The sequence below is a fragment of the Cohnella rhizosphaerae genome (genome assembly GCF_029525575.1).
Lineage (GTDB): Bacteria > Bacillota > Bacilli > Paenibacillales > Paenibacillaceae > Cohnella > Cohnella rhizosphaerae.
This window is the reverse complement of sequence record NZ_JAPDIA010000003.1, coordinates 1,726,364-2,187,736: the sequence shown is the minus strand read 5'-3', so window position 1 is coordinate 2,187,736 and position 461,373 is coordinate 1,726,364. Positions and strand designations below refer to the sequence as shown.

Sequence of the window (461,373 nt, the reverse complement as noted above, 5' to 3'; positions counted from 1 at the left end):
CTGCTTCCTGTCCCCAAGGTTCCTATTGTACTCTACGTCAACATTCCAGTCTTCAAAAAACAGGGTGCCCAGATGAACAGCTAGCCGATGGGTGATCGATCGTTCATTTGAATTGTTAGAGATAATGAGTGAGTCAAAATGGTAAAGCCTATTTAGTGCATTTCTAAGTCGATTCTCAATAAATTTTTTATCCACTTTTACACCTACCATTTTCCCCAGGACATTTATAACTATTGTAGCACGATAACGTGGGAGAAGCGGCTTTAAGAATGATCCTCTTCTGGCTTACTCCCATCAGCCATCAGCGCCGCAGCCAACCGAGCGCCATCCTTCACGCCCTCCATATAAAGACGCTCATTCTCCAGCGCTCGCCTGTACAGATGCCTGTCTTCCCAAGCCATGTACTTGGTAAATTGAATCGCATCCATACCGCCGTACAACGACGCGAATGCCTCCTGCTCCTCAGTGCGCGCTTGCCGCAGCTCCAGTCCTACATCGCTATGGGAAATAATCTCGTCAAGCCGCTGCTGCATGGCATTCCGAAACCAGTCCGGCACTTCCATCCGCCTCCCCCCTTCCTTGCATCCATTATGGACGCAGCCGCTTATTGCGCTCCGCCTTCTTCTTATGTAATTGAACGATCAGCTCGTCCACCTTCCGACTCTGCGCCTGCACCGCCTCATTCATATACAACGGTATCCCCTGCTCCAACGATCGGCGCCCCAGCTCGTTTAACTTTCGCTTTTCCTCCTCATACTGATGGAGTAAGTGGAGCATGGTTGGCCCTCCCTGCATCGTGTTTAATCGCTTTGTGCTCTTCTAAGATGCGGGCAACTTCTATACTTTACTGCGAAAATCGGTTTATTTCATTTTAATGCGATTATCGCATTAAAACAACCATAACCTCACTTACAATTTGGCTAAATGTGAGGTGCGATCAGATGAAGCATCGGAAAGAACCGCCAGGCGATAAAAACATAATCGGCACCAAAGTGGTTGCCGTCCGCACAGCTAAAGGGTTAAAGCAAAAGGAGTTTCTGGCTAAGCTCCAGACCTTTGGTCTTGATATAAGTCCAACTAGCCTGTCACGACTGGAGGGGCAGTATCGGCTTGTTCAGGATTATGAGGTTGTAGCCATTGCAAAGGCTTTGGATATTTCCGTTAGTGAGTTATTGGGCGAAGATACAGAATAAATAAAGGTTTCTTGCCCTGCCACGTTTGAAAAAATGCAAATTGTATTCATATTTTACTTTCAATAATCACATCGATCCTGCTTCGCACGGTCATATGCCTGCTTTTCCGCATGGGGAACAAAACATTGAACTGCTGCTGTATTGAGCTTTTATCAGTGTCGATATACTCCTTCTTAACTGAACTTCCACTTTAGATATTAAGCGTTCCTCGAGCTCAATTATTAACCACACTCCAGCCCCGGAACTACAACACTTTCACGTGCAAAGAAATTCTTTGTCCCAACGATCGACTCCCCACCTCGTTTAACTGTCACCTTTTATTCTCATACTCATGAAGTAAGTAAGTATTAATGCGCAGCGGCCCTCCCTGCTGTATGCATATTAAATGCGATTTTCGATAAATGTAATTTAATTACTTTTTGTTGAATACCTTATCTGTTGCGGTTAGTATAGCAAATTGATAATGGACAGAAAAGGAGTAATTTCCTTGAACGATCAGCCCGTTATCATTAAGCAAATCATCGGCAAAACCGTAAAGGCACTTAGAATAAAGCAGGGCATGAGCCAAGAGGATTTGGCGCAGGAATGTGATGTGGATCGATCCTACATCTCCATGATTGAGGTTGGCAGAAACGAGCCTTCAGTTACGAAAATATTTGACCTGTGTAAGGGATTAAAGATTAAGCCCTCCGCCTTTTTCAAAATTATTGAAGGGGGAGTACGAACGTGAATCAAAACAGAGCTGAGACGTTTTATCGGTTTCAGATCTTAAAATCTAGCCTTATCATCTATATATCTTCTGAAGGAATCTTAAGAAGCAATAGGGAAATAAAACTTTTAAATTTCCAGCATCCATGACTCAGCCTGCGAATGCTTGATATCGTTAGTTCATCATGCCCGGTGGTTTGTGGCAGATGCCGACAGCATAAAGCCTACGATCTCCTCAATCTAATACATGCTCATCCTCCGACCATCAAAATTCTCTCGAGAGGTGCTACATGAAAGATTCATTCGATAATTTCAAGTCTATTTGGGATAACGAACCGATTATTGTATTTGATACTAACGTTTATTTAAGAATTTATCGTCTTACTCCAGAATCAATAGAACAAGCGTTAAGAACACTTCGTTCAGTTTTTGATTCAATATGGATTCCTCATCAAGTCCATGAGGAGTTTTGTAAACATCAAGAAAAAGAATACAATAGTAGCTTTAATAAGTATCAAGAGGTAACTAAATCTATTCGTAGTATAATTGAAAAAACCAAGAACTCCATTGATGGGGAGTTTGTAAAGTATATTGAACTAAAATACCCTTTAATTGACCAGTTTAAAGATCAGTTACTAACGCACATCAAAGAAATGCAGAAAGTATCAGACAAGTATGTGAAAGATATTGAAGATGATATTAAAAGAAACAAAGACATAATTAGAAAGAATGAAGTCAAAGCATTAGTCGAAGATTTGGTGGCAAACGGAAGTAAGGGCCATCAATTTACGCTTGAAGAATTGCTGTCCGTTTATGAAGAAGGTGAAAGAAGATATAAATATTTGATTCCTCCGGGATATAAGGATTCAATTAAAGATGATGATGATCCTACCGGAACGAGAAAATATGGAGATTTAGTTCTATGGAAACAAGTTCTTCATCAGGCAACTGTTAAGAATAAGAACATTATTTTTGTAACGAGAGACGTCAAAGAAGATTGGTGGCAACTAGACAAAGACGGTAAACCAGTAGAAGCAAGAAAAGAACTAGTACAGGAATTCAGAGAAAAAACAAGAAACAATTTAATCCTAGTGACGTTATCGAATTTTCTAGATTATGTCGCTAGAATCAATCACATTGATAATCGTTTAGCATATTTAGAAGTGAATGCATTAGATATTTGCAAAGAGTTGGCGGATCAGCAGGACTGGGATGCAATTTTTAATAACGAGATGGAACTCACGTCATATTTCATTCACAGTGGTGATTTACAACCATTTGTCGATGATCCAATTGCTGATGTTGAAGTTATTAGCGCTAGCTCTATACCGGACTTTGAAATCGATTCCGTTGACTTTCATGATAACCAAGTTTTTATGGAAGGGAGATTTGAAGTTGAAGTAGAAATTAGCGTGGAGACCTCTAGCTTCAATGGAACCTTCTTACCTTATGGTTCTGGATTATGTAAAATAACCGGATCATTTTCTGTCGAGTTTGAACTTAACACGGAGCAACAAGAGGAAAAGGACAATATATATATCGAAGATTCGGAAAAGTTTGAAGTAGGCGGCTTTGAAATTGAGGACTACGATAATCAAACAGATTATGACGAAGAAGAACAATATTATGAGAAACTCTCTTCTGAAGAATACTGTGTTCATTGCGATAATGCTGCTGTTTATTTTACCAAATCAGGAAGTGGTGTTTGCGAGAATCACAAAGAGAAATACGATTTCTGTTCGGGCTGTGCAACTCTGTTTGATAAGGGGAGTTTAACAGGCTCTAAATGTCATAAGTGCGATAACTAATTTTCATTTAATGTAAATTTATTTGTGTGACCTTATATGAATCTGAGTTTGCCATTGTCTTATCATAATGGCTTTATAATCAAGGTTATTGAAGCGAAGCGAGGGTACGTGACGGGAATAAAGCTTTATTGATATTTGACATTTCCATGCTTAATGCCGACTTCCATTTGAATATGATTCAAATTTTCTTGAGGCTACCCGTCAAATTCACAAAAAAAACCGAAAGCTGTATTCATATTAGCATCGGTTTTTTAGTAATTTCTTAGTACCCAGATTTATAACTGATAAGACCATATGCATTTTGGAACGCTTATAATTCTTTATCACAATTCCCGATACAACTTACCATTTTTAATGAATCCCTCTGATGCATAAAATTTTGTTAGTTCCGAAACGGTAAGACCGCCAGTTGGTTTTATAGTTCCATAAATGCAACCTATCGGCATTCTATAGTTTATTGAACTCTCATACTCTTTGTATGAGGTAAACCTTTTTTGAAAAAGTATTAAAATAATTCTGATTGTACTCCTCAACTTTTTCATTTAATAACGGAATAATTTCAAGTAGCGATTTTAAAATGAATCGTCCATGCCATCTTCTCTTTTCCCTAACACAAAACTCATCGATCTTCAGCTTCCCACTATAATTAGTTATTGCAATATTAGATCCCTCACCATGAAAGGGCTTTTTTAAACGCTAACCATATCTGCATAAGATTATATTCACCAGCAGAAAAATCATCAAGGTTAAAATAGGTGCATACGGTTTTTCCGTATTTATCTTCAAAAAAACCTATAATATATATTTGATGACTTATTGTTTTTTTCGTAAAATTCGTTGAGTTGCTCTATTACTTCTCTCAAGTCGGATAACTTATTTTCAATCTCCCTAATTTCTTTCTTCATTTTTCTTGATTGATTATCAATCTCGCGAATATCATGATCACAACCACTGGGATTAAGGGAGCATTCTTTATATGAAATATTGCTACTCTTAACACTTAAACTTCGTTCTTGAATATCCAATTTTACATCAATAATTTCCTCAATCGTACTGCATTGATGTACTCTCCTAATACAGTCATTATAATGCGAATTAGCTTTGTCCCGCTGAGAAAAAAGCAATTCTATCTCTTGCGCTGTTTCTACATAGAATTCCTTATGGCACTGACTTCCCATATCTTTTAATCGACATTTAATTGATCTAAACACTTTCATCCTCCCAGCCACCAGAACTTATCAAGAGAAAAATACATTTGATTGTTCTTTTAGTCATGCAAGCTCCTTTTCTCTGGGCAATGCTTCAAATATTAAATACATGATGCACTTAAGCTCTTATAAGCATTTGCATCGACGCTTTAATCTATATTTCGACTCTCCTTTATTAATTACTCACTGCACTGTTCAATATAACATAGATAGGACAACAAGATCACAAAGGAAGGGAGACATTGCCTCTCCATTGAAGACTAAGTTATTCTACTTTAAGTACCGCCTTTGAATATAAAAAATCATTTATTATCATTTTAACCAGAGTTTCATCACCAAACCTATAACATGTATATAGATATTTATTATCCTGAACATCTACCCAGTCTAGTAGAATCAATGGAACAATTATTTGCTGCTCAGAATTGTGTTTGGCAGTCAAATTGATTTCTAGAAATTGAATTCTTTCAAACGCCCTGCTCCCCACTTCTGGAAGGAGCTGGTCATTTAGATTAAATGGGAGGGTAAACTCTTCTATTTCTTCATTGGTCATATTGTTTAAAAACGAGAATTCAATTATTTTATCAACGATACAATATCCTTCTGAAAGTTCATAGACAGAATGGCCAACAGCCAATTTAGCTATGATTCTTGATATTTTCTCATTGAACATATCTAGATGGCTTTTCTCAATCGCCTCATCAATAATACTTACCAAATGTTTGTTTTCATTAATTCTTGCGTCCACTTCTTTCGAAAAAACATACTCATCACCAAAAAAAACAACTTTTTAGTTTTTCAATTAATATAGATAGAAAAAGCTCATCAGCTGAAAAAGAGTTGTTGCACTCAGAACAAGCTGGAACAATTGCTAAGTTTTCTGGATAAGGTCTTGAAAGAAACACTTTTGAGGGGACATGTTCGCGTGATTTGGCCTCTTTTCCACAATAAATACACTCGGAATATGATTTCCTCTTATAGACGACTTTATGCCGTAGTCTGTCATCGCCGTAGTATTCTATATATCTCATCATATCATGTCCCCATCAATTAATTCACTGATTGACCTTCTTTACAATTTGCTCAATTAGATCTGAACACCTTCCTGTTGCATCACTTCTTAGCTCACATTCCCAAACAACAATTATATTCCAATTCATTTTTTTAAGAAGCTTTTGATGTTCATTGTCGCGGGTGATATTCTTCTCTATCTTTTGCATCCAGTAATCTGTATTGGATTTAGGTGCACGATAATATTTACAGCCTCCATGTGCGTGCCAGAAACAACCGTGAACAAAGATCACAGTCTTAAATTTTGGCAAAACGATATCAGGCTTTCCAGGCATTTTTTTTGTCGTGTAACCTAAACCTAAAACCTTTGCTATGCAGATACTTCCTGACGATCATTTCTGGCACTGTGTTCTTGGCCTTTATTTTCGACATCATTTTGCTTCTCTGTTCTGGAGTCAGTGAATCCGTCATCGGAAAGACCTCCCTGAACTTCGGGTGGTGTATTGCACGAATCCAACAAATCTGCAAGTTTTTCTGCTATTGCTTTAGCCATCATTGGCGGCACAGCATTGCCTACTTGCTGGTATTGCGAGTCCTTTGTTCCAATAAATTCAAAGTTATCTGGAAATGTTTGAAGTCTCGCCGCTTCGCGAATGCTTATCGCCCGAGGTATTTTAGGATGAATCCACATAGATTTGCGAACGTTCGTAACTGTTCCACTGGGTTTTTGGTATTCAAGCCTTAAATAAATTGAATTCTGAGTGCGCTCTGGGCGAGTGTACGTGTCTTCGATTAAACTGCGATCAAGATCATGAAAGTTTTGGCCTGGTTCCAGCGCTTCAAAGCGTTTCTTGGCTGTTTCCCTTGTTTCAGTTGTAATATGGTTAACTAATTCAGAGGCATTTCTCAATTGTTCTGTCAGCGTTGTAACCTTAAATTCACCGGGCAAAGGAAGCGGAGGAGCCCCTATTTCAAATACAGGAGCAACGGCTTCCAAGTCTTGAATTGCATCATGCACAGTTCGATATTCCGATTCTTGATATACCCGAGTTGGCAATTTAGGTTGAACGTTTAAGTCTTTTCTCAGCCCAAATGCAATATATCTTTCTCGTAATTGAGGCGCCCCGTACCATGCGGAATTAAGCACGCCATCATCTATGAAATATGCCTTGCCCAACCTTTTCAATATATAATCAATTACCGAATATGATGTTGCTTCGACATACAAACCTCTGTGGTCTTTTTTTTAATTCACTCACTGCAATATCACTATCCAGCAACTCTTTAGCACGCATCATCAGACGCTGAACATTGAGATAATCTGTCATAGTAGGAACTGCTTCCTCAAAAGTGATTCTTTCACCAACATAATTAATAAAGACATTTAGTGAATCCTGTTCGAATTTAATATATTCTCTAGATACCATTGAACTTCTTTGGGGCATACCTGCAATGTATTTAATACATTGTTTTGCCTTTTCTTTGAGCATTTTTTGACGCGACTCTGGCTTGAAGGAATTTTTATGCATCATTCTTAAAGCGTAGAATTCTTTATCAGGAAGTATCAACTCTTCAAGGGTAGCTTTATCAAATAAGTAATCGTCCAAGTCTGCAACGGGGCTTTCTTCTTCTAATAGAATGATTGTCTCACTTCGAGTATCTATTCCCAATTGCTCAAATTCAACACCATCACTACATGCACAATAAAACCGATGAATATCCGATTTCAACATACGAACGTTTTCCATAACAAAAGCCTTTGGATTTAAATTGAGAATAATTTCAACATATTTCTTAACTAAGCTATTATTTTGACTAATGATATGATTGCGTTGCCGATTGGCATTTGAAAACCCCTGGCAAGGCGGCCCACCTATAATAACGTCAAAATATCCATTTTCGCGTGTAAAAGAGGCATAATCCGTTATATCCAAAATATCGCTAAGTACTTTTGTATGTTGATGGTTGCGTCTATAAGTTGCTTTTGCATTTTCATTCTTTTCAACTGCGACAGCAACATTATATTTGCCTGTTTGCATGAAACCAAGACTCATGCCACCCGCGCCTGCAAACAGATCCAGCAGTCTATACACTTTGATGCACCTCTCTTCAGTCCTCTTTCCAGCCTTCCGATACCGCCTTTTTAAGCAAAGAAAGCAACTTCTGGCTATGTACCGAGTTTGGCAGCTTCGCGGGCATATTGCAAGCAATTTTTAAAGATTCTGCTTCCGTATGGTAAGGTATTTTCTTTTCGGCAACAAATGATTGCACCCTTCTCCAATATTCCGATCCATAATTGACCACTTTGGCTTGAGCTTCAATTCCGCTTATCAACTTTTGATCCTTGCGTGCTCTTCGAGCTTCCGTTTTTGCATCGCTTGTATCAATTAGAACCGATTCAATTTCAGCATCGAGAGTAATGTCCAATGACTTGACTCTGAGCCAACATGCCTCTCGTTTACACCACTGTGTTACGTTGGCTACTGCCCTAGTCGGATCGGTAATCGAATCCAACACTGCTTTCGCCAGCTTGCTTAATTGATTAGCAAGCACCTCGGGAACATCTTGTTTATTCCAAATTATTTGCAGGTCCAAAGTGTGATGGGGGTATTGACTCTTAAGCAAGTGGGCCAACAAAGCGATTGAATACGTTACAATATTAGCCCGATAACCTTGCTCATACCATATTTGGTACGTAACCAGCTTTTCAACATGTTTAAAAAGAATAAAGAGAGAAATAGATTCTTGAAAAAATCGTTCATTGAATGCCTCATCCGAAATCGACCAAGCATCATCTATCCATTCTGCGAACTCACTGAAATTGGATTGAGCGCCTTTGCTTACAGTGTGAGGCAACCCCCGCCAAGTATTGCGGGCCTTCGCCAAATCAGTCTTCGAAATGAGCTGATGTTTTGGATTTTGTGTCAGAAAGCGGTTGCGTTCAGATTTGGTCATACGCATTTGAGCTTGAAGGTACTGACCCCTAGCACGTTCATAAAACCAGCGCGTATCATGCTGTGCACCTCCTGTTGCAGGTGCAAACAACCTCCTCGAAATCTGTTCAATTCGAATGTGAAATGGATGAGTTGAAAAGAAGTCGGCATCACTTACTTTATTCTGGCTATTTGACGATCTCGAAATTTTTTGCATGAGTATGTGAGTCGCATCCAAATCGGCGTCAATCTCAGTCAATTTCATTTGAACGCTGATTTCGCTAAGGCTGGCATTATCCTTATAGCGGGCATTGGATAATGAGGCCGTTGTCTGTCCTCCGTTGATAATCTGAAAATCCTTTACAGATGTTATGAATTTCCCTTCTGGCCTCTCCTTGATTACTACATCAACTGCCGTAGCTGCAATTCCGTTGTTGAATGCAAAGAACATCTTAGGAGAACCCAGTATGGTTTCTCGTATTTTCTTGTTTACGGCAACCTTGGTGCTTAGAAATGAACGCACATTTCCTTCAAGCAATTGAGCACCGAAACGATCGTATACATCCGCAACAGCAGAACCTGGAACCACGCACAAATAACAACGGTAGGAATTATCTCCGAAGCCACTTGCATCAAGGCACGGGATTCCATATGGAGTGTATTGAGTGAAGTCTATTTCAATATTCTCGCGACCTGACTCAGCCAAGAACATTTTGAAGAGCCGCTCTACATCCCAGATTTGAAACTCTATATTAACCCCTGCAAATTCTTTAACTGGAAAACTCTCAATTCGACCACTCATAAACCCATCAGTGAATAGCAAAACACGATACTTCCTAATCCGTTCTTTATTAGTCATCAATATATCAGTTAAATCCGCAGCAGCACTGCTGATCTCTATTTTTTTTATGGAGATTATTATTGAAAGTTTCATCAACAAATCGTATCGGCCATTCAAATATTTGCTCTGCCTCTGATTTGGTAAGCGTTCTCTCGGCATTCTCTCCTTGAAAATCTGCAATAATAAGATTCATCGTATAATCAAATTCGTCCAGAGCATAGCCATCGATCCGTATCTTTCTGTTACGCAAGCCTGCCCCCAGATAAAAGGTAGCCTCGAAATCTGGAAGCACTTCCGCGTTTACAAGGTAGTTTGAGAAAATTCCAACAAATGCAGCGCTGGAACCTTCACCATAGGCTGCAGCAGTCGAACGAACATCTTCTATAAGCTCTTTTCTAAATTCCTGCAGCTCCATATGACGCCTCCATACTAGACTCTCCAGCTTTCTATAGCGTTTAAACTTATTTCATAGCCTGCTGATGCAATTTGGGAAGGGACGTTGCTGTTTATTAATTTGGGAAAGGTGTTGTCCACTTTATATCTTTGCGTCCCGCTCAATCGATACCAGTAGTCTTCGTACTCTTTCACATCAATAAATCCTCGGCGAAGCAATTTTTCATTGAATAAGTTCAATGCCGTTTGATTGTTCTTCAAAGCATCTCGAATCTCTGCCATTTTGCTCAGAAGAGTAAATGAAGCATTTTCATTAGGCGCTGTTTTATCAACAAAATACAATACCAACAACCCAGGAAAAGCTACATTTAACTGCTCCAGCGATGAGATAGAAACAGTTTTTGAACCTATACCTGTCGCTTTTACTTCATGCCAGATGGTCGAAAAGATAAAATCCTGATCTGCACCTTCAGGTCCCATCCAACATGTTACAGCTTCTTGTTGAGATGTTCCTTGTGCCATGCATTGCTGCAAGTGAATAATTTCTCCTAACAAGCCTTTCCTATCTGACTCGCTCAACAATCCATTCTTCTGTTGTTCCATCAACTTAGACCACTGTTTATAACGCTTTATTGCATATTGAATACCGTGCCTAGAGTTTGCTTGAGTCCTTGATGACTCTATCAAATCGCAACATAGTCGTATGAATACTTCTTCATTTTCATTTCGTACTAGTCGGAATGCTATTGCCCATTTTCCGTCTCCACGTTGTCCGAATGAGGACAAGATTGACTTGGAAGATGGCACCGATTCTGGCTCATCATCACATAATAATAGAAGAGATTTTTGACTAATGTCTTCATATCCGATATGCCAATCAAGAGGATGAGTTCCATCTATTCTGACATATCCGCTATTATGGTGTGAAAGCTTATCCCATTTTTCTAGAAGCATTTCATTAGACAACATTATCATCGTCCTCATCGTCATCGATATCCATCCAGTTGCTTACCTCAACCATATTTACAACATAATAGGCCGCTTCGGTCTGTCCATTGCCTGGGAGCCCTAAACCAATAGCGTAAAGAGTTTCTGGAATCTTAGGATTGGCTGGCTCATTTTCTTTTTGGGTACTCTTCAGCACATGAAGCATTAATAGCGGCTTGCGATCACCTATCAGGTAAGCACTATCTGGAACATTTCTTCGATCACGATTCAACTGTCGAAAACTAATTTCAGCTGCTTTTATTTGATCGCTCGATAATCCTGCCTTTGTACACCCGCCTGACCCGACTCTGACCTTTGTTCCCATGACTTTAATCATGCCGTTGGCTTCTTCAACGTAGCGTTTTTCTCTCTTCAGCGAAATAGTGCCATTGGCACCTTCTAGCTCGAACTCCGTTGTATCGGAACCGAATGGAATGAATACATCCCATTCAATAAAACCTGAATTCTTCTCAATGTATTCGGCCAACGCCTTTCCTTGGAATGACATGTGCCAAGGATGTGTTTCAAAACTATATAGCAGCTCAACAATGAGATCCTTATGGATTCCGCTCCACATAAGTCCGTTTTGATCTATATCGCGCCTTGAACCAGCGCTGTCCAGGCTAGCTACAAATAGTTTAAAGGCACGTTCGTTCGCTGCAAGCACATCAGGTTTGGATTTCAACCGCGGCGTTTCAAGCAATTTGCCCGTTACCGAAATTGGACGACTAACATGTGTTGCCGTTCTCATTTTATTCCGAGCAGTTACTATTAAAGAATTAGGATCTTGTCGAACTTTTAGACCGAAATCTCTTGGCGTAAGATCATGCTTGTTCATTCTGCTTATTTCATCTTTCAGCTCATTTGCTGCCGCTGTAATATATCCATACCAATCAATTACATCAGCAGACATCCATACTTTGAACAGATCGCTATAATTCGGACGGTAGCCAAACCATCTTGCCATTTGAAGCAACGTATCATACATTTGGGAATTGCGATAAAAATAGCTTGTGCACAAGCCTTCTAGTGTCAATCCCCGAGACAAGCTGTTGCCTCCGACCGCAATAACTCTCAGCCCATTTTCTTCATGAGTATCATAATTAAGGCTTGCAGCCCCTGTTTTCTGGTTGACTGCACGAACTTCTAATGGGGAGATGGCCTTATGCAAATATTCCATCTGTAAAATACGCCATGAAACCCCTGCTTTATCCTTCAAACCATACTTGTCCCAAATTTGCTTCAGCAAATTCAGTGAACGTATCTGAAGAGCTTGCTCTTCTTCCCAGGCAGCATAATTCCGAACATCCGACTTAACCTGTTCTAACCATACAATAATATTTTCGCGTATTTTTACCTGAACATCAGTAAATCTACTTACATTGATGAGCATGGACCGATGGTCCTTAATATCACCGCGAACATCCCGTACTGCATTCGCTAACAGAAAATAGCCCATCGCCTCATACAAGCTTGGAGGCAGATCATCAACTGCAAGATCTTTCTTATGCCTGAATGGAAAGAAACACTCGATCTCCTCAGTGTTGATCTGTACTATGCTTTTCTCATATTTCGCTTCTTCTCCAAACATTGCATTAGATCCAATATAGTTCGTAGGAGGAGACAAAACGTAAATAAAATCTCTTGGGAAAAGATCATCTCCCACCATATCGTCCTCTGTTTCTGGATTGATAAAAATATTGGCGAATGGAGTGGCTGTAATCCCCAGGTAAGTTGCCTGATAGAATCTATTTAGGATTGATCGGATTGCCGCATTGATCGCTGTTGGATCTTCCTCTTCTTTTCTTGTGTTTACTGATGCATTATCCGCTTCATCATCAATAAGGAGCAACGGCAAATCGATTTTTCCAGAATTATCTGCATTATTGGAATAAAGCCAGCTCTCAAGATTTTTCAATACTGATTTATTCTTTTTCACAACGAACAACGCAGGTTCTTTGATGTTTTTTAAAGTCAAATCATTGCTGTTCAAAATACTCGAGTTAAAGTCATAAAGTACTGATGTAAACGCAGAAATTCGTTTGGTCGAGTCTAGTTTCCCTACTCCATCAAATACATTTTTAACCTCTTGTTTTCCCTTCAATCGCAATAGATCTTTGCTTAATCTGCCTGCGAACTCCTTATCCAGACGCTTCTGTGTTTGCATGCGCAAGTTTTCCATAGTCCCTGCCAGAACAATGATGACCTTGTATCCTGTATCCGCTGCCTTATTGCAGATAGCGGTATAGTTAACGGTCTTGCCCGATTGAACGTCGCCTAGAACCAATCCTCTTCTCTGCCACGGCTTGCTACTTTGAGGATCGCCAAATAAGTCCACAATATCATTGGATACGGTCTCTAGATTTGCTGTCACACGAGTATTCCATCCTTTTACATCTTCCAGATAACGTTTGAACCGATTCCAATAGTAAAAATCAATTCCTGCTCTACGGCTAGGGAGCCATGATTGATGGTCGCTACTTCTATTGGAGATATATACGCCAACATCCATTGTAATAACTAACGCGGCCTTAAGATTTCTTACAACTTGCTCAAATTCCTCATCGGGTATGGGGAATGCCGCTCGTAATGCATTAGCCTCGGCAATAAATTCATCCTCACTCGGAGGAGCATCAGGATACTTTGTATTGACTGCAACGGAAATAAACCTTTCGAGCATTTGCGCTGCTTGACTTAACATTCTACTCAGCCTCCTGAACTAATTCCCTCAATAATTCTGGTTGTTGATTAAAAGGTTCTGTGCTTGCCAACCTCTTAATCATTGTTTCTTTTTCTTGCAAGTTCCTACACCCAGCCAGCAGTTGCTCCAATAGACTTAACAGATCCGATTTTGAGATTTCGTTCTCATTTACAACACGCTCATCATTAGTCAGATCAATATAAAGCTGATTTAGAGGCAAGCTTCTTTCTATTTGCAAAAGCAATCTTTCAACTAATTGTTTATTCAAAGAAGCGCTTGAGCCGACTGCCTCTACCAACGGGTGATCGCGATTTATTTCGTAGAATACTCCTCCTTGTCGAGATTTCACGCGGTTCCACACATGTATTTTAGAGTCATCCGTTTCCTTCTTCCCTCTAAAAACCCATGTTCTTTTACTGCTTTCGGATATTTTATTGATAATTCCCGCCAGATTCTTACGCACAACTTCAGGAGGAACTGCGCTTGATTTTTTTTATATCAAGTGTCCAAAGGTAGTCTAACGAATTAGGAATGTCAACACGAACTCTAGCAAGTTTTGACAAGTCCCCCTGCCGCATTAAACGAAACCAGGTTCCCCAGACAAGCAATCTTTTGTTGCGGTAAACATAGAAGCCCTGCAGCTTTCTTAGACCGTCTTTTCCTCCGAGCATGTTGATTTCGGATTCGGACAGTTGGGAAACGTGGGGCAGTGTATAGGGTCTTACTATAACCTTATGTCCTTCAATCGAAATGCTCTCATCTGCCATTACTTGGGTACTTCTACCCGATAAAAAAAGGGTCAATCGGTTCAAGCCTAACATTATTCATTAGTATCTCAACCTTCTTTATTCCCTGTTCTCCAGAAAGGTAGCGATGAAATACCAAAGATAAATGTTCCCTAACGCGATCCATATATTTGCCCATTATTTGGTCAAAGTTAAGCTCTCCTAGACTTAAGCGATCCAAAGCCTGCCATACGACCAATGTTCCTGTGTTATTCTCTTTCAGCTGTCCGATATGTGGGATATCCGCAACATCATCTGAATTAAGGAGCTTTAACGACCAGTCATTAGTTGATTCAATAAAGTCCAAGTCCCACTGTGCGCCAATAATTTCATCACATTTTTTGCTTATTACAGTAAGCCTTCTACATTGGGACATCGAGGCGGTCTTTAGTCCTAATCCAAACCTCCCCAAATCACCAAGTGCTCTCGCATCAAGCGGATTTTTGCTTCCATACCGCATTGCATTCTTTATCTCATCCTTATTCATGCCATCCCCATTATCCATAATTGCAACATATGGATTTCCGACTGGAAAGAACATGATATGTACCTGTGTAGCGTTCGCTGTAACGCTATTATCTACAATATCGGCCACAGCGGTTTCAATTGAATAACCAATTGCTCTAGTAGCCTCCATAAGAACTGGCGCATTGGGCGGCAATGAAACAACCTCCACAAAACAGCCCCCATTTCCTAAAGTAATCCTATTTTACTATCTTATTCTACAACAATATTCCTACATCCTTCCATAATTCATTGAATTCTCTCCATAGTCAGACAGCAATTGACCCATTACCATTCTTTTCGCCGATTTGCCATGTAGAAGGAGCATCCGTTCCTTTGAGCTTGAGATGCAATTTACACGGCTGTCTTGGTCAGATGGATCGTGCTGCTCATTGGAACTCTGTGTCACGTAACGAGCATCGCAACATCCACCTGAAACTTATTTCCATATCGACCGTCAAATATCATAAATTCGAACTCATAGGCTGCTCAAGACCATGAAAATCATAAGGTAGACGGCGGCCTCGGGAATGTTAGTGGTGTATAGCTATGGGGACCCGAATACGACTATCATTTTATTTTTCCGGGAGGGTGAGGGCTCATGTCAAAAAAATCGAAGAAGATCGTACTTACTCTCGTCGTGATCCTGCTCGTCTACTTTTTATTTCTTCCTTCCATAACGCCTGAGCTAGCTGTACGAAAGCAACTGTTATTTTCCTTTCATCCCATTAAAGCAGTGACGTCTGAAGTGCGGCAAGGCAGAATAAGCAATGACCCGAAATACGGAACGCTCTATGAAGTAGCGGATCAAGCTATAACGGAACCATTTATATATCTTAAAAAATCATGGTTAGGCTGGCGCGTAACTTCTGTTGGATCAGGCCCGTGAATCGATCTCGGCATCCATGAAGAAGCTCCGCCGTCTCATAGGGACTGCGGAGCTTCGCCTCATTGTAGTTCGGTCAAATTGCCACTAGCTTTAGTGCACATGTATGATTCTATTCCCTGCTTCTACTCCCCCTTTCAGCTCAATCTGCTCCAATATCTCCATACATTCCTCTACAGTCCCTTCATTGGTCATGACCGTGAATATATGCTTGTCCGTGATTAAATGAGCGACTTTTCTTACTTTACCGTCTACGTAGATGACTGCATGTCCTTGAATCTCGGTTTGTTCCTTCTGTTCAGTTCCATAGGCATCGCTTGTTAAAAACCATTGAAGCGTCTTCTCTTCAGGGACCGGCTCAGCTGCCTGTATAAATAAAAACTCTACGCCATCGGATGTACGATAAGTGGTTCTGAGCGTGAATCCTCTCTCCGTTTTCTCGGCCCATGCAGACGATCCTTCCAAATATTGAATGGAATCTTCCTCGGATGCGTGTGACAGCTGAACAGTCTTGGGTACGAAATTCTCGTGAGCAGGCACCTCAGATAGATCGATGTGACCAAGTGGCAGATCACTAGTGAGGTCCGTTGGCTCCGGCACGGCAGGCTCTTGATCCGGCAAGTCCTCCAAGCCTCCAGCTTGTGTTTGTCCGCCTTGTTTCACAATTGGGTCTGGTTGGTGCTCGTTCGATGCGTAACGAACAGCACCGTCAATATGACGAGCAATGAAGCCAAACTTACATGAACCAACCAGTAACGTATCGGCTTAGACACTGTCGCTTCGGCACTTTGAGAACGCAGCACGATTTTTTGCAGCAACCGATCGTTAAACTTTTTTTTGTCTAAAAATATCCGCCTGCAAGTCCTTATACCAATCAGGATCTGAATGGTTCATACGCGTAGTCCTCCCCCAATCTTACGTTCATTTTTTTCCGTGCCGCAAATAGTCTCGATCTGACCGTTCCTCCGAAATGTCGAGCAGAGCAGCAGCGCGGGGTTCATCAGCCTTTTACAGGGATACGGACATTCGTACAGGCCGAAGTCCACATCTGGCAAGGCGCTCAGAATCCGCTCCGCAGCCCGCTTCCATACGTCGTCGGATTCGCCGGGTGTGGCCAGACGATTGGTTAGCATGACGAAGGAGCGGATGCCCGTCTCCATCATGCGCCGGATTCGCTCAGCTTGAGGCTGGCGTTGCGATTCTGCGTGAACAGCGAGCGGATCCTGCTGCCGATGCGGCCGAGCTCGTCGCGGGGGTCTTCGCGGGCATCGCCGTCGCATTCGGCTTCGGTGGCGATACCGTTGGTGCGGATGCTGTGCAAGAGAATGTCGCGAATGTTCTTGATCGGATTGTACAGATTGAACAATATCCAATTCATCTGAATTGAAAGCTGACCACATCCGACTACTGCTTGTAAAACGATTGTGTGCTGCGGTTAAGACATCTCGAATAACCTTTTCAAATCTATATTTACATTTCTTCAGCTTTTCATTTATACTAACAAAAGGAAATTTTACTAATTAAGGTAACGGATGAAGGTAGTGAGAAAAAATGAAGTTGCAGGTTCTTGGTCGCAGCGTCAGTATTTCTGAAGCCTAATTATCGTTATTCCTAATCGTAGAGCAAAATGCACATCCAGTGATTGTGCCAAGGTGATCGGGCGGCGATTGCCGTCGGGTGTCTTGTACAATAAATGAGCCGACTTCCGATGAACTTTGCATGGGCACGAGAAGTCGACCCGATTTATCGCACCACTTACTTTGACGCACAAGCAAGCGACCTAGAATCATTATACATATAAATGCGCGGTGATCATTGAGAGTGGTAGTTTATTCTCCGGGGAGAGGATGCCTTGCTCTAGGTGATGATTGGCGCTACGTCGGGACAGACTGTGTTTTGTGATAGGTGATGACTCGCCTAAAAAACGCTTGGGAGGTAGTTTTGATGAAGAAGATTTCAGTCATGTTGTTCCTGTTGGTTCTATTGGTAATTCCAATAAATGGGGCATTCGCAGCGGCAACCAGCTCGCAAAATGATATCACGCAAGATGAAGTTGATAGAAGAATGGAGATTGTATTCGCATATTTGAACGAACATGGGAACGACGCAATTCCAGATGGTCAAGACTCTCTTGTATACCAAATCCCTGTTGGTGACGGTGCTATTGTTACTGCTGAAGTTTCGAACCGAGAGGTATTACCTGGAAATCCATTGGCGCGAACTACTCACTACGGATCGTACACAAGTACCCTCACTGCCAATTCGAATTATGTTTTCACCTTGACAATTACAAATGTTACACTAGGCGGAGATACAACAGTGTTTACTGTTAACTATGCCACTGGAAACGAAATTACTTCTGGCAAGAAAAATTATCGCCTCACCCTTAGTAATCCTGCTATTTCAGGTTCAACTACCGTTTCAGGGTACAGTGCAACAACACCGCAGGCCGCTAGTATTGTATCTAACAACAACATTATTGTTACCGCGTACGGTGCTATGTCGTACAACACTCCGACTACAAGTGTGTTGTTACAAATCAATCTTGATATTTCGAGTCAAGTCGGAGGGGTTATGGCAGCTTTATATAACTACTCTTACTAATTGGAGTTCGACTGCGTGGCTGATTCCTCAAAGCAAATGTGGAATGACTTATAGCATTAAGCCAAGATGAGAAATAACAGGAGAGTGAAAAGCTTGAAAAAAAAGTATAGAAAAATGATGTTTTTTTCTATTCTACTCGTAGCTATCATCATCGTAACCTACGCATATCTCACGAATAGTAGCGACAATTCTGCTCTTGCTCGAGAATCAATGTCTACAGCCGAATCGGCAGTGCATGAGGTACTACCCATTGGAGAAACTAAAAAGCAGGAAGGCTTTTCTTCAAAAGAGGAACTGGCTGAGTGGTCTGTTAACAAACAGTCAGAACTGCAATTATCAATCGCAAAACAATTGAAGTTAGAGAGCCAAAATGTAAAGATCGTACTTGGTTCTGTGTCCAACGTAAAAGATGCCGAAGGTTATTATGATCTGACTGGTTCGATGGTTCTACGAACAGAATTAACTTATGATGAGACTACCATGGAAAACTTGGTCGAAGATATCATTAATTCGGTTACAAATGATGCTAAGTTGGATGCAAGGATTAGCAAAGAGGTTATTATGATAACAAATGCTAATGGCGATGTGCTTTACCCCTCGAAATAAGGCTCTTGCTTACACTTCCTTTGAGCATGACGAAGCCTGCAAGTCCTCCGCCATGCTCCATCAAACCGAGTTTTGTTTGCACAAAAAAAACCAGCGGCATGCTTGGACTGGAAGTGAAGTCCCAGGATGCGCTGGTAAACTCATCTATCGAACATTAGGGTAGGTCAAGTTTTTTGAGCAGCGACTGACGCTTTGCATCTTTGTAGAACTGATTGCTATCTCCATCATAATAGATTATGTTCTCCTGCTCTGCAGACTTCTGTGTCAACCGAATGCGATAGAGTCCCTCAGGCATCAGAAAAGCATCGCATGTAATGTCGTAATTCGTGCCTGCCGCAGACGCCTTGAACCCAAACCGCTTGGCAAATAGCCCCCCTGACCTGCTGGAGATCCCACGCTAAATTCTCGCCCGTTTCCCCATAGAACACGGCCGCTCCATTCTCCACTTTAGCGTACCACCTTGCAATGACCGTATCGCTGCTTCTTGGCATCTCAATGACGTATTCGTTCCATCCATTCTTGTTCTTCTCCGAGAACGATAAGACGTAATTCAGATACAGATCGTCGGGGCTGCTGGGCGCTATTGATGAACCTGGCGAACGCCAGTAGAAATATCCCGTCTTCTTGTCTTTTTTTAATCCATCGGGCGTTCGTTGCCGCATCGATCAAGTTGTATTCCTTGCGAAGCTGCTCCAAATTCTGATCCTGACCATCATAGGACAGTCGCGTCAGCTTCCGCTCATGCGCTTTAACAGCGATCCGATGATGCGGCGTGCGGATCTCAAAGTCCCAATACCCGTTAGCCTTTAACATGGCTTCTGTCGTCCCATTCAGATAATCATTGATGACTTCAGTTAGATTCCAATCATACCGCATATAAAAAACGGGATATGCTTTCGTTGGAAATACAATTTTTGAAAGGCCTCTGTCGATGAAGTACGGCTTGATCGGGTGATTCCAATGGTCTACATCGGAAATGATAACGGGTGAGGCTGCGCTATGCTTCGGCTCTTGTTGGCCAGTCGATGGCGTTTGGCGCGAATGTTGGACCGGGTTAGCGGCATGACTTGCCGTATTCGGACCGTTAACCTGCGCCGAGCCGGATGGCTCCGATTCCCCGCAGGCCGTGGTCGCTTGCAGAATGAGAAACAGCACGATTCCATATGCGGACAACGCGTACTTCATGAGACCCCTCGCCTATGATCAAATTAATCGGATGATCCGTTCCAATCCTTGATTTCTATCCAAGGACTGTTCGTATTTTCTCTCTCGAAGGCCGTTCCGAACGCGCCTTTGAGCGGCGTTATCAGGCTAGGATCCTTATCGAGTAATGCATACAGGTTTAAGACGCTAATGTTTGAAGCTTGGCTGCTATACGCATCGCTCTCGGTTCCTTCGAATAACCGCCACCCGCTGTCGTCCTCCCGGTCCGGCGTTTCACGGTAGAGCCACCGCACGCAGCCGCCTTCTTCCAGGCATTTATTGGAGACTAGCGCCATTTGTTCACCGATATCCAACCACCTAGGATCGTCTTTGGGGATTAAAACTCTCGCAATATGCCTGGGCTCGAATTCAACGATATCGCCAATCTGCAAGGATTTAATGGATACGGGCTGATTGGTTAGAATCCCGGTGTACGTCTGACTCCATCGCTTCTTCCCGGTCACTTCCACCCACATCCTTTCCGCGCGAGGACCACCCTCGGCTGTCTGCTCGAGCACAAAGTGTAATCTGACCAAGTCGCCTTTCTTTTGCTTTTGCCGCTCTTTAAGACTTGGGATAAAGAAGGTATTCGGGTTTTGCAGACTCGCTCGTTCTACGTCCTCTAAGCGCCATTCCAAGCGAACAATCCCCTTTCAGCCCGGGCATGAACAATCCCCGCTTCGCTTCTGCGTTGGCCTAATGATGTGTCTCTATACATTCAACTAAACGGAAGCATTTCCTTTAAAACGACGAGCGGGCAGTTTGTCCGATCGCCGCCTGCAACGATCTGTTCAGCGCCCTTTAAGCGCCATGTGCTAGAATAGCGCAGCGATAGCACACATCGAAGGGAGTATCAGGATGAGGACAAGACGATTGTATGCGAAAATATGGATGCTGCTCGGCGCCCTGCTCCTGGTCGTCCAAGGCGGCTTGCCTGCTGCCGTGCAGGCGGCGACGATCACGTACGGCGCTACGACGGTGGCGGGAACGACCGGCTCGTCCGGATTTTTTTGGCGACACCGGAGATGCGACGGCTGCCAAGCTGAATACGCCGAACGCTGTAGCAGTGGATAGCAGCGGGAACATATACATAGCCGATACCGAAAATCACCGGGTCCGAAAGGTCGGCACGGACGGCAAGATCAGCACGGTCGCGGGAACGGGAACGCCCGACTACAACGGGGACAACCGCGCAGCCCCTTCGGCCAGTCTGGACACGCCTACCGCGGTAGCGGTCGACGGCAGCGGCAACCTGTATATCGCGGATTCGAACAATAATCGCGTGCGCAAGGTGGACACCGACGGGAAAATCAGTACGTTCGCCGGCACTGGAACGGCCGGAAGCGGCACCGACGGCACTGCGGCGACCGCCTTCAGCCTGTTCACTCCGTCCGGCCTGGCGCTGGATGACGGCGGCAATCTGTACATTGCGGATACCTCTAACCATCGAGTCGTCAAGGTGAATACAGCCGGCATCGTCAGCACGGTCGCCGGCACGGGCAGCTACGGCAACAGTGGCAACGGCGGTGCGGCAACGGCAGCCAAGATGGATAGTCCGGTCGCCCTTGCGGTCGGACCCGGCAACGTTCTGTACATCGTCGATAACGGGAATCAGAATGTCCGCAAGGTCGATACGGACGGTAAGATCAGCATCTTTGTTGGCGGCAACGGCTACGACTACGAAGGCGCGCCGGCGAGCTCTTCATGGCTAAGCGTGCCTATGGGTGTAGCGGCAGACAGCGACGGCAATGTCTATGTCTCGGACACCCTGAACAATCGGGTTCGCAAGGTGGACAGCGTCAGCCAGAAGATTTATACGATCGACTCGGCGCTCTACAATCCTTACGGACTGGCTGTGGACAGCAGCGGGCATGTATTCATCGCCGACACGTATTTTCACCGAATCATCCAACTGACGGTTCTGTCGGACGACGCAGGCTTGAAGAGTCTCGCAGGCCAGACAGACGCCTCCCCCGCAGGGGGCGACGGCGCGTCTGCAGGCGCTGCGATCACCTGGTCGGTCAACGTGCCGAACAGCAAGAGTGCTGTCGGACGAACGGATATCGTTGCGGCCGCCGGCGCGACCTCGAAGCTCTACTCGGATAGCGGTTTTGCCGCGGAAGTGACGGGCAGCTCCACGATTCCGTTGACGGCGGGCGCGGCGACGACCGTGTACGTGAAGGTCTCCGCCTCCGACGGCGTAACCGTGAAGTATTATGCGGTGACGGTCAATCGCGGTCCGGCGCTTAGCGGCGATGCGGGATTAACGACGATCGCAGGCCAGACGGACAGCTCCCCTGGGGGTGGCGACGGCAGCGCGGCCGGCGCAGCAGTTGCCTGGACGGTAAGCGTACCGAATAGCAAGGCGGCAGTAGGACTGACGGATATCGCCCCGGCTGCCAGCGCGACCTCCATGCTGTATGCGGACAGCGGCTTTGCCATGGAAGTAACGGGCAGCTCCACGATTCCGCTCACCGCCGGCGAGGCGACGACCGTTTACATTAAAGTAACGGCGCAGGATGGCGTTACCTCCAAGTATTATGCGGTCACGTTCCATCGCGAAGCGGCGCTTAACACCGATGCCGGATTAACGAGCGTCGCAGGCCAGACGGACAGCTCCCCTACCGGCGGTGACGGCGTATCGGCTGGCACCGCAGTCACCTGGTCGGTGAACGTGCCGAACGGCAAAACCGATGTGGGATTATCGGACATCGTCACGGTAACCGGTGCCACGTACAAGCTGTATTCGGACAGCAGCTTCGCCACGGAAGTAACAGGCAGCGCCAATATTGCGCTGACGGCGGGTTCCGCCACGACTGTCTACGTCAAAGTGACGGCGCAGGACGGCGTGACTGCGAAGTATTATGCGGTGGCAATCCATCGCGATGCGGCGCTCAGCGACGATGCGGGACTGACGAGCATTGCAGGCCAGACGGACGGCTCCCCTGCCGGCGGCGACGGCGCAACGGCTGGCAACGCAGTCACCTGGTCGGTGAACGTACCAAACGGCAAGAACGCTATCGGACCGGCCGATATCGCCACAGTAACGGGCGCGACGTACGGCCTTTATTCGGACAGCGACTTCGCAACTGCGATTACGGATAGCTCCACGATTGCGTTGACCGCCGGCGCATCGACGACTGTCTACGTCAAAGTCACAGCGCAGGATGGCGTGACCGTGAAGTATTATGAGGTGACGATCCGTCGCGCAGCCGACGAGCCGACTGTACAGCAGCCCCCCTGTACCATCGCAGAACAATGACGTCGTCGTGTATGTCAACGGCAAGGCTGAAACGACAGGAACGTCGACCACTGCCGTCGTGAACGGACGGACCGTGACGACCGTATCGCTGGACCCGCAGAAGATCGCAGCGAAGCTTGCTGCGGAGGGCAAAGGCGCCATTATCACGGTGGTGACCGGCGGCAGCTCGGACATCTCCGTCGCCCGGCTGAACGGCCAGAGCCTTGAAGCCATCAACGAATATGGAGCGACGCTGGAATTAAAGACAGCGCATGCTTCGTACAAAGTTCCAGCCAGCCAACTCGCTCCGGCTGCATTAACGGCAGGTCTCGATTCGGCAGCGGCACCGCAGGATATCGAGCTGCAGGTTAAGATTGCGACGAGTGCCGCGGACAAGCGGCAGCTAGCCGAAACTGCGGCCAAAGCCGACGGCTTCGCTGTAGTCGGATCGCCCGTCGATTTTACGGTGAATCGGATTTATAAAGGCCAGTCCGCCGAGGTCGAGCAATTCTCCGTCTACGTAGAACGAACGATCGAGATCCCGGACGTTACCGATCCACAAAAAAGTAACGACCGCCATCGTCGTGGAGCCGGACGGCTCGACGCGCCATGTACCGACGCAGGTCGTTGTCAGTGGCGGCAAGTACTACGCTAAGATCAACAGCTTGACGAACAGCACCTACGCGCTTGTGTACCATCCGCTGACGTTCGCGGACGTGGATCGTCATTGGGCGAAGGATGCCGTCAATGATCTGGGCGCCAGAATGGTCGTCAGCGGCTATCCGGACGGCCGATTCAATCCGGATGCTTCCGTGACGCGCGCGGAATTTGCCGAGATCGTCGTTCGCGGATTGGGTTTGAAGCCGGCCGAACAGGCCACGGCCTTCAAGGATGTCGCGCCGACGGACTGGTCCGGCCAAGCCATTCAGACCGCTTACGCATACGGCCTGATCGACGGGTACGAAGACGGTACCTTCCATCCGACGGACAGCATCACGCGCGAGCAAGCCGTAGCGATCCTGGCAAGGGCCATGCAGGTGACCGGTTTGCAGAAGGCGCAATCGTCCGAAGCGACAGCGCCTCAACTGACCTCTTTCACGGATGCCACGCTCATCTCGCCTTGGGCCAGGAGCAGTATCGCCGCAGCGCTGCAAACGGGCTTGATGACCGGCAGAAGCGATACCCAGCTGGCACCGAATGCCTCTATTACCAGAGCTGAAGCGACTGTGCTGGTGGATCGATTGCTACACACTTCCGGTTTAATTTAAAGATCTGTATCACGACTTCACACAGTCCCTCGAACAGTTCATACTGTTTGAGGGATTTTTGTTCATGAATGCGGCAGAAGGCGCAAAACCGCCGAGGTACTATATAAAGTTAGTACTTAGCAGGCACCGGGCAGAGAACCTATGATAATGGTAATTCTGATCGATAGGGAGCCTGTTCAATGAAAAACAAAAGATCCAAATTCAAAGTCGCTACGCTCGTCGTGTTTCTGTCCATCGGTACGCCTGCATTAATCCAACTTGTTTTCAGGGTCATTTTTGCGGATTACTATGAAAATGGCGTATTTCTACCCGGGCTAGCCCATTATTTCATCACTGCGCTGATGATTATCGTTAACTTGATTTTTGCGCCGATGATCGTATTTTTGAACTATCCAACGCTGGAACAAGGGGACGTAAGGAGCATCCTATTAACGAGAATAACGATTATTTTTGCTGTCAGCATCGTCGCTCAGATTGTGCTAAGCATTATTATTGAGAATCCGTTTTCTCCATCGACTCCGAACTTTTTTATAAGACTATAAATAGGCGGTGTTACGCTATGGTGGCCCCTGGTAATATTGTTCCAACGTGGTTCCTCTTGGCGATTATCGGCGTGATTGTCGGTGCAATCGCATTGGTTGTTTTCATTGTCGAGTTCATCAGAAGACAAAAATAAAATCCATCATTTCTTACATACCTTTGAAACCCCACCCACCATCTCGCTCATCTAATATACGTCAATGCGAAAGGGGGGCGATCGGTGGACGTAGCTCAGCAATTCAAGAAGGCGCAAAAAGGCAACGTGGCTGCCTTCGAGCAGTTGATTCACGCGCACAAGACCGTCATGTATCGGGTAGCCAAAACGATCCTTGCCAGCGATGCGGATTGCGAAGATGCGATTCAGGAGGCCATTATCAAGGCCGCCGGACGCGCAGCTGCCGGATTCATTTGTGCTGGGAATCCTCTCTCTCGATCGAACGAAGACCATCGCAGAGATCCCTGTGGAACGTAAAGGTGGGAGCCTGGCCTCCTACGCGATCTCGCAGACGAGGAAGTGGAACAATATCGAAGTGAACTATGAAGCCGTTACGTCGTTCCCGACGGCTACGGAATTAAAACTTCAGCTGCGAAATACGGATTCCGTGTTCTGGGCGTTCCAGGTCTATGATGAACAGAACCGCGTACTTGAACCGCTCAACAGTCACGGCCAGGGCGCAGGCGAAGAAAGGGAATATAAGTATTACTTCGAGCCGCTCGCGTCCACACCTCAACTATTAACGATCAAGCCGTATTTAAGCAGCGCCGACTCCACGACCTAATGGCGCGATGCGTGGAACGGAACGCCGGTCACTTTATCGCAAGGGAAAGCAGGAGCACTGACCATTTTGGATGAGAAACGGGAAAATAACCAAATAACGCTCGCCTATGAAGTGTCGGGCGCCCGCATTTTCGATCAGGTGCAGCACATCTGGCTCGAAGACGGCAAGGGTAACCGATACGACAAGGAAAACGGGACGATTCGCAGGGAAGACGGCAATAGGTATCAAGTTACTTTTTCGAATATAGGCGATGTCGATGCGTTATATGTTTGCACGTATCAGTTAAATGTACATTATTTGAAGGAGCTTGAGGTTACGGTGAATATGGCGAAATGAATATGAGGCAGTCGGTTTGAAGACCGGCTGTCTTTTTTTACATAAAGCTGGTTTAAGTTAGTACAACGTTGACATCAGGAAATGGGGCATATAAAATAAAAAATATTGATCGATCAGTTTTTTTATATGAACAACCAACTTTAGGAGATGGATCGAATGGAAAATAAACAATATTTGATCGCTGAAGCGCGCAGAGAACAAGTCATTAAGGCCGCTATTAAGGTATTGACGGACATCGGATATCACAGCACAAGTCTTTCCAAGATCGCAAATACAGCCCATATTAGCACAGGACTCATTTCTTACCATTTCTCCGGCAAGGAAGATTTGATGAGAAATACGTTGATGTATCTGGTAGAGCATGAGCGAAGCTACATCAAGGAAAAAGTAACGCCACAACAGACATCCATGGAGAAATTAGTGACTTTTATCGAAGCAAGCTTAGCCTATCAAGGTACGAACGATGAATATAGCAACGCTTTGCTCGAAATCGTTTTTAATGGCCGCACGCCGGACAACGTCCCGTATTACCAGGTCGAAGTTCATGAGGAAGACGGATTACTCGTGTTGTTGAAGGAGATTCTCCGCAACGGACAAGAAACGAAAGAATTCGGCGACTTCGATCCCCAAGTGACTGCCATGATTATTCGGGGGGCGATTGCAGGGGCGAGGGGACTTCCTCAAAAGGGGGGATGCGTTAAGCCTGGAAGCGTACAGTGAAAAGGTGATCAAGAGCATTTTAAAAATGATTCGTTGACACACATTCGAACAGGAAAGGAAATAATCGATGATCCATCATAAACGGTACGGTCCACTATTCGCGCTGATCCTTCTGAGCCTCATCGGGACGGCCTGTCAGTCGCGCGATTTGGTCGACAAGCTGCCTGCTCATGAGCAAAAGTGGACGTTTACGCAAGGCAAGCCGGGTTCGCTCGTCGTCGACAGCGAATATGACGTGAGCATGGCGTTCATCGCAAGCGCCGACGGCTCCAATTATGTGGAGATTAGCGGCAATATGCAGCAGCACACGATCGATCAGCTGGAAGCGACGGAGATCGCGGGGAATACGCTGAAGGTGGCGCTGAATAAGGATGTTAAATTAGTCGCCCCTAATTACAAGTCCACCAAGCTGAAGATGACCGTAGCGTTGGCGAATGACGCCCGGCTGCAGCAGGTCAGCTACAAGTCAAAAGCCGGCGATGCCAGCTTTACCGATTTGAAGGCCGAACATGTCGACGTTTCCTTTCATTCCGGCGATATCAAGGTGGATCGGTTGCAGGGCGCTTTGACCGTGGAAGGGACTTCCGGCAATATTAACGCCGCAGACGTCGACGGTTCGGCCGATGTCTCCTTGCGTACAGGAAAGATCAAGTTCGATCGGTTTACCGGAGACGGCGTATTTAAATTAACGTCCGGCAGCATTGATTTGACGGAGCAACGTTCGGATCACCTGGATATTTCCGTGCGTACCGGCGACGTGACGCTGTCGCTCGATCCGGCGTTCAAAGGATTCTTTGACCTGAAGACCACGACCGGACGCGTCAACGCGCCGGAGCCCCCGCAAGAGACGACGGACAAGATCAAAGTAAGGGCAACCTCGGGTAATATTCGCATCCGGTGACCCCCCTTGAAAGGAGTCCGGCATGATTAAGAAGCGCAAGTGGCGCAGAGCCGCAAAACGCGTCCAGGCGGGTAGTGGGCGTCCATTAAAGCCGATCCGATGGTGGCAGCTGTTCGCCCGCAGCTTGTTCTATCTTCCGTTGACCCGCGACGATGGCCGACAGACCGTCTATGCCGTTGACGTCCCGCATTGGCAACAGCTTCAATCGGACGACGGGAAAGGCAAAGCACACCTGTACCTCGACGGCAAACATTACGCGATGTCCAAGCTTCCTGCAGCCTTCCCCGTCCCGGGAGGAACGATCATCGTAGAGACCTCAGCGTTCGGCATGAAGCGTTGCCACTTTGTGACCGACGAGGGAAGCATGCAGCAGCTGATCCCGGATGCACGCTCCGCGGAAGGCTATCGCGCTCGTCTTGACAGGACGCACCCGGCACTGAGCCGATGGATCGGATTTGTGTCGCTGCTCATGCTCATCGTTCCGATCGTTCTCGCCATTCCACAGGTCCTCGAAGCGGTCTCCAAGGTGCCCCCGATCGCTCAGCAATTCGGGATTTTCATCTCGCCCATTCATTTGCCGGCGTGGCTTAACGTCGTGCTCGGAGCCTGCGCTGTCGCAGCCAGTATCGAGCGCGCCATGCGATTGCGTTGGAATGCGCTGCTTGACGGGTCCACTTGAACGTTGGCCGGTCTATCGCCGCGCAACGGAATTAAAAAGATTAGAACAGACTGATCAACTTCGAGCCCAGTATCGCAACCGTCAATCTGGCGGACGCGAATCGGTCGCCGTTCCAGGTGAGCAGATTCTCGACATAGCCCAACGTATCGGCGTTTGTCGTACCGATAATGCGTTGAAGCGCAAATAGATCGTAGCCCACGCCTCTTTCGTTCGTCACGATGGGGAACAGTCCGCCTAGCGCAAGAACCTCGCCCTGGACAGGCTGCTTGAGCTTGCCGTCGTCATCGTAATATTGCGATAAATAGTCGTAGCCTTTGCTGCTAATGTCTATGGTAAATAGCACGTCAAGCTGCGGATGACTGACGCTCACCTTGTAGAAGTCCTCGTAATTCACGTTGAACTTATACGCCTCGTTATATTTTTCAAAATCAAACATCTCGTAAACGACATTGTTCTTGAAGGAATACATATAAAAGATCCCGTATCCCCCCGCTCCCGCCGGTATCGATGCTCACGAGTATGTCCTGTACGCGATCCTTGGTAAAATCCCCGAGGAAGAGCCTGGCGTTGTATCCCGCGTTGTTCGGCAGATTGACCGCCGTGCTTCGGTTGGAACGCCCATCCTGAACGATTAGCGTAATATGGTCGGCAAAGGGGCCGTCGGATTGGTTTCCGTATAAATAAACGTTATCGAGGATGCCGTCCCCGTTGACGTCCCCCTGCTTCGCATCGAGCAGAACGATGCTTCGCGAGCGCGCTTCGTACATTCGAACATCCCCTATTCGCAGTCGATTCTCTATGCCTACAAATATGTGGGTCGGTACCTAGGGGATTGTGCGGACGCCTATACCCATGAATCTAGCAATCCAGAAGAACTTGGAAAAATTCATTGTGATACGATTAAAGTAAGTGGTTACGAGCAAGTAAATGGGAGGAGTTATTGAAATGGCTAAACTGATCTATCCTGTTAACCTGTCTTTGGACGGCTACATGGAGGACGAGCGCGGCGAGCTCGATTGGTCGATCTCCGATGACGAGACGTATGATTTCTGGACGGGCTTCCAGCGGACGATCGGTACTTACCTGTACGGGCGAAAAATGTACGAGTCGATGGTGTACTGGGAAACGGCGGACGCAGGCGCCGCACAACCGGAGACAACACGGGAATTCGCGCAAATCTGGCGAGCAGCCGAGAAGATCGTGTATTCCCGGACGCTTCCGGCGGCAGCAAGCGCCAAGACGAAGGTCGAACGTGAATTCGATCCTGATGCGATTCGGAGGCTGAAGGCGTCTTCAGAAGCCGACATGTCGATCGGCGGCCCCGAGCTTGCCGGGCAAGCGCTGAGCGCGGGGCTGGTGGACGAGTGTCATCTGCTGCTTAATCCGATCGTCTTGGGCGGAGGTAAGCGCGCATTGCCGGACAACCTCCGCACGCGGCTCGAGCTACTTGGCGAGCGCCGCTTCCGAAGCGGCATTATTCATCTCCACTATCGCGTGATCGTCTGACCGCTAGCTCAGCGACCAACAAGCTGCCGAGAAGATCGGCAGCTTGTTGAGCTTTGATAGCCCTTGGCGTTGAATCCCGCATTGTTCGGAAGATCGACCGCTGCGATGGAAATCGGCAGATTGTTCAGCTCGAAGGCAGGATAGCTTCCTCCCGCCGCGAATGTTAAATGGTAGCTAACAGCTACCATAAAGTTTCGAAGTTTCAATGAGGCGTGATTACATGGATATACAACAAAGAAAATTAAAAATCGAGCAGCTAAAACGAAAAGTGAAAAAAAGAAGCATCCCCTAACATCTTGTTTGAAGAATGTATGGATGCGTTAGGCGATAATACGCGAATTTATAGCCTAGACGAATCTGTTAGAGTGATTGCCAGATTAGTTTTTTCGTTTCCTTTTACAAACTGGGGAAGCATTGACTGGAATTCAGTCGAACGAAAGATCGCCATTCATGATGTGGATGAAATAAGAAAACTAGACGAGTTTGAAAACGAAAATGAGTTATTAATCATATGGGATGAAATGAATTTACCTGTAGTAGAAAGTACTTTGGAAAAGATTCTAAATCATTTTGATGATGTGGAAGCCGTTGGATTCAATACTTGGATTGTAAACATGGAAATGAACAAACTTATTGAGATAAGCCATGATGGGAGAATTACATTCGGAAAGTACGATGGAAATTAACGATCGAATAGGCAAATCGACACCCCCTCAAGGAGGAACCCAAATGAAAACAATCAAGCGCATGCTGGACCACATGTACTGGGCGGACGGGCGCATCCTGGGTGCGCTCGAGGAGAGCAAGACGCAGGACAAGGACCTCCTGAAGCTGGCACGGCACGTGGCGGTCGCGGAGCGCGTCTGGCTGTCCCGCTTGCAGGGCAAGGGCAGCGCACAGTATTCGCTCTGGGAGGAGACGGAGGACCTGACGGCGATTCGGAAAATGTTCGAGGAAAACGCCGAGCAATATCGCATCTATATCGAGGGACTCGAGGAATCCGCTTTAGACGAGATGGTCGACTATGCGAACCAGAGCGGGGTTCCGTTCCGGACGTCCGTCCGCGACATCCTGTCGCAGGTTCTCCTGCATGGACAGTATCACCGCGGACAGATCAACCGGGGACTTCGAATGGAATCGGCGGAGCCTATCCAAGTCGATTACATCACCTTCGCGAGACCTAAGCGTGGATAATAAATCAACGACTGATGCTGCACTAAAGGTGAACCGATGGCCTATAGGCATCCTAGCGGCGGGTCATCGCCATTCCGTCATTCTTCGACCAGACGGTACTGTGGCGGCCGCGGGCGACGATAAACTGGGCCAATGCAACGTAAGCGACTGGCGCGATATGGTCGCGGTCGCGGCCGGCAACGTTCATATGGCGACGAACACGGGGAACTCGCATACCGTCGGCCTTCGGTCGGACGGGACAGTGGTGGCTGCCGGCTGGAACAAGCATGGCCAGTGCGATGTAGGCGACTGGCGCGATATCGTCGCGATAGCGGCAGGGTGGCGCCGTACCGTCGGTCTCCAATCGGATGGCACGGTGGTGGCGGCAGGCCGCAATCATGAAGGCCAATGCGACGTAGACGACTGGCGCGATATCGCGGCGATATCGGCAGGCGACTGGCATACCGTCGGCCTTCGATCGGACGGCACGGCGGTGGCCGTGGGCAACAATCGATACGGGCAATGCGACATCAGCGGCTGGCGCGATATGGTTGCGATCGCAGCGGGTTACTTGCATACCGTCGGTGTAAAATCGGACGGAACGGCTGCGGCTGTCGGTTTAAATCGGCACGGCGAATGCGATGTCGGCGACTGGCGCGATCTCGTCGCGATCGCGGCGGGCAGCTACCACACCGTCGGGCTCAATGCGGACGGAACGGTGACGGCTGCGGGTAAAAACGAGCAGGGCCAATGCAATGTCGGCGGCTGGCACGATATCGTGGCGGTCGCGGCGGGCTGCGCACATACGCTCGGCTTGAAGTCGGACGGCACCGTGGTTGCCGCGGGCAGCAACGAATTTGGCCAGTGCGATGTAAGTGATTGGCATAGATAATTAACACACACCACTAGAAAGAGGGAAAACAATGAGCGGATATCCCCCCGGAAATCGAACAATTCCATCAAACCCTATGCAGTCTGGCCGGTGTCGATTCTGTCGTGAGCGGCGTGGATGACTTGTCATCCGTGGATGCCGAGCTGCTTGCCGTACCCGAATACGCCCATCTGCCGCATGCCGCGCTGCTGCGTACCGGGGGCGGACTAGACCATGAAGTTCTGATTCAATTTGAGTTGGCGCTGCAGCCGTCACGGGAAGGTTGGCATGCGCTTGAGTTTCTCGGCTGGTTCGTCCGCGATTGTGCAAGAGGCGGCCGCAAAATGCAATTGCGGCCGTTTGCGCTGCCGCCCGAGACGCCGAATGGCAGGCAGCTGGGTCATACGTTAAAGTTCCACCTCGATCTCTTCGTGGATGGAATCGAAGACTCGCTGGCTCCCGCCTTGCAGGTGATATCGGAGATCAATCGGTCCTTGGAGCTCGCCATAAGTTTGTACAAGATAAATGTAGAGCAAGCATAAGCAATGAAGCTCCGCCGTCCCTTGGGACGGGGAGCTTCATTCGTTTTGATCCTCGCTTATTCGGCCGCCATCGCATCCGCCTTCGTCGGATGCACCGTGCCGAACGGGTGCTGCGGCGGCGCGTAGATGACGTACACCTTAAGCGGTACGTTGCCGGTATTGGTCACGTTGTGCCAGGTGCCGGCCGGGACCATGATCGCATCGCCCTCTCCCGCCGCAGTTTGGAAGTCCAGCCGCTCCTTCGTTTTTCCCATCTGCACGAGCCCTTGTCCCTGTTCGATCCGGATGAATTGATCCGTATGCGGATGCACCTCGAGACCGATGTCGCTGCCTACTGGGATGCTCATCACGGTCACCTGGAAGTGCTCGCCCGTCCATATGGCCGTACGGAACGTGTCGTTCTGCTCCGTCACCTTCTCAATATTGATGACTGTCGGCTGCTTCCCGTAATCCTGGATCGCCGTCCCGGCTGCGGGCTGGGAGGCGAACCGCTGGTAGCCATACGGTGATGGATACGCAGGCTGTGGAAAATAAGGATAGCTGTAGCTGCGATACAGCTCCCACACATATTGCGCATACGCCAGGTTCGGATTGACTTGAGACAAAGCTTGCATCGGGTTCATCCCTCCATGCTGGAATACCTCATCCTATGCCCAGCGTAGGCAAATGTACCTTGGTCACCGCAAGCCTGCTATGATAAGGATACAAGAAGCGCTTTTTCATGGGTTGGAGGTGAAGCTCATGTCCAAACGAATTCGAAAACTCGCGCTTTCCGTCATTGCCTTACTCATCGTCTACGTTCTCTTTTTCCCAGCCCCAACGCCTCAGCTCGCCGTGAGAAAGCACCTGCTGATCTCCTTCCATCCGATCAAAGCCGTCTCTGCCGAGGTCCGCCCGGGGAGCATCCAAAACGATCCGAAGTACGGCGATCTCTACGAAGTCTCGGACCCCGATATTAGCGAATCGTACATCTATGTAAAAAAAATCGAAGCTAGGCTGGCGAGTGGCCTCCGTCGGCTCCGGGCCGTAATGCAAATCCCCCCGAACGGAACGACCGTTCGGGGGGATTCGCGCGTCCGCCGCAACGCGAAGCCGCGAACGCTTCGCCACTGGCGCGATTAAGTGCCGAGGATTCGCTTCCGATTGAGCACGGCCGCATTCGGCGGGCCGTAATCGTGGATCACCTGGATCTGCGAGATCTCGTCGTTGTACAGCTTAAACGAACGGATGGCCGAATAAGAGTCGATCTCGGTGACATACACCTTGCCATCGAAGTAGGTCATGTAGTAAGGAATGCCTTTGAAACCCAGCTTCGTGTAAAGGTCCTCGGCCGTGCTAAAATCGGACAAGTCCTTCAGACGAATGAACTGGTTGTAATAGACCGTGATGTAGTAGTAATTGCCGATCTTCTTAATATCGTTCATGGAGCGGTAACCAGGGGGGACGTCGTACTTCTCTTGAAGGGAGAAGGTGCCGTCTTGGTAGTTGGCGACGAGAATCTGATTCGGTCCGCTCACGAAGTACATTTTGCCGTCGATGATCGAGAAGGACCGGACATACGCGGCTTCTAAGTAAGTGAGATTCTTTTTTGCTGTCGACCAGCACTTTGCCGTCTTTGATCGATAGCGTATAGATATTCTGCGTGTCCGAGGTGAGCACGTAGAACTTCTGTGTCGCGGAATCGTAGATCGTGCGGTGCGGTCTGCCCTTGATGCCGGCGATCGTCTGCGTTCTGACGAAGCCCTTCGTCGTGAGCGTATAGACGATCAGGCGATCGCGGCCGGTATCTTCGGACACAAAAATGGTGCCGTTGCCCGCGATGGAATGGGGAGCGGCTATGTCATTGTCAAGCACCTTCCAGTCCTTGATCGGCTGCCTGACGTCTTTGCTGTAGAGCAATCTGTGGTTCCAGGAATCTGCGATAAAATACAGACCCGCGATCTTCGTAATGAACATCGGCGAATACAGGCGATCGGCATAGCTGTCGTTAGCGGCATGGGTCGGCGTCGATTGGAACACGAGCGCGATCAAAGCTACAAGCATGGTCAGGCGCAATCCGGCTTTTCTCAAAAAATATCCCTTCCCCCTCTAGTTGATGACCTCAAAGTTATATAACCCACAACTTCCCTGATTCGTAACAGGCGAGGACAATCTCGGACAAAATTCGAGGGGCGGCCGCGGAAAAATAAAAGAGCGCTTCCCGAAGAAGCGCCGCTGCGAGTGTTTGCAGTTACTTTTGGTCTGAATCAAGCAGGATTGGAGGGTGGCTGATCTGGAAGCCGAGCGGCTCCGTCTCGATTTCCACGCGGATCAAGCGGGGCTTCTCCTGCTGCTGCTGTCGCGCAGAAGCCTCTTGGGCCGCAACCTCGCCGGCATGCCGGATCTTCGCATAGTTCAAGGTCTGGATGACCAGTGTGGCGCCCAATAGACATACGCATAATCCGCCGATGCCCGCCGCCAATTTCGTTACATTTACGCGCAATGGATTTCCCTCCTTATTCTGACAGTCTCTCAGACGCTTCTGGAGATCGGAAGGTTGCGACGGTTCGCGGTCAAAAAAACAGCAACCGAGATCAAGCAGGAATGGTCCCGCTTCATCCCGTTTGTGCTTTTTCCGGACAAATTCAAGGATGGCGACTAGATCAGAGCGATCGCCAGCAGCGTAAACAATGACAGCGCGAGGATGCCGGCACCCCAGCCGCCATAGACGCCGTAGCCTCGCCCCCAAGCGGACAGCGTTAATTCGCCCTTGGCAGGCTTTAAGTACAGATTATCCCAGTCCACGCCCACGATCGTCCCCTCGAAGGCGCCATTGTGCGTGGTCACGCGCACCCTGCGGTTCTGATGCTTGACGCAAAACTCGTACATCCCCATTCGGCTCCGACCTCTCTCCTCTGTTGTTGGCAATGCTGATACCAACGTATGAGAGATGCCCGTGCCGGGATTGGGATAGACAGCGGAATGTGCGGTTGTCCCGCGGCATCGAACCGGCGCAAGAAAAGCCGCTGCAAGTACGCCGCTCTAACCCTCGAAGTAGTGACCTTGTTCGAGGTCCTCGATCAGCCCGGGATGCGCCGGCTGCCAGTCCAGAAGCTCGCGGGTCAGCGCGCTTGACGTCGGGTTGTCCGCCGAGGCGAAGCCGCCGAGCCAGGCGAAGTGAGCGGCCGCTTCTTCGGGCGGGATGCCGACCGTCGGCAGGTTCAGATGACGGCCGATGACGCCGGCAATCTCGCGGAAGGGGATGCCCCGCTCGCCGACGCCGTGCAGACGCGAGCCTGCCGGGGCGGATTCGAGCGCCAGCCGGTACAGGCGCGCGGCATCCAGACGATGCACGGCCGGCCAGCGGTTGGAGCCGTCGCCGATATAGGCGGAGACGCCTTTGGCGCGTGCGATCCCGATCAAGGCGGGCACGAAGCCGTGATCGTCCCGGCCGTGGACGGACGGCGAGAGCCGGACGACCGCGGAGCGCACGCCGCGCCCGGCCAGCGCGAGCACGGCATTTTCCGCGCCGCCCCGCGGCACCTCGGAATGGACCGCGTCCGCCTCCGTGCCGACCTGTCCCCGCGGCAGTCCGTGCGAGAGCATCAACGTGCCCGACGTGATGACAAACGGCTTGCCGGTGCCCTCGAGCGCCGCGCCCATCGCATCGACCGCGCGCTTATCGATCCCGATCGAAACGCCGTAATTCGAGAAGTCATGCACGAACGCCAGGTGAATGACGCCGTCTGCCGCCGCGGCGCCGTCACGCAGGCTGTCGAGATCGTCCAGCGAGCCGCGGTGAACGTCCGCGCCCGCCGCCGCCAATGCTGCCGCCGACTCGTCCGAACGAGCCAGTCCGAGAACCTGATGTCCAGCGCCCAGCAGCTCGCGGACGACGGCGGAGCCGATGAAGCCGGACCCGCCGGTTACAAATACACGCATTTATAATTCCTCCTCGTGATCCGGTTCGCCTCAGGCATGTACGGCGTTATCGGTCGCTCAATACAAAGCCGATTATACGCTCGACCATTAAATAAGTAAACTATATTTAATTATTTAGTTAATTTAGTAATTTAAATAAAAGACGTTTCTGTTGAAAGCGAGTTTGTTATACTGTTAAGGACCAGCAGCCAAGGAGGCCTTCGAAGCATGAGAAAACCCGTGGGCATCGATGTATATCTGCAAAAAATCAAGCCTTTGCTCCGCAAAACCAGGTTCAGCCAGCTTAAAATAGACGAGATCGCCAAGGCGATGGATATCAGCAAGGTGACGCTGTACAAGCACTTTTCCTCCAAGGATGAGATCATTGAGCAGGTGACCGATTATTACATCGATTATTTGCAAAGCTCGGACACCGTCGTTGGCGACGATTCCCTCTCCTATGCCGAGCGCTTTCGGCATACGTTCGCGCAGTCGCTGATCGGCGTCCTGTACGTATCCGATCTGTTCCTGGAGGACCTTAAGGCTTACTACCCGCACCACTACGAGCGTTTGGCCGCCGCGCAGCAAAGCCGGAGCAAAAATTTGCAATCGTTTTTCGAAGCCGGGATGGAGCGGCAGGCGTTCAACCCGTTAAACGCGCAGCTGTTCATCGTTCAGGACGACGCCGTGCTGCGGCGCTTCCTCGAGCCCTCCTTTTCGATCCAGTACGATGTCACCTTGAAGCAGGCGATTCTCGACTTTTACCGGATGAAGCAGTATCAGCTGCTCGCGCCCGCGTATTTGCATGAAGCGCTCGAGGACCCGGAAGGCCAGTCGGCGCTGGAAAGTAAAATCGCGCAAATTTTGCAGAACTTCTCCTAGCTCCCCCCCCCCCCCCCGTTCAGCCTCCGCGCAGCGGACCTCTCGGCCCCTCCGCTCCTGGGCTTGAACGTCAACAGCCCCCGCCTGACGGCGGGAGCTGCTGTACGCATTAATGTTCGGGCCAAAATCTTGCGCAAGATCTTGTCCCTGCCATACTCAGCCTCCTGCAACCTCACGATTGCGCAGCCCTTCGCACAGAACCGACAGGACGCGCTCCGACAATCCGGCGTCGTCATTGTTTTCAAGCGTCCGCATGATACCGAACAGCATAGCCGTTATATCGGTTACTTGAATATCATTCCGAGCCGAGCCCGCTTGCTGCGCGCGTTTCAGCAGTTGTCCCAGTACATTTTGAAAATCAAGGGAGATGTCCGCGTGCTGCAGATGCACGTCCGTTCCGGAACGGGCCAGCGCGGCAATCAAAGCTTTGTTTCCCGCTCCTTCTCTCACGATCAACGACAGAAAGTTAAAAAAAAGCCTGTTCGGGATCGTCTTGCCCGAGCATCTCCCTTGCCTTGTCGATGAGCTGCTGCTTAATGCGCAGCGCCACAGCTTCAATTAACTGTTCCTTCGTCGGAAAGTGACGGTATACCGTGCCGATCCCCGTCCCCGCGCGGTTCGCAATCTCATCTATCGGAATCTCCAAGCCCTCATTGGAGAACGCTTCCGTTGCCACCACGAGTATTCGTTCTCTGTTTCGCCTGGCATCCGCCCGCAATGATTTTCCCGTCATCCGATTGCCCCCCTCTGACAAACACATTATACACCAAATTGACAAACGGAGTCTCCACTCCGTATAATAAACGGAGTTAATATTCCGCTTAATGTTGCATCATTTTTAACGGGAGGTCTTTACAAATGTCATTGCAAAATCATCGAGCCGTAATTGTAGGCGGCACTTCGGGCATCGGTTTGGCGACAGCTAAGTTACTTGTGTCCCACGGCGCACAGGTCATCGTCGCCAGCCGTTCGCAAGAGAAAGTAGACGCGGCAGTGAAGGAGATCGGAACAGCGCAAGGTTATGTCCTGGATTTCCAGGATGAACGTCAAATGAGACTGTTTTTTGAAAAAATAGGCGAATTCGATCACCTCGTCGTAACTGCTGCCGGCGGCGCGACCTCTCAAGGTCCCTTCGGAGCTTTGGCAATCGATTCAGCGAGGTCCGAGTTTGACAGCAAGTTCTGGGGGCAATACGCAACAGTAAAAGCCGCACTGCCTTTCATCAGAAAGTCCGGGTCGATCACGCTGACCTCCGGTGCTTATGCCGCGCGTCCGGCAAAAGGGGCCTCGACGATGGTGGCGATAAATTCAGCCATTGAAGGCCTTGTCCGTGCGATGGCGATAGACCTGGCGCCGATACGAGTCAATGCCGTGTCGCCAGGGGTGGTGGATACGCCTGTTTTTAGCGGAATGGACAATGAAAGCCGTACAGCCGTATTCCGGCAGATTGCGCAGTCCCTTTTACTGCAGCACGTAGCAAAACCGGAAGAACTCGCTGAAGCTTATGTATACTTGGCGCAAAACACCTACACGACCGGGTCCGTGCTTCAAGTCGAAGGCGGGGCCATTCTGAGCGGGATCTAAACGATGGAAGCAATCCGATTGCAGAAAACGCCACGGGCTTCGCTTCTAAAATAAGAAGCCAAGCCCGTGGCGCTAATCGATTGTATCATAACGCTGCCGCAAAGCCGCTCGCGCACTTCTCCATCAGCAGGCAAAAGGAACGATTGTGCCCGATCAGGAAGGAGGAGCAGTCGTACCGGCGCCGCCCGGGCTCAAAGGTAACCAGCAGCCGGTGTCCCATGTACGCCATCGCCGCTTGTACAAACCGGTCTGCCGCAGGAGAAGCAATGAGCGTAATATAGGCGTACAGCGAATGATCCTCCGGCTCGTCGAATACGCTGACGCCTGCGCAGGAAAACTCCGTCGCGATACCGGCTCGCTTTAGATGCGTCAACGCGCCGAGCAGCTCTGCGTCGATCTCTGCCTGCCCGAGCCAGGCCGCCTGCTTCGGCCTCCGTCTGACCTTCGGGCGCTCCGTCCATTCGGCAAGCTCCATCCTTCGCCTGCGCCACTGCCGGTCGGTATGCCGGCTGAGCACGCGTTCTCCGGTGTCGTCGCCGTCTGCATCGGCCATCGCACACACCTCCCCCTGCGTTTGTTTCTTTCTTTAGCGATATTTATTTCGCGCGGTCGCCCGTTAGGCTTAATAAGCTTTTTTAAGATCTTTCATCCGATTCATTGGCCTCGCCGTCCATGCAAATGAGTTCATTTGCCTTAAATTATAACATGCCTGCACATCAATCATTCCTTATACTCGCTCCCCCGCCCTCACCTTCCGCCCCAGCCCCCCGCATCGACACCGCGAAGCAAATCAGCAGCACGACGGCCGCTAGCGTATACGGGGCATTAATCTCGACGTCGAACAGCACGCCCGCGACGATCGGGCCGACAATGTTGCCGAGGCTCGTGAACGCCGAGTTCAAGCCCGCCACGTAGCCCTGCTGGTCCTTGGCCAGCTTGGACATCTGGGTGCCGATCGTGGGGCGCAGGATGTCGATGGCCAGGAACACAGCGAAAGTGACGGCGAAGATCGTCCAGAATTGATGCACGAAGAGCATGAGCAGGACGAAGACGCCGCTGGCGAACAGGCAGGCCGCGATGATCGGCTTCTCCCCGAACCGGTTCAGCAGCCGGCCGAAAATCGTAAGCTGCACGACGGCGCCGGCGATCGAGCCGAACGTGATGACGAAGGCGATGTCCTTCGGTCCGAAGCCGAACTTGTGGTCTACGAAGAGCGAGTAGATCGTCTCGAAGTTGGCGAGGCCGAACGACATGACGAATACGATGACGAGGCTTAGAAAATAAGGCGCGCGATACGAATGCCTCATTTGGATCAGCAGACCGCTATGCGGCTCGGCGGTCTCGGCCTGCGGCGCCCCGGCCCCTTTTGCCGGCAGCGACTCCTTGAGGAAAAGCAGCGTCACGACGGCCGCGACGACGCCCCCGACGCCTGCGGCGTAGAAGGGCATGCGGATGCCGAACTCGGCGAGATAGCCGCCGATGCCCGGACCGATGATGAAGCCGGTCGTGATCGACGCGTTCACGTAGCCCATGCCCGCCGCGCGCTCCTCGTCCGTCGTGATGTCCGCCGCATACGCCATGACGGCCGGCATGATCATCGCCGCGCTCAGGCCGCCGAGCGCCCGCGACGCGAACATGAGCGTCGGCGAATGCGCGATGCCGAACAAGCCTTCGGAGACGGCGAACACGAGCATGCCGGCGACGATCATGCGCTTGCGGCCCATCGTGTCGGACAGGCGTCCGGCCAGCGGCGAGAAGAGGAACTGCACCAGCGAGAACACCGCGATCATCAGCCCCATCAGGCTGCCGCTCACCCCCAGCTCGTTCATGAAGCTCGGCATGATCGGGATCACCAGGCCGATGCCGGTGAATACGAGGAACAGGTTCAGCATCACGATGAGCAGCGCGCCCTGTTGTTTAACCAAGATTGCCATTGCCAACGTCCTCCAAGTCGCTTCAAAAATACTGAATATTCATTCTAGATGTGGGCAAAAAAAGGGGGAGGCGGCGGTCAGGCGATCCCATGCAGGAACACGTCCACCGCCAGCCGGTATGCCGCAAGCGCCTCGCTCCGCTCCATATGCCGGGCGTGCTGGCTCAGTCCGAACAGCAGACCGTCGAGGATCATGCCGAGCGCGGCCGCGTCCGCCGCCTTGAACTCCCCGGCGTCGATGCCTTGCTGCACCAGCTGCTTGTTGAAGTCGACGTACCCTTTGATCATCTGCCGGATTCGCTCTTCGATCTCCGAGCCCTTCTCGGCATTGTGATAGAACTCGTCGATCGCCTTGGTCAGCGGGTGGTTGAGCTGCTCGAGCGCCAGATGCTCGGCCATGCCGTACAGCTTGTCGGCCGTCGTCGCATATAGCCCCTCCTTCGCCCGCCAGTTTTCCTCCCACTCCCGGTCCCATTCCTCGATCAAATACAGGAACAGCCCTTCCTTGCTCTTGAAATGGTAATAAATATTGCCCGCGCTGCATCCGGTCGCCTTCACGATCTCCTCGATCGCGGTCGCTTTATAGCCTTTCTTGATAAAGAGCGCTTTAGACGCGTCTGCGATTTTCTTCTTGGTTTGCTCCGTTTGAAGCTGCTTTTTGTTGATGGGGATCACCTCTTGACATAATAGCCGGATAGCCTGCTGTAGCGCCCAAAACAAAACCGAATAATACTGAACAATTATTCAGTATTTTAACGTGCCTCTAAGTAATTTGCAATATCGAATGGATCGCGCACGCTGCTGCCTCTCACTTTTCAAGTCGAATTAATTTCTATATTTATCCATGATCCTCCGCACATATTCCCGAAACCCAAGCCGAACCTCCGGCGGCTCCAGCACTTCGCACTTATCCCCGAAGGCGAGCAGCTTGTCGTAGCCGAACGAATCGTTGACGATCGGATACGCGGCCAAGCAAGTCTCTTCCCCCATCTCAAGGACATGCGACTCGCCGAAACGCTCGATCACCCGATCGACGACGGAACGGTGGACGCGAATCTTGACCGCGACCTCCTCCCGGCTCATCCACTCGCCCCCGTCCATTGGCAGCGGCTTGAAGTCTCTCGTCGCAAATTGGCCCTCAAGCACCCGCAGCCCGCTCATCCGCGCCAGCTTGAAGATGCGATAATCCGCGCGTTCGACGCAATAGCCCTGCAAGTACCAACTGCTTTCTTTAAAAACAACCTGGTAGGGCTCGACCTGCCGGGCGCTGAGGCGTCCGGCTCGATCCGCATACTGAAACGCCAAATAGCGCGACGCGTTCATCGCCGTCTCGATCAACCCCAACAAGCCGCGCAGTGACTCGTTTCCTTGATTAAGCGACAGATCGACCGCGAACTTCCCGTCCGCCGCAATGCCGCTGCCGTCCTCGCGATGGATGGCGTTCAGCTTCTCCAGGACGTATGCCAGCTCCTTGTGGCCGAACACCTGCCGATAGCTTTTTTAAGCCGGCCGCCAGCGTTTGCGCTTCGCGCCGCGACAGGAAGGACTTGTCGACCTTGTAGGCCTTCATCAGCCCGACGCCGCCCGTTGCGCCTTCGTGCGTATAGATGGGCAACCCGGCCACGGTTAACGTATCGATATCGCGGTAAATCGTCCTGCGGCTCACTTCAAGGCGCTCGGCCAATTCGCGGGCGCTGATCCGGTCGCGCTCCAGCAAGATCAGGATCAACGCGATCAAGCGATCGATTTTCATCGGGACACCTCCGATTCAAGTATGCCACACAGGTGTCATAGTTTACAGCTTATGCTGGAGAAGCAAGCCACACTCGCTTAGGAGGCATTCCCCCTATGAACCATGTACGCGTTGAAACAAAGCCGGCTTTTCGTCTCATCGGATTTAAAACAGCGCTCGAAGGCGGGACAAGCATCCACGCGCCGCAGTATTCGGTCCAAAAGACGACGTTTTTCAAAAGCAAGCTCGAAAACGGGCAGCTCCCTGGCATTCGGCCCCTCGCAGAAGGACCCTACGGCTATGCCGCGGTCGCCGTAGAGGACGGCGTCGCCCGCTACTATGCGGGCGTCGTCTCCGCGAAGCCGCTGCCGGAGCATACGGATGAACTTCGATTCCCGGGCGGGGAATATGCGGTGCTGTCGGGCCAGGGCGGATTGTCTCGCCTCGCCTTCGATCGGCTGGAGGATCAGGCGTTCGGCTCGCTCTTCACCGAGGCGTACGAATATGAATATAGCGGAGGACCGATCGCGGAGGTGCTGCTGAACGGAAATCCGGCGGACGCGGAAGTCGAGGTGTGGGTGCCGGTGCGAAAACGGCAATAAGCGGACGGCTCGCGGATTCCCTTGGTCACTGCTTGTTATTTCGGCGCCAATAAACAAGAAGACCGGGTCCCGGTCTTCTTGTTTGCCGTACGAGTCACTTGACAAAAGGAACGAGCGCCGGTTCGGACGCGGCTGCTTCGACGGTCGGTGCCGGCACATCCTTCGGAACGGCTTCTTTGATGGAAGGCGCCGGCGCCGCCTCCGAAACGGCATGCGCGCCGTCAGCTTGCATCGCCGCTTCGGCATCCGTCGGAGCGGGCGCCACCGTCGGAGCGGCGTCCGCTTCGCCGGCAGAGGCCGCCTCCGCTCGTGCCGTCGTCGCCGGAACGAAGGCCGGCGCTGCCGTTGCCCGCGGCGCGTCGTCGGAGTCGGCTGCCGCTTCTTCTCCTTCGGCTACGGCCGTCGAAGCGGCGGCCTGCGGTGCGGCTGTCGGATCGGAGGCCTCCGGTGCGGCCGCGGTCGCACTCGCTTCCGGTTCCGAAGGCGCCGCTTCTTTTTGCGCGGCCACGGTCGGCGTATTGTCCGAAGCCCATACGGCCGCTGTCGTGCTGACGCCGGCGATCAGGAACAAGGCCGCCGCCGTCAGAAGCATCGTTTTCGTTTTCATTTTTTTCGCGTTAAGCATAAGCGTTAGTCTCCTTTTAAGCTGCTTGCCGTCGCCGGACAAGGAGGCGCTGAACCGCGCCGGCGAATTCCCCCGAACCGGCCATGACGTTAAGCAGCGTGCTGCCGTATCTTTTTCGCTCGGAATGGGACATCCCGATCACGACTTCTTCGTCGCAGGACAGCTCGCTCCAGATCTGAATCTCCTTGCGGAGCAGATGGACCAGCGGATTGTACCAATGCACGGCGCCCGCGGCCAGCGCGAATGCCTTGACCCACAAGTCCTTTCGTTTCAGGTGGACGCACTCGTGACGGAGCACCATGTCCAGATCCACGTCCGCGGCGAGCGCCGGCGGAAAATAAATCACGGGCCTCCGGATGCCCACGAGAACCGGACTTCGAACGATCGGGCTGACGGCGAGCGCGACGTCGCTTTTTAAACCAAGTTCCTTCTTGACCTGCACGAGCCGCAGGGCCGCTTCGCCGCGTTCCGGAAGCGCCGTGCGCGTACGCGTCAACGCCTTGGCAAATGCGCGATAATCGTAAAGCTGACGCGCCGCAAACCCGATCGCGCCGATCGCCCATAAACCTAAAATGACAATGGCCGCAACGGCCGGAAGGGTCCGACCCGACAAGAGAGACCCGGCTATCGTCGCGCCTGCGCTGGATAAGGACGACGAATCCTGTGCGGTCGTCGCATGCGCGCCCATCAGCGGCACCAATCGAGAAATGGCGACGGCAAAGGGCAGCAGATAGAACGAGATCGCGAGCTTTTGAAGCCGGTAACGCCACCTGGCAGGGAACAGTCCGACGGGAACCTGACGCAACACGACGAGGAAAGCAGCGACGACGCTTCCGGCGACGGCGAGCGTAAACAGCGTTTCAAGCATCGCGTTCATCGGTGCACCTACTTTTCCGAAAACCATTTTTTAAGATCGGCGATGTCCTGATCGGACAGCTTGTCGCCGTCGTACATGGCCGCGATCAGGTTTTTAACGGAGCCTTGATAGAGCCCGTCCAGAACGTGCTGCGTCTCGAGCAGCTTGTATTCCTCCGGCGATATGCGCGGCACGTACCTGTTGGTCCTGCCGTCCCTGGTAGCCGCCAGCGCGCCCTTATCCACCAGACGCGATAAAAAGGTGGAAATGGTCTGCGCCTTCCATTCCTTCCCCCTTTTGCGCGAACATGCGCAGCAGCTCCGTGGACGTGACCGGAGGCGTGCACGCCCAGATCGCCTCCATTAACTCCAATTCCGTATCCGACAGCTTTTGAACCAAGGTCAAGGCGAACACCTCTTCATCCGTCATGCGTCCATGACGGCATCGATTACTACACTACGTAGTAATCTAAATCTACTACAATATGTAGTAGTTCGTCAAGCGAACGCTGGACGGTAGTAGAAAAAAAGCGGAGCAGGATCATCTCCGGCTCCGCTCGCGCTGTCGAGAACGTCAGAACGACGTCTCTGCGTTCCATATGAAATGTGTTGGCGCTGCGGTGAACTCTGTTTGCTAGCTGGAACTCTTCGGTTTATATGCTGCAATTCGGATAAATATCTGACGGATTCGGGCAAACCATCGGTGGCGGTGAGTACGTTGGTGGCGGCGAGTACGTCGGCGGCGACGTTGGCGGAGGCGAGTACGTCGGTTCGGTCGACGGCGTCGGTTCGGTCGACGGCGTCGGTTCGCTCGACGGGGTCGGTTCGCTCGACGGGGTCGGTTCGCTCGACGGGGTTGGCTCGCTCGACGGGGTCGGTTCGCTCGACGGCGTCGGTTCGCTCGACGGGGTCGGTTCGCTCGACGGGGTTGGCTCGCTCGACGGGGTCGGTTCCGGCGACGGGGTCGGTTCCGGCGACGGCGACGGCGTCGATTCATAGACCGGCGGTACATAGGTCGGCGTCGGTGTCGGCGTTGGCGTCGGCGTTGGCGTCGCCGCGGCCTCTTTTAATTCAGCGTAGGCCTGTTGTCCGCCGTATGCGCCTATGACCAGATCTGCGCGGGTCGCAAGATTCGACCCGTTAACGCCATCCGGCAAAATCTTCTGGTCTACCGCCTGCTTAACGGCATCGGCGTACCACGGTGTCCCGGAGGTATCCGGCTTCACGCCCAAGCCTTTGACCAATCCTGTCGCGAACTCGCCTAAAGTAAGGTTATTGCCGGGGTCAAAGCTATTATTTCCCCTGCCCTCTAAAAGACCTGCTTTTTTTGGCAGCTTCAATATACTTGATTGCCCAACCGTTGGCCGCGTCGTCTGCTTTTACATCGTTAAAGCTAGAAACTTGTACATCGTCATTGACTTGAACGCCGTAGATTAAAGTCAGCACTTTGGCGAATTGCGCACGCGTCATGTTCTCCTCGATACCGAACTTATCGTCGCTGACCCCCCTCGAACACGCCTTTACTGAGCAGCGCATCGATCTTTGACTTTAGCGCGGCGTCAATTCCCGCCAGATCTTTGAAGTCGGCGGAAGTCTTGCTTACTTCCGAAGCGGCGGTACTCGTCGTCCCTTCGGCGAAGCTGCTCGCGACCGGGCTGTACAAGCTCAAAAGCGAAGCGAGCCCGAGACCGATGATTCTCCTTTTCATCCTCTTGTTTCTCCCCTGTCGAATAAAGTAGATTGCTGGTTCTATCGTAGCAATCTCCTCTCAACAAACAGTCAACAAACGCTCCGCACCTATACGATCCAATCGAGGAGACGAGAAAGGAGAATCGCGGTCGGCTCAAGGCAGTCTCGCTTTCAAATTCGGGAGTTCTTCCCCGTGCTTGAGCCCCCCAATCCAGCATGAGGTAGACGATCGGCTTGAGCGATTCGCCCAATGGCGTGAGCGAATAGTGGACGGGGGGCGGCGATCCGGCCAGCACTTTTCTTCGTACAAGGCCGTCTTCCTCCATTTCCCGGAGCTGAACCGTGAGCACCCGCTGCGAGATATTCGGCAGAAGCTTGCGAAGCTCGTTGAATCGCCGGCCTCCATCGGACAAGTGATACAGGACGCTGCCTTTCCACTTGCCTCCCAACACCTCGTTCGTAATCGCGATCGGACAGCCATAGTTCACGACGTTCGCCTGGTAGATTTGTTTGCTCATTCGCTGCCGCCCCCCTGCCGTGTACTTGGCTTCCAGGTATCCATTTTGTGACTTAGTGACTCATTAGTGCGTTCTTGTCGCTTCCATAGGTAGCCGTTATGATTCTATCAAGTCATATTATATAACACAAAATTCGAGAAACGAGGTTGGGGAGAAAAAATCTTTATTAAAGAAGTGGTTTCTTTGTTTTTTACGAATAATTCGAGGGAGGTTTTTGTTAGATGCATGTTAGATTAAGCGCAAAAAAAGAGAATGTTGACCGCATTGACGGCAGGATTGTTGTTCACCGCCCTTCCCATTTCTTCCTTCGCATCCGTAGGCGGAGCCGTTGAGCAGGGAATATCCGCACCCACGACGACGGAAAGCACGGCAAGCCCTATACTGACACTGTCGACCGCAGATGCGTCATTGCTGCTGTCCGGTCCTTCCGTCGCTTCGGTAGGGACGCCTTTTGAATTGGGCATTGCATTGGCATCGGATACAAGCGGGGTGACGGCAGGCAAGTTCGTCGTCAAATATAATGCTTCGCTGTTCGATTTTGTGTCGGCGACGGCGGCACAAGCAGGCACGCAGATCGTAGACACGAATGAAGCGCTGGGCCAGGTTACGATCGTGACCGCGGCGCTCGGCACGGCGCTTGCGCCGCAAGCGCCGATCATCAAGCTGACCTTCACTTCCAAAGCTTCGGCGGGCGTAAACGACTTTGAAGTGTCGGCCGAGCTGGGTCTGGGTTCGAATGGCGCCCTTCAATCCGCTTCGCCGCAGAAGCTCGGGATCGCGTCCCAAGAGACGGCGCTTGGCGTCACGGGCGACCTGAACGGCAACAACGCGGTCGATGTCGGCGATCTTTCTATCCTCGTCGCGCATTACGGGGCGAAGTCGACGGACGCGGGATGGTCTCTCGTCTCGGCGGCGGACTTCAATAGCGACGGTACGATCGACATCGCCGATCTCGCAGCGCTTGGGAAAATTATCGTCTACGACGCCGGTTCCTCTTTCGATATCATGGAAACCGACATTATGGATATTCAAAATGCGATGGCGGCAGGAAAGCTGACGGCCGTTGAGCTCGTAAGCGCGTATCTGAAGCGGATCGCCGAATACGACAAGCAAGGGCCGTCCATCAACGCCGTGATCTCGGTCAATCCGGACGCACTCGCCATCGCGGCGCAGCTTGACGCGGAGCGCGGCCAATCCGGGCCTCGCAGCCTGCTTCACGGCGTACCGGTCATCGTCAAGGACAATTACAACACGATCGGAATGGCGACAACCGCAGGCTGCACGTGCTTGAAGAACAACTTCACGACGACGGACGCGAAGATGGTCGCGCAGTTGAAGGCTGCAGGCGCGATTATTATCGGCAAGGCCAACCTGCACGAATTCGCGTTCGGCCTGACGACGATCAGTTCGCTCGGCGGCCAGACGCTGAACCCGTACGATCTGACCAAAAACCCGGGCGGTTCGTCCGGCGGCACGGGTGCCGCGCTCGCGGCCAACTTCGCCGTGCTCGGTCTTGGTACCGATACGGGCGGCTCGATCCGGGTCCCGTCCTCTTACAATAGTCTCGTCGGCCTGCGCCCGACGATCGGACTGACGAGCCGCGAAGGCATCGTACCGCTGGCGCTGTCCCAGGATGTCGGCGGCCCGATGGCCCGCAGCGTCGAAGATATCGCCGTCGCGCTCGACTTCCTGAAGGGCTATGACGCAGCCGATCCCGCGACGTTGTACAGCGTCGGCCGCACGCCGACGACGTATACGAAGTATCTCGACAAGAACGGCCTGAAAGGCGCCCGAATCGGCGTGATCCGCGATCCGCTCGTGATGGGCACGAATCAGAGCGTGATCGCTTTGGCGAACAAAGCCGTCGAAGATATGCAGGCGGCCGGCGCCACGGTCATCGATGTCGTCGTTCCGAATCTGTCGAGCATCCTGTCTTACTCCAGTCTGAGCGGCTACGAATTCAAGTCGGATCTGAACACCTATTTCAACACCTACATTAATTCGAATCCGTCCTCGCAGGTCCCCTACCACTCCTTGTCCGATATTATCGACTCGGGCACGGACATGCTGGTGAGCGCCCGCAACTCTTATATCACGCGCAACAACGTGGCCGACCTGGCGACGAACCAGGACTATCGGGACATTATCATCAACCGTCCGAAGCTCGCGCAGCAAGCGCTGCTGAAGACGATGAACGAAAACAACCTGGACGCGCTGCTCTATCCGTCCACCGCGAACCCGCCGACGAGCTTGACCGGCACGAACGCGGGCAGTGCCAACCGGCTTAGCCCGTACTCCGGCTTCCCGGCGATCGGCATTCCCGCCGGCTTCGTGGACAATGGCGCGCAGCCCAAGCTGCCCCAAAATATCGAGCTGCTCGGCAGGCCGTTCGATGAAGGCACCTTGATCAAGCTCGCTTACTCCTTCGAGCAGCTAACGCATCACCGCGAGGCGCCCCCCTACGACGCCGGAAATTCCCGAAGCGTCCACGCTGCGGCCGGCCGCTTGACGCCCACAATGAATCTCGATCATGCTGCAGGAAGCCTCTGATGAGGCGTCCTGCACCATCCTGCAATCAGAAAGGGAGAATGGGAGAATGGGTTCACTGTCTGCTAAACGGCTAATCTCCTTCAGCGCGCTATTGGCGCTTCTTTTCTCGGCGCTCCCCTTCAGGGCTTGGGCCGACGCCGTCCCCTCCATCGCGCTCGTTGTCTCCGACAGCGCGCCGAAGGAGGGGCAATCCGTCGACGTCACCGTTCGCGGCGATCAATTATCAGACATATTCGCTTACGAATTCAGCGTTTATTACAATCCGGACGAGCTGACGTATGTGGAAGGCAGCGCCAAAGCCGGCACGCCGGGCTTCATGGTTCCCGTATCCGCGTCAGAATCGGGCGGGCACCATCTCGTCTTCGCCTTCACGAAGACGGGCTCGACCGCTACGCTGTCCGGCGCCGCGGACCTCGCTACCTTTTCCTTCGCGGCCAAGCGCACTTCGAATGCGGCAGTGACCGTGAAGGACGTCAAGCTGGTTCGCTCCGATCTGAGTCAGACGGGGCTCGGGCTGGAAGCCAATCAGGTTGTATATGTAAACGGGGGCGTATCGACGCCCTTCCCTTCCGGCAACCCGGCAAACACCGGCACTGCGAATGAGGACAAGACCCTGGAGGTTAAGGCCGAGCAGTTGGGCGCCGCAGGCAGCGCGCCGGTCGCGATTGCCGTACCCGCAGGCGTCACGAAGCTCGTCATGCCGGCGGACGCAGGCAAGCTGCTGGCAGGAAAGCCCGTGGAAGTCGCCGCATCGGGCCTGAAGCTGTCGATTCCCGGCGAGGTGCTCGGTCAGCTGGCGAATAGCCTTGCAGGCGCTCAGTTGAACGGCTCGCGCATCGTGCTGGAGATCAACGCCGCGGATCAAGCGGACAAGCAGCTTCAAGCGATCGCTTCGACGTCTGGCGCGGTCATTCGCCAAGGCGCGCAGCTGTACGACCTTGAGCTCTACCTGCAGACCGAGTCCGGGCAGAAGCAGCGGTTGACCGCCTTCGAGAAGCCGATTACGCTGCGGTTCGACGCCGAGACCGCCATGGACCCGGCGATTACGGGCATCTATTACATCGCGGACAACGCAATCACCTATATCGGCGGAAAAAGCGAAGCCGGCACGGTCAGCGCAGACGTTTCCCACTTCAGCCGTTACGGTCTGCTGCAGGTCGATATGGCGTTCTCCGACGTGCCGTCCGGCCGTTGGTCCTACCAGACCATCCGCAGCCTCGCGGCCAAGCAAATCGTCACGGGCGCGGGGAACGGCACCTTCCTGCCTCAGCGGGCGGTCACGCGCGCGGAATTCACGGCGCTGCTGTCCCGGGCGCTGAAGCTTGAGGCTCCCGCATCGAGCGCCGTCGCCTTCACGGACGTGCCCGCCGGCGCCTGGTACGCGGCGGATGTCGCGAAGGCTGTCGCCGCAGGCCTCGTCCAGGGCCAAGCGGCGTCGATATTCGCGCCGAACGCCGTCCTGACGAGAGAAGAAGCGGCCGTCATGCTGATTCGGGCCTATGAGCTTAATCACGGGACGACGCCCGACGCCGAAGGGGGAAGCGTTCAAGGACCAGGACAAGATCAGCGCCTGGGCCGCAGCGTCCGTCGGCAAAGCCCGTCAAGCCAAGCTCATGCAAGGCCGCTCCTCGGATACGTTCGCGCCGCAAGGCACAGCCACGCGCGAAGAGACGGCCCAGATGATCGCGAACCTGATTAATTAAACGGACGCGGCGACGTTCCTGCCCGCTCCAATGGCCCCCACCGCCAGGTGGGGGCTATTTGACGCTTACCGATCTACGTGCATACTTTTGACGTCTCCTTCTAGCGAACACGCCGACTGTCTATCTACGTGCACACTTTGGGCGCCACCTTCTAGCGAACACGCCAACTGTCTATCTACGTGCATACTTTAGGCGCCACTTTCTAGCGAACGCGCCAACCGTCTATCTACGTTCGCACTATTGTCATTGTCGTCTCCTTCAATCGCTAGGACTTGTCGACTCTCTTCTCTATCGAGTCACTTTCCGCCTGTCAGCAGCATGCGCACCCGCTCGTCCCGAAGCCAGAGCGCGCCCCAGACGAAAATGGCCACATAGACCGGGAACAGCGCGTTCGTGAAAAGAGGCATGTCGATTCGTACTTGCGCCGCAACTGCGCCGCCCAGGTACCCGGTCAACAGCAGCGCGCCAAGGAAGGCTGTGCGAGGTACGATGTACAGCAAGGTGGCCAGTAAGCTTAGGATGCCCATGATCGCCAAGTGGTGCTCGGCGAATCCGAGCTCGCGCGTCGCCTCGACGACCGGCTGCGGCCCTGCGAGCTTGCCGATCCCGTCAAAAAGCATGAAAAGCACCGCTATGCCGCCCAATACCCGCGCCGTCCAGCGTCTGGCGCCCGAGATATTCGGCCGTTGCGCGGCTGTTTGCATCTTCATTTCCCGTTCGATGATCATTGAATTTTCGCCCCTTCTACGATGGTGGATGCGAGCCTGTCGGCTCCCTGGCCGTTTATTGCTTTACGATCTGCCAATGGATCCCGTACTTGTCCACAACCTCTCCATGGTGGCCGCCCCACGGCTGCAGCTCGAACGGGAACTTCACCGTCCCGCCGTCCGCCAGGTTCCCGAACGCTTCGCGCGCCTCGTCTTCGCCGGAGAAGGAGAGCGCCAACGTGACTGCTCGGCCGCCGCTCGGTACCGCTACGTTCGCGTCGGCCAGGAACAGCACGTTCCCGCCAGCCACCTCGAGCGCCAGATGCATCACCTTGTCCTGCATGTCGGCCGGCGTCCCCGGCAGTTGGCCGAGCGTCATTACGGATACAATCTTCCCATCCAGCGCGTCTGCGTAAAACCCGGCCTGCGCTCTGGCGTCCTCCGAGTGAATATAAGCGTTCAATTGTGCCTTCATGCTCAACATCCCTTTCGAATTTGGTTGGTTTGGCTGCTTCTATATAGACAACGAACGGCTGAAGAAGGAATCGACACATGCGCGAAAAAAAAACGATAAAAAAAAATAACCGCCCCGAGTTTCAGGCGGTTCATGGCCTATAAAGGAACGTCAAAAGGCGCCGGTTTATTGAAAAAAAACGCCGCCAACTAATCGCCAAATCGAATCAGGCCGGTACGAAGAGGGAGCTTGGCGCCTTCGTACCGGCCCGATTGTTTTTCGTTTAGCCGAACTCCGTCCTCAACTCTCTATATGCGGCCAGCAACTGACCGTGCAAGGCGTGCTGAAACGGAATGCCAAGGTGCTGCGTGACAAAGGCTGACAGCCCTTCTTCTTGGATAGCGGTTTGCATGCGTACCGCTTCGGGATCTCCTTTATCCGCGTAAGCCAGAGCCGCCGCAGCGGCGAAAACTAAATTCGGCGTTTGCAGGCCATTCTCGTGCGCGAGCATCAGCGGCCGGATCAACCGTTCGCTTCGAGCCAGCTTGCGCAGCGGGGAGCGGGCGACGCGCGTCACGTCGTCGACGATCGCCGGATTGGCGAAGCGCTCCACCGTCTTGTCGATATAGCGGGCATGCTCCGCGGAGTCGAAGCCGTGCCGGCGGATCAGCAAGCCGCCCGTCTCCTCCAAAGCCAGCCGAATTCTCTCGCGAAGCGCGGGCTCCCGAAGCGTATCTTGTATCGTGCTGAAGCCGGCGAGGCGGCCAAGATATGCTGCATAGCAGTGGCCGGTATTCACGGTGTACAGTTTGCGTTCCGCATAAGGGGCAAGCCGATCTACGCAGAGCGCGCCTTCGATGGGCCGGAACCCCGGCATCAACTTGCTCCGGTCGATAATCCATTCGCAAAACGGCTCGACGCGAATGGCGAGCGGATCTTCGTTCCATTGAACGGGAACGATGCGGTCGATCATCGAATCGGGAAAGGACAAACAACGATCGGCTCTGCTTCGAGCCGCGGCTGATAGATGCTCGTAAATATAAGACTTGAGCATCGTGCTGCCCCGCGTGGCGTTTTCGCAGGCGATAATATGAAGGGGCCGGTCGTGCGCGGCAAGCCGCCTCTCGATTCCTGCGGCCATCGTCCTCGCGACGGCGGGCAGGTTGGATACGCCGACAGCCGTCGTTACAAGATCGGCGGTAAGAAGGCGTGCATTCACATCGGTCCCGCTCTTGATGGGAATGGCGGTGACATTGCGTATGACTTCGGAATCCGCCCGTTCATTGGCATAGATGACGGTATACTGTTTGTTTTTCTGAAATTGAGCGATCTGGGTCTCGTTCCGGGCAACGAAGCAAACCTCGTAGCCGGATTTGGATAGCAGCATCCCGATAAATCCGCGGCCGATATTGCCGGCTCCGAAATGAACGGCGCGCCGTTCGTCCGACGGCTCGCAGGCGATACTGCCGGCGATCAGGGCGTTCGGGGATACGGTCGTGTTTATAGAGGCGCTCAACGACTTCACTCCTTTTTTAATCAGAATATTCCGAAAATTATAGCACCAAAGGCAAACGATCCTCAGCCGCAGTTACGATAACCTGATTATCCACGCGATTATCCAGCGGCTCCGGCAATCACCCTGTGAAATTCGAGTTCATGAAGCGAACTCACGCGGTGCAGACAGCGTCCAAAATCAAGCGACTCCGTGAGCGGATTGGGCGTGACAATGCAGGGAATGCCGGCAGCCTCCGCCGCCCGGGCGCCATTTGGCGAGTCTTCAATGGCCACCGCTTCGTGCGCTTCTACACCCAGGGCGCTCAGCGTCTGGAGGTACAGCTCCGGATTCGGCTTGACCTCCTTCACATCGTCGGCGGTCCGAATAACCTTAAAGAACTCGTAAATGCCCAGATTCTTGAGATGCATCTCCACCCATTCGCGCCGCGAGCTGGAAGCAAGACCGATACGAAGCCCGAACTTCTCGGCGCAGTTCAAGTAATGGAGTACGCCGGGGCGCATCTCTTCCCATTCCATCAATAGACTGTGATGCTTGTGAACGGTGTCCCGGAATTGATCGGGGTTAATGGGGAGGTTCATTTCCGTGATCAAATATTCGTAGGGGTTGAACTTGTTTAGGCTCGTGCCGATACAACCGGCATACATCTCGAGCGGCAGGTCGACCTCATGCTTCTTGTAGGCGGCGTGGAAAGCTTTGTACCAAGCGGTCTCCGTATCGATAATCGTACCGTCGAAGTCGAAGATAATCGCCTTGATTCCATTATTCTTTTTCATTGTCTCTACTCCCTCCGGATGTCTGTTCTGCCTAAGCCGAACCATGCCGAAGAGGGGGGGCGCCAGCGATGGGTCGCGGCGTGAAAGCAGAAAGACCCTTCAGGATCGAAGGGTCTCATGTCGCAATCGGTTCGTGCGGAAAAAAGGACCCATCTTCATGCTGACGAGGTTAGCTGACGGACTCGGGTAAGATGGCACCCTACCGACAGGAACGGGTCCTGTCGCGATTCGCCCCAAATGGTGGTTCCCCCCGCTCTCCGAACAAATCGGAAATTAAGCATACCACTATGTTAAATATCCTCTCTTGATATGTCAAGTATATTGCAACAATGATAACGTTACCATGAAAATAAAAACGCTGTCATGTCAAAAACGACTTCATACGCTCCCTTTCGCAATGAATGTATTTCGAAATTCGACGATGATGCATTGCGCCAGTTCGGATAGAATGGAACTTAGAAGATTAACCATTCTCCCGCCGGAGGCGCCGCCGGCGCGAAAGGGAAATGCGCATGCTCATTCAACGATTCGCGCCCCTGCCGCTCCTTCGTCCTTACGTAGACGGCATACTCGTGCAAGAGGATCTGAACCCGGCCAACTTCGCCAACCGGAATCCGGTCAAGGTGCTGCCCTCAGCGATGACGGTCATCGGCATTCAATACGGGCAGCCGATGAAGACGATAACGCAAAAAGGCTCGGTATCGCTGGGTTCAAGCGGCATTACCGGCATGCACGGAACGGTCAAGGAATATGTCAGCACCGGTGCCATCGGAACGATCATTGTCCCTTTCAAGCCCGGGGGCTTGTCCCGGTTCACCCGGTATCCGATCCACGAGTTTCAAGATGCCGACGTGTCTTTGGAGCTTGTATTTCCGGAGCCTGGCGTTCGGGAAATGGAGGAACGGCTGGCCGGCGCGTCCGGGGCCGAGGAGCGGGTAGGGATCGTGCAGCGATTTTTAATCTCGGCGCTGCGCGACCATGAGGAGGAACGATGGCTGCTGCATGCGGCGCATCGGATCATGAAGCGGCAGGGCAATCTGTCGATCGCGGAGCTGGCCGGGCAGCTGTACGTGAGCAAGCGCACGCTGGAGCGCAAGTTTAACGCCTTGATCGGCGCGTCCCCCAAGCAGTTTGCGGGGATCGTCCGTTTTCAGCATGCGATTCGCCTTCGTCATGCCGGCTGCGATTACCTGGACATCGTGCAGGCATGCGGGTATACGGACCACGCCCACTTTGCCAAGGACTTCAAATCGTTCGCAGGCGTCCGGCCCGACGCATTCTTCCGCAGCGAAGTGCAGCCGGAGCTTAAAAAGTCGTATCAAGAAGGTGAAACCGAGGACGACGAGAAGAACCGCCAGCATCTATACTACTGAACGCGTCCGCCACGCCGCGGGAACGCTTTTAGCAGGCAGAAGTCGAGGTTGTCGCTTTTTTTACAATGAGCGCTTCGTGGGCAATGATAGGATAGGGCTATCAACCGCCACACGAAAAGGAGCTGTCTCGCCTTGTCCACTTCTGACGCGCTGTCCGTCGGCGCCGCCTACCCGTTCGAGTCGCGCTATATAAGCGTGAACGGCCATCGCCTGCATTACATCGACTTGGGAGCCGGCGATCCCGTCTTATTCCTCCACGGCAATCCCACCTGGTCCTACATGTATCGCAACATTATCCCCTACGCTCAGGACGCTCGCCGCTGCATCGCGGTCGACCTGATCGGGATGGGGCGTTCGGACAAGCCTGACATCGGTTACACGTTTTTGGAGCATGTCGATTATGTGACCCGGTTCATCGAGCAGCTGGCATTGGACAACCTCACGCTGGTCGGGCATGACTGGGGGGCTGCCATCGGCCTGCAGTATGCGATGCGGCATGCGGATAAGATCAAGGCGATCGCGATGCTCGAGCCGCAGGCGCTGTATCCGAATGCCGCCTGGTCGGACTTCTCTCCCCCGGAGGCGCAGCCCTTGTTCCGGAAGCTTCGCGATCCTGCGGAAGGCTGGCCGTTCATGCGGGACAACAGCGTGTTCGTCGAAGGCATGACGACGACGATCGTCAACCGGACGATCTCGCAGGAGGAGCACGAGCAGTATCGGGCGCCGTTCCGCCAGCCGGAGGACCGCAAGCCGATGTGGGCGTTCCCGAACCAGATCCCGATCGAAGGCAGGCCGGCAGAAGTCGTGGAAGCGGTCAACGCGCGCAACGAATGGCTGACCGCTTCGCCCGTGCCGAAGCTGCTGTTCTACGCGACGCCCGGCTGCACCGTTCGCGAGCCGCAGCTCGACTGGTGCCGCGCGAACCTGCCGAATCTGACCCTCTGCGATATCGGCAAAGGCTTCCACCACCTGGCGGAGGAAAATCCGCATGCCGTCGGAAGCGAGCTGCGGCGGTGGCTGCGGCAGGTGAATGACTGAGGGGTGCGCAGGCCCGTCGGCCGCAGGGCGGGAGATAGCCGGTTTTTCAGGCTATCTCAGGTTCCGCGCACCCACATCCGGCACAGTTAGCCGGTTTTCCGGCGATCTCATGCTCCGCGCACCCGCATCCGGCACAGTTAACCGGTTTTTCAGGCTATCTCATGCTCCGCTTACCCATATCCGGCACAGTTAACCGGTTTTTCCGGCTATCTCATGCTCCGCGCGCAATCCATATTTATCTGTAGTTTTGCAAAGAACTTGCCTGCAAGCGCCTTTAATGCCTTTTGGCACTTATCGGCACCATCGTCAGCGTCTCGCCTGCCTAGATAATGCCTTTTGGCACTTATCGGCACCTTCATCAGCGCCTCGCCTGCCTAGATAGTGCCTTTTGGCACTTATCGGCACCTTCATCGGGGCCTCGCCTGCCCAGATAGTGCCTTTTGGCACTTATCGGCACCTTCATCGGCGCCTCGACTGCCCAGATAGTGCCTTTTGGCACTTATCGGCACCTTCAACCGCGTCTCGCCTGCCCAGATAATGCCTTTTGGCACTTATCGGCACCTTCATCGACGCCTCGCCTGGCCAGATAATGCCTTTTGGCACTTATCGGCACCATCATCGACGCCTCGCCTGCCTAGATAATGCCTTTTGGCACTTATCGGCACCTTCAACCGCGTCTTGCCTGCCTGGATAGTGCCTTTTGGCACTTATCGGCACCTTCATCAGCGCCTCGCCTGCCCAGATAGTGCCTTTTGGCATTTATCGGCACCTTCATCGGCGCCTCGCCTGCCTAGATAATGCCTTTTGGCACTTATCGGCACCTTCATCAGCGCCTCGCCTGCCCAGATAGTGCCTTTTGGCACTTATCGGCACCTTCATCGGCGCCTCGCCTGCCCAGATAATGCCTTTTGGCACTTATCGGCACCTTCATCGGCGTCTCGCCTGCCCAGATAGTGCCTTTTGGCACTTATCGGCACCTTCATCAGCGCCTCGCCTGCCCAGATAATGCCTTTTGGCACTTATCGGCACCTTCATCGACGCCTCACCTGCCCAGATAGTGCCTTTTGGCACTTATCGGCTATCGGCTATCGGCACCTTCATCGCCGCTTGGCCTGCCCTGATCGTGCCCCTTGCGCTTATCGGCACGATCCGGCGCGAGCATCCGGGACATTGCCTTTCGAGCGGCCGCCAGTTAGCCGGCCCCCTTGCAATCTCGGACTCCGTGCACCGCATCCGGCACAGTTATCCGGCCCTCCCCGTTACCTCCGGCCCCCTGCGCCCCCGCAAAGGTTCAAACAACCGCATCAATTTGACCTTGGTGATGACGGTCGTGATCGTTAAACTCATGGATGATGTAGAGCAGCGAATAGCGCGTGCCGGTGTGCGGACAAGTTTCTACGCCGTTTACCGTTACGTATTTTGCCGCAACTTCGGGCTCGTCCAACAAACGTTCGACCAACGCATGGCGCGTCTGCTTGAATTCGTCGAGCAGTCGATCCTTAGCTACACCCCACCGGGCGTACGCATACGCAATCCGGTTAAACGCATCGAAAGCCGGAAACGTCACTCCTTCGCCGCGCTTAATCGCGGGAATGACCGTATCGATCAGGTACTGATCCCAATGCTGCAAATGCGCGATAATCTCCGCTACGGTCGCTTTCCCCTCGGCTACAGGCCTCGACCATATCCGTTCGTCGATCCTCCGCAAAGTATCCGTCCAGTCCGTGAATTGCTTAAAAAAGAACGATCGTTTCGGCGCCCAGGCTGATCACTGAGACACTCCCCCCTCTCGCTCACACGCTCCTGATTCAGTAACGTAAATAATAATTCTCAAGCGCCCTCCTCCAATCGAACGATTCGTAGGTATAATCATATTACGTATCCGAAAATCTAGATAGCGTCCGGGAGGCAGCACGTGAGCTACAAAGCGATTCTCTTCGATCTCGACAACACCCTGCTAAACTACTCGATGAGCGAGCTCAAATCCATGCAAAACACTGTAGAAAAGCACGGACTCATCCATAAAGAAGCATTTTCGTGGGACGTTTTTTGGGCGCTTTTCAGCGACGTCAACTTCCGTTATTGGAATGAGCGCCTCATATCCAACTATACGATTCATCAAGTATTAGAATATTCATTCCGGGATACGCTCCAAGCACTTGCATTAGATCATTCGGAAGCGAACATTCTCTCTGCGTTATACTGGAAGACCTTCTGCCTTGCTTGCGACTTTGAAGACCACGCCATGGAAGTCTTGGCTCGCTTGCACGGCAGGCACAAGCTGGCCATCATTTCCAACGGCATCGGCGAAGCGCAAAGAAGCAGACTTGCTGCGGGAGGGATGAATCACTTTTTTTGACGCGCTGATTATCTCGGATGAAGTGGGTTACTGGAAGCCGGATAAAAAAATATTCGACGAAGCGCTCAAGCAATTAGGCATAGATCGTACCGAGGCTTTGTTCATTGGCGATTCGTTGCGGGACGATTACCATGGAGCCGTCAATGCCGGCATCGACTTCTGTTACTACAATCGCGCGGGCCGGCCGATCGACGCGGATATTCGCCCGAAGTACGTCGTTCATAGCTTGATGAATGTGGCGAGTTTGCTGGGAAATTAAAGTACGGCCACGCCAATCGAGGACAAGCGCCGGCCAAGCGGTCAGGCGCTTAATTTCACGCGCAGTGCCTATCGAAAGCCGATCCGCCGGTCGTTCCGATGAGCCCGCTGACGTCGCCCGCGGTACGCTTTCGCAGTAATGCCTGCAAATATACATCTCTTTCCGTCGATGTCGGCCCTTCTAAACAAGATAGCTGCAAAAACGCATTTATTTCCCTTCGTATGCTTCATTTTCGGCTAGGGATTTACATTTACCTGCACATTTGCAGGCTTTTCATCCAGTGCCGCCAGTCGACAGAAAATACATGTATATATGCAGGCTTTTCGTTCCGCAGGCATCGAAAAAGCGCCTCTACGCTGAAAGCGCAAGGGTAATGTTGCATGTTCTGACATTCAAAGAAACCGTCAGGGAAATTACCCTGACGGCAGACTGTATCTGTTATCCATGTTCCAATCTCGGACCAACCAGCGGCTGCTTGCCTGTCTGATCGCTCATTGGCTCATTCCATTGCAAGCTTAGATCAAGCCCGACTTCTGCAGGAGCCGCTGCACGAGCGCAGCGACCTCGGCTCTGGATACGGACTCGCGCGGCGCAAGTCTCGCGTCGCCGCGTCCCTTGGCGAGGCCGGCCGTCACGCTCGCCGCAACGCCTTTTTGCGCCCATTCGGATATGTCGGCCGCATCCTTGAACGGGCGAAGCGTCGCTTCAGCCGATTCTACAGACAGCTTGCCCTGCAGTCCTGTGATCTCCATCGCTTTGGAGACAATGACGATGGCTTGCTCCCGGGTGATCTTATCGTCCGGCCGGAACGTGCCGTCCGCATAACCCTCGATCAGTCCGTACGCGCTTGCCGTCGCGATCGCGGCGCCGTACCACTCCCCGGCCGCCACATCGGAGAATGCGGAAGCGCCGCTCTCCGGCTTCAGTCCGAGTCCGCGCACGACGATCGCCGCAAATTCCGCCCGCGTCACATCGCGATCCGGACTAAACCGTCCGCCCCCGGTGCCCTCGATGACCAGCCGGGCGCCCATATCCTCAACTGCCGCCTTAGCCCAATGATTCGCCATATCGGCAAATGCCGGCTCATGCGATACGACCGCATACGTGCTGTTGGTCAAGCTGTTGATCTTGGCATAATAGCGGCCGTCGATGACGACGACTTGCGTCGGTACGTGGCGCGCCGTTCCGTCCGCGTCAATAATTACGCCCGTCGTAATCTTGCTTGCGTCCACGCCGTCCGGAATCGCGATCGTCCGCTCGATATACGCGTTGAACCGATCGATCTCCACCGACTCCGTTCCATAGATGGCGCGAACCGTGAAGCTGACCGGCGGCACGACAAGCGCGAACGCGCCTTTCTCGGCTGCTTGCTCCGCCATGGCTGACGTGTCCGCGGTCGGATCGGCGATCTCGATCTGCACTTGAATGTCTTCCAGCTTCGCCGACTGGCCAAGCTTCCCGGACAAGGCATCGATGTTGAATTGTTTTGCCGGAATCGTATAGCTTGCATGGTCTGTCCGGAGAATGAGCGTAGCCGAAGCGTTCTCCATATTTTTGACCAGCTGTCCGGTCAATTGCCCGATCTTCAGCGCCGATTGTCCGGCAACCGGTATCGTCACGACTGCATTGTTGCCTTCCGCCTCCAGCTTCGCTTGCAGCTTGGCCGCGTCCACGGTGACGGTCGTCGTCTTCAGGCCGCCTGCTTCGGAGGTTTTCGACTTGCCCAGTTTTTCTACCTTGCCGTTTACGAGCACCTCCACCTCATCTGTAGGGACGGGGTTCGAAGGCACGTAGATCGGCGGAACGTACACATCATCCTCCGCCGCGACGACGGCCGTCGTTTGTCCGAAGCGCACGACGGCGCCCGCCGCGTCGATCTCCGCAACCCCGACCCGATCGCCGTTCGCCGCCGCGATCAGGCCGTCGGCCGGCAGGTCCGCGTATTCGGACAGGTTCAGCGTATCGCCCACATTCGGTACGACCGCGTTCCCGCTGCCGAAGTTGTAATACACCAGCTTGTTCACCGACATCGGCTCCGGCGTTACCGCGAGCCGCGTCTTGCCGTCGTTCTCCGCGCCGCTCGGGTCGCTCGACACGACCGTCAGTCCGGATGCCGGAACCGGACCCGGTCCTTGGGACTCGTCCGATGCCACAGCCGTCGTCTGACCGAAGCGAACGACAGCGCCAGCCGCGTCAATCTCCGCGACGCCGACTTTATCGCCGTTCGCTGCCGCGATCAGGCCGTCGGCCGGCAGGTCCGCGTATTCGGACAAGTTAAGCGCATCGCCCATATTCGGTACGTTCACACTGCCGCTGCCAAAGTTAAAATACACCAGCTTGTTCACCGACATAGGCTCCGGCGTTGGCGTTACCGTAAGCCGCGTCTTGCCGTCGTTCTCCGCACCGCTCGGGTCGGTCGACACGATCGTCAGCCCGGACGCCGGAATCGGACCCGGTCCTTCGGTCTCGTCCGTCGAAACGGCGATGCCCTGGCCGAAGTGAACCACGTTTTCCGTTGTCGCATCGATCTCCACGACGCCGATGTGATCGCCGTTCGCCGCCGCGACCAGACCGCTCTCCGGCAGTTCCGCGTATTCGGTCTGATCCAGCGTTCCGCCTACTACGGGCAACGTAACGTCGTCGCTTCCGAAATTGCGATACACGAGCTTATGGCCAGACGCCGGAGTTGGCGTCACCGTCAGCTTCGTCTTGCCGTTGTTCGCCGCGCCGCTCGGATCGCTCGCGTCGACCTTCAGACCGCTGATGACGATATCCAGCGATCCCTCGCTCCCGCCCACGGCATAATCGATTCCGCTAAACTTGCCGACGTAGCCGGAATAAATCGCCTTCAGCGTATGCGGACCTTCCGAAAGGCCGCTGAGATTAAAGGTAAATACACTGTACGAGCCCGTTAACGAGCCCAACTGCACGTCTTCTTGATGCAGAGCGCCGTCGATGTAAAAGGACAGCGTTCCTCCGTAACTGTACGAGCCGATTCCCGAAGAGGCTGGTGCGCCCGTTACGTAGGCCAGGTAGAAGCCTGAGCTCTGGCTAAACGTAATATTTTTCAAACCGCTGATCGTTGTCGTCGAAGGCGTGCCGCCGAAAACTAGCTTCGCGCTCTTGTTCCCCGCCCCATCTACCGCCTCTACCTCATACAAGGCATTAGCCGGCGGATTGCTTACGTTCGTCGTCGTTCCGTAAACCTGGGCAGCCGTCCCGTTGACGTACACATTATAATAGGCCACGCCGCTCCCCCGTGCCGTCGACGGCACCGTTCCAGGATAGGTCGATATTGCCGCCATTGTCGCTCGGCGTGATCGAAGCGCCATTCCCCCCAAGCCGGCGGCGTATTGTCTACCAGAACCTCGGGATAGAATACGCTCGTCCGGCGGCCGTCTTGATCCACCAGGTAATAGCCGTCGTCCAATCGCTTATTTCCTTCGATCGCTCCCGTCGTGTCAACCGTGACCGGTATCGGCGCGCTCTCGCTAGGGCCAAACGTGCCGACAATTTCATCGTCCGCCGCCCGATAGACCGTAACCGTCTGGCCGTAAACGACATAACCGGAGTTCGCATTAATCGTCAGCTCGTGCGAATGCGAGATCTGATCCGATACCGCGCTCGGACTCGCCTCGAACTTGAGATCCATGCCGCCGTACAGCTGCGGATAACCGTCCGCCTGCATAAACCAGTAGTGTTCGAAATCCCACTTCTGGTTCGCTGCCGCAGCCGACGTGAACGTCGTCTCGTCCTGCAGCTCGGACGTACTGCGACCGATGCCGTACTGCGCGGCGTCGGATGCGTCCGCGTCAGGAACGCCCGACACGCTCGTGTCCCAGAAGGACGCGACGACGGTCGATGCCGAACCGAAATTTTCGCCGATCAAACCGTGGGTCAGGCCCGTCGTTGCGATATTTCCGGCCGCGTAATTGTGCAGGATCTTGTCTTCGCCCGAGAAACCAAGCAACCCGCCGACCACGGAGCCGGTCACGTCGCCGGTCGCATAATTCATCTGGATATCGTTCCCGTTCGATGCGCCGATGAGACCGCCGATGTTGCTGCCGCCAAGCGATGCGACATTCCCCGTGGCATAGCTTCTTGTCACCTTCGTGCCGGAGGCGTTGCCAAGCAGGCCGCCTATTCCTTCGCCGGTTCCGACGGACGCAGCGGACGAGGAATTATACACCTGGGTCTTGTCGGACAATCCGACGAGTCCTCCGACGTTTTTACTGCCGGTGACGACGCCGGCCCCCATTCGATCGTACGCGAATATAGCGTAAAAGGAATTGGCGGCTTCCGCAGTTCCGATCAAACCGCCAACGTTTTTATTTCCCGATACGTTTCCTTTGGCTTTAACTAAAGTCACCCACGCTTGCTTGTTGCTGTTCGTCTGCGCGATCGCTCCCGCCAGCATACCTACATTATTGTTGCCGACGACGCCTGAAGAAGGGTCCGTCTCGATCGTCAAGTCGTATACGGCACCGTTGGTAATTAGGGAGAACAGTCCGATATTGTCCTCCGTCGGCCGATTAATCGACAGACCCCCCGATCTTATGGCCGTTGCCGTCGAAGGTGCCGGTGAAGCCGGTACCGGAACCAAGGCCGATCGGCGTCCAATCGCCCGTCAGATCGATATCGTTCTTCAAGAGATAATAGCCGCCTAGCGGATAATTGCTTGAACCGATGAGACTCAAGGTAAACTGATTCGTGACCTTCCATGGATTTTGCGCCGTGCCTTCTCCGCTCATGCCGCTATCGGCATAAGCTCTCCCGCCTGCGAAGGAGAACAGGGACAAGACCAGCGCGAGACTGGAGAGAATCGCAATCCATCTCTTGTCGCCAGCAGCTTGATTCCATCGCGCGCCGTACCGTGTATTCACGTCGTACCCACCTTTATCCAATAGATTCCAATCCACGCTCAGCTTAGCCGACGACACCTTAAAAAAAACCTTAAAAATCGACATTTTTCTAAATCGTCCGTCAAAAACAGACCGCCAGGAAAGATCGCCCTGACGGCCTCTCTTAGGTTAGCGTTATCCGTAACTTGGTTCATGCGAAACGCCTGTCCATGTCTCATCGGCCACCAGCCGGTTCAGTAGGCCCGCATATCGTCGCCCGCGTTGTTCCTTTGCAGCAATGCCTGCAAATATACATCTTTTTCCGCCGATGGCGGCCCTTTTCAACAGGATAGATGCAAAAGCGCAGTTATTTTACGTCATCGGCCGAATTTCCGGCTTGCGTTTTGCATTTGCCTGCACATTTGCAGGTATTGCATCACGTGTCGCGCGTCGGCAGAAAATACATGTATAAATACAGGTTTTGGGGGTCTGAAAGCCGCCGAAAAGCGCCGGCGTGCCGAAAATGCGCTTACCTGCCTACGAATTGCCGCCACATTTTACTGCTGCTATTTTAAAAAAACAGGCTTCGCCGTTCCTAGAATGGGAGCCTGTCATTTTAAGCCGATTGAGCCGGAATGCGCATCGTGATGGTCGTACCGCGTCCTTGCTCGCTCGCGAGCTCAAGCGCAACCCCGTACTCGTACTTCAGACGTTTGTTGATATTCAGCAGGCCGACGCCTTGGGGATCCTTCGTATCGGCGCGGTCGAGCAGCGTCTTGAAGCGTTCGGGGGCGATGCCGACGCCGTTGTCGGTCACGACCAGCTGCCAATGTCCGTCCGACAAGGCCGCCGTCAGCTTGACCGTCCCTCCCTCGATCCGGCTGCCGATCCCATGCCGGATCGCATTCTCGACCAGCGGCTGCAGCAGAAGCGGTGGGAGTCGGAGCGTGTAGGCTTCTTCTGCGATGTCGTATTCGAAGCGGATCCGATCCTTGAACCTGGCCTGTTCGATATCCACATACGTCCGAATCAGCTGAAACTCCTCCGCAAAGGCAATCCGCCCCTCCGCGTTGCTGAAGCGGAAGCTGCCGCGCAAGTAGTCGGAGAGATCGACGATCATCTTCCGCGCGCGATCCGCATCCGTATAACTGGATGCCGCGATGCTGTTCAGTACGTTATGCAAAAAATGCGGCTTAATCTGCGATTGCAAAAACGCGACCTCGAGATAGACCGCGCGGCCCAGCGATTCCTTCATCGCCAGCAGGCTGCCGATTCTGGCCTTCAGCTCCTCCAGATCGAACGGCTTCGGCAAGTAATCGTTGGCCCCGGCCTGGAAGGCGGCCACCTTCTCCTGCGGCTGAATGGCCGCCGTCACCATCAGGACGGGCAGCTCCAGCAGCGAATAGCGCTTGCGAATCTCCCGGCATACCTCGTAGCCCGACAGGCCCGGCATCATCAGATCGAGAATGACGAGGTCGAGCCGGCCCGGCCGTTCGATCTCCGCCAGCGCCTCATACCCGTTCTGCACCGCGATCACCCGGTAATCGAGCGGCTGCAGCGCGTCCAGGAGCACCTTCAGGTTCACGTGCTGATCGTCGACGACGAGCACCGTACGCTCGCCGTCCGGGTTCGCGTAATGCGGCGTATCAAAGGAATATTCAGCAGCAAAAGGCGCGGTTCGAGCGTTGGGCGGAGGCGGGGCGGACGATGGAGCCGATACCGCGGCTGACGCTCGATCCGCGATCGGGAGCGTGAAGGTAAACGTCGAGCCGGCGCCGGGCGAGGAAGCGACCGTAAGCGTACCGCCTTGCAGCTCGACCAGTTGCTTCGCGATCGACAGACCCAGCCCGAAGCTGCGGCTCTGCGTGGACTCTAGCGATCTGAACGGCTCGAAAATGAAAGGAAGATCCTGCGGCTCAATTCCTTTTCCCGAATCCTGCACCGCAATGGCCAGCCTCCCGCCGCGTTCCTCTCCGGTCACGACGATGCTGCCGCTCTCTGTATGCTTGATCGCATTGTCCAGCAAATTGCCGATGACCTGGCTCAAACGACTCTCGTCGGCCAGCGCGAGCGGCAAGTCCGCAGGAACGCGATTGTCCAGCGCGAAGCTCCGTCCCATGCACAAATATGAATAGAACTGTACCTGCACCCCCGCGACCGAGCGGACGTCGATCGGCGCCGGCGAGATCCCGAGCTCACCGCGCTTCAGCCTGGACAGGTCCAAAATGTCGTAGACGAGCTGCGAGAGCCGCTTCGTAATATCCGTAATCAATTGAAGCTTATCCCGCTGATCGGCAGTCGGAGGAGACGCGGCGTTATCCAGCATCGACTGTGAAATATTCATCACGCCGTGCAGCGGCGTCTTGAACTCATGCGAGGTACGGGCCAGAAAGTCGTCCTTCATCTTGTCCGCTTCCAGCAACTCACCGGACAGCTCTTCGATTTTGCGAAAAGCGTTCGAGAATCGGAGCGACATAAGCAGGGCGAGCATCAGCAGCACCAGGAAAGGCTCGACCGGCGGGAACGCATAGATCGGCACCCCAAAATAAAAGTTCATATTCAGGTTTAGCGCCATCACGTTCAAGGCCAAGGCGGCCACGGCCAGATACCGGCTGCCGGCCACGCGGTGCAATGCAGCCAATATGAACACGTAGGTAGCGTAGAGCAAAGCGAAGGTTGCGAATAGAGATGTCAGCGGTCGCGTCAGCCCTCCCGATAGCTCAGGCCCGAAGCCGACATTCAGTACGCCCAGTACCGCTCCGATGGCCACGCTGCACCGAACGAGCCATTTAAAGCAATAGGGCCGGAAAGCCGTATTTAAATAAAGGAAAAATCCTAGCCCCACGCCGATCGCCGAAGTGAGCTGGATGCGATAATAAAGCCGGAACGGGAGCCAGCCGGCTGCATGGAGCAGCACCCGCTCGCCGCTGACGCTAATGAAGAGCGAGATGCAGAGACAGACGATGCCGAACATGGCAAGCGAAAAATCGTTTCTGCGCTGCGTATACAGGCCGAAAAAGTACAGCCCCATGATCAGAAAAACGCTGACCGAGATCCAATCGTGCGCGGTCGCCCGGTCGCGAAGCTCGGCAATCTGTCCGGCTTTGCCCAGCCGGATCGACTCGACGATGCCGCTGTTGGCGCGAAAGTCGTAGTTGGCCGCCTGAAGCAAAATTTCGTTCCAGCCCGGCTGCAGCGTAAAGTAGCTGACATATGGCCGGTTAAATGCCTCGTATTGCCGCGCCTCCGCCGGATTCCCGCTCGAGCCGACGACCCGGCCGTTGACGATGAGACGATTGGACGCCGGGATCGATGCCGTTTTTAATCCGTAAACCTCGCCCGTATCCCGGACCTGAACCCGCAATCGATAGGTCGCCATGCCGAGCGTGTCCATCTGCTTCGACCAGGAGCCGGGCACCTGCGTCATCTCGGGCTTCGGCCGCTCTTCGCCTGCGGCGAAGTCCCGTTCGCTTAGAAGCTTGTCCGGATACAGCTCCCACTGGCCGTCCAGGGGAATGACGCCGTCCTCCTCGAACCGCCATGCGCTAAGGTCCATATATCCGTTGACCGCTGCGGGTGCGGGCTTCTGAAGCCGGGAGGAGAAAGCCGCCAATAGACTGAGGGTCGCGATTAACAGTAGGAGCGTGATCAGCGCCGCCGCGACTTTTTTCCTCATCGGACGCCCCTGAAGGCTTCGTCCGTCGTCTGGCGCATCAACTGAAGCGTCTCCTCCTCCAGCTCGGCGGCCAACTGGACCCGCACCGCCTGCTCGAGCTGCCGGCCGATTCGGTGGGCTTCATGACGATCGCCCGCCTCCAGGTGAAGCCGCATCAGCTCGCGCCCATCCGGTTCGGACTCGGGGACGAGCGCCAATATACGCTGCAGGCTGTCGGCCGCGAGCGCATGACGGCCCTGGCTCCGGAACGAAGCGTGCCAGGCGCGAAGCGTGCGAATGTAGGACGCCCTGATCTCGAGCTGCCTGAACGCCGCCCAGCCAAAGTCGCAGGCCTCCATGTATTCGCCCTGATACAACCGGTTCATCCGTTCGTATGCGCTTACGTCTTGATCCGACGCAGCGCCCTCCAACTGGCGTTCGAAGTCCGCGACATCCACGCTTACGCCGCCCAGTTCGGCCATGAAGCCCTGATCGTACTTGTGGATGCGGATCGGAACGCGATGCTCCGTCAACGTTTTCCTTAAATAGGACAGGCACGTATACAAATACGTCTTCGCCTTGTTCAGATCGTAGCCCGGCCATAGCGCTTCGATGATGGCCGCCGCGGTCGCGGACTTCCCTTCGTGATGGACGAGGTACGCGCAAAGCTCCTTTTCCTTTTTCGTCTTCCAGGACACTCCGCTCTTGCGTGCGTCCGGCGCTTGGATCTGGAACCCGCCCAGGCACTGAACGACAGGCATGCTGGCTGACTCTGCGCTCCCATCCCCGTTCCCATTCGCGTTCCTTTGCGACGCCGGTTGCGGCAAAGATTGCCGGATGCGCGCCACCGCGTTCTGCAGCCGCTCCATCGTAAACGGCTTCAGCAAATAATCGGTCGATTGAATCTCGAACGCTTCGACCGCGTACTCCGAATAAGCCGTCGTGAAGATGATCGGCAGCTTCGGCAGCGTATGCCGGATTCGTCTCGCGGCTTCCGTCCCCATGATGCCAGGCATCTGATTGTCGAGGAACACCGCATCCACGGCTGAACCTTCCAGCGCTTCGAGCGCCTGAACCGGATTCACGTACCTGCCGGCAATCTCGACATCCCCCCATCTGCCTGAGCAGGATCTCCAGCAAATCCAGGGCATCTTCCTCATCGTCAATCAACATCACGCGAATCATGCGGTATGTCTCCCTATTTCCATTTCGCCAAAATTTGACTCTTTTCTTGCCTTTCGACATCGAGGGGGCGGTTCCCTTCTTGAGTCGCGAAACTCACTGCACCCGCATTCGCCACCAGTTAGCCGGTTTTTCCGCTCATCTCCGGTGCCGATAATGCCCTTTTGCACTTATCGGCATCTTTCCCAGCGCTTCGCGGGCCGAGATAATGCCCTTTTGCACTTATCGGCACCTTTTCCAGCCCTTATCCGGGGCCGATAATGCCCTTTTGCACTTATCGGCCCCCTTGCCAGCCCTTCGCGGGCCGAGATAATGCCCTTTTGCACTTATCGGCCCCCTTCCCAGCGCTTCGCCGGCGCCGATAATGCCCTTTTGCACTTATCGGCCCCCCTTGCCAGCGCTTCGCGGGCCGAGATAATGCCCTTTTGCACTTATCGGCACCTTTTCCAGCGCTTCGCCGGCGCCGATAATGCCCATTTGCACTTATCGGCACCTTTTCCAGCGCTTCGCCGGCCCCGATAATGCCCATTTGCACTTATCGGCACCTTTTCCAGCGCTTCGCCGGCCCCGATAGCGCCCTTTTGCGCTTATCGGCACAAACCGGAGCAAGCATCCGGGGCGGCCGCCTTTCGAGCGGACGAGATGGCCGATTATTCCGGCTATCTCGGACTTCACGCCCCGCATCCGGCACAATTAGCCGGTTCTCCCCTGTTGTCTCCGTCCCCGCGCCCCCCTGCAAAGACTCAAACAACCGCTGCAATCTGACCCTGATGATGACGGTCGTGATCGTTAAACTCATGGATGATGTAAAGCAGCGAATAAGGCGTTCCGGTGTGCGGGCAAGTCTCGATGCCGTTTACCGTTACGTACTTTGCCGCAACTTCGGGCTCCTCCAACAAACGGTCGACCAACGCATGGCGCGTTTGCTTGAATTCGTCGAGCAGGCGATCCTGAGCTACGCCCGACCGGGCGTACCCATACGCGATCCGGTTAAACGCATCGAACGCCGGAAACGTCACTCCTTCACCCCGCTTAATGGCGGGAATGACCGTGTCGATCAGATACTGGTCCCAATGCTGCAAATGCGCGATAATCTCCGCTACGGTCGCTTTTCCCTCGGCAACAGGCCCCGACCATATCCGTTCGTCGATCCTCCGCAAAGTATCCGTCCAGTCCGTAAATTGCTTAAATAGAGCGATCGTATCTGCGTCCAAGCTGATCATCGCGACACGCCCTCCCCCAGTATTTTTGTGGTTTAATAACCATGCGATCAACGCGGCGTTGCCGAACGTTTCTGCGATTACTTTGTTCGCGTCGTGTCGCAATCCGGTATAGTAGGTAGCCCGAACCGGCGCGCCGATGGCCGTCAATGCGTGGACCATTGCTTTGGTCTCAGACACAGGAACCTTATTGTCATCCTCGCAGTGAAAAGTCCAGATGGGAACCTCCTTGAGCAGCGCCGCTCGACTCGGATCGAACCAGCCGGACATCGGTACAAAGGCGGCAAACCGCCGCGGCGACCTTGAAGCGTAATCCCAGGCCCCATGTCCGCCCATGCTGAATCCGGCTGCGTATATCCGATTCGCGTCGACGCGATAGTTCCTTTGAATGTCTTCAACCAACGCGACAGTCAACTCATATTCCTTCGTCCAATCCGAGTCGTCCGGACATTGCGGAGAGACGACGATAAACGGGAAGTGTTGTTGTTTTTCTGCGAACCAAGCAAGCCCGTACCCGTCCAAACGCTCAATATCGCTGCCTCGCCTGTTCATGCCGTGAAGAAATAAAATCATCGGATAATCCGATTCGGTCGAGGAATAGTCATGAGGGAGAAATAACTGATAGTTAGCGACCGCGTATTGAGGCGAATGGGCTTGGCGACTATGACTGCTTACGGGCATCTCGTTCACTCCTTTTAACACAAGTTTTTCGTAAATATAATTTCTAAAGGCTCCCGCTCAAGCAGCAAGCAACCCGAATCCCGATAGCCGGACTTTCTGTAGAAATGCTGCGCCTCTTCGTTAGACAAAGTGGACGTCATCGCCAGCCGAAAGCCCTTTTGCTTCATCTCGTCTTCCCAGAAGCGTATAGCTGTCCTTCCGAATCCCTTGCCGCGATAGGGTTCATCGATCCAGATCATATTCATGAACGGCGTGTTGTCCCAAAAGTATCCATAGCGCATCCAGCCGATCGTGTCATCATTGTCCGATTTAAATAGATATATTTCTTTTTGCCTTATTTTCTGCGCAATTAAGTGCTCCAACACATGTCGATCATGTTCCCTTATGTATTCATAGTCGGTTTCAGTCGCATAAATAATTCTCAAAAGTCCCCCCTCCAAACAAACCGTTCACCGGTATAATCATAATACGCATACGAAAATTCTAGCATCGCATTTCGGAAGGTAGTACGTGAGCTACAAGGCGATTCTCTTTGATCTCTACAATACGCTGTTAAACGACTCGATGAGCGAGCTCAAATCCATGCATTACAATCGAGCAGGCCGACCGATCGATGCGGATGTTCGCACGAAATATGTCGTTCATAGCTTGATGAATGTGGCGAGCTTGCTGGGAAATTAACATGGCGTTTCCGCGAAAGAGGTGAAACATGGTCATACTCGACGGTCTCTAGCTTCCCCCTGAGGAGGTTAGAGCACAGATGAGCAGAAGCTTCAAGAAAACGCCGGTTTGCAACGATCACGCCACTCCTTATACGCATCTGGCCAAACGAATGGCGAGCAAGGCGGTTCGTCGCTACAACGGCGAAATCGCAAACGGCAAGTGGTATCGGAAAGTGTATTGCTCCTGGAACATTTGCGATTATCGATTTTACAGGACCAAGCAGCAAGCGATCCTGGAGTGGGAGACCGAACGCTGGGTATGGAGACGCGCCAAAAGCCTAGAAGCGTGGATCAACCACTGGGAAAAGTTCTACCGTAGAAAATAAGAACAAGCGCCGGTCAGGGAAGCCCGGCGCTTCTTCTATGTTAGGCGAAAAAATTCTCTAGCGGTCTCCGTCGTCGCCCTCGCCACTTCTTCGGCCGGCTTGCCGATGCAACGAGCCACGGCTTGCAAGATGTGCGACAGAAAAGCGGGCTCGTTCCTTCCCTCCGCCGGTTTATCCTTCAGGTCCCGCGGCGTCAAGAACGGCGCATCCGTCTCCACCATCAGGCGGTCCAGCGGAATATTCCGCACGAGCTCCCGCAGCGGTTTGCCCCTTCGCTCGTCGCAGATCCAGCCCGTAATCCCGATGTAGAAGCCCAGGTCCAGATAGGCCTTCAGTTCCGCATAGGTTCCCGTGAAGCAATGAACGACCGCTTTTGGCGCGCCATGCTCCTTCAGAATGGATATGAAGTCCTCATGCGCCTCCCGATCATGCAGAAAAAGCGGCATATCGAGTTCGATCGCAAGCTTGATCTGCTCGCCGAACCACCGGCGCTGCACGTCCCGCGGCGAGAAATCCCGGTTGTAGTCGAGCCCGCACTCCCCGATCGCGACGACTTGCGGCAGGGCGGCCAACTCCCTGAGCTTCCGAATCGTGTCCGGGCTGCAGCTCTTGGCATCGTGAGGATGCACCCCCGCCGTCGCATAGAGCTTGCCCGGATATTGCCCGGCGTAGCGTGCCGCTTCTTGGCTGCTTCTTAGACTGGTTCCTGTAATGACCAGCGGCGTGACGCCGCTCGCAATCGCCTTCTCGACGACCGCCTCCCGGTCTTGATTAAACGAACGGTGCATCAGGTTGACGCCAATATCTACGATTGAACTGACATTGCTCATCTTTTTCTATTCTCCTCTTCCGCGTATGACTGATAGACTGATATGCCTATTTTAGAAAATATTGGTCCGTAAGTACAGCGTGCAAGAGACTCCACAATATTCGTTGCCAAATCCATTGTTTTCTTCCCAAATCCATCGGATTCGAAGTCCATGTTGGCTCTTTGAGAGCACAAAGAAACCGTTCCTCTCGTAGATGGTTGCTTGTCGCTTCCATTTACCAAAGAACGGTTTTTTGCCGTTTGCTAAAAGTTCGAGGCGCTCATCATTATTCGTTCAAGAGCCTCATGATAGCCACCGCCGCTTGCGCCCTCGTGACGATCCCCGTCGCGTCGAAGCGATTGCCGCTCACGCCTTGCAACAATCCTTTATCCACAGCGATCGCCGCATAACGTACTGCCCATTTCGGAATCTGGTCTACGTCGTTAAAGGAAAGAGAAGACGCCTCTACATCTGACGGCACCTGCAATCCGGATGCCCGGACAAGCAGTGCCGACAGCTCAGCCCTGTTAATCGTCGCCAGCGGGCGGAAGGTACCGTCGGCAAAGCCGGTGATCAGACCGTTCTGCGCAGCTTGTGCGACATACGGTTGCGCCCAGCTGGCGATACTGCCGGCATCGGCAAACGTAACAGCCGAAGCGCCGTCTGTCGGAAGCTTTAACGCGCGAGCTAGCATGGCAATGAATTCTGCGCGGCTCACTTCCCTATCAGGCTTAAACGTCCCGTCTTTATAGCCGGTTATGATCCCAAGCCCGGCAGCCTTGCGGATGCTGTCCGCCGCCCAGTGGCCGACCGGCACATCGGACAAGGTAACTTTAACGCCCGAATCGTCAGGCTTTGTATCCGGATCTTTATCCGGGTCCGGCACTTTACCCGGATCCGTCCCTTGATTCGTTCCCGTGCCGGATCCTGGCTGCTGCGGATTTACGATCGAAGCGACAGAGAACCGAATCTCGTAGACAGACTTCGTGATCCCGTCTTCCGCCGTCACTTGAATAACGGCCTTACCCGTCGTAGACTCCGCCTGCGTAACCGTGACCTCTGCATTCTGATGCATGGACGCTGCAGTGACAGCCGGTACAGCCGTTGTTCCGGCAGGAAGCTGGAGATCATAGCTCGTTTTACCCGAATCAAACCCTGCAAGCGAACTGCCGTCAACGGCAATCCCCTTCAGTCTTGCATCATGAGATTCACTATCCATGTACACTTCGATCGCGCTGACCCGGGCGATTCCCAGCGAATCCCCCCTTATAGCAGATAACTCGAATCTTCTCCGTTAAAACCTCCGGAATCAGGGCCTTAACCGCTTCCGATCCATTGCCCTTGACTGAATAAAGCGGCAAGCCACTGGCCTCCGTCCCAATATTGGACATCAAAGTCCTTCATTTGGAACCCGCTGGTCGAATAGATCTCGACATGATTGAAAGCCGTCGGCTGCTTGAATTGAACCTCAAGCCATTGCGGGTTGTCATACGAGGTCTTTTCGTCCAGGCCTGACGTCCACCCTGTCCAATTTCCATGTTGGCTCGTAATGGCCTTGATCGGACGATAGTCGTTAACATAATCCGTAGTGGATGCCGTGACGGTCGCCCCCTCGAAAAGCGGATTGACGATGACGTCGTTAAATGCGATCGTGTAATCGTAGGCTCCGCTGACGCCCGAGCCGTCAAGCGCTGTAGCCACTACCTTCACTGCGCCTTCCTGGAAAAGTTGAAGAACGCCCATATCGCTGATTTTTGCCTTGTCGGTAGGTGTAACGCCATCCGGCTCGTATACGGCCCATTCGACCAACTGATTGAGCGAATCGTCAGGATCGAAGTAAGCCAGCAGTTGACGGTTGCCCCCGTCCTTGATCGTAATATGCCGAGCCAAGGCAGGAGGCTCGCTCTTGTCTTGCCGGGCAAGAATAACTGTCTTGGAGGCGGCCATTCCGCTGCCGTCCTTGGCAACTGCTGTGACGCGAACGATACCGTTGTCCATCGCCGTCAGCATACCGGACGCATCAATCGAAGCCAGATCGGTAACCGAGCCGTCCGGATTGACCACGCTCCAGTTCACGTCGTTCGTCCTGTCGCTGCCGGCAAGATTCGCCGTCATCTGAAGTTTGCCATGCTGCGTAAAAATCGTTGTCGCATTGTTCTCGCTGGATACCGTGAGCTTGGGTGCAACGGCGGATTGGGCCGAGGCGACCAGCAATATCCAATCTTGCTTGTCCGGCTTCTCGGGAACGATCCACTCCCCCGTTAATCGGTACCACTTGATCGGAAATGAGCGTATATTCGCCCGTCCTCGTGTTGTACCATTGCGCTTTATAGGTTGTATTCCCCATCCTTTTCAGCTTCCCTGTCTTCTTGGAGCTGTCGGCGAAATAGGCGACATACGTATGGTTGCCGATCGTACTTAGGAACGATTGGGCATCGGCCGCGAAGTCCGCATAGCTGGTGTCGCTGAACACGGGTGTCAGCTTCCACCATTCCATATCCGAATAGAAGCGTTTAAAGTAAGTCATCTGGCTGCCCGCCGTTGCTTGCAGCCCATCGAACCAGCGGTAATAAGGGCCATAGTGGAACCAGTCGTCCGGCGAATGCTGAATCGCCCATACCCCTTGGGCGCCGTAGCCGAAGCCGAACGAGCCGTTCTGGAATGCGATGTACGGCGCTGTGCGCGCCTTATCGGACGTCACCCCGTTATGCTCGTAAGCCGATTCATAAGTGATGATCGGTTTAATGATCGGAAACGCCATATAGGACGCAAACAGTTCCTTGGTAAAGGTCAAAATTTGTGCCGCAAACCAAGAATGATACGGCTTATCTCCCCATGTCGTCTCGAACGTCGGCACCACCGCCATGTGGGCGGTTAGCGGCTGCTTGTAGCTGTCGCTGTCGTGTATGCCCTGGGCTACGAAGTGCCAGTACTTATCGTCGCTATTGAATACGGGAGGATCTACTTCCTGCGCCGTCGTCCATAATACCGGGTAAGCGCCGTACCTGGCCTGCCAGTACCTGCCCAAACGCTGGAGCAAATCGGGATCGGTCACATTCAGCACGCTATGGAAGGTCAACGCCGCGTTCGCATGTACAAGCCCCGCATCCGCGACATATTGAAATTTCCGGTCGATATCCGCAAGCTTGGCCAAGCTGTCCGATTGTATGCCCCGCGCCACATTCAGACCGATCCCGTTGGCGTACAGCGGCTCCGATTGATAGACGGTATAGCCTTGGCTGACGCGATGGTCGACCGCATATTTGAATTGAGAATCGATGCCGTCGACATTGGACGATTCAAATTCCTCGTCCGGCATGAGCCAGTGCGTGTCTCCCAAATAGAAAAAGGGCGTCTGGTCATGGTACATAAAATAACGCTTGTTTTCGCCGGTTGTTAGAAAGCCCCGCTTATAGATTTCCAGCGTTCCCTCGTAAGGCACCGCCGTAAACGCGACCGGCGCCGTCCGATTCAAGCCTTCGTCCCCGATATCGTTCGATACCGTCGTTACTTTCCATTTTCCCGGTGCAGTAGGGGCAAATCTGACTTTCCACGTATTCCCTCCGTCCCAGAAAGCCGGCCGGGTTAATACCTCGCCGTTCGGTCCCGTAAAGGTAGCGGTTACGTCCACATCCAGGAAAGGATCTCCATAAGACTTCCCGCTTTCGAACGCCATCTCGATTTCTCGCCACACTTCCGCCTCAGGCAAAATGACCACGTCGGTTGAACCGGTTATTCCCGAACCGTCCGCAGCCGTCGCTTCTACGGTTACGATACCCGGCGACTTGGCAGTCAGCAGACCGGTCGCAGGATCGATAACCGCTGCGCCTGGCGAACCGTTTTTAGCATATACGCTCCACGTAACCGATGACTCCGTAGCCGTAGAGGGTTGAACTTCGGCATTCATTTTCATGGACAGCCCGTTGACGACCTCAAGCTTCGCCGGTCCTCTTACCAAGATGCTCTCCGCCGCAATCGGCTGAGAAGAATAGACTTGCCATTCATATACGTTCGCCCAATCGCGAGCCGTCAAACGAACATATCTGCCTTCCGTCCCTTCGGGAAGCAGCGCCCCCAGCTCGTTCGGCTGACGCTCTCCGTCCGTAGCGGTTTTATCCTTCATATAGTCGTACTCGGCCCCGTTGCCGCTCAAGACGGCCGTCCAATGCACGGCATCGTCCGACACATAGAGCTTATTCGTCCCGTGCCACATCCGGTTGAAGAGCACCTTTACATAATCGAGCTTAAGCTTGCGGCCCAGATCCACGTACATATCGACCAGACCGTAGCCCCCCCGCCATCGTTGCAGGATTGCCGTCCGTCAGGTTAACCGGATCGCCATCGTTAAATTTCATGCCGTTATAGCCGGTAACCTGAGCCCCTGTGGAGACGATTCTTAATCCGGAAGGCGCTTCGCTGTAATCGGTATTCGGAGCAGCAACCTCCTGTGAGGAATACACCCGCAGCTCATAAAAATTCGCCCAATCCTTGGTCGATATGCGGACATATCTCCCCTCGGTTCCTTCGGGCAACAGCGCCCCGAACTCGTTCGGCTGGGTTTCTCCGTTGGTAGCGGCCGTATCCTTGATATACTCGTACTGACTGCCTGAACCGGCAATAACCTGCTGCCAGCTCTGAGCATCATCCGAGACATAAACCGTATTGACGCCGTCCCACATCCGACTGAACGAAATATTCACATAAGTTAAAGGCAATTTACGTCCCAGGTCCACATAGAAGTCGACAAGTCCATAGCCCCCGGTCAGCGTATCCGCCTTGCCGTCCGTCAAGTTAGCCGGATCGCCTTCGTGGAATACCATGCCGTTAAGCACGTTAACAGAAGCTCCATTTGAAACTAGATGGGATTCTGTCGGCGCTTCGCTGTATGCCTTGCTTTCTTCGGCTTGCGTAACGCCGACAGGGAAAACCTGTACAATCAGACACAGCAGAATAAATGTTGCAATCCGTCTTACTATCGGTTTCTTCACCACGATTCGATTCACTCCTCAGTATGCCTTCTGGGTTTGCAACAAAAGCCGCGGGCTCTGCATGAGCCCTGAAGGGACCAGCATGTAATGCTCCTTGAAGAAATCTCCCTCCGTTAACCAATGGTCCGGGCCATATGAAGAACTGTAGATCGGCTCCATATGCAGCGGACCGAACGTATTCCTCCGGGTCAGAACGACATCCAGCCATAGCGGCGCTTTGGAGAAAACGATTTCAGAAACATCGGTTACATTAGGCTTCCAGGGGATTGTGGACATCGCCGCGTTTGGGCTTCCCACTCTTAGGCATGCACCTTCGTAAGCGGGTATCTCCAATGAAATCGAGGATCCTCCGATCGATTCATAATGCGCCATGACCTGTTCGATGAACGAATCGTATGGCAGCTCATAGCTGACTGTCCCGCCGTAGAACGGCAGTCCCTGGTCCGCCAGATTGCCGATTGCGAGCCGATCCGGCAGATCGCGGATTGTTTTTCTCGTCCCCTGCACCTCTACGCCGAAGCGGCCGAGCAGATAGACCGCCTCCAAGTCCGTTGCCGCGTCGAAGTCAACCGTTATCTCGATCCGGTTCTCTCCATCCCGAAGATATGCCGCCGGAATCGGGATCGTTCGGAATACCGGGTCGACCCACCATTCCGTGTTGTCCTGCAACGTGAGCGTTTCACCATTGACGGCAATGTTTTTCTGTTCCGGTCTCTCTACGGCAAGCCAGCAATCAACAGCAGCTGCCCCTTGTCGATAAAAGTCATAAGCCAGCGTTAATTGGTGTCCGAGATGATGCGTCGGCGATTTATGTTTAATGACATGCCAAGGCTGCACCATATCACCCGAGCGGAAGGGGAAACCGAGTTCTTGGCGGACTTTGCGGTCCAGCTTCAAAATCTCGCACGCCTCTTCCCATTCGTTTTCGCCCAGCCTGTAAGAAGCGCGATCCAGTACGCATACATTCGGCTCATCAAGCGTGAACGAATAAGGGCCTTTGAGTTCATATATCGCCGCAGTCTGCACGCTGCTCCGATGTGGCAGTTCTTCATCCTGTTGTTTGGCAAGTACGAATATCCGCTCGCCTGCCGGGGGGAAATCGGCGATAAGTTGTGTCGAGTCCCCAATCTGCTTGGAAGGCACCGCAAACCGTTCTCCGGTCATACAGTTCCATTCTTCCACGCATCCGATATACGGAATATGCACTTTCACGTTCGAATAATCGATTTCTCGATTGATGTTGAGTAAAATGACATACGTATTTTCGTTGTCTTTACGAACCTGCGCGAAGATGTCGGCCATCGGCCTTCCTTGCTCGTCGCATACAGACACCTGCCTACCCTGCAGATGAATCCCGATCTGTGATACCGCTTCTTCAAGCAGCGGCAGTTGCACCGACTGCTCGGCAAGCTCCCGGCATTCGCTCGAGGGCTCGGCATTCACGTATGCAGGCGCTTCTCCTGCGAAGATAACCGTACCTCCGGCATTCCGGAATTCCTCCAGCAGCCGCAATGTCGTAGAACGGATCGTCGTCATGCCCGCAATCAGAACCGTTCTGTAGACTGCTTTACCGACTCTGAACACCGCATGGCCATCTTCATCCCGTGCGACCGCGGACAGCCGCTGCATGATCTCCTCGTCTCCGTAATCGAAGTCGACCCGCGAGCCCGCGAGCCAATGGAATACATCGGCGAATTGCGTTTCCAGCAGCCGGATTTCCGGCGTATTGGCTTCCAGGGAGTCGGCCCACCCGGCACGGACCTGACACCATACGCTCTCGATCGGATGAATGACCAGAAGCTCGCATTGCGGTTCCCCATGGCTCATTACCGTTCCTAGCCTGGCGAAATAGGTTTCCACCGTCCGATAGTCTTTCCACCATGCCGACTGGAACGAGATGCTGGCGGGAAAATCCCGCTTCGACTCGCCCTCCATCGTGTACCAGGACAAGTGGTGACAACGCAAGTTAATCCCGAACAGCGTCTGCCAATTCCCGACCGCTTTGTGACCTTCGAGCGGCATCTGCCAGCCGGTGCAGCCGTACAATTCGGACAGCAGCCACTTCCGCCCGATTTGTCTGGCTACCGACGACAACTGCTTGGCTACCCAATAGCATCGGTTCCCTTCGTTCAGGATATCGATGCCCGGATATGCCATATGCTCGTAGTAACGCATGACAGATCCGATCATGGCCGTCTGCGCGCTAAGAGAATCCTCGTGCAGAACATGCCCGGTTAGCACCAAGCCGTTCGAACGGCACCACTCGTCCAGCGGCTTTGCGTAGCCGTCGATAAACAGCTCCTGCAGCAGGTCCACCACATGCCATTTCACTTGCGAGATCCTTCGACCTTCCGGCAACAAGAACACCTCGGGCAGCCGATCCAACAAATCGTAACCGAATTTGACAGAGAAGCGTTCAAACAGCTCATACGTCCAAGGAAGCAAAAACTCAGGGGACGCGTTGGTAATGCTGAAGGAGGTCATAAGCGGTCCGCGATGGGGTTCGTCCGTGAATATGCCTGCGATTGCCTTCCCGAACAGGTCTCCCACGCGGCTCTTGTACTGTTCGTGCGTGATCTTTATAAATGCTTCCGTGGCTTCGCGGTTCATCGTATCCACATAGGTCTGTCCATTATAAAAACTGTCGGCTTCCATCTCGACGATCTCGAAGGCAATCACGCTTGATTCTGTCACAGGTACTAACAAGTCCTCTTCCCTTAATCTTCGACCGTCATAATAAGCGTTGTCTTCCAGCCTGCATGCGAAGGCGGCGATCCATGAATCCTGCCAGCGAGCTTGATCTGAAGGAACAATCTGCATCTTCACAAACTTCCGGCGGAATCGCGGCTCCTCTGTGACCATCCCTCCGGCGGTGCCGCTCGGCCATCGGTCTTCATCGTACAGCCAGGCCTCCATCCCCCCGTTTCTGCGCTTCTTCCGCGCAAGCCTTCGTCAGCTCGAACCATTCGTCTCCCAAGTATTCCGTGATCAAGCCGGTCCGCGAGTGCATAAAAAAAGCCGCCGAACCCCATTTGCTCGAAGACGTCGATTTGCCTGAGCATCTCTTCGCGATCAAGCTCCCCGTTCCAGGACCAGAAGGGCTTGCCCCGATATTCATTGCCGGGATTTTTAAACTTTGAAAATAGTTCCTTCATTTAGCTGCTATTGCTCCTCTCAAACCCGTCTCAAGTTTGTCTCGCTGGTGCAGCCCTGTTTGCTTATCCTTTGACCGAGCCCATAACGAGCCCTTTAAGCATATGTTTCTGCGTCAATATGAAAAAAAGGAGCAGAGGCAGCATCGCCAGGACGCTGATTGCGAATACGGGGCCGAAATTGGTGGACTGCTTGTTGAAAATAAACTGCACGATCATCGGCATCAGCGTCATTTTCTCCGGCGAATTCAGGAAAATAAGCGGCGTCAGGAAGTCATTCCAGATTCCATAGGCGTTCGTTAGAATAAAAGTACCGGTAGCCGGCAGCAGCAAGGGAAAAATAATGACCCAGAACGTCCGAATGGATCCGCAGCCATCTATATTTGCCGACTCTTCCAACTCGCGCGGAATCGACTTTGTAAACGCAGAGTAGAGAAAGGAAGCAAACGGAATGAACCCTGCCGTGTATAAGAAGACGAGCAAGAGTCGCGTATTGATCAGATGAAGAGAAGTCGCCAGTTTAAACAAGGGAATGAGCGAGCCTACGGTCGGAATGATCATGCCAGACATAAACAAGTAGAAAAAAATCTGGAAGCCCCGTTCCTTTCGGCGCGACAGCGCATATCCGGCCATGGAGGCGACGAAAATGGTCAGCGACAAGCCGCCGATCGTGATGAGCAGCGTGTTCCACAAGCTGCGGAAAAATTCCACGCCCAGCGCCTGCTTGTAATACTCCAAATACAGCTGATCAGGCAATTTAAGCGGCTTGTAGAAGATGCCGGGCTCCTTAAACGTCATGGCGAACAAGTACAGCACCGGCAGCAAAAATAGCAATGCCGCTACGATCAGCACAATCTCCATGCCGAGAGAAGCCCGCTTGGCATCGTTCATCAGAGCTCGACCTCCTTTCGGCGCGTGAAGGTCAATTGTACGATGGATACCATGACGATAAAGATGGCCAGCACGATGCCGCCCGCGGTAGCATAACCGTAATTGTTTTCCTTGAACGCCGCATTGTACACCGCCAAAAAAGAGCGTATACGATGAGGTGCCCGGACCGCCGTTGGTCAGAATATAAGGCAAATCGAACAGCTTAAGCGCGCCGACCACCGTAAGGAAGAGCACGATAGATACAGCCGGCATAAGCATAGGCAGGGTAATGTAACGGAATAGCGACAAGCCCCTTGCACCTTCGATTTCCGCGGCTTCGTACATGTCCTTGGGAATCGCCTGCAGGCCGGCCAGGTAGATAATGGCGCAATAGCCGATCGCCTGCCATTGCGTCAGCAAGATGATGGCCGGGAAGGAAGTCTTCACATTGCCAAGCCAATCTTCCGTAATGGCTCCGAATCCGAATTGGCTCAACACCGCATTGATAAATCCATCGAATTGCAGCATCTGCCCCCATACGACGGACGCCACGACCAGACTGATGATGACCGGCAAATAAAAAGCCGTTCGAATGAAGGAGCGCGTACGAAATTGCCGATTGAGCGAGATCGCGACGAGCAGCGCCAGCGAGTTCTGCACGAGAAGGCCGAATATCGCCATCTTCAACGAATTTTTAAGCCCTTCCGTCATATGCGGATCTTTCCAGACATGCGCGTAATTATCCCAACCGATGAATTTCGGTGCCCCGATTCCGCTCCAGTCGGTGAACGAATAATAAATGCTTTGGATAAAAGGAACATAGAAAAACAAAAGAAAAATGGCGGCTGCGGGAACTAAAAAAAAAGGCTCGCCGCCACGACCTGCTTTCGCTTCAAATTCATCGCCGCAATTCCCTCTCTCAAGTATTAATGCGTTCAACCGCAGCAACTGCGGTTGAACGGTAGCGGCTTAAGACGATAAAGCCTATATTGCCTTTGTTCAGGCAGAATCAGCTTTGCGGCAGCACGACTGTCGCTTTATCCTTTTCCATGGCGTTCTGCGCCGCCTGCAGATCAGAAGGATTGAACTTGACGCCCGAGACGACCTTGGTCAGAACGTCGATCATGGCATTGCTTGCGCTGGCCGGCATAAATGCGCTCAGTTTGTAAGGGAGCGTAAGACCGCTGTCCAAATACTGCTTAACCGTATCGTTAACCGGATCCGTGCTTTTCACTTCCACGCCCTCAAGCGTAGGCAGGCTGCCTTCTCCTTCCTGCCACGGGCCCATAATTTCAGGGCTCAGAATCAGGTTGACAAGGTCTTTGGATTCTTGGACCAGCTTGGTCTTGGCGTTGATGCCCAGCCCGCTGCCGGAGTTCACGACAAGGCTTTGATGGCCCTGATCGTCCATGAACGGGAAGAAGCCGATCTGGAACGAATCATAACCGCCCTTGGCGATATTTTCTTTATTCGAGGCAGGCATCCACGGGCCTTGAACGATCATCGCCGCTTCGCCGGAAGCGAATAGCTGCGCCGATTGCGGCCAGTCTATGCTAAGCGCGTTTTCGTTAAAGTAGCCCTTGCTTTTCATCGTCTCGATGTTCTGATAGACCTTTTGAATGGTGGCGTCGTCGAACTTGATGGTCCCGTCGTACAGCTTTTTGCCAAAGTCCGGATCGTTCGGGAACGTATACGACTGCAGCCAGCACATGAGAAACATATCCGCGGTCCACAAGTCCTTGAAGCCGAGCGCGATCGGCGTTTTGCCGGCCGCCTTGATTTTTTCGCAAGCGTCAAGAAATTCCTGCACCGTCTTGGGCGGCTGAATGCCCAATTCGTCGAACAGCTTCTGGTTGTACCATATGCCTCCGGCCAGGTAGCCCCAGCCCGACGCTCCGTATATCTTGCCTTCATAGTTCAAGGTAGGATCCTTCTTCGACGATTCGGACATTTTGGAAACCCAAGGCTCGTTCGAGAGGTCCAGCAAATTGCCGGCTTTTGCGTAGTCGAGCGTCTGGTAGAACGTCACGTCCGGCGCCGTATCGGAGGCGAATTGCGCTTTCAGCTTGTCGAAGTAAGTCGCCCCAAGCGTAACGTCCCATTGAATCTTGGCGTTCGGATACAGCTTCTTGTAACCATCCTCGATCGCCTTTTTAAATGCTACTTGGTATGCCCGGTCATCCAGGAACCAGGCGCCGGCACGAATCGTAAACTTCTTGTCGTTGGAAACGCCTTCGCTTTGCTGCGCTCCGGAAGCCGTTGCGCTGCTGCTCGCGCTAGCAGGCGTCTCGGAGCCTCCCGGGCTGCCGCCCGCATTTTTGGAATTGCTGCAGCCCGCGAACACGGTGCCCGCCAGCAGCGTGAGCGCGCACAGGATCATCGCCCTCTTTTTCATACACATACCTTCTCTCTAATAATGATGGCTTACACTCCAAAGTATAGTGGCCTTGCCGCAACGCTTGGATGCTTGCATTCGTGTTTATCATCGCTCCATTTTACTTCTGTTCTTTGTCGTCTCGGTTGTCCCCCTGCCAGAGGCGTCAAAGATGATAGAGCTCGAATTCGTAAAGGATCGGTGCGCTCTCGTTGCCGGACGTAAAGTATATCCGCGCTTTGCTCCCCGTCACGGCGGGAAAGGTCAGCGCTCTCGGAATGAATGTCGCCCCGATCGTCGTTCCCGTATACGCGGTCTGCCAGGTCGAACCGTTCCAGTATTCGATTCGGTATCCCTGCGTCCGGTTGTTGTATTCGGTCAACACGACTTGGTTAAACGTCGTATTCGCGCCGAAATCGACGGCCAGCCATTGCCCGCTCCAGCAGCCGTTGCACGCTTGCCAATCGGTGATATAGTTCTGGTCGAACGCCTTTGGCGCCATCTGACTCGCATCCCACGAAGACGAACTGGAATACGTCTTGCCCAGCGCCAGATTGGTCGGCGCCGCGGCGGTCGTCTTCTGCACGAGCAGCACCCAATCGGAGGCATCCGGCTTGCCCGGTATCGACCAGAGCCCGCCCGAGGCATGCACCGCGCCGGAGATCGTCGTATACGCGCCGGTGCGGGGATTGAACCATCGCGCCGTATACAGGCGGCTGTTGTCCATCTGCTTGAGCGTCCCCGACGCCGTCGTGCCGTTAAAGAAAAACACCACGTAGACGCTGTTCCCGTCCGACGAGAGAAGAGAACGCGATCCGTCGCTGAAAGAACCCCAAGCGTTGTCATCGAACCGCGGCGTGAGCTTCCACCATTCGAGGCTCGTATAGAACGCTTTGAAATAAGAGAGCCGATCCCCGGTCGCCAGGTTGGCGCCGTCGTACCACCAGTAATATTTGGCCGGCATCTCATAGCCAGTGCCATAATCGTCCGGCTCTCCCGTCTTGGCATAAATGTCGTTCCACACGCCGGCCGCCCCGTAGCCATAGCCGTAAATGCCGTATTGAAACGCCTTGTAGGCCGCGCCTAACGCCCCATTGGAGTCGGTCCAGAATTGATCGTAAGCGCTCTCATAAAGAACCGAAGGCTTGGCGACGGGATTGTACCAGAAGTTCTTGGCGTTGCTCATCCCGGTCATGTCGCCCTGCCATTGCACGGCCCAGCCGTCGTGATAGGCTTTGCTCGCCCACCACGAGGTCGAGGCGACCGTGTAGCTCGTATCTTCCATGTGCGGCAGCAGCGGATGGTTGTACGCGTCGTTGTCGGAGATGCTTTGGCCGACCGCGTACCATTTCTGGATCGTCGTCGCATTATAAGTGCCGTATTGATTTTTGTCTATTTCCTGCGCGATCGTCCAGATGACGGGATAGGCCCCGTAGCGGGCAACCCAGTAACGCGCGATTTTGGCCATATACGCATTCGTGTAGACGCCGTAGCTTGCAGGATCGTTCGCCCAGCTCACCTGCGCATTCGCATGGACGAGCCCCTGATCCGCGATGTACTTGAACTTCCGGTCGAGGTTCGCGAAGCCTGCAAGATCGGCGTTCGTAAAGCCGTCGCTCAGGTTGGCGACCGCTTCCTCGTCGGCTCCTGCGTGCGTCCCGCCGCCATGCGGCTGCCAGATCGGCTCAGACTGGTAGACGGTGAAGCCTTGGGCGACCCTTTTGTCCACCGTGTACTTGAACTGCGAAGCGACGCCTGTCGCGTTCGACGTGGAGAACCGCTCATGAGGCAGGATCCAGTGCGTATCGCCGAGGTAAAAGAACGGCGTACCGTCGGCGTAGGCGAGGTAACGGCCATTCGTGCTCGCTTTTAAGAAGCCGTGCTTGTAGATATCCTTGCTGCCCGTATAGCTCACGGCATCTACGGTCTTCGTCACGTTGTGCAGGCCCGTATTCGCCGTATCCGTGGCGGCCGTCGTCATCGTCCAGCTGCCGGTCTTCGTTGGCGCGAAGCGGATCTTCCATACGCTGCCCCCGTCCCAGAACGCCGGACGCGTGATGACTGTGCCGCCCGGCCCCGTAAAGGTTGCCGTCACGTCCACGCCGTTGAACGGATCCGCGTAAGCAACGGAGCTGTTCAGCGTAATTTCGACCGCCTGCCACTGCTGAACCGAATAATCGGCGGCATACGCCGTCCGGGTGCCGGAGAATCCCCCCCCAGCACCGCCAATCCCAACATAGAGCCGAACAATACGCAAAAGAAAACGATTTTTCGCATCTGAATCTCTCCCTCTCGGTCAAGAATGAAATACGTTTCGGATCGCTTCCAGATAACCCATGCCGTGCTTGGTGTCCGGCTCCAGATATCCCCCTTCCGTCCATTCGTTCCATGCATAGACGGTCAGCATCGGGGGCGAGAGCCGCATGCGGTCCAAATACGCTTTGGCTTCTCGCAGCGCCGCTTCAAAAGCGGCCGGCGTATTGTCCGTCGCGACCGGCGTATACGGATAATCCCCTCTGACGTACGGCAGGTCCGGATCGCAGCGCGGACTCGGGTCCCATCCCATCGTCACGTTCGGATAATAGGGCACGGAGGCGAATCGCGCCTGCAAGTCGTCCCACATCCCCGTCGCCTGCCGCGACCACGACGCATAGTCGACGCCGGGGAACGATTCCAGCTCCGCATGGTGCAGCCACACGTAAGACGTAACGCTGTTCCCGCCAAGCCTGGCGAGCAGCGCGTTCGCGTCGGAGCCGATGATGTCGGCATGCCGCGGATTTAATCCCCACTCGACAAAATTGAGATGCAGATCCGCATAGCCGGCTTCCCTGACCTTGCGGCGAAAATCGGCCATCGCTTCGACCGTCGCCTCAATGCCGCCCAGCCCGCGGATCAGCGTCATGCACTCGTAGACCGAGAAGTACAGCTTCCCGTCGATCGTCAAGTAGTTGTCATAACCGAGATAATGGGCCGCGATGTAATCGGTCATCGCGTCGAACCGCGCCCGGGACACTTCGTTGTGATTCGCCCACATGAGGGCGAACTTCAGCCGATCGCGGTTGGCCGCCTGCAGGAATCCCTCCTCCAGCGCGCGCTGCAGGAAAGGACCCTCTCCCCCGCCCATATCCCAGTACCAATCGTACAGAAAGCAGGTAATGCCGTGGTCGGCCGCCTCCCGAATCTGCATTTCGGACACGCGCGGATCCGCTTCGTCGATCTCGCCCCAGAGCGGCCGCTTCGGCTGCTCGTGCCCTAGAAAGCGGGGCTGGGCACTTCGTAGCGACGGCCATTCCGTCCATCCCTTCCCTTTGCCCGCTTCGTTCTTCGGATCCGCATGCCACTGCGGAAAGTAATAAACCGCCACCTCGTAGCCGCTGCCCATTCGAGCTCCCTCCTGTCTGGCTCTAGTTGCAACAGGATAACTTGCTAGCCCGATTGTAACCGCTTTCTAACGACGCGCGGATACTTGCATTCTGGTTTATCATTGCTGTGTTTTACTTCCCTCCGTCGCGTTGCTCAGATGCATGGAGCTTGTAGGCGCTCGGAGACATCCCGACGACCTTCTTGAACAGCAGGCTGAAGTGCGCGTAGTTTTTGAACCCGACCGCATAAGCAACCTCGTACGCCTTCAAGTCTTCGCTCAGCAGCCTCGCCTTCGCCGCCTCGATGCGGGTGAGCCACAGCAGATCGGAAAAGTTTTTGCCGGTCTCCTTCTTGATCACGCGGCTCAGATAGGAATAATTGACGCTCAGCCGTTCGGCGACCATCCGCAGCGTCAGCTCGTCCTCGTACGCTTGTCCTACGATCGCCTTCGTCTCGGCGACGAGCCGCTTGGGCGCCTGCTCGACCAGCGTGCCGATCCGGGTGGCGCTGCCCTGCAGCAGCTGCTCGATATCCCGCATCATATCTGTAAGGATGACGCTGGATAGCACCTTCTCCCGAATGCGCAGCTTGTCCTTCGGATCGATCGAGAGGCCGAATTCCTCCATCACGTACTCCGCCTTCTCGACCAGGTCGATGCAAAAATGCTGAATGTCCGGCTTGCCGGCGCCCACGGTCAGCATCGTCCGGTACGCCTCGCGCAGCGCGTCCGCGATGCCGTCGCGATCGCCGACGCGCAGCAGCTCCTCCAGCCGGTTGGTAGATAGCAACAGCTGCCGGTCCTTCTCGCTCCGTATCGAGCGGATCGCATCGTATGCGATGACGGACCGCTTCCCGATCAGCATCCGGTATTCCATGCATTCCGCGATCTGCCGGAGCGCGTCCGGCAAGCGAAGCAGCGATGGCTCGGCCCGTCCGATCCCGACCGACAGGGAGAGCTCGCTTGCGGCGCCTCCGAGCTCCACCATCTGCTTGGCGAGCTCGAATGCCTCCTCTTGCAGTCTCGCGGGATCGATCCCGCTCCCGCGCAGCAACACATAGAGACCGCTGTTCGTTCCCTGCGTCCAATAAGGAACGGCGCTTCGCTCCAGCGCCGGCATCACCGCCGCCAGTACGGCGCGCTCGCGGAACGGACTTCGCTCGCCGGCCGCCCCCGCGACCGTATCCAGCTCGCCGTAGAGCAGGATGAACGGCTCGTCCGGCTGATTGCGGTCGCGCAGCCACGCCAGCTTCTCCTCGTCGCGCTCCGCCGGCCCGCCGAACAAGGCAAAAAAAAGCCTCCTGGTGCTTCCACTCCGTCATGAGCTGCTGCTGCACCTGCTTCACGGCCCATACCAGATCGGCCGCGACGAACGGCTTCGTAATAAAGTCCACGGCGCCGAGGCGGATCGCTTGCCTGGCGTACTCGAATTCGTTGTAGGCGGACAGAAAAACGATCGGCAGCTCCGGCTGCTCCTTGCGGATCGCTTCCGCGAGCGCGATGCCGTCCATCACCGGCATGCGGATGTCCGTCAGCACGATATCCGGCCGTATGGTTCGCGCGAGCGTCAGCGCTTCCGCGCCGTTCGCGGCGACCGCCGCCACGGTGCAGCGGATGTCCGCCCATTCCGGCATACCTGCGATATAGTCTCGAATTTCCCGTTCGTCGTCCACGACCAGCATTTTCATCCCGTCGATTCCTCCTGCCATATTTGGAACGGTATCGTCACTCTCACGGTTACGAATCCCTCGTCGCGAGCCAGTTGGACGCCATAATCGCCGCCGAAATGATGCTGGATACGATCGTTCACGTTGTCCATGCCGGAGCCGAGCCCGCGCCTTGCGCGCTTCTCGCTCGCTCGCGAGGAATCGCCGTCCGGCGCTTCTTCTTCCTCGGGCGAAGGATTGCGGATCACGATCTCCAGATGATAGTCCGCCTCCTGTACCTCGATCTCGATCCTCCCGCCCTCAGGCAGACGGTCGATGCCGTGCAGAATGCTGTTCTCCACAAGCGGTTGGAGCATGAATCGGGGGACGGCCGCCTGGCGGAACATCGCAGGCAATACGATGGAATACTGCAGCCGCTCCCCGAAGCGGTATTGATGGATCTGCAGGAAGCTCTCCACGTATTGCAGCTCCGTCGCAAGCGGCACGAAGGTGCCGCCGGGCGTGATCGAATAACGGAAAATGCCCGACAGCTTCCGCACGACATCCGGCACGTACTTCGCTTTATCCGGCTCCTGGGAGATGACGCTGATATATTCCATGATGTTGTACAGGAAATGCGGGTTGATATACATGCGGATCGCCTTCAGCTCCGCTTCGCGTACCCTCAGCTCGTTCTTGTAGTTCGTCTCGATCAGCTGCTCCGTCCGGGTGACCAATCGATTGTAGCCGCGGCAGAGCATGGCAATCTCGTCCCGTCCGCGGATGTTCGGGAAGATGTGGTATTCTTCCAGCTCCGCCTTGCGCATGAGCCGGTATAGCCGACCGATCGGATGGGTGATCCGCTTCAGAATTTGATAGGTCGTAATAAACACGGCCGCCCAGGCCGCCAGCGTCACCGCCAGCGCGAACAGCGTTTGCTTTTTGACCAGCTCGTTCGCGCCTGCGGTCGCGATACGGACATATTGAAAATCGGACGTTTGCGATTTCTGCCGCACGACGAGCCGGTCCCCTTGGCCTTCGGAATCGAGCAAGTTGCCGATGTCGGACAGTTCGGAGGAGGATACGATCAGGTTGTCCGCATTCGCGATATAAAACGTGCCCCGCTCGTAGCTCTCGTACAGCTGGGAGGCCTTAGCCGGATCGAGGGTCAGGACGAGCATGCCGATCTCCGTTTCCGAAGTCATCGCAGCGCCGCCGACATACAGCTTCAAGTCGCAGGCCATCCGCTTGTCGTCCGTAAAAAACGCCCATTGCGGCACGTTCGGAAACTCGAAGGGAAGCAGCCCGAAAGCCGATACGTATTGCAAACGCTTACTGGAATCCGTAGCATAGATGGCGCCTTCTTTGTTGATCAGGTACATATTGTCGACGAATTCGCCGACATTGTTGCGGGCCTGCTCCAACTCCGACTGCATCAGCTCGGCCGCGGCCGCTTCCTGCCGCCGGTGGTCCTCGTCCTCCGGCTTGATTCCCTCGCGGGCGTCCATGAGCAGCAGGGAACGGATCGCTTCCTGCCGTCCGAGCTCCGACAGCAGCTTGCGCACCTCATGCAGCCGGGCGTCGATCTTGCTCGCGGTGGCGTTCAGGTCCTGCTGCACCGTCTCCGTCTCCTTCTTCTCCAGCAACTGATCGGAGCGGACATAGAACGCGGCGCTGACGACGACGAGCGGGACGAGCGTCAGAATCGAGTAGCTGATGAGCATTTTGTACAGCAGACGGGAGCGGATCGTGCGAACGAGGCCGGCTAGCATGCCGGCCCCTCCTTGCCTTCATAGGCATCGCGAACGAGCATGGTCTCTTTTTCGAATGGCGACTTTTTCAAACAACGTCCTCCTTGCCTAATTCTTGGACTGCTTTCCTTCGAATACACGCTTCATTGATTTGCCTCCATTATAGGCGCGGGGATCCGGATTGTAGATAGAGGGGATATCGGAAAAGGTGGACGATTTTACGATAGGAAGCATCAAGTCCGCGTACTGTCTCGGCGATCTTTTTTCGTACCGCCTGAACAGCCGGCTAAAATAATGCGCGTCGTCGTACCCGACCATCTCGCTAATGCGCTTGATCGGATGCCGTCCTTCCAGAATCAGCGCCTTGGCTTTCTCCATGCGGCACTGGATGACGAATTCCAACGGCGATTTTCCCGTCGCTTTCTTGAACATCGTGCGCAAATAGTTCGGCGATAGCGCCAGATCGGCCGCCAGCCGCGCGAAGTCGACGCTCTCGCGGTAATGGTCGCGCAAGTAGCGGATAACCTCGTCGATCTCCTTCCGCCCCTGCCGCTTGTTGGCGTTCTCTTCCGCATAAGCGGTATCCAGGTACATGAGCCGCAATATTTTCAGCAAAATCGCGCGCATCTCCAACTGGAAGCCGGGCGTCCGCTCGGTGAACGCGCGCAGCAGGTCGGTGAACAGTCGCTCGTAATGCAGCGGGTCGCCGGTTCGGATCAAGGACGGAAACTCCACTTCGCTTGGCTCGACGAGCGGTCGTTCGTCCAGGCCTTCCTCGACGGGGAGCGCATCCTGGGTATAATCGCAGTCCGTGTACACCTCCGGCGGAAAATCGAGCGTGTCGCCCATGTACAGAAAATCGAAGTGAACCGCAAAATAACGCGCGTGTCCGGGGGGGAATAACGCAGGAATTGCGCTGATGGGGCCGAATGACGTGCAGGTCGCCAGCGCCGACCTCGTAGGTTACGCCATCGATGGCGTAGACGCCGCCGCCATGCGTGAAGAAGACAAGCTCGTGATCGTAGATAAAGCGGGGCGGCACCTTGATGTCGCCCGGTCCGTCGTATTCGTGAATATAACGGACATAGGGCGCCAATTGCAAAAAGTCGACTTTCCTGCGCGCGGAAACGGTCATGGCCAAGTCACCCCTTTGCGTTCCTGCCTCTATCTTCGCCGCATGCGCGCGTCCAGTCAAGCAGGCAGCACCCTGTCGCAATTGCCTTACAACGTGATCTCGCCTTTTATAATCTTATCCGTCTGGTCGATCAACGTCTGGATAAACTTCAGCGATGCCGCAAGCTCGGGTTCGGAAAAGGCATCTAATGCACGTATGAAAGAAGCCTCTATCTTGTCGTGCATCATATCGTGCACCTCGAAAATCTGCCTGCCTTTGGTCGACAGGCTGAAGTACACTTCCTTTTTGTTGTCGTTCAACTGGCTTCGCTTGATGAATCCCTCTTGCAGCAGCTTGGCGCTTATTTTCGTGATGCTCGCCTTGGACAGGTTCATTTTCTCCGCGATCGACGTGTTGTTAACGGGCTCGTGGCGCCCGATGCAATCGATGACGTGAACGCTGGTCATATGGCTCGGAATCGACGAGATGCCCTGCAAGCGCGCAAGATCGGCGAACGCATCGATCTCGGAAGTGACGGTCTGCTCGAGTACATGCAGATAGTGGTTGAATCGGCTGTGCAGCAATCGCTTAAGCCCGTCGGATGTGTTCGTCATGTCATAGCGCCCCTTACGATACGGTGATTATCGTTTATGTATAAACAAATATAGCACATCGTCTAGGCGATAAAAAATGAATTTGACAGATGCGTATTCCGGAATTATAGTTTACCTGTAAACAATATTGCGACTAGATTCGCGTGCGGGGAGGGATTTACTTTGAATACGTCCACCACGATAAGAGAACGCAGATCCATCCGCAGATATAGCGCCAGGCCGGTTGCAAGGGAAATGATCGATTCCTTGCTGAACCAGGCTGCAAGTCTGTACCAGGCCGAAGGAGAAGGCGCCTCTCATTGGCGCAGTATTTGCTATTCCACGCCGGCAGCGCGCCACAGACTGGCCGACAGCATGGTCGCCAAGGTGAAGGGAAGCACGCTCGGCAAGCTGCTGCCGGGCAAAATGCTCGATCTCATGAAAAAGCAAGTGACGGATACGCCCGCGCACCTGGTCTTCATCGCGGAATCCGGCAGCACGCAGCGGCAGAGCGACGAAAATTATGCGGCGGTATGCAGCATTATGCAGAACGTTCAGCTGCTGGGCTGGGAACAGGGACTCGGCATGCTGTGGTATACGGATCCGATGCTGAACAGCGCTGCGTTCGACCGGGAGATCGGTTTGGGGGAAGGCGAAAGATTCGCGGGGATCTTAAGCATCGGATTTTATGAAAAGGTGCCGCGAGCGCGCAAAAGAACGCCCGCGGAGCAAAAGTGGACGATCGTCGAAGGTGACATGAGCGGGTATGCGGACCAGCCTCAGGCATCTGCGCAGAAAGGTTCAGAACTCCAGGCCTCTTTGCCAACGGTATCTTCGCAAAGCGTTCTGGCCCTGCTGAACGATGCCGTCTGGGCGCCCAACGACGGACTGCGAGAGCCGTGGCGTTTTGTCTACGTGGCCGGCGGCGAATCGGCGAATAGGCTCCGCGCCTTGGAGGGAGATTCTTCTGCAGCGTTCCTCCTGGTCGTAGCCAAGGAAGAATCGGATCCGCACAAGCGCGAAGAAGATTATGCGGCGGTATGCTGCCTGATCCAGAACTTTCAATTGTTGGCCGCATCCGAGCCGTGGCCCGTACGGCGCACGATGCCGGAATGGATCTACGAGCCGGCGCAGTGCGAGCCGTTCGGCGTTCGTCCTCAGGAGCGAATCGTAGCGGTGCTGGCGCTTGGCGGCGACGGGCGGCATTCTCGTTTCACGCCAGCGGCTGCAGCGCCCCTGCCGGTTAACGTTACGCATTGCTAAGCGTACGAGAAGCTTGCGGGATATCCAGACCACGACAGATTTGCGATTTTCTCCTGAGTCACATGCTTCTCTCTCAGCGCAGCTTCAACCGGACTTTCTGAAAAGTAAAATTGTAATCCTCTTCGCTGCCGGAAGACACCATCCACATTTCCTTGCCGTCTTCGCTGATCCATTTCGTCGGAAATATGGGCTGATAGTCACCTGAGCTTCCCCAGTTGTTGTCCTGATGGAACAGGGACCAAGGCCCCCATGGATTCGGAGCCTCGAACAAGGTCAACTGGCTCGGAAACCGGCTGTCGTCAATGGGATCTCCCGGCTGCTGGTGATAAGGACGAGGGTTGCCTTGTTTATCCGTGAATGAAAAGTTGCCCATGATATACCGATTTAAGCCTTTATTGAACGAAACATGATTTTCTCCCGTCATCAGCGGATATTCAAATACCGGAGCTGCGCGGTCCGCATCCGAATGCCAGACCGGTTGGCCATGCTCATCGCCCGAATAGAACGTCCACGCATCGCGCTGGAGGATGCGATCTCGGCGGACTTTTCCCAGGAGCAGGTAATCGCCGTTGCACCAATAGCTATTCCCGTCCGTCGCGGCAGGGAAATACGCATAGACGAACTCGTCCCTGGCCCCCCTCGTAATCCTGCCCGAATTGGATGAAATGCGGAGATGCCAATCGGCCGTCAAAGAAATCCTGCCGAGTCGCCTCCCGGTTCCATGTGTTGCCGTTATCATCGCTCGTAATGATCCAACTGGAAATATTATGTTGGCGATTAAAAGACGGATTATCTCCGAAATTCATCAACTGCACCGCGAAATACAATACACCGTTCAAGCTCAGCAAGCTCGCCGGCTTGACTCCCCAATGCGGATGCACATGGGGACGCTGGCAATATTCCTTGGGGTCGATCGGCAGGTTGTCGATGAGAAACAGATGAGGATACGGCCCCCCAGAATGGTTCGCCCGGATGGCCTTCAATCCGCCATACGTTCATTGGACTTCCAAGATTGTCCCCTGCCGCGCCGTAACAATGGCCGTCCGCCGCCCAAGTAATCGGCCACATGTCTCCGTCGGCTTTGTGATATCTTCGGCTGTCCATGATCGCGCATTCAATCATTTCGCTGATTGGAAAATCGCCGCTCATTCTTGCACCCCGTCTATGTGTTATATTTTTCATGTATCCAGCTATATTATATCCTTGATTTAAAAGGACTTTTCTAGCTAAAATGCTTAAAAATATAACTATTGCGCTAATTAGTAGAGGGGATAACTATGGATTCAACAGATTATGGAATGCTTGTCTACACACCAAGTCAGTTGGCTAGGTCTACGTTTTTGTATGTACAACATATCGGAAGATGGAAGTATGACGACGATTACGTCATTACGCGGGAAGGGTTTGATAGTTATTTATTTCAATACACCTTTAGCGGTCGCGGCTATCTTAAGCACGAAGACAGGGAATATGAGTTACTGGCTGATTCCGTCATTCTTATCGATTGCCGGAAATATCATGAGTACGGGACGCTTTCGAATGAGCAATGGGACGTAGGCTGGGTACATTTCGATGGAAACGGAAGTGCCTCTTATATGCAAGCTATACACGATAAATACGGACCCGTCATTCGGCTTCCGGTTCCACACAGGTTCATTCAGCACCAGCGAAGTCTTATCGAGATCATTAGAGGCAACGGAGTTAACCTTGAAGCAGAAGCCGCACTTCATATCTTTCAGTTACTAATGGAGGTTTTCACAGCAGGTACAACCTCCCCCTTCCGGCAATGGTATTCTGGCGCGTCAAAGCGATGGCCTCGAGAAAGCACTTCAATACCTGCAAATTCGTTATGCCGAACCTATTTCCGTAGACGACTTGGCCCGAGAAGCAAACATGAGCAAATCCCACTTTACGAGAGCCTTCAAACTTTGGACCGGGTGCTCTCCCATTGAATATTTAATCAGACAGCGTATTACAATGAGCAAATCGCTCTTGCTCCGAGAACGAACAAAATCAATAGAGAGAATTGCCGAGCTCGTTGGCTTTGATAGCGTTAGCCATTATATTGTGACTTTTAAGAAATACGAAAATCGCACGCCGCTGCAGTATCGAAAAATGTGGTTATGATTGTTGAAGTTGTATTCAACGAGTTAATGCATCCTTTCATTTCTCGCCTTCCTTTGCGTCCCATACCGAGCAGCACGCCGGCGGCATGTATAATGGTTCCTTATATCGCAAGACGCAAAGATTGCCATCGTTAAAAAGCCACGGAGAACCTCCTCGCGGAAGTTTCCCATGGCTCTCTTCATATCAGATCGACAGCTTCGACGTCCCGACATAAGCGGCGAAGATATCGGCGAACGCGTCGGCCGTATTCAGCGCCTCCTGCAAGGTGTTGTTGGCGCCGCCGAATTCGAGCAGCATGCTGTTCGGCGACAGCGATTGGTTGTATTCGCCGTCTCCGTGCGCCTTGTCCTTCATCAGCACGCCTCGCGACAAGCCCGGATATTTCTTCTCCAGGCGTTCGCTGAGCGCCTCAGCGAATTGCTTGTTGGCTTTGTAATCCGCGTTGCCCATGCCGATGACGAACAGCACTCGTGCATACGTCTTGCCGCCGATCGTCACCGTCGTCTGCTTGCGCGGTACGTCGCCGTCCCTGTGAATATCGAAAAAGTAACCGAGCGACGCGTTCTCTTTCATCGCCGTTTGCACGATTTTACGAGACTCGGTATACGACTGCGAGAAGCTCAAGTTCTTTGTGGCGAGCCGCTCCGTAACGTCGTCGTCCGCCGTGAACGCCGAGACGCCTTTTTTCTGCAGCGCGGTCCCCAGCCGTTCGCCCACGAGCGTAATGTTAACCTTCGGGTCGTCGATCGATGAGCCCTTGGTTTGCGTCGCGACGTTTTTCCAGGACTCCCGATTGTGCGTATGATAAATGTAAACTTGCCTGCCGCTCGCCGCGTTCGCCGTCTTCGTACCGGAATCGTCCGCGCCGCCGCTCGTCGATACGACCCAGGCCGCCACGTAGGCCGTCCCCTTCGCGCCGCGGGAGATGCGGTACCAATCCCCCCACCTTCTCGAGGATGGGATAAGAATCTCCAGGCTGCGCCTTGCCTACGATATCGTCCTCGGTGCTCGGCCCCTTGCGCAGGTTGGTGACGTCCGTGATCTTCACGACCGATGGCCCGGTATTCGACTTGACGACCGCCGTAACGGCGCCGCTTGTTGAGCCTTTAGTCGTTAGCTTGATATAATCGGCGAACACCCAGCCCGCCTGCTTGTCCGACAATTGAATTTTCAGCCACTCGCCCTGCGTGTCCAGCACCTCGTAGCTGCCGCTTTTGCCGATCATCTGGATGACCGACGCGGTCAGCTTCGGCGACGTCCGTACGTTCAGACGGTCGACCGTGCTCTGCGCGTACGTCTTGCTCGCCTTCACGTCAGCCGTTTTCACCGCGGCGCCGCTCTTCGACTGGGAGGATGCCGCCGATGCTATAGACGGTCCGGTCGTACCGAGCAGCAGACATGCGCTGATTACCGCGCTTCCGATCGCATAACGCAATAAGTCCGCCCCTTTCGTTTAGAAGAAATAGAAAGATGACTCATCCGGCTTCTCGACCCACACGATTTCGACACCAATCTCCGTTTTCCTGCCTGGATCGCTAAATTCCCTCGTAGACGCGGGTGGATTCTGATTTCTGATCCTGGCACGATTCGCGGTCTGGTTGCGGTCCCGCTTGCGGACCTGCTAGCGGACCTGCTAGCGGACTCCGGGGCCGTTATTTTGTTCCTGGCGCGATTAACGGCACGGTTGCGGACTCAGAAGCCGTTATTTCGGGGTTGCCGGCCTTTTTTAAGCCTCGAACCGGGTCAATAACGTCACCCGGTCCGAAACGTTCGCCAAAGTACCGGTTTTGGCGAAAATAACGCCTCCTGGGTCCGGTGCCCGCCGCCCGGCTTGCACTCAACGGCTACCCGCATAGCAATCATAGAAAAAAAGCCAGCCGAAACTTCCGGCTGACCTGCTATCGTGAAAATGTATTCTAGTATCCATGCCGCGCCAGAAACGCCTCGATCCGCCCCATCGCGCGCAGCACCTCGGTCTCCGCCGCCTTATAGTCGAATAGGATAAATGCATGTCGCCAGCCCGGGTAAAGCGCCAACTCCGCGTCGTTGCCGGCCGATCGATAGGTTTCATAAAAGCGAACGGCATCCTCGGACGCAACCACGTCGTCGGCCAAACCGTGCAAGATCAGCATCGGCGGTTGTCCGGCCGACACGCGATAGAGCGGCGACCATGTCTTGGCTCGCTCATGCCTCTCCATCCAGGCGTGCACAGCGTCGTCCTCGCATCCGGCGACCGGCGACCGCGCCGGAATCATCTGCTTCCATTTCCCCGTCAAATCGACGATGCCGTTGCAATCGACGATGAGATCGGCCCTGGCGGAAACCTCGCGATCGGCGTCCACGCTAGCCTGCTCAGAGTCGCAGCCATCGACGAGGCCGAACGCAGGGCCGAATGCGAGGCTGGCCGCCAGGTGGCCGCCGGCCGAATCGCCGACGACGGCGATTCGATCCGGGCGAATGCCGAACCGGCTGGCGTTCGTACGGATGAAGCGGATCGCAGAACGGCAGTCCGCCATACAATCTTCGAGCGAGGACGCGCGTCCGGCCGTATCGGGCGTACCGGGGCTCGGCAGCAGCCTGTACGCCACGCTGAAGGATACCGCGCCCCGATCCGCCATCATCCGGCTGTGCCGCAAGAATTGTTCCGGTGCGCCGCTATGCCACCCGCCGCCGTGAATCCATACGACCGCGGAGCGGCCGTCCGCTTCGTGCCAGCCTTCCGGCTTGCAGACCAGCAGCTTAAGGCGCGCGCCGTTCGCTTCTTTATAGATGACGGTCTCGATCGGCCATCCGTTATCGCTCATCGCTCGCTCTCCCCCTCCTAGCCGCCGGGCTGTGCCTTAAACCTCTGCCTTTGGCTCTTCCGCTTCCTTTGGCTCTGCCGCTGCCTCTGCCTCTGCCTCTGCCTCGATCTCTAACTCTACCTCATGATCGACGAACAAAATGTTGAAGCGGCTGTACTCGATCGTGAATCGAATATGCCTGCCCCCCTCCTCGCAGATGCCGTCCGCATAGCAGAAGCCCCCGGGAAAATCGCTCACGATCCGCTTGTAGCCCCAGGTCCGCATGTCGTCGTCCGAGATCCAGACCGCCAGCGGATTACGCTCCAGCATGCCGTGCTTGCCGTTCGGCGTGTGGATGAGCGCGATTCGGCCGCCCGGCATGGCGATCAGCTTCGGCTTGTTGGACGGATTCGGAATGTCGGTGCGCTCGGCCGCGCTCCAACCGGCCCCGCCGTCCCGCGACTCGCTTCGCCACAGGCAGCCGGATTCGTTGACGCGCAGCAGCATGACGAGCGTGCCGTCGGACAGCTCCGCGAGCGTCGGCTCAGGCCAGTTCCATTTGGGCAGCCCCTCCCCCCTTGATCGGCGTCCGCGGCCCTTCGTGCCGGGTGTAGGTCCGGCCGTTGTCCTTGCTGATCAGCACCCCGTTTTCCACATGCGAGATGCGCGCTTCCCATATCTTCAAGCCGGACTGCGCCAGACGGTCGTTTTCTTCGGGGGAGATCGGGTAGTACTGATACGGAATGACGATGTCGCCGTTGCTCAGCCGAATCATCCCGCGCGCGAACGAAAAATTCGGCAGGGCGGGATGGATGCCGATGTCCTCCCACGTATAGCCGTTGTCGCGGCTTTGCATCGTCGTGCACCGCCAGTTGACGAAATGACCGTTGTGCAGCGTCAAAAAAGCGTAGAGCACGCCGTCCAGCAGCATCAGCTCCGTGGCGTAAACCGCCCGGCCGTCTTCCGGATAGATCGGGAACGGCTCCGACCAGGTTTCTCCGTTATCTTTACTATGAAAAACGACGACCCGATTGCCGGGCGCCGGCTCCGTGATGTCGCCGACCTGGCCGACGCAGATCAGCTCGCCGTTCGGACAGCGCCGAAGGATCGGCTCGCAGCTCAGATGGTCGCGGTGGACGAGACGAATTCGGTTCATCGTTGCAGCTCCTCTACTTGTTGGATGATACCCCGGCATGCCAGCTTCAGCATATGAAGCTCGCTGCCGATGCAGAAAATGCCCATGCCGTGCGCCTTGGCATGCCGCAGAAAAACCGGCTCCGAGGTGATGATGCCGCCGGCCTTGCCGTGGCGACGCGCCGCTGCCGCAACGGCGGCGATCGCGTCCAGAATCGGCGCCGCCTCCCCCGAGGCAATCGAGATCGCAGGCCAGATCGTTCGGTCCCACAATGACGCCGTCAACGCCGTCCAGGCCGACGATCTCATCGATCGCGTCCAGTCCTGCCTTCGATTCGATCTGCGCGAATACAAGCGTGCGTTCGTTGGCTTGTTGCATATAATCGCGTAAGGCCGGCGGCGCGTACAACGTATGCCCACGAGTGGTCGAGATGCCGCGCCGCCCGACCGGCGCGTACTTGGCATGCCGGACGACGGCCGCGATGTCTTCCTTGCCGCCGGTCATCGGCAGCAGCACGCCGTCGGCGCCCATGTCCATGAGCCGGGTAATATCTCTGCGCGAATGATCCGCCAGCCGCACCAGCACGGTGATGCCGGCAAGCCGGGCGGTCATGATCAGTCCCGACAGCGCGGCGTGGTCGAAGCCGCCGTGCTCCGTATCGACGATAAAAAAAGTCCAGTCCGCCGCTTTTGAACAGCACGGCCATATTGGGCAGCGGAATCTCGCTGAGCATCGTGCCCGCATATATCTCGTTGGGTTTCAAATCGTTTTCACCTTCTTCATTTGCTCGAACCAATCCGTTCATCAACCCGTTCATCGAAATGTGCATCGATCCGCCCGATCAATCCGTCCGATCGATCAGTTCGATCAGCCCGTCCAGCGCATCGCGATCCGAACGCAGCCGATAGGGCACGTTCAGCCGATCGCAGACCGCGGACACGAGCGCCTCGTGATGCCTGGCCGCTCCGCCGGTCACGAGCAGCCGCGCCCTGGCGGGCAGCTTGATCATCGCGGACTGGTAGCCGCTTGTCATTTCGTCCGCAAGCCCGGCCGTGCCGGAGCGGGCCGCCATCTCCAGGCCGCCGGGCAGGCCGGACACGGTGCACAGCGTCCGGCCCCCGAAGTACGGCCGGCTCTCGAACGCGCCTTCGGCATGCGACTCCGCGACGACGCAAAGCTGGGCCGCCGTCCCCAGATTCAGCAAGTATTCGCGCTCGTCCTGCAGCCCGCTTCCAAGCACCGAGGCCTGGTGGTCGCCGACCGGGCTGTACACCGCTACATGCCCCCAAAAGCCGATCGGAAGCACCTTCATCGTCGCCTCGGGCAGCTCCAGCTCGGGATAGGGGTTAAATTGCGGCGTGCCGTTTTCCTTGTTGTACATCCCGCAAGCTGCCGCATCCGTGATATGCGTCGCATTCGCGCCCGTCAGCCGCCAGGCGATATAAGATCCCAGCGTGTAAAAGCGCCGCGCCCGCGAAAACAGTTGGGGCTCCAGCAGCTTTATCGCGAACAAGCCGCACAGCGGCGAGTTCGGCTTAACGCTGCTGCCCGACGCCGGCGGCAATCGAACGGGGGAGCTGCGCCAGGCAGCTCCGTCCATTCGCGGACAGCGTGCTGCGCCGGTCCTGCCAGGAAATATACGGCGTCAGCAAGCCGCCGCTGCCGTCGCCGAGCAAATATCCGTGCATTTGCGTGGAGATGTAAAGGCGGTCCACCGTGGCGGCATAACGCTGCAACATGTCCATGATTGGCCGGACGATATCTTCGACGCTCACCTCGTGTATAGGCGGACGATTCTCCACGGGCATCGGAAACGGCACCGAAGCAGCCTCGGACTTCAGCCGTTTCTCCCGGTCGTAGACCGCCCACTTGATCGAGGTGCTTCCGATGTCAAGGAGCAGGCTTATCATACGATTCGCACCATCCTGCGCCACAGCTCCTCCCCGGCCTTCGCATCCGCCCACGGATCGAAATGCGGCGCCATGACCTCGTGCCAGTCGGCCGGCGACAGCCTGGTCGTCAGCAGCCCCTGCCGATTGACGGCGCCCGCGACGGCCGGCAGCTCGCGGTAGTTGAACAGAAGCGCGCCGGCGCTGCCGATGACGCAGCTTGCGTTGAAGCTGCCGGGCGTCTCCTCCTGGCGCTGATAGTGATAGTAGATATAGCTCGACGCCAGCGCCGGCTTCAACCGCGCGAGGGTGCCGATCCGTTCCTCCGGCCGGAAGCGGACGCCCGACGCTTCGAGCTCCTCAGGAAGCCCGTCGTGGAAAATGTCGATCATCGGGACCGCCAGCCTGAACGGCGCCTCGTCCGCGCCGCCCGTCCGCGTCCCCGACGGCGCCGGCGGCCATTTTTCCAAATACGTCTCGTAGGAACGCGGCCAATCCCAAACGGCGCCTTCCCTCGCGTCCAGACGCTCGGCATACATGCAAACGTACGGGCCGCAGGCGAATACGGATATCTCGCGCAAGCCTTCGCTCTCCCAGCCTTCCCGCAGCGCGGCGGACTCACGCCCGACCTGCTGACGGAACGCGCGCTCCGCGCCTTGGCGAAGCTGGGCGTAATACAGCTGCCTCACTCTCATCACGACCGATCTCCCGCTTCCGTATAAAATCGCCGGGCGTTCGCCCCTCTCGCGGCGTCCCGCTCCGATTCGCTCCACGCCTGCGGCAGCAGCCGCTCGAACAGCTGCAAGACGTCCCGGTACGTTCCCGCCGTCAAGGCGACTGGCCAATCGCTGCCGAACAGGATGCGGCTTGGACCGAACAGCTCCGCGGTCCGCCCAATATACGGCGCGAGCGCCTCTGCATCCGCGCCCCCCGCCGCGGTGATCAGCCCCGACCATTTGCAATAAACGCGGGGAAACGACGCCAGCTCGCCCACTAGCGTTGCCCACGGCTCCAGCTCGCCCCGGCGGACGTCCGGCGAACCGATGTGGTTGATGGCCGCCTTCAGCCGGGGGAGGCGCGCCAGCCATCCGGCCACGACCGGCATATCCGCCGGCCCGATCAGCAGATCGACGGCAAGGCCGTCCCGCTCCAGCAGGGCCAGATTCGCCGGCAGGCGTTCCGGGTCGGGCGCTCCGCGGTACGCTTCGACGATGGCGCGGTCGATCCGAATGCCCGCGAATCGCGGATGGCGGCGCAGCCTGCCGTATTCCTCTGCGAAAGTGTCCGCGAGCGGGTTCAGGTATCCGACGACGCCGGCGATGCGTTCATGCCGGTCGGCCAGCGCCAGCAAATACGCCGTCTCCGCCGTCGTCGCCGCGGCTTGTACGGCGATGAAGCCTTCAACATCGGCCCCCCGGCGCCGCGGCGAACAGATCGTCCGGCACATAGTCCCGATAGAGCGCGGCATTGTCCGGCTTCAGCCAGCGGTAATCTCCCCGCGCGAGCTGCCAGAAGTGCACGTGGCTGTCAAAATAGCGCATGACCGCTCCCCCTCCTCCCGGCGAGCTTCAGGATCAGAACCGCCGCCGCCGCGCCACGCCTGATACCATTGGAGCCAGGAATCGTACGCCTGCTGCTCGAACGGCTCTGCCAGCAGGTCCAGATTTTCCTCAAGCTGGCCGAGCGATGCCGGTCCGAATAAATTCAGCGCGATATCCGGGCAGCCGAGCGGAAATTGCAGGGCGAAGCCGACCGGATCGACGCCGCCGCGCGCGCACCAGCTCCGGTAGGCGACCGCGGCGGGCAAGCGCCGCCGCCGATGATCGTCCTCCGTCAGCGCCAGGCTGCGCGGGTCTTCGCGCGAGATCAGCCGGCCGGCGAGCGGGCTGCCGTTGACAACGCAGACGCCCGAGGCTGCGGCCTCTTGAATGAGCGTTTGCGCGCTCTGCTCCAACGGCGTGTAGTCGCCATAGGTCAGAATGCTGTCGAACGCCCCGCTTGCCGCCGCTTCCCCCAGCACCTCGTGGCTGGCGGTGCCGATCCCGATATAGCGGATCAAGCCTTCCCGCCGGGCCGCCTGAAGCATTTGCAGGATGCCGTCCTCGCCGAATGCCTGATGGAGCGACGTCGTCTCGTGCAATTGATACAGATCGATATAGTCGGTGCGCAGCCGCCCGAGACTTGCCTCCAGGCTGGCGCGGACAAGCGCCGCCGCTTCCGGACCGCTTAACCGCCCCGGCACGACGATCGCCTTGGTCGCGATGAATATGGAACCCCTGTCCGTCTCGGCGACGAATTGCCCGAGCACCTCCTCGCTCGCGCCTTTGCCGTAGTTATAGGACGTATCGAAATACCGGACTCCGCTCCCGTAGGCGGCGCGGTGAACCGCCGCATCCCTCACGTACGCGCAGCCGATGCCGTAAGGGATCGGGTCCCGACGGCCGTGCAGCAAATAAAAGCTTCGTATATCCTCGATCATGGCTGTCACTTCCGCTCCAGTCCTCCTCCCTCAAGTACGCTTCAGCAAAGCCTCTTCCGCGGGCACTTTTCTGCAAGTTCTCTTCCAGAAATCCGCTTCCTCAAGTGCTCTCCCGCAAGCACTCTACTCATGCCGTCTCCCAGGGCTGCCGATAGCTCGGCTTGTACGCATGGCGCTCCACCTCGAGCACCAGCGGCAGCCGCGAAGCCGGCGCCAGCTCGACCTCGAACGCCGGCGCGCCGATCTCCGTCGTCCGCGTCGTCCGCTCGGCGGCAGGCCATGGCGCCCCGGCTTCTACGTACGTCGCGAGCTTCAGCTCGCCGGACAGCTGCCCGGCATGGACGCGAACGATGCGGTGCTCGCCGTAGCCGCTCGCCTGCACGATCAGCCGCCGCGCGCGGGACGGATGCAGATTGACCAGCTCCAGCTCCACCTCGTCTTCAGTCAGCCTGCTGACGAGCGCCGCCACGTCGTCCGGCACGCCGGGACGCCGCAGCTCCGCATCGTAATACCGCACGCGCGGGAACCACAGCCCGCCGTTGTAGATCATGCGCGGCGCGCCGCACATGAGCTGCGACAGCGCCTCCGTCACGACCGGATTGCGATACTGGAAGTACGTCTCGCGATACGACGCCGGATCCTCCCGATCGTGATGGATGAAGGCCAGCCGGTAATACAGCAGCGTCAGGCTGTGCCGGAGCATATGCAGCGGATAATCCGGGTATTCCCCCGTGCAAGTAAGCGGCCCACGGCTCGTCGTTGCCGCCGAAGTCCTTCTTGACGCGGAAGCCGGACCGGACGCGCCGCGCGTCGTCTTCGTGCGCGTGCCGCAGCTTGACCGCGCGGTCCCAGTCGTCCTCCGCCATCGACGCATGCCACAGATGCGCCGGGAAGTGCGGCTCCATCGGCTGAAATTCGAACCAGCCGTCCCGCCACAGAACCGGACTGCCGGTCGGCTCGTGCGGACGCGACGCGCTCCCGTCCGCCAGCAGCACGCTGTCGATCCACAGGTCGTAATCGTACCAGCCGGGATCGCCGTACTTGTACGGCACATGCAGCGTGCCGCGGTGCATGATGCCCCGCTCCGTCAAGGCGTCGAGCTGCCGCCGCGCGAACTGCAAGTATCGTTCGTCGCCGCCGCTGACGAGCCAGCCGTTCTCCGCCGCCGCCATCACCGCGCAGCCGACCGCATGCCAGCCGTGCGGCCACGTCCAGCCGTAGTAGCCGCCGTACCATTTCCCGCCCGTATACTCGCCGACCTGCCCGCCCAAACCGACGTTGTCCGGCACGACGCCGCCGTTCGCCTCCGCCCGCTCGATCCAGCCGCTTACATAACGCTCGATCCACAGGCGGTACTTGTCGTCGCCCGTATGCAGATAGGCCTGCGCCACCATCGACGTGACGGCCAGATTCACCGCCGCGTCGCCGCGGCTCTGCCGCGCTTCAAGCGCCCGGCCCATCGCCGCGGCCGCCGCTTCTTCCTTCACGTCGTCCAGCCGCCCGACGCCCGGCACGTCCTGGAACGGCAAGCCGTAGAACCGTTTCCAGTTCGCGTAGCCCCACGACTTGCCGGCGAAGTTGCGCCAGCCCGGCCCCATGCTCCCGCTGTGCGGACTGCGGATCACGTTGCGCGCCGCGTCGTAGTTGCCGGCCGTTTCTTCCACGTACAGATCCGCATAGCGGATCGCCCGCTCCCGGTTCGTCCCGCCCGCGGGGTCCATCATGTTCAGCAAGTAAAAAAACAGATAGCCCTCGCCCTGGTGGAACCAGTCGTATCCCTGCTCGTACTCGTCCACGACCATCGGATGGCCGTGGCCGGTCTGAACGCCGGCGAACTGCTTGACGATCGCGTCGTACTGCCGCAGCGACCATCCCCGAAGCCGTTCGTCCCCGCCGAGCATATACAGGAGCGGCCAGTTGTGGAAGCTCTCGAACATATCGTCGAGCGCGTCGATGTCCTCGTGGTCCGCGTCCGGCGGCCACAGCATCGTGCCGTCCTCGCGCACGTATCGGGAGATCGCCAGCTCCGCCGCCTCGTTCATGCGGGCGATCAGCTCGCGCTCCAGCTGCGCCCACGCCGGCGGTTCGACGAGCGGCAGCGTACTGCGTATCGCTATCATTTTTCGTTTCCCTCATCCCGTTGTTGATTAAACGCCGGTCCCTGCTCCGACAGCCTCAGCCTTTAACCGAGCCGACCATCGTGCCCTTCTCGAAGTACTTCAGCAGGAACGGATAGATGACGAGCAGCGGCGTGATCGCCACCATGATGGACGCCATCTTGAGGCTCTCCGGCGCCGGAGGCTCCTGGGTTTGCGTCAACGACCCGAACGAGTCCTGACGGTCCTGGATCAAGATTTCCTGAAGCACGTACTGCAGCACGAATTTGCCGCGATCGGTCACGTACAGCAGGTTGTCGGAAAACTGGTTCATATGCATGACGAGATTCCACAGCGTCAGCGTCACCAGCACCGGCACGGTGAGCGGCAGCATGATCCGCATCAGCGTCCGCATCTCGCCGGCGCCGTCGATGCGCGCCGACTCCTCGAGCTCCTTGGGGATCGTGCGGAAGAAGCTCATCATGACGAGTACGTGAAACGCGCTGGCCATATGCAGCACGACGTAAACGCCCCGCGTATTGATCAGATCGAGATCGCGCAGCAGCAGGTACGTCGGGATGATGCCCCCCGTCGAACAGCATCGTGAACAGAATGACCAGCGTAAACGCGCGCTTGTACGGAAAATAAGGGCGGGACAGCGGATAGGCGGCCAGAATGGTCACGAGCAGGCTCGCCGCCGTGCCGACGATCATCCGGAACAGCGTGTTCTCGTAGCCGACCCAGATGTTGCGGGCTTGGAACACCTGCTCGTAGGCTTCCAGGCTGAACGATCTCGGGAAAAAGTGAAACCCGTAGCGAAGCGCCTCTCCGCGGTCGCTGAACGATACCGACAGGACGTGGACGAACGGGTACAGCACCATGAGCAGCACCGCCCCGATCACCGCGTACAGCACCGCGTCGACCGCCTTTTCGCCCGGAGATTTTAAGTTCATTGCGTCTCTCTCCTCACCATAGTCCTTGCTCGCCTCCGCTGGCCTTGCGGGCGATCGCGTTCGTCAGCAGCACGAGCGTCAGCCCGACGACCGACTTGAACAGCCCGATCGCGGCCGTGTAGCTGTACTGGAACTGCTGCAGGCCGATGCGGTACACGTACGTCTCGAACACGTCGCCGCGGTCATAGTTCAGCGGATTGAGAAAGTTGTAAATTTGCTCGAAGTTCGTGTTCAAAAATCCGCCCACGTTGAGGATGAGCATCACGACGACGGTCGGCATGAGGCACGGCAGCGTAATGTGCCAGATGCGCTTCCACCGCTTGGCGCCGTCCATGACGGCCGCCTCGTGCAGCTGCGGATCGATGCCGGCGATCGCCGCGAAGAAAATGATCGAGTTCCAGCCCAGCTCCTTGAACAGCATCGACAGCACCAGCAGCGGCCGCAAATATTGCTTTTCGCCCATGAAGAAGACGGGATCGAAGCCGAGCAGCTGGATCACATAATTGACGACGCCCATGCTGGGGGACAAAAAGTAGATGAACAGGCCGGAAATGATGACCCACGAGATAAAATGCGGCAAATACGTCGTCGTCTGCACGAGCCGCTGGAACCAGCGATGCCGCAGCTCGTTGAGCATGATGGCGAACGCGATCGGCGCCGGGAACACGATCAGCACGAAGTAGACGTTGATCAGCATCGTATTGCGGAACAGCGTGTAAAAGTTCGGGTCGGCGAACAGCCGGCGGAAGTGAAGCAGTCCGACCCACGGACTGCCCCACACGCCTTCCACCACCCTGAAATTTTTGAACGCGATCAGCAGGCCGTACATCGGACCGAACTTGAACAAAATGAAGGCCGACAACGAAACCAGCAGCATGACGCTCAGCTCTTTATATTTCCAGAACAGTCGGATCTGGCTCAAATCTCTCTACTCCTCTACGGCCATGATTGCGATATTGTCAAAGTAGACGACGGCCGGCCAGCGGTCGGAGGAAAACTGCAGGACGAGCGTATCGATCGCCCCGGGCGCGTACGTAAACACTTCGGTCCCGTTGTTCAGCTTGAGCCGTACGCCGTCGATGTCGACCGTGTACTGATTCGTATCGAGATCGAGCAGCATGTCGATATGCCTCCACTGGTTCAGCAGGCTCGGATACGTAGAGGCTGGGCTCCAGTCCACGTAGTAGTAGCCGTAGGCCGAGAACAGGCCGCTCAAACCGCTGGCCGTCACCGGCGCCTTGGCCGGGAACAGCTGGAAGTGGGCCGTCTGGTTGCCGGTATGCATGACGTCCCAGCTCAGATGCACCTTGCCGCTGTCCAGCGACATCGGCAGCGGAATCGTGAGCCGCGGCGCGTCCTGCTGGCCTTCGGAAGAGATGACCAGCGAGCGATTGAACCTGCCCGGCACCTCCGCGATGCCGATGCTGCTGGTCGTGCCCGTGCGGACGGTCCACGTTGACGGCAGCCCGCTCAGGGCGTTGAAGTTCTGCGCATACAGCAGCTCGCGTCCGTACGGCGCCGTGCGAATCTGCTGCACCGCGTCGGCCCGCTCCCAGACGTCGGAGCCGTCCACCGCCTGCACCTTCCAATAATAGGTCGTCCGTTCGTCGAGCCCGTCTGCGGCGGGCATCGTGAACGAATTCGTCGCGATGTCCTCGTATACGAACGTCGGCGACGTCAGCGCCGGATCGGTGCCGATCAGCAGACGATACGATTCGGCGCTCGGCACGCCGGTCCACGAGAAGGCCGCCCCGTCGGTGACGACGTCGTGCGAACCCTGCTGCGGCGCGAGCGGAATCGGCGCGTCCCGCGTGAACAGCACGCCGTAGTGCGCTTGCACATCGGCTGCCCGGATCGGCAGACGTCCAGACGAACGTCAGCTCGTCGCCGGCCTGCAGCGAGATCCGTTCGTGCGCCTGGTAGACCGACGTCAGCACCGATGCGCCGACTGCGGGATCGCCGTTGACTCGCAGCTCGAAGTCGTAATCGGAGCCGTCCAGCTTGCGGAGCGAAGCGAGCGCCTCGACCTCCCCGTCATACGGAGCGGTCCACTGCCACTCCGCCGCCGTCAGCGACGCCGCCGTGATCGCGCCGCTGAACCCGGCTTGCGGCTGCCCGGCATGACCCTGTCCGACGCCATCCGCATAGGTAGCCACGCGATAGTCGTACAGCTCGCCGACCGCCGCATCCGCATCCAGCCAGCTCGTCGCCGCCAGCGGGCCGGCGCCCGTGCCGGTGTCCAGCCGCTCGTACGAATCTGCCGAGCCGTGAAGCTTGCGGAAGACATAGTAGCCGTCCGCGCCCGTCACCGCGGACCAGTTCAACTGGACGCCGTATACGGCCGGGATGACGGATACCTCCGACGGCGCAGGAAGCAGTCCGCGCTCGATGACGATCGTAGACTCGCCGCCGTCCGCGACGAGCGGCCACGCGCCGGACACCGCGTTTTCCCGCAGCACGTTGTTCCTGGCATTGGGCGTGACGACGATGGCGCTGCCGACCTTGTTGTGCTCCAGCAGATTCGCCCGCACGCTCCCGCTGGCCGATTGCACCGAGTTGGTGCGGAACGACAGCCTGTCGGTGTCGTTGCGGCGCAGCGTATTGCCGTACGAGATGACCGACGCGCGCGCCGTGCTGCCGTAGCCGTATTCGGAATAGGTGATCGCCGCCTCCGGCGAATCCGCGTTCTGAATCAGGTTGTAGTAAGCCGCGCCGTACTGGCTCGGATGGGACGAATGATCGAGCGCGGACACGGTGGAGCCGCCCTGCTCCGCTTCGTTGCCGTCCACGATGTTGTCGAGCACGTTGCCCCACAGCACGAAATTGTTGCCCTTGTTGAGGTATGCATGATTGCCTACGACAAGGTTAAGCGTGTGGAACCGCGCCACGACCGCCTTCGAGCGATAGTCCGGCGTGACGTCCCACGGCTTGTCGACGTAAATCGTGCCGCCGCTGCTGCCCGTCACCTTGCGGTATTGCCCGAGTCCGCGGCCGTCGACGACGAGCACGTACAGCTCCTTCATCTGGTTCGCGGTCCAGCTCACGTTGGCGAACGTCAAGGATTCGGGCGTGCCGTCCGCCACCGCGCCGTAATAATGCGTGTTCGGAAACGGGGCGTCGCCGTTGTTGTCGAACAGCACGTATTCGCCGTCGTTGGTGGGCGCTGCCTGGTTGCCGACGTAGGTGATGTTGTTGTCCGACACATAGTTCATCTCGTTCGGCTTCAGCCCCGGACGGTCGAAGCCCGTGTTGAACGTGATGCCGCGGCTCGCCTCTCTCACCCCGGAGGCGTTGCGGCCGTCGATCGTGTTGCCTTCGATGATGTTTTTGGACGAGCTCGTAAACGCGATCGGCGTATACCGCCGCGTCAGCACCGTATTGTCGATAAAACGGCCGTATTCGGACAGGTCGAAGTTGATGCCGTTGTAGCCCTCGAACGTATTGCCCACGATCTGCAGCCGCTCGAAATAATCCGTCGTGCCGCTGCTGCCCGAGACGCCGCTGTAATAGCCCTTGATCCCGCTCGTCGGGAAGTAGTTGCGCACCTCGTTGTTGCGGATAAATACGTCGTCCGCGCCGTCCTCGACGTCGATGCCCATGTCGACGCTGACGCTGCCGACGAGCTTCAGGTCTTCGACGCCCGAGCCGGGTCCGACGCGAACGATCGCCTTGCCGATGCCGCCTGTCGACGGACCGACGGGATCGCCGGTTATAAACTTGATGACCGATTGATGCTCGCCGCCGGCGTCCTTGCCAAGCCCCTTCAGCGCCGTATGCTCCCCGACGTGAAGCGTATTTGAAATATCGTACGTGCCCGCCGGCACCAAAACCGTTCCGCCGCCGCTGCCGTCGGCCGCGTCCAGCGCCGCCTGAATGGCCGCCCGGTCGTCGAGACCGTCGTCCGGTATCGCGCCGTAGGTCGCGATCGACGCCGAGTAGGTCGAGAACGGCTCGTCGACGACTTCGATCGTCTGCGTCTCTCCCCAGCCGTACGCCCCGCCGTAGCCGTTGTGCGTCCAAATCTCGTACGTGCCGGGCCCCAGCGCCAGCGGCCATTCGAACACGAGCTCGTACGGTCCCGCTTCCTCGAGCGTGACCGCCGTCGCGTCTCCTTCCTCGTCGACGAGATATACATAAGCCGCGTTCGAATCGCCGGCAAGCTGCTTGCCGATGATCCGCACCTCGCGCGAGGAAGCCGCGTTCAAGCGATTCGGCGACGCGAAGTAAACGGTCGTCTTGTTGAGCAGCTTGGGCGCGCTCCACTGCGTATCGTTCACGGCCCATACGGCGTACATGCCCGGCGTCTCCGCAGCCGGCACGACCGCCCGCAGCACCGTATCGTTGCCGTACGGCTCGCCGATCGCCGCCGCTTCGTCGCGGTCCAGCGCTTCCGGATCGGCTGCTGCGCCGATCAAAGCTTCGAGGCCGGCCGCCGGCGTATCGTCCAGACGCAGCAGCCGCACGTCGTCCGTATCGAAGCTTGCTCCGAACAGCTGGAACATCTCTCCCGGCTTCGCCTCCGTCGGCGCCGCGGAGAACAGCACGGGCACGCGGTTGCCGCTGGCGTCGAGCTGCGTCGTCAGCCTCGCCGCGCTGCCGCCGGACCAGCTGTCGGCTCCTTTGTGTGCGACGACCTTCCAGTAGTAGACGGTGTCGTAATCGAGCGCCGCGGACGCAGGCAGCGTGTACGCGTTGTCCGTAATGCCGTCGATTACCTGCGTCACCTCGGTGAGTCCGCTGTCTCTGCCGATGACGAGCGTGTACGAATCGGCGTGGGCGTCCCGCCATTCGAACGCCGGCGTGACGGACGTGTCCTCGCTGCGGTCGACGGGACCGACTGCGGACGGCGAAGTCGGCTGCCAGGCGACCGTCACGTCGTCCACGTCGTAGGCGCCGGTATGATACCCGTTGTCCGCGCCCCCCTCTGCCGTACTTGTTGAAGACCATGAACTGGGTCAGCGGATTCGCGCCCTGGAACGCGATCGGCTGCTGGTTCGTCTTCTGTCCGTCGATATACAGGTCGTACGCGCCCGCATCGACGTCGACGACCATGCGGTAGTCGTACCACTTATCCGCATCCATCTTGCCCTGCGACCGGTAGGTCGGGTCGGTCGCGTAGACGTTGCCGTAGTCGACGAAGGCCCATACCGGCTGTTGATTGTAGGTCAGATTGTTGCCCATCGCATACGTGAGGAAGCGTTGGGTCGCATCGCGTCTGACGCGGAACGACGCGTCCAGCGTGCCGCTCGCGACCGTCCGTCCGAACGGATAGATGAGCGCCGGGCCCGCATCCGTCGATCCGGTCGAGCGATTCAGCTCGACATAGCGCTCCCCGCCCGCCTCGACGACCTGCACGGTGCTGACGGCGCCGGGCGCAAATGCCGTGAACGGCGCCGGAACGCTGCCCGTCGCGGCCGACTCGAAGTCCTCCGACACCCAAACGCTGTCGTCGGCCTCCGTCAGCCACAAGCCGCTGCCCGCTTCGGTGACGCCGTCGTCCGCCAGCACGCGCCAGCTATAGCTGCGCGAAGCGTCGAGCGCGAAGGGCACCGTAAATTGCGTGCCGGCAATGCCGTTGTACGCGTAGGATTGAGGCGTGCCGTCGACCGACGCGATGCTCACCGTGTACGCGTCGCTGCCCGGCACCGCCGTCCAGGTCAGCGACGGATAGCGGCTCACGTCCTGCGGCCCCGCCGGATCCTTCATCGTCTTGAAGCTGGCCGTGTCGGCCGTCCAGCTCCAGCCGTCGTCATGGGCGACGACCCGCCAGTAGTACGTCGTGTCGTAATCCAGCCCGGCGGCGGCGGGAATGCTCAAGCTGTCCGCCGTACCGGCCGCCGCGCCGCTCCATGCGATGTCGGTCATCGCCGCGTCGCGCGCGATCACGATCGCATAGTCCTCGGCGCCGCTGTCCTGCCACTGCAGCGTCTCCGTCAACCCGAGCTGGCTCGCGCCGGATGCAGGCGCTACCGCCCGCGGCGGCGTCCGCGAATGGCGGATCGTCACGTCGTCGACCCAGTACGGGCCGGTCTGGTAAGCCAGATCGCCGCCGCCCCGCCCGGCGGAGTTGTACACGGTGAACTCGCGGATCGGCTGGGTCGCCTGGAACGCCACCGGCGCCGCGTTCGCCTTGACGCCGTTGATGTAGAAATCGTACGTCCCCGCATCGATATCGGCGACCAGCTTGTAGTGATACCACGTATCGGCGTTCATGGCGCCGACGTCGCGGTACGTCGGATCGTACAAGTAGTGGCGGCTGTAGTCGACGAACGCCCAAGCCGCATTTTGCGAGCGCGTCAGGCTGTAGCCGAGCGAATACAAGATGAAGCGCTGCGTGCTCGAACGCTTCACGCTGAATTCCGCGCTGACGATGCCGTCCGTCAGCGGCGCCCCGAACGGATACGTGAGCGCCGGCCCGTATACGGCGGAGCCTACCGACCGGTTCAGCTCGATCCGGTGCTGCGTCCCGTCGGCGACGACCTGTACGGTGTTGTTGGCATCCGGGGTGTACTTCGTGAAGCCCGCCGGCAGCGTGCCGACCGCATCGTCCTCGAACGAATCGGACACGAGCTGCTCCTGATCGGCCGGCGTCGCGAGCGAATCCTCGGCCCACGCCGTCCAGCTCCCGGCGCTGCCCGACTCGACCGTCAGGTCGTAGGTCGCGCCCGGCTGAAGACGGTTCGGCAATGCGAGGGAACGCACGCCGGCAGGCAACGTGTACACGGCCTCCGGCGCCGCTTCTCCTTCCCGTTGTACCGTCAATCGGTATTGCGACGCGCCGGCGTCCTCGGTCCATTCGAGCTTCGGATACAGCGAGGCTTGAATCGTCAAGCTGCCGCTCTCTTCGGCGCTTGCCGTCCGAATGACACCGCCCGCGGGCGGCAGCAGCCCCCACAGCAAAGTCAGAAAAACCGTCCAAACCGTAATTCGCCTGAAAATTCTGACTTTCATCATTATTCCTCCTGCGGATTCGGATTCAACGGCGCGCCTTTCCGCTCTCCCGGCGAAGAGGCGCACCGCTTCAGGCGATGATTACTTCAATGTGGCATACAGCGCGTTCGCTTCATCGGTCAGCTTCTGGCCGCCTTTGGCGTACCATTGCTTCACGTAGGCGTCATAGTCGTCCAGGCTCTTCTGCCCGGTGATGATCTCGGCGAACGTGCGCTGCATCAGCAGGGTCAGATCCGCTTTGTACATGCCTTCCGAAGGCAGCACCATGAAGTAGGTGGCGTCCGTCCAGTTGTCGCCCGCTCCGTATTTTTGAATGGCGGCCGTGAGGTCCGGATCCGTCAAGTCGGCGCGCATGGCGTTCGTGTTGATGGCGCCCAGCGCGAACATGCGCGCGCCTGTCTGGTCTCTGTCCTCGACCTTGGCCCATCCGTCGAGGAATTCGGTCGGACCGCTCGTGCCGGATACGTATTTCCACTGCTCGCCTTCATAGCCCTGGTTGAGCAGCAGGTACAGCTCCCGGTCGGCGCTGTAGTCCCGCATGATCTGCAGAATGCGATCGAGCTTGCCCTGGTCCTTGGCCATTTGCGAGCCGAACACGACGTAGTTGCTCTTGGAGCCCCAGCTCCACGAGCCGCTGCCTCCGGGACCGGTGGGATTCACGCCTGGCGCCAGCGTCGCCGAGGCGTTGATCTCCTTCATGCTGGCGATGGTGGAGGCGTCCTCGCGATACAGGCGGCCGATCGTCTCTTCGATGAAGCCGATGCGGCCGTTGAACAGCTTCGTCCGGTACGACTCCTGCGTATCCGTGATAAATTCGGGATCGATCACCTTGTCCGCGTACCACTTGCGGAGCGTGGCGAGCGCTTCCTTCGTCTCCGGCATGACGGAGCCGTTGACGACCTTGCCGTCGCGGACATGCCACATCGTCGGCTCCACGCCGTACGCGCCGAATATGTTGTAGAAGCCGGACGACCACGTCGTCGTCATCGTGCCCGTCAAGCCGTACGTATCGTTCTTTCCGTTGCCGTCCGGATCGTTTTTGGCGAACGCGTATACGGCTTTCTCGAACTCCTCGAGCGTCTCCGGCGTCTTCTCGATGCCGACCTTCTTAAGCCAATCCGTGCGCCACAGGCCGGCAAAGTCGTAGCCGCGAAGCATCACGAACATCGGAATCGCCCACAGCTTGTCGTCGAAGGTGGCCGGCGCGAATAAATTGCCCGGCACCGATTGAATGTCGGCTTCGTATTCCGGCAGCCGCTCCCCGATCAGCGATCGCTCGATCGGCATCAGCACGCCTTGCGTCTGATAGGCCGCGACCGCGCTCGGATCGCTTAGCGTGAACACATCCGGCACTTCGCCGCCGGCGATGCTCGCATCGGTAATTTTGACCGGCTTGATCGTCACGTTGTACCGCTTCTCCAGCTCCTTCTGAACGCGGGTATCGGCGATGACGCCCGGCGCCTGGAAGTGAATGCCCCAATTAATCGTATAGTGCTCGTTGTTCGACGCTTCGGCGGATGCCGTGGCGCTCGCGCTGCCGCCCGCTGTCTCCGTGGCCGCTGCCGATGATGAAGCGGGCGACGACTCGGACGTGTTGCCCGACGAGCAGGCGCTCAGCACCGATGTCAGGATGGTCGCCGTCGCGGCCGCCTTTGCCCACCAACGCATGTTTTGTTGCATGTGGAATTTCCCCCTTGGCTTAAATGGAATCGCGATCGATTCAAGGCACAGCGTAACGGAATAGATAGCGCTTTCACAATTTCGTTATTCCGATTTTTTTGCGTTTTCCGTGAATATCGGCCGATTTTGCCTTTGTCTTTTTCGCGTTTTCTTATGTAAAAAGAGAATCATCGCTGATTCTCTAGGTATTTTCCGGCTTCGCGCCATGCTGCCGGCGATATTGTCCGGGCGTCATCCCGGTTTTCGTTTTGAATAGCCGCGTAAAATAGCTGAGCGTATTGTAGCCGATTTGCTGGCTGATTTCTTCGATGACGAGGTCGGTTTCCGTCAGCAAGCGTTTGGCCCGGCCGATTTTCAGCTCGATGATGTATTCGTTGATCGTCGTGCCGTGCCGCTCCTTGAACAGCTTGTTCACGTACGATGCGCTCAGGCGCACATGGTCGGCCACCTGCTCGACCGACAGCTTGCTGCTCATAATGGTCCTGGATGTAGCGAACGGCGCGCTCCAAAGTGGCGTCGTGCGCCCGGGACGACATTCGGGCGTACTGCTCGATCAGGGCGTCCGCGATGTGCTGAAGCAAGCCGAATGTATTCGTCGAGCGTCATGTCGTGGCGCTCGGGCATCGAGAGCTGCAGGATGAGCGTCTGCTCCTCCGCGCCGAAGCCCGCGATCAGCTTCAGCATCTCGCCGCGAATCTGCGTCATCGCTTGCTGCATGACGACCGGGTGAGGCCTGTGCTCGAGCATCCAGTCTTTGAGGCTGTCGAGCCCTTGCCTGACGCCTTCCGCATCTTTATCTTTAATCGCCTGCACGAGCTGCTTTTCGATCGCGCCCGGATACGATTGGAGCCGATCCGCGCCGTCGCCGCCGTCCTGCAGCCGTTCGTAGCGGATAATCGCGCCGCGGCCCGCGTACAGCTTGCGGCGCAGCGCCTCGTTCGCCTGGCGATAGGCCTGCTCGAGTCGGTCGATCCCGCGGTGAAGCTCGCTGATCCCCACCGTCATCGGCGGCAAGCCGAACTGCAGCGCCTGCCGCCGCCAGTGCTCCGCCATGTCAGGCGCCGGTTCGCCGCCGACGATGACGACGATCTGTCCGTCGTCGCGCAGGACGACCTCGCCCGACACCTGCTTGCGGAGCGAATCGCTCCATTCCAGCAGCGACAGCTGCTGCTGAATGTTGTCCTCCGCCCGTCGGCCGTCGGACTGGCTCTCCGGCTCGAACAGGAAAAGCGTATATTGGGCTTCCCAGGCCGACCATACTTCTTTCTCCAAAGGCGCGATCGGCAGATGCTTGTACTGGGTCAAGCCCAGCCCCTGCATCATGTCGAGCAGCAGCCTTTGCCGCACGATTTCCTCATGATTTTGCCGCTCCTGCTGCCGCGTTCGCTGCAAGCGGTCGTACACCGAGACGATGAGCTCCGCCTCGCTGCGGCTGTCGCTCGTCTCCTCCTCCAGCCTGCGGATATAGGCGATCGATTGGGCCAGCGGACGATAGATACGCCGGGAAAAATACCAGGCGCTCACGCCTGCAATCGCGACATAAAGGAGAGAGACCGAGAACACGACGGTTTTCAGCTTGTCGATGTGCGCGAGCAGCTGCGCCACCGGCACCAGATGCACGAACCGCCAATGCGTCGCCTCCGATTCCAGCGTGGTGACCAATTGCTTCCGATGCGCGACGGTCGCGACGATCGAATCTCCGCCGCGCTGGGCCAGCGCGATCTTGACGATCCGCTCCCCCGTTCGTCCGCAGCTCGTCGCCGCCGTAGAGGAACTCGCCGGACGGACCGAGGACGAGCATCTCGCCGGCGCTGGACGAATAGGCTTGCAGGTAATCGCCCAACAGCCTGTCCTGATCGATGTTGATCACGATCGCGCCGATCGGCTTGCCGATCAGCGGCATCGTCTGCACCAGCGTGATCCAGCGTCGTTCGGAGGCGGGCGCTTCCGCTGTCTTGGCGACCGCGACTTCCGGATGCGTCTCGCGATTCACCAGCCATTGCGTACGCTGGACGTTGCCTCCGTACGCGGAAGTCCAGCCCCGGTCCGCGAACTCGGCAAGCGGCCGCGCCTGCAGACCGCTCGTGATGATCTGATCCAGCTTGTCGTAGTACAAATAGATGGAATCGATATACGGGTTAAGCGAACGCTGCTGCTTCAGGTAGTTGTTCAGATCGATGATCGAACCGACGGACAGCGTATTTTCCCACTCGGCGAACATATAGGACTGCGTCATCAAAATGTTGGCCGCGAGGCTGCTCACCGACTCCAGCTCCTGATCGATCAGCGACAATTGCTGCGTGAGCGCGGCCGCGTTCGACTGCTGCGCATTCTCGAAGCTGTTCTTCTTCGCAAGCGAATACGTCAGCAGCGAGATGAGCAGCACGCTGCTTAGCAGCAGCACCGTGATCAGCACGAGCATCCGGATGTAAAGACTCTTATCTACGTTCGCCAGACGAAACTTGCGCATCTTATCCCCCGTTCTGCCAAGCTAAATGGAACCGTTTACAAAATGTGGCTGAGGCGGACGCCTCGCGTCGGACCGGCCCTTCTTTACCTTAATTCCCGAGGTCCGGATCCGTCAATCCGATAACGTCCGCACACAGCAGATCGTTTATTATAATAAACGAAGTTTAGTATAAAGGAAATGATAGCACCATAATGGTGCGGCTGTCACTTAGGCCATAGCCACCAAACGAAAAAGGGACGAAGCAGGATATTCCTCTGCTTCTCCCTTTAGTTCGCCCCTAAAAGCGTGCGCCAATTATGAATCCGAATCCTCCAGCAGCCGTCCGTCGTCGTGCCACTGGCCGTACATTTTATTTTCTCTGGTATGTTGGACGAACTTCTCCAATCGCTTGCCGAACAATTCGGCATCCTTCTTGCAGCTCTGAATCGTATCGATCCGGACGGCTCGGTACAAAGTCGGGAACCGGGCGAAGTTCTCGTAGGTCGCCGCGTCCTCCCTAAGCCGTCGCTCGACGAGCGGATCGATCTTAAAAGCATCCGGTCGCATATCGGGAAGGACGCGCCTGCCTTCCTCCGTCATCAGCCCCAGCTTCTCGAGCCGGCGGACCCGCGCTTTGTTCAGTTCGGTCCAGGCGCTTTTTTTGCTCCTTGGAGATAGTCTTTGCGCAACCTCCGTTTCTGAGACTTTCTTTTTCGTACTATCGATCCACCCAAAACATAAGGCTTGTTCGACGGCATCCAGATACAGCAGCGTATCCGCGGCCGGCTTCATGCCGACGATGACCCAGCATTCTTTTTCGGTCCCGCCATTTTCGCGCAGCCAGGCCCTTAATTCCGCTTTCGTTTTGACGGCGAGCAGGTTTTTCATTTCCATCGGCAAGCCGTGCAGCTCCTTTTTTTTTACGATTGCTTCATCGCGAGCACGCGATCCAGAAACTTGTCCGCGTCGCTATTGAACTTCCAGACGATGCCGAACCGGTCGGCCAGCATGCCGAAGCAGGAGGACCAGGGCGTATCGGACAATGGCATGATCACATGGCCGCCGACCGATAGGCGTTCGAAGCAGCGTTCCAGCGTCGATTGGCTTTCGTTCGCGATGCTGATAAGCACATTGTTGCCTCGGACCAGTTCGCCGGAGCCTTGCTTCATCGCCGACAACAGATCCGATATCATGAGCTTCCCCCCGGCAAACGCGATCGACGACTCCATGATCATGTTCAATTCGCGCTCAGGCAGCGGGTAGTTCGGATCTTGCGGGAGATCCCCGAACTTCACCTGCTTCACCTCGTCCGCCTCGAACGCCTTGGCATAAAAATCGATCGCTTCCGCCGCATTCCCATCAAAGTTCAAGTACGCGATAACCGCCATGCTTAAAACCTCCTCTTTGTTATAAGAGGAGCATACGCTATGATAGGTGACAGCATCTTGTCATCATTCCAACCGGGCGGGAGAAAAAAGATGGATAAAATCGAGCGGCTGATCGCGATCGTCATGATTCTGCTGCAAAAAGGAAACCGTCTCGACGACGGAGCTGTCGCGCTTGTTCAACGTTTCCAAACGAACCGTCCTCCGCGATATGGAGACGCTCGGCTTGTCGAACATACCGATCTATTCGATCCATGGGGCGAACGGCGGCTACGGTATCATGGACGAATACAAGATCGACAAGCGCCTTTTGAACAGCGGCGACCTGGAGAATATACTGGTTGCCTTAGGCGGGTTGGAGCAAATCTACGTCAGCCGGGAAGTCGAGGTCACGATCAAAAAAATCGAATCGATGGTAAAGGCCGGGCATGTAAAAAAGCGCCGTTCATCTCTCCTTCTACGACTGGGGCGGCCGCGACGAGATCGCGGACATCCTGCGCTTGTGCCAGGAGGCGATCCGGCATAGCAGAAGGCTGACCTTCGACTACATCGATAAAAACGGCACGTCCACGAAGCGAACCGTCGAGCCGTATCAGCTTCATTTCAGCGAGTCGAGCTGGTATCTGATCGGGTTCTGCCTGACGCGCGCGGGGTATCGAACGTTCAAGCTGTCCCGAACCGACCATCTGGCGCCGGACAAGCAGACATTCGTTCCGCGGGACGACGCAATGGACCGAAAGCCCGCAGAAGACTTCACGCCGCAGCTCGTCGAAGTCCAGGCGCTCATCTCGCCCGCGATCAGGGATCAATTCATCGAAAGGTACGGGAGAAGCAGTCTGACGCCCCATAGCGCCGAATGGCTGTCGGCGACCATCCGCATTCCGCAAAGCCAAATCGTGTTTCGACATCTGGCGGGCTTTGGCAAGGAAATCAAACTCGTGGCGCCGGCAGCTTACGTAGCGGATTTTCAACGTTATATAGCGGAGATCATGAACCATTACCGATAACAAAAAAAGAGAGGCGGGCAGCCTCTCTCCGCGTCCGTTTCCGAACAAGCCGTTATACCAGGTTAAGCTGCCACGAAACGCCGTAACGGTCGTTCACCCAACCGAACTTTTTGCTGAACCCGTAATCGCCCAACGGCATCAGCGCTTGTCGATCCTCTTTCAGTTTCTCGTAGAGCGCGTCGATTTCTTCCTCGGTATGGCAGACCGCATAGATGGAGAACGATGGCGTGAACGTAAATTGATGTTTGACGTTGCTGTCGATGCACATGAATTCCTGGCCTTTTAACGTAAATGTCGCCTGCATGACGGTGCCCTCATCCCCGGCTTGGTTCGCGCCGTACCGAATGATATTCGTAATGGCGGAGTCCTCGATCAGCGAGGTGTAAAAATTCATCGCTTCTTCCGCTTTGCCGTCCTGAAACATCAAAAAAAGGAATCACCTTGTCCATCTTTTATCTTCCTCCCGCTCTCAAGTAAGGTTCGGTCCGCCAAACGCCCATGAAGCTTCACGCTTTCGGTTGCCCTTCAGGTTGCCCTTCAGGTTGTCCTTTCGTTTGCCGCATTTTCTTGCCTCTCGCGATCTCGGTGTCCAGCGCGCCGAGCTTCGGTTCCCAGAAGGCGCGAAAACGATCGAGCCATTCGTCGACCTCCTGCAGCGGCCGGGAATCGAGCGAATAGATGCGGCGCTGCTCGTCGACCTTGACGCGGGCGAACCCGCTGTCCCGCAAAATCTTCAGGTGCTGCGAGACGGCGGCTTGGGAGATGCCGAACTCGCCTTGGACGATCTCGACGATATCGCCGGAACGCCGTTCGCTCTCGGCCAGCGCCATCAGAATGCGGCGCCGAACCGGATCGCCGAGCACGTCGAATGCGTTCATTCGGCCTCCGGCGGCTCGCCGCCCGTGTAGAAGGCCGTAACCCGGTTCGCGGCCGCCTCGGCCCGGGACTCGTTCTCCCCGCCGGCGACTGCCGCGCGACGCCATTCCTCGCTGCAGTCGGCCATGAACGCCTTTCCTTCGACGGAGGCGCCGAATTCATGCTCATCGATCCGCTCCGCACCGCCGTCGGCAAGATGGAATGCCAGACCGGCCAGGCTTAAATCCCAGCCTACGCCGACCGCGCCCGGCCCGAACTTTTTCCAATGGTCGTCGACCGGGCAAATGTGCGACAGCTTTAAGCGGGACCGGTCCTCCCCTTCGGCGAACAATCGCACCTCGACCCAGCTTAGCCCCCCGGCGAACTCCCAGGTCAAGGCGAAAAAACGCGGCGGTTCGCATTCGGTCACGGTGCCGCCGGCGTTGTTCTGGATCTGATACCTGCCTCCCAGGCGCAACTCGCCGCCGACCGGCGCAAACCAGCGAGGCAGGCGCTCCGGATTGGTCATGGCATCCCACAGATCGTCCAGCGTCGTGTCGTACGCGCGCTCCAGCGTCACGTTGCGCGCGGGCTTCCCCCTCTCGCTCGAGCTCCGTTACCGTGCGGGTAACGGCGCCTAGGCAGGATTCCAGATTAAATATGGCGCTCGCCTCCCTGATAAACGCAATTATACAAGCATTTTATTATACAAGGAATTGCTTATATAAAGACTAACTTAAACAAGAATCGATGTCAAGACATCTGCCGGATGCAATGAGAGGCTGCAATATTCGTCGTTACAGAACCATAAACAACGCCAAGCCCGCGGGCTTGGCGTCCTTGCGCTCGCCGCCTATCCAAACAGCGGTTGAAACGCAGTTGTTTTCTCTTAAAACGCCGCAAAGCGTTTTTTTTGTGCCGATCTTGTAAGAAGCCAGGTAGATGAGAAAATAAATGGGGAACGAAATCAGGATATTCCAATTTACCATGACATAAAAGCCCAGCCAAAGGAAGACAGGCTCCCCGATAAAGGCGCTGACGCCAGCGAAGATCATCGCTTTGACCAGCGGAGAGAAATGCGGCTTGTATTCGATCAGCAAAGCGATAAAAACGGGAAGTACGCAAAAATCCCATGGGACAAACACGGGAATCGTAGGAATCACTTTGCCCGTGTAATACCATAGCCCGTAAGAGGTGCCGACAAAGTCCAACCAACACGTAACGATAACGGTAAAAAAAAATGACGAATAACGAACGGTCCGCGCTGCCTTTTTTTCTGACCTTCAGCCACACGGCCCATGGCAATATCGTCAGCGCCAGGGATATCCAGAAGTCCCAATGGAACAGCGTATGATTCAGCCAAAAGTCGAAATAATCTTTATTGGCATCGACGACCTTTTCGTATATTTCGCCAACCTTCTTGATCTTCTCCGGATTCTGGATCGGCGCCAGCCTCATCTTTGTATCCGCTCCCCGTCGTTTGGTGATTAGCGTCCCCGGGGAACCGAAAATGATGCATAAATCTGGCGCGTTCATCTGATAAAGAGAGGCTGCCGCCTCTCTTCATTCGGGACGTTTCCGCTTACCTTCGCATGCCGCCTCTGCCGCCACCGCCACCGCCGCCTCCCATGCGCGATACCGGCATCTCCGTGATTTTCTCGCCGTTGACCGTGACATCGCCGCCGTTGAGCTGGGCCGTACCGTCCGCGTCGAACGAAGAGGTCGGGGCCGTCACCTTGATGGTGCCGCCGTTCACATAAAGATCGCCGTTGGAATCGAACGCGTCCGTATCCCCGCTGCCCACCGTAACATCTATCGTGCCGCCGTTGACATCGATCGCGACGTCGCCGCTCGCCTTTTGCGCGGCGTTGATGCCGTCATCGTTCGCATACAGCTTGATTTGTCCGTCGTTGATCAAAATATAGTTGGCTTCGATGCCTTCTTCGCTTTTGGCAATGTCGATCGTGCCGCCGTCGATTTGAACCAGGCTGGTGCCCTGGATGCCATCGTCGCCCGCGGCGATGTTCAGCGTGCCGCCTTTGATATAGATATAGCCGAGCGTCGCATCCTCCTCGTTTTCGCTGTGCAGGGCATCCTTGCCGGCGTCGATCGTGACCGTACCGTCGTCGATCAAAATCGCATCGTTCGCCTCCAGCGCATCCGCAGCCGTCTGGATATTATAAACGCCGCCCGTGATCTTGAGATCGTCCTTGGACGAGATCCCGTTCCCTTCCTTCGATACGATGTCCAGCGTCCCGGTTCCGTTCAGCGTCAGATCCGCGCGGGAGAAAATGACCGCATCCAGGTTCGTCTCTCCATCGGCCGCGTAAGCGCCCGTGACTTCCATACGATTCGCGCTGTCCGTCGCAGTCACGAACACTTTGTCCGCTGTCTTTACGTAAATGGCCGGCGCATCCGCATTGACGATGCTGACGCCATCGAGGACAAGCTGCACCTTGGCATCGTCGGGCGCCTCGACGATCACCGTCGCATCGGTCGCGTCGCCGCTCAGCACGTAGACGCCTTCGGCATCGATGGTCACGTCTTTGCCGCTCTCCAGCTTCACTTGCGCAGCCGCCGTCAGATCCGCCGTCTGCGCTAGATCGCGATCGCTGAACAAAGTCGACGAATCTAGCTTCGTCGTTCCGGTTGCCGAAGCTGCGCCGGAGGCAGCCGTCGTGCTCGTCGTTGACGTTGCGGCGGACGGCTCGCTCGCGGATGGCGCGCTTGCCGACTGCGTAACCGCTGCTTGCGCAGCTTCGGCACTTTCGCCGCCGCTTTGCGCCCGGGAACATCCTGCGATTGATGCGCTAAGCAATACGGCCATCGTCGCGGCGCTTAGGATTTTTACTGTTTTTAATCTCATCGTTCAACGCTCCTTGAACGCTCGGCAGAGCGCGATTATGGTTAAGACGGCGGCTATTGCCTTATGTCTTGTTTCCATCATGCGGGCCGCGGCTTAAATCAAACTTAAAGATTGGCCGGCTTTTGTGAATTGGCGTTAAAAGATGCCCAGCTCTGCGCGAACATAAAAAAAGCCGTCAGGGAAGGTCGCAGCTCTCCCTGACGGTCCTTGCATCAAGCGCGTTCACGATCGGTGGACAGCCCGTGACCGCCTGAACGCACAACCAACCGCGCCAACGCCTCCGCAGGCGGCGCCCGCCAGCGAGGCGTGGCGTGGGCTTGACGGGCTTGATGGGCTTGGCGGGCTTGACGGGCTTGACGGGCTTGACGGGCTTGACGTGCTCGCGCTCGCGGCGTATAGCCAATAGTTGTTAAAACGCATTTATTTCCTTTGATCACGACATTATTGGGCCAAATAAGTGTTGAAGCGCAATTAAATTCCCACTTTCGAGCGTTTTGACCCGGTCTTGAACCAATTAAATGCGTTTGAACACTTATTTCCTTCTCAGCCCCGATCAGCGCGCCGATTAACTGCTTTTCAACACTTATCGCTCCCGGCTCCCGGCTCCCAGCTCTCAGCTCTCAGCTCCGGGTTATCCGTGTCTAGATCGAGCACAATTGCGCTTGATCTCCTCCTGGAACATCCGATTACAAGAAAACTAGTTTGTTCCTAACCGAGACTTTGACGACCGCGCGATAGCGCAAGCGGGCCAGTTTGTTGCTACACAGAACTTTCGACGGCCCTGCGATGGCGCAGGATGGCTAGTTTGTTTCTAACCGAGACTTCGGCGGCGGGGCGATGGCGCAAGAGGGCCAGTTTGTTCCTAGATAGAACTTCGACGCCCCCGCGATGTCGCAGCTGGCTAGCGCAGCACGGCGTAATCATCAATCGATTAAAAGTGCAGGATTTTCACCTCAAACACGCTCTTCAGCGTCGCGAACCGGTCCAAAAGTTGCTGTAGGGGCAAAAAAGTTACGCTACAGCTTCGCGAACCGCGCCATTATTTGATCAGACCGGCTGCCTTGAACTGCTTCGTCGCCTCGTCGAGCAGCGTCTGTCCGCCGGACGCCAGCCATTGCTTCACGAACCCGTCATAATCTTTGGTGCCGCCCAAAATGTACTTGATGTCGAACTCGTTCTGCAGCGTATCCAGGTCGGACACAATCTGCGGATCAAGGGTCAGCATCGCCATATCGTTCGGATTGGCCGGCATTTGCATCGTTTCGTTGTCCAGCCTCATCTGCTTTTTATCCGATTCCGCCGGCTGTTCGTTCGTGCTCTCCACCACGCCGTCCTGTCCCGTGGCGACCCACGTTCCCCAGTCGTAAGCGCCTTTGTTGTCCTGGCGGTAGGCTTCTCCCTTGAGGCTGACGAATTTGCCGCCGCCTTCGACGTCCATGACCTTCTGTCCGTTGACGCCGACGCCCCAGCGAAGCGCCCAGTAGCCGTCGTTCGGATACGTGGAGTTCTCGAGGATCTTCAGGATACGTTCCAGCTTCACCGGATCCTGCGCGGCCGCCTTGGAGATCGTGATGATCCCGCTGTTGATCGCGCCGGGCGGGAGCTTGCCGCCATCCGGGCCCCCTTTGGGCATCGGCAGGTTCTCGAACCAGCCGATCGTCGAGCCGGTCGAGCCGGTGCCGCCTTCCACCTCGTTGACGAGTACGCCCGGGTAGAACGTCAAGCCCACCTTGCCCGCGAACAGCTTTGGCTTGCGCTGCTCCCAGCCTTGCGTGTACCAGTCCGGATCGATGAGCTTCTCGTCCACGATCGTCTTCACGTAGTCGAGCAGCTTTTTGTGCGTGCCGTTGACGATCGCGCTCTCCGCCTCGCCGCTGCCCGCGAAGATCCGGCTTTTGCCGAACATCAGCTCGAGGTTTTTCAGTTCGCCCAGATTGGCGCCGGCGCCGGCCGAGCTGATGCCCCAGGTGTCGTTCTTCTGATTGCCGTCCGGGTCGTCGTGGGTGAATTTGCGCAAAACGTCCAGCAGCTCTTCCGGCGTCGTCGGCTGCTTCAGTTGTAATTTGTCGAGCCAATCCTGCCTGATTTTGAACGAAAACGTATTAGGATTCGGGCAGCGTCGGCAATCCGATCATTTTGCCGCCTTCGTTCACGTACGCTTTAGACTGATTGGAGAAGGTGCCCGACAAGGTCGGCAGCTTATCCAGATAAGGCGTCCAATCCTCGAGCAGCACGCCCTGCTTGTACAGCTTTTTGATCGTATTCAGATCCCAGGCGTAGATCATATCTGGCGGATCGTTCGAAGCGAATTGCACCATGAGCTTGCTCTCGAGATCGGATTCGGGATAGGCGGACAGCTTGAAGTCGACGTTGTACGTCTCGTTCATCCACTTTTTCCACGGATCGTTGTCGTCGGTCGGCGTATTGACCCAGCCGTTCTCGATAAAGGAGATCGTCACCTTCTTGTCGGAAGAATCCGATGCTGCCGCGGTGCCTTGGCCCGCTGTCTGGCTGACTGCCTGGCTCCCGGACGACGGACTCGAACCGCCCGTCTCCGACTTGTCTCCGCTGCACCCCGTCAACACCGCCGTGCCCGACAACGCCATCGTCAATAGTGCGCTTGCTAGCTTTTTCCTCATTTGCTGCTCCCCCATCGTCAGTTTTCTGCATTTATCCTTTCACCGCGCCCAGATACATGCCTTTGGCGAAATGCTTCTGGAGAAACGGATAAACGAGCAAGATCGGCACCGTACCGATCACCGCGACCGCCATCTTGAGCGATTCCGTCGAGACGCGCTGCGCGGGATTGAGCACGGAAGTCGGATTGAAGTCGGAGCCGATGTTCGCATTCGCGAACATGTTCCGCATGATCAACTGCAGCGGCATCCAATCCGGACTGTTGATATAAATGAAAGCGTCGAACCAGCTGTTCCAGTGGGCCACGGCGATGAACAGCCCGATGGCCGCCAGCGCCGGCTTGCTCATCGGCAGGATGATGCGGGTCATCAAGGACCAGTCGTTCACCCCGTCGACTTCGGCCGACTCTTCGATCTCCTGCGGAATTCCTTCGAAAAATTGCTTTAATACGAGCAAACTCCAGCTGTCGATCAACCCTGGAACGATCAGCGACCAGAACGTGTCGAGCAGATGCAGATCCTTGACGACCAGGTAAGTCGGGATAAGCCCGCTGTTGAACAAGACGGTGACCAGGATGAGAAACAAGAAAATCTTCCGTCCCGGCAGCCGCTTGCGGGATACGACATAGGCGCCGATCATCGTCATGGTCAGCGTCAGCGCGGTGCCGATTACGGCCCTTAGCACGCTGACCGTCAGCGCATTCGTAAACACGCTTCCGGCGAACAACCGCTCATACGCCAGAAAGGTCGGATGGAACGGAATAAAAATAAAGCCGTTGCGCTGAATCCACTCCTGTTCGCTGACGAGCGACATGGACACTACGTATACGATCGGATACGCCGAAGCCAGCGACAACAGCCCGATGACGGCAAAAGAGAAAATTTGATAAAGGCGTTCGCCCCGGAACGGTTTCATATCCACGCTTCCTTTCTACCAAATGCCCGTGCCGGCGTATTTTCTGGCCGCTTTGTTCGCCGCCAGGACGAGCAGCAGGCCAAAGAAAGATTGGAACAGCGACATGGCCGTCGCCATGCTGTACTGGAGCTGCGCAACGCCTTGGCGGTAAATCCACGTATCGATAATATCGCCCACCGAATACGTAACGGGATTGTAGAAAAGCAGGACCTGCTCGCCGCCCGCGTACAAGATGGAGCCAATCTGGATCGTAAACAGAAACACGATGATGGAGGAGATGCCCGGCAGCGTGATATGGATAATGCGCTTGACCGGTCCCGCTCCGTCGATCTTCGCCGCTTCGTAGAGCGATGGATCCAGGGCGGTTAACCCCGCCAGGTAAATGATCGTTCCCCAGCCGATTTCCTTCCAGATGCCGGTGCCGATCAAGATCGGCCGGAACCAGGACTCGGACGTCAGGAAGGCGATCGTATGTCCCGTCAGCCCCTGCCAAACCTGATTCACGAACCCCGTGTTCGACAACATCGCATAGGCGATCGCGTACACGATAACCCAGGAGAAAAAGTGCGGAATGTAAAGCACGGTTTGGCTTACTTTGCGGAACCGGGAGGAGGCCAGGTCGAACAGCAGTATCGCGAGCAGGATCGGCGGAAAAAATCCGAATCCGATGCGCAAAAGGCTGATTTCCACCGTGTTCATAAAGACTCTCTTGAAGTCCTTGTGATGAAGCAGCGCGCTGAAATTGTCCCAGCCGACCCAGCCGCTCCCCCCAGATGCCGCCGGTCAGATTGTACTGCTTGAACGCCAGCAGCACCTGAACGAACATCGGATAATATCGGAACGTAATAAAGTAGATGATGACCGGGATAAAAAGCAGATAGAGAATTTTATGTTTCCCTATTTTCGACCGAAGCACGCGTCCCTCCCCTTTCGCCGCCGTTTGTATACGCCTAATGTTAGGGAATAGAGCGGCGCATGGAAATAGGTCAATCCTTGCGCATGGGGGGGACGATCCGACCTTGTCGCTTCGAGGAAATTGCGCATTCCCGACGATCGTGATTAACTGAAGTCATCGTAGAAGAAAACCGCGCCGTTCACTTGGTTCCGGTTCAGGGAAGGGAGCCGTTGATGCCTTTGAAACCGCTAAAGCCGCCGAAAGCGTCGAAGCGACCCAATCAACGTTGGACGATCGACAATTGGCCGATCGCCACCAAGCTGATCGTCGTCTACTCTCTTTTGATCTCGGGGACGCTCTCCACGGTAGGCATCGTTTCTTACTACTACTACAGCCTCTCCATGGAAAATCAAATCAAAGCGTATATCCCGCAGCTGCTCAGCCAGACGAGCCGCCATCTGGACACGTATCAAGGGGGAGCTGCTGTACGTTACCCGCACGGCGCTCGCGAAGCAGAACATCTCATCGATCCGCCGTGCGCTCCGGCAAGCCGAATCGGACGGCGCGCTTGGCACGCAGTCGCTGATGGCCTCGATCCAGCTCAACGACGCGATGCGGCAGCTGAACATCGAGCAGCGGCAATACGTGACGGGCGTGACGCTCTATTCGCACAACTCCGGCGCGTTCTACTATCAGATCGGGGAAGGCGGCGTATGGCTGGCGCAACGGAATTACAGGGAAGAATCGTGGTATCCGGAAGTGGACGAGCGCAACCCCGTCCCTGTCATATTCGGCACCGAAGCGCTCTCGGATACGCCGGGCGCGCCGCCCGTGTTCAAGATCGTTCAGCCGATCCGCAGCCAGGACGGCCAGAACGTGGCCGGTTTTCTCGAAGTCGACGGTTCCCTGCAGCTGATCAACACCATGCTGCTCGACGTGAACTTCGGGCCGGACACCCGTCTCTTCGTTCTCGATCACCACGATCGGCTGATGTATGCCAAAGGCGATCCAGGCGTCGGCGCGGGCGAGGAATGGAAGGGCGACTTCGGCCTCGCCGGAGGCGATTGGTCGCGAGCCGGGAGCTCCCGCTTCGTCTCGCTCGGCGGCATCCGGCATCTCGTCAGCTACACCAAATCCGACCAGACGGGCTGGAAGGTCATCGCCGTCATCCCGGCGGAATACCTGACGCAAGGCATCGGCAAGGTGAAATGGTCGACGATCGGGGGCATTGCCGCGGGCACGACCGTGGCGGTCATTGCCGCCATCTTGCTGGCGTACAGCATGACGCGGCGGCTTCGGCTTCTCGTCGTCAGCCTGCGGGACCTGGAAAAAAACGACTTTCAAATGCCGTTCCCCCCCGATGCGGACCGACGAAGTCGGGCGCGTATGGGGCGCGATCAGCAAAATGGCGGGCCGGATTCACGTGCTGATCAACGAAGTGTATCAGTCGAAAATCTTGAAGCAGGAAGCGGAAATTCGGTCGCTGCAAAGCCAAATCAATCCCCATTTCCTGAACAACTCGCTCGAAACGCTGCGTTATCTCGTCAAGAGCGGCCGGTCGGAATCCGCGGAGCAAGGGCTGATCGCATTGGCCGACTTGTTCCGCTATCACGCCGTCCGGGAGCACGAGATGGTCTCCCTCGCGGTGGAAATGGCATTTATGAAAAACTACCTGCACATGCAAAAGCTTCGCTTCGGCGATCGGCTGCAGATCGAGTACGACATCGACGACGCCGCGCTCCCCGCCTATTTGCCGGGACTGCTTTTCCAGCCGCTCGTCGAGAACGCGATCGTCCACGGCAGCAGCCTGACCGGGACGATCGCCGTGACGATCCGTATCAAAGCCAGGCAGGGGCAGCTTAGCATCTCCGTCATCGACGAAGGCAGAGGCATTTCCCCGGATAAGTTGAACAAGATTTGGAGCGATCTGAGCGCCGATACGGGCCAGACGGGCAGCGTCGGCTTGTTGAACGTCTATCGTAGAATTCGCCTGATCTACAAGGAGGAAGGGGGAAATGTATATTCAAAGCGAGCCGCACAACGGGACGATCGTCGCCTTGAAAATCCCGCTTAAATTCGACTACGGAGAGGGGCTTGCGCGATGAACGTGCTGATCGTAGATGACGAGGATACGATTCTGAAGGGCTTGGCCGCGCTCCTCTCCGAATTGCCGGAAGCGTCGGCAGGCGGAGAGATTTACAGCGCGCTCAGCGGCGCCGAAGCTTTGGATATCCTTTCTTCCCGTCCCGTGGATCTGGTCATCACGGACATCCATATGCCCGGGATCGACGGCTTATCCTTGACGGGAACGATCCGTTACCGCCATCCCGAGATTCCGGTCGTGCTGCTGACCGGCTATAACGATTCCTCCTACATGCAGCAAGCGATCCGGCTGAAGGCGGAGGACTACTTGTTCAAGCCCGTCAAAAAGGAAGATCTCGCGAGCCTGTTCCAAAGAATTCACCTGCGGAAGACGACCGACCGCAAACGCGACCGGTTTTTCCGCGAAGAACAGTTCGACGCGCTTGCGTATCCGACGAAAATGATCCTCGCTTGCGATCTGGATGAAGGCGGCGAGGATAGGCGTTCCCAGCTCGGAAACGACGAAATGATTCTCTGGATGTACAGGAAGGTCATTTACGAGGCTGCCGACGGGCTCGACCATCTTTATTTTATATCGGCCAGCTCGCCGCTGGACAGCTTCAATATGCTCATCGGCGCCGGCGCGGAGACGCCCGAAGCGGCTGCCGGCAAGCTCGATAAGCTGGCTGCGGCCGTTCGCGCGTTCTGGTCGGACAGCATCAAGCTGAAGATCAGCTTCGGCCTGTCGGCGGCGAGCGGAACGTCGCCGTTTCGCGCCTTGGAGAAGGAAGCTTGCAGCGCGCTGTCTTATCGCATTCATTTGCGCAGCGGCATTTACCGTTTCGCGCCTGCGGCGCCCCTGCCGCTGTCCGTTCAGGCCAGGTCTTCGCTTCCATCCGCGATCGAAGTCGGCGATGCGCAGGCCGTTCTCTCGGAGCTAGAAAAGGAATTGCTGCGCATCTTCGAGCGCCAGGCGGCGGCTCCGCTCTCGGCTGCAGAGGGGTTGATCCAGTTTTTGTACGCCCAATTGGCCAAAAGCTACCCGGCGGCGAGTCTTACGCTTTTCAACCGGATTCCCAAACTCACCGAACAGCTGTTATGGTCAAGAACGAAGGATCGGTTCCTTCAGCTGCTTATGACCGAATTCAACGGCTGGCTGGGCGCCGTACTTCCCGATCACTCCGAATTCGGCATCGTGGCGCTTGCCAAGACGTTCATTCAAGCCCGATTTTCGGAAGCGCTCAACATCGGCGACGTCGCGGCGGCCGTCTATGTCAGCCCGAGCCATCTCAGCCGTTTGTTCCGTGCCCGCACGAACGCGACTTTTCTCGAATATCTAACGAACGTTCGCGTAGCGGAAGCCAAGAAGCGGCTGGCCGATCCCAAAGCCAAAATCTACGATATTGCGGCGCAGGTCGGCTACAGCGACTGGAAGCATTTCAGCCGAATATTCAAAGAGGCGACCGGCTATCACCCGAGCGACTACCGCGACCGGATCGTGGGCATCCAGGCGGCGGACACGGATATTTAGGGGGTTACCGCCCCCCGCTTCGGTTAAAATGCCGGTGCCGTGTCACCAGCTGCCGTACGATTTTTTGATGCTGCTCCCCGACGTCGCTAGAATGACCGCTTCCAACGAGGCGGGAGCGGCGACCGGCGGGGACGCAATGTAATAAGGATATACGAGCGTCTTATTCCGGCGGGATCGGCGGTGCGCGGTGGAATAGCGATGTGCGAGCGTCTTATTCCGGCGGGATCGGCGGTGCGCGGTGGAATAGCGATGTGCGAGCGTCTTATTCCGGCGGGATCGGCGGTGCGCGGTGGAATAGCGATGTGCGAGCGTCTTATTCCGGCGGGATCGGCGGTGTGCGGTGGAATAGCGATGTGCGAGCGTCTTATTCCGGCGGGATCGGCGGTGCGCGGTGGAATAGCGATGTGCGAGCGTCTTATTCCTGCCTAAGCGGCAGGACGCAGAGGAATAAGGATGTGCGAGCGTCTTATGGTGGCGAGATCGGCGGGACGCAGCGAATAGCGAGGCGTCACCATCGCTCGTCACGATGCTCACCTTCTACGCACCGATGATCACGCCTCGGCCGCCGCGGTCTCCGGAGCCGTCTTGCCGTCTTTCCAGATGACTTGCTCGCCGTAATGTTTGCCCCAATTGTACATCATCTTCAAAACGGGGATGAGACTCTCGCCATATTCCGTCAACGTATACTCCACCTTCGGCGGAACCACGGGATATACTTTGCGGAAAACCAGCTGGTCCTCCTCTAATTCGCGCAGCTGATTGGTCAGCATTTTTTGCGTAATGTGGGGGATCAGCTTTTTCAGCTCGCTGAACCGCTTCGTGCCTTCCAGACCAAGATGCCACAAGATGATGAGCTTCCATTTGCCGCCGATCACCGCCAGCGTCAATTCCTTCTCGCAGTTGATCGTCGCCAAGTCGATCCGATCCTTGATCTCCGTCGCCATCGTCATCCCCTCCTCTAGGCAGTATACAACGAGCGATTACAGGATGTAAAAGCCTATACCTACCAACTGGAAACTAAAGAACAGCCCCCGCCGCGAAGGCAAGGACTGTCCGGTCCGTTATTTGAGCGGTTGGCGTCCGCTATTCCAGGTTGGCATGCCTGCCGTACATCCGGCCGCTGTCCTGTCCCTGCTTCTCCATCATTCTGAGAATGACGGCGTCGTAAAAGATCAACAGCGTCTGCTCGAACAGCGAAGCCATCGGCTGAATGGTCGAATAGCTGCCGCTTGCTTGATCCTTGGGCGATCCGGGCAGCCTGACCACCGCGTCTGCCAGGCTTCCGATCGTAGACTCGGGCGCGATCGTGACGGCCACGACGGATGCGCCGAAGCTTTTCGCTTTTTGGGCCATCGGGATCAAGCTTTTCGTTTCCCCCCGAGCCGGTTCCGATGATCAGTACATCGCCTTTGCCGATGCCGGGCGTGATCGTCTCGCCGACCACATAGGCGTTGGCCCCGGTGTGCATCAGACGCATGGCGAAGGCCCGTCCCATCAGGCCCGATCTGCCTGCGCCGGCGACGAATACATGGTTCGATTGCAAAATGAGATCCGCCAGCGTCTCGGCTTCCGCATCGGCGATCTGCTCGGCCGAACGCTGGAGCTCCTTGACGATCTCGGCGACGTATTGGATCGCTTCCATGCGTTTAGGCCAGGCCGACCAATTTCTTCATTTCGGCCGCCGTCGCCTTCTTGTCCGCCTGGCCGGTGATGCCGCCGCCGACAATGACGAGGTCCGGCTGGGCATTGATGACTTCCGGCAGGGTGTCCAGCTTGATGCCGCCGGCGATCGCCGTCTTGGCTTGCTTGACGACGCGTTTGATCGCCGCAAGCTCCTCGAAGGAGTTTTTGCCTTCGGCCTGATGATCGTAACCGGAGTGCACGCAGATGTAATCAACGCCGAGCGCGTCGATCTCTTGCGCTCTGCCTTCGATGTCCTTCACGTTGATCATGTCGACCATGATTTTTTTTGTTTTGCTTGCGGGCTTCCTCGACGGCGCCGCGAATCGTCGAATCGTCCGATACGCCCAGCACGGTGATAATATCAGCGCCCGCTTCGGATGCCTTCATGACCTCGTAGCCGCCGGCATCCATGATTTTCAGATCGGCCAGCACGCGCAGCGACGGAAAAGCCTCCTTGATTTCCTTAACCGCTCGCAGCCCCTCGTTGATGACGACAGGCGTGCCGATCTCCACGATATCGATATGATCCGCCACTTCCGCAACGACTTGCTTCGCTCCGGGGATATCTACAAGATCCAGCGCCAATTGAAGTTCCATGGAATGATCTCTCCTTCGGGTGATTGTGCTTGCTCAGTTCTAGCCCATTGTAGAGTCATCGTTCCATTTGCGTAAGTAGGCACTTTCGCGTGAGGGAGTTACCTGGAGGAAACTGTGGGGCTTCGCTAAAGGGCCGGGGCCCGGCATGACCAGGAAATCGCCGCGGGTCAGGCTGGCATTCGGGCCGAAGCTGCCGTTGCCCATAGTCGCTGAAATGCCGCGACAACTTTAACCGGAATCTGACGCTGCAGATCATCGCCGACCATATCCACGTCAACAGCAGCTATCTGAGCCGCTTGTACAGGCGGGAGACCGGCGAATCCATCGTCGACGCCATGAACAAGCATCGGATCCAGATCGCCAAGAAATTGCTGAAGGCCCCCTCCGGGAAGGTATTGGAAGTCGCGAGTGCCGTCGGCATCGATACGCCCGCTTACTTCACGCATGTGTTTACGAAATACACAGGGGTCAGTCCGAAGAAGTACAAGGCGAATCTCTATCAAGGCGAATCTCTATCAAGGCGCCAACCGGTAGCGCTCGGTCCGCCATCCTTCAACACCTGAGTAAATGCATACTCATTATGTAGAAATGCAAAGCCGGCTTCCGCGCTCCTATCCTATAATAACGAGAGATTCATCAACCAATCCTCTCAAGGACGGTGCTCATATGAATAATCAATCGGTTTTGGCGGAAAAAAAGCAGCAGTACGATCAACTGGGCTACGCGGTCTTTCAGAACGTGCTGGATGCCGAGCTGATGGGGGAAGCCAAAGAACACATCGCCTGGCTCATGAAAAAATATCCCGAGAAGCGGCCGGAGCAGCTGGGCAACGATCTGCTCGCGAACGATCCGTTCTGGATCCGGCTGATCGGCGACGACCGGCTGCTCGATATCGCCGAACAGTTCATCGGACCGAACATCGCCTTGTTCGCTTCCCACTACATCAGCAAGCCGCCCTTCGACGGCAGGCCGGTGCTGTGGCATCAGGACGGCAGCTATTGGCCGCTTGCGCCCATGAACGTCGTCACGCTGTGGCTGGCCGTAGACGATTCGGTACGGGAGAACGGCTGCCTGCGCGTCATTCCCGGCACGCAGACGATGGAGCTGCAGGAAATGAAGCAGAATACGCAGGTCATGAGCGTCTTGGAGTCGGAGGTCGACCCGTCGCTCGTGGAGGAAGACAAGGCGGTCGATCTGATTCTCCGCTCGGGCGACGTGTCCGTGCATCATCCGAACGTGATTCACGGGTCGGAAGCGAATTTGTCTCCGATGCGCCGCTGCGGGTTGACCATCAGATACATCCCGACTTCCACGCGCATCACCGTGGACCCTTGGCCCAGCGCATTCCTGCTCAGAGGCGAAGCGGTGCCCGGCGTTAACAGCTATTTAGAGCGTCCCAAGTTCGATCCGGCGCAGCATATGCGCTTCCGCGGCAGCGAAGCATGGATATAGTCGGCTGACGAAGGCGAAGAGGAAGACGAAGACAGAGACGAGGATGGAGGCGGAATGCGGATGACCCAGCAGCCCGAAAGGCTTACGATGGAACAGTTTATGCCGAAGGACGCCTCCGTCCAGGTGTTTTCCGGATGTCTGCGCGGCACGACCGGGCTGCACTGGCATGAATTTTATGAAATTACGCATATCGTGTCCGGAGAAGGGCGCAACGATTGGAACGGTCGAGCCTATCCGGTGGGGCCCGGCAGCACTTTTTTTGCTCACGCCCGCGGATTTTCATCATCTGAGCCCGCTTGCGGGCGACGGCCTGGAGCTGATCAACGTCATCTTCTCCGAGGACATGCTGGACGACGAGCTGCGGTTTCTGCTGTTCTCGGAGGCGCCCCATCTCGGGCATCGTTATGCGCCGGAAGATGGTGCGGCGGCTGATTTTGCCGCGATGTGGAACGAAGCGAACGACACCCGGCCGGGAAAACGGAAGATGCTCGAGAACTTGCTCGAACGCATATTGCTGAGGCATGCCCGCGCTTGTCGCGGATCGGCTTCGCTCGAACGCACCAAAGACTCGCAAGTGCTGCCGCTATCCATTCGCAGGGCCGTGCTCTATATGGAGCATCACTTCAGGGAGGATCTGGAGCTTGAAGCCGTGGCCAAGCAGGCCGCGCTGGCCCCGAACTATTTCAGCGGGCTGTTTAAAAAAGACGGTCGGCCTCTCGTTCCGGGGCTACTTGCAGCAATTGCGCATTCGCTTCGCGAAATCGCTGCTCCTCGCTTCGGAATCGTCGATTACCGAGATTTGCTACGCATCGGGATTTAATACGCTGGCTCATTTTGAACGGGTGTTCCGGGAAAAGACGGGCATGTCGCCGATCGCGTTTCGCAAACAGGCGGATTCGCGCTGACTGCTTGAACCGGCATATGCCAACCATGAACAACGACGGCGAACGGGGCATCCCCGTTCGCCGTCGTTCGTCGTGACTACTACCCGCCAACTATCGACCGTCGTTCATACTTGGCCGCCTTGTTGCTCGCATTAACCGAATTCGAACGCGTCGATGACGACGTTGTAATCGCTCGCCGATGCGTTTTTCGTCCTGTCGACCTCCACCTTGACGATGTGCGAGCCTGGCGTCAGATCGGCCGCGCTGTAGATGATCTGCTGATATTTCTTGACGGCGCTGTACAAATCGACCGTGCGAACCAGCTTGCCGTCCACATAGATGTTGGCCCGGCCTTGGTTCGAACCGAAATTGCTGATCACGCGCACGGCCGTGCCGGTGAACGTCAGCTGCGCGCCGTTGCCGACGGCGCTGCCGAACGTCTCCGTGCCTGCGTAGTCCGACGCGTCCGCCCACTGCCCCCAGCTGCCGGTGTACGCGACGGATGCGTGGCGGTCGTCCACCTTGGTCGCGAGCGACGTGCCGTACTCGAACCGGTCGATGACGACGTTCGCGTTGGTCGAGGCGGCGTTTTTCGTCCCTTTGACGACGACTTTGACCGTATGCGCGGCGTCCGTCAGCCCCGTTTTCGCAAACAGCACCTGGCGGTACCGCGCGTCCGGCGCGTACAGATCGACGTCGGACGCTTGCAGCGCGCCGTCGACGTAGAAGTCGGCTTTGCCCTGATTGCCGCCGTACTTGCCGATGACCCGAATCTGGCTGCCGGTGAACGCAAACTCCGCATAACCGCCCGCCGTGTAGTTGAACTTCTCGGTCGCGGCGTGGTCGAGCTTGTCGCCGTCCCAATTGTTCCAGGCGCCGCTATAGGCGACGGCAGCGTCCCGATCGTCGACGGATTTGGTCTGCAGCTTCGCCGGCGCGCCCGCGGCGCTCCAGTTCACCGTCACCGTCACGCCGCCGGGATCGTTCCAGTATTTGACCAGCGCCGACTTGCTCTCGTCGTCCCATTCCTGCGAATACAGCGTGCTGCGGCCGCTGCCGTTCACCGCCGTCGCGAGCTGCGGTACGAGGCCGTCCTTGCTTAAGATTCGGAGCGCGCCAAGCGTATTCGAAGCGCCTTTGGCCGTCACGACGGTGCTCGAAGCGTTCTCGCTGATCGCCGGGTTGTTGCCCTGCGCGAACAGCACGCGGGGGGATCGTCGTCACCGTGGCGCCCGAGACGTCCTTCAGCAGCGCCGACTTGCCCGGCGCGACCTTGCGCGTCGTGACGACCTGAAGGTCCGGATCGAGCACGTCGATGTATTTACCCGTCTCCACGGCCGTGCCGCTGATCGAATAAATGCCTTTGTACGGGCCTCTCGTATAGGAAATCGCGTTTTGCGCGCTCACCGACGCGCTTTTGTACACGGAGCCGATATTTTGCATGATGTTAAACATTTTGGAGCTGCCGCCGGCGCTGTTCCCGAAATAATACGGATCGATGCCGAAGTACGCGAACTTCCCGGATCCGTAGCTTTTCTCGAACGCGATCGTCGTCGTCCCCTGCTTATACATCGGCGTGAAGCTGCCGCCCGTGTAGCCGATATAGCCGACGCCGGACGTCGAAGGCAGCGAGCCGATGCCGGCAGCCAGCGCCGATCCGGCTTCCGCCGACAGCGTCGCGTTCGACAGCGTGCCGGCCGTGCGGCCGGTCGCGCCGATTCCGAAAAGACCGAGCAAGTGGTCCTGGGGACTGGCGTAGCTGCTGCCGCCCGAGTTCCACCATTGGTTCGGCGTGTTCTCGTACGGCGTGCGCCCGCCGAAGTAGACCACGATGCCGCCGCCGTTCACATAGTCCCGCAGCTTGATATTGTAGGCGCTGCTTTGCGGCTTCATCAGATCGTAGCTCACGTAGACGACATCGTATTGGCTGAGCGGGTTCGCCGCGGCCGTTATCCCTTCGAGCGGCACGCCGTCGATCAGGAAGCCGCGGTGCAGCAGCGGCATCGCGAGCGAATAAACGCTGTCCTGATTGGCCGTATTGCCCGGACCGCCCGCCTGCCAGTTCGTCGTATCCGAGATCAGGATGCCTGCCTTCAGCGGACGATTGGGCGTCGCGATCGCGCCCGTATAGTTATGCATATCGTTCAAAACCGTAATCTCGTTCGCCATCGCGGTCTTGAAGCTCTCCGGCGCTTCGTTTTCGTCGATGCCCATGATCCGTTCCGGCCAGATCGGGATCTCGTACCGGTACGCGTTCGGCTGCGACAGGGCGGCCGTCAACTGATGGGCGTTCATGTCCGCCAGCCAGTCCCAGGACTTGGCCGAATAGCCGTCGCCCTTCGGGTCGATGATGAGCGCGACGTCTTTGCCCGGATTCGCCCTGCCGAGCTGCGCGAAGTAGCTGTAATCCAGATAACCGTTCTCGAAGGGCAGCGAGACGGACGAGCCTTCGTACAGGACGCCGGCTTCCATCGTATTGGACCACGCTTGCCCGACGATGCCGTCGACGCTCGCGTTCGCCAATCCTTCCTGTCCTGCGTACGGATTTTTCCAGGGGAAGTAGGAGAGCTGGCTGTGCGCGGCGATATACGTTTTGACGGTCGGATAGTGGGTCTTGATATAGCCGAAGACGGCGTCGATCTCCCGCTGCAGCAAGTAGCTCCGCAGCTTCGACGCTTTGAGGAAATTGGCCTCGCTGCCGGCCGGGTTGGCCCACGCCGTGCCGTAATAGGCGAGCCATTCGGCTTTGAACGCGTCCTCGTAGCCCGCGTCGCCGAACAGCTCCGGCTCTTCCAGAATGATCGTCGTCGCGCCCTTGCCGATCGCTTTGACCGCCTGGTCGCGGACGTAATCGTTCCAGCCGGCGGTCGGCGTCACGTAGCTGTGCGTGCCCAGATGCTGCTTCAGATTGCCAGCGGCGTCCTTCTGCACGATATCGTAGTGCGTCGATCCGTCGTAGAAGCCGCCGACATACCGGTTGTCAAAATCGTGGGTGAATGAAAGCATCGCCATCTTTTCGTAGCCGGCGTTGCCGTAGTTTGCGATCGCATTTTCGTAAGGGTCCTTGTTGCTGAACAAATAAGGAGCCGCGGCGTCGACCGGCAGATGCAGATGGGTTCGATAGTCTTGCCCGGTCTGAAAAAAGTGTAGGCGTTCGCCTGCGCGGCGGCGGCGCTCTGCGACAGCGCCGCGACTGCGATCGCGGTTGTCGCCAGCTTGCGAATGGACTTTTTCATTCACGACCACCTCACTCGGTAGGGGTATTCATCGCTTTAACGCGCCAGCGCCGGTCCTGCGGCAAAATGTCCGCGAAGCGACGGCGGACGGTCTCGCCGGGAAAAATCAAAAATCCGTCTTCCAGCGGCCGGACGACCGGGTGGTTGCCGCCGTCTTCAGGCGTCGTGCCGCTAACTCTCACCCATAGCGCGACCGTCTCTCCCGTATTACGGACTGCGACAGTCGTTGCGCCGTCTTCCTCCCTCGTCTCCCATTCGATCGTTGTCGCGGGCAAAGCGAGGAAGGCTTGCAGCGGCGGCTCCTCGTCCCGTTCCTTGACGGCGAAGGCATATTCATTGTCCGCCAGCGCCCGCCCATCCGCGGCGTCGACCGCGTCAAGCGTGACGAATACGGCGACAGCCCGGGGAACTTGAAATTCAACGGTGCCGGCAAACGCCGCAGCAACCACGGTTGCGTTCAGCGCATAAGCGCCGTTCGCAACGATGCCGCCTTTCTCGTCCCTTGCCGTCCATTCCACCGTCAGATCGCCCGCTTCCATGCCATCCGCCGTTACATAGATCAAACCTCTAAACGTATCGCCTGGCCGATAGGAAATGCCGTCATACTGCAGCGAGACGTGCAAATTGCGGTTTGCCTTCGCCACCCAGCTATAAGCCAGCTTCGGGTCGCCGTAGTAGTCGATCGCGCTCGTGCAGGATACGTTCGGATACGGTTCGTTCAGCTGCCATAGCAGGCTTCCGCTGCAGCGAGGCGCCCGCCTGCGGTTCGACTCGACGGCATACCGTATGCCTTCCGCCTGCAGCCACTGCGACGCCATAACCATCCGATCGAATGTACCGAAGGAATCGCCGAACAAATACTGCAGCTGGTCGTCCATATTCCAGTATTCATAGCCGTGCAGCAGCCATTCGACCGACCCGGCATGCCCGGCTTCCATCCGGTCCGCCGGCATGAAGCGTTGTATGCTTTCGATCGAAGCAAAGCCGTCCCCGCCGTATTCGCTGTGCAGCAGCGCATCGCTCCCGTTATACAGCCGGTAGTGCGCGGTCTCCCCGGCATACTTCCACGGTCCGTGCACGTCGTACATCCTGCCTTCGCCCGCGTGGGCCTCTTCCAGAAAAAAAGACGGGCCTGAAGGCGAGGTGGGTAGATAAAGCTTCGTCTCGTCGAGGTCGGAGACGAGATCGCGAAGCAGGCGCAGGTTCGTCTGCCGGTCGGTGAGCGGCACCATCTGGCTGTCCAGATGTCCGCCCTCCGTCAACTCGTTGCCGCCGCACCAGATGGCCATGGACGGGTGATTGCGCTTGGCGCGAATGACGTGCCGCATCGTATGCGAGACGGTATGGAGAAAGGCGGGTCTGACGGACGGCTCGTTGTTGAAGCCCGAGCTGGACTGCATCATCTCCTGCCAGACGAGAATGCCCGCTTCGTCGCATAACCTGTAAAAGAGATCCTTCTCGATCAGACCGCCGCCCCACACGCGAAGCATGTTGACGTTGGCCCGTTTGGACAGCGCGATCAGGTGCCGAACCTGGTCCTCGCGGTCCCTGCCGTACAGTTGATCGGCGGGCACCCAGTTCCATCCCTTGATATAGATCGGCTCTCCGTTCACCGCCACCGTGAACGCCAGCGCATCCGAGGGCGCGCCGGGATTGGCGCGGAACGACAGCGTGCGGAAGCCCACGTTCGCTTCATGATCGTCGGAAAGGCGATATTCGCCCTCCGATTCGGCCGCCTCGAGCCGCAGCTTCAATCGGTACAAAGGCTGCTCTCCATAGCCGTTTGGCCACCACAGCCGCGCATCCGGAACCGAGATGCGCTGCCTGACCGTCTGCAAGCCGGGAACCGCTTGGCCTTCATAGCCGGCCTCCCCGGCGAGCCGGCCGCCAGGTTCGTACAGCTCGGCCGTCAGCCGGAATCGTCCCGACCGTACGCTGTCGATCGCGGCGCTCACCGTCGCTTCGCCGCCTCCGTCCGCCCCGGGAACCGCTTCGACCCTAACGTTGTCGAACCGGCTCCATTCCGAGATTTGCAGGCTAACGCCCTTCCAGAGTCCGATATGCACCAGCCGCGGGCAGAAATCCCATCTGTAGCCGAACCTGCTTTTCAGATGCTCCACCTGCTGCGTGTAGCCAAGCTGGGCCACACCGTCCGGCGACCGCTCCACCACCACGACAAGCGTATTGCGCTCGCCATACCGCAGCGAAGCCGACAGATCGAATTCGCCGGGAACGAACATCCCCGCGTGACTGCCGATTCGCTCGCCGTTAAGCAGCACCTGCGCCGAATGATCGACGCCATCGAGCAGCAGCGCGATCCGTTTGCCTTTCCACGACGCTTCGGCGGTAAAAGAAGTTCTGTACAGCCAGTCCCGCTGGTTCACCCATTCGCAAGCCGGCGCGTTCGCGCCGTAATACGGGTCGGGCAAATAGCCCGCGCGTTGCAAATCCCAATGTACGCTGCCGGGCACTTCGGCCGGCAGCCAAGGGACGATCCCCTTGAGCTGCACGCCCACCTCCATGCTCCGGCCGAACGCCCAGAAGCCGGGGTACGATCCGGTCAACTCCCAATTTTCCGTCAGATCGATGCGCATCGGTCAACGCTCCTTCTGCGGACCAAACCAAAGCTTCAAGGTTACGATTTCCTTGGGCTTCGCCGCGACGCGCAAGCTGTTGTCCTGCTCGACTTCGACCGTGCCGACGGTGTGCTCGTCCAGATTCGTCCGCTCCGCCCTGATCACGGGATCGGCCGGCCGAAGGCTACCGCTCGTCTCGCGATCCGAGCAGTTCCACAGCCGGACGATCCAGGCGCCGGCATCGTCTTCGGCCCGCTTGCAGGCGCTGACGATCAGATCGGCGCCCGTCAGGCCCAGATAAGCGTGCCGGGCAGGCAGGTCGGTCGCCCGTCTGTGCAGCGTCTCGAAAGCGACCGGTCCCGGCTTCCGGTTCACGCTCCGGATGCCCAGCGAGAATTGCTGCTGCTCGGCAAGCAAGTCGCCCCATGAGGCGTCGGCCGGCGCGAAAGGCCGGAACGCATACTCGAATTCCAGTCGTCCCAGCAGTTGGCCGCCGTCGCCGCCGTCGCTCAGCACCTCGTCCCTCGTGCTTCGGTACAGCGTCAGCGCCGCCGTCCGCGTCCGGTCGTCGCGCAGTTGCGCCTCGTAGAGCCCCTTGCTGTAGACGGCGAATCCATGCCCCTCGCCGCGGATGGCCAGCAGCCCGTTCGAAGGCACGATCCCGCTGTCCTTCTCCATATGACGGCTGTAATCCGGAAGCCGGACGCTTCGCTCCACGATATCGAAAGGCGTGCCGGTATAGTAGCGGTCGCTGTCGACGCGCGTCGGGAACAGCAGCTTCAGACGATGGTCGCGCACGCCGTTGTCCACGACCGTGCGGCAGCGGACGACCGGGTCGTTCTTGCGAAGCGTGATATAAGTAGCGACCGCGAGACCGGTCCGCTTGTCCGAACGCCTCGTCCGGTCCGGCGCGATCTCTTCCGGCACCTCCAGCCGCAGCGCGACGCGCAGACACGTTTCCAGCGGCCCGTCATGCACGACGGACACAGACGCGCCGCCGGCCGCCGAGCTGGCCGTCTCGTTGCCGACCGGCGCGATGTACTGCCAGCCGTCCCCGATATCGGCTTGATCCTCGAACGTCAGCAAGCCTTCCGTCTCGTAGCCGGTGTCCAGATCGCGCAGCGCAAGCGTGCCGTTCGCCGCGACTTCCAGACGAAGCCTGCCGTTCTCCCATACGTTCGGCGCGATCTGCTGGCTGCCGATATAACGTACGGGCTCCGCGGCCCGGCGAAATCCGTATTCCCCCTTTGCCCGGCGGCTCGGACGCCTGCATATCGACCGTGTACGTCGTATAGCCGAACGCGGGAATGTCGCCTTTCAGCGCGACCGTGATCCTGTCGACCTGCTCCCCCGTGCGGAATATCGCGGTAGGGACGCCATCTTCTCATGCTCTGCTTCTTCACGCCGACGACCTGGAAAGGCACCTCCTGGCCCTCCGAATCCAGCAACCTAAAGTTCGCGCCGCCGATCTGCGGCGATACGGCGGGCACCGCCGTATTGAGCGGCAGCTCCAGTTCGACTTGGATCACGCCGTCGACGGGGCGCTGGGACGAATTGAACAGCACGACGGCGTGCCGTCCCTCTAACGCTTGCTCCGCGATATGCCCGGACACGTAATTGAACGCTTCGGCCAGCATGCCTTCCCCGAGCGAACGGCTCTGGGCAAAGCGATACAGCATATCCTCGTGAACCTGCGTGATCGAGCAGCCGCAGATCGAGTCGTGCGGATGATTTTCAAGCAAATGCTTCCAGGCCAGGTCGAGGAACGCCTTCGGGTAAGGGCGTCCGTCCCGCGACGCAAACGCGCTCCACGGCTCCGCCCACCCGGTCAGCAGGTTCTCGCCATGCTGATTGTGCTGCTTGAGATGTACGCGGGACGACAGCACGTTCGCCAGCACCATGTTGTTGACGCCGTTGTAGCCGGGCATGCGCTGCTCGCCCTTGAACACTTCAAGCTCGCCGATCCGGGCGCGCAGCGCCGCCACATAAGCTTCGATCGTGCTATGCTCCCACGCCACGCCCGGGGTCCTGTCGTTTAACCGGTCCAGCATCCAGCCCAGATTCGGCTCGATCTCGATATGGTCGCAGCCGTCGAGACTGAGCGCGATGTCCGTCGTCGCGCGTCTGGCTTTGTAGTCGAGCATCGCCTCGGCGCGTTCGACCAGCTCTTGCTCCTCGTACTGGAACGCCCGATCGAGAAACGGCCAGCGCAGGAAGAAGTAAAAATCGCTGTAGGACCGGTCTTCGTCCAGCTTCAGACCAAGCAATCGGCTGCCGTCGGCGCCTTCCCACCACATTTCCGCGGGATCCCCCGTTGCCGTAAAACCCGCGGAACAACACCGCGTTATCGATGCCGAACCCTTGGAAAATTTGCGGCATCTGACTGTTGTGCCCGAAAATATCGTTCACGTAGCCCGACTTCATCGGCTCGAATCCCAGCTTTCTCGATTGCCGGAAGCCGGTCAGCAAGTTGCGCACGAGCGACTCCCCGCTCACGAGAAATTCGTCCGGCATGACATACCAGGGGCCCGCTGCCAGTCTGCCTTCCCGCAAATGCTTCAACAGCTCTTCTTTTCGTTCCGGACGAATTTGCAGGTAATCCTCGATCATGATCGTCTGGCCGTCGAGCATAAAGTGCCGGTAGGCGGCATCCTCCCGCAGACGATCCAGCAATTCGTCCATCATGTAGACGAGCCGCGTCCGGAAGCTTTGGAAGTCCTGGTACCATTCCCTGTCCCAGTGCGTATGAGAGACGACGTACACTTTGCCGAGCTGCTTGCTCTGTTGCTGTAGGGTCATTCTCCGGATTCTCCTATCCTCTTTTTAATACTGGGGCTTCGTTTTATTTTTCTGAAGCTCGTTCACTTCATCGACGATTTTCTGTCCGCCGGCCTTCAGATACTTGTCGATCGCCGTATCCCATTCTTGCCCGGTCACTTTGTCGTTGATGATCGCGCCGTCGATCACCGATTGCAGATAATCGGTATACAGCTGCGCGCCTTGTTCGACTTCAAGCGGAGAGAAGACGGTCGGATTGCGGTATTCCGGATATTGAACGGCGTTGTACGCCTCGAATTTGGCTTTGGCTTCCGCGAACGCCTCCCCGACCCCGGCGCCTTCGTAGGTGGCCTGGATCGTATCCCAATCCAGCGCTTCGGACATCGGCTGCAGGAACTTCAGCGGCTCGATCTGGCCGGTCTTGTAATCCGTTTCCTTCTCGTCGTCTCCCAGCAGCACCTTCTTGCCGTCTACCACGTTGTAGGTTTTGCCTTCTACGCCGTATCTTCTAAAATCGCTGCCTTCCGTCAGCGTCCAGTTGAGCACGCGGAAAAATCCGTCTGGATCGGCCATTTTCGCGTTCACGTACATTCCTCTGTCCCACGCGCCGAACGGACGAATGCCGCCCATCGCGCCGCCCGGACCTTCCAGCGGAGGCAGAACGCCGATCTTCGCTTCCGGATGCGTCTTCTTCAGCGTCGAGTAAATTTCCGGACCGTAGCCCCAGTTGATGCCGAGCACCGCCGCCTGGCCGGAGGTGAACTTTTGCTTCGCGTGATCCCAGTTTTTCGCCATCAGAAATTCCTTGTCCAGCAGTCCCTTGGCTCTGAGGTCCTTCAAGTAAAAATAGTAGTCCTTCATTTCCTTCGTTAAATAGAAAGGAACGATCGTATTCGGGTTCTCTTTGTCCTCGCCGGTCGCCGGTCCCCAGCCGAAATGCGTAAATCCGAAGGAGGTCGACAGCGCGCCGAGTCCCCAGATCGTGTCCTGGGCGGTCAGCGGAATCATTTTGGCGTCGCTTTGCTTGATTTTGGCCAGCGCGGCCTCCAGCTCTTGAACGGTCTTCGGCTCGGCGATGCCGAGGCTCTCGAAGATGTCCTGGCGGTAATACATGAAGATCGGAATGAGCGGATTGGATACGTTGGGAATAAAATAAATATTGCCTTTGTCGTCCGTCAGCGTGTCCCACACCGATTGCGGCACGGCATCCTTGATGGCGGGATATTTCTCGAGGTAATCGTTAATTCTCAAAAAAGGCGCCCTGGTCCTGCATATCTTTGAACTTCTTGTCCGTCGGCCCCAATGCCCAGAACACGTCGGGAATATCGCCGGATGCGATGACGGTCATGATTTTCTGGTCGTATTCGGTTACCGGGATGATCTGCACGTCGATTTTCGCGTTCGCTTTCTCGAACATCTCTTTCTCGTAGGCGCCGCCTTTCGTATAGGTGGCCGCCCCCCATACCGGCCGCACATAGCTGAACTTGGCCGTCTCCTCTTTGCTCCCCGCGGACGCGCTTGCCGCTTGGCTTCCTCCTTGCGTCGAGCCCGATTCGCCCGCCTTTCCGTTTTCCTTGTTCCCCGAGCAAGCCGCCAACATGGCTGTCATCATCGCCAGAACGAGCAGCATGATTCCGCTTTTACGCATGTTGCAAGACACCCCTTCGCCAATTTGTTTTATATGAAAAATCCTTGCGGATCTCTCAACGCGTTCAGCCTTTCACGGATCCGAGCATGATGCCTTTTACGAAATACTTTTGGAGGAACGGATAGACCAGCAGGATCGGTACGATCGAGAAAATGATCGTCGCCGCCTTGATATTTTCCGGCGTCAGCATGATCTTGGTCGCGTCCTGGCCGATCACGGCCGTTACGCCCCGCGTATTGAGGGCGTTCATATCGATGACGATGGAACGAAGCAGCACCTGAAGCGGCCATTTCGTATTATCGTTCAGATAAAACAAGCCGGTAAAAAAAGTCGTTCCAGTGAGCGACGGCGTAAAATAGACCGATCGTGGCGATGGCCGGCTTCGAGAGCGGAATGACCATTTTCCACAAAATGCCCATATCGGAAGCGCCGTCGATCCGCATGGCCTCCTCCAGCTCCTCGGGGATGCTCCAGAAAAAATTGCGCATCAGGATCAGGTTAAATGGAACGACCATGCCCGACACGACGAGCACCCAAATGTTGTTGAGCAGGTGCAGCTCCTTGAGCAGCATGTAGGTCGGGATCAGCCCCGCCCCGAACAGCATCGGGAAGATGCAGATCCATAGCAGGAATTTATTGCCCGGCATGGCCGTCTTGGAGAGCGAGTAAGCCCCCCGTTATCGTAAAAGCCAGATTGCAGAGCGTGCCTACGACCGTGGCAAAGACGGTGACGAAAAACGACTTCAGCAGGATCGAGGTCGAAAAAATATACTCGTATGCCGCGAAGGTAAAGCTGTACGGCATGATCATGAGCGGGTGCTTGAAGATCGCGTCCGCCTCGCTGAACGACATGGCGAACACGTTCAAAATCGGCAGCAAGGTGATCAGCGCCATCGCGCTCAATGCGAGATAGATCAAGGTTTGGACCCACGCCGGATTGCGGTCCAAGCTTCCGGGTCGGTTGATGAGCGCCAATTCGTTCGTATCCGCTTGAACCGGTGGATTTACCAAAGCGACTTCTCTCCTGTCCGTCGAATGATCTGATTGGCCGACACGATCAAGATCGCGGCGATCACGCCTTTAAAGAGTCCCACGGCCGTGGCTAATCCATAGTTCGCTTCCAGCAATCCGACGCGGTAAACGTACGTATCGATGATATCCCCGACACCGTAGACGACCGGGTTGGACAGAATCAGAATCTGCTCGAAGCCGGCATCCAGAATGCTGCCCAGCTGAAGGATCAGCAGCATCGCGATCATCGGCCGGATGCCCGTCAGCGTAATATGCCAGATCTGCCGGAGCTTGCTCGCCCCGTCGATCTTGGCCGCTTCGTACAGATGCGGATCGATGCCGGTCAGCGCGGCCAGGTAGATGATCGCCGCCCATCCGAACTCCTTGAGGATGCCGGTGACGACGACCAGCGGGCGAAATAGATCCGGGTTGGCCGACAGATTGATCGCTTCGATGCCGACCTTGTCGAGCAGCAAGTTAATGATGCCGGAAGGGCCGACGACATTGTAGATAATGCCTCCGAAGATGACCCAGGACAGAAAGTGGGGAAAATACGCGATCGTCTGAATGCTCCGCTTGAACCACATGACGCGCACTTCGTTCAGCAGCAGGGCGAAGAGGATCGGAACGGGAAAACCGAAAATAATTCTGTACGTGCTGATCAGTACCGTATTGCGGATCAGTTCGGGAAACTTGACGGACGAAAACATCGTCTCGAAATTTTTCCACCCGACCCACGGGCTGTCCCCGATGCCCAAAAACGGCTGAAAGTTTTTGAAGGCGATGACGACGCCGTAAAACGGAACATAGCTGAACAAAATAAAATACAGCAGCGTGGGCGTCAGCAGCAAGTAAAAGTAGCGCCATTTCCAAATCGTCCGCAAATGCCTTCCCCCAAACCAGAAATTTGTATCCGCTTTCTTTAAGCCATATGATAATATACATATTGTCTTATGTCAATTGTTGTTTTGTTATATTTATTCCATACCTTTCGTCAAGGTTATATAAGATTTTCCAATTCCGTTGCTTCTCTAATGGCATAATGTTATATTACTTTATAATACCTTTTGACGAGAGGAATATGTCCTTGACCTCCGATAACCAACCGTTATATCTCCAGATCAGAGATATGCTTAAAGAAAAAATTAATCTCGGCGTCTTGAAGCCGGGCGACCAGATCCCGACCGAGTCCGAGCTCGTTCAACAACACGGCGTCAGCCGCATTACGATCAAAAGCGCGCTGAAGATGCTCGTCGAAGACGGACTCATCTATCGAATCGCGGGCAAGGGCACTTTCGTAGCCGATCCCGAATCCTCCGAGCCCCTCCCGATCGATTCGAGCGCCGCCGTTAAAAAAAGTGGGCTTTCTCAGCCCCCTGGCGAACGACGAATTTTCGATGAGACTGCTGATCGGCGTACAGGAAGCGTGCAAGGACCAGAACTTGATCCTGATCGTCCGCTCCGCCATGACGCAGCGCGAAGAGCAGGAAGGCATCCGGTTTTTGCGCGCGGCTGGCGTCGACGGATTGCTGATTTTCCCGGTAGACGGCGAGGCCTACAGCGAGGCCGTATTGAATTTAAAAACGGAAGGCTTCCCGTTCGTCCTCATCGACCGTTATTTGCCGGGCATCAAGACGAATGCCGTCTATTCCGACAATTTTGCCGGCGGGCGTATCGGAACCGAGTTTTTGGTTCAAAAAAGGCCATCGTCAAATCGGGATCATATCGGGCACCAAATCGAAAACGTCCAGCTCCGAGGACCGCTTCTCCGGCTACCTGGACATGGCCAAAAAAGGCGGGATTAAAAATCGAGCCCGCGCACTGGCTGACCCGCATCGACGAAGTCACCTATTTGGACCCGAATATCGGTCGCGACATGATTCGCAAGTGGCTGGCGTCGCAGCCCGAGATTACGGCGATTTTCGCTTTTTCCAACACGATCGCGCTGTATGCGGCCGACGTCGCGATGGAGCTCGGCAAAAAGGTGCCCGAGGAGCTTGCCATTCTTTCCTTCGACGCGCCCCCGATTCGCGACTTCCAAGGGTGCCTGTTCAGCTATATCGAGCAGCAGGAGGATAAAATGGGCGAGGAGGCGATCGGCTTGCTGCTGGCGGCCATCGAGGACCCCGCCATCAACCGGCAAATCGTCATTCCCGTTAAATTGAACGAAGGACGCACGACGTAGGAAGGCCGCGCGACTGCAAGCCCGCCTGTCTGCTTGCCTGCCTTCTAGATTGCGACCTAAAGCGCGACAAAAAAGCCGTTGGCGCTCCAACGGCTTTTTGTCGCGCTTCCTTTTAACTGGGATCAAGCGTAATCTTGTCTACGTTAATATAAGCAACGTTCAGCCAATAAACCCTGAATTCCAATTCATGCCCGGCGACCGAAGAGAACGGCAACGGGAAATCCAGGTACGTGAACGTAGAAATGAATTGCTTTCTTGTAAGGGTCTTCTGCGCGAGCATCGCGCTTGTCGTAGCGTCGTACACTTCGATTCTGGCTACGGAATCGTCGTTAGCCGTATTATTGTCCGTCATCATTCTGAATACCGCATAATGGCTGCCGGCCGCGACATTGTTCCAGTAGGGACCATACACCATATGATCCGCGTTATCCAATGTCCAGCTGGCGGACCAGCCGTTGCCGTCCGCGCGCCCGATCCGGTGAGCGGCCTCTGCGCCCTCAGCCTCGAATACCCTTCCCCCGGACGCTTCCTTGCCAAAGGCTTCGATTTCCGCCAAGCCTACATTCGGCCCGCTGCCTGAAGCCTGGAAGCGCACCCAGTTGACCAGCTTGAACGGAAACGAGACAACCTTGCCCAAGCCTGAATTATCGATTCCCGACACCGCAATCGAGCTGCCGTCGCTGAACGTCAGCGTGCCTCCGTTGGCGGAATCGATCATGTTCGGACGGTCGTACAGCACAACCTTGTTAATGCGTTGGCTGCTCGGCCAATTAAGCTGAATCCACGGGCTCTGTTGCCCATCGGAGGCCCATTCTCCCTTGTACCATTGGTTGATGACGCCATCGGTCGCCATCGTCGCGGCGTTCCCCGGATCGGAGGCCTGGGAAGATACCGTCACGACTGCGCTGCTCGCCGCGTTAACCGCCTGGAACACCTGAATCTCGGACAATCCGACATGGACGCCCGCGCCGCCGCTGGTCTGAAATTTAACCCAGGAGACCGATTTATCCGCGAACGAAACCGCTTTAGCCGCGCCGTCTGCAGGAATGCCGCTAACCGAGATCGAGCTGCCGTCGCTGAAGGTCAATATGCCGCCGTTGGCATTGACCGACGTGTCGGCCCGGTCGTACAAGACCACCTCGTTGATCGTCTGGTTGTTGAGCCAGTTCAATTGCAGCCACGGGTTGACCTCCGCCGACGACCATTCGCCCGTTGCCGCTCCGATGACATTATCAGTCGCTTTGCTGTGCGCTGCCGCAGCGGTATTCAGTTGCGAAGAGGCGGTCAGCATGGCCGCCGGCGCAATATTCGAACCGCGATAGACTTGAAATTCGGACAATCCGACGTTGGCCCCTGCGCCGTCCGTGACCTGGAACTTGACCCAGGTTACCGTTCTTTTGGAAAACTGAATGGCTTTTCCGGTTCCGTCGTTGGGCAGCGCAGGCACGTTCACCGAGCTGCCGTCGCTAAAGATCAGCGTACCTCCGTTGATCCGATCGGTGAGATTGCTGCGGTCGTAAAGCACGACCTTGCCGATCGTTTGGCCGCTGGCCCAGGTTAATTGCGTCCATGGCGTCATTTCGGCGTTCGAGGCCCAATCCTTGATGCCGACGATGCCGTCGTTAAGCAGGGATGCGGTCGTACCGCCGGACGCGGAGGACACGGTGGCGGTGGCGGCCGCGGCAAGATTTGTCGTATTGGAAATCGTGTAAGGCGTCAGCAGCACGCCGACCACCGATTTGGCGGGAGCCGCCAAATGAAGGAGCGCATTGCCCCCGTTCACCGCCAGGGGAACCGTCGTTAACGGCGATCTGGCGTTGTTCGAGGCGCTCGCTTCGAAAATATTGGCTTTGACCGAAGATAGGGTCCCCAAGCCGGTCAGGTTCATATCGATTTCGATTGGAGATGTGCCGTCGTTGACGACCCAGGCCACATGTTCGCCGTTAGAATTGGTAGCAGCCCCCCGCATTCGTCACCGGACTGCTGAACGCGATGTCTCGTATGGTGCCGTTGCCGACGCCCAATCCCAGATCCTTGGACAGCAGCCGAAAAGCGTTAGAACGCGGCGTCTGGAAGCCATTCGCATACACGCCGAAAAAATCGCTGTCCGTCACCTGGTCATTATCGGCGAAAACGTTGGCGCCATTGGCCTGCAGCTTATAGAAATCGGTTAGCCGCTTGCCGGCAAAGCTGACGGCATCGGGATGATCATTATTAAGCGGCGTCCCGATATAACGCCAATCCCAATTCCATTCGGTTATATACACAGGAAAGTTGATCAGCGCGGCATTATAATTTTTCGCTGCGTTTTTCCAATTGGCGACGGCCTCGTTGTTGTTCACGGAATAATAGTGGTGATAGCTCAAGAAATTGAGCAAGCTGCCGGTCGAGCCGCTCGTAATTCTGCTGTCCTGCAGCAACGCCGTCCCCCAACTCGTGAGGTTCGGATCCGATACGACCGGCCCCCCCGATCGGCACGGAAGCGTCTACTGAACGGATGGCCGACGCGGCATGATAATAAATATCTTTATAGGCGGTTAATCTGTCGTTGTAAGGGCCTGCAGGCATGTGCATGAAGTTCGGGTGGTCCGGTTCATTCCAGATTTCCACCATCCCTATCTTACCTTGATAGCGCTGATAGATTTTTTTTGACGACATCCTCGTAAACGACCCAGTTCGTAGGCGGAGACCACCATGTCCCGTCGTGAGAGAGCCACCCCGTATTGTAGCTCATGATCAATAATATTTTGATGCCGCGATTGTAGTAATCAGTGATCCAGGGGTCATACTTGCTCCAGTCCCATGTCGCAGGATCGGACACTCCCGTGCCGCTCTGCATGCTCGCCAAATAGGCGGAAACCGTCGTATTCGGCAAGATTTCTCCTAAATAGGCGTCGCGCCTCGCAAAGTTGCTGCCGGATTGTTTAAAAGCATCGAGCTTCGTCGGCGCGTTCAGCGTATTGATGGCGCTCCCGAACACATCGGGATATCCCGTACCTTTGTTGGACGTAAAGTTTGCCGTGACCGTCGAAGCCGCATAAGCGTAATCGGCTCGAAGGCCCGGCAGGGGGGAGCAGGCTGCACAGCACGGCAACGATCGCCAATAAGCACTGGGTTGAACGCCTTGCTTTCATGAATGCCATTAATCGTTCCTCCTCTTCATTCGTTGGATTGCGCCAGAAAAAGTAAGCGCTTCCCAAAAGCATAAAACTTTTCCTCTCCTTTCAAATAGTAAAATTTCAATGTCGCGCTATTAAATTTTCTACTTTTTTTGATGATAGCCTGTCCATGCGCAGGCGGGTTCCAGATTTCACGAAACGAAAAGCCCCCTTGCCGCACGAGCACGCTCGGCAGGGGGCGTTTTTACTTCGTTATTGTTGAAGTGCGACCCATAACTCGGACAGAATTTGCGCGCCTTCCGCTCTCGTCAGCCTTTCCTTCGGCGCAAAGCGATTGTTGCCGCGTCCGTCAAGCAAGCCCAGTTCTCGCGCTTGACTAACCGCCGCTTGCGCCCACGAGTGGATTTGATCCAGATCGTTAAATGGAGCGGTACTAGCGCCCGCACCCGCATGACCCTTTTTGTATGCATAAGCCCGGATCGCCAGCACTGCCATTTCCTCGCGCGTGATCGTATCGCTTGGCGCGAACAAATCCTCGCTTCTTCCAAGCACAATGCCGGCCTCATATACGGCGGCGACGCTGTCCGCATACCACTTCGTTGAATCGACATCTTTGAACGTCGCCTGGTTTACGGCTTTTAGATCCAATGCCCGCGCAATCATGGCCGAGAATTCCGCTCTCGTGACGATGCCCTGCGGTTCAAACCGCGTATCGGATACGCCCTCGATCACATGCTTCGCGGCCATCAGCTTAATGACTTCGCCGGCCCAGAAGCTTGAAGGGACATCCGAGAAGGTTTTGTCATATTCCAGCACGGCATAGGCGGCCGGATGATCGATTTTAACGGTCATCGCGCCATCGGTCAGGTCTCCGCCCGCATACTTCGCGGTTCCGTCCGCCGCAATCTCGTACACGCCCGACAAGCGGGCATTCGCATCCGGATTAACCTTCAACGTGAGCGTTAACGGATCCGCAAAAGCGGCAACCGGCAGGACCGAGCCGTCGGCGGCAACGACATCCAGCTTGAAATCAATGACGTCGCCGGCAGCCGTCACTTGAAGCGAGCTCCTATTCAAGCCTTGAAGAACAGTCGCCACCGTCTCGTTTGGAACAAGCGCCGCCGAGAAACGGATTTGCGCGCCGGCGGCTTGCGCACCGGTTGCGGCGCTTTGGATTTTCTGCAGCTGCTCCCTGGAGAACGAGACCGTCATATGGTGCTGCTCGATTTGCAGACGATTCGAACCGATCAGGTCGGCTATATCGGTTGGAAGCCATACGGACTCTTTGTTTTCCAACACTTTAATGCGTACAATGCCGTCTTGCGCATTTTTAAGATCCGCAGCCGTAACCGTTTGTCGGCTGCCGCTATCGATCGGCGAGGTCGATGTCGGCGGCGTGACATCGACGGGCGTCTCCGGAGCAGGCTTGCCGACCAGCTTCATATCGGCCCAATTCGCCTGATCGTCGCCATTGCCCATCCACATGAGCTGTCCCCATACGTTGCCGCTCAGCTTGCGGGTCGAGAGCACGCTCATCCCTGCAACCTCGTCATTGCCCGGAACAAAGGACGTCGATCGCAAAGCGCTCCAGGGGATCGCCATCTCAAGCACGTACGCGTGCGCCGCCGTATCCACCTTCGACTGAATGACCGCATCGGTTAATGGATATTCTTGAACGCCCCCGTCATCCCCCTGCCTCATATAAGCATGCGGCTGCGAATCCGGACCGCCGGCCGTAAATAGAACCGCGTAATCGCCTGACCGGTAAGCCGCTCCCGACTTGTCGTGGTCGGTGTCGAGGAAGAGCATCGACGCAGTCGAGCTGAACATATTGGCGCCCGTTTCCGTAAACAAAAACTCGCTGTCTTGCCGCTGTTCAAGCACGTACAGATTCGTGTCGTCCCATTTCAGCCGGTATCTGGCATCGATATGGCCTGTATCTCCCCACAATGCGCCGTAGCGCAGCAGATCCGGATCGCGCTCATTAATGACGATGTCCTGCGCGTCGCTCCACTCGCCCTCATCGACGATACCGTCTACGGAGATCGGCGCGGCCGCCCAATGACCGGCATAGACCGGCTTGACGAAGTTAATCTTGACCGGCAGCATATAGTCGCTTCCGATCCCGCCTGCCGACAAGCGAATCGGCTGCTGCGGCGAAGCCGTCGCAATATCCGCATTCGGCGTGATCAGCACGCGAATCGTTCGCGTCTGATGCGGCTGGATCTCGATGTGATCGTCGGGGAAAGCGATCGCCAGCTCCGGTTCGCTGTCGCCGGACAGCGTCAGCTTGTGGAGCATGCCGCCCCAGCCTTGTCCATAGCGATCGCCGATCTTGACATAGACCGCTTCCGCAACGCTTGCGTAGCTGCCGACCGGATAGCTGCGCTCCCTGATGTTCGCGCTGCCTTCTACCGAACTATCGGCTTCGTAGTCGACGACGTTCCAATTCGTTCCGTCGGCGGACAAGGACATTTCAAAGCGGTTGGACAGGGTCAGCTTTAATACAGGGTTGCCCAGGTCCTGCGGTACGGGAATCCGGTAAACGAAATCGTTGGACCCGTCCGCATAACGACCGCCTCCGGAGATCGCCGAGCCTTCATTTTCGATCAGATAATCCCCTTCCGATGACGACTCCGGAACGAAGGACAACGCGTCCTTGAGCGTAGGAAGCACGGACATCGCCGCTTGATGCGCGACCGTATCGCGATTCGTCACGGCCAGCTCCAACGCTTTGGTCTCTCCCGGCTGAATATTCAAGACGTCGTTCGCGCGGACGGCAAACGGCGGAATACGCTCTTCGTAGCTAAGCGTAAAGCTGTACATCACGGGTCCGAACCCTCTCGAAGGATCCGCATTGGTCATTTTCACGTAAACTTCGCCGTCGGCATTCGCATATTGCGCCAAATTGCCGATTTTTCGTATCCCTTTGTTAGCGCCCCCCGACGACCGGCTCTCCGTTCGCATCGAGATCTGCCCGAAAAAGCTCGGTCCAGGATGAATCGTCGCCGGAGACACTGATGACGTAGTTGTTGGCGATCTCCAGCAGCAAGCTCGCTTGCGGGTATTGACGGGTATCGAATTTGTAAACGAGCTCCTGATCGAGATCCGTATATCGAAAATCGGGATGCTGTCCGCCGTTATAACGGACCTTGTAGTCGGCGTCCCGATCCTTTTGGTTCGTCTCCACGCGCTTTTCCGCCAAGTCGGCCGGCGCCGAATCGGGAACCGGCGTCGTCGACCACCGCACGTGGATCTTCACGCCCTGCTTCAGGTGATCGTGCCGGATCAGCAGCGTCCTGGAGCCGTTCTCCCATTCCGTCGATACGGTGACGGGTTCGTTCGCGGCATTCGTTGCCGTCACCGTCTCCGGGTACAGTCCCGCAGGCGCGCCCAGTCTGGCGCTTGCGCGTGAATTCGGCGTACCGGCCAGTGTATAGGCGGTGTCGACAGCGTCTTCCACAACGTCCGTCAGGTTGCCGCTTGCGAACAACACCTCGGGCTTGGACGTATCTCTGTCATTGATGTCATACAGCATCGCAGTCGTGCGGGGCTGCATCTCCGTCATCCCTGTCACGACCTGCAGCCGGTCGTCGAACAGATCGATGTAGGACCCTTGCAGCTGCAATTGCTCCGGCTGGTCCATCACTTGAATCGTCGTGTACGGCCCGCGGACGGACTTGAGCAGATTCGCTTCGGCGTAAGTCCCCCCCCGCCTGCTCTACCGCGTATTTCGCAATATCGCGGATAAGCTGGGAAGCCGCCGGGCGCGAAGCGAAGTAGTCGGGCGCTACGCCCACGACGATGACCTTGCCCTGCTCGACCGCTTGCTCATAGGCAACGGACCGTCCGCTCGCCGCGTACAGCGAAGTCGCGCCGGCACCCGGCTCGGCAGAAGTCACCGCAAAACGCTTGGGAACCGCGATCGAGGAGCGTCCGCCGAATACGCCGGTCCCGCCCGAAGCTTGGAGCTCGACGTCGTTCGTGCCTGCCGAGGTTTGCTCGTTCGATACGTTTAGCCCCAGCTTGTTCCACAGATCTTGCTTTGGCGAAGACAGGTTGTTTTCCGCCCACCATTCGTTCAGTTGGTCCGTGCTGCCCGAGCCTCCGGCGTATACCAGCACGCCGCCTGCCTTCACCCAGTCGCGCAAGGCGTCGTTTACTTTGGAGCCCGTCCCCTCTCCCGCGCCGGCATTGCCGTCTATCGCTTTCCATTGGTCATAGCTGACGAACAGCACCTTCGTATTCGCCAAGACATTCGGCTTCGTTAACGTTTCCGCCGGAATCACCTGCAGCGGAATGCCTTTGGCGACCAAGGGAACCATCGGGCCGTAGAAGGACGTGACCGCGCCTGCGGTCGACATCTGCGAGATCGTATCCGAATACAAAATGCCGATCCCCTGCGTGCCGGCCTCGATCGTTGCGGACTTGTCGTACATATCCTGCAGCGCCCGGTATACATTGGTCTGAATCGTCTTGTATGTACCGGGCGCTTGCGCGAATCCCCGCTCCGACCACGGGACGACTTCAAACTGCTTGAATTGCGGCTGCATCAGCTGCGCGGCGATCGTCGTTTTATAAAACTGCTCGTACTCCGTCCAGCTATATCCCGGCGTATCGGCCTTCGGATCGGCCAAAGCGTACAGCTGCTTGCCGTCGCCGTCCAATTTTAAGTGGGCAAAAGAAGAATAATCGATGTAAGCGGATTCAAAAACCCGCCGTTCGCTCGTTCCGTTGGCGGGTACCGGCACCAGCGCGGTATCGCTCCATACCTGCGCGATATAGCCGTCGATCGTCGGGATGTTGTAATAATCGTAGTTGGAGGTGGTGATCCCGTACATCAGGTAGCTGATCGCCGTATGCGAGGCGACCAACACTTTGACGTCCGGATCGTACGCTTTGATTCGCTCGGAGACGTCTTTGAGCGCGCGGTAGCACAAATACACTTTCAGCTTTTGCGATTTGAACTCCGCTTCCTTGGAGGAGGCGGGATCGACCCAATTTTCCCCGTAATAAGCCAGCCACTCTCGTTTAAACGCATCGGAGTATCCGGATTTGATAAAGACGTCAGGCTCTTCGAAAACGATGCGCCTTGCCCCCGCGTCGACGCTGGCCTTGGCCATCGAATAGATGAAATCGTTCCAATTTTCGGTCGGCACCATATAAGGGACGTCGACGCTCGTCGAGTGGGTGATCGGGTTGCCGCTCTTATCCTTCTGGATTTCATCCTCGTGTTCTGCGCCGTCGTACAGTCCCCGCTTGTAATAATTCATGTCCCGGTTTAAAGCCATCATCACGTCCACTTGATAGCCCCGATTCGCCCATGCCGACACCCGCGATTCGATCGAGGCAGGGTCGACGACGTAAACCATGACGGAATCCGCCAAGACATGGGCGCTTTCATCGGCCCCTGCCGCCGCCGTCTGGAATGTCGTACGAACGGGCGGTTGGACATTTACGGGGTCTGCTGCCGCATACGCAGGCATAGCGCCCGCCATTGTTAGCGCTGCCAAAATACTCAACATCTTCTTTCTCATTACACACCTCCGAAAGAATAAATTCGATTTATTTCATATTGTTCTATTACAAAATATATCTTTTAAATTTGTATTATGTCAATATAAAATAATATCAATAAATACACTTGCGGCCTTTGTTTGCGCAATGGCGCGCAGCGGACGGACTCAGGAGCCCTTATTTTTGTTCCGATCGCGCTTTTCGGCCCGCTCGCGGACCCAGGAGCCTCTGATATGAACGAAACTGTCAAGCGTCTCTGTTTGCACCCGTGTTTTTGACAATAGCGAATAGAAGCCTGTCAAGCGATTTTCTTTACAGGCGGTCGCATCATTTCCCATACTTTTCTGGATCTCCGGCATGGAAATGCCCGGAGGTGCCCCTACGGCGAGTAACGGGGTGCAGGGGGCGTCGCTCCCTGCGTTTCCCCTTTAGGGGACGGAAGGGGCCAATTCTTCTTTAGCTCAGAGGCAAAAGCAATTCGCTGGTCGGCAATCTGATATTCGTGGATTCACACATGTTATTCATACGTCTGGAGAGAGCTTACCCGCTAACTATTGACGAGCATAAGCATTCGCTTGCTCAAGCGGCTCACGCGGTTTTCTCTCCACCTTGCCTGATTTTGCCTCTGAGGTAAAAAAAGAATCGCTTCCCCTCAATCGCCTCCTTTGTTCGGACCCGTTGTTTACACCGCTGCTTGCAAACGAAGCTTCTCGATCTCCTTAGCAATCGCCCATACAAACCCCGCCAGTTCTCTGGCAATCGCGACCGCGATGCAACCCTTGTGCTTTCCTCTTCGCGCCAGACTCCAATACTTCTTGTGTAATCGATGCTGCGCGCTCCAGGCAATCGACTGAACCTCCGGTGGCAGCCCCTCGATACGGTCGCGCATTCTTCTGCGAATCGCGGGCGCGTGTCGGTAACTTTTCGCGGCTTCCACCAGTACCCGACGCAGATGCGCATTCCCGGCTTTCGTAATACGGCCTTGCCAGCGGCTGCCTCCCGAGGAGTATTCGCTGCTGACCAGTCCGCAGTAACTCATAAACGAAGAGGCGGAGTGAAAGCGGTCGCTGCTCATCATCTCGGATGAAAGCGTAACGGCTGTGACGGCTGCTACGCCTCGCAAGGCTTGCAGCGCTTGAACGACCGGCGCCTGCTCGCTTAAAGCGGCTTGTTCTTCAATTTGCTTTTCGTATCGTTTGATTCGCTCCTTCGTTTCCCAAATCGATTGGCGGTACTCCTGAAAGGTCATTTGTTTGCAGCTGTCCTCGGGAAAACGCAGCGTATCCAGCCATTCCTCGTACGCGAAAGTTCCGGGTTTGGCGCCTTTGGCGTCCTGAAGCTGGTGGCGAAGCAGAAACTTGCCCAGTCGTTGCTTAAAACGATTCAAATCCTCGACCGCATCCTCGCGTGCGCGAACGAGATCCCGCAAGCTTTCGTCTGCTGGCGTGGGCACGTATACCGGCGTCAGTTCTCCTGCGCGATACAGCTGTGCGAGTCGAATGGCATCCCGTTTGTCTGTTTTGACCCGGTCGCCGGCACGCTTGGGAATGAGCGAGGGCGCGACCACGCTGCAAGCGATGCCTGCCGTCAATAGCCAACGATAGAGCACATAGCCGGTGGGACCTGCCTCGTAACAGACCCTTAAAGTCACCTCCTCTTTCTCACCCGGACGACGCAGCCTTTGCAGGAGTTTCAATACCGCTTCCTTGCTATGCTCGATGACGCCAAAGTACCGTGCTTCTCCTCGTCCCTCATCCGCGAAGGCAACCGCGATTTTGGATTTGGATACGTCTAAACCTACGTACTTGATGGCCATACTCATACTAAACCGACTCCTTTTGCTTTGAGCTCTGTATTTGGTAAATGGGTGTTTCTGTAAACGCCATTTTTCCCAAATGTAACCTCCGAGATAAGCAAACAGGATGTCGGTTTCGTTCATGATAACTATTGCGGGGTTGGAAACTTTTTTTAGCCTGGATCTGGGTGAATAACGACTCTCCAGTCCGAAATGATCGCAATTGCTCCGTTTTGTACGAAATAGCGTCATCTGAGTCCGGTATCTTCGCTCGGCTTGCCTCCGGTTACTCCCACAGTTCTCATTTTCATCGCACGCTTACCTTGCCGCCTTATCCGGGCAGAAGAGGCGCTTTACAGCGTTACCTGTCGGGACGTCGGCTTATACCGAGCCAAGAGGCGCTGAAGGGCGTTACCTGTCAATTTATACTTTCGATATTTAAAAAAAGCCCCTCCAGCTTCTGGCGGGGCCGACCGAACGTTAACAAATATAGGCGAACGCACATATATTGAGGTCGTCTTCAATTTGCACGGAGGGGGGTTATGCAATGAAAAGCCAAAATACGAAAGGGTATCGACGAATCCCTTTAAAAAAAGCTCCCCCATTTAAGCGTTGCCGAACGCTATCCCAAAGTCGTCGGTCAAGTTAAACCGCCCGCATCGACGCCAATCCATGCGAACAACGAGAGCCATGCATCGGACGCAATGGAAAAATGCATCGACCGCGCCTTTCGGATTCCGATTTTTTTTAAGCATGACGAGCACGCTGAACAGCCAGCAGGAGCGATTTTTGAATCGTCTTATCGCAGAGATCGAGGACGCGCTGCTGTTCCCGCGAACGTTGCCCGAGAGCGAACAATATCCCGAAACGGTGCTCACCAACATTCGACGTTTGGTCATATCCAGCTACGGGCTGCTGGCGATCGATTTCCGAAGATTTTTCGTTCAGATCCTGAAAACCAACGCAGGGCAGCCGCCTGTTGCGACGCCCTTCTGGGAAGGCTCCGTTTTTTTTGCAGATCGAACCTTCGATGGCGTTTCAATTCGGCCTCCCCATCCTGCTCGTTCGGGAAAAGGGGACCGATACCAGCAACGGCATATGGCAGGGAGGCGTCTCGCCGCTTAACATTTTTGTCGAGTGGGACTCCGACAATCAGTCGATCGAACAGTTTTTCAGCAGCGTCCAATGGAGAGAGGTTCTTGCGAATTGGGCGGCGGAGGTCAGAGCGAATTATTATATTCGAACAGAGCCGTCGTTCGGCATTCCGACGTGACGGCCTCGTCCGCAGGTCAAGCCGTATACCCGATCGGAATGACGCGACGCTTGACGACTTTGCCGTTGCGTACGGTGAATTCGACGATGTGGAAGATCGGCGTTCTTGTTCCTTTCAGAAATCCCTTTTTTAACGAGCGGCGCGCCCGCTCCGCCGGATATGACGTAGCGGGTTCCCTGATAGGTCAACGAATCAAAAGCGTGTACATGGCCGAGCAGCACATGGCCGACCTTGCCGCGGATCGTATTCAGAAACCGAGTCAATTGCCCCTTCTGATTGCCGAAGGTCGACTCGGGGTCCTGAAAATAGTTCGGGTTGGCCCACTTTCCGATCCTTGGCGGAACGTGCATCAGCACAAGCGTGTTTTTCGCCGCCGTTTTCAGCTTCCTCTTCAGGAAGTTTAATTCCGTCGGCGGAAAGCCGTAGATCGGCTCTTTATTTTGATCCAGACCCAATTGCCGGATATTGTTGAGACCGATAATCTTCGTTCGGATGCGAGGCAGGTTCAGACTAAATCGCGTAGGTGCGATAAAGGTGCGGAAATTTCGAAGCGGTCCGTTGATGCCGGTCCGGTCATGGTTGCCCGGCGTAATGAAAAACGGAATGTCCGGCACGCCCTTGTTCGGATCCCGAATGAGTTGAAGAAGGCTTTTGACCGGAAGTTTGTCGGTGTAGATCCCTCCCGTTTTAAATTCCTTGGCCGTCCCCGTAAATACCGAATCCCCGCTATGCAATATGAATAGCGGCTTTCTTTTCAAGGCACGGACGGCCGACAGCGCCAGTCCAAAGATGGTATTGCTCGCTTGACCGTCTCCCGCCCAGCCGTCGCCCATAAAAACGAACGTATAATCATTCGGATTTTTCAGCTTGCGCACCTGGCTTCGAAGACGCCGCGCAGAGGTTTCGAACAACGATGCCGCATTCGCCGCCGACCCGGATTTCACACGCAACAGGATCACATTCCCTTCCGTTTGTCTGTGCCCATCGTATGAATCGGAGATAGGCGTCGCGACGGCGTCTGCCTAAGGCAAAAAGCGAAACATCCTCATATCATGAAATATTGACGAAATGAGGAGTGGTGCATGTGGCTGTCATCAAGGCCGGGGATTGCGTCGGCATTCTCTACTTCACGACGATGGGAGCGCCGGCTACCGTTCACGACGGCGTTCTCGTTACCCCCAGCAGTCTGGATCCGAAAACTTACAGCGGGCCGGTTACGATCCTGCATTACAACATCAACAGGAAAACAGGGCATCTTTTTCGCCAACTGATCACGGCCACGCCTATTGAAATTCGCAAGACGCCTTTTATGAAAAGCGATCAGAACGGACGCTGCAACGGTCCGGTCGCCTCTCCGGCGATCCCGGCCGGATCCTGCGTAGCCGTCAAATTCAAAGTGCCGAAATCTCCCGCATTCCCTGCGGGCCGGGAAGTGAAAAACGGCAGGTTGCTCTGTCCGATCAAAAACGGAAACGCGCCCCCCAAACGAAGTGTGGATCTACCATTGGTTAGTTAAAAATCCGAACAGCGATTCGCCCAGCTTAAAATTGGAGCTGAAAAAATACACCGGGGTTACCTATGTGGAAAAGGCGAGGGTATATCCGCTGCCGTCCGCAAAGCGGGCGGCCCGATCGGCGAAGGGAAGAAAAGGCGTTTGATCGCCGCGCCGCGCCGCACTGCACCGTACTGCAATTGTCCAAAGAAAAAAAGTAATAGACTACAGTTGTTTATTTGACGCGGGTTTTCGAGCTGGAAAATCGTTAGTCTTAGACTGCCTATCGTTTCCGATCGCCGTCGTTTACAAGCTTGACCTTCATCAGATTGTCCCCCCTGGTTGTACAGGCCACGGGCTTCCCCCGATCTTCTCGCCCCTATCGTGCTTGACCGCCCGGCCCGCATCATCCAGCTCGACCGAATCGTTCACGGCAAGTTCGGCAAGCGGAGCCGTGGGGATCATGACGATTCCGCGATCCTGCACGATCCCGTATTCACCGGCCGGTATGTCGTCAAGCGCCGTACCGCACAGCGGATCGCCGTAAGTCCAAGGCTTCACGTCATGCCCGTCCATGGATACCAGACTTCCTCGGCCAATATCCATCGTACCTGTATTGCACGCGAAACGATGGATCGACGGATCGCTTATGGACCATTTTCCCTCGCACAGCTCGTTGAATGCAGTGGGGAGCGACGTGAACCCCAAGTCCAAAGTCGTGACGGCTTCAACAAAATCGATCGAATTGCCCCGCATTTCGAAGGAGAAGCTGGATTGTACGTACGGCCGCAGTCGCTTCGGAGCGATCCCTTTTAAATAGAGATAGCGGAGAAACTCCGCCCGACAGCCCTCGACGACTACGGTATCTTGGCCGTAGGTAATCAGATCGCCGATGACAATGAAGGGACTGATGCAATTGTAAAGCTCGATCCGGCAGCCTTCTCCTGCGTAGGCTTCGAAGTCGTTGCGCAACCAGAGCATGCCGTTGGAATGTACGCCTCTGGCAACGACCCGCTGTCCTTTCCGCAGCCCGCATGCGAGACAGTTCCGGTAATTCCCCATGTCGGGCGTGTTCTCATTGATCAAGGTGCAGTCGATCAGTTCGATCGTACCCAGAAGGAAATCGTCGTCGATGTGAATGGGAGCCTTCGCGTTATAGCTAACGATCGTCATATTCCGTAACCCCGTATATTCAATCCTTTGGCGATAGTAAAGGGTGTCAAACACGTTTTTACCGTCGCTGTAGACGTCGTCCCGCTTGACGATTCGCGTCCCGCCACGGGATTGGCCAACAAGCTCTACGTAATTTTTTAAGCCTAAGCAGAGATTGCCGTCGTTCGATACATCGTACACGCCGTTCAAAATCCGTAGCACATAACGCTTTCGGAAGGAATTGTCCGTTATGTCGTCGAGTGCGGTCTTCAAATCCGTATAATCGCAATCCACGCCGACGGTACCGCCTGCTTTCACAATCTTCTCCACAAGCTCGTAAGGGTCGCTCATCGATTGGGTCTCCCTTTTGTCGTCATTGTCGGCCTTGCAGACCGCCATCGCCCTGACAACCGAATCACGGAGGAAGGGCGACGGTAGCTTAACCAACGGGCGTCATTCTCCAGTCTAATACTTTATTTTCTCAGTCTACAACTTTATTTTCTTAGTCTAATACTTTATTTTCTTCTGACAGCAATCGCAAAGAGACGCGCGGGAATCCCGGCGTCTCTTCATCCTGCTTGCTTTTCCATTTGATTCTCGGCGCGGAGGCGATCGTCCTAATCGCCGTCGGTTCCCGGCAGCCGAACCAGCTTGCCCGCGCCCGGTTCCAGCCGGATCGTCAGCGCAGGCGCCCGCTCGTAGACGATGACGGCTTCGGCCGGCTCGTCGTGACTGCGGTTGACCACGAACAGCGCGTCGGGCGCTCCGTCCGCGGAGAAGCAGCCCGCGACGACCGGGTCTCCGTGCAGGGCGGTCGCCGGACCGTAGGACGGCAAAACGCGTTCGACGCCTTCCGGTATGTCCCCGCTTACGAGAATGCCCTCCGGCTGCAAGGACTGCAGCACCGGACCGACGACAGCCAGCTCGCCGTTGATCCGCTTGACCCTGTCGTACTGCTCGGTTCTGGAGCCGTCCTTGCGGATGAGCGCTTCCCCGAAGGTCTCGTTGTTCCAATCCTCCGGCGACCAGTAGGTAAAGTACTGGATCCCCACCGCACCGAAAGCCAGGCTCAAATTGACCTGCCAACGTAGCTCCGCTTCATTCGGCTCCCTGTACTTGCCGTTGAACGACAGCGTCTGAATGAACAGCCAGAACGACACGCCGTGCCTGCGGCAAGCTTCGCTGATCTGCCACAGGTTCGCAAAATAGTCCGGCTTGTTCTTGTTCATGAGCAAAGGATAATGGTCGTACGACAGCACCTTCGGCTTAAACGCAAGAAGAAATTGCTCCAGATAGTCCGCGTAAGTATCGGTCCCCCCACATCGGAGGCTTCGCGTAGGTCGGCAGCAAATTGACGTAAGCCAGGCCGCCTGGCACATGCGCGTAATAGCTGTCGGCGAGCGCGGCCAGCCGTTCGAATTCCTCGGCCCCCGGTTCGTCGAAGAACAAATGCCCCATATAAGCGGGATGCGCTGCGTAAGGGGCGACCAGCGGACCCATTTCCGACAACTCGGACAAGGCCAGGTTTTTCACGCGGGGATCGCTGACCAGATACTTGAGACCGTTCGCCTCGGCGCAATCGAGCGCCTTGAAGACCGTCTCCTCGCCATCCTCGATCTCCCTGAATCCGATGACAAAAGTAAATCCGCCGTCGCGAATCTCCTTGTATCGCTCGATAGAAATCTCGGACGCCGGAGGCGGCACCCACATCCCGATCGGAAAAGATCGTTCGCCGACAAAAGAAGTCTTGCTCATGTCCCGTTCCCCCCTGCCTACATATAGTGGATCTGCGTCCGGTACCGGGCAAGCAACGCCTGGTTGTAGGCGTCCCCGCCGTCCCGGTTGCCGGACATGAACACCGGCGGCGTCATGCCGCGCGCGACCAGCAGCCGCAGCGTTTCCGAGACGACCGCGTGCATGATCGTAATGCCGGTCACCGTAGAGATGGCGCCCGTCTTGACCGGCAGTCCCGCGATATCCAGTACCGCGTCTCCTTCCGGACACATCAAATCCAGGATCATATCCGCGATCTCGAACAGGCGGCGTCCGCTGGCGTGCCGGCTGGTTACGGCCTCGGAGTATGCCACCGAGGTCAGCGCGACGACGGTAATGCCTTGGTCCCGCGCCCACAAGGCCATCTCCACGGGAACGTCGTTGCGTCCCGATACCGACGCGACGATCAGCACGTCCCCCCGCTTCGATCGGCGAGCCGGACAACACCGCTTCGGCAATCCCCCGATATCCGTTCGTACCGGCTCGTCAGCGTCACTGGACGAACGTCGAGCGTCATGCCCGGCAGCAGAATCGGATTCATGAGCAGGAACCCGCCGGCCCGGTAATACACCTCCTGGGCGAAGATGCTGGAATGGCTGCAGCCCGTGATGTAAATCGATCGCCCTTCCGCCACCTTGTCCGCCAGCAGCGCCGCGACGGCGTCCATCGCATCGCGCTGCTCGTTTTGAATGCGCCGCACCGCATCGGTCACGCTCTGGCAATATGCCGCGATCGGGTCCATCTTAATGTCCCGTCTCTTGGTAACGCCGCATCTGCGCGTCGTTGAACTTGTCGCTGCCGGGGTTGTTGATCGACTTGAGCACGGTGGGCTGAATCCCGCGCTCCAGCAGAAGTTGAACCGTCCTGGCTTCGATCGCCCACATGATGACGGACGATGCGATGCCCGAAGCGGGGCAGATCGGCGCATCCATGCCCGGCGCCTCGATCATCGCATCCAGCGCCGGCGCGCAGTTGTCGATCGCGAGATCGGCCAGCTCGAACAGCCTCTTGCCGCTGGAGTGGTCGCTCTCCAGCAGCCGCGAGTACGTCAGGCTCGTCAGCGCGATGACCGTGACGCCCAGCTGCCCGGCTTCGATCGCGAGGTCGACGGGAAATACGGTTTTCCCGGACACGCTTCCTATAATAAGGACATCGCCGGGATGGACGTTGCTCGACTTCAGCGCATACTTCATGAGGCCTTCGAGGCTGCGGTCCTTCTCTCCGTCCTGGGGACGCTTGCGGACGTCGTTGTTCAATTCGAACTTCAAGGCGAGCCGCTTGAAGCTGTACAGCCCTCCCGCTCTATCGATCAATTCGCTGTCCAGCATGTGGCCGGTGTCGAACACGTGAACGCCCTTGCCGTGCGCGATCGCATCGGCGACGAGGGCCGAGGCTTGCTCGATGGCCTCGCTTTGCGTTTCCTCCACCTGTCGAATCAACGCGTTAATCTTCTGAAAGTAAACTTGCTTGAGATCGAACGGTTGTACAAGGATCGCCATACGCCTCCCTGAAATCGAATAGCACTCCGGTATATCTAAAACCCTTCGTTTTCTTTCATTTATTTTCGATTTTATTATATTTATCTGTTTTTCCCATGTCAATTTATATATTTTTTCTTTTATCGTTGTTAAGCGAAAGGTTTTGATATAAAATCACCATAAATCCGTCCGTATCACGCATCATGCAAGGAGAGATCGACGATGTTCGCTTCGCAACGACGTGAAGAGATCTACAAGCTGGCCCGGGATCGCCAATTCATCTCGGTCGCCGAGCTAAGCGGGATTTTCCAGGTGTCCGACGTCACCATCCGGTCCGACCTCAAGCTGCTGGAGCAGCAGGGCAAGATTACGAAAAATTACGGAGGCGCGTCCATTATCAGCGAAGACGTGCAGCCGCTTTCCACAACCTCTCAATTGCTCAGCGGTATTAAAGCGGCGATCGCGCGCGAGGCGGCCGCTTTGATCGAAGAAGGCGACAGCGTCTTCCTGGATTCCAGTTCGACGACCATTCTGCTGGCCGACGCGATCGTCGGGATGAGCGACGTGACGGTTATTACCAATTCAATCCCGATCTTCGACAAGCTGAAGGAGTACCGCAGCGGTACGATGATCGGCATCGCCGGTACCCTGAGTCCGTACACGCAGTCTTTCGTCGGCCCCTTCGCCGAAGAGATGATCGCCAAGCTGCGGGTGAGCAAAGCCTTTATCGCGCCGAAGGGTCTGTTGCCGGAAGGGCTGCGGGATACGAGCGTGCAGGAAGCGGCCATCCGCAGCAAAATGATGGCGTCCGCCGACAAAGTCATCGTCCTCGCTGACCATAGCAAATTCAACAATGAGAACGTCGTCTTCAGCATCTGCGGCTTCGATAAGGTTCGGCACGTCGTCACGGATCAAGCGCCCAAAGCGCCGTTCGACAGCGTTCTTCAGCAGAAAGGCATCGAGATTCGGGTCGCTAACCTGACTTAGGCGGAGGATGGATGGCCGATGAGATACATCGCATCGCTGGACGGGGGCGGCACCAAACTATGCTGCCTGATCGCCGATGAACGGGGAAGGCTCGTAGGCCGGGCGATCGCGGGCTCGACCAACTCCCAGTTCGATACCGTCTTTGAGATCCGGTCTGCCATCCGCTCGGGGGTTGCTGAAGCGCTGGATTCAGCGGGCATCGCGGCCTCGGACCTCTCGGCGATCTATACCGCGATGCCCGTCCTCCAGGTCGAGATCGTCGAAGGAGCGCTGGACACGATCGTCGGCGGGAATACGGCCGTCCATATCTTGGACGAATTTACGCTCTCCCTGTTCGGCGCCATCCAGGAGAGGTACGGGAGTCTCGCGCTGGCGGGCACCGGGTCGTTTGCCGGCGTGCGCAATCAAGAAGGCTTTTCGGCCGTCGGCGGTTGGGGCGCCATGATCGGCGACGAAGGCTCTGGGACGTACATCGGCCAGCAGGCGCTGGCGGCTTGCTCGCTCATGGCGGACGGACGCGGACCGTCCACGATGCTCTTGGAGCAAATCTTGCGTCTATGGAACGTTCCCCGCCTGCTGGACGCCATGATCATGCTCTATGCGACGAAGCTGAACGCGCAGCGCAAGCTCGTCGCGGCGCTCTGTCCGCTCGTCGGCCAGTGCGCCGCATCGGGCGACGAGGTCGCCGCCCGGATCCTGGAAGACGCGGCCGGACAGCTGGCCGATCAGATGGTGCACTTGATCGATAAAACGAACGCGCAGGCTCTGCCTTTAACGGTGTCGGGCGGGGTCTGGAAATCCAGTCCGCTGCTCTTCCGGTCGTTCGGCCGGCGCGTGAAGGCGCGCTATCCGGACATCGCCCTGATCCCGCCGAAGTTCGATCCCGTCATCGGCGGCATCCTGCTCGGACTCGAGGCGCTTGGCATGGACGTCGGGCAGCTGGAGAAGGATACGTACGGCGATTTTGCGTTTCCGAGGTTCTCATTGGATTAAATAAAAAAGAACGTCCCGTCAAGGACGCTCCTCTGTTCTTTGTTAACGCTTCGTCAAGCTGTCGACGACAAACTCAAGCTCCGCTTCGAGCGAGACCGGATCGCTGTAGATGAAGCCCCGGGTGTCGTTGCGGTACACGCGGCCGTTTTTCACGGCGGGCAGTTTGTCCCAGATCGTGCCCTGGAAGACGGGCTCCGGATCTTCGCTTCCCGTCCAGCCGCTGATGAAGATATAGTCGCCGGCGTATTCGGGAAGCAGCTCCAGCGTAAGCTTGGCCCAGCCCGTGCCGCTGTCGATCGCTTCCTTCTGTATAATCGGCGGCGCCTTCAGTCCGAATTCCCCCGTAAACGATGTCCCCGCCTCTGCCGAAGCTGCCATAGGCGTAGAATTCCTTGGCGCTGCTCGAGTCGAAGATCGCAACCGTCTGATCGCCGACCTCAGCTTCCACAGCAGGCTTGTACGCAGCGATCTTCTTGTCCCACGAATCGATCCACGCCTCCGCCTGCGCCTCGCGGCCGGTCATTTTGCCGAATTCACGCAGTTGCTCCCGCACCGGCACGCCGTACTCCAGGGCGACCGTCGGCGCAATTTGCGACAGCCGCTCTACCACATCGGCCGTATTCCAGATCAGGATCAAATCCGGCTGCAGCTCCACGATTTTCTCATACGGAACGTCGCTGCCGAGATTTTCTACGCCGTCCAGCTTGCCCTCATTGTAATTATGGAACGCCTCTTCCCCGACCGCGATCGGCTTGATACCGAGCGTCAACAAGTATCCGACATAGGCACCGGCCACGACGACGATCCGCTTCGGATTTTTCGGAATTTGCACATCGCCGTTAATGGCGTGATACGCGATCGTTTCCGACGATGCGCTCGCGGGCGCTTCTGCTTGCTGACTTGACGTCGCTGCCGCGCTTCCTTGCGCGGTGACATTACTGCTTGCCGTGCCGCTCGCCTGACTGCCGCTTCCGCCCGCTCCCCCTGGGGACGCATTCGAACAAGCCGCTAACAGCATGATGAGGCAGAGCAGTACGGACACGCCTCTGGCCGATCGATTACGAACCACCGAAACACTTCTCCTTCTGCTAAGCTGATTATGATTTTCATTCTCATAACAAGTATAAAAGCGAAGGCCGGAAGCAGCAATGGACGATCCGCGCTTCGCGACAGGACGATCGGAGCCTGCCGGCGCACCATGCGAACCGCTGCGGCATTGATTCGGGGTCATCCCTGTCGTCTTCTTGAATATCCGGTTGAAGTAGGAAACGTCGCTGTAGCCCACGCTTGCCGCGATCTCCTGAATCGACAGCTCGGTGTTGGCCAGCAACTCGCCCGCTTTGCGTACCCTCGCCTGAATCAAGTAATCGATGACGCTTTCGCCCGTTTCCCGCCGGAACTGCTTGGACATATAAGGGACGCTATAGTGGAACAGGTTCGCCAACGATTCGCGCGTAATGGTCTCGGCATAATGCGCCTCGATATAGCGGGCGACCTGCTCGGCCAGCTTCGGACGGATCGCTTCGATCCGATCTTCTTCCATCTGACGCAGCAGTTCGTTCACGAATTGATAGAACATCGATTTTACATGAAGCCGATCGAGCGTCCCCCCTGCCTCTTACCGCTTCCAGCATAGACTCGGCCCGATTCAGCAAAAGAGCGGGATGCGACGGCGCAAAACCGTAGTTCAGCCTGAAGGGATCATGCCGCTCAAACAAACGCAGCAGTTCGCGCCGCGCCGTCTCCGGCATCGTCCCTTTATAAAAAATAAAATAAAATTCCAAGCTATCGCCCGTCAGCTCGATATCCATGCATGCGCCCTTGCCGCCGTGCATCACATAAAAACGCCGCGCCTCATGCTCGACACCGTCCAGCTTCATTCGTGCGCCGCCCCGCACGGCATACATAAAAGCGCTCGCGGGCAGCCGATAATCCCGAAGCCTCTCGCCACTCGCCATCACGCGATGTCTGACGTCGATCACGCGAATCACTGCCGCATCCCAGAGGAGAAGCTGCTCCTGCAGGCGGAACTTTGTTGTCATCGTATGCACATCCATTGAGAATCGTTATCAATATTATAGACGGATATTGCCAGGTGCGCCAGGCAATTCTGCGGGACCGCCTGAACGGCAAAGGACAGATGCCTATTCGAGCATCTGTCCTTTGAAGTCGGGAAGGCTTGCTTTTGCGATTAATCGATCAGTCCGGCGGCTTGGAGTAGTCGGCGTACGACTACGGCGGCTTCCGCGCGCGTCAGATTGGCTTCCGGATCAAGCTCGCCGTTCCTGCCCTTCAAGAGGTTCAGCTGCACGGCGCTAGCGAAGGAGGTACGGGCCCAGCTTGGCACGTCGCCGCCATCCGCGAAGGCAAGCAGCGAGCGATTCGCTTCATCCTCGGTCAGATCGGCGCTCAGCTTGGCGATCGCGCCGGCGCGAATCAGCACGGCCACCGCCTCTTGCCGCGTAATGTTCCGGTTCGGACGGTACGACCCGTCTGCGTAACCGTCGATCAGGTTATAATCGGCCGCCGCTTGAACGGCTCCCGCGTACCAGTTGCTTGAAGCAACATCCGAAAAACCGCCAGTATAGTCCTTCGGTTGAATCCCAAGCCCCCGCGTCACGATCGCCGCAAACTCCGCTCTCGTAATCGCCGCGTTAGGCATAAATTCCTTGTCGCTTACGCCTTCGACGATGAGACGGGAAGTCATGTCGTTCACTTCGGCGCTCGCCCAATGCGCGCTCACGTCTGTCATTACGCGAGGATTGTAGATGACGGAATAAGTGCTGTTGGTCAAGCTGCTGATTTTCGCGTAATATTTGCCGTTCTCTTGTACGACGACCGTCGGCTCGTGATGCAGCGCTCCGTCGTCCGTCAGCACGACGCCCGTCGTGATGCCGCTTGGCGATACATCGTCCGGAATCGCGATTTTTCGTTCGACGTATCCGTTAAACTTGTTCACGGGAACGGTCTGCGGACCGTAGACAGCGGCAATCTCGAAGTCTACCGGATTTCCGATCGTTTGAAGTTGCCCGGTCTTCGCAGCCTCCCGCACTTGAGCCGTCTTATCGGCGGACGATGCGGAAATTTGAATGCGGATCGCGATATCCTGAAGGTTCGTGCCTGCACCAAGCTGCGCGGACAGGCCGCCGATATCGATCAGGGATGCCGGGATCGTATACGTGCCTTTGCCGGTTTGAATTTGAAGCTGCGCAGCGTTGGCCTCCAGCGCTTTGACCACGCTTCCGTTCAGCTCGCCGATGACGTCGTCGCTGCTACCGCCGACCGGAATGGTCAACAGCTTGTTGTTTTCCCGCGACAGCTTGTCCAGCACCTTCTGGTTGTCCAGCTTAACCGTCGTGACGGTACGGCCGCCTATCGTCTGCTGCTGAGAAGTCGCCAGCTGATCCTGCTTCACGCCGTCTACCCAGATTTCGACATCCGGGTTCGCCGGTGTCGTCGACGGAGAGGGCAGCGGCGTCGGCGCATTGTTGACCGTTACGTTCGCTTCGGCCCGGTAATCGCCGTAAACGGCGGTAATGACCGTCTGACCGGCAGCGACCGCCGTCACCATTCCCGCAGCGTCAACCGTAGCGACTTCCGTATGGCTGGAGCTGTAGGCAACGCCGGCGCTCAGCACGAACGTGCTGTCATCGGCATAGACCGCGGTCGCTACCGATTGGTGCGTGCTTCCGACATCCAGCGAATAATCGGAGCTATCAAGCGTAATGCCCGTTATGGCAGGAGGGAGCGGCGTATCGCTGACCGTCACGGTCGCTTGAGCCTGATAATTGCCGTATTGGGCGGTGATCGTCGCTTCGCCGGCTGCCACCGCCGTCACCAGGCCCGAAGCGTCAACCGTGGCGACTTCCGAGTTGCTGGAGCTGTAGGTCACGCCGGAGCTCAGCGCCTTCGTGCTGTTATCGTCATAGAGCGCAGTCGCTGCCGATTGGTGCGTTCCGCCGATACTTAGCGAGTAGGCGGCGCTATCCAGTTGAATGCCCGTTATGGCGGCAGGAAGCCCCCATACCGCGCTAAGCCTTTTGGTTTCGGTCATCACGATCGTATCGCCGGGCGCATATTCGACAGTGGTACCGCCCTGCGAGCTCCAGCCTTTGAACACATATCCCGGTTTGGCCAGGTCGCCTTGATCGGCCACGATCGCGGTTTCGTTCGGCAGGTAACCTTCGGGCGTCGCCGCCAGGGACATGCCTGTGCCGCCGTTGCCGTCATAGACGAGAGCCGCCCTCAGCGTAGAGATATTGCCCGCTAAATAGTTGGTTCCGTAAACATAGCCGGCGCTGTCGCCCGCGACGTCAAAAATTTGATAGAGGTTAGATGCATTCGAAAGGATGCCGATCTCCGTCCAATCCCCCGGAGCCGCCGCCGCTTTCGAGCTTCATGACTTTGGATACGCCCTGGAGCCCTGCCATATTCGCTGCCCATACGTTATCGTACCTATCGATACCGATTCCGTAAGCCATAAACGGAATCGCAGCGCTCGGGGAAGACGAAGACGCAGGCGTAATATCCGTCCAATTCGTATCGCCCGCTGCCAGCTTGAGAACCTGATACGGACTCGTCGTGCCGCTGCTCTGGTTCATTTTCATATTGGTGATAAAGACGTCTCCCGCGCTGTCGACTGCGATATCGATCGGATATGTGACAGCGCTCGTCGCGATATCCGTCCACGTCGATTGGGCTTGACTCCATTTCCAAATGCGCGGCGTAACGGTCGATTGGGTGTCGGATTTGCCGTCGATCACATATACGTTGCCTTGCTTGTCTACGTCGACGCCCATGGCATACTTCAATCCCGGCGGCGTGATCGACTGCCAAGCGGTGGTATCGTGAGTCAACTTCAACAGTCTGGCTGTATTGGGGGTCGTGTTATTAGAAGTACCCATCGACCAAGTATTGTCGGCAACGTATACATCCCCGGCGTCATTCACCGCGATGCCGATCGGCGTCGTCACGCCGGAATCGTACGTAATATCGCTTGACGTTTGGCCGTTATCCGACAGCTTCTCGATTTTTCCGGAATGAAGAGAGCTGCCGCTGCCGAGGGATAACGGAGACCGTACTTTGGAGATATAAAAATGATCGGCATTGTCGATGTCCATAAACAACGGAATGTAGATATCCCCTGGATTCGTAGGAAGCTGAGGCGGATACAATTGATACGCGGGATCCGTATAATTCACCCACGTGAGAGAACCGGTGTAAGCCGGAGCCTGCGGCGTCGGTCTGGCATACGCTTTGCCGCCTCCCCATCCGGACGGCATCAGCAGCGTGACGGCCAGCAAGCTTGAAAGAATTCCCCATTTTTTCGATTGGTTCGTCATAGATTTCATCGTTGTCTCCTTTTTTATTGAGCGATATCCTTCCTTAAATCAACCCGGAAGCTTGCAGAAGTCTTTGAATCACGGTTGCAACCTCGGCCCTTGTAATAGATGCCTTCGGCGCAAGCAAGGCGGTACCACGTCCGGACACAAGGCCGGCCTGCACGTTGTCTTGAACGCCGCTTCGCGCCCAGCCGGACACGTCTGACGCATCCTTATACGACCGAAGCATGGCATCGTCCGATTGCGCAGGCAGCTTCGCCCTCAGTCCGGTGATCGCCATCGCCCTGGACACAATCGCCATGGCCTCTTCCCGCGTAATCTCGTCGTTCGGCCGGAAGGTGCCGTCCTCGTAACCGCGAATCAGTTCATATGCGGATGCCGCGTCGATCGCGCCGCCGAACCAATCCGATGCCTTCACGTCGGAGAATGCCGCCGTTCCGTTTTCCAGCTTCAGACCCAATCCGCGTACAACAATGGCCGCAAACTCGGCTCGGGTGATCGCGCGATCGGGACTGAACCGCCCGCCTCCCGTACCGTCGATGACCATCCGCGATCCCATGTCGTTAACGGCGGCTTTCGCCCAGTGATTCGCGACATCGGAAAATTCGAGCGGATGCCAAACGACCGCGTACGTGCTGTTGGTTAAGCTGTTGATTTTCGCATAATACTTGCCATCGACAAGCACGATCTTGGTTGGCACGTGCCGAGCGGTTCCGTCTGCGTCAACGACGACGCCCGTCGTGATGCGATCCGGGTCGATACCGTCCGGCAAAGCCGCCATGCGCTCGACGTAGACGTTAAAAAGCTTGACTTCGACCGTTTTCCCGCCGTAAGTGCCCGACACCGTGTAATCAACCGCAGGCACGACAACGGAGAACTCGCCCTTCGCAGCCGCGTTTTCGACGACCTTGGCCATCGTGTCCGGCGTCTGGGCAATCGTGACTTTAAACTGAATATCCTCCAGCTTCACGCCGCTGCCGAGCTTGCCGGCCAATGCGTCGATGTCGATCTCCTTCGCAGGCAGCGTGTACGTTCCTTTGTCCGTCTGCAGAACGAGCGTCGCCGAGAGGCTCTCCATGTTTTTAATCATCCGGCCGTTCAACTCGCCGACAACCACGTTCGACGCCGACTTGACCGGAATGGTGACGACTGCGTTCGCGCCCTCCGCTTCCAGCTTCGCCTGCAGCTTGGCCGGATCGACGGCGACCGTCGTCGTCTTGACGCCGCCCGATTCGGTCGTCGTCGCTTTGCCCGCATTTTCAACCTTGCCGTTAACCAGCACGTCGACCGATTCTTCCTTCGGACCGCCAACTCCCGTCGATCCCTCGTTCGAAGGCTGAGGAGCCGGAGGCTCCGCGATGACGATCGCTGCCGCTTGGCCAAACTTCACGACTTGGCCATGCCCATCCACCTCTGCTACGCCGATCTTGTCGCCGTTCGCTGCCGGGATGATCCGATCGTTCGGGACGTTCGCGTAGCCGCTAAGCGTGTCGCCGACATGCGGTACGATGACATTGCCGTTGCCGAAATTGAAGTACACCAGCCGATGCTCGTCGTTGACGGCCGGCGTTACCGTTATCAAGGTTTTGCCGTCATGGTCCGCGCCGCTTGGGTCCGTGACGGTCACCGTCAAACCGCCGGCCGGAACGGAAACGTTCGTCGTAAAGATCAATGTCGTCGACGGTCCCGCCGGCACGGAACCGCTGGCCGCTACCCTCACCTGAACCGTGTGCTCGCCGCTCAGCAGCGGCATATTGGTACCGTCGTAGCGAACGTAAGCGTCCCCGTCGACCGAGAACTCCATTGTCGTATCCAAGCCGACAATCGTGTTTTTAACATCGTCGGCGCTCACTTCAGGAGCCGCCGGCAGGATCGCATCCGAATCATGGATGGTTACTTGAGCGGGGATGGAAGCGAAGTCCGACTCCGTCGCAGCCACCCGTACATCGTAGCTGCCCGGCGCCAGACCGATTACCGACGTCCCGGTCACTTTTGTCCATGTTTCGGCATTTCCTCCCTTGAACTCCATCCCGATATTTAATTGGAGAATCGAACCGTTATTCGCTCCGTTATAGGTGACGTCCGTCACCGATATATCGACCGGAGCTGCCGGTCGCGCAGGCAGACTCAACGTCTGCGCCGCGCTGTCGGTCGTCGTCGTGCCGTCGCCCTTCTTCACCACGTTCACGGTCGAACCCAGCCAGCTAGGGTCGATCGCCACCTTGCCGCCGCCGTCCGCCGTCACCGGCGTTCCGTTGACCGTGTAGGCCGCGTTCGGCGCCAGCTCTGTCAACTGCTCCGCCGCATAGTCGACCTCCGTCTCCGGCTTCGTCTCCGGCGTCGCGTTGAACGCCGCGATCGTCACCGTTTGCGCTGCCGACGCGAAGGACGAAGACGTCGCTTTGACGCGCACGACATACGTATCCGGTGCAAGTCCCGTTACGCTCGTGCCGGCGACGCTCGTCCAACTGCCGGCCGATGCCTTTTTGTATTCCATCTGCGACGTCACGTTCGTCAGCGTGCCGTTGCTGCCGCCAATGACGCTCTCGTCCGTCTTGCCCGCTGTCGGCGTCGCCGGTCGTGCCGGCAGACTCAACGTCTGCGCCGCGCTGTCGGTCGTCGTCGTGCCGTCGCCCTTCTTCACCACGTTCACGGTCGAACCCAGCCAGATAGCGTCGATCGCCACCTTGCCGCCGTCCGCCGTCACCGGCGTTCCGTTGACCGTGTAGGCCGCGTTCGGCGCCAGCCCTGTCAACTGCTCCGCCGCATAGTCGACCTCCGCCTCCGGCTTCGTCTCCGGCGTCGCGTTGAACGCCGCGATCGTCACCGTTTGCGCTGCCGACGCGAAGGACGAAGACGTCGCTTTGACGCGCACGACATACGTATCCGGCGCAAGTCCCGTTACGCTTGTGCCGGCGACGCTCGTCCAACTGCCGGCCGATGCCTTTTTGTATTCCATCTGCGATGTCACGTTCGTCAGCGTGCCGTTGCTGCCGCCAATGACGCTCTCGTCCGTCTTGCCCGCTGTCGGCGTCGCCGGTCGCGCCGGCAGACTCAACGTCTGCGCCGCGCTGTCGGTCGTCGTCGTGCCGTCGCCCTTCTTCACCACGTTCACGGTCGAACCCAGCCAGCTAGCGTCGATCGCCGCCTTGCCGCCGCCGTCCGCCGTCACCGGCGTTCCGTTGACCGTGTAGGCCGCGTTCGGCGCCAGCCCTGTCAACTGCTCGGCCGCGTAGTCGATCTCCGCCTCCGGGGTTGGTTCGAGCGGCATCGCGATGACCGTAATCGTCGCGGTCCCTTTCTTGCTGCCGTCAACCGTTGACGTTGCCGTGATCGTATAGTCGCCAGGCGCGGCATCCGCGGCGGCCGCAACTTTGCCCGCGCCGTCCACCGTCACCTTGCCTCCGGCGTCGCTGCTCGTCCATTTGACCGTCGTCATCACGCCATCAAGCGCGTCTACTACAGCCGCAAGCTGCTTGCTCCCTCCCTGCGATACGGATGCATGGTCCGGAGTGATGCCTACGCCGGTTATGGCCGGAGGTACGGGATCCGATTGAACGATAGTCCCATTTTCGCCGCCCGCGACATAGGTACCGTCCCCGTAAGCGACGGCAGTTAGATTGTTTGTAATGCCGCTCGTTCGGCTCGTCCAAGTTGCTCCGTTGCCGGAGGTTAATATCGTTCCGCCTGCGCCTGCCGCCACATATAGGCCGTTTCCGTAAACGATGCCGCTGAGTTGATTCGCAGTGTTGCTCGTCCGGTTCGTCCAGCTAACTCCGTCAACGGAAGTTACGATCGTCCCGTTTTTCCCTACTGCCGCATACAAATCGTTGCCGTAAACGACGCCATTGAGCGGATTCGCAGTGCCGCTCGTCCGGCTCATCCAGCTGATGCCGTTGCTGGAGGTCACAATCGTTCCGTTGTTCCCGACCGCTATATACAGGCCGTTGCCGAAGGTAACGCCCGTCAGATTATTGGCAGTGCCGCTCGTCCGGCCGGTCCAGTTCACGCCATCGACGGAGGTTACAATCGTTCCGCCCGCGCCTGCCGCCACAAAGATGCCGTTACCATAGGCGATGCCGGTTAGTTGACTCGAAGTGCCGCTTGTTCGTTTCGTCCAGTTCACGCTATCGTTCGAAGTTATAATCGTACCGTTTAGTCCCACCGCCACATACGAATCATTTGCGTACACGACTCCATATAAATGATTCGGCGTGCCGCTCGCTTGCGCGGTCCAGTTCGCTCCGTCGCCGGAGGTTATAATCGTTCCGCCTGCACCTACCCCCACATACGTATCGTTTATATAGGCGAGCCCCAGAAGTGAATTTAGCGTACCGATCATCCGGTCCGTCCAGCTTGCTCCGTCCGGCGAGGTCAGAATCGCCGTTTCCCCTACCACGACATACGTCCCGTTACCGTATGTAACGCCGGTTAGCGTAATCGTCGTGCCACTGCTCCGGGTGGTCCAGCTCACTCCGTTGGCGGAGGTTAAAATCGCGCCATTGTGCCCTACAGCCGCAAAATTTCCGTTATCGAAACTAATGCCGGCAGCACTAAGGGAATTGGTCCCGCTCTTGCTCCAGAGCACGCCATCGTTTGAGAATAATGTTCTTCCTTGATCTCCCAACGCTACGAACCGACCGTCCCCGAATGCGATGTCCGTTAGCGAGGACGTATAGCCGCTCGTTTTTTGCTGCCAGGTCACGCCATTATCTGAAGAGGTAATAATTAATCCGCTGCTGCCCGCCACCGCATACATGCCGTTGCCATAGGCGACGTCATATAAAATATAGGAGGTGGAAACGCCGCTCGTTCGGCTCGTCCAGTTCACGCCGTTGGTGGAAGTCACGATTTTCCCGCTGTTCCCGACCGCCACATACAGGCCGTTTCCGTAAGTGATCCCGGCAATGTTCGTCGTAAGTCCGCTCGCCCGGCTCGTCCAGCTCATTCCGTCGGCGGAGGTGAGGATCGTTCCTCCTGCACCGACCGCGACAAACAGGTTGCTTCCCCATATGACCTTGTTCAATATATTCGCGGTGCCGCTCGCTTGGCTCGACCAGCTCGCGCCGTCGCTTGAGGTCAAAATCGTTCCTTTGTTCCCTACCGCGACGAAGGTACCGTTTCCAAAAGTAACGCTCGTCAGTATATTGCCAGTCGGCAACGGGCTTCGGAGCGTCCACGTGTCGATAGAACCTGCGAACGCATACTGAGGAATTTGAGTCATGATCAAAAATATGACGGTCGCGATCGATATCCAACGTCTAATCATTGTTTTCTTCACTCGCCTTCATGCTGGTAGTCGCCATGGTGTCATTATAGCGGGAGCGATGTTGCAAAATTGTTGCAAAACAAAAAGGAACCCGCCCCCCGGATGGCTGGAGCAGGTCCCATCATACTAGCGTTCAACTTGTTAACTCGCGAAGCAGCGCGCGCAGCGTCTCGCCCGGCAAGGCGCCCAGCTCGATACGAACGAATTCGGCATACGCCTCGTAGTAGGCGGCCGCCCGCTGAGGACCGCCGATCCGGTCATGCAGCTTCATGGCTGCTTCCCGCAGCGATTCGTCGTAAGGGTCGTGCTCCACGAGCAACTCGGCCAGCAGCAATGCCTTGAGCGGCTCCGCATCGGTACGTTCGTAATACGAAAGCAGTCTCTTGCCCAGGTGCAGAAAATACAGGCGATACTGCTTGCGGTAAGGCTCGCACCAGGCACCGTCGAACCCTTGCAGGAACGGTCGGCTGCAGCGGTGAACGAGCTGCTCGATAGGCGCCTGGCTGACTGGATCCGGCTCGACGGCTTCCAGCACGAACAGCTCCAATTCAACCGCGTCTACGCCGAGCTCCTCTTCGGGCAAAACCAGCCTGTAGCCGTTTTTGACGGAAGCGAGCGCCATCCCCGAGCCGCCATCCCGTAAAGTCTTGTTGATTCTGCTGACCGTGCTGCGGAGATTGATGCCCGCCTTTTCCTCATTCTGGCTCGACCAGAGCGCCTCGAACAGCTCCCACTTGCTGACTTCCTTCTCCCAGGGCTGCAGAAGCATATAAGCGAGCAGCTCCGCGCACTTGGAAGTGACCCAGCGAACCGGTTCCGGGCCGTCGTCCAAATAGAGCGCGAACGGGCCGAACAATTCAATGGCAACCGTCCGTCGACCGCCGCTGCCGACAGCGTCCGCGCGATGCCGCCGTCTATTTTCGACCCGTTCCAGCGAACGCCGCAAGTCCTCTTCCATGACCGGCTTCAGCAAATAGTCGAGCGCGTTCACCCGGAACGCATCGATGGCGTACTGATTGTGGGCGGTAATAAACACGACCTCCATGTCGAGCTTGTCCGCATATATCCGCTCCGCAATCTCAAGTCCGTTCAGCTCCGGCATTTCGATATCCAAAAACAGCACGTCCGGCTGCAGCGCCTTCGCCATTCCCAGCGCTTCATGCGGATTCGCGCAACAGCCCAGCACGGCTACGCCGGCGCTCGCCAGCATCCTGTCGATTTGCTCGGCGACCAATGGCTCGTCGTCTACGATAACAGCTCTCATCATGCTTGGCCTGCCTCTCCGTCAGCGTCCGCCTCTCCCGCCCATGTACGTGAAGGAATCAAGAAAGCGACCGTTGTCCCCTTGCCCTGTACGCTCTCGATCCGCAAGCCTTGCCCATATTCATTCATCAGCCGCTTATGGACGTTGATCAAACCGATACTGCCGCCCATTTGCTCCGGCTTCAGCAGCCGGCTCGATTGCGCTTCGCTCATGCCGACCCCATCGTCCTGAACGGCAATCCGCAAGCCCTCCGGCTCCGGCTTCGCCCGAATGACCACCGTGCCCCCCGACAACCGCTTCATAATGCCGTGGCGAATCGCGTTTTCGACCAGCGGCTGCACGATCAATGCCGGAATCTGCGGCTCTGACCCGACATCCACGTCCCACTCCACGTTCAGGCGTGCGCCGAACCGCGCCTTCTCTAACTCGACGTAGGATCTGGCAAGCGATAGCTCACGCTTCAATCCGACTTTGGCGTGACGGGGATCAAGATCGAAGCTGAGCCGCAGATAGTTGCTGAATTCCCCCAGCAGCTTGCCCGCCCGCGCGCCGTCGCTGTAGCATAACGAGATCAGGCCGCTGAGCGCGTTGTAGACAAAATGCGGCTTGATCTGCGACTGCAGAAAAAGCGTCTCCATACGAATAGCCTGCTCGACCGCCTCCTTTAATTGAAGCAGCGTCTCCACCCGGGCCAGCAGCTCCTTGCCGCTGAAGGGCTTGACCAGGAAATCGTTGGCTCCGGCCTCGAGTCCCATCGCGACATCGGCCGGCGAGCTGCGCACCGTCAGCAGCAAGACGGGCAGCTTATAAAGCGGGTGCTCGGCACGAATGCGCCTGCACACCTCGTACCCGGAGAGCTCGGGCATCATCACGTCGAGCAGAACGAGCGACAGATCGCCGCGATGCTGCCGGATCAGCTTAAGCGCGTCGGCTCCATTGCTCGCCGCGAGAAGGCGATACCGGCTGGACGCAAACAACTCTTGCAGCACCTTGATATTGGAAGCATCGTCATCCACCAGCAAAATCTTCACCTTGCCGGATGGCGCCGCCTCATGCGTCGGCGTCTCTTCCGTTGTCTTCGGGCTCATCCCGGCTAGCGGCTGCAGCTCCGTACCGGCAGCGAGTTGTGCCTCGGCGGCCCCCGTTTCCCTTTGCGCCGCATCCGCCTCCGGCAGCCGCAGCTCGAATACGGATCCTTTTCCCGGCTCCGAGCGCTTCAGCGCCAGATCGCCTTTCATTTGCAACGCAAGCGCCTTCGAGATCTTAAGTCCCAGGCCGGACGATTGGAATGCCGAACCCGCCGGTTCGCCTTCGCTTGCATAAGCGTCATCCTTGAAAAGCCCCTGCTGCCGCTCTTCGCTTATCCCGGCGCCGGTGTCCGCAAACGTCAGATACAGCCAGCCCTCTCGAGACTCGGCGGCGATCGAGACGCTTCCTTGCTCCGTATATTTCAACGCATTGCCGACCAGGTTCACGATAATCTGCTTCAGGCGGTCCTCGTCGGTGAACAGATAACAAGTTCCCGGAGGCACCCGATTGATGAGCCGTACTCGATCGTTCTTGCGCATGTACTTAAGCGCTTCGAGCGTCCCCTGCACCGTGCCGCCGATATCGAAAAGCCGGTCGTGGAACGCCAGACTGCCGCGCCGCAAGCTCTGAAAATCGATAATGTCGTTGACCAGCGTAGAAAGGCGGTTCGCCTGGCCGATGATGAAATCCAAATTTTCGCGATGCCGCCTCGTTAGCCCCGAGCCGTTCTGATCGATGACGACCTGCGCCAAATTAATAATGCCGTGGAGCGGCGTCTTGAACTCATGCGACGTGTGGACGAGGAATTCGTCTTTCTGGCGATCGTAGGCAATGAGTTGCTCGGCCAATCGCTCGTTGCGCACGAACGCCTCGCGAGCCCGGTCCGACATCAGGAACGATTGCGATAGAACGAGCAGCAACGGCGTGACGATCATGTAGAACGGGTTGTCCAATGCCAGTTGATAACGGGTCTGCGCGTAGATCCAACTGATGACAAGGAAAAATAAACCCGACAAAATATAGTAAACATGAACCCCGCTGTTCCGGTAACGGAAAATCCGGCGAATAACGAAAACGAAAGCGGCGATATGAAGGACGATCCCCAGCCAAAGAATATGAACCAAATACGCGTTCGGAATGGCGACCAACACGATCAGAAAGCCAAACGAAATCCGGCTCCACCACTTAAACTCCCGGCCTCCCTTATCGTCGAGATACAGATAAACATAAAGCGCGAACGACAAGATCGATATATAAGGCAGGATAAAGAGCATCTTCTGCAAAAATAGAAAGGAAATCTCGGGAAACATGGACGCCATGACGATCTCGTTGTCAAAGCTGAAGAACAACCCTAACGACAGACAGAACAGACTGAAAAAGAAGAGATAGGGCTCCTTCTTCCATTGCTTGAACGTTCCCGCGAAATAAATGCCGAATACCAGCATCGTGGTGATGACGATCATATCCGCCAGGCGGGCATTGTCTCGTCTGGCCCATACATCGTCCATCAGACCGAATTCCGGCGCTTGCACCAGCCCGCCTTCCATATAGCGATAGCTGGCGATCTGAATGAGGATCTCGACGGTACCGTTATCCGCTTTGATCGTACCGATAAACGGAAGATTGCTCGGCACGAACCGATCCGCCGACTGAGCGGGCTTGCCGCTGCCGCCCAGGTCCGCCCCGTTCATATAGATGCGGCTGGACAAGCGAATCTTTTTTGCCTCTGAAGCTATAAAAATTCGGGTCGCTCACCGCGATGCGCAGGCGATACGTCCCCGCGCCGTACCCGCCGCCGGAGGACCCGGAACGCTTCCAGCCCCCCGGCACGCGAACGATTCGGCGCTCTGCCTCGAGCGCCTTGCCATTTGCTAGAAAGTCCTGCGGCGTCAGCAGCTTGTTCTCGTAGAACTCCCACTCTCCGCGCAGCGGTACGATCCCCTGCTTCGCAAAATTCCATTCCCTGGCGTCCAACGCCCCATCCCGCGCTTCGGGATACTGGAACGTAGGATTGAGCCATTCATATATAAACAGCGACGACACGACGGCAAATACCCCGATCATGCCAAGCAATACCGTCAATTGTTTTCGCATGGCGCCCGTTTCCCGTTCCATTTTCATCGCCCACCGATTATGCCGCCTTCTTTTTTTAACGTCTCATCGATAATATTCTCCTTGATTCGACAAATCCCCTTCCTTTAACGCGATTTGCCGACAATGCGGCTAATGGATCGAAATTTTCGCTCCACAAAAAAAAACAGGGCTGCCCAGATGCCGGCATTCACCGGCTCTCTGGACAGCCCTTTCCTTACTCAAGACTTGCGGGCATCGTCTAAATATCTCAACAATGCGACGATCGTTTCCGCGCGCGTGACATATGCGCCAGGCTCAAAACGGTTGCCGCCGCGGCCGCTCATGATGCCAAGCTGCGTCAGATCAATGACCGCCTCTCTTGCCCATGGCGGAATCGCTTCTTCGTCAGCGTATGCGGCAGGCGCGGCGGAGTCTTTCGGCTCGGATTCCTTGTTGCCGTTCAGCGCATAGACACGGCGGAGCATAACAGCCAGCTCCGATCGCGTCAGCCGCTCGGCCGGACGGAAGGTCCCGTCTTCGTAGCCGGACATCAGTCCGAGCGCCGCGACTTGGCCGACGGCTCCGGAAGCCCAGTCTCCGATCGCGCCGGCATCGCGGAAAGCGGATGGTGCGGCTCCGGCTCCGGTATTGCGCTGCAACGCGCGAATGAAGATCGCAGCGATCTCCTGTCTCGAAACGTTCGCGTCCGGCCTGAAGGCGCCATCCGCATAGCCGGTGACGATACCGAGCGCGACGGCACGTTCTATAGCCGCCTCCGCCCAGTGACCGGTTATATCGAAAAGAGAAGGGTTGCCGGACGAGCCGGGGGCCGACGCAGGCGTCGCCGCGTTCGACGGCGCCGACATCGTGCCGCTGCCGACGGCATTGATCGCCTGCACCGTAAACGTGTAGGACACGCCCGCGCGCAGTCCAGTCACCGTGATCGGGCTGACGCTGCCGGTCGCCTCCACGCCATCCGGCGACGATACGACCCGATAGCCGGCGATCGCGCTGCCTCCATCGGCGGCCGGGGCGACGAAGCTCACCGTCGCCTCCTTCACGCCAGCAGTCGCCGTCACGCTCGTCGGCGCGCCAGGTGCCGTGGCCGGGGCCGGCGATGGTGTCGGCGTGGCCGGCGATGGTGTCGGCGTGGCCGGCGGCGCTTCTGGCGTCGCCGCATTCGACGGCGCCGACATCGGACCGCTGCCGACGGCATTGATCGCCTGCACCGTAAACGTGTAGGACACGCCCGCGCGCAGTCCAGTCACCGTGATCGGGCTGACGCTGCCGGTCGCCTCCACGCCATCCGGCGACGATACGACCCGATAGCCGGCGATCGCGCTGCCTCCATCGTCGGCCGGGGCGACGAAGCTCACCGTCGCCTCCTTCACGCCCGCCGTCGCCGTCACGCTCGTCGGCGCGCCAGGTACCGTGGCCGGCGGCGATGGCGTCGGCGATGGCGTCGCACTCGGCGTCGGTGTCGGCGTCGCACTCGGCGTCGGTGTCGGCGTCACACTCGGCGTCGGTGTTGGCGTCGCACTCGGCGTCGGCGATGGCGTCGCACTCGGCGGCGGCGATGGCGTCGCACTCGGCGTCGGTGTCGGCGTCGCACTCGGCGTCGGTGTTGGCGTCGCACTCGGCGTCGGCGATGGCGTCGCACTCGACGTCGGTGTAGGCGTCGCACTCGGCGTTGGCGTCGGCGTTGCGCTTGGCGTCGGCGTCGGAGAGCCGTCCGTGACGTCTACGACAAACGGCTGCGGCGCGCCCGCGCTGAACGTAAAGGTCAGGTTGGCGGAGCCGACGGCCAGCCCCGACAAGTAGCCGCGGTATATCGTGACCGTATTTCCCGTCAAAGCATAATCCGTCCCCGCCTGAAGCGCCGTGCCGCCGTTCGCAATTCCAGTCAAGGCATTGCCGTTCAAATTCAACACGACGGCGATATCCGTTTGGTTGGGCGTATATTTGTCGAAGGGAGCCTGCGACGGGCTGATCGCGCTGTCGCGCGCCGGACGCGGCGCGATCGTCAAGACTGCGTGCATCGCTCCCGCCGCGACCGACTTCACGTAGTAGCCGTCCATCGCGGCGATTTTTTCCGGCACCAGACGATTCGCGGTATCGCCATGTCCCAGCTGGCCCTGATCGCCGAGCCCGAACGAATAGACCTGGCCGTCATTCGTCGTAAACAACGAAAAATCCCTTCCCGCCGCAATGGTGGCTGCGTCCTCCGCGCCGGCAACGACCGTCGGCACATTTAGACTTGCGGTATTGCCCTGGCCAAGCTGGCCGCGACTGCCGCTGCCGACGGCGTACACCTTTCCGTCTTCGGTCAGCAGCAGCGCATGCGTTGCGCCTGCGGCGACCGCTTTAACGGGCTTGTCCATCGCTTCGATCAATGTCGGCACGTTGGTGTCCGTCGTATGCCCGAGCCCCAACTTTCCGCTTTGATTGCGCCCGAACGCGTAGACGTCTCCGTTGGCCGCGATGAGCAGCGAATATTGTTCGCCGGCCGCGATCGCTTTGATCTCGGGAATGCCGGGAATCCGCACGAAGCTGGAGCTGGACGCCGTCTGTCCAAGCCCCAATTGTCCGTATTGGTTAGAGCCGGCTGCGTAAACCTCTCCCGCCACGGACAGCAGCAGCGAATGATCCATCCCCGTTGCGGCCGCGGCGATCGGCGGCAAGTATCCAAGCCGCACCGGTATATTTTGCGTCGTGCCTGCACTGAATCCCAGTTGACCGTTCGAATTGACGCCAAACGCATAAACATCGCCGTCTGCCGACACGACGAGCGTATGATAATAGCCGGATGCGACGCTTTTCACCGGGATGCTCTGCAGCGCGCTTACCGGCTGCGGCACATTCCGATCGCCCCCGCCGCCGATTCCCAGCTCGCCGTTGGCATTCCAGCCTCCCGCATACAACTTGCCTTCCTCCGTCAGCCAAAAGGTAAAGCCGCTCCCGGCGGCTGCCGCCGTAATGTAGCCCGGCGCATTCAGCGCGGTCGGTGCGGCCCGGTCGGCTGAATCTCCCAGTCCCAGCTGACCGTATGCATTGTCCCCGAACCCGAAGGCGCGTTTTTCCTTGCTCGCGGTGTATATGACCGACAAGTTCAGCTGTTCCGTCGGTCCCTGATCGAACTCAAAATGAAGCGACGCCGCGCCGACGCTCAGCGTAGCCAAATAACTTTTTTTTGACGATCGCCGTCGCCCCGCCGTCCTCCAGCACATAATCCGTCCCCGAAACGAGCTCGGTCGCGCCGTTGCGTATGGCCGTCAGCGCATTCCCGTTCAGCTCCAGCGAAACGGCGATGTCCTGCTGTTCGCGTTCATACTTCTCGAAGGTCGCCGCGGTCGGCGAGACAAGCGACGCTAAACTGCCCGATATAAAAGTAGAATACGTCCCGCCTTCGATGAATTGAATGTTCCACAGTCCTTTAATGCGCTTTGGCGCAAGCTGCGATTCGGTGTCCCGGTCGCCAAGCTGGCCGAATGCGTCGTAGCCGAAGGCATACAACGCGCCCTCCTCGTCCATCGCAAACGAATGATACCCGCCCGCCGCGATTGTCGCAAGCTTGGGGAGGCCGGCCACCTTCGTTGGCACCGAGCGATCCAGCGTATCGCCCAGTCCAAGCTGCCCAAAGCCGTTTAGCCCGAAGGCGTAGGCCTCGCCGTCCTCCGTTAGCAGCAGCGCATGCGAACCGCCTGCCTCAATCTGCCGAATCCGTTTATTTTCCGCATCCAGCGCAGAGATCCGCACAGGCGTATAGCGGATCTCCGCTTCCCCCGCCCCGCCGAGGCCAAGCTGTCCGTTCACGCCCAGGCCAAAAGAATAGACGTCGCCGTCCTCCGTCAGGAGCAGCGAGAAGTCCGTGCCCGCGCTAATGGCCGCTATAGGCGGAAGTTGCGCAAGCTTGGTCGGCACCGCAGCAGAAGAGACGGCTTTTCCAAGTCCTAGCTGACCGAAGTTATTGCTTCCGAATCCATATACTTCCCCGGTCACCGTCAGCACCAACGAGTGGCTGCCGCCCGCCGCTAAGGCCTTGGCGGGAGGAAGGCCCGCAATCTTGACGGGGGCGTTTAAGGAATTGGCATTCCCATGCCCCAGACGCCCGTCCGCGCCGAGACCGAACGAATAAACGTCGCCGTTACCCGTCAGTACCAGCGAGTGGTTTCTGCCCGCGGCCGCCGAGACCGCATCCGCGATCCCGGCGATCGCCTCCGGCGCATGGCGCGTCGAGGTGTCGCCAAGTCCCAATTGGCCGTAAGTGTTGTTGCCGGCCGAGAAAACATCGCCGCCTTCCGCCACGAACAACGTAAAGTTGCTGCCGGCGGCCACGGCCTGCACCAAGGCGCCAACATCGACCGCTGCCGGAACGGTTTGATCGTTCGTATGCCCAAGCCCCAACTGCCCCCGGTCGTTTTGTCCGAGGGCCAACAAAGAGGTCGCTGCCGCGCTTGCATCCGGCGGAGCGGCTTTGGCCGTATCGGATAACGACTGCAAAGGCTGAAGCAGCCCGATCGCAAGCGTCGCGGCCAGCAGTCTGGCCCACATGGCGCGTATCATCGTCCCCCCTTTTTCCGCGAATCGGATATCGATAACCCGGATCTCCAATCAAAAGCAATGCCGTTCGCTCCTCTCCTCACCCTCGCATTTTGTCGATTTAGGATACTATTCAACACCGTCGTTTCATTTCCTTGCCCCCGCCCAAAAATCGCAAGGATACTTAAAATAACAGGACTGCAACGCCATGTTGACAAGACGCAACCATCAGTCGCTAGCAAGCGACAAGGGTGCTTTATACAATTTTTAAAGGCTGACTGACGGATGTTCAGCACACTTAACCAGAATCGGGAGGATAAACATGACGCGGGATATGTTAAAATTCGTGGTAGAACATTTAAAGGACTGGGACCCCCTGTTTCAATACGCGGGGATCTTGCTGATCGCCGGCATTCCGTTTGCCGAAGCGATTGTAGCCACCATGGCCGGAACCATACTCGAGCTGCCGTTGATAGGGGTATTTCTGCTTGGAATCGTCGGAAATCTGCTGTCCGTGATGATCATCATTGCGCCCTTCCACGCCTTGTTTCGCTGGTTGAGGAATCGTCCGAACAAGAAATCGGGATTCGTTCGGCGGCGTTCGAAGCGCGCCCGCGAGATCTTCGATACGTATGGCGTACCGGGACTCGCTCTGATCTCGCCGCTTATCGCTTCGGGGCATATCGCCGCCTTCACGTCTTTGGCTGCGGGTACGGGAAAACGAAAGGTGATCCTGTGGCATACCCTCAGCATTGTCGTTTACAGTGCGGTCGGGTTGGCCGTCGGTCTTTTCCTGAAAGCGAGATTGATCGAATAGCAAGCCTTGCAATCGGATCGGGGAGGGTTTTGGAGCGTGACATTCGGTGAAAAGCTGGTGAGTCTGCGCAAAGAAAAAGGATTGTCGCAAGAAGCGCTGGCCGAACAGTTAGGAACGACCAGACAGGCGGTTAGCAAATGGGAGAACGGCCAAGGATACCCCGAGACGGAGAAGCTGCTCATGATCGGCAATGTCTTTGAAGTATCGATGGATTTTCTATTGAAGGATTCTGTGGAACCGCGCTCGGAGCAAGAGGCGGGTTATTACGTCAGCAAGGAGATGGCCGAGGGCTATTTGGTATATTCCCGCAAGTATGCCCGCTCCCTCTCCTTCGGCATTTTCTTTTTGGCGCTGGCTTTTGTGCCGTACTACTTGTTCGAGCGCGACGTGGCTTATTATTTGCTTCCGACGGTTATTATCGCTACGGTCGGCATTGGATTTCTCGCTTCCACTTCGCTTTTTTGAAGAAGTCGGGTACAAGATCTTAAAGCAGGAACCGTTGCTGATCGATCAGCCGTTTTTGCAGGAAATTCGACAGCGGTATGCACGCTTGAAGCAAAAAAAACATGCTGTTCGTGATGTCCGGAATTGCCGTCTTCACGGCCGGATGCTTGCCCGTCGCGCTGGTTCGCAAAGAGATTGTGGCGTTTGAACATTTAATGTCTTACTATCCGTTGTTTTTTGTGCTGATCGCGGTCGGTCTGTTTATCATGACCCGGTACTTCACGCTTTTAGAAGCCTATCGGCTGCTGGCGAACAACGAAGTGTATACGCGTCGTTTCGGCTTCAAGCTGCGTCGCAAAATGCTCAAGAAGTTCGACGACCTGTAGGTCGCTCGGGCGACCGTGCTTAGAGCCGCTCGACCCGCGCATGCGGGTCGAGCGGCTCTTTATCACGCAAGCCGTCTTCGTCAGCGGACTCAGCCGTATACTTCAAGCGCACAAAACGCCGATGATCAAGACATCGGCGCTCTCTTGCGAAAGGCAGCTGCCGGCCGCTACAATGCCGCCGCCCCTCCCTCGACGATCGAACGAGGCACATCGTGTTCGATAAAATCCGGAGGAATCCGTCTGGCATGGCCGGATTGAATGGCCGATTCGATCACGGCCCTTCGGACATATTCGACGACCTTGTCGTTGAATATGCTTGGGATAATATAGTGCTCGTTCAACTCATGAGGCAGAATGACAGCCGCGATCGCCTTGGCCGCAGCCACCTTCATATCCTGCGTAATCATGCGGGCACGGCAATCCAGCGCGCCGCGGAATATACCCGGGAAGCATAGCACGTTGTTGATCTGATTCGTATAATCGCTCCGCCCCGTAGCCACGACCCGCGCGTATTTCTCCGCGATCTCGGGTTCGATCTCGGGCGTCGGATTCGCCATCGCGAAAACGATGCCGTCCTGCGCCATGCGCCGCAGATGCGCTTCGCGCAGAACGCCCGGCCCGGAGACGCCGATGAACACATCGGCATCCGCAATGGCATCCGCGAGCGAACCTTCGAGGCCATCAGGGTTCGTCACGTCCGCCAGCCGCTGCCACTCTCGATTGTCGTACGCCGCGCCTCGATGAATGATGCCTTCACGGTCGACTGCATAGACATGCTTGGCGCCAGCTGCCAGCAGCATATTGCATATGGATACGCCCGCCGCCCCGATGCCGACCACTACGATTCTCACGGACTCGATTCGTTTCCCTACCACCAGCAGCGCGTTCAGCAATCCCGCCATCACGACGACCGCGGTTCCATGCTGGTCGTCGTGAAAAACCGGAATTTGCAGCTCGTCCACCAGCCTCCGCTCGATCTCGAAGCAGCGGGGCGATGCGATATCCTCCAGATTAATGCCGCCGAGGCCGGGCGAGACCGCCTTGACGATGTTTACGATTTCATCCGGATCCTTCGTATTCAGACAGAGCGGGAAGGCATCGACGCCGGCGAGCTGCTTGAACAGCATCGCCTTCCCCTCCATCACGGGCATCGCCGCTTCCGGACCGATATCGCCAAGACCGAGCACGGCGGTCCCGTCCGATACGACGGCAATCGTGTTTCGTTTCATCGTGAGCGAATACGCCTTGCCGGGGTCCTCGTGGATGGCCATGCTGACCCGGGCGACTCCCGGGGTGTACGCCTTGGATAGATCGTCCCGGTTTTTGATCGGGAACTTCGGATTCACTTCGATCTTCCCCCCCCAGATGGACGAGGAAGGTCTGGTCCGATACATTGATCACATGAATGCCGGGCATTTCCGTGAGCGCCCGGATGATCCCGTCATTGGCCGATACCCGAAGATTAACCGTCACGTCGCGGACGGTGACGGCTTCGCCTGACCGGATCACGTCGATCGCCACGATATCTCCGCCGGCGGCAGTGATGACTGTCGCCACTTCCGCGAAGCTGGTAACCGATTTCTGAATCTCCATGCGGATCACGATGGTCGTCGATATGGACACCTAGATCCCTGCTTTCCTATGGACTTGAGAGGACCGTTCGTTAAATTCCGGAAAGTGGCAAGCGCTGGCATGCCCCTCCGCGATCTGCCGCAGCTCCGGCTCGACTTCCATGCAAATTGGCTGCGCATACGGACAACGGGTATGAAAGCTGCAGCCTGCGGGAGGATTCGACGGACTCGGGAGGTCTCCCTGCAAAATAATGCGTTCCTTGCGCCGGGAGGGATGCGGGTTAGGAACCGCGGATATCAAGGCTTCCGTATAAGGGTGGCGCGGCCGGGCGAACAGCGCTTCCCGGTCGGCGAGCTCCACGATTTTACCCAAGTACATCACGGCGATCCTGTCGCTGATGTGCTTCACGGCCGGCAAGCCGTGAGCGATAAAAATAAACGTCAATCGAAATTCCTTTTGCAGCTTCTTCAATAGATTCAGAATCTGCGACTGGATGGATACATCGAGCGCGGACACCGGCTCATCGCATACGATCAGCTTGGGATTGAGCGCGAGCGCGCGCGCAATCCCGATTCGCTGCCGCTGTCCCCCGCTGAACTCGTGAGGATGCCTGTGGGCATGATGCGGACCCAACCCTACGACCTCCAGCAGCTCCGACACCCTTTTCTTAAGCGCCGCTCCTTTATAATCGCTGTGTACCTTCAGCGGCTCGGCAATGATGTCTTCTACCTTCATTCGCGGATTGAGCGAGGAGAACGGATCCTGGAAAATGATCTGCAGATCCCGGCGAACGCTGCGCATCTCCTCCTTGCTCAGCCGGTTCAGGTCTCGCCCCTCAAACCAGATCTCGCCTTCCGTCGCGTCAAGCAACCGAAGTATAAGCTGGCCGGCCGTCGACTTGCCGCAGCCGGACTCCCCCTACGATGCCTAAGGTTTCTCCCTGGTTTACCGCGAAGTCCAGTCCGTCAACCGCACGTACGACCCCGACTTGCTTAGACAATATCCCTTTTTTCAGAGGGAAATGTTTTTTCAGCCCTTTTACTTCCAGCAACGGTTTCCGTTCGTTCAATGGACCTCACCCGCTTTCAGGCAGCTTGCGTAGTGATCGTTCCCATAATGCGCAAGCCGCGGCTTAACCGCCTTGCACTGGGCATCGGCCCATTTGCAACGGGGATGAAACGCGCACCCGCTAGGCATATCGAGCGGATTGGGCACCATGCCCGGTATCGTATCCAGCTCTTCCCGCTGCTCGTCGATATCGGGCAGGGAGCCTAGCAGCCCGATGGTGTAAGGATGCTTCGGATGCTCGAACAAATCGCGGACCGTCGCCTCTTCGACCACTTCGCCGGCGTACATGACCATCACGCGGTCGGCCATTTCCGCCACGACGCCCAGGTCATGGGTAATCAGGATGACCCCGGTATCGAGCTCCTTGCCAAGCTTGCTCATCAGCTCCAGGATTTGCGCCTGGATCGTGACATCGAGCGCCGTCGTCGGCTCGTCCGCGATGAGCAGCTCCGGATTGCAGGCCAGCGCCATGGCGATCATCACCCGCTGACGCATGCCGCCGGAGATCTGATGCGGGAAGTGATCCACGACCTTATCCGGGTGGGGCAGCCCCACGAGCCTCAGCATGTCGATGCTCTTCGCGCGCGCTTCCTTCTTATCGGCCTTCTGGTGAATCCGTATCACTTCGCCGATTTGATTGCCGATGGTGAATACGGGGTTCAGGGACGTCATCGGCTCTTGAAAAATCATCGATATTTGATTTCCCCGCAGCTTGCGCATGTCTTTCTTGCTCATCTTGAGCAGATCCTGCCCATGAAAAAGAATCTGCCCGCCCACCACCTTGCCCGGTTCCGCGACAAGCCCCATGATCGAAAGGGACGTCACGCTTTTGCCGCATCCGGATTCCCCTACGATCGCCAGGGTTTCTCCCTTTCTCACGAATAACGAGATCCCATTGACGGAGGGAACGACGCCTTCTTCCGTTTTAAAATTCGTCTGCAAATCCCGGACTTCGAGAATCTTCTGCGCTCCCAATCGGATTCACCCCGCTTTCTATTTCGATCCCCTGGCTTTCATGCGCGGGTCCAGCACGTCCCGTATGAAATCGCCCAGGAAAATAATCCCCAACACGGTAATCGTAATCGCGATGCCGGGAAAAGTAGCCACCCACCAGCTGGTAGCCAGATACTGGCGGCCATCGCTCAGCATGCCTCCCCACGAAACGGTAGGCGGTTGAATGCCCAGACCCAGGAAGCTAAGCGAAGCTTCCAATATAATGGTTGTCGCCACGCTTAAGGTTGAAATGACGATCAGAGAGGACACAATGTTCGGGAATATATGCTTCATGATGATTCCGAAGTCCTTCGTGCCGATGGCGCGGGCCGCTCGCACGAAATCCCTTTCCTTTACGCTCAACACTTCTCCCCGGACAATCCGCGCATACTGCGTCCAATTCGTCAAGCCAAGCACGAGGACCAGCGTGATCGTATTCGGACCTAATACGGACAAAATGACGAGCATAAACAAAATGCCCGGTATGGCCAGAAAAGCGTCTACGATTCGCATAATAACAAGATCAATCCAGCCGCCGTAAAATCCGGCGATCAAGCCGAACACGATTCCGATGACCCCCCGCCAGCACGACCGCGCCGATGCCAACCATCAGCGAAACCTTGGAGCCGTGAATAATGCGGCTTAATTCGTCCCGGCCAAGGTTATCCGTGCCCAATGGATGCTGGGCGCTTCCGCCTTCCATCCACATCGGAGGCGTGAATCTCTTGGATACCTCGGTATGCTTAGGATCGTGAGGAGACAGGATCGATGCCAGAATCGCCGTTAATATGACAATGACGACGATGACGAGACCGATCGTCCCCGTCTTGCTCTTGAACAGCTGCCGCGTGAGCCGCCGCCGCGCTCCCGGCCGCTTCGTCCGCTCTGTTCCCGGAATATCGCCGGCTCGATCGTTTAATAGAACTGACACAAGACCACCTCCGGCAAGCTATATCTTGATTCGCGGATCGAGCAAACGGTAAACAAGATCAGCCAGCAGATTGCTAACGATGACAAACAGCGCAATGATAAAAACCGCGGCTTGCACGATGGCCATATCCCGCGCATTGACGGCCTGAATGACCAATTGTCCCATGCCCGGCCAGGAAAAGATCGCTTCGGTAATTAACGTTCCGCCGATCAAGGTGGACGTCTGCAGCGCCATAATGGTCACGACGGGAATCAACGAGTTGCGAAAGGCATGCTTGTAGACGACGATCGTCTCCCACAGGCCCTTGCTCCTGGCCGTGCGGATATAATCCTGGCTTAGAATCTCCAGCATGCTGGAGCGGATCAAGCGCGTCATCTCGGCGGCGATCGCCGCTCCGAGCGTAATGGAGGGCAGTACGAGCTGTGCGAAGGTACCGCGGCCGGACACCGGAAATAGTCCCAGATAGACGGAGAAAAACAAGATGAGCATAATGCCTAGCCAGAAGCTCGGCATCGCCTTGCCAAGCACGGAGAACCCGGTAATAAACACGTCCAGCACGGAGTTTCGTTTGGTCGCCGATAAAATGCCGAGCGGGATGGATATAAGCGTAGCCACGAGCATCGAAGCGGCTGCCAGTTCGAATGTCGCGGGGAGGCGTTCAAGCACGATAGGCAATGCGGCGGTATTATACCGGAATGAGGTGCCGAAGTCTCCTTGCAGCAGATTGAACATGTACTTGAAATATTGGACGAACAGGGGCTGGTCCAATCCGAGCGCGGCGGTCAGCACGCGGCGATCCTCGTCCGTGGCCGTCTCGGACAACATGAGCGTTACCGGATCGCCCGTCACGTGAACGAGTATAAAAACGATGAGCGTGATGAGGAACATAACCGGAATGATTTGAAGAACGGCCTTGATTAAAAAGCCTTTCATCGTCTTCACCTCCTTGAGAAAGGTTGCCGAGCAAAAGGAGGCCCCCTTGGAGCCTCCTCTTTCACCCCTAAAAAATCACTTTAACGTAACCTGGTCCGCATAAAGCATCTCATCCAATCGCGGACTGAATTCGACCCTGTCGCTGATGCCGAAGTTCGCGTTCTCCTGGAACAAGTAGATAAAAGGACGCTCTTGCGCGATAATATCCTGCACCTTAAAGTACTGCTGCTCCCGTTCCTTCGCATTCATATTGGTTTCCGCCGCGGCAAGAAGCCGATCGACTTCGGCGTTGCTGTAGTCCGTTTCGCCCTTGGCGCCTTGCGTAGAGATTCTTGAAAAGGCCAATGCCGCGTCGAACATCGAATTGCCGAACGGAATGAGCACGAGCTCGTCGAAGGTTCTTCCTCTGAACTTCTCCTGGTAAGCGCTGTTCTCCAGCAATTCCAGCTTGGCTTCGATTCCGACTTCGGCGAGCATGGCGGTAATCAGCTCTGCCGTTTCTTTGTCCTTGGAGCTGTCGCCCGAAGCGTTGAAGGTAAGCTTGAGCCCTTTCTCGTAGCCGGCTTCCTTCAGCAGCTGCTTGGCCCGTTCCGGATCGTACAGCGAGGTGCCGAACAGATCGGCTTTGGCTCCGAAGTTGCCCGGCGTCACGCGCGTGCGGGTCGGCGTAGCGGCTCCCATATAAATGCTGTCCACGATGGCCTGCTTGTCGATGGCCAGATCGATCGCTTCTCTAACGCGCGGATCCGCGGTGACCGTTCCTTCCTTGGTGCGCACGTTCAGCTGAATGACCCGCTGGGTAGGCGTTGCGGCGGCATGCGTGCCTTCGTTGCTCTCGATGCGGTCCATATCGATCGCCGGGACGTTCACGGCAATGTCCACGCCGCCGGTCAGAAGCTCGGCTACGCGCGTTGCGTCTTCCGGGATCACGCGGAACGTGACCTCGTCCCAATTGGGCGCATCCCCGACGTAATCCGGATTCCGAACCAGCTCCAGCCTGTCGTCGCGAATCCACTGCTTGAATTTGTAAGGTCCCGTGCCGATCGGATTGCTCTGGAACTTCTCCCAGCCCTGTTCCTCGAGATACTTGGAGGGCAGCATCCCCGAGCCGAGCCGGGACAACCGGTTCAGCAAGGCAGGCTGAGGGCCGTCCGTAATAATATCTACGGTATATTCGTCTACGATCTTTACTTCCTTGATCTGCTTGTAGTTGCCGTATTCCAGAAGCTTGTCGTCTTTGGATACGCGCTCGAGCGTATACTTGACGTCCGCGGAGGTGAACGGGTCGCCATTGTGGAACTTAACGCCTTGGCGGAGGACGAATCTCCAAGTCGTGTCGTCGATCGATTCCCAGGATACGGCGAGGTCGGGCTCTATGACCTGCTTCTCGTTTTTCTTGACCAGGTAGCTGAACAGGTTGACATGTACGGCTTCCGTAGGCGTGTTGTTGTGGTTATGTATATCGAAGCCTTGGACATCGTACGGGATGGCAATCGTCAGATGCTTGGATCCGCCGGCGTTCGCACTGCTTTGCGCGGTCCCTTTGGTATCCGTCGAGCTTGAAGATGCGGCCGGACTCGATGGTTTGCTGCTGCAGCCGGCCAGCACCAGCGTTAGCGCGACTACCAATACCATGCTTACGCTCACTAGTTTCCTCATGGATTCGTCTCCCCTTATTTAACGCAATTTTCTTTAAATATGCGCTTATTGGTTACAGTATAGTGAACCGGATTTATTATGTCAATATACATAACATCAAACGGCGCGGTAGGATGGCTTTAATTTTTCCGGGGGCTTCAGGTGTTGGGGGATGAGCGATCGATAAGCCATTCCGAGCAGCCGCTCTGACAGTTCGGCCTTTGCAATCGTCAGAATGCTTGGGTTTTCCATCGCTTCAATGGCCGTGCAAGCAATGACTTTGCCGGCTTCCAGCATGCCTTTGTGTGCGATGGGCATCGCGCCTTGGGCGACGACCTGCCAAGTATGGATGGGCGTACCCAATGCCCAGCACGCTGTCCTGCATTGCATGGTCGGCACCACCCAGCTGACATCCCCCCACGTCGGTAGAGCTTAGCATTTTGATCTCCCGTTCGGCTAAAGGCAGAATAAGGTCCGATATCGCTTTGTCCTTTAACGCTGCCGCCGTTTCTTGATCCACGCCTACAAAGGCAGCATCCAGCTCTTCCGGCGTCAGCGTATTCCTGATCGCCTCGGCATATTGCCGGTCCGCCTCGTCGTAAGCCGGAACGCCGATTCCGGTCAGGTGCTTGTGCATGACTCCCGCCAAGGTCCGATTGGGTATCAGGTCCAGGGCCGCTCCTTCGAAAACGACGTCCATCTTCGTTCCCGTCATCAAGGCGGCGCCTTTGGCCACGTCGTATACCCTGTCGTAGAGCTCGACTACCTGCTGGGTTTTGGGAGCGCGTATCAAATAAACGACCTCGGCATGGGCCGGCACGACATTCGGCAATACGCCGCCGCTGTCCGTAATGGCATAATGGATTCTGGCCTCGGAAATCATATGTTCCCTTAAGTAATTGACGCCAATGTTCATTAGCTCCACCGCATCCAGCGCGCTGCGCCCCAAGTGAGGAGCAATGGCGGCATGCGAGCTCGTACCGGAAAATACGAATCTCGCGGAATAGTTGGCAAGGGAGCTGGCGTTCATGACATAGGCCGTTGTCGAAGGATGCCAGGAGAGGGCCAGGTCCACGTCGCCAAAGTAACCGTCGCGGACCATATAAGCTTTTCCGGATCCGCTCTCTTCGGCGGGACAGCCGTAAAAACGAACGGTTCCCCGCAAACCTGTCGTATCCATATATTCCTTAATGGCAACGGCAACCGCCAGGGCGCCGGCGCCCAGCAGATTGTGACCGCACCCGTGTCCTGGTCCTCCCGGCACGGCAGGCTCCTTGCGAGCCAGCCCGTTTTTCTGGCTTAAACCGGCCAATGCGTCGAATTCTCCCAGAATGGCGACGATCGGCTTTCCATTTCCGTAGCTTCCGATAAATCCCGTTTGCAGCCCGGCTACTCCCTTTTCCACGCGGAACCCGGCTTCCTCCAGCGCCTCGCATATATATGCGGAAGATTCATGCTCTTCAAAGAAAATCTCCGGCCGCTCCCACACCTTGTCGCTTAACGCAATAAATTGATCCTTATTGCTTTCTATATATTCGGATATGTAGCTTTGCAAGTTCATTCCCCCGATTTCCTCTCTGCCTGCCGCCAACTTCAATAGACGGCTCATGCTGCCCCCAAGAACAGCCTGCCGGCTGGCCTCGTCTTTTTTCGTTGCGGATAGGGCCCTGTCCAATTCGAAGCCTTGATGCATGGAAGGTCCGTTGCTGCCAAAAATGACGCGATGAGCCCCGAACGCTTGAATGCAATTTTCCAGAAAGTCCTGCCTGTATACGCCCGAAGTCTCGATATACAGGTTGTTACGGCTGCGCATGGCCTCATAGGCATCGGCCTGGGCCATGCCGCTGACATTAAGCTGCCCGCCGTTCGTCATAATAATGGAGGCTTCAGGCACCTCGCCTGCCAGATGCGCCACTTGCATAGGGTGCGACACCCAAGGAAAACCGGATGCGATCATGAGGGGAACGCCCATCGCGGCCGCTTGTCTGGCCACCGGAACGACATAATCGGCGCTTGCCGAGTAACCCTCCTCCCAAGGATGTAGAAATACGCCCCGAAGTCCAAGCTTGGATACGGACCGTTCGACTTCCTGCACGGCTTTTTTTCCTTGCCTCGGATCCACGCGCGCAAAACCGATGAAACGCTGCTTTTGCCATCCCGCCACGGACGCGATATAATCGTTTTCCGGCTCCAGATGATAATTCATCGGTTGAACGGGGCAGATCACGGCGCATGGAATGCCGAGTTTGTCCATGCTTTCCAATAGCGGTTCCGGCGTCTGCTCATAGCCGTAGATGGACTTGCCTACATGAACGTGCGCATCGATGATCATAGCCTTCCCCTACCTTCTCTTCGCGCGCTCGAGGATTTGAGCGAAGCTTTCTCCCATGACCAGCCGATAGTCTTTTTTCGGACAATCCGGCCCACTTCACTTTTTTGACTTCCAATTCGGGATTGCAGCCCGGTCCGTCGCTTGCAAATAGAACCCTTTCGGCGCCTATTCTCCGGACGGCTTCATGAATTTTGTGCGGATACGGCATGGCGGATGTCTCGAGATATACGTTCTCGTATTTCTCCGCGACCAAGAGAGCGTCGTCTACATGGAAATATCCCCCCCATATGGCCAAGGATGATCTTGGATTGCGGACATAACTCCGCCGCCCGGGCGATCTGCAGGGGCAAGCTAAGCGACTCGTCTCCGCAGTGAAACAAAGTCGGGATATTCAGCTCCCCCCGCCTTGCGAATCAAAGCCAAGGACGCTTCATGATAGGGACGTGTCTTGTTGCTCTCAGGGTGAAACTTCAATCCCATGAAGCGATGGTCCCGCACGACCTCCTCTAGCAATGCAATCGCTTTCTGCTTGGCTTGCGGATGAAGCCGCGCATAGCCGATCAGCCTGTCGGGGAACTTTTTAACGGACGCTATGATGTAGTCGAGGCCGTCTTCCTTGGCGATCGGGGTGTCGCAGTAAGTCATGATCACCGCTTTTTGAATATTGGCTTCATCCATCAGCCCAATCAGCTTCTCGGGAGGGTCCACCCATGGTTCGACGTTGTCCACATGCGTGTGGGAGTCGATGATTTCCACCTTTTGCATCCCCCTTTCTTATTTAACGAAAATTTCTTTAAATATTCGTTTTTTAATCAGTATAGTGAACACTTAAAGGAATGTCAATGTATATAACATGCCGGTTTGTACATTCATGGTCATGGATAAAAAAAGACCAATCTCGATTGGCATAATCGAGGTTGGTCTGCTGGAACAGCTTATTTCAATTGATAAATCTTGCTCGGGCGGCCCCGACTGTGGGAAGACTCTTCTCCGATGTATTCGGCCAATCCAACGTCGCACAGCTCAGAGACGATTCGCTGCGCATTTCGCTCGCTCATGTGAAGGTTGGCGGCCAAATCCCGGGTCGTAAATACCGTCCAGCCCATTTTGCGGTTCAGCGCGTCGATTTTTTTTATACGATTTTACGCTGATATTGCCTTTCTTGAGCTTCTCCATAAAATCCTTGTCATCCGTGCGATAGGAATAGGTCAGCTCTTCCTCCTGCCCTGCCGACTCGATCATCGTGCCGTCCTCTTTGATAATGACGATTCCGTGCTCCTCTTTCCCCTTCGATTGCTGAATCGCGCGATGCGCGTTCGTCTCCGCCGAGTAAGCTGTCTCTCCGAATCCAATGCCTACCGCTACCGTCGTCTCCGCCTCGGCCGCCAAATAGTTCACCGTGTGGTGAAGCATCTTAATCTCCCGTTCGATCGCGCCTCGGGTACTGAAGATCGCATATCTGCCGTTTCCCTTTTCCAGCAAGGAGCCGTCCAGCTTCTCGCAAAGATCGATCAGCGCTTTTTTCAGCCGCAGCTCCAGATACTGCAGATGATAGGGCGATTTGGCCTTGTCGATAATTCGGTCGAAATTTTCGATCTCGATAATCTCGATGCCGATCTGCGTTTCCTTGAAGTAAGACGTATTTACCTTCTCGACAAATATCCTTAAGGTCTGCATAATTTCCATACGGCTCGGCGAGATCAGAAAGACAGGGACGCCAGCTTCCTTCAAGGCCTCGAATACCATGGAAAAACAGGTAAACGCCCCTTCCGTCCTTTTGCTCTTCCACAAATCGAGATGGAATTGGAATAGCGCCTGCGGATCGATATCCACATCGAAGTATTTCACTTGCAAATCCTGGGAGACATCTCCAACTGCTGAAGCGCCCTGTCTATATCAATGTCGCTTATCGTAAAAATATCGATGCTGACCCGGTCGATCAATTTGCCTTGCGAAAAAACCAAATCGAGGAAGCACTTATACAGACTGGATTCCGTTAACCGAATATGTACCAGCTTTTCGTCAGAACCCAGCGCCTCTTTCGCAGCTTTGTAGGGGATCGCTCCGGAAAACAGCCATGAGTCCACCCTATGATCGTTTTCCAGTACAATTCTGGCGGTTTCTTTGGTCTCTACATAAGAGTAGGGGATAAATTCCAGTCCTTGATCAAACGCCTTGGCCTCAGCTAAGATTCGCTCCACGGACTGTGTGGGCCCGACAACGCCAACCTTGTACATCCATGAATCCCGCCTTCAAAACAGTTTCAATCATTATATACACCCTTGTCGTCGGAAATCCAGTTCTATTACAATATCTGCTAGATCCAACGATCCGGAGAAATTTTGAAAATGTAGCGCCTTGCGCATGGCCTCCCTTCGAAACGTTCCGGCACTCCTGTATCACGCTTGCCTGAATAATATAAGACGGTTCTCCAAAGATTCGATGGCCAGTTTCAGTGCGGCTAAGCGTCGTTCGTTTAGTGTTTTCTGAGGACTGCCTTCCCTTGCTTTTGCGATTTGTTTTTCAATAGATGGAAGGACGCCTTGCAGCACGTCTTTAGAAGTCGAGACGATCTCTTCGTCATAGTCAAAGTCCGCCCCCCTGCCAAGCACCGTTAAGACTTTCTAAACCAACCTTTATGGCGTTCAGTCTCTTTTGGACAAGCGTTGTGTTCGAACCCTTTTCCGTCGAACTTTTATAGGCGTTTTTAAGTTTATGAAGCGTGGACTCCAAGGATTTAATCGATAAATCTTGAACTTCCCGGCTGACCGTATTCATGCTGACCGTATTCATATCGAAGCCCCGCTTTCCGTTTTAATCCAACGTGGATAATGATATCAAAATTAGGAAGCCCCCAAATATGAGTATTTACATTTTACCGCCAAAAAAAAGTCCCTCAAACCGCTTGGCGGTTTAAGGGACTGCGATATGCGACTCATCCGTATACGCCGAAATCCCACAGCGAATAGCCGTAGAAGCCGACTCTCGCCGTGCCGTACATCCGCACGTACCTGGCGGTTGTCGGCGCAAACGCGATATCGTCGAGCCCCCCCGTCGCCGGTCGTCGTCGAATAAACGGTCGACCAGCTGCCGACGGTCGTCGCCGTCTCGATCCGGTAGGCGGTGGCGTAGGCCAGCTCCCAGTTCAAGCGTACCCGGCTCACCGTCTGCGGCGCCCCCAGATCGACGTAGATCCACGAAGGATCGGCGAACGCCGACGACCAGCGGGTGGCCGAATTGCCGTCCACCGCCTTCTGCGGCTCGTAGCCGGTCATGTAGGTCGAGCTGGCCGTCACGCTTTTGTTCAGCGCCAGATCGGCGCCCGCGCCGGTCCCCCCGACCGCAGACATCATGATGTCGTCGACGAAGGCGTAGCCTCCGGTCGTCGGCTTGTAAGCGTACAGCGTCGCGCTCGTATTCGTCGCGCCGGTCGTGAACGTGAACGTCTTGGCCGTCCAGCCGGTGCCGCCATGCTCCTGGTACGAGTCGGCTCCGCCGTAATTTTTGACGCCGAGACGCACCGTCTGTCCCGACGATGCCGCCCGGAGGTAGCCCCGCACCTCGTATGTCGTATTCGGCGTCAGCCCCGCGACCGTCTGCTCGATGCCGTCCGCCGCGGTGCCCAGGCTGACGCCGGTCTCGTTCTTGTACCGGCTCGACGTCTGCGTACCCTGATAATCGAACGCAGGCTGCGCCGTCTGGGCGTTCGTCAGCGTCCAGCCGTACAGGCTGTCCATGCCGGGCTGATGCATCCGGTTCAGATCCAGCGAGCCGTTGACGACCAGATTTTTGTGATCCGTGTCGGTCAGCTGGTACGTCGGATTCGGCGGATTGGCAAAGTCGTGCCCCGCCTTCCACGCCGTCGCCCCGTATTCGTAGGCCCCGATGTCGGGCGCGGAGCCGCCGTAGCCGGTCGTAATGCCGCGGATCGGCGTTCCGGCGTCGATGGCGGGCGAGCCCGACTGCAGCCGGAAATCGGCGGCCGACGGATTGACGTAGAGCGGATTGCCGCTCGTCAGATTGTGGTCGAACGTCGCCCCGACGGCCGAAGCGCCCGTGCCGAGCTCGTCGACCGCGATATTGTTCTGAATCCGGTCGCCGTAAGCGTCGATGCCGTAGGAAGGTTCCGAGATGCGGATGCCCGACTTGCCGTAAGTCGTGTTGTTGTACACCCCGACGAAGTTGGACAGATGGTTGACGATGATGCCGAGCCAGTCAAGATTCCAGGTCGCGTTGTCGTAAATGAGCGCGTTCGCCGACGACTCGTCGAGGTAGATGCCGCCGGTCCATTCGCCCGAGCCGTCGCTGCGCAGCACGTTATCGTGCCAGTAGTTGTGGTGGATCTCCGAGTTGCCGAGATCGTCGTGCGCCGTGTAGAGCATGCCCGTATCCTTGGCGAGATAATTGCCATCGTGAAAATCGTTGTACTGAATGACCGCCGCGTAAAAATCGCCCCCCGATGAGCGAGCGGCCGGAGTGATACGCGGTGTTGTGGCTGACCAGATGGCCCATGCCGAAAATGTCGATGACCGAGTTGAACGCGATCGGTCCGTACGTGCCGTCGTGGATCAGGTTGTTGACCAGCTTGTTGCCGCTGCCCTTGATCGTGACGAGCGCGCCGGAGGAATACGCCAACTCGCTGTTCTTCAGCGTGTTGTTCGCGCCGCACAGGCAGATGCCGGCAGAATAGCCGGGCGCCCGGTTGAATTCCGAGACGTACTTGGCGTCGATGCCGTCGATGACGTTGCCCGAGCCGTTCGCCATGTCGATCGAGGCGGCGAACAGCTTCACGCCTTTAACGACGATATTGGAACGGTCCGTCAGGTCGAACGCGAGGCTGCGCGCCTTGTATTCGACCGTGTGGCCGGCGGGGCTGTCGCTTCCCGTCGTTCGCAAATAGAGCTGGCCGGCGGTCTTGTCGTAAAACCATTCGCCCGGGTAGTCCAGCGCGCCGAGCTTGCCCATCACCATATATTCCGACGCGCCGTAGCCCCAGTTCGCCAGCGCGACGACATTGCCCGGGACCGGCTCCTTGCGGAACGTCATGTCGGCGATGCCCGCCGTCGTCAGCTTCACGTCGGCAGCGTACGTAAAATCCTTGGCCGTCGTCGACGACTCGTATACGGCCGAAGCCCCGCCCGTCTGCGGCTGCGTGTAGCCGTACAGCGTCGTGCCGTTCGTCTTCCAGTAGCCGGTCGCTTCGGGATACGACCAGCCTTTGAGATTGCTGGCGAAGGTCGCCGTCTCCCGGCCGGTCGGCTGGTTCGGATTTTGGCTCGCGATCGTCGCGTTGACGTTCGTGAACTCGGCCTTGGCCGCCGTCGAGCCGCTGCTCGATTCTACGCCGAGACCGAAGCTGCCTTCGGTCAGCGCGGCGTTCGTCGTCGAGATGACCGGCGTGGCGCCGTTGTTGACGTACACGTTCAGCGAACTGCCGGAAGCGGACACCTTCAGATTGTAGGTCGTATTGGTCGAGACGGTCATGCTGTAGCTGCCCAGCAGGGCGCCGGAGACGCCGTACAGCCGAAGCGAATTGTCGTAGCTCGACAGCTTCAGCGTATAGGCGCTCTGCGATCTCTTCAGATGGAGCTTGCCGGTCTCCGAGGTCGTGACCAGGGCGCCGCCGAAGTTCCATTCGCCCGCGTCCTCGACGAATATAGCCGCCCCGTCCCAATAGCCCGCCGGCTGCGTCAGGTTGGTCGCGTCGTCCAACTCGTCGGCGACGGTGGTCGTCGCATAGTGGTAAAAGGCCGGATCGTACAAATTGCCGACCGCCGTGTTGGGCGAGCGCGCCAAATTGTTGGCGACCCCGTCGACGTAAACCTGGTCGAAAAAATCGCCCATAGGCAGCGTCGCGCCCGTCTTGTAGACGCTGCCGGAATGTACCGCCCAGGAGCCGGATACGAGATTCGCTCCGCTGATCGTCACGTTCGCCCCCGTATCCGGCTGAAACGTGACCGGATTGCCGGACGTGCCGGAATTGGCCGGCCTGACCGTCTCCCGGTACGTGCCTGAGCGGATTTTCACCGTGTCTCCGGCGGCCGCCGCGCTTGCCGCCTTGCCGATCGTTTTCCACGGGCTTCCCGAGCTTCCCGAGCCCGTCGTGTCGCTGCCGCTTGCGGCGTCCACGTAATACGTGATCCCCGCAGCCTCGGCGCGCTTGGGGGCGCCCGGCCCGGCGAATGCGATCAGCATCGCCGCCGCCAGCAGCATGGCCAAACCTTTTTTCCTCATCGATTCCACCCTTTCTTCCTTTGAAATGTTTATTTCAAGCCCGGAAAGCGGCATTGAAACCATCGATTGACGACGCATCGGCGCTGCCGTGCGGCAGGCCGTCAGGCGGAGGCGCGAAGCAGGGCGCGCGAAGCAGGGCGCGCGAAGCAGGGCGTATGCGGGCGCTATCGCGCAAAACTACATCATCCAAAGCCAGGGTGGCGGCTTTTTGCGATCTATCGCGCAAAAGTGCGCGGTAGATCGCCTTTTTTGAGCGAGAAGCCGGCTATTTCGGGTAAAAATCGTGCACTTTTGCACGATAGGAGAAACGACGAGCGCGCGTACTGATGTCATCGTGCACTTTTGCGCGATAGGCGTTTCGGGTTTGAGCTTTTAAATCGATCGATCAATCGATGATTTTCGCTTTCGGCAATGCCGGCGACTGTCGGCCCGCATGCCCAAGCCGCGCTGCAAAAACGGCCGGCGCAAGTTTTACGCCGGCCGAAGCTGCCTTCTTTGCTTTATTGCGCCGCAAACAGGTTCCAGACGATAACCGCCGCCTGGGCCCGCGTTGCCAGGCCTTGCGGAGCGAAGCTGCCGTCGCCGATGCCTGCGATCAAGCCGGCGCCGTGAATGGCGTCCACCGCTTCGACCGCATAGCCGGCAATGTCGGCGCGGTCGGCGAAGGAAGCGCCGCTCGCCGAGCCTTTCAGGTCCAGCTTCGTCGCCAACGCCGCCCGGTAGATCATGACGGCCATTTCCTGGCGGGTAATCCGTTCGTCCGGTCCAAAGCTTCCGTCCGGACGGCCCGCGACGATGCCCGCATGCCGCGCGGCGGCGACGGCCGACGCGTACCAGCTGTCTTCGTCGACGTCCTTGAAACCGCCCGTTCCCTGTCCGCCTGCGATATCGAGCGCGCCGGCCAGCATCGCCACGAACTCGGCCCGGGTTACCTGATCCTTCGGCATAAACGAGCCGTCGCCCGCGCCCCGAACGACTTCCCGCGCAGCCAACCCTTCGATCGCGGCCTTCGCCCACGGCAAGCTCGTCACGTCGGCGAAGCTGATATCATTGTAAACAGCCGCATAAGTGCTGAAATGCGCCGCCCGGAATCGCACCGTCCCCGTCTCCGGATCGTAGCGTCCGTTGCGCACGATTTCCCGCTCGCCCTCGTCGTTCACATAATAGATAGCTACCTTAACCGGGTCGGCTCCCGGCTTCAACGCGTATTTCAGCTGTACGCCGACCGTTTGTCCGTCGAAGTCGTTCAGCTTGCTGCCGTCGACGCTCAGTGAAAAGTCGTATGCCGGACTGTCCCCGAGACTCGCTCCCGCATCGCCAGGCAGCTGCGCCGGATCGACAACCGCGATGTCGAGCTGGACGCTGCCGGGCGCTTTTTCCCTGCCGGCCAGCAGCTTCGTCGGAAGCGACACCGTGGCGTCGCCCGCGGCAATGTCGATCGTGCCGATATGGCCGTCGAGCGCTGCGGCAAACGCGTCTCCCGACAGCGTCAGCGCGAATTGCTTGGCGTCGGCCGGCATATCGACCACAATGTGGACGGCTCCGTCAAGCGCGTCGCGAATCGCCGTCCGCAGCTCGCCCGAGCGGACGACGGCCTTCGCCTTGCCGCCGTCCATCGAAGCTGCGACACGAATCGTGCCGGCAGGCGGCGTGGGCGTCGGGCTTGGCGTCGGCGTTGCGTCCGGCGTCGGTGTCGCGCTTGGCGTCGGCGACTCGCTCGGCGTCGGCGACTCGCTCGGCGTCGGCGACTCGCTCGGCGTCGGCGACTCGCTTGGCGTCGGCGACTCGCTTGGCGTCGGCGACTCGCTTGGCGTCGGCGTCGGCGATGCGCTTGGCGTTGGCGTCGGCGACTCGCTTGGCGCCGGCGTCGGCGTTGCGCTTGGCGTCGGCGTCGGCGATGCGCTCGGCGTCGGCGTCGCACCTTCTACGAGCATGCCGGCGCTGACGACGGGGCTTCCCGTTTCCACGCCCGCGGACGCTTTTGGCGTCACCTCGAAAAACAGATATTGGCCGCCGTCCTCATCCGTCACGATGTACGATACGGCGTTCGCCGAAGCGATCGGCGACTTGTCCGAGCCGTCCGCGGCAGCGCCGCGGAACCATTGGAACGCCGACGTCGCTTCGAGATCGCCATCCGCGTCGCTGTACTCGTATTTGCCCGTCAGCGTCTGCCCGATCCGGCCGTCGCCTTCGATCGCCGCGTCGGTCGCGACCGGCGCTTGGTTGGCAGGCGGCTCCTCCTGGCTGCCGTATACCTCGAATTCCCGAATGGAGCTGGCATACCAGCCGTTGCTTCTTGCCGATTCGACCAGCTTCACGTATTGCGCCGCCGTCGCCGGGAACGTGATCGTTTCCGTGCCTCCCGCGCCGGCCGTCGTCGCATACACATCGTCCCACTGCGCGCCGTCGGCCGACAGCTGGATTTTATAGGCCGTCGCATGCACGACATCCCAGAACAGCTTCACCTTGTCGACCTGCGCCGGCGATCCGAGATCGATCATGATCGACTGCGGCTCGGGCGAGCCCGCTCCGCCCGACCATCTCGTGCCGAGATCGCCGTCCGTCGCCTTGCCGCCTTCGTGACCGGCGCCTTCGACCGAGCTGACCGTCACCGTCTTGTTCAGCGCCAGATTGACCGGAGGAGGCGTGACTGGCCCCGGCTCTCCGTACACCTCGAACTCCTGAATCGAGCTCGCATACCAGGCGTCGCTTCTTGCCGTTTCCACCATTCGCACGTACTGCGCGTCCGCGGCGGCGAACTTGATCGTCTCCGTTCCTCCGGCGCCGGATGTCGTCGAGTAGACATCGCTCCATTCCCCGCCGTCCGTCGACACTTGAATTTTATAAGCCGTCGCATGGACGACATCCCATACGAGCTTCACCTCGTCGACCTTCATCGACGCTCCCAGGTTCACCGCGATCGACTGCGGCTCGGACGAGCCTGCCGCCCCCGACCATCTCGTGCCGAGGTCGCCGTCCGTCGCCTTGCCGCCCTCGTAGCCGGCGCCCTCGATCGAGCTGACCGTCGCCGTCTTGTTCAGCGCCAGATTGACGCGCGGCGGCGTGGTCGGTCCCCAGGATCCGTATACCTCGAAATCCCACAGCGATACGCCGTACCAGCCGTTTCTCGCGCTCTGGATCATTCGCACGTACCGCGCGTCGGCGGCGGCGAACGTAATGTCGTCCAGTCCGCCGTTGCCGGAGGTTGTCGCGTAGACGTCGTTCCAGTCGGAGCCGTTCGTCGACACCTGGATTTTGTAGGCGGTCGCATAGGACGTCTCCCAGTTCAGCTTCACTTCGGCGACGCTTTTCACCTCGCCCAGATCGACGCGAAGCCACTGGTTGTCGTTCGTGTCCCCGCTCCAGCGGGTGGTGGCATCGCCATCCACCGCCTTGCCCGCCTCGTAACCGGTCTGAACCGCCGAATTGGACGTCGCCGGTTGATGGAGCGCCAGGTCGGGCAGCGGCGCATGAACGGTGACGACGGCCGGCGCGCTTGCCGGGGACAAGTTGCCCGCGGCGTCCTTCGCCTTGACCGTGAACGAATACGTCCGACCGTCCTCAAGGCCCGTTATCGTCGTATGCGTGCCCATCGATACGCCGGTCAGCGTGCCGTCGGCATAAATTTCGTACATTTCCACGCCGTAATTGTCGCTTGCCGGATCCCAGCTCAGGTCTGCTGCCGTCGCGGTAAACGAAGGCGACATCAGGCCGGACGGCGCGCCCGGCGCCTCCGTATCCGAAATGTCCGTCGGGACGACGTCCACCCGATCCGCGACGCTCCACGGTCCTCCGCCCGCGCTGTTGTCGCCGGTGCTTCGCACCTTCAGCGTATGCGGACCGTCGGTCAGCGCCGGGCTCGTATAGACGAGATAGTCGCCCATATGGACCGTAGCGTTCATGTCGACCGGCGTTTCGGCGCCGCCGTCGATCGAGACGCCGACGATGCCGAAGCCGGAGTTCACTTCGGCGTACAGCTGAACGCCTTTGCCGACGAAGCGGACTTGGTAGTAGGCATCCTTTTCGTTCGTAAAATGATTGTCGCTGCCGTAATTGGACGCATTGTTCGTGCCGGCCGTCCACGCGCCGTGGAAATCGAACGCGTAGTTCCCCGTGCCCGTCCGCGAATCGTTGACCACGATCGGCGAGCCCGCCGGCACGACGTCCACCCGATCGGCGACGACCCAGTTGCCGGTTGCGAGCGTATTTTGCGTGCCCGTGACGCGCACCTTCATCTTATGAGCGCCGGCCGCCATCCTTGGACTCGTAAACACAAGCGCGCTTCCGATATGGGAGGCGGCGTAAAGATCGACCTTAAACTCCGGTCCGTCGTCGATCGAGACGCCGACGATGCCCATGCCCGTATCGAGCTCCGCGTACAGCTTCGCCTGCACGCCTTCGAATCGGACTTCATAGTAGCTGTCCGGCGTATTGGAAAAATGATTGTCCGCGCCGTAGTTCGTGTTGTTCGCGGCCTGATGCCAGGTTCCGGCAAAATCGAACTGGCCCAGGCCCGTGCCGGTCTCGCTGTCGTTGATGCGGATCGGCGCGACGGCGGACACGACGACGACCCGGTCGACGACATGCCCGGCACCGCCGGATTCCGCGTTTTTGGTGCCCGTGACGCGCACCCTCAGCGTATGCGCGCCGTCCGCAAGCCGCGGACTCGTATAGACGAGCGCATCGCCTATATGCGTGCGGGAATACGTATCGACCAGCGTTTCGGCGCCGCCGTCGATCGACACGCCCACGATGCCCGTATTGTCCTTCAGCTCGGCATACAGCTGGATCTGCACGCCGTCGAATTTCACTTCGTAGAAATCGCCGGCCGTGGACGAATGGTGGTTATCCAGATGATAATTGAACGCGTTGCCCGCCTCCGCGCTCCAGGAGCCGGTATAGGCGAATTCGTTCGTACCCGTGCCGGTCGCCGTATCGTTGATCGACAGCGTGCCCGGCTCCGGATGGGCGGGACCCGGCGGAAGCGCCGCCGGCTCTTCCCACAGCGATACCGAGACGTCGTCGACGAACGCATAGCTGCCGGTTTCCGGCTTGTAGGCGTATACGGTGGCCGTCGTAGCGGCCGGTCCCGTCGTGAAGGTCAGCGTCTTCGTCTGCCACTTCGATTCGGCGGTTTCGCCGGACGTGTCGCTGCCGCCGAAATCCTTTACGCCAAGCTTGACGGCTTTGCCGGATACGGCCGATCGCAGAAAGCCTCTAAGCTCGTACTTGGTGTTCGGCTTAAGGCCGACGATCGTCTGCTCGATGCCGTCCTCGCCGGTGCCGAGCGCGATCGACGTCTTGTTGACGATGCGGGCCGGCCCGAGATTCGTATCCTTGTTGCCGGCGATATCGTAGACGGGCTGCGCCGCCTTCGAGTAGGTCCGGGTCCAGGCGTACAGGCTGTCCATGCCCGGCTGCTGCATTCGGTTCAGCTCGAACGCCCCGTTCGTCAGCAAATTTTCGTAGCCGGTATGAACCAGCCCGTACGCCGGCTCGACGGCCGGCGGGTTGTCGAGATCGGCGCCCGCCTTCCAGTCCGGCCCTCCGGTCTGGTACGCGCCGATATCGGGCGTACTGTCGGAAGGATCGGTAATGCCTTCGATCGGCACGCCTGCGTCAAGCGCGGGAGAGCCCGCTCCCGGACGAAAGTTCCCGCCTGCGGCATCGATGTACTGCGGATCGCCCGCCGCCAGATTCGCCTTGTAGTCGGCGCCGATCGTCAGACCCGACGTGTCCAGGCCGTCCACCGAGATGTTGTTGTACACCTTGTCCCTGTAGTCGTCGATCGTATAGCCCGGACGGGATATCTCGACGATCGAAGCGTTGTCGGTCGTATTGTTGTACACCTGCACGAAGTTGGACAGATGGTTGACCATAATGCCGCGCCAAGGAAAATTCCACGTCACGTTGTTGTAAAGCGTGGCGTTCATCGTCGATTCGTCCAGATAGACGCCTCCCGACCATTGGCCGGTATCGTCGACGCCTTTGCTGCGGTGCATGTTGTCGTGCCAATAGTTGTGGTGGATCTGCGTGTTGCCGAGATCGCTGTGCGCCGTATACAGCAGCCCGGTATCGGTCGCGAAGGCGTTGCCGCCGTAAAAATCGTTGTACTGGATGTCCGCCGCGTAAAACGTTCCGCCGATGAGCGAGCGGGAGGCGTTGTAGACGGTGTTGTTGCTGACCAGGTGACCGACGCCGTTCAGCTCGATCGCGGAGTCGAAGACGATCCCGCCGTACGTGGCGTCGTGAATGACGTTGTTGATCAGCCTGTTGTTTTCGCCCTTGACCGTGACCAGAGAGCCGGACGAAAAGGCGATTTCGCTGTTTTTCAGCGTATTGTTCGAACCGCAAAGGCAGATGCCCGAGGAACCGGACGAAAACTCTACATAGTAGTCGGATACGTATTTGGCGCGAATGCCGTCGACGACGTTGCCCGAACCGTTCGCCATGTCGATCGTGGAGGCGAACAGCTTGACGCCCTTGACGACGACGTTCGAGCGGTTCGTCAGGTCGAAGGCGAGATTGCGCGCTTTCGCCTCGACGGTATGACCGGCCGGATCGCCGCCGTCCGGCGCGATCATATACAGCTTGCCGGCCGCCTTGTCGTAATACCATTCGCCGGGGTAGTCGAGCGCGGCGAGCTTGCCCATAATCATGTATTCGGAGTTGTTCAGGCCCCAGTTGGCCATGCCGAGCACGTACGGCAAATCCTGCTTGCGGAACGTCAGCAGGGCCGCGCCGGCCGTCTTCAGCGTCACGTCCGCCGAATAGGTGAAGTTTTTCGCCTTCGTGGCGGAATCGTAGGCGGCGCCGAGCCGCTGCGACTGCGGCTGCGTATAGCCGACGACCGACGATCCGTCGACCGTCCAGTAGCCGTTGCCTTCGCCCGAGGACCAGCCCTCGAGATTGCTGGCGAAGCCGGCCTTTTCCTTGCCCGTCGCCTGGTCGATGCTTTGGCTCGATATGGTTGCGTTTACATTTTCAAACGAAGCCGAGGCCGCCACGGAGCTGCTGCCCGATTGCACGCCGACGCCGAAAAAGCCCTCGATCGGCTTCGGATCGGTCGCCGTAATCGCCGGCGCGGATTGATCGTTCAAATAGACTTTGATCGAGCCGTCCACGGCTTCGATCTTGACGTTATACGTCGTATTCAGCTGCACCGCGACGTTGGAAGCGCCGAGCGTCGTTCCGTTCTGGTCGACCAGCGTCAGCTTGTTGTCGAGACTGGACAGCCGGACCGAATAGAACGACGGGGCGCTTAGTATGTTGAGCACGCCCGCATGGGTCGACGAGGATACGATCGCGCTGCCGAAATTCCATGCGCCCGCATCCTCGTAAAAGACGGCTGCTCCGTTCCATGTCCCGTCGGGCTGCGTCAGATTCGCGGCGTCGACCAGTTTATTCGAGTCCGACTTCGTATTGTCGTATCGATACAGATTCGGATCGTACAGGTTGCCGACCTCGGTGTTGGGGCTGCGCGCCCAATTGTTCGCCTGACCGGCGACGTAGATCTGGTTCAAATAATCGGGCATGCCGAGCGTCGCGTCGATGCTGTACGCGCCGTTCGCGACGGCCGGGGCCGGCGTCCAACTGCCCGTGATGAGATCGGCGCCGCTGACCGTGACGTCGGCGCCGGTATCCGCTTCGAACGTCACGCCGTCGCTGGCCGGCTTGACGGTCTCGCGATAGGTGCCGGTACGGATCTTGGCCGTATCGCCGGCGACCATGACGGCCGCGGCCTTGCCTATCGTTTTCCAGGGATGGCCTGTGCTCCCATCATTGGAATCGCTTCCATTTTCTGCGTCTACAAAGTAGACCGATGCGGCTGCGGATGCCTGCCTTGAAGGCGCCGCAACGAAATACATCGATAGCATGGACGCTATCAACACGTACGCCAACCCTTTTCTGACCACGAAGCTTTCCACCTTTCCTTGAGGAAAATGTTGTTTTAACCTGAAGACGGGGCCGAAACCGTTCTCTTATGTACGATTTCACGTCCCAGTATACGGTTCGAATCGGGCGATAAATATGGAATCATCTACGCTTTTTGGACTGATCGCGGGCGTTTTGCGGCTTAACGGACCGGCGTCTTCCCGCTTTTTCCAGACGTGGAGGATGACTGGTGTATGCCGAACCGAAGAGGCGCTGTACAGCGTTACTTGTCGGGGCTGCGGCGTATGCCGGACCGGAGAGGCGCTGTACAGCGTTACTTGTCGGGATTTCGGCGTATGCCGGACCGAAGTGGCGCTGTACAGCGTTACCAGATCCTCGTCGAAGTGCCACAATTCTCGCATCCGAACGTTTGGACCCGGTTTTGAACATCTGCGGCCTGTCTACTTGCGTGCCGCACGTAGCGGACGGACCGAGGAGCCCTTGTTCTTGTTCCTGCAGCGATTCGAAGCCCGCTTTGGGACTCAGGGGTCGTTATTGCAGGATTGCCGACCTTTTTTTAGCCTTGAACCGGATGAATAACGTCCCTCCAGTCCGAAATGATCGCATTGGGGGACGGATTTTAAGAAATAACGTCTCCTGAGTCCGATGCCCCTGTCTGGCTTGCGTTCCGTGAAGCGCCTTTCGCACGCGATCCCTTTCGAAACGCTCCGGCGCACCTATAGCGCGGTTGCCTGTCCATCCATCGCAGCCAAGCAAAAAAAGCCTCCCGTCTATGTCGAATACACATAGATGGGAAGGCTTTTTTCGTACAAGCGCGATTCATAACGTTCGCCTATTTGGTCATCCGCTTGAACTGCCGGTAGGGAATCTCGTATTGCAGCGGCTGCCCCGCGGCAAACCGTTCGATCTCTTTCACCATGGCCCACGCGTAATTTTCCAGCTTCACCATCCCGGCCACATGCGGCAGCAAATAGACATTGTCCGGCTCGCGCAGGGGACTGTCCGGCGGAAGCGGCTCCGTCTCGTAGACGTCCAGCACGGCTGTGATTCGCCCCGTCCGGAGCGTCTCGGCCAACGCGGCTTCGTCGATCAGCGAGCCCCGCGCGGTATTGATCAACACGGCTCCATCTTTGATCCATTTCAGATTGTCCCGGTTGATCATCCGGTAGGTCTCGTCGGTTTGCGAGGCGTGGATCGAGACGATGTCGGACTGGGACAGCACTTCATGCAGCGAGCAGGGCTCGACGGCGGCGTGCGCCAGGCTGTTCATATCCACATACGGATCATACAGCTTCACGCGGACCCGGAAGGGTTGCAGCATTAGAATCAAATGCCGACCTACGGCCCCCAGCCCGACGAGGCCGACCGTTTTGCCGATCAGCGTCTCGCATTCCCGATTGTTCCAGTTCATCGTCCTGACGTCGCGCTCCCGTCGCGGGATCTGCCGCAGGGCGGTCAGCATATAGGCCAGCGTTCCTTCGGCCACGTATTCCGCCATGACATCGTTCGCGCTGCACACCTTTATTCCTCGTTCATACACGCCATCCGTGATAAATCCGGCCACGCTCGCGCCCGGGCTGACAATCAGCTTGAGGCGGTTCGCCTGCGCAAGGACGGCTTCCGTAAAAGGCGGGCAGGACAGCCAGCCGAGCGCGAAGCAAACGTCGACGTCGCGCAAGCGGTCGCCCAGCTCCCCCCCGCGGTCATCGCCCTTCCGTAGTCGTTCATCCGGACGTCCCCGATCCGGCGCAGCGCGTCCATCGCCGGCTTCGGCAAAAAAACGCTCTTTCCAGGCACCGTCCTCCATCGTAATGAATAGATTCATGTCATCTTCCCTTCAAGCTGCCGGATATACGAGATGAAGTGCGGCAGCGCCGCGTCGTGGTCGGCCAGCTCGGGATGCCACAGCTTTTCCCATTTAAAAGTGATCCACCTGCCGTACTTCTTCCCGCCGAATGCTTCGATAATGTTTTCCAAAGGAATCTCCCCCGGTTCCCGGCAATACGCTTGTATAGCCGCCGTCCTGCGCGAACTGCAGGTCCGCCGCGTACAGGCATTTGACCGCAGGCTTGACGGCAGCCAGCGCCTGGTCCGCATCCTCGCCGCCAAGCCGCACATGATCGGGCGAATAGCCGATTCCGACCCGGTCATTCCCTATTTGCCGGACCGCCGCGGCAACTTCCAGCGCGCTTGCGTACAAGCTATGATTCTGAATGACGATTTCAAGCCCGGATCGATCCCGTTCGAGCAGCCTGGCCAGCATCTCGGCGACGGATGACAGATTGACGTTGGCGTACGCCGGATCGGTATCGCCGTGCACCTGCAGGCGAACGGCGCGGGCGCCCGTCTCGTTCGCCAGCGCCATGCTCCGCTTTAACGTATCCTCGACGATCCTTCTTGCATCCGATCGAAGATGATCGTAGTGCGGATACAGGAACAAGCTTGCCAGCGCGATCCCTTCGGCCTCCAGCGCATGCACGATCTCCCTGATATGCGCGGCGGACGAATCGAGGGTCAGCTCTCCCTTGATCTCCGACACCCTCAGGTCGATCCCGTCATAGCCGTACCGGCGCGCCAGCCGGATCGCTTCGACGCCGCTCAATTCCGGCGTCGCCAATGTTGAAAAGCTGCACTTCATCACCTGTATGGTTCTCCTCCCCCGCGGTGCGCTCCCATCCTTTATTTCTCCAGCTCCTGCAGCAGATTCATCATGGCGGCAACCGCTTCGGCCCGCTTCGCGATCTCGACCGGGGCGAAGCGGTTGCCCGTCTTGCCGCGCACGATCCCGGCTTCCACGGCCGCGGCGACGGGCGCCTTCGCCCAATTCGGAATCTGGGCGCTGTCGGCGAACGCAGGCAGCGCCGGCGCCGACTCCGTCTTCAGCCCCGCCGCGCGGGCCAGCATCGCCGTCATCTCCGCCCTGGCGATCTGCCGATCGGCGCGGAAAGTGCCGTCTTCATAGCCTTGAATGATTCCCGCTTGGGCCATTTCCGCGATCGATGCCGCGGCCCAGGCCGGAATACGATTCGCATCCGCAAAGACCGCCTGCGCAGCTTGACCCCCTTGACCTCCTTGACCTCCTTGACCTCCTTGACCTCCTTGACCTCCTTGACCTCCTTGCCCCCCCTTGACCTCCTTGCCCCCCCTTGACCTCCTTGCAGTCCTAACGCCCGCGTGAGCATCGCGGCGAACTCCGCCCGCGTCACCGGGCGCTCCGGACGGAACGTGCCGTCTTCGTAGCCGGTGACGATCCCCTTCTCCACGGCTTCCAGAACGGATGACTCCGCCCAGTGTCCCTTCATATCGGCCAGTCCCGATGCCCCCGTCAGATTCGTCTTCAACGCGGGCTTGAACAGCGTGCTCTTAATAGAGGAATCAACCAGCTTGACCTCGTTCAGCGCCAGCTCGGCGGGTCCGGGAGCCAGACGCTTGAACCGCAAGGTCGCGAGCTTCAGATCCCCCCTTCAGCCCCTGCTTCGGTCCGATCAGCGTGTAAGCGACGCGAATCCGATTCCCGTCCACCAGGGGGTCCACCAGCAAGCCGTCGGGAGGCGCCTCGGCCTTCTCCAGCTTCAGCCGCCGCTCGTCGAACGTCAGCTTTAATTCATACGCATAGACGTCGCTTGTCCCGTGGGCGGAGATGACGACCGCCAGCGAACCGTCGCCTCCGCTCGTCATCTCGAACGCCGCGGATTCGTTGGCCGCCGCGCCGAATGCGACAGGCATCCCGGTCATCCATAAGCAGCTTACCAGCATGGCGATCGTAAATTTGATCCTCTTCCTCAGCCTCAGCCTCATCTTGAGCCTCATCTTGAGCCTCATCTTGAGCCTCATCCGTACGCCTCCACCCTTCGCGGCACGAAGACCGGACGCGGCTCGCCGAGCCGCATCCGGTATCCCGTTCATCTGCATGCCTGCCCGTTCTTCCTTTATTGTCCTGCCGCCCAATCGGCCAGAATCATTCTGGCGACGGCAGCCAGCACCTCGATCGTAATTTCATTTCCTCCGTCGATCGCGGCCGCCGACACCTTGCCCCAGTTCGGGTCCGAACTCGTTACGCCGTAGTACTTGGCAACGATGGACAGGTCGCGAATGCCGACTTTGGTCGCTCCGCCCCCGACGAGCGTGACCAGCGCGCGCTCGAACGTCTGGATGGCCCCGTTCAGGGAAGCGGCGGCCGCATTGACGCTCTCCTGGCTGGAGGCGCCGCTTCCGCGGACGGCCTTGGCCGCATCGAGCGCCGACTTGAGCGGAGCCTTGGCCGATTGCGGATACTGGCCGATCTTGTCTCCGTACGGACCGTTGTCGTGAAGCCTCTGCGCCTTCGCGATCGCGGCGTTCAGCGCCGTCAAGTCGGCCGGTACGCCCGGAATGACCGCGTCCAGGAATTGCTGTTCGGCGGTCCCCAGCGAGGCGACGGCTTCGTCGACCGCCGCTTGGGACACGCCCGTCAGATCGCGCTTCGCCTCGGCCAGCCCGATCGCATCCGCCAGCGCGTCATAGGCCGCCTGCGGATATTGTCCCGGATTCGCGCCGACCGTCGCACCATTCAGCAGCGCCTGGGCATGCGCGATCTTGGCGATCAACGCCGTTTTGTCCGCTTCAACCGGATGAGCCGCAATCTGCTGGGAGACGGCCGCTCCCGTCGTATCCGGCCAGACCGAATCTTCCCCTTCGAAGGTAAGCTCAAAATCGGACAACGACACGGCGGTAGATACGCCGGTCTGCGCGTCGTCCTTGACCGCTGCGCGCAGCTTGAACAGCGGCAAGGTTCCTGAGAGCGGCTGCCCCGCGCCGGCCGTGAACAGCAGAATCTTCAGCGTTCCGGGTTGATCGGCCATCGCGGCCACCACCTGATAGTTGTCCTGCAGCGACTCGATCGCTTCGCTATTCAGCATCCGGACGCCTTCGTACAGCTCGGTGGCGAACTCCAGTGCCTGCGGATCGTAATGGACGAGGATATCCGCGCCGGTAAAGCGGCTTGCGTCGCTTACGCCGACCGTCAGCTCCAGCTGCTGCCCCGGCTGCAGCTGTTCTGCGCTGGCCGCGAGCGTGCCGCCCGGAGCTTGATTCGCCGGCTGCGCCGCCGCCACGGCGGCATCGAGCGCGACCTGGACCGCGAGCGCATTCGCGTAGCCTGCCGCCGGCCGATTGTCCAGCAGCGCCTGCGCAACGTCGATCCGCTGCGCCGCCGTCAAGCCGTTGTACGCGGTCAGGTTCAGATCAAGCCCGACTGCCGCGATCGCGCCCTGCATCGCCGCCGCATCGCCGGCCTCGTTGACGGCCGCGAGCGGAGAAGGCTCGGGATTCGGTTCGCCGTATGTCGCCAGCGCGACGGACAAGGCGAATGCCGTCGGAATCTTCTGCATGGTGATATTGGTATTGTTCGACCCCAGAAGGACCAGGGACAGCTCCGTCTTGTCTGCCGCCGCGGCATCCTTCACGTACTGCGTGATGTTCATTTCGTAATTGGCTCCCGTCGCCTGAACGGCAGTTCTGCCGATCTCGGCCAGCGCCGCCATATTGCTGTTTTTCAGATCGGCGAGCGGCTGCGTATTCCAGGTCAGCGGCGCTTCCCAGCTGCTCGGGGCGGCGTAACCGACGACCGTTCCTTCCCTGGTTGTAAAAAACTGAACCTTCGCCTCTCCGATCGCGTCGGCCTCCAGGCCCGCCAACGACGCCATGTTAAATTTGATATAAACGCCGCCCTTCCGGGGCGAGGTTCCGCCGTACAGATTCGTCCAGTTGGCGGTACTGACGGTATCCGGATTCAACTGGTCCACGATGGCATGCGCCAGGAGCGGCGCATTGATCTTCGGCAGCGCGGCGTTCAGCTCCGCCTGCACCGCCTGAACATCGGCATACCCCGTCGCGGGACGATGGGTCAGCACCGAAGACGCCACGCTGTTTTTCTGTTCGCTCGTCAAGCCATTGTAAGAAACGAGCGCAAGTCCGAGCGCAGCGTTCTCGATGGCGGTTCGCATGGCCGACGCGTCCGGGGCCGTATTGACCCGCTGCAGCGCCGATATACGCACCTGGAAATGGAGCGTATACGTCGCCACCGTCCAATTGTCCTCCGCCGTCACGGTCACCTTCGCCGTTCCTGGAAGCGCCGGCGCATTCTGAAGCACGGCCGTCGCCTTGCCGGTATCCGCCACCTTGAAGCCGACGACCGGCAGCGCGGTCGTTCCTTCCGGCAGCATGATGTCGTACGCATACGTTTCCGGAGCAAACCCGGCGATCGTAACGCCGTTGACCTTCAGATCGCTTAAGCTGGCGTTCTCGCTTAACGAAGGCGCGTTCTGCGCTTCCTCCACTGCCGCGTCAAGCGCGTCCTGCAGCGCCGCCGCATCCGCGAAGCCGTCGGCCGGGCGCACCTCCAGCAGGCGGCTGCCGACCATCCGCTTCTTCCCTGCGCCTAGCGCGTTGAATTCGCCAAGATCGAGTCCCAGGCCGGGAGCGGCGATGGCCGACAGCATTTGTTCGGACGTAACGGCTCCATTGACGACATTGAGCGGCGAAGCGGCATCCGGCACGATGCTGACGCTGCCCTTGTCGGGTACGGCCTGAACGAGCAAATACCGCTTGCCGTCCCGGATCGTCTCGACGAACGGAATCGGCTCGCCGGCTTGCGTCGCGCCGATATCGCTCCAGGCATCGTCGACGCGTACCTTCACCGTGAGCGGGTAATCGAACAACGTATCGTCCATGCGGTCGGTCAGATTAAAGGTGATTTTCCGATCGTCCTTCCGCGTCACGACGATGTGCGCCGTATCCCGTTGTTGACTGTAGCGCACGATGTCTCCGTACCGGCCTACCCAGATCTGATCGCGATACGTATCGAGAAGCTGCAGCAGGTATTGCGTCAGATCGCGGCTCGTCCGCGTCACGCCGTCCGAAGGCGTCTTGCCGCTTTCATTCAGACTATGGACGAGCATATTGCTCCAGCCGCGATAATAGGAGGCGCTCCATACTTTGTGGTTGGGATCGACAAGCGTCTTCACCATCGCCTCTACGCTGTTGCCGTTCGCCGCTTGATTGGTCAGCTCAAGACTGCCCGGACGAACGCTTAGCGACTGCGTGTTCATGTAATTAATGCTGTCCGCCGGATTCGGCAGCCCGACCGTTCCCCGGGCGGCGATATAATATTCGGCGGCGATATCTTCTCTGCCGCTGCCGAAAGGATACGCCAGCGTCGTTGCGCGAACGCCCTCGATCGTGTCCAGCAGCGCTTGCGAGTCTGCGTATTCGCCGTGCAGGTGCGCCGGGTCCAGCGTGCTGCCTTTGTCTTCGTGCGTAACGGTGTGCGAGCCGATCTCATGCCCCTCCGCGGCAAGCGTACGCCATTTGTTCGGGTCTTTGATCAAGCTCGTAATGACAAACCAGCTGAATTTAAAGCCGTATTGCTGGGCCAGGCTGCGCCAAGTATCGTGTTCGTTTTCAAAATTGTCGTCGATCGTCAGCGAGAAGGCGCCCGTCTTGTCGTCGGCCCACAACGCCACCTCCGCGTCGCCGTGCTGCTGCGGCCAATGATCGTAATCCGCCAGGTTGATCCGTTTCTCGCCGGATGCGAGCGGGGGCAGATTCCGAAGCTGATTGCCCTGCGGCTCCAGCGCGGATTCGACCTGCTCGCGCACCTCGGTCTTCGTCAGGATGCCGTCCGCCGGCTTGTTGTCCAGCAAATATTGGGCCACGAACTGTTTCTTGTCCTGGCTGGCCGTCTCATACTTCGGCTTGTAAAGGCCGAGCGCCCGCGATTCCAGCGCCGAACGCATCTGCTCGGCCGTCTGCGCCTGCGATAAGGCGAGCAGGGCTTGCAGACGTACGCCTTCGTACAATTCATTTTGCGCCGCGGCTTTATTCGCATAGCCGGCGGCCGGGCGCGCGTCCAGCACATGCTGCGCGACAGCGGTTTTGCCCGTCTCGGACAAGGCGCCGTAGCCGTACAGAATCATCCCGAGCGCGCTCGCTTCCAGCGCCGTACGCATCTGTCCAGCGCTCGAAGCTTGATTGACCGCTTCCATCGGCGCCGCAGGGTTATTCAGGATCCGGTTCCATATCTCTTCGTTGATCGTCAGAATCGGTCCGTTCAGCGACTTCACGCCTTCATTCACGCCCTTGGCGTAAGTCATATAGCCATGCTCGTTCTTGTACAGCATATCCGTCGTTCCGATGCTAAGCCTGCTTACGACATCCCGCGTTTCGGCGCTCGTCAACCCTGAGTCGATATTATCGAGCAGCAATACGGGCGTGATCGCATCCACGTTCGGCTTCCAGCCCATGAATACGTAAACTAGGCTGCTTCGCTTGCCGTTCGCGTCCAGCGTATCGAATTCGAAGCCCATACTGTCCGCGCCGAGATTCGGCAGATCGTCCTGCCCGTCGACGATGTAACCCCGGTATTTCCCGATGCCGCTGTCAAAGCCGCCGACCGGAGAGACGGGATGGGAAAACGTATAATTCACGAATTCGGCCATGATTTTGCCCGGCTGGCTTAGCGGATGCCCTTTGTACACGAAGCCGTCGCCTGCCGCATCCTTGCGGATCTCGCGTTCGGTCAGCGTCTTGCCCGAGTTCTGGTAGATCGTGCGAACATTCGTCAATCCGGCCGCGGTCAGTCTCGCCAGCCAGTCGTCGTAGTTAAAGCTGCGCATCTGGTCGTTCAGCCACTGGGCGTCTTCGAAATAGTACATCGCCATGATGGCGCCAGCGATGCCGGACCGATGGTTCGGGTTCCATTCCTTGTCGAAGTTCCCGGTGGCGTCGATGCCCGTTTTATTGTCGTTTTCGTCGTCGTAAGCGAACTTGGCGCCATAGAGACCCGCCAGAATCATCAGATCGAGCTTCTCTTTCTCGGCGGCGGTCAGCGCGTTCCAAATCGCGGGCGCCTTCTTTTTTGGCCATCACGATCGCGCTCAGCAGCGGCATATAGCCTTGCCCCGACAGGCCGTTGCCGGCGAAGCCAGGCTCGTTGCCTCCCGCCGTCACGGACCGGAGATGCTGCAGCGCCTTGGCCGAAGCGGTCGTAACGCCGTCCGGACCGATGTAGTCCGGAGCGGACGCGGACAGCAGCGTCAACAGTTTAAGCGCGTTGGCGCTCTTTTCGTATTCCTCCCGCCATTCCATGACCCACTTCAACGTGCCTGAATGCGTCTCCAGATTGTAGTCCAATAAGGGCTGTCCGAAAGCCGTCGCGATCGCTTCGGCGCTGAACGGAATGCGAACCTGCGCCTGCTCGCCCGGACTGCTTGCGGTCGCAGGCTGCGATACGGCTTCTTTCAGCACCAGGTCGTACGCCTTTACGACATACGTATATTCGGTTGCCGGCGCAAGTCCGTTGTCGACGAAGCTCGTCGCGTTCGTAACCGTGCCGACCTCGGCTCCGTCACGGAAAACTTTGTAGTACAGAATCCCCGTATCGTCCGAAGATGCCGTCCAGCTGACGTGCGCCTGCATCGTATTGGAGATCGCGACCTGCACGTTCGCGGGGGCCGTCGGGTTCTCCGTATCCAGCCGGTTGGCCACGGCGGATACGAATACGGCCTGCACGCTCAACGCATGCGCGTAGCCTTCGGCCGGCCTGCCGGCCAAAACGTCCTGCGCAACCTGCGCACGTTTGGCCGCATCCATGAGCCGATAACGTTCCATCGGAAGCCCCAGCGCGTTGGATTCCAACGCCGCCGTCATCGCCGCCTCGCCGCTTGCGGCATTGACGCGGGCGAGCGCTTCATCCAGACGCTGTCCGTCCTGCACGACATGGTTGTCGATCGACAGCAGCCCGTCGGCCTGGCTGTAAACGAACGCCTGCCCGATATTGTTCAGCGCATAGCCTGTATTCGCATAGTTGCGCGCTTTAAATTGATCGGCCAGATGAACCGGCTGCTCCCCTTCAGACGCGATCCATACATCGTAAGTCCGGGTCGGCTGACCCGTGCCGCTTGCCGGGTTGATCCGCACCTCCACCTGATAGGTTCGGTTCGCTTGGGCGGTCAAAGGATGGGAGGAGGCATACACGTTGTCATTGCGGGCATCGAAGTTGCCGAAGTTGGAACGCACGATATAAGCCAGATCCGGGAATCCGTTAAGCGTCACCGAGCGGTCCGCATAGCTGATCAGCGCGTCCGTCTCCAGCGGATTGCCCGTCAGGTTCATATCGAATTTGATGGCATAGGATCGATTCGCGAGGCTATTGTCCGACTCCAGGAGGATCGCCAAGCTTTGTCCCTGCTCGTCCTTGAACGGAGCCTTGGATACGAAATGGTCCGCGATCAATCTGGCATTCGCAACGGCCGGGACATCGGTCGATTGCGCATCGGCCGTTGCATGGACGCCGCCAATATCGTTCAAGGCAGGCGCACTCGCAGCGAACGCGTAGTCGGCCGCCAGCAGGACGGGCTGCCCGGCATTCGGCGGCGTCAGCCACAGATCGTACGTGCCGAGCGACAGATTGATCATCGCTTTCACATGGTATTTTTGGCCCGCCGTATAATTGACCGGCGTCTTCGACTCGAAGCCGGCTGCGTTCGCGGCCTTGATAGTGCCATCCGTCCCGAAGCGAAGCGCGATCGGGAAGTCCGCCGCGGCGGCGGGCGCCGCTCCGTCCGCCGTAATGCCTACCGTGCCGTTGCCGGTAGTCGAAGCAGGCGTCGCATCGAATTCAACGACGCGCAGATGACCCTTGTTATGGCCGCCGAACGATTGGACAAGCTGCATGAGCCCGGTCGGCGCAGGCGGTTCGTCCTTCAATTCAACGACGAGCTTCGGCGTATTGGCGGTGCTTTCTCTGGCGTAGAACTCCATATTTTCATTTAACGTGGATATCGGTACAAAAGCGATCGCCAGCTTGGACTTGCCTGCGGCAAGCTGCGTTTTCAAATATTCGGCGAGATCGAATGGATAGTAAACATCCGGCGTACTCAATACGGACTGCTGACTAAGTACCTGGCTCCCGTAAACAGGCGCATTATTCCAGGTCAAGGTCGATTCCGACCAGCTCGTATCGTCGACGGCTCTTAAACCGACCGTCATCGCGGTTCCGTTCGTCCCCATCTTCTTCAGCCATACTTTCGCGTTTTCGATCCGGTCGGCGTCCACGCCGGCAAGCGCCGTCAGATCGAACTTCATGTAAATGTATCGTTGTCCGCCAATGCTGCCCTTTAATTGCATCCAGGTCCCGTTGGCATTCGCATCCTTGGCAACGGCGGAAGTGAACGCGTCGTCCGTCGGAACGAGTTCTACAGTCGTGCCGGACGCGGCCGATGCCACGGCGCCTCGTCCCGATGCCGCCGGGTAGACAAGACCGACGAGCAGCGCCATGACGAGCGCCGCGCTCACAAGCTTTTTCCAGGATAATCTCATTTCTTAAATCCTCCTTTTGAGTATGATAATTTTTCGAATCCGATCCTTTTCCAATCCTCCTTGGAACCGCTTACAGAACCCTTGAAAAAAACAGACATCCGAGTATTGGAGAAATCCGTATTTCGCCATATATTCGGATGTCCTTGATGCCTGCTTCTTATTTCGATTCCGTTTTGTAACGCGCGTACGCGCTGTTGTACGCATCGACCGCGCTTTGCAGCTTCAGCTTATCCAGCTCGGCCAGGTACGCATCCCAGGTCGCGTTAATGTCCTGTGCGCCCATAAATACTTTTTGCTCGTATTCGTCCATATAAGGATTCAGGTTGACCAGCGCATCGTCGATCGCTTTGCGCTCTTCCACGGTGAAGGTCAGCACCGGGAACGGCGGTTTGATCCAATCGCTCTCGGCATACATATTGAAGCCGGCCTTGGCGATCTCGTTCATGCTGCTTATTTCGCCCACCAGACTGCCGCGTCTGCCGATCTCGTAGCCGCCGCCGATGCTTCGGAGGAAGTTCGGGAGTCCCGTCTCGTACTTCAGCGCGACGTCGCGCAATACGGGCTCGCCGTTCACCAGATCGTAATGCTCGCCTTCGATGCCGAAATTGGTCAGTCTCTCTCCTTCTTTGGTGAAGAAGAAATCCATGTACTTGATCACCATCTCCGGGTCGGCCGCATCGCGGGAGATGCCCCATGCATATGTGTGAATCGGCTCGCGGCCGGCTATCATCTGCACGACGCCTTGCTTGTTGGCGGGAGGCGCGATCGCGACGAAGTTAATATCCGGCACCTGCGCGCGCACCGTGTCGTTCACCGCGGCGGTGGAGGTAAACCAATCGATCGTCGCCCCGCCGATATTGTTGCCCAGCATGAACTGACGCGCCTGAGCGCCTCTTGTGTAAATTTCCGGATCGATAATGCCGTCTTTATACCATTTGGCGAGGTCGGTCAATGCCGCTTTATACGGCTCGGACGTTTTGCCGTGATAGATTTTGTCGTCCGGTCCGATATACCAGCCGTTCGTCGCGCCCCAGATCTCGAGCAGCGACCACAAGCCGGAGTTACGGGAAAACAACGGGATCTCGTCCTTCTTGTTGTTGCCGTTCGGGTCCTTCTCGCGGAAGGCGTACAGCGTCTGCTCGAATTGCTCGAAGTTCGTCGGCACCGGCAGGTTCAGCTTATCCAGCCAATCCTGACGGATAAAGTATCCCATGGAAGGAAGCGTCTTGCCCGGTTCGCCGCCCAGCGTGCCGGTCAGCGTGTAGAGCTTGCCGTCGGCGCCCATGCCGGCGCGGCGGGCTTCGGGGAAGTCCTCCAGAAACTTCTTGATATTCGGCGCATGCTTCTCGATCAGCTCATCCAGCGGAATGAAGGCGCCATCGCTGACGGCCGGAGCGAGCGTCGTCCGCTGACCTTGAATAATGTCGGGCAGCTTGCCCGAAGCCAGCATCGCGTTAAAGGATTGCACTTCCTCCGTAATCGACTCGTTCGCCACGTTTTCCATCGATACGTTCGTAATCTCCGCCGCTTTTTTCCACACCGGCATGTCGCCCTTCGGCGCGCCGTTGGCCGTAAACGGATAAAACAGGGTCACCTTGGCCGGCTTCTCGGAAATTTGCAGTTGATCCATGCCGTTGTAGCCCTTCGGCGCCTCTGCGGAAGCGGACTCCGACGGCTTCGCCGATTGGGACGGCGACGCCTGGCCTTCATTGTTGTCCTTGGCGCAGCCGGCCACCAGCGATGCGGTCAGCGCCATAGACATAATGCCGATCAAATGCTTCTTTTTCATGCTTGCGTTCCCCTTTTACTTGGATTGGCCCTGCTGTATGTTAACCCTTGATCGCCCCGACCATGATGCCCTTCACGAAGAAGCGCTGAATGAACGGATACAGGACAAGCATAGGGATAACTGCAATCACGATGGTCGCGTAGACGATCGTCTGCTCGGTCATGGCGGAGGCGCTCATATCGACCGCTTCGTTCACGTTATAGGAGACTTCCACGATGAGCTTTTTTTAATAGTACCTGAAGCGGCACCTTGTCTTGATCCTTGAGCAGCATCATCGACCAGAAAAAGGCGTTCCAGCGCCCGACGAAATAGTACATCGTAATCGTCGCGATGGCCGGCCCCGATAACGGCAAGTAGATGCGGCTCAGAATCGTCCAGTCGTTGGCGCCGTCCATCTTGGCCGACTCTTCCATCGAATCCGGCACGTTCTCGAAGAAGGTGCGCATGAGAATGACCAGAAACGTGTCGATCGCAAAACAGAGCAGGATGCCAAGACGCGTGTCAAGCAAACCAAGCTGCTGAAAATTCAAGTAGGTCGGCATGATGCCTGCGTTGAACCATAAGGTGACCAGCACGAAGAAGGTAATCAGCTTGCGTCCGGGCAGCTTTCGCTTCGACAGCGGATAAGCGCCCAGTACGGTCAGCGTCAGACTGATCACCGTCCCGATCACCGAATAAAAGACGGTGTTGCCGTATGCGGTCCAAATCCTGTCCATGGTGGCGACGCGGTGAAAGGAATCCATCGCAAAGCCTTTGGGCAATATCGTAACTTCCCCGGTCGATACGGCCAGCGGATCGGAAAACGCGGCGATCACCACGTAATAAAGGGGGTACAGCATGATGACCATGAGCAGCAGCATGAACGACACGTTGATTACGTTGAATACTTTTTCGCCCCGGGTTTGGAACATGGACGCTCCCCCCTTTCTACATGATGGATACATCGCTTATTTTTTTGGAGATCCGGTTCGCCGTCAAGACGAGGATGAGCGAGATGACGCCGTTGAACAAGCCTACGGCCGTCGCCATCGAGAAGTTCGGCGTCGTGCCCGCGGTTCCATGGCCGGTGCTGGCGCCCGTCCCGACGCGGTATACGTAAGTTCCGAGCACATCCGCGGTCTCGAACGTGATCGGCTGATACAGCAAGATGATCATCTCGTAGCCTACATTTAAAAGATTGCCGAGGTTCAGCAGCAGCATGATCCCGATGGTCGGCATCAGGCTGGGCAGCGTAATCCGCAGAATCTGCTGGAACCGCCCCGCTCCGTCGATCGTCGCGGCCTCGTACTGGGCGCTGTCGATCGACATGAGCGAAGAATAATAAATGATCGAGGCGAAGCCGGCGCTGGCCCATATGCCTTGCGCGACGAATATCGTCCGGAAATATTCCGACTTCGTCAGGAAGTAGACGCTGTCTATGCCGAGCTTCTCCAGCAGCACGTTCACGATGCCGGTCGACGGCGACAGAAAGTTAACGACGAGCCCCGCGATGACCACCGTCGATATAAAGTGCGGCATGTACGAGATCGTCTGGGCGATGGTGCGCAGCTTGCGGCTCCGAAGCTCGTTGAACAATATCGCCAGAATAATCGGGATCGGAAAGGCGAACAGCAGATTGTAGACGCTAATCAGCACCGTGTTTCGAATCAATCGCCAAAAATAAGGTCCGTTAAAAAAAATCGATGAAATTTTGAAAGCCTACCCATGCGCTCCCGTCCATGCCGAGGAAGGGTTTGTAATTCATAAAGGCCATGCGCAGCCCGCCGAACGGCATGTAATAAAATATAAGGTAATAAAGCACGAACGGCGTCAGCATCATGTACAAGTGTTTGCTGGCTATGATGTTGGTCGCTGCCTCGCTAAGCCGTAGCTTGCTGCGGTGCGATGGCTTCAGGCTCGCAGCTGGTTTCAAATTTCTCCCTCCTATATATCGCTCCAAGCGTTCGCGAAAGCGCTTGAAACCTATCTGTTGCATTCGCCGACGATGACTTTTTGCCTTTTCAACATAACCTGATCTCAGCTCGATGTAAGCCCTTTCTTTTTCTGAACGGCCCGAAAAATACGGATTTTAGGCCTTTATTTCTTACGATCCTGCGGTTCGGAATTTTTACGTGCATAAAAGCGGTTCATTTTTGGGCGCATTTTCATTACTATTAAGGGACACAAACAAAAGGGGCGGTGGGGTTTGTATTACTACAAAAAAATGTTTCGGGTTTTCGCGGCGATCGCGATCACCTATACCCTGCTGATCGAAATTATTTTTATCGGCTTCTACTGGATTCCTTCGCGGCGGGAATTCGCGGAGAACGTGGAGACGACGGCGCGCAGCCTTTCCGAATATACCGATTCCCGGCTGAAGTCGCCGCTCGAGATCGGCATCATTTTGAACGCGTCGGATTATACGAGCAAGTATGTGGGCAATACGCTTACCAATTACGAGAAGCTTCGATTCATCAAGTTCATTCAGAATATCCATGGACTGACGGCAACGCCGAAGTTCGGCCTCGCCGTCACGAAGTACGATGACAATTACGTCATTATGAACAGCGAGACCGGAGGCATTCCGTACTTCCGCAGCATTTTCAGATTAAGCGAAAAGCAGCTGGACGCGGCCATTCAATACTTTAAAGAGAACCCCCCGCGTATTGTCGCAATTTTTTATTGCCGATCTGTCCGGCAAAAATACGACGTACGTGATTGCCCGGCAGGAGTGGTTCGGCAGAGCTGCGCCCATCTATACCTTTACCGCTTATCATGAATCGCAGCTCTTTGATTTGAATACGCTTACAAACGGAACCGTCGCTTTGTTTTTCAACAACGACCTGGTTGCCTCCTCGGGGTTGCTGGAACCGGACGTGGTCAAGAAGCTCGCCGACCGCGGCTTTCAGAAAACGGATTATATCCAATATGGCACTTCGTCCGGCGTGCCGGGATACCGCTATGTGTACTTGACCGAGCCGCAAGCGATCGTGACGCCTACGCTCATCATGATCGTCGCATGCGGTCTCGCCGCGATGACGCTCAGCCTATGGCTGATGGCGCTGGTCACGCGAAAAATGTACACGCCGATCGAAGGCGTGTTGAAGAGCACCGGCGAAGCGTTCACCTCCGGCGACGAATTCGCGCATATCCAGTCGACCATCCAATCGCTCTCATCGAACGTGGAGACGATGTCGCAGTCGCTGGAGCAGTTCAAGCTGTCCGCGGAAAACAAGTTTTTGCACGAGCTGCTGACCGGTCTCGTTCCCCCCGGAGCAATTTCAGGAGCGGCTGCTGCGTTTCCCGAAGCTGAATACGGAAGGTCCTTTCGTGATCGTTCTGATTCACTACCGGGAGACAGGTCAATATACGGGCGATTTTCTGCACGGCATGACCTACAACGTCAAGCAGCGTCTGAACGCGCTGCTCGAGAGTCTGTTCGCCGACGGCAGATTGCAGCATACGATCGATCTGAACTTCGAGACGCAGGCCGTCATCCTGCAATGGGATTCGACGCAGCAGCCGGCGGAGAAGCTCCGCAACAGCATTATCGGCATCGAACCGGAGAACGGTCTGGAGATCAGCGCCGTGATCGGCACGCCTTGCGACACGCTGGCCGCCATCCCCGCGTCCTATCGCAAAGCCGTCAAAGCGGCTGAGATGCTCGGCTACAGCGGCATGCACGCCAAGGTCGTCCAGGCCGACGACGTCAAGACAGCGGACAAAAACGCGGTCGACTATCCGCTGCAGCAAGAGCAGACCTTGATCAACGCCGTCATTCACGGCAAAACGGCCATCTGGCAAAGCTCTCTGGAGGAGCTGATCGCCGCCAACCGCCAGAAGCGCGGCAATCTGCTGCCCACGCTGACGCTTATGCTGGACGTCACCGTCAAACGAATGATCGACGGTACGGATCTATCGGCGTCGGAGGCGCCGCCCGGACCGAACGATGCGGACGATCTGCAACTTCGCGCTTGCCGTTCCTTCGAGGAGCTGCACCAGAAGGCGCTGCATGCGTTCGGCAGGCTCGAAGCCTGGTTCGCCAAGGCGCAGGACAAGTCCAATTCAAGCCTGGCGGAAAAGATGCTGTCGTATGTTCACGAGCATTACCGCAACGAGATCAGCTTGTACGATCTGGCGGATTACCTCAATCTGTCGCGCAATTACGTATCGACGCTGTTCAAAAACGCGGTGGGCCGCAACTTCAAGGATTATGTCGGCGAATACCGGTTCCGCCAGGCCTGCGCCCTTATTCAGGACAATCCCGATCTCAAGCTCAAGGAAGTCGCGGATCAGGTCGGCTGCAATACGGAGATTTTGACCCGCTTGTTCACGCGTCATGCCGGGATGCTTCCGAGCGATTACCAGCAGATGTGCAAAAAAAAGGAGAAGGCCGACGACTGATCGGCTTTCTCGGCTTGTCTCTCTGAGCGTCAGTCGCTGTACGCGGCCGCGTTGAAGCTCTCCGGTCCGATGCGGACCGCCGTCACGCGGCTCGCGCTTACAAAGGCCGTGTACACGAGCAGATGGCTCGCAGGAGCGGGAACATTGTTGTCCGAGGCCGTAAAGGCGAAGGGCACGATCAACGGTCCATCCTGGCTGACGCCGTTGACGGCAAAAATGCCCGTATAGACGGGCGGATCCGTCGCTAAAGTGCCTCTTACAATCGTGATGAGAACCGTCGTGCTGGGCGAACCGGCCAGAAATTCGACGGTCACGATTCCATTCATCTGGACCCGAATGTCGGTTCCCGGATTGAAGCAGTTCAAGCCGACTTGTCCGAACGCCGTCAACGTACTGGAGATCGGCGAGGACAGCGAATTTTGAAAACTGGCGTTTTGCGAGGTGCGGGCGTCCAGTAATTTGGTCAATGCATGCCACTTCCTTCGTGTAGAATGCTACACGCTATGAAAGTCGGATGTCTTCCAACTGGACATAAACCATAAAGCGGCAAAAAAAAAGGCGTTCAGCCTTTGATTGCCGCTTTAATAAGAGGGAAAACGACTTACAGCTTCCTCAGTTCGTCCAAAATATCCTCCGGCGCCAGGCGCTTCATAAAGTCCGGGTTGACGTACGCGGAACGGACGATGCCGGACTCGTCGATCATGAAGGTGGACGGAATGGGCAGAATCCATCTGTCGGTCGCGTTGTACTCGGCCAGGTCCATCTTGAACTGGTTCGACATCAGCTCCTGTAGGTATGACGGCACGTCGTATAAAATATGGTAAAAGGCGGCGACCAGACCGTTCGTATCGCTGAGCACCTCGAACTGCAGGTCCTCCTTCTCTTGATGGGACAGCGTGTTGTCCGGGCTTTGCGGGCTGACGGCGATGAGTCTGGCGCCCAGCGCGTGAATCTCCGGCAGCACCTTCTGGTAAGCGCGAAGCTGCGCATTGCAGTACGGACACCAGCCGCCGCGATAAAAGGTGAGCACGACAGGTCCCTTGGCCAGCTCGTCGTATAGGTGGACGGGGATGCCCTTTGCGTTTTTCAACGTAAAATCCTTCGCCTTCTGCCCTTCCTGCAGCCCATACTGCACGCCAGACTCCTGCTGCTCCCGGATCGAACGGAACATTGCGGCCTGTACCTCCATAGGCGAATGGGCGATAAATTGCTGCTTCATTTCTTCCAGCGTTTGATTGAAGGACATGGATGATTCCCCTCCTATGTGATCACTCTGTTATTTCATAAATCCAATCGCGAGGAAAAGGATGCCAAGCGCGATGGAGACATAGCCGGCCACTTTTTTTGATGGGACCGCCCCATTTTGCCAATCTGCGCAGAATGGAGATGGAGAAAACCGCAACCGCCGCGAGAATCACGCCTTTCCCCAGCGAATAGGCCGTCATGAGCAGCGCGCCGTGCAGCGGACTTCCCTGGAGGGCGATGTAGCCGATCAGCGCAAAAAAAGATCGGGATCGCGCAGGGCGAGATGACGAGTCCGTACGGAATTCCCAGCTTGAATGCGGCCGCGGCGCCTGGCGGATGCTCGGGCCGATTCAACGACTTTTGGAATGTCGGCATGGCGAACGAAATGACGCCGAGCAGCTGCAGTCCGGCCAAGATATCAAAGATAGGCGGAACCCAGGTCAGCAAACGATATTTTTCAACAAAGGGCAGGAACTGTTGGCCAAGCAGCGCGACGATCAAGCCGACCGCCAGCGAAGTGACAACCATGCCCAGAATAAAGTTGATCGCGATCAGCAAGGCCCTTCTTTTATTATCGGCAGCGCCTCGCTGAACGTAACCCGCAAACATCGCCAGCACGGGCAAATAGCAGGCCAATACCGCGCTTACGATGCCGACGATGAACACAAGAATGTAGGTCGATATGGAAATGCCGCCCGTAATCGTAAAGTGATATAAGTCTTCCATCCGTCTCTCCCTTTATCTATGATCCTCTTCATAATCGAGCCATGCATACACGCGTTCGCGGAGCTCAGGCAATTTGGGCAAAGTGCCGAATTCCGCTTTCCCATTAATGAGAATCGCTCCGGCGCTGAAAATATTCAGTTCCTGTAGACGTTCGAACGCATCGACCACATGCAGCTCCCGAACCTCGATTTGCGAAAATTCCGCCGCCACTTGTTTCACAAGACTTAGCGCCTTTTGACAAACGGAACACCCCGGTCCCGCCGATACCACCTCGATTAACAAAAAACCTCCTCCTCCTTCATTCCATTCTGTTAAAGGTCCTCCATGCAAAAAGAAGATTGTCTCCGATTATAAAGCTCGGGCTGTTAAATCCTTGTTAAGTCGATCCCCGAAAAACCGCATGTTTCCTTTGCATCGCGAAAACGCGTTTGCTGTGCTATTCTCGGTATCAGGAAGGAGTGGTCTTATGCGAATCCTGATCGTAGAAGATGAGGAAGACCTCTCGCGTGCGTTAGCAAAGGGGTTAAAAAGAGAAGGCTATGCCGTGGACTGCGCGCTTGACGGACTGACCGGGTGGGAGCTGGCGGATACCAACGAATACGACGTGATCCTGCTCGATATCAATCTGCCGGAGCTGGACGGCATCTCGCTATGCCAACGCATTCGCCGGTCCTCGCACCATCGCGACGTATGTATCCTGATGCTGACCGCGCGCAGCCATCCGGACGAAGTGGAAGAAGGGCTCGATTCAGGGGCGGACGACTATCTCCGCAAACCGTTTGTATTCAATGAATTGCTTGCCCGCATCCGGGCGCTCCTGCGGCGGCGTTCGTCCGTGAAAAGCACGGTTCTGCGCTTCGACCGGCTCACCCTGGATTCGAAGACCAAAGAAGTGTGGTTCGAAAAGGCGCTGCTTCCGTTGACGAAAAAAGAATTCGGCTTGCTCGAATATTTGATGCTCCATCCCGGCGAAGTCATCTCGTCCGAGCGGCTGCTCGAGCATGTGTGGGACATCCACGCGGATCCCTTTTCCTCTACGGTCCGGGTTCATATCAATTCCCTGCGCAAGAAGCTCTCGCTCCATGATCCGGCGGCGGGCGAAACCTATATTCAGACCGTTCAAGGTCATGGGTACCGGTGGACGCTGCGCGCGGCCGAAGAGAAAGAGGCAACGACGTGACGCGATGGAATCGTCTGTCCCTCCGTTCCCGCTTGACGCTGTTCGCCATTCTTTATTTGGCAGCCATGCTTATTGCCTATACGGGCTTAGAGTCCTTTTTCTCCGCTACCGGGATCGTATCGGAGACGCAGGGGCGGATCATCAGCTTGTTTGTGGCGCTTGCCGGCATGATCCTCAGCGCGCAATGGCTCGCATCCATTATTCTCAAGCCCGTGAAGCGGATGAGCGAGACCGCTGCCGGAATTACCGCAACCACGCTCGACAAGCGACTGGAGATCGACCTGCTTCATGACGAATTAAAGACGCTCGGCATCGCGTTTAATACGATGCTGGACGGGCTGGAGCGCGCCTTCGATCAGCAGGCCCGCTTCGTATCCGCGGCCGCGCACGAATTAAGAACGCCGCTGTCCATCCTGCGCACTAACTTGGAGGTCGCCGGGGACGACGACGGTATCGATCCAAGCGATTGGCAGGACTACAGGGCGACCACGGAGCGGACGCTGTCGCGTCTGGAGTCGCTGACGGAGGATCTGCTGCTTCTGGCCGACGGGTCGTACGATCGCACCGACCGCGAGCAAAATGTAGTGGAGCTTGCCGACATCCTCGCGGATGCCGTCTCCTTTATGGCGCCCATGGCCGTCGAATACGGCGTGAAGGTCCATCTGATGGCGCCCTTCTCCGCTGCGGTTAAGGGAGACGAGAGCTTCTTGTTCCTGGCGTTCCGCAACCTGCTGGACAACGCCATCCGCTACAATCGGCCGAACGGAAGCGTGACGATCCAGATTGCGCATGAGGATGGACGCGTAGCGGTTCGGGTGGCGGATACCGGGAAAGGAATATCCCCTTCGAACAGGGAGCTGATTTTCGAGCGGTTTTATCGCGTCGACGCCTCGCGGGCGCGCAGGCATGGCGGAGCCGGCCTCGGCCTGTCGATCGTCCGACATTTGCTTGGCTTTTTCGAGGGGGAGCGTTGAATTGGAGTCGAGCTCGGAAGAGGGAAGCGTGTTTAAGGTAATGTTGGTGCGGGGTTAGGGGACTTGGCTCTATAGCGAGCCCGGCCCCCCCCTCGTCCAGTAAGCGCGGTAGTCCGACATCTTATGCGCCAGCTATGTATCATCCGCGTAACCGTCTGACACCCTCAGTCAGCGGTTTTTTTTGTTGAACGAGATCGATCTCCACGCCTTATTCCTTGACGCTTCCAAGCAAATGCCGCTTATACGGAAATTCCGCCGCCACTTGTCTCACGAGACTTAGTGTCTTTTGGCCCCCCACCCTGTCCCGCCTATACGCCCCCATCTTTATATGACTTAAGATTTATTAAGATTCCTTATAACTCGATCTTAAGAACCTCCTCATAAAATGTTGATATCGATAGAAAAGTAAGTGAGAGAGGATAATTATGGTGGGCAAAACAAACAAATTATTAGTCGTCAGGCTATCTGTTGCTTTAATGGCTCTTCTACTTATTGTCGCAATGGTTCCGTACATGCCTGAATTGGTTAGATTGACTGTCTCCATTGACGAATTTCGAGCTTATATTCTTTCAATGGGGAATGCAGGACCCCCTAGTGCTTATTTTTTTTCAGGTCCTTCAGACCGTAATTGCTCCAATTCCAGGAGAAGTGGTTCAAATTGCCGGGGGATATATTTACGGGACATTTTGGGGAACGGTTTATATATCAGGAGGAATGTTGCTGGGCTCCATGATGGCCTTTTACTTTACCAGGCTTTTAGGCGGTACATTTATTCAAAAATTATTAAAGAAGAATAACTCTCGATGGATATCAGGCATGATGGACAATAAAAAAGTTATCTATTTTCCTATTCATTATTTTCGTTATTCCTGGACTCCCCAAGGATTTATTCGTATATGCGGCAGGACTGACGCCTATAAAGCCGTTAAAGTTTTTCATGATTTTATTAGTCGCGAGATTCCCTTGGCTATTAGCGTCCGTAAGCATCGGAGCTAATATCTACGAAAAAAATTATATCCCCACTATTGTTATATCAGCCGTGTCAGTGCTGGCTTTTATACTGGGATTGATATACAAAGATAAGCTGATTAACACACTTTACAGATTTAACAAAAGTGCTGATAAATCATCATAAGGAGAAAGTATATGTTAAAACGGGCAATACCAAACGTGCTCACATTCTCGAACCTAACATTCGGGGTGCTTTCGATTGTTGAAGTCATCCAGCAAAATTACATCGCAAGTGCCGCATTCATCATGATTGCAGCATTTATGGATCGATATGACGGTCGAATTGCCCGGCGTTTGGATGTGTGCAGCGATTTTGGAAAGGAATTGGACTCCCTGGCAGATTTGGTCTCTTTCGGCGTTGCGCCTGCCCTGTTAATTTTCAATAAATTCAACTTCCTTGAATTGAACGCTAAGTTGGTAGGGCTAGGGGTTCTAGTACTCTATGTCCTATGCGGTTCCTATCGATTGGTCAGATTCAACATCATTAAATTTGAAGGCAATTTTATTGGAGTTCCGATAACAGTTGCAGGGTTGGCTCTCTCCGCATACTCCTTGCTTGCTCCCATTAATAAAGTTTCCGTTTTTTTTAGCGATTGGTTTACTCCTTTTTCTTTCTTACTTTATGGTATCCAAATTTAGGTTTAAAAAAATATAATCCGCTTTAGTAGGAGAATACATTGAATGCATACAGAATTAGATCATGACATTTATGATGATATGGTTCAGAAACATGTATCGTGGCGACGAATCGCGAAGCTTTTCAGACCGCATGCATGGCGGCTGTTCATTGTTATGTTGTTTATTGCCGTTGCAGCCGTTGGCGGAACGATTGCCCCGTTCTTGATCAGGGCGATCGTCGATGATGCGTTGCCTTCACGAAATATAAACCTGCTGTACCTGCTCGTTTTAGGTATGGGGGGACTGGCTGCGCTGGCTGCGAGTATGAGCATGCTGCAAGTATATTTTACTACGCATGTAGGTCAATCTATCATGCACGATCTTCGGGTAAAGCTGTATGCGCATCTGCAGTCACTCTCACTGCGCTTCTATGCTTATGCGCGAACGGGCGATATTCAATCTCGGATCTCAAACGACATCGGCGGTATGCAGGCGTTAGTCACAAATACGATTGCCGACGTTGCAAAGAACGTGAGCGTCGTCCTCGCCACCATTCTGGCTATGTTCTTCCTGGATTGGAGATTGACCCTCCTTTCGTTTGTTACCGTCCCTGTTATGATCTGGCTTAACCAACGTATTGCCGAACGTCGCGAGCGCATCATGTACGAACAGCAAATGAAGCTGGCTGACATGTCCTCGATGGTTCAGGAGACGTTATCCATTTCCGGCATCATCCTTGGTCGCACAATGGGACGTAGACAGCACCTCGTCAATCGTTTTACGAAATCCTCCAAGGAGGTATCTAAACTCGAGATCCGCGCACATACAGCCGGGCAAGGCGAGTGGGTGTTCATTTATTTCGGAATCGATATTTTGCCGGCCCTTACGTTCCTCGTCGGCGGGGGGATACTGGTCAACTACGGGAGCATTACGATCGGCACTTTAGTGGCGCTAATCGCGCTGCAAGAGCGGTTGCTGTGGCCGCTTTTGGAACTATTGCATACCAATGTCGAAGTCCGGAAGGCCCGTTCCCTGTTCGCTAGAGTTTTCGAATATCTGGATACAAAGCCGGATATATCTGAAGTCGATCAACCTATTCCTGTTTCGAGGTCGAAAGTGCGAGGCGATGTGAAATTCGAGAATATCAGTTTCACTTATGACGGGCAAAACAAGCCGGCCATTTCATATGTCGATCTTGCCATTCCAGAAGGACAACGCATAGCGATTGTTGGAAAAACCGGCTCCGGCAAGTCCACGCTTAGCTATTTGATGACCAGACTTTACGATGTCGACAGCGGACGTATATCCATTGATGGCATCGATATCCGTAATCTGTCGTTCGATACGCTCGCCTCGCTGATAGGCATTGTTACGCAAGATGTCTACGTTCTGCAGGGCACGATCACGGAAAATCTTCGATTTGCTAAGCCCGATGCGTCTCATGATGAACTAGTGGCAGCGGCGAAAGCCGCGGAAATTCATGACCTTATCACTGCTCTTCCACTCGGATATCAAACCATGCTGGGCGAACGCGGGCACAATTTTTCGGGTGGTGAAAAGCAACGATTGGCCATTGCCAGGGTTTTGCTGCGAGATCCTCCGATTCTTATCTTTGATGAAGCGACGAGTGCGCTCGACAACCGCACGGAGGCCTCCATTGTTGCTAGTATCCATAAGATTGGTGCCAATCGGACGACAATCATCATAGCGCACCGGCTTTCCACGGTGCGCCATTGCGAACGCATCGTCGTTCTTGAGAATGGGAAGATTTTGGAGCAGGGGAGCTATTCAGAATTGATCAACCAGAATGGGGCCTTTAATAAACTGACACACTCCGAGCTTCTGCCCCCCCGAATAAGCGATTTATCGGTCGGCGGCGTTTAATCGCGCCGTCCCCTTCTCGGGCGTGGGCGGCCTATTTACGTCTCAGGAGAACCGGTAAAATCATCTCCAGCAAAAAAAACGCCTTTTTCTTGTTTATACGTCAATGTTCCATTATGCTGATGAATCATTTTTTTACAGCTGATCAAGCCGATTTGATTGCTGTCGCTTTTTTTATCGATACGTTTGATCTTATTTTGCACCACAAAATGAACCATTTGCTGACTCAGCTCATACTTGATGACAATAGGATGGGAGGGATCGGCGTATTTTTGAACATTGGAGAAAATATTGTCAAATACGCGTCGAATCGCAACCAGATTGATTTCCAGCAAAAAACTTTCAAGAGAAGGTTCCACCTGGAATTGAAATCCTTCGCGGCCTGTAGCTAAAAGCTGCTCATCTATCAGTTGATCCAGAAGCGCTCTGCCCTCGTAGGTTCCAAGCTCCATTTCTTCTGTTTCGAAGGAAGAGGAAACGGTAAAATATTCAAATAGCTTATCCGATAAGGCTTTAATTTGATAAGCCTTTTCTCTGCTATTATGAATGTAATTGAGCATGTCCTCCTGCGACTTGTATTTGTTAAGCTGGATAATGTCCATATAGCCTAGCAGAATCGTCAGCGGCGTGCGCAGATCATGAGAGATCGATGTTATAAGCTCCCGATTGGCCAGTCTCATTCTTTCTTCGCTGTTAAGTCTATCTATAAAAGACTTTCTCATTTCATCAATGCTTTGCGCCAAGGAAGAAAGCTCATCCTCCCCCGGATATCGTAATCGGGTAATCTAAATTGCCGCCCTCCAAAATTTTAATTTCTTGCTCAAGCTTGCCGATATAGGACGTTTTTTGGTTGATGATAAGCAGAAAGGAAATAATAAATGTAATGCCTGCCAGGGAAAGTCCAATGATCAGAATGAAATTATAGTATTGGTATTCATAAAGACCTACCATATAAACTTGTGCAGCTCGATCCTGGAAGGAAACGGTCGTGACTGGTAGTTTAGAGGGCAAAAAATTCATTAAAAGCTCTTCATTTACAAGGGGGTCAATGGGGGTACTTGATGAATAAATGAGCTTGTCATTGCTGAATATATATAAATTCAGATACCTTTCCTTGTCAACCCAAGCCGACAGCTTTTCATGATCTTCACTTGAAATGTTACCGCTCCGCACAAAATCGATAAACCGTTCAAGTGCCTCCCGCTGCCTTTGCTCGTTAAAGGCGGATTTGCTCAAATATTGATTTAACACTTTCTCCCCAACCGTCTCCAAAATGAGAAAGGTGCCCACGGAGATTGCCAAAGATAACAAAATGGCGAGAATCAATTTGATTTTCAACTTTTTTCCGATGAGCAGTTTACTCAATTTTGTAACCCTTCCCCCATACGGTTTTCACATATTTATGGTTTGGCGGGTCATCCCCCCAGCTTGCCTCTTAAATTCCGGATATGGACCATGACCGTATTGTTGCAGCTATAAAAATAAGGTTGCCCCCAGACGCTTTCATATATATTTTCGGACGAAAACACCTTTCTTCGTCTTTTTGCCAGCAGAAGCAAAATGTTGTATTCGATGTCGGTTAAAAATATTTCCTTATCTCCGATATAAACCGTCTTTAAATCCTGGTAAATCGTAAGATCATGAATGATGATCTTATCCGTTTCCTCGGCTTTTTCTTTCCCACGGTAAACATAATATCTGCGCAGCAGCGCTTTAACTCGGGCTACCAATTCGGTATAGGAAAAAGGCTTCGATAAAAAGTCGTCGCTTCCGGATGAAAACGCCAGTTGCTTGTCAGAATCCTGCGTTTTTGCTGTCAGGAACAAAATAGGAGCACTTGTTTTTTCGCGGATTTCAACGCAAGCCTTTAGGCCGGATTTGTTCGGCATCATAATATCCAAAATAATGAGGTCCGTCTCTTCATTAACTTTGTCGATTGCATCTTGCCCGTCAACGGCCTCGATAACCACATAATTTTCACTTTCCAGCAAAATCCTTACAATATCCCGAATTTCGCTATTATCGTCAGCAATTAAAATTTGATTGCTCATTCTCGCCCCTCCTTGCTTCAATGTTAGTATAATATGAGGGCCATTCTGTCGCCAGCCGATCCAATTGATTTAAGAATTCTTCAGAACTCGCGCAGGTCGCTTCCCCCCAGTAACGGAGAAGAATTGTATGAAGTATATACCGGCAAAAAGACGACGACAGCTGCTTCGCCTTCTCTTGCCCGAAACGTTGACAGCTTCCTTTGAGGCTATTTATGCTATGTTGAGATTGAGATAAACCTCTCACTTGACGGGTATCCATATTTACTTCGAAGGGGTTGTTAGCGGAAATGAGCGATAGGCTCGAGAAGTTCGACCAGGACGAGCCGGCAACGGAACCGGCCTCGCCCTCCCGCCGTCTCGCGGCAGGGACGCGCTGACATGGCCGCGGCTGCGTATACGGCTGGCTGGTGGGTCGGCATGATCGCGGCGGGAGCGGCGCTGCTGGCCGTGTTGTCCATCGTCTGGCACAGCTGGCGCAACGGCATCTCTCCGATGCCGGCGTCCGGCCCCGTCCGCCGTGCGGTAGCGGCGGAGCTGCGGCGGCTCGGTCCGCACGGCTCGGCGATCGAGGCCGGCTCCGGCTGGGGCAGCCTGGCGCTGCATGCGGCGCGGCGCTGTCCCGGCTGGCGGCTGATCGGCATCGAGAACTCGCCGCTGCCGCTTGCGGTGTCGCGGCTGCTGGCGAGGGGACGGCCGGAACTGCGATTCATGCGCGGCGACTTGTTCGCGTACCCTTACGAGGACACCGACGCGGTGATCTGCTATCTCTATCCCGGTGCGATGTATCGCCTTGCGCCGCTGCTCCGGCGACATCTGGCGCCCGGCGCTTGCGTCATCAGCGTCTGCTTCGCGCTGCCGGGCTGGACGCCGGTGCGGACGGTCGTCTGCGCCGATCTATACCGGACGCCCGTCTACGTCTATGTCCGTTAGGGCGGATGGGGCTATCGCGCAAAAGTACACGATCGAGGCCGCACCTACTCATCGCTTCAGTCTATCGCGCAAAAGTGCACGATTTTCACCCGTGACAACCCGGTTTTCTCTTAAATAGACGAGCTACCGCGCACTTTTGCGCGATAGCTCGCAAATCTCCTCTCTGCTAGGCTTGGATGATGCACTTTTGCACGATAGCACCCGCGGACTGCCGCTGCCTACGAACGTCGTCCGTTTCGATATGCGCGCTTTCGGCTAATTCATAAAAAAAGAGGGAGGGATCGTTATTATTATGAAGAAAAATCCGTTCATCCTTTTGTGCGTTTTGACGGCGATGCTGTTCGCGTTGACGCCTCTGCCGGCGGCACATGCCGATTCGCCTGTCACCTCCACCGATTTTTATAAAGCGTATACGGACGAACCGATCGTCCAGAAGGCTCTCCAAGCGGGCGGCATGACGGCCGAACTGGCGACCTACCTGGCCGATGAATCTTCGCCGCTCGCGCTGCGCGCCGCCGTCATCAACGCCTTGGGCTGGGAGACCGAGCCGACCCAACGCGCGGAAGCCTATGCGAAGCAGGCGTACGGCAAGTCGCTTGCAGCGCTCAAGCAGTCCGAGCTGCGCGGCGACGAACGCTTTGTCATCGGCTACTTGCTGGCGATGGACGATTATCTGGATACGCGCGTGGCGGAGCAATGGCTGGAAGGCGCACGCCAACTGCTGCCGGACAGCTTCACCGCTGCGTTGATTCATGCCATCGTCAAGGCGCAGGAAGAGATGAAGGACGCCGGCTGGCCCCAAGTGTGGAAAACCGTCGCAGACGTGGCATTCGATCCCGGCCTGAAGATGGATATGCGGCCGAAAGCCGCCGAGATCATTATCGATTATATGGTGACGTACAGCGACAAAAGGGTGATCAACCCGTTCGCCGAACAAAGCCGCCTTACGCTGCGAATCGGGGATCGCGACTTTAAGCTGAACGGCGAGACGTTCGAGATCGATCCCGGCTACGGCACGGCGCCCGCCTTGATCGATGGCAGCGCCTACCTGCCGGTTCGTTTCCTGACGGAGGCCGTAGGCGGAGACATTCGCTGGGAAGCGGCTACGCGCACCGTGCGGGTAGACACCGCCCATGTATCGATGAAGCTGACCATCGGCGAAAAAACAGCCGTCGTAAACGGCGAGGAAAAGCAGCTGCTCGGCGCTCCTTACATCTCAAACGGACGCACTATGCTGCCGTTCCGCTTCCTCGGCGAAGCGCTCGGCTTCGACGTCTCCTGGGATGCCGCAACGCGCGGGATCGGCTTGACGCTGGACTCGCAGTCGCACAAGTAAAATCCAAACGGGACTGTCCCAAAAGGGTCATGAAAATGACCTGAGGGGCAGCCCTTTTATGTTTTTTTTAGCCATCTACTGTCATTGGATCGAATTCATCAGCTCGTAGAAGTATTTAGGTTCATGCGTTTTGTTAAGATGATACCAAGCGTCTAATGTTTGGGGAGAAAATACATCTAGCGCTTTTAAAACATGAACAGAAAATTCTAATGGGGCTACTCCGGATGCATTAATCAAGCTCCCATCGGTGACAGCAGATTCCGCTTTGTAATAGGCTTCGCCCGCGTAAGCAGGGCAAATCATTTTAAGGTAGGACAAGTCATTGCTTGTGTGCCAACGTGAATCCAACAATCCTGCTTGAGCGAGTCCAAAGGTAGCACCGCAAATGGCTCCGACTGCTACCCCTTCCTTTAAACACCTCTCGGCCATTTTTAATAGGGGTACGTGAACAGCTTCCGCCCATGTATTTCCGCCAGGTAAAATCAGTGCATCTACGCTATTGATACTGCACTCATCCACTTTAATATCGGGCATTACTTTCAATCCGCCCATTGTCGTTACTGGCGTTTTTTCTATACCGACAGTGACTATTTTCACTGGAGCCAGCCCCTGTCTGAAGTATCTTCCGGCGTTCAGTTCGGCGGCTAAATAACCGACTTCCCAATCGGACATGGTATCGAATACATAAAGATATACTGCACGATTCATTTTTAGATCTCCTCATAAAGTTCGTTTGATAACAGCAGCCCATCATTTGAAATGAGTGGTTATCATCATAATAAAACGACTTCACTGACAACTGCCGTCAGTGAAGTCGCATCAGCTTGAGGAGCTCCATAGATCATCCGACAGATATTGAAAATCTGATGGTTGATGACGGTATGGCGAATCCATACAATATCATCATACAACGCGTTGTTGGATAATCAATGACGGATGATCAACGCTTTGGGGGAGGCTAACATGAAAATTTTATTCTTTGGCAGAGGTTTAATATCGACCCAATATGCATGGGCTTTCGAACAGGCAGGTCATACAGTCGAGTTTTACGTTCGAAAGGGGAGAAAAGAAACCCTCGGGAGCAACATCGAACTTGAAATGTGGGACGCACGAAAAGGGAAAAAGCTTATAAAAGAACGCTGGAACGTCAAACTGCATGAAGAGCTCCTTCCCCATTACGATCTCATTATTGCGAGCGTCAATACGGAACAGCTTCCGGCAGCAACACAATTCCTATCGACTGCCGCAGGAAATACCCCTGTCCTCATATTTAATAACATTTGGAAAGATTTAAAATCAGCGATCGCGCCATTGTCTATGAACAACGTTGTCTTTGGCTTCCCCGGAGCAGGAGGCGGCATTGCGGACAATACGCTTAGGGGCGGCTTTTTGAAAATGGTATTTCTGGAAAAACCGCGGGCAGGCACCGAGCTTATTAACAACAAGGTCAAAGAACTATTTGAAAGTGCCCATTTTAAAATTAGTTGGATCAAGGATATGCAAAGCTGGCTATGGAATCACTTTGCCATGAATGCAGCGATGGAAGCCGAGGTGTTAAAACGGGGAAGCTTCCCGGCAATCATGAACCATCGTGACTCATTCGCAAATGTCGGTAAGCATATGAGGGAAATGGTCCCTGTACTTAAGGCAAGAGGCGCAAAGCCTGATATGATTTTGCTGCTGTTGACTAAGACTCCGCCGGTACTTCTTGGCACGCTTTTTAACAAAGTTATTTTTGCAAAGGGCAGCTTAGCGCGGCTTTTTTATGGAATACAACAATAGTAAAGCAGGTTTTGCGGTAGCTGAAGTTGTGAGAGAAGCAAAAAAAGGCAGGTATCCCTTTGCCGCGTCTTACGAGGGCATTTGAAAATACGGAATATGCAAAAGAAATATAAAGAAGCCTCCGATGGTTTCGGGTGCCTTGTTGCGAATCTTAAAGTTTTCTTTACGTTTCCCATATGGACGAATACACCCTGATAAAATAGGAGGAGAAAAATCGACATTTTATTTCAGGGGGACAAACAATGAGGAAAAAAGTGGTCGGCGTGTTGATGGCGGTGCTGCTGTGCTTCCACTTTTCGGTCGGCTTTGCAGCAGGCGCCTCGAAGACTTCAGCCGACTTTACGGACTTGAAGGATCTGGATGCTGCAACGAAAGCCAAGTTCGACGCGTTGATCTCTGCCGGTATATTCGACGGCGTTAGCGGAACCAAATTCGGTATCGCGGATGAGATGAACCGGGCGCAATTTGCTAAGGTTGCAGCGTTAATTTTTGATCTGGAGGTGGATAAGGACGTTAAGACGTCTTCCTTCAAAGACGTCAAAGCCGACGATCCTGCAAATGGATACGCGTTGCCGTACATCGAGGCGGTGAAAGCAGCAGGGATCACGGATGGCTATGGCGAGGGAACTTATAATCCTGCCGGCAACGTGACGAAGGAGCAGCTCGCGACGTTCCTTGTTCGCGGACTCGGCAAGAACGAGGAAGCCAAGTCAACGCCGGGCGTGAAGGATGATTCTGTATCCGACTGGGCGAAGGGGTATGTCGCCTTGGCGTTGGAAACAAAATTATTGGACAACGGCGCGGACGGAAAGTTCGGCGGTCAAACCAACGCAACGCGCGATCTGCTTGTTACGGGCGCATACGAAGCCCAGTCGCAATACGCAGCGCAGGTCGAACAAAAAAAAGAAAGAGGAAGAAGAGAAACAGAAGGAAGAAGAACTGAAGAAGGAAGAAGCACTGAAAAAGGCGGAAGAAGAAAAGAAAAGGCAGGAAGCGCAGTCCTGGACGCCGGCTCCGCCGCCGGTGCAGGCTACCGTTGAGACGCCGGCGGCACTTCCGGCAGGCGGCGCTGTGAATGCGGGAACGCAAGTTGTTTTGACTTCTCCGACCGAATCTGCGGCGGTATACTACACGACGGATCTCAGCGAGCCGACCGCGTCCAGCACGCTGTATACAGGACCGATCGTCCTTACGGGCAGTACAACGATCAAAGCCATCGCCGTTAAGCCTGGCTCGACGAACAGCTCGGTTGCGACATTCGAATATACCGTCGCCATGCCCATCGTCTTGCCGGACGCGATCTCGCCCTTGACCGAAGGTCAATCCTATACCGGCAGCGTAGCCAAGCTGTCCGGAGGAACAGGCGCCGTTGCTTATGAGGTGACGGAAGGCGCACTGCCTGCGGGGCTGGCTTTGAATCCAGGCACGGGAGAGATTGCCGGAACGCCAAGCGTTAGCGGCGCATATCACTTTACGATCGGCGCGACGGATTCGGCAACGCCTCCGGCAACGGCAACTATGCCCTATACGGGGACGATCGCGCCTGCACTTTTCAAAACGGCACTGGCGTTGATCAATGCAGCATCGGAGTCGGGCGATTGGGACAATGTCGATGAAACGACTTTTGCCGACGCGGGTGTTACGGGTGTTACATCTGAGAACCTATACAGCGTCCAATACTACTTGGATCCTGCTGTATCAACGCATTCGCCGCTGCCAAGAACATTGGCCGACATTCAAGCGATCGTTGACGAGTTGATTCAACAAATGACGGTAGATGCCATCTATGCCTATTTAAATCCTTTCGGCGGAGGCTCTCCCCCTTACCGTAGAAGCATTCGCTCGCGCCGGCATCACCGGTGTGGATGCTTCCAATTTGGACGCTATCTTAGATGAACTTCAATTGGCCTATCAGGAGTCCAGGAACAATCCTTTTTGGAACGCCGATGTCTACCAAACAAGATATTCAGGACGTTGTCGATCTTTTCCTAACCGTATAACATCCCCCCAGAAAAATGGCGGCGCAAAGGAGAACATCCCTGCGCCGCTATTTTATAATATCGAAAAAAGCGTTTAGTCTGCTCTCCATCCTCTTGTCAATTCATTCGGCCACCGACCTCCTGCCTCCTACCGATTCAGGCCCAAGCCTCGCAGATCGGCTACGATCCCTTGCTTCTCCGCTTCGTACAGCTTCCAGATCACGCGCAGACTCTGCAGGCTGGTCGGGCCGTCGGTTAACGGACGGCTGCCGTCGCGGATGCAATCGAGGAAGTGCTCCAGCTCGAAGTGCGTAAACTTCCCGCTCTCGAGTTCCATGAGGACGGATGTCTCCGACCGCGTATCCAGGTTTCCCTTCTCCTCTTTAATCTTCGTATGCGCGTACAGCTTCCGTTCGCCCAGATGAATCTCGAGCATCCCTTCGGTGCAATGTGCGTGAAGGCTCCAGCCGAGCCGGGTGCCCCGCGCTCCCCAGGTGCCGAAGTGATACCCGAGCGCGCCGTTTTCGAACTCGATCGCGACGTTGCTCGTCCCTTCCTTTTCCATCCAAGGCGTTCCGAAGTTCGTGCCCAGATGCGTACCGCGTACCGGATTGCCCATGATCCACAACATGAGATCGACATAATGGCAGCCATGGCTAAAAAATTGCCCCCCGCCCAAACGATCCGCAGAGCGGCCCCAATGACCTTCCGGGTAATGGGTATATTGCTCCGTCCAGATGGACAACTGGAAGCACTCTCCGTATACTTTGTCGTCCAGCAGCTGCTTCAGCTTCACGATGACCGGCCAGAACCGCACCGGATAGGCCGTCATCAACACCTTGCCGCATTCCTCGGCGGTCCGGATGAGTTCGAGGCATTCTTCTTCCGTGTTGCACATCGGCTTCTCCATCAGCACATGCTTGCCTGCTCGCAGGCACGTCATCCCCACTTCGAAGTGCAAATCATGCGGCAATACGACCAGCACCGCATCGACGTCATCGAGCATGTCGCGATAGTCTGCATAAGCGGCTTTTGCGCCAAGAAGCTTCGCCGCCTCCTCGGCCAGCTCGACGACAATATCGCAAGTTGCCGTTATTTCGATGCGTTCCCCCAGTTCGCTAAACCCCGAGCTGTGCGAGCCGGTCATGTTGCCGCATCCGATAATGCCAAGACGGATTTTAGTCATTGTATGCGTGCGCCTCCCCTGATTGATCGTCGATTGATCGTAGTAGGTGTCGAGGCCACTATAAACAGCGCCGGATTCCGTGTCTATCGCCGGTTTTTGTTTGAACCGTTTCTTTTTGCCGAACGGGTTCGCGCTTTGCGCAGCTTAAAAAATGACAACTTCAAAAATATTGACAATTACATTATGGCGCGGCATGCGATATGATATTTGAAAAATTCGCATAAGCGAAACATACTACATCGAATTCGAGGGCTGCCTATGCGGAAAAATTGGCAAAATCGCTTGCTTCTATCGTATTTGCCCGTGTTCGTTACGATGGTGCTGTCGCTTATCCTGGTCACCGTGCTGGCGATCAACCAGATATCCACGCGCAGCGCCGTCAATTCCAATGAGACGCTGATTCAGAATATCAGCCGCATCATCGATGACGATCTGCTGCAAATCGAGAAAACGATGGACAACGAGGTCGTCATCCCGAACCTGTTCGAACCGTTCTACAGACAAGGCGAATCGGGAGCGGAAGGCTTGTCGGTTACGCAAGCTTCCAATACGTTGCGTCGTATTGCGGCCAATCTCCCGTTGATCCAATCTCTCTATCTCGTACGCCCGGAGGACGGCTTCATCCAGGCGTCGGATCGCAGCGCATCGCTGCAAGGATTCGGCGACAAAGCGTTCATCCTTGAGATGCAGCATAAGGTAGGCCGGTACACCTGGACGGGCGCCAGAACTTATAATCCCTCGTCCTTCGGAGCGTCCATACCGGTCGTTTCGCTCGTTCGAATCGCAGACCCGGTCAGCAACGGACTGCTGGTCATCAATGTGAGCGCCGAAGCGCTTCAGAACAAAATCGCCTTGATCGCAAGGGAAAAGAACCGTTCGATCGAATTGCTCGACCAGGAAGGCTTAACGATAACGGGCATCAATCTACCATCCCCCTCCATCGGCAAAACCCAGCAGGAGGCGATGTCCCAGACAACGTCCGATTACACGGGATGGTCGGTCCGCAGCAAGATTGCGCCCGGATATTCCTCTTCCCCTCAACAGCGTCTGGCTGTTGGCCGGCATCGGACTGCTCCTGCTGCTCGGCTGCGCCTGCTGGATCGTCCTGATCTCCAGACGACACTATAAGCCTCTGCAATATTTGATCGGGCGGATCACCCCCTATTCAGACAATGATTCGTTGCCCTCTAATGAACGAGAACGCTACGACGAGTTCCGTCTGATCGAGACGGCGATGGATCAGCTCATTACCAGGTCCGGCAGCCTGGAGAAGAAAACGAAGGAGCTTGCTTTATTCCGCAAAAGTCAACTCTTCCTTGAATTGCTGGAGCCGCCGGGCAGACCGTTCTCCAAACTCGTCGAGGATTTGCGGTTGATCGGCACGGAGCATGTCTCCGAAGCTTCGTCCGCCGCGGTCATGGTCATGGAGATGGATCGATACGCCGAATTTGTCCGCAGCCATACCCATCGGGACCAGCATCAGTTTAAGCAAGTCCTGCATCGCGTCGTATTTGAATTGTGCGAGCGGGATGGATTGGCGGCATGGAGCGAATGGATGGACGACAGCCGAATAGCCGTCGTTCTGTTCAAAAAGCGGGACGGCGAGTACGATGTCGTCTCGGCCTTGAGGGGTCTTGCCGAGTCGGCGGCGGACTGGATTCGGGACAACCTGCCGATGACCGTCACGATCTCCATCGGCCCCGAGTCGCCGCTGCAGCGCCTCAGCGAAAGCTGCGAGGAAGCAAAGCGCATGCTTTCTTTTAAGTGTTCATTCGGCGACGACCGCCTCCTGCTTCCGGACGATGTCCCGGCCGCTATCGGCGAGCCGGCCTACCCGCTGCAGCACGTGATGCCGTTCGTCAGGGACTACAGAAACGGCAGCGGGCGATGGAGCGAGCGATTCCGGGACATCGGCGGAGCATTGGGCAGGATCGTAATCACGAAGGATCAATTAGACTCCTTCGCAGGCTATCTTGTGTTTCAATTGAACAATGAAATGAAGGAGCTGCCCAAGGAATTCGATAGAGTCTGGAACGAACATGCCATGTCCGCCTTGCGCGTTGCGATGGACCAAAGCGACACGACGGCGCAGCTGCTCCTGAAATTCGAGGCGACCTTGGCGGATACGTTCGAACGGCTGGCGGAGCTCAGGCTGAACAAAAACATCGACAAGTTCGTGACCGACTTGAAGCATCATGTCCATCGTCATTTCAGCGATCCTGACTTCTCCCTCTCGGCACTCAGCGAACAGTTCAATCTAAGCCACAGCCATCTTAGCCGCGTGTTCAAAGAGACGGTCGGCGTTAATTTCATCGATTATATTACCGACCTGCGTATCCGCGAAGCCCGCAAGCTGCTCGAGAGCACCGATCTCCTTATTCAGGACGTTGCAATACAAGTCGGCTATAACCAGGTCATTACGTTCATCAAAGTGTTCAAGAAGCAGACGGGCGTGACGCCGGGCGCTTATCGCAAGACGCTGGTCAAGAACGCGAATCGCGCCAAAAGCGACTGCCACAACGATATCCAGGGAGAGGGTTAATTCATGAGTTACACGATCGCATGCATCGGAGCGGGCGCCATCGCCGTACAGCATCTGCAAGCTATACGAGAGGTCGATCGGCTAACACCCGTCGCGATCGCCGATCCGAACGAGACTCGCGCGCAGGAGGTCGCCGCCGAATACGGCATCCGGTCGTATTCGGATTACCGCACGATGATCGACCATGAATCGCCGCGGATCGTCATCGTGGCCGTTCCGCATTTTCTGCACAAGGAATGCGCCCTTTACGCGGCCGAATGCGGCTGCGCGGTACTGCTCGAGAAGCCGATGGCGCTGAACACGGAGGAATGCGACGAGATCATCGAAGCGGCGCAGCGCAATAGCGCCGTCATGCTGGTCGGTCATACGCAGCATTACATTGCCGAGAATCGCAAAGCGAAGCAGCTTATCGACAGCGGCGTTCTTGGCGAGCTGGTCATGATTCAGGACACCCGCAACATGAATTATTTCTCGCCTTCCAGACCGGACTGGTTCTATCGCAAGGCGCTGGCGGGAGGCGGGATTCTCGCCAATCTCGGCTCGCATTCGATCGATAAAGTTCAATGGCTGGGCGGTTCCCGAGTGAAGAAGGTACGCGCTTCGTTGACGTTTCATGCCGACAGAGGCGATGTCGAAGGAAGCGGTCTGATTTTTATCGAAAATGAAGCCGGGGTGCCGGCAGCGATCATGCAATCCGGCTATCTCGGCGCGCCCCGCAACGAGACGGAGCTCAGCTTCACCGGCGGATCGATCAAGCTGCAGACGAGCCGCGGCTTGTGGGTCAGCAAGGGCGGTTCCGCATACGAGCCGATCGAGCCCGATCCGCAGCCCTCTCCGTTCATTATGCAGCTGTTGGACCTGCTCGCGTGCATCGAGACCGGCCAGGAGCCCGAATGCTCGCTCGCGTATTCCCGCAGCATCGTGGCGGTCGTCGACAGCCTCTATTTATCCCACCGTTACGGCACGGAGCTGACGGTTCCCGTCTAATCGAACGAACGACGCTATAACGGATACAACGGCAAAGGGGCTGTCCCATACGGGACAGCCCCTGTTATTGCGCCGAATCCTACCTGACCTTACCTCCCCTTACCGCCTTCCGCCTGCCGTATCTACCCTTTTACCGCGCCGAGCAGCATGCCTCTGACAAAGTACTTTTGCAGGAACGGGTAGACGATCAGGATCGGAAGCGTCGCGACGACCACGGTCGCCATCTTGATCGACTCCGGCGGCAGCTGGACCATTTCGCCGGAGCTGACGCCCAGCTCGGAGCTTACGTTCGGGGCCACGATCATGCTGCGCAGCACGACCTGAATCGGCATGAGCGCTCTGTCCGTCAAATACATAATGCCGGCAAAGTAGGCATTCCAGTGATTGACGCCGTAGAACAAGCCCATCGTTGCCATGATCGGCAGCGACAGGGGGGAGCACGATCCGGATCAGCGTCAGCAGGTCTCCGCAGCCGTCCACCTTCGCGGCTTCCTCTACCTCGGAGGGAAGGTTCTCGAAGTAGGTCTTCATGATCAGCATATTAAAGGTTGACACAAGCCCCGGCACGATCAGAGCCCCTATCGAATTCAGCAAGCCCGTGGCGCTAACGACCAGATACAGCGGAATGAGTCCGCCGCTGAAGAGCATCGTGAAGACGATCCCGATCAGAATCGGATTGCGGAGGCGCAGGTGCTTCTTGGACAGCGGATAGGCCAGCATCGTCGTCACGACGAGATTGCAGAACGTGCCCAAGACGGTCACGATAACCGTGATTTTTAAAGCGTTCGGGATGCGGTCGCTGCTGAAAATAAATCGATAGGCTTCCCACGTGACGCGCTTCGGCCAGAGGACGAAGCCGCCGTTGCGCAGCACCTCCGCTATGGGCGTGATGGACATGACCGCGACGTAATATAACGGGAACAGCGTCGCAAGTCCGAACAGCGTCAAGGAGAAGTAAATGAAGAAGTCGACGACTTTGTCCGACAAGGTTTTTCTCGATTCAACCACATGTTCCCCTCCTACCAGATTCCCGAGCCGCCGAATTTCTTCGCCAATCGATTGGCGGAGAGGACCAGAATGAAGCCGATCACCGATTTGAAAAATCCGACGGCCGTCGCTACGCTAAAATCAAGCTGCTCCAGTCCGCGGCGGAATACCCATGTATCGATAATGTCGCCCACTTCGGTGACACGCGCGTTCAAGAATATATAGATTTGCTCGAAGCCGGCATCCAGAATCGTCCCTACACGCAGGATCAACAGCAGGATAAATACATCCCGAACGCCGGGAAGCGTAATATTCCACAGCTGGCGCCACCGGCCCGCGCCGTCGACAACGGCCGCTTCGTAAAGTTCCTTATTGATCGACGATAACGCAGCCAAATAAATGATGGCGCCGAAGCCCGTGTTTTTCCAAAAATCCGTAATCAACAGCAGCGGTCGGAAGAACGCTTTATCCGTGAGCAAGCTGATCGATTGGCCGGTCAGTTCCCTCCACCCCGTCGATATTAATCCGGAGTCGGGCGCCAGGAACGAGAAGACCAGGCCGTATACGATGACCCAGGACAAGAAGTACGGTCCGTAGGTGACGGACTGGACGATGCGCTTGAACCATTGCGCGCGAATCTCGTTCAGCATCAGCGCGAGCAGCAAGTCGGGCACCATGTTGAAAACAATCCGGTACACGCTGATCAGCAGCGTATTTCGCAGGAGCTGCGGGAAATCCGGCGAAGAGAATACGGTGACGAAATTGTCGAAGCCCGTCCACCTGCTGCCCCAAATCCCGTCGCCCATGTTGTAATCCTTGAAGGCGATAATAAGTCCGCCCATCGGGACGTAATGATAGATCATATAGTAGAGCAGCCCGGGCACCATCATCAGGTAAAGCCAGCGATTGCGGAGGAGATCCCTGCCGATCGGCTGCAGCCTGCGGTTGATCCCTTTCGCGCCACTCGTTCCCGCCGCAATGCCGTTTTCGGTTTTCAATGTCACACCCCCCCGTTTACTTGGAGAATAAGGAAGGAGCCGGATGGCTCCTCCTCCCGAACCTTTCGCTTTACTTAATGACGCCGACCTGCTTCAACTGGCTTTCGTAGGTATCGAACAACAACTGACCTTTATATTCCGTCATCAGCTTCTCGCGGTATTCCGGCCACTTGCTGCCGGATTTGTCCTCGAATACGAGCTTGACCTGCCATTCCTTCTGCTTGTTGCGGAAGGAAGCCAAGTCGAAGCCTTCCGGCGCGGTCAGCGTCATTCCGTAACCGGGGAGCGTCGGAATCTGCGCGATCGACGCCAGAATCTGGCGATCGCGATCGGACATCGTCGGGTCGATCACTTCGAAGCCGAATACGGTCGGATTGTTAGGCGTAAAGAAGTCCCACACGTCCAGGAAGTTCCCTTGGTCGACGATATCGGCTTGGTAGGCTTCCGGCTTGAGCGTGATCGTATTGCCCTCCCGCGTATAGTGCTTGCCTTCGACGCCGTAATGCGTCAGCAAGAAGCCCTCCGGCGAAGCGAGCCAGTCCAGAATTTGCACCGTGCGCTTAATTTTTTCCGGATTGTTCTCCGCCGTCTTCTTCGAGAATACAAACGGATTGCCCGGCGAGAGCATCGTCTGAAGCGGCTTGTCGCCAAGCGGATTAAAGGCAATCCAGTTCGCCTCGGGGAACAGCTGCTTGGTCATCGACTGCAGACTGGTCGGGTTGGAGTCGAGCGCGAACGTCATCGTCGTTCCAAGCACGACGCCGGCTTTGCCCTGCGCCGCCTTCTCCGTTTGTTGTCCGATCTTGTTCAGGAACCAGTCGGGATCGACCAGATCCTCTTCATTGACCTTCACAATATCGTTGATCACGCCTTCCATGCGCAGATCGGTCTGGGTATCGACGAACTTGTTGTCCTCCACTCTCGAAGCGAAGACCAGTCCGTTCTTCATGTATTCCGGCCAGTCCAGACCGAGCTGCTTCCCGCTGTCTCCCGTCGTCGTGAAGCCGTACGTATCCTTCTTGCCGTTGCCGTCGGGATCGTTGTTGCGGAAAGCTCGCAGTACCTGTAAATATTCCTCGTACGTGTCCGGCACCTCGAGCCCGAGATTTTTAAGCCAATCTTCTCGTATATAGTAGGCTCGGTAGGCCCGTTTCTCGTACGGAACCGCAGCTCGCATGAACGGATGGATCCCCTGGAAATATTTGAGCTCTTGAGGCGTAATCCAATATTTGAAGTAATTCGGCATCGAAGCCTCGGTTACGAAGGGTGTCAAGTCCGCCAGCACGTTCTGCGTGGCCAGCTTCAGGCCGCCGTCGGCGCTCGTGTCCTTCCACATATCCGGCGCATCGTTCGCGGCGATGAGCGTATTGATCTTGTTCACATGATCCTGACCGCCTGCCATATACTGCACGTTCAGCTCGACATTAAATTTCTCCTCGATCGCCTGCTTGACGAAGTCCTTCGACGCGTCGGACGGCAGCGCGCTGGATAAGCCGGCATCCAGGAAGAAGCTCAGCGACAACTTCTCCCCCTGACGGAACCGCCTCCGCTGAGCCGCTTGCCGCGGAAGACGCTGCCGCTGTCGATGCGCTCGCGTCGCCTGCTGTGCCGCCGTCATTCGAGCAAGCCGTCGTAAGCAGCAATGACGCTGCCGCCGCCCATGTGATCCATTTCGTTTTTTTTCTCATACACGTTCATGTCAATGGCCCCTCTCGTCTGCAAGATTGCCTTACACTTTCGGATTATAGGGTTCTCGGGTACTTGCAGCCTATTGTCGATTATTGAGAGGCTGTCTTTTTTCACGCTTTGGCCTCTATTTCCTAGCGCCAGTAAAATACGATCTATTCCGCAAAAAAAGGTTATCCCGCGCTTACCCTGATTTGATCCGCCCAGAACGTCCCCGGCTGCGCCGGATCGCTATGCGTCAGCACGATCTCGAGCACGTGGTCATGTGCGCCCGGCGCCGTGAAGGTCGCGGCCATCGTCGTCCAGGAGGCGGCGCTCACGGATTGACTGACCAATACGGCGTTCGCGGTCTTGTCGATGATCTGCAGCAATCCCCCTGCGGCGCCGTCGACCTTCCCGTCGAAGCTGACGTCATAGGCTGCGCCCGGTACGTACCCGCGCCACAGGTAGGACATGCGCTGGCTGTCTCCGGTCGCCGCGGATACCAGCTTAAGAGACGACCGTCCGGCCGATCGGGTCGACGAATCAAGCACGGCATTGTTCGCCGGCGTCGCGCTGCCTCTGGTCCAATAACGAGGGAGGGCGGCATCCCAGCGGTCCGCTGTCTCAAAGCCCGCGTTCGCCACTTCACCAAGCGCCAGCAAAGGCCTCGCATGAACGTCGTCGAATGCGATCGATTGACCGGAAGGCGAGACGGACAGGTTGTACAGCCGCACGCGAACGTCATGCCCTTCCTCAGGCATCGTCACGGTAAACGAGTGGCGCGCCCAATCCGTATCGTTGAAATACGCTTGTCCGACAATCGTCGAAGCGGTGTAATCGTACACTTGCGCTCTGAAGCCGGTCGTTCCGTACCGTTTGCCCATAAATTCGATCAAATAGGGCGTGTTCGGTTCGTATTGCGCCAATCGCTGCTCCACAATCTGCCAAGTCGAACCTGAAGCGATCGATAGCGAACGGTCGCCAATGGCCGAATCGCTATTCGTCAGGCCGGCCGTCGCGGAGGTCGACAAGTACCTCGTCCAACGGTCGGGAAGGGTCGGATCGTCTGCGTCGGCCGACTCGAAGCCAGGGTTGGACAGCTTGTTGGAGCTCCACTTGGCCAGATCCGCCGCCACGGTCGGCATGCAGGCGTTGACCTCGCACACCGCATCCGCGATATCCCGCACTTCCGGGTTAAAAGGGATAAACTGCGTCCAGCCCGACATCTGGTGCATTCTTTCTTTATCTGCGGTAACCGATGGAGCGCGGCTATTCTGCCAGGATAAAACGGGCTCCGTTAAGCTCTGGTTCCACATAATGTCCGTAAACGTTCTGGAGAATCTCTCCATGTCCAGCCGTGTGAATACTTGGCCGTGCGCATAAGCCTCCAACGCCCCGGTCATCGTCAGACCGGCGTGGGACAGATCCTCCAGCGTATAGGAGAAATAGTGCCCTTCGTCCCAGGATCCCATCGGGTCCCAATAGTGCCACAGATAGGCGTCCGTGTTCATGCTTGCATTCAGCGGATGCGCGGCCACCGTCCCTTGGAATGCCCGCGTCATGTCGTTGGCGCGGCTCCAATACAGCGCGCGATCCGCGGCATAGGCGGCATCGCCTTCGGTTGCGTCATAGAGCAAATATAGCATGCGGGCATAGGCTAGATACTGGTTGTGCGGCAAGCTGCGGCCGGGCGCCACCTCCGTACTGAATCCGGGAGGCATGATATAGAGACCCGTTCCGTTGTCGCTGCCGTCCGTACCGGTCAGCTGCCGCCAGTACGGATCCCACTTGTGGACCATATTGTCCGCCGCGAACTCCGTATATTGTTCGGCCTTCGTCAAATAAGCCGCATGCAGCTCTTCATCTTCTTTAACGGCATTGGCGAAGCGTAGAATCGGCGTCAGGATAATGCCCTCCTGCACCATCTGCTCCCAATACTGGCCCAGCTTGAACGAATCCAGCCATACGGTATCTCCCGCAGCTCCAGACGGGATGCCGACCTCAAGCAGCAGCTCATGATCGGCAGCCGGCGTCATGAAGCTTTCATACGCGGTAGCGAATGAATCCGAGTTATTGAAGGTCCAGCTCCCCAGAACGGTAGAGGCCGTCCGATCGTAGATTCGTACTTCTCCAGCCGCGCCGGCCGATGCCAGTCCGGCAAACGATATTCCATATCGGGCATTCGGCGCGTAATTATAGATTTCCTGATATACGATCGGGTCCGACGTTCCGTCATGAACAAGCTCAAGCCCCGCATCGTCCGCCGGGAACCGCACGGCGTCGTTAGACCGATGCGCGGCGGCCAGCGAGGTGCCGGCATCGCGCGTCCAGCCGGCCGCCTCGGTGTATTCCAGCGGCTTCAATGAGAAGACGTCCACGAACCCGACCTCTCCCGTCGATGTCGGCGGCATCAGCGCACGCAGCTTGAGCGTCTGTCCGCTTGCCGCGGGGGCCGTAAATACGATCGATTGCTTCTTCCATGCCGTTCCGGAAAACGCGACGGCGGCCAAGCTTGCCGTTGCCGTCTCGTTATAGATCTCCACCGTTCCCGCAGCATCGGGGCGAGTCGTTCTTCCTCTGAAGCTCAGCACGTAGGTCTCCCCCCGGCGTGTAAGCGACCGATTGCTCGATGCCGACCGTCCCGGAAGCGGACGAGGCGAGCGCTAACCCGCGCGTGCCCGTATAATAGCGATTGATACCGGAAGACCCGTATACCTCTGCAGAGGTAGAACCAGCCGTACGCGTCCAATTAAGCGGCAGCGTGCCGTCCGTGCCGCCGACGGTCTCGAAGCTCGGATTGGCGACCCGTTCGGTCGACGGGAAGCTCTCGTACATAACCAGATCGTCGAAATAGCTCGTAAATCCGGGCACGCTCCAAATATTTTGCAATAGACGGATCTTAAGAACTTTCCCAGCAACCGGAGGAGCGGTGAACGTTACACTGGAGGTTGTCCAATCCGCGTAGGATATCACCGTGTTCCCGAGAGAGACGTTATCGGTCTCGTTCAAGATTTGCACCCGTCCGTAAGCCGCGGAACTGGATACCTTCCCGACGAATTTTAAGGTATAGCTCCGAGCGGGTACATAGTCAACGACCTGTTCGGCCGCTTCCCATGAAGTATTGTCCGTCGTGACGGCCATCGAATAAGCGCCGCTGTACGAATCGGTACTGGCATAGACGTTAGAGGCATTCGAGGCGGCAAACCTCGTCCAGTTGGCCGGCAGCGTCGGATCCGCGGCATCCAGCGTCTCCATATCTCCGTTGGCGACGGGTACGACTTGGATGTCGTGCACCGGTTTGACTGACACGTTGTCGATATAACCTTTGTATCCTGTATGCGCGTAATCCTGCAAGCTGAGTCGCAGCTGCAGATTGCCTGCCGCAGGCGCCTTAAACGTGAGCAAGTAACGCTCGTAGCCGACGTGATGCGCCCGCACGGAGGCAAGGACTTTATTCGTGCTTGCGTTATACACTTCAATCAGCGGCTCCGAGGCCTCGTCATCGACGCTCATGAAGGCCTCCGCCTCATAGGTCGCATTCGGAAAATAATTCAAGGTCTGGACCAGACGGTTCTCGCCTGCGCCGTCGCTCTCCAGGACCGCCGCCGCCATTCCTTCGAACGAAGCTCCCGCTGCGTCGGTACGATAAGCGCCATTCGCCGCGCCTTGCCGATGCCACCCGTCCGGAATGCCGTCGCTGTCGGAATCGTCCTCGAACGAACCGTTCGTTACGGCCTCGGCGCTCCCTTCTGCCGCTCCCTGCAGCGCCAGATCCTCGTTTTTAAGCTGCATGTGCGCATAGAGATGGTCGGCCCAGCCCAAGTATCCGTCCGAATTTTGGTCGCTCGCGTTCGCGATCATCCGGTCCGCATGATCCACGACCTTGTCCAGGTAGAAAGGGTTGCGAGTGGCCTCGTACATCGTCATGTAGCTATCCAGATAATAGCTCTCTCCCCATGCGAGCCGACCGCCCAGCGCCGATTCGGATATTCCCCGGCCGTAATTCAGCGCCTGATCCAAAGCAAGATGACGGTCGATGCTCGTATCCTGCGCATGTGCCGAAAAAAGACAGCGGCACCGTTCCTGCAGCGACCGCAATGGCGACTGCAAGCTTGATAAAACGATTTCTGCCCATCGTATCCATCCCTCCCGAATGTGACACTCCGCCCGTGTAAGCAGCAAGCTCGAGCGGTTGTTGGGCATCATTATAGCTAACGATAAAACAATCCTATATGGACAATATTTGATCAGTAGTCGGAATTTGCTGCGGAGGCGGCAGAATGGGCAAAGATTCAGGAAATCAATTTCATATCAAAATAAATCCGTCACCTGGTACATGCATGATTAAATCATCGATCTATCAAATACGAAGCTTGGGTATGAAGCACAGTACCTGCTGGACCGATTCTCAAGGCTGTAGAGTAACTTTTTTCCTTTACAGCACCATTTGGAACGGTTCGCGAGGCTGTAGAGTAACTTTTTTCCTTTACAGCACCATTTAGACCGGTTCGCGAAGCTGTAGAGTAACTTTTTTCCTTTACAGCACCATTTGGACCGGTTCGCGAGGCTGTAGAGTAACTTTTTGCCTTTACAGCACCTTGGACCGGTCCGGGACGCTGAAGAGCGTGTTTGAGGGGAAAATCCTGCACTTTTAATCGATGTTTGAGGGGAAAATCCTGCACTTTTAATCGATTGATGATTACGCCGTGCTGCACTGGTTGGTGACGGAAGAGGTTAACCTTTTAGGGGCATCATATAACGTGTTGTTGAACCGCTCCTAGTCCCCGCGTTACTCGGTCTCATCATTTACCTTGCTTCCAAACTCGCCAAGCAGTGCGCGCACTTCGCTTGTTGACTTTGCGTTCATTAAGTTATTTCTTAATTCGCTTGCTCCCCGGAATCCGCGGACGTATATTTTGAAGAAACGGACCAGCGAACTGAACGAACGGGGTTCCAGTCCTGAATATTGATCATGGAGATCCAGATGCAGCCGCAGCAAATCCAGCAATTCCTCACTGCCGTGCGCCCTCGGCTCCTTCTCGAATGCAAACGGATTATGAAAAATACCGCGCCCGATCATAATGCCGTCCACACCGTATTGCTCGGCGAGCTTAAGGCCGGTCTGACGGTCGGGGATATCCCCGTTAATGGTCAGTAGCGTATCCGGCGCCACTTCATCGCGAAGCTTCTTAATCTCCGGAATCAGTTCCCAGTGCGCATCTACTTTGCTCATTTCCGCTCTCGTACGCAGGTGGATGGACAGATTCACGATGTCTTGCTTCAGAATATGGGTTAACCAGCCGCGCCACTCGTCGACCTCGCTGAAACCGAGCCGCGTTTTTACGCTGACGGGCAGTCCCCCGGCTTTGGCCGCTTGGATGAGATCCGCCGCGATCTCAGGACGGCAGATCAGGCCGCTTCCCTTCCCGTTCTCCGCCACATTCGCGACAGGACAACCCATATTGATATCAATGCCTTTGAATCCCTCTTTCGCCATACCGATGCTCATTTGACGGAAGTATTCGGGCTTGTCTCCCCAGATATGAGCCACAATGGGCTGTTCATCCTCCGTAAAAGTCAAACGCCCGCGCACGGAATGGTTCCCCTCCGGGTGACAATAGCTCTCCGTATTCGCAAACTCCGTAAAAAACACATCCGGTCTGGCCGCTTCGCTCACGACATGGCGAAAAACGACATCCGTCACATCTTCCATGGGCGCCAGTATAAAGAAAGGGCGTGGCAGATCACGCCAGAAATGGTTGGTCATATCGAAAACCTCTCTATGGTTATCAGGACGCTGTCGAAATCGTCTCGCAGCCGATGCCTCGGCTCCTTAAACATTATAAACCGGAAGACGGGTATACAACAGATTGATGATATAATCATGGCAAGCCAGCAAAAACCAGGCTGCCGATGAAACATTGCCTTCTTATATCGGGAACGGACAAGTTCAATATGTGGTTAAACACTATGACAAACCGCGCGAAATGCTTTTATACGGCTCACTGGCGAACGCCTTTTTTAGACTATACGAGGATCTACCCTGATGAAATCGATGCAAACGGGTTAATCAAGGAAGTCGAACAAGCTTAACGCCGGTCGAGCGCTAACGGCGATTCAACCACGGGGAGGCTCCTTCATGGAGACGCGTACGGTCAACAGATCGCCGCCGGTAACCCTATAATTGATATTCGACTCGGCACTCTCCTCGGCAAACGCGCTTTCGTCCAGTCTCGTTCTTTGGAATCGTGCCCCGGAAGATACGCTATTGAGCCGAATGTCGCTCCCTTTGCCTGGATTCCATAACCTGACGATCCAGTCATCCCCGACTTCCGACCGTTTCAAGCAGCTAAGCACAGGCGTCGCTGCGTCGCCTCCGGAAACGAATGTAATCGCGGCAGACGATGAGGGCTGCGTTCCGCCATGAAGCGAGTCCGCCGCGAGCAGCATCCGGTTGCGGTAATCGGCGGCACGGCTCGCACAATTGCCTTGCAGCCAATCGCCTTCGTGCGGAATAAGCGCGTATTCGAAACGATGGCTGCCCGGACTCTGACCTCCCGGCGCTGGATAATTCGCCCCAGCGGCAGGACCGATTTTCCCCGCGGATCGAACGAGCGTGAGCTGCAATTCGATGCCGTTCGCGCCTTGAATCGCTTCGTAAGCAGGAAGTCCGATGGACGATAGGCACAAACCCGTCTCTCCGTCCGATACGTCTACGAATTCCTGAAACGGGTTGTCCCGCCATTCCGCGCCTGTCTTCGCGACGGCTCGGGAAACGACGTTGAAATGGTCATAGGCATGAACGGCATCCGCTCGGATTCCCGTCTCGAAGGCAACCCTGAGCATATGATCTTCGCAGACATTGTCCAGCTCCGTCATAAGATCCAATCGATCAATACCTGCGTGAAGCGTCGCGTAGGTTACGATCGTCACGGCCTTCTCGTAGACGGAACGCACTTTATCACCCGCTTTATCCGGCAGCGACCATGAGATCTCGTGCTTGAATACGACGCGCTCTTCCGACTTCTCGTGCAGCTGCCACCCCTTTGAGCTTCCGCTGGACCGTCGTTCGTCCGGGACGGCGAATTCATGGTGATCATACAAATCGCCGATTTCTTCGCGATCCGCGAACACATGCAACCCGCTATACGTCTTGCCCGTCTTCTTATGCGTCAGATCGAAAGTGCCGTTGTCCAAAAAACCGGACGTCAATCATCTCGTTCGCCATGCCGTCTTCGCGAGCGGAAACGAGCGTAGGCGATCCAACTGCGCCCCTGTTAACCGGACGAATCCAATACGTCCGATAGCCGCTCGACTGCACGTCTCTCGCGATGAAATCCACGTCCAAGACCGTGAATGTTTGATCCGCAGGATGCTCCGCCGTGGCGGTCTTGGAGCTCACCTTCGATAGCATCTCCGGCGTCATATAGACGCTCTCCAAATCTTTATTCTTATCTGTGACGTGCCGAATGCGCGACGGAATGACACGCCCTTGGTCGTCAACGATTTCGTATGCATCGTGCTTGAAACGAAATGGCACCCTGACGAGGCCCTTAACCGGCGACGGAGATGTAGAACCCATCGGATTCACGACAATGAGCGCAGCCGAGCCCGGCTCACCTGCTGAAGTATCGATCACCGCAGTCAGCGCTTGCAGTCCGTCTTTGATCAGATAGTCGCCGGTTCCCTCGATTTCTTCGTAGCGGTTCATCATGTCCTTGTGCACTTGGTCGAGGCTGCAGCCGCAGATGGAGTCGTGAGGGTGGTTCGCAAGCAGCAGCTTCCATAGATAATCGAGCTGCCCTTTGGGATAAGCTGCCGCTCCGGTCATCGAGGCAATCGTCCACAGCGGCTCGAGCTCCCTCTGCAACATTCGCTCGCAACGGTCGTTATGCTGCTTTAACCGCATGTAAGAGGACAGCGTGCCGACCAGATCCATGGGCAGCTCTTCGGAGCCTCTCATCTCCCCACTGTAGGCTACGAGCGATGGAACTTCGTCTTCTACCGCCTTTAGATAATCCTCCGGCGTCCCGTACACCAACTCGTAACGGTCTTGATGCTCATTCATGTATGTCACGATGCCGGGCAAGGACTTCCGCGCCTCCATATGATCGATGCCGACGGAGAAATGCAGGACGGACGATGCCGCCTTCTCCTCTTGCTTCGCCGCCTCCTCCAGGAACACGGCCATAACGGCCGCAGGGTCGGGACGAAGCGAAGACTCGCTCTCGATGTTCGTCCAGATGTCCGGGTAGCTGAGGAAGATGCCATGACTGTAGCCGTGGTTGGCCGCAACGACGTTGGAACCCGCCGGGCCTTGCCAGCGAAACTCGTAATTCTTAAAGTCCCCGTCCCACTGCGGACGCCCGCGACCGAATGTCGCGTAACGAATGCCGAATCCGTTCAGAATGAGCGGCAAACTGGCAATGCTGCCGAATGAATCCGGCACGTAACCGACTTCCATGGGACGACCGCGCATTCGGCGGGTTTGCTCCATGCCGACCGTCAAATTCCGAATCATCGATTCGCCGTTCGCCAAAAACTGATCGCCCAGTACATACCAAGGTCCCGCGACGAGACGGTCTTGCTCCATCAGTGCCGACAGCTTGTCTCTTCTCTCAGGCCGGATAGCCAAATAGTCTTCGAGCACGACCGTTTGCCCATCCAACAGAAACCGGTAGTCCGGATGTTCGTCCAGAATATCCAGCAATCGGTCCACGAGGTTCACCCACCGGACCTGGAACTGCCCTTTCGTCATCACCCATTCACGATCCCAATGGGTCGTAGGCGTGATATATACTTTGCGTCTCGTCATCGGTCATTCCGCCTGCCTTCCCATTCGATTAATAAACCTCGATTTCCGATAATTGCATCCGGTAATTGTTGGCGTCGTTCGGATTCGGTCTCAGGCTCGTTCCCGTCACCTTCACGTAACGGGCGTTCGTCGCCGCGAACGTGAAGGCTTGAACGGCATTGCCCGGCAACGTAAAGTTCGTTCGCGAAGCGACGGTCGTCCAATTCGAACCGTTCGTCGATACTTGTATGGAGAAGTCGACCGGGAATCCTTGACCGACATTGCCGCTATCGTTGCGCGGATACAGATCGATGCGGGATGTCGATTTTGTGGTGCCTAAATCCAGTTGCACGTACTCGGTATGGTTGGACGTGAGCGAAGCGCTGCTGGTCCACCCCGCCGATCCGCCTATCGTATTCAGCAAGCCATCGTTGATCCGACTTTTGCCCCAATCGCCGCTCTCTCCGGAACTCGAAGCGGTAACCGTCGCGCCGAACGCGAGATTGCCGAGCCTTCTGATATATTCCTTGGTCATATTCCAATACATCGCGTTATCCATCACGCCGCTGCTATTCAACCATTTCTCGGTCAGACCGGTCGCTTGGGACGTATCCGTCACCGCGACAGCTGTTTCTTCGGCGTATTCATTGTAGGAATTAACCATTACGATTTGCGGTTTCGGGCTTTTGTTCATGACGCGATCCCATGCTTTGGTCGCGTAGTAATCCCCGTTCGCCCGCGATATCGGGGTATACGTCGCTTGGTTCGGATTGTGCCCGGGCATCACGACCATGACTTCGTCGTTCGCGATCGTGCCCGATGCGGGCGTATACCATCCGTAATACCCCGAAGGGGTGCCGCCTTCGGAATAACGTATGGTGAACTTGCTCGAATTGGTCTTGTCTCCATTCCAGTTCAGCCATGCATTGCGGTCCGCCTCGCCGGCATGCAAGACGAGCAAGGGCTTGCCGTTCAAGTAGTAATAGTTTTTCGTGCCGCCGTTCGTCGCGTTCACGAATTGGTTCCATACTTCTCCCGCCTCATACTCCACCGACCTCGGATCGTGCGTGTATTGCAAGTCGCCGATCGCAAGCGCGTATTTCAGACTGCGGTTGCCCGTTGTGCTGTTCCAGTTATTCACGCGCTTGGAAAGCGTTACTGCCCGGTCGAAGATATATCCGTCGTCGACGTACAAACCATTCGTCTCGTCCAGAAGCAGGAAATCGACGCCGGCGCCGGACATTGTCGCCAGATGTTCGTCGACGACAGGCACTTCGTCGCTATCGTATTGCCGGTAGGTTCCGAGCGTAAGCGGGACGTATTTCAAATTCCAAGCCGACCATGTGTCGTGCAGGTTTTTCTTGAAGTAGCGATAAGGCTGCACCGTCCACGAACCGGTCGCCGCACTATAGGCCACAGTCGCTTTCCAGCCATAAGCGTCGCCCGTCACGTTACCTTGAAGCAGCTTGTCCGAATGAAGGCCGAACCCGGAGTTCATAACAACGTTACCCGAAGATAGAACCGTGCTAAGGCCGCGTTTCATGTAGGTCATACCGTACAAATCGCCACTTAGGCCATCGCCGTTCTGGTCAAAGTCAAAATAGACGAATGCATCGGCATACCCGTCGCCGTTGGCATCCGACACGAGCTGCTTCACGGAACCGTAGCCATGACCCGCCGCCCATTGATAGTACGGTGAAAATCCGGAACCCGTCGATGGCGCCGCGAACCAGCTGCCTGAATTCGCGATGTAGACGATCGCGTCCAGCTTGCCGTCTCCGTTCGCGTCGCCAAGAAATTGATTCGAGGAACCAATGCCATGGCCTGCGATCCATTGCGTATATCCGGAGAACCCGCTGCCCGTAGAGAGCGCCGCGTACCACGTGCCGTTGCTGCCGAAATAGACGATGGAATCGCTCTTGCCGTCGCCGTTCACGTCCCCCATGAATTGCTTGTCCGAACCGACGCCATGGCCTGTGATCCAGACCGACGGTACGCCGAATCCGTTGCCGTTCGACAGCGCGACTTTCCAAGCGCCCGTCGAGCCGTCGAAAACGACGGCATCCAGCTTGCCATCGTTGTTCGTGTCCGCCAGAAACTGATTCGCGGAGCCTGTGCCGTGGCCGGTTGCCCATGACGTCGGGGCGTTAAATCCATTCCCATTCGAGAGCGCGACGCTCCATGCGCCATTGGAAGATGCGAATGCGACGGCGTCGTCCTTGCCGTCGCCGTTCACGTCCCCGAGCAGCTGATTGGAACTGCCAACGCCGAAATTCGTGATCCAGGTGCCGTTGACGGCCGGTTTCTTGGCATACCAGGTGCTGTACCACATGCCGACCGTAGGTTTTGCTGAATCCGCCGATACTGTGGCGGGAATCGTGCCGACGAACGCGAACACCGCGATGAAGGCGGCGATCGGAATTTTTTTCATGGACATGGATGTTCCTCCTCGAATGAGAAATCGAATACCGTCAACCTTTGACCGAGCCTGCGGTTATTCCGCCGATAATGCTCTTCTGCATAAACACGTAGAAGATCAGGATCGGAAGCATGCCAAGTACGAACATCGGCAGCAAAGCGCTCCAATCCGTAGAGAAGATACCGACGTTCGCGTAAATCATGCGCGTAATCGTAAAGTACTTGGGCGACACGATAAACAAGATTTGCACGAAAAAGTCGTTCCAGAACGCAACCGACTGGATGATGATGACGGTTCCGGTTACCGGCCAGAGCAAAGGAAAGCAGATGCTGACGAACGTACGCAACACGGAGGCGCCGTCCATCTTAGCGGCTTCTTCCAATGCATACGGAATCGTGCGGATGAAGCTATAATACAAGAACACAACGAACGCGATATTCGTGAACACGAACACCAGAATAACGCCAAGCAGCGTGTTCATCAGATTCATCTTTACGAAGATTTTGAACAACGGAACGATTGCCATCTGGAACGGAACGATGATCGACGAAATGAATAAGTAGTAGACGAACTTGTGGAGCTTCGTGTTTCTGCGCACGAGCGTATAGGCGGCCGATGAACCGATCAGCACGATGAGAATGACCGCTCCGCCTGTCGTGATCAGATTATTCAGGAATACGTGGCCGTAATGCATGTCCTGGAACGCTTTAATATACGAATCGATCGACAACGTCGACCAATCGAAGCTCATCGGCCTTGCGACGACGTCCTTGGCAGGCTTCAGCGTATTGACGACCAAATAGTAGAACGGGATCAGGATAACCAATGCTAAAATCCATAACGAGACTTCCAACACGACATTGCCAACTATGCCTTTGCGCGAAGCGCCGGTAGAGACGGTAATGCTCTTCATGCGATATTATCCTCCCTCTTCGAGAAGAAACGAAGCTGAACCAGGGAGATCAGTAGAATGATGACGAGCATGACGACGGACAACGCGGAAGCGTAAGCGTATCGATTCTCCGAGAATCCGTAGTTCATAATCGAGAATGTGATCGATTCGGTCGCGTACCCCGGCCCGCCGTTCGTGAGGGCCAATATTTGATCGTATACCTTGAAGCCGCCGATCGTCGAGAGAAGCACGTTGATGGTCATCGCCGGCGCGAGAAACTTGAACGTAATATGCCAGAATGCTTGGAGTTTGCCTGCGCCGTCGATTTTTACCGACTCGTACAATTCGGCCGGAATGCTCTGCAAGTTCGCCAAGTAAATAATCATTGCCCACCCCGTCGTCTGCCATACCGCGACGAAAATAACGGATTTCATCGCCAGCCCGGGATCGCCGAGCCAGTTGTGCGGAAGAAAATGAATGCCGAGTTGATGCAAAACATGGTTTAACAAACCGTCGTCGCTGGAAGATAGAATGAACGACCACAAAAAGCCGATGATGAGTCCGCTGAAGCACCAAGGCATGAAGAATACCATTCGCAGCAAAAATTTGGATTTCAATTTCGCGTTAAGCGCGATCGCGAGCGGAATGGCAAGCGCATTCTGGAGCAACGTCGAGAATACGGCGAAATACACCGTATTGCGGATCGAAGCGAGTATCCGCTCGTCCTTGAATACTTCGACGTAATTGGTGAACCCGATGAAGGAATAAGTGAGCTTGTTGACGCTGTAATTGGTGAGGCTATAGTAGATCGATTGAAGCGAAGGATACAGGAAAAAGATGACGAACCCGGCCAGCGCGGGAAGCAATAACATTTCGTATTGCAACGTCTCCTTCAGCTTTTGTTTATTGATCACGCCGTGACGCTCCTTCCTTGCCCTCGCTGTTCATGTGTAGCATAGCGATGAGATAAAGAAAAAGCGGTATTCGCATACCGCCTTTTGCCCTTCGTTTCGCTATGATTAGCAAACGTTACTTCAGCGCTGCCAGTTGTTTCGAGACGTAGTCATCGACTGCTTGAAGTCCTTCGTCGACCGTTTTCTTGCCGGACACGATCTCTTGGCTCGTCTTAAACCACGTGCGAACGAAATTCTCGCCGTTGATTTTCTTGAAGCCCTCCCACGGTGCGTACGTTCTGCCGGCTCCAAGCGTGTCTTGCAAGCCGGACAACGACGGATCCAAGCCGCCTTGCGTGCCTTTGATAACCGGTCCGCCGTGCGTGACCGCGATCCATTGCGCATCGCCTTCGGGACTCGCAATGTAATCCAATACGCGAAGCGCTTCGTCGATATGCTTGGAGTGAGCATTGACGCCTCCGCCGCCTGCAACGCCGCCAACTGCCCAGTTGTCTTGTCCTTCCGCTACGGAAGGATAAGGGAAGATATCGAAATCGAGGTCAGGCGCTTTCTTATGCATGTCGGCCACTTGCCAGCTGCCCATGCTGATCATCGCGCTCTTGCCCGTCAAGAACTCATTAACCATGTCGTCCACCGACATGCCGAACGCGTCCGTGCCGATGATTCCTTTGCTCACGACTTCGTAGAACTTGTCTAAGCCGGTCTTCCAGCTCGCCGAGTACGTCGTCTTCGCCGATTCGATGTCCGGCTCGATGATCGCGCCGGTAGAGAGCACGACGCCAAGCGCCATCTTGCCAATGACGTCGCCGTCTTTGTCGCCTACGCCCAGAGGCTTAATTCCTGCCGCCTTCAACTTCTCGCTAATCGCAATGAATTGGTCCCATGTTTTCGGAATCTCAATGCCGTTGTCCGCGAATATCTTCTTGTTGTACATGATGCCTTGGAACCATGTCTCGAACGGAACGGAGAAGATCGAGCCGTCCGCTTGCGTCGTTGCGAGCTTCGCGCCATCGCTGAGGCGATCGATGAACGGCTGATCGTTCAGCTCAAGCGCGTAACCAAGCTTGAAGAAGTCAAGGTTCATCGGCGCGATGTCCGGACCTTCGCCGGCCGCGAATTGCGCATTCAGCACTTTGTTCGCTTGCGCGTTGTCCATGAATACGAGCTGCAGGTCGATATCGGGATTCGCCTTCTCGAAGGAAGTTTCGAGATCCGAGAACAAATTCGGATTATATTGGACGACCATCGTGACCGGCACTTTTTCTTTCGGCGTATTGCTAGCGCTTTCAGAAGCATTCGTCGAAGAATCGGTCGAGGACGACTGATGGCCATTGCTTGTATTGTTGCTTGCGTTGCTGCCACATGCCGCCAACGCGAGCGACATGGCGACGATACCGGATGCGAGCGCGATTTTTCTGTTTTTCACTTCTAATACCCCCAGTGAATGTGATGAGCGACGCTCAAGGAGCTCTTCTTGTTCGCCTTCTCTTGAAGTTAATCTTAAACCCGGGCGGCGGTTCGTTAAATCTCGTTCTGTTTAGATTCATGTTCTAATATTCAGTACTTGCCGGAAAACCGACCAAGATCGTCGTTCCTTCTCCCGGCGAGGATTCGATTCCGAAGGTAAAGCCTTCCGAACCGTGAATCAATCTAAGTCGGTCATAGACATTTTTCAACCCGATGCTCCTCGAGCCGGTATCTTCGTCTCTCAGCAGGCGGTCGATGTGTTCACGTTGCTCCGCGGTCATCCCTTTGCCATTATCGGTAACCCGGATCTCGAGCCGCCCTGCCGAATAATGCAGTCGTACTTCAATAAGGCCGCCAGACCAGCTATCGCCCAGTCCGTGCAGAATCGCGTTCTCCACAATCGGTTGGATCAACAGCTTCGGCATCCGGCAGTTCGCCGCTTCCGCGTCCGCTTCGATGGCGTATTCGAATCTTTTGCTGTTGCGGCTCTGCTGGATTTGCAAATAGGATTCGAGATAGTTCATCTCTTCCTGCGCCTTCACGATATCGCCGGTCTCGTACAGCACGTAATCGAACAAGCTGCCCAAGCTTTCGATCGTCGTTTCAATCTCGCGGGTTTTGTCCAGCACAGCCATCGCGTGCAGCGATTGCAGCGTATTATTGAGGAAGTGCGGGTTTATCTTGGATTGAAGCGCGCTGAGTTCGGCTTCTTTCTGCTTGATTTTAACGATGTAGTTGTCGTTGATCGCTTGGTTTAATCGAGCAACCATTCGGTTGTAATGGTGTCCTGAGCATGCCGATCTCGTCGTTTAACGTCACTTCTACGGGAGTCAGTTCATTCCCGCGGCTTAGCTGGTCCATTCGATTCTTTAGTTTAATGATGCCTTCCGACATTTTGGAAGAGAGAAACAAAGACGTTCCCATTGCGAGCAATATGGCGAAGAGGATGGTCAACAGTGCAGTAAAACGCACATCGCCTGCGACTTGACTGATCTTCGTCATCTTCGTCTCGATGACCGTCTTCCATCCCGTAATCGGGGAAGTCGAAAAAACGACCAGTGTCATCGAATTGCCCTCCTTATAGGTGAACGTTCCGTTGTCGCTGCTCTTCATTCGCTTCCATAAACCTGCGTCGTAAGCGCCCCCGCTTTCGCTCTCCTCGCGGTCGGCGACGATCTTCCCTGCCGCGTCCACGATGGCTATCCGCTGCGAGTTTCGCAGCCCGATTTGGCCGAACAGACTCGTAATCTTCCGGATATCGATATCGATGACGATTGCCCCCGCGTTTGCCTTCATCTTGAGCGGGTCGCGCACGGGAATAATGACGGAGATCACTTCGTTCGTGTCGCCGTCGTAATAATAATCGTTCGGATGCGGACCTGTGAATGCAGCGCGAACGACGGGACCCAGGCTGCTTGCAAACCAAGGTTGCGCATTGAAGTCGTAATCGTCCCGCGACGAGCTGTTCTTATCGTAGATGGCCCGCCCGTTCTTGACGACGAGAATGTTATCCACGTAAGGAATCATGTACGTATATTGGCTTAAAATATTTTGGAGGTTTTCGTTGTAGGTCAGCTGATCCACGTAACTCGAGTCGTAGTTTTCGACGGCGTCGATCAACGTACGGTTGTTTGCGGTCAATTGAATAATCGTCTTGATCTCTTCGAAGTAGGAATTAATGTTTAAGCTTGTCTGTTCGATCGTTTGTTCGGCGCCGCTTTTCATTTCGTTGCGGAGCACGCCGACCGAAATCGCATAGATGACGCTGCCTTGGACGACGAGCAGCAAGATCGCCATGACCGAGAACGTAATCGTCATTTTGCTGCGAAGCATTAAATTTTGGTAGGAGCGAACGAGCAGTCGCAGCACGTTTCTCATCGGACGATCCCTGTCATGTTGTTTTTATATTCCGCCGGCGTGCGCCCGACCGCCTGCTTGAACATTTTGCCGAAATGGCTCGGGTTATGGTAGCCGACAAGCTTGCCGATTTCGTGGGCGGCGAGCGTCGTCGTCTCGAGCAGTTCTTTTGCTTTAGCCATACGAACGCCAGTCAAGTAATCCCAGAAAGACTCGCCGACTTTTTTCTTGAAGAAAGAGGAGAAATACGCTTTATTGTACCCGGCGAATTCGGCGACTTGCTGCAGCGTAATGTCTTCGCCCATTCGATTCGCGCAATACGCGACGATCTTGTCGATCAATTGGTCGTCGGGCGACTTTCGCGCTTTGTTCAAAGCGATCGATACCGAAGCCAATCGTTCCAGCATCCAATCCCTTAATCGCGAAACGGTCTCGAACGTCTCCGTCGCCCGTTCGGCCGGATCAAGCTGCCCGAGCAAGCGATTGCATGCGGCCAGCAGCGCCGTCTTGTCTCCGCCGCTTCGCTTGATTCGTTCAAACGCGTTAACGATAAGGTCCGCGGCTTCCCCGTGTTTGCCAAGCTTAACGGCTTCAACAACTTTGGCTTCTTCAAAAGGATCCACCAGGTTCGTGGCTGCGGCGGCATAGGGGTAGAACGCATAAACGCCGGGTGCATCCGCGTAAAACATCCTCTCCGCCGATTGCTTCGCTTCCTGGAAGGCGCGGGGCAACGCTGCGACGGAGGTAGCGGCGTCGCCCACTCCGATATTCATCTCGGCTCCGAGTGCCGACTCGAGTTCCGCTTTGATTGCCGCCCATAGGCGTAAACGAACGGCATCCGTTCCCGGTTCGTAGTCCGAGAATACGAGAACCGGACGTCTCGCGTCATCGTGAAGCAGGAGCACTCGATCTTTAAATGCCGACGTCTGTTTCTCCCACCGCCGGAGACCTGCTTCAAGATGCGCGATTCGATCGGATGAAGCGTCGGTTTCATTCATGATCTCGATCGCCAGTACCCAATAGATGAGTGCCGCATTTACCCTAATCGTGTCGATCTGGACGATGCTGGAAGAAGACCACTGGAACCCCGACGTCAAACTATGATACATGGTTTTTTTTCAGCATCGTTTCACGTTCGTATTTGTATCGATTGTCCTCGTTAATCAGTTCAAGCGTCGCGTGAAGAACTTCGACCAAGCGTTGTTCCTTGATCGGCTTCACGAGGTAGTCTTGAGCTCCAAGGCGGATCGCTTCCTTTGCGTATTCGAAATCTTTATAGCCGCTCATGAAGAGAACCTTGCTGCGGATGCCGCACCGTTTCATCTCTTCGATGAACTCGAGCCCCGTCATGCCCGGCATTCGAATATCGGTCAGGATAATGTCCGGCCGTTCTTCTTCCACGATGCGGATCGCGTCGGACGGCGAACTTGTGAGTCCCGTTTTTTCCAAAGGAATGCCGCTTCGCTCGATCATTCTATATAAAGCTTGAACGATGTTGTCGTCGTCATCCAAAATAAAAATCTTCATACAACACCTCGAAGCGGCGTTATCCCATTTGCGAATAGGCTATCGATCAGCTTGACCAATTCTTCCGACGATAAATCTTTGCCGTTGCGTATCCACAGGCGAAACAGTGACATTAATGTTGATATATAAAACTCAATCAGGTATGGCGCTAATTTATCATTTGTCGGAAGGTTCACAATCAATCTCTCGAAGGGAATTTCTCTTTTCAGGCGTTCAACAAAACGAACAGAACCATAGTCGCCCAGGAGGGCTTTGAGGACAGAAATTTCTTCTGTACTTTCCAAGCATTGAAGCGCATCCTGGAAAGTATGCGTAGACAGCTCCCTGCTTGCCATTTCCTCTTTAATGGATTTGAAAACCCTCTCTTCAACATCGTTCAGCAGCTCATAAATATCGGTAAAATACTGATAAAATGTACTGCGGTTATACCCTGACTTGTTGGCAATCTCTTGAATCGATATTTTTTCAATTGGCTTTTGGCTATATAAATCACAGAACACATTTATAAAGGTCTGCCTGGTTTTGTCTGTAATCTCCGGTTGCTTGTTCATGATTGGCCTCCACTTCCGATTCAATAGACGATCCGACGCATATTGAAATTCTGATTGTTGATGACTGTATGGCGAATCCATACAATATTATCATACAACACGTTGTTGGATTAACAACAAGGTCAAATTACCCGAGAAAAATAGCGGCGCAAAGGGAGGCCATCCCTGCGCCGCTATTTTTTTTAATATCCGTCTCATCCCAGCGAGGCATACTTGCTCGATCCCACAAACTCGCGATGGGCATCCCGAATCGCGTTCGCGCGCATCAGCAGCTCCTCGGAACCGCCATGCTTCAACTGCCCGGCAATTTGCATCAGCTTGAACGTGTTGTAGTAGTTCGCATCCGCTTTGCTGCGGCTATGCTGCAAGGCGTCCTCGTACGCTTGGCGTTCCATCGAGAGGCTCATGGCTTGCTGATGCAGACTGGGATCGTGCCGCTGCAAGTAGTCCATTTCATCGGTGCGCAGCTTCTTGCCCAGCATGAGTGTACCTCGAATCGCTGTCACACGCGACTGATCCATCGCCGCGCGTGCGTCCTTGTATGGCTGCATCGTTTTGAAATAACCACTGACCGGCTGCACCGACTTTACATTCACGTCATTCACCCCTTATTACTAATATCGTCACGCGCACCTTTGGCCATGAGCATATATCCCGTGCCTCGAATCGTAACGATTCGCTCCGGATTAGCGGGATCGTCCTCTATTTTTTTTGCGTAAATTGCTGATATGCACAGCGACCGTTCTCGTATCCTCCAGACTCTCCATTCCCCAGACGAGCTGAAACAACGCATCGACACTGACGGTACGATTCGCGTTTTGGGCCATATAGGACAACAGACTGAATTCTTTTCTCGATAAAAAAGATCGTTTCGCTTCCCCTGTTGACGGACTGTGCGTAGTAATCCAGCGTTAAACCCGGCAGCTCCAGCAGCTGTTCCCGTCTGCCCGTCGACACTCTGCGAAGGTGCGCCTTGATCTTGGCCATGAGTACGCCCGGACTGAACGGCTTGGTCACATAATCGTCGCCGCCATCGGATAGGGCGCTGATTTTCACCTCGTCTTCCTCGCGGCTGCTCAAAAACACGATCGGCGCATTCGTGCGGCTGCGCGCGTTCCTGCACCAATCAATGCCGTTTTCGTTAGCCAAAAGGACATCCAGTACAATCAAATCCGGCTCGAAGGAAGCCAGCAGCTTCATGGCTTCTGCCCCGTTATGACTGCAGGCGGACAGGAAACCCTCCCGCTCGCAATACACCTGGACAATCTCGCAAATATGGGGATCGTCATCGACGATCATGATTTTGTGCGCGTCCGCCACAACATCACCTTCTTTCCTTAACCTTCTTCTGCCCAATGCCCTTGAATGTCGGATAAGTCAACGGCAGGGCAGCTTGAACGACAGCCTACTCCGACGGGAGTAGGCTGTTCTGCTCGTTTGATCGGTTTAAGGTTAATGCAAGTCCGGATCATACTTCAGCACGGTCACTTTACCGCCTAATGCGCCGTTGCCTGTTGCCACATAATAGCTCACATAGATGTTGTCCGTGCTGTCTATGGCGAGGTTGACCCACTCTGCATTATCGGCGGAGATGCCGGCATACTCTACGACGCTCCAACTCATGTTCTCGAATTTCATCACAGTCACCCGGTTGCCGTTTGCCACGTCCCGATATGCAACATAAGGTGTACCCTGGCTGTCGAAGGCGATACTTGCGTATAGGACTCCGCCATTGTCTTGGATCGGGAAGTCGGCAGTGCCTACAGCCTCCCACGCGGAGCCCGTATATCTCGCCACCGCCAGCTTGGCATTGTTCGTATAGGCCATATAAGGTACGCCGCCCGGATCAAGCGCGAAGGATGCGCTCCAATAACCGCTTGGTATCGGGGGCTCACTGAGAAAATTCCGCGTAAGACTCTGGCCCTCGTATTTCGCCACGGCAGCTTTAACCGGGTTCCCGACGTTATAATACGTATAGAACAAGTAAGGCGCGTTGCTTGGGTCCAGCGCGATGACTGAATGATTCGCGCCTCTCGCCCCTATGCCAGTCTGTATCTTCTGCCAGTTGCCGTCTTGAAGCCTCACCACGTGTACGTACTGGAACGAGCTCTGAGAGACATCGATATAAGACATATAAGGCGTGTCATCCTCGTCGAACGCAATGGAGATATGGTCTCCAAATTCCGCTATACTGCCTACCGTTTCCCAAGCCCCTCCCCCTATATCTCTTAACGATAGTTTTCATGGCTGAACCGATATAAGCAACGTAAAGCGTATCCTGGCTGTCGATGGCAAGCGTTACGCCAACCTGCGCCCACGACTGATCGAGGGCGGTCGGACCGCCGACGATCTGCCACTCGCCTGCCGCTTCCACGTATTTCTTCACGAATACCTCTTTGCTCCAGGTCAGTACAGCAACATAAGGCGTGCCTTGGCTGTCGATGACGACATTGGACTGATGATTCACGCCCGCTTCCATCGCGTCGCCAAGATTGAGCCACGAGGTCATCGTCCACTTCGCGTACAGGGTCATGTCTGCATTCACCGCTGCCGAGAAGTCATAGGCGTTCGTCAACGCGGGATCGCTGTACCAACCGCCGAACCTGTAGCCGACCCACTTCAGCGCGGCAGGTGCCGCAGCTTTGCCGCCGGGAATCACCGTCTGGCTCACGACGGTCGGTCCGTTGTTGCTGTCAAAGCTCACCGTATAGCTGTTAAATGACCACTTCGCATACAACGTGAGGTTGGCGACCACTTGTCTCTCCGTGAAGAGATAAGCTTCGCTCAGTGCGGAATCGCTGTACCAGCCGACGAACGTATAACCGTCCTTCGTCGGTGCGGCAGGCGCGGCAGCCTGGCCGCCGCTTGCCACCGTCTGGTCGGCCACCGGCGATCCGCCGTTGCTGTTGAAGCTGACCTTGTACATCGCCGTCCACTTCGCGTACAGCGTGAGGTTGGACCTCACCGGTGTCGTGAAGCTGTAGGCCGTACTCAGACCGGCGTCGCTATACCAGCCGCCGAACGTGTAACCGCTCCTCGTCGGTGCGGATGGCGCCGTCGCATGGCCGTCATAGCTCACCGTCTGGTTCGTCACCGACGATCCGCCGTTGCTGTTGAAGCTCACCGTGTAGGCGTTAAGCGTCCACTTCGCATACAGCGTGAGGTTTGTCGCGATCGGTGTCGTCGAGAAGCTGAAGCGGCTCGTCAAGCCGCTGTCGCTGTACCAGCCTTCGAACGTGTAATTGTTCTTCGTCGGTGCGCCGGGTGCCGCAGCCACCGCACCTTCCTCTACCGTCAGATCCGCCACCGCCGTGCCGCCGTTGCTGTTGAAGCTCACCGTGTAGCTGTTTTTCGGAGCAAGCGTCCATTTTGCATATAAGGTGAAGCTGCCCGTCACGACCGTCGTCTCGAAGTCATAGGCGTTCGTCAAGCCGCTGTCGCTGTACCAGCCGCCGAACACAAAGCCTTCCTTCGTCGGTGCGCCGGGCGCCGCAGCCTTGTTTCCTTCGTTCACCGTCTGATCAGCCACCGCCGACCCTTCGTTACTGTTGAAGCTCACCGTGTAACTGCGCAGCCACTTCGCATACAACGTGAGATCTGCCGTCACCTGTGCCGCGAAGTCGTAGGCGCTCGTCAGCGCGCTGTCGCTGTACCAGCCGGCGAACACCAAATCGTTCTTCGTCGGTTCATCCGGTTCGCTTGCCTGGAAGCCGTAACCGACCGTCTGGTCAGCCACCGCCGACCCGCCGTTGCTGTTGAAGCTCACCGTGTTGTTGTTCAACGTCCACTGAGCGGTAAACTCGACATCGCGCGCGGGCATCGTAGCCGGAGAAGCGGGCGACCATCCCGTGAATGCATGACCCTGCCGGGTCGGAGCGCCAAGGTATAACCCAATCGTTGCTCCAAGCGGTACGTTAACGACCTTGGTCGTATCGCCGGAGCCATTGTAATTGATCGTCATGGCGTAGCTGTTGCGCTTGTAGTACAGCTTCAGCACCGTTGTGCCTCTGCCTGCGATCGGAGCCGACAACACAGTCCCCGGTACGCTGTCGTTGAACGTAAAGCCCTCATAGGACCTGGTCGGATTCGTCAGGCTTGCCGTGGTATCGGTTGTGCCGCGATACGATTCCGTATCCGCCACCGTATAGGTGTCGCTTCCGATATTTTGCAGCAAGTAGACGACCTGATAAGGCGTGTCCTCTCTCGCCGTCCACTTCGCGGCATAGGCGGTGTCCGAAGCCGGCATCGCACCTGGAACCTCCGGCGACCAGCCGGAGAACGTATATCCCGGCCTTGTCGGCACCGGTATACGCGATGCGATGTTCTTGCCGACGGCTTCCGTTACCGAACTTCCGGGCGCCCCCCGGATAAGCCCAATCGAAGGTCATCGTTCGATTCACCGGATAGTAATCGACCCTGACGACCGTCGAGCCGTCCCCTTTTATCGACACGCCGCTTGCCGTACCTGTCGCATAACCTTGGTTCTTGAACCTGTCGGAGGCGATTCGAATCTCCGCGCCGGTTGTGCCGGTCAACATTTCCGTAGCCGCAGGCGACGTCGATGTCCTGGTGTTCGGGTCGATCAAATAATGCTGCACGGTATACGGCGTATTCTTGTTCGGAATCCAGTGCGCGATCAAATTCCGATCCTCGGCAGGCATATGGCTCGGAATCGTCGTCTTCGTGCCACCGGAGATCGACCAGTACCAGCCGTCAAAGGTGTATCCCGGATATACCGGCGTGTCCACGCTGATCGCCGCGTTATACGGAGCGGCGACCACCTGGGTCACACCGCCGTTTTGCGGATCCAGCTGGAGAATATAGTCGCCCACTCTGGCCAACCAGTTCAACGGAATCTTGCGCGTGAGCGAAGCTGACGAGTACGACAGCGGCGCGCCCTTCCAGGTGATGACCAGGTTGCCCTCGCTCACCTGAATGTCCCGGTTCACCACTTCGATCCTCCCGGTCGTCGGTTTATATCTAAAATTCGCATGGTCCACCTGGATGTCGAATCTTGAGCGGTCATACACCCGAGTATTCGTCTCGCCCGTCTTCAGATCAAACGTGCGCATCGTGAACAGCGTCTCCGGCACGGCGATGGATGACGCGGAACCCGCCAAGTTCACTACGGGCGCCTTATCCTGCGTATAGGCAAAGTCGACGACATGCTGCTGCTCCCCTACCGAATACAGCGGCCATGCGTTGTCGTACACCGGTATGCTGGCCGAGAGCAGTCCGTCGCCCAATTGGGCGCCTACTGCACTCTCCAGATAGATGCCGATCTCTATATAGAGCGCACCTAGAGACCGGGTGGACTGCACCCCGTTCAGCTGCTTCAACTGATAGTAGAAGTACCCCCACAGATTCACGTAAGCGCCGGGTTCTACGGACAGCCCGATGCTGTTCAGCTTGACGCTTCCGACCCCCGCTTTAAGCTCCAGCTGTATGCCCGCCCGCAATCCGAGCGTCCCCATGACATAGAAGGTGAACTGGTAATTGCCGTCACCCGGCAGGCTTACGGTGCTGCTCGAGCCTGTGAAGCCAAGCACGTGCAGGGCAGCCGAGTAGCGCTTGGCGGTCGTATAGTTGAAATCGGCCCCGATCGTCAGGTTTACATTGGCGTTGACGACGAACGTTGCCGTAAAGTTGACTTCAACAATACCATACGCCACGCGCGTGCTGTTGCTTACGAGCTCTTTTTTTGATTAATGGTACCCAATCCGTCTCGTTCTCCATCATTTCCTGATACTGCGCCAGCAGCGACGCATCGTCTACGCCGGTATCCTGCACACCGTCGATTAACGCTTTAATTTCCGTCGCGATGTCACGCACCTTGCCCAGCTTGCCGCCCGTAACGGCTTCGTCCCAGTCATCCAGCGCATCCTGCAGCTTGTCGTGTTCGACGGTGGCGATCTCCGCCGTAACGTTGATCCCGGTATACGTATAAGCGTCCAGATTAGCGGTGACCGTATAGTCACTCGGGTAGGGGATGCAGACAAACCAAAGACATGCTTCTCCCCACTCCGTCTCCCCGTTGACGCCGAGATGCAAGCTCATTTCTTCAAGGAATGTACCGGTCATATGGATGACGAGGTCGCTTTCTTCATTGATTCGAATGACAATATCGGCTTCGACTTGAAGCGTAGCGCTTACGCCGGAGGTTTGTCCGTTTATATGCTTCAATGTCGTACCAAGCGAAGCTGTGACGGTCAGATTCTCCACGCTGACTTCGCCCGCGCCTTTTGAGGCCGAAAGTACATTCACCTCCATCTGTGTCTTGAATGCATTCGTCTTCATGGCCAGCGCAGATAGATAGTCCGCGGCTTGGTCGACGAATCCGCTGGCTGTCGCTTGCCGCTCAATCTGATCTTCGAGCTTCGCAATCTGTTCATCCGACAACAGCAGGCCGCCGTCGATCGCTTGCTGCCGATAGATGTCGAAAACATGCTCGATGTCTTCGACTGAAGCATCGGTGTACGTAATGACATCCATCTCCGCCATAGGCGTAATCGACGTAATACGCCCATAACCGATGACCGCGGCATCTTCTTCCTTGAATTGACCCTCGTAGAAAGCGATAAAATCGCCCGCATCGACGGTGGTGAGTTCGCTCAAGCCCAGCGGCGCATACAGACTGTCGCTGTAGTTCATCGCGGTATGCGCGACCGTGATCGCGTGGTCGTCACGGTCTCCATCCGTATCCGCCTCTACGCTCACAGGCAGAACATCCGGCTTGAACAACACTTGCTTGGCATCCGCGTGACGATAGGTGTAGGTGCTGCCGCTAATCGCCGTAATCTGTACATAGGCGACATCGCCGTCGTCGGCGCCGGTCGTGTCTACCGTGCGCAGATCGGGGCGAACCCCTTCATAGATGGCGACGGCATCGCCAACCTGAATCCCGGCGCTTCCGGTATACGTGAACGTTCCGCTGCCCGCATTCGCCGCGGGAAGACCGGTATCGCCGTCGCCCACCGTCGTCGTGACGACCGGAATCGCGGGCGAACCGGCTTCCGCGCCGTCCAGCATCATATCCGAGACTTCCGCGAAGGGCAGATAGATCATGTCCGGATTCAACGGGATATTCATGGCGTCTTGCTTGGCAACGCTAAAAACATAGATGCTCGTCGTCGAATCTTGACCCTGGAAGGCGAGGTTGTCGTCCGTCAACGTAAGTTGATAGGTGTGACCTTCCGTGAACTGACCGTCTTCGGCTGCGGACGCTACCGTGAAGGTACCGTTCGCGCCGGTCACCGCAATCCCCGCGAAGTCAGGATTCGCGGTATCCTCAATCGTCATCCGCGCCTGCACCTCGGATGCCGTCAGACTGCCGGTCGCATCGTTGACAGCGATCGTGAAGCCCGGCGCGACATCCAGCACCGCGTAGCTTGGGGTGCGCTGGACCGCATTGCTCACGTTATCTATGTACTTCGCATACAGCTTCGTATCGGCGGCAACCGTACTGCCCTCCGCGAATATGAGCGACAAATCGCTGTCCCTGAACCAGCCTTGGAAAATATACCCTTCCTTCACCGGAGCAGGCAGCCGGCTCGGCGCCTCTCCTTGCCGCACCTCCTGATCCGCGATCGCCGTGCCTCCGTTGCTCTCGAACGAAAGCGTATATGCAGGGATCTCGCCGCCGTTGTCGGTAGGTTCGGGCGTCGGTTGGCCGCTGCTCGTAGGTTCGGGCGTCGGTTGGCCGCTGCTCGTAGGTTCGGGCGTCGGTTGGCCGCTGCTCGTAGGTTCGGGCGTCGGTTGGCCGCTGCTCGTAGGTTCGGGCGTCGGTTGGCCGCTGCTCGTAGGTTCGGGCGTCGGTTGGCCGCTGCTCGTAGGTTCGGGCGTCGGTTGGCCGCTGCCGCCGCTAATCGTATCTGATGTTGGCGTCGGTGTCGGTGTCGCTTGATTTTGGTGTGCCCATGCCTCCACAATCGCGTCGTTGCGCATGAAGAGAACAGCCGCTTCCGCGCGAGACGCCTGGGCATGCGGATTGAAATTGCCGTTTCTGTCCCCGAGGAATACCCCTGCTTGCCACAGCTTCACGACTGCATCCGCCGCCCAAGGAGATACATCGTCGAGATCGCCCGGCTCCGTCGTTACGCGATCGCCAGTTTGATAGGGAATCCGATAGCTTTCGAAATACCGCAAAGTCATCGTCGCCATCTGTTCCCGGGATACGTTCGCATCCGGGGAAAAACGCTCCTGGCCCGTGCCGGACGTGATCCCTTGCTTAACCGCCCACGCTACATAGGGCGCATACCAAATCCCCGCCTGCACATCCGCAAAGGTCGAGGCCGAATACGCTTCGGCATCCACGCCTGCCATTCTTCCAAGCGCCGTCACGTACATGGCGCGCGTCATCGTCCCTTTGGGCGAGAAGACGCCGCTTCCCGTTCCGCTGAATATGCCATTCTTCCGGACATAGTCGGCCGCATCGTAGAACCAGTCCGTCGAACGCACATCCTGGAATCCGCCTGGCTCGGACGCGGCCGCCTGCTGCGCAGGCAATTCGGACGCGGCCACTAGCTGCGCCGGTAGCGCGGCCGCTGTCGCCTGCTGCGCAGGCAGTATAGTCACGATCATGCTGATGAGCAACATCCACGTCAAAATCCGCGATTTCGACTTCCATCCCCATTTTGTCGCCTTGTTCACACTTATTCATCCCTTCTAGCAGCTGGATACAGGAAAAAAATGTCGATTTTTCTCCTTTCATTCTAGCAGAGGGGCTGAGGCAACTCGTGTATTACAAAGAAAACTTTAAGTTCGAGCGATTCGCGAGATTTTATCGACGCTATTCCCACATTTCCTTGCGCGATGCTATCATAAAGGAAACCACTATTATTTAGCGTATTTTGTAGATTGGGGTCGAATTCATAATGAGGCGCATTCTGCGTTTCGGTTCTCGTTCTATCCTGCTTCCTATCGCGATAGTCGTTGTTGTCGGCCTGGTCGCCAGCTATGCAGTCGTGTCTGCGCCGGAAGCCCCCAAGCTCCAAAGTGAAGCAGGCATGCTGGATGTAACGCAGGTTCATGTCAGTGAGAATCCGATCAAATTAAAAGGAGAATGGGCATTCTACTGGCAGGAGCTGCTGTCGCCGGCGGATATACGAAGCCGTATGGAACGAGGGGAAAAGACGGATCGCTATATCGACATCCCCCGGATCCTGGCTAGGCTACTCGTTGGACGGTCATGTACTCAACGGAGAAGGCTTTGCAACCTATCGGTTGGTCATTTCGCTTGGCGAGCAGGATCGGAATGAGCGGCTTGCGCTGCGGCTGCCCAGCATTTTTCATGCGTATAAATTATGGGTGAACGGGGCCCTGCTGGCCGAAGTCGGCGTGGTTGGTCGGGACAAGAACGGCGTGACGCCGCGTCTGGCAACGAAGCTGGTGTTCTTCCAGCCTGCCGGCAGCACGGTAGAGCTGGTTATGCAGGTCGCGAACTTCCAGCATAAGCGAGGCGGCATCACCAAGTTCATAGAGCTGGGCGGCAGTGACGCGTTAACGACCCGGACAAACCTGAGCGTTGCCGCAGAGACATTCATAACGGCAAGCCTGCTGGTGATCGGCTTGTATAATCTGCTGTTGTTCGTGCAGCGACGCAAGGACAGGGCGCCGTTGTATTTCGGTCTGTTCAGCATGATGTTCGGTATCCGGTCCTTGCTGGTCGGCGAGCTGATGCTTACGCAATTGTTTCCTCGTTTCCCGTGGGAATTGCAGTTCAAGATCGAATATCTGATCCTTTGCGTCAGCGGTTATATCATCACGATGTACTTTGATTGCATTTTCCCCCATTATGTGTCGCGATGGTTTCGTCTTGGCTCCCGGATCGCAACCGGCGCACTCTGTCTTGTAGTTGTGACGACCCCTGCGCTCATCTATTCGAAACTGCTGCTGACGATCGGCGCAATCGTTGTTCTGCACATGGTGTACCTGATGGTCGGGCTGGTCCAGGCGGCCGTGCGGCGTCAGGATAGTGCGTTAATCTTCCTTGTCGTGTCGGCGATTACGTTAGTGACGGTGATCGACGATTTTTTATATTACAACGGCTGGTCGCTGATCGGAAATCTATCTCCGCTTGGTCTGTTGATATTTACGATCGCGCAGATGATGCTGCTCTCATCCAGATTTACGAGGGCGGCATCGAACGAGGAGAGAATTGCGCGCGAGCTGCTGTATGCGAACGACAAGCTGACCGAATTGAATACGAATTTGGAGCGGACCGTGCAGGAACGTACGCAGGCCTTGTCCGCAGCCCACGATGATCTCCGCACTTCGTATGACCGGCTGCTTCACTCCGAGCAGGGGAGGAAAAAGCTCCTGGCCTATATTACGCACGATCTGCGTATGCCGCTGTCCAGCATGCTTGGTTATGTAGAAGCCGTACAGGACAGCGTCAAGCCGGAAAGGAACGAACAGTACCTGAAGTATATCCAGGATAACACGATCCGGATTAACCGCATGATCGAGGAGTTGTCCTTCCTGTCGCATTTGGAGACGGGACAAGTTTCTTACCGCATGGAGCCGGTAGCTGTGACTCGCTTTTTGCGCGGCTTTTTTTGAACAATATGAGTTGGTCGTCCGCGACGCAGGGCTCCATTTTATGCTGGATATCGGAGATGGAAGTACGGATGATCAACGACTTCGCTCGCCTGTTGTCGAGCTGGATGCGCAAAGATTGGAGCAGGCTTTGTTTAATCTGGTGTCGAACGCGATGAAATTCACCGCCAGAGGCGGGCTGGTGCGTCTTGCGCTGGCAGTAGACGAGGTCAAGGGTACCCGCTGTGCGATCATTAGCGTACAAGACTCCGGCACGGGTATTCCCGCGAATCAGCTTGAGCAAATCTTCGATCGCAATTACAGGTATGATCGGCCGGGCTTGGAGAAAGGCATAGCGGGCAGCGGGCTCGGGCTTGCGATTTGCAGAGAAATCGTACAAGCGCACGGCGGCACGGTTCGAGCGGAGAGCGACGGCAAGACGGGGTCGATCTTCTATGTATCGCTTCCTTGCACTGTAAATGAAGGAAGGTGACGATGTGGCGGACGCGCACAAAATCATGATCGTCGATGACGATCCCCATATTTGCGAGATTGTCCAGGTGTATTGCGAGCGGGAGGGTTTCCTGTCCGCCTGCAGTCATAACGGGGCAGAAGCCATGAAGCTGCTGGCGTCCTTCGAGCCGGATTTGATTGTACTGGATGTCCTCTTGGCTAACGAAAACGGCATTGACTGGTGCAGGAACGCGCGCAGCCGCACGAATGCGCCGATCGTGTTTCTGAGCAGCCGTGAGGAAGACGAGGTAAAAATCAGCGCCCTATCCGATGGCGGCGACGACTACGTGACCAAACCGTTCAGCCCGGGCGTGCTCATGGCCAAGATCAAGGCGCACCTTCGCAGAGTGTCGACGGGCAGACATGAACAGCTGCTGCAGCTCCCGGGTTTGACGCTGGATTACTACGCACAGTCCGTCAACATGGGCAGCAAAACCATCTTTTTTATCGAAAAAAAGAGTTCAGCCTGCTGTCCTATATGGCCCAAAACGTGAATCGGATCGTCCCTGTCGAAACGTTGTTCCAGCTCATCTGGGGAACGGAAAGTCTCGAGGATACGAGAACGGTCGCCGTACACATCAGCAATTTACGCAAAAAAATCGAGACCGACCCCGCCAATCCGGAGCGAATCGTTACGGCTCGGGGGGGGCCGGATATATGCTGGTCGCCAGAGGTGCGTCGCAGGCGCGAACATAGCGCGCAGTCCATGGGGGGGGAGCAGTCGAGCATCGGCGCAGATACAATCAAGTTAAAAGCCCTGGTGTTATTCGCCGGGCTTCTCTTCTTATAACATTCGCTACAGGACAACCCATATCCCAAGATATGAGCCACAATGGGCTGTTCATCCTCCGTAAAAGTCAAACGCCCGCGCACGGAATGGTTCCCCTCCGGGTGACAATAGCTCTCCGTATTCGCAAACTCCGTAAAAACACATCCGGTCTGGCCGCTTCGCTCACGACATGGCGAAAAACGACATCCGTCACAGCCTCCATGGGCGACAGTATAAAAAAAAGGGCGTGGCAGATCACGCCAGAATGGTTTGTCATAGCAAAAACCTCTCTAAAGTTATCTGGACGCTGTCGAAATCGTCTCGCAGCCGAAGCCTCGGCTCCTTAAGACATTATAAACCGGAAGACGGGTCTACGACGGATTGATGATATAATCATGGCAAGCCAGCAAAAACCAGGCTGCCGATACGGAGAGAGCAAAATAAATGTAAAAATCGCCCTTGTCCGGCTGACTGAGCCAGACAGAGGCGACTGCGAGCCCGGGAACGCGCCTTGTCGGTCACGTGTCCGCTGGAGGCATTAATCCATTTGTATGCCGCCGTTCACTTTCATGCAGCTGCCGGTGACGAACCGGCTCTCCTCGCCGGCGAAAAAGGCGATCGCACCCGACAGGTCATCCGGCAAAGCTACCCGCTGCATCGGAGTCATCGCCGCGATCTGCTGCTTGACCGCTTCCGGGGTTACGCTTGACGCTTCCGTTTCGACCAGTCCGGGTGAAACGATGTTGGCGGTCACCCCATAAGGCGCGCTCTCCAGCGCCACATATTTGACGAACGCTTCAAGCGCCGCCTTGGCCGAGCCGTGTGCGGCCATATAAGGCACCGGGGTGTCGGCCGCATTGCTGGAAACGTAAATCATTCTTCCGTATTTCCGTTCGATCATGGCAGGCAATACGGCTTGCGTCAATGTAAAAGCAGCCTTCATCTCGTCGTTCAACTTCTGGGCTAACTCTTCCCATTGGATCCCCAATACCGGCTTCATAACAAAAGACATATGCGCATTGTTCACCAGAATGTCGATATCGCCCCATGCTGCCCGAATGGAATCCAGTGCTTCCCTTACTTGTTCGGGATCGCGCACGTCCGCTTTGGCGAGCGCCGCCTCTCCCCCGGCTTGCCGGATCTGATCCACGACAGCTTGCGCCGACTGCGCCTGGCGCACATAATTGACGGCAACCTTAGCCCCAAGCCGGGCCAGCTCCAGCGCTGCCGCCGCGCCGATTCCTCGGCCCCCCTCCCGATACGAATGCAACTTTGCCATGTAAACGATTCATACAGTTCCCTCCAAATTGTGTGATACAGATTGTTTGTCGAAAATTTAACTTAAAGAGATGTCACGTCTCGTCAATGTTGGCAAGCTCGCGCCCTTCAACAATGATCCAATATCACAGTTGCCAGATCCGGCATAGATTCCTATATTTTGATATTACGTTGTTTGACTCATGTCTAGTAGTGACAGCGGTCATCACTTTCGTCACATAATCAATCCAGTATGCAAGAAAAAGGTACAGCCTCCTCCAATCAAGAGGATCTGTACCTTTTGGTCAAAGCGGCTGGTTGCTCAGATGATTAAACCGGAAGACGGGGATACAACTGAATGATGATATAATCATGGCAAGCCAGCAATAATTAGCCATGACTACGAGTCCATCATTCCAGGTAACATCAAGCAAAGGGGATTGAACATGACACGAGTTATCGAAAATGCATTTTTAAGCTATGGCAAGGAAGATGCGCCTGTAAAAGTAGAAGTGTTCTTAAATTTGGCGTGCCCGTATTGCGCAACATTTTTTCAATCTGCCGATGAAACATTGCCTTCTTATATCGAAAACGGACAAGTTCAATATGTGGTTAAACACTATGACAAACCGCGCGAAATGCTTTTATACGGCACACTGGCGAACGCTTTTTTTAGACTATAAGGATCCCGAGCGAGTCTACGCGCTTATGAAGGATTTATTCGCCAAACAAAGCCAGTGGAGCGAATCCGACAGCCATTCGATTAAAAAAATGTTAACCGAAGAGTACGGGCTACAGGAACAACCCGATAACATCGACTTAAGTTTAAGCATTATTGCAGAAGCCATTAAACGTCGTGTGAAGATGGTGCCGACCGTATTCATTAACGGCAAAGAGATCCAATACCCTGATGAAATTGATGCAAACGGGTTAATCAAGGAAGTCGAACAAGCTTTGGCCTAAGAGATTGTGTATGGCGAAAATGAGTGTGGAATAAGAACCCCCCGGAACCGTGTTCGGTTCGGGGGTAGTTACGTTATCAAGATCGCATTATAAAATGGTGACGCCAGCAATCTCCCTCCCAGCCCATAATTTGAAGCTGAATCCTGGCTCAAGCAAGTGCCACGGTGCCTCGTCTACGACAAAAGTGACATCTGCATAGGTATGCGATTCATCGACCACTTCTTTAACGCGAACCAAGACAGTCCATGCATCGCCATGAATGGTCTTGCCGACGACTTCACCGAATATGACGACAATATCGCGAAGCCATTCGTTTAATGAAAATTTGCTCGGGTCTTTATCCTTATCCCATTCAATGATGGCTTTGCAGTGCCTTCTCTCCATCATATCCCACCGTTTCATCCTCATCGTATAGACAAGACTGAATTAATCTTCTTCCATGAACATAGAGTCGATTCTCTTACGATCGTATTTCAATATCCAATCATTTCGTTTCAAATAAAGGTCTCTTAGCTCTTCCTTGGAGCTGGCTGCCACGTCAAGTCCTCTACTATCATAAAAATGAAATATCGTATTTTTCGAAAAGGTTGATGAAGTAAATATCATTAGGCGCAAAAAAGGGCCTTTCGATAGTTTAGCTCCGAACGCTTACATCTCAGAACGTACCGATAGGATTCCCATTCATCATCATCGTCATCATATTGATGTAAGTTTAGGCGTTTAGACATCAAAAAATTTGGTTTACAGGCTACAAACTCATACCTTTATATCCCATCGCCTGATAACCCTTAACCCTTTTCTTATACATGCTCATGAGTATAGGGACTTGCAGATCTATATAGTCGTAGATCTGCACATCTTCTTTGCTTTGGTGAATCCGATGAAGCCGGCCTGCATATTGTTGAAGCGTCCCTCTCCAAGAGATGGGATGCACCAAAAATAAGGTATCTAGCCTCGCATCGTCGAAACCTTCGCCAATCAGTTTACCTGTTGCTATAAATACCCGTTCCTCAGAAACAGGTATGCTGCCGATTCGCTCTCGTAATGCTTCACGCTGTTTCTTCCCCATCCCCCCGCGCATGACGATCACATTCTTAGCAAACCCCTTTAATCGGTTCTCAAAATACTCCAGATGTGCTGTGCGTTCCGTTAACAAGAGTGGTGACCTGCCTTGTTCTAAGGCTACGAGCAGGTCGTCAAAAATCATATCATTGCGCTCCTCGTCTTGCGTCAGTTGATGATATATGTCTTGAATGTCATAACCACTTGCTTCCGGTAAACGGAAATTTGTATATCGCGGAACCACTTTATGTTCAATCCCGCGAGCTTGCGCTTGCGACTTAGGGTCAATCTTTACTCGAATCGGGCCGCATTGCATTAAGACAATCGGCTGATGCCCGTCTTGTCTTGTCGGAGTTGCGGTTAAGCCTAAGACATATTGAGCCTTTGCTTTTTTCAGCACTTGTTCGAAGCTGAACGCCGAAATGTGGTGACATTCATCCACAATGATTTGTCCGTACTCTTCCACGTATTCCTTCACATTTCCCTTTTGATTTAAGCTTTGAATGACCGCAATATCCACGATTCCGGTTCTTTTATCTTTGCCTCCTCCAACAATGCCAATATTCTTTTTTATCGAGATTCAGAAAAGTGCCAATTCGCTCTCTCCATTGGTCCATGAGTTCTCTTCTGTGAACGAGCACCAATGTATTTACCTTCCTAGATGCAATGATCGAGGCCGCTACTACCGTTTTCCCAAATGCAGTTGTTGCCGAAAGAATTCCTGTGTTATGCGCCAAAATAGTCCTCGCCGCGCCGTCCTGCAGCATGGAAAGCGTTCCGGTGAAGTCAGCATCAATTAAATTTCCAGCGTTACGATCATCCGAAATGTTTGTCTCGATTTGATGGGCATTCATCAAGTCCATCATCATTTCGAAGCAGCCTCTAGGTAGGGCGATATATTTTGCATAATCCTCGTAACAACCGATAACCCTTGGCTTACCATACGTAGGAAGCCTCATTGCTTGCGTTTTATAAAAATCCGGATTCTGAAATGTTGCTAAGTTTTGAAGCCGCTTAATAAAAGCCGGTGGCAGCTCCTTTTTCTCGATGTAGATCATATTGGAATAAATGACGTTTACGTTTGACGGCAACGCACCCGAAATTAAATCGGAATGCTCATTTATCCCCGTAGTTGACCAGAACAGGTCCTGATCGTTATTTTCATTCCAAGTACCCGTGCTGAGCAAAGAGCCTCCTTTTGTCATTTCATAAACTAAATGCTGAACTCGTTCTATCGGAAGCTTCTCCATTCCCGCTAGATAACTCCACTGATCCTCATATGGCTGGAAAGTCTCGTTCACGAATACACTATTTCCTTCCCTGCGAGGGCCTCCCTGAAGAGGAAGTGCAATCAAGTTTCCAAAGCCGCCTTTTGGCAGCGTATCTTGGTTCGGAAACAATCTATCATATGAATCTAATGAAATCTGGTACCGGCGTTCCATCGTCTTCGTTAATATGGCGCACCCCAATTTCCTTGCAAAGACGGCTTCAATCGGTTGATTGAAAAATATCCAAACATGTCCGCCATTCCCCGAACGGGAACGTTCAAGTGCAACCGGAATGTCCCACTCCTTGCAAGTTTCCAATACAGCGACAGCATCTTGCTGCCAATTTTGCTTATCGAAATCCATGGCAACAAACCAACAAGTTTCATCTTGAAGCATAGGATATACACCAATGGTACGATTTTTCTTTGCATCGAGATGTCGGGAGATAATTTCATTAGATATAGGTTCAAATGCCTGATGTATGCATTCCGAGCATTTGACTTGCGGCTTTTTTACATACAACTGTCCACTCGTTCTTACAAGCTGGCGAATACCCCGCTTTTCCGGTTTTGTTCGTCCAGCGAACGGGATAAACATCCTCTCTCCCACGAAATAGAGAACGAAACAGTGCTATTTTTTCTTCAGAACTAGATTTTGCATGTACATTGCTCTTAGATGTTGGTTCTTGTTCATTTGCAGTTTTAGGTAAATATTGTGCCGGAGGTGTCGTTTCCTTAAGATTTGTATAGTTGAAAAGTTGGAGCTTCAAGGAACGATTCTCCTGTTTAAGAGCTTCTATTTCTTTCAAAGCTCTAAATAATTGTTGTTCCAGATCGCTACTCATACCGTCTCCTGAATTAAAAGATTTGGTCGTATCCATTCTATCACAGGGGAGTAAATTGATATTAAAAAACCGGCTCTCCAACTTATAGTAGAAGAGACGGTTAAGCTTAAACTTAAACTATATCTATATTCAATCGTGGGATACCCAATTCTTGCTCGATGAATTTCATGTCAGAATCTCTAGAAACTAATGTAAGTTCAAATACTGACGCCGTAGCAATAATAAGCGCATCCGGCGTTTTTAACTTACGTCCCTTGCTTATAAGATCCCTACGAAGCGTTCCAGCCAATTTTGCAATTTCGGCCGTAACATCTATACATCTTTTTGATGTAAACAGCTTTTCTGCACGCAGTCGTTCCTCGTGCTTTAACCCTGCAAATACCTCAGAAATCGTAATTGCCGAAAAATAAATCGGCATTTTATCGCGGGAGGCCTGTTGAACAAAATCGATTACATTACTCTCGTTAATAAGAATCGCAATCGCAATATTCGTGTCCAGGAGATACCCTCTGCTCATGCATTCCATTCCTCACGCGATTGGCCCACTTCTTTAAGAAGCTCTTTCCCTCGTTCAGGCGTTAAAGTGCCTGCCGCTTCCAAAAGATCATCAACGGAATAGTCGTCTTCTTGAGCTTCCACAGTTTGCTTTTCAAGGTCAATCCATACACGAGGGTTATTTATGTTGAGTTTTTGAAGGATGGATTTTATCGTACTCGCGGCTTGTGGATCCATTTTTTTGAGGATCATCATGATCCCTCCATTGTCACTCGATAACACATTATAACACAGGGGAGGCTGTCATTAATAACCTCGTGATTTTCCTGAGCGTTCTTTTCGGCTCATTATTGAAAATCCAACCGTACTTTAGAGACCAGTTCATATTCGATCCTTCACCAACAAAGCCACCGACTCCACATGTGTTGTCTGGGATATGGGGACATGCATCATTCCTCTCTGCTACTGCCAGCTTTTTTTGGGCTTTTCACTCCGCTCTTGCCTTGAATACCGCTCTTAAAGCCGGTTTTGAATACAAAGGTTAATTGATACGGCTCTACGCTACCGTCATCCTGTTCTTCTCCCATTATAACCTTTTCAATAACACTTTCGAATACATTGCGATCAAATTCAGTAAGGACGGTATTGCTCTGAAGCACGTTACGAAATTGTTGCAATCTTTTTTCAACGTCAATTTCTTCTTGAGCCGATGCCTCCAGTTGTTCTCTCACTTCAATTAGTGCTGTTAACGTGGACTCCAGTTCATCATATTTACGTTCGTAAGTGGAGCGATCAATTTTCTCATCCAGATGGAGATCAATCAGATTAGAACGTTTTTGTTCAAGAGCCTGGATTTCGTGCTTAACTTTGATTAACTGCTTCTGATGCTGTTGCTCACCAAGTACTGACTCCATCCTTAACAGAAGCTCATCCAACACATCCTTATGATTGCCGCAGACCCTATTGTACGTTTCGACAAAAGCGCCCTCAATTATTTTTTCTTCAATCCCTTTGCTATGAGGACAATATTTCTTTCCTTTTTTCGAGAAAGAGACACATTGCCAAATGACTTTTGCGTAGGTTGTTTTACTGTTCCAGCTTCTCCGGGAGTAGCTTTTCCCACAAAATCTGCATTCAAGCTTGCAGCTAAACGTAAACTTCCGACTGAACTTTTCGCGTTTGCCGCCTTTTTCAAGCTTCCCACGAGGCTTTCCCCGTCTGTACAAAATATCTTGGGCTTTCTCAAAAATCTCTTCACTTACGATTGGCTCGTGATGATTCTTGATGTAGTATTGATCCTCTTCTCCATGGTTATCCAGTCTGCGCTTGGATATAGGATCGAGTGTAAAAGTTTTGCCTTGAAGAAGATCTCCTTTGTATTTCTCATTCTTAATGATACCGAGCACTGCAGTATCGCCCCATTCCATGTTCCCTCGCTTCGTTTTATGAGGAAGCTTCGTTAACTCCTTGGCGATCACCGAGGCTCCAACGCCAGCAATATAACGATCAAAAATGTATCGAACAACCTCGGCTTCTTCTTCATTCACTGAAATCTGCTTGGTTACGAGATCATAGTCATACCCGAGACAGCTTTGAAAACCAACAAGCTCACCGCGTTGCATTTTCATCTTTAAGCCCATTTTTACAATGGATGAGATATTTTCAACTTCTTGCTGAGCTACTGAGCTTAGGATGGTTAGCAACAATTCACCGTCCATGGTTAAGGTGTTGATGTTCTCTTTCTCAAAAAACACGGCCACATTTCTTTCCTTGAGCATGCGCACATATTTTAAGGTGTCTACCGTATTTCGGGCGAATCTTGAAATGGACTTGGTGATAACCATGTCAATTTTTCCATTCAAGCAATCGTTAATCAATCGCTGAAAATCATCACGCTTTTTAACTTGAGTACCCGTAATCGCTTCATCCGCATAAATATCTGCCAGTATCCAGTCGTTGCGCTGACCAATCATCTCTTTGTAATAGGAGACTTGAGATTTGTAGCTGTTGAGTTGTTCCTCTGTATCTGTGCTTACCCGCGCATACGGAGCTACTCTCAGAATTTCTTGGCGCCCGCCTGTACGATCTGACAGCTTCCGATTTGCCTTTATAACTTCTACTGAATATGACATTGCCGTTTCCTCCCCTGAGTTGATCTCTACGCTATAAGCGTAATGAATTCAGGCGAATTCAACAAATGTGCGAATTTGGCTTTAAAGCCCTTCCGTGTGTGACACATGGCTTACCTGGAAGTAAGGTCTGAATAAATACCATAGTCTCGCATTGTTCTGTTTTTAATCAAAACGAATTCTTGTTCACTTATTAAGGAAAGTGTCAGTAGCTGCCTCAGCATCGCAATTTGCATACTGTACCTCAACAAATCCGCTTTCAAGATATCATCTCCTCAAAACAGCTTTGGGTAGCAATATGTGAAAATAAAGCTCTCTACTAACCCTTTCATTTTGAGATTCAAATCGGGCACTTCCACGCAAAGATTGGATTCAAAATGAAAGCCCCACAGAGCTTCAGCAATTATTGCCAAAGGTCTGTAGGGCTGAAATGTGCCGCTTTTCATATGTCACTGTATATAAAACCTTACAAAATAACCGAAAATGCTTCAATCTTGAACATACGGTCTCCCATACATCACTTGAAAATCGGTATCGAATACATTCCGATAAACGACCTGCAATCGACTGGAGGAAGCGTCGATAACCTTGCCTTCACCGGCATAGATGCCAACATGCGTAATATCCATAAACCTTCCGTTCGGCTCGTAGCTCCAGAAAATCAAATCGCCCGCCATTAGCTCATCGGAGGTAAGGGAAAATCCATTATCCACGATAAACCGCGCCTGCTCTGCCGCCGTTCGGGGCACATCAACGCCTAATTGCCGATATACCCACTGCACAAGATAACTGCAATCCGTGTAGTTATCCTGACCCGCTTTTAACTGGCTATACGGATCACCCAAACGGGTTAACGCCAGTTCGACAGCCTGGCTTCCAAGCACACCGGCATGCAAATCGGTGATCACCGCTGCTGACTGTTCGGAGGTTAACCCGGTATCACTTTTCTTTCCAAGTATGGCCATCATCATGGGACGAAATTCTTCCGACAGGAGTTCATTCATCAAATCAACCTGTTCCGTTGAAAAACTATAGATCGCTGCTTGCTGCTCCGCCGTCCGTGCCGAAATCAAAAGCTGCAGGACACGCTCCTCCTCCTTCACCGGTTGTACCTCCACACTTCCATCGCTCTGTTCAACAGCGGCGGTCCTCGTAAACTCCAATGTTTCCATGTGCGAGTCGATCTGGTTCATATCCCAAAACACAGACTGAAGCAGTTCCTCCCGCTGGCGATCCATGGTGACCACATCCAAACCAGCCGCGCTGTCAGTTGATGTCTTTACCGCGTAAACAGCCAGTACGTCCGGCCAATTATCAATTCGGGTATTGTCTGCACTGCCAGCATACTCAATTTCGACGCGATCCACTTCTCCAGCGGCCTGCTGCACGCTCGCTATGCGGGCGGCAAATTGGGCATTCATCTCCTCCACGATCTGAACCAGCTTTTTCGTATCAGGTTCTGTGTTTTCGTCAGCGACAAAAATACCGAACGGGGAAGAAAGCAGCGCGGCTACAATCATGATGATACACAGCAGAATAATAACAGAACTGCTGATTCCCAGCATGGCCGACAGTCCTTTGACAAGCAACGCAATCGCTCGGATCAGCAATTTAGCCATTCGGAGATTCATCTGAGCGGCAGCACGCGACCACTGGATCGAATGGCGCGCTTGGATGGCAGCTTGAATCATCCCCAGTTGTTGAGTTGAACGCTTCTCCCTCTGGCTTGTTACCTGACCGACGGATCGGCTTACTTTTATGGAAGGAGCCACGCCTTTTACGGAAAAGCGTTTTTGACGAATACTTCTGTTTCTTTTCAAAGTTCCTGAAAAGGACCGAGCGGCCCCGGCCATACGCTTCTGTCGCGGCGCATAAACTTTTGATTTTTCGTCGTAACTGCGCTTGGGTCTTGGAGGATTGGGGACAATCCCCTTCTTCTTGTCGGCTGGTTGTTTCTTTCTTACATGCCGGGCTGTCTCTTCAACCTGGGGGGAGTGTTCTCTTTCGCTTTGCTAATCTCGGGCCTGTCCCATTGAATGGCATTCGTTGCAACCGGACTTGAATCATGGGTGGTTGCTGTGCATACACCCTAATAGTTCGGCGATCATGTTGAAAGCGAACACGAGAATGCCAGCGTCGGTTGATTTTCACTACTCCCATCGTCGGAACTCGGATCATCGTACTCGCAGTTCGATGTACGTTGGCATAGATGCGACCCTGTATCTGCTCCGAGGAAGAAGAAGTGCTTTCATCGTCCTTATATCGGGCCGTATGTTTTCGTATCGCTACTGCCCGTGTCAGAACGCGCGCCCGCTTGTTTATCCGTTTGATGGACTTGACCATCATCCTGACTTTTATGGTTTTCATAGCACACTCCTCCTTGCCTTAACGGCTGCGTTCCGCCTTGGGCTTGAAGGAAGGGACTTGATTGCGGCAATAATCGGGATGGCGGAGACGAATCGCTTCAAAAAAGTAGGGGGCAAAGCCACAATCGAACAGATCATGCGGGGTGAAATAGCGTTCCTCGCCGTTTTGGCTCCAGCCATTCCAGAGATTGAATGCGAGTCGGCACGTTCGGATTGAGCTTCCCGTTTGCCATGAGGCTGACAAGCTTTCCGGCCTGATACCACCATTGGAAAAATCGAAGACTTCCTGGATATGCGCGCGTGTGTCTTTCGAAATACCCAACGTATAGAATAATGACCGATGATAACTATCCGTACATTGACGTTCAGCCAACATACGATAGTAAAAGGATTCGTGTGCGGAATCCCGAAACAAGGCAGGAACCATATGATTTCTCCTCTCAAAATGTTTTGGGAAAGCCGGAAGGTCAAAGAATAGGACGACCTTCTACTAACCATTTCATTTTGGAGTTCAAATCGGGTAGCCGCTGGTAATTTTCATTTCACTTTCCAAACTGCACGTATACAAAAGGTGCAGCCTTTCAATTTTCTTTAGAGGCTACACCTAAATACGGTCCATGGGGCTAAATAAGTATCTATATATTCGGCATTAGAGATTTATAGTTGAACACAAAGCCCAAAGTCCTTCGATCAAAATTCAGCTTCGGGCTATAGGGCGGGAGATACAACAAGGTGAGAACAGACTGATGCCCTTGCATACTTGAGCGGTATATTGGATTTCTTGTGTGCAATACACTTCTCCTGTCTGTCTCGTAGTCCAGCGAACCGATCAATTTAGCACCATGATGCATGATTTTCTTCGACTCGCGCCATACGAAGCGTTGATACTTGACCAACATATTCAAGCTGTTTAGAACAATTTCGCCCGACTCGATCTTCTCAATATCGGCGAACAGGCATATGTAGCGGTAGCAATACTGATAGGCGGCTAAAATCAATTCCAGTTATTCTGAACGGCAATGGAGGAGCCGCAATAAAATTTGATATGAGCGATTTAGTCAAGATATTCCCTTCTTTCAAATACACGAAGTCCTTAGAAGTTTTTGGCTCAGTGAACCCATTTGTTAAACCATAGGTAATTGACCTATCATTGATAATATTTCAAAAACTCTGGGTTAACTCCGCATGAGGACAATTGGAATACGATTGTGGGGAATTTGGATATGGTTGGGTTTCTAACATCACCGGGTCTAACTGTAGTTTTTTTAGGAATTCCGAATGCATCGTTGCTAAAAGAGCACATGCTCTTGACAGTTTTGTAATGCACTTAATTTACGTTCTGCCATCGCTCCCTTTGATTGCTATACAACTACACTTATTGTTACATATCCCAGCAAAAAACTTGGTGGTCATGCCGCAAATCTTATAGTGAAGACTGAATATTTGCCGAGTACACTATCAACTGAAATTTTCCATCCATGTTTCTCAATGATTGTTTTTACAATGGATAAACCAAGTCCTACACCACCCGTTTTTCGGGAACGCGATTTATTCACACGGTAAAATGGTTCAAAAATCTGCTGCAGCTCATCTGACGGAATACCATTGCCTGAATCTGATATAATAATCTGGCCCACTTCATTTTCTACCTTGGTTTCAATTCGGATTTTACCGCCAACCTTATTGTATTTGGCTGCATTCTCTAACAAATTGAAGAAAACTCTGTAAAGTAAGACTTGATTACCTTGCACAGTCCCGAGTCCGCAGTAAAGTTCAATTTCAATATGCTTTTCATCAAGAAACGAACGGAGCTCGCTGCAAATGGATTCAAACATATCCTGCAGGTTAATGGCAGTGGTATCGAATTCCTCCCGTTCGTCATAAAGGCTCATTAGATCATCTACCACCGCCATCAATCTTCTCACATTTCGTTCTGTCGTCTCAATAGTTTCTTCGTATTCGGATAATGATGGACTCTCCTCTAGATGAAGAACCTGTATTCCTGCGTGAATTGTTGCTAATGGTGTTTTTAGTTCATGAGCAGCATTGGCGGAAAATTGCTTTTGTCTTAAAAACGATTTTTCCAGCCGGTCAAGCATGTTATTAAATGAATTTCCCAGCACACCAACTTCATCGTTTCTTTTTTCATCTGGAATGCGCTGCTGCAAGTTATCCTCGGTAATGATGGAAATCGTTTTGCTCAATTCATGGATTGGACGCAGGGACCTGCCTGCGACGAAATACACCATTCCCATGCCAAGCACAGAAATAATAGCAAGAATAATCATACTGGTTGTATCAAATTTTTTCTTTGCTGCAGTAACTGCATATGAAGTTAATGTCACATTGGGAGTTGATCCTACATCGATTAAACTATTTTTATCCATGGTTATAACTTTGGGAGAAATAGGACCAGCATACGTTAACCTGGAAAATTGCGAGTGGGCATTATAGGAAGAGGTTATGGTCAGGATAACAGAACAAAATATTAAAATAGCTCCCGCAAGGAAAGTTATACGCATTCTTAACGATACTTTGCTTGCAAATTTCATTCTGCCGCCTCCTCGATTTTATATCCCCTACCGCGAACATTCTGGATCAACTCTTGATTACAGTGAGCTTTTACAAATTTCTTTTTTTATAGAATGAATGTGGTACTTTAATGTGTCAGGAAACAGATCGGCATCACTATCAACCGTGTGATTTAATAATCGTTCCGTACTAATCACTTGTCCCTTGTGAAGCATCAAATATTCCAAAATGGAATATTCCTTTTTCGTAAGAGAAAGTTTAGTTTCACGAAAAGAAACCACTTTTGTTGCCATATTTAAATTAAGTCCATTGCAGGTAAGTTCATTCCCCTGTTGAATATATACGATACGTGACAAGGTTCGTATTCTTGCTTCTAGCTCCAAAAAATCAAACGGTTTTGTCAAATAATCGTTGGCCCCCATATCCAGCCCCGTCACCCGATCTTCTATCGCATTAAGGGCGGACAAAATCAATATTTTTGTCTCCTTGTCCTTTCGCCTGATGTATTGCAAAACCTTTAAACCACCAATTTGGGGCAAATTTAAATCGAGTATAATCACATCGTATACATTTACAGAATAGTAGTTTAGTGCTTCTTCTCCATCATAGGCTTTGTCGACAGCATACCCGCGTTTACGAAGCCCGCGATCAATAATTGTTGATAATTCCTCTTCATCTTCAACGAGCAATATCTTCATGAAATCCTCCATATTTATAACAGAAAAGGCGAGCAGTGTCAGCTGCCCACCTTTTCTGTAAAATGGTTATCTTGCTGATGTCGTTTTGCTAGCCAATTGATCTTTGACTGTCTGTGGAATCTCGCCCGCAACCTTTACTTTTACATCGACCATTGGGGAATCGGCCGCAATCTCTTCAAGGTTCACACCTTTGACTTTGGTGAGGGAGATGGAAGACTGTCCTTTTTCTGCCGGGTCCGTCGTTTTGCCAGCCAACTGATCCTTTCCAGTCTGTGGGATTTCACCCGTTACTTTCAAATCTTTTGCATCAACCATTGGGGAGTTGGCTGCAATCTCCTCAAGATTCACACCTTTGACTTCGGTGAGTGAATAATTTGTTGCTGCAAATGCAGTAGTGCCTCCTAAAGCTATAATCCCTGCAAGTGCAATACCAACTACCTTTGTTCTTGTAAGTACCATTTTCGTAACTCCTTAAATTTAAGTTTTTTATCAAGGTTGCGCAACCTGTTAATAAATTATAACAATCCAATGGTTGAGAAAACGTTAGTTTTTACAGGCTATTTTCCATATATCCGAGAGTTTTCGCTTTCCGGGGGAGAAGAGAGGAACGACTGTTTACCTCAGTGTGTTTATGTGGCATGATTTTAAACTTTCTGTTTAATAAGCATATCGCTTCTTGTCCTTCTTCCAAGCAGTACCGTGCCCGCTCCGCCGCGGTTCTCGGTAAACTGCCAAGTTGTAAACCCACTGCACGAGATAACTGCAATCAGTATAGTTGTCCTGCCTGGCCTTGGCTGTCTGTATGGATACCTAAACGATCAACGCCAATTTGACGGCCTCAATTCCTCGTATTCCATCAGGCAGATCATGCTGAGTGGCTTAACGCTCCTCCGTTCCAAACCAGCGTCAATATATGCCAAAAATCGCAAACATAAGCGAGTGAAATTCCTCCGATAGCAGTTCCTTCATTAAGTCTGCCTGTCCTTCGGTAAAATGATAGAAGTCAGCTTGCTATTCTGCTGCTCTGTTGTTTTGCTAATAACGGTAACATGCAAACGTGTTCAACTGTTTCTTCGCCGGTGCTCTCGTCAAAGAGGCCTTCACTTCAACGCCCGTATTCGCGCCAGAGACCAAGATACCGAAGGGAGAGGAAATCACAGCAACTATCGCCATCACGATACATAACAGAATAATTTCTAAACCACTAATCCCGAATAACGCCATTAATCCTTTGGCGGGAGCAAAGCAGCCATTGCCAAACTAAGTGTGTGGATGAGCAGCAGTCGGTATATGGCTTACGCACGCAATCTGTATGCACTTTCGGATAATCCCAATTTGATTTAATAAAATTCGGTGTTTTACCGGTTTTTATATATTCACCAAAACGTGGTAATTGAAGTGGCACACACGATTGTTATACAGCCTAGCAGATGGGAATTAGCTCCGTTAAGCTTGAAATCGTATATGTGCTTTTAATTTCTGCCGGGCATTTCTGCGCCGTTCTGTTGATCCAACAAGTGTCAATGCCGGACAGAAGACCACCTTTGATATCCGTATTTAACGAATCTCCAATGACAAGCGCATCCTTTCTATGAAAATCTGAGATATGACCTATCGCGTAATCAAAAAATTCTTTTGCCGGTTTTTGATAACCAATGCTTTGTGAATCAAAGATATTTTCGAAAAAGTCATATAGTCCCGACTTCTTCAAGCGTTTGATTTGAGTGTGGGTGATACCATTCGTAATTATGAACATTCGGTGGGTTTTAGATAAGCGATGACAGACATCCATTGCGCCTTCCATCAGCAGTTGGTTTCCATCACTCAACAGTTCTCTATATAAACCTTCCCATTCCAAGCCGTCAACGACTTTTCCCAGCTTCAACATCGTTTCCGAGAATCTGGAGTTCAGAACAACATCGAGTGGAATTTTTCCATTTTCATAATCAGTCCATAATTGTTTATTTACAGAATTATATAGTTGAAACAACTCATCCGAAAATGTATATCCATATTGAAGAAACAATTGGGTTAATGAATCCACCTCATTCGCGCCGAAATCCAGCAATGTATCATCCAGATCAAATAATAGAATCTTATATCTCATTTTTCCTCCATCATTTTGTTTATGATGAAATCCCTGTACAAAAAATGTTCAGGGATTTCGGCTTTATCACCTGGTCCCCATTCGTGACAATATCGCCATTAGAATCCAACTATTGATGGCTCCAACCCAATTGACCTAATGAACCCTTCCAGATTCGGAATAATTTGGAACGATCCGGAATTATTTTGGGTGTAGTGAAATCTAGCTTGCATGATGATTTCCTCCGCAATTTATTTCTTCAGGTACAACGGAGATCAAACATATCGCCGATCAATTTCATCTGCAATATAACTCTTTGAGTCAAGCTTGTCAACTATAGTACATCGTTTCTGTCATCGTTTCAAAAGTTCCTTCCCTCAGCGCTTGTTCGGCCCGATTCCACTCATACTACGACAGTCGCAGTGTATACCGGCTTCAAACATTTATTAGCTTAGTCCGCGCCCGGCGTTCTTGGGACGGCAGTCGGCTGCCGCCGAAGTACTCCGCGCCGCTGATAATCTGCCACTCCTAGCCGTTTGAAAATTACGGCTATATCACGTTCTTTGCTGACGTGCCGATAGATTGGTGGTTCTCAAGACGACCCTGCTGCCATTCTGGTCTTGCTATTCCGACCAATCACGCCACAGCTTGAACAGGTCGCGTAGCGCGTCCGTTGACAGTTCCGTGATCCAGCCTTGCGAACTCGTGATACTGTTTACTTCCGCTCCTGTATACGCTTCTCATCGCGCTCGAACGCTTAGGCGAGGCGTTCGGCAAAGGCGCAGGCGCGCACGAGGACGACCAACCACACCAACAGCCCTAACGTAGAGGAAAGCGAGAAACGGAACAGATAGGTGATCGTTTGTCTTTTGATATTTACATTTCCAAGTTTTAACCAAAATGTGGGTAAAACTACACGGGCAGTAAAGGCGGTTTGCAGCGGAAACGTAAGCCGGAAGCTGGCATCGGTCGCTCCGGCTCGCCCGCGGCGCTGGCGGCTACTTGAGCCTGCGCAGCAACTGGTCACGCCGGGCGAAGATTTCCCAGATGGTTTCGCGTATGTTCAGTACAAGCAATCATACAGCGCCACAGTTCGGACGAAATGGGCGCGCGTGAACGCGAACTGCGGTTCGTTACCGACTACTGCAGTGCAGATGACTGAAACATCTATAAGGAAGCCCGCAGATACCACTCTGTCTGCGGGCCTTATTTATCCTCGAAGCCGCATAAAGAACGGCTACAACTCCTTCTTAATATCGTTTACATGGCTGATTACAATGTGCCTGGGTAACTTGCTTACACAACCGGAAACCAGCCCGGCACACTTAAAAGCAAATTCCACATGGAATCCGGTATGACCAATTCTTTTTTGAGCCGATTTCGGCAAGGTCGTTCGGATATCGGCACTCTGATTACTTAGAACCTTTTCGACCCACTTTGGCTCCATAATGATAGCATGAGCCAAAGCCACTAAAGATACTCCGGTGTCTAGGGCCTTAGCGACATCTTCTGGTGAAGAAAGCCCTCCTACTCCAATTATGGTGACTCGATTATCTGCCATTTCTTGAATGCGAAGGATGCGTGATTGGGTGTCTTCCTTATCCCGAATTGATCCGTCCCAAAAGCCTCTTACCGACACATGAATGTAATCAAGCTCCTGTTCGGCCAAAGCGTCCACCAAATGCAACGTGTCTTCCATGGTAATGCCCGGATTTTCTACTTCTTCAGGAGATACTCGATACCCGACGACGAACGGCCCTTTGGCATGGGCAGCGACAACATGTTTCACATTTTGGATGATGGCAAGTGGAAACGCCATTCTTTTTTCTATTGTACCTCCCCACCGATCGGATCTACGATTGGAATGAGGGGAAAAGAATTGTTGAATCAAGTACGTATTTGCGCCGTGAATTTCGACACCGTCAAAGCCTGCTTCAATGGCTCTGCGAGCTGCTTCGCCAAAAGCATTAATGATGTCAAGGATTTCTTCTTCTGTCATTTCCCTCGGGATAACCGAGCCCGGACGTGCTGCTGCGATTGCGCTGGCGCTAATCGGCTGCTGCCCGCCAATTAAATCTTGCGATGTCATTCTCCCAGCATGGAAAATTTGTAAAATCGCCTTCGATCCTTGATCTTGAATCGTGCGCGAAAGTTTGGCCAAGCCAGGAATACAAGCATCCCTATCCGCACCGAGTTCGTTTACATAAGCCTTACCTTCCGGCGTAACATGTGCACAAGCTGTGATAACTGCACCGACGCCCCCCTGCCCGCTCTCGATAATAAGCCAGTTCTTGCTCTGACACGGTTCCATCCTCATGAGAGGAGGAGTTGGTCATCGGTGCCATAAGCACCCGATTTCTGAGTTGTACACCTGAACGAAAGGTCAAAGGTTCAAAGATCTGTTCAAAATTAGTCTTCATTTTAGATTTACTCCCCTGTTGGTAAAAGTGAAATAGTGATGGTGAATTTTTTTTACAAATCAGATTATCAGCCATTAAGGCTCAATTCATTTGTAATCGACTCTAAGAATGTGGATCAATTTATATGCTGCACACGCCGTTTTCGCCGCAAATACCGCCCTCGAAATTTCCGTTTGCCCCATTGTCAATCATCTGCAGAGGATGTTCCTCTCTCCAAACTTGCACAATAACATCGAGGAATGCATCACTGCTTCTTACCCCGGAGACGGCATACTTATCATTGAAAATATAGTACGGTGTTCCGGTAATTCCCCTTCTAGAACCGTTTAGGCGCTCATTCTTGACCGTATCCTTGTATAGATCCGTTGATAGCATAGCAAGAACTTCACTAGCGTCAAGACCACTCTCGCCAGCTAACATAGCAAGTGTCCCATGATCGCTGATATCCAAAGCATCAGTAAAGTAAGCTTTATAAACAGAAGCCAGCCATGCCGCTGCTTTGCCCTGTCCCTGAGCAAAAATCTCCACGCGTAGAGCATCTGTCGTATTGGACGGAATCAATTTGTCAAGATTATAGGTGAGGCCAATATTTTTGCCCATCTGAACCACCGCTTTATTACCTTCTCTTACAAAGTCGGGGGACATTCCGCCTCCATGAATCTCAGCTGTCCAATCATAATAATTTTTTCCAGTATTGCTGGGAGCATCAGGGAATAGCTGGAACGGTCTATAGATGACTTCTACTTGATCCTTCTGACCGAATTGATCTAGTGCGTTATCTAAATTCGTTTTGCCGATATAGCACAACGGGCACATGATATCCGACCAAACTTCAATTTTCATGATCATTCCGCCTCTTTTCCGTAATTTTTTAGAGCTCTACATGTTTATACTTTCAACATGATTAGATGACTTCTGTTGATTAACTCACATGTATTGATTTACATTATAAAGAGTCCATACTGCAGCTCAATGTTCAAAAATGTGATTTGTGTCATGTAATTGACACATCATTCAAATTTGATCAGAAATATAAGCCGAGGGGGAGGTCATAACACCATGTCAAAAGTAGACAGAAGAACTATCAAGACAAGGGAAGCAATTTATCAAGCCCTGATTGAATTGATGTCCGAAAAAGATTTCGATACGATTACGGTTAACGATATCTCGAATAGAGCTAATATTCACAGGGGCACAGTTTATCTTCATTATTCGGATAAATATGATTTGCTCGACAGAGCGATTAAAGATCATTTAAGCAATATGTTGAAATTTTGCGTTTTATCGAGACTTCCGGATGAGGAATTGGATTTTGATCAATCTCTTCTATCGATGTTCCTTTATTTTGAGGAACACTTTTCTTTTTATTTTACTGTTATCACCAATAAAGGAATTTCTTGTTTTAAAGAGCAATTTATTCAGATTATCAAGAACGGTATAATGGAACGATTGAAAGTAAGCAGGAACTACGAGGAAGGCAACAAAGAGGTTGCCGTTCAATTTATGTTATCAGCATACGTTGGCGTCGTGGAGTGGTGGATCAAAAACAAGATGCCCCTATCACCGCAGAATGTTGCCGAGCAGTTATGGGACATGTTAGAAATGTACTATGCACAATAAAATTCAACCAGCAGGTCGGACGAATAATTTCTCACAAGATCAGCACTCACAGTCCTCGAAGCAATACAACCTCGAAAACTTGTCACCGAATAAGGGTAGAGGGCTACTCATTAGTTGAGTAGCCGGACCTCCCACACCACCGTACATACCGTTCGGTATACGGCGGTTTCATAGTTTATATTGTTGACTTGTCGGTAGTAATCGGAAAAGAATAGAAATCCTAACCCTTTAAGGGGTAATGTTGATGAGGGATGTACTGAGGACTTCCTTTCGCACTAAACCCAACGTCTTTAATCGCTGTATTTGCGTGTGGGGGGATACCATTCGTAACAACAAACAGTCGATGAGTTGCAGATAAGCGCTGACAGAACTTTCAGATAGAATAGAAGTATCCTGTAGCTCATTTGTCCCTCGGTTTCGACTACGATCAATCCCCCCGTACATCGTCGATGTACGGGGTGATCGCCTTCGTTGTTATTTACGTGCAGCTGGCTGATAATCGCCAGGTACCATGCCTGTTGAGATTGCTATTCGGTTCCAGCAGTTAATGGCATTAATCGCCATAATCAAATCAACAAACTGCCCCTCGTCGAAATGGTTGCGGACTTGCTCGTACAGCGCCTTCGGCACTCCAGCTTCCGAAATCTTGGTCACAGCTTCCGTCAATGCCAGCGCGGCCCGCTCCGCTTCTGTATAGAACGGAGCTTCACGCCATGCGTTAAGCATATACAACCGTTGCTCCGTCTCTCCCATCGCACGGGCATCCTTCGTATGCATATCCAGGCAGTAGGCACAGCCATTGATCTGCGAGGCACGAATTTTGATCAACTCCCACAAATTATGGTCAAGACCGCTTTTCTTCACGTATCCTTCCAATTTCAAAAGCGTTTGTAAGGACTCCGGCTGCACTTTCATATAATTCAGTCTCATTTCCATTTGTCGATACACCCCTTCAGTTTTTTGGCCAAATCATAAAGAATGTGTTAATTTTTTCATACAAACAGAGTATCTCCTGCCACACGATGCATCATTCAATGAGCCCCCCCGAACCGACTAACCATCATGGACTGCATTCCAAGATTCAATTATGTCATGCCACTTGCTTTTTCCTGCGCTTCATCATCTCGGGCAGGGCAATGCCGACCATCGTGATTCCGACGCCGAACCATTGCAGCACGGTCACCGGCTCTTTCAGTGCGATGTACGACATCATTACGGCCGCAGGCAATTCAGCCGCGCTCAGGATCGTCGCCAATCCGCCGCCGACGCGCGGCACGCCGATAGCGTAAAACAATGGCGGAATGACGGTCCCGAAGAGCGCCAGCAGCAGCCCCCACGGCAATAAATCTTCGTGTAAAGAACCGTTAATAAGGAAATGGGGCGGAAACACCAGCATGGCGAGTATAAACGAGCCGGACAGCATAATCGCGCTTCGCGTGATCGGAGCGACTTGCTTGGCAGTTCTGCCGCCGAACCAGATGAAAAGCGCATAGGTAACGGCCGACGACAAACCAAGCGCAACGCCGATCCAGGAAACCGCTGTATGCCCTCTGACCAAATAGCCGCTTGCCATCATAATCCCGGCAAACAAAATGACGAGCGATAAAATCTTCTCTTTGCCGGGACGTTTGCGCTCCGCCAACGCTTCCAGCAAAATGCCCATCCACGTAAATTGAAACAACAAAATGATTGCAAATGACGCGGAAATATATTGAAGCGCCGCATAATAAAACATGCCGGTCATACCTGTAGTTGTGCCTACGGCCATAAGCGCGAACGCTTGACGCCTGGTTACGGATAATCTTCGCGACGCTGCGGTTTGCTTGGCGGTTTTCCGGGAGACGAGCACCAAAATCCACAGCATCATGACGCCGAAAAGTGCTTGGCTTCCAACAACATCGCCGACCTGGAAGCCGGACGCATAGGCTTTCTTTACAAACGTGGATAATAATCCGTAACTGCACGCACCAGCCAAAACAAACAAGGAATATTTCATGATGCCTCTGTTTGGACTCCTAATTGAGTAGCGCACATTGAATTTCAGAAGCGTTTGGCTAGGTCGAGCGCTTGTTGAACCGCTTGTTCTTTATTAGAAGCGGCTCGCTCCGGCGACGCTTTCGTGCCCTCGATAGCAATAAATTCGATTGCGGTTATGCCCATGTAGTTGAATATAGCCTCCAGGTATCGGTGGCTGAATTCAAAGCTTGCCCATTGACCTTCGGAAAGGACGCTGCCGGATGACTGAATATGAAGCAGCCTTTTGTCGGATGCTAAACCAATAATGCCTTCCGGCGCGTACTTCACCGTTTTTCCGGGAATACAGATGGCGTCGATATAAGCTTTCAGCACGGGCGGGAACAAGAAATTCCAAACCGGATTGGCGACGACGATTTTATCCGCAGCGAGAAACTGCTCGACCAGTTCGCTCAGACGGGCCACTTTGGCTTGAGATCCCGGACTCAATTGATCGAAAGAACCGCCGCTCTTCAACTGGTTCCAACCCGTCAACACCTCGGCATCCAGCTGCGGGATATCTATTCGATAGAGGTCCAAATAAGTAACATTATGCGCTGGGTTCGCTTCACGGTAGGCTTGAATAAATGCGTCGCCTACCGACAAACTATGAGATGCGCGTTTGTCGAACGGATGCGCGGTTACATACAAAACGGTTAACATGGCTGTTTTCTCCTTGTGTTAATTCTGTTCAGGAAGCATCCCCGTTGAGATGGCGATTCGATTCCATGAATTGATGGGATTGATTGCCATAATAATTGCTACGTATTCTGCGCCATGCGTTCAGCAAATAAATCCGCTGTTCCGACTCGCCCATTTTCCGTGCCGCTTGCGTGAGCATGTTGATTCAAAAAGCGCATTCGTTAATTTGCGAGGCTCTGAACTTGATGTGTTGATACATCTTCGCGTCCAACCCGATGAATCCTTCCAGCTTCAACATCGTTTACAAAGCGCCTGTACTTGGATCGACATAGTTGAATCTAACTTCCATCGTAATCTCCTCCGTGATTGGGACATTTTTCCTAGCGAAGCATAACGTCGATAATATTTATCGTCGATTAACTTCATCTACAATATAAATCATTCATTCGGGGTTGTCAACTAACAATCAAGTGGAATTCTGCTTACAAGTTCCCCCACCCCCCTATTTGACAAGGGCTCTAAAATCCACTTAAGATGGATTAATATCAACTTTTGCGTCCAGAAAGTAGGTGTTTGCATGCAGTATAGTATTGGCGTCGAATATGCACTGCATTGTTTGGTATATTTAATCGATATTCCGGCCGATGCTACTATTGGAATCAAAGAACTCTCTGCTTTTCAAGGCATTTCGGAAACGTACCTGTCGAAGATTTTCGGCAAATTAACTAAAGCCGGTATCGTCAGCTCTGTTCCCGGGGCAAAAGGCGGTTATAAGCTAGCCAAATCTCCTGCGGATATCACGTTTTGGGATGTCGTAGAAGCCGTTGAAGGCGCCACTCCCATTTTTCAATGTAAAAATATCAAAAATAACAGCTATATCTGCCGTGATGAAGATTTTGCGGCATGCGCTCGAGTCACTCCCTGCGTGATTAACTTAACGATGCTTGAAGCCGAGGAAAGCATGCGCAATACGTTGCGCAACAAGTCATTGATTTGGCTGAATGAAGAGCTCGATCGCGTGTTAACGCCTAAGGCGCGCCAAGAAACGCGCGACTTTTTTTGCTAACGGCAATAACGTTTAAAGTCCGAATCAACAATGACCTTTGGGTTCCTCGGCAAACCGCAGCCGTAAGACTGTGTGCCGGGAATTTTCGCGTTATGACGTCAAATTCAACTTAAGTAGCCTTAGCTAGGGGGATACCGTGCTAAGGATGTTTAAGTTGTTCGCCATTAATAGCTTTCAATTTTAGTCATACCCGGAAAAAACAACACTTTTTCCAAGATGATAGAACCGCAAATGAGGGGCATTCAAGGGGACTGGGTTAACTAAAGGCATTTGTGACCTCTATATTGAGGCTCTTTATTTTGCTAACTCTTCGTTACTTCAACAATAAAAAGAGCTGCACGGAGGAAACCCTGGCGGAAAAGCATTTCATCAACAGCGTCCCTGCTTGTGGTTACGCATTTTTATTAAGAAGAACAACCTTAGGTATATCCGTTTCACGATCTTCGACATACATCTGTTACATCGTTGATCAACCAGGGAATTCATGCTAAAAACATCTCTGAGCGTCTTGGGCATGGCAATATCAATACAACGATAAACATCTATGGGCATGCACTTCGTTCAGTAGATCAAGCTGCTGCGATAAATATGAAATCACCTTATCAGGGAAAAGGGGACGTGAATAGCTCACGTCCCCTTTTCGTCCCCAATCCCCTCACTAAATCATCCTAATTCCTTATAGATCAAGGGTGCTAACACTCTCTACATGTCACGAAGGTTTGAACACTTCGGACAGTGGGTATCAAACATGATGGATTTGGACGTTTAGGGTTACAGGACATGTTCCCGATCATTCAACTAGCATAGCCAATCTGCAACGATTCACCAATTTGGCGGTTGAAGGAGAGGGGACGATTCCTCAACGTCAGGAATTACTCGAAAATCATAGGAAAGAGCCGCGTGAGAACCCCATGCGAGCAATCGTGTCTGTTCGCCGTTATTTGCCCGGTATGTGGAGAGTGAGTTGCCCCCTCGATAAATCCAGCGCACTTACTGCGCCTGAATCGTCGGCCGGATAATCATTTCATTAATCGAAGTATCCTCGGGCTCGTTGATGGCATACGCGATGGCTTTGGCAATTCGGTCCGCCGAAATGCTCAGGCTGCGAACCCAGTCCGACATGCCGATGATTTCAGGACTGGTGATGCCATTGAGCAATTCAGTCGCCACGACACCGGGAGAAATGTTGGTGGAGCGGATGCCGAACTCCGGCGATTCTTCCTGCCTCAAGCCCTCCGAAATCGCTCTGACCGCAAATTTGGTCGCGCCGTATACAGCGGAAGCCGGGCTCATGACATGACCAGCGACGGAAGAGACATTGATTACATGCCCCGATTTCTGTGTCTTCATGATCGGCAAGACAGCAGCAATCGCGTAAAGCACCCCTTTGATATTAACGTCAATCATGCGGTCCCATTCATCGACTCTTAATTCATTTAGACGCGATACCGGCATGATGCCTGCATTGTTCACCAGAACATCCACCCGGCCGTACGTATCCACGGCCAACTGGGCAAGCGTCTGCAAGTCCTCCCGGGAGGTCACATCGGTCTTCTGAAAGTGCGCTTCGCCGCCCGCCTGCTTGATTTCATCCGCGAGTTGTTTCAGCTTATCCTCTCTCCGTGCCGCCAATACCATCTTGGCACCGTATCCCGCCAGCATCTTCGCCGTTGCCTCGCCAATCCCGCTGGAAGCTCCCGTAACGATGACCACTTTCGATTGAATATTCTCCATCTCTACTCACCCTTCGTTTCGTCTTTTATAAAACGAATGTTGATTAATCGTCTTATGTCTATTATTATAAAAATCAGAAGCAGCTTTTCAATGGTTAATGTGCAAGGTTTTATCGCATAATCAACATCTGATACCGAAGTGATTATTATTTCAAGGGGGTCCGCCTATGTCGAGTGCAGTGAAATTGGATCGACGCGTTGTCAAGACGAGAAAAGCGATTCACCAAGCTTTTCTCACACTGTTTTATTCAAGAGATATGGAGAGCATTACGATTAATGAGATTGCGGACCTGGCCGATGTCAACAGAGGAACCGTCTATTTACATTACAGCGACAAATACGATTTGCTGGATACCTTGATCGAGGAGCATATCCAAAACATGATCGGCTTTTGCGATCCGGACAGCCAGACGCGCATCCGCGATGAACTGGTTCCGTTATTTGAATATTTGAAGGAGCATAGCGACTTTTTTTCGGCCATGTTGACCACCTCCAAATCGCTTATGTTTCGGAAGCATTTGACAACGATCATATCCGCGAACATGAAAAGCAAGCTGGATCGCAATCCGCCATCTGGTACAGACATTCCCATCGAACTGCAAGCACAGTTCATGACTTCCGCCTTCGTCGGCATGATTGAATGGTGGATCGAGCAGAAAATGTCGAATTCGCCGAAATATATGGCCACCCAGATCGAGAAGCTGTTTGAAAGTGGCTACAAAGACTAGTCCCCTCGCGAAAATAATCGAGTAAGAGGGGGGCGGCTAGCCCCCGTCTTCTCACACCACCGTACATGCGGGTCCGCATACGGCGGTTCCGAAAAGTTAACAAAGACTTAAATAGCGAGAAAGCAGACTTTTCAGCCCTTTCGCCTCCCAGTAGGAGGTCGGAAGGGCATTGTTCGTGTTTCGAGACATTTCCCATGCGCCGCGACGCGAATTGGCCATCACGAAACAAGCCCATTCTGGTACGCCAAGCGCCCGGAGTTCGCGGATACGCGTGCGGACTCGTTTCCATTGCTTCCACAGACACATACGAAGCCGTCTGCGAATCCATTGGTCGAAGCGTTCGAGGTGCCCTTTCGCTGACGCAAGCCGAAAGTAACCTAGCCATCCCATCAAATAGCGGTTTAGCCGGTTTATCCTGTCTGCCATCGCCATAGAACGGGTTCGGCATGTTAGTTCTCGCACCTTCTCCTTGAAGCGCTCTATCGTCTTCGGAGCCAGGCGAATCGTCGCATCGCGGTTGCTTAGAAAGCTGAAACCGAGGAATTTCCGGTTCCAGGGTCTTGCCACCGCACTTTTGTCTCGGTTCACTTTCAGTCGTAGTTTTCCTTCTACAAAGCGCGTTACCGATTCCATGACACGTTCTCCCGCGCGCTTACTTGCGACGAAGATGTTGCAATCGTCCGCATAGCGGACGAAGTGCAAACCGCGACGAGTTAATTCTTTGTCCAGATCATCCAGCAGAATGTTCGCGAGGAGCGGACTCAGCGGGCCGCCTTGCGGTGTCCCCTCTTCCGTCCTCTGACACACGCCGTTCTCCATGACCCCGGCATTCAAGTAGGCTCGAATCAGTTTCAGGACACGCTTGTCCTTTACCTTCCGCGCCACTCTGGCCATGAGCATGTCGTGATTTACCTTGTCAAAGAATTTCTCCAAGTCCATATCTACCGTCCATCGTCGTCCACTCTGGATGTAGCGTTGGGCCTCCTTCACCGCATCGTGCGCTCGCTTGCCCGGACGAAAACCGTGACTGTGCGGGGAGAATTCCGCATCGAAGATCGGGTTCATTACTTGCAGAAGCGCTTGCTGGAGGAATCGGTCTATTACGGTCGGGATGCCGAGCAGCCTTACGCCGCCTCCGGGTTTGGGGATTTCCACCCGTCTGGCTGGCGCGGGTCTGTAGGCTCCCGCGAGGAGTTCGGCTTTCACCGTTTCCCAATAGGTCTTCAGGTAAACTTGTAGCTCGGCTACCGTTACACCGTCCACACCCGGTGCTCCTCCGTTTTGGACGACACGCTTGTAAGCGTCTCGAAGATTCTTTCCTTCGAGCATTCGCTCCAGCAAGTCGCTAGGGTCTTCGCGAGAGGAGGGGGCGGCTTGTGCCGACGAAGAACTCGGCGCTCCGGCATACCCTGACGGCTTCACCGCTTCTCTTTGCCGCAAGCTCCCTTGCGGGATATTCTGCTGTCGTTGCTCTTCGCGCGAACGCATCGTTTTCCTCTCTCCTTTCGGTTCGGCCCTTCCGTTTTCCGGCGTCCCGTACTCGCGTACTATGGCCTCTGCTGACTCCTGCGGATTCAGCAGAGCCTCCCGGCTCTGGTTACGAAGTGACTTCGCGTGTTCCGCAGGCCTCCCCAGATAAGAACGTCATCTTTCCGCCCGCGCCTGCCCAAGTTTACGGCTACAGCCCTTGGCAGCTTTGGATTTTGTCATGTAGTGGTGACTCATCCGGCTGCAGCCGCCTCAAATTGGATTCGTGTACCTCAGGCCGTGCTTTTGCCTCCAGCTTCCTTCGGATTCCACCTCGCGACGGACACCCTTGCTCTTGGCTAATGGTAGGCGCTTGCCAGCCCCCATTCCGGACTTTCACCGTATAGATGACGCCCATGCTGGGCGTACCCTAACAGGCCGCCTCCATCTGAATGAAGGCGGCCTGTTTTTAACACTTCGTACCAATGAAGGGCTGCGGTTATAAAATCCAAAACTCGGGTCCTCAGCTTGTCGCCGTTCTCCCCTCTTTTATACATGTCCGTTCCGTGAAAGCCGCTTCATCAATCATCAGTTCTTTCTGAGCCGCTCCGGAAGCTTCGTATAACTGGCGAACCTGTTTTTCAACCGCCCCCAGCATATATCCCAGAGATACGACAAACAGAGAGGGCGCTTTTATTTCCTTTTACGCTTGGAACGGCATCCAGCTTGGGACAGCATTGCGCAAGGCGAAGACAGAATCAGAAGCCGCTGAATGGGCAATGCTTGCCGGACTCCCGAAATGATGGCAGTCGTCCCTCCGCAAAAAAGCGCCGGCCAGAAAAACGCACTTTGCGCCTTGACGCTCCAGCTCCTTGAGCGCGGCTTCGGCGTCAATCTCAATAGTAGAATCCGTATTCTTGGACTGCTACGAGGCTCCATGAGCCCGATATTCAGGAAGCACGACCAGTAACCTTGCTCAGCCAGCTCCTTGCCCATATCGAGGAAGGAGCATATGCTATACCCTTGCTCATGCGCAAGCAATACGCCGTCGGAGCCGCTCCCCAGCACAAGCGTGTACAGGTACTTCCCGTCGCTCGTCTTCAGCGTCGCGGCATGCGTGAGCAGTTCTTCGGGAACACAGCTGTTTACCGGATACCCTTGTTCGGAAAGAACCGTTTGTACCGGCCAGGCGGATTCATATTGAACCGGAGGAAACGCCGGGGCTTTGGACATCTCCTCCGGCGTCTCTTGTGGAAGCGAATCCGTGAGCTGAACACTTGATAGGGGCGCTGTAGGCATTCCTACTTAACCGGCTCGCTCCCGAATGGGCTCGCACACCAGATAACGTAAACAACAAACGAGGCCACGAACAAAGGAATGACCAATGCTCGTAAGCGCAGCCCTCGGCTGAAGGATCTCATTCTTTTCATAGGAACTGCTCCTCCAAGTCATTTCAAAAGTCGTGGTTTGCGACAGCTTGTCCTTTCTTTACTCCCTTACCCGCGTACCGTCCATCGGGAAGTCCTTTGAACTATGCAGGATGACCTCTTTAATATAAAGCGAATTTAGTATCAAAGCTTGACCAACATGTCAACAACTTATCTCGGACATATGCACAACCAATTGCAGAATCTACAATTCCAACTCCGCCTTTAAGAACCGTGCCAATTGCCTGATCCCCCCTCTTAATGGATTTTCGCACCGTACTCTCATCCATCTTTTCCGTCCGAGCTATCGCTACCTTACTCAGACCCAACACATAATGAGCGTAGATGCGTCGAGCCCATTTGTCCGGCAATTGACAAAGTGCAGCGTACAATTCTTCGTCGGAAGCTTTTTGCATGATCAAATCTTCCGGTGAAATTGAGCTGTCCTGCGCTCCTTGTTCAATTCCGTCTTCCCGATCCAGAGAGAAGTAGGCCCGATTTCGATAACTCCTCAGGATGTATGCGTTTTCAGCTAACTCAAATTGTCTCATTTCACTCACGACTTCCTCCTCTACCTCCACCCAAATATCAGTTCGGTAATACGGATAAATTTCTCGCAAATTTACTTTTATTTTCATAGGCTTCTCCTTCCGTTTTGGTTTTTTTTGTGCAACCAGAACAGAAGGAAGGAGGGGAGCGGCAGCCTGAACTGCCCATCCGCCCGCCTTTCCCTTTTGCATAAACAAAAAAAAAGACCTTGCCCCAGAACGCCCTGTACATCAAGAGCGCAATATTCTGGCAAGATCTCCTGTTGTTTTTTTATAAAAATAAAAGCACCATTGGGTTTAGCTTCAGGGACTAAACACGAAACGAAAACCATCGTGCAATCTATTCGATGACACCGCAAATCGCATCAGCTCCTGACCTCCAGGCAGCACCGCTGGTTAGCAGGTCCCGAGTTGTCCAAGTACTGACCAAGATGAGTTTGATGTACTAGCAATATTTCGCATAAGTGTCCGCCCAACTACTGCCTCTTAGGACTAAAGCGAGGCTCTAGTGGGTAAACCAGAATCAATTGTCCTCCTATAAGAGTTGATGCTACAAAACCGCAAGATCACATGAATGACAAAAAATGTCGTTGACTTCGAATGAGAGAAAGGAGAACTAGGATAAAATCACTATTCAATAAGAAATAAGACCCAATATCTTTTAACAAATTCCATCTTTGGAGCTAGATCGACAAATGGCGAAGAATGGTAAAATATTGAACGCAGTTAGTCTTTTATGGCTATTAATCACTCGTTCAATAGACTTACTAGACGAAGAGGGGATATTGAGGATAACCTTCAATTTGTTCTGGTCGTTTTGTCCAACTCAATAAGCTATTGGTTGTACCAGTAAAGGAGGGGCGTTTGCCATGCAGTTCGAGATAAGCAACGAGGCCTTTTTTTGAGGAGATTTTCAATGCATATTCTCAACGGATTTACCATTATTGTAAAAAGCTAATGAGAGGGCGTTCTATCACTCTGGTGGAGGAATGCGTACAAAATACGTTTTTGCAGGTTCAAGCGAACCTTTCTAAATTGCGAAATCATCCTAACATTGCGGGATGGCTCTATGTCACCTCTAGGAATCAGGTGAATGCCATGTACCGTAAGCTTTATCGAGAGCAAAAGCACGAGGTAACCCTGAGCGATGAACAGACTAAACGCTTAACAGCAAACCACCAGGATGAGATATGTGAAGTCTTAATGGGAACGGCGGACATTGACAATTTGGCCCATCATGTCTTGCAGCAGTTAAATCTCAAAGAAAGCGAATTTTATGTTGATTATTTCAAACGCCACCTCTCGGTGCGCGCGCTCAGCCAAAAGTACAATGTATCGGAATCGGCGGTCACGACACGAATCTATCGCTTGCGGAAAAAGATTCGAAATGCAGCCCGCCATACGCTATTTGGCTAATGGACTCAAAAACAATCTCTTCCATATAAGATGGGAGGAACGCTGGCGTAATGCCACCGTTCCTCCCATCTTGTTATTTCTTAAACATGCTACAATTTGTTGTTTTTACGATACCGACTCTCTGAATACATGGATAGCAGGAGGGTAGACACCCCAAAAATAAAAAAAATAATCCTTCCTACAATCGGTATGTCCAAAAAAAGCGAAAAACAATTTCCCCCTCCTCTATGGCCTTTGCAAAACCATAGATAGTAAAGCCAGAGCGATAGTTAACAAAGGAGATCCAAACATATCGTATGTGCTTGTTTAGCCCATGGAGGATTATAACTTTTGTATTTCTGAGCTATAATTTTATGATTCAAATATAGTTTTAAGACTCTCCCCCCTTCTTGAGGTGTACTCTACACTTTATAGAAGAGAGGTTGTGGTGTCGTTATGGTTACCTTTGCACAATCTGTTGGAGCCAAGATACGCCTGCATCGGATGGCGCAAAATCTGACGCAGGACAAGCTGGGCGAGCTGATTGGCATGGCTGGCAGTTATCTGGCTCAAATCGAACGCGGCGAAATCAATGTCAAATTGCAAACGATTGAAAAGATAGCTTCCGGTTTACATATGTCGGTTCATGATTTATTTGGCGATCAGGCGGGCAGCTTGCAGGAGAATCGCTGGATCTGGGAAAGCGTCCTGCTGCTCTTGCAGCAGGACGAGGCCAAGCAGCGGCAAGCCCATCGTATCCTGAAAGCGCTGCTGACGGAGGATGAGAGCAGCTAAGGTACGGTATAGACGGGGGAGCGGCCTGGATTCCAGCCGCTCCCTTGCTTTTATTTATTCGCCCGGCTTCGTCGTCATCAACTTGTACAGCATCGTATCCCGCGGGAATTGATCGGAGAATGGAACCAAGGAGCTTCCAATCTTCATAAGACCGTTCCCGGCGTCCACATTGGTGATGTAGGAGAGCTGCAAATCCGAAATGTTGAGCAGCTCCGCCAGCTCCTTTCGGTCCGTGCTGGACTGATTGAGCATTACAATAAACTCGCTGTTGGCCAGCATCGTCCTTGCGGTATGGCTTTGCAGCAGATCATCCACGTTTTGCGTAATGCCCGTGCAAAAAAGCGCCATACTTTCGGACGCGCTTCCACAGTGCGTACAGAAAGTTGGCGCTGTATTCGTGCTGGAACAACAAATAAATTTCATCAATGAAGATAAAGGTGCTTTTGCCCTTTACCCGGTTCTGCGTAATCCGGTTCAGAATGTTGTCCAGCACGACCAGCATGCCAATCGGAAGCAGTTGCTTGCCCAAGTCCAGAATATCGTAGCAGATCAGCCGGTTATGCACGTTCACATTGGTGGGCTTGGCAAAGGTATTAAGACTGCCGGAGGTAAACAATTCAATGGCCAGCGCAATCTCCTGCGCCTCCGGCTCCGCCTGCTTCAGCAACTCCGCATGAAAGTCCTGCAGCGTCGGCGGCTCGCCCCGATAGTTACTCTGCAAAAAGCTGCGATAGACGCTGGCGGTGCATCGGTCGATCAGCGATTTCTCCTTGGCCCCAAGCTGAAACCCGCCCATCAACTGCTCACACAAGGACAACACAAACTCGGATTTCAAGATGATCGGATTCGCCCCATCTCCATACTGCCGATTCATATCCATCGCATTGATATGATTGGACGAGGTGGCCGAGATATGGATCGTTTCGCCGCCGAGCGCCTTCACCAAAGCCGAATACTCCCGCTCCGGGTCGATCAGGATCACGTCATCGTCGCTCGCCAGCACCTGATTGACGATTTCGCGTTTCGCCGTAAAGCTTTTGCCGGCACCGGGAACTCCCAGAATAAAGCTGTTGCCGTTCAGAAGCTGCTTGCGGTTGGCGAAGATCACATTTTTGCTGATGACATTCTGCCCTTGATAAATTCCTCCCGGATGCATGACCTCCTGTGCGCGGAACGGGATAAAGACCGCCGTGCTTTCGGTCGTCAGCGTGCGAAGGGCGTGTACCTTGCGTACCCCATAGGGAAGCACCGTATTCAGACCATCCATTTGTTGAAACGTGAGCGGCGCAAGCTGGCACAGATGCTTGCGGGCCGTGGTAAGCAGCGCTTCGGTGTCATGGTCAAGCTGCTCCTTGCTGTCCGCTACATGCACCATCGTAAGCAGCCCGAACATCATCCGCTGATCGCGTGTGGTCAAATCGTCCAGAAATTCCTTGCTTTCCTTCCGCTGCTGCTCCATATTGTAGGGCACAACCGCCGAGAAGTTGTTGTTTTTATTTTGCCGTCGCTGCCAGTTCGTAATGTTTGTCTCCACGCCGAGCAGCCGGTTTTCCACCTCGCGCACCGCTTCGTCCGTCGGGATTGGAATGACATCGAGAGACAGCAGCAAATTCCGGTTCAGGTCGCAAAGCTCGGCTACCATGCTGTCCTTGATGTAGCTGGCGTACTCCCGTAAAAAAATAACCCGGCCATAATGGTCGCCCATCCGAAAATGATCCCGCGTAAACTCCAGCGTATCCGGACAGATATAGTCCTTGAAGTCGTGTCCCTTTCGCATCGTCTCCGACAAATCGAAATGGAAACCGGCTTCCTCGCCAACGCGGTAAAAATCATGGAGCCTGCGCAAACGATCCGTCGCATTCAGCTCCAGGCACTTCGAGCCCAGCCGCGAAAAATGCCCCGCCAAATCAGCGCCGATACGGGCAAAGTACTGGCGCGCCTCCTCAATGCTCTTTTTCGCGACAGACACGGTGATGTATTTTTCCTGATACGTATCGTTGGAGCCTGTCGCTTTATCCAGCAGCATGCGATTGTACTCTTCCCGGTCAGGGGTCCAGCCCATCGTCCCTCAACGGAATGAGAATCGAGTCGGCCAAATCCGCCCGATTCAAGCGACGATTATTGATTGTGATTTTCGTGGTCGCTCCACTGTCCAACGAATTGAGCAGCTCGCCGTACGCAAGGAACATCGCTTCCTTGTCTTCACGGGAAGCGACGGCATAATTAATGTCTTCAAAGCGAAACGACTTGGAAAATTTCGTGCCAACCAAAAAAAATCCCGTCCGGCCAGATGGCCCGGATCGGGATCGTTTGTTGAACGCCTTTGGGAACGAGAAACCGTTCCTTGTCCTGACTGATGATGCGCTTTAGCGTTTTGATCATCGCGTCTCCTCCAAGCCGCGCTGCCGCAGCTTCCCTCGCAGCGCTTCATAGTAGCTGTTCTTGGGATGAAAGACAAGCCGCCTCGGCATCAGGAACTCCGACTTGATATACGCCCAAAGCCATTGCTCGGCGGTCATCCCGTGGTGCTGAATGAAGCCCAGCGCGGCGCAAGGGGCGGCTCCCAGAACGCACAGCCAGCTTACCGTTTCGACGCCAAGATGGCTGCGCAGTCCAAAGTACAGACCAATCGCCGCTCCTACCGCGAGGACAGAAAAAAAGAACTGCCGCAAGGATAGTCCGAAGAACAAGCTTTCCGTATAGGCCCGGATTTCCCGGTTAATTTTCACTTCCATGGTCATCCCTCCCGGAGAAGGGGCTGTGGCTGGCCGAAATCATACACCCGGCGGTTCCTTCCCGTCCCGCCAAAGCGACGGATAGAGCAGCGCCACGGCAAGCTGGATGCCCTCCTGCATGCCGCTCAAATAAATCTTCTCATTGATGAGGGCTTGCTTTAAGCCGTGCCGATCCTCCCACTCCGAAAATTCGGCCATCCGCTCGGTGTCGATTCCGGCAAACAGCGCCCGGAAAGCCCGCTCCTCCTCCATCTTGATTTGCTTCAAATCGGAATGATGCTCCGCCTGCGCGGCCGCCTTATCCACTCTCTGTTGAATTACTTTCCGAAACCATGGCGGAAATTCCATATGCGCTCCCCCCTCACGACCAGGCCTATCGTTCCAGCCTTTTCCGTTGCTGCTTCAGTCGTTGACAACGAACCACCAGTTCATCGACCTTCTGACTGAGCGCCTGCATCTCCCGATGATCGGCCAGCGGAATGGCTTGCTGCGCCAGTTGCCGCCCCAGCTCGTTCAACCTCTTTCGTTGCGATTCCAGTTCTTCTTCCAGCTCTCGTTCCAGCTTGTTCATGGATTTGACCTCCTCTCGGAGAGCCGACACGAATCAGCAACAAATATACATAAATGGTACTTGCGATCTTTCTATATGTCAAACCTGCAAATCAAATATCGAAATGAAGAAGCTACGTATAGTCAAGCAGAAGGGGGGAGCGCACAAATTGCAAATGAAAAACCTACAAGCCCATCATTTCCCGAACCACGCGATCTGCCATTTTAACGGTTCCCACCAGTACGAGCATATTAAAGATCAGCTCGCCAATGTAGGTCCAAATCATCGTCACGGCTCCGGTGCCCTCCGCAACCGCGGGCGGCGCTTCGGCGAAGGCTGCGTAAATGATGCAAGCGAGGATGATAATGGCTCCTTCCATGCAGGCGGCTGCATACCCTTTCAGGAAGGAGGTGCCAATCCGTTGGCTTGGCTCTCCGGCGAAGGACGACAAGGGAACAGGCGCGATGGCCGTATACAGATAGATTCGGAAGAAACGCCCATAGACTGAAAGAATCATAATGAAGGACAGAACGGTAATGAACAGACTGCCGAGCAGCGTCACAATCCAGAGCGGGATGCTCTCCCAAAACCCGACATCCTCAATCGCCTGGGCTATCGTCCCCGGCAAGGAAATCGACTCCATCGCTCCGAAGCCCGAGTGCCCCATAATCGTAGAAATAATGCCTTGCGTGATCTTGAACAACCCTATCATCAATTCCAAGCCGTAGGTCACAATCGCTTTGGCGAGGATGAAGCGGATAAACAGCTTAACCGCCAGCTCCGGTCGTTTCAGCTCGGCAAAATTCCCCCGCCGTTTTCATCACGCCGACCACGAAAAACAGCACCAGAAGGGCCAGACCCGTTGCCTGCAGGGCGCCGTGAATATCTGTGACAACACGCCAGATGGTGCCGCCCTTAAACGCTTCGGGCGACTGCGTGACAAGCTGCCAAATCTCATTCATCTTCTCGTTCCAGGTGTTCAGCGCATTTTCCAGATTGTCCTCGATCCAACTGTTCTTCGACATGGCTTCACCCTTTGAAACGGAGGGGAGATGCACTCCCCTCCGGTAATCAGCCTCAACCGGCAATCAAGGCCAGGATTTCCTTCGTAAACGTAATAATGACGCCGCCAGCCAAGGTTAAAAATCCATTAGCCCGTTGGGACGGATCGTGGGACTTGAGCGACAGGCCGATTTGGACGATGCCGAAGCCCAAAATAATCATGCCGACCGCCCGGATCAGTCCAAAAATGAAATTAGAGAAGTTGTTGACCGTCTCCATCGGATCTCCCTCGGCATAGGCCGTCGAAGCCCCTGCCACACCCAGCATGAGCAGCATGCCGAAGGTCAGCAACCATTGCGTTTTACGCTTCAATGCCCATCATCTCCTTGTAGGAATTGCTCCTCCAGCTCACGTTCGGACAACAATTCATAGTCGCCTTCCTCGTGCAGCACCACGGACCGCCAATCCAACTCGTGCTCCGTGCCGCCGTGACGGTAAGCCTCACCGGCGCCATCCGTCGTCAGCGCCACATGAGGATGGCCCAGCACATCGTACTTCCCGTCCAGCACCGGCCGCTCGCCGCGAATAAACAAAATGGCATAACGATTGTCCAGCAGCCGCACCTCGTCCGGCATCAGCAGCTCCCGGCCCGTCTGCTGGTAATTGATCGAATAACTGCCGCTGCGGCCTTTGCTGAGTCCGTACGTATTCGTATCGAGCGTCTCCTTGCCGAGCAGCTCCGACACATATTTGTGGGTGGATTGCTCATTGCCGCCCAGATACAGGAACAGGTCGCAGTTGCCAACAATCGATTCCCACTCATCCTTGTACAGCGCCTTGAGCTGGGCCAAATTTTGCAGGATGATCGACACGGATATTTCGCGACTTCGCATCGTCGAGAGCAGCTTGTCAAACTCGGTAGGCAGCGCAACGTTCGCAAACTCATCCATCACAAAATGTACATGAACGGGCAAGCGCCCCCCCATGCCGGTAATCCGCTTCGTACATCAGACACTGAAACAACTGCGTGTAAAGCATGCCGACAATAAAATTAAAGCTGCTGTCGTTGTCGGGAATGACGGCAAACAGCGCCGTCTTTTTCGTGCCCATGACGGACAAATCCAGCTCATCCACCACGCTCATGCCGGCGATGGTCGGCAGATTAAACTTTTCCAGCCGCACGCCCAGACCAATCAGAATCGACTTTGCTGTTTTGCCCGCCGCGAGCTTGAAAATGTTGTACTGCTTGACGGCCAGGTGCTCTTGGTCGCGCATAGCCAGCCGTTCGAACAGCTCATCCAGCGGACTTTGATACGTTTCGTCCTCTTCGCGCACCTCAGCAGCCGCAATCATCTCCATGACCATCGGGAAATTCTGCTCCTCCGGCGGCGCTTCGTAGAGCAGATACAGCACAAGCGCCTCCAGCAGCGCCGTTTCGGAGCGCTCCCAAAACGGATCGTTCGTGTTGCTGCCCTTCGGCGTCGTATTGCGAATGAGATTGGTAACCAGCCTGAGCACGTCTTTATCGTCCTTCAAATAGGCAAACGCATTGTAGCCGTGCGAAAGCTGCGGATTGATGAGATCCAGCACCTTGATGGCGTACCCTTCCGAGCGAAGCAAGCTGCCGGTATCCCGCAATATCTCGCCCTTCGGATCGAGAACGACCAGTGAGGTATGGCCTTGCATGACATTCGGCTTGGCATAAAAGCGCGTTTTCCCGGCCCCCGAGCCGCCGACCACCAGCACGTTCACATTTCGGCGGTGCTTGCGGCCGTCCAGGCCAATCCGAACGTGCTGCGTCAGGATTTTGTTTTGCTCCGGCTGCTTGCTGCGATATTTGGCATTGATTTGCCTCGCTTTGCCCCAGCGGGCGCTGCCATGCTCCTCGCGCCTGCGATAGTTGCGCAGCGAGGACACATACACGCCGATGCTCATGGCATAGGCCAACGTAAAGAGCAGCAGGCTGCGCGGCGTATCCGAAACCCAGCGAATGCGGAAGGGATGCTCCACCGCCGCGCTGAGCTGCAAGAGTAGGGCCGGCAAGCCGTCCGATAGCGCAGGGGCGGCTTGCAGCGCCAGCCAGATCACCGGCAATAAAAAAACCGCCACGAGTACAAGCTGACTCGTCACGGTTTTAGCGGGCTGCATGCTGGCTCCTGCGCTTTATCTTTTGATGGGGGGCATCAATGGTCTTCAGCAGCAGCTCGTCCACGGCATCGGTCGGCCGCCGTTCCCCGATCAAGCCGTTGCGCAGATTGTTCAGTGCGTTGATGACAATACCGTGCTCATAGTGATTCAAACAAAGTATGCGCTCGTCCTCTCTCATCGTCCTTCCTCCCGCATCTTGGTAAAGGTCGTCTGCCTGACGAGTCACGTCAACGAGCCGTATCGTTTCGACTCGGCTGCTGATACCGCATTTGACCCAGCACGTGGAACATCCGGCTGTTCATCGTGTGTGCGGTGTCCCGAATAACCGCCAACTCCGTGCGAATCTGTTGAGGCTCCAATCCTTTGAGTCTTTCGACGGCTCGGTTAAAACGGAAGCCGCTGGTCTCCACGCCAAACTGCTTGCTCAGTATATAGGCCACGCTATGGGCCTGAACGTGACGCTCCGAGCGGCTGTAATCCGTCTTGCCCGTATCCATTTCCGCATGCGCCAATTCCTGCGCAAGCGCGCGGAAAATCTCACCGGCCGACAGCCCGCGGCGAATGATAATTTGGCGAACATCCGGCTGATAGAGCGCATGCATATCCGCAGGCAAAGCGTCGCCCATCTGAATCGGAACGGGAGACCGATGCATGAGCGCCTTGATCCGGGTGCGTTCGTCCGGCTGCGCCGGCCGCTCCGGTTTCTCGCCGATCACCTGGGCAACGTCAAACATCTTTTTCGGGTTATAGCTTACTGCTGTGCTGCCGTCCTCCCGCTTGTACTCCTCACCCGGCTCCAAAATATAAAAGCCGGTTTCTTTGCGGCGAATGTGGAAGCCCATCGCCTTCCAGCCCTCAAAATCGGCAATCCGCGTAGCTTCCGGCCGCTGTGCCAAAATGAGCAGCGCATTGGAAACACTGTACCGGCCAAAGCGGCTTTGCACATCCAAATAGTGTTGAAGCTGTTCGCCGGTTTGCGAAACGGTCTCGGTTGTCGCATCAATCGTGTCGTAGGTCCATTGGCGAAGCTCCTGCTTTTTCTGCACCCAAGCCTCTTTGTCGAAGGGTTGGTTTTGCGGAGTGTCCGTCTCCGAATGCGGTTCCTGTCGGAATAAATCGTCCCACTCGCTCATTTGGTTTTCCCTCGCTTTCGACTGCTGCGCTTCGGCGGCTCGGCCTGAGCGGTAACGGCCCCGCTTGCCCGGCCCCGATCCTTTCGTTTCGGCAAGTCCGGCTCCCGTTCTTGCTGCCGTTGCTGCCGCAGCTTTTCCGCCGCGCGGTTCTCCTCCCGAATTTCGCGCAGCAACTGCCGCACGGATACCTTCGGCTGCGGTTGTTCAGGGATCTTTTCGGATGCCCCGCTGCGCGCGGAGGTAGGCGCGGACGGAGAGAGGGGTTCCGCTTGGTTCCGGTTCTCGGGTTGGCGGGGCGGCTGGGGCCGCTCCGGTTCCACTGCTTCGGCCAGCGGTTCCTCCTCGTGTACCGGCTGTTCGTCTTCCAGCACTTCGTTTTTCGGCTCCGCCTCCTCCAGCCGTTCGGGCTTTCCCAGCAGCTCGTCCAAAAAAATCCTCGCTGATCGGCGTTTCGGGAGCCGCTGTCTCCTCCGCTTCCGGCTCAAGATGCTCTGCCGTTTCCCTCGTTCGTTCCACGTCCATACTGTCCGGTTGCTTCTCCTGACGGGCTTGTTCAATTTCATGCTTGATGCTGGCGGTATCCACCGTAGCCAACCGGAAGCGCTCCACGATGCGGTTGATCTTGGAGGCATCCTCGGCGCGAACCATCACATCGCACAGACCGTCCACGTTCTTTTTGTCCCGCAAGGCGCAATACAAGACGCCATAGCGCTTCGCTTCCTTGCAAAAGGTAGGCAAATCCTCATTCCGAACGGCAAATACCTTCAATTCCTTCCCGCTGCGGAGCAAATTCTCCAGCCGCGTTCGGCCGCGCGTCTGCTTTTGCCCCTGCAGCACTGCGTACAAATAGACCGCCAGATGCTTTGCGCCTTCGCCGGATATTTTTGCCATCACTTCAATGCCGCGCAGGCTCATGCTGACGACCTGATCGGCCGCCTCGTTTCCGCTCATGGGCTTCTACCTCCTTGCCAAATGTTTCTTCACGATGCTGCAGCTTGTCCTTGATCGTCTCAGAGCGCGCCAAAATGCCCGCGCAAAGCCTCACCTCCTTTCGAAGCTGCGCCAGTTGACGGGAATGAACGGCAATTTGTTCTCGGTAAGCTTCGATCTGCTCCGGTTGTCGGCAACGGCGAAGTTTATTGTAGATGACTTTGCGGTCGCTGGAGATGCGCTGCACATCGATTTCCAACTTCTGCTGATAGACCAGCAATTGCTCCCGGCTGGCAATATGCTGTCGGCAAAGCAGCCTAGTTTGTTCGATGATTCGTGACAAGTGATGCAGATCTTCCCGCTAGAGTAAAGGACTGGGCGGAGCCCAGCCCCTCCTCATCAAACCGTACGTGAGGTTTTCCCTCATACGGCTTTCCGATGTTCGTCATTCATGCGCATGCGATTTACAACAGCGTCTTAAGTCCATACATTTGGCTGAACCGCTTTACTTCATACCCGGAACTGCGCCAGCGTTTGCGTTGGCGCTTCTTTGCATACCACTTTGTCAGCCGCATGCGGATGTACCAGTCTAACTTGGTCATCCATTTGGAGCTGTATGGCGTGGCATAGTAGTTCTTCCAGCCTTGTATTCTCAGGTTGAGCCACTCCACGTGCTCTTGGAACGAGAGGTGCCGCATTCTTGGCGGTGCAAGCCGTTCCTTCACCACTTCCCGAATATGGTTCTCTGCTTTTGGGCACAGCCATTGCTGGGTCGTGTAGTATACACGGTTCTGGCTCGTTTCGGCCTTCGTCTTCCGGTGGTGCATGCCGAGGAAGTCGAATCCTTCCTCCCCTGTCCATAGCCCCACGATTCGCGTCTTCTCCGGGTGCATCGTCAGTTCCAGCCGCTCCATGATCGCTTGAATAAGCTTATAGGCATGAAGCGCGTCTTTCCTTGTCTTGCACACCACGACGAGATCATCTGCATACCGCGTCAGTTCTCCAACTTCATAACCATGCTTCTCCCACAATCGGTCGACGTAGTTCAGGTAGATGTTCGCCAGCAGCGGAGAAATGACCCCGCCTTGGGGGGTTCCCAGGTCAGAACGTCTCACGGTTCCTTCCTCCATCACGCCTGCTCCGAGCCACCCGCGGATCAGCTTGAGAATCCTTCTGTCGCTGACGCGCATTGCCACCAGCTTCATCAGTTTCTCTTGGTTGATGTTGTCGAAGTAGCCTTGGATGTCGACGTCGACCACCCAATTCCCTTTGCGGTTGCAGGCTTTGCGAATTCGCTCCAGCGCTTGCTTCGCGCTGCGCTTCGGCCGGAATCCAAATGAGCTTTCCTGAAAATCGGCTTCGAAGATCGGCTCCAGTATGAGTTTGGTTGCCATCTGCACGACGCGGTCTCTTACCGTCGGGATGCCGAGCGGACGCTTACGCCCATCTTTCTTCGGAATGTAATGACGGCGCACGGGTTGGGGATGGTAGGTCTTCTTTAGGAGACGTTCTTGGCATTCCGCTAGTAATCGGTCTTCGCCCATCTTCGCGATATCCGCAAGCGTCTCTCCGTCGATGCCTGCCGCTCCTTTATTGGCCCGTACTCTACGCCACGCCTCCTGTAACACATCCATTCGGTGGACCTTGTCATACAGTGCATGGAACTTTCTGCTCTTGCTCATCTTGGCGGCATGACCTAGCTTCTCTTGGAGTTGTTGAACTTTTTCCTTCGGTGTCGTTAGCCATATGGCATTCACTCACTCGTACCTCCCTCAAGAAGCTTGAACAAAGCAGGGCGCCTTCCCTCCCGCAGGTTGTGTTGTCCTGCGTTCATCGGTACTTTTCGCCCCTCGGACTCCCTTCCTGCAGATGGCTCACTTCACCTTCTGGCTTATAGAGCACCTCGCTACGGACCGTCTCGTTCCGTGCAGGGGGAGGGCCTCCCCAGTTCACTGCATCTTCTTGCATGCCATGCCGATCCCTCTACGCCGGAGGATTCATCGCTGTTGCTCCAAGTTCCAAACAGCTTCCATGGCCTTCGTCTATTTAAGCGAGACTCGGCTTCCCCTTTTCCCTCTTGCGAGGCCTTTTTGACGACGCGGCAGGATTCACTTGATGTTACGGCCTGGCATGTTGCTCGCCCTGTCTCCGACAGGTACTTTTGTCGATACGCTTTTACGCACAGATTTCGCCATACGCAAGTATCCTAGCTACGCGGGGGCTTGGCCCCTCCCCGCGACCGGACTTTCACCGGCTAGAAGATGCGTGCCTCTGGGCACGCCAATAAAAAAAACGTTCGTCTTGGGGACGAACGGTGGCGGGGCAAAATGCCCAAAACATACAGATAACGAACATACAACGCTTGAAGACCGGATAATTTGCGCCGCTTCGCCGGGTGTTTGCCCGGAAGCAGTACGGCACGCTTTCGCCGCGGAAGCGGCAGGCGCTTCGATAAGGCGCTGTCCAAAATACGTTGCTTGATCGCTTCCTCGGTGTAGGACGCACCTAAACTGCGCAAACGGACAAATCTCGTTTTGCCCGGCGGACGAACGGCCAAATGCTTGACATGAGCCTTGATGTCGTAGCCCTTCGCTTGTAAGGCCGCATAAAATTGGCTCATCGTCCTTGCCCCGACCACGGCAGCATCTACATCCTCGCGAACGGTGCCGCGCCAGGTCGGCTTGTTTTCCTGATCGGCCCGCCATTCCCCATACTGCTTGCTTTTCCCGCGCTCCGGCTGCTCAATGACGGATAAGGCATACTCCCGGCATAGTTGATCGGAGGTTTGCCGCATCCGCGCATAGGATGCCTTATTGTCGTAGTAGCGTTTGCCGTCCATGAAGGAGACGGAATTGAGCACGAAATGATTATGCAAATGATCCTTATCCAAATGGGTGGCGACGACCACTTCAAACCGATCTCCCCAAAGCGCCTGCGCCAGCCTCACGCCAATGTCATGTGCCTGCTCCGGTGTTGTTTCCCCCGGCGCAAAGGATTGATAGCCATGAAAAGCGACAATGCCGCCTGTTTTCTGGAATTGCCGCTTGGTGCTCTGCATTTGCTCATGCGCGGTAATGGGGTCGCAGTTGATGCCTCGCACATAAAGCTGTCGCTCCGTTTTCGCATGCGAGCCGGTGTACGCAAGCGTCTGTCGCAAACCATCCGCTTCCATACGCCTCTGATCCGTTTTTTCCGGATTGACAGCGTAGTTCAACACGCGCTTTAGACGGTCGCTCACATCCCATATCGCGGTTGTCGCCATCACTTGTTCTCCATGCTCACGGAGGCGTTTGTTGCGGCTCCGGCGCAGTTACCGCTTCTTGTATCTGTTGAATGGCCTGCCGCAAATCCTCCGCTTCACGCTGGAAGGCGTTGCGGTCCGGATGACCGGTCGTATGAGCTTTTGCCGCAAGCTGGTTCATGTTATTGCCGATGGCATGCAGTTCACGCAACATGGTGTAGTAATCCATGGGCGGCAATGATTTGGGAATATATCCGTTAATCAGAGAGCGGAGGTAGGCTTCTTGAGAAAGGCCCGTTTGTTTCACTTGCTGAACCAAACGCTTTTGTTCTTGCTCATTCAAACGAACCATAATCTTAATTCTTCTCGCTCGCAATTGAAGCACTCCTTTTCTGAAAAATACTGCTGCTCAAAAATCGACTCGTCGCGAATAGCGTTTGTTCTAAAGCCAACTGCTGCGCAAACGCAGGGGTCTTAGGGGCATTGCCCCTAACAAGCGAATTTGGCGGCCAGCCAAATTCAGTGCTTGCTGCAATTTCGGACAGCGTCCGAAATTGCCATCTGGGCACCCGCCGGGAAAAAGAGGAGGGATGCGGGCACACAAAAAAGACGCCGTGCGAACAGCGTCTTCGTGGAAGCATGATTCAATTCAAACCGACCACAACCATCTCAAAGTACCTTCAGATTGAACTGGTTACGCAGTTCACTCATGACCTGATGATGGTCATATCGCATCTTGTCGCTCAGCGCTTGCTCCTCTGCCTCCAAAAGTGCTTGGACAATCTTTCCCTCATCCAGACACGGCTCACCCTGCTCGTAGCTCTCCGTCGGTTTCATCCGCAAACCTCCGATCTCCTGAAAGTGGTTACCTTCTCATTATGGCTTGCAAGGAAATCACAGGCCACTGTACGGACGCCCTAACGAGAGGCAGCCTCGCGTTGCTTTCTATACACCATCAAGTCGTCGTTCACATCTTTCCTCGCAGGCGGCGCATTCACCGTCGAGTATGTCTGACCAAGTTGTTGCTGAATCATCGCCGCCGCTAATCTCCCCGGCTCATCATTGTCCAAATGAAGCGCCAGCCGCTGGATTTGTGGATAGCAATTCAAATAGGATAGGAGAGCAACTGGAATCGCAGACTCGTCCTTATCCGCTGCGGGGCCGTGTATCCCGGCAAGCGACAAGAGATGAACTTGCCTCCAATCCTTTCCCTGGAGCTGCGCCAACGTACAGTACGACAGCAGGTCAATGGCGCTTTCAAACAAATGCAGCTCGGTATTGTCGCCGTTTGCCGGAAGCGAAAAGGCATACCGCTTATCGCTGCCCCGCACCTCCCCCCATATAGCGAGTGCTCGTCGTTCCGCGAATGGCGGCGTAGCGGGGAGTGTGCTGTTCATCGAAACCGACAAATACCGCATTGTGATAATTTCGGCTCTCATACAAGCAACCTGACAGTATGCAAGCCTCAACAATGTCATGGGCGATCCCGCGCTTTCGTAAATAGGCCATGACCCGCTTGGCATCCTCATAAGGCTCGGGAAGCTTGAATTGAGCGGAGGGGTTCGCCTGTAAATCGGATTGCAGTTCGGGGGGAAGACGCCGCAGCCTGCTCGTCAATATGCAGCACAGCTTCGGGGAACGTCATGCCTCGCACCTTGATAAAATAATCCAAGGCCGAGCGTCCGCCAAATCTGCGGGACCACCAGAACCATTTTCCGTTGGATATTTTCAAGCTGCCGTGAGTGCGCGTCGTGTAAGCATTCCGCGAACAGCGCACCAATTCGTAGGGCTCGAAATATTGAAGGTACGTCAGCAAATCCCATTGCTTTGCACGTTCAATCTGCTCTTTGCTCACATAGGCCATCGACTCGCTCCTTCCGTCAACATCTTTATTCCACAACAATAAAGCCTGCTGCGGACGGCAACAGACTTGTCGGTTTCGGACTTATTCATTTCGACGGCTATAAGGCCCCCCATTTTTTTCAGTACGCATAACAGTCCGCGTGTCCCTGCCAATAGAACGCCATTCGCTCCATTCGCTCGGTTTCATCCAGCGTCTTGCGAACCTCCAGCCATGCCTGATAGTCCTCATCGCTTGGAAAAATACCGGCATCACCGTCCATCATGCCTTTGATAAACGGATGCTCCATCTGAATGTCCACTCGGCGCTGCACCCATATCTTGTAGGCCGCTTCGCTTCGCAATCGCCGAACGACTTCATTGTCCAACTCGTCGTATTCTTGCTCCAATCGTTTCCAGACCCCTTGCTCCATGCGCGCTCCTCCCTCCCTAACACAAACATACCCGATCGGGACGGAGCGCGCGAACCTGCAATCAAGCGAGCGTTCGTCAAGAAATCTCAGCGTTCAGGTTCATACGTTCTTCTGCGCTCCGGCTGCTCCGGCTCATCCTCCGCCATGCCGGAATCAATCGTCTCGTTTTCCCGCTTATCCATATTCAGCAGCGCGTTCAGCTCGGCAAGCCGTGCCGACTTGGCTTGCAGCTCCTCCTCCTGCTTGAAGGGTGTTGCAATTTCCGCCTTCGCCGTTTCTATCTGCTTCCGAAGCGTGACAAGCTGGTCCTGGCTGTAGGCAAGCTTCTCCGGCAGCGCAACAAGCGCATTGTTCAGTCTCGTCAGGTTTCCCGCTGCATCGGCTCCCAAAGATACTGTATGACCCAAGGCGCCGCGCAGCGTCGCCTTGTATTCCTTGTTGAAGCTGTCGAACGAAAGCCACAGCGAAAAGCCCTGGTAATGGCCGATCTCCTGCGGATCGGGAGAGGTCATTCCCTTGCAGGCATCGAGCAGCGCCGACCCAGCCGATGCGCGTTCCTTGTACATAAATTCCTTGACCCTCATCCCGGCAAAGGCAGCTTCCTCACCGCTTTCCTTCGCGCCGCCCTGACGGCCATACAAGGCCACATCCTGCTCGTACCCGGCTATCCGTTCCTCCGTGGACTTGATCTGCTGCGGCAGCAGCTTGAGCAGCCTGTCCTCCAACGCATACCGCTGGCTCAGATGGTTGGCCTTGAGCAGCTTGAGCTTGGAAACCTGAATGTCCAAATCCATCTTTTCTTTGATATACGGATTGCCAGTCGCCAGCGCCTTCACCTCGGCATAGGAAAGCGCCGCTTCGTCAATGTCTTCAGCGGAACGAACCGGCGACTTGCTCGTCATAATCTGCGAGATAAAGCGCTGCTTGTTTTCGAGCGTTTGATACAGGTACGCATCGAACGTATTCTCTGTGACATACCGGTAAATGTGAGCTTCGCTGTTCTGGTTGCCCTGGCGGATCACACGACCTAACCGTTGCTCCAAATCGCGCGGTCGCCAGGGACAGTCAAGGTCATGAATGGCAACCAGCTTCGTTTGCACATTCGTACCGGCCCCCATTTTGAACGTCGATCCCAGCAGGATGCGAACCTGTCCGGTTCGCACCTTGCCAAACAGCTCCTTTTTCTGCGCGTCCGAATTGGCGTCGTGAATGTAGACGATCTCCGCCTCCGGAACGCCCTTCTCCATCAATTTGCGTTTGATCTCATCATAGACGTTGAAGGTGCCATCCGCCTTGGGCGTAGACAAATCACAGAAAACCAGTTGCGTGAGCCGCTGCTCCTTACCTTCCTGCCAATGCCGATAAATGTTATCCGCGCAGGCACTGATCTTGCTGCCCTCGTCGTCCGGCAACAGCGGATTGGTCAGCCGTTGATCAAGCGCCAGCTTGCGCCCGTCGTTGGTAATGAGCAGCATGTTGTCCTCGTGCGGTTCGACCGCTTTAGCCCGAACCTGCTCCGCGCGGCGGGCGAGATCGGCGACCATCTCCCGCTGAAACTCGCTTGGCGGCACCGCGACGTTATGGAAATGCGCCTTCGGCACCGGAAGCTGGAGCATGTCGGCCGTTTGGATGTCGGCCACTTCCTTGAACATATTCATCAGCTCCGGCAGGTTGTAAAAGCGCGCAAAGCGTGTTTTCGCCTGATATCCCGTCCCTGCCGGAGCCAGTTCAATGGCCGTGACGGTTTCGCCAAAGGTCGATGCCCACGCGTCAAAATGCTGCAAGCCCTGCTTCTGCAAGCTCGCGTACTGCAAATAACGTTGCATCGTATACATTTCCGTGATCGAGTTCGAGATCGGCGTCCCGGTGGCAAAGATGATGCCGCGTCCTTCGGTAAACTCGTCCAGATACCGGCACTTCATGAACATGTCCGAAGACTTCTGCGCTTCGGTTTGCGACAGCCCGGCCACGTTGCGCATTTTGGTGTACAGGAACAGGTTCTTATACGAATCCGCCTCATCCACAAACAGCCGGTCTACGCCCAGTTCCTCGAATGTCACCACATCGTCCTTGCGGCTTGTGTCGGTCAGCTTTTCCAGCTTGATCTGCAGCGTCTTCTTCGTCTTCTCCAGTTGCTTGATCGCGTAGCGCTCTCCCTTGGCTTCCTTTAACTCGCGAATGCCGCCGGTGATTTCGTAAATCTGTTCTGCGAGCTGCTGCCGCTGGCGCTCCATTGAAATCGGAATCTTCTCGAACTGCGAATGCCCGATAATGATCGCATCATAGTCACCAGTGGCAATGCGAGCGCAAAACGTTTTGCGATTTTTTGTCTCAAAGTCCTTTTTCGTCGTTACCAGCACATTCGCCGACGGATAAAGCTGCAAAAACTCGGCGGCCCACTGCTCAATCAAGTGGTTCGGGACGACAAACATGCTTTTGTTGCACAAGCCCAAATGCTTGCTCTCCATCGCCGCAGCGGTCATCGCAAACGTTTTGCCCGCACCGACGCAATGGGCAAAGAGCGCGTTGCCGCCATAGAGCGTGCGGGCGACCGCGTTCACCTGATGCTGCCGGAGCCGGATTTCCGGGTTCATCCCGGTAAAGCGGATATGGCTCCCGTCGTATTCGCGCGGCAGAATGGCGTTGAACCGGTCATTGTACAGGCGTGTCAATCGTTCGCGGCGCTGCGGATCTCGCCAAATCCATTCGCCGAACGCTTCCTTCATCAGCTCCTGCTTTTGCTGGGCAATGGCCGTGTCCTTCCGGTTCAGCACCCGCTTCTCCACGCCGCTTTCGGTCACGGTATCGAAAATGCGCACATCCCGCAGATTGAGTGTATCCTCAAGAATTTTGTAGCCATTAATCCGTTCGGTGCCGTAGGTGACGTTGGCCTTGATGTTGTTGCTCCGGTCGTCACTCTTGCCGCGCACGTTCCATGCCGCCGTATAGTCGGAATATAGCACTTGAATGGAAGGGCGGAACATCGGCGGCGTATCCAGCAGTTCGAACATGAAATCGCGAATCACGTCGGGAGGCAGCCAAGTCGCCCCCAGCCGGACATCGATCTCGGAAGCCGTCAAATCCGGGGGCTGCACCGCCTCCAGCGCCTTGACATTTTCGGCATACCGCTCGGTATCGTAGGCTGCGAGCTGCTTGACGATACGCAGCTTGTCGCGTACAGGACCGGACAAATACGCGTCGGCCGTTTCGTACAGCGGCTCGCCGTTTTCATCCATTTGCTCAGGATTGGGGAAAATGACGCCGCGTAGGTCCTGCACCAGCTTTTCCTCGGGAATGCCGGTCAGTTCGCTCATATAGGGCAAATCGACGCGTGCTTTGACACCGATGGACACCGCCAGCGCTTCGGAGGCGGTATCCACGCGCTCGACCTGCGTCCGTTGTCGAATAGTGCGCTTCGTAAACATGTCCGCCTTCCGCAGCATGCGCCCTTCATCATCAAGAATTTCCAGCGAACATAGCAGAAAATAAGAGCTATCGTCCGAAAAGGCGAGACTGTTGGCGCGGCTGTTTATCAGCCCGTACTGCGCTGCGAAGCGATCATACTGCACGTTCAATTTGCGCTGCTGCTCGCGGATCGCTTCCTCGCTGCCGTCCTCGGTCTGGTATTCGATCAGCTCGCGCACGGTGTCCCGAAGCTGAAGCATGCCCTTGATGCGTCCCGCCGCCGTCGCCGACGTTTCCACCGGGTGCATGCGGCTGTTCTCGCGAAAATAGATGCGACCTTCAACCAAAGCAAAGCTGAAATTGCGCACGTTCGGATCGGCCGGCAACGAGGCGACTTCTTCCTCCGGCTGTTCCTCGCGTTCCGCTTCCACCCATTCGGCGTGGATGTTGGATAGCGCTTCGCGCAGCAACTCGTCAAGCGGCGCGTCCGGGTACGGGCGGCAGGTGGTTTCCTCGCGATTGCCGTACATCCGATCATCAAATGCCATTGTGCCCAGCACCATATCCGGTTGGGCGGCAAAGTAGGCGTTGATCGGCACGCCGTCCATCGTCTCGGCCAGCGCCAGCCACGGCTCGCTTTGCTCGCTGACGGTCACCATGCGGTCCCGCTTTTGCAAAAAGAGAATGTCAGCGGTCACTTCCGTTCCGGCATTGGCCAAAAACGCATTGCTTGGCAGACGAACCGCGCCGAGAAGTGCCGCCCGTTCCGCGATGTACCGGCGCACGGCCGGATTTTGCTTGTCCATCGTGCCCTTGGAGGTAATGAAGGCGATAATGCCGCCGGGCCGCACCTTGTCGAGCGTTTTGGCGAAAAAGTAATCGTGAATCAGAAGCTTGTGCTTGTCATATTTTTTGTCCGCCACGCCATAGCCGCCGAACGGCACATTGCCGATGGCAAGGTCAAAGAAGCTGTCCGGCAGACTCGTCCGCTCGTATCCGCTGATCGCAATGGACGCCTGTGGGTAAAGCTGCTTAGCGATGCGCCCGGTCAAGCTGTCCAATTCCACGCCAAACAGCCGCGAATCCTGAAACGATTCCGGCACCAATCCAAAGAAGTTGCCAATCCCGCAGGAAGGCTCCAAAATGTTGCCGTTGCGGAAGCCCATCTGCTCCAGACATTCATACATCGCCCGGATGACGGTCGGCGACGTGTAATGGGCGTTCAACGTCGAAGCGCGGGCGGATGCGTATTCCTCCGGGTCGAGCAGCGCCTGCAGCTCGGCGTATTCATTCGTCCATTGGGCGTTGGCGTCATCGAACGCCTGCGGAATGCCGCCCCAGCCCACATAATGCGCCAGCACTGCTTGTTCCTCCGTATTCGCTTGGCGGTTGTCCTGCTCCAACTGTTGGAGCAGCCGAATCGCCTCCACGTTGCGGCGGAACTTTGTTTTAGTGCCTCCGTGACCCAAGGCATAATCCGTAATACTGTAATTGTGCGTCGGTTCGCGAGGAAGGGCAGCGGCCTTGGAAGCAGGCGATTCGTTTTCTGTCGTTTGCACCAAAGTTGTTTGCTCTGATTTTGCTGGTTCTGCTGGTTCTCCCAGCCCTTCCGGTACCTCCGCACGCTCCTCCGTCTCTTCGGTTTCCCATAATGCTACTTCTGCCTCGGATAGCGGTTCGTTTGTCAGCAAATGGTCGTTCAGCGGATTGTCGCGTAGCAGGCGTTCCAGTTCCCCGCGGCTCAATTCCTTGGAGAACAGCGGGAACTGCTTATCCTGCAACCATACCTTGCGCGCCTCCAGTTGCACGATCTCATATTCATCCGCGCCGATGAAAAGCGAACTGCCCTCGGCGTACGCATAGCGCAGGCTTTTCCGGTCGCGCGGCGGGGCATCGGGCGGCGACTCCGGCGAAGAAAGCCGCCGTTCATGCATTTCGGCTTCGCGTTGCCTGCGTTGCTCCTCCAGTTGTTCGGCATAGGCGGGCAACTGCTCCGTTTCCCGACGATTCAGATACCGCCCTGCGGCCAGCAGCTCGCCGATCCGTTTCTGCACCTTCGTCCAGGGCAGCACCAGCTTGTCTTCCTGGGCCGCTCGAAACCCGCGTTCCAAGGTAATGCCCTTGCTGTCGTGATGCTCATGGATGTGCGTACCGGTCAACGCGGGGGCTCGACCGCCTGTCCCGTATTCCCGTTTCAAAAACTCGATATGGTCCTGCGCCGACAGCGATTGCTGAAAATGAAGGGCAATTCGCAGCTTGCCGTTTTCCACGCCGCTGCCGTTTTGCAGGACGGCATCAATCACCGCCTGTGGCCAGACAAAGGCAGCGGTTCGTTCCTCCGCGGCTTCCTCCAGCCACATCGTTTGCTGCTGAGCGGACGGCTCCGGCTGCTGCGTCCGGTCCCATTCATTTAGCAGCAGCATGCTGTGGATATGGCCGACGATCACGCCCCAATCGTAGAAGCTCTGCGCCGTCCGGTCATCCGCTCGGCCCGTCCACATATGCAGCACATTCTGGTAAGGCTCCACGCCGATCCAGTTGTCCGGCTCCAGTTCCAGTTCCGTCTGTCCCGGAGGAAACAGGCTCCTGACATACAACGTGCGTTCGTCGCTGCCATCAAAAAAAAGCTGCGATCTCCGCCTTGCTCTGCAAGAGCGGCGCAGTTCGCAGCATGTCGTTGATCTTGTCCGTGTCATGAAAAAACGGAAGACGATTGTCCTCCGTTCTCCGGTCACGCCAGCTTAGCGATACACCAGTTCGCTCAGGATCAGCTCCTCCGCCTGCTGCTTCAGGCTGTTCAGGTGCCCCGTCCAGCCCAGCGGGTCGGTCGCTTTGTCCGGTGCTGGGTGCTGCTCCAGCAGTTGGGCCAAGGTCAACTCGATCTGCACCCTCGTCGTCCGGTCGATCTCCGTCAGATGCGGGTGCAGTTGCTCCGAGAGCATCAGGTGGGCGTAGGTGCCCTTGCGCTCGGTTTTCAGAAACGTCTTGCGCAGCAGGCCGTATTTGCCGATGCTCATCGCCTCCGGCTGCGCCAGATCCGGCAGCAGGTAATCCCCCGCTCTGCGTGTACGTCAGTTCCATGTTCGATCATCCTCTCGCGTGGTTTATCCTCATTGTGCGGGATCGATTCCTGCGTTGCAATGGTGCGGGGAAGCGGACGTTCTCTGTCCCGGTGCAAGGCCCGCACCGTGGTTTCGATTTCCCGCAGCATCGTTTCCGCCACATCGCTGATTGCCGCGCCCAAATGCGAAAGGGCGGGCAAGGTAGTGAAGTATCCGACACTGGACAGGTCGTCGCTATTGATATAATGGGACGGCTCTTGACCGCAACGGGCCATCGCCATATAGGCGACGGCATGCTGCGCGGTTTCCCGGAACAGCAGCTCGACATGCGAGGCATCCAGTTCTTCGAGCAGGCTGTTGTCGCGCTCGGCGAGCAGCAGCCGCACATAATCGGCGCTGTGATCCTCCACCGCATTTCGCGCCGCGGCCAGCAAGGAGGCGGGCAGCTCCATGCCCGGCTCCCGTTCGTGGCCGAAGGCGTTCTCCAGCGTTTCCAGTACAGCCTCCGTATCCGCCTCCTCCATGCGCCAAAGCGGCACGGCGTGCGACTGGCGGCTTTGCGTGTCCGAAACGTCAAACACATGGCGCAGCCCCAGGCTGCTGCTCCGATCCTCAATCAGCGCGATGCCCTTCGCGCCGCGCTTGACCCAGCGGTTCAGCTTGCGGTTCCAGACCTCAATCGGAGCGCAGGCGGTGGCGTCGGGGCGCTGCGCGTAGATCAGCAACTGATCCTGAAACGGATACTTGTAGTTCCATGCGGCGGTTCGAAGGAAATCGGCCCATCGTTCGGTATCGCTCGCCAGCGCATGCGCCGTGCGGGCCGACAGCTCGACCATGCGCTGCAGCTTGGCTGTCATAGGGGCACCCCCCTTTACAGTAGCGTAATTTTGTTGGTCAGCCGAATGCCCTCCTCGGAATACCGGGAGGTGCGATGAATGAGTCCGCTCTGCTCCAGACGATGCAGATTGCGGCGAATGGCTGAGGTGGAGAGGCCGACCTCGGATGCCAGACGGCGGGAGGACAGCCACACCGTGCCGTTTCGTCCGCCCGCCAAATCGAGCAAATAGCTGTACAGCAGTTTCGCCGCCGGAGGAAGCGAGGCTTCCGCCAGCAGCCGGTAACGCGTCAGATCGTTCATGGCGTCCTCCTCCTATCGCTGCGGCTCCGTCTTGTTCTTCTGCGCGGCGGGCGCGGAAGGGGCTTGCCGCTGCTGCTCGGCCACGCGCTCCGGGCGCGCGTAGCAGTACAGGTAGAAGTTGTAGTCCCCGGCAAAGGGAAAGCAGCGAAGGAAGTAGCGGTGCTCGGGCGTCTCCATGCGGAAGCCGTATACGTCCGTGCTCCATGCGCCATTGATGCGCGTCTCCGGGTGCTTGCTGCAAAAGCGAAGCATTTGCTGACGGCTTTTCAGCACGTCCTGGTCGCCGATGGCTTGAAACACCTTGCCCAATTCTTCCTTGAAGGCCGTCGTTTCAAAGGGAGAACGCCGGGGAAACCAGGTCACCCAAAACTCTTCGCCCGAGCGTCCGAAATCTCCGCGCAGATGGCCGATACAGCCGCGTCCGATTTCTTGCTCCGCCGAACCGGAATAAAAATAAGCCGCTTCGTCGGGAGCGGCGCTTTGCAGCTTCTCAAACATATTCATTCCTCCCGGCTGATGCACGTTAATGGGTGCCGCCTGTTCCAAAATCGTCATAGCTGGACAAGTCCGCATGATAGAACGCCACATCGCCGTCCAGCAAGGTGAACTTGGCTCCATACGGATCGACAAAGCTTTGGCCAAATCCCTCCAACTGCCATTGGTTATCCAGCGGCGCATTCTTGTACTGCAAATGCGGTTGACTTGTGTTCCGATTGCGGATCGTTTCGATATTGAAATTGACGATCAGGTAACCGTCGCGCAGGAAGATCGGTGATTGGTCATCTAGCTTGTGCGTCCGTCCGTACTCGGCCACATTGAAGCCGGCAGGCACCGCATACGGCGCGGCGGGCAAGCTGTATTCGCCGCGCCAAAGCTGAGCGGACGTATTGGCCCGCGCCGCATCGACGCCGCTTGGCACCTGCATGCTTCCGATGAAGGTCCGAAGCTGCGACGGCAGCAGCATGCCGTCATAGCCGCCCACAACAATCTTCTTTTGCGCCGCATCCTTCAGAAATTGCTGCACATACGCCGCCTGATTGCCCGTCGCGCCATTCAACTTCCAAAGTGAGCTTGCGGTATTCGTCAGCTCTTGCTGTGGCACGTTGCGCAGGCGGGTATCCAACGTCACCAGCCGCTGCTCCGTGTCCTCCGCAGAGCCGATGCGAATAAAGCGTTTGTCGCCCGAATGATAGTACAGGTCCACCGGCTGTCGGCTCTGCCCCTTCTTGTCCACGAAGTAAAAGGTCGGCGTGATCAGGATACCGTCGCCCGAACCGAACATGTTGCCGAGCGTCTTCACCTCAAACTTGAAATGATAGCCCGTCTTGATCGCCACGTTTTTCTTGCCGCTCTCCGGGTGGCTGCCCGGCCGAATCGGCAGCACATAGGGAGCGGCATTACCCCGCGCTGCGCCGTCGACGTCTTTCGGCCCGACCCAATAGCTGTTGCCGGTTGGTGTGGCGCTCCCCTTGGCCGCGCGGAATACCGTCTCCCACTGGTAGTCCGCAATGTCGGTGATGCGGAAATCGAACAACCGCCCGATCACCTCGACCGGCACGATCTGCGTCGCCACATGATGGGTTACGTCCAGATTGGCATTCGATTGCGAGGTAAACGAAGCCGGGCTGTTTTCGGCAAAGGAACGGAACAGCACCTCATAATTACCTTCGTCTACCCAAACGGGCAAATAAAACGTCGCCTGTAGCTGACCGACCGGAATCGACGTCCAGGTTTCCTTCGGAATCAGTGTAGTGCCGTCGGCCTTGTACACATCGAAGGGGAAGCGCACCTGCTTGTCCCGGATATACTTGGCGTAATCCCGGTTGCCATAGCCCGTAATGTCGCGATGCTGACCGCTGGTCGGAATCGTGACAGTAAAGGGGCGGTTCAGGATGAGCGTCGAGCGTCCGGCAGTCGGCACCGTTTTCTGGTTATGGGCCCGATCGTCGGACACCGAGGCGAAATTGACTACCGGCGTATGCACCGTCACCGGGTTGATACCGGCAATCGGGAAGGTTTGCTTGCTACCGCCGCCAATGCCTTTAACCAAGGAATAGGCGAGCGTCCCGCTGCTCGGCTGTGCAGCCTTGTTGCTTTTGCCCGCATCAATGACATAGCCGCTGCCGTACAGCACATTTTGCCCGATCATCGGCGCAGCCGGGATCGTCCCCGGAGCCGGAGCCGCTTCCTCCACCGTGCGATTGTCCATAACGGTCTGCCCATTAAAGACGAGCGAATCGTTGCGCACCTTGATTTTCCCGACCGCCTGCTCCGCTTCCCCCTTCCAATTCTCGGAGGGTACGGAGGGGCGGCTGGAGCCGCCGTTCAACGATTTTCCGGGCAGAATGACGTTACGATAAACCGGATCGGTTACATGCGCGGACGGCGAAGCGTCATGGCTGGCCGACACGGTTGGCGGCGTGTAACCGCTCGGTTGCAGCGTCACCTTGCCGCCCGGCAAGGCATAATTGGAAACGTCCGCTTGCTGCAGGCCGTATACCTCCAGCCGGTCGATTAACCAATAGCTAAACTTGCGTTCCAACGTATAGCTTTGGGTGACCGTTTGCGTATCCGAACGAGATACCGAAACGGTCGTCGGATGGCCTTCGCTGTCCGGCGGGCCGGGGACACGCTCGGTCCAGGACAACGAATACGTGCGGCTGACGGTGATCGGATACGGCTTCGTTCCCTTGATCTCCGTGAACTGGTTGCGATACAGGTAAGATCTGGCGTTCGCATTCACGTACAGACTTTCGGATGTCGGGATGCCCTTGGTCACATCGAATCGCTCCGCGCCGCGCGCATCCGCCTTGATGACCGCCGATGCGGAGGCATCCATGGCCTCGCTCTGCTGCTCCGAGCCGGTCTGCGAGGTATCCTCGCCGCCATGGATGGTCACCGTATGATCCGAGGTGGAATCGCCCGTTTGTCCTGCGGTATCCGCCACGACAACCGTAATCTTCACCGTGACGCTATCGCCGCTGCCGAGCGGGATACGGATCGGCAGCGATTGGCCCGCCGATTTGCCGTTCAACGCGCCGGTTTGTTGACTGGCGTTGACCAATTGCGCATTTTCGATGCGCGTGATTTGGTAGGACTTGAGCGGGTTCGGCGATTTGGCTTCAAAGACGAAATCGCCGATAACCGCCGTTTCCGACGACGATGCCTCGGTCGGCGCGTCGATGCGGGAGGTCACCGTCACAGGTGAAGGCACCTTGTAGATACCGACAAAGTTGGAGCCGCCCGGCCCAACCAGAATGGAACGCTCCCGCAGCTTGTCGTCGTCTTTTTCCTGAATGAACAACTTCTCCGAGGGATTGCTGTTGCTGGTAATATAGGAGCGGATGATGTCATAGGTTTGGCCGCCCTTAGTGATCGTCGCCTCAAAGGTATGGTTGGCTTCTGCTCCAGTTGCAAACTCGCCCTTGTCCACTTCCTGCAGCACTGTGCCGTCTTCCTTTTGGTAGATGGCCTTCACCGGACTGGCGGCTTCCTCATATTCGGCAATCACGTCCGAACCGCCAAGCGCCACCGTGAAGCTTCGAATCCGAACCTTATCGTTGGTTTCGGGGTTTTCCTGCACCCACTTTTTCTGCGTCGCATCCTGCTTCGGAGTCATGTAGGAGCGAACAATCCGATACGTTTTCCCGCCATCCTCAATAACTGCGGGAAACTCATGGTTAATTTCCTCGCCAATTTTGTATTTGCCTTTCAGGAACGTGACGTCCGGATTTTGAATGACCCGGCCATCGACGGTTTTGGCCACGACATCCACCGGAAATTTGGCGCTGCGATACGGAATATGGAGGCCGAAATAGTCATCGAGATCGTCGGGATGCAGCCAGCCCTCAGCCTGCTTGATGCCCGACAACGTATAGAAGGGGCCTTTGCGGACCGAGCCGTCGCCATTGATGGAGACCATGACCGCATAGAAATATAAATCGTCATTGTCCTGAATGCCATCCATGCCTGCCGCCCACAATTGCTGAGTGACGACCGATTCCGGCACTTCGTATAATGAGGTCAGGGGCTGACCAGGGATAGGAGGATCGGGATACTGCCCTTTTTGCCTGACCTCTTGATCGAGAAACAGCGCGTGCGGCAGTGCTCGCGGATCGCTGCATTGCTTGGGCACTGTCGAAGAGCATGCCTGTTCTCGTGTGACTACCCAGCCTACCGTTCTGTACCGAATAGAAGTTGTAGCCGCCGTGCTGGTGATTTCAAATTGGATAGCTCCTTCCTTAATATTGATTTCAGGAGAAGCGGCGAGTAACTGCTGAGGCATCAGCGACATAAAAAAAAGTACATGCCAGCAGCATGTACAAGATAAATTTATGCGATTTGGAAAGCTTCATTATATCTACTCCACCTTTGATATGGTGTGATTGAAGAACAGGCTTGCTGTTGAAGAGACCTTCAAGGAGTTGCCCCAGTCGCCACCAACACTGGCCTTCATTTTTATATCCGAGTATCCTTCATACCACACATTTTTTTCGAATTTGGCGTCCTTCGGAAACCATTCGTCGTACAGCAGACCGTCCTGTTTGTCGAACGAAACAAATTTGATTCTGAACTTGACCCGGATGTAGTCGCCGCCAAAGCCATCATAATAGATCATGGAAGGCTCCGGATCTAGGTAGCCCTCAACCTGAATTTTGTTTTCCTTTACCCACTCGACATACTGGCGAATATATTTCAGCTCCGCGTCGGAGTTTTGCAGCTTGGTCGCAAATAATGCCTGCGCCCATGCGTCATCTATCGTCCGGTAATCCACATTCAGCCACAATGCGCCAAACGTTTTCAGTCTGCTCAGCCAAATGTCCACGTTCTCTTTGTTGTACTCCGAAATGGTCGAATAGAGCGTAGAGGATACCTTTCGATCCTCCGGGTCGGAATACGGATAAGCCAGCTCGTACATCGCATTCGGAATATCCGCCAGAATGTAAGGATAATCCGCTGCGTTGCTCGGCAAATTGGAGGTGCGAATCAATCGCCCCCAAGGATCGTTCTTACTCTCCAATGCCTTGGTTGAAAGCAACACCGTATTCGTTTTATCGTCCCATTCCACCGTTACGCCGAGGATTTCGCTGACAAACCGCAGCGGGACAAAGGTTCGACCGCCTTGCATCACTGCCTGGGTATCGAAAGCCACTTCTTCGCTATTCACCGTCGCAACCTTACTGCCGATGGTTAGCCGGATAGACTGATCGCCCTTTTGGATCGGAACCGCTCGGCTCCCCGCTTCCCAGCCGACCTTTGCGCCGAGCGCCTCCGCTACAAATCGCACCGGCACCAACGTCCGCTGATTGTCATCCACAAACGCTTGCGCATCCGGGAACCAAAGCTTCATCCCATCCATGACCACACTGACAAACGTGGGCGGTTTGGATGCAGCGCTCGCAGTCAGTGTAAAACCGTTCACCAGCACAGCCATCATCAAAACAAACAGGATTCGTTTTTTCAACCGCTTCACTCCTTCGTGTATGAATCTTCCACTTGGTAAAACCTTCTTGTTCCTACATAATAGGGGATCGTGTTGCAGGTTGTCCAGATTACAACCGGAAAACGGCTTTTATTAATGAAGGAACAGAAACCGTTCCGTGCGCTTTACATGCCTAAGTCGAGGGTAAAGTCACAAGTCGCGTATAAGTCTGCGTTGCACTGTTAGGGCAACATGGCGTTTTAGCGCGGCTCCTTGGAACGCCGCTTGTCCGCCTGCCTTCGCCGCCACGATATAATTCCCAGCAGGAGCAGCAGTCCGGCATACACATAGATGCGGGGCGAGCCAAGCCACGGTGAAGGCAACGGAGAACCGTCCCCCCGACACTTGGATGATCTCACCGGAGGACGCCATGCCCGAACGGGTACGCTGTTCCTCATTTGCCACCTCAAAGGGCAGTTCCTTTTGCTCCGTCTTTCCATTGATGGTCGTGATGACCTCCGCCAAATAAGCGCCCGGAGCCAACGGCCGACTCAGCTTGGCCCGGTGCTGCGCCACCGTTCCTGCATAGATGGAATCGAAATGGGCCTCCAACTCCAGCACCGGCTTGCCCTCATCCTGGCGTTTGACCAGCATCGTCATCTCAGGCTCGGACAGGCTGCCGCCCTCGTTCATCATCAAAATGGACAGGAAGGCGCGCCCATTCTCCAGCCCGTACGTAACCGAATGCGGAACCGCCTGAGGCGGCTTTGCTTCGTCCAGCTTATAGCTCAGAATGACTTGCAAGCCGGTCTTGCGGATCGTGCGGGTCACAGGCTGCGTTTGTTCGTTGTCCAACCTTGCCAGCGTCTGCCCCTGATCGTCGTACACGCCGATCACCGAAACGTACTGTCCCGGCTCAACATGATCCGGAATACGCATGTTCACGGTAAAGCTTTGCGTCTCGCCCGCCCGCAACGTAATCGAGCGATCCGGCGTTGTATACCACGCTGTTGCTCCAAGATCCGGATCATCCGGCAACGTAAAATCCTCGCCTCCGCCCGGCGCAGGGACGGCATCGGCCGTGTACAGTAAGGCCGTGATATCTTTCTCGGTCGGATTGGTGATCTCCACCGTATACTCGCGTTCTTCTCCGGGGACGATCCCCTCCATGTAAGCGCCAAGCTGCGGTTGGATACGCGTCGGATCGCCGCTAATGATCAATTGCTGCTCCTCCGCAGAGACTGACAAGCCAGTAGCAACCCAAATAACCGTTGCCAGCAGGAACAGTCGAATCCACATGTCTCATTCGCTCCCTTCATCAATCTCTGCTACGGCGAGCAGGGCAGCGGCATATACCCGTTGCGGGCAGCCGCCTGCTCGCTGGCAAAGACCTCCTCGCGCGGGTAGTCATAGCCGCAGGAGCTGCGGAAATATACCTTTATCGCGCCCTTTCGGGCACCGATAATCGTCTCCTGCTTGAGCACCCGGCTCCCTCCCAGTGCGTAACTGTTGTACTGTTTCGCGCCCATCGGAACGCCCTGCAAAAACGCGAGAACGCCTACGTCGTCGATGCTGTTGCTCCAGTCCTCGTCCGGGATCAGCGGCAAGGTGAATAGGTATGAAAATCCGGATCGGGAGACGGCCTCGTTATATTGGTTGATCCGGTAGGCCAACTCGTCCTGAATGGCCCGGACAATCGTGCTGCGCCGAACCTGTTCAAAACGCTCGGCATCCTGCAAAAGTGGAATCGACGTTTGCTGCCGAATGTCCTGCCGCAAGCCCTCGTGCCAGCTTCCGCTTGCCGCGTCGTAGGCCAGCACTTCCTGATCCAGCGTAAACGACAGGCTGTTGCCCGCCTTATCCGCATAAGCATACGGCTGCTTCGCTCCCCAAACCGGCTTCATAATCGTTTGGCCGTCCGCACCTGTCCATTCCTGTTCGCTGTAGACGTAGAAGCCGTCATAACCGACGATGACCACGGCCGAAATATAGCGGTGTAATGCGCCTTGCGCCACCGAATCACCTACTACACCAAAACCCGCGTCGAGCGTCCGATAGAACGCTGCAATCGACTCTTCCTTATTGAGCGCCACCCGTTTGTCCGAGCCATACTGCGCCTCTTGCTGCTGGCTGGCGTTGCCGATCAACTGGCTGGCCGCATCGTCCACCGCCGCATCCAGCGCGGCGTCATAGCGCAATTCGGTCAGCAGCGTCCGGCGCAGCGCATCCGTCTCGATGCGATTGATCGTCGCAAACGGAAGAAACAGCAGCGCGCCGACAATGGCCCATTCAATCCATCGCATGGCGCACCGTCCCTCCGTAAGGAATGACGATCTTTTCGTTCGGGCTGATCGTGTTGTTCAGCATGTCAAAGATCAGCGTCCCCGCCGTCCGGTTCGTGTTGCGCACCGTAACCGAGAAGGAATCGCCCACCCTCATCCGATATCGGCGGCTCGGATCATCCTTGGCCAGCGTATTGTCGGGGAACAGCACCGGCAAAATCTGCGCGTTGTAAAACGCCGCGTAGTGAATCTCGTAGGTGCCGCGGAACGTTTCCGGCCGGGTCGGGTCTTCGTAAACCGGCACATAGATTTTGCTGCCATGCTCCATCTCGACGGCAAAGCTGTTGCCGGTTGCCGCCAGCGCGGCCATAAAATCGTTGTACATCACGGGCGTAATGCCGCCCTTGTCGCGCACAGCATCCACAAACGAGGTCGTCGCCCGCAGCGCCATCAGCTCGGAAATGTCGTCCTGCTGGTCAAAGGCGGCAGAGAGGGGATACAGGTAAAGCAACAGGAGCGCAATCAGCACCGCAAACAGCTTGAGCAGCGTGTTCATGGCACTCGCCTCAAGACCAGACGCAGCAAATGCCCCTCCGCATCGCGTTCGTATTCAGGCACATATTTTGCCTGCAACGAAATGCCTGCCATGCGGAGCTGCTCCCGTTCCAGCGGCGCTCCATACCGCATACCGTCCACAAGCATGTCCGCATCGCCTTCCTCCAGCCGTGCAAGCGCGTGGAGCACCTCCGCGCCGCTCATCGTGCCGTCACTGGCTATTGGGCTTGCGCTCTGATGCAAGCTGCGATTCTGGGCCTGACCGGAGACGTAGGCCAACGTATTCAGCGAAGCCCCGTTTTCAAACAGCAGCAGCCCCGTTCCCGCCGCCATCAGAAACGCCAAAAAAAGCGACACTCATCTCCATCATCTTTCTCGGGGCGTAATCCATTCGGTTTTCCTCCCTTCAGACGGAAAACGTCCGGGTTTCCCGGACGCTTCCGTTCCTTCCTCCGGTCTTACTGCTGCCGGAACACAATGCCGCGAATGACATTGCTGCTGTCCAGCACCAGATTCGCGCGGAACTTGCCGCTCGGGTTCACGTAGTTGATGTCCGCCTCGTCCACCGTCTGCGCGATCAGGCCCGGAGCCACCCCGACGACAGTGCCGTAGGTCACGTTGTCGAGCGGCACGCTCGTATTGATCGTTTTGCCGTACCATTGCCCGGCCGGGTTTTTGCCCGTGAAAATCTGGATGCCGAATTGATCGACATCGCGGAATTTACGCAGCGCATTGACGACCTGACTGCCCGACAGCGTCGTATTGTCATACACGGTAAAGGCCGTTTGCGACAGTTCAGTTTGGATGTTGCTGAAATTGCTTTGCGCCGCCTTGGTGGAATCCTGGGCCGAAACAAACAGCACCACGGCCAAGGTAATCAGCGCGATAGCGAGGAAAATGCCCGCCGCCATCACCAACGCTTTTTTGTGCGTTCGACATGGAATTCGCTCCTTTAATTTGAATAGACAAAAAGCCTTCCCCCTAAGTAAAGGAAGGATGCCTGCACGGCTTACTGAATGCGTTGAAGCTGCTCATAGTAAGCTGTCATTTGATGCAGGCTGACAACGAGCAGCGGGATAACCAAATACCCGAAAATCAGCGTCATCAGGGGGGTAAAGCCGATCCAGCGCCCCCAGCCTGCCTTTTGTTCAATCAATTGCTCATACTCCTGCTTGCGCTGCTCCCGCGCAAAAGCCTGCTCCGCCTCCAAGTCGTCGAACGCCTGACGGATCGTCAAATGCTGCGACGCCAGCTCCAGCTTCTCCACCGTGCGCAAGAACGGCACAAACGGCGCGTCCTCCTTGAGCTGAGCCAGCGCCTGCTCCTCGCCCTGCTCAAAGTGGAGCAAGCACGCCTGCAACGGCTCCTTGAACAAACGGGCGAACTGCTCCATCCAGATGAGCAGTTGCTCGACTGACATGCGTTCCATCCCGGCCAGCATGGCGATCACCGCCTGCAACTGATCGACCTCGTGCTTCATCTCCATCCGCCGCATGCGCCGTTCAAACCATCGGATGCCGACGGGCAGCGCATACCCGCCCCAGCCTGCGGCGATGGCCAACAGCACCTCCCACCACAGCAGCCGCGGCCGCTCCAATTTCTCCAGCTTCTCGATCACCCGCCGCGCGGTTAGGCGAAGCTCTTCCTCCTGTTCGCCTTTAACGGCCTGCTGACGGAGCAGGTTCATGACCATTTGTTCGTTGCGCGGCCTCACCTCCTTTACCTGTTCGATGATGTGGCGATCCAGCGCCGCAGCTTCCCGCGCCTTGGCTTCTTCCTCGGCTGACAACTGCCCGAACAGCATCCCCGGCTTGACAGGCGCATACAGCAGTTGATGACGCTCTGCGGCGTGCAGGGATACAAACAGCCCCAGCACGGCGGCAAAGGCCAACGCCCCTGCGACCACCCGCTGCACATAAAACCATTCCAGCCGCAGCGGCGACGCGGTATCCTTGAGCAGCCGCGTCACCCGCTGCGCTTCCCGCGAATCGGGAGCCGGCCCCAGCCGCTGCACAAGCCAGCGCATCCAGGGCCAGCCATACACCCGCTTTTCCCATCTTTTTCGGCTGGTAGATCGGGCAGCCCCATCCAGCTCCGACAGCGCACGGAGCAGCACATAGGACAGCCAGACGACCACGAGCAGGCTTAGCTTCGCCAGCCAACCGAGCGCCCCGGCGTAGAAGGCATCCATCGGCGGGAAAAAGCGGCTTGCCCATGCTTCAATCGGGCGGGTAAAGAGCAGCGGCACCAGCGCAATCACCGTCAGCCCTTGCAGCAAATAACTGAGCTTCTCCCGCCGCAGCAGCTCCAGACTCAGCTCGCCGGACAGCTTTTCCAGCCCTTTGAGATACACTGAGCCGCTTTCCGTTTGCCGGTCGCCATGTTCTTTAATGAGATAAGACAATCCGGCCAGCCCCTGCAAATAACGATTGGGGGCCAGCTCCACGTATTGCGCCAGCTTGTCCTCCGCATTGCTGTCCGTCAGCATGTCGTACAGCTCTTGCCCGTGCAGCGCCATTTCATAGGGCGCGCCGTCCGCCGCCTCATAGATCGCTTCCTCGACCATGCCATGGCGATGGTAGTGATGACGCACATCACCGAAGAACGTGCGAAGCTGCCGGAGCAGCCGCAGTTCCAGCCGTTGCACGCCCATGTCCGCTAGCACACCGTGGCCTACCCAAAGCCCAAGCAGCAGCATGCCCCAGGTGAACGGATCGCGCACCATGACGGCAAGCGGGATGACGAGCAAGAGAAGGATGCTCCATACCCGCAAAGCAGACTTGATCGTTTCCAGTCGCAACTTCCACTCGTCGCCCAACCGAACGATCAGGAGCCGCTTGCGCAGATGATGCAAATAGGCACGCAGGATCGGCACCTGCTCGCACACGCTGTACAACTGTTGCAGGAAACTGTACACCGCTTTTCTGCGCGACGCCTGTCCAGGCTTACGCAGCGATTCGTAGCGCCGAATGGCGGCAATATCCGAATCGCGTCGGGACAGCCATAGGAACGCCGCCACCGCCATCAGGAACAAAACCGTCGATATGCCGAGCAGTGGAGAGAGCCATTCCCGCATCATGATTCCTCCTCCCAATGGCTGTCCAGAAAGGCATCGAAGACCGCCTGATCCGGGCCGCTCAAATAGGTTGCCATGTCCCGGCGGCTTTGCTCGGACAACGGATGAACAGCAACATACCGTCCTTCCCGGTATTCGATCAAGTTCCGGGCAGTGTACAGCGGACGATCCGTCGAGCGTCGGAAAAATTCCAGCACCGTTTCCATAAAGGCGGCCAGCCGCACATCCTTGGTCATCTTGCCGGTGAAATCAGTCGGATAGTCCGCTTCCTGCGGCACCGGCATACATTCCGTAATCCGTTCGATATATCTTCGCCCGTCCAAATCGCGGCGAAGATGAATGTCGAAATTGACGACGCTGACGACCTGCTGCTCCGCTACGCGCTCGCTGCTGAACACGCCGGTCTTGAGCAGAGAATTGCGCAGCGACAGCACGAGATCGCGGAAAGTTTTGGCGTGGTGGGTGAACAGCGTAAACAGGGATGCGACCTGCGCCATCTGCACCATCCAGGCCGCAACCGGGTCAGTCGCCACCTCGCCCAAAATGTTCACCGAGCCGTCCGTTTTCTTCTGAATGTCAAGTCCTTGCTGGCCAGTAATCGTTTCCGTTTCGCGCAGGCTGACGATGTTGCGGTTCGGGTAAATCTTGCGCAGTTGCAGCTCAAAGCTCATTTCCTGAACCCGGATCGGCAGCACGGCCGGAATATGGCGCACCATCGCCATCAGCAGGGTCGTCTTGCCGCTGCCCTGCGCACCGGTGATCGCCGTAATCCGCGCACCCGCGACCAAATAGCGGATGAGTCCGATCGGCAGCTCCGCATTTTCGTCTTGAATCAACTGCTCCAGCGTGGCACTCTGCACATCGAATTTGCGCACAAAAAAAAGCCCACGATTCCGCAAACCGGGGGCGCAAGACGACGACGCGCGAGCCGTCGCCCATTTCATTAACCTTATAGCCGTTCGCCTCGGACAACTGGCCGGGAAAATTATGCTTGTAGATGATCTGACAGACGCGGCGCAGCTCCTGCTCCGAGCCGAACGAGAGGAAGCTCAGATGAATGGACTTGCCCTTGTAAAACAGCCAGACGCTATCGTGCGAACGGGGCAATGCCTGCCATTGCACATCCTCCTCGAACGCCCATTCGCCCTCCCACATCAGCGGCGGCAAACCGGACACCCCGCCGGATACGCCGTCGATTCGCATATCGCGCAGCTCGTCGATGACGCTAAATCCCTTGTAGTGCTGGTAAATCCGTTGCACGACAATGCGCAGCTTATCCTCCACTGTCAACTGAGGAGCGCTTTGAGCATAGATACTCTGAATGTCTTCCTCCGTGATCCGGTAAGCCTCAAGCTGCCCGTCGTTATCCAAACGTTGCCGATCCAGCTCATACGCCTGAAGCATCTGCTCCAGCGCCCGTAGCCCGAATTGCTGCCTGTAGCGATCCAGCAGGATGTCAAACTGATCTTGGGCAGTGAGGGCATCCGGCTGATGGAACGGCAGCAACAGGTTCAGGTGTTCATCGTCCAATTCGTATTGCTGTGTCAGCAAATCTGCGATCACCTGCTTCACGTATTCCTTGTCTCGCAAATCGCCGGAGATGCAGCCGCGCAGCGTCTTCTTTAACTCCGCCCGCTTGTTTTTACGGCGGCGGTATTCTTCCTCGGACAAGCCGAAGTCGCTGAGATGGCTCGTTGTCATCTCGTGCAAGGTGTCTTTGACGAACGCAGTCATCGCCTCCAGCGTGTACACGGTCTCGCCATCCGTTCGCTCCGGCAGGCGGCGGCTCATGCGCAAATACAAGAAAAAGACCGCCAGCAGCAGAAGCGCAAGCACAAGCAGGGTATTCAGCAGCGTCATCATGGCGTGTCCTCCTTGCCGCCGAACAGGGGCCGATTAACGCCCGCGCCCTCCATCAGCGCCTGCGCCAGCGCGCGCACCTGCCGGACAAAGCGATGGTTCTCATGCTGGCGCGGCAGCTTGCAATTGCGGAACCAATACGGGATCGCCTCCCCCTTGCTGCACCGCATCCAGCCAGCCGGTATTATGCGCGACCGGAAAAGCCGGCTGCTGCCAGCGGAAACGACGCTGGAGGTTGTTTACCGTCAGAGCCGACGCCGGATCGAACTGTCCAAACGCCAGCAGCGCGTTCCGTCCGTGTAGACGCTCGCTTTCCGGCAATTGAAAAAAGCGCTCCAGCAGCAAGCGATTTTGCGGCAGGCATACGACGACGAGATCCGCCCGATTTCGCAGCGTCTTCCGCCAGCCAGAAGCCTGCCCGCTGCCGCCGTCCAGCAGCACCAGATCGTAAGCGCGCTTGGCCGTATCCAAAAGCGGCTCCAGCCAGCGCTCCGCCAGCGCGGCAAAGCCTTCGTTCGGCTTCGCCGAGCCGGGCAGCACGTCCAGCCGTTCCCGCAGTAGCGGCTGCGCGTAATCCCGCAGCATCCTCGCCTCCAGCTTCCGGTTTTGCAGCAACCGTAGCAGCGCGTCAATGCCGCTATCCGGCAATCGGGTCGGATTTTTTTCCGGCCGGTAAAAGGCGCGCTGCACTGCCTCATCCTCTTCGCGAAGAAGGCCGAGGAGCAGCAACCGGGCTGAGTATTCCAGCCCCAAACACGTTGCTGTCGCCAACAGACTGGTTGTCGTTCCGGCCTGACCGGGGAACGGACTCCAAAACACGACGATCATTCCCATGTGCGTTCTCCTTTCTACCAGGCTCGCCATCGTTTTTGAGCCGTCGCCCAAGCGCGCCGCGCGGCCTTGGCATCGCATTCGGCAAGCTGTTGCAGCATCGTGAGCAGCCCCTGCCGAAACGCTCCGCTCACGCCGCGAAGGTCAAGGCGATGCTGATGCTGGTTATGCACATCAACCGTGGCATCGCGCTCATCCAGCGGAAAATGAAAGGAAGGCTCCAGCCACTTCACATGGCGCATTCGCGTTTCCGCCTGCCACGCGGGCAGTCTGCCCGGCAACGCCGGAGACAGCCATTCATAAAAAAGAGAGCGGCGCTTCCGCTTCGTGCAAGCACAAGCGCAGTAGCAGCTCTTCATTTTTTTGCAGTGACAGCCGCTTGCCGTCCCAGCACCATACCCGCTTGTGATAGCCGGGCAAATCGCGGCCCGTTACCATTTGCGTATGGTCGGTGTCGAGCAGCAGCACATCATACGTGCCTTCGGTTCCCGCTTGTACCAACGCGCGCTTCAGTTGCGCTTCGGTCACAAAGCCGTAAGCCGCATCCATACCCTCAAACTCCTGCACGGCGCTGCCGGTGAACGCAGGCGGCAGATAGCCTTGAACGGCTTGTCCCATCGTGGAATCCACGAGCAGCACCTTCTGCCCCAGGCTGGTCCATAAACGACCGAGCGCCAGCAGCACATGGCTTTTGTCCGCCGCGCCGAGAAATACGATTTTTTTCATAGCTGTCTCCTTCACTGATTTAAGATGTCCTCCCAACGGTCTTCTCCCGATGGGGCATTCGTTTCTGGTGGTGATTCCGTTCCCGTTGAAGCCGGAGGAGGCGTAACGGGATCTACCGGAACCGAGGGGGGGCGACGGTTGCTGCGTTGTCCCCTCAGAAGCCGGTGGTTGTCCCGCCCCCCGACGCGGTGTCAGTGGGTGCCGTCGTCTCCGAAGTTCCGCCCCCCTGATGGCGTCTGCGCTTCAAACATGGCATTGCCTTGCCGGGTAGTCGCCCGCTCGTTTTGCAGTTGCTGCTGGACCGTGACATTGCCGCTGGACACCCGCAGCTTGTTCGATTCGCTGACCGCCTTCAAACTTGCATCCAGGGTTTGGCGCAGATTGCGAGCCAATTCCGTTTCGGCCGTTTCGAGTAGATTGGGGTCGTTCTTCATCAAATCCAGCACCTTCGGATTGGCCGGGTAGTTGACGACAGCCGCCTCCTGCAAGCCCGGCTCGATGTAGGGCAGTGCGTAAAGGCGCGCGCCTTGCAAATAAGCATCAATAATAGCGCTGGAGGCTTGCAGGATGTCCTTTTCGTTCATTTCCAGCCAGACCACATTGCCCGCCAACTGCTGCACCTTCTTTTTGGACAGCAGCACAAAGTCTTCGCCGGTCGGAAAACTGATTCGGACATCAATGAACTGTTCGGCCTGGAGATTGGAGGGAAGCTGGATCACCTGAAATTCCTTGAGCCGCACATCCTTTGGAACCGGCTGTCCTTCAAACATCAAGGAAGCGAGCAGCGGCGTTCCCGGCTCCAGCGCCACCTTGGCATGCTTGCCGATAATCGTTTCCCGATTGGTCAATATGCCTGCCGGAAGAATATCGGCGGGCATCGGAACCGCCTTGAGATCATCCGCTGTCAGCACAGCTCCGGCCGCGACAGCCCGGCTTGCCACCCACGCCTCGCGACTGCTCCTTTCCTGTTCCTGCTTCAATGCTTCAAGCTGCTGCTCATAGTAGTTCTGCAATTGCTGCTGCTGTTGCTTCTGCTCGTCATGCTGCATCAACAGGTAAATTGCCGCCGCTATCAGCAGCACCATACTAACCGCAAAGGCCCCAATGACCAATGCCTTGCGGTTGCGAGAGGTCCATGACATCGACAACGACTCCTTTCTTCACTTGGAAGGGATTGGTCTTAACCTAGCGGGCTTCGTCTCGCATCCGCGGCTTCTGCTGCTTCTCCGCTTGAAGCAGCGCCAGCTTCTCGGCTGCCCACGTCGGTGTATGCTCCGGTTTCAGGAAGCCCAACAGGTCTTCGCGGTTATAGCGGCATTCATCGCCGGAATAGAGCCTCATCGCGAAAACTGCACGGCCGCGTGAATTTCCTGATGCGCCGAAGCCGCCCGTCACCCAGACCACTTGATGATCCGCCGTGCGAAACTCCGGTCGCAGCCTTTCCGGGCGAATCACGATGAGCTTGCCGTTCAGTTCATCCTCGCCCTTGATGGGCAGACAATGGGCAGATGGAACCGAGCCCATCGGCTCCGGAAGGGCCGAACGCTCGGCCTGGAGCTTCTCGATCTCCCATTGCATCAGCTTGGTAAACTCCCGCATCGCCTGCAAATAGTCCGCATATCCTTCTGCGCCATAATACTGGTCGATGCCAAACAAATTGTTCTGGTCGCAGTAGCAGACTAAATAGGGCTTCTCGGGATTCGTCGCGTCGATGCCCAAAATGACCTCGATCCGGCCAACGGGCAATGCATGATAAATCTCGTAGTCGCCAGCCATTCGTTTCTCCTGCTCCATCGTCAGTCCCCCCCGACTTCGTTTACATTCAGGCTTCTTAGGCACCGTATCCATGCTTGGTGCCTGCTTGCGCGGCGGTCGTTCTTCCTCCTCGGACGGTTCGGAGTTCGTAAAGCCGGGCTTTTCCTTCATCAGCCGCTCATATTGCCGCCGTCTTCCTTCGGTAAAGTCCATATGGGAAGCTCCTTTCTGCAAAAATGGGCATAAAAAAATCCCTCTGTCCAAGAGACTAAGGGCTGTATTAACGCTCGTGATCCCGTTCTCGCTGTTTCCGGCGATACCAAGTTTCCAATAGTTGTACGAGTAGGTCTTCCTTCTGCTGCTCACTGAAATCTTGCGGAAAAAACTTGTCAATCCGTTCCTTGCGAATCGTCAGTTTTTCTTTCTGATTGGGTTTTTCCTCCGTCATAATGCCGAGGATAACATCGCCGTTCAACTTGCCGTCCTGGCTCAGCTTCTTCATGTGTTGCGCCTGCGCCAACGAGGGTGTACAATCCTCCGCCTGCATCGTTTCGAGCAGGGCTTGCTGTTCTTTCTCGGCCAAGTAAGAGATTTCAACGGCCGGGCTAAATGCGATTTGCTTGTCGTCTACCATTTCGAGAATAGGGGGGAATCAGTTCCGTCAATCTAATGAAGCGTTTAATTTGATTACGGCTTTCGCCTACTTGTTCCGCCAAAATCTCGACGGAATATTTTCCATTTATATCCTGCCCAACTTGGGCAGCATTTTCTTTGCTCGGTCTGCCTGCTTGGCGTTTCATTGCATTAAGCTTCATCCTATATGCAAACGCCTTTTCACTTGGGGACACATGCTCCCGTTGTAAGTTACTATCCACCATAATAATGGTCGCCTGATCGTCGTCCAGTTCGCGTACAATGCAGGGGATCGACTCTATCCCCGCCAACTCGCTCGCTTTTTTCCGACGATGCCCGGCAACCATTTCAAAGCCGCCGTCCGTTTTGGGCCGTACCAGAACGGGCACCAGCACCCCGTATTGCTTCACGCTTTCCGCCATTTCCAGCATCGCATCGTCCGCCTTTACCTTGAAGGGATGATCGAGAAAATCGCTAATATCCGATAGCGGAATATCCTTGATTTGTTCCTTATGCTGGGTATTCCGTCCTTCTTCCGTTGTAAACAAATCATCGACTGTGGTCAGCTTTATGTTGGCGCGCCGGTTTTCTTTCGCCGTCAATGTCCTGCACCTCCTTCGTTAACGCGACGTAAGCTTTGGCGACTTGTCCGTTCGGATCATGCGCATAAATGCTCTTTCCACGAGCGCTCGTTTCCGCCGCGCGAATGGAAAGAGGGATTTCCGTTTGAAATACCCGCAGCTTGTCCCCATAGTCGCGGCGCAGGACGAATGAAATATCCTTGGCAAAATTGGTGCGGCTGTCCACCATTGTGAGCAAAACCCCATCCACTACCAACTTTTTTGTTGATCTGACGGCGAACGCGGGCAATCGTGTGCAACAACTGTGTCATGCCTTTTGCGGGCAAATAGTGGGCCTGAACAGGAATAATGACGCTATCTGCCGCTGCCAAAGCATTGATCGTCATCATGCCCATACTCGGCATACAGTCGATCAGGATGTAATCGTAGTGATCCGTTAGCGAGTCGATGTAGGTGCGCAGGATGGTTTCCCGGCTCATCGTATTGACGAGCGCCACTTCAACGGCCGACAACTCGATATTTCCCGGCATCAGGTCAATCCCCTCGTGGTGCTGCAAAATGCCTTCTTGCGGATCATAGCTTTCTTCCGCCATACACTTTTGCAGCATCGTCGCCAGCGATACTGGAAGATTGTCCGGCTCCTGAAAGCCAAGCGAATCCGTCAGATTGCCTTGCGCGTCGGCGTCGAGCAGTAGCACCCGTTTCCCTTCCGCCGCCAACCCGATGCCCAGATTGACCGCTGTTGTCGTTTTGCCAACGCCGCCTTTCTGATTGGCGAGGGCGATCACTTTGGCCATGTGTTCAAAGCTCCTTTCAATAGAAGAAAGCCGGTCGCTTTGAATAATTCGAGCACCGGCTTTTCAAGAGTATCTATATAAAAAGAGAACACCCGGTAAGGATGTCCTCTTGGATATTCGATCCTAGCGTTCCTTTCGTGGTTGCCTGACAGAATCTTTATGTTCATGGATAACTTTGAATGATGATTTTACGGCAAAAATATTCAATATATGAAAGGTTTCTTGCTTGTACGAAACAATTGTTGTACTCCAGTTTGATTGCAGGCTCTTCCATGATCTCCAATCGTGGAGTGGCCGATTCGGGATTAAGTATAGAAAAATTTATCCGGCGGACAGCGGCTGACTGTCCTCATAGGCGCACGAATACACCTCCTCCAGGATTTCTGCAGGCCGCCCCCATTGCGATGAACTATGGCTGGACGGAAGTATCATAATCCCGCCATGCAGGTCATCGCCGAAAATGGAACCACCATTTCGCTATGCTTCACGGAATCGCTCTCATGTTATCCTGCATCTAAAATAGACGAACAGGAGAAACATGGTCATGGCGCGTTTGCATACTGGCTTTCCTCTGAGGCTGCATGGGGAATGTACCGGACAAACTTGTATGTGGTTTTCAAGGAACAAAGCGGAGGGACAACGCTCCCTCTACAAGCCGTTTCATTTTTCGGGCAAAATCGGGTAGCATATTCAAAATAATCACGAGATTTTCTAACTCCCTTCATTTTGAAAATTAGATATCAATATTAGTTTTCTCAAAGTAATGTAATAAGACGATGTGAATGGTGGGCGATTTCACTTTGAAACGTATATGATAACCACCACCTCCTATCGACACCTCCGTTCTGTTGTGTCCAAAAAATATTCATAAAATACAGTTGAATAAAATCATTTTGTCCAACAGTGTCCAAATTAAGTTTGACTAAAAATGGAGTGTTGCATATAATAAATACCATAGTCAATTATGTCCACAGAATTGAGGAGAATAAATGAAATCAGGTTTGATAATAAAATTGATTGAAGCACATTGCGCTGGAAGCGAGGATGCTTTTAAGAAAGCTTTAGATGATTTGGCGAATGATGAGGAACGTAAAGGAAATGTCGCTCTGTCTAATTCCCTCAGAACAGCTTATTCATTTGATAAAAAAAAGCAACATTTCATTCTCTTCAAGCCCCTTATCAGAAATGTCTTTTTCTGTACAGAATGCTCTGCCCATGCCCAAAGACAAAGACAGTGCATTGGAACTTTTAGAGGTTTTACAGCCTAAGGTCAAGTTGACTGATGTGGCATTACCAGAAAAAACAAAAGAAGCACTGCTTCAAATTATTGAAGAACAGAAGCAAGCGACTGATCTGTTATCTAATGGTGTTTCCCCGACTAATCGGATATTATTTTGCGGCCCTCCTGGTTGCGGTAAGACATTAACAGCAAACGCAATTGCTGGAGAAATCAATATTCCAATTGCTTATGTCAGACTAGATGGACTTGTATCCTCATATTTAGGACAGACGGGAACAAACATAAGAAAAATTTTCGAGTTCGTAAAAAAACAAGCGAGTTATGTTATTCCTAGATGAGTTTGATGCGATAGCTAAAAAAAAGGGATGATGCGCATGAACTGGGGGAATTGAAGAGGGTTGTAACGACACTACTTCAAAATATGGATTCAATGCCAGCTAACGTCTTTTTGGTGGCAGCAACTAATCATCACCATCTTCTTGATCCAGCGATTTGGAGGAGGTTTGACACTTCAATTTTGCTGGAATTGCCCAATGCACAACAACGAGAGAGCATGATAAGCAAGTTTATCAGCGAAACTCTTGAAGGTCATATAATTGACATTAAAATTTTGACTACGTTAACAGAAGGTATGAGTGGCGCACAAGTAGGAACCTTTTTGCAAGCAGTTGCAAAATATTGCATTATGCAGCATAGAGAAAAAACTGTTACTAAAGAGGATATTGCCAACGTTTGGGTTAAGCAATCCACTCTTCTGGTTAGTGAGGATAGCGATGCGTATACTCGCGCGCTCTATAAATTGAATAAAAGTGGAATATCAATGCGTACACTCGAAGAAATAACAGGGATATCAAAATCTACTTTGAGCTACAGATTCAATAAGGAGGAGAAGGTTGATGAACAAGGATAATAAAAGTCATCTATGGATTCCAGATGAGGAAGTACAACGACTGAATAAAACCTTAAGGGCAATTCCACCGCAAAGAAATGTATCCTACACGGAACACGGTTCCAAACTAAGCCACAGTCTACAGGAAATTAAACATACGCTGGATTCAGTTGCAACCGACAACTCATTAGGGGATTCGGATTTACTCGTTTTTAACATTGAATTGCCTGAGGGTGAAAAAATTCAAGATAAACAAACTTTATTCGATTCTAACGGCATGAAAGTAAGGGCAGTAAAAAAATGTGAGAAGTGCTATTGTCACCTCTACAAGCACCCAATTTCAAACTCTCAGAAATCGAGTGGACGCGTATACACGGAATGGGAACGGGAAAACTTATTTCGATTTCATTGAAGATTTCAAGCCCTATGTCGGGTCTGAAAAGAATTCAAGGGAGTTGCAAAAGTTAACCACTTCTACTCATACCCCAGCTACTTTAGATGTTCAACTAATGTTGATACCAAATCTTGAAGATCACGTTTACCAATTGGCAATGACTCATTTACTGGAAAAAATCAAAGTGACAAAAGGAGAACTTCAAGAGTCACCTTATTATTTGTCGGATAAAACACCTGTTGTCCGTGCAATAATTCCTTCGACAGCATTATCTCGATTTGAAAATGATTCTGCTATCTACAGGATTGAAAAAACTGATTTTTTTTAACGTAGATGCTACACAAAATACCGCGATTGACTTGGAAAGTATAGAAATTGACCCCAGCGTAAACATAGATGAACTGCCTATTGTCGCTGTGTTGGACTCAGGTGTGAATTTCCCTCAATCTCTGTCCCCATTAATTACCCAGAATTGGGTTGCACCTAATTCTGGTGTTGGTGATGGAGACCACGGGACTAAGGTCGCCAGCCGAGTAGCGTTCAAGTACCTCAATCAACAGTTGCAATCGAATATAGTTACTCCGCGAGCCCGAATCCTCGATTGCAACATACTTGACGGAAATGTGCCAGTAAATATTTTTATACAGCGAATACAAGCGGCGGTAAATGCACATTCCGATATTGTGAAAATCTACAATCTATCCGCAAATGCAACGTCCCCTATTGAAGGGGATGAAATGAGCATCGTCGGTTTTGAATTGGATGCCTTGCAAATAAGAACTGGCGTACAGTTTATTGTCTCCGCAGGCAATCATGCACTTTGGAGAACAGAATTTCGTTTAGAAGATATTATTGATGATGATGATTCAAGAATCTCGGCCCCAGCGGATTCTATGCTATCTATAGTTGTTGGATCAATCGTAGGTGCAGACCATGATAATAGTCTTTCCGAAAGAAACCAAATAGCACCGTATAGCCGCCGCGGTCCAGGTTTTAAAGGATTCTCAAAACCAGATTTAAGCGCTTATTCGGGGACGATCGTTCTTGATGGTCAGGACGCAACAGTTCCTAATGATCCTCTTTCAATGCTTATATCAAAAGACGGCAAGCTTATAGCCGACGCAGGGACTAGCTTTTCTGCTCCTATTGTTGCAGGTGACTATGCAGAGATACTAAACTCCATTCCAGATCGAGACACGCTACTTTCTAAAGCCCTACTTTATCACAATGCTGTTGCATTGTGGGACGAAGATGGGATGGAAGAAGAAGAGCTTACCCTAGCACATAATCTGTATGGCAGAGGGCTTTCTAATGTTGAAGAAAGTAGGTTTTCATCTCCCTCAAGAGTAACATTTGTTAGGACAGGCTCTTTAAACAGAGTAACTAAAGAAAGAGTATCCATTTACATGCCGCCAATTCTGGCAGCCCAGGTTGGGCGTAATGTTGCAAAGGTATCTGTCACATGTGTTTCCAGACCATTAGTTGATAGAACCAAAGGAACAGAATATTTAGGAGCGTATATACGAGCTTCATTAAAGAAAAGTCATCTGGATGGAGTCACATTAATACCTGTTCAACAGGATCACCGAGAAGGCAGACAAAAATGGGACATTTGCCATCAGTTTAGTAAAACCTTTTCCAGATTTAATGCTGGTGATTGGCAAGTTTGGCTTGAACTTTTTGCACGGTGGGATGATAGAAATGATGATGTTCCCTACGCGCTTGTTGTCACAATAGAAGATGTTAGTGGAACCTTGGATGTTTACAGTGAGATAGAAGCTTTAAACAGGTACAGAGCACTTAATACAATTCGCATTAGACTAGATAATTAACCGATTGCCTTAAACACAACTCAAGGGGCTGCCAAGTCAGTATAACTGACCTGAACAGCCCCTTTATATTTTTAATGACTAAAATTCGCTCGTCATATCTACCCATTTCAAATCCAAAACAACCGAAACTTTGATCGTGTCTCGCAATTCCTTGTTCATATAATCGCTCTCATCCTTCGCAAAGGAGAAATAATTCGCCGAGTACTGATAACTATAGACTTCTAGGTATCGACGCGACATATCCCCACCACGCACTCCACATGCACCGTATGCGGGAACATATCCACCGGCTGCACCTCCACCGTGCGATAGCCGCCATCCTCCAGCACACGCAGATCGCGCGCGAGCGTAGCCGGATCGCAGGAGACATAGACGATGCGCGCCGGGCGAAGCTCCAGCATTGTAGCGAGCAGCGCCGGGTCGCAGCCCTTCCGCGGCGGATCGACGACGATGACGTCGGGGGCGACGCCTTCGGCTTGCCACTGCGGCATGACGACTTCGGCCGGACCGACGGCGAATTCGGCGTTGTTGATGTGGTTGAGCAGCGCGTTGCGGCGGGCGTCTTCGATGGCTTCGGGGATGATCTCTACGCCGTAGACGCGACGGGCGTGGCGGGCGAGGAAAAGCGTGATCGTGCCGATGCCGCAGTAGGCGTCGATGACGGTCTCTTCGCCGGTTAGGCCAGCATAGTCGACGGCAGTCCGGTAGAGGCGTTCGGTCTGGGTCGGGTTGACTTGGAAGAAGGAGCGCGCGGAGATGGCGAAGGTGATGCCGCCGATCTCGTCGTAAATGACCTCATCGCCCCACAGGACGCGGGTTTCTTCGCCGAACACCTGGGAGGTTGCGCTGGTGTTGATGTTCTGGCAAATACTCGCGACGCCGGGGATGTCTTGGCGGATGAGTCCGCAGAGCTCGTCGGCGTGCGGCATGTCGCGGCCGTTGGTGATGAGGACGACCATGCGCTGTCCGGTCGCTTCGGCGTGGCGGACGACGACATGGCGAAGCAGACCGCGGCCGGTGGCACGGTCGTAAGCGGAGTAGCCGAGAGACCGGGCGATGCGCTTGACGGCGCGCACGGTCTCTTCGTTTTGTTCCTGCTGAATGAGGCAGGCCTCCATGTCCACGACCTGGTGGCTTCCCTGCTCGAAGAAGCCGCCGATGAGTCCATGGCCGCCGATGCCGGCCGCCATGGGAACCTGCGCCTTGTTGCGGTAGCGCCAAGGCTCGTCCATCCCGATGACGGGAAGGACGACGACCGGCGCGCGCCCCGCATCGGGCGCGATCTCGCGGACGCCGGCTTGCGCGGCGTCCGCAGTGCCGGGGCCGCCCGCTTCGCCGGCGGCCTCCTCCAGCGGCGCCACCGGCAGCTTGCCGATGCGCGCCAGCACGCCCGCGACGTGCTCCCGCTTCCAGCGGAGCTGCGCCGCGTAGCCCCAATGCTGCAGCTGGCAGCCGCCGCAGGCCTCATAGATCTCGCACGGCGCCGCGATGCGGTCCGGGCTCGCCGCCACAAGCGCCGCCAAACGCGCGCGGCCGAACGACTTGCCGATGCTCTGCACCTCGGCCTGCACCCGGTCGCCCGGCACCGCGCCCGACACAAACAGGGTGTAGCCCTCCACCCGGCCTACACCCTGTCCCTCATGCGTCATCCCGACGACGTCGATGACGACGGAATCGCCGACCGCGACCGGCACGCCCGCGATCCGGCGAGGCGCTTCGCCTTGCCGGCGCTCCCGCGCACCGGCACTACGCGCATGCTGCGGCTGACCCTGCGGCCGTCCACCAACTGCATGCTCGCCCTCGCCGCGCTCCCGCGACCGCGCACCTCCGCCGCCAACAGCACCCGAAGCTCCGCGGCCGCCAGCGGCGCCGCGCCCGCGCGATTCCGCGCGCACCGTCGCCCCGCTCGATTGCCCCCGCTCCTGCTGGCCGCCGCTCGCCCGACCGCGATCGCCCGCACCGCCGGGCGCTTGCCGCCCTTCTTTCCCGACGCCGTCTACAGACCTGCCGCCTTGGTCCGCCGCTCGGGCGGGCGCCTGCCGCCCGTCTCTCCCGACGCTGCCCCCGTGCCTGCCGCCCCGATTCGCCGCGCCGCCCCGCGAGCCGCCGCCGCGCTTGCCCTTGTCACTCATGCTGTCCAGCCCCGTTCATAGGTTCCGCTTCTATATATACAAATAAAGGCCCGTCGGAAACAATTTTGCTTTTACAGCCATCCGAATTCATTTGCCCCAAGCCCATCAATCATACTTCGACTCGCCGGTCCGTCAGTGATACTTGGTCTCCCCAAGCTCATCCATAATGATCCGCACATGCCCCGGCAGCATCGTGAACGTCCGCGCCATTTGCCCGCCGTATTCGCCGTCGAGATTCATGTCCAGATCCGCATCCGACTCGACCGTCACCCGGTTCGTCTGAAACATCGTAATGTGCGAATCCTGCAAATGCTCCCCCCCGCATCGCCAGCGTCGCGATACGGATGAATTCGCCGAGGTTGCACTTGCGCATGAGCAGCACGTCGAACATGCCGTCGCTTGCCGAGGCGTTCGGCGCGAGCTTCTCGAAGCCGCCGACGGAGTTGCTGTTGGCGATCAACATGAGCATGTACTCGTCCTCGAACTCGCCGACGCCCTCCATCGAGATCTTCATATGAAAGGAACGCAGCCGCGCGATCTTCTCGAATCCCCTTATGTAATAGGCCAAATTCCCGATCATCGTCTTGAGCTTGCTCGGCACTTCGTAGGAGAGCTCGGTCAGCGAGCCGCCGCCTGCGATATTAATGAAGTATTTGCCGTCGGCCTGACCGATGTCCACCGGCTTCGCGTAGCGCTTGACGATCAGGTCGCACGCCTCGTCCCACTTCTTCGGGATACCGTGCGCTCTTGCAAAATCGTTGGTCGTCCCCACCGGCAGGATGCCGATGACGGGACGCCGGTCGTGAGGGGCGATGCCGCTGATGACCTCGTTCAGCGTGCCGTCGCCGCCCGCCGCGATGACGATGTCGAAGCCCCGTTCCACCGCCTCTGAAGCGGCATGAACGGCATCGCCTTCCGCCTCCGTCGCATGGCAGGACGTCTCGATCCCGCCCCGCTCGAGCCGCTGCAGAATCTGCGGCAATCTCCGACGCATCTCTTCGCGACCCGACGTCGGATTGTAGATCAACCGCGCTCTCACTATATCCAAGCTGAATCCCCTCTTCTATCGCTCTCTATCCGTTCCGATTCAAGTCTTTACTTATTCATGCTACTGAATCGTCATGCCAATGTCAACGCGGCCGGCGGGCGACGCGCAGCCTCTTACACAACTTACGCCATCCTGACATCAAACGGCAAAAACCCCCCGCTTTTCTTATCAAGCGGAGGCCTCGATTCGTTCTATTTTTTCAGTCAAACTTCAAGCCGTTCGGTGCGGCGCGAGAGCCAACCCCGGACTCTGCCGGCGATCCAGTCGCTGACGAGCGGATGCGGCAGCAGCGCGTTCTCGGCATAATCGATATCCAGCCCCGCCAGCCGATTCGGTACGGCCGACGACGTGAAGTAACCTTCGCTCAGAAAAACCGGAACGGCCAGCAGCCGCGCACCGGGATACCGCGCGCGCAAGCTCGCGATCCGCGCCGCCGGCTCGTCCGGCCGCAGCAGCGCCGCGTCGGCGCCGGCATATCCGCCGATGCGCGCGATCTCAGCCGCCAGCCCCTCAAGCTCCCTGCGCCACGCTTCATAGAACCACGGCTCGTCGCTGCCGTGGCCCACGAGCAGCACGCACTCCGACGCCGGCTCGCGCGACCGCGGGGCCAGCTTGGCCGCCAGCACGCGCGCGATCTCCGGATCGCTGCCGATCGGCTCGCCGTAGGTGAGACGCGCCGTGACGGCGATCGGCTCCAGATCCGTTTCGCGCCGCGGCTCCGCGTATGCGCCGAGCGCCCAGCCGATCTCGTCGACATGCGTGCTGCCCGACGAGACGAACAGCGGCAGCGCGTAAATGTCGGTCACGCCCCGTGCCTCAAGCGCGCGCACGCCGTCCTGGATCAGACGGCCTTCGACCAGTTCAAGGTAAGCGGCTTCGACCGGCAGGTCCGCGGGCAGCTTCGTCCTCGCCTCGGCGACCGCATCTTCCACCTGCGCGACCCAGCCCGGCTCGCGCGAGCCGTGGCTGATGACGAGGATGCCCGGCCGGTCGCCGAGTCCTACCTCCCCGCCGCGTACCCTCTGCTCTTTCTCATTACCTCCGACGAGATTGTGCATCCCGCTTCCGCACCTCCGGTTAGACAGCTGTTTCCTTCATGCTATCCAACGCAATGGCCGGTGTCAACGAGACGGGGCGGCACCTTTCCGCTCACTCATCGCCAGGCCCGCGTTCCCGCCCGCTTATCCGAAGCCCGCTATCACGCGTCAATTTTCTTCAGTCTTATCCTCAAACGCAAGATACTGCGGCGGCTTCTCGAATTCGCTTCCCTCGAGACCGCCATTGTCGTAGATGGCGAGCTTCCAAGCGCCTTCGGGAATGGCCGTGCCGGCCGGGATCTCGAAGTAGCGGCTCTCGCCGACGACCGTGTCGAGCGTATCGCCGATCGGCTGCTGCCATTCGTCGACGAAGTGGAGCGTGGCCCCGTAGTCGGGGAAGCGCGGCGTCACGTAGACCGTACCGCCGATCTCGCCTTTCGCAGCGTCGGTATCTACGAAGAGCGGATCGGGATCTCCGCCGACCGGAACGAACGCGGCTGCGGAATGCCCGTCGTCGCGGATCGCGACGACGGCGACATTCGCGACGCCTGCCAGCTTGAATTCGGGCAGCGTCACGCGGATCGCTCTGCCGTCGAACGGATAGTCGTTCGTCACGTCGACGAGCGGCTGGATCGGCTTGCCCGCTTCGTCGGCGCCGTATACGACGTAGCTTACCGTCGTGGAGCTTTTCGCGTCGTACCAGCTCAGCTCGCCGGAGGCGCGCGTTTTGCCGCCGGACAAGACCGGCTTGAAGTGAATATCAGACACGGGCGCACTGGCAGAATTTACATCCCCGACATTGATCCAGCTCGGTGCCTCGTCGCTTATATCGTCGTACGTCTGCACCCGTGCGCTTGCCGAGTAATCGAACACGCCGTCCTTGCGATAAGGAACGACCGTTACCTCGCCAAGGATGTCGAGATTTTGCAAAGGCAGCTTGTATCGACCGGTCGAAGATCTGGCGATCTTTTCCTGGCCGCCCGGATATTCAATCTGATAGCCGTCGTAGACCGTACCGCCGGCCGGATCGCTCCATGCGATCGAGGCCCACGCACCAGCGCCGGGATTGGCGTCTTGGTAGGTCAACTCTCTAACGCGAAAAGCCGGCTCGTCCAGCAGCTTCGCCGTCGCGATCGGCACGGCCGCGGATTTGCTTCGGTCTGCCGCATCGAATAGGCCGAGCGCCACCGCTTTCCCGGTTACCTTCTTTCCCTCGGGGATGACGATCGACTGGCGTTCCTCGACGTACCTGCCTAGCGCTTTTCCGTAACGTTTTCCTTTATTATCTACCAGGTATGCCTCATAGCCCTCCGCGGACGCTGACCCGGTCGTGTTCCAATAGAAAATGCCGCCGATCTCCCCCCGCTTCGGGATCCCGGTCCTTAAAGTTGGCCGTTACCGAAGCAGACGCCTTGGCGTTACCCGTCGTTGCCGTTGTCGCAGCCAGCGCGGAGCCGGCGGGATGACCGAGCGACCAGATGATTCCTATTCCAAAAAAGAGCGACCCCAAGCGCGCGTAGTTGCCGATACATGAATGTCCTCCTTGATGAAAATGTCAGACTCTTCACGTATTAAACCACTTTTTCCAGCTTCAAAACGGGCGATCTTGTGCAAAAAAAGAAACGCTTGCCAAAGGGCGAGCGCATCGTATCAATATCGGATAAATCCGCTTGCGGACGCGGCCTGCTCGCAAGTTTGTTCCTATCCAAGACTACCTCGCCCCCGAGACACTTCGAGCTTGCACGATTGCTCCTACCCAGGACTAACCTCGCCACCACGACACTCCCTGCTCCCACGATTGTTCCTACCTAGGACCACCAGCACCCGCGCCCCTCCTAACTCGCACGTTTGTTCCTACCCGAGACTACCTGGTCACCGCGACACTCCCTGCTCGCACGATTGTTCCTACCCAGGACTCTCTCGCCCCAACGCCACTCCCTGCTTCCATGATTGTTCCTACACAGGATTACTTGGCCTCAGCGTAACTCCGAGCTCGCACGTTTGTTCCTATCCAAGACTAACTAGCCCCAGCGAAACTCCCTGCTCCCACGATAGTTCCTATCCAAGACTACCTGACCCCGCGACACTTCGAGCTCACACGATTGTTCCTACCCAGGACCACCTGCCCCCACGACTCTCAATCTGGCACCCCGTCCCATCAACGCCCGCCCCCGCGACTCTCAATCCGGCATCCCGCCCCATCAACGCCGCCCCCGCGACTCTCAATCCGGCGCCCCGCCCCATTCACGCCTCCCCCCTCTTCGCACGCAAACAACCGCCGAGCGCTCTCGCGCCCGACGGCTCTCATGTCTGCCGGCTGTTTATTTGCCCAAAAACGCGTTCAGCTGCTTCTGCTTCTCGGCGATGATCGCGTCGAGGCCGTTCGCTTTCAGCTTCTTGTAGTACTCGTCGGCCTTGGACGGGTCGATCGAGCCGGTGTCGAGGCCTGGATCGTACTGCTTGCGGATGTTGGACTCGACGGATACCTGCGACTTGACCGGCTCCGCGTTAAACGTGAAGCCGAGCGCCGGGGAGTCGAGCGCGCCTTCGTTGAACTTCTTGAACTGCTCCCATTTGTCCGGCGCTTCCGTATCCCAGACGTAGTTCAGGAATTGGCTGCCCAGCATCCAGGTCGCGCCGATCGCGTAGTTGCCGGTATTGGCTGTCGGCGCGATGATCTCGCCGTTTTTCGTATAGTGATCGCCCTCGATGCCGAAGTTGAGCAGGTTGTTCAGGTACTTGTCGGAATGCAGGAGGTCGATGAACATCATCGCGCGCTCCGGATCGCCGGACGTCGTGGAGATGCCGAGCATCGAGCCGGCCGTGTCGCTCGTCGCGACGGTACGGTCCGTCATCGCGACCTGCGCCAGCTTGCCTGCGAGTCCGGTCGCGTTCGCCGTCTCGGCGTCCTTGCCGGGCTTGAGCGCCGAGGTGATCATGAATACGTTGCCCTTCTTCAGCGCATCGTTGCCGCTCAGCTGCGTCGTGGCCGCGTCTTTGTTGATATAGCCCTTTTTGAAAAAGTCGCGGGTGATGGTCAGCGTCTCTTTGTAGCGCGGCAGCTCGAAGCGCGGCTTGACGGTCGTGTCCGGCGCGTTCTTCAGAATGACGCCTTCGATCGTCGCATCGCCGAGGTAGTCGTACTTGGCAAAATAGTGCGCGTTGAAGTTGTCCCCGTCGCGCAGGAAGACCGGCGTCATCTCGGGCTTCTCCGCCTTTACCTTGGCGAGGATCGGATCGAGGTCCGCGATCGTCTTGGCGGCCATCAGCTGGTCGGTGACGCCCAGCTCGTCGGCGATGTCCTTGCGGAAGATGATGCCGCCCTGTTCGGCGAGCTCTTTGTTCGTCGGGATGCCGTAGTTGAAACCGTTGATCTTGGCGCCCTTCAGGAACGCCTCCGGCAGCGTGGACAGGATGTCCTGACCGTACTTTTCCAGCAGATTGCCGTATTTGCCGTTCGGATCGTTCAGCGGCAGGAAGGCGCCTTTGGCGACGTTGGTCGCGTGGCCGTTCCAGGCGGCGGTGAAGATGATGTCCATCGGGTCGCGGGAAGCGATTGCAAGATTCATCTTGTTGTCCCATTGGCCCCAGTCGACGAGGTTCAGATCGAGCGTCGCGTTGATTTTTTCCTTCAAATACTTGTTGATCTCGGCCTCGACCTTGGCTTCGTCCTTGGGCGGCGTGCCGGGCAGATACAGCGTCAGCTTGTATTCCTTGAGATTCGATGCCGCGGCGGACGCGGACGGCGACGCCGACTCGCTCGCCGTCGCCGATGCGTCGGCGGATGCCGACGGCGAAGCGGACGCCGAGGACGACGGAGATGCGTCCGCGCCTTTGTCGTTATTGTTGTTGCCGCCGCAGCCTGCGAGCACGACGGAGAGCGCCGCGAGCGCGAGCGCGGACTTGCCGAGCTTGTTCTGTACGAGCATGGGTATTGCCTCCCTTTTCATAGTGAGTAAGGCGTATATGCATGAACCGGCCGGTAACCGGGTTCAGCCTGATTGATCGAGCCGGCCGCCGCCGCGTCGGGCAACGGCCGGATGCAAGGTCAGCCCTTGACGGCGCCGACGGTGAGTCCCTGGATGAAGTAGCGTTGGAAAAACGGATAGATGAAGATGATCGGCCCGATCCCGACGACGGCCATCGCCATCCGGGCGGTCTCGCTCGGCATCTGAAAGTTCGGGTTCGCCTGCATGATGGCCGAATACGCCTGCGAGTTCGAGCTTAAGTATGCGATATCGAGCAGCGTCTTGTACATGCGGAACTGGATGCTCATCGGCCCGTCCTGATTGATGAAGAGGAGACTCAAAAACCAGTCGTTCCAGTAGTTCAGCGTGCACAGCAGGCCGACGGAAGCGAGCACGGGCAGCGACAGCGGCAGCACGATCCGGACGAAGGTGCGCAGCTCGCCGGCGCCGTCGATCTTGGCCGATTCGATGAGCGCCGGCGGGATCGAGCCCGAGAAAAACGTGCGGATCAGGATGACGAAAAAGCCTTGGACGAACAACGGCAGCATGAGGACGAGCAGCGTATTTTGCAGATGAAGCCCTTGCTTGTAGGTCAGGTAGAACGGCACGAGTCCGCTGTTGAACAGGATCGTGAAAAACACGATGAAGGAAAAGATGCCGCGATGCTTGAAGTCGCGCCGCGAGATCGGGTACGCGTACAGCGTCATGATGGAGAGCGCGACGATCGTGCCGACGACGGTGACGAAAATCGAGACGCCGTAGGATTGGACGATCGGCTTCCAGTCGTTGAACAGGAAGTCGTAGGCGCCCAGGCTGAATTTCTTCGGCCAGATATTGTAGCCGTCGACCGTGACCGTCCGCTCGTCGGAAAGCGACACGGCCACGACGATGAGCAGCGGAATGACGCAAAGCGCGCTGTAAATCCAGAAGACCGCATTGATGACGGCGTTGGTGCCGGTCGAGATTTCGTTCGCGTTGAACTTCCGTTTTCGGATGACGCTGGTTGCCATGGATGGGTTCCTCCTTCTGTGGTCGCGGGCGGGCGCCGCCTAGAACAAGGCGTCGTCCTTGCTGACGCGTCTGACGACCAGATTCGCGGTGAGCACGAGGATGAAGCCGATGACCGCCTGGTAGAGGCCGGCCGCCGAGGACATCCCGATATCGCCCGAGACGAGGAAGCCCTGGTACACATAGGTGTCGATGACAAGCGTCTTGTCGTAGAGCGCGCCGGCATTGCGCGTCACCTGGAAGAACAAGCCGAAGTCCGCGTAGAAAATCCGGCCGATCTGCAGCAGCGTCATCGTGACGATGACCGGGCGGATGAGCGGGACCGTGATCGTCCAGATCTGTCTCCACTTGGTCGCGCCGTCCATATGGGCGGCCTCGTAATATTCGTTGTCGATGCCGACGATCGCCGCGAGGAAGATGACCGCGTAGTAGCCGATGCCCTTCCACGTATTGACGAGCGGCAGAATGAGCGGCCACCACTTCGAGTCCGAGTACCAGTCGACCGGCTCCGCGCCGAACAACGGCAGGACGAACTTGTTCAGAATGCCGATGTCCGGATTGAGGAAGGCGTACACGAGATACGACAGGATGATCCAGGACATGAAGTAGGGCAGAAAAAGAATCGTCTGGTGCAGCTTGGACTGCAAGCGGCTGCGCATGACGTTAAGCCCGATCGCCATCGCGACGCCGATGACCGTGTTGAGGACGATAAAAACCGCGTTGTACGCCATCGTATTGCGCGTGATCACCCAGGCGTCGCTGCTCGCGAACAAATACTTGAAGTTGCCCCAGCCGATCCAAGGACTGTCCATGAAGTTTTGCATAAAGCTCGGCGAGGCGTACGTCATCTGCTTGAACGCGATCAGCGCGCCCGCCATCGGAATGTAGTTGTTGACGATCAGCACGATCAAGGCCGGCGCCATCATCAGGTAAAACACGCCGTATCTTTTCCAGTAGCCCTGATTCAGCGTCTTCGTCCGGGCCGCTTGGCGCGCGGGCTTGTCGATCGCGGCCGGCACGGTCGGCGTGGCCTGTTCCATCTCCATCACGTTCCTTACTTTTGGTCTGTGATGTCATTGTACAGGGCGCTTCCGGAGCCATCTATCTACTGGGATGACCGAGATAGCACAATTGTGACTTGTTTCCGATATTTTACCATTTGCGCATGGGCGAGACGATAAAAAAGCGCCGGCCCGAGGGCAAGCGCTTCGCATAAATGCATCCTTCCTTCCCTTAAAGCCCGCTTTATCGTTATAATGATGAATATCGATTTATATCATTATAATGTTTGGTCGTGGACAGCGCGCGATCTCCGGTCCGGCGCCTGCGTCCGCTATACGAGATTGAAGCAAGGAGAGATGCCGGTGTGGAATTCCGCGAATAAGCGAGCTTTCGTTTCTCGCATGCGCCTGAACTGGAGTCATTTCAAATCCAAGCTGCTGTTCAAGTATACGCTTTCTTATATCCTCATCTTCCTGATCCCGCTGACCGGCGTCACGGCCTCCGTCTACGAGAGCGCCGTCCGCAGCCTCCGTACCGAGATCGAACAATCGAACCTGAACCAGCTTAACCAGGTGAAACGAACCTTGGACGGCCGCATCGCCGAGCTGCAGGAGACCGCCGGGCGCATCGCCTACGACGAGCATCTGACCTCCTACATGGTGCATCACGACTACTACGGCATGGAAGCGATCCAGACGCTGGCGAACTACAAGGCGAGCAGCGGCATTTTGCAGGATCTCTTTTTTGTACTTCCGGGACGATTCGGTCGTCTACTCCTACCGCGGGCTGATGAATCTCGACGTCGCGTTCGGGAGCACCTACCAGTTCGGCCAAGCGAGCCGGCAGGCGCTGTTGCGCGAGATGAACACCGCGATCCAGCCGGTCATGCGTCCCGCCGAGCAGGTCACGATCAACGCCCGGCAGGAGACGATGCTGACCCTGCTCGTGCCGATCAAGCCGAACAATCCGTTTCCGTACGGTACGGTCGTCTATCTGATGAAGGAATCGAATCTGACCGGCATGATGGCTTCGATCCTGAACGATTTTTCCGGGAGCAGCTACATCTTCGACGCGCAGGGCATCAAGCTGACGGGCACCAGCCGCGGGGAAACGATGGACCGGGTCGCCCTGAACCGGCTCGCGTCCTTGTCGACGGGCATTCACAGCCTGACGCTCGACGGCAAGCAGCAGTCCGTCGTGGCCGTGAAGTCCGAGGCGAACGGCTGGACTTACGTGACGACCATGCCGAGCCATCAGTTTTTCAGCCGGGTCGCGCACATTCGGTCGCTGATCCTGGTCGTCTTCTGCTTCGTCGGCCTGATCGGCATCGCGGCGGCCATGGTGCTGGCCAGACGGCAATATCATCCGATCAAAAATTTGATGGAATTCGTCAAGCTCAGAGGCACCGGCGCTGCCGAGACGACGGACACCCGCAACGAGTGGGACTGGATTCGCTCCACGATCCACGAGTACAGCGCGCGGGCGGACATGCAGCAGCCCTACGTGCGCAATCAGTGCCTGCTCCTGCTCTTGAAGCACGGCAAACCCGAGGACCCCGAGATCGAGCGGCTCGTGCAGAGCGCGGGCCTGGAGCTTGCGCCGGGGAAAAGCTTATGCTTCTCCGTCATCCTCACCTGGGAGGAGCTGCCTCCTTCCGGTTCCTCGCGTACGATCGTCGCGCAGCTGGCAGAGCGGTTCCGCGAGGCGAAGTTCCCGCAGTGGGGCGCCCGCGCCTACGGCGTGGAGCTCTCCCCGTCGGAGCGGTTCGCGCTGATGGTCTCCATGAGCGCCGAGGGCAACGAACCGGTACAGGCGCGCGTGGAGCAGGTCGTCGATGCCGTACTCGCATATATCGGCGACGAGCTGCTTCAGCAGCTCTCGCTTGGGATCGGCACGGCATACGACAGCTTGGGCCAGCTGAACCAGTCGTTTATCGAGGCCGCGACCGCGCTGCAGTTCCGCCTGATGGGCGAGCCGGGCCGCGTCACCTACTTCGAGCGGCTGGCCCGGCAGGAGCATGCCTTCGGCGACGCTTACTGGCTGCCCAAGAAGTCGATGCTGAAGCTCGAGCAGAGTCTCAAGCAGGGCAACGAAGCGGTCGCCGCGCAGACGATTCACGGTCTCGTGGACGAGATCCGCGGCGTGAAGCTGTCCGCTTCCCTGCTCCGCTGCGTCTGCTTCGACCTGCTCAATGCCCTGCTGCGCACCGCCTCGGAGTACGGCATGACCGACGTGCTGAACGACATTCCCGGCTTCACGTCGTTCGAGACGCTCGAGGAGCTCGAGAGCCAGCTGATCGCGCTGTCTTCGCAGATCTGCCGACAGGTGGAGCGCAATACCGAGACCGGGCAGCAGTCGCTCATCGAGAACATCGTCGAATACGTGGACAGCCAGTACGCCGACTATACGCTCAGCCTCGAGCATATCGCGCTCAAGTATTCCGTCTCGACCTCGTACCTGAGCCGCAGCTTCAAGGACAAGATCGGCATGACCTTCTCCCAGTACATCTGGCGGCTCCGCACCGACGAGGTCATGCGCCAGCTCGTCACCACGAGCGCGCCGCTCAAGGAGATCATCGAACGCGTCGGCTACCTCGACGCGCCGAACTTCATCCGCAAGTTCAAAAACGAAACCGGCTACACCCCCGGCCAGTACCGCAAGCTGTACGCGCAGGTGAACGTGCCGGCGGAATAGTTTTAACGGCTATGCCGGGCTAGCACACATTTGTCCGTTCCGGGATAGCCGGTTTTTCCGGCTATCTCGCCCCCCGCACACACTAGCCCAGGCCCCGTTAGCCGGTTTTTCCGGCTATCACGGCCCCGCAATACGAACACAGCAAGCCGCCCCGGACCGGCTATCGCGCAAAAGTACACGATCGAAATCAGCGCCCGCTCGTCGTTTCGCCTACCGCGCAAAAATGCACGGTTTTCTCCCGATACACACCAGATCTCGCACAATGAGGCGATCTATCGTGCACTTTTGCACGATAGATTGCAAAAAACCGCCATACGGCTCGAGAATGATGTATTTTTGCACGATAGCAACAGACTGCTCACTTCACTGCCCGCTGCTTGCCTCATCATATTCGGCTCATTTCGCCCGCAAAACAAAAATTCTCCGCATCGGCAAGCGACGGCGGAGAATCGTTGAAGCGGACTGGCCGGCCGGCAGAACAGGCAGGCATGCAGAACAGGCAGACGGAAGAGCCTTGCCTGCGCAGGCAGACGGCAGGCCCTTCCCCCAGCAATGCCGAAGGCCGCCCGCCAAAGCGGGCGGCCTCCATCCGCCTTTTCTTCAAGCCGCCCTTTTCCCTGACGCTACCTTTAGTTCGAAGCCCACCGATCGTACGCGCCCTGATAGATCTTCGCCATCTTCTCGGCGCCCATCTTATTCAGCGTGTCCACGTACTTGTCCCAGTTGCTCAGCGGTTCGGCGCCGGTGATGAACTTGGCTTCCATCTGATTGACGTACGTATTGAGATCGGATGTCAGGCTGTTGACCTGCGTCTGCTCCTCGGACGTCAGGAACAACGTCGGGAACGGCGGACGCGCGCCCCGGTCGAGCAGCTTCGTCTGCGTTTCCTTGGCGACCCACACCTCGAAGTCGCCCTTCAGACCCTTTTCGATATCGTCCGTGTTGATCGTCGGCGCGGGAATACCGTAGTTCGGCGTCAACGTCGAGCGATATTTCTCGCGGTCGGTGCCGCCGTCCGGGATCGGCAGATATTCCTTCGTGCGGGTGGCCTCGTCCGTGTATTTCCACAGGATGCCTTCCGGTCCTTTGTTGAACAGCAGCGCGCCTTCATAGGAGTACAGGTAATCGACCCAGCGCATCGACGCTTCGGGCGACGGGTTCGTGCTCGAGATGGCGAACGCGCCCGGCGTAATTCCGGCATTCGCCGCGATCGCCGGCTTGTCGACCATCTCGCTTTTCACCGGCGCATACATCGGATCGTCCGTCGAAGGCTCGCCGCCGAGGGACATGTAGGCGTTCCAGTTGGCGAACATCGCGACCTGGTTGTTCTGCACCTTCGCCTTCTTCTGCTCGTCGGTCTGCGAGAAGCTCTCGTGGTCCAGCAGCTCCTCGTTCCACAGCCGGTTCATAAACGTCAGGTACTGCTTGAAGCCCTCTTCCAGCGGCGTGTAGTGAACGGTCTTGTTGTCGTCGACATAGATCGTGTCCTCGTACACCCCGAAGGAGCCGAGCAGCCAGGTGCGAATGTCGCGCAGGTTGACGTCTCTCGCGTTGCTGGCCGTCAGCGGAATCTCGTCGGCCTTGCCGTTGCCGTTCGGGTCCTCGGTCTTGACGCGCTTCAGATAGGTATACAGCTCTTCGGTCGTCGTCGGCAGCTTCGTGATGTTCAGCGCCTTCAGGAAGTCGCCGTTGTACCAGATCGGATTGCGGTACCAGTGCTGGCTCATCTCGATGACCGGCAGCGCGTAGATATGGCCGTCCGGCGCGGTGATCGACTTGCGGACCTCCGGGTTCTCGTCCAGCACCTTCTTGAAGTTCGGCGCGTACGCGTCGATCAGCGTCTCCAGCGGAATGAGGATGCCTTGTCCGCCGTAGTTGATCTGCTCGGCTGTCGTAAGCCCGGCTGCGTAGAACATGTCCGGATAGTCGCCGCTCGCGAATACGAGGTTTTTCTTCGTATCGAAGCTGTCCTTCGGGGCGTTGCGGAAGTCGAGCTTGATGTTGCTCTGCTCGGCCATGATGTCGAGCACCTTCATCTTGGTCCAGTCCTGGTCGCCCGTGTCCGGCGCCATCAGCGTCAGCGTGAGCGGCTCGCTCACGATCGGAAAGCCTTCTTTGTTGACGGTCGCGCCCGCCGATTCCTTCTTCTCGTTCGATGCGCAGCCGGCCAGCAGACCGACGCCGATGGACGCCGCGAGCAGCAGCTTGCCTGTTTTTGCGTACGATGCCATGGATGAACCCTCCCGTATATAATGATGAATCGCGTAATTGGTCGCCCCGTTCGCCGCAAGCGACGGCAGGGGCATCTATAATAAGCGGCCGAAGCCGGTTATTAACGGAGCCCGCGTACCGTCAGCCCTTGACCGAGCCGATCATGACGCCTTGAACGAAGTAGCGCTGCAAAAACGGATAGACGGCGATGATCGGCAGCGTGGAAACGACGATGACCGCGTATTTGAGCAGGGAAGCCGTCTCGGCCTTGGAATTCATCGCTTTGGCGATATCGCCGCTGATCGCCGCGCCGGTCGTTTCCGCCGTCATCTCCTGGAGCACGAGGATCTGCCTGAGCACCATTTGCAGCGGATATTTAGCGGCGTCGTTCAGATAAAGTAAGGACGGCAGGTAGCTATTCCAATGGGCCACCCCGTAAAACAACGCCATAACCGCGATGATGGGAAAGGACAGCGGCAGCACGACGCGGGTGAACAGCCTCAGGTTCGTGCACCCGTCGATCTGCGCGGCCTCCTGCAGCTCCCTTGGGATCGTCGTTTGGAAAAACGTCCTGGCCACGATCAGATTCCAGACCGAGACGGCGACCGGCAGGATAAGCGCGCCCATCGTATTGATCAGATGGAGATCCTTGACGACGAGGTACGTCGGCACCAGACCGCCGTTGAAGAACATCGTCACCAGGATAATGATAACGAACAACGTCCGTCCTACAAAATCCGAGCGGCTGAGCGCATAGGCGGCAGGCAGCGTCACCGCGAGATTAAGCGCCGTCCCGAGCACCGTGTAGATGATCGTATTGAGATATCCGCTCCAGATTTTGGAGTTTTGGAACACGAGCGTGTATCCGTCCCAGGTGATGCTTTTGGGCCAAAGCCACATCTCCCCGGCGTTCACGAGCTTCGGCGAGCTGATCGACGCGCTGAGGATATAGATGAGCGGATACAGCACGACGACAAGCGCGATCGCCAGGAACACGTATACGCCGAGCATGAAGATCCGGTCGCCCCTGGACGCCTTAATCGTTGAATTGGCAAGGTTCATGTGCGCATTTCTCCCTTCTACCACAGACTGGTCTCGCTCGTCCGCTTCGCGATGCGGTTGACGAGGATCAGCAGGATGGCGTTGATGACCGAGTTGAACAGGCCTACCGCGGTCGAGAAGCTGTACTGCGCGTCGACCAGACCGGTTCGGTATACAAAAGTGGAAATGACGTCGGAAGACTCCATGTTAAGCGAGTTTTGCAGCAGCAGGATCTTCTCGAAGCCGACGCCGAGGATGTTGCCCATATTCAGAATGAGCATGATCGTGATCGTCGGGACGATCGTCGGCAGGTTGATATGCAGGACGCGCTTGAAACGGCTCGCGCCGTCTACGATGGCAGCCTCGTGCAGCTGCGGATCGACGCCCGCCAGCGCGGCCAGATAAATGATCGTGCCCCAGCCCGCGCTCTGCCACACGTCGGACAGGACGTACACCGTCTTGAACCATCGCGGATCGGTCAGGAACTGCGGCGCGTCGATGCCCACCCATTCCATAATTTTGATGATGATGCCCGACGACGGCGACAGGAACGTGATGATCATCCCGGCCATGACGACGACGGAGATGAAGTGCGGCGCGTAGGTTACGGTCTGAACGGATTTTTTTGAACCACCCGTTCTTCGCTTCGTTGAAGGCGAGCGCCAGAATAATCGGCAGGGGGGAACCCGACCGCAAGCGCATACAAGCTGATACCGAATGTGTTCCAGATCAGATCCCAGAAGTAATACGAGTGGAAAAACCGTTCAAAATGAGCGAATCCGACCCAGGGACTATCCATGACGCCTTTAGCCGGCATGAAATTTTTGAACGCGATCTGGATCCCGTACATCGGCAGATAATGAAATAAAATAAAGTAGACCAGCGCCGGGGCGACGAAAAGGTACAGCTCCCAGTTGCGCCAGATTCGTTTGCCGAGCGACGCGCGTTCGGCCAGCTTCGCCGGCAGCGGCAGACTTCCGTCCGAAACTTGAACTTGCTGCGTATCTGCTTTCACGTTGCTCCTCCCTTCCGCGCTGCAGGACCGTTTTTACTGTGAGCGTATTCATCTCGTTCGGTAACGGCCTGGCAGCGATTACAATTCGAATTGTAGGGAAGGCAGGCTCGCGCCGTAAATATGTGAGATGTGCATTGTCATTGTTAAACGGGGAAAACCCTTGGGACGCAAGGGTTTTTCGTGTACGCGCTATCATTTTGACCGGGGCGGAAATGTGTAAAGTTTTAACCGTTTTCAACGCTGCAAACGATACATATTGCGCTGTGCCGCGAGGTGTGCCAACCTGTTGGATGATTCGTTCGGCGGTAGGCCGACCCCAAGGAGGAAAATAACATGACGCAGTCCGTATCTCCACTGCCCGCTTCAATTCGCGACTTTCTGGACCAAGCCGACCGGCGTCTCGCCCACCGTCCCAAGCTGCAGCGGATGTTCCGCAACTGCTTTCCCAATACGCTCGAGACGACGACGAAGCTGCTGGACGACGGCACGACCTTCGTCTTCACCGGCGACATTCCTGCCATGTGGCTGCGCGACTCGGTGGAGCAGGTGCGTCACTACCTGCCGTTCGTCCGCGAGGACGAAGAGCTGCAGCGGATCATCGGCGGGCTGATTCGCCGCCAGCTTTTTTTACATCAACCAAGACCCTTATACGAACGCGTTCAACGAAACGGCAAGCGGCAAGCACTACAACGACGGCGACCTGTCCGACATGACGCCCTGGATGTGGGAGCGCAAGTACGAACTGGATTCCCTCTGCTTCCCCGTGCAGCTGCTACACGACTATTGGCAGGCGTCCGGCAAGACGGACGTGTTCGACGACGCTTGCTACCAGGCGCTCGTCTCGATCGTAGGCGTCATCGGCACCGAACAGCGGCATATGGAAAAATCGCCTTACCGCTTCCTGCGCCCGGGCTTCAAGGAGACCGAGACGCTGCAAAACGACGGCCTCGGCCTGCCCGTCAACTACACCGGCATGACGTGGTCCGGCTTCCGGCCGAGCGACGACGCGTCCCTGTTCGGCTACAATGTGCCGGGCAACATGTTCGCCGTCGTCATCCTCGGCCATATCCGCGAGATCGCGAGCACGATATATAAAGATGAGGGCCTTGCCGGGCGCGCGCAAAAGCTGCGCGAGCAGATCGACTTCGGCATCCGCGCCTACGGTATCGTCAACCACCCGCGCTTCGGCCGCATTTACGCATACGAGACCGACGGCTTCGGCAACTACTGCCTCATGGACGACGCCGGCACGCCGGGCCTTATGTCCATTCCGTACTTCGGCTACGCGCCCGCCGACGATCCCGTCTATCAGAACACGCGGCGGTTCGCGCTCAGCTTCGACAACCCGTACTACTTCGAGGGCAAGTACGCGAAGGGCATCGGCAGCCCGCATACCAAGGACGGCTATGTGTGGCACATGGCCCTGTCCATGCAGGCGCTGACCAGTACGGACGAGCAGGAGGTCAAGGACCTCATCGAAGTGCTGATCGCGACCGACGCCGACACGGGCTTCATGCACGAAGGCTTCGATTGCAACGATCCCGCGATCTTCACCCGCCCCTGGTTCGCCTGGTCCAACTCGCTGTTCGCGCAGGTGATCTGCAAGGCGATGGATAAAGGCTGGGTATGAGGGCGAGTAATGCGGCCGCTCGCAGCCAAGGGCGTGCGACCGCGCCCGGCAGACGGCGGGCGGGCGATCGCGGTGGGCGGAAGGCCAAAGACGGCGGGACCTTGGCGTTCATGCACATTTTATGTGCATGAGGCGGTTGCTCGCGGAGGAACTCGGCGTGCTACCGGCGTTCATGCACATTTTATGTGCATGAAGCGGCTGCTCGCGGACGAACTCGGTGCGCTACCGGCGTCGGCTGCTCGCGGACGAACTCGGTGCGCTACCGGCGTTCATGCACATTTTATGTGCATGAGGCGGTTACTCGCGGACGAGCGTGGTGCGCTCCAAGCTTTCATGCACATTTTATGTGCATGAGGCGGCTGCTCGCGGACGAACTCGGCGTGCTACCGGCGTTCATGCACATTTTATGTGCATGAAGCAGCTGCTCGCGGAGGAACTCGGCGTGCGACCGGCGTTCATGCACATTTTATGTGCATGAAGCGGTTACTCGCGGATGAACTCGGCGCGTTACCGGCGTTCATGCACATTTTATGTGCATGAGGCGGTTACTCGCGGACGAACTCGGTGCGCTCCAAGCTTTCATGCACATTTTATGTGCATGAAGCGGCTGCTCGCGGACGAGCGTGGCGTGCTACCGATGTCCATGCACATTTTATGTGCATGGTGCGGCTGCTCGCGGACGAACTCGGCGTACGACCGGCGTCCATGCACATTTTATGTGCATGAGGCGGTTACTCGCGGAGGAACTCGGTGCGCTCCAAGCGTTCATGCACATTTTATGTGCATGAAGCGGCTGCTCGCGGACGAACTCGGCGTGTTACCGGCGTTCATGCACATTTTATGTGCATGAAGCGGTTGCTCGCGGAGGAACTCGGCGTGCTACCGGCGTTCATGCACATTTTATGTGCATGAAGCGGTTGCTCGCGGACGAACTCGGTGCGCTACCGGCGTTCATGCACATTTTATGTGCATGAGGCGGTTACTCGCGGACGAACTCGGTGCGCTACCGGCGTTCATGCACATTTTATGTGCATGAAGCGGTTACTCGCGGACGAATGCGGCGTGTTACCGGCGTTCATGCACATTTTATGTGCATGAAGCGGTTGCTCGCGGACGAGCGTGGCGTGCGACCGGCGTTCATGCACATTTTATGTGCATGAAGCGGCTGCTCGCGGACGAAGCAGCTGACTCTCGGCTACTCTCGGCTACTCGGGCTACTCGCAGCTACTCTCGGCTACTCTCGGCTACTCGCGGCTGCCCAAGCCGACGCAAAAAAAGACACCTTGACGGTGTCTTTTGTTCGCTATTGCGGCTGCATTACTTGAGGATCGCCCCCGCCGTCAGCGCGTTTTCGATCTTTTCGTTGCCGATCAGGTAGACGATGATCATCGGCAGGCTGGACAGCAGCATGCTGGCGCCGATCAGCCCCCAGTCCGCGACTCCCACGTTCACGAAGTAACTAAGCAAGCCTACGGTGAGCGGGCGGAATTGGTCCTTGGAGGCGATGATGAAGGCGAGCGGGAACTCGTTCCATATGCGGATGAAGATGAGCACGCACTGCGTCATCAGCGCCGGCATGACGATCGGAAATATGATTTTGAAAAAGGTCTGGTACACGTTCGCCCCGTCGATGCAGGACGCTTCCTCCAGCTCCTTCGGCAAGGAGCGCAGGAACGCATACAGCATCAGGACACAGGACGCGATCGCAAATCCCGAATACGGCAGGATCAAACCGAGATAGCTGTTTTTAATATGAAGCTCCTTGATCAGCTGGAATAAAGGGATGACGACGACTTCGATCGGCACGATCAGTCCCAGCGATACGTAGAACAGCGCCGCCGAATTGAACCTCCACTGCATCCGGCTGAGGCAATAGGCCAGCATGCTGCCGGTCGTCAGCGTGAGCGCGATCGTCCCCGCCGTATAGATCAGACTGTTCTGAAAATACGTGTAAAAGTGGTACTTGGACAGCGCTTCGCCGAAGTTGTGCCAGTCCCACGAGGTCGGGATGCCGAAGGGATTGGCGTAAGCCTCTTTCTTCGACTTCAAGGACATCGTGACCATCCAGTACAGAGGAAACAAAAACGTACAGCCAACGACCACCCAGAATATTCGGCTCAACACTTTCAGACCAATCACTCCCTGCCTTAGAACTCCAGCTTCCCTCTCGCCACAAACCGCTGGATGATAAACGAGATAACGAGACATTGAATAATGAAGATCACGGCAATGGCGGTCCCTTTGCCGAACTGGGAAGTGTCGAACGCCGTATAATACATCTGGTAGATGACGGTTCTCGAGGTATCCCCGGGTCCTCCGGCCGTCATGACGCGCACATGCGAGTAGAAAGCCATCGAGCCTAGCGTAGAGAGGATCAACACGTACTTGATGACGTTTTGCAGCAGGGGGATCGTGATCTTCAGGCACACCTGCGCAAAGCTGGCGCCGTCGAGCAAGGCCGCTTCGTAATAGTCTTTGGGGATCGTCTTGATGCCCGTATAGAACAGGATCGCGTTAAGTCCGATATATTGCCACAGGAACGACAGCCCGATGCTCGGCATGACCGTTCTCTTTTCCGTCAGCCACGAGTGCGTCCAGTCGCTTAGTCCGATGGATTGAAGGATGCGATTGAACAGTCCCCAGTTCGGCTCGTAAAACGCAAGCCAGATCTGGGCCACGACCGTAACCGACAATATGGCGGGAAACATGGCCGCCGTCTTGAAGAAGCGGCGCAGCCTTGGCGTTTGCACGTCCATAAAAAGCGAGAGCATCATGGAAAGGGGCAGCCCCAGCAGCAACGATATGCCTACGATGAGGTACGTATTTTTATGCGCGGTCCAGAAGGAAGGCGTCGACAGCACTTCCCTGTAGTTATCCAATCCGACGAAGCCCAGATTGCGGAAGCCGTCATGGTCGTGCAAGCTCATCCAGATCTCCGGAAGCAGCGGGTATACGCAGAAAACGGTAAACAACAGCAAGGCCGGCGCGGTAAACACGAATATCGATAACTTGGTGCTGAAATACTTGTTCATGGCGCTCTCCACCGTTTAATTTGTGTCTAACCCCCCCCGCGGGTTCGCCGCAGGGGGATTAGCTGTTGCCGGTCCGTTAATTTTTAAACCACGTGTTCTCGCTCCAGAGCTTGTTCATCGCTTTGTTGAAGTCCGCGGCGGCGTATTCGCCCGTCAGCAGGTTCGCGCCTTCCGTGGACATTTCGGCCGACGTCCGCGCATCCAGCGAATTCAGCGCCATCGAAGCGATCTTGTTCGGGATCGGGTTGTACCAGTCCACGAACTTCTGCATCAGCGGGCTCTTGTCCGCGGGCGGGTTGCCCGTCTGCAGGGCGATCGGCGCTCCGGTCGTCTCGAAGTAAAGCGCGTCCGCCATAGCGAGGAACTCGGCCAGCTTGACCGCTTCATCCGGATGCTTCGTCTTGCCGCTGACCGCGTAGCCGTTAAGCGGAGAGCCCCAGAACTGCACGTTCTTCGTCGGGTCGTATTTGTCGCTCGCGGCCGGGAACGGGAAGAAGTCGACCGTCTCGTCCTTGGCGAGATTCGGCAGCTCCCACGTGAACATCATGAGCATGGCCGCCTTCTTGGAAGTGAACATTTCCATCGCCGGTCCGTAATCCAGGTTGGCGATGCCGTCCGGGAACACGCCTGCCTTGACCATCGTCTCGATCCGAGCCGCTCCCTCCTGGACGGATGGGTTGTCGAAGTTCGTTTTGTTGCTCACGAGGTCCGCCATCGCCTGCGGATCGCCGACCTGGATCATCTGCTGCAGCATGAAGAGCTTCACACCCCATCCGTCCTTGCCCGGTGTGACCGCCGGCACCATGCCTTTGTCCTTAAGCGTCTTCGAGATTTGGAGGAACTCGTCGAACGTAGCGGGCGCCTTGACCCCGGCTTGCTCGAACATATCCTTGTGATAGAAGATCACCGGCGTAAAGTACGTGTCGGCCCCCCGAAGAAAGACTGTAAATCTTGCCGTCGACATGCTTCAGCGCGTCCGGTACCGCATACTTGCCCAGGAATCCGTCCTGGGAGATATAAGGCGTGAGGTCCATGATACTGCCCGTGCTCTTCAGCGGCGTGAAGTAGCCTGCGTCGTTCCAGAAGACGTCCGGCATATCCTCCGACGCGTTCAGCGTTTTCAATTTGTTCGCCATATCCTCGCCGCCGCCGCCGGGCTCGAATTCGACCTCGAGGTTCGGCAGCGCTTCGGCGATTTTCGGCTTAATGTACTTATCCATGATGTTGTTGCGATTTTCGTCGGTCGTGATCGTGATGACTCTCATCTTGATTTTTTTTGCCGTCCGTTCCCGCGCTCTCCTTGGCGCTTTCCGTGGGTTCCGCTTCCGAGCTCCCCGCCGCGACCGACGGACTGTCGGACGGCTTGCTGTTGCCCTTTTCGTTCCCGCTGCTGCATGCCGACAATACCAGCAAAGCGCCCGCCATAAGGATCGCAGCCTTTGCCATTGAATTGGTTTTCATCGTTTGCCTCCCCTGCGTATCGACCTCGTCTATGGTTGATTCGCCCCTTTGAAAGCGATATCAACCTTGAATTCATCTTACGAATCTTCCCAATTTTAGTACAGAGATTATTCTCGGCCCGGAAGTAAAATTAACGGCAAAAATAAGCTGCCGAAAACGTAATGCAGCGCCTCTTCGCCGAGCCCTCGCGGGAGCCCCCCGCTCCAACGCAAACGGGATGAAGCGCGGCGACCGCCGGCTTCATCCCGTTTCATTCATTCGAGCTTACTCCATGTTGTTCACGTACTTGCTGGGCGGAATCCCCATGAACTTCTTGAAGCACTTGCCGAAGTAGTTGGCGTCCGCATAGCCGACCTTGGCGGCTACGTTCTGGATGACCTTTTCTCCCCGGTCGAAGAGCGCTTTGGCTTTCATGATCCGCGTTTCGGTCAGGTAGTCGTTGATGGTGACCGTCGTTTCCTTTTTTGAACACGAAGCAGAGATGGTTGTAATTCATATGGACGCTCTTCGCAATATCCTCGATTCGCAGCTCTTCGTTGCCGTAATGGCTGCTAATATACGCTTTTACCTCTTCGACGACTTTGGCCGACCGATTCGGTTTCCGGCCGTGCACGTGGTCCATGACTTTGAGGATTAGCGCGCGGATCCAGCTCTCCAGCTCGCTAAGCGTCTTCATCTGCCGGACCAGCTGGAGCAAGTCGGACTGCCTCGAATGCCTGAACACATCCTCATAGCTTTGCGACGCTTCGGCCAGAAACGCCACGCAAGTCGATACGATCTCGATGCCGGCGAGCAGCAGCATGTCGATCGAAGCTTGCTTCGCGCGGACATCCTCGAAAAAAGCCGCAAGCCATGCCTCCGTCTCGGTCCGGTTCCCGATCCGCATGCACATCAGCAAGCCGCTTCTTTTTTCCGCCGGAAACAAACTGACGTTCATGCCGGTATCGGCCGTGCGGGAGTAAGCGAACACCTCGTTGCCCCCCATTAAAAAAGCGGCGCTTCAAGGCGAGCAGCGCGTCCTTGTAGGAAGCGGCGACCGACGCCAACGACCGGCTGCCGCTACCGATACCGATCGTAACCGAGCACGGCAAAGCCCGAATCTTGTCCCGAATGCCTTTGCACAACGATTCCAGCCCGTCAAACGAGTCGTCAGGCGATCCGACGATCAGGACCAGACGATCTTCGTAATCGCGGCATACGGCACACTGATAAACGCTTTGCATATCGCGCAGCGCGATCTCCTGAACGACCGCCTTGCGGGCCAGAAGGTCTTCTTCGCGATTCCAGTCGTCGCATGGATCAAGATCGATCACGACCGTCTGAAAATACGGCCCTCCCAGCTGGATTCCCAGGGAAGCCAGCCGTTCCGACCCGGGTACCGACGCCTGACCGCTGCCCTGCAGCCACCCGTTCAGCACTTGCTCCCTCCATGCGGGCAAGCTTTCGCTCGCCTGCTTCCTGAGGTCTTCAAGCTCCGTCCGGCCCTGGCGTTCCGTTCGGATCTGCTCCTTCATGTCCAGCAAGGAGCCCCGAAGCTCTCCCTCGTCAATCGGCTTGAGCACATAATCGAATACGCCCAGGTGCACGGCTTGTCTGGCATACACGAATTCGCTGTGTCCCGACAGCACCATGAATTTCGTTTCCCCGTCGCGCTGTTTGGCCTTTTGAATGAACTCGATCCCGTCCATAATGGGCATATTCATGTCGACCAGCACCACGTCCGGCTGCAGCTCGGGCAGGAGCGCGAGCGCTTCCGCCCCGTTCTTTGCCTCTCCCGCGATCTGGAAGCCCAGCTCCGCCCACGGCAGCGATATTTTCAGCGCTTGCCTGAAGTAGTATTCATCGTCGACGATGAGCACCTTGTACATGACCGAACCCCCCTGTCCCGCCATTCAAGGCGAGTCTTAGAAACGCAAGCTTCCCGAAAGCGCGATACGCTAATGGCGTCTGAGCGGCAGAACGATCACAATCTTCGTGTAGGAACCGTATTCGCTTTCCATTTGCAGGCCGTATCTTTCTCCGTATAGCGTACGGATCCGATGGGATACGCTTCGGATGCCGAATCCGCCTTTTTCGTTGACGCCGGTATCCGCCGTAAGCGCTTTGATCAGGTCCTCGTGCATGCCGACGCCGTTGTCGAGAATCTCGATTCGCACGTCATCGCCGACGCGCCTTCCGCTGATGCGCACGAAGCCTTTTTCCTGTTTCATCTTCAAGCCGTGGTAGATGGCATTCTCCACGATGGGCTGCAAAGTAAGCTTCGGGATGGCGTACGTCATGATTTCATCGTCGACATCCATCGCGTAGGTCATATATTCCACATATCGGAGCTGCTGGATCTCCAGGTAACTTGCCGTCAAACGCATTTCGTCTTTGATCGAGATGATATCGTTGCCGTTGCTTAACGAAATTTTATAAAAATCCGCCATATACCGGGCAGCCGTGATCGCTTCTTTGCCCATGTTCAGCTTAATGAGCGAAACGATCGTCTCGACCGTATTGTAAAAAAAAGTGAGGCTTGATCTGGGACTGCAGCAGTTTAAATTCCATCTCGGCCTTCGTCCGCTGCTTCTCCGTGTTTTCCGCCATAAGCGCTTCGATCCGGTCCATCAAGTTATTGAATCCGTCGCTGAGATATCCGATCTCGTCTCTGGATTGGTAAGCGCTGCGGACCTGCATCTTCCCCGTCCGAATCTCCCTCATCGTCTTGGCGAGGCGGAAGATCGGGCGCGTGATCGAGCGGGACAACAGGAAGGACACGATCAACGCCAGGAGCAGGCACACGGCGCCGATGCCGATGATCAACTGATTGATCTTTTTTCGCTCCAGCGTAATGTCGTCGATGGGAACCGTGCTTACGATCGTCCATTGCAGCGGTTGAAACCGTTGCGTCGATACGAGCAGCCGCTTGCCTCCGCTATTTTGGGTGAAGCTGACGTCTTTTTGGCCGTAGCCGGGGATGTCGATGGCGAATACCTCGTTAAAGTTCCGGTACAGCAAGCTTTTGTCTCTGGCGGATATCATATTGCCGTCGGCATCGAGAATGTAAAACTCGCCGCCCTTATGATTTTTGCCCTCTTCGTAGATGGAGGTAATGACCGCTTCTTTTACGTATAAAAATACGCGGCCGATCGTCTTGCCCGTATCTTTGTGCACGACCGTTTTCGATACCGCGAATACGTTGTCCTCCCCTTCGTACAGAAATTTGAATTTGATCAAACCTGTCCAGACCGGCGCATACGTGCGATCGGCCGTTTCGTCCCCGTCGCCGAAAATGCGGGAGGCCACCTTATTGTCGGCAAAACCGACGTCCACCCATTGGCGATTCGACGTCAGAATGCTGGCCGCCTTGATCTTGGTATTGGGTTCCACGATGTTGCTGATCGTCTCGGAGAGGATTTTGTTCATCGACAGATTGCTCAATCCCGCGACGGGCTTAGGCGCGTAGCCGTCATGGTTCAGCAAATAATCGTTATACAGCACGTTCTGCAGCCGATAATCGCTTGCCAGTATTTTGGAATAGTCCTCGATCGTGGATAGCAAGGTTTGCAGGTTATTTTTGATGAGGAACAGCTCCCGGGAAGAATCGTTGACGGCCTTCTCGATAATGGCTTTTTGCGAGATGCTGTTGGTAAAGAGCGATTGGGCGGAAATGAACACGACAATGATGAGCAGGTTCGCGATAAAAATTTTATTTTTAATGGATATGCCGCCTACATATCTTGTAAACCCTTTCATTTCTCGATAGCTTCCTTTCCGAAGAAGATAAGTAAGCGGTTTACTATCCAGTATTAGCAGCGGCATCCCGTCTGTCAACTTGAATTTTGTTAAAAAAAACCCACTCGACTGAATCCGACATCTTCCGCGCCCGCGCACGTCAAGCAGCCGGAGGTCGTGGAGACGTCCGGCATCGAGTCGATTGTTGCTTGGCGAAACAGGGCTTCGCGACAGTGGAAAAGCCAACGGCGAAGCCGAGCTTGCCGGCATCGTGCCCGGCATGCAAGGCCGTTGGTTTGCGGTTGGCGTGCAGCGGACGGACCGAAGAGTCGTTATTTTTGTACCTGGCGAAGTTGGAGGCCCGTCGCGGACTCCGGCGCCGCTATGGCGCGGTTGGCTGCCTTTTTTAGCATGGATACGGGTAAATAGTTATCATGAACGAAACCGACATCCTGTTTGCTTATCTCGGAGGTTACATTTGGGAAAAATGGCGTTTACAGAAACAACCCATTTACCAAATACAGAGCTCAAAGCAAAAGGAGTCGGTTTAGTATGAGTATGGCCATCAAGTACGTAGGTTTAGACGTATCCAAATCCAAAATCGCGGTTGCCTTTGCGGATGAGGGACGAGGAGAAGCACGGTACTTTGGCGTCATCGAGCATAGCAAGGAAGCGGTATTGAAACTCCTGCAAAGGTTGCGTCGTCCGGGTGAGAAAGAGGAGGTGACTTTAAGGGTCTGTTACGAGGCAGGTCCCACCGGCTATGTGCTCTATCGTTGGCTATTGACGGCAGGCATCGCTTGCAGCGTGGTCGCGCCCTCGCTCATTCCCAAGCGTGCCGGCGACCGGGTCAAAACAGACAAACGGGATGCCATTCGACTCGCACAGCTGTATCGCGCAGGAGAACTGACGCCGGTATACGTGCCCACGCCAGCAGACGAAAGCTTGCGGGATCTCGTTCGCGCACGCGAGGATGCGGTCGAGGATTTGAATCGTTTTAAGCAACGACTGGGCAAGTTTCTGCTTCGCCACCAGCTTCAGGACGCCAAAGGCGCCAAACCCGGAACTTTCGCGTACGAGGAATGGCTGGATACGCTGCGTATTCCCGAGGACAGCTGCAAACAAATGACCTTTCAGGAGTACCGCCAATCGATTTGGGAAACGAAGGAGCGAATCAAGCGATACGAAAAGCAAATTGAAGAACAAGCCGCTTTAAGCGAGCAGGCGCCGGTCGTTCAAGCGCTGCAAGCCTTGCGAGGCGTAGCAGCCGTCACAGCCGTTACGCTTTCATCCGAGATGATGAGCAGCGACCGCTTTCACTCCGCCTCTTCGTTTATGAGTTACTGCGGACTGGTCAGCAGCGAATACTCCTCGGGAAGCAAGCCGCTGGCAAGGCCGTATAACGAAAGCCGGGAATGCGCATCTGCGTCGGGTACTGGTGGAAGCCGCGAAAAGTTACCGACACGCGCCCGCGATTCGCAGAAGAATGCGCGACCGTATCGAGGGGCTGCCACCGGAGGTTCAGTCGATTGCCTGGAGCGCGCAGCATCGATTACACAAGAAGTATTGGAGTCTGGCGCGAAGAGGAAAGCACAAGGGTTGCATCGCGGTCGCGATTGCCAGAGAACTGGCGGGGTTTGTATGGGCGATTGCTAAGGAGATCGAGAAGCTTCGTTTGCAAGCAGCGGTGTAAAACAACGGGTCCGAACAAAGGAGGCGATTGAGGGGAAGCGATTCTTTTTTTACCTCAGAGGCAAAATCAGGCAAGGTGGAGAGAAAACCGCGTGAGCCGCTTGAGCAAGCGAATGCTTATGCTCGTCAATAGTTAGCGGGTAAGCTCTCCAGACGTATGAATAACATGTGTGAATCCACGAATATCAGATTGCCGACCAGCGAATTGCTTTTGCCTCTGAGCTAAAGAAGAATTGCCCCCTTCCGTCCCCTAAAGGGGAAACGCAGGGAGCGACGCCCCCCTGCACCCCGTTACTCGCCGTAGGGGCACCTCCGGGCATTTCCATGCCGGAGATCCAGAAAAGTATGGGAAATGATGCGACCGCCTGTAAAGAAAATCGCTTGACAGGCTTCTATTCGCTATTGTCAAAAACACGGGTGCAAACAGAGACGCTTGACAGTTTCGTTCATATCAGCGGCTCTCGAGTCCGGTACGATCGCAATGTGACCGGTTTTTATGGAAATAGCGTCAACTGTGTCCGATGCGTTTTGCCTGGCTCGCATAGGGGCCGCCCGCAATTTCGATCTGCGCCAATCCTGCTTACCTTCCCCCCCTCTCGCAAGGCACGACGATGCGAGAGGGGCCGAGATGCCGCTATATTTAACCTTGAACAACACCAGGTCTGCGGGCTTGACGGGCTTGACGGGCTTGGCGTCCTCGCGCTCGCGGCAATTAGCTGTTGAAACGCATTTATTTCCTTTGATCACGACGTTATGGGGCCAAATAAGTGTTGAAGCGCAATTAAATTCCCACTTTCGAGCGTTTTGACCCGGTCTTGAACCAATTAAATGCGGTTGAACACTTATTTCCTCCACAGCCCCGATCAGCGCGCCGATTAACTGCTTTTCAACACTTATCGCCCCCAGGCTACTGGCTCAGCTCACAGCTCACGGCTCACAGCTCATAGCTCACGGCTCACAGCTCACGGGTTATCCGTGTCTAGATCGAGCACAATTGCGTTTGATCTCCTCCTGGAACATCCGATTACAAAAAAATTAGTTTGTTCCTAACCGAGACTTCAACGACCGCGCGCTGGCGCAAGAGGGCCAGTTTGTTCCTAAACAGAACTTTGACGACCCTGCGATGGCGCAGGATGGCTAGTTTGCTTCTATTCGAGACTTCGGCGGCGGGGCGACAGTGGTTCGTTTCTAACCTGAATCCTTCGGCAAACGCTCGGTGAAGCCGTCTCTTGAGTTGCTAAGGAAGCAATCGGGCAGCATCCAAAAAAATGCAGGGCGCCCGAAGACGCCCTGCATTCAATAAACCTTTAAACGGTTTACTTTCCGTTGATGTAGCCGGCCTTCGCCAGCAGCCTGCGCACCATGGCCGCCGTCTCCGCGCGCGTGATGCCCGCGCCCGGATTCAGCTTGCCGTCCGCGCCCTGCGCCAGACCGGCATCGACGACGGACGCCACGGCGTCCCTGGCCCACGAGCCGATGCCGCCTGCGTCGGCAAACGCGCCAAGCGTCTCTCCGGTCGTGCGCCCGCTGCTCGAACCCAGGCCGGTCAGCTTCATCGCGCGGGCCAGCATCGACATCGCCTCTTGCCTGGTGATCGATGCCCCCCGGCTTGAACGTGCCGTCGCTATAGCCGCCCGCGATGCCATAGGACGCCGCGATTCGCACCGATTCCGCGTACCAGCTGTCCTTCGGCACATCCGTATAGACTGCCGCGTCGGCCGTGTCCTGGACGACGCGCAATCCGAGCCCGCGCGTCAGAATCGAGACGAACTCGGCGCGCGTCACCCCGCGGTTCGGCTCGAACGCCGCAGCCGTCGCGCCGTTCACGACCAATCTGGAAGCCAGGTCGTTCACGTCGTCGCGGCTCCAGTGCGCCGCCACGTCGGCGAACGTCTTCGGATGCCAGACCACCGAATAGACGCTGTTCGTCATGCTGCGGATCGTCGCGTAATATTTGCCGTCGTTCTGCGTCACGATCGTCGGCATGTGCGCGACCGTGCCGTCGGCGTTCAACACGATGCCCGTGGTGATGCGGGAGAGATCGACGCCGTCCGGCAGCGCGACGGTCCGTTCGACGTAGCTGCCGAATCGGTCGACGTTAATGACCTGGCCGCCGTAGGCGGCTTCCACCTCGAAGCTCACCGGCTTCGCGACCTGGGAAGCGCCGACGCGCTGCGCGGCCTGCTCGACCTTCGCGAGCGCGGCGTCTTCCGGATCGGCGATGCGGACGCTGATCTCGATGTCCTGCAAGGCGACGTTCTTGCCGATCTGCGAGGCGATGGCGTCGATGCGAATCTGCGAGGCGGGCAGCGTATAGCCGCCTTTGTCCGTCTCGATCTCCAGCACGGCAGCCTTGCTCTCCATCGCCTTGACGAGCTTGCCGTTCAGCGTGGACTTAATGACATTGGAGCCATCGCCGCGTGCGTCGAGGAGCAGCTTTTTCGTCTCGTTGCGCTCGATCCGCGAGACGACCGCATCGTTGTCCACGGCGATGGTCGCTACCTCGCGTCCGTCCGCTTCCGATCGGGTGACGGTCGCCGACTTCGGCTGTATCCTTCCGTCGATATAAACTTTCAGCTCCGTACCGGTCTTGGTCGGCGCGGGGCTGCTCACGCTCAGCTGGCCGGCTTCGACGGCGACCGTGAGCGCATTGGCCTTCGAGCCTTCAAAAAGGCTGCCGGTGAACGACAGATTCTCGACGCTTGCGTCGTCAACGGATAAAGCCTGGTTGCCGGTAAGGCTCTTGGCTTGCACCTTGATCTCGAACAGCGTCTGCTCGGATGCGATCGGATGCTCCGCGGCGCTTCCCGTGCTCGGATCGATCCAGGCGGCCCGCAGCCATCCCGCTTCATTGTCGAAGCTCGTGCGGATGCAGCCTTTCTCGTCGGTCGGACAATTCGCATCGTCGGCGCTGCCGTACTTCGGCACAACCTCGACGATCTCGAGCGCCTTGGGATCGAAGTCGATCTGGACATTGTAGGAAGCGATCGCTTTCTCCGTCTTGACCGAGACCGGGATCGTCGTCTGGCTGCCCGTCGTCACGGACGTTTTTCCGATGACGAGCTGCACGTCAGGCTTGGCCGGCTCCGCGAAAGCGCTGCGGAAGACGACCGCCGGAATGCCCAGCAGCAAGATCAGGAACAACAGCGCAGCTCTCCGTGCTGCGGACTTGCGATTGCGTATGCTCATGGTGGACCTCCGTTAAGTTAAAGTCGTGGATGCTGACGGCGAGGTTAATTTTAATTCGTGTGCGTGCCAAAGTACTGCAGCGTGCCCTTCGGAAAACTGTTCCATTGGCCGATCTGGAACTTCGGCGATCCGCCGTACGTCTGCGTTTTTCGGATGATCGTTCCGCCGGTCGGCATGAATGGATTGTCCGTCGTCGCTGTCGGATCGCCGAGCACGTCGATGACCTTGCCGCTGCCGTCTTTGAGCACGAGCGCCGTTACCGAGAAGTTGGTCGGATTGTATAGATCCAGCTCGCCGTTATAGTACCAAATGTTCATGACATCCATGGCGTCATAGAAAACCGTATCGATATAGATATAAGGCATACTCGGTATGACTTTAAGAATCGGCACGGTCGTCGTCGAGATCTGGTGCGTCGATTTCATATATTTGTATACGTCCACGCTGTAGCCGGTCGCTTCCTGAGAAGACGTGTTGTAAAGCTCAACCGCGATCCGCCCGTCCCCGGCATCCAGATACTGCGAGAAATACGGGCCCGGGATCTCCTCGATCGTCTTGAACGACCAATCGGTATTGGCGCTTATCGCCGGGCTCTGCAGGCCGTCCGAACTCGTAAACGCGCCGGCGTCCATCGTCACGTAGTACTCCGTGTAGTTGTTCAGCGTGTCCGGCTGGATGGTTACCGTCCCCCCGCTGATCGTCACTTTGGATGTGTCGTTCGCGGAGATGCTCTGAGTAAGAAATCCATCCGATTTCCGGATGATTCTGATCGTCTTGCCCGGTGCCGCCGCTACGGGCTTGTCGTACGCAATGCTGAGCGAGCCCCGCTTGTCCGTGTCCGTCGCGCCTGCGGCCGGCGAGCGGCTCGCGATCGACAGCGAACGCGGAATCGCCGCGATCGTCATCGCGCTCGAGCTGATCCCCTTGCCGCTCGTAAGGCCCGCAGACAGTACGGATACGCTGAAGTCGGTCACGTCGGTATACATCCAAGTACCGTCGTAATCGAGGCTGAGCATCAGCGTCTCGTCGTCGATTCTATCCGCGCCGATGATCGTGACGCCTGCCGGCGCATGATTGAGTTGAATGTTCGCTTGATCGAAATAGACAACCGGGTTGTCGTCCGTATCCAGCACGGGATCGCCGTTCGAATCCAACTCGGGCTCGAAGCGGAATTGATCGCCCTCGATGCTCAGCAACAAGATCGCGCCGCCGTCGTCGGCCATTTGCTGCTCGGTAAAATCGGCAAGGTTCACCGCTCCGAAGACCCGCGAATCCGCGGAGGCGAACCGCCATGCGGTCTTGCCGCTGATCCCCGCGAACGGATTGCCCGTCATATCGGCGATCGCGCCCGCCTCGATGTCGACATAGTAGTTCGTCAGATCGGCAAGCTTAGGATGCTTGATCGCAAGCGTCTTGTCGCTGACCGTCACGTTCGTCTCGTCCGCCGCATCGAACTGGACGAACACGCTGTCGTCCGCCGCGTTGCGGATCGCGATATGTTTGCCGCCGACCGTCTTGATCTTTTCGTTGAACGCGATCTGGATATCGTCGGTCAGACTGACGCCCGTCGCTTGATCGGCCGGCGTCAGCACGCCAGCGACCGGGGACTGCGTATCCGGCGTCGTGAACGTCCAGCCCGAGGAGCCTGCATAGCCTGCAAAGGCGTTGCCAGACGCATCTTTGAAAGCGCCGCTCGGAATCTCGATATAATAGCCCGTCTCGTCGGCAAGACCCGGATTGCGAATCGTCGCCTGCGTGCCGCTGACGGTGATCTTGGACGTATCGGCAACAGAATAAGAAGCGACCGTGCCGTTATCCGTTGCGCGCTTGATGACGACGGTGCCGCTGCCCGCGACGATCGGCTCGCTGAAGCCGACGACGAAGTCCGCGCTCAAGCTGACGCCGGTCGCCCCTTGAGCGGGACTCAGCGTCGCGGCCGTCGGCGCGGTCGTGTCCGGCGTCGCGAAGCGCCACCCCGTCTTGCCGGAGATGCCCGCGTATTCGTTGCCCTCCGCATCCGTGAAGGCGCCGGCGTCGATTACCGCGTAGTAGGATTTGTCGTCTGCCATGTGCAGATCAAGCAGTTTGACGCTGTTCCCGTTCACGGACACCTGCGAGGCGTTCGTTGTCTCGAGCTGCAGCGCCTCCGTATCGTCCGAAGCGTCATAGATCGTAATATGCTTGCCGGCGACGCCCTGGACCGGCTCGCTGAAGGTCAGCGCCGCTTCGAAATCCTTGCTGCTCGTCATGGCGCCGTCGACCGGCGACTTCGATGTCAGCGTCGGCGCGATGGTGTCCGGCGTCGCGAAGGACCAGGCGGTCTTGCCGTCGATCGCCGGGGCGGCATTGCCCGCCGTGTCCGTGAAGGCGCCCGCCGGCACGTCCACGTAGTATGCCGCGTTGTCGCTTAGTCCCGGGTTATGAATCGTGATCTTGCCGCCTGCGATCGATACGCGAGACGTATCGTCGGCATCGATGGCGGCAACCGGCGTCGACGGCGCGGAAGCGTCGTAGATTTTAATGACTTGCCCAGCCGCCGCGACCATATCCTCGTTATAAGCGAGCGTCAGCTCGGAAGAAGCGTCGACGCGCTTCGCCTGGTTAAGCGGCGCCAGCGTGCCGATGGACGGCGGCGTGATGTCCGGCACGGTAAACGTCCAGCCCGATGTCAGGCCCTCGAACGCGTTGTCCGACGCGTCCGCGAACGCGCCAGCTTCGATCCGCACTTCGTACGTTTCGGACTCGTCCAGGTCATCGTGCTGGATCGTCACTTGCGCGCCGTTCAGCGTGACCTTCGAATCGTCCGCATCGTAGCTTTGCGCCGGCGTCGCGCCGCCCTGCTTGTAGATCTCGATTTTCTTGCCTGCGATCGCCTTCACCGGCTCGTTAAAGGTAAGCACGAGATCGGCGCCCTTCAGCACGTTGGCTGCGCCTGATACAGGCGTCTTCGTCGCCACGACCGGCGCCGTCGTATCCGGCGTCGCGAACGTCCATGTCGCGCTGCCGTTCGTGCCTGCGTAGGCATTGCCCGCCAGGTCGACGATCGCCGTCGATGCGACGTCGACATAGTACGCCGTCACGTCCGCCAGTCCCGGATTTTTAATCGTCGCCTTTTCGTCCGCAAACGTCACATGCGCCACGTCGCTCGCTGCGTAAGAGACGACTTCGCTGTTGTCGGACACCTTGCGCAGCTTGATGCTGCCGTCGCCGGCCCTCACTTTCTCCGAAAACGTCATGACGAAGTCCTTCGCCATGTCCCCCTTGCCGATCGTTCCGGTCGGCGTCAGCGCATTCGTCGCCGCCAGCTCCGGCGGCGTCGTATCGGGGACGGCGCGATCCGTCGATACCGTCTGGTTCGCGCCACGCTCCGCACCTTCGCCAGCGACCGGCGTAATCTCTGCAAACAGAAAATATCCGACATCATCGTCCTTCACGACGTAAGTTCGCGCATCGGCTGCCGCAATAGGCGTTTTATCGGAGCCGTCGGCTGCGAGTCCCTTGTACCATTTGAACGCGGAGGCGCCTTCGGCGTCCCCTTCAACATCCCGGAAAACGTAGCCTGCCGTGAGCGTGCCGCCGGTCTTGAGCATGCCTGTTATCGAGGTCCCTGTCGCAAACGGCGCGTCGTTGACTTCTTTCACGCTAACGATATAGGTCATCGACTGCGGTCCCGTCTTGCCGACATAATTGGCCAACAGCGCCGTAGCGTCAGCAGTCGTCACCTTGCCGTCGCGATTGATGTCCAGCCGGTTGATCTCCTCGTCGCTGAGCGGAACCTTGCTGTTTACGACTTTCGTTATATAGAGCGCGTCGGCGGAAGTGACCAATCCGTCTCCCGTCGTATCGCCGATTTTCGTGATCAGAAATTGAATACGATCGATAACGGGCGTTGCGCCGTCCCGCTCCGCCTTCAGCTCGATCGTCGCCGTTCCAGCGCCGAGAACCTTGACCGACAGCTTGCCGCCGTCGATGGAAGCGATTGCAGATGTGCTGTCGGACGTGGCGGACAGCCGCATGTCCGGCGATAGCAGCCAAGCCGTATGACCGGCCAGATCAACCGTCACCGTGGAGCCGTCGATCGTGATCGGGGCGCCCGAAGCGCCGTTTCCCGCATAACCGGCGATCCATTTGACGTCCAGGTTTTTGACGGGTGCCGACAAAATCGCGCTGTCGGCGGCATGCGCCGGACCTGCAGCCGCAATGGGCGCCGCCCCGAGAAGTATGGATAGCGTCAGAATCTGGCTTTTCCGCTGCCAGGCAAAAGGCTTGCCGGTAATCTTGTTGTCCATGATCCTCTTCCCTTCTAGTCAGAGCCATCTTGCGATGAGCATAATGACATTAATCGTCATTATCCGACATAAAATGAAGGGGGTGTTAGGTATTTTTTCGCTATCTTTTGCGACTTATTGCCTAATTTTTCCTCATTCATCAAAATTATAAGGTTTGATGCTTCTTCCGGTAATCCTGCGGCGTCAAACCCGTCACCTTCTTGAACAGCTTGGCGAAGTACGAAAAGTGCATATATCCGAGTCCTTCGGCGATGTTGCTGATCTTGTCGTTCGTCTCGGTGAGCATTCGCTTGGCGCGTTCGATCTTCGCCTGGGCGATGTAGTCGGTGAGGGACATGCCCGTCTCCTTGCGGAAAAGGCGCGAGAGGTATGCCGGATTGCGGTAGACGGCTTTCGCGATGTCGTCGCGGCCGAGCTCCTCATTCAGGTGCTCCTGAATGAAGCTCTGGATCTTGGCGATGACGGCGGACGCGTCCCGCTGCCGGTCCATGAGCGCCGCGTGCGCCTTGGCGAGCAACCGCAGCGCCCATGCGGACATGCCGTCCGGCGTCCGCAGCGCAAGGCCTTCGCTCAGCTCCTGCTGCGAGAACAGGTCACCGGCCGGCACGCTCCGGCGAATCGCGCACTGATAGAGCAGGTGGACGAAGCCGTAATAGAACAACTCCAGGCTCTCGCGTCCCGCCCCCTCCGCCTTCATCCGCCGCAGCGCGGACGAGATCGCCGTTTCCAGCTCGTCCACGCTGCCGCCATCCAGCAGGATACCCCATTCCATGAACGGCGGCAGCGCCTGCGCCCCGCCCGAGCCCCCGCCTGCTCCGCCAAGCGCGTCCGCGCCGTTCGCCGCGTCGACGACCGACTCCGGCTGCGTGACGTTCGCCCGTTCGAGCCGGGCGAGCCGCTCCAGCTCTCCGGGCAATGCTTGCGGCGCAGCCGGCTCGCCGACATAGCAGGACACCGCGCAGTGAAAATATTCGCGGCACGCGCGAATATAATCCCGACAGCGCGCCAACAGCGCGCCGCGCTTCCTGTCGCCGCCTGCGCCGTAGAGCAGCACGAGGCTCTGCTGGGCGCGATCCTGCAGCGCCGCGCCAGCCCCTTCGGGGCCGACGATGATCTCCGCCGCGGCCTTGCGAAGCGCATACTCCATGATGCGCTCGTCGCGTCCGTCGAGCGTCATGTCCCACCGCTCGACGCTGAGCAGCACCGGCGTCACCGCATCGCCGGCGGCGAGCGGGATATCGTACGTCGCGTACTCCCGCGCCAGGCGCTCCGGCGAAGCCGGCAGTCCGCCCGCCAGCGCTTCCTGCCAGAAACGCTCCACCAAGATGGGGAGCTGGTTCGTCCACTGGCGGCGGTACGTCTCCAGCTTCTCCTCGAAAGCCAGCTGCGCTCTGCGGTCCTCGATCTCCGCCACGGCCCGCCGCACGATCTCCTTCAGCGCGTCGTGGTCCACGGGCTTGAGCACGTATTCGAAGCAGCCGTGCCGCATCGCCTCCTGCGCGTACTCGAACCGCGCGTGCCCGGTCAAGAAGATCGTCAGCGTCGACGGCCGCGCTTCCTTGATATGCCGGAGCAGCTCCATGCCGCTCGCGCCGGGCATCTCGATGTCCGAGATAACCAGGTCGACCTGATTATTCTCCAGCTGCCGGAGCGCCTCGGGCACGCTATCGGCCTCCAGAATGCGCGAGATCGGCAGATCGTCCCATTCGATGCCCTGCGTGATCCCTTTGAGCGCATAAATCTCGTCGTCGACGACCAGCATCGTCACCATCGCGCTTCCTCCTTCGATTATCGATCTCCGCAATTTCCCCGGCTCCGTTATCCGCCCGGCCGCCGTCGGTTCGCTATGCGCCCATTCGCCTTTCTCTAATCCGCCTTGCCGTCCTCGCCTTCGCTCCGCGCTAGCCCGCTCGCTCCGCGTCGCCGCCTTCCTCGCTCGGGCCCGCCCCGATCGCAGCCTCCGCACCCTGGCGCGGGCAGCCGAATCGTGACGACCGCGCCGCCCTCCGGCGCATTCGCGAACGCGATACCCCGCTCGTCTCCGTAAAGCATTCGGTAACGCCTTAAGATGTTCCAGATCCCCAGATGCTCTTCGCCCGTTCCCTCTGCATACGTACCGGCCGCCAGATCGGCGAGCATATCTTCGGGGAACCCGATGCCGTTGTCCCGGATCCGCAGCAGCAGATGCGCCCCGGGGACCGCTGCATCCGCCTCGGTCTCGATCTCGATGCGAAACATCGTCCCGTCCGGCACCTTTTTGCCGAAGCCGTGAATGACCGAATTTTCCACGAAGGGCTGCACCATGAGCGGCGACAGCTCACAGCCAAGATGCTCCGGCCGCGCGCGCATGTCGAAGTCGAGCTTGCCCGCGTAGCGGATTTTTTTGAATTTCCAGATAGTGCCCGATATGCCGCAGCTCGTCTTCCAGTCGCACCGTTTGCCGGTGGCTCTGCATCAGGAACCTGAAATAGTCGGCCAGATGCAGCGACAGCTTCTGCACCGACTTGTAGTCCTTGAGCGCGGCCAGGTTGTAGACGATATTCAGGCTGTTCATGTAAAAATGCGGGTTGATCTGCACCTGCAAATGTTTGTACTCCGCTTTCTGCACGCGAAGCTGCTCCTCGTATACGTCGATCTTGAGCTTCTCGATCTGCTCGGCCATGTTGTTGAACGTGCCCGACATGAACGCGAACTCGCTGCTCTGGTCGGTCGGCAGGCGGATGTCGAAGCGTCCGAGCCCGAGCTTGCGCATGCCGCGGATGAGGTCCACCAACGGCTTGAACATGATGCGCTGCAGGAAAAGGAGATAGATCATGAGCAGCAGCGCGACCAGGAGCGGAATCCAATAATAAAGCACCTTTTGGAAAAACGGGAGGTTCTGCAAAATATAGTCCTCGCGCATGACGATCGCATAGACGGCGTCCACCTGGCCGGAGGCTTGAGACAGGACGAGATACGATTTCCCGCCATGCTTCAGTACGCCGTAATGGCCGGCGCGCGCGACGATCGTCCGACGGAAAACGTTATCGTTCATGAGCGCGGAATCGCTGTTCGCGAGCAATTCGCCCTCCTTGTTCAGCAGAAACGCGCCGCCGTCAGGTCCGACGTCGAAGCCTTCGAGCACGCGCAGCAGGCTGCGGTCCCGCACGAGAACGCCGGCGTAGATGTCCAGTCCGAGGTCGTACGTCCACATCAAGTACCGCGAATCCGGATCGTCTCCGATGACGATCGGCGTCCATTCGCCGGCGTCCGGCTGCAGGCGGCCCGTTCCTCGCAAGTAATTGCGCGACCAGCCGAGCAGCACTTCCCTTTTTCGGAATACGTGCTGTTGTCCTGGGTGACGTAGTAAAGATCGTCCGCCTTGCGGTCGAAAAGAAACAGCGTGTCCATCATGCCGTAATAGATGCCGCTCGAGTCGCGCACGAACTGGTTCAGCAGCCGGATCTTCGCGAGCGTAAAGTCGCTGTCCGCTGCGGTCAGCGCCTGAATGATCGGCACGTCGGGATTGCCCTCCAGCCGGTTGAGGTAGACCATATATTCGTGGAGAATGTTGTCGTTTTCGGCGATGTTGGTCTGGAGCAGGTTGTCGTAGTGGGCCGAGATCTGCTGACGGACGACCTTCATCGCGTAAAGGTTGTTGTAGATCAGAAAGACGACCATGGGAGCGATTACAATAAAGAAGCCGAAAACGATCTTGAAACGTACGGAGTGCCAGATTCGCATGGACTTCTCTCCCCGGACTGACGCGTATGATATTAGCATAACTGCCGCCCGGCAGTCCGGCAATGCCAAATATGTAAAAGATGGGGAATCCGTACCAACGCCCCGCCAGCTCCTGAAAATAATGAAAGGGCTGTCCGTCAGCCGCCCTCGGCGCTGTGCGAACACCCCTGCTTTCATTCGATCGGTAATCCTATACGTGCTCCGCGAACGTCCCTGTCGGGGAGCTCCCCGGACGAGCTAGACTTGCTCAATCTCCGTCTGCTGCTCCGCTTCGTCGGTTGCCTTGCCGAAGCGGCCCAGACGGTCCAACGTCAACTTGTAGCCGTCGTTGCCGTAGTTCAGACACCGCTTCACGCGAGAGATCGTCGCCGTGCTGGCGCCCGTCTCCGCTTCGATCTGATTGTACGTCTGACCCTTGCCGAGCATCCGCGCGACCTCGAGTCGCTGGGACAGCGACTGAATCTCGTTGACCGTGCACAGATCGTCGAAGAAAACGTAGCACTCCTCCACCGACTTCAGTGTCAGAATGGCTTCGAACAATTGGTCGATCGACTTGTCATTCAGCTTCTTCAGCTGCATTCGGGCACACCTCAGTTTCTAACGAGTAGCTCCGTCATAGGAACGGAACATGAATAGCAGTTCACTCTATTGTACTGCGTTTGGTTAAGTTGTTCAACCGGCAACGTATTCGCGCTTTACAGAGCTAAAATCGGGCGAACGCCGCAAATTTAAGCTTCTGGGCGGGCATTCGTCCATTCGGCGCCGGGCCATCGCACATATGTTGTATCATCGGACGCCGCCATAGGTTGATCCTGCCCCGCGGCATGGGCGGGCGCGGCGATTCAGAGCAGAGAAGGAAGTGATGGCATGAACCGCATACCGTCTTCGTACAATCGCAACTGGACCGGGGGTTCCGGCGGGTTCCCCGTGCAAGGCGGCGGAGCCGGCCTCGACTCCTTCGGCGGGCTCGGCGGTCTTGGCACGGGCGCTGCCGGCGGCGGCTTTCCGGGAATCGGCGGCGCGCCGGTCTCCGGACCGCCGGCGCTGTTCGGGGCCGCCCCCATCCAGGCCGCGGCGCAGGCGGCCGCGCCGGCCGCGAAGGGCGGCGGGCTCAGCTCCCTGCTGAGCGCAACTAACCTGGAGAGCGTCAAGGGCTTCATCGACAAAATGGGCGGCATCGAAGGCTTGATCAGCAATATCGGCAAGATCCAGAAGATCATGTCGTCGGTCCAGCAGATCGCGCCGCTCATCAAGATTTTTACGTCCAAAGGCAAAAAATCCGACGAAGCCGACGACGAATATGCCCCGCGCCCGCGGCGGCGCAGACGCAGACGCTCTTCGCGCCGCCGCTCCGGCGGCAAGCCGCAGGCGGCGCACGAGCGGCGGCGCCAGACGGCGCACGGGCAGCGGGCGGCGTTGAGGCGAGCGGCGTAGACATAGACGCGCGTAGCGCCGCCGCTGCGGCAGACGCATGCGGCCCACGACCGACGGCACCAGACGGCGCACGGGCGGCGGGCGGCGTTGAGGCGGGCGGCGGCGTAGCGACGCGCGAAGCGCCGCCGCGACGGCGGCAGGCGCATGCGGCCGCATGGGCAGCGGGCGGCGTTGGAGGCGGGGAGCCTTGAGAGACAACATGACTGCGTGGCGCCTGCCCCTCCCTTCCGCTGCCGGCTGCAAGTCTGCGTTGATGGACTGAGGCGCCGCTATTTCCGTTTTTCTTGTCCTCCTCGTTCGTTTAAGGACCCTGCCGCCGCTATTCCCCACTCCCAAGCCGATTTTCCGCCTTTGAACGCCGAATAAAGGCTGCCGGGGCCGCTTCACCTACGAACGGACGGCGTTTGGCCGAAATAGCGCCCTCTGAGTCCGCCATTCGAGCAGAATCCGCCTGCCACTATCGTACCGCCCCGTAACGCGCCCACACCTCACGCTCAACCCGCGAACCGCACAATTTCTGTGCGGTTCGCAGCCCTGCACGCCAGTTACTCCACGAACCCCACTTCGGCGCGCGCCCACACCTCACGCTCAACTCGCGAACCGCACAATTTCTGTGCGGTTCGCAGCCCTGCTCGCCAGTTACTCCACGAACCACACTTCGACGCGCGCCCACACCTCACGCTCAACCCGCGAACCGCACAATTTCTGTGCGGCCAGCAGCCATGCTCGCCAGTTACTCCACGAACCACACTTCGACGCGCGCCCACACCTCACGCTCAACCCGCGAACCGCACAATTTCTGTGCGGCCAGCAGCTATCTTCAACGACAAAGACCGCTCCATCCGGAGCGGTCCCTGTCTCTATCCTATTGCGCCTCGTACTCGACGAACGGGTCCTCGATGACGATCCGCGCGGCTTCGGCGTCGCTGACGCCGGTGTACAGCGTCGCGGTGCCGTCGCCGTTGCGGCGCAGACCGCCGCTGAACAGCACGTCCTCAAGGTCGGGCCGCTTGGCCGGACCTTCCGGGAACAAGCTGCGCGTGGCGATCAGCTTGAGCGGCGTGTGCGCGCGAGTCGCGGGGTCCAGCGCGAATACCATCGGATAATAATGGCGAATGTTGCCGTAATCCATCCAGGCGACATGCCCGAGCACGCCTAGCTTGCCGTTGTTCAGCAAATGGATCTCGTTGGCGCCGCCCCACTCGACCTTCAGGAACTGGCCCTTCAGCACCCCGGCGTTCGCCATCAGCTCCTCGGTCAGCTCGTCGAGGTCCGAGATCTCGGCGTAACCGATCATCGCCCGCGCGTCGCCCACCGGCATGGGTCGCGTGAAGACGCCGATCTTGCCGTTCTGCTGGTCGATGAGGCGCACGTCCTTCATCGTTAGCGGTCCTTGCGCGAACTCCCGCAGCTCGCGAACGCGATAGCCCCGGTAGAACACCGTGCGCCAGGTCGTCACATAGTGAGGGTCGTCCGGATCGAAGAACACCTGAACCCCGCCGAGCACGAGCTCGCCGCGGACAAAGGTAAAAAAAGGGGTCCTGCAATTCAAAGACGGGCGCCCCGTCGCGCGGCGTCCACTTCCCGTTTTTCTCCACAAAAAAACATGATGGACGAGCGCTCGCTCGCGCGGTCCTCGACGCGGCCGGCAATGACCCATTCCCCTTCGTCGAGGAACGGCGCGGTCACGTTGTACACGTCGCGTCTGCCGACTCCGGCAAAATAAAGCTTTTCGCCCCTGGCGTCCGTACCTTTAAGGCGGAACTCCTTGAGCAGTTCGACGCATGATTTGGCTTGCTGTGCGGATGCTTGGATCATAGGCGTGAATTCCTCCAGACTCCGTCCCGTGGAGAACACCATGTTTCTCTATATTGTAATGTGGTAACGGCTGCATTGGCGCGTGCATCGGTGCCCATTTTTTATTGAAACAGGCTCAATACCGCGTAGATGGCCGCCGCGATCAGGGCCGAGATCGGGATCGTGATGATCCACGTCATGATGATCCGGCCGGCCATGTCCCAGCGAACGCTCGAGAAGCGCTTGGCCGCGCCGACCCCGAGGATCGAGGAAGTAATCGCATGCGTCGTGCTCACGGGCAGATGGGTAAGCGTCGCTGTGAAAATGACCGCCGCGGAGCTCGCGTCCGCCGAGAAACCGTTGATCGGCTCGATCTTGAAAATCTTCGTGCCCATCGTCTTGATGATCTTCCAGCCGCCGACCGACGTGCCGAGCGCCATCGCGAGCGCTGCGGAGATCTTGACCCAGAGCGGCACCTCGAGATGATCCTGCCAGCCTGCGGACACAAGCGCCAGCGTAATGATGCCCATCGCCTTCTGCGCATCGTTCGTGCCGTGGGTGAACGACTGCAGCGCCGCGGTCAGAATCTGCCCGGTCCGGAACACCTTGTTCACGTGATGCGGGCTCGTCCTCGCGAAAAGATGCTTCAGCAAGAACATAATTATATACCCCAAAACGAACGCAATGATTGGCGAAAGAAGCAATCCGATGACGATCGTCGAAAATCCGCCGGCATTGATGCCGTCCCAGCCTTCGGATGTGACCGCCGCGCCGGCCAGCGCGCCGATCAGCGCATGCGAGGAGGACGACGGAATGCCCTTCCACCAGGTGATCAAATTCCAGATGATCGCCGCGATCAGCGTCGCGATGACGACCGTCAGCCCATGCTCCAGCTTGAACGGGTCCGTCACCTTGCCCCCGATCGTCTTGGCGACCCCGGTGAACGCCAACGCGCCGATCAGGTTCATGACCGCAGCGAGCAGGATGGCCACGCGAGGCTTGAGCGCCCGGGTCGATACCGAGGTGGCTATGGCGTTCGCCGTGTCGTGAAAGCCGTTGATGAAGTCGAACCCCAGCGCCAGGATGACGATGATGACGACTAAAATGGTGATATCCATGCGATGTATTCAGTCCTGTCCCGGGCGCATCAAGAATTGCGCATAATAATGGATTGCAGCGTGTTGGCGACGTCCTCGCAGGAATCCGTCGTCTGCTCGAGCCGCTCGTAGATCTCCTTGAGCTTGATCAGCTCGATCGGATCCTTGACGTTCAGGAACAGCGTCTTCACGCTCTCGCGCAGCAGGTCGTCGCCTTCGTTCTCCAGCTCGTTCAGCTTCACGCAGTGCGTCTGGATCGCGAGCAGCTTCTTCTGGCCGAGCAGGTAGATCGCCGACTTGATCTCGACGGCCGATCGGTTCAGGCAGTCCGCGAATTTGCGAATGTTGCCGTCGGGCTTTTTCACATGATACATATCGAAACGGGAGGCGACGGCCTCGATGCCGTCCAGCACGTCGTCCAGCAGCTTGGTCAGCTCCAAAATGTCCTCGCGCTCGATCGGGGTGATAAACGTCTTGTTCAGCTCGGTGATGATCAGGTGCGCGAACTGATCGCCGCGGTGCTCGTACTCCTTCATTTCTTTGGAAAACGCGCTAGGGTCGGGAATATCGCTGCCCACCGCGGCCAGAAACCGCTCGGTCGTCTCCATGATCAGATCGGCCATATCCTCGAGCGTTTTAAAAAAAATGTCTTTTTTCCGGAACAAGTTTAAGCCCCTTCTTTCACCAATGGATGCCTTAATTTTACATGATTCGACATGCTTTTACACAGCGAATACACAAATTTCCTAACATATTTTATCACAGCGGACAAGCATGGTATAGGGCCTGGCAAAGCAAGGATTACGATTAGTTTAGCCCTGCGCCGATCTTCTAATCCGCGGACGTCTCTTTGGGGCGCGCTGGCCGCTCCCTCCCGGGAAATTCGGGCAAGCAGCACGGATAATTGCCACGGATAATTGCCTGTACAGCTCGCGGCCGGGCTACTGTTCTTACACCATTTTAAAGACGCCAGCTGAAAATTCATTGAAAATTCGCCGAAAAAAAATTCGCTCGCTCTTCCCGTCGGCGCCGCGCTCCTGCTGCGTTCCAACTGCCGGGTCGCTTCGCGCTTCCCGGCAGCTTTCTTCGCGCGCAAAAGCCGCAGCGATCGCGATTGCGCAAATCGTTGCGGCCAAGTCCGTACATCGGTTCTGGATTTGTCGAATGAAGCAGTGATCCAAAAGCTTAAACTGGCAGCAGCGTCGGCGGCCGGTCGTTCCACACCGAACTCGGAATCTCCCTTCGAAGTACCGGCATGACATCGGCCGCGAAACGCTCTATCTGCTCGCGCTGCTCGGACTCGGTCAGCCCGTCGACGCTGATCGCCAGCACCTGGTTGCCGAAGCCTGCGTAGTAGCGCAGCACCTTCTCGATCACGCTGTCCGCGCTGCCGACCAGCGTCGACCCGCGCTCGATCGTATCCTCCAGTCCCGTGAACGGCGATTGATTATGCTGCGAAGAAGCCGTCGCATTAAAAGCGTCGTAATAAGGCCGAAACCGCCGGATCGCCTCCTCCTTCGTATCGGCCAGATAAAGCTGGCCTGCTCCCGCGCCGACGAGCGCTTCCTTCGGATCGTGGCCGTAAAACGCCCATCGCTCGCGGTAATGGTCGATCAGCGCCTGGTATTTGTCCATCGGATGAAACGTGTTCGACGAAAAAAATCGGCTCTCCGTACTTCGCCGCCAGCTCCGTCGACAGCGGGCTCGAAGCGCTGCCGTGCCAGACCGGAATCCGCTTTTGAAAAGGCCTCGGATAAGTCGTCACGCCGCTGAGGGGCGTACGGTACTTGCCCTCCCAGGTCACCTTTTCCTCCGTCCAAAGCCGCTTCAGCAGCGCGTACCGCTCCGCGAGCGATTCCCACTGCTCCTCCTCGCGAATGCCGAACAGCGGATAATGGCGGGGATCGTTCCCCTTGCCGATAATAAGCTCGAGCCGTCCCCCCGGAGAGATGATCGAGCGTGGCATAATCCTCGGCGACGCGCACCGGATCGAGCACGCTGAGCACCGTCACCGTCGTCAGCAGCCGGATGCGCGACGTACGCGCGGCGACGGCGGTCAGCACGACGGCCGGCGACGAGGACAGAAAAGGCTCGCCGTGCCGCTCGCCGACGCCATAGGCGTCAAAGCCCAATTCCTCGGCCAGTCGGGCTTGCTTCAGCACGTTTTGAAATTTCTCCTGGTCGGTCAGCGTCTCCCCGGTCACCGCGTTCGGTATGTTCATCAGCAGGCTGAATAAGGCAAATTTCATGACGGACCTCCTCGGGATTGGGCCCTCATACAGCCCCTCATACTATTCCAGGTATTTTAATCAGAATTACAGATGCAACTACTATACGCCTGTCGCGACGCAGCGTCTAATAGAGTTTTTGAATGCATCGATCATCATCTCGCACGGCGCCTGGCCCTTCGTCTCCGATGCGATCGCGCTCGCCATTTTCTACCCCAACGTCTACCTGTCCCCGGACCTGTACCTCGGCTTCCCGGGGGAGCAAGCCGTACGTAGAGGCCGCCAATTTTCAGCTGGGAGACCGGATTCTGTTCGGAACCTGCTATCCCAACGTTCCATACGATTTTGCCTTGTCCCATTTCCGGAATCAGGAATGGAAGGAAGGCGTGCTCGAGCGGATTTTGTATCGAAACGGCGCCGAACTGCTCGGATTACCTTATTAATTCGATGATGCGAGAAGAGAAAAGCCGCCGCAGGATCGCTCCCGCGGCGGCTTTTTCGCGCATGTCGCACCAATTTCTCTGCTTCGTTCCAGCTTCGGATTCGCCCGATCGCCCGGACGCCTCTCCGAACCGTTACGATCCGACGTACACCTTCAGCCAGCCGTCGCCGATGCCCGACTCGTCGAGCCATTTGCCGCCGCTGTACTTGCCGTACTTCAGGCTGGCGCTCACCTCGGACGTGCTCCACTCGTAGTTGGCGTAGTCCGAGTTTTTGGATTGACCGAGCACGATCGCGTACGTCGTACCGCTCGCAAGACCGCTGTACGCCAGCGGTACGCTCACGACGGCGAAGTCTTCGCCGATCGCGGACGCTTTGACGGTCGCGGTCGCGAGCGCGCTGCCCGTCGGCTTGCTGTCCTTAGTCGCGTACAGGCTGACGGTGAGGTCCGTCGGCCCGTTGTACTTTTTAACTTTGACCTCGACCTTCGTCAGCTTCTTGTTGGCGTTGGCCGCGAACGTCTGATAGCGCTTGACCTGGTCGCTCGTCTCGCCGAACGTGAAGCCGTCCGTGCCGTTATGCGAAATATCGATGACGGACGCGGAGGACTGCCCCGGCGTCGTCGCGGTGACCAATGCGGTCCAACCGCTCGTGCCCGCGGCGTTGACCGCACGCACGCGGTACTTGTGCGTCGAGCCGGCCGCCAGGCCGCTATGCGTGTAAGACGCGCCCGTCGTCGACACATATGTCGCCGAACCGTCGATCTCGATCTGATAACCGGTCGCGCCCGTTACGGCCGTCCAGCCGAGCGAGATCGACGCGCTGCTCGACGCCGTCGCGGTCAGACCCGTCGGCACGGCCGGCGGCTGCGGCTGATTCTGGCTCGTCGTCGCGGTAGCGAGGGCGCTCCAGCCGCTCGGGCCCGCAGCATTGACCGCGCGCACGCGGTACTTGTGCGTCGAGCCCGCCGCCAGGCCGCTATGCGTGTAAGACGCGCCCGTCGTCGACACATATGTCGACGAACCGTCGATCTCGATCTGATAGCCGGTCGCGCCCGTTACGGCCGTCCAGCCGAGCGTGATCGACGCACTGCCGGCCGATGCGGCGCTCAAGCCTGCCGGCACTGCCGGCGGCTGCGGCTGCGGATCGGCGCTCTGCGCGACGTACAGCTTCGTCCAGCCGTCCCCGATGTTCGACTCGTCTACATATTCCGAACCCGTAAACTTGCCGAAGTCATAGTCGCCGCTCACGTCCGCTCCGGCGAGCCATTCATAGATGCCGTCGTTGCCCGACCCGCTCTGTCCGAGCACGATCGCGTACTTTTTTACCGCTCTGCAGGCCGTTGTACTTCAGCGCCGCCGGCAATACCTTATAGTCCTCGTTCGCAGCGCTCGCCGCGATCGTCGCGGTCGCCAGCGGATTGCCCGTCGGCTTGCCTTCGCTCGTGGCGTACAGCGATGCCGTTACATTGCCCGCGTTGCCGAACTTGCGAAGCATGACCTCGATACCCGTCAGCGCCGGATAGGAATCGGCGACAAACGTCTGGTAGCGCCTCACCTGATCGGAAGATTGACCGAACGTGTAGCCGTCCGTACCGGCATGCGAGAGGTCGATGACGCTCGTCGGCGGCGCGACCGGCGTCTTCGCCGTTACCGGCGCGCTCCATTCGCTCGTGCCGCCGCTGTTGGAAGCGCGCACTCTGTACGTATGCGTGGAGAGTGCCGCCAGTCCTTTATGCGCGTAGGTCGTTTGCATGGCCGCACTCACGATCGTACCGTCGACCTCGAGCTCGTATTTGGTCGCCCGCTCGGTCTCGCCCCAGCCGACTGCGATCGCGAACGCGCTCGTCGGCTCGGCCTTGAGGCCGGACGGGGCGGCCGGAGGCAGCGGCGGAACATCCGTCTTGCCGGTCGCCAAGGCGCTCCAATCGCTTGTACCCAGCGAATTCCTGGCTCTGACGCGATAGGCATGCTCGGTACCCGATTGCAGGCCCTCATGCGTGAAGGAAAGCGCCGGCCCGTTATCCCGTACCGTGCCGTCCACTTCGATATCGTAGCCCGTCGCGCCCGGCGCGCGGCTCCAGCTCACCTGCATGGCCGTCGTGCCCGCGGCTGCCGCGGAGACGGCAGCGGGCGCTGCCGGCGGTTCGGTCGGCGCGGCAGGCGCGCTTACGAATTTGGCCAGCAGCTTGATATACCCCGATTGATAATAAATGCCGTTCTCGGTAATCTCCCAGGAATTGTCCATGTGGCCCGGCCATTCCATGACGATACCGTTCCAGTCCTTGTACATCTTCTGCGCAGGCTGACCTTGCGGCGGCGACTGGTTGCCCGAATATTGCTCGCTCGGTCCGCCCGGCACGAATCCCGGAGGCGCGCTGTCCCACGGCGAGCCGTCGGCGAACCAGCTGTGGTAGATTTCCTTGATCGAGTTTTCCGCGCCGTATGCGCCCATGTTCGTCAGGTACGTATAGGCTTGCGGATTGACGCCATGGAAGTAATGAAGCACGTTTTGCGCCTTTTTTATTGAAGTTGTCCCGCTTCTGCGAATTGATATCGTACTGGACGAAATCGTAGGAAGAAGCGCCGGCGCGCGCCCTAACCTGCAAGCTTCCCCAGTGGTACGAGAAGTCCGGCACGTAGGAGCGGTACAGATCCTCGTTGTCTACGAACGCCTGCGTGAAGTCGTGCAGATCGCGGCGCTCCAGAATGTGCGCTTTGACGGCCGGATCGGCGTTCGGCAGCGTCGTGTAGAACATGACGCCGTCCGCCTGCTCGCCGTAATACAGGCCCCAATAGGCGTCGGACATCGGCCAGGTCGTCGTATAGTTGTTTTTAAAATACGTATGGTAGGTCTGGTCGCCCGTCAGCGCAAACAGATACGCGGCCGCGACCGTCGCCACCTGCGCCTGCTGCGCGAGCGCCATGTCGGCGTCGCCGGCCTCGATCTCGCCGTGGTCGGCGTTGGCCGTCTTCGGATTGTTCTGGTACCAGCTCCACGCCTTGATTGCGCGAGCCTTCAGATCGTCGGCATAGCCGCGCAGCGTCGGGAACTGGCCTAGCGTGACCGCCGCATGCGCGAAGTTGAGCGCAGTGACGACCGTCGACGCCGACGTCTTGGGCAGATAGTAGCGGCGAACGGTAATTTTGCTCGGCGGATTGCTGAATTCGCCGATTTTTCCGGACGAGGGCACGCCCACCTTCATAAGTACGCCGCCGTCGCTCTCCTGCATCTTTTTCAGCCAATCCAGCTCCCACTTCACCTCGTCGATGACGTCGGGAATACCGTTGCCGGATTCAGGAATGTTGTAGTCGTCGGTGAAAATGTCGGGCTTCTGCTCGTACGCCGTCAGCAGCTCGTTGATCGGCTGCGCCGTGTAAGTCACGTACTTGTTGAAGTCGCCCGCATCCATCCAGCCGCCCGACAGATCGCGTTCGGTGGCGGCATTGTTGCGGTCGAGCACGCTGCGCGCCTGCGTATCCTGGTAGGGTCCCACGAACGCCTCATCGTCCGCAAAATCCGCGCCGGCATGCTGCGCCAGGTGAGGCGTGCCGATCCGCTGATAGTAATACGTCTTGATCGCCGCCTTGAGCACGTCCTTGTAGACGTCGGGCGAGATCGTGAAGTCATAGGATTTGAAATTGTTCGCGGGATCGTAAATATAATAATCTCCGACAGCCGTGACTTCGGAAAAGTCGAACCACCAGCCGCGGTCGCCCGACTTCTCCTGCGTTTTGCCGCCGTTCCATACCTTAGGCGCGCCGCTGAACGCGACCGAATCGTCGGACGTCCGGCGCACCTCCAGCGTGCCTCCCGGCGTGTAAGCGTCCGCGGCATTGTAGCCGACCTGCGGATCGACGAGCACCGCTGTCTTGTCCCCGTCCGGCAAGTAGCCGAACTGGTCGATCATGATATATTTTTGCACGGTGGCCCCGGGCACGGCGGCGTCGGCCTTCGCCCCTGGCGCCGGCCAACTGCCCGCGAACAGGCATAAACATGACAAAGTCAGCAAAATGCTTTTTGGATTACGTGCGCGTATCTTCATCGGATCTCCTCCATACATGCTTGTCTCACTAAAATCTTGATAATAGCGTTGGCACGCTGTTCCCTCTTGCAGCCGATTCATACTTGCTCGTCGACCTATCCCGCCGCTTATCCGCTTGGAAGGTCGGTCGGCATCCCCTCCTCCTCCTTCACCTGGCCCATAGCACCGCCATTTCCCGTCTGCATGGCATACCTGATTTTTCCTTTTGAACGATATCCCCTTCGATCAGGAATGGCCTCAGCCCCGGCAATTCCCTGCCTTGATTGCATCATTCTAGCTCGTCGCTCTGTCATTCAGACAGTTACGCAGGTCATCGGAATCGTCATCGATTTCCAGGATCCGACAAGCCTTCCGCTTCAATTCGCCGGGAAAAGACACTTGCATGGCGGTATGTTCGCTGATGAAGCTACGTCTAACTGGCTGCCTTCCTGTCTGTCAGCTTGCCTGTGCGAAGGGGATATCGTTCAAACGACGGAGAATAAGCACGTTCCTGTGCGAAGGGGATATCGTTCAAACGACGGAGAATAGCGCGTTCCTGTGCGAGGGGGGATACCGTTCAAACGGCGAAAAAGCGTACGTTCCTGTGCGAAGGGCTATTCGGCAAAATAAAAAAAGCCGCCGCCGGGTATCCTCAGCATCGGCTTCACTCTTTTTGCCTGCAAGACTTGCTTATCTTATTCAAAGCCTCGTTGCAAAAATGTAACGGCCACCCGCGCGTGCAGCTTGGCCCCGAGCGCGATCGCGCGTTCGTCCAGATCGAACGACGGATGATGGAGCGGATGGACGATGCCCCGCGCCTCGTCGCGCACGCCGATGAGCAGCATGGCGCCGGGCGCCTTGTCGAGATAGTAGGCGAAGTCTTCTCCCGCCAGGCTCGGCTGGTCGAGCATGCGAACCTGCTCCGCGCCGAACACGTCGGCGCCCGCCCGCTCGGCAAGCTCGACTGCGGCGGCGTCGTTGATCAGCGCCTTGCCCATGCGGAAGCTAGGATCGACGGTGCCGCCGAAGCGATCTGCGCAGGCGGCTGCGCAGCGCTCGAGCACGAAGCGGATTCGCCGCACAGTCGCATCGTTGAAGGCACGGTAGGTGCCGAGCACCTCCGCCGTGTCCGCGATGACGTTGCCCGCGGTGCCCGCCTGGAGCTTGCCGAAGGCAAAGGACACCGGCTCGAGCGGGTCGGACGCGACCGCGACGGCGCTATTCGCCTCCACGGCGAAGTGGGCGGCCATGAGCAGCGCGTCCGCGGCGAGATGCGGAGCCCCGTGATGGCCGGAGCGTCCGCGGAACGTGAAGCGGAAATGCGAGGATGCCGCCATCGCCTCTCGCCGGTGAATCGCCAAGCCGCCCGTTTCCAGTCCCGGCCAGACATGCAGCGCGAAGGCCCCGTCGATCCCGTCCGCCGCCCCGCTCTCGACAAGATCGCGTCCGCCGCTGCGCAGCTCGCCGTCGACCGGACTCGGCGCGGCGCCCTCCTCGGCGGGCTGGAAGACGAACCGCACCGTCCCCGACAGCCGTTCGCGCTCCCGGCTGAGACCGTAAGCGGCCGCCAGCAGCATCGCCGTATGCGCGTCATGGCCGCAGGCATGCATCGCTCCCTCGATCTCGGAACCGTATTCGCGGCCCTCGATCTCCCGGATCGGGAGCGCATCCATGTCCGCGCGCAGCAGCACCGTCCGTCCCGGCTTGCCGCCGCGCAGCACGCCCACCACGCCTTTGCCGAAATGGTCGCCGACGCCTTCCTGCACCTCCAACCCATACTCGCGCAGCAGATGCGCGACACGCGCGGCCGTCCTGCCGACGTCGAACAGCAGCTCGGGAAAACGGTGGAACTCCCGCCGGAGCGCGATCCACTCTGCCTCCCGTTCCTCGATCGCTCGGCAGACGGCGTCGACGTTCAAGCCTGGCCCTTCAGGAACAGCGGCGCCTAGGACTTGTTCCCAGCCCGTTTTCTCGGGGCTGCACGCTGCTGTCGGTGACGCTGGATTCGCCGATAAAACCATTTTTCCCACCCGCTTACTATGTTTTATATGGTCACGACTGTACCACCCCGGCGTCCCTGCGTCAATCTGAGGGCTTATCGGAATTTTCTATCGATTCGCGCTTCCTCTTATATCCAAGCAGCTCCCTCCGCTAAGCGTCTGTTCGAAGCACGATCGCCGCGCGACCGCCGGCTTTCGCCCAGCGCATGCGCTTTGCCGCTACCGCGAGCGGCAGCGCGGCTCCCCCCCGCGATAATGGCTCACGAATTCGTTTATCGTTTTGAGCATAAAAAAGGAGCCGCCCGTGTGAGCGACTCGAGTTCTTATTTTGCTGTCTCCAGTCCAGTATGCACAGGGCGAGATATTTCGCCGCTCTCTTTCGTGCGTTTTGCCGTCAACTTTTTTGCCGAACCTGATGGAGGGCAGCTCTATATAGCGATATGACAGCCAGGAAACGATGAACGTCGCCACAATGGCCAAAAAAGATTATCGCAAATGCCGGCAATTGTCCTTGCAGCAGGCGAATGCTTCCGATCAGAATGATGACGTGCCATAGGTACAGACTGTACGAGACATCCCCGAAGAATCGGATCACCTTCAACTCCAGGATAGCGGTCATCTTTTTTTGAGCCGAGAGCGATAACCAGGAAAATGACGATCCCGGCCGCCAACGCGTAATCCTGCGCCATTTCACCGAACGACTCCATTCCCAGCCTTGCGGTTACGCCGCGCATCTTGACTGCGTAGGTGTACAGGATCATCGAAAGCAGCAAAAAAAACATATTTTACGCTTTGGGGTAGCTTAACGTATAAACCTACAAGCTCTTTTCGATGTTTTGCAACCAAGCCACCGATGATAAAGAGCGCCGACAAGTGCAAGGAGAGCAGAAAACTGCTTTGAAAACCGTAGTAAGGCTCCCAGTGAAATAAAAGGTTCAGCGACGATACCGTTGAAAGGCCCAAACAAATGACGAGATTCACAGTCCACCGGAGTCGAACGATCAGCAGTGCGATTATCGGAAAGAAAAGCGAGATCCTCATTTCATGAACCAACGACCAGATCACAGGGTTGTAGCGATCCGAGTCGTAGTTCCCCACGAGCAGCAGATTCTCGAGAATCCCCTTTACTTCGAACGTGCCCGTCGCCAAATTTTTTATCCATTCCCCATATCCCTGAATCGGGTCCTTGGAATTAAAAGCCAGAATTGCAACAGTTATTGCGACGAGGTATGGGAAGTAGATCCTGATTATCCGTTTGATTGTAAAAGACGTATAAGGGACCGCAGACTTTAAAAATGGCAGCGACAGAACGAATCCGCTTAGTACAAAGAAAAGCAGCACTGCTCCGTGTCCGTTATCCAGGATTCTTAAGGGCGACTCCCGGGAGAGCTTTTCAACTGTCGGATTACTGGACAAAAGCAAGATATGAGTTAGGAACACTGAGAGCGCCGCTAAACCTCGAATGGAGTCGAGCTGGATTAATCGCTTATCGATAATTGCCACCCCAATATCATTTTAGATACATTTTGTATCTTTTCGGAGTAATCTGTCAATAGGATTATTAAGCCTGCTCGATCCCGTGATGACGGTTAAAAGCGACCTAGCGCCGGACGCATTCACTCGTTCCCCGGCATCCCGTACAGCCGCCTGAACTGCTCCGGACTGAACCCCGTCGCCTTCTTGAACACGGCGCCGAAGTAGCTGGCGTTGTCGAAGCCGACGTCCCGCGCGACCTCGTGCATCCGCCTGCCCGGCGCGACGAACATGAGCTGCTTCGCCCGCCCGACGCGTTGCAGATTGACGTACTGCAGCGGTCGCATCTGAACCGTCTTCTGAAACAGCCGGCACAAATACTGCGGGGACACCCCCGCCGCCTCCGACAGTTCGCCGAGCGAGAGCGGCCGGTCCAGATGGTCCTCGATGTAAGCGACGATCGGCTTCATCCGATTCATGTCCTGCTCCCGGCTGCCTGCCGTCTGCATGCGTCCCAGCTCGAGCAGCAGCGCGTATATGCCGTGCGATCGCTCCAGATTCGCCTCGTACGAGAGCGAGTCACCCTCGAGCATCGCCGCGAACGGTTCCAGCAGCCCCGCATCCGCCAGCCGGCCGCCTCCGGAAGCGCGCCAACCGGCGTAACGCAGCAGCGCGCCTGCCTCTCGGCCGTTGAACGCGACCCACGCCATCTCCCACGGCTTCGAGACGGGGCGGTACGCATGCGCGACGCCCGGGTACAGGACGAACGCTTCGCCCGGCCCGACGCGGACGGTCCGTCCCTCGACGGTATATTCGCCGGTTCCCCGAATCGTCTGGTGCAGCTGATAATCGGGGAAGCCGTCCTCGCGCTCGGTCTCCGGCTGGTGCTCCCAATAACCGATCGAGGTCACGTACACCGGCAGCAGCGACGTCCGGTCCGTACGGCTGAACAGCATCTTGCTCTTCACCTGACATCGCTCGTTTCATATTTTTATAGTTCCGAATAAAATCCTGCTATATAACCACTCTATCATACGGACTATAATGTGAATATATTAATGACTTCTATTGAAGAGGAGCGCTGCGAGTGCGTCAGAAACTGCAATACACGCCGCCGGCCAACGGCTACCCCGAATGGAACAACAATCCCGATATCTTCCAGTTGAACCGATTGGAAGCGCATTCCCATATGATGGCCTATGCATCCGCCGAAGGCGTGCTCGCCGGAGATCCGGCCGCGTCGTCTTACTTCTTTTCCCTAAACGGCACGTGGAAATTCTCGCTGGCGGACACGCCCGAACAGCGTGCGCGCGACTTTTACCGGACCGACTTCGACAGCAGCGGCTGGGCTGACATGCCGGTGCCTTCTCATTGGCAATTCCAGGGCTACGACTACCCGCAATATACGAATATTCGCTATCCGTGGTCGGAACGCGAGCCCGAGCTGAAGGCACCGTTCGCGCCTACGACTTACAACCCCGTCGGATCCTACGTCCGTTCGTTCGAGGTCCCCGCTTCCTGGGCAGGCCAGCCCGTATTCTTAAGCTTCCAAGGCGTCGAGTCCGCCTTCTATGTCTGGGTCAACGGCGAGCTGGCGGGCTATAGCGAGGACACGTTTACGCCTGCGGAGTTCGACATTACGGCCTATCTATTTGAAGGGGAAAACAAGCTTGCCGTCGAGGTGTACCGCTGGTGCGACGCGAGCTGGCTGGAGGATCAGGACTTCTGGCGGCTGTCCGGCATTTTCCGCGACGTATACCTGTATTCCGCTCCGCCGCTGCGGGTAGCGGATTTCTTCGCGAAGCCGACGCTGGACGCCGACTATCGCGACGCGGTACTGACCGTGGACGTCAAGCTGGAAAATTACTTCGGCTACCGCTATGACGCGAGTCGCCTGGAGCTGCAGCTTTACGACGCGTCCGGCCGCGCCGTGTGGGATGCCGCCCATTCGCTGGCTGTCGCCTCCGCTTCCGAGGAAGCGCTCGCGCTGACGCTGTCCGCCCCGGTGACGGCGCCGCTCAAGTGGAGCGCCGAAGCGCCTCATTTATATACGCTGGTCCTGTCGCTCTATGGCGACGACGGCGCGCTGCTGCAAGCGACCGGCTGCCGCATCGGTTTCCGTGCGTTCGAACTCAAAGACGGGCTTATGAAAATTAACGGAGAGCGGATTGTGTTTAAAGGCGTCAACCGCCACGAATTTTCCTGCGATACCGGACGCGCGTTGAGCAAGGCGGACATGGTTCGCGATATCCTGCTCATGAAAACGCACAACGTCAATGCCGTCCGAACCTCGCACTATCCGAATCAACCGGTCTGGTACGACCTTTGCGACGAATACGGCCTGTATGTCATCGACGAGACCAATCTCGAGACGCACGGCAGTTGGGAATACGGACAGGAGGAAGAAAAGGAATTCAACGTGCCGGGCAGCAAGCCCGAGTGGCGGGACAACGTGCTCGACCGCGCCAACTCGATGATGCAGCGGGACAAAAACCATCCGTCCATCGTCATCTGGTCGCTCGGCAACGAGTCGTTCGGCGGCGAGAACTTCATCGCGATGCACGATTTTCTGAAGCAGGCCGATCCGTCGCGCCTCGTGCATTATGAAGGCACGTTCCATCACCGAGCTTACGATGCCGCGTCCGACATCGAGTCGACGATGTACGTCAAGCCTGCGGACGTCGAGCGCTATGCGCTAAGCAAGCCTAAGAAGCCGTATATCCTGTGCGAGTACAGTCATGCAATGGGCAATTCGTGCGGCGGCCTGCACCTGTACTGGGAGCTGTTCGACAAGTACGACATCTTGCAGGGCGCGTTCATCTGGGACTGGGTCGACCAGGCGATCCGCACGCGCACGCCGGACGGCGTGGAGTATCTGGCTTACGGCGGCGACTTCGGCGAGTCCCCGCACGACGGCAACTTCAGCGGCAACGGCTTGCTCTTCGCGGACCGGAGCGTCACCCCCAAGCTGCTCGAGGTTAAAAAGTGCTACCAGAACGCAGCATGGACGGCAGTCGATCTGCGCGAAGGACGCTTCAGCGTCCGCAACAAGCACCTGTTCACTGACCTGTCGGCGTACGCGCTGCGCTGGGAGCTCGCGATCGACGGCGTGGCGAGAGAGAACGGCGTGCTGGAGTTGGCGCTGGCGCCGGGCGAGTCCGCCGAGATCGCCGTACCTTATGCTTGGGACGCGCTGCCCGGCGACGGCGAGGCGACGCTGCTGCTGTCGCTCGTCTTGAAGGCCGACACGGCTTGGGCGGCCGCCGGTCACGAAGTCGCGTGGGAGCAGTTCGTGCTGAAGGCGCGGGAGGCCGCTGGAACCGATGCCGGTTCGTCTGCCGACGCGCTGGTTGCCGCAGCCGGCGAGAGCGCTGTCGCAGATGTTGTCGCCGCGGTCATTGCAGCGGCGTCCGGCGATTCGCTGACGGTGACGGGCGAGCGATTCGTCCTGCGCTTCGACCGCACGACCGGCGTCTTGGCCTCCTATGCGGTCGACGGCCGCGAGCTGTTGATCGCGCCGCTGCAGCCCTATTTCTGGCGCCCCCAGACCGACAACGACAGGGGCAACAAAATGGGCGAACGCTGCGCGATCTGGCGCGACGCGGGCGGTACGCTGCAGCTCGTCGGACTGGACGCGCGCGCGGCCGGCTCGTCGCAAGTCGTGACCGCCGCTTATCGCCTGGCGAACGATCCGTCCACCGCGGTCGCGCTGCGCTGCGAGATCCGTCCGGACGGCGCCGTCGAGGCGACGCTTGAGCTCAGTCCGGGCAGCGACGCGCTGCCCGAGCTGCCGGCGTTCGGCCTCCTGTTCGAGCTGGACGGCGCGCTGGACGCGGTGTCCTGGTACGGCCGCGGCCCGCACGAGAACTATTCGGGACCGCCGCACAAGCGCGCGCCTCGGCCGCTTCTCCGGCAAGGTCGCCGAGCAGTTCGTGCCGTACCTGCGTCCGCAGGAATGCGGCAACAAGACGGACGTGCGCTACGCCGCGCTGACGGGCGAGGACGGGCGCGGCCTGCGCTTCGAGAGCGCGCTGCCGTTCGAGCTGAACGCACTTCCGTGGTCCCCGGCCGAGCTGGAGGCGAGCGACCACCCGTACAAGCTGCCGCCGAGCCGCGGCAGCATCGTGCGCGTGAACTTCAAGCAGATGGGCGTCGGCGGCGACGACAGCTGGGGAGCGCCTACGCACGAAGCCTACACGCTCCCGGCCAATCGGCCGTATTCCTTCCGAATGACGTTTAAGCCGGTTTGATCGGCGGCTCCAACGCTTTAAAACAAGGCCCGGTGTGCGCGCATGCGCGGCGCCGGGCCTTGTTTGCGTCGGAGACAGCCAGCGTCCGCTGCGGTTAGCGCCTGCGCGGGTCCCGCCCGGTACTCTTTAGCCGCACCGCCGCCTTTCGCTCGCCTGCCTCTCCTACCTCGCCTGCCTCGCGTGCCTCGCCTACCTCGCCATCCACGCCGACGTCCCCCCTGACCGCTATCTAAATAGTTGTCAAAAGACATTTATCTCATGCGAAAGCCGGCTCAAAACAAAAATAATGATCAAAAGGCATCTAATTTCGCCCCCCGCCGTTAAAATCACAACCAACCGGCTCCATTAACTGCCTTTTGACAACTATCGCTCCCCCCATTTCGTCCGCAAACGAAATTAGCTGCCTTTTAACAACTAACGCTCCGCGCCATCGCCCCATGCATGCAAAAAAAGGCACCGTCAGGGACAAGCCTCCTGCGATGCCTCTTCCTTTTAATTCCGTACACGTTTACCTGCAGTACACGTTTAATTTCTTTACGCGTTTACCTGCCATGCTCGCTTACTTGCCGTACACTTCCTGCCCCAGCTTTTCCGCGGCCGCCATGATCTGATCGCCGTAGCCCCAGAACGCGTTAAAGTCGATCACATAGATCCGCTTGTTCTTGATCGCCGGAATGTCCTGCAGCGCAGGGTTGGCATACGCCGCTTTGAGCGTGGACTCAGGATCCTGCGCGCCGGTGTAGTAGGACAGCAGCAGCACGTCCGGCTTCTCGGCGACCAGCTGTTCGATGCTGACCTCGTACCCGTCGACGTCGTGGAAGGCATTGTTCAGCTTGATCAGGGACAGCGCGTCGTGCTGAAACGAGTCGTGGGAGCCGCTGTCCACGCTGAGCGTGCCGTCTCCGGTGTCGTTGACGATGGCGAACTTCTGCGCGGCCTCGCCCTCGTACTTGGCCTTCAACGCATCCGCGCGTTCCTTCAGCTTGGCGATATGAGCCGCTGCTTTGTCTTGAACGTCGAAGATCTTGCCGATCTCTTCGATATCGCGGTACAAGCTGGCAAGCGTCGCGCCCTGCAGGCTGGCATTGTTCACGTAGGTATGAATGCCCAAGCTATTCAGGCTGTCCACCGAGCCGTTGCCCCAGTCCGCGTCCGCGAACAGCCCCGCACGTCCGATGACGAGATCCGGGTTCGTGCCGACGACCGGCTCCTTGCTGACGTAGCCTTGCGCGAGCACCGGAATCTTCTTGAATTCCTCCGCCGATACTTCGGGATCGGCTGCGCCGTTCAATGCGGCCACGCCGACCAGCTTATCGCCGAGCCCCAGCTTGATGAGCAGCTCCGCGACCGGCTGCGTATTGGCGACCACGCGTTCCGGCGCCTTGTCGAAGGTCTGCTGTTTGGGCTTCTGATCTTCTCCCTCGCCCGACAGCGCATAGTTGTCGATGACGAGCGGGTATACGGTTTTGCCGCTTGCGGTTGCGCTAGAATCCGGCGTACTGGAAGAGGGCGATGCGGACGACGAGGCTTCCCCGGAGGCAGTCGCCGATGAAGAGGCTGCGCCCTTATCGTTATTGCCGCCCGAGCACCCGGCCGCGAGCAGCATGAATGCAGTGACGAGTACGAGCGTGAGGATAGAGAATGGATGGATACGCTTGCGCATGAATGAACCCCTTTTCTGATGTCAAATCATTTTTCTTTTTCTGAAGCATAATTCTGATGCGAACTCACTTTTCTACCCTTACACAATTGATAATGATTATCATTATTCATGATTTCTCTTTTATTTGTCAACAGATTTTGTAAAAATAATTGACAACGATTATCAATCTCATCTATTCTTAGGCTGACTTCATCCGACTTTCAGACACCGAAAGGATCGTTTTCCTATGTCACGCACGCCAACGGCGGCCAACGCCCCCGTGCAACAATCGGCAATCTCCTCGCGCGCCGGGTTTCTGCTCCTCCAGCTCGGCCTGATTATCGTCGCCGTACTTTCCGTCGTCATCGCCGTGGCGCTAGGCCAGGTAGACATTCCGGTCGCGGATTCGTACCGAATTCTGCTCTATCACGTGACGGGCATCCGGATCGGCAACCTGCAGGAGCTCGTATCGGGCTCGAACGTCAGCATCATCTGGAATATCCGATTCCCCCCGCGTGCTGCTCGCGCTGCTCGTCGGGGCCGGCCTCAGCATGTGCGGCACGGTCATGCAGGCTACGGTGCAAAACCCGCTTGCCGATCCATACATTCTCGGCATCTCGTCGGGCGCTTCGCTCGGCGCGACCTTCTCCATTCTGGTCGGCTTCGGCGCGTCCAGCCTGCTCGGGCAGACGGGCCTCGCCTTCTGGGCATTCGCCGGCGCGTTCGGCGCTTCGATGCTCGTCCTGACGCTGGCCGGCATCGGCGGCAAGATGTCGTCGGTCAAGCTCGTGCTGTCGGGAATGGTCATCAACGCCCTGTGCACCGCTTTTACCGACTTCATCATCTACTTCGCCAACAACGCCGAGGGCATTCGCTCCGTCACCTTCTGGTCGATGGGCAGCCTGGCCCCGGCCTCTTGGGATCGTCTCCCCCTCGTCGCCATCGTCGTGGGCTGCGCCGTCCTGCTGTTCCTGCTGCAATTCCGCATCCTCAACACGATGCTCCTCGGCGAAGAAGCCGCGGTCACGCTTGGCGTAAATCTATACTTTTACCGCCGGATCTATCTGGTGCTCACCGCCGTCGTCACCGGCGTGCTGGTCGCGAGCTGCGGCACGATCGGCTTCGTCGGCCTCATCATCCCGCATCTAGTCCGGGGGCTCGTCGGTTCCGATCATCGGCGCCTGATGCCGACTTCGATCCTGATCGGCGGCATTTTCCTCGTCTGGACGGACGTCATCGCCCGCACCGCCATTCCGAAGGCCGAGCTGCCCATCGGGATCATCACGGCCATGATCGGGGCGCCGCTGTTTATGTACATGCTCGTGAAAAAAGGCTACGAGTTCGGAGGGAAATAGAGATGAACCTGGACGTGAAGCGCCTGTCCGTATCGCTCGGCCGCGCCGACATCGTGAGCGACCTCTCGCTCAAGGTGCACGGCAAGCAGTTCGTCGGTCTCATCGGCCCGAACGGCTGCGGCAAGTCGACGCTGCTCAAGAGCATTTACAAGGTCATCAAGCCTGACCGGGGCGAGGTCACGCTCGCGAACACGGACCTGATCAAGTCGCCGCCAAAAAAAATCGCGCAAATGATGGGCGTCGTCGGGCAGTTCAACGACCTCAGCTTCGACTTTGCCGTGCGCGAGATGGTGCTGATGGGCCGGACGCCGCACAAGCGCATGCTCGACGCGGACAATGCCGCGGATCTGGCGCTCGTGGAGCAGGCGCTGCGCCAGGTCGGCATGGAGCGCTACGCGGATCGCAGCTACCTGTCCCTGTCCGGCGGCGAGAAGCAGCGGGTCATCCTCGCGCGGGCGCTCGCCCAGGAGCCGAAGTTCCTCGTGCTCGACGAACCGACCAACCACCTGGACATCAAATATCAGCTCCAGATCCTGAACATCGTCAAGCGGCTCGATATCGGCGTTCTCGCGGCGCTGCACGATCTCTCGCTCGCCGCGAAGTACTGCGACTACCTCTACGTCGTGAAACAGGGGCGCATCGCGGCGGAAGGCACGCCCCGGGAGGTCATTACGCGGCGGGTCATCGCGGACGTGTTCGAGGTGGAATGCGAGACGTATATGAATCCGGTGACCGGGGAGCTGGGGATTGCGTATTTAACATCGTAGTAACGCGCACACGCATTCACTCTTTCGGATCTGCTTTCATAGCTGACCGGCCCATTAAACCTTGGGAGGAAATCCGCCCGGGCTTTCGGCGCTAACATTAAGAAGGCACCCGAGCTCGGGTGCCTTCTTAATTATGTTCGCATTTTAGGCCATTTGTTCGCCCTCATCGCGATGCGCGCGGGTTCCCGCGGCGCAGAAGCTCAATAATGCGAAGCCAGATCGTTGCCCGCCCAGTCCGAGGTCGGCGCCACATGCTGGGCGTCGTCCGTATTAGGCGCTGCGCCATCGGCGGCATACCAGTTGCCTCCGCAGCGCTTGGAGCCGATCGCCGAGCCGTAAGGATCGTTGAGCGTGAAGTAATTGGTCGAATCTGCGCCCCAGTAGCTGTCGCTCGCGCTTCCAAGCTGACCGAAGCCGGTCCCTCGCGATGCGAAATAGCCGAGCCCGACCGCTCCGCTTCCCGCCGGCGACGCGCGGAAAACGTTGTTCCGGACCGTATTGGCGATCGTATGATAGGTCGTCCCCCCTTGTCTCCGCGAGCACAAAGGCAATCACTTGGTTGCCCCCGCTCGGCAAGTCCGAGTAAGCAGAGGCGCCGGCGGCGGCAAAAAAGCCGTTGGTGGCCGGATCGGTATAAGCGGCGTCGCCCACCTTGTTCGTCGCGCGATTGTTCAGTGCCGTATTGCCCTCGATCGTGCTGTGCGAGGTATCGGCGACGATCATCGCAAACCCCGATCCGTAAGCAATGCTATGGTACGCCGTATCCGCCGCGGGAAAGGCGCGTGCGCCAGGGTCGTAGCTGTAGTTGTTCTCGATCACAAAGTCGCGCGCCTGCACGATATCGATGCCGTTGCCGCAGTTGTCGTACAGCGTGTTGCCGCGAATCAACGCTCCGTTCGCATTGTCGATCGAATAAACGCCCGCGCCGGGGATGGGTACGGTCGGCGTAGCGCCTCCGCCATTCATGCAATCGAAGCCATTGTGATGCAGCGTGCTGTCCAGCACCTGCCCGTACCCCGCGAGCGTAACGCCGTCGCACTTGTTGTAATAAACTTCGGATTGCCGCACGACATTCGCGCCGCCCGCAGCGGCCAGACCGGATACGAAAATGACGCCGTACGTGCTGTTGTAAATTTGATTGTGCTCCGTCACGTTGCCCCGTGCGGAAGCATCGACAATATAAATGCCGGTCACCGTTTTCGCAGCCTTTTGCGATACCGGGTTGGGCGCTTGCGGCGCGTCGCCGCCTTTAATATGATTATTGTTCAAATTGTTGCTGTCTCCCCAGATCTGCACGACGGCTTTGCAAGGATACGCACCGACAATGTACTGATTGTTGTAGTTGAGCGTCAGCAAGCTGACGGTCGCGCCGTCGCCGGCCAGCTTAACGACGAATTCGGCTGGTGCGGCCAGCTTCAGCTCGGGCCAGGTCGTATGATTGGCCGTCAGTACGTCGCCGTCGCCCAGCACCAGCCCCTGCGACAGCGGAAAAGTGCCGTCCTCCAACCGCGCGACCCCATATTGGTCCAGACTGTACTGGATGCGTTCGTAATTGTCCTGCGCGGCGGTCGGTCCCGTCGCGGGCGCGATCTGCTGCGCCTGCGCATAGGTGAGCATATTGCCGGGCGAGATGGCGGAGACGGCGGGCAGTCCGAACGGCCAGCCGGCCAGGCAGGGCAGAGCGAGAGACAGCGACAGCAGGAGCGCAAGCAGCGGACGTGCGGGGCGAAGCGATCGTGACATGAAGGTCAGCTCCTTTAGAGTAAGTGAAAGCATGCGGCGGAAGCCGCCAAACAGGCTTCGCCGAGAACAACCGGGGCTCGGCATCGCCAACCCCCGGTTCCCTTCCGGCGCCGTTCAGGGCTTGACGTCCGCTCAGTGCATGGTCAGCTCGTCGAAAGCGATCGAGACGAGGCCGCCCCAATCGAAGGCCGTCTCGGCGATGACGACCTTTACATAAAGCGTACCGTCCTGGCCGGCCCACGGCGTCAGATCGATGCGGTGCTCGCCTCCCTCGGTCAGCTCGGCCACCGGCGTATTCGCCGTATCGGCGCTGGCGCCTGCGTAGACGGATATTTTGGACCCGAATACGCCTGCGCGCACCCTCAGCTTCGCCTGAAGGCCAAGGAAGACGTCCTCCAGACTGTCAAGCTTGTAAAGGAGCGTCGCTTGCGACTTGACCGGCCAAGTGCCGTCCGGTCCGCCGCTGCCCGCATAGGCGCCCCGGATCGCCGGCTCGAACACGCCGGGGCCGGTCTCGACGCGGGCATAAACTGCATGGTCGGCCGTCATCAGTACATCGTCGGTCGCTACCGCATAATCCGCATTGGCGGCTGCCGTATTGCACACGGATTCGTCGCCGCAGACCGCTCGGCTTGCGAGATCGCTCGCATAGATGCTGCGTACCCTCGTAACCGCGATGTCGAACTTGCGCTCGAAGATGAGCCCATCCTGGACGGCCCTTACGGTGACGAAGGTCCGACCGGGCGCGGCGCCGGTCACGACGCCGGCCGCGGACACGTTCGCCACGGCCGTATCGCCGCTCGCGAACGACAGCGAGTACTGAGACGGATCGATCGTATAGCCCTCCGCATTGTAGACGCTGGCCGCGATCGACACCGTATCGCCGACTCCCAGCGCCGTCTTCGGCAGCGTGGCGGCGAGGCCCGCCGCCACGCTGGATAAAATCTTCAGCGTCACCGTATTGGACACAACCGCCCGGCCGCCGTTGTATACGTATGCCCGCACCGTCGTCTCGCCCGCATGCAGCAGCTTCACCCCGCCGGCCGTCGCTTGCGCGAGTGCAGGATCGCCGACGTCATAGTAAACGCGAACATCGTTCATCGCCACCGGATCTCCGTTGTCGTAGCGGGCTACGAGATTTAGCGGCGCGGAGGCGCCTGCGAGACCGCCGTCCGCCGTCAACGTCAGCTCCGCGGTCGCCAACTCCCGTTCGTCCGCCTTCTTGCGGATGCGGACGTCGTTCAGGCTGGCCCAGGTGTCGTCCTGCGTCTCGCGCAGCTCGCATTTGATATACACGACAGTCCAGGCCGACGTATAAGCGCCAAGCTGCAGACTGCGAGCCATCTTGTAATTGCCCTCGTCGCCCCCCGGTTCAATGCCGCCGACTTCCGTCCACGCAGTCCCGTCGGGACTTACATACCACTTCACGCTCTGCGACTCCGGATTGCCCACGATGGCGCGTCCGCTGTACTCGACGGCCAGTTCGGCGAGCGGAGAGGCGCTGTCGATCTTCCAGATCAGGGCCCCCCGGTCTGGCCACATCGTCCGGACGCGCGACCTTATCTTTGTAATTGCTGTCGAGCGGCGCAATTCGGATATTGTCGACGCTAAAGGTGCGGGATTGCCAGTCGCCGTCCGCCGACTCGAACGTTTCGGCGACGAGCGTGTCGTACACCTCGGACACGGAAATGGCCCGCGGGGTGCTGCCTTCATATGAATACGGGCTGTACACGACCGTCACCCGATCGCCTTCCGACAGGCCCAGATCGTCGCTCCGGGCGGTCAGGATGCTGCTCCCGGTCGCCTTGGGCGAATCGAGTACGGCGCTTGGCCCCAGCTCGTAGCGATACGCGCCGTCCAGCTCGATCCAGGCGTTCCGCAGCTCGCCGCGGATCGAGATCGGCGAGATCGCGGTGATCGTGCCGCTGCGGTAGCCGTAGTACGCCCGGATGCGCGTCACCTCGCCCTGTTCATTCAGCGTCAGGCGCAGCAGCTCGCCGTTGCCCACCACCGCGAGCGGCACGGGCGTTAACGTCTCGTCCGTCGCGCCGTCCGCACCGCGGAGCACGACGACATTGTCCGCCAGCTTCAGCTTCACGTAGTTGGCGTATTCGCCAATGGCCGGGTCCTGCGCGGTCACATACAAATAGCCTTCCGGCGCAGGCAGCCCGGTGTCGTTATCCTTGGCGACGTACTGCGCCTCAAACGCATCCGGGTAATTTTTGCCTTCGCGTCCCGCCGCCTGTACCACAAAAGTCGCCATACCTCCGACCGCACGAACGACCGATGCTTCCCCGCCGGTCGCCCGCGCAATCGTGTACACGCCCGGCGCTTCGGCGGCGACCGCATAGTCCGCATTTTCAAGGCCCGACAGCGTCAACGTGATTTCATGCATCTGGGCGGCAGATAACGAGATTCGCCAGCGCTTCGGGCCGCTCTCGTACAGCACCGCCTCGAACACGCCTCCGTCCCCGTCTTTGACGCTGACCGGATAGCGCCCCAACCGCCCCTCGCCCTTGACGGCGAATCGGGCCGGCAGCGACTCCGACAAGCCGCGCGACAACAGACGGGTGACGCTGACGTAGCGCGCTCCCTCGTAAAGAGCCATGGCGGAGTTATAAATATCGTCTTCCCCCCGCTTTTTGCCGATACAGACCGAGCAGCCGCTCGGCGTCCGCGCGATAACCGGTCCACAGATTCCGCTCGCGCGACTCGTCCACCGTGTATCGGCTTCCGTCCGCCTGTCCGCTGGCATGCTCGCGCTTGGCGTACATTTTCACCGACCAGACGGACGTCCAGCTGTACAGGCTGTCCGGCAGTCCTTCCGAGTACAGTCGCAGCTCGACATAGGCAACATTCGACGTCCGGTCGATCGCATCGCTCACGTCGACGTAAGCCGTACTGAAGTTCTTGAGCGTCTTTACGGGAGACAAATGCGCCTGATCCCGACCGGCCCATATCTCCACGCGACTCGTGGCGCTCAGCTCGCTCAGCGCGCGCCCTTGCACCTGAACGGCCAGGCCGTGCGTCAGCGGCTCCCCGCCGTTATCCGCTCTGAACGTCAGGCTGCCGCCCGCCGCATCGCCGCTGTCCGCCGTGACGACGAGCTTTTCGCCGAGCACGTCGCGCTTTACGCCGCGCGCCGCGACGAGCGACTCGTTGGCCTCCAGCGAATGTTCGTCCCTGAACGCGTAATCGACCAGCGGTACGTCGTAGGCGGGAACCGCCGTTTTATCCTGCCGCACCCCATCCATCCCGCGTACGAGGGTGCCGTCCTCGGGCTTGAAATTGTAAATGTTCACGTAATCGGCACCGTACGAATACGCCTGCTTGAGCATGGTCAGATCGGTGACGCTCGAACGTTCGGCGTTCACGTCCGCATATTTGCCGCGCGCGACGATATAGTCGAGATAGCGCGGGTCCATATCTCCCGCCCACTCGCCGCCGTAGCGGATATCCCGCACCATGTGCGTCTCCCAGGCACCGCGTTTCTCGTCCCAATCGGGGTAGTTCGGCGTAGGAAACATATGCGTATAGGCGTTGTCCACCAACTGCTCTTCCGGATATGCGATGCGGTCTCCATCCACGACGATGGCGTCATAACCGTATCCGCTCGCGATCGCGCCGGACAACGTCGTGATATACGAGGTCAGATTGCGCACCATCCATTCCTTCTCCCGGGGAGACAGGCCATCCTCCGGGTCGAGCGTCACGCCGTCGCGCGCCGCGTCCGCGATCACCTCGGGGCCGAAGTCGCCGCCAGCCTCCGGCGAAGCGTTAAAGGCGAAGAACGGCCAGTACAAAGGCTCGTTTTCCGTAAAGACGGAAACAGGCGCGATGCTCGAGCCCTCCGCCTTGAGCTCGGACGTGCGTCGCGACAGATACGCCGCGATATCGCGCACCTTGTCCGCGCGCACCTCGTTGTAGTGGTCGTTATTCATCGTGAGCCACGGTGTGTTCGACCAGATATTCGGCGTGGACAGCTTCCAGTTGCCCCGGCCGTCGATGTTCAACGGATCGTACACAATCTGGTTGTAAGCGATATCCGTCCAATAGCCGCCTTTGCCGTCCGGTCCCGTCGGCGTGCCGCCCCACCAGGCGTTGAGGCTGAGATGGACCGGCAGGCCGGTGTCTCGGGACAGCGCCAGCAAATAATCGAGCCTGCGGTGCAGCTCCTCCTTTTCCCAGTGCATGTACAGGATATCGAACGCGATGGCCGGCTCGTACATCGACAGCCCCTCGTAAGGCTGTACGAGCGATCGGACTAGCGCCAGATCCGCGGCATAATCGTGCCAGTTCAGCGCAGGCTGGAACAAGCCGGTCTTCATCGGACGGTTCACCGCTTCGGCAGCGGCGAGCGCTTCAAAGTCGTCGTAAGCCCAGATGCGGCCAAAGTTGACGCGGCGGTCTCCGTCGCTTCGCAGCGTGATCCGCAAGCGGCCATTTGAATCGACCCGCCCGGCAGGCACCTCGACAAAAAAAGTGATTCGGCCCCGCGGACGCTTCCTCATAGGTCCGGTAGTAGGTCGGCTCTCCAGCCGTCAGCACCGTGTACGCCAGCGCGCCGGCGGCCCGCGTGTGAATCTCCTCCAGCTCCAGCGTTGCCGGCTCGCCGGGGGAGAGCCCCGATAACTCAAAATCGATCGTCGAAAGCTGGCCGGACATATAGCGGACGGTGTATGAATCGCTCAACTCGCCTACCTCGGTATGAATCGTATCGACACCCGAGTCGCCTGTCGTCACTAGCCCGGCGCGCGCCTCTTCCTTCGCGTCGCCAAAAGTCAGTCGGGGCGCGGGCGTCGCCGTTGGCGTTGCCGTTGGCGTGGCCGTTGGAGTGACAGTCGGTGTCGCCGTCGGCGTTGGCGTAGCTGTGGGTGTCGTTGCCGGCGTTGACGGCCCGTCCGAGCCTCCGCCTCCCTCCGCCAGCGCTATGCCCTCGCCGAGCTCCAGATCATCCGGGCGTCGTTCGAATTTGACGCCGTTCGCGCTTACCTTCGCTTTGACGATGCGTCCGCTCCCGCTCACGGACGCCGCCGCATCCAGCGACAACGCCTCGACGCTGCTTCCCGCATCCAGATCGAGCTTTGCCCCGCCAGCGCGACTGCCTACCGACAGCGAGCCGATCTGCGCCCTTCGGATCGTCAGCGCTCCGGCTGCATCCATCTCGACGCGACTGAAGCTGCCGTCCTTCAGCGTCGTCGCCGCGCCGCCCGCTTCCAGTAGAACCCTGGCATAGTCCCCTTCCAGCGTCGCCCCGCTCAGCAGCCGAATTTTCGCCGCGGAAGTCTTCCCTTCGGCGAGCAGGCGAACGCGATCGTCGCGTTTGCGTACGACCACGTCTCCGGTGATGACCGTATCGCGCAGAATTACGCTGTTCGTCCCTCCGCCGTTCACAATCAGCCTGCCCTCGATCCGCACCCCGTCCAGCGTCAGTTCGCCGTCGCTTATACCCTCGGCCGCATACAGGTCCCCATGGATCGTCACCCCTCGCAGCGTGACGTCCGCAGCCGCGACGACCATGTTGCCCTCGGCCGGCTGCGCATCATAAATGCCCGGCGCGGCGATCAGACTGCCCGTCAGCCTGTCGATCATTTGAAGCGCCTCCGCGCGGGTCAGATTCGCCTTCGGCTCGAAGCGGCCGGCCGACCGGCCCGACACGACACCTGCCTCGGCGAGCCTCGTTACCGCGCCGCTCGCCCAGTTCCCGATCTCGCCGGCATCCGTGAACGCTAGACGCTGCTCTGCCGCTCCGCTCTGAGCGCCATCCAGCAGATTCGTCTGGTAGGCCCTGTCGAGCATAACGACCGCCTCCTGACGGGAGACCGGCGCATTGGGCCGGTAATGTCCCGCTCCGTCGCCTTGCACGACGCCCGCGTCACTCGCCCTAAGCAGCGCTTCCCCGTACCAGGCGCCAGCCGGCATATCTGCCGCATCCTGCGTCTGCATCGGCGGCGCATAACCGAATATCCGGTCCAGCAGCGCGGCGAACTCCGCCCGGCTGATCTGCCGGTTCGGACGGAATGTGCCGTCTCCGTAGCCCTGCAGAAGCCCTGCGGCCTGCCACTTCGCGATCGCTTGCCCCGCCCAATGCGTGCCGATGTCTATTAGCGGCTTTCCGCCAGTCGGAAGCTCGCTCGCGGGGATATCGGCCAGCGAAGCTGCCGCACCGCTAACTTCCGCGCCGCTTGCCGCCTCCCCCCATCGATGCTGCGGCTGCAGTGTTCCACGCCGGCAGCGCGGGCCAGCCGCTCATACCGATTGCCGCCGCCAGCACGGCGGACAGCACTCTCTTGCTCTTTCTGGCCATAGGTATTTTCATCTCCTTTGTGTTGTTCCGTCCTGTCTTAGCTTGCCGACATCCCCCAAGAAATGAATACGCTTACATTCATGTTGTCGAAAAATGCATTCCCTCTTGCAATCGCTCAAGCGCCGTTAAACGCCTTTTTCCTGAATGAAGGGGATATCGTTCAAAAGGCAATTAAAACGATATCCCCATGCAAACAGTCAAACGTTCAGCTTTTCCGCTCGCCCTATCTCAGGCGAACCGTCCTAATCTCCTTCGCGCCCAGCGTCACCGACAGCCGTAGGCCGTCCGGCAGTCGCTCCGGCTGCAGCGACGCCAGGGGCGAGCCGTCGAGCCCGGTCTCCTCCACACTCGTCAGCGGCAGCCGCAGCTCGATCGTGCCCGTGCGGGGTCCCTCGGCCAAATTGACGAGCCGCAGCTCGATGCCGTCGCCGCCGTCAGGCGCGGGACGCAGCGCCGTCACGCACAAGGACGCATCGTCCACTTCCAGCCAGCTGCGTTCTACGGGCAGTGACGCACCGTCGCCTGCGGACCATGCCGCCCCCCGCCAGCGCGGCTGCCGGCTGCGGCGCATCTCCCGCATCGATACGGCATAGCGGCGGCGCAGCGAGCTCGTCGGCGAGCCGCCACGGCGCCTCGACCTCGGGCCCGGTTCCAACCGTCAGACCGTATGAAAACGTCAGCTTGCGCTGAACCTGACCGCCCGCGGCAGCCAGGCCCGGTCCCGGACGATTAATCGTCGACATGCCCCGGTCCGCGCCGCCCAGATGCGACACGCTGCGCAGCAGCGTAATCGCGAGCGTACCGGTGCAGCCGTCCTCCGTCGCGGAGACCCATTCGAACTCATGCAGGCCCTCCGCCGTCAACACCAGCCGGCTTTGCGCGCCGTCCGCCGCCAAATAGCCTTGAAACGGAAAACAGGTCGGCTCATTTTCGATCCATGCATCCTCCGTCGGCTGCGCGGGACGCTCCGGCCAGCGCATCGTATCGTACGCCGCACCCGCCAGCACCGTCCCTCGTTTGCCCTGCACCGGAAATAGCAGGCGCAGCCGATGGTCGCGCGCCTTGTTATCCACGGTCGTCCGACACCGAATCGTGCGGCTGCCGTCATGCAGCGTCAGCTCCGTCACGATGTCCAGCGCGGTCAGCTCCTCGTCGCGGCGGCGGGCATCGCCGCCGGCCGAGCGGGGAACCGGCAGCTTGTAGCGTACGACCAGCGTACGCCAATCCCTGCCCTCCCCACGTACGGAGATGCTGCGGACGACGCCTCCGGTCATGCATGCGTTCAGCACGGGCGGCGAGTACGAGTACTCGTCTCCCACGTCGCCGCAATCCTCGAACCGATGCAGACCGGTCCGCACTTCGCCGGTCGCAAGGTCGGTCCAGGTCAGCGTCCCGTCCCGCTCGGCCTTCACGGCGATGAGTCCGTTGTCGATCGTATCGGAGGCCGGAAGCGCCGGCAGGCCCGACAGGATCGGCTGCCGCCGCAGGCGCGCCGACAGCAGCCGGTGCCCGTAAGCCGGAAGGTTGCGCAGCAGCACGCGCGCCGTATGACGGACGACCTCCCGCTTGCCCAGCGGATAACGGGCCGAGTCCGTCTCGATCGGGCACACCCGCTCGATGCCCACGATCTCGGCCTCATAACGCCTGCCGTCGGCGCCCTCAAGCAGAACGGAGCGATAGACCGTATCGTCGTCGGCGTCGAGCGCGATATCGACGAGCGCGTCTCGCCGCCAGGGCAGCGCGTTGAATACCAGCACCGACGCGTTGCCCTCGGGCAAGCCGCTGCGGTCGACCGATCCGGACATACGGGCGAGCGCCTCGACGACAAGCTGGTCGCCGATCTGTCCCGCTTTGGCGAAGCGCGTCTCCATCTCGTCGTGCACGGCGTCGATGCTGCAGCCGCAGATGCTGTCGTGCGGATGGTTCTGCAATACATAACGCCATGCCTGCCGGACAAAAGCCGGATGATGAACGCCTCCCAGCAACAGCGATAGCGCCTCGAGCGGCTCTGCGGCCTTTTCCAGGAGCGCTTGCGCGCGGGCGTTCTGCTGTTTCAGATAAACGCGCGACGACAGCACGTGCGGCAAAATCGTATTGATCGCGCCGCCCGGTTGATGGTTCGTCCGTCGCAGCGCGCCGGCGACGACCGGTCGCGACGGAGCGCTGCGACGGACATCGGCACCTGCCTCCTTCGCGGACCCGGCTCCGATTTCTTCCATCGTCATAGCCGCAGCTTGGTCGCCTCCGAGCGCCGCTTCCAGATAGTCGGCCATCGTCGAATGAATCAGTCGCGTCTCCTCGCGCGCATTCCACCAATCGACAAGCGCGGGGATATGCGGCTGCGGCTCCATATGATCGAAGCCGTTCATCAGCAGCACCTGGCCGCTGCGGGCGTACGGCGCGATATCCCCGAGCAGCTCGCGCAGTCGCGCTGCAGCGGCCTCGGGCTCCTCAGGCAGCTCCATCGCGCTCGTATAGCCGTATTGATAAGGCAGATGCGCGGCGGCAACCCGATCGCCGCTCGGCGCCTCCCAGTCAAACTCGGTCGGCGTCTCCTCGGGCGTCCCGTTCAGTCCGCGCCATACGACCGCACGGTCGATGCCATAACGCCTCAGCAGCTGCGGCATCTGCGAGATATGGCCGAACGTGTCGGGCAGATAGCCCGCCTGCAGCAGCGGGCCGAACGCCGCCCCCCGAACGCCGACCTTCCTCCAGATTGCGCAAGATCGACTCGCCGCTGACGAGAAATTCGTCCATCAGCACGTACCACGGCCCGATCGACAGCCGCCCTTCGGACACGAGCCGCTTCAGCGCGTCCCGGCGCTCCGGGCGCAGCTCCAAATAATCCTCCAGCACGATCGTCTGTCCGTCCAGATGGAACCGGTAGCCCGGCTGCCGCTCCATCGTGTCCAGCAACCTGTCGATCAGACCGACGAGCCTGAACCTGAACGTTTCGAACGGTAAATACCACTCTCTGTCCCAATGCGTATGCGATACCAGATGGATCGCCTTGGTCTTGCCCATGAACTCTAGCCTCCTGCATCGTTAAGCTTTGACTGCGCCGGATGTCATCCCTTGAACAAAATATTTCATCGTAAACGCGAACAGCGCCATCAGCGGAATCGAAGCGAGCGTCATGCCCGAAAAGACCGAGCCGTAAATGATCTGCTGCGGGTCCATAAAACGGTAAAGACCGACCGTCACCGTTGTCTTGGCCTGATCCGACAGCACGAGCAGCGGCCATATGAAGTCGTTCCAGGTCGACAGCACGTTCACGAGTCCCATCGACAGGAAGATCGGCACCGCCAGCGGCAGCACCAGCCGGAAGAACACGATCAACTCTCCGCCGCCGTCCATTCGGATGCTCTCGATCAGCTCTCGGGGAATCTCCTCGAAAAAAAGTGCGGAACACGAAAATGACGACGAGCTGTCCGGTCGCGATGTAGGGCAATATCGCCGCCCACGGACTGTTGATCAGGTGCAGCTTCGTGACGAGCACGAACTGCGGAATCAGCGTGAGGATGCCCGGGATCATAAGAAAGGAAAGCAAAATGGCGAACAGCGCAGACTTGAGCGGAAATTCGAATCTGGCGAACACGTAAGCGCTCAGGCTGGCGGCGAGCAGCACGCCAAGCACCGAGAGGCCCGAGATGACGACAGAATTTTTTAAATAAAGCCAAATCTTGCCGAAGGCGTCCGTCATAAACTCCGTATGCACCGTGAGCGGCAGGCCGAAGTAATTGACCGACAGCTGATAGTTGGTCTTGAACGCCGTCACGACCATGAAGTACATCGGGAACAGCGTAAAAAACAGCAGCGCGAACAGGATTCCGGCTGCGATCGCACGCGAGGCGCGTTTGTGCAGCATACCGCTACCCCCTTTCCCGCATGACCTTCATATTCAGCAGCGTCAAGCCAAGCGTCAGCACGAAAAGGATGACCCCGATCGCCGAGCCGGCCCCGAGCTTGCCGTAGGTGAAGGCATGGTTGAACATGTACAGGCCGGGCACCGTCGTATCGTAGCCCGGTCCGCCCTTCGTCATAATGAGCTGGTCGCTGAACTGCTGCGTGCCGCCGATCAGCACGAGCACCGTCGTGAGCCGAATCTGCGGCATGATGAGCTTCAGATCGACCGCCCAAAATATTTTTCCGGGGGAAGCGCCGTCCATCCGCGCCGCCTCCCGAAGCGATTCGTCGATATTTTGAAAGCCCGCCAGGTAAATCAGGAAGCCCAGACCGCTCACCCAGGGAAAGCCCTTCATCATGATCGCGCCCATCGCCGTCGCCTGGCTGTCCCCGAGCCATACGCGCTGCCAGCTGTCCAGCCCCAGATGGTCTAGCGCATAGTTGAGCATCCCGCTGTTGGGCTCGTAAAAAAAACAGCCAGAACATCGTGACGACCATACCCGGCAGCACCATCGGCACCGTAAAGGCGATTTTGAAAAAGCCGCCCAGTCGCGTTTGTCCCATGGCGTTAATGAGGTAGGCGCCCACGATGGACGCCCCCCTGCAGCACGACGATATGCCAAGCGAGAAACGCCAGCAAAATGAGGAAGCTGTTCAAAAAAGCCCTGTCGCCAAGCAACGTCTTGTAATTGTCCAGACCGACGTAGCTCGGATGCAGATAATTGCTCGTGCTCCAATCCAGGAAGGAAATTCGGAACGCCTCGAAGGCCGGGTACACGAGAAAAAGTCCGACGAACGCGAAGGTAGGCAGCAAGCATGCGTAAAGCCACGCATAATGAATTTTTTTGCTCATGAAAACTCCTATTCCCCCCCATGGGAGAGGCTTACTTCAGGTAAGAATCCGCCTTCCACTCGGGATGGTTTTTAATCGCCTCGGCAGCGTACTTTTTCAGATCCTTGCCATATTCGGCCAGGAACTTGTCGGCTTTGATGCGCCCCGCCATGTAGTCCTGCAGGTTTTTAAACCACTTGTCCTTCTGCTCCGGCGTAAGTTCGTTGGCAAGGAATTCGAGCTTGTCGTCGGTACCGAACGTCGCCATGATCGGCTTCAGAATATCCGGCACCTCGACGCCCTGCACGACCGGGATCAGGTTAAGATCCTCCGCGAGCACTTTGGCGCCGCCGTCCGGCGCGCTCATATATTGCAAGAAGTTCAGCGCGGCGGCATCGGCCTTGTTTTTCTCCGCGTTGCGCGAGATCGCGAAGTTCGGCGTCGAACCGATCTTGTAGTTGAAGCGCTTATCCCCGCCGAATTGCGAATAAGCCTTGTCCAGATACGGAATCGGCGCCACGCCGTAGTTTACCGGGAAGCCTCCCTCCTTGTGCTGGTTCGGATACCAGCTGCCGTTGAGCGTCATGGCGGACTTGCCTTCGTTGAAAATGCCTTCGAACTCCCAGCTCGCGCTGTTGAAGCCTTCGTTCAAATACGGCACCAGCTCGCCGATAAAGCGCAAATACTCCTTCAGTTCCGGCGCTTCCGCCGTGACTTTGTCCTCCATGACGGCGATCGCCCACTCGTTCAGTTCCACCTTGCCGGACTGGTTGAGATCCAGCTCGCCCTGGCGAGACTTCCACAGATAGCCGAACAGGTCTCCCGCGAACCAGCCGATATTCCAGTCCATCGAATTTTGGATGCTGAACGGCACGTAGCCCGCTGCCTTCGCTTTTTTTAGCCACCTCAAGAAACTCGGTAATCGTGGCCGGCGGCTCCGTCACGCCGATTTTCGCGAAGATATCCTTGTTGTAATACAGATTGACCGTGACGACTTGGTTCGGAATGCCGTACAGATGAGGATTGTTCGCGTCGGTGTTGTCGATCGCCGATTCGATCAGCCCCGGCAAAAACGACTCCCGCCACGGTTTGTTCGTATACGGGCTTACCTGATCGAGATACGGCAAAACATCGACGATCCAGCCGTTTTTGTAAGCGTCGGCAAGCTTGGTCGTGCCGCTGACGATCTCCGGCTCCGACGAGGCGACGAACTGCGCTTGCAGCCAGTTTTCCGACTCCTGCGCCGGGATGTACTTGAGCGAGGCTTTGTTGCCGGTCGCCGCATTGAAGCCGTCCACGATCTTCTGATAGGCGGGCCATGCGTACTCGCCCTGGTTATGTACGATGGACAAGGACACGGGCGCCGCCGAAGGCGCGGGCGCGCTGCCGGAAGCTGCAGCAGGCTGCGAGGCGTTCGCGGAGCCTGCGGACGAAGACGGCGAAGTCGCCGGGCTGTTGTTGGTCCCGCACGCGGACAACATGGCGGCGGTGAGCGTCAGGGACAAGACGGTGACGCTTGATTTTTTCATTTTTTTGTTCCTCCCCGTTTATGTGAACGTTCACATTACGTCTCGATAATAATGCACCCTGGAAGCGGTGTCAATCTTCTTAGGGAAAATAAATCTAGTTTTTTTGTATTTTTGTTACCGTTCACATAATTAATTTGTTATTATTAAAAAAAGTCTAGTATTTTAAAGATAAATGAGTATATAAAAATTATGTGAACGATCACATTAAATTCGACCCGAAGCTTCTGATTCCATTCCGAATGTTGTATTTTAAAGATAAAACAATTAGTCTATAGAAATACCATTCATACCCATGTTAACGATCTCATATTAGAGGGGAAATACAGAATGGCCAGTACAATCAATGACGTCGCCAAGCTTGCGGGCGTATCGCGACAAACCGTATCGCGCGTAATCAATGAACCGACGCTCGTCAATTCCAAGACGCTGGACAAGGTACAGCGCGCCATCAAGATTCTTGACTACCATCCGAATATCACCGCCCGATTTCTCGCCAACAAGCGCGTCAAAACCATCGGGTTATACATGCCGTTTTCGGCGGATCAGGTGCGGCAGAACCTGTTTTTCTCGACGCTATCGTCCGTCGTTTGCCAGTTCTGCTCGCAACATGACTATATCATGCAGCTCTTCACCTCGTTGACGCGCGAGGATTCGGGGCGACTGTTCGCCAGACTGTACAAGGAACGCCAGGTCGGCGGGCTCATCCTGACCTGCCCCTCGGTATCCAACGAGGAGCTGATCAGCCTGCTGACAGAGAAGATTCCGTTCATCATCGTCGGGCGCCCCGGCCTGCAGACGGAGCAGATCCCCTACGTAGACGTGGACAATGTCGAAGCGGGCCGTCTGGCGACGGCCCATCTGATCGATTACGGCCACCGTCGGATCGGTTTCCTTAACGGGCCGGCCGATATGACCCTGTCGGAAGATCTCAGACAGGGTGTAACCGCATGCGCTGCGGCGCATTCGGCGGAACAGCCGCTCATCCTCGAGGCAGAGACCGATTTGACCTTCGCGGCGGGCTATGTGGAAGCGCTGCGACTGTTGACCTCGCCCAAGAGACCGACCGCTATTTTCACGGCGGACGATCTGCTCGCGATCGGCGTCAAAAAAAGCGGCCGACGAGCTGGGCTTGCGCATCCCCGAAGACCTGTCGGTCCTCAGCGGCGTTCAGACCGGCTGGGGCCATATTTTCCCTGGTGCGCTGACTTATATCGATACGCAGTTCGAACGGCTGGGCGATATTGCGGCAGAATATCTGGCACGCAGCATTGAAGAGGGGGGAAGTCGAAGGATCGGCGCGCGTACTCGAGGTGAGGCTGGTAGAAGGGCAAACCTGCGGCCCGGCGCCGCGGGATGGCGAAGTTAAGAAACAGGCATAATGTCGCCTTGCTCCAGCCGGCTCGCCGGCGGGCAAGACGGACGGGAGCATTTCGTCCCGACCGGCGGTACGATAAAACAAAGAGGCTCCGCTCGGAGCCTCTTTGTTTCGGTTGTTGCGGAAATTGCGGAGTCACGGAAATCGTTAGCGGGTCATGCCTCCGGCTGCACCGCATGCCGCAGACCGGCCTGCTCGAGCAGCGGGATGACGCTCTCGCCGAAGTAGACGAGCTCCGGCTCGTAATCGTAAAACGTGATCTGGATGCCGTCGATGCCCGCCGCGTGAAGCTGGCCGAGCTGCTCCGCGACGTCCTCCGGCGAGCCGACGACGTGCAGATGGCCGCCCACGGCGCGCCCTCTGGCGCTATGCTCGAGCCAGGACTGGCTGTCGCCGGCCTTGTGGCGCGCCGAGAAGCTGCCGATCGCGCCGAGATCGGCGTGGTCCATGATCGCCTGATAGTAGGCGAACGCCTCCTCGCGCGTCGGACGCACGATGATCGTCGGGTTGATAATGACGCGGATCTTGCGGCCGAGCGCGGCTGCGGCGTTCTTGACCGTCGCCACGTGCGCCGGCAGCTTGGGCAGCGCGTCGGCGAGCTTCTCGCCGGCCGGGCTCGAGACGAACACGACGTCGGAATACTTGGACGCGTAGTCGAAGCCCGCAGGCGAACCCGAAGCCGTCGCCAGCACGGGGCGGCCGTACAGCGGACGCGGGGAGACGTACGCCTCCTCGAGGTTATAGAACTCGCCTTTGTAAGTCAGGTTGTCCACGCCGGACCAAAGCGCGTTGCAGATACGCGTAAACTCGGCGGATTGCGCGTAGCGACGGTCGTGATCGCCGCGGGTGACGCCGAACATCTTGGGCTCGTTCTCCGCGTAGCCCGTCACGATGTTCGCCCCGAAGCGGCCCTGCGAGATATGGTCGGCGGTCGCCAGGAACTTCGCCAGATGCATCGGATGCCACGGCCCGTACAAAATGTGAATGGTGCCCATCAGCAAAATGCGGCGCGTCGCGGACGCGAGCGCGACCGCGGACACGAACGGGTCGAGGAAGTTTTCCCGGTAGCCGGTCTCTCCGCCGAAGCCGCCCTTGGGCAGCCATTGCGACAGGCCGAAGGCGATGTCGAAGCCTAAGTTTTCCGCTTGCTGCGTCAGCCGCTTGTTGTACTCGAACGACCAGTCGGTGCCCCGCGGCAGCGTCGATTGGGACCAGCCCCCCCGTCTGCAGCGGCAGGAACAAGCCGAGCATGAGCGGCTGGGAGAACGCCCGCGACAGCGGGCTGTCCGGCAGATTCTGGGGCTCTTCCGGCATCCAGAGCTGCTGATCTTGTTGATTGGAGGCGCTCATCGCATCCCTCTCCTATCCCCTATGGATAATATTGACTCAGGTATGCCAGACCGACGGGTGGAAAACTTCCTCCGGCGCCAGTCCCCGCTTCAGCAGGCCGTCCTCGCGCAAATAACCCATGAACTTGCCGATCTGCGACCAATTGGCGGACGCGCCGTAAGGCCAGATATCGTCGTTCATCAGCTTCGACGAGCGCTCCACCGACTCCCAGCCCCACGGGTCGGAGCTGTTGTTCTTGATCGTTTCGAGCTGCGCGGCGATGCCCTGGTTCTTGATATCGAGCATCAGCTCGTACAGGAGACGAGGCAGCTCCGGATGGCGCTCCACCGTCTCCGTCCTCAGCGATACCAGGTGCATGATCGGAAAAATGCCGGTGCGCTCGTAATACGCCCGCTCCTCGTCCCACACGTTCGGGATGAGCCGGCGGATGACGCCGCCCTCGCCCGAAGCCGGGAACAGATGCGCCGGCGGACGGCGCGCCGACATGACCGCGTCGACGCGTCCTTCCGCCAGCGCTTCGAAGATGTCGCCCTCCGCGAGCGTAGCCGGGATGTCCACGGGCACCCGCTCCGGACGGAACGTGAACCACTGCAGCTCGTCGCCGCGGATCGCCCACTCTTCGCGGAACATGCCTCTTACCCACACGGCCGCCGTCATCTGGAATTCGGGAAACCCGAAGCGTTTGCCCTTCAGCTCGGAAGGATGACGCAGCGGACTGTCCGCGCGCACGTAGATCGCATTGTGCCGGAACGAACGCGACAGAAAGACGGGGATGGCCGTCAGACGCGTATCTCCGCCGCCCTTGGCGATCAAGTACGAAGCGAGCGACAGCTCGGCCACGTCGTACGCCGCCTCGGATATTTGGTTGATAAAAATTTGCTCCACCGTTTCCCGCTTGGCTTCGATCTCGAAGCCGGCCGGACGACGGGCGCCGGACAGCAGCTTGAGCGTGCGGTCGCTCTCCGACATCGCGACCGTCAGCTTCGGTTGGGTCATGGTCCGTCCGCTCCTTCCTTTTTCCGCAATCGATTTACAAAACGCTTCACAATGAAGCAAGATCTATCCGTTCGGATCTATCGGTCCCGATTCATTAATCCAGCTCCGTCGCCAGATCCCGGATCCAGGGACGCCCCTTGAGCGGCTCCACGCGAACTTCGCTGCCGGCCTTGGCGCGAATGCTGCACAGGAAGCCGGCCTTGCCGTCCACGAGCGCGGTGCATTCCTTGCATGCGTTGGCCGATCGGCAGGAATAGCGCACGGTCAGGGACGGATCGCGGTGCTCGCGGATCCAGAAGATCGCGTCGAGCAGGCTCATGCCTTCCCGGTAGGGCACGTCGTACGAGACGACGGCCGGCTCTGCGCCCGCTTCTCCGCGCGTCACCTGCAGCTTGATGTCGGACATGTTCGCTTCCTCTCCTTCCTTATCGGACAATCGCATCAGACGCTCGCCGGGGGCTGCGCCTCCGTCAGCGTCCAGCCGCCCGATTCGCCGTCGAGCGACAGGCTGTAGCTCTCGGCGGCAGGCAGCGTCTCCTCGTAATCGAGCCGCACGTGCGCGCCGCGCGATTCCTTCCGCTGCAAGGCGCCGATGACGATCGCTTCCGCGACCTTCAGCATATGGTCGGCCTCCAGCTTCTCGACCGGCGGCAGCGCGAGCTTGCCCGGCTGCGCCAGCGCGATCGCGTCCAGCTCCGGCCGGAGCGCCCGCACCTCTGCCAGCGCGGCCGTCAAGCCTTCCTCCGTGCGCAGCGGTCCCGCGCCCTTCCACATGATCCGCTGCAGCTTGCGCTTGAACGCCTGCAGCGAGGCGCTGTCCCGCTCGACCGTGGCGGGATGCCAGAACGCCGCAAGCCGCCGCCGCTCCGCTTCCAGCGCCCGGCCGACGATCGCTTCGGCATCCGCATCTCTGCCTGCGCGCGCGCGCGCCGCCGTCTCCCCGGCGATCCGCCCGGTCACGAGCGCCTCGGTGATCGCGTTGCCCGACAGCCGGTTCGCGCCGTGCATGCCGTAGATGAGCTCGCCCGAAGCCAGCAGACCCGGCACGCGCGTGCGCATCTGCGCATCTACCCGTACGCCGCCCAGCATGAAGTGCGCCATCGGCGCTACCTCGACCATGTCCTTCGTCAGGTCGACGCCCTGATTGCGCAGGATGTCGATGACCGGACCGAACGCTTCCTTCAGCTTGTCCTCCGGCACCATCGTGAAGTCCAGGTACGCGCCGCCGTGCGGAGAGCCGCGCCCCGCCTCGACCTCGCGGAAAATCGCGAGCGTCGTCTGGTCGCGCGCCGCCGTGTATTTGCCGCCGACCTCGCCGTTGTAGCGGTGCATGAATTCTTCATGCTCGCCGTTCAGCAGCCGCCCGCCCAGCTTGTAGCGGAAAGGGTCCCACATGATCGGATCGATGCCGACGAGCGGCGGGAACAGATGGGCGATCGGGAAAAACTGCACCATCTCCATGTCCCGCAGCTCCGCGCCGGCCTCCGCGGCCAGCACGTAGCCGTCGCCGGTCATATTCGTCGAGGCGCTGTTGCGCTCGTATACCTCGGTCAGGCCGCCGGTCGCCAGAATGACCGAGCCCGCGGAGATGCCGACTGGCCTCATGCCCTCCATCTCGAACCCGACCGCGCCGACCGCCTTGCCGTCCTCGACGACGATTTTCGTGATCATCACGTTTTTGAGCCGGCGGATCTTCTCGTCCTTCCAGATCGCCCGCTTCAGGCCGTTCGACGTCGCGCCGCCCGTGTTCAATATATCCACGTACACGCAGCGTGCCCGCGAGTGGCCCGGCGCAAATGCCTGCGAGCGCTTGCCGTCAGGCGTCCGAGCCCACTTTACGCCATAGCCTTCGGCCTCCAGAATGACCTCCGCGCCGCGATCGACGATCGCGCGCACGATCTCCGGATCGGCCAGCCCGCGGCTGCCCTTCATCGTATCCTCGAAGTGGACGTCCGCGTCGTCCGGCTCGGCTTCGCCGAGCGCCACCGCGACCGTCATCTGGGCGAGGATCGTGGCGCCGCCGCGGCCGATCAGGCTCTTGTCCGTCAGGATGACGTCGGCCCCTTCGTCCGCCGCGGCTCTGGCGGCCATCATGCCGGCCGCGCCCGAGCCGACGATCAATACATCGGTTTGCAGCTGAATCGCATCCACGCGCGCCGCTCCTCTCTGTCGTTCGTTTTGTATGAAGCGATCAGCCGCCGAAAGCCCGCACCTCGATGCCGGACTCGGACAGCTTGCTCCTGATTCTGCTGGCGAACTCGACGGCGCGCACGCCGTCGCCGTGCACGCAGATCGTGTCCGCCCGGATGGCGACGTCGACCTGCTGCTGCGTCAGCACCTTGCCCTCGGCGACCATGCGGACGACCTGGGCGAGCGAACGGTCCTCGTCCGTGATGACCGCGTCCTGCAGCCGTCTGGACGTGAGCGAGCCGTCGGACTGGTACGTCCGGTCGGAAAACACTTCGCTCGCCGTGCGCAAGCCGACGCGCTCGCCCGCCGCGATCAGCTCGCTGCCCGCGAGGCCGAACAGAATAAGCGACGGATCGACGCGATAGACTGCCTCGGCGATCGCGCCGGCGAGTCCGGCATTGCGCGCCGCCATGTTGTAAAGCGAGCCGTGCGCCTTCACGTGCTGAAGCTTCGCGCCTTCCGCCTGTACGAAGCCCCACAGCGCGCCGAGCTGGTAGACGACCAGGTCGTACGCCTCGTCTGGACTGATGTCCATGTCTCTGCGGCCGAAGCCGATCAGGTCCTGCAGCCCCGGATGGGCGCCGAGCGCGACGCCGTTGTCCAGCGCCAGGCGCACCGTCCGGCGCATCGTCGCCGGATCGCCGGCATGGAACCCGCAGGCGATGTTCGCCGAGGTCACGTACTTCAGAATCTCTTCGTCCCGCCCCAGCTTGTAGGCGCCGAAGCTCTCTCCCAAATCGCAATTCAGATCCACCGTTTTCATCGCAGGCGTTCCTTCCTCTCGCTGCGTCCCGTCGGCCGATGCATGGCGCGCCCGGCCGCCCGGAACGGATATTGAATGCCGCCCGTCCGCGGCCCCTCGTCCGCGCGCGAGACGCTTCCGTCGCGCGCAGACGAAGAGTCGCCGTACGGCGGCCGCGCCCCGGCACTTCAAGACCGGAGCGCGGCACCGACGGCGCTGCTTTTAAACTGCTTTTTTTACAGATTAGAGCCACTTGTCCAGCCCGTCCGTCCCCGGCTCGGACAGCGCGTCCAGGTCGGCCAGCTCGATATGCTCGCGCGGCACGACGGCGCGCTTCGGGAACACGATCGGCGGCGCCGGCTTCGTCGCGTCGACGATCGCGGCCGCGGACATGCGCGGCGTGTTCTTGCCTTCCTTGCTGTATTCCCAGTTGGTCGGCAGCAGGCCGCCAGGTCCGTTCCACTTGGGGATGACCAGCAGATCGCGCTCCGCGTCGAAGCGGGTGCCGATCGCCCACGCCACTTCCTCGCCCTTGAAGACGTCGATGTCGTCGTCCACGACGACGATGTGCCGCAGATTTTCCTGCTCGGTGTTGAGCGCGGCGAACGCCGCCTTTTTCACGTCGGCTTCCCGCTCCTTGTGGAGCGAGATGTAGCAGTGCATCCGGGCGTAGAACGGCACGTGCACGGTCTTCAGGCTCGGCACGACCTCCTTGACGGTCTGGTAGATGCTGCCCGAGCGCGGCACGCCGCCGACGACCAGATGCTCCCGGCTCGAAGCGACGATGTCCTGGAAGATCGCGTTGTTGCGGTGCGTGATCCGCTTGATGCGGATCGTCGGCACCGAGCCGCCGCCCAGGTAGTGTCCCGGCCATTCGCCGAACGGCCCTTCCGCATGATCCTCGTCCGGCAAAATCTCGCCCTCGAGGATGATCTCCGCATGCGCGGGGACGAGCAGGTCGGACGTCTCTGCCCGGACGAGCTCCAGCGCTTCGCCCATCAGCGCGCCGGCCGCCTCGTACTCGCCGCCGATACCCTGCACCCGCGACACCGAGCCCATGACGAAGCCCGGGTGATGGCCGAGCGCGATCGCGATCGGCGCGGGCTTGCCCATCTTCTTGTACTTCTTGTAGATCAGGCCGCCGTGATGCGCGCCCAGGAACCAGACGCCCATGTCGGTCGCGTTAAAAATCTGGTGCCGGTAGATGCCCGCATTGATCAAGCCGGATTCGGGATCGCGAATGATCATGACGCCCGCAGACAAATACGGACCGCCGTCCAGCTCGTTGTGCACGGGGATCGGCAGCTTGCCCAAGTCGACGTCCTGCTCCGCGACGACGTTCTCCTTGACCTTCGCCTGCGACCGCTCGACGACGACCGGATCGATCGGCTTCTGGAGCTTCTCGCCGTACACCCGGGGGATGTCCTGCACCTCGCAGCCCAGATACAGCGCGATGCGCTCGTATTCCGTCAGCAGATTGGACACGCAGGCGAACTCGGCGCCTTTGACGTTATTGAACAGCAGCGACGGGTATTGTCCCTTCTCCGCGAGCGCCGCGGCGTAGCCGGTGATCCCGAAGCGGGGATCGACCTCCTTGTCCACGAGCCGCACGCTGCGCTTGTCGAATTCCGCCAGCTGGCGGAGGTACGTCCTCAGATCCTGGGCCATGCTGCCATCTCCTGTTCGTTAGGGAAGTAAAGAGGAATCTACTGCGTCGGCGAACGGAATTTCCTTTTTCAAAATGCCTTGGTCAAGCTGCGTCTTCTGCACGTAGTCCGCGCCGCCCTCGGTCACCTTCAGCCCTTCGGGCACCTTGGTCAGTTGGGTGGCGACGGCCTTCTTCAGCACGTCGGCCGGGACCTTGTCGAACAGCTTCTGCACGGTGGCCGCCGCGGCGTCCGGATCCTGCTGCGCGCGTGCGTTGACTTCGGTGGTGACCTGCAGGAATTGCTTCATCAAATCCTGGTTTTTGGCGACCCAGTCCGTCTTCGCCATGATGACGATGCCCGCGAATTCGAACGGCGGATCGTACAGCACGCGATAGTTGCCGGTGGCGACCATCTGGGACAGCGTCGGCTCGGACACCATGCCGCCGGCCGCCTGGCCGCTCTCGATCGCCGCCAGCATCGTCGCCCCGCTGCCGCCGTTGATGAGCTTCACGTCTTTTTCCGGATCAAGCCCGGCTTCCTTCAAGCCTTCGCGCAGGCCCGTGTCGGACAGGCTGCCGACCTTGGTGACGGCGAGCGTCTTGCCTTTCACATCGGCCAGCGATTGATAAGGCGCGTCCTTCTTCACGACGAGCGAGTAGCCCACGCCGTTGAAGATCTCGGCATACGCCTTGACGCCGAGGCCGTTCTGGATCTGGCGCAGCACGTGCTCGTAGGAGCCGAGCACGACGTCCAGACTGCCGCCGACGAGCGCCTGCACCATATCGGAGCCGGCCGTGAAGTCTTTCTCGTCGATTTCGATGCCGGCCTTCTCGTACGAGCCGTCGTTGATTCCGATCTGGGCGACGAGCGGCGTCATGCCGCCGCCGACGAGGCCGAGGCGGATCTTGCCGCCGGCCGGCGCCGCAGGAGACGAATCGCCGCTGCCCGAGGCGGACGGCGAAGCCGATGCCGTAGCGCCCGCACCGGAGCTTGCACCCGCATTAGAGTTGGAATTGCCGCATGCGGACAGGACGACCAGCATGATCGACAGCAGCAGCAGCGCGAAAGATTTTTTCTTTTTCACGGAATAGCCCTCCTTGGAATATCGAGCTTGTGCCTGGTTATATATCAAGCCGCTCCGTTCGTCGGGTCCAGCGTAATGTCGGGTGTATCGTGCGTCCGAATGCCGGGCGTCCAATTCCCCCTTAGCGGTGACGGAGCAGGACGCGTTCCAGCAGCAGCACGCACTGCTCGAGGACGACGGCGATCAGCATGATCAGCACGAGTCCGGTGAAAATGCCCGTCGTATCCAGCATGTTGGAGGAATACGTGATGTAATAGCCGAGTCCGCGGTTGGAGCCGACCAGCTCCGCGATGACCGAACCGATCAGCGCCATGCCGATGTTGAGCCGGATGCTCGTCAATATCCAGACGGTGATCGACGGAAGCACGACCCAGCGCAGCTTGTGCGACCATTTGGCCTTGTAGGTGCTCATCATGTCCATCAGGTCTTTGTCGATGTTGCGCATGCCCTCGAACGCGTTGTAGAACGCAACGAAGATAACCATCGCCGTGACCATCAGAATCTTGGAGGACAGTCCGATGCCGAACCATACGATGAACAGCGGCGCCAGCGAGACGCGGGGCAGGCTGTAGAGCGCCATCATGTACGGATAGATCCACCGTTCGAAAATGCCGCTGAACGCAAGCCCGATGCCGAGCAGCGTGCCGCCGACCATCCCGATCGCGAGGCCGGCGATCGCCTCCTGCAGCGTCGCGCTCATGTGATACCACAGATCGCCGTCCCCGAGCATCTCGACGATGCGGCGGGCGATGAGGGAAGGCTTGCTCAGCCAGAAAGCGTTGAACGCGCGGCCGGACAGCAGCTCCCATGCCCCGATCAGCAGCACGAACACGACGATGCGGCCGGCCCATACGGACGTCTTGGAATACTCGCGTTCGCGAAAGCCCGAGCGGGTCGCGCGCTTCGATGCTGCAGCCATCAGTCGATCCCTCCCGTCCCGCCGCCGGACATCTGCGTCCAGATTTCCCTTTGCAGCTCTTTGAATACCGGATCGAACCGGATGTCGTAAAAAAGGCCTTGGCCGCGCGAGCCGGATGTCGAACTCGGCCTTGATCCGCCCGGGGCGATCCGTCATGACGATGACGCGGTCGGACAGCGCGATCGCTTCCTCGATGTCGTGCGTGATGAACAGCACGCTTTTGCCGACCGACTCCCAGATATGAAGGAACTGCTCGCCGATCTTGACGCGCGTCTGCGCGTCGAGCGGGCCGAACGGCTCGTCCATCAGGTAGATGTCCGGATCGTAGGCGAAGGTGCGCGCGAGCGCGACCCGCTTGCGCATGCCGCCGGACAGCTGCTTCGGATAAAAGTTCGCGAAGCCTTCGAGTCCGACCATTTTCAGCAGCCGGTTCGCCTCCGCGACCTGCTCCTTGTCGGGCAGTCCCTTGATCGCCAGCGGCAGCCGGACGTTGTGCAGCACCGTTTTCCAGGGCAGCAGCGCGTCGTTCTGAAACACCATGCCGACCCCGTCGGGAACGTCGTCGATCGGCTTGCCGTCAATATAAGCGGCACCCGCCGCCGGCTGCAGCAGACCGGCCGCCACCTTGAGCAGCGTCGACTTCCCGCAGCCGCTCGGGCCGACGACGGAGACGAACTCGCCGTCCTTCACGTCCAGATCGACGCCCCGGAGCGCGACGGTCCGCTGTCCCTTCGAGTGATATTCAACGGCCAAATCCCGTATCGAGAGCTTCGGCACCTTATCGTTTGCCATCGGCTTGCACCCTCCCGTTCCCGCTGGCCTGCATGCGTTCCAGCCCGCTGCGCAGCGTTCGAATTCCGTTCTCGCGTACCAGATACAACCGCTGCGCCTCTTGCAAGGAGACGGGCCGGAACCGGACCGTGCCGCCCAGATTGGTCTGGGCCAGCAAAGGCAGGTCTGCGGACGCGACCTGCGCGATCTTCGGGTACCCGCCCGTCGTCTGCCGGTCCGCCATCAGGACGATCGGCTGGCCGTCGGGCGGCACCTGCACCGTCCCGAACGTCACCGCCGAGGAGACGAGCTCCCGTTTTTCCCGCAGCCGCAGCGCGTCTCCTTCGCCGGACAGCCGGTAGCCCATCCGGTCGGAATCGGTCCGCACCTTGAAGGCGCCGGCGAAAAACCGCTCCGCGCTTTCCTCTTCGAATAAAGCCAGCTCCTGGCCCGCGACCGTCCGCACTTCCGGATTCGGCGTATAGGCAGGCAGCAGATCCGGCGCGACCGACCAGCGGCTGAACGCGACGCCGTCCGCCTGCGCTTCGTCCGCGAGCAGCGACGCCAGCTTTTTGCCGGCCTCGCGTGGCGCTCCGACCGGGAGCCGGTCGCCCTTCTGCAGCGCCCGGCCTTCCCAGCCGCCGATGCCGGCTCTCAGATAGGTCGAGCGGCTGTTCATCTTCGCCGGCGCATCAATGCCGCCCGCGATCGCCAGATAAGCGCGGCAGCCGAGTCTCGCGGGTCCGAACCGCAGGACGCTGCCTTCCGGCGCGACGATCGTCTTCCACAGCGGCAATTCCCGGTCGTTCAGCCGCGGGGATAGGTCGCCGCCGCAGACGGAGACGAGCGCGGCCTCCGCGAAGTAAATCTCCGGCCCCAGCATCGTGATCTCAAGCCCGGCCGCGTTCTCGTCGTTGCCGACCAGCAGGTTCGCGATCCGCAGCGCGAAGGCGTCCATCGCGCCGCCGACGATCACGCCGAAATGCTGGGAGCCGTACCTGCCGAGGTCCTGAACCGTCGTGAGCAGCCCGGGCTTCACGATAATCATGCTCATGCCCGCGCCGCCTCCCGACTGTCGAATTCATCCCGGGAGATGGGCCGGAACCGGACGATATCCCCCCGCCCGCAGCAGCGTCGGCGGCATGGCGTCCGGCAGGAACAGCGGCTCCGGCGTCTTGCCGATGAGCTGCCAGCCGCCGGGCGTCGCGATCGGATACACGCCCGTCTGGTCGCCGGCGATGCCGACGGTTCCCGCAGGAATCGAGAGCCTCGGCGTCTGCCTGCGCGGCGTGGCGATGCGCTGCGGCAGCCCGCCGAGGTAGGCGAAGCCCGGCGCGAAGCCGAGCATGTAGACGAGATAGTCGGCGGAGGTATGAATGTCGATGACCTCTTGCTCGGTCAATCCGTGGGTCGCCGCCACTTCGGGCAGATCGGGACCGAGCTCGCCGCCGTAGCAGACGGGAATCTCAGTTACTCTGGGCGTGGTCTGCGCGGCGTTCTCCAGCTTGGCCAGTTGCTCGCCGAGCCAATCCGCGACCACGCCGAGCGGATCGGCTTGCCCGTCAGTATCGACATGGCCGCCGAGTCCCGTCAGCGCCTCAAGAGGGTCGAAGTATACCGTCACGGACAAAAACGCGGGCACGTATTCGATCATGCCCGGGAAGCGATGCCGCTCCAGATGCTCCGCCAACTGCCGCACCCGGTCGTGCGTCCTGCGGCAGATCGTCTCGCCGAGCTGCACCGTGACCGCCGAGTCGCCGAGCGGCAGCAGTTTGGCCTCGACTTCGCCGTATTTTTCGTAGTTGCCGGCCAACCCTTCCAATTTCACCATCACCTTGTATAATGAATCCTGTGTGATTCGTCCCGAATTTCGGGATTACAATCCCAAATTTCAAATCTTTTTAATACGATCATTATAGTAGGTAATTAAAAAATAGCAAGTAGGAAATCGCATCTTGGCGTCGGATGACAACAATCGCATACCCAAGCGCTGCAGGTTCAGGTTATACTTACCGAATAAAGCCGGAAGGCCGGATGCGCATCGGAGCGGTATTCAGGAGGAAGTCGTGGATAACAAAAGTAAAAACAAGACGGTTATCAAGTCTATGGATCTATTGAATTTGTTTTTAAATCATAACAAGCTCGCCATGAACGATATCATCCGGCTGTCCGGCGTCCCCAAGTCTTCCGCTCATCGGATGGTCGGCTCGCTCATGGACATGGGCTTCCTGACTAAGGATGCGGACGGTGTGTATGCGCTCGGCCTGCTGTTCCTTCAATTCGGCAACCTCGTCGCGGAGCGGCTCGATATCCGCAATGTCGCCGCGCCTGCCATGCTGCGGCTGCGGGACGCCATCGACGAGGCCGTTCACCTCGCCGTACGCGACGGCGACTTCTCGATGTACGTCGAGAAGCTGGACACCGACCATCCCGTGCGGCTGTTCACCAAGATTGGCAGAAAGGCGCCGCTGTACGCGGGCGCCTCGTCGCGGATTTTGCTGGCCTTCATGCCCGATGCGGAGCGGGAACGTTACCTGAGCGAGGTCCGGCTCGAGAAGATCGGCGACGGCACGATCGTCAGCATGGACAAGCTGCGGGAGACGCTGGCTTTGACGCGGAAAACGGGATACAGCTTCAGCCGCTCCGAGCTGGAAAACTACACGGCGGAGCTGTGCGCGCCTATCTTCGATCATGCCGGACGAATGGCGGCCGGGCTCAGCATCGCCGGTCCGGAGGTCCGGTTCGGCGAGGATCGCCTGCCCGAGCTCATCCGCACCGTCAAGCAGACGGCTCACGACATCTCGCGGAAGCTCGGCTACGCGGGGCCTCCGATCGCGCCGTAGCGGCGGCGGTCTCTACCGGAGGTAATGCTCAAAGCCACGGACGCATCTCCGTCGCTCGCCCGTCCGCCGCTGACAGGATGCCCACCCCCCAACATCTGCTCGCCATTCCGACATGGACGGGGTGCGCCACCGCTACCGTGCGATCGCCTGGCCGCTGCTGACGTAGTGCGCACCCCCACCGTCCGATCGCCCGCTCGCGCTGACGGAATGCCCGATCATAACGCCAAATTGCGCAATAATGTCACGCCACCCATTCGACAGCCGCTCCAATTGGCCGCATTTCGTCGCCCGCGTCGTTCTTTCGTGTTCTTTCGCCGCAAAGCCTGCAAATCTACATCTTTTTTCGCCGATCTCGACTTTTTTTAGACTGAATTGATGCAAATATACATTTATTTTGCTTCCTCAGCCCCATTTTCGGCTTATGCTATGGATTTGCCTGCATATTTGCATCTTTTCTATCGCGTGTCGTTGGTACGAAGAAAATACCTGTACAAATGCAGGCATTTCGACGCGCAACACGTCCGAGAAGCTCCGGCATGCCGAATGCGCTTGCTTGCCTGCGAATCGCCGCCAAAAAGAAAAAGAGCCGCCTCCCAGTCGTATTCATGACTGAAAGGACAGCTCCCTCTTCGTGATCCCCGAGCTATCTCCCGCCCCGGCCTCGCACGGACGGGAGCAGCAGCAGGAACGGCACAAGCGCCGCCCAGCCCGCAAAGAAAGACAGGGCGAAAACGGCCTGCAGCCCCGCCCGCTCGGCCAGCGCGGCCCCGATGAGCGGCGCGGCGATGCCCCTGAAGCCGACCAGCGACAAATAGATACCGCTGAAGGAAGACAAGTAGCGCCCCGACGAGCGTGACAGATAGTTCATCCACGCCAGGTCCATGCCCGCCGAAGCGATGCCCACCGCGAACGCGCCGGCCGCGGCGGGCCAGAAACCCGGCAGCAGCCAGTAGGCCAGCGGCAGCAGCGTGCCCGCCGCCGCGCACCAGGACAGGACCGGGATCGCCGTTCGCTTGTCGATGACATGCCCCCAGATCGGATTGAACAACAGCGCGGCGGCCGTCGTCGCCATGCTGATCAAGCCGATCTGCCCGTTGTCGAGGTTCATCTTGCCAACCTGGTACACCGGGTAGACGGATGCCGGCAGCAGCATAAAAAACTCGTATATAAATACGCCGGCGAGCAGCAACTGGAAGCTGCGGTCCGCGCGTAGGGCGCTTAGCGTCTCCGTCCAGCGCGCCCCGCCGGAGGCTGCCGTCTCCTCCGGCGGCGCCGCAGGCTCGCGAATGCGCGCGAACATGCAAATGCCGACGATACCGAGGACGAATCCGACGAGCGCCGCCGTGCGAAAGTCGTCCGCCAGCCATTTACCCGATGCGTAAGTCCCCGCAAGCGTCGCCAGCCCGGCCGACACCCGGACGATGGACATGTATGTCGCCCGCTTGCCTTCCGGATAGATGGACCGCATGAGACCGACATACGCGGGCGTCGCCACCCCTTGGAGCGCAAAAAAAGAGCAGCGTCAGCAAGGCCAGCGAGAGCGGATCGCTTACGAAAGCCATCGGCAGCAACGCGAGACGGGCCGCGCCGTGGAACAAGAAGACAAGCCTTACTCTGCCGTATCCCGCCGTAAGCTTCCCCCCAAAAGATCGCCAGCAAATTCGCGGCCGCCGCAGCGGAAGCGATCGCGGCCGTATGCCAGGGGCCGCCGCCGAAACGAAGCGCCATGACCGCGAGATAAGGAACGATCATGCCGATGCAAAGGCTGTTTATGACCGCGGCCGCGATGTCGATCCGCCAATTCCTGCGCAGCAGCGCGTGCGCCTCGCCAGGCGCCGGCGCCTGGAAAGCTTGCCCGTCGGACTCGCTCATGCCGGCTCCTCCTTCCCCGCTATGCCCCATCCGGGCTGCGCGACTGCGCGGGCAACTTCAATCGCAAGCAAGGCTCCGCCAGTCCCCCAGGCACGAGCGCATAAGCTTCGCTATACGCCTCGCCCTCCGTCAGCCAGTTGCCCGGCGCGTAATAAGGCGTCAGCACAGGCAGTTGGTGAAGCGGGCCGAACGTGTTGCGGCGCGTCAGCATCCATTTCACTTCTAGCCCGTCTTCGCCCGAGACCGGCACCTCGTACGGATGCCAGACTACGGTTTGCGCCGCTGCATGCGCCCCGCTGCGAGCCGCAGTCTGCGTCTCGCCGCCCGCGACCGCGTCTGCCTTCGCTTCCGCTTCGGCATCCGTTTCAACTTCCCGCACGACGATCGCGGCAGCGCCTTCCCCGAACGCGGCGTACAGTTCGCCGCCGGCATCCGCCTCCCGGAGCTTCGCCGACGCGCGCGCCACTTCTTCCCGACTGATCCTGTATGCGATCGACCCGCCGTAAAACGGCAATCCTTGAGCGGCAACATCACCCGCCTCAAGCCGCTCCGGCAGACGCGTCAAGGTCGGCTGCGTCCCGTTCAGAACGACGCCGAAGCTGCCGAGCAGGTACAGGTTCTCCAGATCGTAGTCGGCGTGAAGGTCCGCCGACACCTCGAGCAGATTGCCGCCCTGCCGCAGCCGCTCCGGCGCAATACGGAGCTTGACGAAGCAAGGATCGATCCACCACCCTGCAGTTGCGGAAATATCGATTGCAACGCCGTTCAGTTCAATCTTAAGCAGATCCGGCCGTTCAGCTGCCAGATACAGCTCGCCCTGCGGCAGCACTTCGACTTCGAATGCGAAGCGCAGCGACAGCCGCGCACCGCTCTCTGAGGATTCGGCCAAATATTTGCGCCGGTACCAAGGCTGGATCATGTCGCCCGCCCGCAGGGGCAGCCCGAGCTCGCGGCGAGCCGCGACGTCGATCCGCAGCACCTCCTCGGCCGGACGCCAATCCCCTTCGTCCAAGCGCCATTCGGCCCGGTCGAGCACGCAAACGTTGGGCTCCTCCAGCGCGTACGCGAACGGCCCTTGGAGCGGCGCCTCCGCAGCGTCGGCCAGCCGGACCGCCGCAGGCAGCGACTCCTCCGGGACGACCTGCCCGTCGGTCACGACGAAGACGCGTTCGCCGGACGGCGGGAAATCCGTCGTCCAGACCAACTCGGCGCCCTCGCGGACAGCATCCACCGCAAAGCGCTCGCCCGTGAGGCAGTTCCACGCCTCGACGGCCGCGTCGATCGCGCCCGCTCCGGTCGCATCCGCGTCGTTTCCCCTCGCTCCGTTCGCTCCGGCTCCGGTCGCCTCCGCGTCGTTCGTCTCCGAGTCGTTCGCCCTCGAGCCGCCCGCCTCCGCGTTGTTCGACTCCGAGTCGTTCGCCCTCGAGCCGCTCGCCCACGCTCCGTCCGCCCACGCTCCGCCAGTCCCCGAGCCGCTAGTTCGTGCGCCGCCCACCGGCACCCGCAGCCGGATCGTGACATCGCGCAGTCCGTTCTCCCTGTCCATGTTCATCAGCACCGCGATCGTCCGTCCTTCCGTCCGGCGAACTTGCGCGTGGATGCCCGGCAGCGGCTCGCCGCCCGCGCCCTGCGCGGACACGATCGCGCCGATGCCGGCTCTTTCCCGCAGCCGCGACGGCAACTGCGCCGGCTCGCAAAGGATCGCCTGCCCGCCGTCGGCGAATCCGGCGCACGCCTCGCTCGGCAGCGCATCCACGTAACCCGGCGCCTCGCCGGCGAACACGACCCGGCCGCCAGCCGCAGCGAACCGCTCAAGCAGGTGCAGCGTATCGCTCCGGATCGTCGTCATGCCGGACACGAGCACCGCGCGATAGACCGCGCGGCCCACCCGAAGACGCGGCGTCCCGTCTTCCCCCGTTTCGACGCATGCCAGCCTTGACATCATTTCCTCGTCGCCGTAGTCGAAGTCGATCCGTTCCCCCTGCCAACAGATGGTACAGCGCCTCGAACTTGCGCTCGAGCTCCTGAACCGCCGGCGACACCGCCGACAGGCCTCGCGACCAGCCGGGATAGGTCTGGCACCAGACGCTCTCGACCGGATGGACGACCAGCAGCTCGCACGCCGGTTCGCCCTGCGACAGCAAAAGTCCGAGCCGCGCGAAGTACGTCTCGACGGTCTCGTACTCCCGCCACCAGGCGGACTGGTAGAAAATGCTCGCCGGATAATCGCGCTTGGCCTCGCCCGCCATCGTGTACCAGGAGAGATGATGGCAGCGGAGGTTGATGCCGAGCAGCGCCTGCCAATCGCCGACCGCCTTGTGTCCTTGCAGCGTCATCTGCCAGCCCGTGCAGCCGTAGAGCTCGGACATCATCCAGGACCGGCCGAGCTGGCGCGCCGCGGACGAGAGCTGCTTGACGATCCAGTAGCTGACGTTGCCCTCGGTCAGCACGTCCACGCCGGGATGGCTCATATGCTCGTAAAAGCGCATGACCGAGCCGACCATCGCGGTCTGGGCCGTCAGGCTGTCCTCGTGAAGGGTGTGCCCGGTCAGCGCGAGACCGTTCGCGTCGCACCATTCGCCGATCGGCTTCGCGAAGTTTTCCATGAACAGCTCGGTCAGCAGCTCGGCGTAGTGCCACTTGACCTGCGAGACGGCGCGGCCCTCGACCTGCAGGAACAGCTCCGGCAGCCGCGGCGCCAGCTCGTAGCCGAATCGCTCGCGAAAGCGTTCAAACAGCGACGCCGTCCAGGGCGCGAGCCATTCCGGATCGGGATTGGCGAGCCCGAAGCCGTCCAGCAGCGCGCCGCGGTGAGGCTCGTCGGTAAAAATGCCTTTGATGGAGCGCCCCAGCCGGTCGCCGCAAGCGTCCTTGTAGGCTTCATGAGTCAGCTCGATAAAGCGGTCCACGGCCTCGCGGTTCATCGTATCGACGTACGTGTAGCCATTGTAAAAGCTCTCGCTCGCCTGCTCTTCGACGGTGAAACAAAGCGCCCACCGGCCTGGCGCGGGCCGCTCTCCGTCCGCAAGCTGCCGCACTTCGATCGCGGCGAGTCCGTCAAGCGCGCACTCGAACAAGGCAAGCGGCGGATCCTGAGGCGGAATGAATGCCTCCGCGCCGCTGACGCGCAGCCGGATGAACTTCCTGCGGTAATCGGGCTCCCGCGTAACGAGTCCGCCGGCGGTCCCGCTCGGCCACCGGTCCTCGTCGTACAGCCACGCCTCCATGCCAAGCCCCTCGGCTTCGTCCGCGCACGCGTTGATGAGCTTCATCCATTCCTCGCCCATGTATTCGGTCGCCAGCCCCGTCCGCGAATGCATGAAAAAGCCGCCGAAGCCCATCTCCTTGAGGACGCCGATCTGGCGGATCAGCTCCTCCTGCCGAAGCTCGCCGTTCCAGGACCAGAACGGCTTGCCGCGGTAATCGACGGGCGGACGTTCGAACTGTTCCTGCAGCAGGCCGCTCATCTCGATCCGCTCCTCTCCGACTGCGCCTCCAACGATTCGCCGCCCCGGCGAACCCTCGCCGCGACGCCTGCGACAACGACCTCGACGCCTTCCGGAACGTGAATCTCGCCCGTCAATTCTCCTCCCGTCTCGCGCCGCCAGGAGACGGCGATCGTACCGCGCGGCGTGTGCACGGTGCCCGAGCAGCTTGCGATGCCGCCGACCGCCGTCGGTTCGAAGCGAACCGCCGCGAACCCCGGCGACAAGCACGTCACGCCCAGCACCGTCTCGGAGATCCACTTGACCGGCGTGCTCGACCAGGAATGGCACAGGCTGATCCGGTAAGAGCCGTACGACTCGTAGGTCGTCAGCGCGTCGTGGTAGTCGTCCCCCGCGTACGCATCGGTGTAGGTCTCCCAAAAAGGTCGTGGCGCCGCGGTCAAGCATGCCGCCCCAGACCTGCTCGATGATGCCGTAGGCGCGTTCGTGCATGCCGTACCGGGAGCAGCATTCGGCGAACTGGTAGGCGGACAGCGGCGTCACCGGATCGGCCAGCTCGTAGCTCGATAGAAACGCCCGCGCCCGCGCCTCGCCCACCATGCCGGCCGAGATGCCGAGCGCTTTTACCGCCAGCCGGTTGTCCGGACGCATGAATTCGTCCTCGTGCGTCAGCGGCTGCGGAGGCAGCCGTCCGATACCGAGCGCCGGCAGATCCGCCGACAGCCTGCCCAGCGCGGAGAGCGTCATGCCGTAGATCGCCTGCAGCCCCGAAGCCCGTTCCTCCTCGGTAAGCGGCACCCATTCGATCAGGATGCTGCCCTCCGGCGACAGCCGGCCCGTCGATTCATCCGTATTTTCGAACACCCATCCCGCATGACGCCGCAGCGGTTCGCTCATTTCCAGCGCAAACGCGCGGTCTCCCGTATAAAAAACATATTCGGCCACGGCCTGAATCCACCACAGCGTGTACTCGCAGATGCCGTTCATCCATTTGCCATGCGGCGTGCCCTCTCCCAGCTCGCGAAGCGCGCGCCGGATGACGGCCTTGTCGTCCCACAGGAAATAGCACGAGCGCGCCGCCATGTACAGGTCGAACGTCCAGTTGAGCCGGTCGCGCTTGATGCCGTCCCAGAGCCCGATCTGATGGCAAATCCGGCTCGTATGGGCGGATACGTCATAGACGAGCGGCAATCGGGTCGCGTCCGACGCGAACGAGCCGGTCTGCTCCAACGCGACCTGCACCGCCTCGAAGCGAACCGACGCGGCAAACGCCGCCCCCGCCTCGCCGAGGAAAAACAGGCGCACGAAGCGCATGCCCTGCGGCAGCGTATGCAGCGACTCGCCCGGCACGGCGCTGAACCATTCCGTAATGCAGCCGTCGTAGCGCTCCAGCTCCTGCATCGATTCCGCGCCGTTCCAGAGCACGGTAATCGCGGAGGTCCCTTCGTTGACGAGCCGGATCCGCGCATTATGCTCGCGCCCGAGATCGACCGTCGCCTGCGGCAGCGCGGCGAGATCGAGCCGCCGCTGCGCCGCCCGGCGAAGCTTCCATTCGTTTTGCTTGCGGAGGTGGTAGAACAGCTCCAATCGCTCGGGCACCGGCTCCTCCAGCGGCGCTCCGCCGATACCGGCCAGCGTGCCGCCGAAGCGCCAGGCGCCGCCGCCCGCGGGCGATGCGTCCACGCTTGAGCGTTCCGGCACGGCCGGATCTTCCAGCGGCGTCGCGGCGATGTCGCCGTAGCCGCCGCGCACGAACCAATCCGGCGACGACTCGAGGTCGCCGAACGGCTCCTCGCCGAGCAGGGCGACGACGTCGGCGCGCTCTCCGTCCGCGAGCCAGTCCTCGCCGCTCGGCAGCCATAGCCCTTCGCCTTCGACAAATCCGATAAAACCGACC

The 461,373-nt window shown here is 56.4% G+C and carries 410 protein-coding genes, 36 pseudogenes and 1 riboswitch; of the genes and pseudogenes, 106 read left to right on the top strand and 340 right to left on the bottom strand.

The features are described 5' to 3' along the window. Positions 1 to 263: 263 nt before the first annotated feature. Together OMP40_RS15475 and OMP40_RS15470 are read right to left on the bottom strand one after the other, a co-directional pair. On the bottom strand, positions 264 to 563 hold the full coding sequence (locus OMP40_RS15475; RefSeq protein WP_277532539.1) for a hypothetical protein: 300 nt from the start codon (positions 561 to 563) through the stop codon (positions 264 to 266). Between the two features lie 25 nt (positions 564 to 588). After that, positions 589 to 777 (bottom strand): aspartyl-phosphate phosphatase Spo0E family protein, encoded by a 189-nt coding sequence (locus OMP40_RS15470; protein WP_217591919.1) that lies wholly within the window; start codon positions 775 to 777, stop codon positions 589 to 591. A gap of 164 nt (positions 778 to 941) precedes the next feature. Here OMP40_RS15470 and OMP40_RS15465 point away from each other — a divergent pair, with 164 nt between their 5' ends. From OMP40_RS15465 to OMP40_RS15455, 3 genes are all read left to right on the top strand, one after another. Beyond that, complete coding sequence (locus OMP40_RS15465; RefSeq protein ID WP_277532538.1) at positions 942 to 1,193, top strand: helix-turn-helix domain-containing protein; 252 nt, start codon at positions 942 to 944, stop codon at positions 1,191 to 1,193. Between the two features lie 487 nt (positions 1,194 to 1,680). After that, a complete protein-coding gene (locus OMP40_RS15460) occupies positions 1,681 to 1,923 on the top strand; it encodes a helix-turn-helix domain-containing protein (protein WP_277532537.1) in 243 nt (80 codons plus the stop codon). Between the two features lie 268 nt (positions 1,924 to 2,191). Continuing rightward, positions 2,192 to 3,709, top strand: coding sequence for a PIN domain-containing protein (locus OMP40_RS15455; RefSeq protein WP_277532536.1), 1,518 nt, complete (start codon positions 2,192 to 2,194; stop codon positions 3,707 to 3,709). A 782-nt stretch (positions 3,710 to 4,491) separates the two neighbouring features. Here OMP40_RS15455 and OMP40_RS15450 read toward each other — a convergent pair. From OMP40_RS15450 to OMP40_RS15405, 12 genes and pseudogenes are all read right to left on the bottom strand, one after another. Continuing rightward, complete coding sequence (locus tag OMP40_RS15450; RefSeq protein ID WP_277532535.1) at positions 4,492 to 4,920, bottom strand: hypothetical protein; 429 nt, start codon at positions 4,918 to 4,920, stop codon at positions 4,492 to 4,494. A gap of 262 nt (positions 4,921 to 5,182) precedes the next feature. Beyond that, positions 5,183 to 5,665 (bottom strand): hypothetical protein, encoded by a 483-nt coding sequence (locus tag OMP40_RS15445; protein WP_277532534.1) that lies wholly within the window; start codon positions 5,663 to 5,665, stop codon positions 5,183 to 5,185. Between the two features lie 307 nt (positions 5,666 to 5,972). Beyond that, entirely contained in the window at positions 5,973 to 6,263 is a 291-nt protein-coding gene (locus OMP40_RS41805) for a very short patch repair endonuclease (protein WP_420871940.1), read from the bottom strand. Further along, positions 6,247 to 6,360, bottom strand: coding sequence for a hypothetical protein (locus tag OMP40_RS41800; protein ID WP_420871981.1), 114 nt, complete (start codon positions 6,358 to 6,360; stop codon positions 6,247 to 6,249). Before OMP40_RS41800 ends, OMP40_RS41805 begins: the two co-directional genes overlap by 17 nt. A 154-nt stretch (positions 6,361 to 6,514) precedes the next feature. Beyond that, a pseudogene (locus tag OMP40_RS15440) lies at positions 6,515 to 7,075 on the bottom strand (DNA cytosine methyltransferase); the annotation flags it as partial. A gap of 46 nt (positions 7,076 to 7,121) precedes the next feature. Beyond that, positions 7,122 to 8,021, bottom strand: a complete 900-nt coding sequence (locus tag OMP40_RS15435; RefSeq protein WP_277532531.1) for a DNA cytosine methyltransferase — start codon at positions 8,019 to 8,021, stop codon at positions 7,122 to 7,124. A 16-nt stretch (positions 8,022 to 8,037) separates the two neighbouring features. Further along, positions 8,038 to 9,795, bottom strand: a complete 1,758-nt coding sequence (locus tag OMP40_RS15430; RefSeq protein WP_277533215.1) for an AIPR family protein — start codon at positions 9,793 to 9,795, stop codon at positions 8,038 to 8,040. Then, positions 9,728 to 10,117 carry a hypothetical protein gene (locus OMP40_RS15425; RefSeq protein ID WP_277532530.1) on the bottom strand — a complete coding sequence of 130 codons (390 nt, stop codon included), beginning with the start codon at positions 10,115 to 10,117 and terminating at the stop codon, positions 9,728 to 9,730. The genes OMP40_RS15430 and OMP40_RS15425 overlap by 68 nt, the downstream gene beginning before the upstream one ends. A gap of 14 nt (positions 10,118 to 10,131) precedes the next feature. Beyond that, positions 10,132 to 11,085, bottom strand: a complete 954-nt coding sequence (locus OMP40_RS15420; RefSeq protein WP_277532529.1) for a PD-(D/E)XK motif protein — start codon at positions 11,083 to 11,085, stop codon at positions 10,132 to 10,134. Then, complete coding sequence (locus OMP40_RS15415) at positions 11,054 to 13,783, bottom strand: Z1 domain-containing protein (protein ID WP_277532528.1); 2,730 nt, start codon at positions 13,781 to 13,783, stop codon at positions 11,054 to 11,056. Before OMP40_RS15415 ends, OMP40_RS15420 begins: the two co-directional genes overlap by 32 nt. 1 nt (position 13,784) lies before the next feature. Continuing rightward, a complete protein-coding gene (locus OMP40_RS15410; protein ID WP_277532526.1) occupies positions 13,785 to 14,246 on the bottom strand; it encodes a hypothetical protein in 462 nt (153 codons plus the stop codon). A gap of 317 nt (positions 14,247 to 14,563) precedes the next feature. Then, the gene (locus tag OMP40_RS15405) at positions 14,564 to 15,229 is read right to left on the bottom strand and encodes an ATP-binding protein (protein WP_277532524.1); all 666 of its coding nucleotides are present in this window, start codon (positions 15,227 to 15,229) and stop codon (positions 14,564 to 14,566) included. A gap of 444 nt (positions 15,230 to 15,673) precedes the next feature. On the opposite strand from OMP40_RS15405, the gene OMP40_RS15400 reads away from it, so the two are divergent. Further along, positions 15,674 to 15,961 (top strand): hypothetical protein, encoded by a 288-nt coding sequence (locus OMP40_RS15400; protein ID WP_277532522.1) that lies wholly within the window; start codon positions 15,674 to 15,676, stop codon positions 15,959 to 15,961. A gap of 90 nt (positions 15,962 to 16,051) precedes the next feature. Here OMP40_RS15400 and OMP40_RS15395 read toward each other — a convergent pair whose 3' ends face one another. The 3 genes from OMP40_RS15395 to OMP40_RS15385 form a co-directional block, all read right to left on the bottom strand. Continuing rightward, entirely contained in the window at positions 16,052 to 16,579 is a 528-nt protein-coding gene (locus OMP40_RS15395) for a hypothetical protein (RefSeq protein WP_277532518.1), read from the bottom strand. A 269-nt stretch (positions 16,580 to 16,848) separates the two neighbouring features. Beyond that, positions 16,849 to 17,121: a hypothetical protein gene (locus OMP40_RS15390; protein WP_277532517.1), complete on the bottom strand. Its 273-nt coding sequence runs from the start codon at positions 17,119 to 17,121 to the stop codon at positions 16,849 to 16,851. Further along, a complete protein-coding gene (locus tag OMP40_RS15385) occupies positions 17,118 to 17,336 on the bottom strand; it encodes a hypothetical protein (RefSeq protein WP_277532516.1) in 219 nt (72 codons plus the stop codon). The genes OMP40_RS15390 and OMP40_RS15385 overlap by 4 nt, the downstream gene beginning before the upstream one ends. Positions 17,337 to 17,902: 566 nt before the next feature. On the opposite strand from OMP40_RS15385, the gene OMP40_RS15380 reads away from it, so the two are divergent. Both OMP40_RS15380 and OMP40_RS15375 read left to right on the top strand, forming a co-directional pair. Further along, entirely contained in the window at positions 17,903 to 18,562 is a 660-nt protein-coding gene (locus tag OMP40_RS15380; protein ID WP_277532515.1) for a hypothetical protein, read from the top strand. A 93-nt stretch (positions 18,563 to 18,655) separates the two neighbouring features. Further along, a complete protein-coding gene (locus OMP40_RS15375; protein ID WP_277532513.1) occupies positions 18,656 to 19,168 on the top strand; it encodes a hypothetical protein in 513 nt (170 codons plus the stop codon). 492 nt (positions 19,169 to 19,660) lie between these two features. Here OMP40_RS15375 and OMP40_RS15370 read toward each other — a convergent pair whose 3' ends face one another. After that, positions 19,661 to 20,353, bottom strand: a complete 693-nt coding sequence (locus OMP40_RS15370) for a hypothetical protein (protein ID WP_277532512.1) — start codon at positions 20,351 to 20,353, stop codon at positions 19,661 to 19,663. Between the two features lie 23 nt (positions 20,354 to 20,376). After that, a complete protein-coding gene (locus tag OMP40_RS15365; RefSeq protein ID WP_277532511.1) occupies positions 20,377 to 21,009 on the bottom strand; it encodes an immunity protein Imm33 domain-containing protein in 633 nt (210 codons plus the stop codon). 220 nt (positions 21,010 to 21,229) lie between these two features. Between OMP40_RS15365 and OMP40_RS15360 the strand changes: the two genes are divergently transcribed. From OMP40_RS15360 to OMP40_RS15310, 11 genes are all read left to right on the top strand, one after another. Next, complete coding sequence (locus OMP40_RS15360) at positions 21,230 to 21,445, top strand: hypothetical protein (RefSeq protein WP_277532509.1); 216 nt, start codon at positions 21,230 to 21,232, stop codon at positions 21,443 to 21,445. Next, entirely contained in the window at positions 21,414 to 23,633 is a 2,220-nt protein-coding gene (locus tag OMP40_RS15355; protein WP_459076919.1) for a cadherin-like beta sandwich domain-containing protein, read from the top strand. The genes OMP40_RS15360 and OMP40_RS15355 overlap by 32 nt, the downstream gene beginning before the upstream one ends. Positions 23,634 to 23,640: 7 nt before the next feature. After that, the gene (locus OMP40_RS15350; RefSeq protein WP_277532505.1) at positions 23,641 to 24,267 is read left to right on the top strand and encodes a hypothetical protein; all 627 of its coding nucleotides are present in this window, start codon (positions 23,641 to 23,643) and stop codon (positions 24,265 to 24,267) included. After that, positions 24,197 to 24,880, top strand: coding sequence for an S-layer homology domain-containing protein (locus OMP40_RS15345; protein WP_277532503.1), 684 nt, complete (start codon positions 24,197 to 24,199; stop codon positions 24,878 to 24,880). Before OMP40_RS15350 ends, OMP40_RS15345 begins: the two co-directional genes overlap by 71 nt. A gap of 179 nt (positions 24,881 to 25,059) precedes the next feature. Continuing rightward, a complete protein-coding gene (locus OMP40_RS15340) occupies positions 25,060 to 25,422 on the top strand; it encodes a hypothetical protein (RefSeq protein ID WP_277532501.1) in 363 nt (120 codons plus the stop codon). A gap of 218 nt (positions 25,423 to 25,640) precedes the next feature. After that, entirely contained in the window at positions 25,641 to 25,892 is a 252-nt protein-coding gene (locus OMP40_RS15335; protein ID WP_277532500.1) for a sigma factor, read from the top strand. Then, positions 25,882 to 26,199 carry a DUF5643 domain-containing protein gene (locus OMP40_RS15330; RefSeq protein WP_277532498.1) on the top strand — a complete coding sequence of 106 codons (318 nt, stop codon included), beginning with the start codon at positions 25,882 to 25,884 and terminating at the stop codon, positions 26,197 to 26,199. Before OMP40_RS15335 ends, OMP40_RS15330 begins: the two co-directional genes overlap by 11 nt. A gap of 66 nt (positions 26,200 to 26,265) precedes the next feature. Continuing rightward, complete coding sequence (locus OMP40_RS15325; RefSeq protein ID WP_277532496.1) at positions 26,266 to 26,535, top strand: hypothetical protein; 270 nt, start codon at positions 26,266 to 26,268, stop codon at positions 26,533 to 26,535. Positions 26,536 to 26,691: 156 nt separating this feature from the next. Beyond that, complete coding sequence (locus tag OMP40_RS15320; protein WP_277532494.1) at positions 26,692 to 27,255, top strand: TetR/AcrR family transcriptional regulator; 564 nt, start codon at positions 26,692 to 26,694, stop codon at positions 27,253 to 27,255. A gap of 67 nt (positions 27,256 to 27,322) precedes the next feature. Then, the gene (locus OMP40_RS15315) at positions 27,323 to 28,156 is read left to right on the top strand and encodes a DUF4097 family beta strand repeat-containing protein (protein ID WP_277532492.1); all 834 of its coding nucleotides are present in this window, start codon (positions 27,323 to 27,325) and stop codon (positions 28,154 to 28,156) included. Positions 28,157 to 28,178: 22 nt separating this feature from the next. Further along, the gene (locus OMP40_RS15310) at positions 28,179 to 28,835 is read left to right on the top strand and encodes a hypothetical protein (RefSeq protein WP_277532491.1); all 657 of its coding nucleotides are present in this window, start codon (positions 28,179 to 28,181) and stop codon (positions 28,833 to 28,835) included. A gap of 40 nt (positions 28,836 to 28,875) precedes the next feature. Here the strand turns inward: OMP40_RS15310 and OMP40_RS15305 are convergent, their stop codons facing one another. Both OMP40_RS15305 and OMP40_RS15300 read right to left on the bottom strand, forming a co-directional pair. Further along, positions 28,876 to 29,304, bottom strand: coding sequence for a hypothetical protein (locus OMP40_RS15305; protein WP_277532490.1), 429 nt, complete (start codon positions 29,302 to 29,304; stop codon positions 28,876 to 28,878). Continuing rightward, on the bottom strand, positions 29,264 to 29,602 hold the full coding sequence (locus OMP40_RS15300; RefSeq protein WP_277532488.1) for a hypothetical protein: 339 nt from the start codon (positions 29,600 to 29,602) through the stop codon (positions 29,264 to 29,266). The genes OMP40_RS15305 and OMP40_RS15300 overlap by 41 nt, the downstream gene beginning before the upstream one ends. A gap of 178 nt (positions 29,603 to 29,780) precedes the next feature. Here OMP40_RS15300 and OMP40_RS15295 point away from each other — a divergent pair, with 178 nt between their 5' ends. From OMP40_RS15295 to OMP40_RS15275, 5 genes are all read left to right on the top strand, one after another. After that, a complete protein-coding gene (locus OMP40_RS15295; protein ID WP_277532487.1) occupies positions 29,781 to 30,341 on the top strand; it encodes a dihydrofolate reductase family protein in 561 nt (186 codons plus the stop codon). Between the two features lie 296 nt (positions 30,342 to 30,637). Beyond that, positions 30,638 to 31,027, top strand: a complete 390-nt coding sequence (locus OMP40_RS15290; RefSeq protein WP_277532486.1) for a CDI toxin immunity protein — start codon at positions 30,638 to 30,640, stop codon at positions 31,025 to 31,027. A gap of 43 nt (positions 31,028 to 31,070) precedes the next feature. Further along, positions 31,071 to 31,535, top strand: a complete 465-nt coding sequence (locus OMP40_RS15285; protein WP_277532485.1) for a DinB family protein — start codon at positions 31,071 to 31,073, stop codon at positions 31,533 to 31,535. Beyond that, complete coding sequence (locus OMP40_RS15280) at positions 31,528 to 32,406, top strand: RCC1 domain-containing protein (RefSeq protein WP_277532484.1); 879 nt, start codon at positions 31,528 to 31,530, stop codon at positions 32,404 to 32,406. The genes OMP40_RS15285 and OMP40_RS15280 overlap by 8 nt, the downstream gene beginning before the upstream one ends. A 131-nt stretch (positions 32,407 to 32,537) precedes the next feature. Further along, positions 32,538 to 32,927: a hypothetical protein gene (locus tag OMP40_RS15275; RefSeq protein ID WP_277532483.1), complete on the top strand. Its 390-nt coding sequence runs from the start codon at positions 32,538 to 32,540 to the stop codon at positions 32,925 to 32,927. A 56-nt stretch (positions 32,928 to 32,983) separates the two neighbouring features. On the opposite strand, the gene OMP40_RS15270 is transcribed toward OMP40_RS15275, so the two are convergent. From OMP40_RS15270 to OMP40_RS15245, 6 genes are all read right to left on the bottom strand, one after another. Next, a complete protein-coding gene (locus tag OMP40_RS15270; RefSeq protein ID WP_277532480.1) occupies positions 32,984 to 33,541 on the bottom strand; it encodes a cupin domain-containing protein in 558 nt (185 codons plus the stop codon). A 504-nt stretch (positions 33,542 to 34,045) separates the two neighbouring features. Further along, positions 34,046 to 34,351, bottom strand: coding sequence for a hypothetical protein (locus OMP40_RS15265; protein ID WP_277532478.1), 306 nt, complete (start codon positions 34,349 to 34,351; stop codon positions 34,046 to 34,048). Continuing rightward, positions 34,338 to 34,997 (bottom strand): NHL repeat-containing protein, encoded by a 660-nt coding sequence (locus tag OMP40_RS15260; protein WP_277532475.1) that lies wholly within the window; start codon positions 34,995 to 34,997, stop codon positions 34,338 to 34,340. Before OMP40_RS15260 ends, OMP40_RS15265 begins: the two co-directional genes overlap by 14 nt. Positions 34,998 to 35,157: 160 nt before the next feature. Beyond that, entirely contained in the window at positions 35,158 to 35,409 is a 252-nt protein-coding gene (locus tag OMP40_RS15255) for a hypothetical protein (RefSeq protein ID WP_277532473.1), read from the bottom strand. 155 nt (positions 35,410 to 35,564) lie between these two features. Beyond that, entirely contained in the window at positions 35,565 to 35,801 is a 237-nt protein-coding gene (locus OMP40_RS15250) for a hypothetical protein (RefSeq protein ID WP_277532471.1), read from the bottom strand. Between the two features lie 147 nt (positions 35,802 to 35,948). Next, positions 35,949 to 36,848, bottom strand: a complete 900-nt coding sequence (locus OMP40_RS15245) for an SDR family oxidoreductase (RefSeq protein WP_277532470.1) — start codon at positions 36,846 to 36,848, stop codon at positions 35,949 to 35,951. A gap of 207 nt (positions 36,849 to 37,055) precedes the next feature. Between OMP40_RS15245 and OMP40_RS15240 the strand changes: the two genes are divergently transcribed. Continuing rightward, a complete protein-coding gene (locus OMP40_RS15240) occupies positions 37,056 to 37,709 on the top strand; it encodes a TetR/AcrR family transcriptional regulator (RefSeq protein ID WP_277532469.1) in 654 nt (217 codons plus the stop codon). A gap of 156 nt (positions 37,710 to 37,865) precedes the next feature. On the opposite strand, the gene OMP40_RS15235 is transcribed toward OMP40_RS15240, so the two are convergent. Both OMP40_RS15235 and OMP40_RS15230 read right to left on the bottom strand, forming a co-directional pair. Beyond that, positions 37,866 to 38,159: an SbtR family transcriptional regulator gene (locus tag OMP40_RS15235; RefSeq protein WP_338131125.1), complete on the bottom strand. Its 294-nt coding sequence runs from the start codon at positions 38,157 to 38,159 to the stop codon at positions 37,866 to 37,868. A 16-nt stretch (positions 38,160 to 38,175) separates the two neighbouring features. Beyond that, positions 38,176 to 38,442 carry a TetR/AcrR family transcriptional regulator gene (locus OMP40_RS15230; protein ID WP_277532465.1) on the bottom strand — a complete coding sequence of 89 codons (267 nt, stop codon included), beginning with the start codon at positions 38,440 to 38,442 and terminating at the stop codon, positions 38,176 to 38,178. A gap of 125 nt (positions 38,443 to 38,567) precedes the next feature. Between OMP40_RS15230 and OMP40_RS15225 the strand changes: the two genes are divergently transcribed. Further along, positions 38,568 to 39,293 carry an SDR family oxidoreductase gene (locus OMP40_RS15225; protein WP_277532463.1) on the top strand — a complete coding sequence of 242 codons (726 nt, stop codon included), beginning with the start codon at positions 38,568 to 38,570 and terminating at the stop codon, positions 39,291 to 39,293. Positions 39,294 to 39,378: 85 nt separating this feature from the next. Here the strand turns inward: OMP40_RS15225 and OMP40_RS15220 are convergent, their stop codons facing one another. The 5 genes from OMP40_RS15220 to OMP40_RS15200 all read right to left on the bottom strand — a co-directional run bounded on the left by OMP40_RS15220 (position 39,379) and on the right by OMP40_RS15200 (position 42,979). Continuing rightward, positions 39,379 to 39,846 (bottom strand): hypothetical protein, encoded by a 468-nt coding sequence (locus OMP40_RS15220; protein ID WP_277532460.1) that lies wholly within the window; start codon positions 39,844 to 39,846, stop codon positions 39,379 to 39,381. Between the two features lie 163 nt (positions 39,847 to 40,009). After that, complete coding sequence (locus OMP40_RS15215; protein ID WP_277532459.1) at positions 40,010 to 41,227, bottom strand: MFS transporter; 1,218 nt, start codon at positions 41,225 to 41,227, stop codon at positions 40,010 to 40,012. Between the two features lie 77 nt (positions 41,228 to 41,304). Next, entirely contained in the window at positions 41,305 to 41,892 is a 588-nt protein-coding gene (locus tag OMP40_RS15210; RefSeq protein WP_277533213.1) for a TetR/AcrR family transcriptional regulator, read from the bottom strand. A 159-nt stretch (positions 41,893 to 42,051) separates the two neighbouring features. Then, positions 42,052 to 42,711, bottom strand: coding sequence for a WYL domain-containing protein (locus OMP40_RS15205; protein ID WP_277532456.1), 660 nt, complete (start codon positions 42,709 to 42,711; stop codon positions 42,052 to 42,054). Beyond that, the gene (locus tag OMP40_RS15200) at positions 42,599 to 42,979 is read right to left on the bottom strand and encodes a helix-turn-helix transcriptional regulator (RefSeq protein ID WP_277532454.1); all 381 of its coding nucleotides are present in this window, start codon (positions 42,977 to 42,979) and stop codon (positions 42,599 to 42,601) included. The genes OMP40_RS15205 and OMP40_RS15200 overlap by 113 nt, the downstream gene beginning before the upstream one ends. A 95-nt stretch (positions 42,980 to 43,074) precedes the next feature. On the opposite strand from OMP40_RS15200, the gene OMP40_RS15195 reads away from it, so the two are divergent. Then, complete coding sequence (locus OMP40_RS15195) at positions 43,075 to 43,560, top strand: effector binding domain-containing protein (RefSeq protein ID WP_277532450.1); 486 nt, start codon at positions 43,075 to 43,077, stop codon at positions 43,558 to 43,560. Positions 43,561 to 43,654: 94 nt separating this feature from the next. Here OMP40_RS15195 and OMP40_RS15190 read toward each other — a convergent pair whose 3' ends face one another. The 7 genes and pseudogenes from OMP40_RS15190 to OMP40_RS15165 all read right to left on the bottom strand — a co-directional run bounded on the left by OMP40_RS15190 (position 43,655) and on the right by OMP40_RS15165 (position 47,711). Next, positions 43,655 to 44,185, bottom strand: a complete 531-nt coding sequence (locus OMP40_RS15190) for a hypothetical protein (protein WP_277532448.1) — start codon at positions 44,183 to 44,185, stop codon at positions 43,655 to 43,657. Between the two features lie 16 nt (positions 44,186 to 44,201). Further along, complete coding sequence (locus tag OMP40_RS15185) at positions 44,202 to 45,062, bottom strand: M56 family metallopeptidase (protein WP_277532447.1); 861 nt, start codon at positions 45,060 to 45,062, stop codon at positions 44,202 to 44,204. 8 nt (positions 45,063 to 45,070) lie between these two features. Beyond that, positions 45,071 to 45,446, bottom strand: a pseudogene (locus tag OMP40_RS15180) (BlaI/MecI/CopY family transcriptional regulator). A gap of 247 nt (positions 45,447 to 45,693) precedes the next feature. Continuing rightward, positions 45,694 to 46,380, bottom strand: a complete 687-nt coding sequence (locus OMP40_RS15175) for an S-layer homology domain-containing protein (RefSeq protein ID WP_277532444.1) — start codon at positions 46,378 to 46,380, stop codon at positions 45,694 to 45,696. Further along, positions 46,334 to 46,576, bottom strand: coding sequence for an S-layer homology domain-containing protein (locus OMP40_RS41795; protein ID WP_420871939.1), 243 nt, complete (start codon positions 46,574 to 46,576; stop codon positions 46,334 to 46,336). The genes OMP40_RS15175 and OMP40_RS41795 overlap by 47 nt, the downstream gene beginning before the upstream one ends. Positions 46,577 to 46,890: 314 nt before the next feature. Further along, a pseudogene (locus OMP40_RS15170) lies at positions 46,891 to 47,247 on the bottom strand (winged helix-turn-helix transcriptional regulator); the annotation flags it as partial. 233 nt (positions 47,248 to 47,480) lie between these two features. Further along, the gene (locus tag OMP40_RS15165; protein WP_277532442.1) at positions 47,481 to 47,711 is read right to left on the bottom strand and encodes a hypothetical protein; all 231 of its coding nucleotides are present in this window, start codon (positions 47,709 to 47,711) and stop codon (positions 47,481 to 47,483) included. On the opposite strand from OMP40_RS15165, the gene OMP40_RS15160 reads away from it, so the two are divergent. The 3 genes and pseudogenes from OMP40_RS15160 to OMP40_RS41790 all read left to right on the top strand — a co-directional run bounded on the left by OMP40_RS15160 (position 47,704) and on the right by OMP40_RS41790 (position 51,500). Beyond that, entirely contained in the window at positions 47,704 to 49,797 is a 2,094-nt protein-coding gene (locus tag OMP40_RS15160) for an amidase family protein (RefSeq protein ID WP_277532440.1), read from the top strand. The two genes, OMP40_RS15165 and OMP40_RS15160, sit on opposite strands and share 8 nt — an antisense overlap. Next, positions 49,778 to 51,265 (top strand): annotated as a pseudogene (locus OMP40_RS15155) (S-layer homology domain-containing protein); the annotation flags it as partial. The gene OMP40_RS15160 and the pseudogene OMP40_RS15155, both read left to right, overlap by 20 nt. Positions 51,266 to 51,296: 31 nt before the next feature. Then, positions 51,297 to 51,500: an S-layer homology domain-containing protein gene (locus OMP40_RS41790; protein WP_420871938.1), complete on the top strand. Its 204-nt coding sequence runs from the start codon at positions 51,297 to 51,299 to the stop codon at positions 51,498 to 51,500. A gap of 296 nt (positions 51,501 to 51,796) precedes the next feature. Here the strand turns inward: OMP40_RS41790 and OMP40_RS15150 are convergent, their stop codons facing one another. From OMP40_RS15150 to OMP40_RS15135, 4 genes are all read right to left on the bottom strand, one after another. Beyond that, the gene (locus OMP40_RS15150) at positions 51,797 to 52,228 is read right to left on the bottom strand and encodes a DoxX family protein (RefSeq protein WP_277532436.1); all 432 of its coding nucleotides are present in this window, start codon (positions 52,226 to 52,228) and stop codon (positions 51,797 to 51,799) included. 55 nt (positions 52,229 to 52,283) lie between these two features. Further along, the gene (locus tag OMP40_RS15145; protein WP_277532435.1) at positions 52,284 to 52,682 is read right to left on the bottom strand and encodes a VOC family protein; all 399 of its coding nucleotides are present in this window, start codon (positions 52,680 to 52,682) and stop codon (positions 52,284 to 52,286) included. A 262-nt stretch (positions 52,683 to 52,944) separates the two neighbouring features. Next, positions 52,945 to 54,177, bottom strand: coding sequence for a mannitol-1-phosphate 5-dehydrogenase (locus tag OMP40_RS15140; protein WP_277532433.1), 1,233 nt, complete (start codon positions 54,175 to 54,177; stop codon positions 52,945 to 52,947). A 98-nt stretch (positions 54,178 to 54,275) separates the two neighbouring features. Next, positions 54,276 to 54,950: an HAD family hydrolase gene (locus tag OMP40_RS15135; RefSeq protein ID WP_277532431.1), complete on the bottom strand. Its 675-nt coding sequence runs from the start codon at positions 54,948 to 54,950 to the stop codon at positions 54,276 to 54,278. A 144-nt stretch (positions 54,951 to 55,094) separates the two neighbouring features. After that, positions 55,095 to 55,240: riboswitch (cyclic di-AMP (ydaO/yuaA leader) on the bottom strand. Positions 55,241 to 55,462: 222 nt separating this feature from the next. Between OMP40_RS15135 and OMP40_RS15130 the strand changes: the two genes are divergently transcribed. Then, the gene (locus OMP40_RS15130; protein WP_277532430.1) at positions 55,463 to 56,323 is read left to right on the top strand and encodes a helix-turn-helix domain-containing protein; all 861 of its coding nucleotides are present in this window, start codon (positions 55,463 to 55,465) and stop codon (positions 56,321 to 56,323) included. A 132-nt stretch (positions 56,324 to 56,455) separates the two neighbouring features. Continuing rightward, positions 56,456 to 57,361, top strand: coding sequence for a haloalkane dehalogenase (locus OMP40_RS15125; protein WP_277532428.1), 906 nt, complete (start codon positions 56,456 to 56,458; stop codon positions 57,359 to 57,361). A 1,291-nt stretch (positions 57,362 to 58,652) separates the two neighbouring features. Here the strand turns inward: OMP40_RS15125 and OMP40_RS15120 are convergent. Beyond that, positions 58,653 to 59,069, bottom strand: a complete 417-nt coding sequence (locus OMP40_RS15120) for a DinB family protein (RefSeq protein ID WP_277532427.1) — start codon at positions 59,067 to 59,069, stop codon at positions 58,653 to 58,655. 207 nt (positions 59,070 to 59,276) lie between these two features. Between OMP40_RS15120 and OMP40_RS15115 the strand changes: the two genes are divergently transcribed. Together OMP40_RS15115 and OMP40_RS15110 are read left to right on the top strand one after the other, a co-directional pair. Further along, positions 59,277 to 59,720, top strand: a complete 444-nt coding sequence (locus tag OMP40_RS15115; RefSeq protein WP_277532424.1) for an HAD family hydrolase — start codon at positions 59,277 to 59,279, stop codon at positions 59,718 to 59,720. A gap of 22 nt (positions 59,721 to 59,742) precedes the next feature. Beyond that, positions 59,743 to 59,979, top strand: coding sequence for an HAD family hydrolase (locus OMP40_RS15110; RefSeq protein WP_277532421.1), 237 nt, complete (start codon positions 59,743 to 59,745; stop codon positions 59,977 to 59,979). 515 nt (positions 59,980 to 60,494) lie between these two features. On the opposite strand, the gene OMP40_RS15105 is transcribed toward OMP40_RS15110, so the two are convergent. The 7 genes from OMP40_RS15105 to OMP40_RS15075 all read right to left on the bottom strand — a co-directional run bounded on the left by OMP40_RS15105 (position 60,495) and on the right by OMP40_RS15075 (position 71,983). Continuing rightward, the gene (locus tag OMP40_RS15105) at positions 60,495 to 63,227 is read right to left on the bottom strand and encodes an S-layer homology domain-containing protein (protein WP_277532419.1); all 2,733 of its coding nucleotides are present in this window, start codon (positions 63,225 to 63,227) and stop codon (positions 60,495 to 60,497) included. Beyond that, the gene (locus OMP40_RS15100) at positions 63,161 to 64,450 is read right to left on the bottom strand and encodes a hypothetical protein (protein ID WP_277532418.1); all 1,290 of its coding nucleotides are present in this window, start codon (positions 64,448 to 64,450) and stop codon (positions 63,161 to 63,163) included. The genes OMP40_RS15105 and OMP40_RS15100 overlap by 67 nt, the downstream gene beginning before the upstream one ends. A gap of 61 nt (positions 64,451 to 64,511) precedes the next feature. Next, positions 64,512 to 64,862 carry a hypothetical protein gene (locus OMP40_RS15095; RefSeq protein ID WP_277532416.1) on the bottom strand — a complete coding sequence of 117 codons (351 nt, stop codon included), beginning with the start codon at positions 64,860 to 64,862 and terminating at the stop codon, positions 64,512 to 64,514. 574 nt (positions 64,863 to 65,436) lie between these two features. Beyond that, positions 65,437 to 68,496: an ATP-binding protein gene (locus OMP40_RS15090; RefSeq protein ID WP_277532415.1), complete on the bottom strand. Its 3,060-nt coding sequence runs from the start codon at positions 68,494 to 68,496 to the stop codon at positions 65,437 to 65,439. Then, positions 68,493 to 69,626, bottom strand: a complete 1,134-nt coding sequence (locus OMP40_RS15085) for a response regulator (RefSeq protein ID WP_277532413.1) — start codon at positions 69,624 to 69,626, stop codon at positions 68,493 to 68,495. The genes OMP40_RS15090 and OMP40_RS15085 overlap by 4 nt, the downstream gene beginning before the upstream one ends. A gap of 774 nt (positions 69,627 to 70,400) precedes the next feature. After that, positions 70,401 to 71,558: an alpha/beta hydrolase-fold protein gene (locus tag OMP40_RS15080; RefSeq protein WP_277532411.1), complete on the bottom strand. Its 1,158-nt coding sequence runs from the start codon at positions 71,556 to 71,558 to the stop codon at positions 70,401 to 70,403. Positions 71,559 to 71,572: 14 nt separating this feature from the next. Then, the gene (locus OMP40_RS15075; RefSeq protein ID WP_277532409.1) at positions 71,573 to 71,983 is read right to left on the bottom strand and encodes a GNAT family N-acetyltransferase; all 411 of its coding nucleotides are present in this window, start codon (positions 71,981 to 71,983) and stop codon (positions 71,573 to 71,575) included. Positions 71,984 to 72,068: 85 nt separating this feature from the next. Between OMP40_RS15075 and OMP40_RS15070 the strand changes: the two genes are divergently transcribed. Continuing rightward, positions 72,069 to 72,239, top strand: a complete 171-nt coding sequence (locus tag OMP40_RS15070) for a hypothetical protein (protein WP_277532406.1) — start codon at positions 72,069 to 72,071, stop codon at positions 72,237 to 72,239. A 79-nt stretch (positions 72,240 to 72,318) separates the two neighbouring features. Further along, positions 72,319 to 72,606, top strand: a complete 288-nt coding sequence (locus tag OMP40_RS15065; RefSeq protein ID WP_277532404.1) for a hypothetical protein — start codon at positions 72,319 to 72,321, stop codon at positions 72,604 to 72,606. Positions 72,607 to 72,641: 35 nt separating this feature from the next. Here the strand turns inward: OMP40_RS15065 and OMP40_RS15060 are convergent, their stop codons facing one another. The 15 genes and pseudogenes from OMP40_RS15060 to OMP40_RS14990 all read right to left on the bottom strand — a co-directional run bounded on the left by OMP40_RS15060 (position 72,642) and on the right by OMP40_RS14990 (position 93,285). Continuing rightward, the gene (locus OMP40_RS15060) at positions 72,642 to 73,436 is read right to left on the bottom strand and encodes a TatD family hydrolase (RefSeq protein ID WP_277532402.1); all 795 of its coding nucleotides are present in this window, start codon (positions 73,434 to 73,436) and stop codon (positions 72,642 to 72,644) included. Positions 73,437 to 73,701: 265 nt separating this feature from the next. Next, on the bottom strand, positions 73,702 to 74,634 hold the full coding sequence (locus OMP40_RS15055; RefSeq protein WP_277532401.1) for an S-layer homology domain-containing protein: 933 nt from the start codon (positions 74,632 to 74,634) through the stop codon (positions 73,702 to 73,704). A 98-nt stretch (positions 74,635 to 74,732) separates the two neighbouring features. Further along, positions 74,733 to 75,491, bottom strand: coding sequence for a discoidin domain-containing protein (locus OMP40_RS15050; RefSeq protein ID WP_277532399.1), 759 nt, complete (start codon positions 75,489 to 75,491; stop codon positions 74,733 to 74,735). Beyond that, positions 75,436 to 77,688 carry an apiosidase-like domain-containing protein gene (locus OMP40_RS15045; RefSeq protein WP_277532397.1) on the bottom strand — a complete coding sequence of 751 codons (2,253 nt, stop codon included), beginning with the start codon at positions 77,686 to 77,688 and terminating at the stop codon, positions 75,436 to 75,438. Before OMP40_RS15045 ends, OMP40_RS15050 begins: the two co-directional genes overlap by 56 nt. Then, positions 77,660 to 78,406 carry a discoidin domain-containing protein gene (locus OMP40_RS15040; protein ID WP_277532395.1) on the bottom strand — a complete coding sequence of 249 codons (747 nt, stop codon included), beginning with the start codon at positions 78,404 to 78,406 and terminating at the stop codon, positions 77,660 to 77,662. Before OMP40_RS15040 ends, OMP40_RS15045 begins: the two co-directional genes overlap by 29 nt. A 15-nt stretch (positions 78,407 to 78,421) precedes the next feature. Then, positions 78,422 to 81,319 (bottom strand): hypothetical protein, encoded by a 2,898-nt coding sequence (locus tag OMP40_RS15035; protein ID WP_277532393.1) that lies wholly within the window; start codon positions 81,317 to 81,319, stop codon positions 78,422 to 78,424. A gap of 302 nt (positions 81,320 to 81,621) precedes the next feature. Further along, positions 81,622 to 83,136 (bottom strand): ABC transporter permease, encoded by a 1,515-nt coding sequence (locus OMP40_RS15030; protein ID WP_277532392.1) that lies wholly within the window; start codon positions 83,134 to 83,136, stop codon positions 81,622 to 81,624. A gap of 298 nt (positions 83,137 to 83,434) precedes the next feature. Further along, positions 83,435 to 84,820, bottom strand: a complete 1,386-nt coding sequence (locus tag OMP40_RS15025) for an ABC transporter substrate-binding protein (protein WP_277532390.1) — start codon at positions 84,818 to 84,820, stop codon at positions 83,435 to 83,437. Between the two features lie 145 nt (positions 84,821 to 84,965). After that, positions 84,966 to 87,056 carry an apiosidase-like domain-containing protein gene (locus OMP40_RS15020; RefSeq protein WP_277532388.1) on the bottom strand — a complete coding sequence of 697 codons (2,091 nt, stop codon included), beginning with the start codon at positions 87,054 to 87,056 and terminating at the stop codon, positions 84,966 to 84,968. Positions 87,057 to 87,095: 39 nt separating this feature from the next. Then, positions 87,096 to 88,181, bottom strand: coding sequence for a glycoside hydrolase family 99-like domain-containing protein (locus OMP40_RS15015; RefSeq protein WP_277532387.1), 1,086 nt, complete (start codon positions 88,179 to 88,181; stop codon positions 87,096 to 87,098). A 112-nt stretch (positions 88,182 to 88,293) separates the two neighbouring features. Continuing rightward, positions 88,294 to 89,445 carry an AraC family transcriptional regulator gene (locus OMP40_RS15010; RefSeq protein ID WP_277532386.1) on the bottom strand — a complete coding sequence of 384 codons (1,152 nt, stop codon included), beginning with the start codon at positions 89,443 to 89,445 and terminating at the stop codon, positions 88,294 to 88,296. A 118-nt stretch (positions 89,446 to 89,563) separates the two neighbouring features. Beyond that, a pseudogene (locus tag OMP40_RS41785) lies at positions 89,564 to 89,794 on the bottom strand (response regulator); the annotation flags it as partial. Between the two features lie 50 nt (positions 89,795 to 89,844). After that, complete coding sequence (locus OMP40_RS15000) at positions 89,845 to 91,578, bottom strand: cache domain-containing sensor histidine kinase (protein ID WP_277532382.1); 1,734 nt, start codon at positions 91,576 to 91,578, stop codon at positions 89,845 to 89,847. Positions 91,579 to 91,665: 87 nt separating this feature from the next. Then, positions 91,666 to 92,406, bottom strand: a complete 741-nt coding sequence (locus OMP40_RS14995; protein ID WP_277532380.1) for a helix-turn-helix transcriptional regulator — start codon at positions 92,404 to 92,406, stop codon at positions 91,666 to 91,668. Positions 92,407 to 92,778: 372 nt separating this feature from the next. Continuing rightward, a complete protein-coding gene (locus tag OMP40_RS14990) occupies positions 92,779 to 93,285 on the bottom strand; it encodes a MarR family transcriptional regulator (RefSeq protein ID WP_277532379.1) in 507 nt (168 codons plus the stop codon). A 162-nt stretch (positions 93,286 to 93,447) separates the two neighbouring features. Between OMP40_RS14990 and OMP40_RS14985 the strand changes: the two genes are divergently transcribed. Further along, the gene (locus OMP40_RS14985) at positions 93,448 to 94,527 is read left to right on the top strand and encodes a nitroreductase family protein (RefSeq protein WP_277532378.1); all 1,080 of its coding nucleotides are present in this window, start codon (positions 93,448 to 93,450) and stop codon (positions 94,525 to 94,527) included. A 73-nt stretch (positions 94,528 to 94,600) separates the two neighbouring features. On the opposite strand, the gene OMP40_RS14980 is transcribed toward OMP40_RS14985, so the two are convergent. After that, complete coding sequence (locus OMP40_RS14980) at positions 94,601 to 95,218, bottom strand: hypothetical protein (RefSeq protein ID WP_277532377.1); 618 nt, start codon at positions 95,216 to 95,218, stop codon at positions 94,601 to 94,603. Positions 95,219 to 95,804: 586 nt separating this feature from the next. Here OMP40_RS14980 and OMP40_RS41780 point away from each other — a divergent pair. Together OMP40_RS41780 and OMP40_RS41775 are read left to right on the top strand one after the other, a co-directional pair. Then, a complete protein-coding gene (locus OMP40_RS41780) occupies positions 95,805 to 96,479 on the top strand; it encodes an AraC family ligand binding domain-containing protein (RefSeq protein WP_420871937.1) in 675 nt (224 codons plus the stop codon). Further along, the gene (locus OMP40_RS41775) at positions 96,364 to 96,654 is read left to right on the top strand and encodes an AraC family transcriptional regulator (protein WP_420871980.1); all 291 of its coding nucleotides are present in this window, start codon (positions 96,364 to 96,366) and stop codon (positions 96,652 to 96,654) included. Before OMP40_RS41780 ends, OMP40_RS41775 begins: the two co-directional genes overlap by 116 nt. 183 nt (positions 96,655 to 96,837) lie before the next feature. Here OMP40_RS41775 and spoIIP read toward each other — a convergent pair whose 3' ends face one another. The 15 genes from spoIIP to OMP40_RS14905 form a co-directional block, all read right to left on the bottom strand. Then, a complete protein-coding gene (gene spoIIP, locus OMP40_RS14975; RefSeq protein WP_277533211.1) occupies positions 96,838 to 97,464 on the bottom strand; it encodes a stage II sporulation protein P in 627 nt (208 codons plus the stop codon). Then, positions 97,382 to 98,089, bottom strand: a complete 708-nt coding sequence (locus tag OMP40_RS14970; RefSeq protein WP_277532375.1) for an SH3 domain-containing protein — start codon at positions 98,087 to 98,089, stop codon at positions 97,382 to 97,384. Before OMP40_RS14970 ends, spoIIP begins: the two co-directional genes overlap by 83 nt. A gap of 481 nt (positions 98,090 to 98,570) precedes the next feature. Beyond that, positions 98,571 to 99,458 carry an alpha/beta hydrolase gene (locus OMP40_RS14965; protein ID WP_277532373.1) on the bottom strand — a complete coding sequence of 296 codons (888 nt, stop codon included), beginning with the start codon at positions 99,456 to 99,458 and terminating at the stop codon, positions 98,571 to 98,573. A gap of 36 nt (positions 99,459 to 99,494) precedes the next feature. Next, a complete protein-coding gene (locus OMP40_RS14960; RefSeq protein ID WP_277533209.1) occupies positions 99,495 to 100,004 on the bottom strand; it encodes a sialidase family protein in 510 nt (169 codons plus the stop codon). Beyond that, positions 99,982 to 101,316, bottom strand: a complete 1,335-nt coding sequence (locus OMP40_RS14955) for an aldolase/citrate lyase family protein (RefSeq protein WP_277532371.1) — start codon at positions 101,314 to 101,316, stop codon at positions 99,982 to 99,984. Before OMP40_RS14955 ends, OMP40_RS14960 begins: the two co-directional genes overlap by 23 nt. 97 nt (positions 101,317 to 101,413) lie before the next feature. Then, complete coding sequence (locus OMP40_RS14950; protein WP_277532369.1) at positions 101,414 to 102,085, bottom strand: acetate and sugar kinases/Hsc70/actin family protein; 672 nt, start codon at positions 102,083 to 102,085, stop codon at positions 101,414 to 101,416. A gap of 22 nt (positions 102,086 to 102,107) precedes the next feature. Continuing rightward, positions 102,108 to 102,482 carry an FGGY family carbohydrate kinase gene (locus tag OMP40_RS14945; protein ID WP_277532367.1) on the bottom strand — a complete coding sequence of 125 codons (375 nt, stop codon included), beginning with the start codon at positions 102,480 to 102,482 and terminating at the stop codon, positions 102,108 to 102,110. Then, positions 102,479 to 103,159 (bottom strand): hypothetical protein, encoded by a 681-nt coding sequence (locus OMP40_RS14940; RefSeq protein ID WP_277532366.1) that lies wholly within the window; start codon positions 103,157 to 103,159, stop codon positions 102,479 to 102,481. Before OMP40_RS14940 ends, OMP40_RS14945 begins: the two co-directional genes overlap by 4 nt. After that, positions 103,156 to 103,929: an amidohydrolase family protein gene (locus OMP40_RS14935; RefSeq protein WP_277532364.1), complete on the bottom strand. Its 774-nt coding sequence runs from the start codon at positions 103,927 to 103,929 to the stop codon at positions 103,156 to 103,158. The genes OMP40_RS14940 and OMP40_RS14935 overlap by 4 nt, the downstream gene beginning before the upstream one ends. A 9-nt stretch (positions 103,930 to 103,938) precedes the next feature. Continuing rightward, positions 103,939 to 104,940 carry an aldo/keto reductase gene (locus tag OMP40_RS14930; RefSeq protein ID WP_277533208.1) on the bottom strand — a complete coding sequence of 334 codons (1,002 nt, stop codon included), beginning with the start codon at positions 104,938 to 104,940 and terminating at the stop codon, positions 103,939 to 103,941. Positions 104,941 to 105,067: 127 nt separating this feature from the next. Beyond that, entirely contained in the window at positions 105,068 to 105,421 is a 354-nt protein-coding gene (locus tag OMP40_RS14925; RefSeq protein ID WP_277532362.1) for a hypothetical protein, read from the bottom strand. Continuing rightward, a complete protein-coding gene (locus tag OMP40_RS14920; protein ID WP_277532360.1) occupies positions 105,381 to 107,060 on the bottom strand; it encodes a hypothetical protein in 1,680 nt (559 codons plus the stop codon). The genes OMP40_RS14925 and OMP40_RS14920 overlap by 41 nt, the downstream gene beginning before the upstream one ends. 55 nt (positions 107,061 to 107,115) lie before the next feature. Further along, positions 107,116 to 107,580, bottom strand: a complete 465-nt coding sequence (locus tag OMP40_RS14915) for a carbohydrate ABC transporter permease (RefSeq protein ID WP_338131166.1) — start codon at positions 107,578 to 107,580, stop codon at positions 107,116 to 107,118. Positions 107,581 to 108,002: 422 nt separating this feature from the next. Next, positions 108,003 to 108,911: an ABC transporter permease gene (locus OMP40_RS14910; RefSeq protein ID WP_277532358.1), complete on the bottom strand. Its 909-nt coding sequence runs from the start codon at positions 108,909 to 108,911 to the stop codon at positions 108,003 to 108,005. A 37-nt stretch (positions 108,912 to 108,948) separates the two neighbouring features. Next, positions 108,949 to 112,872 carry a right-handed parallel beta-helix repeat-containing protein gene (locus tag OMP40_RS14905; protein ID WP_277532355.1) on the bottom strand — a complete coding sequence of 1,308 codons (3,924 nt, stop codon included), beginning with the start codon at positions 112,870 to 112,872 and terminating at the stop codon, positions 108,949 to 108,951. Positions 112,873 to 114,311: 1,439 nt separating this feature from the next. On the opposite strand from OMP40_RS14905, the gene OMP40_RS14900 reads away from it, so the two are divergent. Next, positions 114,312 to 114,569: a hypothetical protein gene (locus OMP40_RS14900; protein WP_277532353.1), complete on the top strand. Its 258-nt coding sequence runs from the start codon at positions 114,312 to 114,314 to the stop codon at positions 114,567 to 114,569. Between the two features lie 452 nt (positions 114,570 to 115,021). Here the strand turns inward: OMP40_RS14900 and OMP40_RS14895 are convergent, their stop codons facing one another. The 7 genes from OMP40_RS14895 to OMP40_RS40140 form a co-directional block, all read right to left on the bottom strand. Then, positions 115,022 to 116,620 (bottom strand): type 2 periplasmic-binding domain-containing protein, encoded by a 1,599-nt coding sequence (locus OMP40_RS14895; RefSeq protein ID WP_277532352.1) that lies wholly within the window; start codon positions 116,618 to 116,620, stop codon positions 115,022 to 115,024. Between the two features lie 181 nt (positions 116,621 to 116,801). Continuing rightward, positions 116,802 to 117,095 carry a helix-turn-helix domain-containing protein gene (locus tag OMP40_RS14890; protein WP_277532350.1) on the bottom strand — a complete coding sequence of 98 codons (294 nt, stop codon included), beginning with the start codon at positions 117,093 to 117,095 and terminating at the stop codon, positions 116,802 to 116,804. Beyond that, entirely contained in the window at positions 117,092 to 117,940 is an 849-nt protein-coding gene (locus OMP40_RS14885) for a hypothetical protein (protein ID WP_277533205.1), read from the bottom strand. Before OMP40_RS14885 ends, OMP40_RS14890 begins: the two co-directional genes overlap by 4 nt. 34 nt (positions 117,941 to 117,974) lie before the next feature. Further along, positions 117,975 to 119,090 carry a cache domain-containing protein gene (locus OMP40_RS14880; protein WP_277532348.1) on the bottom strand — a complete coding sequence of 372 codons (1,116 nt, stop codon included), beginning with the start codon at positions 119,088 to 119,090 and terminating at the stop codon, positions 117,975 to 117,977. 294 nt (positions 119,091 to 119,384) lie between these two features. Further along, positions 119,385 to 119,963 (bottom strand): YdeI/OmpD-associated family protein, encoded by a 579-nt coding sequence (locus tag OMP40_RS14875; RefSeq protein ID WP_277533203.1) that lies wholly within the window; start codon positions 119,961 to 119,963, stop codon positions 119,385 to 119,387. Between the two features lie 26 nt (positions 119,964 to 119,989). Further along, complete coding sequence (locus tag OMP40_RS14870; RefSeq protein ID WP_277532346.1) at positions 119,990 to 120,457, bottom strand: VOC family protein; 468 nt, start codon at positions 120,455 to 120,457, stop codon at positions 119,990 to 119,992. Between the two features lie 63 nt (positions 120,458 to 120,520). After that, complete coding sequence (locus tag OMP40_RS40140; RefSeq protein WP_338131124.1) at positions 120,521 to 120,646, bottom strand: hypothetical protein; 126 nt, start codon at positions 120,644 to 120,646, stop codon at positions 120,521 to 120,523. On the opposite strand from OMP40_RS40140, the gene OMP40_RS40135 reads away from it, so the two are divergent. Beyond that, the gene (locus OMP40_RS40135) at positions 120,630 to 120,980 is read left to right on the top strand and encodes a helix-turn-helix transcriptional regulator (RefSeq protein ID WP_338131123.1); all 351 of its coding nucleotides are present in this window, start codon (positions 120,630 to 120,632) and stop codon (positions 120,978 to 120,980) included. The genes OMP40_RS40140 and OMP40_RS40135 overlap by 17 nt on opposite strands. Further along, entirely contained in the window at positions 120,955 to 121,461 is a 507-nt protein-coding gene (locus OMP40_RS40130; RefSeq protein ID WP_338131122.1) for a helix-turn-helix transcriptional regulator, read from the top strand. Before OMP40_RS40135 ends, OMP40_RS40130 begins: the two co-directional genes overlap by 26 nt. A 52-nt stretch (positions 121,462 to 121,513) precedes the next feature. Here the strand turns inward: OMP40_RS40130 and OMP40_RS14860 are convergent. From OMP40_RS14860 to OMP40_RS14815, 10 genes and pseudogenes are all read right to left on the bottom strand, one after another. Continuing rightward, a pseudogene (locus tag OMP40_RS14860) lies at positions 121,514 to 121,910 on the bottom strand (VOC family protein). A gap of 57 nt (positions 121,911 to 121,967) precedes the next feature. After that, on the bottom strand, positions 121,968 to 122,339 hold the full coding sequence (locus OMP40_RS14855) for an ArsR/SmtB family transcription factor (RefSeq protein WP_277532344.1): 372 nt from the start codon (positions 122,337 to 122,339) through the stop codon (positions 121,968 to 121,970). Continuing rightward, on the bottom strand, positions 122,336 to 122,896 hold the full coding sequence (locus OMP40_RS14850) for an SRPBCC family protein (protein WP_277532342.1): 561 nt from the start codon (positions 122,894 to 122,896) through the stop codon (positions 122,336 to 122,338). The genes OMP40_RS14855 and OMP40_RS14850 overlap by 4 nt, the downstream gene beginning before the upstream one ends. 217 nt (positions 122,897 to 123,113) lie before the next feature. Continuing rightward, positions 123,114 to 123,527: a CBO0543 family protein gene (locus tag OMP40_RS41770; protein WP_420871936.1), complete on the bottom strand. Its 414-nt coding sequence runs from the start codon at positions 123,525 to 123,527 to the stop codon at positions 123,114 to 123,116. A 371-nt stretch (positions 123,528 to 123,898) separates the two neighbouring features. Further along, positions 123,899 to 125,182 (bottom strand): carbohydrate-binding domain-containing protein, encoded by a 1,284-nt coding sequence (locus tag OMP40_RS14840; RefSeq protein ID WP_277532340.1) that lies wholly within the window; start codon positions 125,180 to 125,182, stop codon positions 123,899 to 123,901. A 1,039-nt stretch (positions 125,183 to 126,221) separates the two neighbouring features. Beyond that, on the bottom strand, positions 126,222 to 127,199 hold the full coding sequence (locus tag OMP40_RS14835; RefSeq protein WP_277532338.1) for a type 2 periplasmic-binding domain-containing protein: 978 nt from the start codon (positions 127,197 to 127,199) through the stop codon (positions 126,222 to 126,224). Between the two features lie 85 nt (positions 127,200 to 127,284). Further along, positions 127,285 to 127,821 carry a type 2 periplasmic-binding domain-containing protein gene (locus OMP40_RS14830; RefSeq protein WP_277532337.1) on the bottom strand — a complete coding sequence of 179 codons (537 nt, stop codon included), beginning with the start codon at positions 127,819 to 127,821 and terminating at the stop codon, positions 127,285 to 127,287. A gap of 31 nt (positions 127,822 to 127,852) precedes the next feature. Continuing rightward, the gene (locus OMP40_RS14825; RefSeq protein ID WP_277532335.1) at positions 127,853 to 128,734 is read right to left on the bottom strand and encodes a carbohydrate ABC transporter permease; all 882 of its coding nucleotides are present in this window, start codon (positions 128,732 to 128,734) and stop codon (positions 127,853 to 127,855) included. Between the two features lie 15 nt (positions 128,735 to 128,749). After that, positions 128,750 to 129,433, bottom strand: a complete 684-nt coding sequence (locus OMP40_RS14820) for an ABC transporter permease subunit (protein ID WP_277532334.1) — start codon at positions 129,431 to 129,433, stop codon at positions 128,750 to 128,752. Positions 129,434 to 130,151: 718 nt separating this feature from the next. Beyond that, entirely contained in the window at positions 130,152 to 130,973 is an 822-nt protein-coding gene (locus OMP40_RS14815; RefSeq protein WP_277532333.1) for a hypothetical protein, read from the bottom strand. Positions 130,974 to 130,989: 16 nt separating this feature from the next. Here OMP40_RS14815 and OMP40_RS14810 point away from each other — a divergent pair, with 16 nt between their 5' ends. Continuing rightward, a complete protein-coding gene (locus tag OMP40_RS14810) occupies positions 130,990 to 131,703 on the top strand; it encodes a sensor histidine kinase (RefSeq protein WP_277532331.1) in 714 nt (237 codons plus the stop codon). A 27-nt stretch (positions 131,704 to 131,730) separates the two neighbouring features. Next, the gene (locus OMP40_RS14805) at positions 131,731 to 133,242 is read left to right on the top strand and encodes a response regulator (RefSeq protein ID WP_277532330.1); all 1,512 of its coding nucleotides are present in this window, start codon (positions 131,731 to 131,733) and stop codon (positions 133,240 to 133,242) included. A 551-nt stretch (positions 133,243 to 133,793) separates the two neighbouring features. Here the strand turns inward: OMP40_RS14805 and OMP40_RS14800 are convergent. The 4 genes and pseudogenes from OMP40_RS14800 to OMP40_RS41765 all read right to left on the bottom strand — a co-directional run bounded on the left by OMP40_RS14800 (position 133,794) and on the right by OMP40_RS41765 (position 135,738). After that, on the bottom strand, positions 133,794 to 134,186 hold the full coding sequence (locus OMP40_RS14800) for a winged helix-turn-helix transcriptional regulator (RefSeq protein WP_277533200.1): 393 nt from the start codon (positions 134,184 to 134,186) through the stop codon (positions 133,794 to 133,796). A gap of 139 nt (positions 134,187 to 134,325) precedes the next feature. Further along, positions 134,326 to 134,884 (bottom strand): annotated as a pseudogene (gene hxlB, locus OMP40_RS14795) (6-phospho-3-hexuloisomerase). Between the two features lie 4 nt (positions 134,885 to 134,888). Then, positions 134,889 to 135,522: pseudogene (hxlA, locus tag OMP40_RS14790) on the bottom strand (3-hexulose-6-phosphate synthase). Between the two features lie 39 nt (positions 135,523 to 135,561). Beyond that, the gene (locus OMP40_RS41765; protein ID WP_420871979.1) at positions 135,562 to 135,738 is read right to left on the bottom strand and encodes a hypothetical protein; all 177 of its coding nucleotides are present in this window, start codon (positions 135,736 to 135,738) and stop codon (positions 135,562 to 135,564) included. On the opposite strand from OMP40_RS41765, the gene OMP40_RS14785 reads away from it, so the two are divergent. From OMP40_RS14785 to OMP40_RS41755, 5 genes and pseudogenes are all read left to right on the top strand, one after another. Beyond that, a complete protein-coding gene (locus OMP40_RS14785) occupies positions 135,732 to 136,085 on the top strand; it encodes a helix-turn-helix transcriptional regulator (protein ID WP_277533198.1) in 354 nt (117 codons plus the stop codon). The genes OMP40_RS41765 and OMP40_RS14785 overlap by 7 nt on opposite strands. Before the next feature lie 103 nt (positions 136,086 to 136,188). Next, positions 136,189 to 136,974 (top strand): phytanoyl-CoA dioxygenase family protein, encoded by a 786-nt coding sequence (locus OMP40_RS14780; RefSeq protein WP_277532328.1) that lies wholly within the window; start codon positions 136,189 to 136,191, stop codon positions 136,972 to 136,974. A gap of 54 nt (positions 136,975 to 137,028) precedes the next feature. Further along, positions 137,029 to 137,187: pseudogene (locus OMP40_RS41760) on the top strand (AraC family transcriptional regulator); the annotation flags it as partial. A 46-nt stretch (positions 137,188 to 137,233) separates the two neighbouring features. After that, positions 137,234 to 137,794, top strand: a complete 561-nt coding sequence (locus tag OMP40_RS14775) for a hypothetical protein (protein WP_277532325.1) — start codon at positions 137,234 to 137,236, stop codon at positions 137,792 to 137,794. Further along, complete coding sequence (locus OMP40_RS41755) at positions 137,715 to 137,879, top strand: helix-turn-helix domain-containing protein (RefSeq protein WP_420871978.1); 165 nt, start codon at positions 137,715 to 137,717, stop codon at positions 137,877 to 137,879. Before OMP40_RS14775 ends, OMP40_RS41755 begins: the two co-directional genes overlap by 80 nt. Positions 137,880 to 138,737: 858 nt before the next feature. On the opposite strand, the gene OMP40_RS14770 is transcribed toward OMP40_RS41755, so the two are convergent. From OMP40_RS14770 to OMP40_RS14720, 11 genes are all read right to left on the bottom strand, one after another. Continuing rightward, on the bottom strand, positions 138,738 to 141,098 hold the full coding sequence (locus OMP40_RS14770; RefSeq protein ID WP_277532323.1) for a type 1 glutamine amidotransferase family protein: 2,361 nt from the start codon (positions 141,096 to 141,098) through the stop codon (positions 138,738 to 138,740). Between the two features lie 7 nt (positions 141,099 to 141,105). Continuing rightward, the gene (locus OMP40_RS14765; RefSeq protein ID WP_277532321.1) at positions 141,106 to 143,688 is read right to left on the bottom strand and encodes a glycoside hydrolase family 2 protein; all 2,583 of its coding nucleotides are present in this window, start codon (positions 143,686 to 143,688) and stop codon (positions 141,106 to 141,108) included. 3 nt (positions 143,689 to 143,691) lie between these two features. Then, positions 143,692 to 144,783, bottom strand: coding sequence for a glycosyl hydrolase-related protein (locus tag OMP40_RS14760; protein ID WP_277533197.1), 1,092 nt, complete (start codon positions 144,781 to 144,783; stop codon positions 143,692 to 143,694). After that, positions 144,750 to 145,571 carry a hypothetical protein gene (locus OMP40_RS14755; protein ID WP_277533195.1) on the bottom strand — a complete coding sequence of 274 codons (822 nt, stop codon included), beginning with the start codon at positions 145,569 to 145,571 and terminating at the stop codon, positions 144,750 to 144,752. Before OMP40_RS14755 ends, OMP40_RS14760 begins: the two co-directional genes overlap by 34 nt. A 100-nt stretch (positions 145,572 to 145,671) precedes the next feature. Next, complete coding sequence (locus OMP40_RS14750) at positions 145,672 to 146,469, bottom strand: glycoside hydrolase family 38 N-terminal domain-containing protein (RefSeq protein ID WP_277532320.1); 798 nt, start codon at positions 146,467 to 146,469, stop codon at positions 145,672 to 145,674. Between the two features lie 24 nt (positions 146,470 to 146,493). Then, the gene (locus OMP40_RS14745; protein WP_277532318.1) at positions 146,494 to 147,699 is read right to left on the bottom strand and encodes an extracellular solute-binding protein; all 1,206 of its coding nucleotides are present in this window, start codon (positions 147,697 to 147,699) and stop codon (positions 146,494 to 146,496) included. Further along, positions 147,689 to 148,096 carry a type 2 periplasmic-binding domain-containing protein gene (locus OMP40_RS14740; RefSeq protein WP_277532317.1) on the bottom strand — a complete coding sequence of 136 codons (408 nt, stop codon included), beginning with the start codon at positions 148,094 to 148,096 and terminating at the stop codon, positions 147,689 to 147,691. The genes OMP40_RS14745 and OMP40_RS14740 overlap by 11 nt, the downstream gene beginning before the upstream one ends. 64 nt (positions 148,097 to 148,160) lie before the next feature. Further along, positions 148,161 to 148,373, bottom strand: a complete 213-nt coding sequence (locus OMP40_RS14735) for a hypothetical protein (RefSeq protein WP_277532315.1) — start codon at positions 148,371 to 148,373, stop codon at positions 148,161 to 148,163. Positions 148,374 to 148,392: 19 nt separating this feature from the next. Beyond that, complete coding sequence (locus OMP40_RS14730; protein ID WP_277532314.1) at positions 148,393 to 148,743, bottom strand: carbohydrate ABC transporter permease; 351 nt, start codon at positions 148,741 to 148,743, stop codon at positions 148,393 to 148,395. Further along, on the bottom strand, positions 148,730 to 149,107 hold the full coding sequence (locus tag OMP40_RS14725) for an ABC transporter permease family protein (protein WP_277532312.1): 378 nt from the start codon (positions 149,105 to 149,107) through the stop codon (positions 148,730 to 148,732). Before OMP40_RS14725 ends, OMP40_RS14730 begins: the two co-directional genes overlap by 14 nt. Further along, positions 149,101 to 149,991: an ABC transporter permease gene (locus tag OMP40_RS14720; RefSeq protein ID WP_277532310.1), complete on the bottom strand. Its 891-nt coding sequence runs from the start codon at positions 149,989 to 149,991 to the stop codon at positions 149,101 to 149,103. The genes OMP40_RS14725 and OMP40_RS14720 overlap by 7 nt, the downstream gene beginning before the upstream one ends. Positions 149,992 to 150,038: 47 nt before the next feature. Between OMP40_RS14720 and OMP40_RS41750 the strand changes: the two are divergent. From OMP40_RS41750 to OMP40_RS14710, 3 genes and pseudogenes are all read left to right on the top strand, one after another. Further along, positions 150,039 to 150,395 (top strand): annotated as a pseudogene (locus OMP40_RS41750) (GntR family transcriptional regulator); the annotation flags it as partial. Between the two features lie 70 nt (positions 150,396 to 150,465). After that, positions 150,466 to 150,912 carry a substrate-binding domain-containing protein gene (locus tag OMP40_RS14715; RefSeq protein WP_277532309.1) on the top strand — a complete coding sequence of 149 codons (447 nt, stop codon included), beginning with the start codon at positions 150,466 to 150,468 and terminating at the stop codon, positions 150,910 to 150,912. A gap of 47 nt (positions 150,913 to 150,959) precedes the next feature. Beyond that, positions 150,960 to 151,292, top strand: a complete 333-nt coding sequence (locus OMP40_RS14710) for a substrate-binding domain-containing protein (protein WP_277532308.1) — start codon at positions 150,960 to 150,962, stop codon at positions 151,290 to 151,292. A gap of 112 nt (positions 151,293 to 151,404) precedes the next feature. Here the strand turns inward: OMP40_RS14710 and OMP40_RS14705 are convergent, their stop codons facing one another. From OMP40_RS14705 to OMP40_RS14675, 7 genes are all read right to left on the bottom strand, one after another. Further along, complete coding sequence (locus OMP40_RS14705) at positions 151,405 to 153,261, bottom strand: DUF7402 domain-containing protein (protein ID WP_277532306.1); 1,857 nt, start codon at positions 153,259 to 153,261, stop codon at positions 151,405 to 151,407. Next, the gene (locus OMP40_RS14700; RefSeq protein ID WP_277532305.1) at positions 153,236 to 153,712 is read right to left on the bottom strand and encodes a hypothetical protein; all 477 of its coding nucleotides are present in this window, start codon (positions 153,710 to 153,712) and stop codon (positions 153,236 to 153,238) included. The genes OMP40_RS14705 and OMP40_RS14700 overlap by 26 nt, the downstream gene beginning before the upstream one ends. 200 nt (positions 153,713 to 153,912) lie before the next feature. Beyond that, positions 153,913 to 154,272: a hypothetical protein gene (locus tag OMP40_RS14695; RefSeq protein ID WP_277532303.1), complete on the bottom strand. Its 360-nt coding sequence runs from the start codon at positions 154,270 to 154,272 to the stop codon at positions 153,913 to 153,915. A gap of 391 nt (positions 154,273 to 154,663) precedes the next feature. Then, the gene (locus tag OMP40_RS14690; protein ID WP_277533193.1) at positions 154,664 to 157,276 is read right to left on the bottom strand and encodes an S-layer homology domain-containing protein; all 2,613 of its coding nucleotides are present in this window, start codon (positions 157,274 to 157,276) and stop codon (positions 154,664 to 154,666) included. Between the two features lie 67 nt (positions 157,277 to 157,343). Continuing rightward, positions 157,344 to 158,039: a hypothetical protein gene (locus tag OMP40_RS14685; RefSeq protein WP_277532301.1), complete on the bottom strand. Its 696-nt coding sequence runs from the start codon at positions 158,037 to 158,039 to the stop codon at positions 157,344 to 157,346. After that, entirely contained in the window at positions 157,939 to 159,783 is a 1,845-nt protein-coding gene (locus tag OMP40_RS14680) for a hypothetical protein (RefSeq protein WP_277532298.1), read from the bottom strand. Before OMP40_RS14680 ends, OMP40_RS14685 begins: the two co-directional genes overlap by 101 nt. Positions 159,784 to 160,610: 827 nt before the next feature. Further along, positions 160,611 to 161,975, bottom strand: a complete 1,365-nt coding sequence (locus OMP40_RS14675; RefSeq protein WP_277532296.1) for an IS110 family RNA-guided transposase — start codon at positions 161,973 to 161,975, stop codon at positions 160,611 to 160,613. 760 nt (positions 161,976 to 162,735) lie between these two features. Here OMP40_RS14675 and OMP40_RS14670 point away from each other — a divergent pair. Then, positions 162,736 to 162,996, top strand: a complete 261-nt coding sequence (locus OMP40_RS14670; RefSeq protein ID WP_277532294.1) for a hypothetical protein — start codon at positions 162,736 to 162,738, stop codon at positions 162,994 to 162,996. On the opposite strand, the gene OMP40_RS14665 is transcribed toward OMP40_RS14670, so the two are convergent. Continuing rightward, positions 162,957 to 163,907: a metallophosphoesterase family protein gene (locus OMP40_RS14665; protein WP_277532291.1), complete on the bottom strand. Its 951-nt coding sequence runs from the start codon at positions 163,905 to 163,907 to the stop codon at positions 162,957 to 162,959. The two genes, OMP40_RS14670 and OMP40_RS14665, sit on opposite strands and share 40 nt — an antisense overlap. 173 nt (positions 163,908 to 164,080) lie before the next feature. Between OMP40_RS14665 and OMP40_RS14660 the strand changes: the two genes are divergently transcribed. Then, complete coding sequence (locus OMP40_RS14660; protein ID WP_277532289.1) at positions 164,081 to 164,512, top strand: hypothetical protein; 432 nt, start codon at positions 164,081 to 164,083, stop codon at positions 164,510 to 164,512. Positions 164,513 to 164,812: 300 nt separating this feature from the next. Here OMP40_RS14660 and OMP40_RS14655 read toward each other — a convergent pair whose 3' ends face one another. From OMP40_RS14655 to OMP40_RS14630, 6 genes are all read right to left on the bottom strand, one after another. Then, on the bottom strand, positions 164,813 to 165,991 hold the full coding sequence (locus OMP40_RS14655; protein ID WP_277532288.1) for a DUF2190 family protein: 1,179 nt from the start codon (positions 165,989 to 165,991) through the stop codon (positions 164,813 to 164,815). A gap of 266 nt (positions 165,992 to 166,257) precedes the next feature. Further along, positions 166,258 to 166,869 (bottom strand): hypothetical protein, encoded by a 612-nt coding sequence (locus OMP40_RS14650; protein ID WP_277532286.1) that lies wholly within the window; start codon positions 166,867 to 166,869, stop codon positions 166,258 to 166,260. 37 nt (positions 166,870 to 166,906) lie between these two features. Next, positions 166,907 to 167,395: a hypothetical protein gene (locus OMP40_RS14645; RefSeq protein WP_277532285.1), complete on the bottom strand. Its 489-nt coding sequence runs from the start codon at positions 167,393 to 167,395 to the stop codon at positions 166,907 to 166,909. Positions 167,396 to 167,412: 17 nt separating this feature from the next. Then, a complete protein-coding gene (locus tag OMP40_RS14640) occupies positions 167,413 to 167,826 on the bottom strand; it encodes a sugar isomerase domain-containing protein (RefSeq protein ID WP_277532284.1) in 414 nt (137 codons plus the stop codon). Further along, positions 167,820 to 168,155, bottom strand: coding sequence for an SIS domain-containing protein (locus OMP40_RS14635; RefSeq protein WP_277532283.1), 336 nt, complete (start codon positions 168,153 to 168,155; stop codon positions 167,820 to 167,822). Before OMP40_RS14635 ends, OMP40_RS14640 begins: the two co-directional genes overlap by 7 nt. A gap of 1 nt (position 168,156) precedes the next feature. Continuing rightward, positions 168,157 to 168,912: a sugar isomerase domain-containing protein gene (locus tag OMP40_RS14630; protein ID WP_277532282.1), complete on the bottom strand. Its 756-nt coding sequence runs from the start codon at positions 168,910 to 168,912 to the stop codon at positions 168,157 to 168,159. Between the two features lie 201 nt (positions 168,913 to 169,113). Between OMP40_RS14630 and OMP40_RS14625 the strand changes: the two genes are divergently transcribed. Then, entirely contained in the window at positions 169,114 to 169,878 is a 765-nt protein-coding gene (locus OMP40_RS14625) for a DeoR/GlpR family DNA-binding transcription regulator (protein ID WP_277532281.1), read from the top strand. 18 nt (positions 169,879 to 169,896) lie between these two features. After that, a complete protein-coding gene (locus tag OMP40_RS14620; protein WP_277532280.1) occupies positions 169,897 to 170,871 on the top strand; it encodes an N-acetylglucosamine kinase in 975 nt (324 codons plus the stop codon). 42 nt (positions 170,872 to 170,913) lie between these two features. Here the strand turns inward: OMP40_RS14620 and OMP40_RS41745 are convergent, their stop codons facing one another. Further along, the gene (locus tag OMP40_RS41745) at positions 170,914 to 171,249 is read right to left on the bottom strand and encodes an ABC transporter substrate-binding protein (protein WP_420871935.1); all 336 of its coding nucleotides are present in this window, start codon (positions 171,247 to 171,249) and stop codon (positions 170,914 to 170,916) included. Positions 171,250 to 171,277: 28 nt separating this feature from the next. Continuing rightward, positions 171,278 to 172,414: pseudogene (locus tag OMP40_RS14615) on the bottom strand (AraC family transcriptional regulator); the annotation flags it as partial. 160 nt (positions 172,415 to 172,574) lie between these two features. Between OMP40_RS14615 and OMP40_RS14610 the strand changes: the two are divergent. Beyond that, positions 172,575 to 172,931 (top strand): hypothetical protein, encoded by a 357-nt coding sequence (locus tag OMP40_RS14610; RefSeq protein WP_277532277.1) that lies wholly within the window; start codon positions 172,575 to 172,577, stop codon positions 172,929 to 172,931. Between the two features lie 131 nt (positions 172,932 to 173,062). On the opposite strand, the gene OMP40_RS14605 is transcribed toward OMP40_RS14610, so the two are convergent. The 8 genes from OMP40_RS14605 to OMP40_RS14570 form a co-directional block, all read right to left on the bottom strand. Continuing rightward, positions 173,063 to 175,078 (bottom strand): S-layer homology domain-containing protein, encoded by a 2,016-nt coding sequence (locus tag OMP40_RS14605; RefSeq protein ID WP_420871934.1) that lies wholly within the window; start codon positions 175,076 to 175,078, stop codon positions 173,063 to 173,065. Positions 175,079 to 175,202: 124 nt separating this feature from the next. After that, positions 175,203 to 176,213: an NHL repeat-containing protein gene (locus tag OMP40_RS14600; RefSeq protein ID WP_277532276.1), complete on the bottom strand. Its 1,011-nt coding sequence runs from the start codon at positions 176,211 to 176,213 to the stop codon at positions 175,203 to 175,205. Positions 176,214 to 176,256: 43 nt separating this feature from the next. Next, complete coding sequence (locus OMP40_RS14595) at positions 176,257 to 181,482, bottom strand: S-layer homology domain-containing protein (protein ID WP_277532275.1); 5,226 nt, start codon at positions 181,480 to 181,482, stop codon at positions 176,257 to 176,259. A 133-nt stretch (positions 181,483 to 181,615) separates the two neighbouring features. Then, a complete protein-coding gene (locus tag OMP40_RS14590; protein ID WP_277532274.1) occupies positions 181,616 to 182,749 on the bottom strand; it encodes a response regulator in 1,134 nt (377 codons plus the stop codon). Next, a complete protein-coding gene (locus OMP40_RS14585; RefSeq protein WP_277532273.1) occupies positions 182,746 to 185,484 on the bottom strand; it encodes a hybrid sensor histidine kinase/response regulator in 2,739 nt (912 codons plus the stop codon). The genes OMP40_RS14590 and OMP40_RS14585 overlap by 4 nt, the downstream gene beginning before the upstream one ends. Further along, on the bottom strand, positions 185,366 to 185,869 hold the full coding sequence (locus OMP40_RS14580; protein ID WP_277532271.1) for a hypothetical protein: 504 nt from the start codon (positions 185,867 to 185,869) through the stop codon (positions 185,366 to 185,368). Before OMP40_RS14580 ends, OMP40_RS14585 begins: the two co-directional genes overlap by 119 nt. Before the next feature lie 218 nt (positions 185,870 to 186,087). Next, entirely contained in the window at positions 186,088 to 189,027 is a 2,940-nt protein-coding gene (locus OMP40_RS14575) for an RCC1 domain-containing protein (protein WP_277532270.1), read from the bottom strand. Next, positions 188,987 to 190,411 carry an RCC1 domain-containing protein gene (locus tag OMP40_RS14570; protein WP_277532269.1) on the bottom strand — a complete coding sequence of 475 codons (1,425 nt, stop codon included), beginning with the start codon at positions 190,409 to 190,411 and terminating at the stop codon, positions 188,987 to 188,989. The genes OMP40_RS14575 and OMP40_RS14570 overlap by 41 nt, the downstream gene beginning before the upstream one ends. A gap of 298 nt (positions 190,412 to 190,709) precedes the next feature. Here OMP40_RS14570 and OMP40_RS14565 point away from each other — a divergent pair, with 298 nt between their 5' ends. Then, complete coding sequence (locus OMP40_RS14565) at positions 190,710 to 191,204, top strand: small multi-drug export protein (RefSeq protein ID WP_277532268.1); 495 nt, start codon at positions 190,710 to 190,712, stop codon at positions 191,202 to 191,204. Positions 191,205 to 191,240: 36 nt separating this feature from the next. Further along, positions 191,241 to 192,034 (top strand): annotated as a pseudogene (locus OMP40_RS14560) (helix-turn-helix domain-containing protein). A gap of 167 nt (positions 192,035 to 192,201) precedes the next feature. Here the strand turns inward: OMP40_RS14560 and OMP40_RS14555 are convergent. The 16 genes and pseudogenes from OMP40_RS14555 to OMP40_RS14490 all read right to left on the bottom strand — a co-directional run bounded on the left by OMP40_RS14555 (position 192,202) and on the right by OMP40_RS14490 (position 215,651). Next, positions 192,202 to 193,627, bottom strand: a pseudogene (locus OMP40_RS14555) (malic enzyme-like NAD(P)-binding protein). Positions 193,628 to 193,657: 30 nt separating this feature from the next. Further along, positions 193,658 to 194,675 (bottom strand): annotated as a pseudogene (locus OMP40_RS14550) (ABC transporter ATP-binding protein). Further along, positions 194,672 to 195,649, bottom strand: coding sequence for an ABC transporter ATP-binding protein (locus OMP40_RS14545; RefSeq protein WP_277532267.1), 978 nt, complete (start codon positions 195,647 to 195,649; stop codon positions 194,672 to 194,674). Before OMP40_RS14545 ends, OMP40_RS14550 begins: the two are co-directional and overlap by 4 nt. A gap of 18 nt (positions 195,650 to 195,667) precedes the next feature. Then, positions 195,668 to 196,565 (bottom strand): annotated as a pseudogene (locus OMP40_RS14540) (ABC transporter permease). Between the two features lie 51 nt (positions 196,566 to 196,616). Further along, a complete protein-coding gene (locus tag OMP40_RS14535; protein WP_277532266.1) occupies positions 196,617 to 197,531 on the bottom strand; it encodes an ABC transporter permease in 915 nt (304 codons plus the stop codon). A 75-nt stretch (positions 197,532 to 197,606) separates the two neighbouring features. Then, positions 197,607 to 199,190 (bottom strand): ABC transporter substrate-binding protein, encoded by a 1,584-nt coding sequence (locus OMP40_RS14530; protein WP_277532265.1) that lies wholly within the window; start codon positions 199,188 to 199,190, stop codon positions 197,607 to 197,609. Between the two features lie 96 nt (positions 199,191 to 199,286). Continuing rightward, positions 199,287 to 200,730, bottom strand: a pseudogene (locus tag OMP40_RS14525) (M20 family metallopeptidase). 63 nt (positions 200,731 to 200,793) lie between these two features. Continuing rightward, positions 200,794 to 201,501 (bottom strand): annotated as a pseudogene (locus OMP40_RS14520) (amidohydrolase family protein); the annotation flags it as partial. Further along, entirely contained in the window at positions 201,452 to 201,796 is a 345-nt protein-coding gene (locus OMP40_RS41740) for an amidohydrolase family protein (protein WP_420871933.1), read from the bottom strand. The pseudogene OMP40_RS14520 and the gene OMP40_RS41740, both read right to left, overlap by 50 nt. Before the next feature lie 56 nt (positions 201,797 to 201,852). Beyond that, positions 201,853 to 202,257 carry an amidohydrolase family protein gene (locus OMP40_RS14515; RefSeq protein ID WP_277532264.1) on the bottom strand — a complete coding sequence of 135 codons (405 nt, stop codon included), beginning with the start codon at positions 202,255 to 202,257 and terminating at the stop codon, positions 201,853 to 201,855. 267 nt (positions 202,258 to 202,524) lie between these two features. Beyond that, entirely contained in the window at positions 202,525 to 203,349 is an 825-nt protein-coding gene (locus OMP40_RS40125) for a hypothetical protein (RefSeq protein WP_338131121.1), read from the bottom strand. Next, on the bottom strand, positions 203,346 to 203,738 hold the full coding sequence (locus tag OMP40_RS40120; protein WP_338131120.1) for a hypothetical protein: 393 nt from the start codon (positions 203,736 to 203,738) through the stop codon (positions 203,346 to 203,348). Before OMP40_RS40120 ends, OMP40_RS40125 begins: the two co-directional genes overlap by 4 nt. A 162-nt stretch (positions 203,739 to 203,900) precedes the next feature. Beyond that, positions 203,901 to 204,279: pseudogene (locus OMP40_RS14505) on the bottom strand (hypothetical protein). 65 nt (positions 204,280 to 204,344) lie between these two features. Beyond that, complete coding sequence (locus OMP40_RS14500; protein ID WP_338131119.1) at positions 204,345 to 205,883, bottom strand: galactose-binding domain-containing protein; 1,539 nt, start codon at positions 205,881 to 205,883, stop codon at positions 204,345 to 204,347. Continuing rightward, entirely contained in the window at positions 205,819 to 207,735 is a 1,917-nt protein-coding gene (locus tag OMP40_RS14495) for a DUF1565 domain-containing protein (RefSeq protein WP_277532263.1), read from the bottom strand. Before OMP40_RS14495 ends, OMP40_RS14500 begins: the two co-directional genes overlap by 65 nt. A gap of 500 nt (positions 207,736 to 208,235) precedes the next feature. Continuing rightward, positions 208,236 to 215,651, bottom strand: a complete 7,416-nt coding sequence (locus tag OMP40_RS14490; protein WP_277532262.1) for a galactose-binding domain-containing protein — start codon at positions 215,649 to 215,651, stop codon at positions 208,236 to 208,238. A 213-nt stretch (positions 215,652 to 215,864) separates the two neighbouring features. Between OMP40_RS14490 and OMP40_RS14485 the strand changes: the two genes are divergently transcribed. Continuing rightward, positions 215,865 to 216,056 carry a hypothetical protein gene (locus OMP40_RS14485; protein ID WP_277532261.1) on the top strand — a complete coding sequence of 64 codons (192 nt, stop codon included), beginning with the start codon at positions 215,865 to 215,867 and terminating at the stop codon, positions 216,054 to 216,056. Between the two features lie 407 nt (positions 216,057 to 216,463). Here the strand turns inward: OMP40_RS14485 and OMP40_RS14480 are convergent, their stop codons facing one another. The 13 genes from OMP40_RS14480 to OMP40_RS14420 all read right to left on the bottom strand — a co-directional run bounded on the left by OMP40_RS14480 (position 216,464) and on the right by OMP40_RS14420 (position 230,690). Next, on the bottom strand, positions 216,464 to 217,456 hold the full coding sequence (locus OMP40_RS14480) for a hydroxyacid dehydrogenase (protein WP_277532259.1): 993 nt from the start codon (positions 217,454 to 217,456) through the stop codon (positions 216,464 to 216,466). Next, the gene (locus OMP40_RS14475) at positions 217,453 to 217,608 is read right to left on the bottom strand and encodes a hypothetical protein (RefSeq protein ID WP_277532257.1); all 156 of its coding nucleotides are present in this window, start codon (positions 217,606 to 217,608) and stop codon (positions 217,453 to 217,455) included. Before OMP40_RS14475 ends, OMP40_RS14480 begins: the two co-directional genes overlap by 4 nt. Then, positions 217,550 to 218,269, bottom strand: a complete 720-nt coding sequence (locus OMP40_RS14470) for a sugar phosphate isomerase/epimerase family protein (RefSeq protein ID WP_277533187.1) — start codon at positions 218,267 to 218,269, stop codon at positions 217,550 to 217,552. Before OMP40_RS14470 ends, OMP40_RS14475 begins: the two co-directional genes overlap by 59 nt. A 41-nt stretch (positions 218,270 to 218,310) precedes the next feature. Continuing rightward, positions 218,311 to 218,619: an S-layer homology domain-containing protein gene (locus OMP40_RS14465; protein ID WP_420871932.1), complete on the bottom strand. Its 309-nt coding sequence runs from the start codon at positions 218,617 to 218,619 to the stop codon at positions 218,311 to 218,313. Further along, positions 218,541 to 219,071 (bottom strand): S-layer homology domain-containing protein, encoded by a 531-nt coding sequence (locus OMP40_RS14460; RefSeq protein ID WP_277532253.1) that lies wholly within the window; start codon positions 219,069 to 219,071, stop codon positions 218,541 to 218,543. Before OMP40_RS14460 ends, OMP40_RS14465 begins: the two co-directional genes overlap by 79 nt. After that, positions 219,007 to 219,465 carry a hypothetical protein gene (locus OMP40_RS14455; RefSeq protein ID WP_277532251.1) on the bottom strand — a complete coding sequence of 153 codons (459 nt, stop codon included), beginning with the start codon at positions 219,463 to 219,465 and terminating at the stop codon, positions 219,007 to 219,009. The genes OMP40_RS14460 and OMP40_RS14455 overlap by 65 nt, the downstream gene beginning before the upstream one ends. A gap of 95 nt (positions 219,466 to 219,560) precedes the next feature. Then, entirely contained in the window at positions 219,561 to 224,465 is a 4,905-nt protein-coding gene (locus tag OMP40_RS14450; protein ID WP_277532249.1) for a polysaccharide deacetylase family protein, read from the bottom strand. Further along, positions 224,407 to 226,989: a CBM96 family carbohydrate-binding protein gene (locus tag OMP40_RS14445; RefSeq protein ID WP_277532247.1), complete on the bottom strand. Its 2,583-nt coding sequence runs from the start codon at positions 226,987 to 226,989 to the stop codon at positions 224,407 to 224,409. Before OMP40_RS14445 ends, OMP40_RS14450 begins: the two co-directional genes overlap by 59 nt. 157 nt (positions 226,990 to 227,146) lie before the next feature. After that, positions 227,147 to 228,778 carry a type 2 periplasmic-binding domain-containing protein gene (locus tag OMP40_RS14440; protein ID WP_277532246.1) on the bottom strand — a complete coding sequence of 544 codons (1,632 nt, stop codon included), beginning with the start codon at positions 228,776 to 228,778 and terminating at the stop codon, positions 227,147 to 227,149. A gap of 40 nt (positions 228,779 to 228,818) precedes the next feature. Further along, positions 228,819 to 228,992, bottom strand: coding sequence for a hypothetical protein (locus OMP40_RS14435; protein ID WP_277532244.1), 174 nt, complete (start codon positions 228,990 to 228,992; stop codon positions 228,819 to 228,821). Further along, a complete protein-coding gene (locus OMP40_RS14430) occupies positions 228,976 to 229,689 on the bottom strand; it encodes a carbohydrate ABC transporter permease (protein ID WP_277532242.1) in 714 nt (237 codons plus the stop codon). The genes OMP40_RS14435 and OMP40_RS14430 overlap by 17 nt, the downstream gene beginning before the upstream one ends. A gap of 16 nt (positions 229,690 to 229,705) precedes the next feature. After that, complete coding sequence (locus tag OMP40_RS14425; protein ID WP_277532240.1) at positions 229,706 to 230,428, bottom strand: ABC transporter permease subunit; 723 nt, start codon at positions 230,426 to 230,428, stop codon at positions 229,706 to 229,708. A 19-nt stretch (positions 230,429 to 230,447) separates the two neighbouring features. Continuing rightward, positions 230,448 to 230,690 carry a hypothetical protein gene (locus OMP40_RS14420; RefSeq protein WP_277532238.1) on the bottom strand — a complete coding sequence of 81 codons (243 nt, stop codon included), beginning with the start codon at positions 230,688 to 230,690 and terminating at the stop codon, positions 230,448 to 230,450. 273 nt (positions 230,691 to 230,963) lie between these two features. On the opposite strand from OMP40_RS14420, the gene OMP40_RS14415 reads away from it, so the two are divergent. After that, positions 230,964 to 231,536 carry a hypothetical protein gene (locus OMP40_RS14415; protein WP_277532235.1) on the top strand — a complete coding sequence of 191 codons (573 nt, stop codon included), beginning with the start codon at positions 230,964 to 230,966 and terminating at the stop codon, positions 231,534 to 231,536. Between the two features lie 180 nt (positions 231,537 to 231,716). Here OMP40_RS14415 and OMP40_RS14410 read toward each other — a convergent pair whose 3' ends face one another. Next, a complete protein-coding gene (locus OMP40_RS14410) occupies positions 231,717 to 231,974 on the bottom strand; it encodes a hypothetical protein (RefSeq protein WP_277532233.1) in 258 nt (85 codons plus the stop codon). 74 nt (positions 231,975 to 232,048) lie between these two features. Here OMP40_RS14410 and OMP40_RS40115 point away from each other — a divergent pair, with 74 nt between their 5' ends. Further along, positions 232,049 to 233,161: a helix-turn-helix domain-containing protein gene (locus OMP40_RS40115; RefSeq protein WP_338131165.1), complete on the top strand. Its 1,113-nt coding sequence runs from the start codon at positions 232,049 to 232,051 to the stop codon at positions 233,159 to 233,161. Positions 233,162 to 233,190: 29 nt separating this feature from the next. Here the strand turns inward: OMP40_RS40115 and OMP40_RS14395 are convergent, their stop codons facing one another. From OMP40_RS14395 to OMP40_RS14380, 4 genes are all read right to left on the bottom strand, one after another. After that, positions 233,191 to 233,628: a hypothetical protein gene (locus OMP40_RS14395; RefSeq protein WP_277532231.1), complete on the bottom strand. Its 438-nt coding sequence runs from the start codon at positions 233,626 to 233,628 to the stop codon at positions 233,191 to 233,193. A gap of 134 nt (positions 233,629 to 233,762) precedes the next feature. Then, entirely contained in the window at positions 233,763 to 234,407 is a 645-nt protein-coding gene (locus OMP40_RS14390; RefSeq protein WP_277532228.1) for a peroxiredoxin-like family protein, read from the bottom strand. A 35-nt stretch (positions 234,408 to 234,442) separates the two neighbouring features. Continuing rightward, complete coding sequence (locus OMP40_RS41735; RefSeq protein WP_459076917.1) at positions 234,443 to 235,132, bottom strand: cytochrome c biogenesis CcdA family protein; 690 nt, start codon at positions 235,130 to 235,132, stop codon at positions 234,443 to 234,445. 12 nt (positions 235,133 to 235,144) lie between these two features. Next, positions 235,145 to 235,414, bottom strand: a complete 270-nt coding sequence (locus OMP40_RS14380; RefSeq protein ID WP_277532224.1) for a thioredoxin family protein — start codon at positions 235,412 to 235,414, stop codon at positions 235,145 to 235,147. Positions 235,415 to 235,598: 184 nt separating this feature from the next. Here OMP40_RS14380 and OMP40_RS14375 point away from each other — a divergent pair, with 184 nt between their 5' ends. From OMP40_RS14375 to OMP40_RS14355, 6 genes are all read left to right on the top strand, one after another. After that, positions 235,599 to 236,312 (top strand): response regulator transcription factor, encoded by a 714-nt coding sequence (locus OMP40_RS14375; protein WP_277532222.1) that lies wholly within the window; start codon positions 235,599 to 235,601, stop codon positions 236,310 to 236,312. Beyond that, complete coding sequence (locus tag OMP40_RS14370; protein WP_277532220.1) at positions 236,309 to 237,286, top strand: sensor histidine kinase; 978 nt, start codon at positions 236,309 to 236,311, stop codon at positions 237,284 to 237,286. The genes OMP40_RS14375 and OMP40_RS14370 overlap by 4 nt, the downstream gene beginning before the upstream one ends. 594 nt (positions 237,287 to 237,880) lie before the next feature. Beyond that, positions 237,881 to 238,282, top strand: coding sequence for a TVP38/TMEM64 family protein (locus tag OMP40_RS14365; protein ID WP_277532219.1), 402 nt, complete (start codon positions 237,881 to 237,883; stop codon positions 238,280 to 238,282). After that, positions 238,194 to 238,421, top strand: coding sequence for a hypothetical protein (locus OMP40_RS41730; RefSeq protein ID WP_420871976.1), 228 nt, complete (start codon positions 238,194 to 238,196; stop codon positions 238,419 to 238,421). The genes OMP40_RS14365 and OMP40_RS41730 overlap by 89 nt, the downstream gene beginning before the upstream one ends. A gap of 11 nt (positions 238,422 to 238,432) precedes the next feature. Further along, positions 238,433 to 238,936 carry a CDP-diacylglycerol--serine O-phosphatidyltransferase gene (gene pssA, locus OMP40_RS14360; RefSeq protein WP_277532217.1) on the top strand — a complete coding sequence of 168 codons (504 nt, stop codon included), beginning with the start codon at positions 238,433 to 238,435 and terminating at the stop codon, positions 238,934 to 238,936. A gap of 42 nt (positions 238,937 to 238,978) precedes the next feature. Next, on the top strand, positions 238,979 to 240,799 hold the full coding sequence (locus tag OMP40_RS14355) for an ABC transporter ATP-binding protein (RefSeq protein WP_277532215.1): 1,821 nt from the start codon (positions 238,979 to 238,981) through the stop codon (positions 240,797 to 240,799). Positions 240,800 to 240,834: 35 nt separating this feature from the next. Here the strand turns inward: OMP40_RS14355 and OMP40_RS14350 are convergent, their stop codons facing one another. The 3 genes and pseudogenes from OMP40_RS14350 to OMP40_RS14340 form a co-directional block, all read right to left on the bottom strand. Next, a complete protein-coding gene (locus tag OMP40_RS14350; RefSeq protein ID WP_277532214.1) occupies positions 240,835 to 241,539 on the bottom strand; it encodes a sensor histidine kinase in 705 nt (234 codons plus the stop codon). Positions 241,540 to 241,549: 10 nt separating this feature from the next. Next, positions 241,550 to 242,161: a hypothetical protein gene (locus OMP40_RS14345; RefSeq protein WP_277532212.1), complete on the bottom strand. Its 612-nt coding sequence runs from the start codon at positions 242,159 to 242,161 to the stop codon at positions 241,550 to 241,552. Further along, a pseudogene (locus tag OMP40_RS14340) lies at positions 242,154 to 242,847 on the bottom strand (response regulator transcription factor). Before OMP40_RS14340 ends, OMP40_RS14345 begins: the two are co-directional and overlap by 8 nt. Before the next feature lie 378 nt (positions 242,848 to 243,225). On the opposite strand from OMP40_RS14340, the gene OMP40_RS14335 reads away from it, so the two are divergent. Further along, positions 243,226 to 243,777, top strand: coding sequence for a class I SAM-dependent methyltransferase (locus OMP40_RS14335; RefSeq protein WP_277532210.1), 552 nt, complete (start codon positions 243,226 to 243,228; stop codon positions 243,775 to 243,777). Positions 243,778 to 244,069: 292 nt separating this feature from the next. Further along, on the top strand, positions 244,070 to 245,113 hold the full coding sequence (locus tag OMP40_RS14330) for a copper amine oxidase N-terminal domain-containing protein (RefSeq protein WP_277532208.1): 1,044 nt from the start codon (positions 244,070 to 244,072) through the stop codon (positions 245,111 to 245,113). Between the two features lie 81 nt (positions 245,114 to 245,194). Here the strand turns inward: OMP40_RS14330 and OMP40_RS14325 are convergent, their stop codons facing one another. Beyond that, on the bottom strand, positions 245,195 to 245,821 hold the full coding sequence (locus tag OMP40_RS14325) for a type 1 glutamine amidotransferase family protein (protein ID WP_277532207.1): 627 nt from the start codon (positions 245,819 to 245,821) through the stop codon (positions 245,195 to 245,197). Positions 245,822 to 246,076: 255 nt separating this feature from the next. On the opposite strand from OMP40_RS14325, the gene OMP40_RS14320 reads away from it, so the two are divergent. From OMP40_RS14320 to OMP40_RS14310, 3 genes are all read left to right on the top strand, one after another. Continuing rightward, positions 246,077 to 246,895, top strand: a complete 819-nt coding sequence (locus OMP40_RS14320) for a ketopantoate reductase family protein (protein WP_277532204.1) — start codon at positions 246,077 to 246,079, stop codon at positions 246,893 to 246,895. A gap of 242 nt (positions 246,896 to 247,137) precedes the next feature. Next, a complete protein-coding gene (locus OMP40_RS14315; RefSeq protein WP_277532202.1) occupies positions 247,138 to 247,935 on the top strand; it encodes an S-layer homology domain-containing protein in 798 nt (265 codons plus the stop codon). Next, positions 247,919 to 248,791, top strand: coding sequence for a chitobiase/beta-hexosaminidase C-terminal domain-containing protein (locus OMP40_RS14310; protein WP_277533184.1), 873 nt, complete (start codon positions 247,919 to 247,921; stop codon positions 248,789 to 248,791). Before OMP40_RS14315 ends, OMP40_RS14310 begins: the two co-directional genes overlap by 17 nt. A gap of 231 nt (positions 248,792 to 249,022) precedes the next feature. On the opposite strand, the gene OMP40_RS14305 is transcribed toward OMP40_RS14310, so the two are convergent. Further along, positions 249,023 to 250,060, bottom strand: a complete 1,038-nt coding sequence (locus OMP40_RS14305; protein WP_277532200.1) for a Gfo/Idh/MocA family protein — start codon at positions 250,058 to 250,060, stop codon at positions 249,023 to 249,025. A gap of 258 nt (positions 250,061 to 250,318) precedes the next feature. On the opposite strand from OMP40_RS14305, the gene OMP40_RS14300 reads away from it, so the two are divergent. The 3 genes from OMP40_RS14300 to OMP40_RS14290 are packed head-to-tail and all read left to right on the top strand — an operon-like array spanning position 250,319 to position 253,589. Then, positions 250,319 to 251,188: a hypothetical protein gene (locus tag OMP40_RS14300; protein ID WP_277532199.1), complete on the top strand. Its 870-nt coding sequence runs from the start codon at positions 250,319 to 250,321 to the stop codon at positions 251,186 to 251,188. Continuing rightward, positions 251,115 to 252,602: a helix-turn-helix transcriptional regulator gene (locus OMP40_RS14295; protein ID WP_277532197.1), complete on the top strand. Its 1,488-nt coding sequence runs from the start codon at positions 251,115 to 251,117 to the stop codon at positions 252,600 to 252,602. The genes OMP40_RS14300 and OMP40_RS14295 overlap by 74 nt, the downstream gene beginning before the upstream one ends. Positions 252,603 to 252,605: 3 nt before the next feature. Beyond that, positions 252,606 to 253,589, top strand: coding sequence for a Gfo/Idh/MocA family protein (locus OMP40_RS14290; protein WP_277532196.1), 984 nt, complete (start codon positions 252,606 to 252,608; stop codon positions 253,587 to 253,589). A gap of 99 nt (positions 253,590 to 253,688) precedes the next feature. Here OMP40_RS14290 and OMP40_RS14285 read toward each other — a convergent pair whose 3' ends face one another. The 24 genes and pseudogenes from OMP40_RS14285 to OMP40_RS14170 form a co-directional block, all read right to left on the bottom strand. Then, positions 253,689 to 254,597, bottom strand: coding sequence for a carbohydrate ABC transporter permease (locus OMP40_RS14285; RefSeq protein WP_277532195.1), 909 nt, complete (start codon positions 254,595 to 254,597; stop codon positions 253,689 to 253,691). 11 nt (positions 254,598 to 254,608) lie between these two features. Further along, positions 254,609 to 255,574 (bottom strand): ABC transporter permease, encoded by a 966-nt coding sequence (locus OMP40_RS14280; protein ID WP_277532193.1) that lies wholly within the window; start codon positions 255,572 to 255,574, stop codon positions 254,609 to 254,611. A gap of 70 nt (positions 255,575 to 255,644) precedes the next feature. Then, the gene (locus OMP40_RS14275) at positions 255,645 to 257,096 is read right to left on the bottom strand and encodes a type 2 periplasmic-binding domain-containing protein (RefSeq protein ID WP_277532191.1); all 1,452 of its coding nucleotides are present in this window, start codon (positions 257,094 to 257,096) and stop codon (positions 255,645 to 255,647) included. A 337-nt stretch (positions 257,097 to 257,433) separates the two neighbouring features. After that, on the bottom strand, positions 257,434 to 259,833 hold the full coding sequence (locus tag OMP40_RS14270) for a carbohydrate binding domain-containing protein (RefSeq protein WP_277532189.1): 2,400 nt from the start codon (positions 259,831 to 259,833) through the stop codon (positions 257,434 to 257,436). Continuing rightward, complete coding sequence (locus OMP40_RS14265; protein ID WP_277532187.1) at positions 259,772 to 261,352, bottom strand: carbohydrate binding domain-containing protein; 1,581 nt, start codon at positions 261,350 to 261,352, stop codon at positions 259,772 to 259,774. The genes OMP40_RS14270 and OMP40_RS14265 overlap by 62 nt, the downstream gene beginning before the upstream one ends. Positions 261,353 to 262,031: 679 nt before the next feature. Beyond that, complete coding sequence (locus OMP40_RS14260) at positions 262,032 to 263,009, bottom strand: tRNA dihydrouridine synthase (RefSeq protein WP_277532185.1); 978 nt, start codon at positions 263,007 to 263,009, stop codon at positions 262,032 to 262,034. 350 nt (positions 263,010 to 263,359) lie between these two features. Next, positions 263,360 to 264,439, bottom strand: coding sequence for a glycoside hydrolase family 38 C-terminal domain-containing protein (locus OMP40_RS14255; protein ID WP_277532183.1), 1,080 nt, complete (start codon positions 264,437 to 264,439; stop codon positions 263,360 to 263,362). Continuing rightward, on the bottom strand, positions 264,408 to 266,057 hold the full coding sequence (locus OMP40_RS14250; RefSeq protein ID WP_277532180.1) for a glycoside hydrolase family 38 N-terminal domain-containing protein: 1,650 nt from the start codon (positions 266,055 to 266,057) through the stop codon (positions 264,408 to 264,410). Before OMP40_RS14250 ends, OMP40_RS14255 begins: the two co-directional genes overlap by 32 nt. A gap of 28 nt (positions 266,058 to 266,085) precedes the next feature. Continuing rightward, positions 266,086 to 268,473, bottom strand: coding sequence for a discoidin domain-containing protein (locus OMP40_RS14245; protein WP_277532179.1), 2,388 nt, complete (start codon positions 268,471 to 268,473; stop codon positions 266,086 to 266,088). Between the two features lie 34 nt (positions 268,474 to 268,507). Beyond that, on the bottom strand, positions 268,508 to 269,368 hold the full coding sequence (locus tag OMP40_RS14240; protein ID WP_277532178.1) for a carbohydrate ABC transporter permease: 861 nt from the start codon (positions 269,366 to 269,368) through the stop codon (positions 268,508 to 268,510). Continuing rightward, positions 269,365 to 270,261, bottom strand: coding sequence for a carbohydrate ABC transporter permease (locus tag OMP40_RS14235; protein WP_277532177.1), 897 nt, complete (start codon positions 270,259 to 270,261; stop codon positions 269,365 to 269,367). Before OMP40_RS14235 ends, OMP40_RS14240 begins: the two co-directional genes overlap by 4 nt. 115 nt (positions 270,262 to 270,376) lie before the next feature. After that, the gene (locus OMP40_RS14230) at positions 270,377 to 271,687 is read right to left on the bottom strand and encodes an ABC transporter substrate-binding protein (protein ID WP_277532175.1); all 1,311 of its coding nucleotides are present in this window, start codon (positions 271,685 to 271,687) and stop codon (positions 270,377 to 270,379) included. A gap of 124 nt (positions 271,688 to 271,811) precedes the next feature. Next, complete coding sequence (locus tag OMP40_RS14225; RefSeq protein ID WP_277532173.1) at positions 271,812 to 272,498, bottom strand: sensor histidine kinase; 687 nt, start codon at positions 272,496 to 272,498, stop codon at positions 271,812 to 271,814. Then, positions 272,452 to 273,606 carry a cache domain-containing protein gene (locus tag OMP40_RS14220; protein WP_277532171.1) on the bottom strand — a complete coding sequence of 385 codons (1,155 nt, stop codon included), beginning with the start codon at positions 273,604 to 273,606 and terminating at the stop codon, positions 272,452 to 272,454. Before OMP40_RS14220 ends, OMP40_RS14225 begins: the two co-directional genes overlap by 47 nt. Continuing rightward, on the bottom strand, positions 273,603 to 274,694 hold the full coding sequence (locus tag OMP40_RS14215) for a helix-turn-helix domain-containing protein (protein WP_277532170.1): 1,092 nt from the start codon (positions 274,692 to 274,694) through the stop codon (positions 273,603 to 273,605). The genes OMP40_RS14220 and OMP40_RS14215 overlap by 4 nt, the downstream gene beginning before the upstream one ends. Then, on the bottom strand, positions 274,684 to 275,112 hold the full coding sequence (locus tag OMP40_RS14210; protein WP_277532168.1) for a response regulator: 429 nt from the start codon (positions 275,110 to 275,112) through the stop codon (positions 274,684 to 274,686). Before OMP40_RS14210 ends, OMP40_RS14215 begins: the two co-directional genes overlap by 11 nt. Continuing rightward, complete coding sequence (locus tag OMP40_RS14205; RefSeq protein ID WP_277532166.1) at positions 275,109 to 275,663, bottom strand: TetR/AcrR family transcriptional regulator; 555 nt, start codon at positions 275,661 to 275,663, stop codon at positions 275,109 to 275,111. Before OMP40_RS14205 ends, OMP40_RS14210 begins: the two co-directional genes overlap by 4 nt. A 194-nt stretch (positions 275,664 to 275,857) precedes the next feature. Continuing rightward, positions 275,858 to 276,259, bottom strand: a complete 402-nt coding sequence (locus OMP40_RS14200) for a hypothetical protein (protein WP_277532164.1) — start codon at positions 276,257 to 276,259, stop codon at positions 275,858 to 275,860. Between the two features lie 90 nt (positions 276,260 to 276,349). Continuing rightward, entirely contained in the window at positions 276,350 to 276,490 is a 141-nt protein-coding gene (locus OMP40_RS14195; protein WP_277532163.1) for a winged helix-turn-helix domain-containing protein, read from the bottom strand. A 205-nt stretch (positions 276,491 to 276,695) separates the two neighbouring features. Then, a pseudogene (locus OMP40_RS14190) lies at positions 276,696 to 276,962 on the bottom strand (response regulator); the annotation flags it as partial. A gap of 153 nt (positions 276,963 to 277,115) precedes the next feature. Next, entirely contained in the window at positions 277,116 to 277,796 is a 681-nt protein-coding gene (locus tag OMP40_RS14185) for a hypothetical protein (protein WP_277532161.1), read from the bottom strand. A gap of 10 nt (positions 277,797 to 277,806) precedes the next feature. Further along, positions 277,807 to 279,624: an InlB B-repeat-containing protein gene (locus OMP40_RS14180; protein ID WP_277533183.1), complete on the bottom strand. Its 1,818-nt coding sequence runs from the start codon at positions 279,622 to 279,624 to the stop codon at positions 277,807 to 277,809. Positions 279,625 to 279,730: 106 nt separating this feature from the next. After that, positions 279,731 to 281,335 (bottom strand): InlB B-repeat-containing protein, encoded by a 1,605-nt coding sequence (locus OMP40_RS14175; protein WP_277532159.1) that lies wholly within the window; start codon positions 281,333 to 281,335, stop codon positions 279,731 to 279,733. Next, positions 281,316 to 284,312, bottom strand: coding sequence for an S-layer homology domain-containing protein (locus OMP40_RS14170; RefSeq protein ID WP_277532157.1), 2,997 nt, complete (start codon positions 284,310 to 284,312; stop codon positions 281,316 to 281,318). Before OMP40_RS14170 ends, OMP40_RS14175 begins: the two co-directional genes overlap by 20 nt. 657 nt (positions 284,313 to 284,969) lie before the next feature. Here OMP40_RS14170 and OMP40_RS14165 point away from each other — a divergent pair. Genes OMP40_RS14165 through OMP40_RS14150 form a run of 4 tightly spaced genes read left to right on the top strand, consistent with a single transcriptional unit; the run spans position 284,970 to position 287,502 of the window. Beyond that, on the top strand, positions 284,970 to 286,223 hold the full coding sequence (locus OMP40_RS14165; protein ID WP_277532156.1) for a 7TM diverse intracellular signaling domain-containing protein: 1,254 nt from the start codon (positions 284,970 to 284,972) through the stop codon (positions 286,221 to 286,223). A gap of 40 nt (positions 286,224 to 286,263) precedes the next feature. Next, a complete protein-coding gene (locus OMP40_RS14160; RefSeq protein WP_277532154.1) occupies positions 286,264 to 286,692 on the top strand; it encodes a sensor histidine kinase in 429 nt (142 codons plus the stop codon). A gap of 25 nt (positions 286,693 to 286,717) precedes the next feature. Beyond that, positions 286,718 to 287,206: a response regulator transcription factor gene (locus OMP40_RS14155; RefSeq protein ID WP_277532153.1), complete on the top strand. Its 489-nt coding sequence runs from the start codon at positions 286,718 to 286,720 to the stop codon at positions 287,204 to 287,206. Then, positions 287,191 to 287,502: a winged helix-turn-helix domain-containing protein gene (locus OMP40_RS14150; RefSeq protein WP_277532152.1), complete on the top strand. Its 312-nt coding sequence runs from the start codon at positions 287,191 to 287,193 to the stop codon at positions 287,500 to 287,502. The genes OMP40_RS14155 and OMP40_RS14150 overlap by 16 nt, the downstream gene beginning before the upstream one ends. 23 nt (positions 287,503 to 287,525) lie before the next feature. Here OMP40_RS14150 and OMP40_RS14145 read toward each other — a convergent pair. Together OMP40_RS14145 and OMP40_RS14140 are read right to left on the bottom strand one after the other, a co-directional pair. After that, positions 287,526 to 287,735: pseudogene (locus tag OMP40_RS14145) on the bottom strand (tRNA-dihydrouridine synthase); the annotation flags it as partial. A 284-nt stretch (positions 287,736 to 288,019) separates the two neighbouring features. Continuing rightward, positions 288,020 to 288,760 (bottom strand): SDR family oxidoreductase, encoded by a 741-nt coding sequence (locus OMP40_RS14140; protein WP_277532150.1) that lies wholly within the window; start codon positions 288,758 to 288,760, stop codon positions 288,020 to 288,022. Positions 288,761 to 289,184: 424 nt separating this feature from the next. Between OMP40_RS14140 and OMP40_RS14135 the strand changes: the two genes are divergently transcribed. Together OMP40_RS14135 and OMP40_RS14130 are read left to right on the top strand one after the other, a co-directional pair. Then, entirely contained in the window at positions 289,185 to 289,421 is a 237-nt protein-coding gene (locus tag OMP40_RS14135; RefSeq protein ID WP_277532149.1) for a thioredoxin domain-containing protein, read from the top strand. A 25-nt stretch (positions 289,422 to 289,446) separates the two neighbouring features. Beyond that, complete coding sequence (locus OMP40_RS14130; protein ID WP_277532147.1) at positions 289,447 to 289,701, top strand: DsbA family protein; 255 nt, start codon at positions 289,447 to 289,449, stop codon at positions 289,699 to 289,701. Positions 289,702 to 289,788: 87 nt separating this feature from the next. On the opposite strand, the gene OMP40_RS14125 is transcribed toward OMP40_RS14130, so the two are convergent. From OMP40_RS14125 to OMP40_RS14055, 16 genes and pseudogenes are all read right to left on the bottom strand, one after another. Continuing rightward, positions 289,789 to 290,088: a hypothetical protein gene (locus tag OMP40_RS14125; RefSeq protein ID WP_277532146.1), complete on the bottom strand. Its 300-nt coding sequence runs from the start codon at positions 290,086 to 290,088 to the stop codon at positions 289,789 to 289,791. A gap of 39 nt (positions 290,089 to 290,127) precedes the next feature. Next, the gene (locus OMP40_RS41725) at positions 290,128 to 290,307 is read right to left on the bottom strand and encodes a DUF3885 domain-containing protein (protein WP_420871975.1); all 180 of its coding nucleotides are present in this window, start codon (positions 290,305 to 290,307) and stop codon (positions 290,128 to 290,130) included. Between the two features lie 142 nt (positions 290,308 to 290,449). Further along, entirely contained in the window at positions 290,450 to 291,283 is an 834-nt protein-coding gene (locus OMP40_RS14120; RefSeq protein WP_277532144.1) for a DEAD/DEAH box helicase, read from the bottom strand. 13 nt (positions 291,284 to 291,296) lie between these two features. Then, positions 291,297 to 292,553: a TOTE conflict system archaeo-eukaryotic primase domain-containing protein gene (locus OMP40_RS14115; RefSeq protein ID WP_277532142.1), complete on the bottom strand. Its 1,257-nt coding sequence runs from the start codon at positions 292,551 to 292,553 to the stop codon at positions 291,297 to 291,299. Then, complete coding sequence (locus OMP40_RS14110; protein ID WP_277532140.1) at positions 292,498 to 292,875, bottom strand: TOTE conflict system archaeo-eukaryotic primase domain-containing protein; 378 nt, start codon at positions 292,873 to 292,875, stop codon at positions 292,498 to 292,500. The genes OMP40_RS14115 and OMP40_RS14110 overlap by 56 nt, the downstream gene beginning before the upstream one ends. Before the next feature lie 112 nt (positions 292,876 to 292,987). Next, on the bottom strand, positions 292,988 to 293,392 hold the full coding sequence (locus OMP40_RS14105) for a PIN domain-containing protein (RefSeq protein WP_277532139.1): 405 nt from the start codon (positions 293,390 to 293,392) through the stop codon (positions 292,988 to 292,990). After that, positions 293,389 to 293,625, bottom strand: coding sequence for a hypothetical protein (locus OMP40_RS14100; RefSeq protein ID WP_277532138.1), 237 nt, complete (start codon positions 293,623 to 293,625; stop codon positions 293,389 to 293,391). The genes OMP40_RS14105 and OMP40_RS14100 overlap by 4 nt, the downstream gene beginning before the upstream one ends. Positions 293,626 to 293,819: 194 nt before the next feature. After that, positions 293,820 to 295,502, bottom strand: a complete 1,683-nt coding sequence (locus OMP40_RS14095; RefSeq protein WP_277532136.1) for a recombinase family protein — start codon at positions 295,500 to 295,502, stop codon at positions 293,820 to 293,822. A gap of 485 nt (positions 295,503 to 295,987) precedes the next feature. Then, positions 295,988 to 297,319, bottom strand: a complete 1,332-nt coding sequence (locus OMP40_RS14090; protein WP_277532134.1) for a C40 family peptidase — start codon at positions 297,317 to 297,319, stop codon at positions 295,988 to 295,990. 565 nt (positions 297,320 to 297,884) lie between these two features. Then, positions 297,885 to 298,292, bottom strand: a complete 408-nt coding sequence (locus tag OMP40_RS14085; RefSeq protein ID WP_277532132.1) for a DUF6075 family protein — start codon at positions 298,290 to 298,292, stop codon at positions 297,885 to 297,887. A gap of 982 nt (positions 298,293 to 299,274) precedes the next feature. After that, complete coding sequence (locus OMP40_RS14080) at positions 299,275 to 300,417, bottom strand: sensor histidine kinase (protein ID WP_277532130.1); 1,143 nt, start codon at positions 300,415 to 300,417, stop codon at positions 299,275 to 299,277. 57 nt (positions 300,418 to 300,474) lie between these two features. Beyond that, entirely contained in the window at positions 300,475 to 301,095 is a 621-nt protein-coding gene (locus OMP40_RS14075) for a response regulator transcription factor (RefSeq protein WP_277532128.1), read from the bottom strand. Positions 301,096 to 301,161: 66 nt separating this feature from the next. After that, positions 301,162 to 301,554, bottom strand: coding sequence for a hypothetical protein (locus tag OMP40_RS14070; protein ID WP_277532126.1), 393 nt, complete (start codon positions 301,552 to 301,554; stop codon positions 301,162 to 301,164). 964 nt (positions 301,555 to 302,518) lie between these two features. After that, entirely contained in the window at positions 302,519 to 303,202 is a 684-nt protein-coding gene (locus OMP40_RS14065) for a YjjG family noncanonical pyrimidine nucleotidase (protein ID WP_277532124.1), read from the bottom strand. 1,275 nt (positions 303,203 to 304,477) lie between these two features. Continuing rightward, positions 304,478 to 305,601: pseudogene (locus OMP40_RS14060) on the bottom strand (NADH-dependent flavin oxidoreductase). A gap of 120 nt (positions 305,602 to 305,721) precedes the next feature. Next, entirely contained in the window at positions 305,722 to 306,444 is a 723-nt protein-coding gene (locus OMP40_RS14055) for a DsbA family oxidoreductase (RefSeq protein ID WP_277532123.1), read from the bottom strand. Positions 306,445 to 306,660: 216 nt separating this feature from the next. Here OMP40_RS14055 and OMP40_RS14050 point away from each other — a divergent pair, with 216 nt between their 5' ends. Beyond that, entirely contained in the window at positions 306,661 to 307,221 is a 561-nt protein-coding gene (locus OMP40_RS14050) for a TetR/AcrR family transcriptional regulator (RefSeq protein ID WP_277532122.1), read from the top strand. Between the two features lie 474 nt (positions 307,222 to 307,695). Here the strand turns inward: OMP40_RS14050 and OMP40_RS14045 are convergent, their stop codons facing one another. The 4 genes and pseudogenes from OMP40_RS14045 to OMP40_RS14030 all read right to left on the bottom strand — a co-directional run bounded on the left by OMP40_RS14045 (position 307,696) and on the right by OMP40_RS14030 (position 310,174). Beyond that, complete coding sequence (locus OMP40_RS14045) at positions 307,696 to 308,157, bottom strand: carboxymuconolactone decarboxylase family protein (protein WP_277532120.1); 462 nt, start codon at positions 308,155 to 308,157, stop codon at positions 307,696 to 307,698. A 154-nt stretch (positions 308,158 to 308,311) separates the two neighbouring features. Further along, entirely contained in the window at positions 308,312 to 309,217 is a 906-nt protein-coding gene (locus OMP40_RS14040; RefSeq protein ID WP_277532118.1) for an EamA family transporter, read from the bottom strand. Between the two features lie 44 nt (positions 309,218 to 309,261). Continuing rightward, a complete protein-coding gene (locus tag OMP40_RS14035; RefSeq protein ID WP_277532116.1) occupies positions 309,262 to 309,897 on the bottom strand; it encodes an FMN-dependent NADH-azoreductase in 636 nt (211 codons plus the stop codon). An 18-nt stretch (positions 309,898 to 309,915) separates the two neighbouring features. Continuing rightward, a pseudogene (locus OMP40_RS14030) lies at positions 309,916 to 310,174 on the bottom strand (carboxymuconolactone decarboxylase family protein). Between the two features lie 279 nt (positions 310,175 to 310,453). On the opposite strand from OMP40_RS14030, the gene OMP40_RS14025 reads away from it, so the two are divergent. Together OMP40_RS14025 and OMP40_RS14020 are read left to right on the top strand one after the other, a co-directional pair. Beyond that, complete coding sequence (locus OMP40_RS14025) at positions 310,454 to 310,942, top strand: RrF2 family transcriptional regulator (RefSeq protein WP_277532114.1); 489 nt, start codon at positions 310,454 to 310,456, stop codon at positions 310,940 to 310,942. Between the two features lie 465 nt (positions 310,943 to 311,407). Continuing rightward, positions 311,408 to 311,614 carry a hypothetical protein gene (locus OMP40_RS14020; protein WP_420871931.1) on the top strand — a complete coding sequence of 69 codons (207 nt, stop codon included), beginning with the start codon at positions 311,408 to 311,410 and terminating at the stop codon, positions 311,612 to 311,614. A 318-nt stretch (positions 311,615 to 311,932) separates the two neighbouring features. Here the strand turns inward: OMP40_RS14020 and OMP40_RS14015 are convergent, their stop codons facing one another. Next, positions 311,933 to 312,676, bottom strand: a complete 744-nt coding sequence (locus tag OMP40_RS14015) for an SDR family oxidoreductase (RefSeq protein WP_277532112.1) — start codon at positions 312,674 to 312,676, stop codon at positions 311,933 to 311,935. A gap of 166 nt (positions 312,677 to 312,842) precedes the next feature. Between OMP40_RS14015 and OMP40_RS14010 the strand changes: the two genes are divergently transcribed. Next, a complete protein-coding gene (locus OMP40_RS14010; protein ID WP_277532111.1) occupies positions 312,843 to 313,403 on the top strand; it encodes a TetR/AcrR family transcriptional regulator in 561 nt (186 codons plus the stop codon). Between the two features lie 96 nt (positions 313,404 to 313,499). Here OMP40_RS14010 and ltrA (OMP40_RS14005) read toward each other — a convergent pair whose 3' ends face one another. The 3 genes from ltrA (OMP40_RS14005) to OMP40_RS13995 all read right to left on the bottom strand — a co-directional run bounded on the left by ltrA (OMP40_RS14005) (position 313,500) and on the right by OMP40_RS13995 (position 317,043). Beyond that, positions 313,500 to 314,891, bottom strand: a complete 1,392-nt coding sequence (ltrA, locus tag OMP40_RS14005; protein ID WP_277532109.1) for a group II intron reverse transcriptase/maturase — start codon at positions 314,889 to 314,891, stop codon at positions 313,500 to 313,502. 672 nt (positions 314,892 to 315,563) lie between these two features. Next, positions 315,564 to 316,103 carry a hypothetical protein gene (locus tag OMP40_RS14000; protein WP_277532106.1) on the bottom strand — a complete coding sequence of 180 codons (540 nt, stop codon included), beginning with the start codon at positions 316,101 to 316,103 and terminating at the stop codon, positions 315,564 to 315,566. A 316-nt stretch (positions 316,104 to 316,419) separates the two neighbouring features. After that, positions 316,420 to 317,043, bottom strand: a complete 624-nt coding sequence (locus OMP40_RS13995) for a hypothetical protein (protein ID WP_277532105.1) — start codon at positions 317,041 to 317,043, stop codon at positions 316,420 to 316,422. A gap of 711 nt (positions 317,044 to 317,754) precedes the next feature. Here OMP40_RS13995 and OMP40_RS13990 point away from each other — a divergent pair. After that, positions 317,755 to 318,261 (top strand): RNA polymerase sigma factor, encoded by a 507-nt coding sequence (locus OMP40_RS13990; protein ID WP_277533182.1) that lies wholly within the window; start codon positions 317,755 to 317,757, stop codon positions 318,259 to 318,261. A gap of 435 nt (positions 318,262 to 318,696) precedes the next feature. Next, positions 318,697 to 319,035 carry a helix-turn-helix domain-containing protein gene (locus tag OMP40_RS13985; RefSeq protein WP_277532103.1) on the top strand — a complete coding sequence of 113 codons (339 nt, stop codon included), beginning with the start codon at positions 318,697 to 318,699 and terminating at the stop codon, positions 319,033 to 319,035. 54 nt (positions 319,036 to 319,089) lie between these two features. Here OMP40_RS13985 and OMP40_RS43125 read toward each other — a convergent pair whose 3' ends face one another. The 45 genes and pseudogenes from OMP40_RS43125 to OMP40_RS13775 all read right to left on the bottom strand — a co-directional run bounded on the left by OMP40_RS43125 (position 319,090) and on the right by OMP40_RS13775 (position 359,170). Further along, positions 319,090 to 319,350, bottom strand: coding sequence for a hypothetical protein (locus OMP40_RS43125; RefSeq protein WP_459076916.1), 261 nt, complete (start codon positions 319,348 to 319,350; stop codon positions 319,090 to 319,092). Continuing rightward, positions 319,343 to 321,061: a VirB4-like conjugal transfer ATPase, CD1110 family gene (locus tag OMP40_RS13980; protein WP_459076915.1), complete on the bottom strand. Its 1,719-nt coding sequence runs from the start codon at positions 321,059 to 321,061 to the stop codon at positions 319,343 to 319,345. The genes OMP40_RS43125 and OMP40_RS13980 overlap by 8 nt, the downstream gene beginning before the upstream one ends. 206 nt (positions 321,062 to 321,267) lie before the next feature. Then, the gene (locus OMP40_RS43120; RefSeq protein WP_459076914.1) at positions 321,268 to 321,417 is read right to left on the bottom strand and encodes a hypothetical protein; all 150 of its coding nucleotides are present in this window, start codon (positions 321,415 to 321,417) and stop codon (positions 321,268 to 321,270) included. Continuing rightward, positions 321,414 to 321,770 (bottom strand): PrgI family protein, encoded by a 357-nt coding sequence (locus OMP40_RS13975; RefSeq protein ID WP_277532102.1) that lies wholly within the window; start codon positions 321,768 to 321,770, stop codon positions 321,414 to 321,416. Before OMP40_RS13975 ends, OMP40_RS43120 begins: the two co-directional genes overlap by 4 nt. A 39-nt stretch (positions 321,771 to 321,809) precedes the next feature. Then, positions 321,810 to 322,118 carry a hypothetical protein gene (locus OMP40_RS13970; RefSeq protein ID WP_277532101.1) on the bottom strand — a complete coding sequence of 103 codons (309 nt, stop codon included), beginning with the start codon at positions 322,116 to 322,118 and terminating at the stop codon, positions 321,810 to 321,812. 25 nt (positions 322,119 to 322,143) lie between these two features. After that, complete coding sequence (locus OMP40_RS13965; protein WP_277532099.1) at positions 322,144 to 322,341, bottom strand: aspartyl-phosphate phosphatase Spo0E family protein; 198 nt, start codon at positions 322,339 to 322,341, stop codon at positions 322,144 to 322,146. A gap of 163 nt (positions 322,342 to 322,504) precedes the next feature. Then, positions 322,505 to 323,053: a hypothetical protein gene (locus tag OMP40_RS13960; protein WP_277532097.1), complete on the bottom strand. Its 549-nt coding sequence runs from the start codon at positions 323,051 to 323,053 to the stop codon at positions 322,505 to 322,507. 34 nt (positions 323,054 to 323,087) lie between these two features. Next, positions 323,088 to 323,345 carry a hypothetical protein gene (locus tag OMP40_RS43115; RefSeq protein ID WP_277532095.1) on the bottom strand — a complete coding sequence of 86 codons (258 nt, stop codon included), beginning with the start codon at positions 323,343 to 323,345 and terminating at the stop codon, positions 323,088 to 323,090. Between the two features lie 52 nt (positions 323,346 to 323,397). Then, the gene (locus tag OMP40_RS13950) at positions 323,398 to 323,694 is read right to left on the bottom strand and encodes a glutamyl-tRNA amidotransferase (protein ID WP_459076913.1); all 297 of its coding nucleotides are present in this window, start codon (positions 323,692 to 323,694) and stop codon (positions 323,398 to 323,400) included. Further along, on the bottom strand, positions 323,691 to 324,272 hold the full coding sequence (locus OMP40_RS43110) for a type IV secretory system conjugative DNA transfer family protein (RefSeq protein WP_277533178.1): 582 nt from the start codon (positions 324,270 to 324,272) through the stop codon (positions 323,691 to 323,693). The genes OMP40_RS13950 and OMP40_RS43110 overlap by 4 nt, the downstream gene beginning before the upstream one ends. Beyond that, entirely contained in the window at positions 324,265 to 325,470 is a 1,206-nt protein-coding gene (locus OMP40_RS13940) for a VirD4-like conjugal transfer protein, CD1115 family (protein ID WP_277532092.1), read from the bottom strand. Before OMP40_RS13940 ends, OMP40_RS43110 begins: the two co-directional genes overlap by 8 nt. Beyond that, the gene (locus OMP40_RS13935; protein ID WP_277532090.1) at positions 325,457 to 325,648 is read right to left on the bottom strand and encodes a hypothetical protein; all 192 of its coding nucleotides are present in this window, start codon (positions 325,646 to 325,648) and stop codon (positions 325,457 to 325,459) included. The genes OMP40_RS13940 and OMP40_RS13935 overlap by 14 nt, the downstream gene beginning before the upstream one ends. A 49-nt stretch (positions 325,649 to 325,697) precedes the next feature. After that, positions 325,698 to 326,603 (bottom strand): hypothetical protein, encoded by a 906-nt coding sequence (locus tag OMP40_RS13930; protein ID WP_277532088.1) that lies wholly within the window; start codon positions 326,601 to 326,603, stop codon positions 325,698 to 325,700. A gap of 204 nt (positions 326,604 to 326,807) precedes the next feature. Beyond that, complete coding sequence (locus tag OMP40_RS13925) at positions 326,808 to 327,554, bottom strand: PcfB family protein (protein WP_277532086.1); 747 nt, start codon at positions 327,552 to 327,554, stop codon at positions 326,808 to 326,810. Continuing rightward, the gene (locus tag OMP40_RS13920) at positions 327,499 to 327,876 is read right to left on the bottom strand and encodes a hypothetical protein (protein ID WP_277532084.1); all 378 of its coding nucleotides are present in this window, start codon (positions 327,874 to 327,876) and stop codon (positions 327,499 to 327,501) included. Before OMP40_RS13920 ends, OMP40_RS13925 begins: the two co-directional genes overlap by 56 nt. Positions 327,877 to 327,997: 121 nt before the next feature. Next, positions 327,998 to 329,290 (bottom strand): group II intron reverse transcriptase/maturase, encoded by a 1,293-nt coding sequence (gene ltrA, locus OMP40_RS13915; RefSeq protein WP_277532082.1) that lies wholly within the window; start codon positions 329,288 to 329,290, stop codon positions 327,998 to 328,000. A gap of 497 nt (positions 329,291 to 329,787) precedes the next feature. Beyond that, positions 329,788 to 330,795, bottom strand: coding sequence for a relaxase/mobilization nuclease domain-containing protein (locus tag OMP40_RS13910; RefSeq protein WP_277532080.1), 1,008 nt, complete (start codon positions 330,793 to 330,795; stop codon positions 329,788 to 329,790). Positions 330,796 to 330,811: 16 nt separating this feature from the next. Beyond that, entirely contained in the window at positions 330,812 to 331,159 is a 348-nt protein-coding gene (locus OMP40_RS13905; protein ID WP_420871930.1) for a plasmid mobilization protein, read from the bottom strand. A gap of 284 nt (positions 331,160 to 331,443) precedes the next feature. Continuing rightward, positions 331,444 to 331,611: a hypothetical protein gene (locus OMP40_RS13900; protein ID WP_277532077.1), complete on the bottom strand. Its 168-nt coding sequence runs from the start codon at positions 331,609 to 331,611 to the stop codon at positions 331,444 to 331,446. Positions 331,612 to 331,691: 80 nt separating this feature from the next. Further along, positions 331,692 to 332,105, bottom strand: coding sequence for a toprim domain-containing protein (locus OMP40_RS13895; RefSeq protein WP_277532075.1), 414 nt, complete (start codon positions 332,103 to 332,105; stop codon positions 331,692 to 331,694). Further along, positions 332,089 to 332,283, bottom strand: a complete 195-nt coding sequence (locus OMP40_RS13890; protein ID WP_277532073.1) for a DUF3991 domain-containing protein — start codon at positions 332,281 to 332,283, stop codon at positions 332,089 to 332,091. The genes OMP40_RS13895 and OMP40_RS13890 overlap by 17 nt, the downstream gene beginning before the upstream one ends. A gap of 16 nt (positions 332,284 to 332,299) precedes the next feature. Next, a complete protein-coding gene (locus OMP40_RS13885) occupies positions 332,300 to 332,638 on the bottom strand; it encodes a hypothetical protein (protein ID WP_277532072.1) in 339 nt (112 codons plus the stop codon). 118 nt (positions 332,639 to 332,756) lie between these two features. Next, positions 332,757 to 333,047, bottom strand: a complete 291-nt coding sequence (locus OMP40_RS13880) for a hypothetical protein (protein WP_277532071.1) — start codon at positions 333,045 to 333,047, stop codon at positions 332,757 to 332,759. An 86-nt stretch (positions 333,048 to 333,133) separates the two neighbouring features. Next, positions 333,134 to 339,049: a helicase-related protein gene (locus tag OMP40_RS13875; protein ID WP_277532069.1), complete on the bottom strand. Its 5,916-nt coding sequence runs from the start codon at positions 339,047 to 339,049 to the stop codon at positions 333,134 to 333,136. A gap of 144 nt (positions 339,050 to 339,193) precedes the next feature. Continuing rightward, the gene (locus tag OMP40_RS13870; RefSeq protein WP_277532067.1) at positions 339,194 to 339,469 is read right to left on the bottom strand and encodes a TnpV protein; all 276 of its coding nucleotides are present in this window, start codon (positions 339,467 to 339,469) and stop codon (positions 339,194 to 339,196) included. Beyond that, on the bottom strand, positions 339,466 to 340,371 hold the full coding sequence (locus OMP40_RS13865) for a hypothetical protein (protein ID WP_277532065.1): 906 nt from the start codon (positions 340,369 to 340,371) through the stop codon (positions 339,466 to 339,468). The genes OMP40_RS13870 and OMP40_RS13865 overlap by 4 nt, the downstream gene beginning before the upstream one ends. Before the next feature lie 14 nt (positions 340,372 to 340,385). After that, complete coding sequence (locus tag OMP40_RS13860) at positions 340,386 to 340,652, bottom strand: helix-turn-helix domain-containing protein (protein ID WP_277532063.1); 267 nt, start codon at positions 340,650 to 340,652, stop codon at positions 340,386 to 340,388. 12 nt (positions 340,653 to 340,664) lie between these two features. Continuing rightward, positions 340,665 to 341,150 (bottom strand): hypothetical protein, encoded by a 486-nt coding sequence (locus tag OMP40_RS13855; protein WP_277532061.1) that lies wholly within the window; start codon positions 341,148 to 341,150, stop codon positions 340,665 to 340,667. 25 nt (positions 341,151 to 341,175) lie between these two features. Next, the gene (locus OMP40_RS13850) at positions 341,176 to 344,946 is read right to left on the bottom strand and encodes a DUF5704 domain-containing protein (RefSeq protein ID WP_277532059.1); all 3,771 of its coding nucleotides are present in this window, start codon (positions 344,944 to 344,946) and stop codon (positions 341,176 to 341,178) included. 66 nt (positions 344,947 to 345,012) lie between these two features. Next, complete coding sequence (locus OMP40_RS13845) at positions 345,013 to 346,125, bottom strand: copper amine oxidase N-terminal domain-containing protein (RefSeq protein ID WP_420871929.1); 1,113 nt, start codon at positions 346,123 to 346,125, stop codon at positions 345,013 to 345,015. Between the two features lie 159 nt (positions 346,126 to 346,284). After that, a complete protein-coding gene (locus OMP40_RS13840) occupies positions 346,285 to 347,373 on the bottom strand; it encodes a hypothetical protein (protein ID WP_277532055.1) in 1,089 nt (362 codons plus the stop codon). Between the two features lie 29 nt (positions 347,374 to 347,402). Continuing rightward, entirely contained in the window at positions 347,403 to 348,377 is a 975-nt protein-coding gene (locus OMP40_RS13835) for a hypothetical protein (protein WP_277532053.1), read from the bottom strand. Then, positions 348,364 to 348,912, bottom strand: coding sequence for a hypothetical protein (locus tag OMP40_RS13830; RefSeq protein ID WP_277532050.1), 549 nt, complete (start codon positions 348,910 to 348,912; stop codon positions 348,364 to 348,366). The genes OMP40_RS13835 and OMP40_RS13830 overlap by 14 nt, the downstream gene beginning before the upstream one ends. Further along, the gene (locus tag OMP40_RS13825; RefSeq protein ID WP_277532049.1) at positions 348,909 to 349,256 is read right to left on the bottom strand and encodes a hypothetical protein; all 348 of its coding nucleotides are present in this window, start codon (positions 349,254 to 349,256) and stop codon (positions 348,909 to 348,911) included. The genes OMP40_RS13830 and OMP40_RS13825 overlap by 4 nt, the downstream gene beginning before the upstream one ends. A gap of 113 nt (positions 349,257 to 349,369) precedes the next feature. After that, positions 349,370 to 349,822 (bottom strand): ABC transporter permease, encoded by a 453-nt coding sequence (locus OMP40_RS13820; RefSeq protein WP_277532048.1) that lies wholly within the window; start codon positions 349,820 to 349,822, stop codon positions 349,370 to 349,372. Between the two features lie 98 nt (positions 349,823 to 349,920). After that, positions 349,921 to 351,990: a hypothetical protein gene (locus OMP40_RS13815; protein WP_277532046.1), complete on the bottom strand. Its 2,070-nt coding sequence runs from the start codon at positions 351,988 to 351,990 to the stop codon at positions 349,921 to 349,923. Continuing rightward, positions 351,987 to 353,850, bottom strand: a pseudogene (locus OMP40_RS41720) (pilus assembly protein CpaF). The gene OMP40_RS13815 and the pseudogene OMP40_RS41720 overlap by 4 nt, the downstream one beginning before the upstream one ends. A 99-nt stretch (positions 353,851 to 353,949) precedes the next feature. Next, positions 353,950 to 354,681: a P-loop NTPase family protein gene (locus OMP40_RS13805; protein ID WP_277532045.1), complete on the bottom strand. Its 732-nt coding sequence runs from the start codon at positions 354,679 to 354,681 to the stop codon at positions 353,950 to 353,952. Between the two features lie 14 nt (positions 354,682 to 354,695). Further along, the gene (locus OMP40_RS13800) at positions 354,696 to 354,920 is read right to left on the bottom strand and encodes a hypothetical protein (protein WP_277532044.1); all 225 of its coding nucleotides are present in this window, start codon (positions 354,918 to 354,920) and stop codon (positions 354,696 to 354,698) included. 55 nt (positions 354,921 to 354,975) lie between these two features. Then, positions 354,976 to 355,404 carry a hypothetical protein gene (locus tag OMP40_RS13795; RefSeq protein ID WP_277532042.1) on the bottom strand — a complete coding sequence of 143 codons (429 nt, stop codon included), beginning with the start codon at positions 355,402 to 355,404 and terminating at the stop codon, positions 354,976 to 354,978. A gap of 191 nt (positions 355,405 to 355,595) precedes the next feature. Next, a complete protein-coding gene (locus OMP40_RS13790; protein ID WP_277532041.1) occupies positions 355,596 to 356,546 on the bottom strand; it encodes an SAF domain-containing protein in 951 nt (316 codons plus the stop codon). Positions 356,547 to 356,589: 43 nt separating this feature from the next. Further along, positions 356,590 to 357,198, bottom strand: a complete 609-nt coding sequence (locus OMP40_RS13785; RefSeq protein WP_277532040.1) for a hypothetical protein — start codon at positions 357,196 to 357,198, stop codon at positions 356,590 to 356,592. A gap of 241 nt (positions 357,199 to 357,439) precedes the next feature. Further along, on the bottom strand, positions 357,440 to 357,742 hold the full coding sequence (locus OMP40_RS43105; RefSeq protein ID WP_459076912.1) for a hypothetical protein: 303 nt from the start codon (positions 357,740 to 357,742) through the stop codon (positions 357,440 to 357,442). A 22-nt stretch (positions 357,743 to 357,764) separates the two neighbouring features. Beyond that, positions 357,765 to 358,394: a ParB/RepB/Spo0J family partition protein gene (locus OMP40_RS43100; protein WP_459076911.1), complete on the bottom strand. Its 630-nt coding sequence runs from the start codon at positions 358,392 to 358,394 to the stop codon at positions 357,765 to 357,767. A 56-nt stretch (positions 358,395 to 358,450) separates the two neighbouring features. Continuing rightward, positions 358,451 to 359,170 carry a ParA family protein gene (locus OMP40_RS13775; RefSeq protein WP_459076910.1) on the bottom strand — a complete coding sequence of 240 codons (720 nt, stop codon included), beginning with the start codon at positions 359,168 to 359,170 and terminating at the stop codon, positions 358,451 to 358,453. Positions 359,171 to 360,159: 989 nt separating this feature from the next. On the opposite strand from OMP40_RS13775, the gene OMP40_RS13770 reads away from it, so the two are divergent. From OMP40_RS13770 to OMP40_RS13745, 6 genes are read left to right on the top strand one after another with little or no spacing between them, the layout of a single operon-like run. Continuing rightward, a complete protein-coding gene (locus OMP40_RS13770) occupies positions 360,160 to 360,438 on the top strand; it encodes a hypothetical protein (RefSeq protein ID WP_277532039.1) in 279 nt (92 codons plus the stop codon). Next, on the top strand, positions 360,386 to 360,748 hold the full coding sequence (locus OMP40_RS13765; protein ID WP_277532038.1) for an ATP-binding protein: 363 nt from the start codon (positions 360,386 to 360,388) through the stop codon (positions 360,746 to 360,748). Before OMP40_RS13770 ends, OMP40_RS13765 begins: the two co-directional genes overlap by 53 nt. A 41-nt stretch (positions 360,749 to 360,789) precedes the next feature. Further along, the gene (locus tag OMP40_RS13760) at positions 360,790 to 361,320 is read left to right on the top strand and encodes an ATP-binding protein (protein ID WP_277533177.1); all 531 of its coding nucleotides are present in this window, start codon (positions 360,790 to 360,792) and stop codon (positions 361,318 to 361,320) included. Continuing rightward, entirely contained in the window at positions 361,307 to 361,711 is a 405-nt protein-coding gene (locus OMP40_RS13755) for a hypothetical protein (protein ID WP_277532037.1), read from the top strand. Before OMP40_RS13760 ends, OMP40_RS13755 begins: the two co-directional genes overlap by 14 nt. Before the next feature lie 43 nt (positions 361,712 to 361,754). Further along, entirely contained in the window at positions 361,755 to 362,021 is a 267-nt protein-coding gene (locus tag OMP40_RS13750) for a hypothetical protein (RefSeq protein WP_277532036.1), read from the top strand. Then, positions 361,978 to 363,525, top strand: coding sequence for a S8 family peptidase (locus tag OMP40_RS13745; protein WP_277533175.1), 1,548 nt, complete (start codon positions 361,978 to 361,980; stop codon positions 363,523 to 363,525). Before OMP40_RS13750 ends, OMP40_RS13745 begins: the two co-directional genes overlap by 44 nt. A 221-nt stretch (positions 363,526 to 363,746) precedes the next feature. Here the strand turns inward: OMP40_RS13745 and rlmD are convergent, their stop codons facing one another. From rlmD to OMP40_RS13710, 7 genes and pseudogenes are all read right to left on the bottom strand, one after another. After that, positions 363,747 to 365,219, bottom strand: a complete 1,473-nt coding sequence (gene rlmD / locus OMP40_RS13740; RefSeq protein ID WP_420871928.1) for a 23S rRNA (uracil(1939)-C(5))-methyltransferase RlmD — start codon at positions 365,217 to 365,219, stop codon at positions 363,747 to 363,749. Positions 365,220 to 365,789: 570 nt separating this feature from the next. Next, a pseudogene (locus OMP40_RS13735) lies at positions 365,790 to 366,699 on the bottom strand (diacylglycerol kinase). A gap of 209 nt (positions 366,700 to 366,908) precedes the next feature. Further along, complete coding sequence (locus OMP40_RS13730; protein WP_277532035.1) at positions 366,909 to 367,763, bottom strand: sirohydrochlorin chelatase; 855 nt, start codon at positions 367,761 to 367,763, stop codon at positions 366,909 to 366,911. A 147-nt stretch (positions 367,764 to 367,910) separates the two neighbouring features. Then, complete coding sequence (locus tag OMP40_RS13725; RefSeq protein ID WP_277532034.1) at positions 367,911 to 368,930, bottom strand: hypothetical protein; 1,020 nt, start codon at positions 368,928 to 368,930, stop codon at positions 367,911 to 367,913. 1,133 nt (positions 368,931 to 370,063) lie between these two features. After that, positions 370,064 to 371,671 (bottom strand): ABC transporter substrate-binding protein, encoded by a 1,608-nt coding sequence (locus tag OMP40_RS13720; RefSeq protein ID WP_277532032.1) that lies wholly within the window; start codon positions 371,669 to 371,671, stop codon positions 370,064 to 370,066. Positions 371,672 to 371,790: 119 nt separating this feature from the next. Next, entirely contained in the window at positions 371,791 to 372,720 is a 930-nt protein-coding gene (locus OMP40_RS13715; RefSeq protein WP_277532030.1) for a carbohydrate ABC transporter permease, read from the bottom strand. Between the two features lie 39 nt (positions 372,721 to 372,759). Continuing rightward, positions 372,760 to 373,758: an ABC transporter permease gene (locus OMP40_RS13710; RefSeq protein WP_277532027.1), complete on the bottom strand. Its 999-nt coding sequence runs from the start codon at positions 373,756 to 373,758 to the stop codon at positions 372,760 to 372,762. A gap of 706 nt (positions 373,759 to 374,464) precedes the next feature. Between OMP40_RS13710 and OMP40_RS13705 the strand changes: the two genes are divergently transcribed. Continuing rightward, complete coding sequence (locus OMP40_RS13705; protein WP_338131116.1) at positions 374,465 to 376,414, top strand: helix-turn-helix domain-containing protein; 1,950 nt, start codon at positions 374,465 to 374,467, stop codon at positions 376,412 to 376,414. Positions 376,415 to 377,043: 629 nt separating this feature from the next. Here the strand turns inward: OMP40_RS13705 and OMP40_RS13700 are convergent. From OMP40_RS13700 to OMP40_RS13690, 3 genes and pseudogenes are all read right to left on the bottom strand, one after another. After that, on the bottom strand, positions 377,044 to 378,645 hold the full coding sequence (locus OMP40_RS13700) for an extracellular solute-binding protein (protein ID WP_277532025.1): 1,602 nt from the start codon (positions 378,643 to 378,645) through the stop codon (positions 377,044 to 377,046). A gap of 121 nt (positions 378,646 to 378,766) precedes the next feature. Continuing rightward, a complete protein-coding gene (locus tag OMP40_RS13695; RefSeq protein WP_277532023.1) occupies positions 378,767 to 379,687 on the bottom strand; it encodes a carbohydrate ABC transporter permease in 921 nt (306 codons plus the stop codon). A gap of 17 nt (positions 379,688 to 379,704) precedes the next feature. Further along, positions 379,705 to 380,639 (bottom strand): annotated as a pseudogene (locus tag OMP40_RS13690) (ABC transporter permease). Positions 380,640 to 381,014: 375 nt separating this feature from the next. Between OMP40_RS13690 and OMP40_RS13685 the strand changes: the two are divergent. Further along, positions 381,015 to 382,311 (top strand): annotated as a pseudogene (locus OMP40_RS13685) (glycoside hydrolase family 125 protein). 1,317 nt (positions 382,312 to 383,628) lie between these two features. Here OMP40_RS13685 and OMP40_RS13680 read toward each other — a convergent pair. From OMP40_RS13680 to OMP40_RS13645, 8 genes are all read right to left on the bottom strand, one after another. After that, on the bottom strand, positions 383,629 to 384,366 hold the full coding sequence (locus OMP40_RS13680) for a carbohydrate ABC transporter permease (RefSeq protein WP_277532021.1): 738 nt from the start codon (positions 384,364 to 384,366) through the stop codon (positions 383,629 to 383,631). Between the two features lie 92 nt (positions 384,367 to 384,458). Further along, complete coding sequence (locus tag OMP40_RS13675) at positions 384,459 to 385,343, bottom strand: carbohydrate ABC transporter permease (protein ID WP_277532019.1); 885 nt, start codon at positions 385,341 to 385,343, stop codon at positions 384,459 to 384,461. Between the two features lie 76 nt (positions 385,344 to 385,419). Continuing rightward, entirely contained in the window at positions 385,420 to 386,229 is an 810-nt protein-coding gene (locus OMP40_RS13670; protein WP_277532018.1) for an ABC transporter substrate-binding protein, read from the bottom strand. Then, positions 386,159 to 386,608 (bottom strand): extracellular solute-binding protein, encoded by a 450-nt coding sequence (locus tag OMP40_RS13665; protein WP_277532017.1) that lies wholly within the window; start codon positions 386,606 to 386,608, stop codon positions 386,159 to 386,161. The genes OMP40_RS13670 and OMP40_RS13665 overlap by 71 nt, the downstream gene beginning before the upstream one ends. A 460-nt stretch (positions 386,609 to 387,068) precedes the next feature. Next, positions 387,069 to 387,218, bottom strand: coding sequence for a helix-turn-helix domain-containing protein (locus OMP40_RS13660; protein WP_277532015.1), 150 nt, complete (start codon positions 387,216 to 387,218; stop codon positions 387,069 to 387,071). Positions 387,219 to 387,532: 314 nt separating this feature from the next. Next, a complete protein-coding gene (locus tag OMP40_RS13655; RefSeq protein ID WP_277532012.1) occupies positions 387,533 to 388,672 on the bottom strand; it encodes a response regulator in 1,140 nt (379 codons plus the stop codon). A gap of 69 nt (positions 388,673 to 388,741) precedes the next feature. Beyond that, positions 388,742 to 389,266 carry a sensor histidine kinase gene (locus tag OMP40_RS13650; RefSeq protein ID WP_277532011.1) on the bottom strand — a complete coding sequence of 175 codons (525 nt, stop codon included), beginning with the start codon at positions 389,264 to 389,266 and terminating at the stop codon, positions 388,742 to 388,744. Positions 389,267 to 389,273: 7 nt separating this feature from the next. Next, complete coding sequence (locus OMP40_RS13645; RefSeq protein ID WP_277532010.1) at positions 389,274 to 390,542, bottom strand: cache domain-containing sensor histidine kinase; 1,269 nt, start codon at positions 390,540 to 390,542, stop codon at positions 389,274 to 389,276. A 531-nt stretch (positions 390,543 to 391,073) separates the two neighbouring features. Here OMP40_RS13645 and OMP40_RS13640 point away from each other — a divergent pair. Beyond that, positions 391,074 to 391,847: pseudogene (locus tag OMP40_RS13640) on the top strand (IS110 family RNA-guided transposase); the annotation flags it as partial. A 73-nt stretch (positions 391,848 to 391,920) separates the two neighbouring features. Beyond that, positions 391,921 to 392,214 (top strand): hypothetical protein, encoded by a 294-nt coding sequence (locus tag OMP40_RS41715; protein ID WP_420871956.1) that lies wholly within the window; start codon positions 391,921 to 391,923, stop codon positions 392,212 to 392,214. Between the two features lie 1,295 nt (positions 392,215 to 393,509). Here the strand turns inward: OMP40_RS41715 and OMP40_RS13635 are convergent. The 7 genes from OMP40_RS13635 to OMP40_RS13605 form a co-directional block, all read right to left on the bottom strand. After that, a complete protein-coding gene (locus OMP40_RS13635) occupies positions 393,510 to 395,402 on the bottom strand; it encodes an S-layer homology domain-containing protein (RefSeq protein WP_277532008.1) in 1,893 nt (630 codons plus the stop codon). A gap of 50 nt (positions 395,403 to 395,452) precedes the next feature. Then, complete coding sequence (locus tag OMP40_RS13630) at positions 395,453 to 399,691, bottom strand: Ig-like domain-containing protein (protein ID WP_277532006.1); 4,239 nt, start codon at positions 399,689 to 399,691, stop codon at positions 395,453 to 395,455. A gap of 145 nt (positions 399,692 to 399,836) precedes the next feature. Continuing rightward, complete coding sequence (locus OMP40_RS13625) at positions 399,837 to 401,462, bottom strand: response regulator transcription factor (protein ID WP_277532004.1); 1,626 nt, start codon at positions 401,460 to 401,462, stop codon at positions 399,837 to 399,839. Between the two features lie 95 nt (positions 401,463 to 401,557). Continuing rightward, entirely contained in the window at positions 401,558 to 401,995 is a 438-nt protein-coding gene (locus OMP40_RS13620; RefSeq protein WP_277532002.1) for a sensor histidine kinase, read from the bottom strand. Positions 401,996 to 402,008: 13 nt separating this feature from the next. After that, positions 402,009 to 402,995 carry a sensor histidine kinase gene (locus OMP40_RS13615; protein ID WP_277532001.1) on the bottom strand — a complete coding sequence of 329 codons (987 nt, stop codon included), beginning with the start codon at positions 402,993 to 402,995 and terminating at the stop codon, positions 402,009 to 402,011. Continuing rightward, on the bottom strand, positions 402,884 to 403,414 hold the full coding sequence (locus OMP40_RS13610) for a hypothetical protein (RefSeq protein ID WP_277531999.1): 531 nt from the start codon (positions 403,412 to 403,414) through the stop codon (positions 402,884 to 402,886). Before OMP40_RS13610 ends, OMP40_RS13615 begins: the two co-directional genes overlap by 112 nt. Positions 403,415 to 403,651: 237 nt before the next feature. Continuing rightward, complete coding sequence (locus OMP40_RS13605; protein ID WP_217593155.1) at positions 403,652 to 403,993, bottom strand: YerC/YecD family TrpR-related protein; 342 nt, start codon at positions 403,991 to 403,993, stop codon at positions 403,652 to 403,654. Positions 403,994 to 404,281: 288 nt separating this feature from the next. On the opposite strand from OMP40_RS13605, the gene OMP40_RS13600 reads away from it, so the two are divergent. Further along, the gene (locus OMP40_RS13600; RefSeq protein ID WP_277531995.1) at positions 404,282 to 404,848 is read left to right on the top strand and encodes an aminotransferase; all 567 of its coding nucleotides are present in this window, start codon (positions 404,282 to 404,284) and stop codon (positions 404,846 to 404,848) included. Between the two features lie 865 nt (positions 404,849 to 405,713). On the opposite strand, the gene OMP40_RS13595 is transcribed toward OMP40_RS13600, so the two are convergent. The 12 genes and pseudogenes from OMP40_RS13595 to OMP40_RS13545 all read right to left on the bottom strand — a co-directional run bounded on the left by OMP40_RS13595 (position 405,714) and on the right by OMP40_RS13545 (position 418,876). Continuing rightward, complete coding sequence (locus tag OMP40_RS13595; protein ID WP_277531993.1) at positions 405,714 to 406,400, bottom strand: DUF1861 family protein; 687 nt, start codon at positions 406,398 to 406,400, stop codon at positions 405,714 to 405,716. Then, on the bottom strand, positions 406,397 to 406,666 hold the full coding sequence (locus tag OMP40_RS13590) for a DUF1861 family protein (RefSeq protein WP_277531991.1): 270 nt from the start codon (positions 406,664 to 406,666) through the stop codon (positions 406,397 to 406,399). The genes OMP40_RS13595 and OMP40_RS13590 overlap by 4 nt, the downstream gene beginning before the upstream one ends. Before the next feature lie 101 nt (positions 406,667 to 406,767). Further along, entirely contained in the window at positions 406,768 to 407,763 is a 996-nt protein-coding gene (locus tag OMP40_RS13585; protein WP_277531989.1) for an inorganic phosphate transporter, read from the bottom strand. Between the two features lie 29 nt (positions 407,764 to 407,792). Beyond that, positions 407,793 to 408,407 (bottom strand): DUF47 domain-containing protein, encoded by a 615-nt coding sequence (locus tag OMP40_RS13580; protein ID WP_277531988.1) that lies wholly within the window; start codon positions 408,405 to 408,407, stop codon positions 407,793 to 407,795. A gap of 520 nt (positions 408,408 to 408,927) precedes the next feature. After that, positions 408,928 to 409,991, bottom strand: a pseudogene (locus OMP40_RS13575) (LLM class flavin-dependent oxidoreductase). A 554-nt stretch (positions 409,992 to 410,545) separates the two neighbouring features. Continuing rightward, positions 410,546 to 411,721: a fibronectin type III domain-containing protein gene (locus OMP40_RS13570; RefSeq protein WP_277531987.1), complete on the bottom strand. Its 1,176-nt coding sequence runs from the start codon at positions 411,719 to 411,721 to the stop codon at positions 410,546 to 410,548. Then, positions 411,681 to 412,499: a fibronectin type III domain-containing protein gene (locus tag OMP40_RS13565; protein ID WP_277531986.1), complete on the bottom strand. Its 819-nt coding sequence runs from the start codon at positions 412,497 to 412,499 to the stop codon at positions 411,681 to 411,683. The genes OMP40_RS13570 and OMP40_RS13565 overlap by 41 nt, the downstream gene beginning before the upstream one ends. A gap of 156 nt (positions 412,500 to 412,655) precedes the next feature. After that, positions 412,656 to 412,919 (bottom strand): annotated as a pseudogene (locus OMP40_RS41705) (hypothetical protein); the annotation flags it as partial. A gap of 88 nt (positions 412,920 to 413,007) precedes the next feature. Then, positions 413,008 to 414,321: pseudogene (locus OMP40_RS41700) on the bottom strand (glycoside hydrolase family 9 protein); the annotation flags it as partial. 809 nt (positions 414,322 to 415,130) lie between these two features. Continuing rightward, positions 415,131 to 416,354: a M20 metallopeptidase family protein gene (locus tag OMP40_RS13555; RefSeq protein ID WP_277531981.1), complete on the bottom strand. Its 1,224-nt coding sequence runs from the start codon at positions 416,352 to 416,354 to the stop codon at positions 415,131 to 415,133. Between the two features lie 771 nt (positions 416,355 to 417,125). Beyond that, complete coding sequence (locus OMP40_RS13550) at positions 417,126 to 417,938, bottom strand: acyltransferase family protein (RefSeq protein WP_277531977.1); 813 nt, start codon at positions 417,936 to 417,938, stop codon at positions 417,126 to 417,128. Positions 417,939 to 418,051: 113 nt separating this feature from the next. Continuing rightward, positions 418,052 to 418,876, bottom strand: coding sequence for an AraC family transcriptional regulator (locus OMP40_RS13545; protein WP_277531976.1), 825 nt, complete (start codon positions 418,874 to 418,876; stop codon positions 418,052 to 418,054). 221 nt (positions 418,877 to 419,097) lie between these two features. Between OMP40_RS13545 and lacZ the strand changes: the two are divergent. Continuing rightward, a pseudogene (gene lacZ / locus OMP40_RS13540) lies at positions 419,098 to 421,722 on the top strand (beta-galactosidase, LacZ type); the annotation flags it as partial. 118 nt (positions 421,723 to 421,840) lie between these two features. Next, positions 421,841 to 422,158 carry a beta-galactosidase small subunit-related protein gene (locus OMP40_RS41695; RefSeq protein ID WP_420871927.1) on the top strand — a complete coding sequence of 106 codons (318 nt, stop codon included), beginning with the start codon at positions 421,841 to 421,843 and terminating at the stop codon, positions 422,156 to 422,158. Between the two features lie 559 nt (positions 422,159 to 422,717). On the opposite strand, the gene OMP40_RS13535 is transcribed toward OMP40_RS41695, so the two are convergent. Further along, entirely contained in the window at positions 422,718 to 423,821 is a 1,104-nt protein-coding gene (locus OMP40_RS13535) for an ABC transporter substrate-binding protein (RefSeq protein ID WP_277531975.1), read from the bottom strand. 226 nt (positions 423,822 to 424,047) lie between these two features. Between OMP40_RS13535 and OMP40_RS13530 the strand changes: the two are divergent. Next, a pseudogene (locus tag OMP40_RS13530) lies at positions 424,048 to 425,155 on the top strand (FecCD family ABC transporter permease). A gap of 2 nt (positions 425,156 to 425,157) precedes the next feature. Beyond that, on the top strand, positions 425,158 to 425,922 hold the full coding sequence (locus OMP40_RS13525) for an ABC transporter ATP-binding protein (protein ID WP_277531973.1): 765 nt from the start codon (positions 425,158 to 425,160) through the stop codon (positions 425,920 to 425,922). A gap of 270 nt (positions 425,923 to 426,192) precedes the next feature. On the opposite strand, the gene OMP40_RS13520 is transcribed toward OMP40_RS13525, so the two are convergent. The 10 genes and pseudogenes from OMP40_RS13520 to OMP40_RS13480 all read right to left on the bottom strand — a co-directional run bounded on the left by OMP40_RS13520 (position 426,193) and on the right by OMP40_RS13480 (position 437,329). Next, positions 426,193 to 427,665 (bottom strand): right-handed parallel beta-helix repeat-containing protein, encoded by a 1,473-nt coding sequence (locus tag OMP40_RS13520; protein ID WP_277531971.1) that lies wholly within the window; start codon positions 427,663 to 427,665, stop codon positions 426,193 to 426,195. A gap of 132 nt (positions 427,666 to 427,797) precedes the next feature. Next, positions 427,798 to 429,207, bottom strand: coding sequence for a hypothetical protein (locus OMP40_RS13515; protein ID WP_277531970.1), 1,410 nt, complete (start codon positions 429,205 to 429,207; stop codon positions 427,798 to 427,800). Positions 429,208 to 430,280: 1,073 nt separating this feature from the next. Continuing rightward, on the bottom strand, positions 430,281 to 432,101 hold the full coding sequence (locus OMP40_RS13510) for a hypothetical protein (protein ID WP_277531968.1): 1,821 nt from the start codon (positions 432,099 to 432,101) through the stop codon (positions 430,281 to 430,283). Continuing rightward, positions 432,028 to 433,587 (bottom strand): S-layer homology domain-containing protein, encoded by a 1,560-nt coding sequence (locus tag OMP40_RS13505; RefSeq protein WP_277531966.1) that lies wholly within the window; start codon positions 433,585 to 433,587, stop codon positions 432,028 to 432,030. The genes OMP40_RS13510 and OMP40_RS13505 overlap by 74 nt, the downstream gene beginning before the upstream one ends. 72 nt (positions 433,588 to 433,659) lie before the next feature. Then, positions 433,660 to 433,764: pseudogene (locus tag OMP40_RS41690) on the bottom strand (S-layer homology domain-containing protein); the annotation flags it as partial. Between the two features lie 70 nt (positions 433,765 to 433,834). Beyond that, positions 433,835 to 433,972 (bottom strand): hypothetical protein, encoded by a 138-nt coding sequence (locus OMP40_RS13500; protein WP_277531964.1) that lies wholly within the window; start codon positions 433,970 to 433,972, stop codon positions 433,835 to 433,837. A 223-nt stretch (positions 433,973 to 434,195) separates the two neighbouring features. Further along, a complete protein-coding gene (locus OMP40_RS13495; protein ID WP_277531962.1) occupies positions 434,196 to 434,432 on the bottom strand; it encodes a glycosyl hydrolase-related protein in 237 nt (78 codons plus the stop codon). Further along, on the bottom strand, positions 434,407 to 436,599 hold the full coding sequence (locus OMP40_RS13490) for an alpha-mannosidase (RefSeq protein WP_277531960.1): 2,193 nt from the start codon (positions 436,597 to 436,599) through the stop codon (positions 434,407 to 434,409). Before OMP40_RS13490 ends, OMP40_RS13495 begins: the two co-directional genes overlap by 26 nt. Next, on the bottom strand, positions 436,508 to 436,996 hold the full coding sequence (locus tag OMP40_RS13485) for a glycoside hydrolase family 38 N-terminal domain-containing protein (protein ID WP_277531958.1): 489 nt from the start codon (positions 436,994 to 436,996) through the stop codon (positions 436,508 to 436,510). The genes OMP40_RS13490 and OMP40_RS13485 overlap by 92 nt, the downstream gene beginning before the upstream one ends. Before the next feature lie 21 nt (positions 436,997 to 437,017). Then, positions 437,018 to 437,329 carry an ABC transporter permease subunit gene (locus OMP40_RS13480; RefSeq protein ID WP_277531956.1) on the bottom strand — a complete coding sequence of 104 codons (312 nt, stop codon included), beginning with the start codon at positions 437,327 to 437,329 and terminating at the stop codon, positions 437,018 to 437,020. 4 nt (positions 437,330 to 437,333) lie between these two features. Between OMP40_RS13480 and OMP40_RS13475 the strand changes: the two genes are divergently transcribed. After that, entirely contained in the window at positions 437,334 to 437,642 is a 309-nt protein-coding gene (locus OMP40_RS13475) for a hypothetical protein (protein WP_277531955.1), read from the top strand. A gap of 202 nt (positions 437,643 to 437,844) precedes the next feature. Here the strand turns inward: OMP40_RS13475 and OMP40_RS13470 are convergent, their stop codons facing one another. The 4 genes and pseudogenes from OMP40_RS13470 to OMP40_RS41685 all read right to left on the bottom strand — a co-directional run. Continuing rightward, positions 437,845 to 438,327: a carbohydrate ABC transporter permease gene (locus tag OMP40_RS13470; protein ID WP_277531953.1), complete on the bottom strand. Its 483-nt coding sequence runs from the start codon at positions 438,325 to 438,327 to the stop codon at positions 437,845 to 437,847. Between the two features lie 119 nt (positions 438,328 to 438,446). After that, entirely contained in the window at positions 438,447 to 438,731 is a 285-nt protein-coding gene (locus OMP40_RS13465) for a hypothetical protein (protein WP_277531951.1), read from the bottom strand. A gap of 31 nt (positions 438,732 to 438,762) precedes the next feature. Further along, complete coding sequence (locus OMP40_RS13460; protein ID WP_277531949.1) at positions 438,763 to 439,620, bottom strand: ABC transporter substrate-binding protein; 858 nt, start codon at positions 439,618 to 439,620, stop codon at positions 438,763 to 438,765. Positions 439,621 to 439,684: 64 nt separating this feature from the next. Beyond that, positions 439,685 to 440,008 (bottom strand): annotated as a pseudogene (locus OMP40_RS41685) (hypothetical protein); the annotation flags it as partial. Between the two features lie 46 nt (positions 440,009 to 440,054). On the opposite strand from OMP40_RS41685, the gene OMP40_RS13450 reads away from it, so the two are divergent. The 3 genes from OMP40_RS13450 to OMP40_RS41680 all read left to right on the top strand — a co-directional run bounded on the left by OMP40_RS13450 (position 440,055) and on the right by OMP40_RS41680 (position 441,605). Further along, positions 440,055 to 440,288 (top strand): hypothetical protein, encoded by a 234-nt coding sequence (locus OMP40_RS13450; RefSeq protein WP_277531946.1) that lies wholly within the window; start codon positions 440,055 to 440,057, stop codon positions 440,286 to 440,288. Positions 440,289 to 440,566: 278 nt separating this feature from the next. Further along, positions 440,567 to 441,511 carry a LacI family DNA-binding transcriptional regulator gene (locus OMP40_RS13445; RefSeq protein ID WP_277531944.1) on the top strand — a complete coding sequence of 315 codons (945 nt, stop codon included), beginning with the start codon at positions 440,567 to 440,569 and terminating at the stop codon, positions 441,509 to 441,511. Beyond that, a complete protein-coding gene (locus tag OMP40_RS41680) occupies positions 441,426 to 441,605 on the top strand; it encodes a hypothetical protein (protein ID WP_420871973.1) in 180 nt (59 codons plus the stop codon). Before OMP40_RS13445 ends, OMP40_RS41680 begins: the two co-directional genes overlap by 86 nt. 164 nt (positions 441,606 to 441,769) lie before the next feature. Here the strand turns inward: OMP40_RS41680 and OMP40_RS13440 are convergent, their stop codons facing one another. The 10 genes from OMP40_RS13440 to pxpB form a co-directional block, all read right to left on the bottom strand. Then, a complete protein-coding gene (locus OMP40_RS13440; protein WP_420871972.1) occupies positions 441,770 to 442,738 on the bottom strand; it encodes an LLM class flavin-dependent oxidoreductase in 969 nt (322 codons plus the stop codon). A 262-nt stretch (positions 442,739 to 443,000) separates the two neighbouring features. Continuing rightward, positions 443,001 to 443,960: a substrate-binding domain-containing protein gene (locus OMP40_RS13435; RefSeq protein ID WP_277531942.1), complete on the bottom strand. Its 960-nt coding sequence runs from the start codon at positions 443,958 to 443,960 to the stop codon at positions 443,001 to 443,003. 94 nt (positions 443,961 to 444,054) lie between these two features. Next, positions 444,055 to 444,402: a 2Fe-2S iron-sulfur cluster-binding protein gene (locus OMP40_RS13430; protein WP_277531941.1), complete on the bottom strand. Its 348-nt coding sequence runs from the start codon at positions 444,400 to 444,402 to the stop codon at positions 444,055 to 444,057. Next, positions 444,402 to 446,111, bottom strand: a complete 1,710-nt coding sequence (locus tag OMP40_RS13425; protein WP_277531940.1) for an FAD-binding protein — start codon at positions 446,109 to 446,111, stop codon at positions 444,402 to 444,404. Before OMP40_RS13425 ends, OMP40_RS13430 begins: the two co-directional genes overlap by 1 nt. A gap of 40 nt (positions 446,112 to 446,151) precedes the next feature. Then, positions 446,152 to 446,913 (bottom strand): LamB/YcsF family protein, encoded by a 762-nt coding sequence (locus tag OMP40_RS13420; RefSeq protein WP_277531938.1) that lies wholly within the window; start codon positions 446,911 to 446,913, stop codon positions 446,152 to 446,154. Between the two features lie 222 nt (positions 446,914 to 447,135). Beyond that, positions 447,136 to 448,560, bottom strand: coding sequence for a UbiD family decarboxylase (locus OMP40_RS13415; protein ID WP_277531935.1), 1,425 nt, complete (start codon positions 448,558 to 448,560; stop codon positions 447,136 to 447,138). Positions 448,561 to 448,578: 18 nt separating this feature from the next. Next, positions 448,579 to 449,625, bottom strand: a complete 1,047-nt coding sequence (locus tag OMP40_RS13410) for an ABC transporter substrate-binding protein (protein WP_277531933.1) — start codon at positions 449,623 to 449,625, stop codon at positions 448,579 to 448,581. A 121-nt stretch (positions 449,626 to 449,746) separates the two neighbouring features. Then, positions 449,747 to 451,336, bottom strand: coding sequence for an ATP-binding cassette domain-containing protein (locus tag OMP40_RS13405; RefSeq protein WP_277531932.1), 1,590 nt, complete (start codon positions 451,334 to 451,336; stop codon positions 449,747 to 449,749). Next, positions 451,323 to 452,369, bottom strand: coding sequence for a 5-oxoprolinase subunit C family protein (locus OMP40_RS13400; RefSeq protein ID WP_277531930.1), 1,047 nt, complete (start codon positions 452,367 to 452,369; stop codon positions 451,323 to 451,325). The genes OMP40_RS13405 and OMP40_RS13400 overlap by 14 nt, the downstream gene beginning before the upstream one ends. Positions 452,370 to 452,396: 27 nt before the next feature. Beyond that, on the bottom strand, positions 452,397 to 453,146 hold the full coding sequence (gene pxpB, locus OMP40_RS13395; protein WP_338131164.1) for a 5-oxoprolinase subunit PxpB: 750 nt from the start codon (positions 453,144 to 453,146) through the stop codon (positions 452,397 to 452,399). A gap of 274 nt (positions 453,147 to 453,420) precedes the next feature. Here pxpB and OMP40_RS13390 point away from each other — a divergent pair, with 274 nt between their 5' ends. Continuing rightward, positions 453,421 to 454,158: an IclR family transcriptional regulator gene (locus OMP40_RS13390; RefSeq protein WP_277533171.1), complete on the top strand. Its 738-nt coding sequence runs from the start codon at positions 453,421 to 453,423 to the stop codon at positions 454,156 to 454,158. 643 nt (positions 454,159 to 454,801) lie between these two features. Here OMP40_RS13390 and OMP40_RS13385 read toward each other — a convergent pair. The 4 genes and pseudogenes from OMP40_RS13385 to OMP40_RS41665 all read right to left on the bottom strand — a co-directional run bounded on the left by OMP40_RS13385 (position 454,802) and on the right by OMP40_RS41665 (position 459,751). Further along, positions 454,802 to 455,653, bottom strand: coding sequence for an MFS transporter (locus tag OMP40_RS13385; RefSeq protein ID WP_277531925.1), 852 nt, complete (start codon positions 455,651 to 455,653; stop codon positions 454,802 to 454,804). A gap of 396 nt (positions 455,654 to 456,049) precedes the next feature. Further along, on the bottom strand, positions 456,050 to 457,975 hold the full coding sequence (locus OMP40_RS41675; RefSeq protein ID WP_420871926.1) for a hypothetical protein: 1,926 nt from the start codon (positions 457,973 to 457,975) through the stop codon (positions 456,050 to 456,052). A 178-nt stretch (positions 457,976 to 458,153) separates the two neighbouring features. After that, positions 458,154 to 458,954 (bottom strand): annotated as a pseudogene (locus OMP40_RS41670) (glycosyl hydrolase); the annotation flags it as partial. A gap of 539 nt (positions 458,955 to 459,493) precedes the next feature. After that, positions 459,494 to 459,751, bottom strand: a complete 258-nt coding sequence (locus OMP40_RS41665) for an alpha-L-rhamnosidase C-terminal domain-containing protein (RefSeq protein WP_420871971.1) — start codon at positions 459,749 to 459,751, stop codon at positions 459,494 to 459,496. Between the last annotated feature and the right edge of the window lie 1,622 nt (positions 459,752 to 461,373).

Bases quoted from the DNA above. Each gene is read 5' to 3' on its own strand.
- OMP40_RS13630 (WP_277532006.1), bottom strand. From the start codon at position 399,691: ATGGACAACAAGATTACCGGCAAGCCTTTTGCCTGGCAGCGGAAAAGC.
- OMP40_RS14375 (WP_277532222.1), top strand. From the start codon at position 235,599: ATGCGAATCCTGATCGTAGAAGATGAGGAAGACCTCTCGCGTGCGTTA.
- OMP40_RS13745 (WP_277533175.1), top strand. From the start codon at position 361,978: ATGATTCTGCTATCTACAGGATTGAAAAAACTGATTTTTTTTAACGTA.
- OMP40_RS14140 (WP_277532150.1), bottom strand. From the start codon at position 288,760: ATGGCAAAGTTGCATTCGTATCGGGAGGGGGGCCGAGGAATCGGCGCG.
- OMP40_RS14450 (WP_277532249.1), bottom strand. From the start codon at position 224,465: ATGATTCTGGCGGGTCTCTATGGCGCCAAGTTCGCTTACGACGACGAA.
- OMP40_RS14250 (WP_277532180.1), bottom strand. From the start codon at position 266,057: ATGACGAGACGCAAAGTATATATCACGCCTACGACCCATTGGGATCGT.
- OMP40_RS14095 (WP_277532136.1), bottom strand. From the start codon at position 295,502: ATGTCATATTCAGTAGAAGTTATAAAGGCAAATCGGAAGCTGTCAGAT.
- OMP40_RS14440 (WP_277532246.1), bottom strand. From the start codon at position 228,778: ATGAAAAAGAAGCATTTGATCGGCATTATGTCTATGGCGCTGACCGCA.
- OMP40_RS14600 (WP_277532276.1), bottom strand. From the start codon at position 176,213: ATGACGAACCAATCGAAAAAATGGGGAATTCTTTCAAGCTTGCTGGCC.
- OMP40_RS15055 (WP_277532401.1), bottom strand. From the start codon at position 74,634: ATGGATAGTGAATCTCATGATGCAAGACTGAAGGGGATTGCCGTTGAC.
- OMP40_RS15230 (WP_277532465.1), bottom strand. From the start codon at position 38,442: ATGACGGGAAAATCATTGCGGGCGGATGCCAGGCGAAACAGAGAACGA.
- OMP40_RS13775 (WP_459076910.1), bottom strand. From the start codon at position 359,170: ATGGCCAAAGTGATCGCCCTCGCCAATCAGAAAGGCGGCGTTGGCAAA.
- OMP40_RS15025 (WP_277532390.1), bottom strand. From the start codon at position 84,820: ATGAAAAAGAGGGCGATGATCCTGTGCGCGCTCACGCTGCTGGCGGGC.
- OMP40_RS15300 (WP_277532488.1), bottom strand. From the start codon at position 29,602: ATGTACGAAGCGCGCTCGCGAAGCATCGTTCTGCTCGATGCGAAGCAG.
- OMP40_RS14085 (WP_277532132.1), bottom strand. From the start codon at position 298,292: ATGGTTCCTGCCTTGTTTCGGGATTCCGCACACGAATCCTTTTACTAT.
- OMP40_RS13585 (WP_277531989.1), bottom strand. From the start codon at position 407,763: ATGGATATCACCATTTTAGTCGTCATCATCGTCATCCTGGCGCTGGGG.
- OMP40_RS14900 (WP_277532353.1), top strand. From the start codon at position 114,312: ATGAAGCGCTGCGTGCTCGAACGCTTCACGCTGAATTCCGCGCTGACG.
- OMP40_RS14535 (WP_277532266.1), bottom strand. From the start codon at position 197,531: ATGAAAGGCTTTTTAATCAAGGCCGTTCTTCAAATCATTCCGGTTATG.
- OMP40_RS13525 (WP_277531973.1), top strand. From the start codon at position 425,158: ATGAACCTGGACGTGAAGCGCCTGTCCGTATCGCTCGGCCGCGCCGAC.
- OMP40_RS15090 (WP_277532415.1), bottom strand. From the start codon at position 68,496: ATGAGGAAAAAAGTCGCGGCGGCGCTGATCACGCTCCTACTGTTAATC.
- OMP40_RS43115 (WP_277532095.1), bottom strand. From the start codon at position 323,345: ATGTCGAAGAACAGTTGGATCGAGGACAATCTGGAAAATGCGCTGAAC.
- OMP40_RS14830 (WP_277532337.1), bottom strand. From the start codon at position 127,821: ATGAGGAAAAAGCTAGCAAGCGCACTATTGACGATGGCGTTGTCGGGC.
- OMP40_RS41805 (WP_420871940.1), bottom strand. From the start codon at position 6,263: ATGCCTGGAAAGCCTGATATCGTTTTGCCAAAATTTAAGACTGTGATC.
- OMP40_RS15165 (WP_277532442.1), bottom strand. From the start codon at position 47,711: ATGCCCAATTCAAAAGGCGTCCCTACCGAAGCGACGGAAGGACCGGAC.
- OMP40_RS13790 (WP_277532041.1), bottom strand. From the start codon at position 356,546: ATGTCATGGACCTCTCGCAACCGCAAGGCATTGGTCATTGGGGCCTTT.
- OMP40_RS13400 (WP_277531930.1), bottom strand. From the start codon at position 452,369: ATGAGCATGATTATCGTGAAGCCCGGGCTGCTCACGACGGTTCAGGAC.
- OMP40_RS13940 (WP_277532092.1), bottom strand. From the start codon at position 325,470: ATGCAGCCCGCTAAAACCGTGACGAGTCAGCTTGTACTCGTGGCGGTT.
- OMP40_RS13470 (WP_277531953.1), bottom strand. From the start codon at position 438,327: ATGCTCAACTATGCGCTAGACCATCTGGGGCTGGACAGCTGGCAGCGC.
- OMP40_RS13665 (WP_277532017.1), bottom strand. From the start codon at position 386,608: ATGAGAGTCATCACGATCACGACCGACGAAAATCGCAACAACATCATG.
- OMP40_RS14570 (WP_277532269.1), bottom strand. From the start codon at position 190,411: ATGATACGCGCCATGTGGGCCAGACTGCTGGCCGCGACGCTTGCGATC.
- OMP40_RS14645 (WP_277532285.1), bottom strand. From the start codon at position 167,395: ATGAGCAAGACTTCTTTTGTCGGCGAACGATCTTTTCCGATCGGGATG.
- OMP40_RS14080 (WP_277532130.1), bottom strand. From the start codon at position 300,417: ATGAAATTTGCAAGCAAAGTATCGTTAAGAATGCGTATAACTTTCCTT.
- OMP40_RS13645 (WP_277532010.1), bottom strand. From the start codon at position 390,542: ATGAAAGGGTTTACAAGATATGTAGGCGGCATATCCATTAAAAATAAA.
- OMP40_RS14040 (WP_277532118.1), bottom strand. From the start codon at position 309,217: ATGAAATATTCCTTGTTTGTTTTGGCTGGTGCGTGCAGTTACGGATTA.
- OMP40_RS14070 (WP_277532126.1), bottom strand. From the start codon at position 301,554: ATGGTACTTACAAGAACAAAGGTAGTTGGTATTGCACTTGCAGGGATT.
- OMP40_RS13435 (WP_277531942.1), bottom strand. From the start codon at position 443,960: ATGACCCAACCGAAGCTGACGGTCGCGATGTCGGAGAGCGACCGCACG.
- OMP40_RS13815 (WP_277532046.1), bottom strand. From the start codon at position 351,990: ATGATGCGGGAATGGCTCTCTCCACTGCTCGGCATATCGACGGTTTTG.
- OMP40_RS14955 (WP_277532371.1), bottom strand. From the start codon at position 101,316: ATGCGGGCACGATGCTCAGCGAGATTCCGCTGCCCAATATGGCCGTGC.
- OMP40_RS14500 (WP_338131119.1), bottom strand. From the start codon at position 205,883: ATGCTCTACACGGCGCACGACGATCTCGGCAACTCGGAGATCCACCAC.
- OMP40_RS14465 (WP_420871932.1), bottom strand. From the start codon at position 218,619: ATGGCCCAAGCGGGAATCATTCAAGGCTATGAAGACGGCACTTTCCGC.
- OMP40_RS13655 (WP_277532012.1), bottom strand. From the start codon at position 388,672: ATGTACAAGGTGCTCATCGTCGACGATGAATACTACTTCAGGCAAGCG.
- OMP40_RS14180 (WP_277533183.1), bottom strand. From the start codon at position 279,624: ATGACGATCAATTACAATGGCTCCGGCGATACGACCAAGGTCGTTAAC.
- OMP40_RS14355 (WP_277532215.1), top strand. From the start codon at position 238,979: ATGCATACAGAATTAGATCATGACATTTATGATGATATGGTTCAGAAA.
- OMP40_RS14325 (WP_277532207.1), bottom strand. From the start codon at position 245,821: ATGAATCGTGCAGTATATCTTTATGTATTCGATACCATGTCCGATTGG.
- OMP40_RS13480 (WP_277531956.1), bottom strand. From the start codon at position 437,329: ATGGACGGCGGCGGAGAGTTGATCGTGTTCTTCCGGCTGGTGCTGCCG.
- OMP40_RS13405 (WP_277531932.1), bottom strand. From the start codon at position 451,336: ATGGCAAACGATAAGGTGCCGAAGCTCTCGATACGGGATTTGGCCGTT.
- OMP40_RS14000 (WP_277532106.1), bottom strand. From the start codon at position 316,103: ATGTCCAAAGCCCCGGCGTTTCCTCCGGTTCAATATGAATCCGCCTGG.
- OMP40_RS13935 (WP_277532090.1), bottom strand. From the start codon at position 325,648: ATGAGAGAGGACGAGCGCATACTTTGTTTGAATCACTATGAGCACGGT.
- OMP40_RS14625 (WP_277532281.1), top strand. From the start codon at position 169,114: ATGTTCGCTTCGCAACGACGTGAAGAGATCTACAAGCTGGCCCGGGAT.
- OMP40_RS15000 (WP_277532382.1), bottom strand. From the start codon at position 91,578: ATGCTAGCCGGCCTCGTTCGCACGATCCGCTCCCGTCTGCTGTACAAA.
- OMP40_RS13885 (WP_277532072.1), bottom strand. From the start codon at position 332,638: ATGGCCTATGTGAGCAAAGAGCAGATTGAACGTGCAAAGCAATGGGAT.
- OMP40_RS15245 (WP_277532470.1), bottom strand. From the start codon at position 36,848: ATGCGTGTATTTGTAACCGGCGGGTCCGGCTTCATCGGCTCCGCCGTC.
- OMP40_RS13970 (WP_277532101.1), bottom strand. From the start codon at position 322,118: ATGGAATTTCCGCCATGGTTTCGGAAAGTAATTCAACAGAGAGTGGAT.
- OMP40_RS14565 (WP_277532268.1), top strand. From the start codon at position 190,710: ATGACGCGGGATATGTTAAAATTCGTGGTAGAACATTTAAAGGACTGG.
- OMP40_RS15085 (WP_277532413.1), bottom strand. From the start codon at position 69,626: ATGCCCTGGATTTGCTGGAGATCCTGCTCAGGCAGATGGGGGGATGTC.
- OMP40_RS14805 (WP_277532330.1), top strand. From the start codon at position 131,731: ATGAACGTGCTGATCGTAGATGACGAGGATACGATTCTGAAGGGCTTG.
- OMP40_RS13730 (WP_277532035.1), bottom strand. From the start codon at position 367,763: ATGCACAATCTCGTCGGAGGTAATGAGAAAGAGCAGAGGGTACGCGGC.
- OMP40_RS14780 (WP_277532328.1), top strand. From the start codon at position 136,189: ATGAATAATCAATCGGTTTTGGCGGAAAAAAAGCAGCAGTACGATCAA.
- OMP40_RS41735 (WP_459076917.1), bottom strand. From the start codon at position 235,132: ATGGAAGACTTATATCACTTTACGATTACGGGCGGCATTTCCATATCG.
- OMP40_RS13515 (WP_277531970.1), bottom strand. From the start codon at position 429,207: ATGTGGCCAGACCGGGGGGCCCTGATCTGGAAGATCGACAGCGCCTCT.
- OMP40_RS14245 (WP_277532179.1), bottom strand. From the start codon at position 268,473: ATGTCCATGAAAAAAATTCCGATCGCCGCCTTCATCGCGGTGTTCGCG.
- OMP40_RS14870 (WP_277532346.1), bottom strand. From the start codon at position 120,457: ATGGCGGTTATCGCGTACTTGAACTTTGATGGGAATGCGGCGGAAGCG.
- OMP40_RS15425 (WP_277532530.1), bottom strand. From the start codon at position 10,117: ATGGAGCTGCAGGAATTTAGAAAAGAGCTTATAGAAGATGTTCGTTCG.
- OMP40_RS14650 (WP_277532286.1), bottom strand. From the start codon at position 166,869: ATGAACAAGAACAAGCCGGACTATTTTGCGAACCTGTGGCAGATCAGC.
- OMP40_RS15265 (WP_277532478.1), bottom strand. From the start codon at position 34,351: ATGAACGATATTAAGAAGATCGGCAATTACTACTACATCACGGTCTAT.
- OMP40_RS14590 (WP_277532274.1), bottom strand. From the start codon at position 182,749: ATGATGAGAGCTGTTATCGTAGACGACGAGCCATTGGTCGCCGAGCAA.
- OMP40_RS15470 (WP_217591919.1), bottom strand. From the start codon at position 777: ATGCTCCACTTACTCCATCAGTATGAGGAGGAAAAGCGAAAGTTAAAC.
- OMP40_RS41725 (WP_420871975.1), bottom strand. From the start codon at position 290,307: ATGATATTTACTTCATCAACCTTTTCGAAAAATACGATATTTCATTTT.
- OMP40_RS13980 (WP_459076915.1), bottom strand. From the start codon at position 321,061: ATGCTGCTGGATAAAGCGACAGGCTCCAACGATACGTATCAGGAAAAA.
- OMP40_RS14225 (WP_277532173.1), bottom strand. From the start codon at position 272,498: ATGGTTGCTCGATTAAACCAAGCGATCAACGACAACTACATCGTTAAA.
- OMP40_RS14430 (WP_277532242.1), bottom strand. From the start codon at position 229,689: ATGTTCCAAACCCGGGGCGAAAAAGTATTCAACGTAATCAACGTGTCG.
- OMP40_RS14840 (WP_277532340.1), bottom strand. From the start codon at position 125,182: ATGAGATTAAAAACAGTAAAAATCCTAAGCGCCGCGACGATGGCCGTA.
- OMP40_RS15270 (WP_277532480.1), bottom strand. From the start codon at position 33,541: ATGCAAGCTTTGTCTCAAGTCAATCCGAACCTGGCGTATGCGCAATAT.
- OMP40_RS15080 (WP_277532411.1), bottom strand. From the start codon at position 71,558: ATGCCCGTAAGCAGTCATAGTCGCCAAGCCCATTCGCCTCAATACGCG.
- OMP40_RS14010 (WP_277532111.1), top strand. From the start codon at position 312,843: ATGTCGAGTGCAGTGAAATTGGATCGACGCGTTGTCAAGACGAGAAAA.
- OMP40_RS41745 (WP_420871935.1), bottom strand. From the start codon at position 171,249: ATGGCAGCTTCGGCAGAGGCGGGGACATCGTTTACGGGGGAATTCGGA.
- OMP40_RS13430 (WP_277531941.1), bottom strand. From the start codon at position 444,402: ATGCGATTGTCCGATAAGGAAGGAGAGGAAGCGAACATGTCCGACATC.
- OMP40_RS14855 (WP_277532344.1), bottom strand. From the start codon at position 122,339: ATGAACGCATTCGACGTGCTCGGCGATCCGGTTCGGCGCCGCATTCTG.
- OMP40_RS14185 (WP_277532161.1), bottom strand. From the start codon at position 277,796: ATGTCTTATATCGATGTCTCTCAGAGCTCGTTCCAGTACGTACACGTG.
- OMP40_RS15420 (WP_277532529.1), bottom strand. From the start codon at position 11,085: ATGACGATGAGGACGATGATAATGTTGTCTAATGAAATGCTTCTAGAA.
- OMP40_RS15390 (WP_277532517.1), bottom strand. From the start codon at position 17,121: ATGATGGAGACGGGCATCCGCTCCTTCGTCATGCTAACCAATCGTCTG.
- OMP40_RS13870 (WP_277532067.1), bottom strand. From the start codon at position 339,469: ATGAGCATCGGCAAATACGGCCTGCTGCGCAAGACGTTTCTGAAAACC.
- OMP40_RS14305 (WP_277532200.1), bottom strand. From the start codon at position 250,060: ATGACTAAAATCCGTCTTGGCATTATCGGATGCGGCAACATGACCGGC.
- OMP40_RS14530 (WP_277532265.1), bottom strand. From the start codon at position 199,190: ATGAGGAAACTAGTGAGCGTAAGCATGGTATTGGTAGTCGCGCTAACG.
- OMP40_RS14290 (WP_277532196.1), top strand. From the start codon at position 252,606: ATGAGTTACACGATCGCATGCATCGGAGCGGGCGCCATCGCCGTACAG.
- OMP40_RS14300 (WP_277532199.1), top strand. From the start codon at position 250,319: ATGCGGAAAAATTGGCAAAATCGCTTGCTTCTATCGTATTTGCCCGTG.
- OMP40_RS14750 (WP_277532320.1), bottom strand. From the start codon at position 146,469: ATGACCCTACAGCAACAGAGCAAGCAGCTCGGCAAAGTGTACGTCGTC.
- OMP40_RS15250 (WP_277532471.1), bottom strand. From the start codon at position 35,801: ATGGGGATGTACGAGTTTTGCGTCAAGCATCAGAACCGCAGGGTGCGC.
- OMP40_RS13855 (WP_277532061.1), bottom strand. From the start codon at position 341,150: ATGTTTGAGAAGCTGCAAAGCGCCGCTCCCGACGAAGCGGCTTATTTT.
- OMP40_RS41675 (WP_420871926.1), bottom strand. From the start codon at position 457,975: ATGATGTCAAGGCTGGCATGCGTCGAAACGGGGGAAGACGGGACGCCG.
- OMP40_RS13420 (WP_277531938.1), bottom strand. From the start codon at position 446,913: ATGAAAACGGTGGATCTGAATTGCGATTTGGGAGAGAGCTTCGGCGCC.
- OMP40_RS15475 (WP_277532539.1), bottom strand. From the start codon at position 563: ATGGAAGTGCCGGACTGGTTTCGGAATGCCATGCAGCAGCGGCTTGAC.
- OMP40_RS14635 (WP_277532283.1), bottom strand. From the start codon at position 168,155: ATGGACCCGATCGCGGCATATTGCCAGAGCGTGACCGATGCGGTGCGG.
- OMP40_RS15315 (WP_277532492.1), top strand. From the start codon at position 27,323: ATGATCCATCATAAACGGTACGGTCCACTATTCGCGCTGATCCTTCTG.
- OMP40_RS15320 (WP_277532494.1), top strand. From the start codon at position 26,692: ATGGAAAATAAACAATATTTGATCGCTGAAGCGCGCAGAGAACAAGTC.
- OMP40_RS14920 (WP_277532360.1), bottom strand. From the start codon at position 107,060: ATGATAGCGATACGCAGTACGCTGCCGCTCGTCGAACCGCCGGCGTGG.
- OMP40_RS15045 (WP_277532397.1), bottom strand. From the start codon at position 77,688: ATGTACGTGGATCTGGGCCGCAAGCTTAAGCTCGATTATGTAAAGGTG.
- OMP40_RS13695 (WP_277532023.1), bottom strand. From the start codon at position 379,687: ATGAACCTTGCCAATTCAACGATTAAGGCGTCCAGGGGCGACCGGATC.
- OMP40_RS14825 (WP_277532335.1), bottom strand. From the start codon at position 128,734: ATGAAACCGTTCCGGGGCGAACGCCTTTATCAAATTTTCTCTTTTGCC.
- OMP40_RS13635 (WP_277532008.1), bottom strand. From the start codon at position 395,402: ATGAGCATACGCAATCGCAAGTCCGCAGCACGGAGAGCTGCGCTGTTG.
- OMP40_RS14195 (WP_277532163.1), bottom strand. From the start codon at position 276,490: ATGGCCCAAAACGCGAATCGTACCGTCAGTGTCGATGCGTTGTTTCAG.
- OMP40_RS14890 (WP_277532350.1), bottom strand. From the start codon at position 117,095: ATGAGCAGCAAGCTGTCGGTCGAGCAGGTGGCCGACCATGTGCGCCTG.
- OMP40_RS15225 (WP_277532463.1), top strand. From the start codon at position 38,568: ATGTCATTGCAAAATCATCGAGCCGTAATTGTAGGCGGCACTTCGGGC.
- OMP40_RS14630 (WP_277532282.1), bottom strand. From the start codon at position 168,912: ATGGCGATCCTTGTACAACCGTTCGATCTCAAGCAAGTTTACTTTCAG.
- OMP40_RS13880 (WP_277532071.1), bottom strand. From the start codon at position 333,047: ATGGAGCAAGGGGTCTGGAAACGATTGGAGCAAGAATACGACGAGTTG.
- OMP40_RS13590 (WP_277531991.1), bottom strand. From the start codon at position 406,666: ATGATCCAAGCATCCGCACAGCAAGCCAAATCATGCGTCGAACTGCTC.
- OMP40_RS14015 (WP_277532112.1), bottom strand. From the start codon at position 312,676: ATGGAGAATATTCAATCGAAAGTGGTCATCGTTACGGGAGCTTCCAGC.
- OMP40_RS15200 (WP_277532454.1), bottom strand. From the start codon at position 42,979: ATGAAAATCGATCGCTTGATCGCGTTGATCCTGATCTTGCTGGAGCGC.
- OMP40_RS15295 (WP_277532487.1), top strand. From the start codon at position 29,781: ATGGCTAAACTGATCTATCCTGTTAACCTGTCTTTGGACGGCTACATG.
- OMP40_RS14705 (WP_277532306.1), bottom strand. From the start codon at position 153,261: ATGCGGGGGGCTGCTACCAATTCTAACGGCGAACATGTGGCCTGGGTC.
- OMP40_RS13925 (WP_277532086.1), bottom strand. From the start codon at position 327,554: ATGAGCGGAAACGAGGCGGCCGATCAGGTCGTCAGCATGAGCCTGCGC.
- OMP40_RS15065 (WP_277532404.1), top strand. From the start codon at position 72,319: ATGAGCAGAAGCTTCAAGAAAACGCCGGTTTGCAACGATCACGCCACT.
- OMP40_RS15455 (WP_277532536.1), top strand. From the start codon at position 2,192: ATGAAAGATTCATTCGATAATTTCAAGTCTATTTGGGATAACGAACCG.
- OMP40_RS14215 (WP_277532170.1), bottom strand. From the start codon at position 274,694: ATGTATCATAGTTTGACGTCGGGGTTCCAGTGGTCTTCTTCCAGCATC.
- OMP40_RS13965 (WP_277532099.1), bottom strand. From the start codon at position 322,341: ATGAACAAGCTGGAACGAGAGCTGGAAGAAGAACTGGAATCGCAACGA.
- OMP40_RS14690 (WP_277533193.1), bottom strand. From the start codon at position 157,276: ATGACCAATGCGGATCCTTCGAGAGGGTTCGGACCCGTGATGTACAGC.
- OMP40_RS15370 (WP_277532512.1), bottom strand. From the start codon at position 20,353: ATGAAGTACGCGTTGTCCGCATATGGAATCGTGCTGTTTCTCATTCTG.
- OMP40_RS43120 (WP_459076914.1), bottom strand. From the start codon at position 321,417: ATGATCAAAACGCTAAAGCGCATCATCAGTCAGGACAAGGAACGGTTT.
- OMP40_RS13605 (WP_217593155.1), bottom strand. From the start codon at position 403,993: ATGCAGCTGAAGAAGCTGAATGACAAGTCGATCGACCAATTGTTCGAA.
- OMP40_RS14160 (WP_277532154.1), top strand. From the start codon at position 286,264: ATGCTGGATATCGGAGATGGAAGTACGGATGATCAACGACTTCGCTCG.
- OMP40_RS13485 (WP_277531958.1), bottom strand. From the start codon at position 436,996: ATGGGCAAGACCAAGGCGATCCATCTGGTATCGCATACGCATTGGGAC.
- OMP40_RS15135 (WP_277532431.1), bottom strand. From the start codon at position 54,950: ATGAAAAAGAATAATGGAATCAAGGCGATTATCTTCGACTTCGACGGT.
- OMP40_RS13475 (WP_277531955.1), top strand. From the start codon at position 437,334: ATGCTCTCGATCAGCTCTCGGGGAATCTCCTCGAAAAAAAGTGCGGAA.
- OMP40_RS14035 (WP_277532116.1), bottom strand. From the start codon at position 309,897: ATGTTAACCGTTTTGTATGTAACCGCGCATCCGTTCGACAAACGCGCA.
- OMP40_RS43110 (WP_277533178.1), bottom strand. From the start codon at position 324,272: ATGGATGAGTTTGCGAACGTTGCGCTGCCTACCGAGTTTGACAAGCTG.
- OMP40_RS14025 (WP_277532114.1), top strand. From the start codon at position 310,454: ATGCAGTATAGTATTGGCGTCGAATATGCACTGCATTGTTTGGTATAT.
- OMP40_RS14470 (WP_277533187.1), bottom strand. From the start codon at position 218,269: ATGAAGTGCAGCTTTTCAACATTGGCGACGCCGGAATTGAGCGGCGTC.
- OMP40_RS14730 (WP_277532314.1), bottom strand. From the start codon at position 148,743: ATGCCGGGCAATAAATTCCTGCTATGGATCTGCATCTTCCCGATGCTG.
- OMP40_RS13490 (WP_277531960.1), bottom strand. From the start codon at position 436,599: ATGCCGCAGCTGCTGAGGCGTTATGGCATCGACCGTGCGGTCGTATGG.
- OMP40_RS13795 (WP_277532042.1), bottom strand. From the start codon at position 355,404: ATGAAAAAAATCGTATTTCTCGGCGCGGCGGACAAAAGCCATGTGCTG.
- OMP40_RS13830 (WP_277532050.1), bottom strand. From the start codon at position 348,912: ATGAACACGCTGCTCAAGCTGTTTGCGGTGCTGATTGCGCTCCTGTTG.
- OMP40_RS14945 (WP_277532367.1), bottom strand. From the start codon at position 102,482: ATGATAAGCCTGCTCCTTGACATCGGAAGCACCTCGATCAAGTGGGCG.
- OMP40_RS13820 (WP_277532048.1), bottom strand. From the start codon at position 349,822: ATGGCGGCGGGCATTTTCCTCGCTATCGCGCTGATTACCTTGGCCGTG.
- OMP40_RS13610 (WP_277531999.1), bottom strand. From the start codon at position 403,414: ATGCGAATCTGGCACTCCGTACGTTTCAAGATCGTTTTCGGCTTCTTT.
- OMP40_RS13785 (WP_277532040.1), bottom strand. From the start codon at position 357,198: ATGGAGCAGGAGAAACGAATGGCTGGCGACTACGAGATTTATCATGCA.
- OMP40_RS13865 (WP_277532065.1), bottom strand. From the start codon at position 340,371: ATGACAGCCAAGCTGCAGCGCATGGTCGAGCTGTCGGCCCGCACGGCG.
- OMP40_RS15415 (WP_277532528.1), bottom strand. From the start codon at position 13,783: ATGTTAAGTCAAGCAGCGCAAATGCTCGAAAGGTTTATTTCCGTTGCA.
- OMP40_RS15130 (WP_277532430.1), top strand. From the start codon at position 55,463: ATGCTCATTCAACGATTCGCGCCCCTGCCGCTCCTTCGTCCTTACGTA.
- OMP40_RS14800 (WP_277533200.1), bottom strand. From the start codon at position 134,186: ATGGCGACGGAGATCAAGGATCGGATCGACTTGGCGACGATCAACTGC.
- OMP40_RS14330 (WP_277532208.1), top strand. From the start codon at position 244,070: ATGAAGAAAAATCCGTTCATCCTTTTGTGCGTTTTGACGGCGATGCTG.
- OMP40_RS13910 (WP_277532080.1), bottom strand. From the start codon at position 330,795: ATGGCGACAACCGCGATATGGGATGTGAGCGACCGTCTAAAGCGCGTG.
- OMP40_RS15400 (WP_277532522.1), top strand. From the start codon at position 15,674: ATGTCAAAAAAATCGAAGAAGATCGTACTTACTCTCGTCGTGATCCTG.
- OMP40_RS13625 (WP_277532004.1), bottom strand. From the start codon at position 401,462: ATGGTGACGATGCTGGTCGTCGACGACGAGATTTATGCGCTCAAAGGG.
- OMP40_RS14680 (WP_277532298.1), bottom strand. From the start codon at position 159,783: ATGGTTTACGTCGTCGACCCTGCCTCGATCGAATCGCGGGTGTCGGCA.
- OMP40_RS15190 (WP_277532448.1), bottom strand. From the start codon at position 44,185: ATGCTTAACGCGAAAAAAATGAAAACGAAAACGATGCTTCTGACGGCG.
- OMP40_RS13450 (WP_277531946.1), top strand. From the start codon at position 440,055: ATGGACAAGGACACGGGCGCCGCCGAAGGCGCGGGCGCGCTGCCGGAA.
- OMP40_RS14455 (WP_277532251.1), bottom strand. From the start codon at position 219,465: ATGAGGCTCAAGATGAGGCTCAAGATGAGGCTCAAGATGAGGCTGAGG.
- OMP40_RS41795 (WP_420871939.1), bottom strand. From the start codon at position 46,576: ATGCGCTGCTCAGTAAAGGCGTGTTCGAGGGGGGTCAGCGACGATAAG.
- OMP40_RS14125 (WP_277532146.1), bottom strand. From the start codon at position 290,088: ATGATGGAGAGAAGGCACTGCAAAGCCATCATTGAATGGGATAAGGAT.
- OMP40_RS14895 (WP_277532352.1), bottom strand. From the start codon at position 116,620: ATGCAACAAAACATGCGTTGGTGGGCAAAGGCGGCCGCGACGGCGACC.
- OMP40_RS14130 (WP_277532147.1), top strand. From the start codon at position 289,447: ATGAAGGATTTATTCGCCAAACAAAGCCAGTGGAGCGAATCCGACAGC.
- OMP40_RS13465 (WP_277531951.1), bottom strand. From the start codon at position 438,731: ATGAGCAAAAAAATTCATTATGCGTGGCTTTACGCATGCTTGCTGCCT.
- OMP40_RS15015 (WP_277532387.1), bottom strand. From the start codon at position 88,181: ATGGGCAGCGGCTACGAGGTGGCGGTTTATTACTTTCCGCAGTGGCAT.
- OMP40_RS13710 (WP_277532027.1), bottom strand. From the start codon at position 373,758: ATGGAACAGGCCACGCCGACCGTGCCGGCCGCGATCGACAAGCCCGCG.
- OMP40_RS13660 (WP_277532015.1), bottom strand. From the start codon at position 387,218: ATGAAAGCCAAAGCGCTCTTCGACCGGGGAGAAAAGGTCATCCAGAAC.
- OMP40_RS13985 (WP_277532103.1), top strand. From the start codon at position 318,697: ATGGTTACCTTTGCACAATCTGTTGGAGCCAAGATACGCCTGCATCGG.
- OMP40_RS14885 (WP_277533205.1), bottom strand. From the start codon at position 117,940: ATGCAGGGGCTGGGCTTGACCCAGTACAAGCATCTGCCGATCGCGCCT.
- OMP40_RS15145 (WP_277532435.1), bottom strand. From the start codon at position 52,682: ATGAAGGCACAATTGAACGCTTATATTCACTCGGAGGACGCCAGAGCG.
- OMP40_RS13415 (WP_277531935.1), bottom strand. From the start codon at position 448,560: ATGGCCCAGGATCTGAGGACGTACCTCCGCCAGCTGGCGGAATTCGAC.
- OMP40_RS14610 (WP_277532277.1), top strand. From the start codon at position 172,575: ATGCCGCTCAAACAAACGCAGCAGTTCGCGCCGCGCCGTCTCCGGCAT.
- OMP40_RS14935 (WP_277532364.1), bottom strand. From the start codon at position 103,929: ATGCCGCGCTCTATCGGGACTATGTGCCGGACGATCTGTTCGCCGCGG.
- OMP40_RS14065 (WP_277532124.1), bottom strand. From the start codon at position 303,202: ATGAGATATAAGATTCTATTATTTGATCTGGATGATACATTGCTGGAT.
- OMP40_RS14110 (WP_277532140.1), bottom strand. From the start codon at position 292,875: ATGAGTAGCGATCTGGAACAACAATTATTTAGAGCTTTGAAAGAAATA.
- OMP40_RS15285 (WP_277532485.1), top strand. From the start codon at position 31,071: ATGAAAACAATCAAGCGCATGCTGGACCACATGTACTGGGCGGACGGG.
- OMP40_RS15430 (WP_277533215.1), bottom strand. From the start codon at position 9,795: ATGAAACTTTCAATAATAATCTCCATAAAAAAAATAGAGATCAGCAGT.
- OMP40_RS14495 (WP_277532263.1), bottom strand. From the start codon at position 207,735: ATGAGGAAAAAAGGTTTGGCCATGCTGCTGGCGGCGGCGATGCTGATC.
- OMP40_RS13505 (WP_277531966.1), bottom strand. From the start codon at position 433,587: ATGCCGGCTGGCGCCTGGTACGGGGAAGCGCTGCTTAGGGCGAGTGAC.
- OMP40_RS14260 (WP_277532185.1), bottom strand. From the start codon at position 263,009: ATGACCAACCATTTCTGGCGTGATCTGCCACGCCCTTTCTTTATACTG.
- OMP40_RS14390 (WP_277532228.1), bottom strand. From the start codon at position 234,407: ATGTCCTTCAATCAAACGCTGGAAGAAATGAAGCAGCAATTTATCGCC.
- ltrA (WP_277532109.1), bottom strand. From the start codon at position 314,891: ATGCGTTCGCGCGAAGAGCAACGACAGCAGAATATCCCGCAAGGGAGC.
- pssA (WP_277532217.1), top strand. From the start codon at position 238,433: ATGTTAAAACGGGCAATACCAAACGTGCTCACATTCTCGAACCTAACA.
- OMP40_RS13975 (WP_277532102.1), bottom strand. From the start codon at position 321,770: ATGGAAGTGAAAATTAACCGGGAAATCCGGGCCTATACGGAAAGCTTG.
- OMP40_RS15150 (WP_277532436.1), bottom strand. From the start codon at position 52,228: ATGATCATCGAACGGGAAATGAAGATGCAAACAGCCGCGCAACGGCCG.
- OMP40_RS41780 (WP_420871937.1), top strand. From the start codon at position 95,805: ATGGATTCAACAGATTATGGAATGCTTGTCTACACACCAAGTCAGTTG.
- OMP40_RS13445 (WP_277531944.1), top strand. From the start codon at position 440,567: ATGGCCAGTACAATCAATGACGTCGCCAAGCTTGCGGGCGTATCGCGA.
- OMP40_RS14620 (WP_277532280.1), top strand. From the start codon at position 169,897: ATGAGATACATCGCATCGCTGGACGGGGGCGGCACCAAACTATGCTGC.
- OMP40_RS13890 (WP_277532073.1), bottom strand. From the start codon at position 332,283: ATGGCCTATTTACGAAAGCGCGGGATCGCCCATGACATTGTTGAGGCT.
- OMP40_RS14055 (WP_277532123.1), bottom strand. From the start codon at position 306,444: ATGAAAATTGAAGTTTGGTCGGATATCATGTGCCCGTTGTGCTATATC.
- OMP40_RS14765 (WP_277532321.1), bottom strand. From the start codon at position 143,688: ATGCGCATCGATCTGACGGAAAATTGGGAGTTGACCGGATCGTACCCC.
- OMP40_RS41790 (WP_420871938.1), top strand. From the start codon at position 51,297: ATGAGCTTAATCACGGGACGACGCCCGACGCCGAAGGGGGAAGCGTTC.
- OMP40_RS13535 (WP_277531975.1), bottom strand. From the start codon at position 423,821: ATGCGCAAGCGTATCCATCCATTCTCTATCCTCACGCTCGTACTCGTC.
- OMP40_RS14480 (WP_277532259.1), bottom strand. From the start codon at position 217,456: ATGAATCTATTCATTACGATGGAGGACGGTGCCTGGAAAGAGCGTTTT.
- OMP40_RS14810 (WP_277532331.1), top strand. From the start codon at position 130,990: ATGCGGACCGACGAAGTCGGGCGCGTATGGGGCGCGATCAGCAAAATG.
- OMP40_RS14655 (WP_277532288.1), bottom strand. From the start codon at position 165,991: ATGAGCGACCCTTACGAGCTTGTGGAGAAGATTGTGAAAGCAGGCGGT.
- OMP40_RS13500 (WP_277531964.1), bottom strand. From the start codon at position 433,972: ATGGCCAGAAAGAGCAAGAGAGTGCTGTCCGCCGTGCTGGCGGCGGCA.
- OMP40_RS14135 (WP_277532149.1), top strand. From the start codon at position 289,185: ATGACACGAGTTATCGAAAATGCATTTTTAAGCTATGGCAAGGAAGAT.
- OMP40_RS13850 (WP_277532059.1), bottom strand. From the start codon at position 344,946: ATGTCGCTGATGCCTCAGCAGTTACTCGCCGCTTCTCCTGAAATCAAT.
- OMP40_RS15310 (WP_277532491.1), top strand. From the start codon at position 28,179: ATGATTAAGAAGCGCAAGTGGCGCAGAGCCGCAAAACGCGTCCAGGCG.
- OMP40_RS13900 (WP_277532077.1), bottom strand. From the start codon at position 331,611: ATGAAACCGACGGAGAGCTACGAGCAGGGTGAGCCGTGTCTGGATGAG.
- OMP40_RS14990 (WP_277532379.1), bottom strand. From the start codon at position 93,285: ATGACGAACACATCCGACGGGCTTAAGCGATTGCTGCACAGCCGATTC.
- OMP40_RS13620 (WP_277532002.1), bottom strand. From the start codon at position 401,995: ATGGTGCAGCCCTTCGTGGAAAATTCGGTCATTCACGGCTTCGGCAAA.
- OMP40_RS14240 (WP_277532178.1), bottom strand. From the start codon at position 269,368: ATGAAGAGCATTACCGTCTCTACCGGCGCTTCGCGCAAAGGCATAGTT.
- OMP40_RS13675 (WP_277532019.1), bottom strand. From the start codon at position 385,343: ATGAACAAGTATTTCAGCACCAAGTTATCGATATTCGTGTTTACCGCG.
- OMP40_RS13805 (WP_277532045.1), bottom strand. From the start codon at position 354,681: ATGGGAATGATCGTCGTGTTTTGGAGTCCGTTCCCCGGTCAGGCCGGA.
- OMP40_RS13835 (WP_277532053.1), bottom strand. From the start codon at position 348,377: ATGCGATGGATTGAATGGGCCATTGTCGGCGCGCTGCTGTTTCTTCCG.
- OMP40_RS13680 (WP_277532021.1), bottom strand. From the start codon at position 384,366: ATGTCCTTGAAGTCGAAGAAAGAGGCTTACGCCAATCCCTTCGGCATC.
- OMP40_RS14875 (WP_277533203.1), bottom strand. From the start codon at position 119,963: ATGGAAATGAAAAACCTGCTCGCCGTCAAAACGAAAGCGGAATTAAGG.
- OMP40_RS14205 (WP_277532166.1), bottom strand. From the start codon at position 275,663: ATGAACAAGCAACCGGAGATTACAGACAAAACCAGGCAGACCTTTATA.
- OMP40_RS14100 (WP_277532138.1), bottom strand. From the start codon at position 293,625: ATGATGATCCTCAAAAAAATGGATCCACAAGCCGCGAGTACGATAAAA.
- OMP40_RS14445 (WP_277532247.1), bottom strand. From the start codon at position 226,989: ATGAGATTATCCTGGAAAAAGCTTGTGAGCGCGGCGCTCGTCATGGCG.
- OMP40_RS15215 (WP_277532459.1), bottom strand. From the start codon at position 41,227: ATGGCAATCTTGGTTAAACAACAGGGCGCGCTGCTCATCGTGATGCTG.
- OMP40_RS14820 (WP_277532334.1), bottom strand. From the start codon at position 129,433: ATGAACACGGTGGAAATCAGCCTTTTGCGCATCGGATTCGGATTTTTT.
- OMP40_RS15380 (WP_277532515.1), top strand. From the start codon at position 17,903: ATGAAGAAGATTTCAGTCATGTTGTTCCTGTTGGTTCTATTGGTAATT.
- OMP40_RS14155 (WP_277532153.1), top strand. From the start codon at position 286,718: ATGATCGTCGATGACGATCCCCATATTTGCGAGATTGTCCAGGTGTAT.
- OMP40_RS14320 (WP_277532204.1), top strand. From the start codon at position 246,077: ATGAAAATTTTATTCTTTGGCAGAGGTTTAATATCGACCCAATATGCA.
- OMP40_RS13840 (WP_277532055.1), bottom strand. From the start codon at position 347,373: ATGTGGATTCGACTGTTCCTGCTGGCAACGGTTATTTGGGTTGCTACT.
- OMP40_RS15340 (WP_277532501.1), top strand. From the start codon at position 25,060: ATGAAAAACAAAAGATCCAAATTCAAAGTCGCTACGCTCGTCGTGTTT.
- OMP40_RS14595 (WP_277532275.1), bottom strand. From the start codon at position 181,482: ATGATTAGACGTTGGATATCGATCGCGACCGTCATATTTTTGATCATG.
- OMP40_RS14580 (WP_277532271.1), bottom strand. From the start codon at position 185,869: ATGCGAAAACAATTGACGGTATTGCTTGGCATGATCGGGGTATTTGCC.
- OMP40_RS13715 (WP_277532030.1), bottom strand. From the start codon at position 372,720: ATGGCAACCAGCGTCATCCGAAAACGGAAGTTCAACGCGAACGAAATC.
- OMP40_RS14315 (WP_277532202.1), top strand. From the start codon at position 247,138: ATGAGGAAAAAAGTGGTCGGCGTGTTGATGGCGGTGCTGCTGTGCTTC.
- OMP40_RS15060 (WP_277532402.1), bottom strand. From the start codon at position 73,436: ATGAGCAATGTCAGTTCAATCGTAGATATTGGCGTCAACCTGATGCAC.
- OMP40_RS14605 (WP_420871934.1), bottom strand. From the start codon at position 175,078: ATGTCCCTGGCGGCGACGCCCGAAGGTTACCTGCCGAACGAAACCGCG.
- OMP40_RS13720 (WP_277532032.1), bottom strand. From the start codon at position 371,671: ATGCTCGTACAGAACAAGCTCGGCAAGTCCGCGCTCGCGCTCGCGGCG.
- OMP40_RS14485 (WP_277532261.1), top strand. From the start codon at position 215,865: ATGCCGAACCGAAGAGGCGCTGTACAGCGTTACTTGTCGGGGCTGCGG.
- OMP40_RS41800 (WP_420871981.1), bottom strand. From the start codon at position 6,360: ATGTCGAAAATAAAGGCCAAGAACACAGTGCCAGAAATGATCGTCAGG.
- OMP40_RS14965 (WP_277532373.1), bottom strand. From the start codon at position 99,458: ATGAGCGATAACGGATGGCCGATCGAGACCGTCATCTATAAAGAAGCG.
- OMP40_RS13930 (WP_277532088.1), bottom strand. From the start codon at position 326,603: ATGAGCGAGTGGGACGATTTATTCCGACAGGAACCGCATTCGGAGACG.
- OMP40_RS13800 (WP_277532044.1), bottom strand. From the start codon at position 354,920: ATGCGCCATGTGAAGTGGCTGGAGCCTTCCTTTCATTTTCCGCTGGAT.
- OMP40_RS13650 (WP_277532011.1), bottom strand. From the start codon at position 389,266: ATGGGCAAAGAAGCGATCACGGCTGCCCGGTATATGGCGGATTTTTAT.
- OMP40_RS40120 (WP_338131120.1), bottom strand. From the start codon at position 203,738: ATGTACAAGGTTGGCGTTGTCGGGCCCACACAGTCCGTGGAGCGAATC.
- OMP40_RS13390 (WP_277533171.1), top strand. From the start codon at position 453,421: ATGGATCTATTGAATTTGTTTTTAAATCATAACAAGCTCGCCATGAAC.
- OMP40_RS13770 (WP_277532039.1), top strand. From the start codon at position 360,160: ATGAAATCAGGTTTGATAATAAAATTGATTGAAGCACATTGCGCTGGA.
- OMP40_RS15030 (WP_277532392.1), bottom strand. From the start codon at position 83,136: ATGACGGAAGGGCTTAAAAATTCGTTGAAGATGGCGATATTCGGCCTT.
- OMP40_RS14220 (WP_277532171.1), bottom strand. From the start codon at position 273,606: ATGAGAAACGTGCTGCGACTGCTCGTTCGCTCCTACCAAAATTTAATG.
- pxpB (WP_338131164.1), bottom strand. From the start codon at position 453,146: ATGGTGAAATTGGAAGGGTTGGCCGGCAACTACGAAAAATACGGCGAA.
- OMP40_RS14210 (WP_277532168.1), bottom strand. From the start codon at position 275,112: ATGAAGATTTTTATTTTGGATGACGACGACAACATCGTTCAAGCTTTA.
- OMP40_RS15240 (WP_277532469.1), top strand. From the start codon at position 37,056: ATGAGAAAACCCGTGGGCATCGATGTATATCTGCAAAAAATCAAGCCT.
- OMP40_RS14930 (WP_277533208.1), bottom strand. From the start codon at position 104,940: ATGATCGAGGATATACGAAGCTTTTATTTGCTGCACGGCCGTCGGGAC.
- OMP40_RS13860 (WP_277532063.1), bottom strand. From the start codon at position 340,652: ATGAACGATCTGACGCGTTACCGGCTGCTGGCGGAAGCCTCGCTTCCT.
- OMP40_RS14740 (WP_277532317.1), bottom strand. From the start codon at position 148,096: ATGCGTAAAAGCGGAATCATGCTGCTCGTTCTGGCGATGATGACAGCC.
- OMP40_RS13765 (WP_277532038.1), top strand. From the start codon at position 360,386: ATGCCCAAAGACAAAGACAGTGCATTGGAACTTTTAGAGGTTTTACAG.
- OMP40_RS14675 (WP_277532296.1), bottom strand. From the start codon at position 161,975: ATGACGCTATTTCGTACAAAACGGAGCAATTGCGATCATTTCGGACTG.
- OMP40_RS15385 (WP_277532516.1), bottom strand. From the start codon at position 17,336: ATGAATTGGATATTGTTCAATCTGTACAATCCGATCAAGAACATTCGC.
- OMP40_RS14045 (WP_277532120.1), bottom strand. From the start codon at position 308,157: ATGGAAATGAGACTGAATTATATGAAAGTGCAGCCGGAGTCCTTACAA.
- OMP40_RS13755 (WP_277532037.1), top strand. From the start codon at position 361,307: ATGAACAAGGATAATAAAAGTCATCTATGGATTCCAGATGAGGAAGTA.
- OMP40_RS14995 (WP_277532380.1), bottom strand. From the start codon at position 92,406: ATGGGCGACACGCTCGATTTTCCGCCGGAGGTGTACACGGACTGCGAT.
- OMP40_RS14755 (WP_277533195.1), bottom strand. From the start codon at position 145,571: ATGGTGCTGGCGAACGTGCTGTCGTCCCGCGTACATCTCAAGCAGCAC.
- OMP40_RS14335 (WP_277532210.1), top strand. From the start codon at position 243,226: ATGGCCGCGGCTGCGTATACGGCTGGCTGGTGGGTCGGCATGATCGCG.
- OMP40_RS14075 (WP_277532128.1), bottom strand. From the start codon at position 301,095: ATGAAGATATTGCTCGTTGAAGATGAAGAGGAATTATCAACAATTATT.
- OMP40_RS15035 (WP_277532393.1), bottom strand. From the start codon at position 81,319: ATGGAGGCCTGGCTGTACGATGAAGACCGATGGCCGAGCGGCACCGCC.
- OMP40_RS15305 (WP_277532490.1), bottom strand. From the start codon at position 29,304: ATGTATTCCTTCAAGAACAATGTCGTTTACGAGATGTTTGATTTTGAA.
- OMP40_RS13600 (WP_277531995.1), top strand. From the start codon at position 404,282: ATGAACCGCATACCGTCTTCGTACAATCGCAACTGGACCGGGGGTTCC.
- OMP40_RS14880 (WP_277532348.1), bottom strand. From the start codon at position 119,090: ATGCGCAAGTTTCGTCTGGCGAACGTAGATAAGAGTCTTTACATCCGG.
- OMP40_RS15465 (WP_277532538.1), top strand. From the start codon at position 942: ATGAAGCATCGGAAAGAACCGCCAGGCGATAAAAACATAATCGGCACC.
- OMP40_RS15220 (WP_277532460.1), bottom strand. From the start codon at position 39,846: ATGGCCGATGCAGACGGCGACGACACCGGAGAACGCGTGCTCAGCCGG.
- OMP40_RS15195 (WP_277532450.1), top strand. From the start codon at position 43,075: ATGAACCATGTACGCGTTGAAACAAAGCCGGCTTTTCGTCTCATCGGA.
- OMP40_RS15360 (WP_277532509.1), top strand. From the start codon at position 21,230: ATGAGGACAAGACGATTGTATGCGAAAATATGGATGCTGCTCGGCGCC.
- OMP40_RS14150 (WP_277532152.1), top strand. From the start codon at position 287,191: ATGGCCCAAAACGTGAATCGGATCGTCCCTGTCGAAACGTTGTTCCAG.
- OMP40_RS13670 (WP_277532018.1), bottom strand. From the start codon at position 386,229: ATGTTCGAGCAAGCCGGGGTCAAGGCGCCCGCTACGTTCGACGAGTTC.
- OMP40_RS13700 (WP_277532025.1), bottom strand. From the start codon at position 378,645: ATGGCATCGTACGCAAAAACAGGCAAGCTGCTGCTCGCGGCGTCCATC.
- OMP40_RS14105 (WP_277532139.1), bottom strand. From the start codon at position 293,392: ATGAGCAGAGGGTATCTCCTGGACACGAATATTGCGATTGCGATTCTT.
- OMP40_RS13520 (WP_277531971.1), bottom strand. From the start codon at position 427,665: ATGTCACGATCGCTTCGCCCCGCACGTCCGCTGCTTGCGCTCCTGCTG.
- OMP40_RS14050 (WP_277532122.1), top strand. From the start codon at position 306,661: ATGTCAAAAGTAGACAGAAGAACTATCAAGACAAGGGAAGCAATTTAT.
- OMP40_RS15185 (WP_277532447.1), bottom strand. From the start codon at position 45,062: ATGAACGCGATGCTTGAAACGCTGTTTACGCTCGCCGTCGCCGGAAGC.